The organism is Seonamhaeicola sp. ABD4_340 (assembly GCF_056312135.1).
Window position 1 is genome coordinate 1211103 of sequence record NZ_CM149981.1, and the last position, 461373, is coordinate 1672475.

General features: G+C 32.5%; 376 protein-coding genes and 7 tRNA genes (2 of these 383 running past the window's edge). 198 read left to right on the plus strand and 185 right to left on the minus strand.

The window, feature by feature from the left end; all coding sequences use genetic code 11:
* The 9 genes from atpE to ACYX4H_RS05355 all read right to left on the minus strand — a co-directional run.
* A protein-coding gene (atpE, locus tag ACYX4H_RS05315) for an ATP synthase F0 subunit C (protein ID WP_004569351.1) crosses the window boundary here: on the minus strand, nt 1-42 show its 5' end (the start). The gene continues 147 nt to the left of window position 1, outside the view; 42 of the gene's 189 nt are visible here — the first part of the coding sequence; it begins with the start codon at nt 40-42; its stop codon lies off the left edge, out of view.
* A 40-nt stretch (nt 43-82) separates the two neighbouring features.
* Entirely contained in the window at nt 83-1216 is a 1134-nt protein-coding gene (gene atpB / locus ACYX4H_RS05320) for a F0F1 ATP synthase subunit A (protein WP_476238189.1), read from the minus strand.
* Between the two features lie 103 nt (nt 1217-1319).
* Complete coding sequence (locus tag ACYX4H_RS05325) at nt 1320-1700, minus strand: DUF6168 family protein (RefSeq protein WP_476238190.1); 381 nt, start codon at nt 1698-1700, stop codon at nt 1320-1322.
* Nucleotides 1693-1932 (minus strand): AtpZ/AtpI family protein, encoded by a 240-nt coding sequence (locus tag ACYX4H_RS05330; RefSeq protein ID WP_475295081.1) that lies wholly within the window; start codon nt 1930-1932, stop codon nt 1693-1695. The genes ACYX4H_RS05325 and ACYX4H_RS05330 overlap by 8 nt, the downstream gene beginning before the upstream one ends.
* Nucleotides 1895-2302: a bactofilin family protein gene (locus tag ACYX4H_RS05335; RefSeq protein ID WP_475295080.1), complete on the minus strand. Its 408-nt coding sequence runs from the start codon at nt 2300-2302 to the stop codon at nt 1895-1897. Before ACYX4H_RS05335 ends, ACYX4H_RS05330 begins: the two co-directional genes overlap by 38 nt.
* A gap of 10 nt (nt 2303-2312) precedes the next feature.
* Nucleotides 2313-4841 carry a type IX secretion system periplasmic lipoprotein PorW/SprE gene (gene porW, locus ACYX4H_RS05340; protein WP_476238192.1) on the minus strand — a complete coding sequence of 843 codons (2529 nt, stop codon included), beginning with the start codon at nt 4839-4841 and terminating at the stop codon, nt 2313-2315.
* Nucleotides 4842-4985: 144 nt separating this feature from the next.
* Nucleotides 4986-5681, minus strand: a complete 696-nt coding sequence (locus tag ACYX4H_RS05345) for an ABC transporter ATP-binding protein (protein WP_476238194.1) — start codon at nt 5679-5681, stop codon at nt 4986-4988.
* A gap of 12 nt (nt 5682-5693) precedes the next feature.
* The gene (locus ACYX4H_RS05350; protein WP_475295077.1) at nt 5694-7175 is read right to left on the minus strand and encodes a DUF5687 family protein; all 1482 of its coding nucleotides are present in this window, start codon (nt 7173-7175) and stop codon (nt 5694-5696) included.
* Nucleotides 7176-7178: 3 nt separating this feature from the next.
* Nucleotides 7179-7586: a DUF2059 domain-containing protein gene (locus ACYX4H_RS05355; protein ID WP_475295076.1), complete on the minus strand. Its 408-nt coding sequence runs from the start codon at nt 7584-7586 to the stop codon at nt 7179-7181.
* 117 nt (nt 7587-7703) lie between these two features.
* Between ACYX4H_RS05355 and ACYX4H_RS05360 the strand changes: the two genes are divergently transcribed.
* The 3 genes from ACYX4H_RS05360 to ACYX4H_RS05370 all read left to right on the plus strand — a co-directional run bounded on the left by ACYX4H_RS05360 (nt 7704) and on the right by ACYX4H_RS05370 (nt 13995).
* Entirely contained in the window at nt 7704-8759 is a 1056-nt protein-coding gene (locus tag ACYX4H_RS05360) for a 2Fe-2S iron-sulfur cluster-binding protein (RefSeq protein ID WP_475295075.1), read from the plus strand.
* 586 nt (nt 8760-9345) lie between these two features.
* Nucleotides 9346-12435 (plus strand): SusC/RagA family TonB-linked outer membrane protein, encoded by a 3090-nt coding sequence (locus ACYX4H_RS05365; RefSeq protein ID WP_476238196.1) that lies wholly within the window; start codon nt 9346-9348, stop codon nt 12433-12435.
* Nucleotides 12436-12453: 18 nt separating this feature from the next.
* On the plus strand, nt 12454-13995 hold the full coding sequence (locus ACYX4H_RS05370; protein ID WP_476238197.1) for a RagB/SusD family nutrient uptake outer membrane protein: 1542 nt from the start codon (nt 12454-12456) through the stop codon (nt 13993-13995).
* A 157-nt stretch (nt 13996-14152) separates the two neighbouring features.
* On the opposite strand, the gene ACYX4H_RS05375 is transcribed toward ACYX4H_RS05370, so the two are convergent.
* The gene (locus ACYX4H_RS05375; RefSeq protein ID WP_476238198.1) at nt 14153-15172 is read right to left on the minus strand and encodes a glycosyltransferase family 9 protein; all 1020 of its coding nucleotides are present in this window, start codon (nt 15170-15172) and stop codon (nt 14153-14155) included.
* A gap of 42 nt (nt 15173-15214) precedes the next feature.
* Nucleotides 15215-15820 carry a DUF4254 domain-containing protein gene (locus ACYX4H_RS05380; protein WP_476238199.1) on the minus strand — a complete coding sequence of 202 codons (606 nt, stop codon included), beginning with the start codon at nt 15818-15820 and terminating at the stop codon, nt 15215-15217.
* A 69-nt stretch (nt 15821-15889) separates the two neighbouring features.
* Here ACYX4H_RS05380 and upp point away from each other — a divergent pair, with 69 nt between their 5' ends.
* A complete protein-coding gene (upp, locus tag ACYX4H_RS05385; RefSeq protein ID WP_476238200.1) occupies nt 15890-16549 on the plus strand; it encodes a uracil phosphoribosyltransferase in 660 nt (219 codons plus the stop codon).
* On the opposite strand, the gene ACYX4H_RS05390 is transcribed toward upp, so the two are convergent.
* On the minus strand, nt 16520-17461 hold the full coding sequence (locus ACYX4H_RS05390) for a DUF6427 family protein (RefSeq protein ID WP_476238201.1): 942 nt from the start codon (nt 17459-17461) through the stop codon (nt 16520-16522). The genes upp and ACYX4H_RS05390 overlap by 30 nt on opposite strands.
* A 71-nt stretch (nt 17462-17532) precedes the next feature.
* Between ACYX4H_RS05390 and ACYX4H_RS05395 the strand changes: the two genes are divergently transcribed.
* Entirely contained in the window at nt 17533-17760 is a 228-nt protein-coding gene (locus tag ACYX4H_RS05395; protein WP_475295066.1) for a DUF6341 family protein, read from the plus strand.
* Here ACYX4H_RS05395 and purD read toward each other — a convergent pair.
* Nucleotides 17755-19029: a phosphoribosylamine--glycine ligase gene (gene purD / locus ACYX4H_RS05400; protein WP_476238202.1), complete on the minus strand. Its 1275-nt coding sequence runs from the start codon at nt 19027-19029 to the stop codon at nt 17755-17757. The two genes, ACYX4H_RS05395 and purD, sit on opposite strands and share 6 nt — an antisense overlap.
* An 84-nt stretch (nt 19030-19113) precedes the next feature.
* Here purD and ACYX4H_RS05405 point away from each other — a divergent pair, with 84 nt between their 5' ends.
* Entirely contained in the window at nt 19114-20424 is a 1311-nt protein-coding gene (locus ACYX4H_RS05405) for a phenylacetate--CoA ligase family protein (protein ID WP_476238203.1), read from the plus strand.
* Here the strand turns inward: ACYX4H_RS05405 and ACYX4H_RS05410 are convergent.
* The 6 genes from ACYX4H_RS05410 to ACYX4H_RS05435 all read right to left on the minus strand — a co-directional run bounded on the left by ACYX4H_RS05410 (nt 20405) and on the right by ACYX4H_RS05435 (nt 26746).
* Nucleotides 20405-21187 (minus strand): glycosyltransferase family 2 protein, encoded by a 783-nt coding sequence (locus ACYX4H_RS05410; protein ID WP_476238204.1) that lies wholly within the window; start codon nt 21185-21187, stop codon nt 20405-20407. The two genes, ACYX4H_RS05405 and ACYX4H_RS05410, sit on opposite strands and share 20 nt — an antisense overlap.
* A 1-nt stretch (nt 21188) precedes the next feature.
* Nucleotides 21189-22544 (minus strand): undecaprenyl-phosphate glucose phosphotransferase, encoded by a 1356-nt coding sequence (locus tag ACYX4H_RS05415; RefSeq protein WP_476238205.1) that lies wholly within the window; start codon nt 22542-22544, stop codon nt 21189-21191.
* A 66-nt stretch (nt 22545-22610) separates the two neighbouring features.
* The gene (locus ACYX4H_RS05420) at nt 22611-23510 is read right to left on the minus strand and encodes a GDP-mannose 4,6-dehydratase (RefSeq protein WP_476238207.1); all 900 of its coding nucleotides are present in this window, start codon (nt 23508-23510) and stop codon (nt 22611-22613) included.
* Nucleotides 23494-24528, minus strand: coding sequence for a GDP-mannose 4,6-dehydratase (gene gmd, locus ACYX4H_RS05425; RefSeq protein WP_476238208.1), 1035 nt, complete (start codon nt 24526-24528; stop codon nt 23494-23496). The genes ACYX4H_RS05420 and gmd overlap by 17 nt, the downstream gene beginning before the upstream one ends.
* Complete coding sequence (locus tag ACYX4H_RS05430) at nt 24525-25676, minus strand: glycosyltransferase (RefSeq protein WP_476238209.1); 1152 nt, start codon at nt 25674-25676, stop codon at nt 24525-24527. The genes gmd and ACYX4H_RS05430 overlap by 4 nt, the downstream gene beginning before the upstream one ends.
* Nucleotides 25673-26746, minus strand: coding sequence for a glycosyltransferase family 4 protein (locus ACYX4H_RS05435; protein ID WP_476238210.1), 1074 nt, complete (start codon nt 26744-26746; stop codon nt 25673-25675). Before ACYX4H_RS05435 ends, ACYX4H_RS05430 begins: the two co-directional genes overlap by 4 nt.
* A 102-nt stretch (nt 26747-26848) precedes the next feature.
* Here ACYX4H_RS05435 and ACYX4H_RS05440 point away from each other — a divergent pair, with 102 nt between their 5' ends.
* From ACYX4H_RS05440 to ACYX4H_RS05450, 3 genes are read left to right on the plus strand one after another with little or no spacing between them, the layout of a single operon-like run.
* Complete coding sequence (locus tag ACYX4H_RS05440) at nt 26849-28126, plus strand: oligosaccharide flippase family protein (RefSeq protein WP_476238211.1); 1278 nt, start codon at nt 26849-26851, stop codon at nt 28124-28126.
* Nucleotides 28123-29049, plus strand: a complete 927-nt coding sequence (locus tag ACYX4H_RS05445) for a hypothetical protein (protein ID WP_476238212.1) — start codon at nt 28123-28125, stop codon at nt 29047-29049. The genes ACYX4H_RS05440 and ACYX4H_RS05445 overlap by 4 nt, the downstream gene beginning before the upstream one ends.
* A 25-nt stretch (nt 29050-29074) precedes the next feature.
* Nucleotides 29075-30313, plus strand: coding sequence for a hypothetical protein (locus ACYX4H_RS05450; protein WP_476238213.1), 1239 nt, complete (start codon nt 29075-29077; stop codon nt 30311-30313).
* On the opposite strand, the gene ACYX4H_RS05455 is transcribed toward ACYX4H_RS05450, so the two are convergent.
* The 9 genes from ACYX4H_RS05455 to ACYX4H_RS05495 are packed head-to-tail and all read right to left on the minus strand — an operon-like array spanning nt 30257 to nt 39853.
* Entirely contained in the window at nt 30257-31453 is a 1197-nt protein-coding gene (locus ACYX4H_RS05455; protein WP_476238214.1) for an O-antigen ligase family protein, read from the minus strand. The two genes, ACYX4H_RS05450 and ACYX4H_RS05455, sit on opposite strands and share 57 nt — an antisense overlap.
* A gap of 11 nt (nt 31454-31464) precedes the next feature.
* Nucleotides 31465-32256 carry a dTDP-4-dehydrorhamnose reductase gene (gene rfbD, locus ACYX4H_RS05460; RefSeq protein WP_476238215.1) on the minus strand — a complete coding sequence of 264 codons (792 nt, stop codon included), beginning with the start codon at nt 32254-32256 and terminating at the stop codon, nt 31465-31467.
* On the minus strand, nt 32253-32801 hold the full coding sequence (gene rfbC, locus ACYX4H_RS05465; protein WP_476238216.1) for a dTDP-4-dehydrorhamnose 3,5-epimerase: 549 nt from the start codon (nt 32799-32801) through the stop codon (nt 32253-32255). The genes rfbD and rfbC overlap by 4 nt, the downstream gene beginning before the upstream one ends.
* 5 nt (nt 32802-32806) lie before the next feature.
* Nucleotides 32807-33664: a glucose-1-phosphate thymidylyltransferase RfbA gene (gene rfbA / locus ACYX4H_RS05470; RefSeq protein ID WP_476238217.1), complete on the minus strand. Its 858-nt coding sequence runs from the start codon at nt 33662-33664 to the stop codon at nt 32807-32809.
* 1 nt (nt 33665) lies between these two features.
* Nucleotides 33666-34673: a dTDP-glucose 4,6-dehydratase gene (gene rfbB, locus ACYX4H_RS05475; RefSeq protein ID WP_476238218.1), complete on the minus strand. Its 1008-nt coding sequence runs from the start codon at nt 34671-34673 to the stop codon at nt 33666-33668.
* Between the two features lies 1 nt (nt 34674).
* Nucleotides 34675-35754 (minus strand): hypothetical protein, encoded by a 1080-nt coding sequence (locus ACYX4H_RS05480; protein ID WP_476238219.1) that lies wholly within the window; start codon nt 35752-35754, stop codon nt 34675-34677.
* 2 nt (nt 35755-35756) lie between these two features.
* Complete coding sequence (locus tag ACYX4H_RS05485) at nt 35757-37454, minus strand: DUF6909 family protein (RefSeq protein WP_476238220.1); 1698 nt, start codon at nt 37452-37454, stop codon at nt 35757-35759.
* A gap of 39 nt (nt 37455-37493) precedes the next feature.
* Nucleotides 37494-38987 (minus strand): GH3 auxin-responsive promoter family protein, encoded by a 1494-nt coding sequence (locus ACYX4H_RS05490; RefSeq protein WP_476238221.1) that lies wholly within the window; start codon nt 38985-38987, stop codon nt 37494-37496.
* Nucleotides 38987-39853, minus strand: coding sequence for a M23 family metallopeptidase (locus ACYX4H_RS05495; protein WP_476238222.1), 867 nt, complete (start codon nt 39851-39853; stop codon nt 38987-38989). Before ACYX4H_RS05495 ends, ACYX4H_RS05490 begins: the two co-directional genes overlap by 1 nt.
* A 182-nt stretch (nt 39854-40035) precedes the next feature.
* On the opposite strand from ACYX4H_RS05495, the gene ACYX4H_RS05500 reads away from it, so the two are divergent.
* Complete coding sequence (locus ACYX4H_RS05500; RefSeq protein WP_147131929.1) at nt 40036-40218, plus strand: Sec-independent protein translocase subunit TatA/TatB; 183 nt, start codon at nt 40036-40038, stop codon at nt 40216-40218.
* A gap of 69 nt (nt 40219-40287) precedes the next feature.
* Here the strand turns inward: ACYX4H_RS05500 and ACYX4H_RS05505 are convergent, their stop codons facing one another.
* The 4 genes from ACYX4H_RS05505 to ACYX4H_RS05520 all read right to left on the minus strand — a co-directional run bounded on the left by ACYX4H_RS05505 (nt 40288) and on the right by ACYX4H_RS05520 (nt 45184).
* Entirely contained in the window at nt 40288-41301 is a 1014-nt protein-coding gene (locus tag ACYX4H_RS05505; RefSeq protein WP_476238223.1) for a DUF4837 family protein, read from the minus strand.
* Nucleotides 41302-41337: 36 nt separating this feature from the next.
* Nucleotides 41338-42903 (minus strand): LysM peptidoglycan-binding domain-containing protein, encoded by a 1566-nt coding sequence (locus ACYX4H_RS05510; protein WP_476238224.1) that lies wholly within the window; start codon nt 42901-42903, stop codon nt 41338-41340.
* Nucleotides 42904-43014: 111 nt separating this feature from the next.
* Nucleotides 43015-44202 carry a phosphoglycerate kinase gene (locus ACYX4H_RS05515; protein WP_476238225.1) on the minus strand — a complete coding sequence of 396 codons (1188 nt, stop codon included), beginning with the start codon at nt 44200-44202 and terminating at the stop codon, nt 43015-43017.
* A 97-nt stretch (nt 44203-44299) separates the two neighbouring features.
* Complete coding sequence (locus ACYX4H_RS05520; RefSeq protein ID WP_476238226.1) at nt 44300-45184, minus strand: hypothetical protein; 885 nt, start codon at nt 45182-45184, stop codon at nt 44300-44302.
* A gap of 276 nt (nt 45185-45460) precedes the next feature.
* Between ACYX4H_RS05520 and ACYX4H_RS05525 the strand changes: the two genes are divergently transcribed.
* Nucleotides 45461-46615, plus strand: coding sequence for a DNA polymerase III subunit (locus ACYX4H_RS05525; RefSeq protein WP_476238227.1), 1155 nt, complete (start codon nt 45461-45463; stop codon nt 46613-46615).
* 2 nt (nt 46616-46617) lie between these two features.
* Here ACYX4H_RS05525 and ACYX4H_RS05530 read toward each other — a convergent pair whose 3' ends face one another.
* A complete protein-coding gene (locus ACYX4H_RS05530) occupies nt 46618-48240 on the minus strand; it encodes a tetratricopeptide repeat protein (RefSeq protein ID WP_476238228.1) in 1623 nt (540 codons plus the stop codon).
* Nucleotides 48241-48404: 164 nt separating this feature from the next.
* On the opposite strand from ACYX4H_RS05530, the gene ACYX4H_RS05535 reads away from it, so the two are divergent.
* Genes ACYX4H_RS05535 through ACYX4H_RS05555 form a run of 5 tightly spaced genes read left to right on the plus strand, consistent with a single transcriptional unit; the run spans nt 48405 to nt 56973 of the window.
* Nucleotides 48405-50186, plus strand: coding sequence for an arylsulfatase (locus tag ACYX4H_RS05535; RefSeq protein WP_476238229.1), 1782 nt, complete (start codon nt 48405-48407; stop codon nt 50184-50186).
* A 2-nt stretch (nt 50187-50188) separates the two neighbouring features.
* Complete coding sequence (locus ACYX4H_RS05540; RefSeq protein ID WP_476238230.1) at nt 50189-52456, plus strand: family 43 glycosylhydrolase; 2268 nt, start codon at nt 50189-50191, stop codon at nt 52454-52456.
* 19 nt (nt 52457-52475) lie between these two features.
* On the plus strand, nt 52476-53756 hold the full coding sequence (locus ACYX4H_RS05545; protein ID WP_476238231.1) for a glycoside hydrolase family 117 protein: 1281 nt from the start codon (nt 52476-52478) through the stop codon (nt 53754-53756).
* A gap of 26 nt (nt 53757-53782) precedes the next feature.
* Entirely contained in the window at nt 53783-56170 is a 2388-nt protein-coding gene (locus ACYX4H_RS05550; RefSeq protein WP_476238232.1) for a T9SS type A sorting domain-containing protein, read from the plus strand.
* A gap of 11 nt (nt 56171-56181) precedes the next feature.
* Nucleotides 56182-56973 (plus strand): 3-keto-disaccharide hydrolase, encoded by a 792-nt coding sequence (locus ACYX4H_RS05555; protein ID WP_476238233.1) that lies wholly within the window; start codon nt 56182-56184, stop codon nt 56971-56973.
* 33 nt (nt 56974-57006) lie between these two features.
* On the opposite strand, the gene ACYX4H_RS05560 is transcribed toward ACYX4H_RS05555, so the two are convergent.
* The 12 genes from ACYX4H_RS05560 to ACYX4H_RS05615 form a co-directional block, all read right to left on the minus strand.
* Nucleotides 57007-57666: a hypothetical protein gene (locus ACYX4H_RS05560; protein ID WP_476238234.1), complete on the minus strand. Its 660-nt coding sequence runs from the start codon at nt 57664-57666 to the stop codon at nt 57007-57009.
* Nucleotides 57667-57694: 28 nt separating this feature from the next.
* Nucleotides 57695-58780 carry a hypothetical protein gene (locus ACYX4H_RS05565; protein ID WP_476238235.1) on the minus strand — a complete coding sequence of 362 codons (1086 nt, stop codon included), beginning with the start codon at nt 58778-58780 and terminating at the stop codon, nt 57695-57697.
* Nucleotides 58761-59309 (minus strand): hypothetical protein, encoded by a 549-nt coding sequence (locus ACYX4H_RS05570; protein ID WP_475295029.1) that lies wholly within the window; start codon nt 59307-59309, stop codon nt 58761-58763. The genes ACYX4H_RS05565 and ACYX4H_RS05570 overlap by 20 nt, the downstream gene beginning before the upstream one ends.
* Complete coding sequence (locus ACYX4H_RS05575; protein WP_475295028.1) at nt 59306-59851, minus strand: RNA polymerase sigma factor; 546 nt, start codon at nt 59849-59851, stop codon at nt 59306-59308. The genes ACYX4H_RS05570 and ACYX4H_RS05575 overlap by 4 nt, the downstream gene beginning before the upstream one ends.
* 237 nt (nt 59852-60088) lie before the next feature.
* Nucleotides 60089-60934: a DUF4249 domain-containing protein gene (locus ACYX4H_RS05580; RefSeq protein WP_476238236.1), complete on the minus strand. Its 846-nt coding sequence runs from the start codon at nt 60932-60934 to the stop codon at nt 60089-60091.
* 3 nt (nt 60935-60937) lie between these two features.
* Nucleotides 60938-63310 carry a TonB-dependent receptor gene (locus ACYX4H_RS05585; RefSeq protein ID WP_476238237.1) on the minus strand — a complete coding sequence of 791 codons (2373 nt, stop codon included), beginning with the start codon at nt 63308-63310 and terminating at the stop codon, nt 60938-60940.
* 168 nt (nt 63311-63478) lie between these two features.
* Nucleotides 63479-63991, minus strand: coding sequence for an OmpH/Skp family outer membrane protein (locus ACYX4H_RS05590; protein ID WP_475295024.1), 513 nt, complete (start codon nt 63989-63991; stop codon nt 63479-63481).
* Between the two features lie 227 nt (nt 63992-64218).
* Nucleotides 64219-65079, minus strand: coding sequence for a class I SAM-dependent methyltransferase (locus tag ACYX4H_RS05595; RefSeq protein WP_476238238.1), 861 nt, complete (start codon nt 65077-65079; stop codon nt 64219-64221).
* A gap of 117 nt (nt 65080-65196) precedes the next feature.
* A complete protein-coding gene (locus ACYX4H_RS05600; protein WP_476238239.1) occupies nt 65197-65625 on the minus strand; it encodes a hypothetical protein in 429 nt (142 codons plus the stop codon).
* Nucleotides 65625-67496 (minus strand): tRNA uridine-5-carboxymethylaminomethyl(34) synthesis enzyme MnmG, encoded by a 1872-nt coding sequence (gene mnmG, locus ACYX4H_RS05605; protein WP_476238240.1) that lies wholly within the window; start codon nt 67494-67496, stop codon nt 65625-65627. The genes ACYX4H_RS05600 and mnmG overlap by 1 nt, the downstream gene beginning before the upstream one ends.
* A gap of 91 nt (nt 67497-67587) precedes the next feature.
* Nucleotides 67588-68013, minus strand: coding sequence for an rRNA maturation RNase YbeY (gene ybeY / locus ACYX4H_RS05610; RefSeq protein ID WP_476238241.1), 426 nt, complete (start codon nt 68011-68013; stop codon nt 67588-67590).
* The gene (locus ACYX4H_RS05615; protein ID WP_476238242.1) at nt 68006-71374 is read right to left on the minus strand and encodes a hypothetical protein; all 3369 of its coding nucleotides are present in this window, start codon (nt 71372-71374) and stop codon (nt 68006-68008) included. Before ACYX4H_RS05615 ends, ybeY begins: the two co-directional genes overlap by 8 nt.
* An 82-nt stretch (nt 71375-71456) precedes the next feature.
* On the opposite strand from ACYX4H_RS05615, the gene gltX reads away from it, so the two are divergent.
* Together gltX and ACYX4H_RS05625 are read left to right on the plus strand one after the other, a co-directional pair.
* A complete protein-coding gene (gene gltX, locus ACYX4H_RS05620; RefSeq protein ID WP_476238243.1) occupies nt 71457-72974 on the plus strand; it encodes a glutamate--tRNA ligase in 1518 nt (505 codons plus the stop codon).
* A gap of 15 nt (nt 72975-72989) precedes the next feature.
* Nucleotides 72990-73937, plus strand: a complete 948-nt coding sequence (locus ACYX4H_RS05625) for an SGNH/GDSL hydrolase family protein (RefSeq protein ID WP_476238244.1) — start codon at nt 72990-72992, stop codon at nt 73935-73937.
* A gap of 1 nt (nt 73938) precedes the next feature.
* Here the strand turns inward: ACYX4H_RS05625 and ACYX4H_RS05630 are convergent, their stop codons facing one another.
* Nucleotides 73939-74622, minus strand: coding sequence for a hypothetical protein (locus ACYX4H_RS05630; RefSeq protein ID WP_476238245.1), 684 nt, complete (start codon nt 74620-74622; stop codon nt 73939-73941).
* 69 nt (nt 74623-74691) lie between these two features.
* Here ACYX4H_RS05630 and ACYX4H_RS05635 point away from each other — a divergent pair, with 69 nt between their 5' ends.
* On the plus strand, nt 74692-75621 hold the full coding sequence (locus ACYX4H_RS05635; RefSeq protein WP_475295015.1) for an SPFH domain-containing protein: 930 nt from the start codon (nt 74692-74694) through the stop codon (nt 75619-75621).
* A gap of 47 nt (nt 75622-75668) precedes the next feature.
* On the opposite strand, the gene ACYX4H_RS05640 is transcribed toward ACYX4H_RS05635, so the two are convergent.
* The 3 genes from ACYX4H_RS05640 to ACYX4H_RS05650 all read right to left on the minus strand — a co-directional run bounded on the left by ACYX4H_RS05640 (nt 75669) and on the right by ACYX4H_RS05650 (nt 79174).
* Nucleotides 75669-75875, minus strand: coding sequence for a hypothetical protein (locus ACYX4H_RS05640; RefSeq protein ID WP_475295014.1), 207 nt, complete (start codon nt 75873-75875; stop codon nt 75669-75671).
* 70 nt (nt 75876-75945) lie between these two features.
* Nucleotides 75946-77103 carry a GNAT family N-acetyltransferase gene (locus tag ACYX4H_RS05645; protein WP_476238247.1) on the minus strand — a complete coding sequence of 386 codons (1158 nt, stop codon included), beginning with the start codon at nt 77101-77103 and terminating at the stop codon, nt 75946-75948.
* A 70-nt stretch (nt 77104-77173) separates the two neighbouring features.
* Nucleotides 77174-79174 carry a glutamine--tRNA ligase/YqeY domain fusion protein gene (locus ACYX4H_RS05650; protein WP_476238248.1) on the minus strand — a complete coding sequence of 667 codons (2001 nt, stop codon included), beginning with the start codon at nt 79172-79174 and terminating at the stop codon, nt 77174-77176.
* A gap of 213 nt (nt 79175-79387) precedes the next feature.
* Between ACYX4H_RS05650 and folB the strand changes: the two genes are divergently transcribed.
* The 3 genes from folB (at nt 79388) to ACYX4H_RS05665 (ending at nt 80061) form a co-directional block, all read left to right on the plus strand.
* A complete protein-coding gene (gene folB / locus ACYX4H_RS05655; RefSeq protein ID WP_476238249.1) occupies nt 79388-79759 on the plus strand; it encodes a dihydroneopterin aldolase in 372 nt (123 codons plus the stop codon).
* An 88-nt stretch (nt 79760-79847) separates the two neighbouring features.
* Nucleotides 79848-79919, plus strand: a tRNA-Cys gene (locus ACYX4H_RS05660).
* A gap of 72 nt (nt 79920-79991) precedes the next feature.
* Nucleotides 79992-80061: transfer RNA gene (locus ACYX4H_RS05665), tRNA-Cys, on the plus strand.
* 20 nt (nt 80062-80081) lie between these two features.
* On the opposite strand, the gene ACYX4H_RS05670 is transcribed toward ACYX4H_RS05665, so the two are convergent.
* From ACYX4H_RS05670 to ACYX4H_RS05685, 4 genes are all read right to left on the minus strand, one after another.
* Nucleotides 80082-80780: a LysE family translocator gene (locus ACYX4H_RS05670; protein ID WP_476238250.1), complete on the minus strand. Its 699-nt coding sequence runs from the start codon at nt 80778-80780 to the stop codon at nt 80082-80084.
* 122 nt (nt 80781-80902) lie between these two features.
* Nucleotides 80903-81577 carry a head GIN domain-containing protein gene (locus ACYX4H_RS05675; protein WP_476238251.1) on the minus strand — a complete coding sequence of 225 codons (675 nt, stop codon included), beginning with the start codon at nt 81575-81577 and terminating at the stop codon, nt 80903-80905.
* A gap of 75 nt (nt 81578-81652) precedes the next feature.
* Nucleotides 81653-81955: a YbjQ family protein gene (locus ACYX4H_RS05680; RefSeq protein ID WP_475295008.1), complete on the minus strand. Its 303-nt coding sequence runs from the start codon at nt 81953-81955 to the stop codon at nt 81653-81655.
* Nucleotides 81956-81976: 21 nt separating this feature from the next.
* The gene (locus tag ACYX4H_RS05685) at nt 81977-84208 is read right to left on the minus strand and encodes a ribonuclease R family protein (protein ID WP_476238252.1); all 2232 of its coding nucleotides are present in this window, start codon (nt 84206-84208) and stop codon (nt 81977-81979) included.
* Nucleotides 84209-84784: 576 nt separating this feature from the next.
* On the opposite strand from ACYX4H_RS05685, the gene ACYX4H_RS05690 reads away from it, so the two are divergent.
* The 3 genes from ACYX4H_RS05690 to ACYX4H_RS05700 are packed head-to-tail and all read left to right on the plus strand — an operon-like array spanning nt 84785 to nt 86610.
* Entirely contained in the window at nt 84785-85219 is a 435-nt protein-coding gene (locus tag ACYX4H_RS05690; RefSeq protein WP_475295006.1) for an RpiB/LacA/LacB family sugar-phosphate isomerase, read from the plus strand.
* Nucleotides 85220-86131 (plus strand): cation diffusion facilitator family transporter, encoded by a 912-nt coding sequence (locus tag ACYX4H_RS05695; protein ID WP_476238253.1) that lies wholly within the window; start codon nt 85220-85222, stop codon nt 86129-86131.
* A gap of 35 nt (nt 86132-86166) precedes the next feature.
* Nucleotides 86167-86610, plus strand: coding sequence for a GNAT family N-acetyltransferase (locus ACYX4H_RS05700; RefSeq protein WP_476238254.1), 444 nt, complete (start codon nt 86167-86169; stop codon nt 86608-86610).
* 16 nt (nt 86611-86626) lie between these two features.
* Here ACYX4H_RS05700 and ACYX4H_RS05705 read toward each other — a convergent pair whose 3' ends face one another.
* From ACYX4H_RS05705 to ACYX4H_RS05735, 7 genes are all read right to left on the minus strand, one after another.
* Complete coding sequence (locus tag ACYX4H_RS05705) at nt 86627-88018, minus strand: T9SS type B sorting domain-containing protein (RefSeq protein ID WP_476238255.1); 1392 nt, start codon at nt 88016-88018, stop codon at nt 86627-86629.
* Between the two features lie 2 nt (nt 88019-88020).
* Nucleotides 88021-88893, minus strand: coding sequence for an OmpA family protein (locus ACYX4H_RS05710; RefSeq protein WP_476238256.1), 873 nt, complete (start codon nt 88891-88893; stop codon nt 88021-88023).
* Nucleotides 88894-89006: 113 nt separating this feature from the next.
* Nucleotides 89007-90641 carry a S41 family peptidase gene (locus ACYX4H_RS05715; RefSeq protein ID WP_476238257.1) on the minus strand — a complete coding sequence of 545 codons (1635 nt, stop codon included), beginning with the start codon at nt 90639-90641 and terminating at the stop codon, nt 89007-89009.
* 39 nt (nt 90642-90680) lie between these two features.
* Nucleotides 90681-91055: a ribonuclease P protein component gene (gene rnpA / locus ACYX4H_RS05720; RefSeq protein WP_476238258.1), complete on the minus strand. Its 375-nt coding sequence runs from the start codon at nt 91053-91055 to the stop codon at nt 90681-90683.
* Nucleotides 91056-91176: 121 nt separating this feature from the next.
* Complete coding sequence (locus ACYX4H_RS05725) at nt 91177-92991, minus strand: M1 family metallopeptidase (RefSeq protein WP_476238259.1); 1815 nt, start codon at nt 92989-92991, stop codon at nt 91177-91179.
* Nucleotides 92992-93034: 43 nt separating this feature from the next.
* Complete coding sequence (locus ACYX4H_RS05730) at nt 93035-94633, minus strand: S8 family peptidase (RefSeq protein ID WP_476238260.1); 1599 nt, start codon at nt 94631-94633, stop codon at nt 93035-93037.
* Between the two features lie 12 nt (nt 94634-94645).
* On the minus strand, nt 94646-95506 hold the full coding sequence (locus ACYX4H_RS05735; RefSeq protein ID WP_476238262.1) for an MBL fold metallo-hydrolase: 861 nt from the start codon (nt 95504-95506) through the stop codon (nt 94646-94648).
* Between the two features lie 197 nt (nt 95507-95703).
* Here ACYX4H_RS05735 and ACYX4H_RS05740 point away from each other — a divergent pair, with 197 nt between their 5' ends.
* Nucleotides 95704-97521 carry a cation:proton antiporter gene (locus ACYX4H_RS05740; RefSeq protein WP_475294996.1) on the plus strand — a complete coding sequence of 606 codons (1818 nt, stop codon included), beginning with the start codon at nt 95704-95706 and terminating at the stop codon, nt 97519-97521.
* A gap of 24 nt (nt 97522-97545) precedes the next feature.
* On the opposite strand, the gene ACYX4H_RS05745 is transcribed toward ACYX4H_RS05740, so the two are convergent.
* The 6 genes from ACYX4H_RS05745 to ACYX4H_RS05770 all read right to left on the minus strand — a co-directional run bounded on the left by ACYX4H_RS05745 (nt 97546) and on the right by ACYX4H_RS05770 (nt 107102).
* Nucleotides 97546-99945 (minus strand): glycoside hydrolase family 31 protein, encoded by a 2400-nt coding sequence (locus ACYX4H_RS05745; RefSeq protein ID WP_476238263.1) that lies wholly within the window; start codon nt 99943-99945, stop codon nt 97546-97548.
* Between the two features lie 141 nt (nt 99946-100086).
* Nucleotides 100087-101997, minus strand: a complete 1911-nt coding sequence (gene glgB / locus ACYX4H_RS05750) for a 1,4-alpha-glucan branching protein GlgB (protein ID WP_476238264.1) — start codon at nt 101995-101997, stop codon at nt 100087-100089.
* A 3-nt stretch (nt 101998-102000) separates the two neighbouring features.
* A complete protein-coding gene (locus tag ACYX4H_RS05755) occupies nt 102001-103266 on the minus strand; it encodes a glucose-1-phosphate adenylyltransferase (protein WP_476238265.1) in 1266 nt (421 codons plus the stop codon).
* Complete coding sequence (locus tag ACYX4H_RS05760; protein WP_476238266.1) at nt 103259-104677, minus strand: glycogen synthase; 1419 nt, start codon at nt 104675-104677, stop codon at nt 103259-103261. The genes ACYX4H_RS05755 and ACYX4H_RS05760 overlap by 8 nt, the downstream gene beginning before the upstream one ends.
* Before the next feature lie 227 nt (nt 104678-104904).
* Nucleotides 104905-106701: a translation elongation factor 4 gene (gene lepA, locus ACYX4H_RS05765; protein WP_475294991.1), complete on the minus strand. Its 1797-nt coding sequence runs from the start codon at nt 106699-106701 to the stop codon at nt 104905-104907.
* A gap of 200 nt (nt 106702-106901) precedes the next feature.
* Complete coding sequence (locus ACYX4H_RS05770) at nt 106902-107102, minus strand: hypothetical protein (protein WP_476238267.1); 201 nt, start codon at nt 107100-107102, stop codon at nt 106902-106904.
* Between the two features lie 219 nt (nt 107103-107321).
* On the opposite strand from ACYX4H_RS05770, the gene ACYX4H_RS05775 reads away from it, so the two are divergent.
* From ACYX4H_RS05775 to ACYX4H_RS05790, 4 genes are all read left to right on the plus strand, one after another.
* Nucleotides 107322-109325 (plus strand): sensor histidine kinase, encoded by a 2004-nt coding sequence (locus ACYX4H_RS05775; protein WP_476238268.1) that lies wholly within the window; start codon nt 107322-107324, stop codon nt 109323-109325.
* A gap of 1 nt (nt 109326) precedes the next feature.
* The gene (locus ACYX4H_RS05780; RefSeq protein ID WP_476238269.1) at nt 109327-110091 is read left to right on the plus strand and encodes a LytR/AlgR family response regulator transcription factor; all 765 of its coding nucleotides are present in this window, start codon (nt 109327-109329) and stop codon (nt 110089-110091) included.
* Between the two features lie 78 nt (nt 110092-110169).
* Nucleotides 110170-111165, plus strand: coding sequence for a tRNA dihydrouridine synthase DusB (gene dusB, locus ACYX4H_RS05785; RefSeq protein ID WP_475294987.1), 996 nt, complete (start codon nt 110170-110172; stop codon nt 111163-111165).
* 18 nt (nt 111166-111183) lie between these two features.
* A complete protein-coding gene (locus tag ACYX4H_RS05790) occupies nt 111184-111465 on the plus strand; it encodes an Rdx family protein (RefSeq protein ID WP_475294986.1) in 282 nt (93 codons plus the stop codon).
* Nucleotides 111466-111501: 36 nt separating this feature from the next.
* Here the strand turns inward: ACYX4H_RS05790 and ACYX4H_RS05795 are convergent, their stop codons facing one another.
* Together ACYX4H_RS05795 and rbfA are read right to left on the minus strand one after the other, a co-directional pair.
* A complete protein-coding gene (locus tag ACYX4H_RS05795; protein WP_476238271.1) occupies nt 111502-112716 on the minus strand; it encodes an ABC transporter permease in 1215 nt (404 codons plus the stop codon).
* Nucleotides 112717-113112 (minus strand): 30S ribosome-binding factor RbfA, encoded by a 396-nt coding sequence (gene rbfA / locus ACYX4H_RS05800; RefSeq protein WP_476238272.1) that lies wholly within the window; start codon nt 113110-113112, stop codon nt 112717-112719.
* A 112-nt stretch (nt 113113-113224) separates the two neighbouring features.
* On the opposite strand from rbfA, the gene mce reads away from it, so the two are divergent.
* From mce to ACYX4H_RS05820, 4 genes are all read left to right on the plus strand, one after another.
* Nucleotides 113225-113629: a methylmalonyl-CoA epimerase gene (gene mce / locus ACYX4H_RS05805; protein ID WP_476238273.1), complete on the plus strand. Its 405-nt coding sequence runs from the start codon at nt 113225-113227 to the stop codon at nt 113627-113629.
* Nucleotides 113630-113708: 79 nt separating this feature from the next.
* Nucleotides 113709-113782 (plus strand) — tRNA-Ile (locus ACYX4H_RS05810).
* An 82-nt stretch (nt 113783-113864) separates the two neighbouring features.
* Nucleotides 113865-116783: an FAD-binding and (Fe-S)-binding domain-containing protein gene (locus ACYX4H_RS05815; RefSeq protein ID WP_476238274.1), complete on the plus strand. Its 2919-nt coding sequence runs from the start codon at nt 113865-113867 to the stop codon at nt 116781-116783.
* A gap of 266 nt (nt 116784-117049) precedes the next feature.
* Nucleotides 117050-117253: a PID-CTERM protein-sorting domain-containing protein gene (locus tag ACYX4H_RS05820; protein WP_475294981.1), complete on the plus strand. Its 204-nt coding sequence runs from the start codon at nt 117050-117052 to the stop codon at nt 117251-117253.
* On the opposite strand, the gene ACYX4H_RS05825 is transcribed toward ACYX4H_RS05820, so the two are convergent.
* On the minus strand, nt 117254-117850 hold the full coding sequence (locus ACYX4H_RS05825) for a riboflavin synthase (RefSeq protein WP_476238275.1): 597 nt from the start codon (nt 117848-117850) through the stop codon (nt 117254-117256). It abuts the gene before it with no gap.
* Nucleotides 117851-117960: 110 nt separating this feature from the next.
* Between ACYX4H_RS05825 and pdxA the strand changes: the two genes are divergently transcribed.
* The 7 genes from pdxA to ACYX4H_RS05860 all read left to right on the plus strand — a co-directional run bounded on the left by pdxA (nt 117961) and on the right by ACYX4H_RS05860 (nt 123562).
* Nucleotides 117961-119001, plus strand: a complete 1041-nt coding sequence (gene pdxA, locus ACYX4H_RS05830; protein WP_476238276.1) for a 4-hydroxythreonine-4-phosphate dehydrogenase PdxA — start codon at nt 117961-117963, stop codon at nt 118999-119001.
* A gap of 80 nt (nt 119002-119081) precedes the next feature.
* Nucleotides 119082-119624 (plus strand): YceD family protein, encoded by a 543-nt coding sequence (locus ACYX4H_RS05835; protein WP_476238278.1) that lies wholly within the window; start codon nt 119082-119084, stop codon nt 119622-119624.
* Nucleotides 119625-119633: 9 nt separating this feature from the next.
* Nucleotides 119634-119834, plus strand: coding sequence for a 50S ribosomal protein L32 (gene rpmF / locus ACYX4H_RS05840; protein WP_147131740.1), 201 nt, complete (start codon nt 119634-119636; stop codon nt 119832-119834).
* 180 nt (nt 119835-120014) lie between these two features.
* A complete protein-coding gene (locus tag ACYX4H_RS05845) occupies nt 120015-121007 on the plus strand; it encodes a beta-ketoacyl-ACP synthase III (RefSeq protein ID WP_475294977.1) in 993 nt (330 codons plus the stop codon).
* Between the two features lie 31 nt (nt 121008-121038).
* Nucleotides 121039-121515, plus strand: a complete 477-nt coding sequence (gene accB / locus ACYX4H_RS05850; RefSeq protein WP_475294976.1) for an acetyl-CoA carboxylase biotin carboxyl carrier protein — start codon at nt 121039-121041, stop codon at nt 121513-121515.
* Between the two features lie 75 nt (nt 121516-121590).
* A complete protein-coding gene (gene accC / locus ACYX4H_RS05855; protein WP_475294975.1) occupies nt 121591-122943 on the plus strand; it encodes an acetyl-CoA carboxylase biotin carboxylase subunit in 1353 nt (450 codons plus the stop codon).
* Nucleotides 122944-123112: 169 nt separating this feature from the next.
* Complete coding sequence (locus ACYX4H_RS05860; RefSeq protein ID WP_475294974.1) at nt 123113-123562, plus strand: GreA/GreB family elongation factor; 450 nt, start codon at nt 123113-123115, stop codon at nt 123560-123562.
* Here ACYX4H_RS05860 and ACYX4H_RS05865 read toward each other — a convergent pair.
* The 6 genes from ACYX4H_RS05865 to ACYX4H_RS05890 form a co-directional block, all read right to left on the minus strand.
* A complete protein-coding gene (locus tag ACYX4H_RS05865) occupies nt 123554-124474 on the minus strand; it encodes an ABC transporter ATP-binding protein (protein WP_476238280.1) in 921 nt (306 codons plus the stop codon). The genes ACYX4H_RS05860 and ACYX4H_RS05865 overlap by 9 nt on opposite strands.
* Nucleotides 124475-124632: 158 nt before the next feature.
* Nucleotides 124633-126789: a prolyl oligopeptidase family serine peptidase gene (locus tag ACYX4H_RS05870; protein WP_476238282.1), complete on the minus strand. Its 2157-nt coding sequence runs from the start codon at nt 126787-126789 to the stop codon at nt 124633-124635.
* A gap of 85 nt (nt 126790-126874) precedes the next feature.
* On the minus strand, nt 126875-127864 hold the full coding sequence (locus ACYX4H_RS05875) for an aspartate-semialdehyde dehydrogenase (protein WP_476238283.1): 990 nt from the start codon (nt 127862-127864) through the stop codon (nt 126875-126877).
* Between the two features lie 142 nt (nt 127865-128006).
* The gene (gene mscL, locus ACYX4H_RS05880; RefSeq protein ID WP_476238284.1) at nt 128007-128408 is read right to left on the minus strand and encodes a large-conductance mechanosensitive channel protein MscL; all 402 of its coding nucleotides are present in this window, start codon (nt 128406-128408) and stop codon (nt 128007-128009) included.
* Between the two features lie 62 nt (nt 128409-128470).
* The gene (gene alr, locus ACYX4H_RS05885; protein ID WP_476238285.1) at nt 128471-129577 is read right to left on the minus strand and encodes an alanine racemase; all 1107 of its coding nucleotides are present in this window, start codon (nt 129575-129577) and stop codon (nt 128471-128473) included.
* The gene (locus tag ACYX4H_RS05890) at nt 129570-130217 is read right to left on the minus strand and encodes a thymidine kinase (protein ID WP_476238286.1); all 648 of its coding nucleotides are present in this window, start codon (nt 130215-130217) and stop codon (nt 129570-129572) included. The genes alr and ACYX4H_RS05890 overlap by 8 nt, the downstream gene beginning before the upstream one ends.
* Before the next feature lie 145 nt (nt 130218-130362).
* Between ACYX4H_RS05890 and ACYX4H_RS05895 the strand changes: the two genes are divergently transcribed.
* From ACYX4H_RS05895 to ACYX4H_RS05915, 5 genes are read left to right on the plus strand one after another with little or no spacing between them, the layout of a single operon-like run.
* Nucleotides 130363-131103, plus strand: a complete 741-nt coding sequence (locus ACYX4H_RS05895; RefSeq protein ID WP_476238287.1) for a hypothetical protein — start codon at nt 130363-130365, stop codon at nt 131101-131103.
* A gap of 14 nt (nt 131104-131117) precedes the next feature.
* Nucleotides 131118-131696 carry a pentapeptide repeat-containing protein gene (locus tag ACYX4H_RS05900; RefSeq protein ID WP_476238289.1) on the plus strand — a complete coding sequence of 193 codons (579 nt, stop codon included), beginning with the start codon at nt 131118-131120 and terminating at the stop codon, nt 131694-131696.
* 3 nt (nt 131697-131699) lie between these two features.
* Nucleotides 131700-132371 carry a 16S rRNA (cytidine(1402)-2'-O)-methyltransferase gene (rsmI, locus tag ACYX4H_RS05905; RefSeq protein ID WP_475294965.1) on the plus strand — a complete coding sequence of 224 codons (672 nt, stop codon included), beginning with the start codon at nt 131700-131702 and terminating at the stop codon, nt 132369-132371.
* 22 nt (nt 132372-132393) lie between these two features.
* Nucleotides 132394-132738, plus strand: coding sequence for a HopJ type III effector protein (locus tag ACYX4H_RS05910; RefSeq protein WP_476238291.1), 345 nt, complete (start codon nt 132394-132396; stop codon nt 132736-132738).
* Between the two features lie 29 nt (nt 132739-132767).
* A complete protein-coding gene (locus ACYX4H_RS05915; protein WP_476238293.1) occupies nt 132768-133337 on the plus strand; it encodes a uracil-DNA glycosylase family protein in 570 nt (189 codons plus the stop codon).
* Nucleotides 133338-133498: 161 nt separating this feature from the next.
* Here the strand turns inward: ACYX4H_RS05915 and ACYX4H_RS05920 are convergent, their stop codons facing one another.
* A complete protein-coding gene (locus ACYX4H_RS05920) occupies nt 133499-134089 on the minus strand; it encodes a carboxymuconolactone decarboxylase family protein (protein WP_476238295.1) in 591 nt (196 codons plus the stop codon).
* 56 nt (nt 134090-134145) lie between these two features.
* Between ACYX4H_RS05920 and ACYX4H_RS05925 the strand changes: the two genes are divergently transcribed.
* The 3 genes from ACYX4H_RS05925 to ACYX4H_RS05935 are packed head-to-tail and all read left to right on the plus strand — an operon-like array spanning nt 134146 to nt 137601.
* Complete coding sequence (locus ACYX4H_RS05925) at nt 134146-134574, plus strand: OsmC family protein (protein ID WP_476238296.1); 429 nt, start codon at nt 134146-134148, stop codon at nt 134572-134574.
* A gap of 60 nt (nt 134575-134634) precedes the next feature.
* Complete coding sequence (gene recJ, locus ACYX4H_RS05930) at nt 134635-136326, plus strand: single-stranded-DNA-specific exonuclease RecJ (RefSeq protein ID WP_476238297.1); 1692 nt, start codon at nt 134635-134637, stop codon at nt 136324-136326.
* A 3-nt stretch (nt 136327-136329) separates the two neighbouring features.
* Nucleotides 136330-137601, plus strand: a complete 1272-nt coding sequence (locus ACYX4H_RS05935; protein WP_476238299.1) for an MFS transporter — start codon at nt 136330-136332, stop codon at nt 137599-137601.
* Nucleotides 137602-137620: 19 nt separating this feature from the next.
* Here ACYX4H_RS05935 and ACYX4H_RS05940 read toward each other — a convergent pair whose 3' ends face one another.
* The 10 genes from ACYX4H_RS05940 to ACYX4H_RS05985 form a co-directional block, all read right to left on the minus strand.
* Nucleotides 137621-138373: a UDP-2,3-diacylglucosamine diphosphatase gene (locus ACYX4H_RS05940; protein ID WP_476238300.1), complete on the minus strand. Its 753-nt coding sequence runs from the start codon at nt 138371-138373 to the stop codon at nt 137621-137623.
* Between the two features lie 42 nt (nt 138374-138415).
* Complete coding sequence (locus ACYX4H_RS05945) at nt 138416-139198, minus strand: hypothetical protein (protein WP_476238301.1); 783 nt, start codon at nt 139196-139198, stop codon at nt 138416-138418.
* Between the two features lie 110 nt (nt 139199-139308).
* Nucleotides 139309-139764 carry a 6-pyruvoyl trahydropterin synthase family protein gene (locus tag ACYX4H_RS05950; RefSeq protein ID WP_475294956.1) on the minus strand — a complete coding sequence of 152 codons (456 nt, stop codon included), beginning with the start codon at nt 139762-139764 and terminating at the stop codon, nt 139309-139311.
* Between the two features lie 110 nt (nt 139765-139874).
* Nucleotides 139875-140045, minus strand: a complete 171-nt coding sequence (locus ACYX4H_RS05955; protein WP_475294955.1) for a hypothetical protein — start codon at nt 140043-140045, stop codon at nt 139875-139877.
* Nucleotides 140046-140079: 34 nt separating this feature from the next.
* A complete protein-coding gene (locus tag ACYX4H_RS05960) occupies nt 140080-141414 on the minus strand; it encodes an MATE family efflux transporter (protein ID WP_476238303.1) in 1335 nt (444 codons plus the stop codon).
* Nucleotides 141415-141495: 81 nt separating this feature from the next.
* Nucleotides 141496-143337 carry a sulfatase-like hydrolase/transferase gene (locus ACYX4H_RS05965; protein ID WP_476238305.1) on the minus strand — a complete coding sequence of 614 codons (1842 nt, stop codon included), beginning with the start codon at nt 143335-143337 and terminating at the stop codon, nt 141496-141498.
* 160 nt (nt 143338-143497) lie between these two features.
* Nucleotides 143498-145042 carry a RagB/SusD family nutrient uptake outer membrane protein gene (locus ACYX4H_RS05970; protein ID WP_476238306.1) on the minus strand — a complete coding sequence of 515 codons (1545 nt, stop codon included), beginning with the start codon at nt 145040-145042 and terminating at the stop codon, nt 143498-143500.
* Between the two features lie 20 nt (nt 145043-145062).
* Nucleotides 145063-148455, minus strand: a complete 3393-nt coding sequence (locus ACYX4H_RS05975) for a TonB-dependent receptor (RefSeq protein ID WP_476238308.1) — start codon at nt 148453-148455, stop codon at nt 145063-145065.
* Nucleotides 148456-148645: 190 nt separating this feature from the next.
* Nucleotides 148646-149734 (minus strand): FecR family protein, encoded by a 1089-nt coding sequence (locus tag ACYX4H_RS05980; protein WP_476238309.1) that lies wholly within the window; start codon nt 149732-149734, stop codon nt 148646-148648.
* Nucleotides 149735-149832: 98 nt separating this feature from the next.
* Nucleotides 149833-150435 carry an RNA polymerase sigma factor gene (locus ACYX4H_RS05985; RefSeq protein ID WP_476238310.1) on the minus strand — a complete coding sequence of 201 codons (603 nt, stop codon included), beginning with the start codon at nt 150433-150435 and terminating at the stop codon, nt 149833-149835.
* 383 nt (nt 150436-150818) lie between these two features.
* On the opposite strand from ACYX4H_RS05985, the gene ACYX4H_RS05990 reads away from it, so the two are divergent.
* Nucleotides 150819-150892: transfer RNA gene (locus tag ACYX4H_RS05990), tRNA-Ala, on the plus strand.
* A 35-nt stretch (nt 150893-150927) separates the two neighbouring features.
* Here the strand turns inward: ACYX4H_RS05990 and ACYX4H_RS05995 are convergent.
* The 13 genes from ACYX4H_RS05995 to ACYX4H_RS06055 form a co-directional block, all read right to left on the minus strand.
* A complete protein-coding gene (locus ACYX4H_RS05995) occupies nt 150928-151611 on the minus strand; it encodes a haloacid dehalogenase type II (protein ID WP_476238311.1) in 684 nt (227 codons plus the stop codon).
* 165 nt (nt 151612-151776) lie between these two features.
* Nucleotides 151777-152346, minus strand: coding sequence for a carboxymuconolactone decarboxylase family protein (locus ACYX4H_RS06000; RefSeq protein ID WP_476238312.1), 570 nt, complete (start codon nt 152344-152346; stop codon nt 151777-151779).
* A gap of 60 nt (nt 152347-152406) precedes the next feature.
* Nucleotides 152407-152970, minus strand: coding sequence for a TetR/AcrR family transcriptional regulator (locus tag ACYX4H_RS06005; protein WP_476238313.1), 564 nt, complete (start codon nt 152968-152970; stop codon nt 152407-152409).
* Nucleotides 152971-153063: 93 nt separating this feature from the next.
* A complete protein-coding gene (locus ACYX4H_RS06010) occupies nt 153064-154368 on the minus strand; it encodes a TRAP transporter large permease (protein WP_476238314.1) in 1305 nt (434 codons plus the stop codon).
* A 3-nt stretch (nt 154369-154371) separates the two neighbouring features.
* Complete coding sequence (locus ACYX4H_RS06015) at nt 154372-154863, minus strand: TRAP transporter small permease (protein ID WP_475294940.1); 492 nt, start codon at nt 154861-154863, stop codon at nt 154372-154374.
* 4 nt (nt 154864-154867) lie between these two features.
* The gene (locus tag ACYX4H_RS06020) at nt 154868-155842 is read right to left on the minus strand and encodes a TRAP transporter substrate-binding protein (RefSeq protein WP_476238315.1); all 975 of its coding nucleotides are present in this window, start codon (nt 155840-155842) and stop codon (nt 154868-154870) included.
* A 68-nt stretch (nt 155843-155910) separates the two neighbouring features.
* Complete coding sequence (gene uxaC / locus ACYX4H_RS06025; RefSeq protein WP_476238316.1) at nt 155911-157320, minus strand: glucuronate isomerase; 1410 nt, start codon at nt 157318-157320, stop codon at nt 155911-155913.
* Complete coding sequence (uxuA, locus tag ACYX4H_RS06030; RefSeq protein ID WP_476238317.1) at nt 157317-158483, minus strand: mannonate dehydratase; 1167 nt, start codon at nt 158481-158483, stop codon at nt 157317-157319. The genes uxaC and uxuA overlap by 4 nt, the downstream gene beginning before the upstream one ends.
* 12 nt (nt 158484-158495) lie before the next feature.
* Nucleotides 158496-159308, minus strand: a complete 813-nt coding sequence (locus ACYX4H_RS06035) for an SDR family oxidoreductase (RefSeq protein WP_476238318.1) — start codon at nt 159306-159308, stop codon at nt 158496-158498.
* Nucleotides 159309-159396: 88 nt separating this feature from the next.
* Entirely contained in the window at nt 159397-160239 is an 843-nt protein-coding gene (locus tag ACYX4H_RS06040; RefSeq protein ID WP_476238319.1) for an alpha/beta hydrolase family protein, read from the minus strand.
* A complete protein-coding gene (locus ACYX4H_RS06045) occupies nt 160229-163006 on the minus strand; it encodes a PD-(D/E)XK nuclease family protein (protein ID WP_476238320.1) in 2778 nt (925 codons plus the stop codon). The genes ACYX4H_RS06040 and ACYX4H_RS06045 overlap by 11 nt, the downstream gene beginning before the upstream one ends.
* A 68-nt stretch (nt 163007-163074) precedes the next feature.
* The gene (locus ACYX4H_RS06050) at nt 163075-164463 is read right to left on the minus strand and encodes an OmpA family protein (protein WP_475294933.1); all 1389 of its coding nucleotides are present in this window, start codon (nt 164461-164463) and stop codon (nt 163075-163077) included.
* Between the two features lie 192 nt (nt 164464-164655).
* Nucleotides 164656-167796, minus strand: coding sequence for a UvrD-helicase domain-containing protein (locus ACYX4H_RS06055; protein ID WP_476238321.1), 3141 nt, complete (start codon nt 167794-167796; stop codon nt 164656-164658).
* A gap of 127 nt (nt 167797-167923) precedes the next feature.
* Here ACYX4H_RS06055 and ACYX4H_RS06060 point away from each other — a divergent pair, with 127 nt between their 5' ends.
* Nucleotides 167924-168532: a superoxide dismutase gene (locus ACYX4H_RS06060; RefSeq protein ID WP_475294931.1), complete on the plus strand. Its 609-nt coding sequence runs from the start codon at nt 167924-167926 to the stop codon at nt 168530-168532.
* Nucleotides 168533-169256: 724 nt separating this feature from the next.
* On the opposite strand, the gene ACYX4H_RS06065 is transcribed toward ACYX4H_RS06060, so the two are convergent.
* From ACYX4H_RS06065 to purN, 4 genes are all read right to left on the minus strand, one after another.
* Entirely contained in the window at nt 169257-171155 is a 1899-nt protein-coding gene (locus ACYX4H_RS06065; protein WP_476238322.1) for an amidophosphoribosyltransferase, read from the minus strand.
* Nucleotides 171156-171263: 108 nt separating this feature from the next.
* The gene (locus ACYX4H_RS06070; protein ID WP_476238323.1) at nt 171264-172190 is read right to left on the minus strand and encodes a PfkB family carbohydrate kinase; all 927 of its coding nucleotides are present in this window, start codon (nt 172188-172190) and stop codon (nt 171264-171266) included.
* A gap of 176 nt (nt 172191-172366) precedes the next feature.
* Nucleotides 172367-173008, minus strand: a complete 642-nt coding sequence (locus ACYX4H_RS06075; protein WP_476238324.1) for a ribonuclease H1 domain-containing protein — start codon at nt 173006-173008, stop codon at nt 172367-172369.
* A 45-nt stretch (nt 173009-173053) separates the two neighbouring features.
* Nucleotides 173054-173623, minus strand: a complete 570-nt coding sequence (purN, locus tag ACYX4H_RS06080) for a phosphoribosylglycinamide formyltransferase (protein WP_476238325.1) — start codon at nt 173621-173623, stop codon at nt 173054-173056.
* Nucleotides 173624-173809: 186 nt separating this feature from the next.
* Between purN and ACYX4H_RS06085 the strand changes: the two genes are divergently transcribed.
* The 5 genes from ACYX4H_RS06085 (at nt 173810) to pyk (ending at nt 178102) form a co-directional block, all read left to right on the plus strand.
* Nucleotides 173810-174043 carry an acyl carrier protein gene (locus tag ACYX4H_RS06085; protein WP_076698750.1) on the plus strand — a complete coding sequence of 78 codons (234 nt, stop codon included), beginning with the start codon at nt 173810-173812 and terminating at the stop codon, nt 174041-174043.
* Between the two features lie 12 nt (nt 174044-174055).
* Nucleotides 174056-175303: a beta-ketoacyl-ACP synthase II gene (gene fabF, locus ACYX4H_RS06090; protein ID WP_476238326.1), complete on the plus strand. Its 1248-nt coding sequence runs from the start codon at nt 174056-174058 to the stop codon at nt 175301-175303.
* A gap of 12 nt (nt 175304-175315) precedes the next feature.
* Complete coding sequence (rnc, locus tag ACYX4H_RS06095) at nt 175316-176059, plus strand: ribonuclease III (protein ID WP_475294925.1); 744 nt, start codon at nt 175316-175318, stop codon at nt 176057-176059.
* A 118-nt stretch (nt 176060-176177) separates the two neighbouring features.
* Nucleotides 176178-176660, plus strand: a complete 483-nt coding sequence (locus tag ACYX4H_RS06100; protein WP_476238327.1) for an IPExxxVDY family protein — start codon at nt 176178-176180, stop codon at nt 176658-176660.
* Nucleotides 176660-178102: a pyruvate kinase gene (gene pyk, locus ACYX4H_RS06105; RefSeq protein WP_476238328.1), complete on the plus strand. Its 1443-nt coding sequence runs from the start codon at nt 176660-176662 to the stop codon at nt 178100-178102. The genes ACYX4H_RS06100 and pyk overlap by 1 nt, the downstream gene beginning before the upstream one ends.
* 70 nt (nt 178103-178172) lie before the next feature.
* On the opposite strand, the gene ACYX4H_RS06110 is transcribed toward pyk, so the two are convergent.
* From ACYX4H_RS06110 to dinB, 3 genes are all read right to left on the minus strand, one after another.
* Nucleotides 178173-179534 carry a hypothetical protein gene (locus ACYX4H_RS06110; RefSeq protein ID WP_476238329.1) on the minus strand — a complete coding sequence of 454 codons (1362 nt, stop codon included), beginning with the start codon at nt 179532-179534 and terminating at the stop codon, nt 178173-178175.
* 13 nt (nt 179535-179547) lie between these two features.
* Nucleotides 179548-181968 carry a TonB-dependent receptor gene (locus ACYX4H_RS06115; RefSeq protein WP_476238330.1) on the minus strand — a complete coding sequence of 807 codons (2421 nt, stop codon included), beginning with the start codon at nt 181966-181968 and terminating at the stop codon, nt 179548-179550.
* Between the two features lie 131 nt (nt 181969-182099).
* Nucleotides 182100-183200, minus strand: a complete 1101-nt coding sequence (dinB, locus tag ACYX4H_RS06120; protein WP_475294919.1) for a DNA polymerase IV — start codon at nt 183198-183200, stop codon at nt 182100-182102.
* An 89-nt stretch (nt 183201-183289) separates the two neighbouring features.
* Between dinB and ACYX4H_RS06125 the strand changes: the two genes are divergently transcribed.
* From ACYX4H_RS06125 to ACYX4H_RS06135, 3 genes are all read left to right on the plus strand, one after another.
* Nucleotides 183290-183757, plus strand: coding sequence for a CYTH domain-containing protein (locus ACYX4H_RS06125; RefSeq protein ID WP_476238331.1), 468 nt, complete (start codon nt 183290-183292; stop codon nt 183755-183757).
* A gap of 74 nt (nt 183758-183831) precedes the next feature.
* Nucleotides 183832-184374 carry a YciI family protein gene (locus ACYX4H_RS06130; RefSeq protein ID WP_475294917.1) on the plus strand — a complete coding sequence of 181 codons (543 nt, stop codon included), beginning with the start codon at nt 183832-183834 and terminating at the stop codon, nt 184372-184374.
* Between the two features lie 104 nt (nt 184375-184478).
* Nucleotides 184479-185252, plus strand: a complete 774-nt coding sequence (locus ACYX4H_RS06135) for an endonuclease/exonuclease/phosphatase family protein (RefSeq protein ID WP_476238332.1) — start codon at nt 184479-184481, stop codon at nt 185250-185252.
* A 40-nt stretch (nt 185253-185292) separates the two neighbouring features.
* Here the strand turns inward: ACYX4H_RS06135 and ACYX4H_RS06140 are convergent, their stop codons facing one another.
* From ACYX4H_RS06140 to ACYX4H_RS06155, 4 genes are all read right to left on the minus strand, one after another.
* Nucleotides 185293-190233, minus strand: a complete 4941-nt coding sequence (locus tag ACYX4H_RS06140) for a LamG-like jellyroll fold domain-containing protein (protein ID WP_476238334.1) — start codon at nt 190231-190233, stop codon at nt 185293-185295.
* Nucleotides 190234-190456: 223 nt separating this feature from the next.
* Nucleotides 190457-192808, minus strand: a complete 2352-nt coding sequence (gene pbpC / locus ACYX4H_RS06145; RefSeq protein ID WP_476238335.1) for a penicillin-binding protein 1C — start codon at nt 192806-192808, stop codon at nt 190457-190459.
* 90 nt (nt 192809-192898) lie between these two features.
* Nucleotides 192899-193765 (minus strand): SH3 domain-containing protein, encoded by an 867-nt coding sequence (locus tag ACYX4H_RS06150; protein ID WP_476238337.1) that lies wholly within the window; start codon nt 193763-193765, stop codon nt 192899-192901.
* Nucleotides 193766-193908: 143 nt separating this feature from the next.
* Nucleotides 193909-199470 (minus strand): MG2 domain-containing protein, encoded by a 5562-nt coding sequence (locus tag ACYX4H_RS06155; protein ID WP_476238338.1) that lies wholly within the window; start codon nt 199468-199470, stop codon nt 193909-193911.
* 221 nt (nt 199471-199691) lie between these two features.
* On the opposite strand from ACYX4H_RS06155, the gene amaB reads away from it, so the two are divergent.
* The 5 genes from amaB to ACYX4H_RS06180 all read left to right on the plus strand — a co-directional run bounded on the left by amaB (nt 199692) and on the right by ACYX4H_RS06180 (nt 205719).
* Nucleotides 199692-201233, plus strand: a complete 1542-nt coding sequence (gene amaB / locus ACYX4H_RS06160; RefSeq protein WP_476238339.1) for an L-piperidine-6-carboxylate dehydrogenase — start codon at nt 199692-199694, stop codon at nt 201231-201233.
* A gap of 108 nt (nt 201234-201341) precedes the next feature.
* Entirely contained in the window at nt 201342-202277 is a 936-nt protein-coding gene (locus ACYX4H_RS06165) for an OmpA family protein (RefSeq protein ID WP_476238340.1), read from the plus strand.
* Between the two features lie 22 nt (nt 202278-202299).
* The gene (locus ACYX4H_RS06170; RefSeq protein WP_475294909.1) at nt 202300-202899 is read left to right on the plus strand and encodes a hypothetical protein; all 600 of its coding nucleotides are present in this window, start codon (nt 202300-202302) and stop codon (nt 202897-202899) included.
* 145 nt (nt 202900-203044) lie between these two features.
* Entirely contained in the window at nt 203045-204424 is a 1380-nt protein-coding gene (locus tag ACYX4H_RS06175) for a DUF1800 domain-containing protein (protein ID WP_476238341.1), read from the plus strand.
* 104 nt (nt 204425-204528) lie between these two features.
* Nucleotides 204529-205719: a DUF1501 domain-containing protein gene (locus tag ACYX4H_RS06180; protein ID WP_476238342.1), complete on the plus strand. Its 1191-nt coding sequence runs from the start codon at nt 204529-204531 to the stop codon at nt 205717-205719.
* Nucleotides 205720-205862: 143 nt separating this feature from the next.
* Here ACYX4H_RS06180 and ACYX4H_RS06185 read toward each other — a convergent pair whose 3' ends face one another.
* Both ACYX4H_RS06185 and ACYX4H_RS06190 read right to left on the minus strand, forming a co-directional pair.
* Nucleotides 205863-206996 (minus strand): DUF5929 domain-containing protein, encoded by a 1134-nt coding sequence (locus tag ACYX4H_RS06185; RefSeq protein ID WP_476238635.1) that lies wholly within the window; start codon nt 206994-206996, stop codon nt 205863-205865.
* 35 nt (nt 206997-207031) lie between these two features.
* Nucleotides 207032-208105, minus strand: coding sequence for a hypothetical protein (locus ACYX4H_RS06190; RefSeq protein ID WP_476238343.1), 1074 nt, complete (start codon nt 208103-208105; stop codon nt 207032-207034).
* Nucleotides 208106-208319: 214 nt separating this feature from the next.
* Here ACYX4H_RS06190 and ACYX4H_RS06195 point away from each other — a divergent pair, with 214 nt between their 5' ends.
* The 13 genes from ACYX4H_RS06195 (at nt 208320) to ACYX4H_RS06255 (ending at nt 222809) form a co-directional block, all read left to right on the plus strand.
* Complete coding sequence (locus ACYX4H_RS06195; protein ID WP_475295241.1) at nt 208320-209321, plus strand: AAA family ATPase; 1002 nt, start codon at nt 208320-208322, stop codon at nt 209319-209321.
* A 77-nt stretch (nt 209322-209398) separates the two neighbouring features.
* Nucleotides 209399-210265, plus strand: coding sequence for a DUF58 domain-containing protein (locus tag ACYX4H_RS06200; RefSeq protein WP_475294905.1), 867 nt, complete (start codon nt 209399-209401; stop codon nt 210263-210265).
* 70 nt (nt 210266-210335) lie between these two features.
* Nucleotides 210336-211937, plus strand: coding sequence for a hypothetical protein (locus ACYX4H_RS06205; RefSeq protein WP_476238344.1), 1602 nt, complete (start codon nt 210336-210338; stop codon nt 211935-211937).
* Entirely contained in the window at nt 211934-212938 is a 1005-nt protein-coding gene (locus tag ACYX4H_RS06210; protein WP_476238345.1) for a vWA domain-containing protein, read from the plus strand. The genes ACYX4H_RS06205 and ACYX4H_RS06210 overlap by 4 nt, the downstream gene beginning before the upstream one ends.
* 42 nt (nt 212939-212980) lie before the next feature.
* On the plus strand, nt 212981-214018 hold the full coding sequence (locus ACYX4H_RS06215; protein WP_476238346.1) for a vWA domain-containing protein: 1038 nt from the start codon (nt 212981-212983) through the stop codon (nt 214016-214018).
* A gap of 58 nt (nt 214019-214076) precedes the next feature.
* The gene (locus tag ACYX4H_RS06220; protein ID WP_476238347.1) at nt 214077-214940 is read left to right on the plus strand and encodes a tetratricopeptide repeat protein; all 864 of its coding nucleotides are present in this window, start codon (nt 214077-214079) and stop codon (nt 214938-214940) included.
* Between the two features lie 49 nt (nt 214941-214989).
* A complete protein-coding gene (locus tag ACYX4H_RS06225; protein ID WP_476238348.1) occupies nt 214990-216762 on the plus strand; it encodes a BatD family protein in 1773 nt (590 codons plus the stop codon).
* A gap of 27 nt (nt 216763-216789) precedes the next feature.
* Nucleotides 216790-217548 carry a tetratricopeptide repeat protein gene (locus ACYX4H_RS06230; RefSeq protein WP_476238349.1) on the plus strand — a complete coding sequence of 253 codons (759 nt, stop codon included), beginning with the start codon at nt 216790-216792 and terminating at the stop codon, nt 217546-217548.
* 56 nt (nt 217549-217604) lie between these two features.
* Nucleotides 217605-217907, plus strand: a complete 303-nt coding sequence (locus ACYX4H_RS06235; protein WP_475294898.1) for a hypothetical protein — start codon at nt 217605-217607, stop codon at nt 217905-217907.
* An 85-nt stretch (nt 217908-217992) separates the two neighbouring features.
* A complete protein-coding gene (locus tag ACYX4H_RS06240; RefSeq protein WP_476238351.1) occupies nt 217993-219594 on the plus strand; it encodes a SulP family inorganic anion transporter in 1602 nt (533 codons plus the stop codon).
* Between the two features lie 16 nt (nt 219595-219610).
* Nucleotides 219611-220255 (plus strand): carbonic anhydrase family protein, encoded by a 645-nt coding sequence (locus ACYX4H_RS06245; RefSeq protein ID WP_476238352.1) that lies wholly within the window; start codon nt 219611-219613, stop codon nt 220253-220255.
* 9 nt (nt 220256-220264) lie between these two features.
* Nucleotides 220265-220933, plus strand: coding sequence for a DUF2490 domain-containing protein (locus tag ACYX4H_RS06250; RefSeq protein WP_476238353.1), 669 nt, complete (start codon nt 220265-220267; stop codon nt 220931-220933).
* A gap of 13 nt (nt 220934-220946) precedes the next feature.
* On the plus strand, nt 220947-222809 hold the full coding sequence (locus tag ACYX4H_RS06255; protein ID WP_476238354.1) for a SulP family inorganic anion transporter: 1863 nt from the start codon (nt 220947-220949) through the stop codon (nt 222807-222809).
* A gap of 62 nt (nt 222810-222871) precedes the next feature.
* On the opposite strand, the gene ACYX4H_RS06260 is transcribed toward ACYX4H_RS06255, so the two are convergent.
* Nucleotides 222872-223408 carry a CvpA family protein gene (locus tag ACYX4H_RS06260; RefSeq protein WP_475294893.1) on the minus strand — a complete coding sequence of 179 codons (537 nt, stop codon included), beginning with the start codon at nt 223406-223408 and terminating at the stop codon, nt 222872-222874.
* 66 nt (nt 223409-223474) lie between these two features.
* On the opposite strand from ACYX4H_RS06260, the gene ACYX4H_RS06265 reads away from it, so the two are divergent.
* The 7 genes from ACYX4H_RS06265 to ACYX4H_RS06295 all read left to right on the plus strand — a co-directional run bounded on the left by ACYX4H_RS06265 (nt 223475) and on the right by ACYX4H_RS06295 (nt 233962).
* Nucleotides 223475-223831: a hypothetical protein gene (locus ACYX4H_RS06265; RefSeq protein WP_476238356.1), complete on the plus strand. Its 357-nt coding sequence runs from the start codon at nt 223475-223477 to the stop codon at nt 223829-223831.
* Nucleotides 223832-224021: 190 nt separating this feature from the next.
* Entirely contained in the window at nt 224022-225041 is a 1020-nt protein-coding gene (gene pheS / locus ACYX4H_RS06270) for a phenylalanine--tRNA ligase subunit alpha (RefSeq protein WP_476238358.1), read from the plus strand.
* Between the two features lie 154 nt (nt 225042-225195).
* On the plus strand, nt 225196-227640 hold the full coding sequence (locus ACYX4H_RS06275; RefSeq protein ID WP_476238360.1) for a helix-turn-helix domain-containing protein: 2445 nt from the start codon (nt 225196-225198) through the stop codon (nt 227638-227640).
* A 98-nt stretch (nt 227641-227738) separates the two neighbouring features.
* The gene (locus tag ACYX4H_RS06280) at nt 227739-228239 is read left to right on the plus strand and encodes a GbsR/MarR family transcriptional regulator (protein WP_476238362.1); all 501 of its coding nucleotides are present in this window, start codon (nt 227739-227741) and stop codon (nt 228237-228239) included.
* A gap of 4 nt (nt 228240-228243) precedes the next feature.
* Complete coding sequence (locus tag ACYX4H_RS06285) at nt 228244-229383, plus strand: efflux RND transporter periplasmic adaptor subunit (RefSeq protein WP_476238364.1); 1140 nt, start codon at nt 228244-228246, stop codon at nt 229381-229383.
* A 27-nt stretch (nt 229384-229410) separates the two neighbouring features.
* Nucleotides 229411-232548: an efflux RND transporter permease subunit gene (locus tag ACYX4H_RS06290; RefSeq protein WP_476238366.1), complete on the plus strand. Its 3138-nt coding sequence runs from the start codon at nt 229411-229413 to the stop codon at nt 232546-232548.
* A gap of 4 nt (nt 232549-232552) precedes the next feature.
* A complete protein-coding gene (locus ACYX4H_RS06295; protein ID WP_476238368.1) occupies nt 232553-233962 on the plus strand; it encodes an efflux transporter outer membrane subunit in 1410 nt (469 codons plus the stop codon).
* 118 nt (nt 233963-234080) lie between these two features.
* Here the strand turns inward: ACYX4H_RS06295 and ACYX4H_RS06300 are convergent, their stop codons facing one another.
* Nucleotides 234081-235667, minus strand: a complete 1587-nt coding sequence (locus ACYX4H_RS06300) for a sulfatase (RefSeq protein WP_476238369.1) — start codon at nt 235665-235667, stop codon at nt 234081-234083.
* Nucleotides 235668-235767: 100 nt separating this feature from the next.
* Here ACYX4H_RS06300 and ACYX4H_RS06305 point away from each other — a divergent pair, with 100 nt between their 5' ends.
* Entirely contained in the window at nt 235768-236163 is a 396-nt protein-coding gene (locus tag ACYX4H_RS06305; protein WP_476238371.1) for a hypothetical protein, read from the plus strand.
* 45 nt (nt 236164-236208) lie between these two features.
* Here ACYX4H_RS06305 and ACYX4H_RS06310 read toward each other — a convergent pair whose 3' ends face one another.
* The 3 genes from ACYX4H_RS06310 to ACYX4H_RS06320 form a co-directional block, all read right to left on the minus strand.
* Nucleotides 236209-236661 (minus strand): hypothetical protein, encoded by a 453-nt coding sequence (locus ACYX4H_RS06310; protein WP_476238373.1) that lies wholly within the window; start codon nt 236659-236661, stop codon nt 236209-236211.
* Nucleotides 236662-236759: 98 nt separating this feature from the next.
* Nucleotides 236760-237134: a hypothetical protein gene (locus tag ACYX4H_RS06315; protein WP_476238374.1), complete on the minus strand. Its 375-nt coding sequence runs from the start codon at nt 237132-237134 to the stop codon at nt 236760-236762.
* A gap of 51 nt (nt 237135-237185) precedes the next feature.
* Entirely contained in the window at nt 237186-238187 is a 1002-nt protein-coding gene (locus ACYX4H_RS06320) for an NAD(P)H-dependent glycerol-3-phosphate dehydrogenase (protein WP_475294881.1), read from the minus strand.
* Between the two features lie 134 nt (nt 238188-238321).
* On the opposite strand from ACYX4H_RS06320, the gene ACYX4H_RS06325 reads away from it, so the two are divergent.
* A complete protein-coding gene (locus ACYX4H_RS06325; protein WP_476238375.1) occupies nt 238322-239260 on the plus strand; it encodes a nicotinic acid mononucleotide adenyltransferase in 939 nt (312 codons plus the stop codon).
* A gap of 130 nt (nt 239261-239390) precedes the next feature.
* Here the strand turns inward: ACYX4H_RS06325 and ACYX4H_RS06330 are convergent, their stop codons facing one another.
* From ACYX4H_RS06330 to ACYX4H_RS06350, 5 genes are all read right to left on the minus strand, one after another.
* Nucleotides 239391-239753: a methylglyoxal synthase gene (locus tag ACYX4H_RS06330; protein WP_475294879.1), complete on the minus strand. Its 363-nt coding sequence runs from the start codon at nt 239751-239753 to the stop codon at nt 239391-239393.
* Complete coding sequence (locus ACYX4H_RS06335) at nt 239754-244193, minus strand: chemotaxis protein CheB (RefSeq protein ID WP_476238376.1); 4440 nt, start codon at nt 244191-244193, stop codon at nt 239754-239756.
* 122 nt (nt 244194-244315) lie between these two features.
* Complete coding sequence (gene nadD, locus ACYX4H_RS06340) at nt 244316-244894, minus strand: nicotinate (nicotinamide) nucleotide adenylyltransferase (RefSeq protein ID WP_476238377.1); 579 nt, start codon at nt 244892-244894, stop codon at nt 244316-244318.
* A 2-nt stretch (nt 244895-244896) separates the two neighbouring features.
* Complete coding sequence (gene gmk, locus ACYX4H_RS06345) at nt 244897-245484, minus strand: guanylate kinase (RefSeq protein ID WP_476238379.1); 588 nt, start codon at nt 245482-245484, stop codon at nt 244897-244899.
* Between the two features lie 55 nt (nt 245485-245539).
* Nucleotides 245540-246397 carry a YicC/YloC family endoribonuclease gene (locus ACYX4H_RS06350; RefSeq protein ID WP_475294875.1) on the minus strand — a complete coding sequence of 286 codons (858 nt, stop codon included), beginning with the start codon at nt 246395-246397 and terminating at the stop codon, nt 245540-245542.
* Between the two features lie 119 nt (nt 246398-246516).
* Between ACYX4H_RS06350 and ACYX4H_RS06355 the strand changes: the two genes are divergently transcribed.
* Entirely contained in the window at nt 246517-247539 is a 1023-nt protein-coding gene (locus ACYX4H_RS06355) for a LacI family DNA-binding transcriptional regulator (protein WP_475294874.1), read from the plus strand.
* A gap of 67 nt (nt 247540-247606) precedes the next feature.
* Here ACYX4H_RS06355 and ACYX4H_RS06360 read toward each other — a convergent pair whose 3' ends face one another.
* The 4 genes from ACYX4H_RS06360 to ACYX4H_RS06375 all read right to left on the minus strand — a co-directional run bounded on the left by ACYX4H_RS06360 (nt 247607) and on the right by ACYX4H_RS06375 (nt 252459).
* On the minus strand, nt 247607-249259 hold the full coding sequence (locus tag ACYX4H_RS06360; RefSeq protein ID WP_475294873.1) for a sodium:solute symporter: 1653 nt from the start codon (nt 249257-249259) through the stop codon (nt 247607-247609).
* Nucleotides 249260-249261: 2 nt separating this feature from the next.
* Nucleotides 249262-250569, minus strand: a complete 1308-nt coding sequence (gene xylA, locus ACYX4H_RS06365) for a xylose isomerase (RefSeq protein WP_476238380.1) — start codon at nt 250567-250569, stop codon at nt 249262-249264.
* A gap of 2 nt (nt 250570-250571) precedes the next feature.
* On the minus strand, nt 250572-252056 hold the full coding sequence (locus ACYX4H_RS06370) for a xylulokinase (RefSeq protein WP_476238381.1): 1485 nt from the start codon (nt 252054-252056) through the stop codon (nt 250572-250574).
* A gap of 321 nt (nt 252057-252377) precedes the next feature.
* Nucleotides 252378-252459, minus strand: a tRNA-Leu gene (locus ACYX4H_RS06375).
* A 144-nt stretch (nt 252460-252603) separates the two neighbouring features.
* Here ACYX4H_RS06375 and ACYX4H_RS06380 point away from each other — a divergent pair.
* From ACYX4H_RS06380 to pth, 3 genes are all read left to right on the plus strand, one after another.
* The gene (locus ACYX4H_RS06380; protein ID WP_475294870.1) at nt 252604-253545 is read left to right on the plus strand and encodes a ribose-phosphate pyrophosphokinase; all 942 of its coding nucleotides are present in this window, start codon (nt 252604-252606) and stop codon (nt 253543-253545) included.
* Nucleotides 253546-253600: 55 nt separating this feature from the next.
* Nucleotides 253601-254218, plus strand: coding sequence for a 50S ribosomal protein L25/general stress protein Ctc (locus ACYX4H_RS06385; protein WP_476238383.1), 618 nt, complete (start codon nt 253601-253603; stop codon nt 254216-254218).
* A gap of 150 nt (nt 254219-254368) precedes the next feature.
* Nucleotides 254369-254935, plus strand: a complete 567-nt coding sequence (gene pth / locus ACYX4H_RS06390; RefSeq protein ID WP_475294868.1) for an aminoacyl-tRNA hydrolase — start codon at nt 254369-254371, stop codon at nt 254933-254935.
* Between the two features lie 21 nt (nt 254936-254956).
* Here pth and ACYX4H_RS06395 read toward each other — a convergent pair whose 3' ends face one another.
* A complete protein-coding gene (locus ACYX4H_RS06395) occupies nt 254957-258397 on the minus strand; it encodes a reprolysin-like metallopeptidase (protein WP_476238384.1) in 3441 nt (1146 codons plus the stop codon).
* Between the two features lie 70 nt (nt 258398-258467).
* Between ACYX4H_RS06395 and ACYX4H_RS06400 the strand changes: the two genes are divergently transcribed.
* From ACYX4H_RS06400 to ACYX4H_RS06475, 16 genes are all read left to right on the plus strand, one after another.
* Nucleotides 258468-259403, plus strand: a complete 936-nt coding sequence (locus ACYX4H_RS06400) for a bifunctional riboflavin kinase/FAD synthetase (protein ID WP_476238385.1) — start codon at nt 258468-258470, stop codon at nt 259401-259403.
* Nucleotides 259396-260712, plus strand: a complete 1317-nt coding sequence (locus ACYX4H_RS06405; protein WP_476238386.1) for an HTTM domain-containing protein — start codon at nt 259396-259398, stop codon at nt 260710-260712. Before ACYX4H_RS06400 ends, ACYX4H_RS06405 begins: the two co-directional genes overlap by 8 nt.
* 45 nt (nt 260713-260757) lie before the next feature.
* Nucleotides 260758-262029, plus strand: a complete 1272-nt coding sequence (gene serS, locus ACYX4H_RS06410) for a serine--tRNA ligase (protein WP_476238387.1) — start codon at nt 260758-260760, stop codon at nt 262027-262029.
* Nucleotides 262030-262195: 166 nt separating this feature from the next.
* Nucleotides 262196-262318, plus strand: a complete 123-nt coding sequence (locus tag ACYX4H_RS06415) for a hypothetical protein (protein WP_475294863.1) — start codon at nt 262196-262198, stop codon at nt 262316-262318.
* A 228-nt stretch (nt 262319-262546) separates the two neighbouring features.
* Nucleotides 262547-264322 (plus strand): tetratricopeptide repeat protein, encoded by a 1776-nt coding sequence (locus ACYX4H_RS06420; RefSeq protein ID WP_476238389.1) that lies wholly within the window; start codon nt 262547-262549, stop codon nt 264320-264322.
* 118 nt (nt 264323-264440) lie between these two features.
* A complete protein-coding gene (locus ACYX4H_RS06425) occupies nt 264441-264770 on the plus strand; it encodes a DUF4286 family protein (RefSeq protein ID WP_475294861.1) in 330 nt (109 codons plus the stop codon).
* Nucleotides 264771-264783: 13 nt separating this feature from the next.
* Nucleotides 264784-265560: a 16S rRNA (adenine(1518)-N(6)/adenine(1519)-N(6))-dimethyltransferase RsmA gene (gene rsmA, locus ACYX4H_RS06430; protein ID WP_475294860.1), complete on the plus strand. Its 777-nt coding sequence runs from the start codon at nt 264784-264786 to the stop codon at nt 265558-265560.
* 38 nt (nt 265561-265598) lie between these two features.
* Nucleotides 265599-266975 (plus strand): magnesium transporter, encoded by a 1377-nt coding sequence (gene mgtE / locus ACYX4H_RS06435; RefSeq protein ID WP_476238390.1) that lies wholly within the window; start codon nt 265599-265601, stop codon nt 266973-266975.
* A gap of 45 nt (nt 266976-267020) precedes the next feature.
* Nucleotides 267021-267977 (plus strand): 2-hydroxyacid dehydrogenase, encoded by a 957-nt coding sequence (locus ACYX4H_RS06440; RefSeq protein WP_476238391.1) that lies wholly within the window; start codon nt 267021-267023, stop codon nt 267975-267977.
* A gap of 81 nt (nt 267978-268058) precedes the next feature.
* Nucleotides 268059-268430: a VOC family protein gene (locus ACYX4H_RS06445; RefSeq protein WP_476238393.1), complete on the plus strand. Its 372-nt coding sequence runs from the start codon at nt 268059-268061 to the stop codon at nt 268428-268430.
* 10 nt (nt 268431-268440) lie between these two features.
* Nucleotides 268441-268896 carry a DUF1801 domain-containing protein gene (locus tag ACYX4H_RS06450; RefSeq protein ID WP_476238394.1) on the plus strand — a complete coding sequence of 152 codons (456 nt, stop codon included), beginning with the start codon at nt 268441-268443 and terminating at the stop codon, nt 268894-268896.
* 110 nt (nt 268897-269006) lie between these two features.
* The gene (locus tag ACYX4H_RS06455) at nt 269007-269765 is read left to right on the plus strand and encodes a sulfite exporter TauE/SafE family protein (protein WP_476238395.1); all 759 of its coding nucleotides are present in this window, start codon (nt 269007-269009) and stop codon (nt 269763-269765) included.
* A gap of 108 nt (nt 269766-269873) precedes the next feature.
* On the plus strand, nt 269874-270317 hold the full coding sequence (locus tag ACYX4H_RS06460; RefSeq protein ID WP_476238396.1) for a YtxH domain-containing protein: 444 nt from the start codon (nt 269874-269876) through the stop codon (nt 270315-270317).
* A gap of 88 nt (nt 270318-270405) precedes the next feature.
* Entirely contained in the window at nt 270406-270729 is a 324-nt protein-coding gene (locus tag ACYX4H_RS06465) for an ArsR/SmtB family transcription factor (protein WP_475294853.1), read from the plus strand.
* 10 nt (nt 270730-270739) lie between these two features.
* The gene (locus ACYX4H_RS06470) at nt 270740-271246 is read left to right on the plus strand and encodes a DUF6428 family protein (protein ID WP_476238397.1); all 507 of its coding nucleotides are present in this window, start codon (nt 270740-270742) and stop codon (nt 271244-271246) included.
* Between the two features lie 93 nt (nt 271247-271339).
* Entirely contained in the window at nt 271340-271957 is a 618-nt protein-coding gene (locus tag ACYX4H_RS06475) for an arsenate-mycothiol transferase ArsC (protein WP_476238398.1), read from the plus strand.
* Between the two features lie 3 nt (nt 271958-271960).
* Here the strand turns inward: ACYX4H_RS06475 and ACYX4H_RS06480 are convergent, their stop codons facing one another.
* From ACYX4H_RS06480 to ACYX4H_RS06495, 4 genes are all read right to left on the minus strand, one after another.
* Entirely contained in the window at nt 271961-272197 is a 237-nt protein-coding gene (locus ACYX4H_RS06480; RefSeq protein WP_476238399.1) for a hypothetical protein, read from the minus strand.
* Nucleotides 272198-272394: 197 nt separating this feature from the next.
* On the minus strand, nt 272395-274215 hold the full coding sequence (locus ACYX4H_RS06485) for a GNAT family N-acyltransferase (RefSeq protein ID WP_475294849.1): 1821 nt from the start codon (nt 274213-274215) through the stop codon (nt 272395-272397).
* Nucleotides 274216-274262: 47 nt separating this feature from the next.
* On the minus strand, nt 274263-275513 hold the full coding sequence (locus ACYX4H_RS06490; RefSeq protein ID WP_476238401.1) for an aspartate kinase: 1251 nt from the start codon (nt 275511-275513) through the stop codon (nt 274263-274265).
* Between the two features lies 1 nt (nt 275514).
* Nucleotides 275515-275994 (minus strand): N-acetyltransferase family protein, encoded by a 480-nt coding sequence (locus tag ACYX4H_RS06495; protein ID WP_476238402.1) that lies wholly within the window; start codon nt 275992-275994, stop codon nt 275515-275517.
* Nucleotides 275995-276117: 123 nt separating this feature from the next.
* Here ACYX4H_RS06495 and fbp point away from each other — a divergent pair, with 123 nt between their 5' ends.
* Complete coding sequence (fbp, locus tag ACYX4H_RS06500) at nt 276118-277128, plus strand: class 1 fructose-bisphosphatase (protein WP_476238403.1); 1011 nt, start codon at nt 276118-276120, stop codon at nt 277126-277128.
* Between the two features lie 2 nt (nt 277129-277130).
* Here fbp and ACYX4H_RS06505 read toward each other — a convergent pair whose 3' ends face one another.
* The 4 genes from ACYX4H_RS06505 to ACYX4H_RS06520 all read right to left on the minus strand — a co-directional run bounded on the left by ACYX4H_RS06505 (nt 277131) and on the right by ACYX4H_RS06520 (nt 280851).
* Nucleotides 277131-278798 (minus strand): ArnT family glycosyltransferase, encoded by a 1668-nt coding sequence (locus tag ACYX4H_RS06505; RefSeq protein WP_476238404.1) that lies wholly within the window; start codon nt 278796-278798, stop codon nt 277131-277133.
* A 191-nt stretch (nt 278799-278989) separates the two neighbouring features.
* Nucleotides 278990-279523, minus strand: a complete 534-nt coding sequence (locus ACYX4H_RS06510; RefSeq protein ID WP_476238405.1) for a hypothetical protein — start codon at nt 279521-279523, stop codon at nt 278990-278992.
* 43 nt (nt 279524-279566) lie between these two features.
* The gene (locus ACYX4H_RS06515; protein ID WP_476238406.1) at nt 279567-280427 is read right to left on the minus strand and encodes a tetratricopeptide repeat protein; all 861 of its coding nucleotides are present in this window, start codon (nt 280425-280427) and stop codon (nt 279567-279569) included.
* Entirely contained in the window at nt 280417-280851 is a 435-nt protein-coding gene (locus ACYX4H_RS06520; protein WP_476238408.1) for a hypothetical protein, read from the minus strand. Before ACYX4H_RS06520 ends, ACYX4H_RS06515 begins: the two co-directional genes overlap by 11 nt.
* Nucleotides 280852-281051: 200 nt before the next feature.
* On the opposite strand from ACYX4H_RS06520, the gene ACYX4H_RS06525 reads away from it, so the two are divergent.
* Together ACYX4H_RS06525 and ACYX4H_RS06530 are read left to right on the plus strand one after the other, a co-directional pair.
* Nucleotides 281052-283085, plus strand: a complete 2034-nt coding sequence (locus ACYX4H_RS06525) for a tetratricopeptide repeat-containing sensor histidine kinase (protein WP_476238409.1) — start codon at nt 281052-281054, stop codon at nt 283083-283085.
* On the plus strand, nt 283075-283824 hold the full coding sequence (locus tag ACYX4H_RS06530; RefSeq protein ID WP_476238410.1) for a LytR/AlgR family response regulator transcription factor: 750 nt from the start codon (nt 283075-283077) through the stop codon (nt 283822-283824). Before ACYX4H_RS06525 ends, ACYX4H_RS06530 begins: the two co-directional genes overlap by 11 nt.
* Nucleotides 283825-283878: 54 nt before the next feature.
* On the opposite strand, the gene ACYX4H_RS06535 is transcribed toward ACYX4H_RS06530, so the two are convergent.
* Both ACYX4H_RS06535 and gltB read right to left on the minus strand, forming a co-directional pair.
* Nucleotides 283879-285342: a glutamate synthase subunit beta gene (locus tag ACYX4H_RS06535; RefSeq protein ID WP_476238411.1), complete on the minus strand. Its 1464-nt coding sequence runs from the start codon at nt 285340-285342 to the stop codon at nt 283879-283881.
* 2 nt (nt 285343-285344) lie between these two features.
* On the minus strand, nt 285345-289859 hold the full coding sequence (gene gltB / locus ACYX4H_RS06540) for a glutamate synthase large subunit (protein WP_475294836.1): 4515 nt from the start codon (nt 289857-289859) through the stop codon (nt 285345-285347).
* Between the two features lie 465 nt (nt 289860-290324).
* On the opposite strand from gltB, the gene ACYX4H_RS06545 reads away from it, so the two are divergent.
* From ACYX4H_RS06545 to ACYX4H_RS06560, 4 genes are all read left to right on the plus strand, one after another.
* Nucleotides 290325-291329, plus strand: a complete 1005-nt coding sequence (locus ACYX4H_RS06545; RefSeq protein ID WP_476238412.1) for an outer membrane beta-barrel protein — start codon at nt 290325-290327, stop codon at nt 291327-291329.
* An 84-nt stretch (nt 291330-291413) separates the two neighbouring features.
* Complete coding sequence (locus tag ACYX4H_RS06550) at nt 291414-292682, plus strand: ammonium transporter (protein WP_476238414.1); 1269 nt, start codon at nt 291414-291416, stop codon at nt 292680-292682.
* A gap of 180 nt (nt 292683-292862) precedes the next feature.
* Nucleotides 292863-293201 (plus strand): P-II family nitrogen regulator, encoded by a 339-nt coding sequence (locus tag ACYX4H_RS06555; RefSeq protein WP_476238415.1) that lies wholly within the window; start codon nt 292863-292865, stop codon nt 293199-293201.
* 37 nt (nt 293202-293238) lie between these two features.
* A complete protein-coding gene (locus ACYX4H_RS06560; protein ID WP_476238416.1) occupies nt 293239-294480 on the plus strand; it encodes an ammonium transporter in 1242 nt (413 codons plus the stop codon).
* Between the two features lie 408 nt (nt 294481-294888).
* Here the strand turns inward: ACYX4H_RS06560 and ACYX4H_RS06565 are convergent, their stop codons facing one another.
* Nucleotides 294889-297480 (minus strand): phosphoenolpyruvate carboxylase, encoded by a 2592-nt coding sequence (locus tag ACYX4H_RS06565; RefSeq protein ID WP_475294831.1) that lies wholly within the window; start codon nt 297478-297480, stop codon nt 294889-294891.
* A gap of 293 nt (nt 297481-297773) precedes the next feature.
* On the opposite strand from ACYX4H_RS06565, the gene ACYX4H_RS06570 reads away from it, so the two are divergent.
* The 3 genes from ACYX4H_RS06570 to nadB all read left to right on the plus strand — a co-directional run bounded on the left by ACYX4H_RS06570 (nt 297774) and on the right by nadB (nt 302247).
* Nucleotides 297774-299579 (plus strand): hypothetical protein, encoded by a 1806-nt coding sequence (locus ACYX4H_RS06570; protein WP_476238417.1) that lies wholly within the window; start codon nt 297774-297776, stop codon nt 299577-299579.
* Between the two features lie 184 nt (nt 299580-299763).
* Entirely contained in the window at nt 299764-300690 is a 927-nt protein-coding gene (gene nadA, locus ACYX4H_RS06575; protein WP_476238418.1) for a quinolinate synthase NadA, read from the plus strand.
* Nucleotides 300691-300693: 3 nt separating this feature from the next.
* Nucleotides 300694-302247: an L-aspartate oxidase gene (gene nadB, locus ACYX4H_RS06580; protein WP_476238419.1), complete on the plus strand. Its 1554-nt coding sequence runs from the start codon at nt 300694-300696 to the stop codon at nt 302245-302247.
* Nucleotides 302248-302259: 12 nt separating this feature from the next.
* Here nadB and ACYX4H_RS06585 read toward each other — a convergent pair whose 3' ends face one another.
* Entirely contained in the window at nt 302260-304644 is a 2385-nt protein-coding gene (locus ACYX4H_RS06585; protein WP_476238420.1) for a hybrid sensor histidine kinase/response regulator, read from the minus strand.
* A gap of 163 nt (nt 304645-304807) precedes the next feature.
* On the minus strand, nt 304808-305140 hold the full coding sequence (locus tag ACYX4H_RS06590; RefSeq protein ID WP_476238421.1) for a single-stranded DNA-binding protein: 333 nt from the start codon (nt 305138-305140) through the stop codon (nt 304808-304810).
* Between the two features lie 199 nt (nt 305141-305339).
* Between ACYX4H_RS06590 and ACYX4H_RS06595 the strand changes: the two genes are divergently transcribed.
* The 4 genes from ACYX4H_RS06595 (at nt 305340) to ACYX4H_RS06610 (ending at nt 308095) form a co-directional block, all read left to right on the plus strand.
* Nucleotides 305340-305900 (plus strand): HNH endonuclease, encoded by a 561-nt coding sequence (locus ACYX4H_RS06595; RefSeq protein WP_475294825.1) that lies wholly within the window; start codon nt 305340-305342, stop codon nt 305898-305900.
* Nucleotides 305901-306021: 121 nt separating this feature from the next.
* Nucleotides 306022-306972, plus strand: a complete 951-nt coding sequence (locus ACYX4H_RS06600) for an aldo/keto reductase (protein ID WP_476238423.1) — start codon at nt 306022-306024, stop codon at nt 306970-306972.
* 33 nt (nt 306973-307005) lie between these two features.
* Nucleotides 307006-307356, plus strand: a complete 351-nt coding sequence (locus ACYX4H_RS06605; protein WP_475294823.1) for a hypothetical protein — start codon at nt 307006-307008, stop codon at nt 307354-307356.
* A gap of 55 nt (nt 307357-307411) precedes the next feature.
* Nucleotides 307412-308095 (plus strand): hypothetical protein, encoded by a 684-nt coding sequence (locus ACYX4H_RS06610; RefSeq protein ID WP_476238424.1) that lies wholly within the window; start codon nt 307412-307414, stop codon nt 308093-308095.
* Between the two features lie 3 nt (nt 308096-308098).
* Here ACYX4H_RS06610 and ACYX4H_RS06615 read toward each other — a convergent pair whose 3' ends face one another.
* Entirely contained in the window at nt 308099-308569 is a 471-nt protein-coding gene (locus tag ACYX4H_RS06615) for a CBS domain-containing protein (RefSeq protein ID WP_475294821.1), read from the minus strand.
* A 187-nt stretch (nt 308570-308756) separates the two neighbouring features.
* Here ACYX4H_RS06615 and ACYX4H_RS06620 point away from each other — a divergent pair, with 187 nt between their 5' ends.
* Nucleotides 308757-309473, plus strand: a complete 717-nt coding sequence (locus ACYX4H_RS06620; RefSeq protein ID WP_475294820.1) for a tetratricopeptide repeat protein — start codon at nt 308757-308759, stop codon at nt 309471-309473.
* A gap of 57 nt (nt 309474-309530) precedes the next feature.
* Here ACYX4H_RS06620 and ACYX4H_RS06625 read toward each other — a convergent pair whose 3' ends face one another.
* Nucleotides 309531-311624, minus strand: a complete 2094-nt coding sequence (locus ACYX4H_RS06625) for a M13 family metallopeptidase (protein WP_476238425.1) — start codon at nt 311622-311624, stop codon at nt 309531-309533.
* A gap of 215 nt (nt 311625-311839) precedes the next feature.
* On the minus strand, nt 311840-312352 hold the full coding sequence (locus tag ACYX4H_RS06630) for a hypothetical protein (protein WP_475294818.1): 513 nt from the start codon (nt 312350-312352) through the stop codon (nt 311840-311842).
* A gap of 116 nt (nt 312353-312468) precedes the next feature.
* Between ACYX4H_RS06630 and ACYX4H_RS06635 the strand changes: the two genes are divergently transcribed.
* From ACYX4H_RS06635 to ACYX4H_RS06645, 3 genes are all read left to right on the plus strand, one after another.
* Complete coding sequence (locus ACYX4H_RS06635) at nt 312469-313059, plus strand: HupE/UreJ family protein (RefSeq protein WP_476238426.1); 591 nt, start codon at nt 312469-312471, stop codon at nt 313057-313059.
* Nucleotides 313060-313235: 176 nt separating this feature from the next.
* Entirely contained in the window at nt 313236-313667 is a 432-nt protein-coding gene (locus ACYX4H_RS06640) for a deoxycytidylate deaminase (RefSeq protein WP_475294816.1), read from the plus strand.
* Nucleotides 313667-315262: a S41 family peptidase gene (locus ACYX4H_RS06645; protein WP_476238427.1), complete on the plus strand. Its 1596-nt coding sequence runs from the start codon at nt 313667-313669 to the stop codon at nt 315260-315262. Before ACYX4H_RS06640 ends, ACYX4H_RS06645 begins: the two co-directional genes overlap by 1 nt.
* On the opposite strand, the gene ACYX4H_RS06650 is transcribed toward ACYX4H_RS06645, so the two are convergent.
* Genes ACYX4H_RS06650 through ACYX4H_RS06660 form a run of 3 tightly spaced genes read right to left on the minus strand, consistent with a single transcriptional unit; the run spans nt 315263 to nt 316664 of the window.
* Complete coding sequence (locus tag ACYX4H_RS06650; protein ID WP_476238428.1) at nt 315263-315871, minus strand: FAD-dependent oxidoreductase; 609 nt, start codon at nt 315869-315871, stop codon at nt 315263-315265. It lies immediately after the preceding gene.
* 5 nt (nt 315872-315876) lie between these two features.
* The gene (locus ACYX4H_RS06655; RefSeq protein ID WP_476238430.1) at nt 315877-316080 is read right to left on the minus strand and encodes a hypothetical protein; all 204 of its coding nucleotides are present in this window, start codon (nt 316078-316080) and stop codon (nt 315877-315879) included.
* Nucleotides 316080-316664 (minus strand): MarC family protein, encoded by a 585-nt coding sequence (locus ACYX4H_RS06660; protein WP_475294812.1) that lies wholly within the window; start codon nt 316662-316664, stop codon nt 316080-316082. Before ACYX4H_RS06660 ends, ACYX4H_RS06655 begins: the two co-directional genes overlap by 1 nt.
* A gap of 89 nt (nt 316665-316753) precedes the next feature.
* Between ACYX4H_RS06660 and ACYX4H_RS06665 the strand changes: the two genes are divergently transcribed.
* The gene (locus ACYX4H_RS06665) at nt 316754-317320 is read left to right on the plus strand and encodes a DUF3109 family protein (protein WP_476238431.1); all 567 of its coding nucleotides are present in this window, start codon (nt 316754-316756) and stop codon (nt 317318-317320) included.
* Between the two features lie 58 nt (nt 317321-317378).
* Here ACYX4H_RS06665 and ACYX4H_RS06670 read toward each other — a convergent pair whose 3' ends face one another.
* Nucleotides 317379-318683, minus strand: a complete 1305-nt coding sequence (locus tag ACYX4H_RS06670; RefSeq protein WP_476238432.1) for an esterase-like activity of phytase family protein — start codon at nt 318681-318683, stop codon at nt 317379-317381.
* Nucleotides 318684-319153: 470 nt separating this feature from the next.
* Between ACYX4H_RS06670 and ACYX4H_RS06675 the strand changes: the two genes are divergently transcribed.
* Both ACYX4H_RS06675 and ACYX4H_RS06680 read left to right on the plus strand, forming a co-directional pair.
* Nucleotides 319154-320134, plus strand: a complete 981-nt coding sequence (locus ACYX4H_RS06675; protein WP_475294804.1) for a ribonucleotide-diphosphate reductase subunit beta — start codon at nt 319154-319156, stop codon at nt 320132-320134.
* Nucleotides 320135-320321: 187 nt separating this feature from the next.
* A complete protein-coding gene (locus tag ACYX4H_RS06680) occupies nt 320322-322811 on the plus strand; it encodes a ribonucleoside-diphosphate reductase subunit alpha (RefSeq protein WP_476238434.1) in 2490 nt (829 codons plus the stop codon).
* 95 nt (nt 322812-322906) lie between these two features.
* Here the strand turns inward: ACYX4H_RS06680 and ACYX4H_RS06685 are convergent, their stop codons facing one another.
* The 3 genes from ACYX4H_RS06685 to ACYX4H_RS06695 form a co-directional block, all read right to left on the minus strand.
* The gene (locus ACYX4H_RS06685; RefSeq protein ID WP_476238435.1) at nt 322907-323770 is read right to left on the minus strand and encodes an OmpA/MotB family protein; all 864 of its coding nucleotides are present in this window, start codon (nt 323768-323770) and stop codon (nt 322907-322909) included.
* Between the two features lie 130 nt (nt 323771-323900).
* A complete protein-coding gene (locus ACYX4H_RS06690) occupies nt 323901-324620 on the minus strand; it encodes a DUF6503 family protein (protein WP_476238436.1) in 720 nt (239 codons plus the stop codon).
* An 89-nt stretch (nt 324621-324709) separates the two neighbouring features.
* Nucleotides 324710-327007 carry an inorganic phosphate transporter gene (locus ACYX4H_RS06695; protein WP_476238636.1) on the minus strand — a complete coding sequence of 766 codons (2298 nt, stop codon included), beginning with the start codon at nt 327005-327007 and terminating at the stop codon, nt 324710-324712.
* 275 nt (nt 327008-327282) lie between these two features.
* Here ACYX4H_RS06695 and ACYX4H_RS06700 point away from each other — a divergent pair, with 275 nt between their 5' ends.
* Nucleotides 327283-327633 (plus strand): toxin-antitoxin system YwqK family antitoxin, encoded by a 351-nt coding sequence (locus ACYX4H_RS06700; RefSeq protein WP_475294799.1) that lies wholly within the window; start codon nt 327283-327285, stop codon nt 327631-327633.
* A 70-nt stretch (nt 327634-327703) separates the two neighbouring features.
* Here the strand turns inward: ACYX4H_RS06700 and ACYX4H_RS06705 are convergent, their stop codons facing one another.
* The 3 genes from ACYX4H_RS06705 to ACYX4H_RS06715 all read right to left on the minus strand — a co-directional run bounded on the left by ACYX4H_RS06705 (nt 327704) and on the right by ACYX4H_RS06715 (nt 332587).
* On the minus strand, nt 327704-330529 hold the full coding sequence (locus ACYX4H_RS06705; protein WP_476238437.1) for a TonB-dependent receptor: 2826 nt from the start codon (nt 330527-330529) through the stop codon (nt 327704-327706).
* A gap of 69 nt (nt 330530-330598) precedes the next feature.
* Nucleotides 330599-331939: a hypothetical protein gene (locus tag ACYX4H_RS06710; RefSeq protein ID WP_476238438.1), complete on the minus strand. Its 1341-nt coding sequence runs from the start codon at nt 331937-331939 to the stop codon at nt 330599-330601.
* 300 nt (nt 331940-332239) lie between these two features.
* On the minus strand, nt 332240-332587 hold the full coding sequence (locus tag ACYX4H_RS06715) for a carboxypeptidase-like regulatory domain-containing protein (protein WP_476238440.1): 348 nt from the start codon (nt 332585-332587) through the stop codon (nt 332240-332242).
* Between the two features lie 165 nt (nt 332588-332752).
* Here ACYX4H_RS06715 and dgt point away from each other — a divergent pair, with 165 nt between their 5' ends.
* Nucleotides 332753-334075, plus strand: coding sequence for a dGTP triphosphohydrolase (gene dgt / locus ACYX4H_RS06720; protein WP_476238441.1), 1323 nt, complete (start codon nt 332753-332755; stop codon nt 334073-334075).
* A 126-nt stretch (nt 334076-334201) separates the two neighbouring features.
* Here dgt and dxs read toward each other — a convergent pair whose 3' ends face one another.
* Nucleotides 334202-335962, minus strand: a complete 1761-nt coding sequence (gene dxs / locus ACYX4H_RS06725; RefSeq protein WP_476238442.1) for a 1-deoxy-D-xylulose-5-phosphate synthase — start codon at nt 335960-335962, stop codon at nt 334202-334204.
* Between the two features lie 38 nt (nt 335963-336000).
* Between dxs and ACYX4H_RS06730 the strand changes: the two genes are divergently transcribed.
* A complete protein-coding gene (locus ACYX4H_RS06730; protein WP_476238444.1) occupies nt 336001-336450 on the plus strand; it encodes a nucleoside deaminase in 450 nt (149 codons plus the stop codon).
* A gap of 46 nt (nt 336451-336496) precedes the next feature.
* On the opposite strand, the gene ACYX4H_RS06735 is transcribed toward ACYX4H_RS06730, so the two are convergent.
* Genes ACYX4H_RS06735 through aspS form a run of 3 tightly spaced genes read right to left on the minus strand, consistent with a single transcriptional unit; the run spans nt 336497 to nt 340321 of the window.
* A complete protein-coding gene (locus ACYX4H_RS06735; protein WP_476238446.1) occupies nt 336497-336733 on the minus strand; it encodes a hypothetical protein in 237 nt (78 codons plus the stop codon).
* 1 nt (nt 336734) lies between these two features.
* Nucleotides 336735-338522: a chloride channel protein gene (locus tag ACYX4H_RS06740; protein WP_476238448.1), complete on the minus strand. Its 1788-nt coding sequence runs from the start codon at nt 338520-338522 to the stop codon at nt 336735-336737.
* Nucleotides 338523-338566: 44 nt separating this feature from the next.
* On the minus strand, nt 338567-340321 hold the full coding sequence (aspS, locus tag ACYX4H_RS06745) for an aspartate--tRNA ligase (RefSeq protein ID WP_476238449.1): 1755 nt from the start codon (nt 340319-340321) through the stop codon (nt 338567-338569).
* A 193-nt stretch (nt 340322-340514) separates the two neighbouring features.
* Here aspS and ACYX4H_RS06750 point away from each other — a divergent pair, with 193 nt between their 5' ends.
* A complete protein-coding gene (locus ACYX4H_RS06750; RefSeq protein WP_476238450.1) occupies nt 340515-343124 on the plus strand; it encodes a TonB-dependent receptor in 2610 nt (869 codons plus the stop codon).
* Between the two features lie 66 nt (nt 343125-343190).
* Here ACYX4H_RS06750 and ACYX4H_RS06755 read toward each other — a convergent pair whose 3' ends face one another.
* From ACYX4H_RS06755 to ACYX4H_RS06770, 4 genes are read right to left on the minus strand one after another with little or no spacing between them, the layout of a single operon-like run.
* Entirely contained in the window at nt 343191-346724 is a 3534-nt protein-coding gene (locus tag ACYX4H_RS06755) for an efflux RND transporter permease subunit (protein ID WP_476238451.1), read from the minus strand.
* Nucleotides 346725-346754: 30 nt separating this feature from the next.
* Complete coding sequence (locus tag ACYX4H_RS06760; protein ID WP_476238453.1) at nt 346755-347927, minus strand: efflux RND transporter periplasmic adaptor subunit; 1173 nt, start codon at nt 347925-347927, stop codon at nt 346755-346757.
* A 6-nt stretch (nt 347928-347933) separates the two neighbouring features.
* On the minus strand, nt 347934-349259 hold the full coding sequence (locus ACYX4H_RS06765) for a TolC family protein (RefSeq protein WP_476238454.1): 1326 nt from the start codon (nt 349257-349259) through the stop codon (nt 347934-347936).
* 4 nt (nt 349260-349263) lie between these two features.
* Complete coding sequence (locus ACYX4H_RS06770) at nt 349264-349869, minus strand: TetR/AcrR family transcriptional regulator (protein ID WP_476238455.1); 606 nt, start codon at nt 349867-349869, stop codon at nt 349264-349266.
* Nucleotides 349870-349992: 123 nt separating this feature from the next.
* Here ACYX4H_RS06770 and ACYX4H_RS06775 point away from each other — a divergent pair, with 123 nt between their 5' ends.
* Complete coding sequence (locus ACYX4H_RS06775) at nt 349993-350967, plus strand: polyprenyl synthetase family protein (protein WP_476238456.1); 975 nt, start codon at nt 349993-349995, stop codon at nt 350965-350967.
* On the plus strand, nt 350967-351314 hold the full coding sequence (locus ACYX4H_RS06780) for a hypothetical protein (protein WP_476238457.1): 348 nt from the start codon (nt 350967-350969) through the stop codon (nt 351312-351314). Before ACYX4H_RS06775 ends, ACYX4H_RS06780 begins: the two co-directional genes overlap by 1 nt.
* Before the next feature lie 2 nt (nt 351315-351316).
* On the opposite strand, the gene ACYX4H_RS06785 is transcribed toward ACYX4H_RS06780, so the two are convergent.
* Entirely contained in the window at nt 351317-351817 is a 501-nt protein-coding gene (locus ACYX4H_RS06785; protein WP_476238459.1) for a c-type cytochrome, read from the minus strand.
* 330 nt (nt 351818-352147) lie between these two features.
* On the opposite strand from ACYX4H_RS06785, the gene ACYX4H_RS06790 reads away from it, so the two are divergent.
* The gene (locus tag ACYX4H_RS06790) at nt 352148-354886 is read left to right on the plus strand and encodes a 2-oxoglutarate dehydrogenase E1 component (protein ID WP_476238460.1); all 2739 of its coding nucleotides are present in this window, start codon (nt 352148-352150) and stop codon (nt 354884-354886) included.
* Nucleotides 354887-354927: 41 nt separating this feature from the next.
* Nucleotides 354928-356139, plus strand: coding sequence for a 2-oxoglutarate dehydrogenase complex dihydrolipoyllysine-residue succinyltransferase (gene odhB / locus ACYX4H_RS06795; protein WP_476238461.1), 1212 nt, complete (start codon nt 354928-354930; stop codon nt 356137-356139).
* Between the two features lie 492 nt (nt 356140-356631).
* Here odhB and ACYX4H_RS06800 read toward each other — a convergent pair whose 3' ends face one another.
* Together ACYX4H_RS06800 and ACYX4H_RS06805 are read right to left on the minus strand one after the other, a co-directional pair.
* A complete protein-coding gene (locus ACYX4H_RS06800) occupies nt 356632-357264 on the minus strand; it encodes a response regulator (RefSeq protein ID WP_475294775.1) in 633 nt (210 codons plus the stop codon).
* Between the two features lie 46 nt (nt 357265-357310).
* Nucleotides 357311-357754 (minus strand): retropepsin-like aspartic protease family protein, encoded by a 444-nt coding sequence (locus ACYX4H_RS06805; protein ID WP_475294774.1) that lies wholly within the window; start codon nt 357752-357754, stop codon nt 357311-357313.
* 76 nt (nt 357755-357830) lie between these two features.
* Here ACYX4H_RS06805 and ACYX4H_RS06810 point away from each other — a divergent pair, with 76 nt between their 5' ends.
* The 8 genes from ACYX4H_RS06810 to ACYX4H_RS06845 all read left to right on the plus strand — a co-directional run bounded on the left by ACYX4H_RS06810 (nt 357831) and on the right by ACYX4H_RS06845 (nt 362991).
* Complete coding sequence (locus tag ACYX4H_RS06810) at nt 357831-358598, plus strand: TatD family hydrolase (protein WP_476238462.1); 768 nt, start codon at nt 357831-357833, stop codon at nt 358596-358598.
* Between the two features lie 6 nt (nt 358599-358604).
* Nucleotides 358605-359633, plus strand: a complete 1029-nt coding sequence (locus ACYX4H_RS06815) for an asparaginase (RefSeq protein ID WP_476238463.1) — start codon at nt 358605-358607, stop codon at nt 359631-359633.
* An 80-nt stretch (nt 359634-359713) separates the two neighbouring features.
* Nucleotides 359714-359801, plus strand: a tRNA-Ser gene (locus ACYX4H_RS06820).
* A gap of 72 nt (nt 359802-359873) precedes the next feature.
* Nucleotides 359874-360650 (plus strand): MotA/TolQ/ExbB proton channel family protein, encoded by a 777-nt coding sequence (locus ACYX4H_RS06825; RefSeq protein WP_475294771.1) that lies wholly within the window; start codon nt 359874-359876, stop codon nt 360648-360650.
* 26 nt (nt 360651-360676) lie between these two features.
* On the plus strand, nt 360677-361123 hold the full coding sequence (locus tag ACYX4H_RS06830) for a hypothetical protein (RefSeq protein ID WP_476238465.1): 447 nt from the start codon (nt 360677-360679) through the stop codon (nt 361121-361123).
* 5 nt (nt 361124-361128) lie between these two features.
* The gene (locus ACYX4H_RS06835) at nt 361129-361716 is read left to right on the plus strand and encodes an ExbD/TolR family protein (protein ID WP_147131201.1); all 588 of its coding nucleotides are present in this window, start codon (nt 361129-361131) and stop codon (nt 361714-361716) included.
* 15 nt (nt 361717-361731) lie between these two features.
* Nucleotides 361732-362208: an ExbD/TolR family protein gene (locus ACYX4H_RS06840; RefSeq protein WP_147131198.1), complete on the plus strand. Its 477-nt coding sequence runs from the start codon at nt 361732-361734 to the stop codon at nt 362206-362208.
* Nucleotides 362209-362298: 90 nt separating this feature from the next.
* Nucleotides 362299-362991 (plus strand): porin family protein, encoded by a 693-nt coding sequence (locus ACYX4H_RS06845; protein WP_476238467.1) that lies wholly within the window; start codon nt 362299-362301, stop codon nt 362989-362991.
* Here ACYX4H_RS06845 and ACYX4H_RS06850 read toward each other — a convergent pair.
* The 4 genes from ACYX4H_RS06850 to ACYX4H_RS06865 all read right to left on the minus strand — a co-directional run bounded on the left by ACYX4H_RS06850 (nt 362986) and on the right by ACYX4H_RS06865 (nt 369097).
* Nucleotides 362986-363591: a hypothetical protein gene (locus ACYX4H_RS06850; RefSeq protein ID WP_476238469.1), complete on the minus strand. Its 606-nt coding sequence runs from the start codon at nt 363589-363591 to the stop codon at nt 362986-362988. The genes ACYX4H_RS06845 and ACYX4H_RS06850 overlap by 6 nt on opposite strands.
* The gene (rpoN, locus tag ACYX4H_RS06855) at nt 363591-365045 is read right to left on the minus strand and encodes an RNA polymerase factor sigma-54 (RefSeq protein ID WP_475294767.1); all 1455 of its coding nucleotides are present in this window, start codon (nt 365043-365045) and stop codon (nt 363591-363593) included. The genes ACYX4H_RS06850 and rpoN overlap by 1 nt, the downstream gene beginning before the upstream one ends.
* A gap of 115 nt (nt 365046-365160) precedes the next feature.
* Nucleotides 365161-366594 (minus strand): asparagine--tRNA ligase, encoded by a 1434-nt coding sequence (gene asnS / locus ACYX4H_RS06860; protein WP_476238471.1) that lies wholly within the window; start codon nt 366592-366594, stop codon nt 365161-365163.
* A gap of 100 nt (nt 366595-366694) precedes the next feature.
* A complete protein-coding gene (locus ACYX4H_RS06865) occupies nt 366695-369097 on the minus strand; it encodes an efflux RND transporter permease subunit (protein ID WP_476238472.1) in 2403 nt (800 codons plus the stop codon).
* Between the two features lie 278 nt (nt 369098-369375).
* On the opposite strand from ACYX4H_RS06865, the gene ACYX4H_RS06870 reads away from it, so the two are divergent.
* Nucleotides 369376-369822, plus strand: a complete 447-nt coding sequence (locus ACYX4H_RS06870) for a hypothetical protein (protein ID WP_476238473.1) — start codon at nt 369376-369378, stop codon at nt 369820-369822.
* Nucleotides 369823-369833: 11 nt separating this feature from the next.
* On the opposite strand, the gene ACYX4H_RS06875 is transcribed toward ACYX4H_RS06870, so the two are convergent.
* The 8 genes from ACYX4H_RS06875 to rplM all read right to left on the minus strand — a co-directional run bounded on the left by ACYX4H_RS06875 (nt 369834) and on the right by rplM (nt 376002).
* Complete coding sequence (locus ACYX4H_RS06875; protein ID WP_476238475.1) at nt 369834-370172, minus strand: hypothetical protein; 339 nt, start codon at nt 370170-370172, stop codon at nt 369834-369836.
* Nucleotides 370173-370314: 142 nt separating this feature from the next.
* The gene (locus ACYX4H_RS06880) at nt 370315-371586 is read right to left on the minus strand and encodes a hypothetical protein (protein WP_476238476.1); all 1272 of its coding nucleotides are present in this window, start codon (nt 371584-371586) and stop codon (nt 370315-370317) included.
* A gap of 69 nt (nt 371587-371655) precedes the next feature.
* Nucleotides 371656-372213: a ribosome recycling factor gene (gene frr / locus ACYX4H_RS06885; protein ID WP_475294761.1), complete on the minus strand. Its 558-nt coding sequence runs from the start codon at nt 372211-372213 to the stop codon at nt 371656-371658.
* A 46-nt stretch (nt 372214-372259) separates the two neighbouring features.
* On the minus strand, nt 372260-372967 hold the full coding sequence (gene pyrH, locus ACYX4H_RS06890) for a UMP kinase (protein ID WP_475294760.1): 708 nt from the start codon (nt 372965-372967) through the stop codon (nt 372260-372262).
* Nucleotides 372968-373098: 131 nt separating this feature from the next.
* Nucleotides 373099-374073: a translation elongation factor Ts gene (gene tsf, locus ACYX4H_RS06895; RefSeq protein WP_475294759.1), complete on the minus strand. Its 975-nt coding sequence runs from the start codon at nt 374071-374073 to the stop codon at nt 373099-373101.
* Between the two features lie 86 nt (nt 374074-374159).
* Nucleotides 374160-374927 carry a 30S ribosomal protein S2 gene (rpsB, locus tag ACYX4H_RS06900; RefSeq protein ID WP_475294758.1) on the minus strand — a complete coding sequence of 256 codons (768 nt, stop codon included), beginning with the start codon at nt 374925-374927 and terminating at the stop codon, nt 374160-374162.
* Between the two features lie 233 nt (nt 374928-375160).
* Nucleotides 375161-375547, minus strand: a complete 387-nt coding sequence (gene rpsI / locus ACYX4H_RS06905; protein ID WP_147131162.1) for a 30S ribosomal protein S9 — start codon at nt 375545-375547, stop codon at nt 375161-375163.
* A complete protein-coding gene (rplM, locus tag ACYX4H_RS06910) occupies nt 375547-376002 on the minus strand; it encodes a 50S ribosomal protein L13 (RefSeq protein ID WP_147131159.1) in 456 nt (151 codons plus the stop codon). Before rplM ends, rpsI begins: the two co-directional genes overlap by 1 nt.
* A gap of 225 nt (nt 376003-376227) precedes the next feature.
* Between rplM and ACYX4H_RS06915 the strand changes: the two genes are divergently transcribed.
* Entirely contained in the window at nt 376228-378177 is a 1950-nt protein-coding gene (locus ACYX4H_RS06915; protein ID WP_476238478.1) for a YgiQ family radical SAM protein, read from the plus strand.
* A gap of 8 nt (nt 378178-378185) precedes the next feature.
* Here ACYX4H_RS06915 and ACYX4H_RS06920 read toward each other — a convergent pair whose 3' ends face one another.
* Entirely contained in the window at nt 378186-378896 is a 711-nt protein-coding gene (locus tag ACYX4H_RS06920; protein ID WP_476238479.1) for a tetratricopeptide repeat protein, read from the minus strand.
* The gene (locus ACYX4H_RS06925; protein WP_476238480.1) at nt 378896-379444 is read right to left on the minus strand and encodes an RNA polymerase sigma factor; all 549 of its coding nucleotides are present in this window, start codon (nt 379442-379444) and stop codon (nt 378896-378898) included. Before ACYX4H_RS06925 ends, ACYX4H_RS06920 begins: the two co-directional genes overlap by 1 nt.
* Before the next feature lie 142 nt (nt 379445-379586).
* On the opposite strand from ACYX4H_RS06925, the gene ACYX4H_RS06930 reads away from it, so the two are divergent.
* The 8 genes from ACYX4H_RS06930 to ACYX4H_RS06965 all read left to right on the plus strand — a co-directional run bounded on the left by ACYX4H_RS06930 (nt 379587) and on the right by ACYX4H_RS06965 (nt 389576).
* Entirely contained in the window at nt 379587-380960 is a 1374-nt protein-coding gene (locus ACYX4H_RS06930; RefSeq protein ID WP_476238481.1) for a DUF4412 domain-containing protein, read from the plus strand.
* 27 nt (nt 380961-380987) lie between these two features.
* Nucleotides 380988-383228 (plus strand): T9SS type A sorting domain-containing protein, encoded by a 2241-nt coding sequence (locus tag ACYX4H_RS06935; protein ID WP_476238482.1) that lies wholly within the window; start codon nt 380988-380990, stop codon nt 383226-383228.
* Nucleotides 383229-383235: 7 nt separating this feature from the next.
* Entirely contained in the window at nt 383236-383877 is a 642-nt protein-coding gene (locus ACYX4H_RS06940) for a hypothetical protein (RefSeq protein WP_476238484.1), read from the plus strand.
* A 12-nt stretch (nt 383878-383889) separates the two neighbouring features.
* Nucleotides 383890-384441, plus strand: a complete 552-nt coding sequence (locus ACYX4H_RS06945; RefSeq protein ID WP_476238485.1) for a hypothetical protein — start codon at nt 383890-383892, stop codon at nt 384439-384441.
* A gap of 15 nt (nt 384442-384456) precedes the next feature.
* Nucleotides 384457-384987, plus strand: coding sequence for a hypothetical protein (locus ACYX4H_RS06950; RefSeq protein ID WP_476238486.1), 531 nt, complete (start codon nt 384457-384459; stop codon nt 384985-384987).
* Between the two features lie 175 nt (nt 384988-385162).
* Nucleotides 385163-385888 carry a hypothetical protein gene (locus ACYX4H_RS06955; protein ID WP_476238487.1) on the plus strand — a complete coding sequence of 242 codons (726 nt, stop codon included), beginning with the start codon at nt 385163-385165 and terminating at the stop codon, nt 385886-385888.
* Nucleotides 385889-386024: 136 nt separating this feature from the next.
* A complete protein-coding gene (locus ACYX4H_RS06960) occupies nt 386025-388790 on the plus strand; it encodes a CHAT domain-containing protein (RefSeq protein ID WP_476238488.1) in 2766 nt (921 codons plus the stop codon).
* 225 nt (nt 388791-389015) lie between these two features.
* A complete protein-coding gene (locus ACYX4H_RS06965; protein WP_476238489.1) occupies nt 389016-389576 on the plus strand; it encodes a type 1 glutamine amidotransferase domain-containing protein in 561 nt (186 codons plus the stop codon).
* Nucleotides 389577-389638: 62 nt separating this feature from the next.
* On the opposite strand, the gene ACYX4H_RS06970 is transcribed toward ACYX4H_RS06965, so the two are convergent.
* From ACYX4H_RS06970 to polA, 3 genes are all read right to left on the minus strand, one after another.
* Complete coding sequence (locus tag ACYX4H_RS06970; protein ID WP_476238490.1) at nt 389639-390778, minus strand: glycoside hydrolase family 26 protein; 1140 nt, start codon at nt 390776-390778, stop codon at nt 389639-389641.
* 67 nt (nt 390779-390845) lie between these two features.
* Complete coding sequence (locus ACYX4H_RS06975; protein ID WP_476238491.1) at nt 390846-391787, minus strand: bile acid:sodium symporter family protein; 942 nt, start codon at nt 391785-391787, stop codon at nt 390846-390848.
* A gap of 18 nt (nt 391788-391805) precedes the next feature.
* Nucleotides 391806-394670, minus strand: a complete 2865-nt coding sequence (polA, locus tag ACYX4H_RS06980; protein WP_476238492.1) for a DNA polymerase I — start codon at nt 394668-394670, stop codon at nt 391806-391808.
* A 171-nt stretch (nt 394671-394841) separates the two neighbouring features.
* Between polA and ACYX4H_RS06985 the strand changes: the two genes are divergently transcribed.
* Together ACYX4H_RS06985 and ACYX4H_RS06990 are read left to right on the plus strand one after the other, a co-directional pair.
* Complete coding sequence (locus ACYX4H_RS06985) at nt 394842-396074, plus strand: metallophosphoesterase (protein ID WP_476238493.1); 1233 nt, start codon at nt 394842-394844, stop codon at nt 396072-396074.
* A gap of 86 nt (nt 396075-396160) precedes the next feature.
* The gene (locus ACYX4H_RS06990) at nt 396161-396457 is read left to right on the plus strand and encodes a thioredoxin family protein (protein ID WP_475294751.1); all 297 of its coding nucleotides are present in this window, start codon (nt 396161-396163) and stop codon (nt 396455-396457) included.
* Between the two features lie 132 nt (nt 396458-396589).
* On the opposite strand, the gene ACYX4H_RS06995 is transcribed toward ACYX4H_RS06990, so the two are convergent.
* Both ACYX4H_RS06995 and ACYX4H_RS07000 read right to left on the minus strand, forming a co-directional pair.
* On the minus strand, nt 396590-397204 hold the full coding sequence (locus ACYX4H_RS06995) for a polysaccharide deacetylase family protein (protein WP_476238494.1): 615 nt from the start codon (nt 397202-397204) through the stop codon (nt 396590-396592).
* A 48-nt stretch (nt 397205-397252) separates the two neighbouring features.
* Complete coding sequence (locus ACYX4H_RS07000; protein WP_476238495.1) at nt 397253-400555, minus strand: protein O-mannosyl-transferase family; 3303 nt, start codon at nt 400553-400555, stop codon at nt 397253-397255.
* 153 nt (nt 400556-400708) lie between these two features.
* Between ACYX4H_RS07000 and ACYX4H_RS07005 the strand changes: the two genes are divergently transcribed.
* The 4 genes from ACYX4H_RS07005 to infB all read left to right on the plus strand — a co-directional run bounded on the left by ACYX4H_RS07005 (nt 400709) and on the right by infB (nt 405633).
* Nucleotides 400709-400781 (plus strand) — tRNA-Gln (locus ACYX4H_RS07005).
* A 226-nt stretch (nt 400782-401007) separates the two neighbouring features.
* On the plus strand, nt 401008-401469 hold the full coding sequence (gene rimP / locus ACYX4H_RS07010; RefSeq protein WP_475294748.1) for a ribosome assembly cofactor RimP: 462 nt from the start codon (nt 401008-401010) through the stop codon (nt 401467-401469).
* 14 nt (nt 401470-401483) lie between these two features.
* Nucleotides 401484-402716, plus strand: a complete 1233-nt coding sequence (gene nusA, locus ACYX4H_RS07015) for a transcription termination factor NusA (RefSeq protein ID WP_475294747.1) — start codon at nt 401484-401486, stop codon at nt 402714-402716.
* A gap of 103 nt (nt 402717-402819) precedes the next feature.
* The gene (infB, locus tag ACYX4H_RS07020; protein ID WP_476238496.1) at nt 402820-405633 is read left to right on the plus strand and encodes a translation initiation factor IF-2; all 2814 of its coding nucleotides are present in this window, start codon (nt 402820-402822) and stop codon (nt 405631-405633) included.
* A gap of 98 nt (nt 405634-405731) precedes the next feature.
* Here infB and ACYX4H_RS07025 read toward each other — a convergent pair whose 3' ends face one another.
* Nucleotides 405732-406109, minus strand: coding sequence for an SPOR domain-containing protein (locus ACYX4H_RS07025; protein ID WP_476238497.1), 378 nt, complete (start codon nt 406107-406109; stop codon nt 405732-405734).
* Between the two features lie 227 nt (nt 406110-406336).
* Here ACYX4H_RS07025 and ACYX4H_RS07030 point away from each other — a divergent pair, with 227 nt between their 5' ends.
* From ACYX4H_RS07030 to queG, 13 genes are all read left to right on the plus strand, one after another.
* Nucleotides 406337-407635 carry a c-type cytochrome gene (locus ACYX4H_RS07030; protein ID WP_476238637.1) on the plus strand — a complete coding sequence of 433 codons (1299 nt, stop codon included), beginning with the start codon at nt 406337-406339 and terminating at the stop codon, nt 407633-407635.
* Nucleotides 407636-407706: 71 nt separating this feature from the next.
* The gene (locus ACYX4H_RS07035) at nt 407707-410814 is read left to right on the plus strand and encodes a TAT-variant-translocated molybdopterin oxidoreductase (protein WP_476238498.1); all 3108 of its coding nucleotides are present in this window, start codon (nt 407707-407709) and stop codon (nt 410812-410814) included.
* A 103-nt stretch (nt 410815-410917) separates the two neighbouring features.
* The gene (nrfD, locus tag ACYX4H_RS07040; protein ID WP_476238499.1) at nt 410918-412678 is read left to right on the plus strand and encodes an NrfD/PsrC family molybdoenzyme membrane anchor subunit; all 1761 of its coding nucleotides are present in this window, start codon (nt 410918-410920) and stop codon (nt 412676-412678) included.
* Nucleotides 412679-412687: 9 nt separating this feature from the next.
* Nucleotides 412688-413221 (plus strand): DUF3341 domain-containing protein, encoded by a 534-nt coding sequence (locus ACYX4H_RS07045; protein WP_475294742.1) that lies wholly within the window; start codon nt 412688-412690, stop codon nt 413219-413221.
* A gap of 12 nt (nt 413222-413233) precedes the next feature.
* Nucleotides 413234-413785: a c-type cytochrome gene (locus tag ACYX4H_RS07050; protein ID WP_476238638.1), complete on the plus strand. Its 552-nt coding sequence runs from the start codon at nt 413234-413236 to the stop codon at nt 413783-413785.
* A 20-nt stretch (nt 413786-413805) separates the two neighbouring features.
* Complete coding sequence (locus ACYX4H_RS07055; RefSeq protein ID WP_476238500.1) at nt 413806-415167, plus strand: quinol:cytochrome C oxidoreductase; 1362 nt, start codon at nt 413806-413808, stop codon at nt 415165-415167.
* A 30-nt stretch (nt 415168-415197) separates the two neighbouring features.
* Nucleotides 415198-416265, plus strand: a complete 1068-nt coding sequence (locus tag ACYX4H_RS07060; protein ID WP_475294740.1) for a cytochrome c oxidase subunit II — start codon at nt 415198-415200, stop codon at nt 416263-416265.
* A 29-nt stretch (nt 416266-416294) separates the two neighbouring features.
* Nucleotides 416295-418085: a cytochrome c oxidase subunit I gene (locus ACYX4H_RS07065; protein WP_475294739.1), complete on the plus strand. Its 1791-nt coding sequence runs from the start codon at nt 416295-416297 to the stop codon at nt 418083-418085.
* Between the two features lie 260 nt (nt 418086-418345).
* Nucleotides 418346-422509 (plus strand): Ig-like domain-containing protein, encoded by a 4164-nt coding sequence (locus tag ACYX4H_RS07070; RefSeq protein ID WP_476238501.1) that lies wholly within the window; start codon nt 418346-418348, stop codon nt 422507-422509.
* Nucleotides 422510-422536: 27 nt separating this feature from the next.
* Nucleotides 422537-423493, plus strand: coding sequence for a PorP/SprF family type IX secretion system membrane protein (locus ACYX4H_RS07075; RefSeq protein WP_476238502.1), 957 nt, complete (start codon nt 422537-422539; stop codon nt 423491-423493).
* An 18-nt stretch (nt 423494-423511) separates the two neighbouring features.
* On the plus strand, nt 423512-425398 hold the full coding sequence (locus tag ACYX4H_RS07080) for an OmpA family protein (protein ID WP_476238503.1): 1887 nt from the start codon (nt 423512-423514) through the stop codon (nt 425396-425398).
* 123 nt (nt 425399-425521) lie between these two features.
* Entirely contained in the window at nt 425522-426544 is a 1023-nt protein-coding gene (gene ruvB / locus ACYX4H_RS07085; protein WP_475294735.1) for a Holliday junction branch migration DNA helicase RuvB, read from the plus strand.
* Between the two features lie 40 nt (nt 426545-426584).
* Nucleotides 426585-427511: a tRNA epoxyqueuosine(34) reductase QueG gene (queG, locus tag ACYX4H_RS07090; protein ID WP_476238505.1), complete on the plus strand. Its 927-nt coding sequence runs from the start codon at nt 426585-426587 to the stop codon at nt 427509-427511.
* Here queG and ACYX4H_RS07095 read toward each other — a convergent pair.
* Nucleotides 427508-428545: a LacI family DNA-binding transcriptional regulator gene (locus tag ACYX4H_RS07095; RefSeq protein WP_475294732.1), complete on the minus strand. Its 1038-nt coding sequence runs from the start codon at nt 428543-428545 to the stop codon at nt 427508-427510. The two genes, queG and ACYX4H_RS07095, sit on opposite strands and share 4 nt — an antisense overlap.
* A gap of 169 nt (nt 428546-428714) precedes the next feature.
* Here ACYX4H_RS07095 and ACYX4H_RS07100 point away from each other — a divergent pair, with 169 nt between their 5' ends.
* The 26 genes from ACYX4H_RS07100 to ACYX4H_RS07225 form a co-directional block, all read left to right on the plus strand.
* Entirely contained in the window at nt 428715-431339 is a 2625-nt protein-coding gene (locus tag ACYX4H_RS07100; protein WP_476238506.1) for a TonB-dependent receptor, read from the plus strand.
* A 91-nt stretch (nt 431340-431430) separates the two neighbouring features.
* Complete coding sequence (locus ACYX4H_RS07105) at nt 431431-431802, plus strand: glutaredoxin family protein (RefSeq protein ID WP_476238507.1); 372 nt, start codon at nt 431431-431433, stop codon at nt 431800-431802.
* Nucleotides 431799-433094: an MFS transporter gene (locus ACYX4H_RS07110; protein WP_475294729.1), complete on the plus strand. Its 1296-nt coding sequence runs from the start codon at nt 431799-431801 to the stop codon at nt 433092-433094. Before ACYX4H_RS07105 ends, ACYX4H_RS07110 begins: the two co-directional genes overlap by 4 nt.
* A gap of 36 nt (nt 433095-433130) precedes the next feature.
* Nucleotides 433131-434063 carry a carbohydrate kinase family protein gene (locus tag ACYX4H_RS07115; RefSeq protein WP_476238508.1) on the plus strand — a complete coding sequence of 311 codons (933 nt, stop codon included), beginning with the start codon at nt 433131-433133 and terminating at the stop codon, nt 434061-434063.
* A gap of 23 nt (nt 434064-434086) precedes the next feature.
* Complete coding sequence (gene gtfA, locus ACYX4H_RS07120) at nt 434087-435667, plus strand: sucrose phosphorylase (protein ID WP_476238509.1); 1581 nt, start codon at nt 434087-434089, stop codon at nt 435665-435667.
* 613 nt (nt 435668-436280) lie between these two features.
* Nucleotides 436281-438578: an NADP-dependent malic enzyme gene (locus ACYX4H_RS07125; protein ID WP_476238510.1), complete on the plus strand. Its 2298-nt coding sequence runs from the start codon at nt 436281-436283 to the stop codon at nt 438576-438578.
* A gap of 47 nt (nt 438579-438625) precedes the next feature.
* Complete coding sequence (gene ruvA / locus ACYX4H_RS07130; RefSeq protein WP_475294725.1) at nt 438626-439207, plus strand: Holliday junction branch migration protein RuvA; 582 nt, start codon at nt 438626-438628, stop codon at nt 439205-439207.
* Nucleotides 439208-439214: 7 nt separating this feature from the next.
* Nucleotides 439215-446471, plus strand: coding sequence for a T9SS outer membrane translocon Sov/SprA (gene sov / locus ACYX4H_RS07135; protein ID WP_476238511.1), 7257 nt, complete (start codon nt 439215-439217; stop codon nt 446469-446471).
* Between the two features lie 67 nt (nt 446472-446538).
* Complete coding sequence (gene gcvH, locus ACYX4H_RS07140) at nt 446539-446919, plus strand: glycine cleavage system protein GcvH (protein WP_476238513.1); 381 nt, start codon at nt 446539-446541, stop codon at nt 446917-446919.
* The gene (locus tag ACYX4H_RS07145) at nt 446912-447289 is read left to right on the plus strand and encodes a VanZ family protein (RefSeq protein WP_476238514.1); all 378 of its coding nucleotides are present in this window, start codon (nt 446912-446914) and stop codon (nt 447287-447289) included. The genes gcvH and ACYX4H_RS07145 overlap by 8 nt, the downstream gene beginning before the upstream one ends.
* A 59-nt stretch (nt 447290-447348) precedes the next feature.
* Nucleotides 447349-448068 carry an energy transducer TonB gene (locus ACYX4H_RS07150; RefSeq protein WP_476238515.1) on the plus strand — a complete coding sequence of 240 codons (720 nt, stop codon included), beginning with the start codon at nt 447349-447351 and terminating at the stop codon, nt 448066-448068.
* A gap of 143 nt (nt 448069-448211) precedes the next feature.
* Complete coding sequence (locus ACYX4H_RS07155) at nt 448212-449003, plus strand: energy transducer TonB (RefSeq protein ID WP_476238516.1); 792 nt, start codon at nt 448212-448214, stop codon at nt 449001-449003.
* A gap of 127 nt (nt 449004-449130) precedes the next feature.
* Nucleotides 449131-451227 carry a gliding motility protein RemB gene (locus tag ACYX4H_RS07160; protein ID WP_476238517.1) on the plus strand — a complete coding sequence of 699 codons (2097 nt, stop codon included), beginning with the start codon at nt 449131-449133 and terminating at the stop codon, nt 451225-451227.
* Between the two features lie 159 nt (nt 451228-451386).
* On the plus strand, nt 451387-452211 hold the full coding sequence (gene cyoE, locus ACYX4H_RS07165) for a heme o synthase (RefSeq protein WP_476238640.1): 825 nt from the start codon (nt 451387-451389) through the stop codon (nt 452209-452211).
* 6 nt (nt 452212-452217) lie between these two features.
* Nucleotides 452218-452799 (plus strand): cytochrome c oxidase subunit 3, encoded by a 582-nt coding sequence (locus ACYX4H_RS07170; RefSeq protein WP_476238518.1) that lies wholly within the window; start codon nt 452218-452220, stop codon nt 452797-452799.
* A gap of 148 nt (nt 452800-452947) precedes the next feature.
* Nucleotides 452948-453931 (plus strand): cytochrome c oxidase subunit 3, encoded by a 984-nt coding sequence (locus ACYX4H_RS07175; protein ID WP_476238519.1) that lies wholly within the window; start codon nt 452948-452950, stop codon nt 453929-453931.
* 52 nt (nt 453932-453983) lie between these two features.
* A complete protein-coding gene (locus ACYX4H_RS07180) occupies nt 453984-454364 on the plus strand; it encodes a cytochrome C oxidase subunit IV family protein (protein WP_475294716.1) in 381 nt (126 codons plus the stop codon).
* A 140-nt stretch (nt 454365-454504) separates the two neighbouring features.
* On the plus strand, nt 454505-455221 hold the full coding sequence (locus ACYX4H_RS07185) for a hypothetical protein (protein WP_476238520.1): 717 nt from the start codon (nt 454505-454507) through the stop codon (nt 455219-455221).
* Between the two features lie 3 nt (nt 455222-455224).
* Nucleotides 455225-455971, plus strand: coding sequence for an SCO family protein (locus ACYX4H_RS07190; RefSeq protein WP_476238521.1), 747 nt, complete (start codon nt 455225-455227; stop codon nt 455969-455971).
* Between the two features lie 31 nt (nt 455972-456002).
* The gene (locus ACYX4H_RS07195; protein WP_475294713.1) at nt 456003-456530 is read left to right on the plus strand and encodes a DUF420 domain-containing protein; all 528 of its coding nucleotides are present in this window, start codon (nt 456003-456005) and stop codon (nt 456528-456530) included.
* An 11-nt stretch (nt 456531-456541) separates the two neighbouring features.
* A complete protein-coding gene (locus ACYX4H_RS07200) occupies nt 456542-456760 on the plus strand; it encodes a hypothetical protein (protein ID WP_476238522.1) in 219 nt (72 codons plus the stop codon).
* An 89-nt stretch (nt 456761-456849) separates the two neighbouring features.
* Nucleotides 456850-457551, plus strand: coding sequence for an ABC transporter ATP-binding protein (locus tag ACYX4H_RS07205; RefSeq protein ID WP_475294711.1), 702 nt, complete (start codon nt 456850-456852; stop codon nt 457549-457551).
* Nucleotides 457544-458773: an ABC transporter permease gene (locus ACYX4H_RS07210; protein WP_476238523.1), complete on the plus strand. Its 1230-nt coding sequence runs from the start codon at nt 457544-457546 to the stop codon at nt 458771-458773. Before ACYX4H_RS07205 ends, ACYX4H_RS07210 begins: the two co-directional genes overlap by 8 nt.
* A gap of 1 nt (nt 458774) precedes the next feature.
* Nucleotides 458775-460019 (plus strand): ABC transporter permease, encoded by a 1245-nt coding sequence (locus ACYX4H_RS07215; protein WP_476238524.1) that lies wholly within the window; start codon nt 458775-458777, stop codon nt 460017-460019.
* 12 nt (nt 460020-460031) lie between these two features.
* Nucleotides 460032-461165, plus strand: a complete 1134-nt coding sequence (locus ACYX4H_RS07220) for an efflux RND transporter periplasmic adaptor subunit (RefSeq protein ID WP_476238525.1) — start codon at nt 460032-460034, stop codon at nt 461163-461165.
* Nucleotides 461149-461373, plus strand: partial view of a TolC family protein gene (locus ACYX4H_RS07225; RefSeq protein WP_476238526.1) — the beginning only. It continues 1122 nt past the right edge of the window; only the first 225 of its 1347 coding nucleotides appear in the window; it begins with the start codon at nt 461149-461151; the stop codon falls past the right edge of the window. Before ACYX4H_RS07220 ends, ACYX4H_RS07225 begins: the two co-directional genes overlap by 17 nt.

Here is a 461373-nt window from a genome sequence, read left to right on the forward strand (position 1 = left end):
TCCACCGATTACGATTAATCCTGCTCCAATTAAATTGTACATACTAATTGATTTATATAATTAAACAAATTCTTATTAAATATTAATGTGCATGTTCGTGATCATGCTCTTCTACCGCCATACCAATAAATAGAGCCGATAACATTGTAAAAATAAATGCTTGTAAAAAGGCTACTAAAATTTCTATAACAGATATAAATAATGTTAACAATAACGACATACCTGTTGAGGCTACTGGCCCAAATTGGTTTTTTAAAGTTATCATTAAAGCAATTAAGCTCATTACCACAAAGTGTCCTGCTGTTATGTTTGCAAACAAACGCACCAGTAATGAAAATGGCTTAATTAACACAAAACCAACAAGCTCTATTAAAGCTAACACTGGTCTTAATATTTTTGGTACACCAGGCATCCAAAGTGTGTGTGCCCAAAAGTCTTTACTTCCGTTGGTTAAATAAATTACAGCTGTAAATATTGCTAAACATGCTGTTACTGCAATTTGCCCTGTAACGTTAAAACCAAGCGGTGTTAAACCTAATAAGTTCAATATCCAAATAAAAAAGAAAACCGTTAACAAGTAAGGCATGAATTTTTTGTACTTTTTCTCGCCAATGTTTGGTCTTGCAATATCATCTCTAACATAAAGCACTAACGGCTCTAATAAACGCCCCACACCAGTTGGTATTGCTCCTTTTTTGTAACCTCTAGCTAATGAGCTAAAACCAAGTAACATTAATAAACCAGCTAACAACATACCAAATACACTTTTGGTAATAGAAAAATCTAAAACTTTGTGCGCATTTGTTGCGTGATGATGATCATCAAAAACAACATGATCTGCACCTTCATTTAACTCATAAATTTTACTGTGGATTTTTACCAGTTTTACATCTCCTTTTTCAACAATAACATGGCCATCATCATTATGATGAAACTCTGAAGACATGAAAGTTTTCAAGCCTTTGCTCGTCCAAACAATTACAGGTAATGGAAAACCAACATGTTTTCGCTTACCTGCATCATTTGTATAAGAATACAATGCAAAATCGTGCGAATCTGCTAAGTGATGTTTAATGTAAGCGTTAATGGATTCTGGTGTATTTACCTGCCCTTCTTTGTTGTCTGTTGAACCACCTGAAGTGGCAAAAGATGTTAATGAAGTCAATACTACAGCTAGTACTGTAAAAAATTTGATAGATTTTGTTGCTATCATCATACCTTTAGTTATGGTCCTTAAATTTTCGTGCAAAGGTACACAATTAATTATAACTACAAACCCTTTTTAATCTTTGTTTTCTTTTGGTTAATTTTTTCTGAATCTATTTGTTATTTAATAGTTTAGAAATAGCAACAGTTTCAGCAATTAAAAAAAGAAACAACGGAATTACTAATGAAAATCTTTCGGGTTTAGTTAAAGAGACATCAGTAAAAATTGTAGATTGAAAAATAAGTACAAAAAAGCCTATTTTTAAAAATATTGAAGCTAAAAATGCATATCCTGCTTGGTTTGGTAGTTTTGCTGATACAATTTCAACAATAGTATATACTAAAATTGCAGATACTGCATAATATAAATACACGTTAAATAATGAAAACACCAATGCCATTTCATTGGTATTTAAAACATAATTATGTAAAAAGTAAAATACAATAAAAAGCACTACTATGGCTGTAGCAAAAAATGCTATACGCTTAATCATTATTTTTATTTGATATGTTGGTTACTTGTATTATTACAGATACCATGGCAAAAAAAACGGCCACTAGTGTAGTAATTTTTGTGTACAGTGCGTTATTGTTTTCAAATTTAACATCTAGCCACGCGCCTAATTTTGAGCCTAAATAAATTGTTAAGCCCATTTGAATGGCCATTGTGGTAAACCTTAAATAAACATTAAGCTGTTTTTTCGGTTTTCGATTTTTGTCCTCCATTCATTTCTTTAACAGCACCTTTCATAGCACATGTTACATTAAATGTTGCACCAGGTTCAACGGCAAGTTTACCTGCTATAACTTCGCCTTCAATATGTGCTGTAGATTTTAATGTTAAAGTACCAGACAAGGCTAATTTTCCAGAAAACTTACCTTCAAAATAAGCATCTGTTCCTTGTAATGTACCTTTAATAAAACCAGCTTTACCAACCACTATTTTACCGGTGGTTTTAACATTACCTTCAATAAGGCCATCAATTCTAAAATCTCCTTCACTGGTTAAATCTCCAACAATTTTTGTGCCTTGAGCAATAATATTCTGACTCGATGAACTTTCTACCATTTTGTTTTTTTTATTTTCTGAAAACATAAAACTACATTTAGTTATTATATACGCTTAAATAAGCATTTAAGTTTTTATGAATTTGTATTATTTGATAATTTGCTGATGCCATTGCAATATAAGGCTCTTTAATTTTTTTAGCATCTTCTTTAGTTAACAACTGGTTAAAAGTTTTTGCAACTTGCCCGTTTTTTAAACCATGAACCACTACAAAAGTTGTATTTGTATTGTAAACATCAATTGACGATGTTAAAGTATAATATTTTATGTTTTTAAGCACCTCATTTAATGTTTTTTGAAATATTTGCAAAGTTTGTGGGGTGCTGTCTTCAAACTTAAAAACCACCTTGTAATGCCCAGATAAGTCTGCAGTTTCATCAACAAACTCGTTACTTGCCATTTTGGGTAATACTTTGTTTTCTATGTCTTGTGCATGTAAACCTTCGGGCGTGTTGGCATATGTAACTGCTATGTAATTTATAGCTTTTTTGTAAGCCTCATAACCGTTAAGCCTACCTAAAGCGGTTGCTTTTAAAAGCTCAAATTTTGGCACTATAGCTTCACCATCATACAAATTAATATATTCTTTAGCTTTTGAAATAACGGTTGCGTATTCTTGGTTTTGATGTTTTTCATACAAATTTTCATATAAACTTTCTGGACTATTTTCATCTTTTCCCGATAGTAAATCGGGGTTATTTAAAATAGTAGCATACCTAGACTCTGGGTAATTTGTAGTAATATCGTTTTTAGCAATTTTGGCTTCATCATTTTCACCTAACGCTTCATAAATTTTATATAAATTATATTTTGAAGGAAGCACCAAACGTTCTTCAGGGTTGCTTTGTAATAAATTTTGAAACTTACTTTTTGCGAGTTCAAACTCTTTAAATTTTTCCTTGTAAATTAAACCCAGTTGGTAGTAAGCATAATTGCGTTCTTTTGAAATGCTATCAATTTCTTTAGCTTCCGAAGGTATTTGAGCTATATAAAACTCTGGTTTGTAACGCTCCTCATTATTTGCTTCCAAAGCATCATTACCAACAGCAGTATTTACAGCGCCTCCAGTGCTACTTTTTTTAGACCAACGCCAATTATCACCTAAAGCTCTATTGCCCCAAATTTTTACAAACTCGTTTTTACCAAAAGCTACCGTTGTTGGATTGTAAAAATAAAATACAGCTGCTTGCCCAGGCAAACCACCAGCGCCACTTGTACGAATACTATTATTTGATGTAATTAAACCGCTATTGCGTTGTAAGGCTTCCTGTTTTTTAAGCGCTTCTTTTTCGGCTTCGGCTTGTTGTTTTAATGTTTCAATGTAAGCTTCAAAATAGGCTGTTTTTTCGGCTTCGGGTAATTTAACCAAGTGTAAAATACTATCATTCACTTGGGCAATGGCTTCATAGTGAATAACATCATCTAAATTATCTCTTTTACGTTTTATTACGCGGTATGGTTTTGAGTTTAAAACCAAATTAGCCATGGTGCTATCATAATACAAACCAGCATCTCTATATAAAGATTTTTCAAAATGCATATCGCCTAAAATTTGATAATTTCTGGCGTTTAATATGTTGTCTTTTGATTTTTCTTGTAAAGACTTATTAAAGTATTTTGATGCAATAGAATCTGATTGATGTTGTAAATGAAATGCGCCTATTTGGTGATATATTTTATCTAGAAATGGGCGGTTTTCTCTATTTTTTTCTAAATCTGAAAGTAATTCTAAGGTTTCAAATTTATTATCGGTTTCGGCATTAAAGTTTTTTACTTTTTCTAAGTGCGCCGAAATCATATAAATTCTGGGTGTTTTTCGGTTAAGCTCAATAACTTTATTAAAAGCTATGTTTGCACTGTCTTTATGACCTAACTGATTGTATAATTGGCCTTGTATAAACCTGTAGCGCCCACGCTCATCATTACTTTTTGTGGCCTTTGCGGCAATTTCTAGTTGTGTAATAGCGCTATCAACAGATTTTGTGTTAATGTAGGCTTGTGCCAACATTGATGTGGCATCTGCTAAATCTTGCCCTTCTAATTCTTGCTGATATAAAAGGCGTTTAAGGTTTGTTATTGCAAGTTCGTTATTATCTAGCCTAATGTTTGTTTTTTCTCTCCAAACTTTGGCTTGATTTATTTTATCACTAGCCGGGTATTTGTAAAGTATATAATTAAAAGCTTCTATGGCTGGTATAAAACGCTGATCAAAATAACGTGCTTTACCTAAAAGTAAATAGGCTTCATCCATTTGAGGATTTTTTTCTTTACCCTCAATATTCATACTGTGTTTTTGTATGGCTTTTACTGCCTTTTCTTCGGCTCTTGTAAAGTCTTGATTTTTAGATTGCCCTGGCAGAATAACCTCATCAGAAACTTGCATACGCTCAATGGGTAGTACACTCCAATAATCATCAAAATACCCTTGATTTAAACTATTTCTACCTTGCTCTAAAGCATTGTATCCATTATAAAGCGCGTTAAACTCTGCTGTTACAGCATGAAAGTTTCTGCTAATAAATTTGTCTTTTTTTCTGGAGCAACTCACTATTAAAAATGTTGCCAAAAAAAAGACAGATGTAACTTTATAAGATGTGTTCACCGTTGGTTATTTTAGTCTAAATACATAACTAATTTACATAGCTATTATTATATGATAGACGTAAAAATAAACATCTTTTCTAATAAACCTATAAATTATACCAAAGTTCTAGCCTGCAAAGTGCGCTTCTAGCTCTTTTAAGGTGGCTTCACTTGTTTTTATATCCTTTACAATTGCACCTTTTTCTAATACTACAATACGCTCGCAAACATCGGTTACGTGAAGTAAATCATGACTAGAAATTAACACGGTTACGCCTTTAGTTTCAGCTAAATTTTTAACGATGCCTTTTAAGCGTATTTGCGTTGTAGGATCTAGGTTTGCAAAAGGTTCATCTAAAATAATAACTTCTGGGTTACCAATTAAGGCAGCCACTATGCCTGCTTTTTTTTGGTTTCCTTTACTTAAATCTCTTAAATATTTTTTTTGCCCTAAAATTTCACCGTGAAAAAAATCTTCGTACTGGGCCACCAACGCATCAACATCGGCTTTATTTTGCCCTCGTAATTCACCAATAAAATAAAAATACTCTTCGGGTGTTAAATAGCCAATTAAGAAGCTTTCATCAATAAATGCCGATGTAAATGGTTTCCAATCTTCACTTTTATCAACTTGAATGTTGTTATTAATAATATGCCCTGTTGTTGGTTGAATTAAATCTAACAACAGACTAAAACAGGTGGTTTTACCGGCACCATTATTACCTACTAGCCCAAAACTTTGGCCTTTTGGTATTTCTAAAGTTTCAATATTTAAAACCTGTTTATTATTATATTTTTTTGAAAGGTTTGATGTTGTTATCATAGTTAGTTTGTATTAACTTTCTTGATTAAAAGCAGCTATCATTTGGTATTTTGATGCTGTATATTTTTTTGTAATAAGTTTCATTAATTTTTGGTGTAGTACAATACCAATTACTCCCAAAACACCAATAACAGTGCAAGCAACTTCAAAATTTATTAAAAAATAAATAAGTGCAAATAAGCCCAATGGCAAAAGCAATAATGGTATGCCAATTAGCCATTGTACTGCACCTGTACCTTGATAATTAAATGCTGCTTTTTGATCTAAGTTTATTTTTTTTCTGTTAAAAGAACCGCCCCACATTATTACATGCGTATTAACGCCAATGTTATAAATAGCGGCCACAAAATGTGCTATTAACACCTTATAACCAAAGTAAACATAAGGTATGCCTAGTACAAAAAGTGCCACAACACTAAAAGCCATTAAAGTGAATTTAGATTTTAGGTATTGTTCATATTTTATATTTTGGCTCATTAACAGCTTGTAATAACCGCTATCCCAGGCAGGAATAAACTGCCCAAAGCTTATTAAAAATATACCTGTTGAAAACACACCTATAAGCATAAAAAACCAAGTGGCGTTTTGATATACTGGTTGCGGATAAAAAAACAAGCCATACAACAAGCCCATAACCAAAATCCAAACAGATGATTTTGTGCGTTTATTACGCAAAATCATTTTTAAATCTAATTGAAGAAAAGGCGCTATGTCACCAAAATTTTTAGTCCATTCTAAATTAGCTGCATTAACTTCTTTTACTTTTTCTTTTAAGCCGCTATCTAAAAACAATTTTTTGTGTAAAATATTAAAGTTGAAACCATACACAACGCCTAAAATTACAATGGGCGTAATTAAGTAAAGCGGGTTATGAGCAATACCCATAACTGCCGATGACAGCAAGCTAGATAAATTAATAATATTAAAATGGTTTAGGCCAAAAAGCACACCTGTTAATAATATTATTGGTAAAAAAGACAGTTCGGTTTGTGCCGATAAACTTTCTAAAATAAAATTTAAAAAATTGTTTATTAAAATAACAAGTATAAGCACTAACCACCAAATAATTACAGTTTGTACACTTTCATTTCCATTAATTATTAACGTTATACCAAAAGGAATTATGGTTAATAATGGTAAAAAATTAGCAAATGAAACTACTGATTTTTTTAAAACATAGTTTACAATACTACTGCGTTTTATTGGCAATGTTAGCAACGGTTTTACACTCATTACTGGTAGCTTTTGGAAAAAGAACCTAAATAATAAATCGGCTAAAATCCAGAAAAATATAAAACTATTAAATGCTACAAACGGACTTACATTAGGGTGTGTTTTACCAAGAATTTTAATCATAAAAAAACCAGCAAACGAAAATATAATTGCAAAATATAGCAGGAAAAAGCCCATTAATATTTTTACAGCAATGCTTTTACCCAAAGTAGCCGACCTAAAAAACGCCTTCCACTCTAGGTTTAAAAAATGTTTTATCATAGCTTAATTATATTTTTGTGCAATAGCCTGTAAATCCATTCCCCATGATTGGCCAACCAACATAGCTTTTTGAGTTAAACCCAATTGCTTTTCGGCAAGTTTTTTACCTAAGTTGGTTTTATAAAAAGCAGTAAGTTCTTGTATTTCCTCTTTAGTAAACTCTTCCATGTATAAATTGGCTAATTTTTCATACAAGCCTCCTAATGTTGCAGTAGCTTCTTTGGTATAATCGGCCTTTTTATCATCACTAACCATTACACCTATTTGGCTAATAGCGTTTTCAAACGCTGCACCGGCACCTGTTAGTTTTATAAATTCTATAGTTTCGTTTTTAAAAGTAGCAGCGTCTTGCGCATTAACCTGAACTGATAGTGCTAAAAAAAACAAGCAAATAAAAATAGATTTTTTCATAATATTATGTGTTAAAGTGTTAGTTACGTATGGTTAGTAAGTGTTTTTTAGTAATTGTTACAAGTTTAACTGTTATTTACAAATCTACTTAGTTATTTTTGTACAAAAATTTTACGCATGTCATCATTTCATTCACTAAGCATAAAAAACATAATTAAAGAAACCGCTAATGCTGTTAGTATTAGTTTTAATCTTCCTGAAAATTTAAAAGATACTTTTGCTTTTAAAGCAGGCCAATATATTACTTTAAAAACTACAATTAATGGCAAAGAAGTAAGACGTGATTATTCTTTATGTGTTGCACCAAATAGTAACGAATTAAAAGTTGCTGTAAAAGAAGTGAAAGATGGCACCTTTTCTGCCTTCGCAAACAACAAATTGCAAGCTGGTGACACGCTTGAAGTTGCACCACCAAACGGACGTTTTATTTTTGAACCCAACGATAAAAAAACTAAAAACATAGCCCTTTTTGCAGCAGGCAGCGGTATTACACCTATTTTAAGTATAATTAAATGTGCTTTACAAGAAGAAGTTAATAGTAAAGTTATTTTGGTTTATGGCAATAAAACCACGCAAGACACCATGTTTTTAAATGAATTGTTAGAACTTCAACACAAATATAAAGACCGTTTTTCTATACAATTTCTATTTAGCCAAAAAGATGAAGACAATGCCCTTTTTGGTAGAATAGAAAAAAGCACCGTTAACTACATTATTAAAAACAAACATAAAGATGTAGTTGTTGATGCCTTTTACCTGTGTGGACCCGAAGCTATGATAAACACTGTTAAAGATGTATTAACAGAAAATGGTATAGATACTAATAAAATTCATTTTGAATTATTTAAAGCTGCAAAACCCGAAACCAAAAGTGAAGAAGTTGTTTCTAACGGAAACACCAAAATAACAGTTATTGTTGATGATGAAGAATCTACTTTTGAAATGCCTCAAAAACAAACCATTTTAGAAGCTGCCTTAGATAATGATTTAGATGCACCTTACTCTTGCCAAGGTGGTATTTGCAGTAGCTGTTTAGCCAGAATAAAAGATGGCGAAGCTACCATGCGCCAAAACAATATTTTAACAGAAAACGAAGTTGCCGAAGGTTTAATTTTAACCTGTCAAGCACATCCAACCTCAACTTCTATTGTAGTTGATTATGATGATGTGTAAATTCAAAAGAAACAATATAGCCTCCTTATTTATCTTTCAAAAAAAAACACTTTAATGTTAAAATAGTATAATATTAGGGTAATATAGTTTATGTTTTAGTGTATTCTATACTCTAGTTTAGTGATTGTATTTTTTTATTAGGAACAGATTTCATAAATATATTTATATTTTACAATTTCAAAGAAGAAACCCGTTTCAAATTTGAACCCTATGTAGTGATTTGCTTTTAAATAAAAAGTAAATTATATTTTAATAAATTAAATTCACAAAAAAAACCATTTATTAAAACTACATTCTTATATTTACGTTAATATTATTTGTAATTACACAATCTTTTAAGTGTATTATTAAATTTTAAACAAAAACTTAAACTAAACTATTATGACACTGAAATTAATTGCGCTTTTAAAAGTAAGCCAAAACCACAAAAAGAAAACCTAGTTAATAGCGTTTTACCTTTAACAAACACTTAAGTGTTTGAAATTTTTACCACATATTAAGTATTACCAATACTTTAAAAAAATACACACTACCGTTCTTATGGTTGTTTGTGTGTATAACTAATTCAACTTAAACTAAAATAATTATGAAAAAACAATTAACTAAGCTATTTAGGATTAGTCTGTTCTGTGGACTTGTACTAGCCCTTATGAGCTTTCAGGAAATTTCAGCCCAACAAACAGTTCAAGGAACCGTTATTGATGAAGCTGGAGTTGGTATACCTGGAGCCAATGTAATAATTAAAGGTACCACCAAAGGCACCGTAACAGATTTTGATGGTAATTTTAGCCTCAGCGCTTCATCTACTGATGTGCTTGTGGTATCATTTTTAGGCTACATTACACAAAATGTAACTGTAGGCAATAAAACATCTATTAAAATTACATTAGCCGAAGATGCTGCTCAACTTGATGAAGTTGTAGTTGTTGGTTATGGTACCGCTAAAAAAAGTGATTTAACAGGATCTGTTGGTCTTATTTCATCAAAAGAATTATTAAAAGCACCTATTACAAAAATTGGTGCTGGTCTACAAGGTAAAGTTACCGGTGTTAATATACAGCAGACTACTGGTGCTCCTGGTCAAGGTTTAAAAATTAGAATTCGTGGTGGTAGTTCTATTAACTACTCAAATACACCATTATATGTAATTGATGGGTTTATTGGTGCAGATATTTCTACTATCAACCCAAATGATATTGCATCTATCAACTTCTTAAAAGATGCTTCGGCTACAGCAATTTATGGGTCAAGAGGTGCTAATGGGGTAGTACTGATTACAACCAACGCTCCAAAATCAGGGAAACTAACTGTTTCATTTGAGAGCAACATTGGTTTTAGTAATATGATTAATAAATATGATATTTTGGAAGCTCATGAGCAAGCTGAATTAATGAATGAACAAAGAGCATCATTAAATGAGTCCCCTTTCTTTACGCAAAATGAAATAGATGCTTTAAGAATTGTAGGAGGTACAGATTGGCAAGATTTGGTTACTCAAAGTGGTTTTAGACACAACCATACATTAAACGTAACTGGTGGTAATGATAACCTTAAATATTTCTTTTCTGCCAACCACTTAGATGAAGATGGTGTTATTAAAAACTCATTTTACAAAAGAACATCTTTACGTTCTAACATAGCTGGTAAAATAAGTGATAAAATTAGCTTTAAATTTAACACCTATGGTGTGCATACAGATTCTCAAGGTAATGGACAGGGAACAGCTGGTACTGGAAACATAATAGGTAATGCCGTTATTTACCCTCAAATGTGGGCATCTAGAGATGATGATGGTAACTTCATAGACGGTACAACAAACAATAGTTATAACGGCGCCTTCTTAGTTGGTAGATTACCAAACCCAGAAATGGACGTTCGCCAAAATCAAGAATCCCTAAGTGATAGAATTTTATCTAATATTGACATAGATATTAACTTAACAGATAAACTTACCCTTGTTTTAGGAGGTGCAGGAAGTTTAACTAGTTCTTACTCTGGTCAAAGAACCCTTGAAGACTTTATTGATATTACAAGATCTAACGTTACTGCGCAACAAAATTATGGGAGAAACAATAGCTGGTTAGTGAATAGTAGACTTACTTATGAAAATGATTTTGGAAATCATAGCCTTAAGGCAGATGCTGTATACGAATTTACTAAATCTATTAATCGTAACTTAACATCTGCTGTTGGAGATCTTAATTCTTTAGGTAATGAGTGGTATTTATTACAAAATGGCCAACCCTCTTCTACATTATCTAATTACGGTCAAGGTAAAATACGCTCTTATATGGGTCGTGTTAACTACAGCTTTAAAGATAAATATTTATTAACTGCTGCTATAAGAGCAGATGGTTCTTCAAGATTTCAAGATGATTACAAATGGGGATATTTCCCATCTGCAGCATTTGCTTGGAGAGTTTCAGAAGAAGATTTTATTAAAGACTCAGAGTGGATTGATAACTTAAAGCTTAGGCTTGGTTATGGTGAAACTGGTAATACAGCTATTGGTTACGGCCAAACTCAAGCAACGTTTGCAGGAGACCCTACAGCAAGAAACTTTGGTTGGTATCCTCTAGATGGTGGTGTTCCCGTTCAAGGTGTGGTGCCAGACGTTACATTAACTAGTTTAGACACCCAATGGGAAACTACCACATCTTACAATGCTGGTTTAGATTTTAGTATTTTAGGCAGCAAATTATCTGGTACTGTAGATGTATACTCTAAACAAACAACAGGAGTAATTATTCAGCAATCTGTTGCCAGATACACTGGTTTAACAGGTGTTCAAGACAACTTTGCAAATATTGATAATAATGGTGTAGAAATAGGTTTAAATTGGAAAATTAAGAGCACTGAAGATTTCAATTGGACAGCCTATGCTAACTTTTCTAGAAACAAAAATATTGTACAAGATTTAGGTGGTGATTTAGAAGAAATTTTTGTTGAAGATGAACAACCTCTTGGTATTTGGAGTTTAGTTGGTGGCAATAAAAAGTTTGTTGTAAGAAAAGGAGAATCTCTTGGCGCCCTATACGGTTTAAAAGCTATAGGTATTTGGCAAGCAGATGAAGCTGCCGAGGCTGCAGCGTTTAACTCTGGCCCAGGTGAAGTTAAATATGAAGATCTTGATGGTAGTGGTGATATTTCTGCAGCTGATAGACAAATTATTGGTCAAACACAACCAGATTTCACTTATGGAATAGGAACTAGTGTAGCCTATAAAAATTGGGATTTATCAATACAAGGTATTGGTTCTGTAGGAAATGAAGTTTATAACTGGACAGATAATAGATTAAATTACGGCATTTTAAGTACAGGTTATAGAGATAGATGGTCTCTAACTAATACAAGTTCAACACAACAAGTAATGCCTTACGGCACAGATTATTCTCTTAACTATGTTGTAAGTCAATATGTTGAAAAAGCGTCATTCTTTAAAATAAGTAACTTAACTTTAGGGTATAGTTTACCACAGTCTATTACAGACGCTTTAAAAATATCTAACTTTAGATTATATGCTAGTATGGATAATGTGTTAACTATTACAGATTACTCCGGATTAGACCCTGAAGGCTCAAGTACGCCAGCAAACAGTGACTCTCAAGCAGGTGTAGATGCATTCTCTTATCCATTAACAAGAACAGTGTCTGCAGGTCTTAAAGTAACATTTTAAATAAAAAATTAATTGAATATGAAACGATTTATTTTAACAAGTAAAATTCTTTTTATAGCTACCCTATCCCTAGTAGTTTGTAGCTGTGAAAGTTTAGATGAAGGGTCTGAAGGATTACAGTCTTCAGGAACCTTTTATTCTGATGAAAACACTCTAGATGCTGGTCTTTTAGGTATCTATGGTACATTACGTAGAAATATTTGGGGTTTAGACAACTACTCACATTACTGTGGTGCAGATGATTTAACCTCTAGATTAGGGAGTAACAAATGGGTAGTACTAGAAGCAGACCAATTTGCAAGAACAGAAGGTAACGCTTGGTCTACTAATGATTGGAATGGAAATTATAGCACTATTTATGCGGCAAACTCTTTTATAGCAAATGCTCACCCTGAAGGTGTTGATGAAGCCGTTGTAAATGCTGCACATGCTAATGCCTATTTTTTAAGAGGTTTATGCTACTTTAGGTTAGCAACTACTTTTGGAGATATACCAATGCCACTAAGTCCAGATCCTGACTTTGAAATGACAAAAACTCCTAAAAGAGACGTTATGGAGCAAGTTATTAGTGATTTTGAATATGCAATCCAATGGGCTAATAATCCTAGAGACACAGACCCATCTGTTAATAATGGTAGAGTAACTAAAACTGCTGCAAGAGCATTTTTAGCAAAAACATATATGCAATTAACAGGATACCCTTACAATGAAACTGATAAATGGGTTCAAGTTAAAGACCTAACTAACAAAATAATAACAGATGGTGTTTATTCTTTAATGGATGATTTTGCTAAAAATTTCCAAGATCCACATCAAATTAATAAAGAAGTTATTCATGCACATATTATGGGGTTTGAAAGCTGGCCTATTATTACTCAAAATAGAGTTTACGGCTTTAGATGGGCAAACTGGATGGATATGTACATGGAATGGACTTATTTTAATAATTTCCCAGAAGGATATAGAAAAGAATTCTCTACTGCAACAGATGGCAACCCTTTTTACACCACATTTGGAAACCCAATTGTAACTAAATATACTTGGGGTACAAATGCACCGAACTCAACCGATCCTGTTAATCATGTTTTTGAACATGCTTGGCAAACCTCAAATGATAGAATTGCAATGCGCTACGCTGAAGTTTTATTAATGTATGCTGAAGCTTGTGCTAACACTAATGATCCTGATGAAGCTATTGATAAATTAAACATGGTAAAACGTAGAGCTTATGCTATGGGATCAACAAAACAAGCCGAAGTAGAAGCGTTACCAGCAGGTTTTTGGATGACTGCAGACCCTGCAGTTGATTATACTGCTGTAGAATTAAACACTACTGAAAAATTAGTTGACGCTATTGTAAACGAACGCGCATACGAATTTTTAGGTGAAGTTGGTGGAAATAGATGGTTAGACCTTGTACGATTAGAAATGGTTGCAGAAGTTACTGCAAACAGAGACTCTAGAGAAGTACCATTGATAGGAGACCCTTCAGACAAATCAACTTGGTGGACTCCAATACCATCTGGTGATGTAGTATTAAATCCTAATTTAGGAGAATAATTAAAATATTTTAGTTAAAATTAAAAAGGGCAAGAGTAATTACTCTTGCCCTTTTTTATATAAATAACTTAAAAAAACTTCTTTCTTTTAAAAACAATCTCTTTAGAAAATATTACCTAAAAAAATAAACCTTTTAAGGATATTAGTCTTTTTTTAACTATTGTAATAAACTTTTAGTTTTTTCAATAATTTGGTTAGTTGAAATACTAGCTGCTGCTTTTACATAACCCTCAGGAAATTTATTGCCGTAAATTGATGTTGGTATTTTAGGGTATTTATTTCTATCAGGGATTAACGCATAATCCTCTGGTTGGTTAAACGGTGCAAAACCTGCGTACGGATGGGTTACACCCCAAATTGTTACCACTTTAACACCCAACATAGCAGCAATGTGCGCGTTGCCAGAATCCATTGAAAGCATAACATCTAAATTTGAAATAACATCTAACTCCTCATTTAGGGTTAATTTACCAGCCAAATTTACAATGTTATCTAAACCATTTGCCATGGTATTTAAAGCATCAATCTCTTTTTTTCCACCACCAAACAAATACACTTTATAATCTTTTGCCAGCGCTTTTATAACTTCTTCCATTAAAGTTAACGGATACATTTTACCTTCATGTGCTGCAAATGGCGCAACACCTATTTGTTTTTGTTTAAAAGCGCCTAAAAGTGCTTTGCAGTTTTTGTTTAAAATGGGTTTTTCAGGAAAATTAGGATTACTTAAGTCTATTGTAAAACCTAAAGTTTCAAACACATCGGTATACCGCTGGTGTGTTGTTTTTAAGGGTTGAAAAATTTTACCTGTAGTTAATGCCTTTTTTTCGGGGCGACCTTTATTAATTTGCTTAAATGGTTTTCCTATTAAAAAAAATTTCAGAATGTTACTGCGTAAAACATTATGCAAATCGGCCACAGCATCAATTTGCAGTGCTTTAATTTCTTTTGAAAGTTTATAAAGCCCTAGAATGCCCTTATGCCTATTCTTCAAATCAGCCGAAAGCACTTCAACCTGTTTTAAATCTCTAAAAAAAGGTGTAAAAAAACCCCGAGTTAAAACAGTAATTTTAAGCTCGGGATATGTTTGTGTTAATGCTCTTAAAACCGGCACTGTCATAGCAACATCGCCCATAGCTGAAAGACGAACAACTAATATGTGTTTAGGATTTGGCATTTTAGTTTATGAGACGGCTGAATAACCTTTAGTACAACAACTCTATTTTTGAGAGCGTAAAACAGGGTTCAGCTCATCGTCATTATACATTTTCATTTGTTTATACACTTTCATGTACTTATCGCCCTTTTCAATATCGCTTAAAAGCGTATCTATAGCCGTTGATAAATCTATGCGTTGTTCTAGCAAAACGTCTAACTTTTTTTGGCAAGCTGCTCTATGTTCGTCTGTAGCATTGGTGCGTGTTGCTTCTTCATTCATATGATAAATTTTCAAAGCTAAAATAGACAACCTATCTACACCCCAAGCAGGACTTTCAGTATTTATTGTTGCATTATCTTTTGGTGTTACATGGCTATATTTTTCTAAAAAATAACTATCAATATACTCCACCATATCTGTTCTATCTTGGTTTGATGCATCAATTTGTCTTTTCAATTTTAATGCAGCAACAGGATCTATTTGTGGGTCTCTAATTATATCTTCATAATGCCATTGTACTGTATCAATCCAACATTTTCTGTACAATAAATGCTCTAGTAAATTATCTTTACCATACTTGTTTTTAAATGGCTGATCTACGGTATCAATTTTATGATATTCTTCAATAACTTCTTGAAAAATTTTATTGGCTAAATCTGTAAACATAATGTATTAATTTAATGCGCAAATATACTTTAATTTAATAACTTTACTTACTAAACAATACACGGGTTTATGCAGCTTCATAACATTTCAAAAGAAAACTCTATATTAAACACTTTTATTGCAGAAATTAGAGATAAAAACATACAAAATGACCGCATGCGTTTTAGAAGAAATATTGAACGTATTGGTGAAATTTTAGGTTATGAATTAAGCAAAACTTTTAACTACAAGCCTAAAATTGTTGAAACGCCTTTAGGCAAAAGCACTGTTAATTTAACTACCAATAATGTTGTTGTTTGTTCAATTTTAAGAGCCGGAGTACCGTTACATAACGGTTTATTAAATTATTTTGATGATGCTGAAAATGCTTTTATTTCTGCCTATAGGCATCATAAAGAAAATCCTGAAAGTTTTGAAATTGTAGTTGAATATTTGGCTTGTCCTAATTTAGAAGGTAAAACGCTTATTTTGGCAGACCCTATGTTAGCCACAGGGCAATCTATGGTTGCAACTTTTGAAGCCTTGAAACCTTTTGGAACCCCAGAGCAAATTCACTTAGTAAGTGTAATTGGATCTAAAATAGGGGTTGATTTTGTAAATGATAATTTTGATGATAACGCTCATTTATGGATTGCCACGGTTGATGATACATTGAATGATAAAGGCTATATTTTACCGGGTTTAGGTGATGCTGGCGATTTAGCTTTTGGCGAAAAACTGCAACGCTAATAACACCAAAGGCACTACTATTAAAATGCCTAAAAACAACTCTTTAAACCATTTTTCTTTAACGGTTTCTAAATAATTGGTAATAATTATAGTTAGCGGCGCAAACATAAATAAAAACTCACTTCCTGTTTTGTTGGGCGCTAAAAACACAATTAAAAAGGCTATAACATAAGCTATTATAACCACTTTAAACAACGCTCTGTGTGCTTTCTTTTTCTTTTTAATATTTTGTAAATAAAATAACGAAGACCACAAACCAAACGACAATAAAACGGTTATTGCAATTATAAAATGTGCCGCGTTGTAAGGGTTAAAATTATAACTAACTTGCCAATTAATATTTACTACACTAAAAAAAGAATTATACAAAACTATTGATGCGCCAACAGCTACCGTAAAAACTGTAGAAACAGCTACAAAAGGTATTACCCAATGCCTAATATTTTTGTTTGCATATAATGCAAGTGTTGCCAAAATAAGAACAAAAAATATTATGGCCCAAAAATAAAATAATGAGGCTATGGCTATCCAAACAGCAGCATCAAAGAGTTTTTGTTTTTCATTTTTTTCTGAGCGTAAACTCATAATACGTCTAAGCGATAAAAGAACAAAAAAATTAGAAAATACAATATTTACGTTTAAAGTTGTGTTTGGAATAAGTAGTAAAAACAGACTAAAAAGTAATATATCATAATTACTAAGCTTGGTTAAACTGTTTTTACCAACTATAAAACTTAGCATAAAAATTGATAAAAATATAACCAATAACAAGCCCAATTGCTTAAAAATATACCATGTTGAAATGGGTGTGTTTGCAACACCAAACCTTGCAGAAAAAAAGGCTAAAAGCGTTACAAAAAAAACAATAAAGAAATTTATTGATTTAGATTTACTAAAAATACTTGTAATCATTAACTGTTTTTGTATTTTTGCTTTGTAAATATACTAACTATAAAACGGTTAGAAAACTTTAAAACATACTCATGAAAGATTTCTTTTACGCTATTAGAGATTTATTTGTTGACGTTCTTTTTGTGCCTTTTGATGCTTTAAAAGAATTAGAACTAGAAAACTGGTGGGCAGCCAATACAATATCATGGATTTTTATGATTATTTGTATGGTAGCCATTGTTTACTGGATTAAACAACTTAAAATATTTAATGATAATAACGAAGAGGATAAAAGTATTTCTTCGCACTCATTTTTATAAGTCGAAACCAATATCCTTTCTAAAATACATCTTATCAAAGTTTAGTTTATCTATACTTTGGTAAGATTTTTTTATGGCCTCTTGGTATGTTTTACCATAAGATGTAATAGAAATTACTCTACCACCCGAGGTTACAATTTTACCGTCTTTTAATTGCGCGCCAGCGTGAAATGGTATAGATTCCTCAATAGTATCAATACCTATTATTTCTTTTCCTTTTTCATAAGCTTCAGGATACCCACCTGAAACTACCATAATGGTTGTAGCTGCACGCTCATCAATTTCAATATCAACAGTGTTTAAAGTACCGCTAGCCATAGCTTGTAGTACTTCAACCAAGTCATTTTTCATTCTTGGGAAAACCACTTCGGTTTCCGGATCGCCCATACGTACATTGTACTCAATAACTTTTGGGTCGTCATTTTCAACCTTAATAAGTCCAATAAACACAAAACCTACATATGGTAATTTATCTTTTTTAAAGCCTTCAATAGTTGGTTTTACTATGCGTTCTTCAATTTTATTTAAAAACTCATCAGTAGCAAATGGCACTGGAGAAACGGCTCCCATGCCACCTGTGTTTAAACCTGTGTCTCCTTCGCCAATGCGCTTATAATCTTTCGCCGTAGGCAAAATTTTATAATGTTCGCCATCGGTTAAAACAAAACAACTTAATTCAATACCATCTAAAAACTCTTCAATAACCACTTTGGTACTTGCATTACCAAATTTGGCATCAACTAGCATGCTTTTTAATTCGGCCTTAGCTTCTTCCAAATCATTTAAAATAACAACACCTTTACCAGCTGCTAAACCATCGGCTTTTAGCACGTATGGTGGTTTTAAGGTTTCTAAAAAAGCATAACCTTTTTCAACGGTTTCTTTTGTGAAACTCTCATAAGCTGCAGTTGGAATATTATGACGCATCATAAACTCTTTGGCAAACTCTTTACTACCTTCAAGCTCTGCTGCTGCTTTTTGCGGACCAATAACTGGTATGTGCTTTAAAGCGCTATCATTCAAGAAAAAATCATGAACACCTTGTACCAAAGGATCTTCTGGCCCAACAACAACCATGTTTATTTGTTTATCTAAGGCTAGGTTTTTAATGGCTTCAAAATCTGTAACACCAATATTTACATTGGTGGCAACTTGTGCTGTACCAGAGTTTCCTGGGGCAACATATAAATCTTTACATAACGGACTTTGAGCTATTTTCCAAGCAAAAGTATGTTCTCTTCCGCCTGAACCTAAAATTAGAATATTCATAGTTAATTAAGTTTGCGCAAAAATAGAATTAATGCCTCTAAAACACGAATATTTTTTATTTACTTTACAAATATTTATAAGCTTGTGAATTTATTTGATGTTTCTTTAAAACTTAAAGGCTTTCCTTTGGAAAAAGCTAAAGAATACTTCATTGATATTCAAAATATTGATGAAAAAAAGTATTTTGAACATGTTGAAAGTAAAAAAAGAGAAATAATTTCTTATCATTTAAAATACAATGCTTTTTACCAAGAATTCGGAAAAAATATAGACATTAATGATTGGAATTCTGTACCTGTTACCACTAAAAGGGATTTACAACAGCCTTTATTGAAAAGACTTTCTGTAAATTTTGATATGAAAAATATTCATATTCATAAAACATCTGGTTCATCGGGTAAACCGCTTATTTTTGCCAAAGACAAATTTTGTCATGCCCTTACTTGGGCTAATTTTATGGATAGATATGCTTGGTTCAATATTAATTTAAACACCTCAAAACAAGCTAGGTTTTATGGTATTCCACTTAACAAAACGGAGTATTATAAAGAGCGTTTTAAAGATTTTTTAGGGAACAGATTTCGGTTTTCGGTATTTGATATGAGTGATGAAGCTCTAGAAACAGTTCTAAAAAAATTCAGCAATACAAAATTCAACTACATAAACGGCTACACCAGTGCTATTGTACAGTTTGCTAAATTTCTTCAGAAAAAAGATATTATTTTAAAAAATGCTTGTCCATCTTTAAATGTTTGTATTGTAACTGCCGAAATGCTTTTTGAAGACAATAAAAACCTGTTAGAAACACAATTAGGAATTCCGGTGGTAAACGAATATGGCTGCGCCGAATTAGGTTTGATTGCTTTTAACAACAAACAAGGTGAATGGGTTGTGAATACTGAAGATGTGTTTGTTGAAATTTTAGATGAAAAAAACAAACCATTACCTTACGGAAAAGAAGGTAAAATAGTTGTAACGGCTCTTTACAACAAGGCACACCCGTTTATTCGTTATGAACTTGGTGATTATGGCGTTCTATCAGAAAAAAGCACTTTAAAAAAACCTATTCTTAAAAATGTATTAGGAAGAACTAATGATTTTGCCATTTTGCCTAGCGGAAAAAAAGCTACTGGCTTAACTTTTTATTACGTTACCAAAACTGTTATTGAAGATAATAACAACGTAAAAGCGTTTGTAATTGAGCAACTAAAAATAGATACCTTCAAAATTATTTATTCTAGCACAGAAAAACTTTCTCAAAGTAAAATAAAGGCTATTAATGATGCCATAGAAAAATATTTAGAATCTGGTTTAAAAATTATTTTTGAACAAAGAGAAACCCTAAAAAGAACTAAAGCGGGTAAATTAAAGCAATTTACTTCTTTGGTAAAGTGATTTTTTGTTTAGACTTTACAAAAAAGTGTTCAAATAAAAAGACTATTAAATAATACACCGATTTTACTACTGATAACTCCAAGCCTTTTTTATAAACCCAATAATTATATTTTACCAAGTTTAGTTTATTTGATGAAATAGAAGTTTCTCTAACTCTGTAAACCGCCAAAGGTTCTTGAATACCTAAAGCTGGTTTACCACTCTTTTTCACAGCAGCCAACCACAATAACCAATCTTGACGTTTACGTAAGTTTTTAGAGGTTATTTTTCCTAGAGTTTTAACATTATAAACACCTGTTAAATTACCAATATAATTGCTTTTTAAAAGCTTTTGGTAGCTAACCCTTGGTAGCGCTTTAATTTGTTTGTTTAGCGGTTTTCCGGCTTCGTTTATTAGATTGTAACTTGAAAAACAAACGGCGCAATTATTTTTTTGCATAAATTCAACTTGTTTTTCAAGCTTGTTGGGTAGCCATACATCATCGGCATCTAAAAAAGCAATTAAATGGCCTTTAGCGGCTTCAATACCTTTATTCCTAGAAATAGCTGCGCCGCTATTTTTTAAACTCTGAAGTAAAGAAATCTGTGGATTAGATTTAATAAACTGATTAATAATTTCAACCGTATTATCTTTTGAGGCATCATCTATTAAAATAAGTTCCCAATTAGTATAGGTTTGTTTTAAAACGCTTGTAATAGCTTCTTCAATAAACGCCTGCACGTTATAAGTTGGAGTTATTACAGAAACTTTAAAAGTACTCATGTTAGTATGCCTTTTCTTCGCCTTTTACCGCGTTTAAAAACGTTTGTATAATTACTTTTAAATCAAGTAGAATTGACCAGTTTTCAACGTAAAAAATATCATATTTAACTCTATTAATAATATCTTTATCTGTTTCAATTTCGCCCCTATAGCCACTTGTTTGTGCTAAACCCGTAATACCTGGTTTTACAAAATGCCTTACCATGAATTTATCTACACTACGGGCATATTTATTGGTATGACTTACCATATGAGGTCTTGGACCAACAACAGACATGTCGCCAAACAATACGTTAAAGAATTGTGGCAGCTCATCTATACTGGTTTTTCTTATAAAGGCCCCAACTTTTGTTATTCTTAAATCGCCTTTAGTGGCTTGTTGTGAGTTTGCATCTTTGTTAGGAGTCATTGACCTAAACTTGTAGCAATCGAATTCTTTATAGTTAAATCCGTTTCGGGTTTGTTTAAAAAATATGGGGCCTTTAGATTCTAGCCTTATAATAATGGCCAAAATGGGTGTTAACCATGATAAAATAAACACAATTACCGCTGATGCAAAAACAATATCAAAAAAGCGTTTTGCAAATTTGTTTACTGGTTCTTCTAGAGGAATGCTTCTTAGAGATAAAACAGGAATATAATCGTAATATTCATACTTCAGCTTTTTAGAGAAAATATCTTTGTTATCTGGTATGAATTTTAATTCTCTTAGGTTATTATCTGCAAAATCAATGAGCTGATTTATTTGTTTGTTAGATAACTCTGCAACTGAAAAATAGATTTCATGAATATCGTTTTCAATAACAAAATTAAAACAGTCTTGAAGCGAGAAACTAGTTTCTTTTACATTAAACTGTGCTTTAAATTTATATCCAAAATCTAAACGATTTTTAAATGTATTTATTAATTGTCTTGTTTTTTCGTTATCTCCTATAATAATAATATTTCTAAGGTTACCTCCAAACGCGCTTCTGTATCTATTTAATACGTAAAAAACCAAAAACTTAACAAATGTTAATAAACCAAAAGTTGTTAGAACATAGTTACCAAGATTAAGCCTGCTTAAGTGTGGTTGTTTAAAAAAACCTATATATCCATAAAGAATAACAGCAAATAAAATAATTTGTCTTAATAAAAGTGTTATTACCTGTATAACTCTGGTGTACCTGTGTACCTCATAAAACTTATTATAAAAGGATAGTACAAGCCATAATAATGATATATATATATGAAAAGGAAATGTATTATTAAGGTTTATTTGAAACAGGTATACTGCACCATTTATAATAGATAAGTCTATTATATATGTGAATGGTTTTATTAACCCTGAGAACCTGCTTTTTTTAAATTCGTTCAAATTTTTTATGATTGAATAAACCAGTTAAAAACTTTAATTAAAGTTTATAAGTGTTTCTAAAAATTATTAACCTGAATAATATATGCGTCTTAATGTATCATTTAAAGAAAAATTACTTGACTGATCTGTAACAATACCATATAATTTTTGTGTTGATCCTCTTAGGCTTTTAATATCATTTTTACGTACAAACTTTGGGTTAATCTCAACCTTAATATTATGGTTTGAAATTTTCTCCATTAGTAAAAGTATTTCTTTTATAGAGTATGTTTTTGAAGAACAAACATTTAATATTTCAGATTTAACATCACTAAACAATAACTGATTGTAACAATCTACCAAATAATTTACATCATTAAATTCTCTAAAAACATTGATGTTTCCTAACTCTATCGTAGCGGCTTTTTCCTTAAAGTGCTTAACTATTTTAGGTATTAAAAAATTATTTGCCTGCCCATACCCTGTATAATTAAATGGCCTTGTTATTAATATATTAAGTTTTTGATAATAATTCTTGACCATGTTTTCCATGACTAATTTACTATTCCCATAATGATTTAAAGGTTTAGGACACATATTTTCTGAGAGAACATCTCCAATATTTCCATAAACAGCAGCACTACTAGCAATTATTATTTTATTGGGTGTTATTTTAGCCTCTAAAAGAGCATCTAACAGGTTTAACGTTCCAAAGACATTAACATCATACATTTTATTTTGATTATTTCCTGCAACAAATGAAATTGCAGCTGTATGTATAACGTAATCTGGTTTTACTTTTAAAAGTACTTCTTGAATTTGGTTTTTGTCTGTTATATCACAAAAAAAATGATTTGAATTCTGATTATTAGAATAAGTTGTACCAAAAACTTTAAACCCCTTTTTAAGATAAAAGGACTCTAAATAACTGCCCGTAAAACCTGTAATACCAGTTATAAAAATTTTTTTATTAGAAAGATCCTCCATTTTGATTTCTTTCAATATCCTTTAAAACCATCATATTACATAACTCTTCTAATGTTGTTTTAGGAGTCCATTGTAACTTTTCATTTGCTTTACTAGCATCTCCTATTAACAAATCAACTTCAGCTGGTCTATAAAACTTAGGATTAACTTTTACTAATTCTTTACCCGTTGTTGAATTAATACCTACTTCATTTTCTTCTTTTCCTTTCCATTCCAATTCTATATCAATTGCTTTGAATGCTAAAGACACAAAATCTCTGACAGTTTGAGTTTTATTTGTAGCTAAAACAAAGGTTCCTGGTTCATCTATTTGAAGCATTCTATACATGCCGTCTACGTATTCTTTTGCATAACCCCAGTCTCTTTTAGCATTCATATTTCCCAATTCCAAGACATCTTGTTTCCCTAAAGATATTTTTGCAACTGCATCAGTTATTTTTCTTGTCACAAATTCTTTACCTCTTAAAGGCGATTCATGATTAAATAAAATACCACTAGTAGCAAATAAATTATATGATTCTTGATAATTTAAAGTTGCCCAATGAGCAAATACTTTAGCTACTCCATAGGGACTTCTAGGGTGAAACGGCGTTTCTTCGTTTTGTGGTATGGCATGTACTTTACCAAACATTTCTGATGTTGAGGCTTGATAAAACCTAATTTTAGGGTTAATTGTCCTTATAGCTTCTAATAAATTCATTGCTCCTACTCCAGTAATTTGAGCGGTAGCAATTGGTTGAGTAAATGAAACTCCTACAAAACTTTGGGCTGCCAAATTATAAATCTCATCAGGTTCTATTTCTGTAATGATTCTATATGCGCTTGACAAGTCTATTAAATCATATTCTAATAGTTTTAAATTAGGGTGTTGATTAATACCTAATTCCTCTATTCTCCAAAAATTGGTTGAACTAGTTCTTCTATATGTTCCATACACCTCATAGTTTTTGTTCAATAAAAGTTCTGCCAAATAGGCGGCATCTTGCCCGGTAATACCAGTAATTATTGCTTTCTTCATAAGTTATGTCTTTGTATTATATTTTCTACTTTGGTTTTAAAACTACTTTCAAATACTTCTTTATCAAATCTTAATGCATTAGCTCTTATGATATTAGGATCGTTAAACACATCTTGATTTTTCTCAAAAAAGTTAACAGAATCTATTATGTTTTTTATATTCTGTTTTAAAAAAAACACTCCTGTATCTCCTTTAGATAAATTATTTTTGCTTTCACAACTTTTCCCAATGATTGTTTCTAAAGCACCTCCTTTACCAAAAGCTATAACGGGTATTCCACAAGCTTGAGCTTCTAAAGGTGCTATTCCAAAATCTTCTTCAGCGGCAAAAATAAATGCTTTTGCTTTTTGTTTTAATTGAATAAGTTTTTCTTTTTTAACATACCCTAATAACTCTATATTCTTTTTTGCTTTATTCTTAATTTTATTAAACTCGGGACCATCACCACAAACAATCAATTTTTTATCTGGCATATGCGAAAATGCCTCCACAATTAAATCAATTCTTTTGTAAGGAACCATTCTAGATGACGTGAAATAATATTCTTCTCTATTTTTTGAAATGTTGAATGAACTTGTATCTACAGGCGGATAAACTACTTCTGCTTCTTTATTATATACTTTTTTAATTCTATCAGCTATATAATTTGAAATAGCTATATAATGGTCTGGTCGATTAGCAGTAGACACATCCCAATTACGTAAATAATGGAGTAACCCCTTAGCAAATTTACCTTTAAAACCTTTATTTAAACCACTTTCTCTTAAATACTGATGATATAAGTCCCAAGCATATCTCATAGGAGAGTACATGTAACTTATATGAATTTGATTATGATTTGTTAATACTCCTTTTGCAACTGAATATGATGAAGATATTATTAAATCATATTCTGTCAAATCAAATTGTTCTATTGCTATTGGGTAAAAAGGTAAATAATGCCTAAACCATTTTTTAGCATTTGGTAAGTTTTGTATAAAAGATGTATTGACGTGTTTTCCTTTTAAAATTTCTTCTCTATCTTTATTTGATAAGAAATCTGTTAAGCCATAAATTTCAAAATCGTTCCAGATATTTAAAAAAGACCTGACACATTTTTCTGCTCCTCCATTTTGAATAAAATGATCTTGAATTAAAGCTTTCTTCATTGTAATAGTGAATTAAAAAGATCTAAATATTGTTTTTGAGTTTTTTGCCAGCTATACATTTTTAGCCTTTCTTCTCCCTTTTTTATCTGCTTTCTCCTAAGTTCACTGTTTGAAATCATTTCTTTTAACAACAACGTTAACTCATCAGATTCATTCATTGAAAAGTATAACCCAGCTTCTCCACAGACTTCTTTTAAAGTTGGATTATTACTTAAGATAACAGGTGTTTTAGCAGACATTGCTTCTAAAGGAGGCAGCCCAAAACCTTCATATTTCGAGGGCATAACTAAACAGTGAGCATTTTGATAATAGGCCTTAAGTAATTCATCATTTACAAAGCCTGTAAAAACTATATTTTCTTTTTCAATTATGTCTTGCTCTAATTTAAAATTGGCAGAATTTATAAAACCACTTCTTTTACCAACTATTACCAAAGCATATTTTTGTTTTATAGTCTGAGGTAGTTTTGAATAGGCTCTTATTAATATTGATAAATTTTTATGAGGCTTTACATTACCAACAGCTAAAAAGTAATTTTCTATTTTTGGACTAACATTGGTTTTAAGACCAAAACTAGGATCTGCAGCCAAATAAATTGTTTTGATTTTAATGGACTTTAAATTTTTAAAATAAGACCTTATTCTGCTTAAAGTGAAATTTGAATCTGTAATGATAAAATTTGATTTTTTAATTGCTATCCAATAAAAAATTTTAGCAAAAATTTTTTCTAAAAACGACAAAGCATCAAAGAAATCGAGATGATATACATCATGGATAGTAACAACTCTTTTTTTTGCATTACTAAATATAGGTACATTAAAGTGTGGCACCCATAGTAAATCAGCTTTTGGAAAAAACAAATATTTAAAAAGTATTGATATAGAATAAATTTTTGATTTAGTATGAATTACTCTTACATGTTCACTTAACTCAAAATGTTTCTTTATTTTTTCAACATCACCAATAAAAGTAATTGAATACTTATCTATCATGGCGGGCACCACATTTTTTATTACGGTCCCTATTCCTGAAGCATCAATAAGTCTAGCGTCTATTTGTATCTTTTTCATCGCGGCTCAAATTTAGCAAAAACTTAGATAATAAAATGTAATACAACATATAATTTGGGTTTTCTTATTACTTTTGTAAGTGTTTATTCTAAATAAAAATATATGAGTAAAGATTTCTTTTTAAAAATCTACAATAATAACTTATTGATAAATTGGCTGAGTAATTTTTCTTATAATTTTTTAATACAAATTATACAATTCTTATTCCCTCTATTAATTATTCCCTTATTAATTAAAAGGCTAGGAATAGATTACTATGGGATAATAGCTTTAATTTTAGGTGTTACCAACTTTTCAAAAATTATATCTGACTTTAGCTATAATACATTGGGCCCAAAAAAAATTGTAGAGCTAAGAAAAGAACCTTATCAGCTATGTAATTATTTATCTGAAGCTGTTTCATTTAAAATTATACTAGGAGTAATTGCATCCCTTCTAACTATCATCATTCTTAACTTTTATGATTTACCTAATGCTAAATTAAAAATAGTTATATTTAGTTTAATATATGTTATATCAAGAGCGCTAAATACTTATTGGATTTTTCTAGGTATAGAAAACCTCAAATCTTATTTTAAGATACTATTATTAAGTAGAATAGTAATATTTTCTCTAATTATTTTATTTGTAAAAAACGAAATAAACTATCCATTGGTTATACTATTTATGGGTATTGGAGATTTATTTGTTTTCATCCTTTCAATTACTTTTTTAAATATAAAGCTACAATTAAAAATTTCTCTTAAAATACCCAATATAAAAAAAGAGCTAATAGACGGATATCAAATGTTTATTACTAATGTTAGTATTGCTTCTATATTTAATTCAAATATTATTATTTTAGGTTTTATTGTTAATAATGAGCTTTTAGGGATGTATTCTATTGTTGAAAAAATAATAAATTTAATGAAACACTCAGCTGGCGTTGTTTTTCAAGGAGTTTTATCGAAAATGGTTCTTTTACACAAAGAAAAGTATTCCAAATTCAAAGAGGCTTTTAATCTCTATATTTTGATACAAGTAGGAATAATGATAATAGGAAGTTTAATTGTATTTTTTTGGGGGAAATACATATTAGCTTTTTTCACATCAGAAAAAATTGAAGAAGCTTATGTTTATTTAAAAGTCTTATGTTTTTTACCAATTATTCACGCCACCTCATACCCCTTGTTTTTATACTTAATTTTAAAAGAAGAAAGATATAAATATTCCATGGCTTATTTTCTAGGTTTACTAATACACCTCTTATCTTTTTTTATTTTTAATTCATATTCTCTTAATATATATTCTGCTATATTTGCTTCTTATTGTTCTGAACTAACTATTTCATTACTATTATTTATTCATAACTATCAATATTTAACACTCAAAAGTCAATGATTAAAACTGGTTTACTACTTTCTTATGACTATAAATACTTAAAAAAATCCATTCCACTCATTTATAATGAGTCTGATGAGATTACAATAGCTGTTGATAAAAACCGTATTACATGGAGTGGAAATAAATTTACTGTTCCTGATGAATTTTTTGATTGGATAAATGATTTTGATAGAGATAATAAAATTAAAATTTACGAAGATAATTTTTATAATCCCAATCAAACCCCTACTCAAAATGGGACTATGGAGCGAAATATGCTAGCAAAATTTATGGGTAAAGGGGGTTGGCATATACTACTAGATTCCGATGAATATTTTGTTGACTTTAGTGGTTTTGTTAGTTTTTTAAAAAATTTAGATAAAAAATATCTAGAATACCCTGAAAAATACCCTATTCAAATTTTAGTCTTTTGGATTACCCTTTTTAAAAAGGTTAATAAAGGTTTTTTATATATTACTGATTCTTATGTACCAATTGAAATCTGCACAAACAACCCTAATTACAAATACCATAGAGTTACAGTACACTCTAAAAGAATTTTTAGCAAGCACTACATGCTTCACCAATCTTGGGCCCGTGATGAAGAAGAAATTTGGACTAAAGTAAATAATTGGGGAGCAAAAGACGATATTGATATTAATTACTTTTTTGATTTTTGGAAAAGTGTAAATGAAACAAATTATAAAAGTATAAAAAACTTTCACCTTAACGATCCAAAGAAGTGGGGTGGTTTAGAATTTGTTAGCGATTCTGAATTTATGAATCTGAAATTTAGAGTTAACCAAACTCAATTAATTAAATTAAAAATAAAAGCCTACATGATGGTTTTTATACGCAAGCTTTTACCAAAAACTATTGTTGATAAAATAAGAAAAATTTACCCTTTATTTTTCTCTACTTCACTTAAAAAAAGAAAGTGATAAGTTAACCTTATAAATTATTATAATGAAAACTTTCTTGCTAAAAGAAAAAAGTATTGCTCTACAAGTTATATTATTATTGCTTTTTGTAAGTTTTCCTCTTTATTACAGTTTAAGAGCCGTTCTTTCTATTATTACAGCAGTCACTTTTACAACTTTAGCTTTCTTTGCAATTAAGAAAATATCTCTAAATAATTTTTTTAAAATACTCCCCTCTTTTACTTGTTGGTTCTTATTAACAATAATTATTTTATTTCAAATTGATTTTAAAGATAAAGTTATAACTAAGGAATTATTATTCTCCATTACACTGCTTTTAAGTGTTTTTTCTAGTATTCAATTTAAAAAATTAGTTTTTAAATATCCTTTTATATTAAAAGCCTGTTTTTATACTTATTACTTTTCTTGTTTAATAATGTCCTTTCATCTTATTTTTATCTATATAAAATATTACAATCATCATCAAGGAGACTGGTTTTTAGCTAGATTACGAATTGAAAATATAACAGATAATCACGGGACTTATATTTCTTTATGGTTAGCAATTGCTATTATTATTTTATATTTTATATTCTATCTTTTTAATAATTTGAAATATAAGATTCTTTTCTTCTTTAGCGTTATCCCAATACTTATAGCTCTTTTATTAGCAAACTCTAGAATGGTTATTCTATCATTAATTTTAATATTAACTTTACTAACCATTTTTCTATATAGAAAAAAAGCTGCTAAAATTTTATTAATAGGTGTATTATTAATAGGTACGATTATATATTTTAAGCCTAGTTTATTTGATAGAATAAAAAACGACTTAAATATGGTTATAAATAATAAAAGTATAATACATTTATTTAATAACAGTAGAGAGGGAACTTTAACTTGCTCTTGGTGTGTTTCTAAAACAAACAACTTTCAACCATTAAAGATTAATAAACTCCAAAAATCTTTAGATAATTGTTATGAAAAAAAACTCTTTAATAACAATCTAAAGCTTCATTATAATTCTCATAATCAATATTTAAATTTTTTATTAAAAGGAGGGGTTTATTTACTAATATTATTTATTATAATGCTATTTTACAGAATATTTAAAAGTCGTAAAACAAATCCTTTTGCCTTATCAATTACATTTTTTTTTCTACTTTGTTTCTTAACTGAGAATATTTTAGTGCGCCAATTTGGGATAACAGTCTATATTTTTTGCGAACTATTCTACCTTATTAACTTGAGAAACTTTAAACATATTGTTAGGGCAAATAGCTAATGCACTTATAAAATAAAAATAAACTAAAACAGGAATTAAATTTAGGGCACCATCACTAATAGAACAAAACAAATATACTATTAGTCCCAAAAACAACTGTTTTGAAAAAGAAGTCATTTTATTTCTACATTTCAACACCCAAAATATTGGGTAAAAAAAGCTAGTGCACCATAAAATTAATCCTATTATCCCAAATTGATCTAAGACAGATAGATAAACAATTTCTTGAATAACATAAAAGGGTTTACTTGAAATCAAAGTTATTTTATCAAACTCCTCTAATTGTAAAAACCGGCCTCCCAAATTAGCATCAAATAAAAAATCTGTTGATGAACTATATATATAATTGTTTACTATTAAAAAGGTAGACATTAGTACTAAAGCAAAAATTAGTATAAAGTAAATTGATATTAGTTTGATTATATTTTTTCTAAACCGTATGATATAAAATAAAATTAAACCAAGCCAAACAGTTCTTGATAATGTTAAAACTAATGATATTACTATTAATAAATAGCCTAGTTTACTTCTTTTAAATTTCTCTAATAGAGGTAACAACATTAAAATACATAAACCATATATATTACCATTGTTAAAAGTAGATATTAATTTAAATATTGATCCTCTTCTATTGTATTTACCATACTCCAACCTTCCTACATCTTCAATATTAGTTGTTAAATAAGGTATTACTAAATATTTTTCATAAAGCATAGCAGATATAAAAGATAGAATTCCAAATACCGATACAATAACAACGCAATTCCATAATACTTTCACCACAAACTCTTTATCTAATTTATTTACATAAGAATTTATAAGAATGAAAAAAACTAAAGGAAGAACAAAAAAATTAAACGAATACGATATTAAATTTCCTATAAAACCATCAAAACCACAAAGTACAACAGAAACGACAAAATAAATTGGAAAAATAAGTGTTAAACTATAAGTAATAAATATATTTTTATTTACAGTTGGCTTCTTTTTTAATAGAAAAAGGAGGAAACTAAAAATTAAAATAATCCCTAAATAAAGATATCCCCATGTAATTGGAATTCCTTCCAATTTTATTCCTCCTTTAGGAAATAAAATAAAGAGCACAACTCCAATTACAAAAAGTTTTTTTACACTTATCATTAATTAATTTTTTAACTAGAACACGATAAAATTGAATATTTTGGCCGTTTGGCAAAAGACTTATAACCGCTAATTTTAATGATTTTTATTTTATTAATTAATTTTTTATCCGAAATAACTTGTTTTGCAAAATCATACCAAGTCATAGCATCGTTATCACAAAAGTGATAAATACCAGATTTTTGTTTTTTTTCTTTAAACAAACTTATAATAAAGTTGCTTAAGTTAATTGTATCTGTAGGGCAACCTATTTGATCTGTAGTGATTTTTAAATTTTCACCTTCTTTTGCTTTCTCTAAGATGGTTCTATAAAAATTATTCCCATAGTTTTTACTGTATAACCACGATGTGCGTACAATGAAAAAATTAGAAAGTATGTTTTGAATATGTTGCTCTCCCAACAATTTAGATTTTCCATACTCATTTATTGGGTTGGGTTTATCAAAAACAGTATATGGTTCTGTTTTTTTACCATCAAAAACATAATCTGTTGAAATATGTATTAAAACCGTTTGATTTTGCTTACATACCTCAGCCAAATTTTTAACCCCTTCAGCATTCACTTTAAAAGCAATATCTGGTGTTTTTTCAGCTTGTTCAACATTTGTATATGCAGCACAATTAATACAGTAATCTATTGTGTGTTTACTAAAAAATGTTTGTAAACTGGCTTTATTTGTAATATCTAATTGTTCTTTAGTAACAAATACAAAATGAAGGTTTAAATTATTACCTGCATATAATTCTTCAATTGTTTTGGCTAATTGCCCATTGGCACCAGTAACTAAAATATGCTTTTTCATTTTAACTGCGTATAAGTTTCTAATGTAGGTAGTACTTTATCTTTTTCAGACATAATGATGTCTTCTGAAATTAGCCAATCAATATTAAGCTGCTCATCATTATAAATAATGCCAGATTCAGCTTCTTTATTATAAAAATTATCACATTTATATGAAAATAATGTGTCATCTTCTAAAACATGAAAACCATGTGCAAATCCTCTTGGAACAAATAATTGTTGATGTTTTTCGGCATCTAAAACAATTGAAAAATGTTTACCAAAGGTTTCAGAGTCTGGTCTTAAATCTACACAAACATCTAATACTTTTCCTTTAACAACTTTTACCAATTTAGCTTGCGCAAAAGTGCCTGTTTGAAAGTGCAAGCCTCTCAAAACGCCTTTGGATGATTTAGACAAATTATCTTGAACAAAGTTTGGCCTTAAACCTGTAAGCTCTTCAAACTTTTTAGCATTAAAACTTTCGTAAAAATAACCTCTATCATCACCAAACACTTTGGGTGTTATTACAAAACAGCCTTTTAAATATGTTTCTTCTACCTGCATTACTATTATAATAATTGTTGAAGATATTCACCATAACCACTTTTTAATAGCGGTTGTGCTAATTTATTTAACTGATTCTTATTTATGAAACCCATTTTATAAGCTTCTTCTTCAATACAACCAATTTTTAATCCTTGTCTTTCTTCTATTACTTGAACAAACTGTGATGCCTGCATTAAAGATGCAAAGGTACCTGTATCTAACCATGCTGTGCCTTTATCTAAAATTTGAACATTTAGTTTTCCTTGCTCTAAATATACTTTGTTAACATCGGTTATTTCTAATTCACCTCTATCGCTCGGTATAATGTTTTTTGCTATTTCAATTACTGAATTGTCGTAAAAATAAATACCCGGAACGGCATAGTTTGATTTTGGTTTTAGAGGTTTCTCTTCTATAGAAATTGCTTTATTATTTTCATTAAACTCTACAACTCCGTAACGCTGCGGATCTTGAACGTGATACGCAAAAATAACACCTCCGTTTGGTTTTGAACTCTGTTTTAGAGTTTCACTTAAACCCGAACCATAAAAAATATTATCACCTAAAACCAAAGCTACGGCATCATTACCTATAAACTTCTCACCAATTAAAAACGCTTCTGCTAATCCTTTAGGAGCTTCTTGAATGGCGTATTCAAATACACAACCATAGCTACTACCATCTCCTAAAAGTTCTCTAAAACGTTCAATATCTTTTGGTGTTGTAATGATTAAAATTTCATTAATTCCGGCAGAAATGAGGGTTGTTAGTGGGTAATATATCATTGGCTTATCATACACTGGCATTAACTGTTTACTAAACACTTTTGTTAATGGATATAAACGTGTACCTGAACCGCCTGCTAATATTATGCCTTTCATACTACCCTTTGTATTTTTTAATGTACCAATGAATTGTTTTTAGAATACCCGATTCAAAATTTTCTTGGGCCTTCCAGTTAAGTTCATTTTCAATTTTAGTAGCATCAATGGCATATCTAAAATCATGTCCTGGTCTATCTGTTACAAACGTAATTTGATTTTTATATGATGTGTTTTTTGGCTTAATTTCATCTAAAATACTGCAAATGGTATTAGCTATGTAAAGGTTATTACGCTCGTTTCTTCCACCAATATTATAAGTTTCACCTGAAATACCTTTACTAAATGCTAAACTTATACCTTTACAATGATCTTCTACATACAACCAATCTCTTATATTTTGCCCATCGCCGTAAATTGGTATATTTTCACCATTCAAAGCTTTTCTTATTATGGTTGGTATTAGCTTTTCATCATGCTGTTTTGGGCCGTAATTGTTTGAACAGTTAGTGGTAACCACATTTAAACCATAAGTATGATGATAACTTCTTATTATAAAATCTGATGATGCTTTTGAAGCACTATACGGACTGTTAGGTGCATATGGTGTTTGTTCTGTAAACAACCCTTCTTTACCTAATGTTCCATAAACCTCATCGGTTGAAATGTGCAAAAACCTTGAGTTTTTATGATGTTGTTTTACATTGAAAGGAGATGCCATCCAATGGTTTTTAGCTACATCAACCAAATTAAATGTACCAACTATATTAGTATCAATAAAAGCATTTGGTGCTGCAATTGAATTATCTACATGCGATTCGGCAGCAAAATGAATAACACCTGAAAAGTTATATTCATTAAACAATTGTTCTATTAATTGCCTATTACAAATATCGCCTTCAACAAACGTATAATTACTGTTAGTTTCAACCTCTTTTAAATTATCTAACGAACCTGCATAGGTTAATTTATCGAGATTAACAACCTTCATTTGAGGGTTTTCTTGTAGAAAATGAACTATAAAATTAGAACCAATAAAACCCGCTCCACCTGTAATTAATACAGTCATTTTATTGAATTTTGTCTTTAAACTTGTCTATATATTTTACAAACTGTAAAAACGCTAATACTAAAAAAGTTAATGTACTTAAAAGTAAACCATAATAGAGTTTGTAACCTATTCTAAATCCAAATACGTCTTTTTTATCATCTACAGAACCTGTGGTTTCTTGCTTGGTAGATACAATTTCTAAAATTTGTTTCTTATCTTCTATTTTTCTTTCTATACTAACAATTTCTCTTTGTAATTCTAAATCGTTTAAATACAACTCATACTCTTTAGTTTTGTTAACATCTTCGGCATTTTTTATAGTAACACTTGTTTGAGAACCACTTTGTTCCTTAGTTTGCATTTCTATAACGCGTTTATAAACGTTTTGTAAAGAATCAGATTTTGTTAAAGCATTTTGAAGCACTAACTTTCTATTATGAAGTTCTAGAGTATCTCTTTTTTGTGCTTCGATAAAATAATCATTTGTATTTATGTTATTAATAATTTTATTAAATAATGTTTTAAAATTATTTCTTACTGTAGATTTTATGGTTATTTGTTGAAACTGATGATTATGCTCCTTTTCATTTTTAACGTAAGTTTCATATTGTACTTTAGAAGCAACTGAAGAGTCTAATGTTTTTATGTAGCCATCAAAATTTTTAAGTCTATCATTTTCATCAATTATAGATTCTATTTCTAACTCTTTAATTGAAGCTGCACTTAAAGAATCAATACCTAATATTTCAGATAAAGCACTAACATCGTCGTGGGTTACCAAATCATTATAATACGCAATTGAATTATATAAACCTTCACCTGTTGGGTAGTTTTGCTTTACCAACATAGACGATTTATATAAAGGATCAGATGTTTTTTGCAAAGTAAACCCAAAAACAACGCCTACAACACCCGCTATTACAATTTTTAAAAAATGTAGTTTCACAAAAAATATACACCATACAAATGCTAAGAATATTTTATTGAAAATACTTCCAATAAAATTAAAAAGCTTTTCAAACATTTTACCAATTAGTTTAAATAATTGGCCTAAATCAACCTCTTCATGGTTTTGCTGTTGTGGTAACTCTTTACTCATTATTAAATAGTGTTAAAAATTTGTTCTAAAATAGTTCTGGTTATTAAATATGTTGGTTTTACACCTGTAGTACCTAAACCGCCTGAGGCTAATGTTGCCCCTGTTTCTAAAGGATTATCACTGGCATAATACGCATAACGCACCTTTACATTAGCGCCTATACTACCTCTAACTTTTGATGCTGCTTGAATAGCTTTTTGGTAATGAGCTCCTTCCATTTCTAAACCTATTACTTTCCATGTGGAATTGTAAAAGAATTTTAAAATGTCTTTATTTTGAAGCGATGTACCTAAAACGGTAATCATAGTGCCTTCATAAACATCAACGCCTTGGCCGTCTAAATCTTCTTTATTTAGTTCGTTTTCAAACGGATAATTATCTGCGGTACCTTCAAAAATATGTGCCGAAGGAATCATTATATCACCTTTTCCACCTTCTAAAATACCTGCTTTACCCATTATTGAAATAGATTCTACATTTAAATGGGTTTTGGTTTTATGCTTTTTATATGGTTTTAATAGCTCATCAATGGTTTCATAAGCTTGTTCTCCAAAAGCATAATCCATTACCAACAACACTGGCTTTTTCTCTTTTAAAATGGTTTCTTTAGCTTTAATATCTATTTTCGAGGCATCTATTTTACTGGTATCAAAAATTTGAACATCAATATTGGTACCCGATGTATCTTTTATATACAACATGCCATTACGCAGCGCATCGGTAGTTACTTTGTTGCGTAAGGTTTCGTTTTCTCTATTGCTTAAAGCTTCATACACTTCAAAAATATCTTTTTTTGAGGCCAATGCTTTTAATGCTGAAGGTGCAAACAACGTGTTCATTACACTGTGCATGTTGGCGCTTATTATGTGAATTGGACGATCTAATAAACTGTTTTTATAAAGTACTTCCTTTATGTTATCTGCCCAAATTTCACCGTGTATATGGTGTCCAATACGCTCTCTTAAAACGGGCGTAAAGGTTATGGTTCTTTTATTATTGTTAACCTGCTCTTCTATAGCTAATTTTCCTAACCAATAAACAATGTGCAGTAATCTTTCTGGTTGTTTTGCTGTTGCAAATTCATCATAAACAACCCTAAGCTCGTTAAACGTTCTGCCTAAAATATTAGCGGTATGTGTAATGGCTATTTCACGTTCTTCATTAGTTAAATCGGCTTTTGAAAGTACCACTTTTTCTAATTTTTGCCAATCTCTAGTGGTTAAACCTTCTTCTTCATTTATTAAAACTCTATTGCTTATTTTATGAGATTCTACAAATAGAAATGTTAAGTGCGTTAGAATATCATAAATTTCAGAGCGCCCTCTGGTAATTTCAATATTCATTTGCTCCTTATCAATACGGTAGCAATTTCGTCTTCTTTTTTCTGGGATTATAGGTTTAAAATGTGAGTTTGAATACCCTTCATCACTGGTTAGGTTAATAAACATACATTCTTCAATACCTTCGGGTAGCCTATCTATTACATAAAGTAAACCTTCAAGTTCTGCTTTTTCATCGCCAATAGACCCGTAAATTTCGGGTCTTAAAAGCAATAATGAATTGCGTAGCATTTCACCAGATATACCCATTGGTTTATAAAAACCTCTGATAAACAAGTGACGCATAGTAATGTACATTCTTTCTATGGCATTTGAACTCTCTTGAGCTCTCGTTCTTTCATGATACTTTTTATTACTCATTAGCGCATTTTTTCGGATTCAAATATACTATTATTTGTTTTAATAATTGTGTGGAAATTCCTCAACTATTTTCCTGTCATTTGAAAGTCTGGGTAGTTTGTTTTGTCCGCCCAATTTTCCAATAGACTTCATGTAATTTTTAAAACCATCTTTTTCAACCCTAGCTATTTTTAGAGTTTGAAGCACTTTACCTTCAATTAAATCAAAATAATATACATTTTGTTTTTGAAGAGAATTATCAATTTGTTTAGCAAAGGCGTTTAAATCTTTTGGAGCATTTTCAAACTCTATAAACCATTCATGATAAGGTAATCCTTCTTTTGGATTAATTTGTGGTGCTACAGTAAACTCTGTAACGCTAACATTGGTACCAGCAATGGCTTCTTGTAAAGCTTGCTCAACCTCTTTACCAATTACATGCTCACCAAATGCCGAAATGAAATGTTTTATTCTACCAGACACAATTACTCTATAAGGTTTTGTAGATGTAAACTGAACCGTATCACCAATATTATAAGCCCATAAACCGGCGTTTGTGGATATAATTATTACATAATTTACACCAACTTGAACATCTTTAATAGTATATCTTTTAGGGTTTTCAGTATAAAACTCATCTACTTTTACAAACTCATAAAAAATACCTGAGTTTAATTGCAAGAGCATGCCTTTTTCGTTTTGCTTGTCTTGAAAGGCAAAAAAACCTTCGCTAGCAGGATACAATTCTATGCTATCTACTTTACGGCCAATTAGGTTTTCAAATTTTGTTTTATAAGGTTCGTAATTTACACCACCAAAAATGAATAAATTGAAGTTTTTAAAAATATTGCCAACTGGTTTTCCTGTTTTTTGAACTAATTTTTCAAAGTACATTTGAACCCACGACGGAATACCAGAAATTATAGTCATGTTTTGGTGCAAAGTTTCATTAACAATAGCATCAACCTTAGTTTCCCAATCTTCAATACAATTTGTTTCCCAAGATGGTAACCTGTTTTTTTGAAGATACTTTGGTACATAGTGCGCTACAATGCCCGAAAGACGCCCTAATTTCACGCCATTTTGTTCTTTTAAAATGGGGCTTCCTTGTAAAAAAATCATTTTACCATTAACGAACTTAGTATTGCCCGTTTCATGTATATACATTAAAATGGCATTTCTGGCCGCTTCAACATGCGTTGGCATACTTTCTTTTGTAATAGGAATATATTTTGCGCCCGATGTTGTACCCGATGTTTTGGCAAAGTATAAAGGTTTTCCTTTCCAAAGTATGTTTTCTTCGCCTTTAACAACTTTATCAACATAAGGTTTTAGGGCTTCATAATCTCGTATAGGTACACGTTTTACAAAATCGGCATACGATTCTATACCTGCAAAATCATGATCTTTACCAAACTGTGTGTGGGCAGCCTGCGCTATTAAATTTTGAAAAACTGTTTGCTGTGTTTTTTCAGGGTTATTTGCCCATTTTTGAATTTTATTGTAAACACGTTTGGCAAATGGTTTTGCTAAAGCAGATTTTATTGATAACATTATTTAAAATCTATAAAGTTTGTTGGGTTAATGGGGTAACCATCATTCCAGAGTTCAAAATGTAAATGTGTTCCGGTTGAAAGCTCGCCGGTGTTACCTGCGGTGGCAATTACTTCGCCAGCTTTAACCAAATCGCCTTGTGCTTTTGTAAGTTCAGCATTGTGTTTATACACCGAAATTAGCCCGTAGCTATGCTCTAAAATAATAACATAACCTGTGCTAACCGTCCATTCTGCAAAAATTACAATACCATCGGCAGTGGCCTTTACTGGTGTGTCTTTGGGTACAACAACATCAACAGCATAATGTTTTTCTTTTACATTATAGTGCGATGATATTTCACCATTTACCGGTGGAAATAAAACAAAACTGGTAGCTGTGGTGGCAGATTCAAATAAGTTATACTTATCTTCTTTATCAACTTTATCTCTTAAAATAGAGTCTTCTGCAATGGGTTTAAAATCTACTTCACTGGCTTCAAGTTTTACAGCTTGTATTATAGAATCTTTATTAATATCTGAAGCACTAATATCTCCTGTTAATACTCTTTTAATAGATTTATAGTACACCTCATTCATAACCATAGCTTGTTGTAATGAATCTGTTTTAAAACTAAGCTCGGTTGCTTTCTTTTTTAATGCTGTTGAAGAATACCCCGGAATGTACTCTCTTAAAGGTGTAAACGCAATAATTAAATAGGTTATTATAATTAAAAATAACGCCGATACACTGGCCAAAACAAAAACGTTTAACCGTGTGAGTTTTAGTGATAGTTGTTCTTCAAAAGTATGCTCATTAAGTATAACTAACCTATACTTGTCTAGTAGCTTTTTTTTAATTTTTTTTTTCGACTTCTTTTTCTTCATGAGAAAACAAAAATAAAGAATTTATTATAACCAATACTTACTAAAAACAGTGTTTACTTTAGCTTAACTAAAGCTACTATTTTTAAAAATTTACACAGAATATATTTTGCGTATGCTAAAGTTATGTTTTAAACGTTTTTATTAAACTTTAATTATTAACTTTGTTTTCAAAATTAAATATTATGAGCTTATATATGTTACCATTAGCTATTGGACCATGGCAAATTGCATTAATTGTAATTGTTGTTTTACTGTTATTTGGTGGAAAGAAAATACCTGAATTAATGCGTGGTTTAGGTAGCGGTATTAAGGAGTTTAAAGATGCTAGCAAAGAAGAAAACCCTGAAGGCGAAAAAAAAGAATAACTTTTATTTATAAATAAAAAAAAGACCAACAATTGTTGGTCTTTTTTTTGCATGAAACTTTAGCTGTATTTAATCTATTTTAATAGATTTTATAATGGCTTCTAGCTCTAACATGTAATTTCTTTTTTCAACTGATGGTGCAAAAATAAAACCTTCAACACCAACCCAACGTTTGTTTACTTTATCTTCAATAGTATAATTTACAAATGAACCACCCATAAAATCATTAGTTAATTCCCAAAGGCCTTTGGTTTCAAATGCTGGTTTGTTATCTAAAATTACTTCAGCATGAAATGGTGCGTATGCATCTTCGGTTACCATGTATGAACTTACTTTGTTTCCGTCTGCATTTACTGTACCGTCTAACCTTCCTTTAAAATACTGTTTACCAATAGAATCTCTTATTTTTAATATTTGTAAACCAGTGCTGTCATTTCTTTTTATGGCGCTATAGGGCAAATCATAAATCATTAAATGCGAATGCCCTGTGGTAATATCTTTTCTAAACCAGAAAAAATTATCGGTTTCTTTAGCTATTTCATAAATTGATGAAAACTGAATTGTTAAACCTAGTTTTTCTTTTATAGACGAGTAATTATGTGGCGCTTTTGCCATTTGGCGTTGGCGCTCGCCTATTTCGGCATTTCTAAAAACTTCAATTATTTTTTGGGCGTTTCCGTTAACCAAATTGATTATATCTTGCTTGGTTTTTCCTGTTAAAACAATTACTTTTTGTGGTTGTGCGTACACATTTTCTGCAAAGTTTATACTTGGTGCTTTGTTCATTTCAATTTTAAGCATAGTACGATTTTTTGTAACAAAGCCCGAAAACACCTTTGGTGGTATTTGGCTAAGCGTAAAGGTAGGCTCATCTTGCGGCAAACCGTAAATTGGTTTTGTTAAAACACCACGAATAGCATCACCAACACTACCACTCCACATATCGTTTTCAATAATTACTGAAACGTGGCTTATATTTCCTGTTGAGTCATATAAAAATTTTTCTGGTTTACTACTGTTGTTTTTGTCTTTACAAGACACAGCAACTAATAGCAATACTGCTAATAAAAGGATGTGTTTCATCTTTAATTTTTTTTGAATAATATGGTTATTTAGGAATTAACCTTTTGAAATTTTTAGTGTCATTCCTGGTTTTAAATTACTACCACTAATACCGTTCCATTCTCGAATATTTTGAATAGAAACTCCAGAAAATTTTTGTGAAATACTCCAAAGTGAATCGCCACTTTTAACAGTATACAAAACAACATCACCAGAAATTGGTTTAGTAACTATTTTTTGGCTAGTTGTTTTTGCCGTAGAGGTTGCTTTTTGTGTGTATGGTTTACGCGGATAAATAGTTAAACGCTGCCCAATTTTTAAGTTATTTGAGCGCAAACCATTCCAGCTTTTAATTTGGCTAACCCTAACACCGTATTGCCTTGCAATTTTACCTAAATAATCACCAGATTGCACACGGTAGCGCACCCTATCATTTGCATTAAAAAATTGTGGTAGTGGTTTTTCTCTATTTGCCAATTCTTCTTTTACATGCGCATAAATTTGTGCTTCGTTATTAACAAAAGTACCAACCACATTTCTTGGCAATCTTAAATAATAATTTTCGCCTTTAATAACCGGTATAATATCTAATTTATACGACGGATTTAGAAACTGTAATTTTTCAACGGGTGTTCCTGTAACCTCAGCAACTTGGTCTAAAGTTATCATGCTTTTTACCAAAACGGTATCAGTTTCAACTAAAGGAAACTCAGGTTTTATTTTTTTAAATCCGTGAGCTTCAGCATATTCAAAAATATACATATTGGCTAAAAAAGCTGGTACATAACCTGCGGTTTCTCTGGGTAAATTATGCCTAATATTCCAGTAATTTTTATAACCACCAGAGCGCCTAATGGCTTTTGAAACATTACCTGGGCCAGAATTATAAGCTGCTAGGGCTAAATCCCAATCGCCAAAAATTTCGTATAATCTTGCTAAATATTTTGCAGCAGCTTCTGTAGATTTTATGGGATCGCTGCGTTCATCAACATAACTACTTACATCTAACCCATACATTTTGCCTGTAGCAAACATAAATTGCCATAAACCTGTAGCACCAACTCTAGACTTTGCTCTTGGTTTTAATGCAGATTCTACAACGGCTAAATATTTTATTTCTAATGGTAAATTTTGCTTATCTAACTCATGCTCAAACATTGGGAAGTAAAATGCGCTAAGCGTTACAAGTTTTTGAATGAGGTTTCTTCGGTTTTTTAAATAGAATTTTATAACACTTTCTAAAGACGGGTTATACTCTACATTAAAAGGTGTTTTGGCGTTAAGCACTTCTAATCTTGCTTTAAGAGTATCTGTTGGTAATTCTGGAAAATCAATATCATTAAAGGTTAATTCTGTAACAGATTTATAAATGGTATCAAACATGTTGTTGTTATACAAATCTTCAAACCATTTTTCATCAAAAGAAGCCGCTAAATCATGGTCTTTTAATGCCTTAATTGAAGTGCTATCTGTTTTTACTTTTATTGGTTTAATAGGTTGTTTACCATCAACTAATGAGTCATTTAACTTATTGGTTATTGTAACAGAAAGTGTGTCTTTAACTTGCCCTAGGCAAATTGAAGTGCTAAAAAATAGTGTAAGTATAAAAAAACGAAAAGCCATAATATCTATTCATTATTGAACGATAGTATGGCTAAAATCGTATTTTTTATGGTAAATAAAAAATTTCTTAGAAAAAGAGACTTTATTCTTTATTATTATTTTGAAAAAGTACTAGCTTAAAATGGCAGCAATACCTGGTAACGTTTTACCTTCTAAGCTTTCTAACATAGCGCCACCACCAGTACTTACATAACTTACTTTATCTTGAAAACCAAATTGCTTTACAGCCGCAACAGAATCTCCACCACCAACTAACGAAAATGCTCCGTTTTTAGTAGCCTCGGCAATAGAATCACCTAAAGCAATTGTACCGCCAGCAAAACTTTCCATTTCAAAAACACCTAATGGGCCGTTCCAAAGTATGGTTTTACTTTCCATAACCACTTTATGGAATTGCTCTCTAGATTTTGGTCCGGCATCTACACCTTCCCAACCATCAGGAATTGTATTTATGTCTACTATTTGGGTGTTAGCATCATTACTAAAATCATCGGCAGCAATAGTATCAACAGGTATGTGAACTTGCACATTTTTTTCTTTTGCTTGCTTTAAAATATCTAAAGCCAATGCCATTTTATCATCTTCACAAATAGAGTTTCCTATCTTTCCGCCTTGCGCTTTAACAAAAGTAAATGCCATGCCACCGCCAATAATTAAGTGGTCTACTTTGTCTAAAATATTTTCAATAATAGTAATTTTTGAAGACACTTTAGCACCACCAAGTATAGCTAAAACAGGTTTTTCGCCTGTTTCCATTACTTTTTTAATACTATCAATTTCTTGAGCTAATAAGCTACCAAAACATTTAGTTTCAGGAAAAAACTCAGCTACAATAGTTGTTGATGCATGTGCTCTGTGCGCTGTACCAAAAGCATCGTTCACGTATATATCACCTAATTTTGAAAGTTTTTCGGCAAATGCCTTATCACCAGCTGTTTCTTCTTTATAAAAACGAAGATTTTCTAGCAATAAAATTTCACCAGGTTGTAAATTTGCCGCAGCTGCTTCAACATCTTCTCCAACACAATCGGCTACAAATTTTACTTCAACACCTAATACATCTTGCACTTTCTCAACAATATGTTTTAATGAAAACTCATCTTGAAATCCTTTTGGACGCCCAAGGTGCGACATTAAAATACAGCTTCCGCCATCTTCTAAAATTTTAATAATTGTTGGTTTAGCAGATACAATTCTTGTAGCATCGGTAACCTCAAAATTTTCGTTTAATGGCACATTAAAGTCTACGCGAATAAGTGCTTTTTTATTTTCAAAATTAAAGTCGTTTAAAGTCTTCATCAATATAAATTTACTAATTAGTGTATTACAAATGTAACCAATTAATTAGCACTAAAAAATGACTTTTTTAACGAAAACGATATAGGTTAAAATATTTTTATGATGCTTTCTTTAACTTAGCTTTTGTTCCTTTTTTATTTTGCTTTTTAGCTTTTACAACCTTTAATTTTGATTGTTTCTTTACAGGTGTTGCTTTTTTAACAGATTTGGCTTTTTTTGAAACTGGAGCTTTCACAGTTTTTTTAGATACTTTTGTTTTTTTAGTCTTTACAACTTTATTTTTAGCTGGTTTAGCTTTTTTACTGTTTTTTGCCTTTGGTGTTTTAACCTTCTTTTTTGCTTTGGCTACTTTGGCTTTGGCTTGTTTCTTTGTCTTTTCTTTAGCTGCTTTTGCATTCTTTTTTGCTTTCGCCTTTGCCGCCTTCAACTGTGCTTTCTTTTTAGCCGCTAATTTTGCCGCTTTGGCTTTGGCTTGTTTCTTTGCTTTTTCTTTAGCTGCTTTTGCCTTCTTTTTTGCTTTGGCTACTTTGGCTTTGGCTTGTTTCTTTGTCTTTTCTTTAGCTGCTTTTGCATTCTTTTTTGCTTTCGCCTTTGCCGCCTTCAACTGTGCTTTCTTTTTAGCCGCTAATTTTGCCGCTTTGGCTTTGGCTTGTTTCTTTGCTTTTTCTTTAGCTGCTTTTGCCTTCTTTTTTGCTTTGGCTTTGGCTGCCTTCAATTGCGCTTTCTTTTTAGCCGCTAATTTTGCCGCTTTCGCTTTGGCTTGTTTCTTTGCTTTTTCTTTAGCTGCTTTTGCCTTCTTTTTTGCTTTCGCCTTTGCTGCTTTCAACTGTGCTTTCTTTTTAGCCGCTAATTTTGCCGCTTTGGCTTTAGCTTGTTTCTTTGCTTTTTCTTTAGATGCTTTTGCCTTCTTTTTTGCTTTGGCTTTGGCTGCTTTTGCTTCTAATTTAACCTCTTTTTTCTTTGAAACTTCTTTTTTCGACATAACTAAGTGTTGTTTTAATGTTAATGCAATGTAAATTTTACGTTAACAAAAGTAGTAAAAAATGTGTTACAACTTTAATGGAAATAGATTAAGAAAACCAAGAAATCAACAACAACAAGTATAACTGCTTGTTTTTTAATATTTTAAAATCATATACAAATGTTAATATTTATCACTAACTACATTACAATAAATTAACATTGGTATTCTTTTAGCATTAGATTTTCAATTTTTATATAAACACTACAGCTTAAAAATTTAAATTACTTTTGCTTTATGTTATTCTCAGAAATTTTAGGTCAGGAACATATAAAAAGTCATTTAACGCAAAGTGCCAATAACGGCCGTATACCACATGCACAATTGTTTGTAGGGCCCGAAGGCTCTGGTACTTTGCCTATGGCAATTGCATATGCACAGTATATTTTGTGTAAAAACAATAATGGCGAAAACAACAACGGTATTGATGCTTGTAACTTAAAATTTAAAAATGTTTCGCACCCCGATTTACATTTTGCCTTTCCGGTAACTACCAGTGATAAAGTGAAAAGCAAACCCGTATCAAATTTTTATTTAGAAGAATGGCGCCAATTAATAAAAGAACAGCCTTATGGAAACTTATTTGATTGGTATAAATTATTAGGCGTAGACAATAAACAAGGGCAAATTGGTGTTGAAGAAGCGCATGAAATTGTAAAATCGTTAACCTTAAAATCCTTTGAAGGTGGTTACAAGGTTATGCTTATTTGGATGGTAGAAAAAATGAATACGGCCTGCGCTAATAAACTTTTAAAACTTATTGAAGAGCCGCCCAACAAAACTATTTTTATTCTTATTGCTGAAGATGAGGAGCAAATTATAAACACCATTCGTTCGCGTTGCCAAACGTTACATTTTCCGCCTTTGGCCGAACAAGTTATAAAAGATGCTTTGGTTAAAAATTACGAGCTAGATGAAGCTACAGCAACTAAAATTGCTCATCAATCTAACGGCAATTACAATAAAGCCTGCGATTTGGTGTACCATGACACTGAAGACACACAATTTGAAGAATGGTTTGTTTTTTGGGTACGTAGTGCCTTTAAAGCCAAAGGCAACAAAGCTGCTATACACGATTTAATTTCATGGAGCGAAAACATTGCTAAAACAGGACGTGAAACCCAAAAACAATTTCTTAATTTTTGTATTGACTTTTTTAGGCAAGCTCTTTTATTAAACTATAACGCCACTGATTTGGTTTTTTTTGAACCCAAAACCGAGAAATTTAAATTAGAAAATTTCGCGCCATTTATTCACGGTGGTAATATTTTAGAAATAAGTGATGAACTACAAAACGCTATTTATCATATTGAGCGTAATGGTAATGCTAAAATTATTTTAACAGACTTATCTATTAAACTTACACGGTTGTTACATAAGAAAGCGGAATAAATTTAAAACCCAGAAATATAATTTTCTAATTTATCAGAGCGCTCTAAACCTATTTTTTTCCTAATTCTAGATCTGGAAATATGTACACTATGTGGTTCAATATTTAAAATTCTTGCCATTTCTTTTGTGCCAAAATTAAGCTTAATTAGTGCACAATGTTTACGCTCTGTTACACTTAAATCTGGATGTTTTGCTTTGAGTTTTTCGTAAAATTGCGAATTAACTTCAGTAAAACGTAAATTAAAAGTGTCCCATAAATCTTTTGAGCCTTTGGTGTATTTATAACTTAATGCTTTATGTGATTGCGGAGATTCCTTCTTTAAAACATCAAGCAACTCTTCAATATCTTTTTCTTTATCAATTAACTGTAAAGCGTAAGATGTTAATTCTTTACTTTTGCCCTCAATTTTAGCTTTACTTTGTTCTACTTTAAGGGTTGCTTCCATTTCGGTTTGTTTTTTTTCTAATAACGTTTTTTTGAGTTTTAAACGCATTTTGTAAATAATAGATAATATGATAATGAGTAAAATAGAGAGTCCTATAATTATTTTTAACCTGAATTTTTCTTGTTTATTTTTTGCTATAATTAACTCTTGCTGTGCTAATTGTTCATTTTTTTTATAGATAGATTCTAGGTAGCTGTCTTTAATTTCAAATAATTCGCCGTTAGTTTTATTTCTAAGTTGCAGCATGCTATCTGCCACCTTATGCGATTGTTCTAAAAAATTATAAGCTTTTATATTTTTGTTTTTTTTATAATAAACTTCAGAAAGTTTATATAAAATTTCAGGTTTTAAATCTACTCTATAACTTTTTTTATTAATGTAATTTAAACCTCTTTTAAAGTAAAACAAGGCACTGTCTGTTTGGTTTAAAGCTACTTTTAATTCACCTAAATACATAGCTATATTGGTTTTATAATCTACAGGCTTGTCTTGTGTATGTTTATTTGCAGAATGTAAGTACTTATTAGCGGCTTTGTAATTGTTTAACTTTACAAAAACATACCCTCGTTCAGCATCAATAAAAGGCATTTCAACTTGTTTTGTTTCAACTACTTTTTCGTTAACCAAACAAGAATCTAAATATTTTAAAGCCTCTTCATAGTTTCCTGACTTTCGCTCCTTTACTGCTAAACTCATATAGCTTGAAATTAAAGGGCTTACTTTTTCATTGTTTTGAAAGTAAATATCTTTAGAAACACCTAAAGCTTCTTTTAAATGCGCAAACACCTCATCATTCATACTAAACATATCATACAATCGTGCTAATTGAATATGCGCTTCTGCGCGCACTTCCTTTTTTTGAGCTTTATCTGCTAAATACATACCCTCCCAAGCATGATCAAAAGCCATACTATATTTTCCTCTAATCATACGCATTTCAGACATGTGCATAAGGCACTTAATTAACATAATAGTATCATGCTTAGTCTCAAAATATGAACGGCTTTTTTTTAAAACTTGATAGGATTTATAAGGAAACGTTTTATGCTGCCAAACAGCTTTTTTAATTTGATTTGTATAATATAATGTGGAATCTGGTATAACATATTCATTTATATTATTTGCAGATAAACTAACAAAACTAAGTACTGTTAATGTAAATAAAAGCCTATTTTTCAATGAATTATTTAGTTTTAAGTGGTGGATTGCTAAAATATCTAAAATGTAAATAACTAAACAAAAAATATAAATAAAAAATAAATAGTATATAAGTTTTGTATAGTTTTCTTTTTTGAAGTAGACAAACTCTTTATCTATTTTTGAGTACACCAAACTAAACTACAATGCATCAAAAATTGTTATTATTTTTTTACTTATCCTTTTTTTTTATTAGTTCAGTAGTAGCTCAAAAACAAGATAGGCCTAATGTAATATTAATTTTAACTGATGACCAAGGTATAGGTGATATTGGATGCCATGGTAACCCGTGGATTAAAACACCAAATTTAGACAAGTTTTACAAAGGTTCGGTTAGAATGACCGATTTTCATGTAAGTTCCGTTTGCACCCCCACGCGTGGAGCAATAATGACAGGTAGATATCCCATAAACAATGGCGCATGGGCAACTTACAAAGGAAGAGATGCTTTGTCTGAAAACAACATGACCATGGCCGATATTTTTAAAGCTAATGGCTATGTAACAGGTTTATTTGGTAAATGGCATTTAGGTGATAACTACCCTGTGAGGCCAACAGACTCTGGTTTTGATGTTGCTATTCATCATAAAGCGGGTGGTGTTGGAGAACTTTCAGATTACTGGGGAAACACGTATTTTGATGATGTATATTACTTTAATAACAAACCTCAACAATTCAAAGGATATTGTACCGACATTTGGTTTGAAGAAACTATTAAATTCATACAAAACAATAAGGATAAACCATTCTTTGTATACCTACCAACCAATGCACCACATGGACCGCATTACGTGGAAGAGAAATATGCCAACCCATATAAACATTTAGTAGGAACGGAAATTATGAATGCCGAATTCTACGGTATGATTACCAATATTGATGAAAATTTTGGGAAATTAGAAAAATTCCTTAAAAAATCGGGACTAGCCGACAACACTATCTTAATTTTTATGACCGATAACGGTACGCATCATGGTTATAGCGCCGATGGAAAACTAGGTTTTAACCATGGTTTTAGAGGTAGAAAAGGAGGTAAACAAGAAGGCAGTCACCGTGTGCCATTTTTTATAAGGTGGAAAGATGGTAAAATTTCTGGAGGAAAAGATATTCATGCTGAAACGGCCCATGTAGATCTTATTCCAACTTTAGCTTCACTTTGCAATATTGCTATTCCGAAGGAAAAAAAGTTAGATGGTATTGACTTTTCTGAATTACTAACAAAAAAGAAAAAAACGCTCGAAGAGAGAACCATTTTTATTCACAATCGTCAAGATTGGCGGCCACCAACCGATGTTGATAAAACCTGCATTATTAAAGATGACTGGCGCTTAATAGATGGTAAAAAACTTTACAATATTGAAAAAGATCGCATGCAAGAAAACGATTTGTCTGCAAAATATCCTGAAGTTGTAAAAGCCATGTTAGAAGATAATTCACAATTCTTAAAAGTATCAAAAACCAACCCGGAATATTCTGAGTTTCCTGTGAGCATTGTTGGAAACAAAAATCAAAAAGAAATTACACTAACCATACAACATGCCATTGGAGAAAGCGCAGGTATTTGGAAGGCAGAACATGTAGCTGCAGGTAAAAAAAGCTTAAACAATACACATTCTATTGAAATTGATAAAAAAGGTATGTATCAAATTGAATGTAGACGTTGGCCTAAAGAATGCCCTGGAACTATTTGGGGAATTCCTTCTGAAAACCCAAAAAACTTCTACACCTATGAAACTATAAAGCCACAAAAAGTGCGCATAAGTATTGCAAATCAAATTCACGAAAAGGCAGTTACAACCCAAGATGAAGCTGTTGTTTTTACAGTAAATCTTCCTAAAGGAAAAACTCTATTAGTGAATGATTTTATAGAAGGTAACATGAAGTATGGTGTTTACTACACATACATAACTCCAATTTCAAAAAACTAAAAATGAGACAAATAACTATATATCTATTGTTAATCTGCATTTCGTGTGCATTTGCTCAAAAGCCTAAAGTCTGGTTAATAAGCGATGGCGGCGAAAATATAAATGACCCAGATGATATATCTGCAGTAGCCAGTTATATCTTAATGTCTAATCATTTTGATACCCGTGCTATTGTAATGGCAAGTACGGTTCACCCATGGAACAAAAACACACCAAATCAAGGTATATGGGCACTAGAAACTTACGGAAAGGCCTATGCAAAAGACCTTCCAAATCTTAACAAATATATTGGAGGATATCAAAAAAGCTTCCGGTTTATGGAATCTTCTGTTAAGGGAATGGGTGAAAATTTTCAGTGGCAGAAAAACTACAATCTAAAAGACTACCCAAGTATTCTTGCGCTCTATAAAGAGTTAGAAAAAACCAAGGGCACCTTAAACATCCTGTGTTATGGGCCACTTACAGAACAAGCCATTTTAGTGAGTTATTGCAAAAGTTTAGGACGAATAGATTTATTGAATAAAATAAGGTTTATTAGTCACTGGACAAGTTCTAACTTCCATGTTGGAACCCTTAAAAACCAAGAACACACTCATAATTGTTTTGGAGATCCTATTGCTTGTGATTATATAAAGAAAATGGCTCTAAATGGCAATTTCAAATTCTATGAATGTGGAGCCATTGGGCAGTATGGTATTGTTGAAGGCGGCCAAAAAGGAAAGGCCTATTTCAACCAATTTTATGAAAGCAATTTGGGTACAATTTTTAGAGAGGGTAAATTCAACAAAAACCGCGTTGATGATTCAGACAGTGCAACTTATTGGGCTTTACTTGGTAATTATGGCGTGTCCCTAAACGACTTAGCTGATAACGGGCTTAACTTTCCTGAAACAGAAGAAAAAAACGAAAAAGCCTTTGCACTTCGCGCTGAAGATATGCGTAATGAACTATTAAGGCGTTCTAATGCAGCTGCTGGGTATAATCCAAACGCCATTAAAGTAGACATCATGGTTCCCGAACATGGTATGGCAGACCCACATGCATGGGTTGAAAACGATACGCTTTGGTTTATCGCGGGTCATGATAAAAGCTGGGAACCAGAAAGCTCCTTCCCAATGGATAGATGGGAAATTTGGTCTTCTACAGATTTAAGAACTTTTAAATACCACAATAGTATTCACCCAAAAGACTTGTATATGGGAGACAAACCCAACTGTTGGGCTGGGGATATTACCAAGCGCAACGGCAAATATTATTGGTTTTTTTCAAACAGAAATATTGATACTGGAGTTGCCGTGGCCGATAAAATTGATGGTGATTATAAAGACCTTTTGGGTAAACCTTTATTACCAAAAGACATTATTCCCGGGCATCCTTATGACCCAGAGATTTTCGAGGCAAAAGATGGTCAGTACCATATTATTTTCGGAGCAGGAAAGTACTACATAGCAACTTTAGCTGAAGACATGAAAAGCTTAAAAACAGAACCTAAACTGCTTCCTTTAAAATATGAAGATGGCAAGGAGTTTTTAGCAGAGGATAAACCTACTTTATTTGAACGCAACGGAACATATTATTTGGTTTTTGGTGCTCGTTATGCCATGGCAGATAATCTTTATGGACCATACACATTCAAAGGCGCATTCTTAAACGGTGGTCATACCAGTTTTTTCGATTGGCACGGACAAAAATATGTACTTCAGGAAAATCATGATATTTCAGCATTTTACCGTGGTGCCAGTTTAAAACCTGTCTTTTTTAATAACGATGGCACTATTAGAATTCCAAAAAGTGACCGTTGGTATCCGGGTCCAGGGAGGCCTTTTAAGTTTGAAAACTCTACTATGGGATGGAAAGCTTTAAACGGTACAAACATTTACATGAGTAATGGTGCCTTGGGTGGAAACATAAATGAGCCAAAGGCTATAGTTCAAAGTTCCCCATCGCTATTTACAAATACAGAAGGAGCCTCCAAGATAACCATCAAAATAAAAAATAATAGTCATGCTAGTTTATTACGAATTGCATTGTTCACAATAAACAAAACCAATAATAAAAACTTTTGGAGAGATGCTGCTACAGTTGTAGACTGGAATACCCAAGATTGGGTAGCTATACCTATTTCTTCAAACGATGGCGATTTTAAAACCTACACCATCCCATTATCAAAATTTAAAGAGGTTAACGAAAAGTTGATGCAATTAGCAATTCAGCCGGCCGTAAACACCTATAACGGCACATGGGAAATAGACGAAATAATTATTGAATAACTAAACAAACACTGAAAATATGAAACTTAAACTTTTAGCTATTATTAGCGCTTTAATGTTAGTTGGATGCCAACAAAACACAAAAGAAACAGAGACAACTGAGCAACCTGAAAACCAAGGCGGCTTTCCTTTTGTACTTCCAGATGAAAAACCAAACCGCCAAATGAGTGCCGCAATGGAGCGTATTTATACCGATTATGCAGCACCTCAACCTCAAAATAACGAACTTTTTAGTCAGTTTAAATACACCGAAATGAAAGGTTTCGATTATAATAATTATGATGGAACAATCTCCAGAAGAGACCCTTCAAAAGTATTACTTCATAATGGGAAATATTACATTTGGTATACTTATAGAAACACGCCTACTCCACCTCAAGGCGCTGCAAAAAGTAACGATACCATTCCCTCTTCAGATTGGGATTTAGCAGATATTTGGTACGCTACCTCAACAGATGGCTTTAATTGGGAAGAGCAAGGTGTAGCTATAAAACGCCCAGAAAAACCAACAGTAGGTTGGCGTTCGGTTACAACAACAGATATTTTAGAATGGGAAGGCAAATTCTACCTATACTATCAAGGCTTTATGGAAGCTAGCGGAAAACGTGGTGACGACTGTCCCGTTGCTGTTTCTTATGCCGATTCTCCTGAGGGCCCTTGGACGCCATATAACAAAATAGTTATACCAAATGGTGCCGAAGGTGAATGGGACCAATATTCTATTCATGACCCCTATCCACTTGTTCATGACGGCAAAGTTTATATTTATTACAAATCAGATTTTGGTGAAAGACCAGATTTGGTTAGAATGCAGGGTTTAGCAATTGCAGACAACCCTCTAGGGCCGTTTAAAAAGCATCCATTAAACCCATTGATTACCTCTGGCCACGAAACCTCATTATTTCCCTTTAAAGAAGGTGTAGCGGCTTTGGTTTACAAAGACGGACCAGAGCATAATACCATTCAATATGCCAAGGATTGGGTAAACTTTGAAATAGCTTCAATAACTGAATTGATGCCCTACGCAGCAGCACCTTTTGTTCCAGATGCATTTACGAATACAACTGACGGAAGAGGCATTACTTGGGGAACAGCTCATTTTATAAACGCAACAGGGAATTGGAACAAGTTCTGTTCTAAATTAGTGCGTTTTGACTGTGATTTAAGTAGAGATGTGCACGATCCTGAAATGAAAGAACACCGTGTTAAGCACAAGCCTGATGTTTATTATCGTCAATCGTTGAGCAAAGAACAAAAAGAACGCATTGCTAAACAAAATGAAGCTTTAACGAAAAAATAAAGCTTTCTTTTTACTAAACTAACAACATGAGATTTATAAAACTTTTTATAACCCTTTTAATAGGGGTTAATGCGCTAACCCAAGCTCAAAACATAACTGTTTCTAGAGTCAATCAATTTGATTACCCTAGTCATACAGACAACATAGGTGATTTAGCGGTGGGAGATACGCTCTTTGTTAATGGAACTTATAACAAAGATTTAGCAACTAAAGTAGAAATGCGATTATTAACTTTTGCCAGAGGTACTTGGACTAACCCTATTGATGTAGAAACAGTTGTAATAGATGATACAGCTCCATTTTCTGGGGCAATAGATCACTATTTAGTAATTCCAGAAGATTACGCCTTGTATGTGGCTAATGATCCCGGAGCAAATACGCAATTTTTACAGGTAAGGGTATTTCTTGACGGAAGTCCTAGTGAACTTTATAACTTCTATTTAAATGTTGTTAATGAAATTTCAAGTCAAGTTATAGACTTTGATGCTCTTTACGGTGTTTCCTCTGGAGCAACCTTAAAAAACAATGTAGAGGCGGCCATAGCAAGCGCTTCGGTTAATGATACTATTCTGTTTAAAAGTGCAGAATATGATTTTGGAGGCAACAACTTTACCATTAGTAATGGTGTTACCCTTAGCGGCATATTTCCCGATAATATTGATACATCTACCCAAGGAGCCTATGATGTTGAAACTACATTTAAAAATGTAAAAGTGCTGAGTATGTCTTCAAGTTATATAAATATAAGAAACTTGAAATTGGTTGCAGATGCATCAACAGGTTACGTATTTACAAGAGTAAAACACCCTAGTTATACCACAGGTGTTAATATTGGCCACAGATACAATATCAACATAAGCAACGTGATTTATGAAGAAGGTGGTGTACAGGTATATGGCGAAAATGGTGCTGGAGTTACTTTTGAAAATGTGTCTTTTCTAGAATATTCCAACGGAGGGTATTACACCAACAGAAAAGACCCCATAGATTCTTGCCCTAAAGTTGTAGTTAGAAACTGCAGGTTTAAACCAAAATCATCGGCTATAAATTACAATGTTAGAGGTATATCTATAGACGCCGGAAACGATGAATACCCTATAGTTTGGGATCAAAATGATGCCCTAGTTGAAGGTTGCTTATTTGATGGTACAGGTGTTGGTTGGTCTAAAGGCAAAAACGTCACAATTAGGAATAACCACTTTTTAGGTTACAGAACCGATGTGGATATGATTCATATGGAGGAATTTACCAGTTTTATCCATATAGAGAATAATACCTTTGAGTTTATAAACCCTTCTAGATGCATGTTTATTGATCGTGAAGCACAAAGAAGTCATGATATCACCATAATTAACAACACGTTTAAAGGCACTTATAGATGGATTTTTTGGTGTTATTCACCATACAATATGACGGTTGAAAACAACGATTTTACTCAAGCAAATGCTAGCGACACTAACTATAAAACCTTCGATTTTAATCATTTTGATTTAACTGAACCTTACCCCTATGAAACCCCTATGGAAAATATCATTATTCGAAATAATCCTGGATTGACGAATTCTGGCCATGGTGTATTTTCATATTATTCTTTGCAAAATGATACTAGTAATATTTTAGAATATAATTCAAGTAAAGTTCAAGAAACGGTGTTAACCGAACGCCCTCAATCTATTATTGATTTATCGCAATATTATCAAATTAGAAACAAAAATAGTGGCGAAGTTATGGTTGCCCAAAATGGTGATGATAGAATAGGGCTTACATCTTCAAGCGTTTCTGATGAAAGTGATTTATGGATTGTTTCATTTAGATATCCATATACCTATACCTTCTTAAATAAAAAAACGGGGCAATATTTAGAGGTAGACACTGGTTTTACACTTCCAGAAGTAAATAATCCACCTGCAACTCCTATTTATGCAGAACAGAAAAACACATATGCAGGCAAAGATTTAAAACCTCATTATTTTTTAAGAACAGTAGATAATGGTGGCGTAAAAGACTACCAATTAGCCCCAGGAGGAAATGAGCAAAAAACACGCCTAGAAAAAGATGGAAGTTTTGTTCGTGTAGCATCTGGAAAATCTTCTGGAACTTTATTGCCAGCAACTAACGAAAGCACTTGGGAACTGGTTCAAGCAGGAACTTTAAGCTCTAAAAATTTGGAAAAAGAAGATATCCTTGTTTATCCCAATCCTGCTAAAAACTATATAAAAGTTAAATTTGGAAATCGTGAAGTTTATAACCATATTTTTATTTATGACACATTAGGTAGAAAAGTTTTTCTTAAATCACTCAATAACAACACTTCTGAAGAAATAATTGAGCTTAACAATTTTTCTAAAGGCCTTCATTTCATAAAAATAAAATCGAACAAAGGTATTAAAACCCTTAAGTTTGTTGTTAAATAAAAATAACTCAAATGAAAAACGCATTCTTTTCAGTAGTAAGTTTAGGCATGCTAATGTTTAATACCAGCTGTAGTAAGCAAAATCATGAATTTGTTAGTTTGTTCAATGGAGAAAACTTAAATGGCTGGTATGCTAAAATTAGAGTTAATGATTCTGTTTTAGCCCAAAAAGTATTTTCGGTTAACAATAAGGCTATACATGTTTATAAAGACTTTCCTCAAGAATACGAGCTAAATACGGGAGAAAATAAAACTCATGGTATGATTTATACCAAGAAAAAATACAGCAAGTTTATTTTGAAATTTGAGTATAAATGGGGCAAGGGTATTGCCAATAATTTTAATGAATATCAATATGATGCTGGTGTTTATTATCATGTAGTTGATGATAAGATTTGGCCAAAAGGCATAGAATATCAAGTGAGATATAACCATGTTACAAAAACAAACCATACAGGCGATTTTTGGTCGCCTGAAATGGATTGGTATTCTTTAAACGGTAAGACGTTTACTCCTAAAGAAAAAGGCGGGAAATTACTTGTAAAACACGGAGAGCATTTAGGCTTAAAAGATTTTTTAAATTTCAATGCGCTTAACGATAAGTGGAACCAATGCGAAATTATAGTAATGGATAATAAATATGTTATCCACAAACTAAATGGTGACATTGTAAATATGGCTACTAATCTTCCCTATTCTGAAGGTTTGATAGGGTTTCAAGCCGAAACTGCAGAAATATTTTATAGGAATATTGAGATTAAAGAATTTAAGAATAATATTCCTATAGATAAATTCCTTAAGTAATTATAATTTAAGCTAAGTAATATAAAAAAAGGGTTAAAAATTATCTTTAATTTTCTTTTTTCTACCCATATTAAAAATTCCAATTTTTAAACCAACACCAATTGAGAAGCCATTAATGTTTCCTTTTTTGTAAAGTGGTTGTTCATAATCACTTGTAAAACGATATCTAAAACCTGTTTCTAGCTGTGTGTATCTTGAAAAATTATATAAAATATTAATACCAGGTTCTACAATAAAAAACGTATCAAAGTCATCTTCATTGGCATGAAAATCATTAGAGAAATTATTTCCAAAATAACCTACAGCACCACCACCAACTAGCACCGGAAAAGATACACTAATAAACTTTCTGCCAAATAAAATAGGCTCTAAATGCAAGCCACCATATGCGCCAAACATGGCAACTTTATCACCGTTAAATAAATCTGGTCTGTCATTTTCTTGTTCATTAAAAAAAATGGTGCCACCTAAACCAACTTCTATTTTTCGGTTAGCAACATAGGCTAATTTAATATTACCAAAAGCGGTATCTCTATTGTCAATTTGCCCATAATGCAGGTTGAAACCAAGATACACACCGTGCACCACATTTTTCCTATCATCAAACTCAACATAATCTTTTTGAGATTTCTTTTGAGCAAAAGCCGGCGAAATAGCTATAATTAAAACTAAAAGCGTAATTATTCTGTTCATTTTATGATTGTTTTTTTTGATTGATTTTTTAAAGTTCTTTTAAAATAACAATGCCTTTATAACCAGCTATATCTATAGTGCCTTGTTGGGCATTTTTATAGCTTGCTTTAACATGCCTTATTTTATTTTTTTCATCTAAGACTTTGCTTGTTATGTTGGTCATTGTTTTAGGAATTCTTAAAACTCCTTGTTCTAATTTAGCATTAAAATGAAAGTTTGTTTGCGCTATGTTTATGTAAACTTCGGAGGTGTTTTGGTTTAAAACAATTACAGGGTTTTCAGTACATTTAAGCACTCTAAGCTCAGCTAAATGAAGCTCTAAATTGGCTTTAGTAATTAATTTGTTTAATGATACTGTGGCATATTTTATATTGCCAAAAATGGTGTTTAATTCTTGTATTTCAACAGTATCTTTATCTGAATTCAATTCTAAAATATTAACACTATCTAAAAGTATTTGAGACCCATTAGAGTTTAATTTTAAGTTGTTTACGTTTGCAATTGAAACTGTGGCGTCTTTTGAATTTACTGTTGCATTGCCAATGCTACTGGTTTTTAATTTACCGTATTTTATAGCAATGTTTGCATTTTCAATAGCATCGGTAATTCTTAAATCGCCATGTTCAACATCGGCTTTTAATATACCGTTCCAATTTGTAATTACAACATCGCCGTATTTATTAAAAACTTCAATTTCGGCGTGTTTTGGCATATAAATTTTATAATTAATATTGGTGTTTGTTTTTTCGGCATTAAAAACATCTACTTTTTTTATGTATTTGTTGAAAAAACCCAATTCGCGTTCAGAAATATGTGATTTTACCATTACTACATTTCCAGAGGTTTCAATTTCTGGGTTAATACGCTTAAGTAATTCTTTGGCTTTATCTAGGTTTCTACCTTTGGTTTCAATTTCAACAGTAATTTCAATGGTTTGTTTATTCCACCCATCTATAAAAACATCGCCATATTTATTTTCAATATAAAGTTGCCCATTGTTGGTTAAAGCCGTTGTTTTTTTAATTTCTTTACTTACTTTATTTTGCCCAAAAACCACGCATGTTGTTAACACCAAAAGGGCATTAATTATATTTTTATAACGTAATTGCTTCATTGTCTTGGGTATTATTTATATGCGGATATGATCTGTTTAACAAATCTTCCATGAGTTTAATTTTCTTTCTGTAATTATTAATAATAGCTTCAATAATTTTTTGGTTATTTATGCCTAGTTTAAGTTCTTTTTTTAGTGTGTTGTACTCTTCATCTAAATCATCAATAAGCGTTAAAAAGTTATTTCTATCATTTTCAGAGAGGTAACTGTTATTTTTAATGAGTTCTATTTGATTGTTTACTAAAAGTTTATAATGATTATCAATATCGGTTAATTCTTGGTTGGCAAAACTATTGTTATTATTAGAGTTTGAAGGTTTCATAAAAAACAAGGTGCAGCCTATTAAAAGCACAATACAGGCAGCAACCCTAAATACTGGTTTTTTCCAGAGCGGAATAACTTTAGGTGCTGGTTTTTCAACTTCAGAAATAATGTTGCTCCAAAGCCTTAATTTATCGCTCTCATCTATACTGTGAACATCAAATTTAGGTTTGTGATGTTTAACGTATTTTTCAAATTCATCTCTCATATGTCCTGCATAATTTCTGTTAATTTCTTTTTTGCTCTGTGATACTGTGATTTTGATGTGGATACGTTAATGCCCAATATTTCACCAATTTCAACATGATCATAGCCTTCAATTAAATATAAATTAATTATAGTTTGATAGCCTTGTGGTAAAGACTCAATACCACGCTTAATTTTATTGATATCTAAATCTATATTTTGGTTGTTTTCTTCAGTATTACTTTGAATCCAGTAATCATTATCTTCAATAGTAATTAATGGCAATTTTTTTACCTTTAAGTGGTTAATACTTCTGTTAATTACTATACGTTTTAACCATGAACCAAACGTACTTTCATACCTAAAACTTTCTAGTTTTTTAAAGGCTTCAATAAAACTTTCTTGAAGCACATCTTCTGCATCTTCTCTAACCTTTACCATACGCATACATACATTAAACATAGCATCTACATACAATGCGTATAGCTTATATTGTGTTTTAGTATCTCCTTGTTTACTGCGTTCAATGAGATCTTTATGTGTAAATACTATGGCGTTACTCACTGTAAAGTTGTAATAGCTAGCTCGATTATCGAGGGTTATTCAAGTTTTGGTTTGTTTATATAGACAAGCTAAAATTAAAAGGGTTGCATGAAATAGAAAAATTAATTCTATTACTATTAAATAATGTTTACAATTTAATAATAAGACACACAGGATTTTAACAAAACTAATCTATTAAAAAACTTAAAATCAACCTCTTACCTATGCGCCTTATTCTGTTGTTTTTTCTATTAAAACCTATTGAAATGTGTAAGTAACTTTATCAAATTCTGATAGCCTAAAATACCCAAACGGTGTATTTTTAGGGTTTGTTGTGTTTATGCAATTACCCTTTAGTTTTCCTGGAATTGTACTAAACGGATCGCCAGCACTATCATACTGCTCAATTAGTAAACTTGCATAGTAATCAAACTGTTTTGATACGCCATATAAGCTAATTTCTACCACATCACCTGGGTTAAATTCTTCAAACTCATCATCATCATCACGTTCTTTTTCAAAAAATTCATCTAATTCATTACCATTAACAAATTCATCTGGAAAATCTTCAAAAGTAGCTACCACATCGCCTTGTTCATAAAACACTAAAAGATAGTAGTTTTCTTCGTCTTCTGGGTCATCCCAAAATATTGAAACATCAAGTACTTCATCATCAAAACCACCTTCTAAAGACTGCTCTACCCTTTTTATTGGTGAAACAGATATCATAGTTTCTGTGGCTGTATATGTTTCATTATTATACATTACTTCTAAACTATATGTGTCTCCAATAATTGGTTGAAAATTATCTATGGAATAATTACCGTTGTTTTCATTTATAAAATTATAAACCTGACCACTATTTACATTGGTTACAGTTACCACTGCATTGGTTACAGCACTGTTTGTTGTATTTTCAAAATACGGTGTAGATGTGCTTAATTTTATTGTTTGGTTACTGCCTGTGGTGCCTTTTTGCCAGTCTAAAGAGGCCTCAATTACTAGTCTTGGAGCCGATGTTGGTACGGTTACATCAATAACATCTTCACAAGAAGTTAATATGATGCATACTAGAATTATAGCTGATTTTATATACTTATACATGATTTAAAATTTGAAGTTATAAGAAATTGAAGGAATGATGCCGAAAATTGATAGCCTATTAGCTTCATTTACACCGGTATCTTGATTTTGAAGGAATGAAATTGATGCAGCATTTCTGCGGTTGTACACGTTGTAAATACCAAAAACCCATTCGCCTTGAAGTTTTCTATTTAAATTTTTCTTGGGCTTGTATGTTGCCGAAACGTCTAGCCTGTGGTAAGCTGGTAATCTGCTTTCATTTCTGTTACCAAAACTAGCTATAGACAAACCTTCGTATTCATACTGTGCATTGGGGTAAGTAACTGGTCTTCCTGTTTGAAACACTGCGTTTGCACTAAAATTCCATCTGTCGTTTAATTTATAAACACCTGTTAGAGACACATCGTGTGTTCTGTCATAAGGTGTATTGTACCATTCACCTTCATTAATACCTGGGCCACCGGCTTTTCCGCCTAAAGTACGTTGCTCAGATTTTGATAAAGTATAGGCCAACCAACCTTTTAATTTGCCCGTGTTTTTTCTTAATAAAAATTCTAAGCCGTAGGCTCTGGCTTCGCCATTTAAAATTTCGGTTTCTATGTTATTGTTTCCTATTAAATCTGATCCATCAATGTAATCTATTCTATTATCTGTGGTTTTAAAATAGGTTTCAAGCTCTAAAGTATATTTTTGATTATTAAAATTTTTGTAATACCCTAAAGCATATTGGTTAGACAGTTGTGGCTTAATAAATTTTCCACTAGGCGTCCAAACATCAACCGGTGTTACCGATGTAGTGTTAGATAACAAGTGCAAATACTGTGCAGACCTTGTGTAACTTGCTTTTATAGATGATGCCTGATTTAATTGATACGAAAGCCCTAACCTTGGCTCTAAGTTGTTGTATGTTTTAATGCTTTCGGTTTTCTTAAAATCTGTTTCATCAATAGCTTCACCCGCTTCATAAATATCAAACTGACTATTGTAAACTACTGGTAAATTGTTTGAATAATTTGTCATGGGTTGGCCACCCAAACGGCTAAATCTACTTAACCTAAGTCCGTACTGAGCTGTTAACTTATCAGAAATTTTATGTTCAGCGCTTATATAAGCACCGCTTTCTAAAGCACGTTTTTCATCAAGTTTTAAAGGGTTTACTGGAGATGATGCCGATGTTGGTTTAACCTCACCCGGATTTAAGTTATAATAAATACTACTTAACCCAAAATCTAGTTTTACATTATTGTTTAAATAATATTTAAAATCGTATTTAAGGTTATAGTTTACTATATCTGCAACCCAATCTAATTCTACAAAATCGAGCACAATTTGGTAATCATATTTACTATAAATAAGTGATAAATTTGAGAATAGTTTATCATTGAAAATATGATTCCAACGCAGGTTTCCAGAGGCATTTCCGTAGTTATTTTTAATAATGTTATTAATATCAAAAACATCGCGCCCAAAATAACCCGATAGGTAAATTTTGTTGTTTTTATTAATGCTATAATTGGTTTTTAGGTTTAAATCGTAAAACGAAATTTTATCGTCTTTAAACTCATCCATTCCTTTCATAAATAAGTGTGCGTATGAACTACGGCCCGCAATTAAAAAAGACCCTTTATTTGAAAATAATGGAGCCTCTGCAGTAAGCCTACTTGAAATTAAACCAATACCGCCTGTTAAGGCAAATTGTTTGCTATTACCGTCTTTTTGGTGTACATCTAGTACAGATGATACCCTGCCGCCAAAATTGGCTGGTATATCTCCTTTATAAAGCTTAATATCTTTAATAGCATCATTATTAAATACTGAGAAAAAGCCAAAAAAGTGCGAGGTGTTGTAAATAATAGCTTCATCTAGCAACACTAAATTTTGATCTACCGCGCCACCACGTACGTTAAAACCTGGGCTTCCTTCACCATTATTAGTAACACCTGGTAGCATTTGGATGGATTTTATAACATCAACTTCGCCTAAAACTGCTGGCATTTGTTTAATGGTAGAGGCTTTGAGTTTAGATACGCTCATTTGCGGCTTTTTAATACTGATGCGCTCAGGTTCATCAGCAGTAATTACAACTTCATCTAGCGATTCTGAAAGTTCTTGTAATTCAAAATTAAATTCTAAATTTTCATTTAAGTTAATGCTTTTGGTAATTTCTTTATAGCCCATGTAAGACACAACCAAGGTGTAATTACCTTTTACGGCAGTAAGCGAATAAAAACCATAATTATTGGTAATTGCACCATTGGTTGTTCCTTTTAAAAATACGGTGGCTCCCATAAGGGTTTCTCCGTTTTTGGCATCTTTAACCTTGCCCCTAACCGTAAAATTTTGGGCGGCTAATACCAATGAAAATAATAGGCAAAAGCCTAAAAGTGATTGTTTCATTCTGTTCGTTTTTTAATTTGTGATTGATTGACGCTATTAATAGACAACCTAAATTATTAAAGGTTGCATTTACTACATTATTTTGTTTAGAAACATTCATTTTATGGCATAAAAAAACCCTGAAAAGTAATTTTTTCAGGGTTAATAAACTGATTAACAGTGTTTTATTTATTTTTTATATGCAGCATTTAAAGCTTCTAAAACTGTTTTAGTTAAATCGGTTTCTTCTTTACCGTAAAGTACCGATGATGCACCATCACTAGTCCCTAAAATAAAGTTATAACCGTTTTTCTTTCCGTAGTCTTTTACAAAATCTTTTACTTCAACAATTAAAGTATCAATTTCATTTTGGAAAGCTTGTGTTAACTGTTGCGCTTCAGCCTGTTTTTGCTGATCGTTAATTTGTTTTTGCTGACCTAATTCTTGGTAACGTTCTTGCGCTTTAGATTGCGACATTTTATTTGCTGCTAATTGAAACTTTTGAACTTCCAATTGAAACGCTTTGTCAATACTATCATATTTTTGAGCGAAGGCTTTTTCTTTAGTTTGAAATTTTGCTTCAATATCTTTTTTAGCTTGATAATCGTTAATAACAGTTCCGTTATCAATGTATCCAATTTTTTGTTGCTGGCATGATGTAAAAACAAAAGCCGCTAATAAAACGTAAAATATTTGCTTCATTTTTATTTTAATTATTTTGAAGCAAATGTAAAAAAGAAAAGGATATAGAAATGAAAATTAACTTCAATTTCATTGTATAAGTAAAAATTATTGAAATTATAAATATAAATAACTAATACTTATTAAAAAAGACTGCAAATAAAGCGTTTTAAGCTACTTTAAAAAAACACCAACCCAAATACTTGTTTAAATTAAAAAAGAGTTCAAAAACCGTGTTTAAATAAGAATTAGCTATTTTTAATCACATAAATTAGTGATGATGCTTCTTTTGAAGTTATCGCTTTGATGTTTGAAACAAAACCATTGAAAAAAGCTTTAATAAAATTCATTTTACCGGTTTTATATTTTTCAGATAAAAGACATACATAAAACGCATCATACCACATTGGTTTAATTTTTTCAATTTTCATAGAAGTTTTTGAAAATAATTTAGATAAAGAATTTTTATTAAAATGCCAAAGATGCCTAGGAACATCATAAGCCGCCCAAAATTCTTTGTAATATTGTGCATCATAACTTTTATAGTTTGGTACAGCAATTATTAATGTTCCGTTTGGTTTTAGTAATGTTTTTAAAATTTTAACGTGTTCTTCTAAATTTGGCAAATGTTCTAAAACATGCCAAAGTGTTATAACATCAAAACTCTGTGATTTAAATTCTGAAAGCTTTTCTGTGTTAAAAACTGAATTGTTTGTTTTTTTATTTGCAATGCTCCTAGCCTCATTGTTTGGTTCAATACCAGAAACTACCCAATTATTATTTTTAGCGGTTAAAAGAAAATCACCTGTACCACAACCAATATCTAACAAACTTTTTTCCTCTGGGCTTTTAGCAACAAAAGCATTAATAAGTTTTAGCTTTTTGTTTAAAGTAAAACTTCTAACTAAATGGTATACTTTCTCAAAAAAATTACGTTTTGTATCTGTATGCGAAATATAATCTTCGCTTTTATAATATGCTGGTAATTTTTCTTCAGAAGGTTTTGGGTGAGTTTCTAAAAAACCATATTCAGAATTTTCTATTAATTGAAATATTTCTCCTGAAACAGAATAATCTTTAACTTTTATATACGCTTTTTTACTTGCCACGTTTTATTTTGTGTTTAATAGTTTTCTATTAAAAAATATATTTATTTATGAAAAAATAATTTTGTTCCACGTGGAACAAAATTATTTTAAAGCATTGTATAATTCCACATGCAATACTTAAGAAAGCTTTTTTCCTAGTTTCAACACTTCTTCTTTACGTGTTGTTTTATAAATAATTTGATTTGTATTGCCATTAAAAAGTTTAATTGTATAACTTTTAAATCTGGCCTTACCAAATTCTAAAAAACCAAAACCCAATGTTTGTTGAAATGATTGTTGAAACAACGAAATATAATCTGGTTTTAAAAACACCTTGTTGCGTGTTATTAACACAAAACCAAATGATTTAATTTGAATTTTATGCGCACCGTTACTATAAAAAACATAATTATAACTACCAAAAAGCCACAATAATGATGCTATGAAAAGCGGTAAAAACCATAAACTGTATAAAAAAGTTAAAACAAATAAACCAACAGATATTAGAAACACCAATTGCATTAAAACCGTAAATGATAATTTTTGCTTTAAAATAACACAACCCATTATCTACCCATATAAACTAACAACACTGAAATATCATTTGGAGATACTCCACTTATTCGTGATGCTTGTGAAACGGTTGTAGGTTGAATTTTTTTAAGTTTTTCACGAGCTTCAAAACTCATTGATTTTATTTGAGAGTAATCAAAATTTGCTGGAATTTTTACATAATCAAGCCTATTAAGTTTATCGGCATTATTTTTTTCTTTTGCAATATACCCTGCGTATTTAACCTGTATTTCGGTTTGCTCAATAACCTCTCTATCTAAATTGTTATTTTGTATATAAGTTTCAACACTTTTTACTTTTCTAATATCTTCCATTTCAATATTTGGACGCGCAAATATTTTAAAAAGCTTACCAGATTGTTTAACAGCTGAGGAATTTTTAGATTCTAAAATTGGATTAATTTCATCTGGTTGAACACTTGTGGTTTCAAAAAAAGAAACAAATTGTTTAGCAGATTCATGTTTTTCTTCCATACGCTTTAAACGCTTTTCAGAAGCAATACCCAACTCAAAACCTTTAGGTGTTAATCTTAAATCGGCATTATCTTGTCTAAGCAATGTTCTATACTCAGCACGCGATGTAAACATTCTATACGGTTCTTCAGTACCTTTTGTAATTAAATCGTCTATTAAAACACCTATATACGCTTCATCTCGTTTAAGAGTAAATACGTCACGTTCTTGCACTTTTAAACTGGCATTTATACCCGCCATTAACCCTTGAGATGCAGCTTCTTCATAACCCGTTGTACCATTAATCTGGCCAGCAAAATACAAACCATTAACCAGCTTAGTTTCTAAAGTATGTTTTAATTGTGTAGGTGCAAAATAATCATATTCTATAGCATAACCAGGACGAAAAAATTTAACGTTTTCAAAACCGGCAACAGAACGCAATGCCTTAAATTGAACATCTTCGGGTAATGATGTTGAAAACCCGTTTATGTAATATTCTACAGTATTCCAACCTTCAGGTTCAACAAATAATTGATGACGATCTTTATCAGCAAACCTATTTATTTTGTCTTCAATAGACGGACAATAACGCGGGCCTAAACTTTTAATTCTGCCATTAAACATTGGCGACCTATCAAAACCTTCGCGAAGCAAATCATGAACCAAAGGACTTGTATAAGACATATGGCAAGAACGCTGTTTAACCAAAGGTTTTGTAATATCTAAATATGAAAATTTCTCTGGATTGTCATCTCCTGGTTGTTCTATCATTTTAGAAAAATCTAAACTTCTTCCGTCAACTCTTGGCGGTGTTCCTGTTTTCATTCTACCAGAATCAAAACCTAAATCAACTAATTGTTCAGTAATACCGGTTGCAGCTTTTTCACCTGCCCTACCACCACCAAAACATTTATCTCCAATATGTATCAGCCCATTTAAAAAAGTACCATTGGTAAGCACCACAGATTTAGATTTAATTTCTACACCTAAAGAAGTTTTTACACCAACAACACTATCGCCTTCAATAAGCAAACCAGAAACCATTTCTTGGTAGAAATCTAAATTTTCGGTTTGCTCTAAAAGCATTCTCCAATCTTCAGCAAAACGCATTCTGTCACTCTGCACTCTTGGACTCCACATTGCAGGCCCTTTAGATTTATTAAGCATTTTGAACTGTATTGCAGATGTATCAGAAACAATTCCACTATAACCACCAAGCGCATCAATTTCTCGTACAATTTGACCTTTAGCTATACCACCCATTGCAGGATTACAAGACATTTGTGCAATGTTTTGTAGATTCATTGTAACCAACAATGTTTTACTTCCCATGTTAGCGGCCGCAGCTGCAGCTTCGCTTCCAGCATGCCCACCACCAACAACAATTACATCATAAACTTCATTAAACATAGCTTAATAAATATAAAATGTTCCACGTGGAACATATAAATTAATAAATAGGTATTTTGATAATTGATGTTCCACGTGGAACATCAATAAATTATGATTTTAAACTTTCCTTTAATACAGAAATATAATGGTTTTCTTTATCTCGCATAACTTGCTTATCGGCTTCGGTTTTATCCTTGTAGCCACAATAATGAAGTATACCATGTACCATAACCCTGTGCAATTCACCTTCAAAAGAAACATTAAAATCATTAGCATTATCCGCAACTCTTTCAACAGAAATAAATATATCGCCTTGTATAATTTTGCCTACAGTATAATCAAAACTAATAATATCTGTTAATGTATCATGCTTAAGAAACTCTACATTTAGCTTGTGTAAATATTCATCATCACAAAACACATAATTAACTTCTTCAAGTTTGAACCCTTCATTTGATACAACAGAGATAATCCATTTTGAGATAGCCTCTTCATTATTTACTTTAAAATCTGTTTCGTAATTGAAATTAATCATTTCTTGCATTGAAATATTGCTGTACTTTTTGCTTATAAATATTTTGCAAAGGTACTGCTTGTTTATCTAAAATTTCAATAGTATTAAAATATTCTTTTGCCTTATTTATTTGAATGTTAGAATTGTTATTAAAACCATTAGTGTTGGTCTCAGACTCGCGCTTATTATCTTCTCCTTGTTCGTGTGTTGCTATTTCTAATTTTAGCAATTGATGTTTTAAATTAAGCATTTTATTGAGAGCATTATTTGAGAAGCCTTTATTTAGTAATTCAAGTTCAACATCCTCCATTTGTTTTAAAAGATAATTTGCGTTTCCTTTTAAACCTTGTTTTTTTATTTGTTCCTCTAAATCTTGACGTAGCTGTTGTTGCTTTTGGTAAATTTCAAATAATTGTCCATTTAAATCTTCATTGTTATTTTCACCATTTTTATTGCCTTGAGATTTATTCTCTTCGTTCCCTGGTTTATTTCCTTTTTGTTCGTCACCTTTTTCATCTTTATTAGATTCACCTTTTTGTTGGGACTTTTTCATAGCATCTTTCATCAATTCATTGAGTTGTTCTTGACTCATAATAATGTCTGGCAATTGTTGATCACCTGGAGCTTGACCCGCAGACATATTCATATTTTCTTGCATATTATCTAAAACATCACTTAAAAAATCGGCTAAATTATTAGCAGCAGTAATCGCGAATTGTTGGTTTGAAATACCTTGGTATAAATTATTTTCGGCAAACAAACTTATAGCCTTATCTATATTGAAAAACACTTCAGTTATTTCTTTATTTACCTGTTCAGAAAGTTTAGGTTGACGCATTGATAAAGCAAACAAACTATCATCAATATGTTCAAAATGTTCTTTTAAATTATATTGGCTTTTTAGGTGTGAAACATATTTGTTGTGGTCTTGGTTAATGCTTTTAAACTTATCCATTAGTGCCTCTTGGTCAAAAGAAAAAAGCACTAAATTATCTAAAATCTGCCTTAGCATTTCCATATCTTCTTGCATTTGCTCACCAGCATTAGCTTGAATACTATTCTGCATTTGTGACAACATTTGCTTCATTTTCTTTGAAGCGTTTTTTTGTTTTTGTTGTGCTTGTTGTTTAGATGAGTTAGACTTTTGTTTACTATTGTTTTCAGGATTATTATGTTCCTTTTTTTCGTTATTTAAAGCATCAGCTGCTTGCTTTTGATCTTCTTTAATTTCATTTTCATTTAATTTATCTTGCGGAATTTCAAAAGGCTTTTTTAAATTTTTGTTTTCTTTTTTAAGGGCATCTAAAGCCTTGGTAAAATCTTCAAAAGCTTTATTTAGATGCTCTTGATTTTCTTTTGAGTTTTTTTCTGAATCATCTTTAGATAACCGCTCTTGTTCTTCTGCAATTTGAGATAAGTTTTCCTTTAAAGCTTCTAATTTTTTTTCAACATAAAATCGTTTGGTTAACTCTAAAAGTTGTTGTAAACTTCGTTTTTTATTTTTGTTTTGTTTTTTTAAATCATCAAGTTTTTTAATTAATTCTTCTTGACTAATTTTATCTTGTAACTTTTCTAGTTCTTCTAATAATTTTTCGTCTTTTTTTAACTGCTCTTCATTATCATTTAAACGTTTTTTTAAGTCTTCCTTTAAATCATCAGTAGGTTTATCTTTTTGAAATTGGTCTAGATTATCATTAAGCTTTTTGTTGAAATTTTTCATCATTTCATCTTGCTGTTTTTGACGCTGCAAAAAAGCCGCTAATTTCTTCTTTTCATTAAAACTTAAATTGGCTTTTTCCTTTTGTGTTTTAGTAATATCGTCTAAACTTTTTTCTTGTGTATTAAACTTCTCTAGTGATTTATTAAGCTGTTTTATTGTTTGACTCTGCTGTTGCAGTTGTTTTTTAGTTTCTTCATCATTAGTTAATTTTCTATAACTAAAAATGGTACTTTTTACTTGTTTAAAACCATTAACATAGTCATTATCAAATACTTGAAAATATAAACTATATGATATACCTTCTTTTACATTAATTGTATTAGGAAATGCACTTATAAAAGAGATTTGGTTAGATTTATTTACCGGAATATTGATAAATTTTATATCATTTTCATTAACTGTGGGGTAATACACTAACTGCAACTTGGTAAAACCGTAATCATCGCTAGCTTCACCTTTAAAATATAATGTTTGTGCATTGGTGCTGTCTGTTTTAACATCTATTTTTAATTGTGGTAATTGGTCTTTAATAACATCAATATTAAAATTTAAATTCTCATAATTAATAATATTTTTATTGTTTGTGCTAATACTGTAATTTAAATTATTACGCACAATTTTGGTGTTTTCAAAGCTGTCATCCTTTTTTGAAAATTTTATGGTATCATTAGTTATGAAATTAACATAATGTGTGGCTTTAGTGTTAAGCTTCCAAGTAATTTCTGTGCCTTCAGGTACAAGTGCATTACCTGTACCATTTAACACTTCAGGTGTTTTTTTTGTATAATTAGGGTATTTTAAATGCATATTAAAGTCTAACAATAATGGTGCATTCATAATATTTAGGGTATGTGTTTTAGAAACTACTTTATTGGCAGATAAATTGAAGTTTATAGCTTGTTTTGGTTGTGTAAAAACATATTCAAAAGTATTTAAGCTAGTTTGCTTTAAAAAATAAGATTCGTTGTTATAAGTTATTTTTGCATTTTCAGGAACAAAATCACCAACTGTTTTTACTATTAAGTTATAGTCTTTATTTTCTACAGTTTGAAGTATTGGGTTTTCAATAATAAATTTAAAAGGCGCAGGCTCTTCAAAAGCAGTTTTATAATGCACTAACCTATCATAACTTTTATTGAACCAATTTAAATTATCGGTTAAAAAGGTTACTAATAAAATTAAAACTGGAATGGCCGCATACTTTAAATATTTTAGATTGTCTTTAAAATTTACAGCCAATTTAAAAGGAATTGGTTTTAGCTCTAAAGCTTTTTGCTCTATACTAGCAAGTAGTAATTCTGTTTCATTTTCATTACTTTTTAACTGAAGAATGTTTAACAACTTATCATTAACATCAGGAAAATGATTACCGATAATTTTTGAAGCTTCTACATAATTAATACCCTTTTTTAGCTTAAATAATCTTGCTAACGGTATAATAATAAACTTTATTAAAAGTGAAATTTCTACAGCAACAAAAACCCAAAACAATATGGTTCTTGCTGTGGTGTTAAGCCAAAGCAAATGCTCTATAAAAAGAGTGAACAAGAAATAAAGAAAACCTATAGCAAAAAAAAGAATAATACCTTTTAACAGTTCATTTACATAGTACCGTTTTGTAAAGGCTTCTAACTTAGCTTTTATAGTATTAAAATTATGCATAATACTAAACTACAATTTTATTTAGTACAGTGTTTATAATTATGTGTTAATTGTATCTTTGTGGCAAATTTAAACTTTTAAAATGACCAAAAACGTAAGAGTGCGTTTTGCACCAAGCCCAACCGGACCATTGCATATTGGTGGCGTAAGAACCGCCCTTTTTAATTATTTATTTGCTAAAAAACATGGCGGCCAATTTATTTTACGTATTGAAGATACAGACCAAAACCGTTATGTTGAAGGCGCAGAACAATATATAATTAAAGCTTTAAATTGGTGCGGCATTCCGTTTGATGAAGGTCCAGATAAAAACGAAACTTCTGGACCATACAGGCAAAGTGAACGTAAAAATTTATACAAGCAATATGCTGAAAAACTTATTGCCAACGGCAATGCTTATTACGCTTTTGATACTGCTGAAGAACTAGATTTTCATAGAAAAGACCACGAAACAAAAGGAAAAACATTTATTTATAATTGGCATAACCGTTTAAAATTGAGCAATTCATTAGCGCTTTCTGCTGAAGAGGTGAACGCTAAAATTGAAGCTGGTAATGATTATGTAATTCGTTTTAAATCGCCACAAGATGAAACACTTCATTTAAAAGATATTATTAGAGGCGATATTAAAATAGATACAAATATTTTAGATGATAAAGTACTTTATAAAAGTGACGGTATGCCAACCTATCATTTAGCAAACATTGTTGATGATCATTTAATGAAAATATCACACGTTATTCGTGGTGAAGAGTGGTTGCCAAGTTTAGCTTTACACTACCAATTGTATCAAGCTTTAGGTTGGGAAGCACCAGAATTTGCACATTTGCCTTTAATTCTAAAACCTACCGGAAAAGGTAAATTAAGCAAGCGCGATGGCGATAAATTAGGTTTTCCTGTGTTTCCTTTAGAATGGAAAGACCCAAAAACAAATGATATTTCTAGAGGTTACAAAGAAGATGGTTATTTTGCTGAAGCCGTTGTAAACTTTTTAGCATTTCTAGGATGGAACCCTGGTACTGAACAAGAAATTTTTAACCTTGAACAACTTATTAATGCATTTGATTTGAATCGTGTTAATAAAGCTGGCGCTAGGTTTGACCCTGATAAAATAAAATGGTTTAACCACCACTACATGCAACAACAAAACAATACGGTTATTGCAGAACAATTTAAACCTATAGTTGATACTACTACTAATACAAATATTGATGTTAATTATATTGAAATGGTAGTAGCACTAGTTAAAGAACGTGCAACCTTTGTAAGTGACCTTTGGGATTTAAGTCATTTCTTTTTTAAAGCACCTGAGGGTTATGATGAAAAAGCATCAAAAAAAGCATTTAAAGATGATACAAAATCAATTTTAGAAACCGTTGCTGAACTTATAAGTAACACCGAAGATTTTACTGCCGAAAACATACAAAACACAGTAAAGGGTTGGATTACCAGTAACGACATAGGCTTTGGTAAAGTAATGATGCCGCTTAGGCTTGCTTTAGTAGGCGCTTTACAAGGTCCTGATGTTTTTGATATTATTTATTTAATTGGTAAAAATGAAACCATTTCACGCATTAATACTGCTATAAAATCAATTTAATTTTTTAAAACTATTATGAAGCATTTTTTATTTTTAACCACACTACTACTTTTTATTTCATGTAGTAACAATACCAAAAAAAATAATTTACCGCTTCACAATAAAAAAGTTTTAATACTTGGTAATAGCATAACACAGCACGGTGGTTATGTAGATTTATTAGAATTTTACTTAAGAAAAAACTACCCAAATGATACGCTAAATATCATAAGCATTGGCTTATCTAGTGAAACAGCCTCGGGTGATTCTGAGGCTGCTCATGCTTTTCCAAGACCATGCATTCATAACAGATTAGATAACGCACTACAACAAACAAAGCCAGATGTAGTTTTAGCGTGTTATGGTATGAATGATGGGATTTATTCAGAATTAGATAGTACCCGTTTTAATAATTACAAAAACGGTATTTTAAAACTAAAAACCAAAATTGAAGCAACTGGTGCAAAACTGATTTTAGTTACGCCAACACCCTTTGATGCAAGTAGAAAAAATGTTGCTGAAAACCGTGATAGTTATTCATACATTCAACCCTATGCAAACTATAATAATGTACTTGAAAACTATGCAAATTGGTTAACACACATTGAAGATGTACAAGTAATAAACTTGCATAGTTACATGAATACTAAACTTAAATTATTGAAAGAAAGCTACCCAGATTCTACATTTATTCCAGATGGTATTCACCCAAATAAAGTTGGTCATTTCTATATGGCTAAAAAGATTTTAAATGATTTGTATCCTGAAATTTCCATTAACAGCGCTACAAAAGAAATTAATAAACTGAAAAATAATACGCTTTTTAAACTGGTAAAAACAAGAAGAGCTATTCGTTCAAACGGGTGGTTAAAATACGTGGGCTATATTAAAAAAGACACTGTTAAACTCAACAATATTGAACCAACTAAAAAGCACGTGAACGATTTAGACATGAAAATTTCAGAAATTTTAAAGACCAATTAGTTTAAAATGAAATTGTAGCACCTAAAACTAGCATACTTTGGTTACCTTTAAAACGAGCATTGCCACCCAAAGTATTTAAATTTTCATTTTCAAGATTTTTCAAAATATTTGTAAAACCATAAATATATTGTCCGCGAAGTTTGAAATTTTTTATTCCTACCGATGCTCCTACAACGCCATTAAAATTAAATTTAGAAATATTAGTTATGGCATCTGCAGTTAAGCTTGTATAATTGTTTATATAATAATTTTTTTGTGAATCATCTTTCAACTCTAAACTATTATTGTATTGTATCATTGGGCCAACATCAATAGTAAAAATATTTTCAACAACTTTAATATTAGCTAATAAAACAGCCTGTACTTTCATAAGCTTATAATCAATAAACGTGTTGGTTGTAGATACAATGTTTGGTCTTGCCAAAATGCCTAAGGTATTTTCAGAAAACTGTAAACCAAAACTAACATTATACCATTGGTTAGGTATATCTACTGTGGCTAAAAAGCCCGCAGCAAAACCATTACCTGCTTTAGTTTCAAAATTATTAGTAGTAATATCAAACTGGCTATAACCACCAGAAATTGAAAAACCATTAGTTATTCTATAATTTCCACGTTGAGCAAAACTTTCTGTAACAAAAGTTAGTAAAATAGCTACTAATAAATAAAGTTGTATTTTTTTCATCAGCTTTTGGGTTAAAGTGTAAATATAACCTAAATTAGTAACACATTATAAACCAATTAAATTTCTATCATGGGCTATCTTATTTATCCAATTATTTTTTTCGGATTAATTATTTTAATCTCTTCATTTTTTATTGTGAAACAACAAACAGCTGCAATTATTGAGCGTTTTGGTAAGTTTCAAAGTATTCGTCATTCTGGTTTACAATTAAAAATTCCAATTGTAGATAGAATTGCAGGTAAACTAAGTTTAAAAATTCAGCAATTAGATGTTATTGTTGAAACCAAAACTTTAGATGATGTTTTTGTGCGCTTAAAAGTATCTGTTCAATATAAAGTAATTAGAGAAAAAGTGTATGATGCGTTTTATAAATTAGATTATCCGCATGATCAAATTACAAGTTACGTGTTTGATGTTGTACGTGCCGAAGTACCAAAAATGAAGTTAGATGATGTATTTGTTAAAAAAGATGATATTGCAATTGCTGTGAAATCTGAATTAAACGATGCTATGATGGAATATGGTTATGATATTATTAAAACGCTTGTTACAGATATTGATCCTGATGCCCAAGTAAAAGCAGCTATGAATAGAATTAATGCCTCTGAACGTGAAAAGATTGCTGCACAATATGAAGGTGATGCGCAACGTATTTTAATTGTTGAAAAAGCAAAAGCTGAAGCTGAAAGCAAACGTTTACAAGGACAAGGTATTGCAGATCAGCGTAGAGAAATTGCTCGTGGTTTAGAAGAATCGGTTGAAGTTTTAAATAGAGTTGGTATAAATAGCCAAGAAGCATCTGCACTTATTGTAGTAACGCAGCACTATGATACACTACAATCTATTGGTGAAGAAACTAATAGTAATTTAATTTTATTACCAAACTCACCACAAGCAGGAAGCGATATGTTAAACAATATGGTTGCAAGTTTTACTGCAAGTAACCAAATTGGTGAGGCCATGAAAAAACAAAAGAAGAAAAATAATGATGAAGAATAAATAAGTAAACTATTAAAAAAACCTGTTCAAAAAGTGAACAGGTTTTTTTAATTTTTATATTTTTCTATAAGTGATTTTAATGTGTTTTTATAATTTTCTAATTCTTCAGTATTAATACTTGATGCATTAAAATTTTCATTAGAAATGGTTATTCTATTTTCATCTAAATACTTTTGTAACTCCGGATAGTTATCTTCAATTTTTCTTGTTAAACTAGTAATTTCAGTTAATAATTTATTGTTTGTAGCATTCATATATGTTTATTTTTAGTTTTAAATAATATACTGAATTTACAAAACAACTTATCTTAAAGAGTTATTAAAATTACTTAAAAGGATGCCTTTCTTCCCAAGTTTTTATTGGGTTCATATATTTTACAACACATTTTAAAACCGTATTAGCAATAATATGGTTAGTGTGCTTTAAATACACATGCATTGTATGAGGTTTTGCACCAATAGAACTTTTAATTTCCATAGCAGTTCTAGCATATACAACGGTTTTAAACTTATTATCAATACCATAACTAGCCATGTTAAACAGCATATTTAAGTACAATTGGTGCCTTTGTTGTATATTTTTGTTGTAGCCTAAAAAGTAAGTTTCTAAAATGGTATTATTTAAAATTAAAGAATAAAAACCAACAAGCTCATTGTTTAAAAAATATCCAAACATTTTAAAGTCTTGTTTTAAATGTGTTTTAAGACTTAAAAAATGATTTATTGGTAACATAAAGGAATTTACTCTAGCATTATCTGAAACTTGTTTATATAGCTTATAAATGGCTTCTGTGTTTGTTTTAATAAAGTCTAAACTTAGTTCTTTGCAAACTAATTGATTGCTTTTTTTACGGGCGGTTTTAAAACGTCTTTTGTATTTTTTATTGAATGCCGCAACATAATCATTAGTGTTTTCCCAAGTATTTTTAACTTGAAATAACATATTAGGTTGCATTTGTACTTTGTATAAATTTTGATTTTTGAAAAATGCAGTGTTTTTGTGAATACTATCATCTTCAAAATAATCTTTAAACACTACAATTCTTATTTTTTTATTGAAGCGTTTTTTAATGTGCTTACTAAGTTTACCTATGGCTTTTTCTAAAGTTTGTAAAAACTCATTATAAGAAATTAACGAAGCATTAAAATAAAGCCCATGTTGGCCTGTATGCATTAAGTTACCCACAACCAAACCATTTCCGCGTACAAATTTTGATACCAATATTTTACCCACTTGTTTTATAAATGTGTTTGATGTATCTCTAAAAACATCATTAACATACATTTGAACACGCTGTATTAAAGCAATACCAACCAATGTGTTATTTTTATAAACACCTATAAAATATGATGAAATATTACTTGGCGATGCTTCTTCTAAAGCTTTTAAAAAAGGTGTTTTTAAAAAAACATCATTAACAAGTAATGTATCCCATGCTTGCGGAATTTCATTAACGGTATTAAAAATTTTAAAATGTATCAATGTAAATAAAAAAGACTGAAGTTATAGGCTTCAGTCTAAATTTATATTAAAAAATTACTAAAAAATGTATTTATAATAATTGTGCTTCAGCAACTAACAATTCATTTTTATCTTCTAAAGCTTTAGTAATAAAATCATTTACAGCTTCATTTTTAGCCAGACCATTTTTAAGTAAAACACTTAACGTTAATGTTGTAGCAATACGTGTTCCAACCTTTTTTACAGCTGTACCAAAAAGAGGTTCAAGCTCTTCATAACTCACATTGTTAGCAAGTTCTAAAATTTCTTCTCTAACCTTTTGTTGTTTAGCTTCAGGTAAATTAGTGTACTTTTTACCTAGCTTTTGTATAACATCAATAGCTTTCCGTTGAGATTGTTGTTGTGGCTTTTGCTGATTTGTATTTTGATTGTTTTGTGGTTTTGGTTTTACCTTTGCCCAAGTATCTCTTAAACCAACCGTTTTATTAAATACTAATTTATTTGAAGTAGAATCTTCATCAACATTAAAATAACCTAAACGTTGAAATTGGAACCTATCTCCTATTTTAGCTTCAGTTAAACTTGGTTCAACAAAAGCTTTAATAACTTTTAGAGAATTAGGGTTAATAAAATCCATGAAATCTTTGTCTTGGTGAGCATCTGGCGCTTCATCCATAAATAACCTATCGTATTCTCTAACCTCAGCATTTATAGCATGCTGTATAGATACCCAGTGTAAAGTACCTTTTACTTTTTTTGTTGTATCTTCAGAATAGGTACAATGTATTTCGGTAATGTTTTCGTTAGCATCTTTTACAACGCTTTCGGCCTTAATAATGTAGGCATTTTTTAATCTGACTTCGCCACCTAATTTTAATCTGAAAAACTTATTGCTTGCTTCTTCTTTAAAATCTTCTTTTTCAATGTACAATTCTCTAGAAAAAGGTACTTTTCTAAAACCGGCACTATCATCTTCCTGATTATTTTCGGCTTCTAACCACTCTACTTTATCTTCAGGATAGTTAGTAATTACTAATTTAACAGGGTTTAAAACCGCCATAACTCTTGGCGCCGTTTTATTTAAATCTTCGCGTATACAAAATTCTAAAAGTGATACATCAATAACATTATCACGTTTTGCCACGCCTGCAGTATCAACAAATTTTCTTAATGCGTTTGGTGTGTAACCTCTGCGGCGTAAACCAGATATTGTTGGCATACGCGGGTCATCCCAACCGTTTACAACACCATCATTAACCAATTGCAGTAATTTACGTTTACTCATTATGGTATAACTTAGGTTTAAGCGTGCAAATTCGCGTTGTTTTGGACGTAATTTATCTTCATCAACAACTTGATCCAAGAACCAATCATAAAGCTCTCTGTGAGGCTTAAATTCTAGTGAGCATAAAGAGTGTGAAATTTGTTCAATGTAATCACTTTCACCATGTGTCCAATCGTACATTGGGTAAATACACCAATTATTACCTGTTCTATGATGATGCTTTTTTAAAATCCTGTACATAATAGGATCTCGCATTAACATATTAGGGTGTTGCATATCTATTTTGGCTCTTAAAATATGTTCGCCTTCATCAAACTCACCAAGTTTCATTCTTTCAAATAAATCTAAGTTTTCTTCAACCGATCTGTTTCTAAAAGGACCATCAACACCTGGTTGTGTTGGTGTACCTTTTTGTTCTGCCATAGCTTCACTGGTTTGCGAATCTACATACGCTTTGCCTTCTTTTATAAGTTGAATAGCCCAATTATATAATTGCTGAAAATAATCTGAAGAATATAGCTCTTTATCCCATGTATAGCCTAACCACGCTACATCGCGCTTAATAGCATCTACATACTCCTGCTCTTCTTTAGCCGGATTTGTATCATCAAATCTTAAATTTACGGGCGCGTTATATTTTTCGCCTAAACCAAAACTTATTCCAATAGCTTTAGTATGCCCAATGTGCAAATAACCATTAGGTTCTGGCGGAAACCTAAAACGTAAAGTGTTTTTAGGCATGCCATTTGCTAAATCTTCTTCTATAATTTGCTCAATAAAATTGAGTGATTTTCTTTCCTCAGACATTGTAAAATGTTTTTCTATAAAATAGGAACCAAAAATACGTGAATTTTTTCATTTAAAAACTCTTAAAATCAAATGAAAAAACGGTTGTATTTGTAATTAGAAAACCTGAAGAACCTATATTTTTAAAAATTTTATTAAAAAATAGCATCATAAAATAAAATTAAACCAAAGTATAGTATTTTAGCATTTACAAGTAATTTTTTTATTAAAATAATGGGTGTAATTAAGGTTGAAAATATAAAAGTTAATGCTTACCATGGCTGTTTAAAAGAAGAAACTCAAATTGGTAGTGAATATAGAGTTGATTTAGAAGTTAAAGCTAATTTACAAGCTTCGGCAAAATCTGATGCTTTAAGTGATACGGTAGATTATGTTTTTTTAAACCGCATTATTAAAGAAGAAATGGCTATACCCGCAAAACTGTTAGAAACGGTTGCCAGACGTATTTTAGATAGAATTTTTACTGAAGATGATATGGTGAAAAAAGCAACAGTTTGGGTTAGCAAAATTAATCCGCCAATAGGTGGAGATGTGGCTTGCGTAACGATAAAAATGACTGATAGGCGAAAAATTAAAATTAAGTAAGAAAAAGCAATATTTTTTTTTACATTTGCAGTCGTTGTTCTTGACTCCCTCACCAAGAAAACTAATTCAAAAATTTAGAAATAAATAAGGCGTCATGGCCGAGTGGCTTAGGCACAGGTCTGCAAAACCTGGTACAGCGGTTCGAATCCGCTTGACGCCTCTAGATTTTTTAAATTTCTAATTCTTGTCTCCCTCACAAGAATTCAAATAGCACATATAACATATTAAAAATGGCGTTGTGGCCGAGTGGTAGGCACAGGTTCGCAAAACCTGGTACAGTGGTTCGAATCCATTCGACGCCTCAATAAAAAAAGCTTTCAGTTTACACTGGAAGCTTTTCTTTTAATGGTTCTATGCGTTCTTCAAGCTTTTCTTTGTTTTTGTTATAAGCTTCTGGAAACAAACCTTGTACAAACAATAAAATACCAAAACCTAAAATTACAAGGGCTACTATTTTTTTTGTTTTAAAAATTAAACGTGGAGTTAGTTTATTTTTAAGGCGCTTTGCTACAATTATTTTTAAAATATCAACAAGTAAATACACTACTAAAATGGTACTTAAAAATACTACTACACCTTGCTTAGATTCTGTTAAAGTATTGGCTAAAACTATAAAAGCTACCCAACCTAAAAGCACGCCAATATTTATAAAATTGAGTAAAAACCCTTTTAAAAATAGTTTTCCGTAGCCTTTTTTTATTTCAACTTTATGATATTCTCTAACAATTTCTCTAAACGATTTAGAGGTTTTTATAAACGATATTAGCCCGTAAACTATTAAAAGTACACCACCAAAAATTAAAAAATTAGGGTCGTCTTTTACTTTTTCTAATAGTTTATTAGTGCTAAAAAATGCAATTATTATAAAAATAACATCGGCTAAAATAACACCTAAATCAAATATTAGGGCGCTTCTAAAACCTTTTGTGGCACTGGTTTCTAAAAGTACAAAAAACACAGGGCCTATTGTAAAAGCAAGTACAATACCAAAGGGAATAGCAGAAAGTATATCGTCTAACATTTATAAAGATTGCTTTACAAAGTAAATAAATATTTTATGATTTTCTTTACTCTTATTTACTGTTATTAAAAAATAAAACCATGCAATGCATGGTTTTAAGTAACTTGTTATTTTTTTAAGAATTATTTCATACGTTTAATTCTGCCACCAAGTGCTTTATTTTCATTTACAGTTTTTGGGTTGCCGTAAATAAACACATCACCACCAGCTCTAATTTTTACATCAACTACATCTGTAGCGTTAACATAAGCTTCGCCAGCAGCTCTAACTGCAACTTCGGTTTTATTAGTGCTTAAAGTTTCGCCTTTATAAATTCCGCCAGAAAATATAGATATATCTTGACTTTTAGCTTTACCTGAAACTGTAATAATGCCTCCTGTAACCGATTTTATATTAGCATACGTAACATTAACCGGAATTTTTATTTGACCACCTTCTTGGGCCTTTAAATCTATTTCAAACTGTTTTATAGTATCATCAGAATAAACATTAGCGCCTTCATTAACATCAATAATATCAACTTTTGAGTAATAAAGTTTAATGTTGGTTTCGTTACCATCAAAAATTTCTTTAAAACTCATTTTTATTTTAAGTGTTCCGTTTTTGTTGTTAATTAATACATTATCTCTATTTTTTCCAGTAATAACAACTTTATTTTTATTTGAACTTATGAGTTCAACATTTATTAAATCGTACACTTTTAATTCACTAAACTCGCCTATTTCTTTTTCAATTGATTTTTGTGAAAAACTTAATGTGGTTGTTAGTATTAATACTAGTGTTAATATACGTTTCATGTGAAGTGTTTTTTATTTAAACGTAAAATTATCAAGAATTATTCCGTTGTAAATAACTTTAAGAAAATTTTTAGATTAAACAGCTACTTTTACGGCGGTACCAGTTACAGATACAAAAATTACGCCTGTAGAATCTGATGTTTCAATATCTAAATTTATACCAACCACTGCATTTGCATTTAAATTTTTAGCGTTTTCTTTTAAGTTTTGAAAAGCTTCTTCTTTTATATCATGCACTCTTTTTTCAAAAGATTGATAATATTTTTTCATATTAAAACTCAATGATACTTTTGGCATATTTACGCTAACGCCTGTTACAATACCTAAATAATCTTCAATTTTATAACCTTCAATAGTTTGTGTTGTTGTTAAAATCATGTTTTTAATATGTTTTGTGAATTAATCTTCAGGTTTACCTACTAATAAAAAATCTAAATGTTTTTTAACAAGATCTGTATTTTTAACTTTTACAATAACCTCATCACCTAATTGATACATATTTTTGGTATTTCTACCAACTAATGCAAATTGGCTTTCATCAAAAGCGTAATGATCATCTTTTATATCTCTAACACTTACCATGCCTTCACATTTATTTGAAATTATTTCAACATAAATTCCCCAATCTGTTACACCCGAAATAACGCCTAAAAAATCTTCATTTTTATGATCTTCCATAAAACGAATTTGCATGTATTTTATAGAATCTCTTTCGGCTTTAGTGGCTAAATTTTCCATGTTGCTAGAGTGTTGGCATTTTTCTTCAAAAGCCTCTTCATTAGCCGATTTTCCGCCATCTAAATAATGTTGTAATAACCTGTGTGCCATAACATCAGGATAACGCCTAATGGGTGATGTAAAATGCGAATAAAAATCGAAAGCCAAACCGTAATGCCCAATATTATGAGTAGTATATTCGGCTTTACTCATGCTTCTAATTGTTAAAGTATCAACTAAATTTTGTTCTTTTTTACCAACTACTTCTTTTAATAAATTATTTAAAGAAGCGGTAACACTTTTACGGTCTTGAAAATTTAATTTGTAACCAAATCTGCCTACAATATTTTGTAATGCAGCTAGTTTACTATCGTCTGGTTCATCATGAACCCTGTAAATAAATGTTTTTTTTGGGTTTTGTTTACCAATAAATTCGGCCACTTTTTTATTTGCCAAAAGCATAAACTCTTCTATAAGTTTATTGGCATCTTTACTGGTTTTAAAGAAAACACCAACTGGATTTTTTTCTTCATCTAAATTGAATTTAACTTCAACTTTATCAAAAGAAATAGCACCGTTGCGCATACGTTTACTGCGCATTTTTTTAGCAAGCTTATCTAAAATTAAAACTGCTTGTGCTACATTTGGCGTAGTTTTATAAGTTTTACCTGTTAGTGAAACTTCACTTGGAATTGTAGTTTCAATATCTTTTAATTGCAGGGTATCATTAAAATTTAAGTTATGGTTGTGTTCTATAATTGCTTGGGCTTCTTCATAAGCAAAACGGGCATCACTGTAGGTTACTGTTCTGCCAAACCATTGGTCTTTAATTTCGGCTTTATCATTTAGTTTGAAAACAGCCGAAAAGGTATATTTTTCTTCGTGCGGACGTAAAGAACAGGCATTATTAGACAGAATTTCTGGCAACATTGGCACTACCCTATCAACTAAATATACCGATGTAGCTCTATTATAAGCTTCATCATCTAAAACGGTGCCTTCTTTTACGTAATGTGATACATCGGCAATGTGAATACCAATTTCAAACAAACCATTTTCTAAAATTTTAAAAGATAGTGCATCATCAAAATCTTTAGCATCTTTTGGGTCTATGGTAAAGGTTAAATCTTTACGCATATCGCGTCTTTTTGCAATTTCTTGTTTGGTTATTGATGTATCTATTTTATTGGCATAATCTTCAACTTCATATGGAAATTCATAAGGCAATCCGTAGTCTGATAAAATAGCATGAATTTCGGTGTTATGTTCACCGGGTTTTCCTAAAACTTTAACTACGCTACCAAAAGGAGAATCGGCATTTTCTGGCCAATCTTCAACTTTAACCAATACTTTATCACCTTCTTCAGCATTAAACGTTTTATTAATTGGTACAAAAATATCTTTGTACATTTTTGGGTTATCTGGCACTACAAAAGCATAATTTTTGTGTATTTGAATAACACCAACATAATCGTTTTTTTCTCGTTTTACAACATTTGTAATTTCGCCTTCTAGTTTTCCTCTTTTGCGTCTTTTATATAAATAAAATTCTACTTCATCGCCATGCAATGCTCTATTAACATTGTTTGAGGCTATAAACACATCTTCTTCAAAAGCATCACAAATAATGTAACCAGATCCTTTTGGTGTCATGTCTAATTTACCAATGTGGTACTCTGTATTAACAATGGCTTTGTATTTACCTCTGTCTACTTCCTGAATTTCTTTTTTTGCTGTTAGTTTAGCTAAAGTTTTTATTATTTGGTTACGGCTACTAGCATCATTTACTTGTAATTTAGCAGCTATTTGCTTGTAGTTAAAAGCTTGGTTGCGTTCTTTTTTTAAAAGACTTAAAATTGTATTTGTTAGATTAGGAATACCCTTTTTTGCTCTCCTTCTGTTGTTTCTTGCCATCCTAATGGATATTTTTTTTAATCAATATATTGTGCTAAAGATATTAAGTTTTAACTAAAGACCATGTTAAATTCTTTATAAGCTAGTTTTATTTAAAAAATCAGTTATTCACATTATATATTATAATATCTTTTTCTTTTAAAAATTTAAAAAAATAAATGATGGTTATTATAGTGTGTTAATAAGTGGTATAACTTTTTTAAACTTTGCTTTGAAAAGTATCTTATTTAATTTTATTGATAGGAAATTAACACATTATTTTTAAGTTAACTTATTTATTTTTAAGGTTTTTAATATTACTGTTAACAGTTGTTAATAACATTATTAAACATACTTTTTTTAATAATTATATCTCTTAACATTGGTTAGTAATGTACATTTTAGTGCTAATAACTTAACAGAAAATTTACATTAACTATTTTGGCTGTTAACTAAATGTTATGGATTGTAATTTTTACGCAATTTTCCAACTTTATTTTTTAGAAATTAATGAATAGATATTAACAACTAATTAAAAGTACAGTTAACAGCTTTTGATTTATTAACTTTACCAAAAATTAAAATACAAATTAAGTTATGACTATTTCTATAGGAAACGACCACGCTGGTACCGATTATAAATTTGCTATTATTGAACTTTTAGAATCTAAAGGTATTACTGTTATTAACCACGGAACAGATAGTAATAATAGTGTAGATTATGCAGATTTTGTGCATCCGGTAGCTAAAGATGTTGAAAATGAGAAATCTACATACGGTATTTTAATTTGTGGAAGCGCCAACGGTGTAGCAATGACAGCTAATAAGCACCAAAAAATTCGTGCTGGTTTAGCTTGGAATAAAGAAATTGTAGAACTTATTAGAGCACATAATAATGCAAATATTATTTGTATTCCTGCAAGATTTACAGCCATACCACAAGCTATAGCAATGGTTGAAACATTTTTAAATACAACTTTTGAAGGTGGCCGCCACCAAAATAGAATAGATAAAATTCCGGTTTCATGCTAAATGGCTCATAACCAAAACCATAATCACACCCATACTACTTTAAAAGGTAGAAATCTTATTATTTCTATTTTTTTAAACATTTTAATAACCATTGCGCAAGTTATAGGCGGTTTGGTTTCTGGCAGTTTATCATTATTAAGTGATGCCTTACATAATTTTAGTGATGTTATATCATTAGTTGTTAGTTATGTAGCAACAAAACTAACTCAAAAAAAAGCCTCTGAAGACAAAACTTTTGGTTATAAACGTGCCGAAATTTTAGCTGCTTTTATTAACGCTGCTACCTTAATAATTGTAGCTATAATTTTAATAAAAGAAGCTATTTTACGCTTTAAAAACCCAGAAACTATACAATCTAACCTAGTTATTATTTTAGCATTGTTAGCTATTATTGGTAATGGGTTTAGTGTACTGTTGTTAAAAAAAGATTCTGGTAATAATCTTAATATAAAATCGGCTTACATACACTTATTAACAGATATGTTAGCAAGTATAGCTGTGTTAATAGGTGGTTTGTTAATGAAGTATTACGGGCTTTTTTGGGTAGATAGTTTATTAACATTTTTAATAGCGCTTTACTTAATTTGGGTGGGCTATTTTTTGTTAAAATCATCTACAAAAATGCTCATGCTTTTTACACCACAACATATTGATATTAAAGATGTTGTAGCCAATGTTAATAGCCTACCAAAAGTAAAAAAATTGCACCATGTACATATTTGGAATTTAAGTGATGATGAGCTGCATTTAGAGGCACATTTAGATTTAAATGAAAATGTAAGTATTACAGAGTTTGACAACATCTTATTAACAATTGAAACACTTTTACAAGAAAAATATCATATTAATCATGTAACCATTCAACCAGAATTTAATAAAGATGATATTAAAGATATTATTGTACAAGATTAATACGTTTTTTTATCTCTTTCACAATGTAAATTAATATGCTAACAATACAAACCAAAACTTTTAACCAATTAACAATTAACCAGCTTTATAATATTTTACAATTACGAAGCGAAGTTTTTGTTGTTGAACAAGATTGTGTATACCAAGATATAGATTACAAAGACCAAAATGCCATTCATATTTTAGGTATTAAAAACAATAAAATTGTGGCATATACACGAATTTTTAAACCAGGCGATTACTTTGAAAACGCCAGTATTGGTAGAGTTGTAGTAGCTAAAAATGAACGCAAACATAGCTATGGTTATAATATTATGAATGCATCAATAACTGCTGTTAATAATTATTTTAATGAAACTACTATTAAAATTTCAGCACAATGTTACCTTGTAAAATTTTATAATAATTTAGGCTTTAAAGAAATTGGAGAACCTTATCTTGAAGATAACATTCCGCATGTTGCTATGTTAAAAAGTTAATAATTAAACTAACAATCTATTTTTTTAGTGTAAAATGCCCTTTTATGGGTTTATTATTTTGTCTGTTAATAACATACCAATAGTCATCTGAAATTAAAGTATTACCGTTATACGTGCCATCCCATTCTAAATTATTAGGCTGTAAAGTTTTTAACAATTTACCATATCTATTATAAATATTTATAGATAAAAATGTACCCGTATTATCAATTACTTTCCAAGTATCATGGGTATTATCATTATTAGGTGTAAAGTATTTAGGTATATAAAAACTAGCGTTAGTTATTAACACATAAAAATTAGACTGATTGCTGTAACAGGCTGTATTATTATAAATAAAAATTGTTTGCGAATTGTTAATAACATCACCAGCAAAAAGGGCATTACCATTACCATTAGCTTCGGTAAAGTAATTGCCATTTGTTAGTATTGGTAAGGTGTATGAAGGGCCAACAACATCGGGTAATTCATCTACCAGAATTAAATCTTCACAAGCACTTTCAGTGTTTACATAATTTGAAAAATTAACCGGATTCCAATTAGAATGATTTCCGTAAGGGTTATCAACAATTACACAATTTAAATTATTGTTTTCTGAAAAATCAAATAGTGTGAAATTACTATTATTACCGTTATTAACACTTAAACTACAAAGGTTATTATAACTAACATTTATTTGAGTAAGTCTGCTGTTTTCCGATAGGTTTAAAACACTTAAATTATTAAAACTACAGTTAATTTCAATTAAACGTGTATTTAAATTTAAGGTATTAATTTGGTTGTTATTACAGTATAAAAAAGCTAAATCTGTATTTAATGATACATTTAAACTAGTTAATAAATTACCCGCGCATTGTAGCCTATTTAAGGTAGTATTTTTAGAAATATTTAAGTTACTTAGTTGGTTATTATCACAAACTAAAACATTAAGTTTTGTGTTGTTTGAAACATCAAGTGTAGTAATATTATTATTACCACAGGCTATTGAAATTAAGTTTGGATTTTGAGTAACATTTAAGCTACTTAGTTGGTTATTATCGCACCATAAAATTTGAAGCAAACTGTTGTTAGTAACATCAATATTAGTAAGAGCATTATTATTAACAAACAATTGGGTTAAGTTAGTATTGTTTGAAATGTTAATGTTTGAAATATTATTATTTGCACATTCTAGCACCATTAAATTGGTAAAATCTTCAATACCAGTAAGGTTATTAATGTTTTTAGATTCTATATTTAAATTTGTTACTGAAGCTATATTTGCTGTAGGAACAGTACCATTAATTGGTGCAGTATCTAAACCTAAATCAATTAAAGCTTGTTCAAAATTAGAATCGGGTATTGCTGTGTTTTGCGAAAAAACGTACATGTTTAAAACAAGTATTAAATATGTAGTTTTTTGCAGCATTTTTAAGGGTTTTCTTTACCAACGTATGTTATAAGAATTTCTACTCTTCTATCAAATTTAGGGTCGCCACCTAAAGGAAATTTTCGGCGCATACCCATGTAACGCATACGTCTTTTATCAACTCCTTTTTTTGCAAAATAATCATGTACATATTTTGCTCTGGCTTCTGATAGGTTTCGCTTTTTTGTTTTTCTATCAATAGCATCTCTAGAAAATTTTGTGCAACACACATGCCCTTGTATGGTAAAATAAATGTTTTTACGCTCAGCTAATGCTTTAGCTATGGCTTCTAAAGTTTTTTTTGAGTTTGGTGTTACCGTAGCGTAACCTGTTTTAAATAGAATGTTTTCAAATATAATTTTATCGCCCGCTTTAACATCTCCTTTAATTTGTTCTTGCTCGGTTTTCTTTTTTTCAATAGTAGCAACAGTAGTAGTTTCTTCTTCTACTTTTTCTGATATAACTTCGGGTTTTGGAGTTACTATAATTTCAACTTTACGATTTAAACCACGTATTTTAATGGCACTTTTTTCATCAACTATTTTAAGTAAAACTTCACCTTTTCCATCAACGTTAGTAATAAGATTTTCGCTTATTTCGTTTTCAGAAAATATATTTTTTATAGTATTAGCTCTTTGTTGTGAGAGTTTTAAATTATAGGTATCTGCGCCAATATCATCACAAAAACCGTAAATAGAAATGGTTTCAATATCAATATCAGTTAATGTTGAAATAAATAAAAGTAACCGGCTTTCTTCGGTTGATGGTACTGTAAACTTATCTGTATCAAAATATACTTCGTGTGTTAATTTTTGGGCATAAGTAAACTTACAGGTAAGTATGAAGCATAATATAAATACGTGTAGTTTATTCATTGTAGGCTGCTATTAATTAGGTATATAAATATAATATTTTTAAGCAATTGGCGCTTAAATTAGATGTTTTTTGGGTTTAATTGCTTTTTGTTAAGGATAAAAAACAAAGTTTTTTACTTTAAATAGCTTAAATATGTAGCTGTGTTACCAAGAATACTAGTAGCTTTTTTTATTTTTTCATCGTGTATTTTATAGTATTCATATAAACCCTCGCGGTAAACGTAGCGTTTTACAATTTCTTCGGTAAGTAATGTTAATAAAAAGTTTTTATTTTCATTAAGCACTGTTTCTTTTGAGTTGTTTAAACTAGAAATTAAGGCGTTAAATTCTTTTTCAATATTATCATTCAATTCTTCTTTAGTTGCGGTTTCAAAAGCTTTAAAAAGTGCTTTTTCAGTATCTGTTTCAAATGAAAATTTGTTGGCGTTTAAATAGTTTTTAAATTCTGAAAAATGCTTATCACTTAAAGTAAAATTATTAATATTTTCAATGGTGTTATTGTAGTAAAAATTAGTGGCAAAATTGAAAACTAAATCGTTATTTAAAATAGCATTTGTAATGGTTGAGTTTTTTGAAGCTGGAAAAATAACATCAGGCAAAACGCCACCGCCATCAAAAACTTTACGTCCGTTTTTAGTTTTAAACTCGTTGTAATTTTCTTGTTTAACACGAACAGCTTCACCTTTTTCGTTTCTATTCCAATAATCTAAAGATTGAATACATCTGCCTGAAGGCGTGTAATATCTAGAAATTGTAATTTTTACCTGTGTACCATAAGTTAGTGCTTTTGGGCGTTGTACTAAGCCTTTACCAAAACTTCTAGAGCCTACAACCACTGCCCTATCTAAATCTTGTAATGCACCCGAAACAATTTCACTTGCCGATGCACTATTACCATCAATAATAACAACTAACGGAATTTCAGTATCAATAGGTTCAGCTTGTGTGTAATATGTTTTATTGTATTTTTTTACTTTAGATTTTGTGGTAACCACCAATTGGCCTTTTGGTACAAAAAGGTTTACAATTTTTATAGCTTCGTTTAGTAAACCACCGGGGTTTCCTCGTAAATCTAAGATAATACGTTTTGCACCTTGTGCTTTTAAATCTCGTAGTGCATAATTGGTTTCGGCATGCGCTTTACGGTTAAATTTACTTAAAACAATATAGCCTGTTTTATCATTTACCATTGAAAAATGGGGTACCGCTTTAATTTCAACTTCGGCTCTTTTTATAGTAGCGGTGGCCAGTTTATTTTGGCGTTTATAGGTTACGTTTATGGTAGATCCTGCAGTGCCTTTTAGTAAATTACCACTGTTTTCTTTGTAATCTTCAATACGTGTATCATTGACTTTTATTATTTCATCGCCTGCTTTTAAGCCTGCTTTATCGGCAGGATAATTTTTATAAGGCTCAACAATTACCAATTTGTCTTTTAGGGTTTTAACTTTTGCGCCAATACCAGTATAATCGCCAGTATTATTAATTCTGGCAGATTCTACATCTTGTTCGTTCATGAAGTTTGTATACGGATCAAGATCTGCCAACATGCTTTTTATAGCGGTATCCATTAAATCGCCAGGGTTGGTTTCATCAACATAATTCATGTTGAGTTCTTTAAAAACTGTAGTAAAAATTTCTATTTGTTTAGCTATTTCAAAAAAATCGTTTTTAAAAGCTGTAGTGCTTAAAAAAACAGTAAAAGCTAAGCTTAAAAGCACAAATTTATTTTTTATAATTTTTTTCATGTTTTATGTTTTTTGAAACAATTACTATTGGCAAATAGTTTAGTTGTTAACTTTTTCTGAAAATTTATTGAATAGTGTATTCATTTTATTTTGAACTTTTGCAAATGATGGTTTTTCTTTTCCAATGTACAAAATCATGAACGCATATTGTGTTGTTATGTTGTTAAAATATGATGGTTTATTTAAGCGATAAGATTCTCTTAATAAGCGTTTTATTAGGTTTCTATCAACAGCTTTTTTAAAGTACCGCTTGCCAACAGATACGCCTGTTTTTGCTACAATATTTTCTGGAAACGATGTTTTTAAAAATACTAAACGCAATGGATATACTGAAACCGATTGTCCTTCAGAAAACAACTGGTTTATTAATGTTTTACTTTTAAGTTTTTCTTTTTTTGAGTAGGTAAATTTCAATGGTTTGTTTTTAACAAAAACCAAAGGTAGCAAATTATAAAATGACATGCTTTTTTATAAAAAACAAAAGCGATTCGTGTAAAGAATCGCTTTTAAAATTTATAATATTTTGAAGTATTTATTACTTGGTATTATTCTTTTTGTTAACATCGGCCATCATTTCTTCAGGATCAATAGTAACGCTTTTAACAGTTTTTGATGTGTTGAAAGTATAGGTTGGGTATGCCCAAGCCCAATCTTTAATTATAGTTGCTGTTGTTGGTTTTTCGCCACGCATCATTTGTAATGGTATATAAAAATTTTCAGTAGTATTATCAGTATATGTTACGGTTACATCAATTGGCATTGGCATTACACCAAAACGCTGTAATGTAACGGTTTTGTCTTCAATTGCAGCTACACCATAATCTATGGTATTGGCGGTTTGTGTAAAATCTGTTAAATACCAATCTAATTCTAAACCAGAAACTTTTGAAGCAACTCTAATAAAATCATTTGGGGTTGGGTGTTTAAAAGCCCAAGTTTTAAAATATTCTTTTATAGTTTTTTTCAAATTTTCTTTGCCAATTATATAGCCTAATTGTGCTAAAAACACTTCACCTTTATTGTAAGCAGCAATACCGTAAGCTTGATTAAAAGTATACCTATCGGCATGTGTAGAAAGCGGTTGTTCTTTACCAGAGTTTGCTAAATAAATATAGCCTTTGTAGGCATTAGCAAATGGGTTTTTTTTGTTTTCTTTCATTACGTAATTCATGGCAGCATCACTTATGTAGCTTGTAAAACCTTCATCCATCCACTCGTGTTTAGACTCGTTAGTGGCTAATAAAAATTGAAACCATGTGTGAGCTAACTCATGTGCTGTTACGCCTACTAAACTACCAAAACTGCGTTTACCGGTAATTAAGGTACACATGGCATATTCCATACCACCATCGCCCCCTTGAATAACGGAGTATTGATTGTACGGATATTTACCAATATGCTTACTGTAATATTGCATAAGTTCAACTGTTTTTTGTTGAAACTTTTTCCAGTAAGATTTGGCTTGAGCATCTAAAGTATTTTTGTAATAAAAGTTTAATAATGGGCCATTAGGTACTTGTTTTGTATCGTGAATATAATCAGGATCTGCAGCCCAAGTAAAATCATGTACTTTTGGTGCTTTAAAGTGTAATGTTTTTTTATTACCATTTATTTCAGGATTTCCTTGTAAATAACCAGTACCACCAACTACGTAGTTTTTATCAATGGTTAATTTTACATCAAAATTACCCCAAACACCATGAAATTCTCTACCAATATATGGGTCTGCATGCCAACCTTCAAAATCATACTCGGCTAATTTAGGGTACCATTGCGTCATTGATAAAGCTACACCTTCTTTATTATTTCTTCCAGATCTACGTATTTGAACAGGCACTTGTGCGTTAAAATCCATATTAAAAGTAGCTTTTTCACCTGGTAAAATAGGTTTATTTAAAGTTACTTCTAATATGGTTCCAACGGTTTCATAGTGTATAGTTTCACCGTTTTGTTTTAAGCTGTTTACTTTTATGTAACCAATTTCATTTGGTTTTAACTTGCTAATACGATCTCCAACTCTAGGGTCTGGATCTGCAATGGTGCGCGAACGTACATCCATTTCACTACCAGGTTGAAAGGCATTAAAATACAAGTGGTAAAACACTTTATTTAAAACATCGGGTGAATTATTTGTGTAAACTAATGTTTGTTTTCCGTTGTATTGGTAGTTATTAACATCCATATCAATTTCCATAGTATAATCTGCATGTTGTTGCCAATAAGCAGTGTTATGGGTTAAATTATTGGGTGTTAATGGTGTATTTGGTGTTGTGGGTGTAGTAGCACTTTTAGGTGTGTTACAACCCAATAATACCATTACAAATAGAAAAGCTGAATAATACCGAATCATTAATTTACGTGTTTATTTTTAAAAAAATTTAGGTTTCTTTTTTTTACATTTTTGAAGCCATAATTAATGCATTGTAAGCATTGGCTATTTTTCCAGATTTTACAACATCGGCATATGGTCTTACATCATCACTGTTACCACCAACAACAACTTTACTTTTAACAGGCAAACCAGAGTCCATAATAATTTGTTTAACCTGAGCAGCACTTAATTTAGGGTAGTATGAACGAATTAAAGCAGCAACACCGGCCACTGCAGGCGCAGCCATTGATGTACCACCTTTTGTATCATACTCATTTTCTGGAGTAGTAGAGTACACTTGTGCACCAGGAGCAAAAACATCAACATTTTTTTTACCGTAGTTAGAAAAACTAGCAAGTAAGTTTGAACCATATTTTGGAGCTAATGCACCTACTCTAATATATGAATTTGAAACTTCAACATAATTTACATTATCATCAGGGAAATTAGGTTCAGTATCAACATCTTTACTATCATTACCAGCAGCATGTACAAAAACTACATCTTTTTTACTTGCGTAAGCTATGGCTTCACGTACTTTATCACTATGCGGAGAAAAGCTTTTACCAAAACTACCATTAATTACTTTTGCACCATTATCAACAGCATATCTTATAGCTAAAGCAACATCTTTATCATATTCATCGCCGTTTGGTACAGCTCTAATACTCATAATTTCAACATTATTAGCAACACCGTTTGCGCCTTTACCGTTGTTACGTTCGGCAGCAATAATACCAGCTACGTGTGTACCGTGGCTTTCACTTTTTTTAACTGGTTTTACGTTTCCGTTACCATAACCTTTTATTGAAAAGTCATTAGGGTCATCACCTGTTAAACGACCTTTAAATTCTTTGTTTAAATTGTAGTTTAAACGCTCGTTAATACTTTCTAAACCGTTTGATAGTTCATCAATAGCATCGGGTAAAGATTCTAAACCGTTGCCGTACATAAATTTTGCTAATTGTACAGCTTGATTTAGTTTTTCATCTTCAGTTTTAATAGCATTAACGTCTTTTTTGGTGTAATCTTCTTTACCAAAATGAGCCTTAAAAACATCATGAGCGCCTTTTACTTGTGTTAATATTTGCTCATAGCGTGTTTTACGTTCCATCCATTTAGGGTATTCGACATCATATTCAGCTTGTGCTCTGGCATAGTCTGGGTTTGATGTGTCTCCACTGGCTAAAATTCTAACAAATTCTAATTGTTCATTGTAACCATCGCCTAAAAAGTTCCAACCGTGTACATCATCAATGTAACCATTTTTATCGTCGTCTATTCCGTTGTTTGGTATTTCATCGGTATTAGTCCAAATAACATCATCTAAATCTTCGTGGTCAATATCAATACCAGAATCTATAACAGCAACAATTACTTTATGGCCTTTTTTGTTTTTAATTATTTCGGCATAGGCTTTATCAACACTCATACCAGGTATGGTATCTTTTACCAAATCTAAATGTCCCCAATTTTCTTTTTCAGCTTTAGTTAATTCTGAAACTTTTAAAGGGGTAGTATCAATATTTTCTATAGGAGTAGAAAGAATATCTGCAGAGCCACAGCTAGAAATTAGGAATGCAGAAAATGCCGAAGCAGTTAAAACTTTTAATGTTTTCATGTTTTAATTTTATTAATTGAATATTTCTTGGGTTGTATAAGTATTATTGAGTCTTACACCTTTTTCGGTGTTTTTAACGGTAATAATTTGGTTATGTGCATCATGTTCTAAAAATAAATAGTAGTTGTTTTTTGCTGCTATATTTAGAAATTTTTCTTTTTCTGAAAGGGTTAAAAGCGGCCTAGTATCATAACCCATAACGTATGGTAGTGGCAAATGCCCCACGGTTGGTAATAAATCTGCCATAAAACAAATGGTTTTTCCTTTGTAGTTAATCATAGGAATCATTTGTTTATCAGTATGACCATTTGCAAAAAAGATATCAAAACCTAAAGCTGAATTTTTTAAAATATCAGTTTCAGGAATATCAGTAAATTTTAAATGGCCACTTTCTTCAATAGGAATAATATTTTCTTTTAAAAACGATGCTTTTTCTCTGGCATTGGGTTGCGTAGCCCATTGCCAATGGTCTTTATTGCTCCAAAAATGTGCATTTTTAAAGGCAGGTTGGTAACCGGTTTTATTGTTATTCCATTCAATACATCCGCCAGAATGATCAAAATGTAAGTGTGTTAAAAATACATCGGTAATATCATTTTTAGTAAAACCGTGTTTATTTAATGAACTTTCTAGAGTGTGGTTGCCCCAAAGGTGGTAGTAACCAAAAAACTTATCAGATTGCTTATTACCCATGCCCGTATCAATTAAAATAAGCCTTTTACCATCTTCTATTAACAAGCAACGTGCTGTTAAATCTATCATATTATTGGCATCGGCAGGGTTTGTTCTTTGCCATAAAGATTTTGGTACCACACCAAACATAGCGCCACCATCTAGCTTAAAATTACCGGCATTTATTGGGTATAATGTCATAGTTTGTAAAATTAAAAAAATCGCAACAAAAATTGAGTTTTGTTAAGAATATATTAAGAGAGTATTTTAAAACGGACTGTAAAAAAACACCTTAAAAGGTAATAATTTAAAACAAAAGTTATTCTTTTTATAAAAAATACACTTAAAAACACAAAACCAAAGGATTTATTTATATTAGTGAACTTAAAAACGTTTTTATGTTAGAACTATCTGGAATTATTATTCTAGGAATTTTAGCCCAATGGTTTGCTTGGAAGCTTAAAATTCCTGCAATTTTACCGTTAATTTTAATTGGTTTATTTGTTGGCCCCATTGCTGCTGAGTTTATTAGTGATGATGGCTATAAATGGATTGAACCTATTTGGAATGGCGAAAAAGGCCTATTCCCGGGCGAAGGCTTATACTATTTTGTATCATTAGCCATTAGTATTATTTTATTTGAAGGCGGTTTAACCCTAAAATTACGCGAAATTAAAAACACTACAGGTGTTATAACAAAGCTTATATCAATAGGCTCCTTAGTTACGTTTTTTGTAGGTGCTATTGCCGTACATTACCTTTTTAATTTAGATTATGAACTGTCGTTTCTGTTTTCAGCATTAATAATAGTTACTGGCCCAACGGTAATTACACCTATTTTAAGAAACATTCCTTTAAAAAAAGATGTATCAACCGTTTTAAAATGGGAAGGTATTTTAATAGACCCCATTGGTGCGCTAGTAGCTGTAATTGTTTTTGAATTTATTTTTGTTGGTGGTGGTGGTGGTTTTACCAAAACAGCCTTAATTGAGTTTGGTAAAATTATACTTTTTGGTTGCACTTTTGGTTTTACATTTGCACATGGTTTTCACTTTTTAGTGAAGAAAAAACTCATACCACATTATTTAATGAATGTGTTTTCATTAGCAGCCGTATTAGGGTTATTTGTGTTATCTGATACTTTTGCGCATGAATCTGGCTTATTATCGGTAGTGGTAATGGGCATGGTTTTAGGTAATAAAAACGATTCTTATTTAAAAGAAATACTATACTTCAAAGAGTCATTAAGTGTTTTACTGATATCGGTACTTTTTATATTATTAGCTGCTAATATAGATTTTGAAAACCTAATGTTATTAGCCACCTGGAAAACCGCTGCACTATTTGCAGTAGTAGTGTTTATAATTAGGCCATTAGGTGTGTTTTTAAGTGCGTATGGATCAAAGTTAACTTTTAATGAAAAAGTATTTATAAGTTGGGTAGGCCCGCGTGGTATTGTAGCTGCTGGTATTGCATCACTTTTTGGTAGTAAATTAATGGCCGAAGATGTTGTAAATGCAAACTACTTAACACCTTTAGTGTTTATGGTGGTGCTAGGTACTGTACTTTTAAACGCCACTACAGCACGTTTTTTTGCAAAACTAATTGGTGTATTTTTAAAGAATTCTGATGGTATTTTAATTGTAGGTGCATCGCCCGTAGCGCGTTTAATAGGTAAATATTTAGTAGATAATAACAGGCACGTTGTACTTATTGACAGTAACCATAATAACGTAAGGCAAGCTAAAGAAATGGGCTTAGAGGCTATAAATACCGATATTTATTCGGTATCTCTTGAAGATAATATTGAGTTAAATGACGTTGGTTTTTTAATGGCTTTAACCGGAAGTGCAGATATTAACCACTATGCCATTAGCCGTTTTAGTGAACAGTTTGGTGAAAACGGATCATTTAGGTTAATTACTGCTGAAGAAATGAATAACCCTGAAAACATGCCAAAAGAAGGCTTATTTTCTCAAACCGATGATTTTAACTCATTAACAAGCGTTGCATTACAATATCCTTTTATACATGAAATTGAAATTAAAGATCAAAATCACTACGAAGAACTTATTGACATAACCAGCTCAAATGATGTTATGGTACCTTTGTTGGTAAAAGATAAAAAAGGTGTTTTAGAAATTATTTCAGCCATAAATAAATCTATTAAAATAGAAAAAGGCTTTCAACTAGTATATTTAGGAAAGCCTTTTTAAGTGTTTTTGTTGTATTAAAACGTACTAATCTGCTTTAAGTTGTAGGTTAGTAAATTCTTTATTAACAACTAGTGTATTATTTTCAAACTGTACATCTGAGAAATCTACATATTCATTATCAACTTTAATAGATTTTACATTAAAAGGAAGCCCTATAATATTAATTTTATAAGTGTTATAAGAAGTTACATATTCTCCTGTTTTATGAATTCTAATAATAAGTTTATCACTATTACCCGCTAAGTTAAATTTCTTTAAGCTGTAGCGTCCTTTTGTGTAATCGTAGCCATCATTGGCATCTTCAAAAAGTTGAGAATCTTCTTTACCATCTTTAAAGTACACATCTAAAGTAAGTTGTTCAATATCTTTTTCACCAACATACTGCTGTACTGGGTATTTAGGTATTACAGTACCAGCTTTAACAAATAGAGGCATTTCATCTAAATCTGCATCAACCCACATTTCTTTACCACCAGAAACAATATTGTTTGTCCAATAGTTATACCAATCACCACGTGGTATATACATGCGTCTTCCTTTAGAATTTGGTTCATTTATTGGGCATACCAACATTTGATTTCCAAAAATAAACTCATCGGTTCTGTAATGCGTTTGTATATCCTCTTGGTCAAATAACACCAATGATTTTAACATGGGTACGTTATTTTTATGATACTGATAGAAGGTTGTGTATAAATACGGAAGTAATTGATACCTAAGTTCTATAAATTTTCTAACAACATCGGTTATTTCAGTACCAAATGTCCAAGGTTCTTGTTCGCCGTGGTCACCAGATGAGTGTGTTCTACAAAACGGGTGGAAAACGCCTAATTGAATCCAACGAGCGTAAAGTTCGCCGTTAGGTTGTTCAGCAAAACCACCAATATCAGAACCCGCAAAGGAGAAACCAGAAAGAGCCAAACGTTGTGCTTGTATGTTTGCTATTTGTAAGTGTTCCCAAGTGGCTACGTTATCACCCATCCAAGTTGAGGTATAACGTTGTGTGCCTGAATAAGCCGAACGTGTAATTACAAACGGACGTTTAGGGTAATTAAAGCGTTTTAAACCATGGTATGTGGCTCTTGCCATTTGCATACCGTAAATATTATGTGCTTTTTGGTGAGAGCATGGGTTGCCATCATAATCGTGTCTTACATCTGGTGGAAATGATTTACCAGGAACATCCATTACTGCAGGCTCATTCATATCATTCCAAACACCTTTAACCCCAATTTCAGAAACTAGTTCTTTAAATAAACCAGCCCACCATTCGCGTACTTCGGGTCTTGTATAATCTGGAAAATAACATTCACCAGGCCAAACTTTACCTTTCATATAAGGGCCATCGGCACGTTTACAGAAGTAATCTTTTTCTAAACCTTCACGAAATACATCGTAATCCATGTCTATTTTAATACCCGGATCTATAATTACAACGGTTTTAAAACCATCATCGGCTAATTCTTTAACCATGCGTTTTGGCTCAGGAAAATACTCTTTACTCCAAGTAAAACAACGGAAACCTTCCATGTAATCTATATCTAAATAAATGGCATCACAAGGTATTTTTAGGTCTCTAAATTTTTGTGTTATTTCTTTAACTTGAGATTCTGGGTAGTAACTCCATTTACATTGGTGATACCCTAATGCCCATAATGGTGGCAATTCTGGCGTACCTGTTAAATCTGTGTAGCTTACTACTACATCTTGCATATCTGGACCGTAGAAGAAATAGTAATTCATTTCGCCACCTGAAGCCCAAAAGCTTGTTACGTTACGTCTTTCTTGACAAAAATCAAAATAGGTTCTAAAAGTATTGTCAAAAAATATACCGTATGATTTTTTGTTGTGTAAACCTGTGTAAAACGGAATGGCTTTGTAAATAGGATCTGTATTTTTACCAAATGCGTAAGAATCTGTAGCCCAATTTTCAAATCGTCTACCTTTTAAGTTTACATGTTCTGGTTTGTCACCTAGGCCGTAGTAGCTTTCACCTGTTTGGGCTACTTTACTCATTTTAACAATATCGCCACCTAATTCATAGCTTTCTTCCCAATGAAACCCTAATTCGTCTTGGCAAATTATGGTATCATCTTTAGCATCTAGTATTGAAGTTCTTAAATCTACTTTGTAAACATGGCAAATAAGTTTTGCGGTAGTTACAATGTATTTTTCATCATCTTGAGTTATTTCAAGATGGTTAAAACCACGGCTAGCATTTTCATCAATGGCATAAGAGAAGTCTTTGTTAAACTTTCCTACGGTTGAATACCTGAACCTTAAAACACTATCTCTTAAAACGGTAAGTTGTAAAATAACATTGTTTGCGGTTGTAAAATGTAGAACATCTACATCTTTTTCGTAGTTTATAATGTTTGAAGGGAATAAATCGCCTTTGTATTCTAATTCGGTATTAAGTATCATAAATAAAATCAGTTAGTTATGAGTAAACGAAATTACTAAAAGATTATAATTTAAAGCGTGGTTTTTTTTTAAAAAAACCACGCTTTTATTAAGTAAATATTAAATTATTGAAACTTAAATTAAGGATAATTAAAGTTTCATTTAGTTTTTAAAGCTGAAAACCACCATGCCTAGTGGCGGAATGGTTATATCTGCTGAAAAATCTTTGCCATTCCAAGGGTTTTCTTTTATTGAAATAGCTCTTTTGTTACCAATACCGCCGCCACCAAAAGCTGTAGCATCAGAATTGAAAATTTCTACCAATTTGCCATTATGTGGTACACCTATTTTATATTTTTTTCTAACCGAAGGTGTTAAGTTACATACTACAATTACATTATTTTCTTGGTTATATCCTTTTCTAATGTATGATATTACCGAGTTTTCATAATCATCATAACTAATCCACTCAAAGCCTTCGCCGGTAAACGGTTTTTCGTATAATGCGGGTGTTGTTTTGTAAAGTGTATTTAGAGCTTTAAAATAGTTTTGTGTGTTTTTATGAGGTTCAAATTCTAGTAAATTCCAGTCTAAACTTTCTTGAAAATTCCATTCATTATATTGCCCAAACTCGCCACCCATAAAGAGCAGTTTTGTTCCGGGGTGTGTAAACATATAACCGTACAGCAAGCGTAAGTTTGCAAAACGTTGCCACTCATCACCAGGCATTCTGCCTAAAATGGAGTTTTTACCGTACACAACTTCATCATGCGATAAGGGTAGCATAAAGTTTTCTGTAAATGCGTATGCTAAACTAAAGGTAATTTCGTTGTGGTGATATTTTCTGTAAACAGGGTCTTTTGCAAAATATTCTAAGGTATCGTGCATCCAACCCATCATCCATTTCATACCAAAACCTAAACCACCAAGGTTTGTTGGTTTTGAAACCATGGGGAATGCTGTAGATTCTTCGGCAATGGTTTGTACATCAGGAAATGTTTTATAAACTTCTTTATTTAGTTCTTTCAAAAAGTCTATTACAGCTAAGTTTTCTCTGCCGCCGTACATATTTGGTTCCCATTCGCCGTCTTCTCTAGAATAATCTAAAAATAACATAGATGCAACAGCATCAACACGTAAACCGTCGGCGTGGTATTGGTCTAACCAAAAAATAGCGTTGCTTATTAAGAAAGATCTAACCTCGTTTCTTTCATAATTAAAAATTAAGCTTTTCCAGTCTGGGTGATAGCCTTTGCGTTTATCAGGATGTTCGTATAGATGTGAGCCATCAAAAAAGCCTAAACCGTGGGCGTCTTCAGGGAAATGTGATGGTACCCAATCTAGAATAATACCTATATCGTTTTGGTGAAGTTTATCAACTAAATATTTAAATTCTTCGGGGTAGCCATAGCGAGATGTTGGTGCAAAATAGCCTGTTAATTGATAGCCCCATGAAGGATCAAAAGGATATTCCATTATTGGCATAAGCTCAACGTGTGTAAAGCCCATATCTTTAACATAATTAACCAATTCATCGGCTAATTCAAAATAAGAAAGAGACCTGTTTTCTTCGGTTTTTTTTCGCCATGAGCCTAAATGAACTTCATAAACGGAATATGGCGCATCTAAAGCGTTATGTTTTTTGCGTTTTTTTAACCAATCTTGGTCTTTCCATTTGTAATTGTCTTCCCAAATTACAGAGGCTGTTCTTGGTGGGTGTTCGCAGCGTTTTGCATACGGATCTGCTTTTTCTGTAACCACACCATTGTGGTGGCTATGAATTTTGTATTTGTATATGTTGCCTTTACCAACAAAGGGTATGAAGCCTTCCCAAATACCACTAGAATCCCATCTTACATTTAGTTGGTGTTCTTCATCGGTCCAGAAATTGAAATCTCCAATAACAGAAACCTGTTTAGCGCTTGGTGCCCAAACGGCAAAGTAGGTGCCTTTTATACCATTTACAGTTACAGGGTGTGCGCCAAATTTTTCATAAAGGCGGTAGTGTTTTCCGGCTTTAAATAGGTTGATATCAAAATCTGTAAATAAACTATACGCTTTTACATGTGCCATAAATTATAATGTGAACCCTCTAGGAATGGTTACGCCTTTTTTAATTACTACTATACCATCTTTAACAAAATAGGTATCTGTTTCTGTATCTTCTAGGTGATGACCGCCATTAATTCTAACATCATCACCAATTCTGCAGTTTTTATCTACAATGGCATTTTTTATAAAACAACGCTCGCCAATACCTAAAAGAATATCAATTTTTTCTTCTTCAATTTTTTCTAGTGATTCATATCGATCAGACCCCATCATGTAGGTGTTAATAATGGTTGAGTCTTTACCAATTCTAGAACGAATACCTATTACAGATTGTTCGATTTTTGCGGCATTTATAATACACCCTTCAGCAATTACTGCTTTTTCTAAAGTTGTGCCTGCTATTTTTGTTGTTGGTAGCATGCGTGCTCTGGTGTAAATGCGTCTGCTTTTATCGTATAAATCAAAATCTGGAATATCTTTGGTTAAGCCAATATTAGCTTCAAAGAAAGATTCAATTGTTCCAATATCTGTCCAGTAACCTTCGTATTGGTAGCTAACAGTTTTATGATTTTCTATGCTTTGCGGTATAATTTCTTTTCCAAAATCAATAGTATCAGGGTTTTCCATTAATTTAACAAGAAGTTCTCTGTTAAAAATGTAAATACCCATTGATGCTAAATAGTTACGGCCTTGGCTTTTCATATCATCACTTACTTCTGATACCCAATCTGGTAGTAAACTAGCATCTGGTTTTTCTATAAATGAGGTTACAACGTTTTCTTCGTTGGCTTTCATAATACCAAATCCAGGAGCATCTTTAGCGCTTACTGGAATGGTTGCAATAGATATTTCGGCTTTACTTTTTTTATGAGCTTTCACCATTTCATCATAATCCATTTGGTAAAGCTGATCTCCAGAAAGTATTAAAAAATAGTCAAAATCATGTCTTACAAAGTGGTGCATACTTTGGCGAACAGCGTCTGCGGTACCCTGAAACCAAGTTTTATTTTGTGGTGTTTGTTCTGCGGCCAAAACATCAACAAAAGCACTACTAAAAAAACTAAAATGGTAGGTATTTTTTATGTGCCTGTTTAAGGAGGCCGAATTAAATTGTGTTAAAACAAACATGCGTTTAATGTCTGAATTTATACAGTTTGAAATAGGAATATCTACCAACCTATACTTACCTGCAATGGGTACTGCGGGTTTAGATCTGTCTTTAGTTAGTGGGTATAGTCTAGAGCCTTGGCCGCCACCTAAAATTATGGCTAAAACTTTGTCGTTAATCATTTACTGGTTGTTTAATTGATTTATAAAGGGTTATATATGTAATAGCTGATTTGTTCCAAGAATGATCAATAGTCATTATTTGTTTTTGAAGTGCGCTAAAGGTTTTAGTGTCTTTGTATAACTCTACAGCTCTATTAACAGCGTGCACTACACTTGCAGCGGTTATTTCTCTGTGACAAATACCAAAACCATTAGGTTCATCAATATCTGTAACGGTATCTTTAAGGCCGCCAACGCTTCTAACAATTGGTATGGTACCGTACCTTAAAGCGTACATTTGATTTAAACCACAAGGCTCAACGCGTGATGGCATTAGTAAAAAATCGGCACCTGCGTAAATGTTGTGAGATAGTGCTTCATCATAGCCAATAAACGCATTGTATAAACCTTTAAAGTTTAATAAGTCTTTTAAAGGTTCTTCAATATCTTTATTACCAGAGCCTAAAAGTAAAATAGAAGCATTTTTTGTATTTAGAATTGTTTTAAAGGCTTCAGGAAACAAATCGGCTCCTTTTTCTAAAACAAGTCTTCCTATGAAAGCAAAAAGTGGTTTTTTAGGGTCTAAGTTAAATTTATTACATAAATACATTTTGTTAGCAACTTTACCTGTATTTATGGTTTTTGTGTTGTAGTTTCCTTTGATGAATGGGTCCGTTTCCGGGTTCCAAACATTCACATCAATACCATTTAAAACACCCACACATTTTGCAGCTTCACTACTTAGTAAATCTTCTAAACCATTAGCAGATTTTTTAAGTTCTTCCATATAACTTGGTGAAACCGTTGTAACTCTCCAAGCACATTTAATGGCTGCAGCTAAGGGGTTTATTGAGCCACCCCAATCTAACAACCCAACATTATCAAAATTAAATTCTGGAATTAGGTTTACTTTATCATGTGAAAACCAACCTTGGTATTGTGCATTATGTATGGTGAAAATACTAGGCGTGTTTTTAAAAACAGCAAATTGTTTGCACTGTTGCATCATAAAAGGTGTTAACCCTGTATGGTGGTCGTGGCAATGTATAATATCAGGCAAATCATTCCAGGTTGATAACCAGTTTAGCGCTGCAATTTGAAAGGCTAAAAACCGCTCTGTATCTTCACTGGAGTACACATAATCTTTAAAAATTAGTTTTGGTACATCAATAAAATAAACATTAAAGTCTAGAACACCTTCATCAAGCATTAAAACATTAAACTCTAGTGTATCATCAGCAAGTGTGAGAGTATCACTATAAATTTTATTAAAATTATGGGCTTTGGTAAATTTATTGTCATAATAAGGCATTATAACATGCGAAAAAATACCTGCGTTATTTTGGTATTTTGGTAAGGCACCAACAACGTCTGCCAAACCACCAACTTTGGCTACCGGATAACACTCTGCACTAATATGTATTACTGTCATATTAAACTTTCATATGTTATAAACATACAAAAATATTGTTAATAACTTTGTTGAAATCTCATTTTTGAGAAAAAAAAAGCATTATTGAGGATATTTGATTTTTTCATTAAAGAAATTCAACAAATACCTTTTTTTTCCTTTAATATTCTATAAAATTCAACAAAGTCTTCTAGTAGGTACTATTATGTTTTTGGTGCTAAAGAAGCTTTTTAAATGCTGGTGTTTTATTAATCGTTAAGTTTTAAAACGGCCATAAATGCTTGCTGCGGAATTTCAACATTACCAACTTGACGCATACGTTTTTTACCTTTTTTCTGTTTTTCTAAAAGTTTACGTTTACGCGAAATATCACCACCGTAACATTTAGCAGTTACATCTTTACGAAGCGCTTTAATAGTTTCTCTTGAAATAATTTTAGCACCAATGGCTGCTTGAATTGGAATATCAAATTGCTGACGCGGAATTAACTCTTTTAATTTTTCACACATTTTTTTACCAATAGTTTGGGCGTTATCTGCGTGAATTAATGCTGAAAGTGCATCAACAGTTTGTGCATTTAATAAAATATCAACACGTACTAGTTTTGATGGTTTCATGCCTATTGGATGATAATCAAAAGAAGCGTATCCTTTTGAAACGGTTTTTAATCTATCGTAAAAATCAAAAACTATTTCCGCTAGAGGCATATCAAAATTAAGTTCTACACGTTCGGTAGTTAAATAGGTTTGGTTGGTAATTTGCCCACGTTTTTCAATACAAAGGCTCATAACATTACCAACAAAATCTGATTTTGTAATAATGGTTGCTTTAATATAAGGTTCTTCAACGCGGTCTAGTGTTGAAGGATCGGGTAAGTCACTTGGGTTATTTACAATAATAATTTCGTCTGGTTGCTTTTTGGTGTACGCGTGGTATGATACGTTTGGTACGGTTGTAATAACCGTCATATCAAATTCACGTTCAAGGCGTTCTTGAATAATTTCCATGTGAAGCATGCCTAAAAAACCACAACGGAAACCAAAGCCTAAAGCGGCAGAACTTTCGGGAGCAAAAATTAGAGAAGCATCATTTAACTGAAGTTTTTCCATGGATGCTCTTAGCTCTTCATAATCTTCAGTATCAACAGGGTAAATACCAGCAAAAACCATTGGTTTTACGTCTTCAAAACCAGAAATGGCATTTTTTGTTGGTTCTTTAGCATCGGTAATAGTATCACCAACTTTAACTTCGCGGGCGTCTTTAATACCGGTAATAAGGTAACCAACATCGCCTGCTTTAATTTCTTTTTTAGGTAATTGCTTAAGTTTTAGAGTGCCAACTTCATCTGCAAAATACTTTTTATTGGTAGCAATAAATTTTATTTCTTGTCCTTTTTTTATAGAGCCATTAATAACCCTAAAGTAGGTTTCTACACCTCTAAATGGGTTGTAAACAGAATCGAAAATTAAGGCTTGCAAAGGTTCATCAGGGTTGCCTTTTGGCGCAGGAATACGATTAATAACTGCAGCTAAAACATTTTCTATACCAAAACCGGTTTTACCACTGGCGTGTATAACATCTTCAGGGTCGCAGCCTAATAAATCTACAATATCATCAGTCACTTCTTCAGGGTTGGCACTTGGTAAATCTACTTTATTAAGTACAGGAATAATTTCTAAATCATTTTCTAGCGCTAAATATAAGTTTGAAATGGTTTGTGCTTGTATGCTTTGTGCTGCATCTACAATTAGTAAAGCGCCTTCGCAAGCAGCAATTGAGCGTGATACTTCGTAACTAAAATCTACGTGACCTGGTGTGTCAATTAGGTTAAGCACAAATTTTTCGCCATTAAATTCATAATCCATTTGAATAGCATGACTTTTAATGGTAATACCACGTTCGCGCTCTAAATCCATACTATCAAGTAACTGATCTTGTTTTTCTCTATCTGTTACAGAGCCTGTAAAATCTAATAAGCGGTCTGCTAATGTACTTTTACCGTGATCTATATGTGCTATTATGCAAAAATTTCTAATGTTTTTCATGCTTGTTACTCGATTACCGAGATTTAAGTGAATTTAGACTTACCCAAAAAATAAAATTAGTTTTTTCTAATAAACTATCTGTAGTGCTTATACCGAGCAGTTTACTTCAAATTACTAGAGGCGCAAAGATACTCTATTTAATCAAAGATAAAACTATTATTTTGTAGCAACAATTTATAATTTATATACCCAGATTGCTTTTATGATACCATTAAAGTACCGCAAATACCTAAACTAACAATTACATAAACAGCTGCAATTATAAATAAAACCATAGCGGCTTTTTTACTTTTAGGCCTTACTAAAAAACCAATTATAGTTAATAAAACAGCGGGCCCAAACATGATGGCTAAAATTAAATAAACAATACCATCTAAATTAACTTCTAAAAAATGCGTCATGTTTAAAACTAAAGTTAGGGTTAAAAAGTTAGCTGGTTTCTTAGTGTTTCTAAGTATGCTTTTTTATCATCTCTGTAAAACAAATTCATGGTTTCAAAATAAGCGGATACACTTTTTTTGTGCAGTTCACTTCAACATATTTGTAGTTTACAAAAAAAAGGTTTTAAAAATTTATGCTTACATGTTCTTTTGGGGTATAAATATTTAAATTTATCGTAGATGAAAAGACCAAACATTAGAATAGTTTTACTGATACTTATATTGGTTGTAACAAATATCTATTTGGTTACAACAGATAAAAACCCTAAACAAACGGCTTTAAAGTTAGGCAATCATTCGTCACGTAACTATAGTCAAATTAAAGATTCTAAATGGGAATATATAAAGCAAAGATTATTTAGCGGAGAAGGAGAAGCTGAATTTGTTTATAAAATTAGTCAAGTCAAAAAAAATGCACCAATATTAATAGCTCCAAGGCATGCCACAAAAGAAGACAGTTTAGCTATAAACCAAATTATAGATGAGTTAAGAACTATTATACCAAACAGAACTATTGACTACTTTAAAAATTTTTCTGAAATAACATATTCTAAACTGGATAGAACAGATAGAGGTAAACCAATTAAAGGTATTTCTTCTGCCGATTTAGTGTTTTCAACTATTCAATTAAACTTTAATAAAAATGTTAACTCTTCAAGTTTAAGATCAGAAATTTTAATCGAAACACTTTTGCCCGACGGTAGTGCTATACAAAGAACAAATACTGCAAGAAATGAAAGATTTATATACTACCCAAGTAAAGTTTGGTTTCAACTAAACGAAAATCTTAATTTCAGTAAAAGGAAAAATTACATCCAATACGAACTACTAAGAACATTATGTTATATATATCCGTTGAGTATTAAACCGAACCCAATAAATCGTAACAGAACTAAAGAAGGTGTGTTCTTTTCTTCTGAATACAAACCTGATATCGCCAGATTAAATAGTTTAGATAAGTTTTTACTTCAAAAATTATATGAAGATGATTTTTTAAAACAATTTAAAACTTATTTAAGCACTAATTATTCGTGGTACTATGCAAATTGTTTTATGAATATTGAGTTTGCTAAAACTCTTGCTTGGTCTATTATTGTTTGCATTGGTCTGTTTGCTTCTGTTCTACTATTTGGTTTTTTAGAGAGAAGAAAGTTTAAGTATTCCTATCTAGACTATTTTGTTCCAATATATTTTATAATGCTTTATGTAATGAATTCAATTTCTATTTATGCATTTATAACAAACATAAATAATAATATTACTTTAATGTATACCCTAGTATTATTCATAACTGCTAGTATCGGTGCACTAGTGACTTCAACTGCATTATTCCTTGTAGAATTAAAATGGATTGATAAAATTAAAGGTTTTTTTACCTTTCAACTAATATTAAAAGTCATTTTTACCTTTATTGTGTTTAATCTTCCTTTAGCGATAATATTTTTTGTAAAAGGAAGACCATTAATTGGTTTTATAGAGTTTTGTTTACCAACAATTAATTTCACAGTAATAATTGCAATAGGTAGAGGTTTCCTAATTTATGCTAATCATATTTCCCAATCATTAGTAAATGCAAAAGATGTAGAATTAAGCAAAATAAAAGAGCTACACGCGCAAGCAGAAACTAAACTATTACAATCTCAAATCAACCCACATTTTTTATACAATTCATTAAACTCTATAGCTAGTTTGGCTCCTATAGACGCCACTAAAACGCAAAAAATGGCATACTCTTTATCCGATTTGTTTAAGTATTCCATAAACAGAAAAGGGAAAAAGATGAGTACTGTTAAAGATGAAATAGACATGGTAAAATCATATTTAGAAATAGAGAAAATACGATTTGGTGATAGACTGCAATTTAAGATTGATTTTGATGAAACGATTGAAAATCATAAAATACCTCTATTTTTGATTCAACCATTAGTGGAAAATGCTGTAAAACATGGTATTTCTCAAAATGAAGGTTTAGGGTTAATAAGTCTAATTATCAAGAAAGCTGAACAAAATCTTATTATTATGGTAAAGGACAATGGGCCTGATTTCCCAAAAGGTTTAGTAAGTGGTCATGGTTTACAAACGGTGTATGACTTATTGCGATTAAGCTACCGCGATAAGGCTTCTTTAAACTGGACAAACATTCCTGAAAAATCAATAATGGTAATCTTACCTGAAACGTTATAATATGAGTGAACCTTATTCAACTATAATTATTGATGATGAAGCGCCAGCAAGAGCTGGTTTAGAAAACCTATTAAGTAAGTTTCCTGAAGATTTTCATATTATTGATACAGCAGAAAATGCAACCTTGGCAAAAGAAAAAATAGAACGACTAAAACCAGACTTAATCTTTTTAGATATAGAAATGCCTGGACAAACAGGATTCGATTTATTAGCACAATTAAAAGCAATACCTATAGTTGTCTTTTGTACAGCTTATGACCAATATGCCTTAGAAGCCTTTGAAACTAATGGTATTGATTATTTAGTAAAGCCTGTAAAGCTTCAGCGAATAGAAAAAACGGTTCAGAAACTAAAAACATTTAATAAGAAGGGAACCCCTGAAGATATTTTAAAGGTTTTAAAAGATATAGCAAATCAAAAAGAAGTTAAAAAAATGACCTCTATTACCGTAAAGAAAAACGATAGATTAGTTTTTTTAAAACTGGATGAAGTGGCTTATTTTGAAGCTAATAATAATTATACCAATATAAATTGTGAATCTGGCATTCACCTTTGTACAGAATCTATGAATAGCTTAGAACATAAATTACCAGATAATTTTTTGCGTGTTCATAGAGGTGTAATTATTAATAAAAATTACGTAAATAATATTCAAAAGTATTTTAACAGTAGATTTATAATTACGTTAAATAATAAGAAACAATCTGCTATTACTACTGGAAGGAGTTATAACCGTATAATTAAGGAATGGATTGGTGCAAATTAAAGTTTAAAATGTGTTCTTAGAATAATGAAGTTTAGTCATTGAATAAAAAACTGTAATTTTGCAAATCAAAATAATACAATGGTAAAAATAGATAACATAGAACTGCCAGATTTTCCGTTACTTTTAGCGCCTATGGAAGATGTTAGCGATCCACCTTTTCGTGCTTTGTGTAAAGAGCAAGGAGCCGATGTTGTTTACACCGAGTTTGTGTCTAGCGAAGGTTTAATACGTAATGCAGCCAAAAGCGTTATGAAGCTAGATATTTATGAAAAAGAAAGACCCGTTGGCATTCAAATTTTTGGTGCTAATTTAGATAGCATGCTGCAAACCATTGATATTGTTGAAAAATCTAAACCAGATATTATTGATATTAATTTTGGTTGCCCAGTAAAAAAAGTAGTTAGTAAAGGAGCGGGTGCTGGTATTTTAAAAGATATCTGCCTTATGGAAAAACTAACTGCCGAAATGGTTAAACGCACCAATTTACCTATTACAGTAAAAACTCGTTTAGGTTGGGACCACGATTCTATAAAAATTGTTGAGGTAGCCGAAAGGTTGCAAGATGTTGGCTGTAAAGCTATTGCAATTCATGGGCGTACACGTGCGCAAATGTATAAAGGAAGTGCCGATTGGAAACCTATTGCTGCCGTAAAAAACAACCCAAGAATGCATATTCCGGTGTTTGGAAATGGCGATGTTGATTCACCTGAAAAAGCTGCCGAAATGCGTGATAGTTATGGTTTAGATGGCGCCATGATTGGACGCGCAAGCATAGGAAATCCGTGGTTTTTTAAACAAGTAAAGCATTATTTTAAAACAGGTACATATTTACCACCAATTTCTTTAGAAGAACGTGTTGAAGCTGCACGCCGCCATTTACAAATGTCTATTGATTGGAAAGGTGAAACTTTAGGTGTTTTTGAAACCAGACGCCATTATACCAACTATTTTAAAGGTATTCCGCATTTTAAAGAATACCGCACAAAAATGGTAACTAGCGATAAACCTGAAGATGTTTTTGCAACCTTTGATGAGGTGTTAGATAAGTTTTCGGGGTATGAGTTTACCGTTTAATTATTTGTTTATTTCTGCATGAAATCACATATAAAAATAACATATTGTACACAGTGCCAGTGGTTGTTACGTGCCACTTGGATGTCTCAAGAGTTACTTACCACTTTTAAAGATGATATTGATGCGCTAACGTTAATACCAGGAACAGGTGGTATTTTTGAAGTGCATGCAAATGATGAAAAAATTTGGTCTAGAAAAGACATGAATGGATTCCCTGAAATTACCAAACTAAAACAACTGGTTAGAGATGTTATTGCGCCCAATAAAAGTTTAGGGCATATAGACAGAAAACACACTTAAACAGTGTAATTTATTTAGTTTTTACTACGCTTAAACCTAAATATTTTTAATTAATTGTTTTGTAATTCTTGCCGAAGCTATTTTTGAAGCTACAATACCTAAAACAGATATAGTTACAAACACTAAAACTAAGTTTGTAAATTTAATTTTTGTGGGATAAACCAATGTTGGCGTAATATAAATTTTTAAAAAATCGGGCCCGTAGGTTTGGTTCAGTATTAAAATGAAGCCTAAAATAACACCTATAAACCCGCCAACTATACTCATTAAACTTCCTTGATAGAAAAATATTTTTTTAATATTTTTTAAATTTACACCCATATTAAACAATGTGCTTAAGCTTTGTTTTTTATCTAACATCATCATTATTAATGAGCCAATTACATTAAAAAAAGCTATTATTAAAACAAGTGTAAAAATGAGGTAAACAGCTAAATATTCGGTATTTAGCATCTTGTAAAGGGCGTCGTTTAATTGAGCTCTGTTTTTAAGTGTTACTTTGTTACCTAAAATGGTTTGAATTTTTTGCGCAGTATCTTCAGCGTTGGCATTTGCTGTTAATTTAAATTCTAATGCTGTAATTTGGTTAGCCTTATAGTTTAAAAGTTTGGTAACCAAGTTTGTAGGAGCAAAAATGTAATTGTCGTTTAGTTTTTCATTTATATAAAAAACACCCACGTTTGTAGCTTTTACAGTGTTAAACGCATTGGCTGTTGAGGTAATTTGCTTTTTACCAGGTTTCGGTACATAAATATTTATGGGTTTGGTATAATCTAAAACACCAATTGATAAATTATTGGCAATACCCCAACCACAAACTATTTGGTTGCTATTTTGTTCTAGCCAACTGCCATAATCTATTTGAGATTCTATATTAACAACTTGGTTGTAAAACCTATCAACACCTTTAACAGTTGCTAAAGTTTTTTTTGCTTGAGAAGTTATTAAAACACGTTCTTCAACAATTTTTGAAAATTGGGCAATTTCATCTAAAGCATTAAGTTGTTCAACATCATTATCGGTTAAAAAAAACGTTTTGCCTTTGGTTGCCTGTGCTTTTAAATCGGGGTCAACAATATTGGTAAAATCTAAAGTAAAATCTTTTAAACCAGCAAAACCCGATAATACAATAAATAATGATGCCGAACCTAAAACAACCCCAAAAAGGGCAAAATAGGTAATAAAATTTATAGCATTGTTTGTGCTTTTAGAGCGCAGATAACGTTTGGCAATGTATAAAGATATATTCAATTAAGATTTTTTTCTATTATCTAGTAAATTAGGGTCGTTAATGGGGTTTTCTAAGCCTTTTAATGAGCGTTCAATACCATCAATATATTCTAAAGAATCATCTAAATAAAAATTAAGTTCAGGCATTCTGCGTAATTGGTTTTTAGTACGTTGTGCCAATTCATGTTTTATAAAAGCAGTGTTAGTTTTTATACCATCAACAAGTTCTTTGGCTTTGTTGTTAGGAAAAATACTTAAATATACCTTAGCTATTGATAAATCTACCGTTACAGATACTTTTGTAACCGAAATTAACACACCCTGTAAACCACCTTGTGTTGCGGCTCTTTGTAACACATCAACTAAATCTTTTTGAAGTACCGATGCTATTTTTTTCTGTCTTTGACTCTCTTCCATGTGTTATTTTTTTAAACCAGAAAACTGGTTATATTTTGCAAAAATAAAGGTTATTTAAACATAATAATGCTTTTTAATTTACAATTTTTGTACCTTTCTTTAAAAGTAATATATGAATAAAATAGAACATATTGGTATAGCTGTGAAAAATTTAAACGATGCTAACACGTTGTTTTCAAAATTATTTGCAAAACCACACTATAAAATTGAAACTGTTGAAACTGAAGGTGTAAAAACCTCGTTTTTTAAAGTAGGCGAAAATAAGATAGAATTACTTGAAGCAACAAAACCAAATAGCCCTATAGCAAAGTTTATTGAAAAAAAAGGCGAAGGCATACACCACATAGCCTTTGATGTTAATGATATTGAAGCTGAAATTAAACGTTTAAAAAAAGAGGGGTTTACAGTTTTAAACGATGTGCCAAAATTAGGAGCCGACAATAAAAAAGTAGCTTTTTTACACCCCAAAAGCACTAATGGTGTTTTAATTGAGCTTTGTGAAGAGATAAAGGATTAATTTTTCTTGTAGAGTTATAAAATAAGTAGTAATATTGCACTCTCTTTTAAAAAAGAGCATAATTAGCGTAAAGCTAATGGGTCCTATAACTCAGTTGGTTAGAGTATCTGACTCATAATCAGAAAGTCCCTGGTTCGAGCCCAGGTGGGACCACAACTTAAAAAGCAAGCCTTGTAAATTTTATATTTATGAGGCTTTTTTTATTTAAAAAAGTATCTTCGCTTAAAACATAGTTATGTTACAAAACAACATTAAAAATAAGCTTTTGGCGCTTTCTAAAACTTTAGATGGCAGCTTGTTTTTTGATGATTTGCATAAAAGTATTTACGCCACAGATGCTTCGGTATACAGAAAAATTCCGTTAGCAGTTGCATACCCAAAAACTGAGGCTGATATTATTTTGTTAATAGCATTTGCTAAACAACACAAAACAACGTTAATACCGCGTACAGCAGGCACATCATTAGCAGGCCAATGCGTAGGCGAAGGCATTGTGGTTGATGTTTCAAAACACTTTACAGAAATTTTAAATTTTAACCAAAAAGAACAAACTGTTACTGTACAGCCCGGTGTAATTAGAGATGATCTTAATAGGTTTTTGCAACCATATGGTTTGTTTTTTTCACCCAATACATCAACAAGTAACAGGTGTATGATTGGTGGAATGGTTGGTAATAATTCATCTGGTTCAACCTCAATTAAATATGGTGTAACCAGAGATAAAGTTTTGCAATTAAACACCATTTTATCTGATGGTTCAAAGGCCATTTTCAAAACTATTAATACTTCAGAAATTAAAAATAAAGGTAAAGGTGATAACCTTGAAAATCATATTTATAATTCGGTTTTTAAAGCACTTTCAAAAAAAGAAGTGCAGCAACAAATTCATGATGCGTTTCCTCATAAAAATATACACCGAAGAAATACAGGTTACGCGGTTGATGTTTTTTTAGATGAAAACACACAAACCGGACTTACAGAAACTGTAAGCATAGCGCAATTACTGTGTGGTAGTGAAGGCACATTGGCATTTACAACTGCCATAACGTTACAACTAGACCAATTACCACCACCAAAAGAAGTGCTTGTTGCGGCTCATTTTAATAGCGTGCAAGAGAGTTTAGAGGCTACTGTTGTTGCCATGAAACACAATTTATATGCTTGTGAATTATTAGATAAAACCATTTTAGATTGTACCAAAAACAACCGAGAACAACTTAAAAATAGGTTTTTTATTGATGCAGACCCAAAGGCTATTTTACTGCTAGAAATTAGGGCTACTACTGAAACAGATTTAGAAAGCCAAGTAAATACACTTATTAACAATTTAAAAGCTAATGGTTTTGGTTACGCGTACCCTAAATTATATGGGCAAGATATTAATAAAGCTTTTGAACTTCGTAAAGCAGGCCTAGGTTTATTGGGTAATATTGTTGGTGATGATAAAGCCGTAGCTTGTATTGAAGATACCGCCGTTAGGTTGCAAGATTTACCTAATTATATTGCTGAATTTACTCAAATGATGGATAGCTACAACCAAAACGCTGTGTATTATGCACATGCTGGTGCAGGCGAAATTCATTTAAGACCAATTTTGAATTTAAAAAAAGCCAAAGACGTCAATCTGTTTAGAGAAATTACAACCAATACCGCTAAACTTGTAAAAAAATATAAAGGTTCTTTTAGTGGCGAACATGGCGATGGTATAGTACGTGCAGAGTTTTTGCCTTTAATGATTGGTAACAAGAATTATGAATTGCTGAAACACATAAAGCATATTTTTGATCCGGAAAATGTATTTAACAAAGGAAAAATTGTTGATGCATTTCCTATGGATGAAGCATTGCGCTATGAAGTTGATAGAGAAGAGCCAAATATTGAAACCACACTCGATTTCTCTGATTCTCAAGGCATTTTAAGAGCTGCCGAAAAATGTAATGGTTCTGGTGATTGTAGAAAATCAGTATCTGCCGGTGGTACCATGTGTCCTAGTTACAGAGCCACAAAAAACGAAAAAGATACCACACGAGCTCGTGCCAATGCGTTACGTGAGTTTTTAACTAATTCTGATAAAACAAATAAATTTAATTCTGAAGCATTAAAACAGGTTTTCAGTTTATGTTTAAGCTGTAAAGCTTGTGCTAGTGAGTGCCCAAGCAATGTTGATGTTGCTAGCTTTAAAGCAGAGTTTTTGCACCAATATTACAAAAGCAACCCGCCATCTTTTAGAACTAAAATAATGGCAAACAACGTAAAATACAATAAACTTGGTAGCAAATTTCCGGGTGTTACCAATACTATTTTAAATACAGCTATTTCAAAAAAAATATTAGGAATTTCACCTCAACGCAGCATACCAAAACTAGCAAAACATACATTTAGAAAATGGTATGAATCACAAAAAGTAAATACTCAAAAAAATAATTATAAAGGAGAACTTTACTTGTTTGTAGATGAGTTTACCAATTATTATGATGTTGAAGTTGGTAAAGACGCTTTTAAGCTACTTTTAAAACTTGGGTATAAAGTAAATATTATAGAACATGAAGAAAGCGGACGTAGTTTTATTTCTAAAGGATTTTTAGATGAAGCAAAAAAAGTGGCTAATAAAAACATTAAAATATTTTCTAATGTGATTTCTGAAGAATCGCCTTTAATAGGTATTGAACCATCGGCTATTTTATCGTTTAGAGATGAATATTTGCGTTTGGCCCATGACAAAAAAGCGGCTTTAAAAATTTCAGAAAACGCGTTTACTATTGAAGAATTTTTAAAAAACGAAATTACAAAAGGGCATATTGTAGAAACGCAGTTTACGCAAGCATCAAAAACTATAAAAATTCATGGGCACTGTCACCAAAAGGCATTAAGCAGTACAGCGCCAATTTTTACTATGCTGAATTTACCCAAAAATTATTCGGTTAAAATAATAAGTTCTGGTTGTTGCGGTATGGCAGGGTCTTTTGGTTATGAAAAAGAACATTATGCAGTAAGCATGCAAGTTGGCGAAGATACGTTGTTTCCAAAACTTAGAAGTTTAGACACCAACACTATTATAGCTGCCTCAGGAACAAGCTGCAGACATCAAATTTTTGATGGAGTAAACAAAATCTCGTTGCACCCCGTTAGTATATTAAAAAACGCATTATTGTAATGTTGCTATTTTTTAATAATCTGATAATCAAATTAAAATAGTCTAACTGTAATTTATGTTATATATTTGCAGTTAAAGTTATGTGAGCAAGTTACTTTTAATGGTTTTAAATTTTTTTATGAAATAAATAACGGTTATTTTAAAGTAGAAAATCGTGCAGAAACAATCACTTAATCGAGGTTATTTGCGTTTTATAGATGTTTTTTTATTGAAAAATACCTTAATTTGTTTTATCAGCTCACTTTTTTTTTTACATTTGTGAACAAATGACAATACAAAATAAAAGAATATTTGCCTCAATCTTATTTGTATTAATAAGTTTTGTATGCCTATCGCAAACGGCACCACCGCCTCCAGCACCACCAGTGCCACCACCGGGTTTTCCTATTGATGGCGGTGTAATTCTAGGTGCTATTTTTGCTTTATGTTATGGCGTAAAAAAATTAGTTTCCCCAAATTTTAAAAAATAGCTATTTAAGTTGGTTCATGCTAACCAATTTTGAAACGTACTTTCCTAAAACATCAAATTCTAAATTAATAACTGTACCAACTTTAAATGTGTTAAAGTTTGTGTGCTTGTATGTGTAGGGTATTATTGCAACGCTAAAACTGTTATTTTCAGAATTTACAACTGTTAAACTAGTACCATTTACAGTAATTGAGCCTTTTTCAATAGTAATGTTGTTTAATGAGCTATCATATTCAAAGGTAAATACCCAGCTACCATTTTCTTCGGTTATAGCTTTACAAACACCAGTTTGGTCTACGTGCCCTTGTACAATATGGCCATCAAGTCTGTCTCCTAATTTCATGGCACGTTCTAAATTAACTTTATCACCCATTTTTAAGTGTGATAGGTTTGTTTTATTTAAAGTTTCCTTTATAGCAGTTACGGTATATTCATTGTCATTTAAACTCACAACAGTTAAACAAACGCCATTGTGCGACACACTTTGGTCTATTTTAAGTTCAGGAGTTATGCTGCTTTTTACAGTAATATGTAGGTTTGTATCTTGGTTTTGTAGGTTGGTTATGGTGCCAATATCTTCAATAATTCCGGTAAACATAATTTAATCTGTTTATTTGGTTAAATTTGCAACATCAAAAATACATGAATTTTTTCATTTAAAACGAGATAGTAGTTAAATGGAAATTTTAAATATTAGTTATTATTTTAATGAAGAAAGACGCACAAATAGTAGTAGGTATATCAGTAGGCGATTTAAATGGTATTGGTAGTGAAATAATATTAAAAACCTTTGAAGATAATCGTATTTTAGATTTTTGTACGCCCGTAATTTTTGCATCGGCAAAAACTATGAATTTTTTTAAATCACATTTTAAATCGGGCATAAATTTTCACAATATAAATAACATTAATCAGTTAGCTCAAGGTAAAGTAAATGTGTTTAACTGTTGGAACGAACCTGTAAAAATTGAGTTTGGTAAAGAAGATGTTAAAATTGGCACCTACGCTATAAAATCATTAAAAACAGCAACCAAGGCTTTAAAAAATGATGAAGTAGATGTTTTACTAACAGCGCCAATAAACAAATTCAATATTCAATCTAAAGAATTTAATTTTCCAGGACATACAGATTTTTTAGCACAAGAATTAAAAGGTGAAAGTTTAATGTTTATGGTAAGTAACGGATTACGAGTTGGTTTGCTAACAGATCACGTACCAGTTAAAGACGTTGTTAACCATATAACTGAAGCGCTTATCACAAAAAAAATTAATACAATACATGATTCTTTGGTGAAAGATTTCAAAATATCAAAACCAAAAATTGCTGTTTTAGGTATAAATCCGCATACAGGTGATAATGGTGTTATTGGAAAAGAAGATGATGAGGTTTTGAGACCAACACTTAAGAAAATAAAAGAAAAAGGCATGTTGGTTTTTGGTCCTTATGCTGCAGATAGCTTTTTTGGATCAAACAATTTCAAAAATTTTGATGCCATTATTGCCACATATCATGACCAAGGTTTAATACCATTTAAAACATTATCATTTGGGCAAGGTGTAAATTACACAGCAGGATTAAGTAAGGTTAGAACTTCTCCAGACCACGGAACAGCCTTTGAAATAGCTGGAAAAGGACAAGCCGATGAAAGTTCGTTTAAAGAAGCGTTGTTTGCTGCAATAAAAATTCATAAAAATAGAATTGAATATGAGCAACTTACGCAAAACGCCTTAAAAAAACAGCAAAAATAGATATAAACAAAAAAATGTTTATAAGTAATGTTGCATAATATAAAATTTCATATATTTGCAGGCTCAAAATAGATGTGATAATGAAGCCATTGAAAGAATATGTAATCCAATTTGTAGGATTAAAAGTAGGAAAGCATCATTTTGAGTATGAAATAGCTCAAGCGTTCTTTGATTATTTTGAGTATCAGGAATTTAATGATGTTAATGTAAAAGTAAACGTTACTTTAGAAAAAAAGTCAACATTACTAGAATTACATTTTAAAGCCGAAGGATTTGTTAACGTTAATTGCGATTTAACAAATGAACCATACAACCAAACTATTGAAAGTGAGTTTGATTTGGTAGTTAAATTTGGTGATGAATATAATGATGAATACGAAGACATTTTAATAGTACCACACGGCACTTATGAAATAAGTATTCAACAATACATTTATGAGCTAATAATATTAGCAGTACCAATTAAAAGAGTACACCCAGGTGTAAAAGACGGCACATTAGGGTCTGATATACTTAAAAAATTAGAAGAATTAAGCCCAAAGCTTAACGAAAATAAAGAAAAAGAAGAAGAGGACATTGACCCTCGATGGAATACATTAAAAAAACTATTAACGGATAAATAACAATAGAAAATGGCACATCCTAAGAGAAAAATCTCTAAAACAAGAAGAGATAAGAGAAGAACACATTATAAAGCATCTGTGCCACAGATTGCTACTTGCCCAACAACAGGAGAAGCTCATTTATACCATAGAGCTCACTGGCATGAAGGAAAATTATACTACAGAGGTCAGGTATTAATAGACAACTCTGCAGAAGAAAACGCGGCCTAAGTTTTATGCGCGCATAATATAAAACGCTCACTAGTGAGCGTTTTTTTTTATGACTTGCTTTTTATAATTACAAAAACAGCATATTAATGTGTTTTTAGCTCAAAATTTAGTAGTTTTCACCAAATTTTGAGTGTTTTTGTTAAAGTTTAATGATTTTTTAGTCAATTTAACTATCAAATTATGAGTAAAATTTCAGCGGCAATAACGGCTGTAGGCGCATATGTGCCAGATTACGTGTTAACCAATCAAATTCTTGAAACAATGGTTGATACTAATGATGAGTGGATTACCACCCGAACAGGCATAAAAGAGCGTAGAATTCTAAAAGAAGAAGGCAAAGGCACGTCATTTCTAGCTATTAAGGCTGCTCAAGATTTAATTGAGAAAAAAGGATTAAACCCGCAAGAAATAGATTTGGTTATTGTTGCAACAGCAACACCAGACATGAAAGCTGCTTCAACAGCATCATACACTGCACACAAAATTGGGGCAACAAACGCCTTCACTTTTGATATGGATGCAGCATGTTCTAGTTTTTTATACGGTATGTCAACTGCTTCAAGTTATATTGAATCTGGAAGATATAAAAAGGTATTATTAATTGGTGCCGATAAAATGTCTTCTATCATCAATTATAAAGATAGAGCAACCTGTATTATTTTTGGTGATGGCGCTGGTGCCGTATTATTTGAGCCAAACAATGAAGGTTTAGGTTTGCAAGATGAATACTTGAGAAGTGATGGTAGCGGAAGAGATTTTTTACAAGCACCAGCAGGTGGATCAGTAAAACCACTTACCCATGAGGCTATAGACAATGGTGAGCAATACGCATTTCAAGAAGGAAGAACCGTATTTAAAAATGCCGTATTTAATATGGCAGATGCTACCATGAAAATTTTAGAGCGCAACAAACTTACAAAAAATGATGTAGCGTGGTTAGCGGCACACCAAGCCAATAAACGTATTATTGATGCTACTGCTGAAAGAATGGATTTAGAACCAGAAAAGGTTATGATGAACATTCAAAAATATGGTAACACAACATCTGCAACTTTACCATTATTATTAAACGACTACGAAAAACAACTTAAAAAAGGAGATAACATAATATTCGCTGCTTTTGGTGGCGGATTTAATTGGGGAGCCATTTATTTAAAATGGGCATATAATTAATTAAACTAACCAATAACTAATTAGTAAAATTATGGATATTAAAGAGATTCAAAACTTAATCAAATTTGTAGCTAAATCTGGTGCAAGTGAGGTTAAATTAGAAATGGATGATATTAAAATCACTATTAAAACAGGATCAGACTCAGAAGCAACCATAGTACACCAAGTACCAGCTGCTGCTCCTGTACCTCAAATAGCACACGTTGCAGCACCTCCTGTAGCGGCAGAACCAGCTGCACCTGCAGCACCTGCTAATGAAGAATCTAAATACATTACAATAAAATCACCAATAATTGGTACTTTTTATAGAAAACCATCACCAGACAAGCCATTATTTGTTGAAGTAGGGCAAACAATTGCTGAGGGTGATGTGCTTTGTATTATTGAAGCTATGAAACTTTTCAATGAAATTGAATCTGAAGTTTCTGGTAAAATAGTTAAAATTTTAGTGGATGATTCTTCGCCAGTTGAGTTTGATCAGCCATTATTTTTAGTAGATCCATCATAACCAATTTTAAAATTCCAGAAAGCAAATCCCAATTTGTTGGAATTTGGAATTTGAGATTTTAAAAATTATTACGTTATGTTTAAAAAAATATTAGTAGCCAATAGAGGGGAAATAGCATTACGTGTTATTAGAACCTGTAAAGAAATGGGCATTAAAACCGTAGCGGTTTATTCAAAAGCCGATGAAGAAAGCTTACACGTAAAGTTTGCCGATGAAGCGGTTTGTATAGGGCCTGCACCAAGTAGCGAGTCTTATTTAAAAATGTCTAATATAATAGCAGCTGCCGAAATTACAAATGCCGATGGTATCCACCCAGGATACGGGTTTCTTTCAGAAAACGCAAAATTTTCAAAAATTTGTGCAGAACACGGTATAAAATTCATAGGCGCTTCACCTGAAATGATTGATAAAATGGGAGACAAGGCAAACGCCAAAGCTACCATGAAAGCTGCCGGTGTTCCATGTGTACCAGGAAGTGAAGGTGTAATAGAAACTTATGAAGAGTGTGAAAAACTAGCCGAAGAAGTAGGCTATCCAGTAATGCTTAAAGCCTCTGCCGGCGGTGGTGGTAAAGGTATGCGTGGAGTTTTCAAAAAAGAAGACTTAAAAGCTGCTTGGGATTCTGCAAGACAAGAAAGTAAAGCTGCCTTTGGAAATGATGATATGTACATGGAAAAACTTATTGAAGAACCAAGACATATTGAAATTCAAATTGTAGGAGATTCTACAGGTAAAGCATGCCATTTATCTGAAAGAGACTGCTCAGTGCAACGTCGTCATCAAAAATTAACAGAAGAAGTTCCTTCTCCTTTTATGACTAAAAAGCTTCGTAAAGAAATGGGAGAAGCCGCTGTACGTGCCGCAGAATATATTAAGTACGAAGGTGCAGGAACTGTAGAATTTTTAGTTGATAAACACAGAAACTTCTACTTCATGGAAATGAACACGCGTATTCAAGTAGAGCACCCAATTACAGAACAGGTAATTGATTTTGATTTAATACGTGAGCAAATATTAGTGGCAGCAGGTGTGCCAATTTCTGGTAAACATTATGAGCCAAAACTACACTCTATTGAATGCAGGATTAATGCTGAAGATCCGTTTAATGATTTTAGGCCATCACCTGGTAAAATTACCGTACTTCATGCACCAGGTGGTCATGGCGTGAGGTTAGATACCCATGTGTACGCGGGTTACTCAATACCGCCAAATTATGATTCTATGATTGCCAAGTTAATTACAACTGCGCAAACAAGAGAAGAAGCAATAAGCAAAATGAAACGCGCTTTAGATGAGTTTGTTATTGAAGGTATTAAAACAACCATACCTTTTCATAGGCAACTAATGGAGCACCCAGATTATTTAGATGGTAATTATACCACTAAGTTTATGGAAGATTTCAAAATGAAAAACGTTTCAGAAGATTAATAAAGTAAAAACTCCGAAAGCAATTTCGGAGTTTTTTATTTGTACCTATTCAGAAAAAATCTATGCTATATTAATTTAGTAATCAACTCTAGTTATTACACAAAAAGTACATAAAGTGTAATTATAAATTTAAATGCCAAATTCTATCTAAAAGCAGTAATTTAGCGGCATGAACATTAAAGAAACGCTGTATAAAGAATGTGAAGCTTTTATTGATAACCGACTTAAAACGGTTGAAACGGCTATAAAAGATATTCAAACATCACTTACAACTGAAACAAAAAGTACTGCAGGCGATAAACACGAAACTGGTAGAGCTATGTTGCAATTAGAACGTGAAAAGGCAGGTAAGCAACTTTCTGAAATTCAAAAAACAAAAGAAATTTTATCTAAAATTGATGTAACTAAATCTTCAGAAACAGTAAGTTTAGGTAGCGTTATTTATACTTCTGGCATTCATTATTTTATAGCCATTAGTGCAGGTGAAATACAATTTGAAAATACTACATTTTACGCTATTTCGGCTAGCACGCCTATTGCAAAATTATTGTTAGGTAAAACAGTAGGTGACACTATAAGTTTTAGAAATACACAATTTAAAATTGAAAAACTAGTTTAATTTAACCACTTCTAAACATACAACAGTATTTATTTCAATACTATTTTTATGTTGAAACAATACTAATTGATTATTTAAATTAGCTTCAATTAAATAATGATTTCCGTTGTAATAACAATGTTTTACGGTTGCTTTTAAGTTTGAATGTTCAATAATTTTAATTTGATGTGCATATACCAAACCTAAAGGTTCAATATGGTTAAATTCATCAAAAAAAGAAGCAATTAAAGGTGTTTTAGGGTTGTTATATAAATTTTGAGGTGTGTTACTAGCCACCACTTCATTGTTGCTTAAAACAATCATTTTATCAGCAAAAGGCAGCACATCATTTTTATCGTGTGTGGCAACAATACAGGCAATGTTTTTTTCTTTTAGATATTTAAAAAAACGGCGTCTTAGGGTTTGTTTTTTAAAATTGTCAATATGGCTAAAAGGCTCGTCAAATAATATAATTTCGGGTTGTTTAGCAATAGCTCTTGCCAAAGCTACACGTTGCTTTTGGCCGCCGCTTAATAGTTTTACTTTGGTGTTTGCTAAATGCGTTAATTCTACAACTTCAAGCAGTTCATTAATGCGTTTTTGTTTCTCTTCAGGATAAAAGTTTGAAAGGAAATCGCCAATATTTTCGGCTACTGTTGTGTATGGCATTAAATCAAATTCTTGGGCTACGTATTTTATAAAATCGTACCCAATAACTAAGTTATAAGCAGGCCCTAAAATTTGTGTGTTTTTCCAAAAAATGCTGCCTTGGTTTAAATCGTATTCGCCATAAAGCAATTTAATAAGTGTACTTTTTCCTGAGCCACTTTCACCAATAACAGAAAGGTGTTCACCCGCAGCAACATTAAAGCTGATGTTTTTTAACGTAGGTTTATCACCATAACCAAACCATATATTTTTTACTTGTAGCATATTTTGAGTTGTAAAAATAGTATAAAAAATGATGTTGATATTAAGAAGGAAGAATGACTTATTAATATATTTTTCAAGAGATTTTAAAAGACAAAAAAAGACCAGTAAAGTATTAAATTTTACTGGTCTATACTTTTTAAATAGATATTAGATTTGTACTAACCCTTAACTTTTTCTTGTGTTTTACTAGGTAATACTTCAAAACCCATATTATAAAGTGTAAAGCCAAAAATATCGGCATATTGTTCAATAGTTTTACTTACAGGTGTTCCTGCGCCGTGACCCGCATTGGTTTCAATTCTAATTAAAGTAGGATTATTTCCTGTTTGTTTTGCTTGTAACTCAGCAGCAAATTTAAAACTGTGTGCTGGTACTACACGATCGTCATGATCGCCTGTTGTAACTAAGGTTGCAGGATATTCTGTACCCGATTTTACATTATGTACCGGTGAGTAGCCTTTTAAATATTCAAACATAGCTTTACTGTCTTCGGCAGTGCCATAATCATAAGCCCAACCAGCACCGGCAGTAAATGTGTGGTAGCGTAACATATCTAAAACGCCCACAGCAGGTAAGGCTACTTTAGCTAGATCTGGCCTTTGTGTCATAGTTGCGCCAACTAATAGGCCGCCGTTGGATCCGCCACTAATAGCTAAGTAATCAGATGATGTGTACTTATTTTCAATTAAATATTCGCCAGCAGCAATAAAATCATCAAATACATTTTGTTTTTGCATTTGTGTGCCGGCATCGTGCCATTTTTTACCATATTCACCACCGCCACGTAAATTAGGTACAGCATAAATACCACCTTGTTCCATCCAAACGGCCATTGTAATTTTAAAAGATGGGTTTAAACTTACGTTAAAGCCACCGTAACCATATAGTATTGTTGGGTTTTTTCCGTTTAATTCTATGCCTTTTTTGTGTGTAATTATCATTGGTACTTTTGTACCATCTTTTGATGTGTAGAAAACTTGATTACTTTCATAATCACTGCTATTAAAAGCTATGGCAGGTTTCCAATGAAGAGCTACTTCGCCAGTTTTTAAATTAAGTTTGTAAATACTAGATGGCGTGTTGTAGTTGGTAAAAGAAAAATAGTCAATATTTTCGTCTTTTTTACTACCAAAACCACCAACACTACCAATACCTGGAAGTGTAATTTCTCTAATTAGTTTTCCATTATAATCGTACTGTTTTACTTGTGAAACAGCATCAACCATATATTCTGCAATAAAATAGTTTCCAGAAGTTGAAACTGATAAAACGTTGTCTGTTTCAGGAATAACATCTTCCCAATTTTCAGGCGTTGGGTTGGTAACATCAACTTTTACTAAGCGTTTGTTTGGAGCATTTAAATTTGTAACTAAATATAATGTAGATTCTTTGGTATCAATTACAGATGTATTGCTTTTAGTATCATTTAAAACGGTTATTAATTTGCTGTTAGGCTTCGTTAAATCTTTAATAAAAAGTTTGTTACCAGTTGTAGAAATACGCGGTGTAATTATTAGGTATTTATCATCATCAGTTACTTCAGCATAAATGTAACGGTGTTTTTCATTGGCGGTACCACCGTAAATAAGCGAATCTTCTTTTTGTGAAGTACCAAGTTTGTGATAGTATACTTTATGCTGATCTGTTTTAGCAGAAAGCTCACTTCCTTTAGGTTTATCATAACTAGAGTAGTAGAAGCCTTCGTTTTTGTACCATGAAATTTGCGAAAACTTTACATCAACCAAGGTGTCTTCAACTACTTGTTTAGTTTCGGTATTCATTATGATAATTTTTCGCCAATCGCTACCACCTTCAGAAATAGAATAGGCCAAAATGCTACCATCTTTTGAAAAACTTAAACCACCAAGTGAAACAGTACCGTCTTTAGAAAACGTATTGGGATCTAAAAACACCTCTTCATTACCGTTTTTGTTGGTTCTGTAAATTAAATTTTGGTTTTGTAATCCGTTGTTTTTTGAAAAATAGGTATAGTTACCTTCTTTAAAAGGTGCACCAATTTTTTCGTAGTTCCAAAGTTTTTCTAAACGCTCTTTTAAATCTTTTCTAAACGGAATATTGTCTAAATACCCAAATGTTGTTGTGTTTTGTGCTTTAACCCAAGCAGCGGTTTGTTCACTCATATCATCTTCCAACCAACGGTATGGGTCTTTTACTTCTTCGCCAAAGTAAGTGTTTGTGGTATTAACTGTTTTGGTTTCTGGGTAATTCACAGCTATTGTTTTTTTTGTTTGATTTTCTTTTTTGCAGGCTACAAACAAGGATAAGCTAAGTGTAGCAATTAGTATTTTTTTCATTGATTGCATTTTTTAGTTTTACCAAAAATAGAAAAAGCTTCTGCAAAATACAGAAGCCTTTAACAATCTTTTAATGAAAATTGAATTATACTAAATTATTTTCAATTAAATATTCAGCTATTTGAACTGTGTTGGTTGCAGCACCTTTACGAAGGTTATCGGCAACTATCCACATATTTAATGTATTTGGTTGTGTTTCGTCTCTTCTAATTCTTCCAACAAATACCTCATCTTTATTGTGCGCAAAAATAGGCATTGGGTAGGCATTGTTAGCCAAATCATCTTGTACAACAACCCCTGGTGTTTGGCTTAATAATTGACGTACTTCGGTTAAATCAAAATCGTTTTCAAACTCAACATTTACAGATTCACTGTGTCCGCCAGCAGTTGGAATTCTAACCGCTGTAGCAGAAACAGAAAATGTTCTGTCGTCCATAATTTTTTGAGGTTCTCTAGCCAGTTTCATTTCCTCTTTGGTGTAGCCATTTTCTAAAAACACATCACAGTGTGGTAATGCGTTTCTACCAATTGGGTATGGGTACGCCATTTCGCCTTCAATACCGGCAATTTCGTTTTCTAATTGTTTTACAGCTTTAACGCCTGTACCAGAAACAGATTGGTATGTTGAAACAACCACACGTTTCATTTTATATTTTTTGTGAAGCGGATTTAATGCCATAACCAACTGTATTGTTGAACAGTTTGGGTTTGCTATAATTTTATCTTCTTTAGTTAAAACAGATGCGTTAATTTCAGGCACTACTAGTTTTTTTGTAGGATCCATTCTCCAAGCAGAAGAATTATCAACTACTGTAGTGCCAACTTCTGCAAATTTAGGAGCCCATTCTAAAGAGGTGTCTCCACCTGCCGAAAATAGTGCAACGTCTGGTTTCATTGAAACAGCGGTTTCTAAACCAACAACGGTATAATCATTTCCTTTATAAGTTAATTTTTTACCCACAGAGCGCTCTGAGGCAACAGGAATTAATTCAGTTATTGGAAAATTACGTTCTGCAAGAACTTTAAGCATCACTTCGCCTACCATTCCAGTGGCTCCAACTACAGCTACTTTCATTTTTTATATATTTTATAATTGAACTTTGAGGGCACAAAATTAGACATTAATTATAGGTTTAAACCAAAAAAAAGACCTCAATTTTTAGAAAACGAGGTCTTTTTAACAACAAATAACAGGTTGTTATTTATTTAACATTTTGTTATTTTTTAAGCAAATCTCTAATTTCGGCTAATAAATCTTCTTGACTTGGTCCTGCTGGGGCTTCAGGTGCTGGCTCTTCTTTTTTCTTCATTTTATTAACACCTTTTACAACTAAGAACATAACAAATGCTACAATTATAAAATCTAGTACGTTTGTAATAAATTGTCCGTGTTCTAAATATACTTCACCTACCATTTCACCAGCGTCATTTAAAGTGCCATCTTTTAATTTCATTCTTAATTCTTTGAAATCTGTATCAAACAATAATCCAATTAAAGGAGATACAATACCTCCGGTAAAAGAAGTAACTACCTCTTTAAAAGCAGCACCCATTACAAAACCAACAGCAATGTCTACAAGGTTGCCCTTCATTGCAAATTCTTTAAATTCTTTAAGCATAATTTTAATTTTATAGTTAGTGAGACACTAAAGTAACAAAAAAGTCACCAAAAAATATAAGCTTATTTTAAAAATGTACGTTTAACACGTTGTGAAATTCCTGTAATGAGCTCGTAAGAAATGGTGTTTGCTGTTTGTGCAAAATCTTCAGCAGTTGTGTTTTTATCAAAAATAATGGCTTCATCACCTTCATTACAATCAATATTAGTAATGTTTACCATAATCATATCCATACATACATTACCAATAATAGGTGCTTTTTTGCCGTTTATTACAACATAGCCTTTTTGTTTACCATATTGCCTACCAATACCATCGGCATGCCCAATAGGTAATGTTGCTGTTTTGTAGTTTCCATCACTAACAAAACCGTGATTATAACCAACAGATTCGCCTTTTTTTATGGTATGAATTTGTGAAATTATAGTTTTTAACGTGGCAATGGGTGTTAGGTTTTTATTTTCTATGGTTGAATTACCAAAACCATACAAACCAATGCCGCTTCTAACCATATCAAAATGCGCTTCGGGGTAATTTAAAATACCCGATGTATTACAAATATGAAGCATAGGTTTATAACCTACAGCGTTTGAAAAACTTTTGGCAATACCTTTAAATGTATTAATTTGGTTTAAAGTAAAAGCTTTTTCGTTTAAATCTTCACTAGCAACTAAATGTGAAAATAGTGATGCAACTTTAATAGTTGTTGTTTCAGCTAGTTTATTGCTAATAAATTCAATGTCGTTTTTAGTAAAACCCAGCCTATTTAAGCCCGTGTTAAATTTAATGTGTACCGGATAATTTTCTTGACTTTTAGTAGTTGCAAGATTTATAAATTCATTTAAAACTTTGCTGTTATACAAATTAGGTTCTAAACAATATTTAATAATAGCTTCAAAATTTGATGGTAATGGGTGTAAAACCAAAATAGGAGCTGTAATACCAGCTTTTCGTAATTGTACGCCTTCACTAGCATAAGCAACAGCAAAATAATTTACACCCATAGTTTGTAAATAATTGGCAATTACAGCCGCATCATTACCGTATGCAAAAGCCTTAACAACAGCCATAAATTTGGTGTTGCTGCTTAGTTTAGTTTTTAAATGCGTGTAGTTTTTTTTTAAGGCATTTAAATCTATTTCAAGTACGGTTTCTTCCGCTTTAGGCATTATCTTCGTTAGGTTTTGGGGTAATTTCTTTAGGTTGGTTTACATCCATGTTTCTTACTTTATCTCGTAACATGGCTTTATAAAAAGCAGCTCTACTTAAAGGTTCATATTCATCAACTTCACCTAAAAGCACCAAGTTTTCGTTTTTAGCTTTACGGTAACTATATTGGGCTAAATTACCGGTGCGTGTGCACACAGCGTGTACTTTGGTAACATATTCGGCAGTGGCCATTAGGTTAGGCATGGGCCCAAAGGGGTTGCCTTTAAAATCCATATCTAAACCAGCAACAATAACACGTATGCCTTTATTGGCAAGGTCATTACAAACACGCACTATTTCATCATCAAAAAATTGAGCTTCGTCAATACCAACAACATCACAACCATCGGCTAAAATAGGAATATTAGCAGCGGCGGGCACAGGTGTAGAGCGTATTTGGTTTTCATCATGCGATACTACCATTTCCTCATCATACCTTACATCTATAGCAGGTTTAAAAATTTCAACTTTCTGTCTTGCAAATTGGGCGCGCTTAAGCCTGCGTATAAGTTCTTCGGTTTTACCAGAAAACATAGATCCGCATATAACTTCAATCCAACCAAATTGTTCTTTATGATTTACAGTATTTTCAAGAAACATTTTGTAATTTTAACAGGAACTTATTTCAGCAATAAACATTTAAATAAGTTCAATAAACAAAGCATATTTTCGTTTGTATAAAGGTGCGTAATTTTTTTAAATAACAAAAACCTTAGGTATATTAAACCATAAAAAAATAAAATTGATGAAGAAGAAGTTAGAATCTGATTTAGTTAGTATTGCTCACAGAATTTTAAAACTAAAAGGAAAAGAAGATGTTATAAAAATGCATGCCGAAGTTACCGCGCTTTATGAAACACTTTCAGTATTAAAATTTGCTCATGAAAATTTTGAAGACGATATACCCACAATTGGTAATAACTCATCATTTTTTGGCATGTTAGACAGTGCATTTAACAATAAAATAAGCGATAATATTGAAGTTGAAGACAAAATTTATGTGAATTTAGATGATGTTGAAGAAGATGCTATTATGGAACACGGTATTGCTACAATTAAAGATATGGTAGCACATATGCCCGAGCAAGCGCCCGAAATTGATACTGTTTTTGAAAAAGCACTGCCACAAGACATTATTAAAAAAGATGATTTTGAAACCATAACCGAAGATTTTAAAAACATGCCTGTTTTTGAACCCGCTTCAACACAAAACGGTGCTACTGACGATAAAAAATCTTTAAACGATAAACTTAAAAGTGGCGGACTCAAAATTGGGCTTAATGATAAAATAGCATTTATAAAACACTTGTTTGATGGTAAACCTGAAGATTATGATAGGGTGATTTCACAAATAAATACTGCCGATTCTTTATTAAACGCCAAACAATTTTTAAATACTATGGTAAAACCAGATTACCAAAATTGGGAAGGTAAAGAAGAATTTGAAGAACGCTTTTTAGAAATTATTGAAGCTAAATTTAATTAAGCAAAGCTAAAATAATGACTGATAAGTTTGTTGATGATGAGGTTTTTGAAAAGATTGATTACACAAAAAATAGGCTTGAAAAAGGTGAATATGATACCTGTACATTTATAAATTGTGATTTTTCAAATTCATACGTATCACAAATTAGGTTTATAAACTGCGAGTTTCACCATTGTAATTTAAGCTCAGCAAATATAACCGATACTAGTTTTCAAGATGTATTATTTAAAAACTCAAAATTATTGGGTGTTAATTTTGAAACATGTTCTAATTTTGGTTTTTCAATTAAAATAGAGTCTTGCCAATTAAATCATGCTTCTTTTTTTCAAAAAAATTTAACATCAATGGTATTTACCAACTCAAAATGTATAGGTACAGATTTTTCATATAGCATTTTAAAAAAGGCTATTTTTAATAATTGTAACCTGCAAAATGCTGTTTTTGATAATACAAATTTAGAAGACGCCAATTTTTCAAAATCAAATAACTTTGTAATAGACCCTGAAAAAAATAATTTAAAAGGCGCTATATTTTCATTAGAAACAGTAACGGGGCTTTTGGCCAAGTATAAAATAAAAATTTCTTCAGAATAGTTTATGAGTAAACTTTATATAGTACCAACACCCATTGGTAATTTAAAAGACATCACTTTTAGAGCCATTGAGGTTTTAAAAGAAGCCCATTTAATTTTAGCCGAAGACACACGTACATCGGGCAAATTGCTTAAACATTTTGAAATTTCAACACCTATGCAATCGCACCACATGCATAATGAGCATAAAACGGTTGAAAGCATTATTCAAAAACTTAAAGCAGGCACCACAATAGCCTTGGTAAGTGATGCAGGCACACCAGCAATTTCAGATCCTGGCTTTTTGCTCTCACGTGCATGTATTGAAAATAATATTGATATTGAATGTTTACCCGGAGCAACCGCTTTTGTGCCAGCATTGGTGAACTCTGGCTTACCAAACGATAAGTTTGTTTTTGAAGGTTTTTTACCCGTAAAAAAAGGACGCCAAACACGACTTTTATTATTGGCAGAAGAAACCCGAACCATGATTTTTTATGAAAGTCCGCACAAGTTAGTAAAAACACTAGGGCATTTCTGTGAGTATTTTGGTGAAGACAGGCAAATATCGGTTTCTAGAGAACTTACAAAACTATTTGAAGAAACGGTACGCGGAACCGCTAAAGAAGTTTTAGAATATTATACTAATAAACCACCAAAAGGTGAGATAGTTGTTGTAGTAAACGGAAAAAAATAATACAGAATTAAAAATAAAATAAATGACCATACAAGAATTTAAAAGCAAATTACAAAGTAACCCTGAGGCTATAGACTTTTCAGAAACTATGGCCGTTATAGAATCAAATTACCAATTCACTCCAACTGCATTTAAAAATGGAAGTTTAGAAAATGCCGAAGGACAAAATTCAGGTTCATGTAAACTCTTTGCATTTGCACAAGCCGAAGCACTAACTAAAGCACAAACCTTAGCGTGTTTTGGTCAATACTATTTTAATGATGTGTTGAAGGACCCTAATGGTGCAGGCCACCAAAATATTAGAAACTTTATGAATACGGGTTTTGAAGGTTTAACTTTTGAAAAAACAGCATTAAAAAAGAAATAATCTGTCAGTTTTAATGACCTTTTTTAAAAATGCAGCAACTACTACAAAACATAGCACAATGTACTATTTGCAAAGAACATTTAGTGTTAGGACCAAGACCTGTTGTTTCTGCACATCCAGATTCTAAAATTGTAATTATAGGGCAGGCACCTGGTACAAAAGTACATGTATCTGGCATTCCTTGGGACGATGCCAGTGGCAAACAACTTAGAAAATGGTTAGATGTATATGATGAAACGTTTTATGATGAGACCAAATTTGCCATTATTCCTATGGGGTTTTGCTATCCAGGAAAAGGAAAAACAGGCGATTTACCACCAAGACCCGAATGTGCACCCAAATGGCACAAACCTTTATTTGATGAGTTAAAAAACGTAGAGCTTATTATTTTAATTGGCATGTACGCGCAGAAGTACTATTTAGGAGAACAAGCAAAAAAAACACTAACAGAAACTGTAGCTAATTTTCAAGACTATTTACCTAAGTTTTTGCCGTTACCACACCCATCACCACGAAACAGATTTTGGTTAACTAAGAACCCATGGTTTGAGGTTGAGGTATTGCCAGAGTTGAGGAGGCGGGTTGAAGAGTTGATTTAACGATTGTCATTACGAAGGAGGCACGACTGAAGTGATCTGTTTAATACATAACTGTTTATTTAATAGATTGCTTCACTACGTTCACAATGACGACAATAAAAAAAACCTCTCATTTCAAGAGAAGTTTTTTTAATCTATCAAAAAGCAAAGCGCTTTAAAATCTAAACATGCTTTCCTTTTTCCCAACCGTGCTTCCCTAAATATTTCTGGCCACTTTCAACAGCGCCATCTTCAATACTAGTTCCCATAGAGTCGTTCCAGCGGTTTAAGTAACCAAATAGTGAAATAACACCAAGCATTTCAACAATTTCACCTTCATTCCAATGCTCATATAAACGTTTTTTTATAGTGTCATCAACAGCATTTGGTACTTGAGATGCCGCTAAACTAAAATCTAAAGCAGCACGTTCAGCCTCATTAAAAGCAGGGTGCGTTTTATATTCCCAAATATTATCAAGTTGTTCTTGCTCTGCTCCATAACGTTCTGCAGCTCTAATGGCATGTGCCTGACAGTAACGGCAACCTGTAGCGTTACTGCTAACCCAAGCAATCATGCGTTTAAGGGCAGATGTTACGCGCCCTTCATTAGCCATTACAGCTTTGTTTAAGTTTATAAAAGCTTTACTAATGGCGGGTCTACGCTGCATGGTTAAAACCGAGTTTGGGCAAAACCCAAGTGTTTCGTTAAAAAATTCTGCTAGTTTTTGGGTTTCTAAATCGTGGTCTGCAGATAAAGGTGTTACTAAAGGCATATGTAATTTTTATATAGTATTTTTGACTAATACAAGAAACAAAAAATTTCAATAATATGGCAAATCATATCACAACAAAGTGGTTAGGAAATATGAAGTTTGAAAGCACCAACCCATCTGGTCATAATTTATTTATAGATGCAGGCCCTGAGAATGGTGGTAATAGCGAGGGTTACCGCCCAAAAGCATTAATGCTGTCTGGTTTAGCGGGTTGTTCTGGTTTAGATGTGGCATCATTAATAAAAAAAATGAAGTTAGAAGTAGATAATTTTAACATTGAAATTGATGCTAATTTAACCGAAGAACATCCAAAATATTATGATAAAGTAACTATGCAATTTCATTTTTATGGCAATAATTTAGATGAAAAAAAACTACAACGCGTTGTAAATTTATCTATTGAAAAATACTGCGGCGTTATGGAAATGTTTCGTCAGTTTGCCAATGTAAATGTTGAAACCTTTTTTCATAAAAAAAGTGTTTAAAGTTATAATTGCAACTACCCAAAAGTATATCTAAAATACTTTTAATTAAATATTTATTATATGCGCTGGACGCTAAAGCCAAAACCGGAATCATCAAAAGTAAAACATTTACAAGATTCATTACAAGTAAGTGAAAGTGTAGCCAAACTTTTAGTACAAAGAGGTATAGAAACCTATGAAGATGCTAAAAACTTTTTTAGGCCAAGTTTAAAACACCTTCACAATCCGTACTTAATGAAAGATATGGATAAAGCCGTGGCACGCATAGAAAAAGCCATAGCAAACAATGAAAATATTTTGGTGTATGGAGATTATGATGTAGATGGTACAACGGCAGTAGCGCTAATGTCAACCTATTTAAAAACCAAGCACAATTTAGTATATACATACGTACCAAATAGGTACGATGAAGGTTATGGCGTATCATACAAAGGCATTAATTTTGCTTTAGAAAATGATTTTACACTAATTATTGCTTTAGATTGTGGTATTAAAGCCATAGATAAAGTGGCACATGCCAAAACGTTAGGAATAGATTTTATTATTTGCGATCACCATAGGCCTGGAGAAAATATACCCAATGCCGTTGCTGTTTTAGATCCCAAGCGTTCAGAGTGTGAATACCCATATAAAGAACTTTGTGGCTGTGGCGTTGGGTTTAAATTAATTCAGGCGCTTGCCGAAAAAGATGGTTTAACAACCAAAGATTTATTACCGTATTTAGATTTGGTTGCTACTGCCATTGGAGCAGATATTGTACCAATTACTGGCGAAAATAGAGTGTTAGCGCACTTTGGCTTACACGTAATAAATACCCAACCTAGGCCAGGTTTTAAAGCTATTTTAGATCAGCTTAATAAAACAACATTAACAATTACCGATGTTGTTTTTACACTAGCACCCAGAATTAATGCGGCCGGACGTATGGAACACGGTAATTTTGCCGTAGCATTATTAGCAGAAGATGATTATGATTTGGCCCTTAAACATGCTCAAAACATAGAAAATTATAACATTGATAGAAAAGAAACCGATAAGCAAGTTACTGCCCAAGCTCTTAAACAAATTGAAGAACATAAAGAACAAGAACGTTTTACTACTGTTGTTTACCATGAAACTTGGCATAAAGGTGTTATTGGCATTGTGGCTTCTAGATTAACCGAAACTTATTACAGGCCCACATTAGTTTTTACTAAAAGTGGTGATAAATTGGCTGCCTCGGCACGATCTGTTGTTGGGTTTGATGTTTATAATGCTTTAGAAGCATGCAGCGAATATATTGAACAGTTTGGTGGCCATAAATACGCTGCGGGTTTAACACTAGAACCAGAAAATTACGAAGCTTTTAAAGCAGCTTTTGAAAATGCAGTAGCTAGTACCATTGATAAAAATTTATTAGTACCCGAAGTAAAAATTGATGCTCAAATTAGTTTAGCCAATATAACACCAAAATTTTACCGCATACTAAAACAATTTGCACCTTTTGGGCCAAGTAATATGACGCCCGTTTTTATGACCGAAAATTTATTTGACACAGGTTATGGTAAATGTGTAGGCGAAGATAAAACACACCTGAGGTTAACCGTTACACAACCAGAAAGTAATAGCATTGTTTGTATTGGTTTTGGTATGGGTGATAAATACGAAATTATAAAAGATAAAAAACCTTTTAGCGCAGTGTATTCAATTGATGAAAACGAATGGCAGGGTAACGTATCATTACAGCTAAAATTAAGAGATATTAAAGCTTAACAAATGGCCAAAACTGATCCGTATGCGGCGCTTCGCATAAAAGAATTCAATATTTTTTTACTCATGCGCCTTTTACTGGTTTTTGGGTGGTCTATGCAATTTATTGTTATAGAATGGGAAGTGTATAGTTTAACAAAAGACCCTTTAAGTCTTGGTATTATTGGATTAATGGAAATTATTCCAGCATTTACCATGGCTCTTTTTGCAGGACATATTGTAGATAGAAAAGAAAAACGCAACCTTTTAGCACTGTGTATTGCAGCGTTTTCATTAATTAGTTTAGGGCTCTTTTTTTTAACCTGGGATTATTTTGTAGGCAATTGGTCTACAAAACGTATTCTTTGGGGTATTTATGCTTTGGTGTTTTTTGGTGGCTTTTTAAGGTCGTTTTTTGGGCCAACTATATTTTCTTTAATAGCCTTAATTGTACCAAAAAAAATATATCCAAATGCAGCAACATGGAGCACTAGCACCTGGAAAACAGCAGCAGTTTTAGGGGCGCTTTTTGGCGGATTTTCCATTCATTGGATGGGGGTTGATAAAACCCTTGGGTTGGTGTTCATTTTGGTAGCCTTAGCATTTGTTTTAACATTCAAAATTAAAAAGAAACCTATTTTAAATACTAAAACCGAAGAATCTGTAAAAGATAGTTTAAAGGCAGGTGTAAAATTTGTGTTTAACAACAAAGCTATTTTAGGCGCTTTAACGTTAGATATGATTGCGGTATTATTTGGAGGAACTGTAGCACTTTTATCAGTATTTGCGCAAGATGTGTTACACGTTGGCTCAAAAGGTTTTGGTATATTAAATGCCTCTATTTCTTTAGGAAGTATTCTTACAATGTTTTTAACAACATACATTCCTATTAGTAAAAATACAGGTATGAAATTGTTGGTGTCTATTTTTATTTTCGGACTTTGTATTATTGCCTTTGGCTTATCAAATATATTTTGGGTAAGTGTAGCGGCTTTATTTTTAAGTGGCGCTGCCGATGGTATTTCAATGGTTATTCGTCAAACAATTTTACAACTTAAAACGCCCGATGATATGCGCGGGCGTGTATCATCAGTAAACTCAATGTTTGTTGGTTCGTCAAATGAATTAGGTGCTTTTGAAAGTGGGTTGGCTGCCAAACTACTTGGCCCTGTAACAGCTGTGGTTTTTGGTGGTACTATGACTTTAATTACCGTGGTAGCTATTGGAATAAAAAACCCAGTATTACGACATTTAGATTTAAGAAAAGATATTGAAGCACACGAAAATGATGCAGATTAAAAACATTTAAATATTGAAATTAATATGTTTTCAATTCTAAATGTTCCCCATCAAAAACGCCATAGGTGTAATATTGAATCCAATCTCCAAGATTTATGTATTTTGAATTATTGTTGAGGTTAATATCTAAAGGTAAATGCCTGTGACCAAATACAAAAAAATCTCTATGTTTTTGCTCTAATTTGCGCTTGCAATATTGAACAAGCCACTCATTATCTTCGCCCAAAAACTTAGCATCGTCATCACCAGAAATCAATTTATTTTTAACTGATAAATGTTGTGCTAAACGCACGCCAATATCTGGGTGTAACCAACGGAATAACCATTTGCAAAACGGGTTTGTAAACACCTTTTTCATGCGTTTGTACCCTTTATCACCAGGGCCTAAACCATCGCCATGGCCAATAAAAAACGTTTTGTTGTTAAATGTGAACTCTTTTGGTTTGTGGTAAACAGGTATATTAAGTTCTGTTTCAAAATAATCATCCATCCATAAATCATGGTTACCCACAAAATAGTAAATAGGAATACCAGCATCACTTATTTCGGCAAGTTTACCTAGGGTTCTTGTAAAACCTTTAGGTACAACGTATTTATAATCCATCCAAAAATCAAATAAATCGCCTAACAAAAAAATAGCGGCTGCATCTTCTTTTACATCATTTAACCAAGCAACAAATTTTTTTTCGCGCGGTAATGAGGCTTCTTTGGTTGGTGCTCCTAAATGATTATCGGAGGCAAAGTATATTTTTTTTCCTTCGGGAATTTGCATGTGTAAATATAGTAATTACAAAGTTGCAAAAAATGTATTTATTTAAAGCATGCTTTTAATTTTTCGGTAAATTAAAAGGTAAATGGTTGCTGCTGCAAAGGCTATGAGTGTGCCAATATAAATACCAAATAGCGGGTATACTACCGAAACAGTTAATGAATATATAATTAACGAAAACATACCAACAGGAACATTTTTTATAACAGTATGCACGTGTTTTTTTGAGTATGTAAAGTGAATGATGAGTATTAACGGAAAAAGTGTGGTTGGAAATGCCGATAACAAACCTGCCCATGTAGCGCCAACAAACTTAGGAATACTAGTTATAATTAATATTATTGTTGCAGCAAAAAAGGCTCTTATAAACAAGGTTTTATGGCTTAGTTTTACTTTTTTTTCAATTTTTATATTTTCAATGTTTTTGAATAGAATAATGTATAAAAATGAAAAAGCCACCGGAATTAAAATGGCTAAATATTTATTTATTTCTATAAAATGAAGTGCCCAAACCACTAAAAAGTATGCTGAAATTGCTGATAGTGATGATAGCAAAATGTTGTATTTATTAAAATAGTTTGATGCTAAATAATAGATATATACAAATGTGAGCGCGCCCGATAGCCCAATCATGTTATAAACGGCACTTTTTGATGCAAAGTCTGCGCTAACCTCTAAACCAAAAAAAAATAATGTAATGGCAGAACCTGTTGGGTAGCCAGAAAGTATGCCTGCAACTTTAGGGCTTACATTTTCGGCTAAAAGTGATAAGCCCACAACAAAAGCAATGGCTACCACTAATTTTACTATAAATAATATTTCGGGCATGGGTTTGGTTGTGTTTGCGTTAGGGATTGCAGCGACATCCTTTTTTTGATAAAAAAAAGATATAGCGTAAAGCCCGACCGCGCCTAAGCGTGGTAACGCCCTTAAAAAAATTATTGTTGGTCTGCGGCAAACCACTCTGCAAAACTGGTGGCGGTTTCTTGTAGTTTAAGCGCGTGTAATTTGATGTTTTCTGGTAGGCGTTTTTGTATTTTGGCGGCAAAATCTATAACCATCATTTCGCTGGTTGGTTGATAATTTACTAATAAAACTTTGTGGCCTAAACTCATTAAATCTTTTGCTAAATCTACGTGTGGTGTGTTTTTGTTAAAAACGGTGGCGTGGTCAAAAACGTCTTCAATTTCTTCTTTTACTATTTTTTTTAAGTCGCCAAAATCTATAACCATACCGTGTTTAGGGTTGGTTGTATCTGTAATAGGGCTACCAATAACGGTAACGTCTAAGTGATAACTATGCCCGTGTATGTTTTTGCATTTTCCGTCGTAGCCGTATAGGGCATGACCTGTTTCAAATGAAAAGCGTTTAGTTATTCTTATATTATGTTTCATTATCTGCGTTTTCCTCTGTTTCTGTTAACTATATAAACTACAATTAAAACAATGGCAAGTACTAAAAAAAGACCGTTACCCGTTAAAAAGTTTAAAATATCCATAGTGTTTTAATCTAATTTTTTCTTGTTATACCTGTAAATAGCATAGGCTATAAGCACCAAAATCACAAAGGGTAGCATGGTGCCAATAAATACACCAATTTCGTAACTGCTATCTGGTGCTTTTTTTAGTTTTTCTTCAATATTTACTTGTTGAAGTAATGCTATTAAATTAGGCATGTTTTTGGAATGTTATTTTTTTCCTGCTGCAAAGTTAAGAGTTTTTGGCTAGCGGAATATATTGTTTGTTGAAATAAATTAAAAGTGGTAGGCTGCGGGCAATCATCCAGAAAGTGAGGGCAATAAATATACCGTTTAATTTAAAATTGAAAAAGTTTAAGGCATATACAATAGGTATAAAAACTACAAAGGTTGATAGTAGTAAAACATTACGAAGTAACTTCATTTTACCTAGGCCTTTAAAAACACCATCAAAAATAAATGCTATTGAACAAATGGGTTGCATGAGTAACACAATCCAAAAAACATTGTAAAATGTGTTTAAAACCTCCGTTTCTTTGGTAAATAGCAATCCAATAGGTTTGTAAATTATAGCACCTAAAATGCTAAGTGCAAAGCCTACAATTAATCCTATTTTTATAAGTTTTTTGTTTAAATATACCAGAGCGTTATAATTTTTACCACCATAAAACTTACCAGATAAAATGTTACCAGCACTAGAGTAGCCGTCAATAATAAAGGCGCCTAAAAACCAAAGGTTAATGGCAATGGTATATGCTGCAATGTAATTTTTGCCATAGCCTGTGGCTAGCCTTGTTGCAAAATAAAGTGTTATGTTTAAGGATAAAGTTCTAATAAACAAATTAGCTACCATGCCTATAAATTTGCTTATTTCTTTATTAAAAGGAAAACTAACTAGTAAAGGAATATTTGTTTTTTTAAGTAGATAATATGCCGAAAGAATTGCCATAATAATTTGCGCAATTACACTTGCATAGGCAGCGCCTTTTATATGCATTGGTGGTATATAACCGTTAATGCCATACACCAAAACAAAGTCTAAAATTATGTTTAATACAGCACCAATAATAGCAATTACCATGGGCTGAAACGTGTTTTGTAAACCCCTAAAAGTACCAAAAATAGCGATGGTAAATAGTGTAAACGGAAAGCCAAAAACCCTGATTTTATAATAATCTACACTGTAATTTAAAATTACATTTGAAGCATTATAGAGTTGAAAAATATGTGATGCTAACGGGTAGGTTATTAAAATTATTAAAACACTTAAACATAAAACAATAAAAATAGCTTGAGCTGGTAAGTTTTTAACGGCATTTAAATTATTGGCACCAACATATTGCGAAATTATTGTTGAAATGGCACTTCGTGTTTGCCCAAATACCCAAATAAGCATAGACATAAAAGTGCCTACAATACCAACGGCGGCTAAAGATTCTGTGGCATTTACATTAATATTACCAATTATAGCAGTATCTGTTATAGATAAAATAGGTTCTGCAATACCAGATATTAATGCAGGAACTGCTAATTTGTTTATATGTTTTAATGATAAAGCGTTTTTCAAACCTTATTTTTTTTGAAACTACAAAAGTATTGGAAAACGCTTTATTTTTTATGTTATGTACTTATAAAGTTATAAAATACTTTAAGGAATTAATTTTGAAGGAATGTTAAGTTTACCGTCATGAGCGCCTTTAGCAAAATTACTAATGTTGTAAACGTTTTGTTGAGACCAATCGCACTCAACTCTACCGTCTCCTAAAACGATGTTTCCCAACTTATTTCTAAACCAATTAGCTAATTTTTTATATTTTTTATCTGCTGCAACATTTTTTCTTTCTAGCGGATCATTTCTTAAATCATATAAAGCCAATTCAGCTTCTTCAACGGGGCACTCTAAGGCCCATTTTACATTTTTGTTTGGCACTAATTTTTTCCAATTAGTTGGTCTGGTTTTCATAGAAAACGCAAAATCTTTAGATCTCAAATATGCTCTATGCCCCACAATAACATTAGTTTCACCAACAATATAATCGCGTTTTTGCGCTGTTCCATTAATATTCTTAAACAAGTTTACACCGTCAATGTAATCATATTCTTTTGAGCTAATTGGAATACCTGCAGAGGCTAAAATAGTAGCAGGTGCATCTACATATTCTATTAAATCTTCATTTATTATGCCTTCGGGCACTTTATTTTTATTTGAAGATACTACTATCATGGCGCCGTGAGTAGATTGTTTCCAACCGGTAAATTTAGCTTCAATACCTTGTTCACCTAAATGCCAACCGTGGTCTCCAACAACAAAAACAATAACATAGTCTTGGTTGTTTTTTTGGCAGTAATTTTTGAAAGCTTCAACAGATTCGCCAATTAAGGCATCACCATATGCACAAAAGGCATAATAATCTTGAATGGCTTGTTGTTTTTCTTTTGGCGTCATGTTGGTAAAGTTTAAAACATCATACAGTTTAGCTAACTGCGGTGTAAAAGTTGCTTTTTCTGCAGCATCAAATTCTGGTATTTTGTAGTGCTTTGTTTTAAATTTATCTCTAAAAGATTTTGGTGGTAGTACGGGTGTGTGTGGTAAATGAAACCCTAAATAGGTCATTAAAGGTTTGCTACTATTTACACCTTTTTTAGTTTTACCGTAGGTGTTTGTAAATGTGGTGTTTTGGTTTTCAAGAAACAGTTTAAATTCTTCAACAATTTTCCCATCAATGGTTTGTCCTGCTGGCATAGGGTTTTCTCCTCCAATTATTAAATCTTTATTTCCTGCACGGGTATAGGAGCGAAGAATTTCGTATTTCTCCTCCATTTTTTTTCTTAAAGCTTTATCTTTTTCACTTACAACTGCCTTACCTTTTCTGGCCTTGAATAAGTATTTTACAACTTTGCCATTGGGGGTTTTTACGCGTTCTTCGGTACCAATGTTATTCCATGCAGAACCTTCGGCGTAAGCTGGTTGATTCCAATAATCGCCTACATTATTTTTTTGTAAATCGTGTTTAAAACTTACTTTATAATCGTAATGTCCAGGGTCTTTAAAAGTTTGTTTACCCTCCCAATCAAAAATATAAGCGCCTTCTTTTCCAAAAGATGTAGAGGTGTAACCATTTTTTCTTAAAGTTTGTGGTATTGAAGGTTTTACAAAATCTGGTTCTTGGTGTGTTTGTTCAAATTGATAGTGACCGTTTCTAAACGGGTAGCGCCCACTTAGCATTGAGCCCCTTGATGGCCCGCAAACAGGAGAATTGGTAAATGCATTTACAAAAAGCACACCTTCTTTTGCTAACTTGTTTATGTTTGGTGAAGATACATACCCAAGAGCACTTTCGTTTTTACCTGTGGTGGCTTGGTTGTAGCATTCTAATGCATCAGCTCTATGGTCATCAGTAATAATCCAAAGAATATTAGGTTTGTTTTGAGAGGCTATAATTTGTGCGTACCCAAATAGCAAAATAGCTGCAAGTATTAATTTTTTCATAGTTTAGTAAGTTTCAAACTAAAATATTAGTTTTTTGCTTTTTTGAAAGAAATAAAAGTTTGTATTTGTAGCATGTATATAATATGTATATATAAAATAGATTGAAATAAAAAAAGCAGCCTTTAAAGGCTGCTTTTCACGTTCATTTTTAAGAACAAAACTAATCGGTTACATAATCAGGATTTTGAACGAGTTCAGGGTTTTTGTTTAGGGCATCTTGCGGTAATGGCCATTTGTAATGTTTTGGCAAAAACACGCGTTGGGAAACAGGATCGCCATCAAAACCATTTAAAACTTGTTCGGCAAGTTCCCATCTTTTTAAATCGAAGTAGCGCGAATTTTCTAAAGGAAATTCTACCCTACGTTCATTACGCACTTTGTCACGTAATGTTACCTGATCTAATGCTGTTAACGCAGGATAGTTTGCTGTATCGGTATAATCTACACCGTAAGCTCTGGCTCTTACCATGTTAATAGCATCAAGAACAGATTGATCTATATCATTGGCTTCAATTTTAGCTTCAGCATACATTAGTAACACATCGGCGTATCTTAAATGGATAAAATCTGTACCGTCATTTAAAGGTTGAGATAAGGTGTTAATGGTTGTTGGGTTTATTCCTTTTATGAATGTATAACCGGTTACCGATTTAATTTCAACTAAAGGATTCCAATTACCTTCAAAAATAGTAGCGTTTAAACGCGGATCTCTATTTTCCATTGGTGCGTTAGGATCATACAATGGTGAAGCGGTAATTGGAAGTCCATCAGTACACTCATAAGCATTTACTAAATTTATTGTTGGGTGAATGTTACCCCAGAAACCAATCATAATTTGAGAAGACCATAGGGCGCTTTCTCCTGGAGTATTTGCCATTTTTATTGAGAAAATGATTTCTGGGTTATCTGTTTGGCCTGCATCTAAAAACAAATCATTATAGTTAGAAGACAAACTATAGTTACCATTATCTATTACTGCTTTTGCGGCAACAGCGGCGTTTGTGTAATCTTTTGTGTAAAGTAATACTTTGGCTTTTAATGCTAAGGCAGCTTCTTTTTTAACATGCCCATCATAGGTTGCAGCTGGTAAATAATCTATAGCAGTGTTTAAATCGTTTAAAATTTGATTAAATACTTCGCTTTGCGAACTTTTTGCTGTGAATTGATTTTCAACAGTACTAGCTTCGGTTCTAATAGGCACATCACCGTAGGTTACGGCTAAGTAGTAATAAAAATAAGCACGAATAAATAGGGCTTCTCCTTTCCATTGATTAATTAAATTTTCACTTGCCGAAACATTATCAATCTTACTTAAAAACTCATTACAACCGTTAATACCAACGTAGCTAACACCGTAAAGTGCTTTTATGGCGCGTTGAGCTTGCCCATCAGGGTTTAAAACACCCGTTAAAATATCTCTAAAACCGTTATCTCTAGCACCGTAAGCATTGTCGGTTAATTCATCCCAGCCTTGTTGTATTTGTGGGCCACCATTCCATTTACTTAGGGTTAGTGTAGAGTAAAAGTTTGTTTGTAAATTACTGTAAACACCAGTTAATGCCATTTGAGCATCGGCTTCGGTTTCCCAAAAAGTGCCACTAGAAATAGCGTCACCTGGTTGTTTGTCTAAAAATTCCTCGCTACAGCCTGTAAAAGCTACTATAAATGAAAGGAATAGTATTTTATATATATATTTTGTATTCATTTTTTTAACTGTTTAACGGGTTATAAAGAGAGTTTAATACCAAAAGTGTATGACTTAGATATTGGATACGTGTAAGAGGTTAGTATCTCAGGATCTATGTTAAATAAATTATCGCCAGTTATGGTTAAAAGGTTGTCTCCTGAAAAATAAAGTTTGGCACTACTAACTTTTAGTTTTTCTGTTATTTTACTTGGGAATGAATATGTAAATGTTACATTTTTCATTCTAAAATATGAAGTATTCATTAACCAAAACGAGTTAAAATATTCGCCAGCACCATATGTACTTAAAGACTCATTATAAACGGCAGGTAAACTTGCGTTCATATTATCTGGTGTCCAAGAATCTGTAAGCCAAACTTTAGGTGCGTTACCATCTTGATTAAAAGGCTCTACACCATGTGTTGAGCGGTAAGTTTTTTGTCCTGCAACACCTTGCCAAAATGTACTTAGCTCAAAGTTTTTATACGATAGTGAAATGTTTGCACCGTATAACAAATCTGGGTGTTGCCCATCTATATGAATACGGTCATTTTGGTCAACAACATTATCTTCATCTGGGTTTTGGTTTTTAAGACGAATACCTCCTAAATAAGGAGCTAAAGGTTGTGTTGGTGCATTGTCTATATCTTCTTGGGTGTTGAAAAAACCATCGGCTTCCCACATGTAAAAATCGTTAAAGGCGTAACCTTCTTCGTTAATAGTAGTATTTCCAATTTCTGGTGCCCCGTATTTTACTAATTCATTTTTATACCATGAGAAGTTAGTACTTATTTTATAGCTAAAATCGCCTAACGTTTTTTGGTGCCCTAACACAATATCCCAACCAGTGTTTTTCATTTCACCTTGGTTTACTTGTGGCCCACCAGCACCAGATTCTACAGATACTTGTAACTGACGTAAAATATCTGAAGTTACTTTTTCATAATAATCTATATTGGCAAAAAACGAACCGCTTTTTGATGTAAAATCAAGACCAATATCTGTAATAGTTGTGGTTTCCCAAGTAATATCGGCATTGGTGAAATTTTCTAAAACAACACCTGATGAAATACTAGAACCAAAAGGATAGCCGTGAGAACCTGATGCTCTTGTAGTTAGGTAATTTCCAGCATCATAGTTACCAAATGCATAACGCGATTGGTATGGGTAGTCATTGCTACCATCATTACCAAGTTGCCCCCAGGAAGCACGTAGTTTTAGTTGCCTAATAAAATCTACATTTTCCATAAAACTTTCTTGGTCTATACGCCAACCAACAGAAAACGATGGGAAAACACCAACTCTATTACCTTCGGCAAACCTACTACTAATATCTGTACGCAGGTTAGCTTCAAAAAGGTATTTATCATTAAAAGCGTAGTTTAAACGAGAAAATCCACTTCTAATACTACTCTCGGTGGTTGAGCCTGATGTAAGTTGATTTGAAGTTCCGGCACCATCAAGCTCTGTAAGGCTTCGGCTAGCCACACCAAAACGTGTAGAGTTGGTCCATTCTCTGCGTCTAGATTCTTGACTATAGCCTAACATGAATTTTAAATCATGCGTTTCATCTATAAGCTTGTTGTAAGTTAGTGTTGAATAAAAGGTTGTTACTTTTGAAAACTGATTACCAACATCTATTTTTGAAGCATCACGTGTTGTACGAATGTATTCACCTGTTCTATAATTATACTCATCTTGTGTTAAAACTTGATTTTTTGAACGTAGGTAATCAAACTTATAAGCTCCTTTAGCATCAAAGACAAGGCCGTCTAGAATTTTTATACTTGTAAAAATGTTTCCATTAAAATTGTATTTCTCATCACTTGGTCCGTTTTGGCCATATAGTTTTACAAGCGGATTTTCTCTGGTAAAACCTTCATCAAAAACAAGGCCGTCAGGATCATTAGTAGAACCAGAAAAGGCTTTACCTGCAAAATGTCCTGTACCATCAAGCGTGTAAGGCCCCCAAGTTGGGCGCACCCACCATGTTTGTAGTAGCGGGCTACCAAAATCATCATTAGGACCTTTTCTTTCAGATGTTAAGCCCATAAATGTTCCGCCAACATCAATATTTTCTTTAATTTTTGTTTTAAAGTTGAAAAAGAAATTATACTTATCAAAGTTAGAGTTCTCAATCATACCATCTTGTTTCCAACTACTAAGTGATAGGTTGTAAGTGGTTTTTCCTGTGGTACCATTAATACCAATTGTGTTTCTTTGAACACTACCCGTACGGAGTACAAGGTCTGTCCAGTCTGTATTAGGGTATAACGGATTATTAGGGTTGTTGCGGTAGGCATTAATAACTTCATCTGGGTAACTACCCGTTGCTGAGCCTGCAGAGTTTACTAAACCACGGTTATATAAGGTCATATAATCTGCAGAATTGGTTATCATCTTGGGTAACATAGTTGGGTTACTCAATTGGTAACTGCCATCATAAGTGATAGATATGGCATCTTTTCCACCTGTTTTTGTTTGTACTAAAATTACACCGTTTGCAGCTTTTAAACCGTAAATAGCGGCCGAAGATGCATCTTTTAAAACATTAACAGATTCTATAACACTAGGGTCTAAATCTTCAATATTACCTTCAACGCCATCAATTAAAACAAGTGGAGCGTTGCTACTTCCAAAAGAGTTTAAACCACGAATATTAATATTTAAGCCTTCGCCACCAGGAATACCGTTTGATTGTGAAATTAATAGACCGGGAACTTGCCCCTGTAAAGCTTGTGTTGCGTTTTGTACGGGCCTATTTTCAATAGATTCATTAGAAACCATAGAAACAGCACCGGTTAAATTAGCTCTTTTTTGAACACCGTAACCTACAACTACAACTTCATCTAAACTAGCGGCGTTTTCTTCTAAAACCACAGTAAGTGTAGTTTTACCGTTTAAAGGAATTTCTTGTGTTGTGAAACCTATGTATGAAATTACAATTATTGAATTGGATGATGCTACATCTAAAGTAAAATTACCATCAAAATCTGTTTGAGCACCATTTGTGGTGTCTTTTTCAAGTACAGAGGCTCCAGGTAGCGGTGTGCCATTAACATCTGTAATTACACCTGTTACGGTAAATTTTTGTGGTTTTTTTGGTGTGTTTAGTTGTTGTTTAGTGTCAATTTTTTTGGCTTTAATAATAACTTGCCTGTCTGCAATTTTATAATCTAAACCTATATTATTTAATGATTGGTTTAAAATATCGGTTATTAAAGCATCTTTTAGGTTTAGTGATATTCTGGCATTTTTGTCTATAACATCATCTTTATAAAAAAAGATATATTCACTTTTGTTTTGAATTTCTTTAAAAAGTTCTTCAATGCTAACGTTTTTAACATTGATATTTATTTTTACTTGAGAATAGGATGAATTTGCATAAACAGAGCTTAAGCCGAATATTATAAAACATATAAAAACTCTCATAATAGTGTATAGGACGTTATGTAACGCCTTTTTGAAACCTTTTTGAGGTCTCATAAAGATTTTATTCATAATTTAGTTCTTCTATTTAGTTTGTAATTTTATTGTACTGCAATATTATTGCAACTTAACCACCAGAAGGTGTTGGCGCATCTTCTGGTTTTTTTCTAAAAAGGTGTTTTTGTCATATAGTTTAATGTATTTTATTGGTTAGTATTAAGTTATTGTTGGTAATTTTATATTTTAAATTTTCAGCAGTTCCTGCCTCAATAATGGTTTCAATTACTTTTTCTACACTATCTTTTAAATCTAAATGCCCTGAAAAGGTTTGATTTTTAATCTGTTCATTGTCAATTATAATAGGAATATTATAATACCTAGATAGCTTTTTGGTTATGTAGTTAAGTTTGCTGTTATCTAATATTAGCACGCCATCTTTCCAAGAAAAATAATGATTTGTATTTACTTTTTTTGCAGTAACCAACCTTGTAGCTTTGTTAATATTAGCCATTTGCCCAGGTTTTATAACTATTTTTTTCTTTTGGTTTAAAATAGTATTGTGCTTTTCTGGGTAGGAAACCTGTACGCTACCACTTTTTAACACCACAAAATTATTAGTGTCATCGCTGTAATTGCTTACGTTAAAAACGGTTCCTAAGACTTCAATTTCTTGGTTGTCTGTCATCATTACAAAAGGTTTTTTAGCGTTATGAGCTATATCAAAAGCAGCTTCACCTTCAACTAGATAAACTACACGTTTGTTTTCTTTTGAAAAATTAACAGGATATACAAATTTTGATCCTGAATTTAACCAAACTTTACTACCATCGGCCAATGTTAAAAACGATCTTTTTCCGTAAGGTACCACAAGAGTATTGTATTTAACGGTGTTTTGGTTATTGGTTTCTTGGGTTAAAGTTTTGGTGTTGCCAATGTTAACTTTTGAACCTGATGTTGAGTAAGAAATAGTTGTGTTTTCGCCATCAATTTTGATGTTTTTATCTTTGGCTATAATGAGTTTTACATCGTTTGAATTTTCTAAAGATTTTACATCAGCAGATTTTACAAATTTTGAAATTTCAGAGGTTTCGTTTTGTAGTTTTAAGTAAGCACCAACACCTAAAGCTATTACTATAACTGCAGCAGCACTAGTTGAAATGTATTTTAAACGTCTTTTTACTTTCAATTTTTTAATTGAAGAAAAAATAGACTTTTTTAAAAGCTCTTTTTCTAAATCTGTTGCAGAATTATTTTCAAACTTTTTATTTGAATGTTGGCTCATTTTAATACGTTAAATAAGTTTTTATAAGTAGAAATTAACGCTTCCTAATAGATAAAGCATCAACCTTTTGTTCTATAGACAAAATTTTTATAATTTTTTTAAAAAAATTGTAACCAAGAGAATATTATTAAAGTAGCAGGGTGTTTTCTTAGGGTTTTAATGGCTCTGTAAATGTTGGTTCTTGCAGATGAAACCGATACGTTTAACATTGCAGCAATGTCTTCGTATGATAGGCCTTCTTCAAACCTTAGTTTTAAACCTTCACGTTGTTTTTCGGTAAGCTTATTTAGCAATGTATTTAATTTAATTACTTTTTGTTGGTAAATTTCTTTTTCAACTAAATAATCTTCAACAGGTTTGGTATAATTTTTTTTATGAAGTATAGTGGTGTTTAATTCGCTTTTATCAAAGCAAATTTCTTTAACCTTATATTTTTTATTGATTTTACGTTTTAAAGCGGTAAAAAGGTAGAACTTAACATTATTAGTATCTCCTAATTTATTTTTGTATTTGTATAGGTCTACAAAAAGATCATGAATACAATCCATGGTGTAGCTTTTGTCTCCAGAAATTTTAATACCGTAAGAAATTAATGAATCTACATGTAAATCATAAAGAGCACCCAAAGCCGAAGTGTTACCTTGCCTTATTTGAGACCAGAGGGTTTGTTCTTTAGTATTGGTTTTGTTTGTAATCTCCATTAACAGCTTAATTTAGTAGCTTTCGCCAAAATATTTAAGGTTTTTAAATAGAATTTAGAAACCAGAAATGTGCTTTTTTTAAAAGGTTTGTTGTGTTGTTAAAGAGGGGTGTTGGGTACTAATTTATAATAAAAAATTAAATATTATTAATTGTGAAGAATTAATTATTAACGTGCCACTTTTTGTAATTTGATAAAATTAAGGTTGAAAAAAGCAAAAAAACATGAATTTAAAAAGATATTTTTCACTAATTATGAATTAGTGTGTTATGGTAATTAGTTGTTTTTGAAATGTTTGCTTTACTATATTTTTTTGTTGAACAGTTGTTTTAATAACATTAGATAACTATACAAAAAATGTATACATTTGTGAAAATTAAAAATGGGGATGTAGCTCAGTTGGCTAGAGTGCTTGACTGGCAGTCAAGAGGTCACGGGTTCGAATCCCGTCTTCTCCACAAACTCAAAAAGCTTCTGGTTTAGGGAGCTTTTTTTATTTTAGTTTAATTAGTGATTTACTTAATGCTAACAAATCTGGTTTTATAAACTCTGGTGTTTTTGCTAAAGGATACAGTTGTTGCCCTGGCCTGCTAATAAAAGCAGCTCTCCAATTTGCCCAAAGTGCTCCGGCTACATCCCAGCCATGGGCTGCAATTAGCATGCTTTCTGTTGGTTTTACACCTATTTTTTTTGAAGCCCAAGTGTAAGCATCTGTAAATGGCTTAAATTTTTTAATACCTTCAACACTTAATACATCATCAAAATATAATGATAAATTGGCGTTTTCAAACTGATTTTTAACACCTTCTGCTGATGAGTTTGTAAAGGCCACAAGCTTATAATTATTATTTTTTAAAGCTGTTAGTGCTGGTTTTACATCAGTATGCGTGTGTAATGATTGTAGGGCATTAGTAACTGTTTTTTTTGCATCAAATTCAGAAATTGAAATGTCATTATTTGATGCTATCATTTGTAGTGTTGCTGCGCCAATATCAACAAAAGAAAAATATTGACCACTTGCACTAGTAACCAATGAATACTGTAGCATAGTAGTAAACCAAATGGACAGCAATTCTTGGTTGCCTCCTAATTTATTAGCAATAATTGGTTTAATGCTTGTTAAATCTAAAAGTGTTTCATTTACATCAAAAAATAAAACTTTTGGTCTTACTGTCATGGTTTTTTCTTTTTATTATAGTAAAATAAAACGGCTAAAGCAATACTAATGTAATTACATTTTACAACTTATTGTATCTATTACTTAAATAGTTTACATGAAAATATTTTTAGTTTAAAAAAAACACTAGGCAATTTTGCCTAGTGTTTATAGATAATATTTTAATTATTTTTTGCTCCATGCAAATTTTTGAAAAGGAGCATCTACTGCTGTTTCAGCAATATGATTTGTATAGTTACTAATTACTTTTTGAGCAAGCCCCAAAATAATTTCTAGAAGTTGTTTGTCGGTATAACCAACTGCAAAGAATTTTTCTTTTTCTTCATTTGAAATATAACCTCTATTTTGGGTTAATGCTAAAGTTGTTTCATGTAAAACTTGTAGCTTTTCAGTAGGTAAAGTTGTTTGATTTCTTAAAGCCTCAATAATGGCATCATCAACTTTCATCGCTTTTGCAATTGCTGTATGTGCAGGCACACAATAATGGCAAGCGTGCTCAACGTTTATAGTTTGCCATACCACTGTTAATTCATCGTTGTTAAATGATGTGTTTGTAAACAATTCATGTAAATTTTGGTACGCCTCTAATAATTCCGGAGACTCAGCTAAAACACCATGTAAATTAGGCACATAGCCATATGCATTTTGAGATTTTTCTAATAAACTTTTACTTTTTTCAGGTGCAGTTTCAATAGTGTGAATTGTTAATGTTTCTACGTTACTTGTTGTACTCATGATTTTAAATTTATGTTACATAACTAAACGATTGTTTAGTTTCAGGTTAAAAAAAATGTTTTATATGTTTTTAAATGTTAATTCAATATAATCGGCTATTTCTTTATTGCTATTCACTCTGGTGGCTGCGGCTAAACCGTGTTTTGCCAATACAAGAAAGTTGGCTTGTTTTATTATGGTGTCTTCGTCTTTTGTTGCATCTGTTTTTAGTTTTTCAATAAACATAGCTTTTAAATTATCCATAAACTGAAGTACATCAGTTTTAATAACGTCATCATCAATAAACGAAAATTCATTGTAGGTATTTGTAATTAAACAGCCTTTAACGTTTCCATCTTCATAGCACACATCAACAGAATCATAAAAAAAATCTTTTATAGCTTCAACGCCTTTGGTTGAGGTTTTTAATTTATCGAAAATATTTTTTCTCTTCTTTTTATAATTGTTTAGTGTTTGCTGAAATAAGCCGTGTTTACTACCAAAACTAGAATAAATAGAAAACTTATTAATGCCCATTTCATTTTCTAGCATTTGCATAGATGTATTTTCATAACCATTACGCCAAAATAAACGCATTGCTTTTTCTAATACTTCTTGCTCATTATATTGTTTTCTTCTAGCCATTGTTATTTAAATACACTACAAAACTAAACGATTGGTTAGAAATGAAAAAACTTTTAACATCATTTTTGCATTTAAGTTACATTTAAAATGATTTTACAACCCAAAAAGTCTTGGTAACCACATTGATATTTCAGGAATATATGTAATTAGCATAAGAACTATTATCATTATAAATAAAAAAGGCAATAGCGGTTTTACCACCTGAGACACCGAAACTTTTGCAATACCACTACCCACAAATAAAATAGTACCAACGGGTGGTGTACATAAACCAATACAAAGGTTAAGCACTAATACAATACCAAAATGTACAGGATCCATACCCAAAGCCATCACCACAGGTAAGAAAATTGGTGTGAATATAAGTACAGCAGGTGTCATATCCATAAACGTTCCAATAACAAGTAGTGTAAGGTTTATAACTAAAAAAATGGCAAACTTACTACTAAATTGTTCTAACAGAAAATTACTCATTAACGCAGGTATGCCTTCAAAAGAAAATAACCAACTCATAGCCATAGATGTACAAATTAAAAACATGACTACAGCTGTTGTTTTGGCACTGTTTAATAGAATGTTTGGAAAACTTTTTACTGTAATATCTTTATAAATTAGTGCTAGTACAGCGGCATAAAGTACCGCAATTACAGATGCCTCTGTAGCAGTAAAAACACCTGCAACAATACCGCCAACTACTATAACAAGCATAAGTAAGCTAAAAAATGCTTTTGTAAAATGGCTCCAAACTTCTTTTAAGCTTGCTCTTTGTCCTCTAATAAATTTTCGTTTTACAGCCACAAAAACAATGTAACCAATAATGGCCAAACCAAGCAAAATACCGGGTAAATAGCCCGCAATAAATAATGCGGCAACAGATGCTGCACCACCACTAGCTAAAGCATAAACAATTAAAATATTACTAGGTGGAATTAATAAACCTGTTGTTGAAGATGTAATATTAACCGAAGCACTAAAAGCTCTTGGGTAGCCTTCTTCTTCCATTCTATCTGTCATAATACTACCAATTGCCGATGTTGCAGCTACAGCAGAACCCGAAATTGCTCCAAACAACATGGAAGCCAAAACATTAACATATGCTAATCCTCCCGGAAGACTAGCCACTAAGGATTTTGCAAAATTAATAAGCCTATTGGCTATACCACCTTGTTTCATTATTTCGCCAGCTAAAACAAAAAACGGAATGGCCAAAAGTGCAAAACTATCAATACCCGTTGTCATGCGTTGGGCAATGGTTGTTATACCTGGCATTTTATCAATGTTTAACAGTAAACTTAATGTTGTAGAAATACCAATACTATACGCCACCGGAACTTTTAATAGTAACAGAAAAAAGAAACTAGCAAACAATACAATAATACTTATTACTTCAATGCTCATAGCTTATAGTTTTATTTGATTTTTTGAAATTTTTGAAATGTGATATACCGAAAACCACATAATTAATAGTCCGCTAAACGGTAAAATGGCATAAATATAGCCTAAAGGAATACGAAGTGTTCCTGATAATTGCCCTAGATGTAAAGTAGTATAAACAAGGTTGAAGCCACCAATAACCATTACAATTAGTGCAAACATAAAAATTAGAAATTCAATAGCTATGGCAGCTTTCTTTTTATTACTATCTGAAAATTTTTGATAGAGAAAATCCATAGACAAATGCTCTCTTTTGGCATTTAAATAGGCGGCTCCAAGAATAGACATCCATATAAGCGAAAATCTGGCAAGTTCTTCGGTCCAAGTGAAAGACCCTTTTAATACGTATCTTGAAAACACTTGAAATAATACATCAAATACTAAAAGCGCAAAAATAATTATTAAGAAAACTTCCATAAACCTAACCACGCGATCAAATAGTGTTTTTTTAGTTTTCATATGTTTAGTTAGATTTTATCTTGTTAACAATATCGGCCAATTCTGGGTGTTCTTTTTGAAACGTTTCTAAAACAGATTTAGATTGTTCTGAAAACAATGATTTTTCAGGAATTATAATTTCAACACCAGCATCTTTGGCTATTTTCATACTTTCTTCAACAGAAGCTTTCCAGAATTGTTTTTGTGCCTGCGCAGATTCATTGGCTGCATCTTGTACCCAGGTTTTTTCTTCTTCAGATAATTTTTCCCATTGTTTTGTGCCAATTAAAAGTACATCTGGTACTGCAGAATGTTCATCTAATGTATAATACTTACTAATTTCATAATGGTTTGATGACACAAATGAAGGCGGATTATTTTCTGCACCATCAACCACACCTTGTTGTATTGCGGTGTATAACTCGCCATAAGCCATAGGTGTTGCAGACCCACCTAAGGCATTTACCATATTTATGGCCATTTGGTTGTTCATAACCCTAATTTTTAAGCCTTTTAAATCTTGAGGTGTTCTAATTGCTTTGTTAGCTGTGTAAAAACTGCGGCTACCAGCATCATAATAACATAAACCACGTAACCAAAATTGTTCGCCTTTTTGTAAAACAGCTTTACCAATGGGGCCTTCTAAAGTTTCAAACATATGCTGTTTGTCTTTAAACAAATACGGAATACCAAACACATGGTAATCTGGTACAAAGTTAGACATGGTGGCGGCGCTTACTTTTGTAATTGCTACACTGCCAATTTGAAGTAATTCAACTACTTCACGCTCTGAACCTAATTGCCCATCGGGAAAAATTTTAATAGTTAAACTACCTTTAGATTTTTTTGCTAATGCTTGTTGAAACGCCACAATACCCTTGTGAACTGGGTGAGTTTGTGGCAAAGTATGCGCCAAGTAAAGCACCTTTTTGTCTGCATTTTGATTACATGACATGAAACCTAAAGACAACAATAGTACTAAAAAGAACTTGTAGTTCATGTTTTATGTTAGTTTAAGTGGTTATCACAAATATAAAAAATACAATCGATTGTATTTGTGTGTTTCAATTAAAAATTGAAATAAACCTTAGAATTAGTGTAACATATGTTTTTTATCATGTTACCAATATATTCAATATCGTTTGGTAACAAACCATGTTTTAAATCTTCGGCCATAATATTACACACTATACGCCTAAAATATTCGTGCCTTGGTATTGATAAAAAGCTTCTGCTATCTGTTAGCATACCAATAAACTTGCTTAACAACCCCATGTTTGAAAGCACATTAATTTGCTTTTCAATGCCATCTTTTTGGTCTAAAAACCACCAAGCGGCGCCCCATTGCATTTTACCAGCAATACCATTAGAGTTAAAATTACCCATCATGGTGGCAAAAGCTTCGTTTTGTGCTGGGTTTAAATTATACGTTATGGTTTTTGTGAGTTGATTGGAGCTGTCTAGGGTATTTAAAAATTTTGATAAACCGTCAATAATTGGGTAATCGGCAATAGAATCACAACCAGCATCAGCGCCAACAAGGTTTTTTAAGCGTGCATTATTATCTCTAATTACGCCTAAATGAAACTGTTGTACCCAACCTTTTTCATGATATTTTTTTCCTAGGTAAACTAATAAGCTAGTGCGATACTTTTTTATATCAGTTTCAGATAAAGTTTCGCCGTTTAATTGTTTTTTAAAGATGGCAATAACTTCGTTTTCGGTAAATCTAACAAACGAAAATGCACCACTAATACCATAATCTGATAGTTTACAGCCATTATCATTAAAAAAGTCAATGCGCTTATCAATAGCCAGCAAAAGTGTTTGGTAGCTATTAATTTTAAAATCGACACAGTTCTCTAGTTTATCTAGATAGTTTTTGAAGTTGTCTTCGCCTATAAAAAACAAAGCATCAGGTCTAAAAGTTGGATAAACCTTGGTAAAAAAATTACTTTTAGCTATTTGTTGATGGTATTTTAAATCATCGGTTGGGTCATCGGTAGTGCACACCACTTCAACATTCATGTCTTGTAAAAGTTGCGCAGGTGTTTTGTCTTCTAAAATTTTATTTGCTTTGTTATAAATTTCTAAAGCATTATTTGGTTGTAAAATATCGTCTATATCAAAATACCGCTTCAGCTCTAATTGCGTCCAATGAAACAATGGGTTTCTCAATGTGTTAGGCACTGTTTCTGCCCATTTTAAAAATTTTTCTTCGGAAGATGCTTCACCTGAAATGTAATATTCTTCAATACCATTAGCACGCATACCACGCCACTTATAATGGTCATATTTTAACCAAGCTTCAGTGATATTTTTAACAGGCTTATTTTCTGCAATTTCTTTAGCCGATAAATGATTGTGATAATCAATAATAGGCATTTTTTTTGCGTACTCATGGTACAGTGTTTCGGCTGTTTTAGATTGCAATAAAAAATTATCGGTAATAAAGTTTTTAGCTTTTATAATGCTCATAAATCAAGGCTTTTGCTAATTCCTAATTCTAAACCACGTAATTCTGCCAACCCTTTTAATCTGCCTATTGCAGTATAGCCAGAATAGGTGCTTTGCGTATCTAAATCGTTTAACATTTGGTGGCCATGATCTGGGCGCATTGGTAATTCAATATTTCGTTCTTTTTCAATTTCTTTAACTGCTTTAACAATTTCATACATGTTAGACGAACCTTCTAAATGATTGTCTTCGTAGAAGCTTCCATCAGCTTCACGTTTTACATTTCTAAGGTGAAGAAAATGAATGTTATTTTTGAATTTTTTTATCATTTTTGGCAAATCATTTTCTGCATTTGCGCCTAACGAGCCTGTACAAAAGGTGATGCCGTTTGAAGGCGAATTTATAAACCCAACCAAATCATCTAAATCGCTTTCAGATTTTATAATTCTAGGTAATCCCATAATGTCTATTGGCGGATCATCTGGATGAATGGCCATTTTAATACCTAACTCTTCAGCTAAAGGAATAATTTCATTTAAAAAATAAGATAAATTAGATTTTAAATCTTGGTGAGACATGTTGTTATATTGTGCAATCATGTCTTTAAAAACGGGAATGGATAAATCATCAACAGTTCCTGGTAATCCTTTTAACACACTATCTTCTAAACGTTGTTTTTCAAAAGATGTCATTAATGAAAAGCGTTCATGTGCTTTTTCAATAATTTCTTTTGAGTATCGGTTTTCAGCATCATTAAGTTCCATAATGTGACACTCAAAAACAGCCATATCAATTTTATCAAATCGTAAAGCGGTAGCACCGTTATCAAGTTTCCAGTGTAAATGTGTTCTGGTCCAATCTAGCACGGGCATAAAGTTGTAACACACATTTTTAACACCACATTTGGCAATATTTATTAAACTTTGTTTGTAGTTTTCTATGCGTTGCAAATAATTGCCAGTTCGTAATTTTATGTTTTCATGAATGGGAATACTTTCAATAAAAGACCATGTTAAACCCGCTTTTTCAATAGTGCTTTTTACACTGTTTATGGTTTCAATATCCCAAATTTCACCATTAGGTGTTTGGTGTAAAGCTGTTACAATGCCTGTGGCTCCAGTTTGTTTTATGTATGATAATTTTACAGGATCGTTACTACCAAACCATCTAAAAGTTTGTTCCATTTTTTATAAATTTTATACACCACTAAAGGCGCTGAATCCGCCATCAATTGGTAATATGGTTCCAGTTACAAATTTTGAAGCTTCGGCGCATAAATAATGAATAGCTCCGTTTAGTTCTTCGGCTTCACCAAAACGTTTCATTGGTGTGTTCTTTATAATAGTTTCACCTCTGTTGGTATAACTACCATCTTCATTGGTTAATAATCTTTTGTTTTGAGCGCCAATAAAAAAGCCTGGAGCAATGGCGTTTACCCGTAGGCCTTCGCCAAATTTTAAAGCTAATTCTACAGCCATCCATTTAGTAAAGTTGTCTATTGCCGCTTTAGATGCCGAATAACCAGCAACCCGCGTAATAACACTTTGCGCTGCCATGGAGGATATATTTATAATGCTACCTGAACCTTGTTTAGCCATGGTTTCCCCAAAGATGATAGAGGGTAGGATAGTGCCATCTAAATTAAGTTCAGATACTTTTCTGAAGTCGTCCATTTTAAGATCAAAAATAGTTTGGTCTTCTCCAATAGTTGCACCAGGCATGTTGCCACCAGCGCCATTAATTAAAACATCAATTTGCCCCCAAGTGTTAAATATTTCTTCTTTTACGCTTTCAAGAAAGTTTTTATCTAAAACACTTCCTGTAAACCCTAAAGCATTTTCATTTATGGCTTTTAATTCTTTAATTTTTGAAGTTACTTTTGCTGGTGTTTGTCCAAGAATTGCAATTTTAGCGCCTTGTGTAAGAAGGTAATTTGCCATACTACCACCAAGAGCTCCAGAGCCACCAGTTATTATTATTACTTTATTTTGTATGTTGAAAAGCGACATATTTTTAGCTTAATTTAATTTTTCGTGTGCGTACACGCAAATATATAAAAATTAAAGTGTATATAATTTTTAGCGTGTTGAAAATTAGTTATTGCTTAATAAAATTAACCATTTTAGTTCCTGCTTCTTGTAATTGAAGAGGCATACTATTTTCTTGCCAAGGGTGGCTAGCGTTAAACACATGGTTGGCATTTTTAATAATTACCAAACTACTTTTTGGTTGCCATTTATGAAGATTTTTAGCTTCATCTATTAAAATACTCGTATCATTTTCACCATGAATAATTAAGTATGGTATTTTAAGATTTGAAACTGCTTTTTCAACGTTTAAACGTTCTTTATTATTAATGGTATCTAAATAAAACTGATAATAATGTGGCATTTTTTGTTTTGTACGCCCATTTATTACATACTTTACACCTGTTTTTTTCCAGTTTTCAATACCAGAATTGGTTACAGATCTAGCCAATAAATTAGAAACACCTGCTAAACTAATGGCTTTTTTAATTCTAGAATCTTCAAAAGCAGTTATAGAAATAATGGCACCACCACGACTATGTCCTATTAAATTTATGTTATTAACATCACCAATTTTGTTTATGGTGTTGTTTTCAAAACACCAATTAATAACGTGTTGTAAATCATCTAATTCTTTTGTGTAGTTGTTATTTCCGAAGGCTTCTAAATCGGGGAAATCAATTGGTTGCTCAATAGTACCGCCATTATGTGAAAAGTTGAATTTTACAAAGCAAAATCCAGAACCGGCAAAAGATTCGGCCATTAAATTCCACGCACCCCAATCTTTAAAGCCTTTGTAGCCGTGACAAAAAATAACAATGGGTTTTGGGGTGTTATTATTTAAATAAGTAACATCTATAACAATGGGTTTATTTTGGCTTCCAGGAATTACAAAGTTGTGTTTAGTAATCATTAGTTGGTATTTCTTTTTCAGTAAAAGGTATATTTATGTTACAAATTTCTAAAATGAGGTGTTTCAATTCTATACTAAAACTATTAATGGTGTCTTGGGTTATTAAATGTTCTTTTGTTCTAGCGCTTGGTTTGTCTTTTTTAGCAAATTTTATAAAACCAGCACTTAAATTTTTAAATGAAATAATACCAGCTTCAACAGGCAGATTAAGCAACCCCGATTGTTGCATCATTAAAGCATAAGTAAGCACCTGGAAACTTTTGCTGTACTTTTTATAATCTGTAGTAAGGTCTTCCCAATTAACAATTTCAACATCTCGTTGTTCTACTTTTCCGGTTTTGTAATCTATAATTCTTGTAGTGCCGTTGTAGTTATCTACTCTATCAACTTTTCCGGTAAGTTTTATTGGGAAATCTAATTCAGGCACATTAAAAACGGCATTATTATTAGCTTCAATTGCAATTATTTTTATGGTGTTACCAGCTTTTAGTTCTTTAATTTCAAGATTTAAAAAGTTTATAACATAACGTTTAGCAATTTCAAAAACAATAAGGTTTTTGCCCGTTGTAATATCACCTTCTTTGTAAACATCGTTAAAATGATGTTTTACGGTTTTGTTGATGCTTTTTTTTAAGTTTTCAATAATTTCAACCGTTAAAAATTGCCCTTCTAATGGTTTGTAAAAATCCTCTAAAGTATTGTGAACAACGGTACCAAGTGTGTTGGCGGCCACAGTTTCTTCAACATCAATAAATTCATCAATTTTTAAAACTTTTTGGTAATAAAAATCAATAGGGTTTCTAATATAATTGGTTAATGATGATGGCGAAAATCCTTTTTCTGCTACCTTTTTTAAGCTTGAAATAACATCATCATTTTTTTCAACAACTTGTAATTCCTTTTTAATAGCAGGCACTTTTGGTGCAATAATTTTATGATTTATATTGTGAATACCCTCATGCTCAAGCTGGATTATAAAACGACTTTTTTCACCGCCTGTTAAAACATCAGCTTCTGTGTTATAAAGTATATATACGTTTTTTGCACGTTGTAATAATCTATAAAAATGATAGGTGTAAACGGCATCTTTTTCTTTGTATGTTGGTAGTTTGTTTTCAATTTTAACATCAAACGGAATAAAAGAATTGTTGCTTTTTCCTGATGGTAAAATACCCTCGTTTACGCCACTAATAATAACGGTTTCAAAATCTAAAACGCGTGATTCTAACATACCCATTACCTGTAAACCTTGTAAAGGTTCTCCTTGAAAATCTAAGGTTTCTGATGCTAAAAGTTCTTTGTAAACACTATGTAAAGCGGCCACATCTTTAATGTGTTTATAGGTGTTGTTTAGCCTTGTTAACTCATTAAATAATTGGTTAAAACGAAACAGATATTCTAATGGTAATAAGTTGGCGGTTTTATCTGTATCTAGATAGTTTTTAATATTTAAAATAAGTTGTGAACAATTATTTAAAACCGTTTCAGTATTGTTGTTCCAATTGCTAAATAATATATCAATTATAGTACTTGATGTTCTAGCAACTTCTTTAAGCTTGCGCACTGTTAAGTACACCAAATTATTTGTTTTTATGGTGTCTATTATTTTTGAGGCGTTGTTAGAATCTTCAGTATTAAATAAAGGCCATATAAACTGGTGCGAAATAACACTTGTAATGTCTTTGTAATAAATGGTATTTGGTGTTGTTTTGTGAATTCTAAAAAGTGTTTCAAAAAGTGTAGCTAAAGGAATTGATTTTAACGGAAACCCCATGGTTACATTTAGCGCCTCAATGTTTTCTGGCAAGGCATTTAGTGTTGGTATTAGTAAGTTTTCGTCTCCTAAAACAACTGCGGTATTTGTTAACGTTTTATGTTCCTTTTGTATGTTTTTTAGTAATGAACCAATATGTTTTGCTTGCCCTATACTTTTTGGAACCCCATATATGTTAATGTTTTTGTTTTTAGTGTAGTTATTTGTAATCCAATTAAAAGGATGGTTTTCAAAGTACGACCAGTTTTTTTTATGATGTCTTGTAAAAAGTGCTGCATCATGTTTTGGGTTATTAAAAAAGGTGTTATCAATATCCCAATAAACTTTGGCTAAATTTGTTTTTAAAAGGGTTTGTATTATAGTTGTTTCGGCAGTATTTAAAGCATTAAAACCTAAAAATACATGTTGTGTATTGGGGTTGTTTTGTATGTAATTTTGCAAACTAGCTGTTGCTTCTCTGTAAATTAAACCTTGATAGCCTATATTTTTATCTAAAAGTCTTTTGGTAAAATGGGTGTAATATTCAGGCAGTTTATTCCAAAAGTTGAGATAGTTTTTTATAAAATCTGTTTGATTTTTTTCTAAAGACCAGTGGTTTTCTTCAATTTCTTTTATGGCCGCTAAATAATTAAATATTTTTTTCTGCGGAATAAGATACCTATCTATTTCATTAAAATCTTGAAGTAAAATTTGCGCCCATTTAGAAAAGGCATCAAAGCTATCTGTTTCTTTTTGAGGTGTTAGTGCTTTATAGGTGTTGTAAAATTCAAATAAAAGCTCTGTATTACCAATGTTTTTTATTCCTGAAAGATCTTCAACAAAGGTTTCAATACTAAGTATTGTGGGTGCAAAAAAGTTTTGGTTATTAACTTTAGCCAGTTGGTGTTTTAAAAACAGGCCAGCCCTTTTACTTGGTAGTATAAAGGTAAGGTTTGAAATTGTTATGCTTTGACTTTGAAGGTCTTTTAAAACATCAAAAATAAAACTAGTCATTGCATAAAAATAAAAAACGCTTCGGGATTCCCGAAGCGTTTTTTGAAGTTATTTTAAGAATTAACTTATTACTTTACTAAGTTAATTTCAACTCTTCTGTTTTGAGCTCTACCAGATCTAGTTTTGTTAGAAGCGATAGGTTTAGACTCACCGTAACCTTTAGATGATAATCTGAATTGATCAACACCATGAGACGTTAAGTAATCTTTAACTGAAGCTGCTCTAGATTCAGATAAGTTTTGGTTTAATTTTTCGCTACCAACGCTATCTGTGTGACCTTCAACTGTAAATTTAGCAGTTGGGTACTCATTGATAATTTTGATTATATCAGATAATACTTGCTCAGACTCAGATTTGATAGAAGATTTACCTGTATCAAATAAGATAGTTTTAGCGTACTCATTTAAAGTTTTTTGTACTTCAGCAGTAACTTCAGGACAACCGTTGTTAGCTACAGTACCTTTTACTTTAGGACATTTATCATCTTTGTCTAATACACCGTCACCATCAGTATCTGGCCATGGGCATCCTTTGTTTGCAGCAGGACCAGCAGTGTTAGGACATTTATCATCAGCGTCAGTTACACCGTCACCATCAGCATCTGGACAACCAGCTAAAGCTTTTAAACCAGCAACTGAAGGACATTTATCTTTGTTATCAGCAACACCGTCACCGTCAGAATCAGGACAACCGTTTAACTCAGCTGTACCAGCTTCGTTAGGACACTCGTCTTTAGAATCTTCAATACCGTCACCGTCAGTATCAGGACAACCGTTAAATGCAGGTAAACCAGCAACTTCAGGACAAGCATCGTCTTTGTCATATATACCATCACCATCAGTATCAGTTCCGCCAAATCTAATAGAAAGACCAGCAGTATGTTGGAAATGTGTATCTAAATAATCTTCAAAAGCATGTTTGTAAGCAGTTTGAAGTGTGAAACCAATGTTATCGTTAAACCAAATGTTTAAACCAGCAGTACCGTTTAAAGTACCAGCACCAATTTCATCAATCCAAGTGTAACCACCACCAACACCTAAGTAAGGATCAATAGTAGTTCCTTCTAAGAAGTTGTATTTAATGGTACCATCTACACCGTAGTATGATAAATCATCTGCTGAAGCAGAATCAGAAGTTCCAGGAACTTCACCCCATTTTTCAATTTTGTTTAAAGATCCAGCTACGCCAAATGAGAAACCATCTCCTACGTATTTAGATACCGAAATTGTAGATAAAGAAGGTAAAATGTTGTAGTTATCAGTATCTACTAATTTACCAAAAATTGAGTAAGAAGCTTCACCGTTTCCTGTAAATAATGCACCATCTCCAGAAGGGAAAGCGTCTACTGCATTTACACCAATGGTAATTTGCCATGGGTTGTTTTTGTCTTGTGCATCTGCATAGTTGTAACCAAGAACTAAAACAAATGCTAACAATAATCTGCTAAGATTTTTCATATTCAAAAGTTTAATTTTTAAGTGTTAATTGTAAACAAAAGTAAGTTGTTAAATGTTATTAACAAAGACAAATATATAAAAAAATACTACAAAAGCTCTGTTCATCGATAGTTCAGACTCATTTTAACTAAATTTAAAACATTTGTCTTGTGCTATAGACACGCTTGCTTTAATAAAGTCACACGTTTTTTGTTAAAAAATGGTGTTAATTTCTTTAATTGTTACCGTTTTGTTAACATATACTAAAAGTTTACGTGTTACCTTTAAATGCATGGGTTGTAGCGCATCTTGATAGCTTTGTAGTTGTTGTGCATGTTTTGTGTGTTCTGCACCTGTTTTATAGTCTATAATTACTACGTTGTTATTATTTTTAATATTTAACCTGTCTGGTCTTAAAATAATGCCTTCTTTGGTTATAATATCTCTTTCATTGTAAACAGTATCATCTGAATTAAAATAACTAGCTAATAATGGATGGTTTACAATTTGTAAAACTGTTTTTTTAAGTGCTTGAGCTTGGTTATTATTTATTGTAGCTGTATCTAAAAAATTATTTATTACGTTATCAACATCATTAATAGTTTTTATTTGTGCCATTATATTGTGTACAAGGTTTCCTTTTTCAATGGCTTCTTGTTGTTTGGTGTCCCATAAAAAGCCAGATTTTGTTACTACCTTAATATTATGGGTTTCTTTTGCGGTAGAAATAAATTCGTTTTGAAAAATGGTATTATTGTTTTCATGTGTTTTGGTTGATGTTTTTTTTGCCTCACCAAAACTGTAGGTTAGTTGTGTATTATTCCATAATGCTTTTTGTTGTAAATAGTTTATAAATAACCCTGCGTATGTTTTAGTATTTACTTCGCCTTTACCATTTATGTCTTTTTTTGAAATAATATATAATTGTTCAACGGCACGTGTTTGGGCAACATATAAAAGGTTTAAATTATCTAATTCAAGTTCTGTTTGGTGTTTATTGTGTATTTGAAGGCCTTCTTCACCATAAAACTCAAAATTTTTGTTGTAATTTAATAAGGTGTAGTCAAAACCATTATAGGTATTCTTATTTATTTTAAACCATTCTTTGGGCTCTACATCTTTATAAATGTTTAAATCGGCAAAAGGAAAAATTACAACAGGAAACTCTAAACCTTTAGATTTGTGAATGGTCATAATTTTTACGGCATTTTGCCCTTCAGGAGATATAATGCTTAGTTTATCTTTTTTCTTTTCAAAATAAGATATAAAAGCTAAGAGGTCAGACCCTTTTTTTTGTGAAAATTCTAAAACTATATCTAAAAAATACTGTATGTAGGCGTTTGATGTTTGTGCCAAATTAAAACTTCTAACAATAGTTTCGGCTAAATCATATAAAGGTAATTGTAATACATTGGTGTTTATAAAAACATGATGTTTCTCAAGGCTTTTTAGTAGTTGTTTAAGGGTTAGTTTTAACTTATTGCTAAAAAATTCATGTTTATTTTCAATATTAAATAGTAATGTTAAATAATTTAATACGGCAACTTTTAATTGGTTGTTATTAGGTTGTGTTAAAAGTTTTAAAAAATTTACTATAAATATAATTTCGGGGGCATTGTTTAGTAATAAGGTTTCTGATGATACTATAGGTATTTTTTGTTCACTTAAATAATTTGCAATGGCAACACCTTCTTTACCTTTTCTAACTAAAATACAAATATCACTTAGGCTAAACCCTTGTTTTAGGCATTTGTTTATTGTGTTAAGAGTTGTTTCACTGTAAAGCTCATTACGGTTATCATCTTTTTCAAAATCTAAAAAAGACATTTCAACATAGCCATTGTTTTCAATAGCAGTGTTTTGGGTGGCTTTTAAATAAAGTTCTTGGTGCGTTTTACTGGCAAAAAAATGTTTAGATAAATAAGTAAAAAAATTGTTGTTAAATGTTACAATTTCATGAAAACTACGGTAATTTGTTGGTAAGTTTTTAACGGTTTTTTCTATAAAAAACGGATTGTCATGGTTTATCAAGCCAATAAACTGTTCTGCTTTACCACCGCGCCACCTGTAAATAGCTTGTTTGGCATCGCCAACTAACATAGTGCTTCCGTTTTCGGCAGCTAAAGCGTTGCTTAAAAGTGGTGTTAAATTTTCCCATTGTTTTACTGATGTGTCTTGAAATTCATCAATGAAATAATGTTTAAATTTTTCGCCCAAGCGTTCATAAATAAAAGGTGTTGGCTGTTGCTTAATTTGAGTACTTATTATGGCGTTAAATTCTGAAATAAGCATTTTGTTTTGCTCTGTTTTTAAAAAATCCAGCTCGTTGTTTATAGCATTTAAAACAGATAACGGTGTGATGTTTTTATAAAAGTTTTTTAAGAAATTTAAATGATGAACACCTTGTTTGGTTGTGTTAAATACCGTTGCAATTTGTGGTTGTAAATTATCAATAGTAATGGCAATGTCATTACTTACACGTTTTGGGTAAAGTGTGGTGTTTTCAATATCATTTTGCCATTTGGCTTCAAAAGCAACATTAAAATTTTTATGTGCTAATTTTTCAAGGTGTTTTGGTAAATATTTGCCGGTAAAATCTGAAAAATTTAAGTTAGCATTTTCAAAAACTTGCAACATGTTTTTTGCGGTTTCAGCAATAGCGTCTTCGGTATGCTTTAATTCGTTTTTTAAGTGTTTTTTTAAGACATTAAAATCTTCAAAAGTTTTGTTTTTTAAAGTTTGAATAAACGGAATATCATTTTCATTTACCAGTAGTTTGGCAATTTTATTAAAATCAAAACTCACATCCCAACTTTTATCATCATCAGCTTTTTCAATAGCAAAATCAATTAAAATTTTTGTGAGCTCATCATTGGTGCCTGCTTTAGCAATTAGGCTGTCAACGGCTTCAGTTAAAAGAGACGCTTGGTCAAGTTCAACTTCAAAATTTAAAGGTAGTTTTAAATCGTGCGCAAAAGTTCTAATAACTCTGTGTGTAAAACCATCAATAGTAGAAATATCAAAAGCAGCATAATTAAATAAAATAGCATTTAATATGTTTTTAGATTTATTGTGAACCTCATTTTTGCTTAAATCTAATTCACTACAAATTGTAGTAAACATGCTATTAGGGTTTGTTAAAATAGCACTATTAGAAAATTCTTTAAGCGTGCCAACAATACGTTCTTTCATTTCGGCCACCGCTTTATTTGTAAACGTTATAGCTAAAATGTTTTTAAACTTTTCGGGATGGTTAGCTTTAAATAAAATTTTTAAATATTCTTTAACTAGCGTAAAGGTTTTACCGCTACCGGCCGAGGCGTTATAAATAGTAAACGTAGGGTTAAGGCTCATAAATACTAATTTGATTACAAGATAAAAACAAACAATGGTTTAATAACAATTTATTATTTTTAATTGAGGGCTTTTATGCGTAAATTTGAATAGAAATAAATTACTAAATAGAAAAAACAAAAACACTATGGCTTTTGAATTACCAGAATTAGGCTACGCTTATGATGCGTTAGAACCACATATGGATGCACGCACAATGGAAATACACCATACAAAGCACCACGCAGGATATACAAACAACCTAAACAATGCAATAGCAGGAACAGATTTAGAAGGAAAATCTATTGAAGATATTTTAACTAATTTAGATATGAGTAACGGTGCCGTTAGAAACAACGGTGGCGGTTTTTACAACCACTCACTTTTCTGGTCTGTTATGAACCCTGAAGATAAAGGATATTTATCAGGAGAATTAAAAGATGAAATAGAAGCAACCTTTGGATCAAAAGACGCATTTATTGAAGCCTTCAGTAAAGCAGCAGCAACACGTTTTGGTTCAGGTTGGGCTTGGTTGTGTGTACACAAAGGTGGTAAATTAGAAATTTGCTCAACACCAAACCAAGATAACCCATTAATGCCAGAAGTTGGTTGCGGTGGCACACCAATTTTAGGATTAGATGTTTGGGAACACGCATACTATTTAAACTATCAAAACCGTCGTCCAGATTATATAAAAGCATTCTTTAATGTAGTAAACTGGAACGAAGTTGAAAAACGCTACGCAAACGCGAAGTAATATTAATTTTAAGTGTTATCAAAAAAGTCGTTTAGGATGCATATTCTAAACGATTTTTTTTTTTGGCGTTACCCACAAGGGGTCGGGCTTTTCACTATATCTTTTTACGTTTTAATTCCAGCTAACGCAGCAATTAAAACATAAAAAGGATGCCGTTTCAATCCCTAACGCAAACAAAATTCAGAAGAAAAAAAATTCTACAAAATCACTTGGGTGTAAGTGTAGCAACCAATTTAGTATTGCATATAATTTAAAAAAGGAGTTAGCAAGAATGTAAAACAGAAAATTAAATTTTACAGGCATTAAAAATGAAAAAGGTGAACTAGAACGTTCACCTTTTTGCCCCAAATCTACCATAAACTTAACCTACTTATGTTATGGTGGTTCAAAAGTAGCGGTGTTAAAAAGATTGGTAAAATATATTGGCTGAAATACTTATAAATTGGCTTAATAGAAGTAAAGCTCAAAAAGCGGTTAAACAGTCTGTTTTATAGTGTTTTGAAAGAAATTGCATTCATTTATCAAATGTTATTGCATAAAAAAAGGCGAACGAGAGTTCACCTTTTTTTGCCCCAAATCTACCATGAACTTAACCTACTTATGTTATGGTGGTACCAATTTATGTGTATTTTAGATAATCAACTTATTTATTAGATGAATAGCATAAATATCAGTCAAAATACAATATATGCGGTTTAACCGTAATATTTTATGAATATGTTAATTAATAAGCACGTTCTTTGTTGCCTTCATAAAAGTTAATAAAAGCCTTGTTAACCACTCTATTACCACCAACCGTGGGGTAATTTCCTGTAAAATACCAGTCGCCTAAATTCTTAGGGCAAGCTTTGTGTAAATTTTCAACCGGTTGGAAAATTATTTTAACTTCAGCCTTTATACTTTCATGGCTTAACAGCTCTGAAATTTTATTTGAAATTTGTTCATCTGTAAAAGGGCTGTAAATATTTTTCACAAAGTTTTTTACATCTTTATCATCTAAATCTTCTTGGGCTTTACATTTGTTGTAAACCTCTTCAATGGTATTGTACGTGTTATTATCTTTATGAAGCGCTAAAGCGGCTCTAAAAGCTACTAAACTTTCAAGATTTGCCATGTCTATACCATAACAATCTGGGTAGCGAATTTGTGGTGCCGATGATACTACAATAATTTTTTTAGGATTTAACCTATCAAGCATTTTTAAAATACTTTTCTTTAGGGTTGTACCTCTTACAATACTATCATCAATAATAACTAAGTTATCATTAGGTTTTACAACACCATAGGTAATATCATAAACGTGTGCTACTAAATCATCTCTACTACTATCTTCGGTAATAAAAGTTCTAAGCTTTACATCTTTAATAGCTATTTTTTCAACTCTAATTCTTTCAGAAAGAATATTGGTTACTTCTTCAGCTGAGAGATTGCGTTGCCCGTTTAAAATGATATTAGTTTTGGCTTTGTTAAGTTCGTTTTCTGCTGTTTCAACCATACCGTAAAACGATGTTTCAGCAGTATTTGGTATATATGAGAAAACAGTGTTTTTAGTGTCATTATTAATAGCCTCTAGCACTTTAGGCATTAAAAGTTTACCAAGTGTTTTACGTTCTTGGTAAATTTCGGCATCACTACCTCTAGAGAAGTAAATGCGCTCAAAAGAACAGGCTTTACGCTCAAGTGCTGGTAGAATTTCTTTAATTCTAACTTCGCCAGATTTTTTGGTAATTATGGCGTGCCCTGGGTCTAGTTCTTTAACGTCTTCAAACTTTACATTGAATACGGTTTGAATTACGGGTCTTTCAGAAGCTATAACAACAACTTCGTCATCTTTGTAATAATATGCTGGACGAATACCTGCCGGATCTCTTAAAACAAAGGCGTCTCCATGCCCAATAAGGCCTGCCATGGCATAGCCACCATCCCAATTTTTGGCGGCACGTTTTAGTATTTTTGATACTTTTAAGCGTTCTGCAATTAGTGGAGATGCTTCGCGTTTATTGTAGCCTTCTTTTTTTAAGTCTTTATAAATTTTACTAACAGCGTCATCTAAAAAATGACCTATTTTTTCCATTACCGTAATGGTGTCTGTATATTCTTTTGGATGTTGCCCAAGCTCAATTAAATTTGAAAAAAGCTCTTTAACATTGGTCATATTAAAGTTACCGGCCATAATTAGGTTACGGTGCATCCAATTGTTTTGTCTTAAAAACGGGTGCACACTTTCAACACTATTTTTGCCAAAAGTACCATAACGTACGTGGCCTAATAAAACTTCGCCAATGTATGGTATATTCTTTTTTTGTGCCGCAACATCATCTAAATATTCTGGGTGTGCTGCAAACTCATTATTTATGCGTTTGTTTATTTGAGCAAAAATATCTTGTATTGGTTGTGGTTCAATAGACCTCACTCGGCTAATATAACGCTCACCGGGTTTAGTGTTGAGTTTAATGCTTGCAAAACCAGCACCATCTTGACCACGATTGTGTTGTTTTTCCATCATTAAGTACATTTTGTTTACGCCATAAAATGCACTTCCGTATTTTTCTTTGTAATATTCTAACGGTTTTAACAGCCTAATCATGGCTATACCACATTCGTGTTTTAAAACATCACTCATTATAAAATTGCTTTCCTTTTTTTATTGTTTTTTTCAGAAGTTATAATTAATATGTTTTCTGAAATTTATTTTAAATTAAAAACGCGCCCAAATATTGAGCGCGAAGTGTTATGATAATTCTATTTCAAACTGCGTTAATTGCTTAAATTGCAGTAATCGTTTGTGTACTTCTTCATTTGATACATTAACCATGCGTTCTGTTCCAAATTTTTCAACACAAAACGATGCCAATGTTGAGCCGTAAATAATGGCGTTTTTCATGTTTTCAAAAGAAAAATCGTTAGTTTTTGCAAGATAACCTGCAAAACCGCCGGCAAAAGTATCACCAGCTCCTGTTGGATCAAAAACTTCTTCTAAAGGTAATGCTGGTGCAAAAAATACGTTTTCATCATGAAATAATAATGCGCCATGTTCTCCTTTTTTAATAACCACGTATTTGGGGCCCATTTCATGAATTTTTCTGGCAGCAACAACCAAACTGTATTCACCAGTTAATTGTCTAGCTTCTTCATCATTAATAGTAATTACATCAACACGTTTTATTACGTTGTGTAAATCTTGTAATGCAGAGTCCATCCAAAAATTCATGGTGTCTAAAATTACCAAGTCTGGTTTGCTTGTCATTTGGTCTAACACGCTAGATTGGACGATAGGATGTAAATTACCTAACATTACTACGTTAGCATTTTTGTAATCTTCAGGTACTACTGGATTAAAATCTGCTAAGGTATTTAGTTCTGTAACTAAAGTATCTCTAGAATTCATGTCGTTATGATAACGCCCACTCCAGAAAAACGTTTTACCTTCTTTAATAATTTCTACGCCTTGTAGGTTTATGTTTCTGTTAGATAATAAATCTAAATATTCTTGAGGAAAATCTCCGCCAACAACAGAAACGGCAGCGGTATCTACATTAAAATGTGAGGCAGCTAACCCTATAAATGTTGCGGCACCACCTAGAATTTTGTCGGTTTTTCCAAATGGCGTTTCAATAGCATCAAAAGCTATGGTGCCAACAATAACTAATTTACTCATAAATGAGGTATGATAATTTTGTGCAAATATAGGGCTTTTAAATGCGCAATCAATATAATTTTTTGTTGGGTGTGACTTATTAAAAAATGTGGTGTCTTACAATCAAATGCTATTATTAATTTAATTATAATTGAGGGGCTTGAGTTTACTTGAGCCCTTTGGTTTTTTTGGTGGTTTTACTTTCTGCCAAAATCAGCGGGTATTTCTCCCCAAGCTTTGGTTTCCCATTTAACAATAACGGTATTGTAGGTGTTGGTTTTTAGCCAGTGTTCGGCTCTGTTTATTAAATCAAAAAGTTGTTTGTTTTTAGTATTAGGTTTTAGTTTAGTGTTGCATTTTTTTTTTGCAACCCAACTTATGGCAGTTCTAGAGTCGGTGTAAATAATTCTATTACTGTTATTTTTTTGTAAAAATGCTAAACCGTGAACAATGGCTAAAAATTCACCAATGTTATTGGTACCTTCTTCAAAAGGGCCTTGAATAAAAAGTTGTTTTTTGGTTTTAGTGTCAACACCGCGGTATTCCATTTTTCCTGGGTTGCCGCTTGAGGCAGCATCAACAGCTATAGAGTTGTAGTTTGGCTGTCCAATTTTTTTTAATTGGGCTTCAGTAAGTTCGCTTTTAAAACTTTTATTCTTGCCAACGTAATCAAAGTAATTACCCTTTAGTGCTTTTTTAGCTTCATCAAAAGTGGTAAAAGACTTGTATTGTGCGCCTTCAAAATTGTTTATTTGCGCTTTACAGTCGTTCCAAGACTCAAAAACACCAGTTTTATGGCCTTTCCATACGGTGTAATATTTCTTTTTTTTTGATGCCATTTTTATGTTATTCTGAATTTGTTTCAGAATTTTTTCATTCTAAATTTATGAGTTATGTAACAATTTTTCAACAACCTTTGGGAAGTGTTCCATTTCCAAGGCATGAATTTTTTCAGCTACATCATTAGCATTATCTGTTGGTAAAACGGTGCATTTGGCTTGAAAAATAGTGGCACCTTCATCATAGTTTTCGTTTACATAATGTATTGTTATGCCTGTTTCAGTTTCGTTATTTTCAACAACTGCATTGTGCACGTGCATGCCGTACATACCCTTGCCACCAAACTTTGGTAGTAGTGCCGGATGCACATTTATAACCTTATTTGGAAATTCATTTAAAATATTTTCAGGAAATTTCCATAAAAAACCTGCCAAAATAATAAGGTCTGGTTTTGCCGCTTTTAAAATGTTTAAAACATCATTAGTTTTAGTAAACGCAATACGGTTAAATGATAGTGCACTAACGTGTAATTTTTTAGCTCTATCTAAAACTTTGGCATGAGGATTGTTGGTAAGAACCTGAATAACAGATGCATTATCACTGTTTTGAAAAAACTTAATTAAATTTTCAGCATTAGATCCGCTACCGGATGCAAAAATTACTACACGTTTCATAATACAGCTTATAATGTTAAAATTGTTCCAACAAAAAAAAGAATAATTATTAACATTTAGTAGGTAAAAACAAATTACTTGAAAGTTATTTATTAAATTACAAACACATTTTTATGTTAATGGTGTGTTTTAAAAATAAAGTTTTTTATTTTTGCCAACTGAATTAAAACTTAAAATTAAAAAATTATGTCAGACATTGCATCAAGAGTAAAAGCGATTATCGTAGACAAATTAGGAGTAGATGAAAACGAAGTAGTTGCAGAAGCAAGCTTCACAAACGATTTAGGAGCAGACTCATTAGACACTGTAGAACTAATTATGGAATTTGAAAAAGAATTCGATATTCAAATCCCAGACGATCAAGCTGAAAACATTGCAACAGTAGGTCAAGCTATATCATACATAGAAGCTGCAAAATAAGCTATTATATTCATGGAATTAAAGAGAGTTGTAGTCACAGGTTTAGGAGCTTTAACACCAATAGGCAATACCAAAGATGAATATTGGGACGGCTTAATAAACGGTAAAAGCGGTGCTGCGCCTATAACATATTTTGACACCGAAAATTTTAAAACTAAGTTTGCTTGTGAGGTTAAAAACTTCAAAGTAACAGATTTTATAGACCGTAAAGAATCTAGAAAAATGGATAAGTTTGCGCAGTACGCTATGGTAGCTGCAGATGAAGCCATTGTAGATTCTGGTTTAAATCTAGACGAAGTAAATAAATTACGTGTAGGTGTTATTTGGGGAGCAGGAATTGGTGGGTTAGAAACCTTTCAGCAAGAAGTATTAAACTATGCAGGAGGCAATGGTTCACCAAGATTTAACCCATTCTTTATTCCTAAAATGATTGCCGATATAGCTCCGGCAAACATTTCCATAAAACATGGTTTTATGGGGCCTAATTACACAACAGTTTCTGCATGCGCCTCTTCAGCAAACGCATTATTTGATGCATTAAACTCTATTAGACTAGGGTATACAGATGTAGTTGTAACAGGAGGAAGTGAAGCAGCAGTAACTATTGCAGGTATGGGAGGCTTTAATGCAATGCATGCACTATCAACAAGAAATGAAAGTCCAGAAACAGCATCAAGACCTTTTGATGGAAACAGAGATGGTTTTGTTTTAGGCGAAGGCGCTGGAGCTCTAATTCTTGAAGAATATGAACATGCAAAAGCTAGAGGCGCTAAAATTTATGCCGAAGTTGCAGGAGGTGGTTTATCTTCTGATGCTTACCATATGACAGCGCCACACCCAGAAGGCTTAGGTGTAGTTGAGGTTATGAAAAATTGTTTAGAAAATGCAGGACTAAAACCTGAAGATGTAGACCATATTAACACACATGGAACATCTACACCACTTGGTGATGTGGCCGAACTTAAAGCCATATCAAAAGTATTTGGTAGTCATGCAAAAAACATAAATATTAATTCAACAAAATCAATGACAGGCCACCTTTTAGGTGCCGCAGGTGCTATTGAGGCTATTGCAAGTATTTTAGCAATAGAACACAGTATTGTACCACCAACAATTAACCACACTACGGTTGATGAAAACATTGATGCTGAGTTAAATTTAACACTAAACAAAGCTCAAAAACGCGAGGTAAATGTAGCAATGAGTAATACATTTGGATTTGGCGGTCATAACGCTTGTGTATTATTCAAGAAAATATAGATAGAATCCCGAGTGAAAAACATTCGTAACATACTAAATTCCCGTTTTAAACGCAACGGGAATTTTTTTATGGAATTAACCCAAATACTAGGGTTTAAGCCTAAAAATATTTTATATTTTAAAAAGGCATTTACACACAGGTCTATGAATTTAAAAGACGCTGAAGGTAATGCCATAAATTATGAACGCTTAGAGTTTTTAGGTGATGCCATGTTAAGCGCGGTAATAGCTTGCCATTTATACCAAGAAGTACCAAGTGGAGATGAAGGTTATTTAACAAAAATGCGCTCTAAAGTAGTAAGTAGAGAGCATTTAAATGAGTTAGGTAAAGAACTTAACTTAATAAAGTTAGTACAAAGTAAAATACCTGAAGGACAATTTGGTGATAATATACACGGCAATCTTTTTGAAGCCTTAGTAGGCGCCATTTTTCTAGATAGAGGCTATAAACACTGCGAAAAATTTATATTTAAGCGTGTTATTATTCCGTATGTAGATATTGAAAAACTTGAGGGTAAAGTAATAAGTTACAAGAGTTTACTTATTGAATGGTGCCAAAAAGAGAAAAAAACTTTTAACTACAATGTGTATGATGATACCGGTAATGACGATGTTAGGCATTTTTCGGTAAAACTATCAATAGACAATAAAATTGTAGCTAAAGCCCGAGCAACTTCAAAAAAGAAAGCTGAAGAAAAAGCATCAAAGCGTGCGTTTTTTGCATTTCAAAATAAAATATCAAAAATGTTAGAATAAATTTCGGTTAAAAAAGAAATTAACTATAACGTTTTAGTTGGCTTTATCTTTAAGATTAAGTAAATACTAACCCAATTCAACATTATAAATATTATATTTACGCCAATTATATTTGGGTATGGCAATACACAAACTTGTTTTAGATGATGTTGAAGCAGACCTATATACCTTAGTGGCAATACACTGCGCACTTGAAGATTATAGGCTAGCATATCTATTAAATAAGTTTTTAGGAATAACGCTTACAAGAAAACCTTCAGATTTAGATTTTAACAATGGAGAATTTACCTATTCAATTTTTGAGTGGGAAGACTGTAAGCAACAAACCCTTTGGAGCTTAGCAAAAAATGTGTGTAAAACCGAAGTATATAGGCAAGGTAACAACAACTCATTGTTTAATTTACAAGAAAAAACAATCAAGATAAATTACCTATTACCAGAATTTAAAAAAGTAAATTATCTTTTAAAAATAGAAGACCAAATTAACTTAAGCAAACAAAAGCATATACTTAATAGTATTTTAAAAATACCACAAGTTGCTACGGCTTACAGTATAGAAACCAATCAATTAAAATCTAAGGACCATTTAATTTTTAGCTAATGTCACAAAGAAAAAAAACCAAAATAGTAGCTACCTTAGGACCCGCTACAAGCAGTAAAGAAGTATTAAAAGGCATGCTTGATGAAGGTGCTAACGTGTTCAGAATAAATTTTTCTCATGCAGATTATGATGATGTAAGTGAACGCATAAAAATGATAAGAGAGCTCAATGATGAGTACGGTTACACTGCTTCAATTTTAGCAGATTTACAAGGACCAAAACTACGCGTTGGGGTAATGAAAGAAGAGGTTGTAGTAAACCCAGGTGACGAAATAGTTTTTGCAACTGGTGAACGTTTTGAAGGCACAAAAGAACGTGTTTACATGACCTACAAAAGCTTTCCACAAGACGCAAAACCAGGTGAACGCATTCTTTTAGATGACGGAAAATTAATTTTTGAAGTTGTGTCTTCAGATTTAAAAAGTGAAGTAAAAGCTAAAGTAATTCAAGGTGGTCCGTTAAAATCTAAAAAAGGTGTAAATTTACCAAACACCAATATTTCCCAGCCAGCACTAACAGAAAAGGATATAAAAGATGCCATTTTTGCTATTAGCCAAGAGGTAGATTGGATTGCATTGTCTTTTGTGCGTCATGCCGAGGATTTAGTTGAATTACAAAATTTAATTAAAGAACACAGTGAACACAAAATACCAATTGTAGCCAAAATTGAAAAACCAGAGGCTATTGAGAATATTGATAAAATTGTAGCACAATGTGATGGTATTATGGTAGCTAGAGGTGATTTAGGAGTAGAAATTCCTGCTGCCGATGTACCTTTAGTACAAAAGCAATTAGTTTTACGTGCCAAAAAAGCAAGAATACCGGTTATTATTGCAACTCAAATGATGGAAACCATGATTTCTAGTTTAACACCAACTAGAGCAGAGGTTAATGATGTTGCAAACTCTGTTATGGATGGTGCCGATGCCGTAATGCTATCTGGTGAAACATCGGTTGGTAAATATCCTGTACAAGTAATTAGGCAAATGTCTAGTATTTTAACAAGTGTTGAAGATTCTCCATTAATTCAAGTACCACAATTACCACCACATATTCGCACAAACCGATACATTACAAAATCTATATGTTATCACGCTGCTAATATGGCTAATGAAATTGATGCGAAAGCAATTTCAACATTAACTAATAGTGGTTATACAGCGTTTCAAATTTCGGCTTGGAGACCATCGTGTCATATTTTAGTATTCACTTCAAACAAGCGTATTTTAACCCGTTTAAGTTTACTTTGGGGTGTAAGAGCTTTTTATTATGATAGGTTTGTAAGTACAGATGAAACTATTGAAGATGTAAATAAAATGGCTTGTGAAAAAGGCTATTTAGAAGAAGGCGATATGTTAGTAAGTTTAGCCGCAATGCCAATTCAAGAAAAGGGTATGGTTAATACATTAAGAGTAACTGAAATTACAAGCTGTAGCTTTTAATTTTATAATATAAACTAAAAAAAGAGAGACTTTTTGTCTCTCTTTTTTTATGCATTACGGTTAAGGGTTTTTACCAAGCTCCAATAAAGTGGCTGCCATCAACATTTACTAATTCAGCCCCTTTTGTTACCTCGCCAGTTTCGGTATCTACAACGTAAATATTACCATTTTTACCAACAGGTGCAGCAGTTAAGTAAATCTCGTTTCCGTCAACTGCGTAACTTTGGTATTGAAACATTTCCATATCTACTTCATAAGGAATACCTTCTAGTTTAGTGGCTGTTTTAGCATTTAAATCTACTAATGCAAAATAAGATTCTGGTCTTCCAGAAATACCATCTTGAGAACCATCGTGACGGTAAGCTAATACAGCTTTGCCATTAGCTGCTGGTCTCCAAGCTAAAACGTAAGCTCCTGTAACACCTAAAGCATCATCTAAATTAAAATCGTAGTTATCGTCGTATTGGTTATTCGCATTAATTTTTAAGATGTGCGAACCGTTAGGATCGCTTTGGTTTGCTTGGTAAACACTGCCATTGTATAGAAATGAGTTTATGCTACGGTAACCGTTTGTGTTACCATTGCTTATACCCGAAGTAATTATTGTTGGATTGGTTAATGCTGGGTAATCTAATACAATAGTTTTAGAACCTAAAATTTCGTAATCGCTTTCTCTTTCTACAGTTGTAGGATCTACTTTTCTTACACGTGCACCAATATAAATTTTATCGCCAGCAGCATTAAGTGTTGGCATATCGATTCTATCAATGTAATAGCCATTTGCAGCATCTTCATCGCTAAGTGTAAAAGTAGATTCTTCGAAGTTTTTAATTAATGAATTTTCTAAATCTAAAGTAACAACACCCATGTTCGATACAGTGTGTGTGTAAACATCATCTGTTTCATCATCAGGAGTCCCATTATCATCAAATTGATGTTCTGCTGAAACATATACAGCTGCACCTGTTTTGTCGCCATCAAAAAGTTTTATCCAACGTGGTGCTGAACCTACGTATGGCGCTATATTAACTTCAGAACCTGTTGGTGTAAAGTTTTGACCTCCGTTTACGGTATATTTTGAGTAGTTACCACCAGTATCACCCGCATAACTAATATTAAAAATAGTACTACCATCTTGAGAAGCTTGTAAACGTGCCGTACGGTTAGATGGTACAATAAAACCATTGTCGAAAGGTGCGATAGATTTAGTTTCGTCTTTTGCATCATCGCTACTTAACGCATAAATTAAAGTACCTCCGTTACCATCACCAGGGTTATCACCCATTCTAGCGGCCGCAACGGTAATCCAGCGACTTTCTTCTTGTTTTTCTTCTTCAGTAGGGTTGCTATCGTCTTCGCTACAGCTTACAGTAAGTACTAAGGCACTTAATGCTAATGATATGGTTTTTAAATTGAAAAATTGATTTTTCATGTTATAGTTATTTTTAGAATTTATTAATGAAATAATTAAGTTTTAAATAGAAGGCTCTACCTGGTTTTGGTACTCTTAAATTGTCGTAAAGTGGTTTGTCGAAAATATTTTTTGCGTCGAAACTTATTACAAATTTATTGTTTGGGAAATTGTACGAAAACCCAAAGTCTTGAGCAATTTGTCTTGGTACTTCAAAAAATTCGTTGCCTGTAGTATTGTTTCCTTGTGGAGGTAAATACGAAAAGGTTTCGGTAAAATATGCCGAGTAAAACAGATTTAGATTACTGTTTTTTAAAAACACATTTTTTAAATTATAATTTAAGCCAGCGTTCATTGTAAAAAACGGTATGTTAGGCACATCTATTTCTACACCACGATTAACTACTTTTAAGTTTAATTTTGTGATATTATAGTTAAATCTTAAACGTTTATTATAGCTATAATTTAAGGTTGCTTCAATACCTCTTGATGTACCATCGCCTTGATTTTCGTAAAGAATAAGTTCTTCGTCTGGAACACGCTCAATAGGTAAACCGATACGTTGTTTTATATTTCTAGTAAATAAATTTGTAGAAATTGTAAACTCATGTTTATTAATATTAAATGCCCCAAAACGAAAGCCTAAATTGTAATTATTACTACTTTCTGGGTTAATAAATGGGTTTGGCACAACGTTATCGCCATCGTTACCAAAAACTTCAGTTTCATTTGGTAATCGAATAGCTTTTTCGGCAGAGGCTAACAGTGTAACCTCAGGAATTATGGCATAAGAACCTGCAAAACCATAACCTGTATATTTTTTGTTACTACTTACAATTTCATCTACTATAATGTCGTTACCTTGATCATCTTGTTGGATTTCGGGATCTTTACTAATCCTTTTTTGCTGATAGAATTTAACAAAAGTGCTGGTTTTTAGCTTTTTATAAAATGCGGTTAACTCATAAGTAAATGCGTAAATATTTTTGTGCAAATCACGTGTACCTGTAAAGGCATTTTCTGTTGCAGAAGCATATTCGTCTCTATCTTTTCTGTCAAGAGCACTATAAAAATGATTAAATAAGAATTTGTGGCTATTATTAATTTTATAAGAAATACCTGTTCTAACTGAAGCTACATTACGTGATATGTAGTTTTCAACAGGGCCAAATTCATTTTTTTCTTGTTGAGATCCCCAAGAGTATTGGTACTCTTCACCTCTAAAATTTATAGCTCTTTCTCCATTCCAGCTATAAGCCCAAGCTAAGGTATCGCTAGTTACTTGGTTACGTTTACCATAAGACCCAATTACATTAACATCTAAGCCTTTGGTTAATAAGTCTTTCTTTTGATAGGTAAGATTTCCTAAAAGAACATCAGATTCTCTAAAGCGGTCTTTATAAGGCGTAATGGTAACAAAAGCACCATGTTGTATTTCTTTGTAATCATCAGATCCTGTAACTCCAACAAAAAATTGATCTGCCCATGTAACGTTTGTAAAGCCAATTTCGGCGGTACCGCCAGTAGAACGGTAGGCATCGTTAAAACGTCTTGCTGTAATTGGCGTTTGTACACCACCTAAACCAGTAACTTTTACTTGTCCGCCAGAAATTTTATAGTCGTTATCAGAATAGTTGTGAAACCCTGAAGCTTTTACAGTAAATCCAGATTTTTCGGCACGGTATAATCCATTTACACTAGTTTGCAAAGTGTTAAACGATCCGTAAGAAACCGAGGCGTTAAAGTTAGAAGTTGTAGTATCATGAAGTACAATGTTTATGGCACCGCCTAATGCATCATCAGCTAAATGGCCTGGTACCACGCCTTTATAAACCTCAATACGTTTAATCATTGATGGTGGGATACTGTTTAAACTAAACGACGAACCGTAAATTGAAATAGGAATACCATCAATAAAAATACGAACAGAACTCCCTGTTAAACCATTTAAACTATATTCTACGCGAGACCCTAAACCACCATTTTGCCTAAGTTTTACACCAACTGTAGTATTTAAAAGTTCATTGGTTTGTATGTTTCTTAAACTGGCTTCTTTGGTTTCAATGAGGTTTACAGAAAAACCCTTTGTTTCAGTTTTACGTTTTTCAGTTTCGGTTTTAACCAAAACTTCATTTAGGTTTTGATAATCGGTTCTTTCTAAAACAACATTAACTGTTTTTTTATTAGAAAGTATATTAATTTGTTGTGTTTGAATTTTAGCGTTAAGAGAACTAACAATTAGGGAATAAGTGCCTAAAGGAATATCTTTAAAAGCAAACTCGCCATTTATACCTGCAGATGTTTCTTTTTTTAAATGCTTATTTTGAATAACAATTGATGCACCTAAAGCTGGTTTGTTATTATCAAATAACACATAACCCGAAAGTGTTGTGTTTTGAGAAAAAATATTTAAACTATAACAAACTGCTACTAAGAATAATACCGACTTTGCCAAAATACTGGTTTTAAATTTCGGACAAAATTACATTTATTTAGACTAAGTCCAAATAAAAACAGATGTTTTTTTAGAATGAATATAAATAAGTTTTTAGCTATTAAATGAAGGGTTAATTTTTTTTATTTACGCTAAAACCCAAACTTCAATTGCACACTCACGCTCTTTTTATCTGGTTTTTTTTCGGGCTTTTCAGTGTTTAAATTAGATAATGAAATGCCTAAAAGCCTTACGGAGTTTTGTAGTTTTTCTTGGTAAAGTAAATTTTTTGCAGTTTCTAAAATTATACTTTTATCACTTATAAAATAGGGTAATGTTTTGCTGCGTGTTTGTAATGAAAAATCACTGTATTTAATTTTTAAAGTTACTGTTTTGCCAGCTACATTACTTTTGTTTAGCCGTTTAGATACTTCTGCAGCAATATGTTTAAGTTTTTCAAGCATAAATACTTCGCTTGATAAATTTTCACTAAAAGTACGTTCGGCAGCTAAACTTTTTCGGGTGCGGTGTGGTTTTACTTCACTGGTATGAACGCCTCTTACAATGTAATAGTAATATGCACCAGATTTACCAAAGTTGGCTTCTAAATATTCTAGTGATTTTTGTTTTAAGTCGGCACCTGTAAAAATGCCTTTTTGGTACATTTTTTCGGCAGTTACTTTACCAACACCATAAAATTTTCTAATGTCTAAATCTTCAAGAAACTGCAAAACTTCTTCGGGGTTTACCGTTTTTTGTCCGTTAGGTTTATTATAGTCACTAGCAACTTTGGCAATAAATTTATTAATAGATATACCTGCAGATGCTGTAAGGCCAATGTTGTTTAAAATACGTTCACGAATTTCTTTTGCAATTAAAGAAGCACTTGGATTTCCTTTTTTATTTTGGGTAACATCTAAATAGGCTTCATCTAACGATAGCGGTTCCACTAAATCTGTATAATCATAAAAAATGGCTCTAATACGTTTTGAAATTTCAGAATAACGTTCAAAATTAGGTTTCACAAAAATTAAATCAGGACATAATTTAGCCGCCAAATTACCAGACATAGCACTTTTAACCCCAAATTTTCTTGCTTCGTAACTAGCTGCACTAACAACACCACGTTTACCGCCACCACCAACAGCAATGGGCTTTCCCTTTAGTTCAGGATTATCCATTTGCTCAACCGATGCGTAAAAAGCATCCATATCTACATGAATAATTTTTCGTTTTGGTAAATTATTAAACATACCACAAAATTATGCTAATTTTGAATACAAAATCACAATTTAACTACTTTTGAAATTGAGGTTTTTTGTTAATATAAATAGCAAAAATTATGATAGAAATAGAACGGAAATTTTTAGTTAAAAACACCAATTTTAAAGCACAAGCAACTAACAAAACTAAAATTTTACAAGGCTTTTTAAACACTCATAAAGAACGAACAGTAAGGGTTAGAATAAAAGGAGATATTGGTTTTTTAACCGTTAAAGGAAAAACATCTGAAAGCGGCTTGTCTAGGTTTGAATGGGAAAAACAAATACCTTATAACGAAGCTACTAGTTTATTAAATATTTGTGAACCCGGTGTTATAGATAAAATTCGTTATGAAGTACAAGTAAAAAACCATACTTTTGAAGTAGATGAGTTTTTTGGTGATAACCAAGGTTTAATTGTTGCTGAAGTTGAATTAAATAACGAAAATGAAGCATTTGAAAAACCAAATTGGTTGGGTGATGAAGTTACCGGAAACGTGAAATATTACAATTCTCAATTAAGTAAAAACCCCTTTAGTAATTGGTAATAAAAATAAAGCGCCATTAAATAATAATTTTTACAATGTTTTTATTGAACTTAGTAAAACCAAAACCCTAAAACATGAAAAAAGCATTGTTTGCATTAAGTTTTTTAGCTATTGTAGTTTCTTGTAAAGAAGAAACCAAAGCAAGCTTACCCGATATAAAACAAGTTGTTAAAGAAGAAACAACTAAAAAACAAGACACTGTTAAGTTAGTTGAAGTTGTAAAACCTAAAACCAAACAGCAAATAAAACAAGAACTTAAAGAAAAAGGTTTTGAGGTTTTTGATTATGTTGACGAAAAAACCAAAGACACCGTTTTAATGCAACAATACTTTATAGCATTTTTAAAAAGCGGTCCAATACGCACACAAAACGAAGAGGAAGCGGCCCAAATACAAAAAGAACATTTAGAGCATTTAGGCAAAATGTATGAACTTGGTTATGCTGATATTTCTGGGCCATTTGGTGACGATGGTGATATTAGAGGTATTACCATTTACAATGTGCCAACCCTAAAAATGGCCGATAGTTTAGCAAAATCTGATCCGGCAGTAAAAGCAGGTCGTTTAGAAATTGAAATACATCCGTGGTGGGCAGCAAAAGGATTTCCGTTACGTTAATTTTAAAAATTTTCAGGCTTATTTTTCAAGTTATAAATATAGCCTGTGTTGCCGCACTTTTAGCAATTCATTTTATAATAAAAGAAAGTACGTTTAAAACATCATTGTTTTTTTACAGCTTTCCGTTGCCTGTAATTATTGGTGTTATACTCATACTTTCAGTATTTATTGGTAAAAAATTTAGAAGAATTAACGTAGCATTAGCAGGTGTACTTTTAATAATTTGGTTAACCCGAAGTTTTAAAATTAGTATTACTGAAAGTATTAAAAGTACTGATGTTGAGGTTGTTTTTTGGAATGCATCTCACGATAGAGATTTTACCGATGTTTTTGAAGAATTTGAAACCATTCCAGATGTTATTGTATTATCTGAATACCATGGGAAAAAAATAGAAGAAACAAAAAAACAACATCCTAATTATTATTTTTATGAAAACCAAAACGAAGCAATTACTGTGTTTTCAAAACAACCAATTTTAGTAAAAAGTGTTAAACCATCAAAATACAATTCAACAGTTATAAATTTTGAAACTCACAACACAAACTTTTATGCGGTTGACGTTTCAGGAAGTTTTGATGTTCCAAGAAGTTGGGAGCTCAATTTTGTTACCAAAAACATATTAAACAATGAAAATACGTTGGTTTTGGGCGATTTTAATGTGCCTTATGAATCTAAATTATTAAAACCTTTAAAAACTAATTTTAATCATGCTTTTAACAAAAAAGGGTTTGGTTTTAGAGAAACGTGGTTTTATAATTTACCATTATTATCTCTAGATTATATTTGGGTTTCAAAAGACTTAAAAATTTTAAAAACCGAAAAAGTATGTACTTTTAAAAGCGATCATGCTATAATTAAAACTGTTATACGCCATTAGTTTTTTAATTGTGCCGTTAATAAAATTTGCAAGACAACACTTAATTATTGATTATTGTTTTTTTACTCAATTTAAATGTATTTGAGTATATTTTAGTTATGTAAACCCCATCCGGAAGATTTACTGGTATTACAATTTTACTTTCCGAAGAATTAGTGGCGTATTCTAATACTTTTTGGCCTAATGTATTTATAAGTTCTGCTTTTTCTATGAAATGATTCTTAGAATTAATAATTGTAAGGTTTTGATTTTTAAAATATAATATTATTTCATTTTCTAAAGCTTCGTTTTCAGTAGATAAACTTTGTTGGTTGGAGCTAAAAACTATTTCGAATCTATCGTTTATTTCCCCTGCTTCAACTGTTGTTATATATTTAGATTTTGTTAAATCATGATATGAGCTGTTTGTATTATCTCTTAAATAAATTCTTCTGTTAGCAAGATTTTCTAAGGAATTAATTTCTATTTCAATCACTCCACCATTTTTAGTGTTTATTCCTAGGGGTAATTTTTGTGCTTCGTCAAAATTATCTACAGCCTGAATTACAAGAGGCGTATTGTTAAGAAGCCAGTACATATCGTCATTAATAGATTCATTTAAAGTAGCTTCATAACCTAAATCAAAATCTTTTGATGCATTAGAGTCAACACCAACTAGTAATTGACGGTGGTACCCATCGGGAGAATTAAAGTTTAATCTTATTTTTTCTCTGGTATCATTATTTGATTTGGCTAACGCTCCTTTAATTTTAGATTTTAAAAAAGTTGAAGGATCTGCGGATTCTGTTTTAAAATCACGTTGACTATTTTTAAATACAATATCTCCACCTACAATGGGTTGTGTTAAATTAGGGTCATTATCAACGCCATCTTCGGTATCATCTCCTAAAGAACTGTCTATTGTTGTAGACACGAAAAAGCCTTGACCAATAGGAATATATCTCTCAGGAGTTTTGGTTCCTAAGTCTCCATTGTCATTAATTAAGGCATCATTTGAAACAGCTGGGGCTCCTCCCATTAAAGTATAGGAAGCATAACCACCAACATATTGTTTTAATACATGGCTTCCTCCCCCAAAATGTTCCCAAAAATATAAAGCGCCATTAATTATGTTTCCTGAGGTATTTCTTCCGCCATCTGCCACACCAATATTGTCTAATATAAATTCTCTAGCATCTATTGCAGAAGGGTAAGGGTTGCCAATTAAATAATCGTTATTTGGGTCTATAGTTAAAGTAATATCACCATTGTTGGGAGTGCCTTTAAATACGTAATTTTTTTCATTACTAATTGCACCAGTACCAGGGCCTTTCATGGTAAACCCTTCTCCTATATTAATTACTTTATTACTTCTTACTTGTTGCCATTGCGAATAATCTCCAGCAGAACTGTTGCCATATTTCCATATCCAATAATCTGCTATTTCTATTGGAGATGACGTATTATTTCCGTCATAATTACTACCGCCAACAAAGTTAATTGGCATTGGGTTATTAGGATCTTCTCCATCTAGTAAAATATCTGCAACAGTATACGTTTCGTCTCCATCAATAAAGGCATTGGGGTTAGCAGTATGTACGGGAGAAGACCAAAAATTATAAGTATAGCGATTTTCTGTTCCTTGCTGATCTCTTTCTAAAGTACCAGAACTTGACCCATCAATTATACTACCACTAGTTTGAACAAGTTGAGATTCTCCTTGTAAATCTATTGTTCCATCTAACTTTAAGTACCAGTTATTATATAGTCCTTTATCTGAAGAAACAGTTAATTCTACACCAGTATCTACTACAAGTCCAACCATTCCTTGAGTATTATAAGAACCGTTAAGCGTTACATTATGTTTTACATGTACTATTGAGACATCATCACTATTGTTTTGTTTAGATGTTATATCCCAAACATCACCATGTAACCACGTAGATGCATCTGTCCAATTACCATCTGAAGAAGTTTCATATGGTAAAGGAGCCGTTTGAAAGTAAATATCCTTGATATTATACAATTTAGCGCCAGATGCCAAATTACTAACTACATCATCGGTATAAGAATCCATTTTATAATATCTGGATAAGGTGCCTGCTAATGCTCCCGATATATTTGTTGAAATAAAACTACCTTGTTGGGCGGTATTTAATTCTTGATAAACCATGCGTTGTAGCTCATCTTTTGTAAGTGCTTTAGAGAATAACCTTGCTTCATCAATTTCTCCATGGAAATAATTACTATCGGTATCTGGTGTTCTACCAAGGGTAAAGCTAGAAGCGTCAACAGGTAATGCCCCTGAAATTGTGTTATTAGCTATTTCATTACCGTTAATGTATAATTTAAACTCTCCATCTGTACTGTTATATGTGGCAGCTATATGAACCCAAATTCTTGTAGTTATTGTGGTACTTTCTAAAGTGGTTCCATTGGCATAGGCTCTAGCTAAGCCACCACTTGTTATCATTAAATAAAAATTATCTTGACCTACAATAACCCTGTCTCCAGAAGCTCCCGGTTCTATTTTAATCCAAGCCATTAGTGTTGCATTGGGCCAACCGCTTGTTACAGAGCTTTCTTCAACATAATCATTTCTACCATCAAAGAACAAGGTGTAAGAATCGTTTAAATTTCGAGGTGATCCGTATGTTGTATTATCGGTATCAAAAGCATCTAATAGTCCGTCTTCATCAGTATCTGTATTTCCATCTATAACACCGTCATTGTCTCCATCTAAGGCAGTGTAAATGGTACGGTCTATGTCGCTTCCGTTTAGTGGGTTATTAGTGTTATCTTTACTATCTATATCTCTATAGTTTGGAATGCCATCTCCATCATCATCTAAAGGATCTGCGTAGCTGCTTCCAAAGTCATTCCCATCAGCATCATCGTCATTAGTATCTATTATGGTTAAAATACCATCGCCGTCTGCATCATCGTTATCAATTTTATTTACAAAATCTTCATTATCTAATCCATTACCAAGGCCATCTCCGTTAATATCAACATCACCTTTATGGTCGTTTTCAACATTGTCAAAAATACCATCGTTATCAGAATCTAGATCTAAGTAATCGGGAACCCCATCAGAATCAGTATCGGTGTAAGGTGCAGGAGGTGTTTCGTAAGAATCATGTACCCCGTTATTATTACTATCAACCCAACCCGTACCAAATAATGTGGCGTCTTTATCAAGATCTGCAAAACCTAACTCAACTACATTAGGAATTCCGTCATCATCATTATCTAAATCTGTAATATCAGGAACCCCATCTTCATCTATATCACATAATGTCTGTTTTACAAAAATGTCGTCTATAGCTAAGTCATTACCAGCACCTCCAGGGCTTTGGTTTGTTAATCTTACCTTAAATTGTGTGTAAGCTGAATTAAATGTTGCTGAAATATCAACCCAATCTCCGGTTATATAATTGGATGTTGGAGCAATTAAACCAGAAGACGTAGAAGCAATTACAGTATTGGTAGGATCTAATACTTCTATAAGAACAGAAGGTCTATTTCTAGAAGCAACTCCCGGAGCATCGGCTCTATCTAAATTAATAATAGAAAAACCATATGTTACATCTACCCCAGAGGTTACACCTGTTATGGTAGTTTCATAAAAAACACCAGCTGCATAATCTGCGTTAAACATAGCCATTCTACCATTAGTATCTCCAGAAGTATGATCAAGTCCCGGATACCAATATACATCTGCCCAAGATGCTACTTCGCCATTAGGTGTATCATTAAAACCATCTGCATCTGCAGCTTGGTAATATGCTACATACGAACCGTCATTTAAATTTATAGTGCCGCCACAAGTGCCTGTTCCGTCTTCATAGCAATATGATGCGCCTGTAATACTTGTTCTGGTTGTACCAGAGCCAAAGTCTTCGTTTAAAAAAATAACATCTGTGGTGTTGCCTATTGGGTTATTTATACAGATAGATTGTTCTTCTGAATCCAGAATGCCATCATTATCATCATCACCATCAATATTATCAGGAACCCCATCACCATCGGTATCGGGGAAAGTTTGTACGCCATTACCATCTACTAAAAAAGTGTACGAAGGGTTGGTAGCGTCATCTGAATTTATTGTAACTGTAGCCGAATAGTTGGTAATTGTTGAAGGGTTAAAAGCAACCGAAAATGTTTCAGAATTTCCTGCTGCAATTACCGCGTTATCTGGTTGGTCTGAGATAGTAAATACACCGCTTGGATCTGTAATAGGTAAAGTTAGTGTAAGTGCAGAGGTATTATTATTAGTAATTGTATATGTTTTTTCTAAGGGTATACTATTAATATCGTAAGAGCCATAGGCTGTATTGTTAGCTGTATTTGTAGTAGTGCTACCTGAAGTAATAGCATTACCGTTTCCCGAAATTTCCATTACACCTGCGGCGCTTCCGGTAATATTAATGGTATAATCTTCTACATCTCCTCTATAAGTATTGGTGAAGTTACAACCGTCTGCAGAAATAACAGCGCCATTGCCAGAACATGAAGAACAATATGAGCCTTGAATTCTTAATTTGGCTGTTCCGCTGGTTGCTGAAGGATCAATAGTAAAAGAACCTGTTTTAGTTTGTGTTAGGTCTGGCCAATTATCTGTATATGCCCCAGAATCATAAACTTGGGTAAAGTTTCCGTTATTATTATAATCTATCCAGATTCTAATTTTTACATCTCCCCACTGGTTACCACCTTTATCGTTTAATATTGAAAAGTTGTAAGTGTTTCCAGCAGTCATATCAACAGATATAGCTGTGTAATCTGTATATCGAGTATTGGAATTTGAGTTATTTATTTCTGCCGCAGAATTATCTCCATCTATAGTTACATTAGAAATGTGATGTCCGTTCCAATCAGTTAAATCATTACCTCCTAAAGAATGAATATTGTATGAGCATTGGCTATTAGTTTTATTAATACATAGTGTTATGTACACTAAAAGTAATAAACCCCTTGAGAGCATGTAGGTTATTTTCATGTGTGAGAGACTTAAGAGTAGATAAAATTTGAGAATATTTTAACTACGTAATTTTACATTTTATCGTATAATAATAGCATTTCGTCGATAAATTTAGTAAAAAGTTTTAAAAAACAAATTTTTTATTGGGAAATATGATTTTTAGTTAGTGAAAATTTATTTTTTATGTATTTCATCGATAAAATGTTTGGTAATGAACACATTATGAAAATATTTAGAGCTTTTATTGCTGAATTTGAATTTTAACTTTAGCTTCATTTCCAAATTCATCTACAACTGTTAAAGTATGCTCTCCTTGTTTTGGTAGTACAGCTATTTCATGAATGTTTTTGGTACTGCCTATAAACGCATTATCTATATACCAAAAGAGTTTGGTTTCGGGTTTTGAATGCGCTACTTTTAAAATAAACTCGTTAGCAGCGCCATTAAAATTTTTAGGTAAATAAATAGTGGTGTTGTTTTTAGGATAAATAAATTCCATAGAAATAGCGCTGTTGCTCAAACAATCACTTCTAAAAGGAGGCAATGGTTTATAAAACGGATTGTTTGTTTTGTAGTAATACGCCATTAAAGGAGGCAATACAAACCACGATGTGTGTTTTATATTATTTACATTTTCACAAGAAGTATTTACCTGAAATATTCCAGAATTATCTAGATGAATGAGTTTATGATAGGGGCAAGCCTTGGTTTTTAACCCGCTTACTTGAATATATGTTTCTTCAGTATCATTACAGTTAGGTGATGCTCTATGCCCGCTTTGTTTGCAAATGCTTACTTTTTGCATTTCATCAAAAGGTTTTGCAAACCATTTGCTTTTTGGTAGTATATTAAAAACTTCAAAAAGTATTGGAGCAGCGGTTTGTACACCAACCAGTCCTGGGCGTCCCTCACCATCGGCATTTCCAGCCCAAACACCTACAACATAATCTTTTGTGGTGCCAATAGCCCAAGCGTCTCTAAAACCAAAACTGGTACCAGTTTTCCAAGCAATTTGTTTAGAGTCATCAAAAAACTCCCAATTTTCATCACCTTCAGGTCTGTTAACATGTTTTAAACTTTCAAAAGTTAAATAAATTGAAGCCGCATCAAACACGGTTTTTTCAGTTTGTAGTTTTCCAAAGTTAACATTTTCAGAAGCCAGTAAAACAGGTTTACAAAATTCATTAGTATAATATTCACTTGAAGTTTCTGTAAAATGATTTAAGGTTGAAGACATGGCAGCGTAACTTTTACATAAATCCCAAAGGTTACTTTCGGCACCACCAAGAATTAAAGATAAGCCATAGTAATTGGCACTTTGTGTTAGGTTTTTTAAATGTAGCTGTTTTAAATAATGATAAAACCTGTTTAAGCCAAATTCTTGTAGCATTCTAACCGATGGTACGTTTAAAGATTGCGATAGCGCTTTACTTGCCGGAATTGCACCGGCATAAGTTTTATTGAAATTCTCTGGGTTGTAGCTACCAAACTGGCTAGGTACATCGGCCACCAAAGTGTTTGGTAACATATCGCCGGCATCTAACATGGCAGCGTATAAAAATGGTTTTAAAATACTGCCTGTGCTTCTTGGTTTATCAATTACATCAACATCTTTTTGATGTGTTTTTGTAGTTGGTGTATTGCCAACATAAGCCAAAACTTGTCGTGTTTTTACGTTTAAAACCAAAACAGCCGCATTATGAATTTCATTTTGACTTAATACTGAATGATGTTGTTTTACAATAGCATTTACTTGTTTTTGAAGTGAAACATTAATAGTGGTTTTTAAGGCTTCACCTGGATGCGTTTTAGATAATTTTTGTAAAACGTGCGGCGCTATTTGAGGTAATGGATAAGGTTTTTGAGGTAAATCTTCAGCAATTGATAGATTGTAAGTTAGCGTATCTATAATATTATTTTGAAGGAGTTTATTAAGCAATCTATCGCGTTTGTTTCGTAAATATATTTCATTTTTACCCGGATAAATTAAACTTGGCGCATTGGGTAAAACTGCTAAAGTAGCGTGTTCTGCCCAAGATAAATTATGAGGGCTTCGGTTAAAATACCGCCATGATGCAGCATTTAAACCAACAACATTACCGCCAAAGGGCGCATTACTTGCGTAGTAGCTTAAAATTTTTTCTTTTGAGGTTCTTAATTCTAAACGTGTAGCTAGAATTAGTTCTTTTAATTTTTCAAAATAAGTTCTTGGTTTACCTTGTCTAGATAAACGTATAACTTGTTGTGTTATGGTGCTACCACCACGTTTTATGGTGCCAGATTTTAGGTTGTTTTTTAACGCTTTAAAAATAGAAATAGGGTTAAAACCGGGGTGTTTATAAAAATATTCATCTTCAAACTGAATGATGCAGGTTTTAAATTTTTTTGGTAGACTATCATTATGCGGAAAGCGCCATTGGCCATCACTGGCTATTTTAGCTCCAATAAGTGTGTTGTTTGAGCTTGTTATTATTGTTGATGTTGGTGTTTTAAAAAGCTGTTTGGGTAAACAAAAATAATAGGCTACTAAAAGTATAGCTAGAATAGAAAATCTAATCTTTCGTTTTTTTATGTAGCCTAGTATTTTATTCAATTTATATGTTTTTTTTATTGTGAATGAAACGAAGAAACCCCATTAATTAAGATTGCTTCAGTCATTTTTCTTTAGTATAACGTTAAATTATTAACATCCCATTGGCACATCAAAAGCAATCACTTTTTCAATAGTTTCATCATACATAGTAGTAAAAATAACTTTAAAATATATTTTACTAATACCAATTACGGCTGCACCTTTATTAATGTTTTTATCGTTTTTAATCATATTATACCAAACCTCGCCACAATGCTCTTTTACAGCGTTTTTAAATGATGAAACATCAACTTTTATAAACTTGTTATGGGCCTTATTGTTGTATGTTATGGTTTCAAAAACACCTGTTTCTTTTGTTTTTAAAGGCTCCCAAGCAGAGTAATAATGTTTCCAATCTACTAAATCGCAATGCGGACCTTCAGCCTGAATAGTTATACTGTTTTCATGACGTTGAAACACTTTTATGCTTTTGTATTTTGAATGATGCCTAACACGCAACGTTTTACCTTCAACCGTTTCGCCCATTTCAATAATGGCGTCAATGGTTTTACTTGTGTGTGTTGATAGTTGATTATTACCAATAATTTCAGCTTTTACATTATCAAATTCCAAGGTGAAATCTTCAAAACCAACACTAAAGCGCTTGTTTATTTTACTTTCAGATAAAAAACCGTTAAACACATAACCAGTTCTGTTGTTATGAATATCGTCTTTACAAGTTACTTTTACCCATTGGCCTGAAATTACGTTGTTATTATCTTTAACATCAAGTTTTAAATTGGTACGTTCTGTTATTTCTAGCTCTGTACCATAAACGAGTTTATCTAAACGTTTAGAGTTTTGACTAGGGTTGTCTCTTAAAAATAAGCCATTATTGGCGTTTACGTATCTAATTTCTTGAGCGTTGGTAATATTGAATACCATCAATAGTACCACTATATAAATATATTTTATCATTTTTTTTGAAGTTTTTTGTGTTACCAACAAAGCAAAAGTGGTGTCAACCTAAACTTGTTTGGGGTTCTCAAAAACGATTAATAATCTGTAAGATGAGATTCTGAAACAACTTCAGAATGACACAGTTAATGCTTTTAGTAACGTTATTTAATTACATTAATCCACTGCCCTTTAGTTCTCACTAAAAAGTCGTTGTCATACATAGCTTCCGCTTGAATTCCTGGTAAATAATAGTTGCCTAAATAAGCAGCGTTTAGCATTACCGAGAATGTTTTGGTACTATTGGAATTTCCATGTTTGCTTAAGTCAAAATAGAAATTCACGCGGTCGTCTCTAATGTCTGTATAGCGCGCTTCATTAGAGGTGGCAGCCCCAAAATCTGTAAACCGGGTATTTACAATTTCCCATCCCGAAGGGAAAATTTGAGTAAGCGCCACATTATTTATTGCAGTATTTTTAAGATTATTAATCTTAACCGTAGCTACAAAATCTTGTCCTTGTTTTAAGTTGGTAATGTCTATGGTATTACCTTGTAAATCTTTGTAGTTGTAATGAATGCTTAAACCACGTTGTTCAGCAATTTCTTGTCCTAACGGTAGTTTTCCTGTGTTTAAAACACGCACATAAATTACGTTGTTTTGGTTGTTGGCTATGGTTAATGCATTTGCACCATTGTTAATTTTTAGTGTACGTTGTGCAATAGCATTTTTTGTATTAATTGTTTGTTTTTTTCCGTTAATAGTATAACTTAAATTAAGAGCTTTTCCGCCATTAGTATTTACCATTTTGGCCATAGCCAATAAGCTGTATGCTGTGGTTTGGGTGCTCATCCAACGGGTGCTAGATAAATCTTTAGCAATATCTTCAGCAATTTCTCTCATTTTAGAATTTTTGGTTAGTACCATAGTTTCTAAAGCCATGGCTCTGTTTCTATCAACAGATCCGTATGAGTAATAATCGTATTTATTAGGTGTGAAATTAATGTTGGCAAATTTTGAAATATTATCACTAGCCTCTTGTTGTCCTGCCAAAGCATAAGCTGCAGCTAAGCGCCATTTGGCATTGTTTGATAGTTCTGAAAACTCACGTAACCTATTCATTGCTGCTAAATCTGGGCTTCCAGCCAATGCCAAGGTATATAATCGGTAAGCTTGTGCTAAGTCTGAGTTGTAACGTTTATAGCTAGGGCGCCAATTTCTGGCAGCTTGTTTTTGGTATGCAATCCAATTACTTTTAAAAGTAAGCGGTAACACGTAGCCTTTCTTTTCAGCCTCAATCATAAAATGGCCAGCATAACTTGTGCCCCAATCGTCTGTACTGCTTTCACCAATCCAATAACTTAATCCACCATTTGGTTTTTGAAAATACCCAAGGCGTTTAATACCATTTTTAATATTTTCTTGAATATCTTGTTTTTTATCTGCCGTTAAATCAAAAATATCACCTAAAAATAACTGCGGAAATACGCTTGATGTTGTTTGCTCTACACACCCGTGCGGATACTGAATTAAGTATTGCATTCTGCGAGAGAAATCCATTGGCGGTAAGGTTGAAAACTCTACAGTGGCAGAATTTGTTCCGTGAACACCAAAGGTTTCAAAAGAAATAATTTCAAGAGCATTGGCTGTTACCGTTTTATCTAATGCTTTTGATGTAAACGGATTAGGATTAACCACATCAAGTTCTACTTTATATTTTGATGTTTCGCCGTTGCCGGTAGCAATAACTTCAACAGTATTAATGCCTTTTGCTTTGCTTACATCTAAAGTAAAATACGCCATTTTCTCATCAGGTTTTGGGAAACTTAACCTTTGTGTAGGTGCACCTTCAACCGTAATGCCATCACTTAATTTTAGGCTAATAGTCACGTTTTTCATCTTAGGTTCCATGGCAAAAACAGTTACTGGTAAGGTTACTTTTTCACCAGGACTTAATTTTCGCGGAAGCGTAGCCAATACCATTAAAGGTTTTTTAACTTGTACGGTTTTATCGGTACTTCCGTAGGCCTCTTTTGTATGGTCTCCTGCCACCACCATGGTTCTAACAGAACCAATGTAATTTGGCATTTTAATAGTGTGTAACTTTTGCTCGCCTTTCTTTAAATTATAGGGCCCAAAGTATTTTACAACAGGTTTAAATCTATTGGCTTTTTTCTTTTTGCCAGCAGCAGCACTACCATCTCCACCAATAGCAAACACTTGGTCTATGCTGCCAGAGTAGGCACCAACAACATCATCAAAAACATCCCAAGTTTTTACACCTAAGGCTTCACGAGCGTAAAAGCTGTTCCAGGCATTTGGTGTTTTAAAGCGTGTTAAATCTAGCAACCCTTCTTCAACCACAGCAATGGTGTAGGTCATGGGTTTTTTATTTTTTTCTGAAACTGAAACTTTAAATTCTTGCTCTGGACGCAGTACATCAGGCATTTTAATTTCAGGTTCTAATTTAGTTTCTGGGTTTTCTACCATCATTGGTATTACGCCGTAAAGACGAATTGGTAAATCGTTTGCTGTTATGGCGTGAGGTTGTAAAAGTGAGATGTTAATAAACACATTAGGAGCCATTTCTGAAGTTACAGGAATTGCTACGGTTGTTTCGCCTTTTTGTGTTTTTACCCATTGGTAATCTACTACTTCGGTGCCGTTTTCAATACTTACCAATGCACGACCTTCATTTCCAGATTGGAAGGTTACTTTGGCAGTTTCACCAACATTATAAGTTTCTTTATCACTTGAGAAAATGAGCATTTTAGCCGCTTCCTTGTCACCAGAACTTGCGTTTTGCCACCAATTTTTGTAAAAATACGCTGTTCTGCCAGTGGCATGCCCACTTACAGGATCTTCAATTCTAATTAAATAGCGACCTCTGTCATGGTTTGGTACATTTATATTAAAACTAGCTTTACCATTTGAATCTGTGTTTATTTTAGATGTTGAATACGGTTTATGATAGCTGCTAGACACATAACTTGATAAGTTATCATAAGATGAGTTCCACCACCAGCGCCATTCAATTTTATACACTTTTACTTGTAAATTGTTGCGTTTTATGGGGCTTCCTTCGGCATTAACAACTACCACGTCAAAGGTTTGGTTTTCATCTGTAAAATATGAGCCATATGCGTTTCCTTTAGGTGAGCGTAAACCAACAAATGAACTATATGGAGCATATTTTTTGGTGAATGCATCAATAGAGAAATCGCCACCGTTTTCAAAAGCTCTCACTAAAAATTGAGCATTTAACATGCCTGGAGCTTTCTTTTTAATGTTTATTTTTTTGTTAATGTTAGCTAAACCTTCTGCATTTACTTTACCTTCAAAAACATTAAATTCTTCAGTGTTAAAATTACGTGTCGGGTCATTAAACACATAGTTTTTGTAATTACTAAAACCGGTGTTTGATGCGCTAAACTTTGCTTTAACTTCTGTTTTTAAGTTTTTACCAGGGGCACCGTGTAACCATTTTACATCTAAATTTCCTGTAAGTGGCTTTTTAGCGGAAAGCACTTCATCATCAAAATCTATTTTAATTTTTAAACGGTTTGGTTTAACAGTTTCAATTTTTAAGCCTTTGTTAAAAGTTGCCCCGCCAACCGCTATTTTGGCATTGTAATTACCCGTTTTATCTTCGGTTGAAGTTGGTACAGTAAATTTATATACATTATTAAGGTTATTACTAGTTACGTTTTTATAGACTAGTTTCCCGTTTGGATTTGTAATTTCTAGCTTTACCGGGTGGCCTTTGGGTAATTTATTGGCATTATCATTTAACATAAAAGCTAGGTGTAGCGTATCGCCAGGTCTCCAAACACCACGTTCACCGTAAATGTAGCCTTTTAAGCCCCGTTGTAGTTTGCTTCCAGAAACATCAAACTTACTTAAAGATAGTGCATTACCATCATGAAGTCTTACATAGGTTACATTGTTTTCTTTTGAAACTATGGCAAAACTTGCATGTTTTTCAGCATCAATAATTGCTAAACCATCCTTATTGGTAGTGGCTGTTTCCATTTTTTGTTGCTGAAAATTGTAAAGCGTTACCGTTGCATTGGTTTCGGGTTCTGTGGTTAAAATATTGGTAACCGCAAAAAAGTATGATTTATTGCTGCCTTGTTTGGCAATAACGCCTAGGTTTGAGGCTATTAAATTTTGTGATGCTATTTTGCTTTCGCCATAGTAAGCATCGTGGCATGGGTTGTTTTCTTCTCGCCAATTGTAAGTGTAATTTTTGTAGCGGTACAAAAGGTTGTCCCAGTATTTTTCTTCACGAATTTCTTCGTTTTCATCATTTAGATTTTGGTCGTTTTCATAAAAATCATCTTCGTAATACGTGTCTTCATCTGTATTTAAAGTATTGTTATTTTCTTCACAATCATACAAAGAATAGCTTTTGTTAAAGCTAACTTCAACACGGTAAATGGCGCCAACATGGGCTTTAAAATAGTTTGATAAATCTATGCTATAAGCTTTCCATTTGCCAGTGTTTTCGGCAGCTGTTTGCAATTGAATAGTTCTTTTTGCAATACGGCGTCCCACTTTTTTAATGTTGTATTGGTTATTGCTGTTTAAATTGTTTTCTTGTAAAAACTGAAGCACATTGTCTTCAAAAATTTTAATAATTCTAACATCAACAGCACTTAGGTTTACCGCTTCAAAATTGAATTTTAATTCTTGAGAATTTGGTAAAATACTACCGCTGTTTAACAAGCGCACTTGTGGTTTTAAAGATTGAAATGCAACGGTTTCTGAAAATGGTTTTTTAAGTTTAAAACCATCGGTGTTTTTAATACCTTGAAACACATCAACACGAATGTTACCAACTAATTTAGTGCTTGGGTATACTTTTAAAACATTACCGTTAACCACATATTTTGGGTTTTTTGCTTTTTCAATAGACACTAAACCATCAAAATTTTGTTGTTTTTTTAATGGGTCTGAAAAATTAATAAGCAAATACTGTTCAGGTGATTGGTATACTTCGGTTTTTGTAATTGTAAAATTATTTATACCCGGAATTAGAATGGTGTTTTCGCCTTTATTGTCTGCATTAATAGCTGTACCATTCCATAATACGTCAATGTTGCTGTCTTCAATAACACGGTTAATACTATCAATTTTAAATTCGAAAACGGCACTATTTTTATAGCTTTCATTAAAAACAATATTTAGTTTTTTTCCGTTTTGTTTGGCTGTAATTAGTTTTTTGGCGTTTGTAATAGAAATAACATCGGCCGATTTTATAACGCCTTCTAAATACTGCCAGTTTTTTGTATACGATTGTAAATTGTTTGTAACCACATTAAAACTAGGTGTAATTGTTTTAAACTGAAAGGTGTAGTTTTTAAAATTTGAAGGGGTGTTTTTATAAATTTCAGATAATTTTACCGTAACGGTATATTCTGTTGAAGGTTCTAAATTTTCATCAGGTGTAAAAATTAGTATGTTGTTATTACTAACACTTAATTTACCTTCTACATGTGGTTTTACAGTTACAATGTTTGCGTTAATTTCTTTGGCAGTTTCCCAGCCATCAACAGGTTTAGCTAAATTAATTTGAATGGGTTTAGCTACAGATGTTATTCCAGAAGTTGTGTAGCTTATATAATCTCTGTACTTAAAAATATTATCGGTTTCAACAGTTTTTTCTTTACAGGAAATAATTACTGTAAACGCTAAAAAGGCAATAAATAGTTTTTTTAAATACATGAGAAAAAGATTTTAAATGAACACAAACAAAAAACTGTGCGGTGTTTCCTGTTAATAAAGTTACGCTTTACAATTAATAGTTAGACTTTATGTTTTTGTTAAATTGTTCTTAAATTTATACAGTCAAAAATTTTATAATTATTATTAAAAGATATTTTTTATTGATATTTTCGTAAAAAATTAGTGATTAATTAAAAAATCAATATAAAAAATATTTAAAAATGAAAGCATTTGGTTTAAACAAAGCATTACAAACTTTAGGTATTTTACCTGTAAATAACGGAACTTCTACTGGAGTAGAAAATTTTTCAAACGGAGAAATTATAGAAAGTTTTTCGCCGGTTGATGGAAAAGTTATTGCAAGTGTAAAAACAACCTCAAAAAGTGATTACGAAAACGTAATGATTGTTGCAACCAAAGCTTTTAAAACATGGCGTTTAATGCCGGCGCCACAACGTGGAGATATTGTGCGCCAATTTGGTAATAAACTAAGAGAAAATAAAGAAGCTTTGGGCAAATTGGTGTCTTTTGAAATGGGTAAAAGCTACCAAGAAGGCTTAGGCGAAGTGCAAGAAATGATTGATATTTGTGATTTTGCCGTGGGTCTTTCGCGCCAATTACACGGGTTAACCATGCACAGTGAGCGCCCAGGGCACCGCATGTATGAACAGTACCATCCGCTTGGGGTAGTTGGTATAATTTCAGCATTTAATTTCCCGGTGGCCGTTTGGTCTTGGAATACTGCTTTAGCTTGGGTTTGTGGAGATGTTTGCGTTTGGAAACCAAGCGAAAAAACACCACTTTGTGGTATAGCGTGCCAAAATATTATGGCCCAAGTTATAAAAGAAAATAATTTACCCGAAGGCATTTCGTGCCTAATAAATGGCAATTATGAAGTTGGCCAATTTATGACGAAAGATGACCGTATTCCATTAATATCTGCAACAGGTTCTACAAAAATGGGAAAAATTGTAGCTAAAGAAGTTGCTGGCAGATTAGGCAAAACCGTACTAGAATTAGGCGGTAATAACGCCATTATTGTAACCCCCGATGCCGATATAAAAATGACGGTTATTGGCGCTGTTTTTGGTGCTGTTGGTACCGCAGGACAACGTTGTACAAGTACCCGAAGATTAATTATTCACAATAGTATTTACAATAAAGTAAAACAAGCTATTGTTGATGCTTACAAACAAATAAAAATAGGAAATCCTTTAGATGAAACCAATCATGTTGGGCCGTTAATTGATAAAGCAGCTGTTAAAATGTATGAAGATGCTTTAGTAAAAGTTGAAAAAGAAGGTGGTACAATATTAGTTGAAGGTGAAGTGCTTAAAGGAGAAGGTTATGAAAGCGGTTGCTATGTAAAACCTGCTATTGCCGAAGCTGAAAACAATTTTGAAATTGTACAACACGAAACCTTTGCGCCTATTTTGTATTTACTAAAATATGAAGGTGATGTTGATAATGCTATTGAAATACAAAATGGTGTTGCTCAAGGGCTATCTTCAGCAATTATGACTAACAATTTGCGTGAAGCAGAACGTTTTTTGAGTCACGCTGGTAGCGACTGCGGAATTGCTAATGTAAACATTGGAACTTCAGGGGCCGAAATTGGTGGCGCTTTTGGTGGCGAAAAAGAAACTGGAGGCGGCAGAGAATCTGGTTCAGATGCTTGGAAAGTTTATATGCGCCGCCAAACAAATACTATTAATTACACCACAGAATTGCCTTTAGCTCAGGGCATAAAATTTAATTTGTAGCAAAAAAGCAAAATTAAATGTGACTTTTTTCGGGTTAATGTTTCTTAAATATTGTGTAAAGTATTATATTACAAACACTTAAACATTAACCAAAAACAGTCTTTTAAAATGAGTAAAAAAACATCCTATCTCTTAGGAATTCTACTCACAATTATTCTTGGTACAATTCTGTATTATTTCTTTTGCTGCAGCCAATGTTGTGGTAAAAATGCTGCTACAGAAAAACCAAACCAAGAGCCGTTGGTAGAAACCCCAAAAGCTAAGGAAGCTACTAAAAGTGCTTTCTTTATTTCTGATGAAAATGGCGATTTTAATCTAGAAATTGCCGATAATTTCAACTTTAAAACTTCAAACTATACTATTTTAGAACCTGTTTCTAAAAATGTTGAAGATGGTGTTTTAAAGTTAAAAAATTATTTAATTGAAAATCCGCTTAAAGATGTCGAGGTCACTGGTTTTTATAAAAGTAATGAAGAAAATAACTCTGCCTACCCTAATTTAGGTTTAGCAAGAGCCAATGCTGTTAAAAATTATTTGGTTTTACATGGCGTGCCATCTAAACAAATTGATACGTTTGGTAAATTAAATGATACCATTAACCCTAATGAAACCAATACACTTTTTGGGCCTTTAAATTTTGGTATGTTAACTTTAGACGCCTCTGATACAACAGCATTAAAAGCTTTAGAGCAAGCATGTGATTCTATTAGAAAAAACCCATTAGTACTTCATTTTAAAACAGGGCAAGCAGCTATTAATTTAACAGCTGAACAACGCCAAAAAATTGCCAATATATCGCATTGTGTTGATAAATTAGGCGTAAAAGTACAAGTTGTTGGGCATACTGATAATACTGGTGATGCCAATAATAATGTGGTTTTAGGTAAACAACGTGCCGATTTTGCAAAAGGCTACTTAGTTAAAAATGGTATTTTAGAACAAAACATTCAAACCTCTTCAAAAGGGCCGCATGAACCAATTGCAGATAATGAAACCGAAGCTGGTAGAGCACAAAACCGAAGAACCGTAGTAACAATTAATTAAAACATTTTAAAAATATATAATCATGACTTTATTAGCAATTTCAATACCATGCTGGTTAATTCCTTTACTTGTGGGTTTAATTTCAGCAATATTAGGATATTTATTAGGCAAACTTATGGGTGGAAACAGTAATGATGAAAGTGATAAAATAGCCAAGTTAGAAGCAGATTTAGAGGCTTGTTTAAAAAGCAAAACTGCCTTAAAAAGCGATTTAGATGCGTGTTTAACTAGCAAAGAAACTTATAAGAGAGAGTTGAATACAACCAAAACATCTTTAGCAAATTCTTTGGCCGCTAATTCAATTGCAGCTGCAGCACCTATAATTGCTTTTGATGCCGCAGGTGCAAAAGCTGTGTTTGGTAAAAAAATTAAAGAAAATGATTTAACTTTGGTTGAAGGTATTGGGCCTAAAATTCAAGGTTTATTTCATGATAATGATGTTAAAACCTGGAAAGCACTTTCTGAATGTTCAATTGAAAAATGTAAAGAGGTTTTAATTGGTGGCGGAGACAGGTTTAAAATGCACAACCCTGGTACATGGCCAAAACAAGCCAAATTAGCTTATGAAGGTAAATGGCAAGAACTTAAAGATTGGCAAGACCAATTAGACGGTGGCAGATAATACAAAAATGTACTACTCAATTAAAAAAAGCTGTTTCGTGTTTTGAAACAGCTTTTTTTATATCTTTCATAATTAAACCTTTTTAATTTATTGCAGTCTAAAGGGTTATATTAACATTTAGTTGTTCATTTAAAATAGTATTACCATGAAACAAAAGCATATTAAGCATTTATACAATAGGTTGGGTTTTGGTATTTTACCAAATGATTTAGAAAAGCTATCTAAAATGAACAGAAATACTGTTGTAAACAATCTGTTTAATGCTTCAAAAACGGTATCTCCTATAAAACAAGATGTTTCAGAAATTAAAAATTTAATAGGTAATTCTTATATAACAGCTAAAGAGAATATAAGAGAAATTCAAAAATTAAGTAGAGATTTAGCACCTAAACTTAACATGGCTTGGGTTGAAAGAATGTCTAACACTTCAGAATTAGTAAGAGAAAAAATGACCTTGTTTTGGAGTAATCATTTTGTGTGCGAAGACAATAATTACATTTACAGAGAAAATTACCATAACACCATAAGAAAATATGCTTTGGGAGATTTTAGAGCCTTTGTAAATGCGGTTTCAAAAGAAGCAGCAATGACCAAATACCTCAATACCAAACAGAATAAAAAACAAAAGCCAAACGAAAATTTTGCCCGAGAATTAATGGAGCTTTTCACTTTAGGTGTTGGTAATTATACAGAGCAAGACATTAAAGAAGCGGCTAAAGCTTTTACAGGATATTCGCATGATATTCATGGAAATTTTTTCTTTAGAAAAGGCCTGCACGATTACGGTAGTAAAACTTTTTTTGGCAAAACAGGTAATTTTAAAGGCGAAGATATTGTAGATATTATTTTAGAAGAAAAACGCTGTGCAGAATTTATTTGCGAAAAAATATACCGCTATTTTGTTAATGATACTTTAAATAAAACTCATGTTAAAGCCATGACCAATGTGTTTTATAAAGACTATAACATAAACAACTTAATGCAGTTTGTATGCAATGCACCATGGTTTTATGATGATGTAAATATTGGAAACAAAATTAAATCACCAATAGAGTTACTAGTTGGTATTAACAATGTGGTGCCTACAAAATTTAATAACAAAAAGCAGTTTATTTATTTACAACGCTCTTTAGGTCAGGTACTTTTAGATCCACCCAATGTTGCAGGTTGGAAAGGTGGAAAAAACTGGATTGATAGTAATACCATAACTTTAAGGTTAAAATTACCGTCTTTACTATTAAACAGCGCCTATATTTCTAAAGCTAAAAAAGGGCAAAATGATGACCAAATGGAGCAAAGAAAAAAGATGTTTAAAAAGCATTATGGTAAAAGATTTAAGGTTGAAAGCAACTGGAATTACTTTAATAAACAGTTTGAAAACGTACCAATAAACCAATTAGAAAACTATATTTTGGCTTGTGAAACTTCACCAGCAGCCAAAAACTATTTAAGCACTTTACAGAAAACCTCAAAACAGGAATACTGTGTGCAATTAATGTCTTTACCAGAATATCAAATGTGTTAGTTAAAAAAGAATTCCTCAATAATTTTATTGGGGTATCCGTTGAAGTTGTCATTCTCGTAAAAGCGGGAATCTTAAAAAGAATTTTACATTAGAAAAACTATTTTATGGATAGAAGAAAATTTTTAAAACAATCATCATTAGCAAGTAGCTTATTTTTTGTTCCAAGTTTTGTAAAAGCTTTTGAAAATGTTGCTAGTACAAGTTTAGGTTATAAGCGTTTGGTAATTATTCAATTATCTGGCGGAAATGATGGTTTAAATACCGTTGTTCCTTTTAATAACGATGTGTATTACAAAAAACGTCCGTCTTTAAGTATTGCTAAAAATGAAGTGTTAAAGTTAACAGATGAGGTTGGTTTACACCCTAGTTTAGCGCCTTTAAATAGACTTTATGACAATGGACTTTTAACCATAATAAACAATGTAGGGTACCCCAACCCAAACAGATCGCACTTTAGGTCTATGGATATTTGGCAAACTGCAGTAGATTCTAATGAGTATTCACAAAGCGGATGGATAGGGCGTTATTTAGATGCTTATGGTAAAAATCCGCATTCAGCAATTGAAATTAACGAGAGTTTATCTTTAGCAATGAAAGGCGAAACTACCAATGCCATTGCAACACAAGATGCTAAGGCTTTATTCAATTTATCTAGAGACCCGTATTTTAAAAACTTGCAACAACATCAAAATGATACGCATTTAAGTGAACATAATTTAGGGTATTTATACAAGTCTATGATTGAAGCACATTCATCTGCAAAATATATTTTTGAAACCAGTAAAACAGTAACTTCAAAAAAAGAATATCCCAAGAATAAATTTGGAAGACAATTAAAAACTACGGCTCAATTTATAAATTCACATTTAGAAACTAAAGTGTATTACGCGTCATTAAATGGTTTTGATACACATGTAAACCAATTGGGTACACAAAAAAGATTATTAACCCAATATGCTGATGGTATTGAAACCTTTGTACAAGATTTACAAGCCGGAGGAACTTTTGATGATACCTTAATTTTAACTTTTTCTGAATTTGGTAGGCGTGTAAAACAAAATGCCAGTGTAGGCACAGATCATGGTACAGCTAATAATTTATTTATAATTGGTAATCAATTACGTAAACCAGGATTGTATAACAACATGGCCAATTTAGAAAATTTAGATGCTAATGGCGATTTAAAATTTGAAATAGATTTTAGAACTATTTATGCTACCGTTTTAAACAAGTGGTTAAATGTGAGTGATGAAAAAGTACTTAAAAAATCATTTAAGCAACTCAATTTTATATAAATAAAAAAACCTTGCTTCAATGCCAAATTTTATGGGAGAAACAAGGTTATATCTTAAAAAGATTAATAGCAGTGCAAAAGTAAAGTGTTTTTTGTTTTTAACAAAGTTTTAACGTTAACTAAAGGTTAAGTTTTGTGAGAAAACTAGCTATATTTTACTTTTCGTAAAATACGCATGGTTTCTTTGTATAATTGATATACTTTTAAGTTGTGTTGTTTTAAATATGGTTTGGCTTCTTTTAGTTTGTTTATAGCATCATGAAACAAATTTAAGTAGCAAATTAAATAAGTAGCCGGTAGGTTTAACAAATCAGCCTCTTCATTTTTTGTTAATATTGCTCCTTTTTTTAGTTTACTTAGTATGGCGTTGTTTGTGTTGTAAATATGGTGCAGTACTTTTTTATCAAACTCTGGTGGTTCAAATAAAAGCTTGGTTTCAATGTTGTAATTGGCATTGTTTTCAAACTTAATATGGGTTTCTTCAAGTTTGTAGTATTTGCGTTTATTTTGAAGTCCTAAGTTTACGTATTCAACAATTTTAAAGCTGTCTTCGTTGTAAACAATTGAAACTTCATCAAGTGCTGAGAAAAATAGGCGAACTTGCTCGTTTATCAATTCAATATCAACTCTAGAGTAAAACGTTTCGTTTTTTACAACCTTTTTTTGTCCGCTCCAACACAGTACAAAATACTCTTTAAAAACTTTGTATTTTGCATTGTAGTCTTTACGTTTGTTCATAAAATGAAAAACACCATTTAGTGTATGCTCAATATTATTTTGGGCATTGTTTTCAATAGCTTCAACAATTTTTGAGTTTACATCTTTTACTTCAATATCAAACACTTTGGGCATACTCATGCTGCCATCTCTAAAAAACACAGAGCCACCGTAATATTTCCAAATATTTTTTCTAAGTGATGTGAGTTTGCCGGTTGGTCTTATGGTTACTAAGCCTACTACTTTATCATCTGGTAAATGCGGAAAAGGTATATTTTCATATTGTACAATGGGTGGGCTGGTTAGGTAGGCGTTAATAAGGTTTTGTATTTTGCTGTCGTCAAAAAAATCAACACCAACAATGTTATTGTCTTCATCTTCAACACCAATTACAATGTAGGCATTGTTTTTTGGGTTACTGTTAGATAGAGCACAAATGTGTTTTAAAAATTTGGCCTTTCCCTCTTTGTGGCTAATATCAACCTTTCGTTTTTTGTCATAAAAACTGTTTTCATCATTATGAGCCAAAAGGTGTTTAATAAGTAGGCGTTTGTTAATCATGGTGGCTATTTCTTGAGAAAACAATTTTTTAAAGTTTAAAACTCCATTGGAATAAAAAATTGGTCAACGAATTTTTTCGGTATAAATGTAATTTTATCAATAACTTCTTTTTGAGGTTTAAATGTATTGGATTTAGTAATGGTAGTTTGCCACGGTTTAATTCCTTTTATCTTTTCAATTATATCTTCAGCATGGTTGGGGTCTTGTACGTATATTGTTTTAAGTTTAGGCATTGAATCAAGAATAAATTTATCAACTTTTCTATTAAAAAACGGAAAAGAGTAGCCTATAACAATTAGAATTTCAGTCTCACAAACAGAGTGATTTAGATTAGGAAAAAAGCCTTTTTCAGTATTAAAATCCTCCCAAGCAAATGTCATATTAGGACTGTAATTGCTCACTTCTAATTGCCCATGTAGTTTTAAAAATGAATTAATAACAGAAGAATCGTTTTCATCGAAATCAGCTAGAATGCTATCTACATTAAAACTTCCTTTTTGAACATTAGTTGTGCCATTTATTTTGTAAACACAAAATTCATTAGCTTCATATGAATTAAAAATTAAATCTCCTTTTGAATGCATTTTGAGTATACTTTTAGCTTCTTTTGTTGTTCCATTAGAAAAGTTGCTAAATGCAATTTCTAATTGAGAATCATAATTCCATGAAAGTATTTTTATTTTTCCAGGGAGTTCACTAAGGTTGTCTAATATTGATGCAAAGAAGCTGTCATATCTTTTGTCAAAAGATTTAGTTTGTAAATACAAGAAGAAACAAGACAGTATTGTTTTTAGTCTTTTTAAGTCATATTTTGCTCCTTGTAAATAAAGTTTTTTAGCAAAAGTGTCAATACTAGTATGTTTTTCAGATTCAGATTTAAGCCATAAGATATCTTTATGGAATGCCTTAATTTTTTTATAATATTCTATTTTTTGTTTTTCATTGATTAAGTCATGGAGTTTTGATCGAGCTATGTTTTTTTTGCTTTCTGAAGGTGGTTCTTCTGGATTAAATTGTTTAGCAAAATTGTCTAAGGCATCAGGTATTCCCTTTACTACAGGTAATGCATCGTAACTAGCTCCAGCTCCTAATAAGTAAGTTATATTCATTTAGGTAGGTTTAATTGCTGTATAAAAATACTTAAAAGAGATTAAAAATAGCACGTAATACAATTTCAATTTAATTTATATGCAAACTACTGATAATACGGCATTTTTGCTTAATATTTTTAACCAATTTTTAACAGCAAGTCCGTAAAAATTTTAACAATTTGCAACACTCAATGAAGCTTATTATATTCGGGCTTCAAAAAAATTAAAAATGATGCAAGAAACTGGTACAATTGATATTAAGTCTATTAACGAAAAGATTGAAAAAGAAAGTGCTTTTGTAGATTTACTCATGCTAGAAATGAACAAGGTTATTGTGGGCCAAAAGCATATGGTAGAACGTTTGCTAATTGGTTTGCTTGGGCAAGGGCATATTTTGCTTGAAGGTGTGCCTGGGCTAGCAAAAACACTAGCAATTAACACGCTCTCACAAGCGGTTGATGGTAGTTTTAGCAGAATACAATTTACCCCCGATTTATTACCAGCCGATGTTGTTGGTACATTAATTTACAACATAAAAGAAAACGATTTCTCAATAAAAAAAGGACCTATTTTTGCAAACTTTGTATTAGCTGATGAGATAAACCGTGCGCCAGCAAAAGTACAATCGGCCTTATTAGAAGCTATGCAAGAAAAGCAAGTTACCATTGGTGATGAAACTTTTATACTAGACAAACCGTTTTTAGTAATGGCAACCCAAAACCCTGTTGAGCAAGAAGGAACCTACCCGTTGCCCGAAGCGCAAGTAGACCGTTTTATGCTAAAAACCGTTATAGATTACCCTAAAATTGATGAAGAGCAACTTATTATTAGAGCTAACCTAAAAGGTGCTTTTGAAAAAGTAAACCCTGTGGTTTCTGTGCAACAAATATTAAACGCACAAAAAGCAGTAAAAGAGGTTTACATGGATGAAAAAATTGAAAAATACATTTTAGATATCATTTTTGCTACCAGATATCCTGAAAAATATAAATTGGCAGACTTAAAACCATTAATTTCTTTTGGAGCGTCACCTCGCGGAAGTATAAATTTAGCAACCGCAGCCAAATGTTTTGCATTTATAAAACGAAGAGGTTACGTAATTCCAGAAGACGTTAGGGCTGTAGTGCATGATGTACTGCGCCACAGAATTGGTATTACCTACGAAGCCGAAGCCGAAAACGTAACTTCATTAGACATTATAAACAAAATAGTAAACGAAATTGAAGTACCTTAAAATTGCTCAATTGATAATTGCCAATTGATTATTGAGAGTTAATAATCAATAATAAATATTCAATAGACAATTAAACTATGGATACTAAAGAATTACTAAAAAAAGTACGCAAAATAGAGATTAAGACACGCCGTTTGTCTGATCATGTTTTTGGAGGCGAATACCACTCTACCTTCAAAGGGCGCGGTATGACGTTTTCTGAAGTACGCCAGTATCAATTTGGTGATGATGTTAGAAATATAGACTGGAATGTTACTGCCAGATACAATGAGCCATTTGTAAAAGTTTTTGAAGAAGAACGCGAATTAACCATGATGCTTATGGTTGATGTTTCAGGCTCTGAGTTTTTTGGTACAGAACAGCAATTTAAAAACGAAGTAGTAACTGAAATTGCAGCAACTTTAGCATTTTCGGCAACACAAAATAACGATAAAATAGGGCTTATTTTATTTTCTGATAAGGTTGAGCTTTACATTCCGCCTAAAAAAGGACGCTCACATGTGCTTAGAATTATACGCGAATTAATAGAGTTTCAGCCAGAAAGTAAGCAAACCAATGTAGCCGAAGCTTTAAAATTCTTATCAAACGTCATGAAAAAGAAAGCCATTGTGTTTATACTTTCAGATTTTATTGCAGATGATTACCAACGTACCATGAAAATTGTATCAGGTAAGCACGATGTTACCGGTATTAGGGTGTTTGATAAGCGCGAAGAAAACATACCAAATTTAGGTATGGTACAAATGCAAGATGAAGAAACTGGTGAGCTTATGTTAGTAAACACATCATCAAAAAAAGTGAGGCACAATTACGCTAAGTTTTACAAAGAAAAAGTAGACTATTACAAAAACAGTTTCAATAAATCTGGCGCAGGCTCTATAGATTGTAGAGTAGATGAAAGCTATGTAAAAAAGTTGTTAGGCTATTTTAAAAGAAGAGGATAATTTAAGTTTAAAATTAAAAGTGATAAGGAATAAGTTTCATAAAATAATACTTAATAAAAAGCAGTCGTTAATGCTAACAATTGCCTTTTTACTAATAACCAATGCCTTATTAGCTCAAGTTACATCGTCAATAGATTCCACAGCTATAAAAATTGGCGAGCAAATAACTTTTAAAGTTCAAGTTGAAACAGATACTACGCAATTGGTGGTGTTCCCCGAAGGGCAAACATTTTCTCCATTAGAAATGATAGAATCTTACGCTGTTGATACCGTTAAAAAGAATAGCAAATACAGCCTAATAAAAAAATACGGTTTAACACAATTTGATTCTGGCGCATATACCATTCCTAAGCAAAAAATACTGGTAGGCAACAAAACATTTTTTACAGATTCTTTACAAGTTACCGTAAACAATATTGTTGTAGATACCACAAAACAAGGTTTGTATGACATAAAACCAATTATTGAAGTAGATAAAACAAGCGGTAATTGGTTAAAATATCTTTTAATAACACTGTTAATTATTGGAGCGGTTGGGGCTATACTTTGGTGGTTTATTTGGAGAAAAAAACCATTAACCGAAGCAGAGCAAATAGCACTTTTACCACCATATGATAGAGCTAAATTAGCATTAAAAAAACTAGACGAAAGCCATTATTTAGCGCACGCAGATTTAAAAACATATTATTCTGAACTTACTTTAGTAATTAGAAAATATTTAGACGAAAAAGTATACGACCACGCATTAGAAAGTACTACCGATGAGCTGGTTACAAGACTTAGCCTTTTAAAACAAGGCAATAAAATAGATTTAAGTGCTGAAACTATAAAAAATATTGAAAGTATTTTGAAGCGTGCCGATTTAGTAAAATTTGCCAAATCAGCGCCCGATATTGCTTTAGCCGAATTAGATAGAAATACTATTGATGCAGAAATTGATCACGTAAAAGAGGTATTGCCTGAACCTGATGAAGAAGAAAAATTACTAGATGAGCAATACCGCAAAGAACAGGCGCAAAAAAAGAAACGCAAAAAAGTAATTATTACCGTTGCAATTTGTCTGTTTTTATTGCTAGCAACCCTTGGTGCATTTTCAATAAAATATGGGTTTAATTATGTGAAAGATACCATTGTTGGGCACCCAAGTAAAGAGCTTTTAGAGGGTAACTGGGTAACTAGTGAATATGGTTTTCCGCCAGTATCAATTTCAACACCAAAAGTTTTAAAACGTATGGATGCTAATATGCCAGACGAGTTAAAACAACAAGTAGATATTACAACCTTTGGTTACGGTAGTTTAATAGATAAATTTAATGTTGTAGTTGCCACAAGTAAATACAAAAACCTAGGCGAAAAAAAAATAGATGTACAGCAAGCTATTGAAGGTAATTTAAAATTGTATGAAGCTGCTGGTGCAAAAAATATAATAACTAAAAACGAAAAGTTTGAAACACCAAACGGAGCCCAAGGCCTAAAAGTATTTGGTACACTTAGCATGCCAATACCTGGTACAAGTAATTTAGAAAATGGTAAGTATGTTATTTTAGGTTTTACAGCCCAAAATGTTATGCAACAAGTAGTATTAACATGGCGAGATAATGACACTTATGCAGACCAAATTGTAGAGCGCATTTTAAATTCAATAGAACTTAAAAAAGAAGAAAGCAAATGATAGAAGGCGTTCAATTTTTAAATAAACAATGGTTTTGGTTGCTTTTAGCATTACCACTACTTATACTTTGGTATATTTTTAAACACAAAAAACAAACAGCCGAACTTAAAATATCAACCTTAAAAGGATTTAAAGTTACTAATTCTTGGTTGCCAAAATTTAGGCATGCGTTGTTTGTTTTAAGGCTTTTAGCATTAACGCTTTTAATAACAGCGTTGGCAAGACCACAAACGGTTGATGTTTCAACAAAAACAAAAACAACTAAAGGTATAGACATTGTTATGGCTATTGATGTTTCGGCAAGTATGTTAGCTAAAGATTTATCGCCAAACAGGTTAGAAGCCCTAAAAAAAGTAGCCGCAGAATTTATAAAAGGCAGGCCAAACGACCGTATTGGCCTTGTTGAATATGCTGGCGAAAGTTACACTAAAACACCAATTACTAGTGATAAAGCCATAGTATTAAGAGCCTTAAAAAGCATAAAATACAATAATATTATAGAAAGTGGTACGGCAATTGGTATGGGTTTAGCAACGGCTGTAAACCGCTTAAAAGACAGTAAAGCCAAAAGTAAAGTTATCATTTTATTAACCGATGGTGTAAACAATGCAGGTTTTATAGACCCTATCACCGCAAGCGAGTTAGCCGTAGAGTATGGTATAAAAACCTATACAATTGGCTTAGGTACTAATGGTATGGCATTATCGCCAGTTGGTATATTGCCTAACGGAAGCTTTCAATATGGGCGTATACAAGTTGAAATTGATGAAGATTTACTAAAAGAAATTGCCAAAGCAACCGGTGGCGAATATTTTAGAGCCACAAACAATAAAAAACTAGAAGACATTTATAAAGAAATAAATAAACTTGAAAAAACTGAAATTGAAGAATTCAAATTTTATAATTACGATGAAAAATACAGGCCATTAGTATTGCTAGCAGGTGTATTTTTACTGATAGAAGTCTTGCTAAGGTTCTCTGTTTTCAGAAGTTTTGTATAACTTTTAAGTTGAATTTTTTAATTTTTTTATGAATATTAATACATGTATCAATTAGAAGAAAAAATATGGTTTTGGGCACTGTTGGTTATTCCGGTAATCATACTATTCTTTGTGGTGCTTCAAATTTGGAAACACAAAACACAACGTAAGTTTTCAGATAAAGCCTTGTTAAAAAGGTTAAGCCCAAATACGTCGCTATTCAAATCAGTATTAAAAATTATAGTTTTAAGTTTAGCATTTTTATGTTTAACCTTGGCGCTTGTAAACCCTAAAATTGGTACTAAATTAGAAACTGTTAAGCGCGAAGGTGTAGATATTGTTTTTGCAGTTGATGTATCAAAAAGTATGCTAGCCGAAGATATTGCACCAAACAGGTTAGAGAAATCAAAACAACTTGTAACACAAATAATAAACAACTTAGCTAGTGATAGAGTTGGTATAATAGCTTACGCAGGTAAAGCTTTTCCGCAGTTACCCATTACAACAGATTATGCTTCGGCAAAAATGTTTTTACAAGGCATGAATACCGATATGCTTTCATCACAAGGAACAGCTATTAGCGAAGCCATAAAATTAGCATCAACTTATTTTAATGACGAAGAGCAAACTAACCGCGTTTTAATTATTATTTCTGATGGTGAAGACCACACCGAAGAAGCTGCAGCAGTTGCAGAACAAGCCAGTGAAGAGGGTATTAGAATTTTCACCATTGGTGTTGGTGATGCCAAAGGTGGCCCAATACCCATAAAACGTAATGGTGTGGTTTTAAATTATAAAAAAGATCAACAAGGTGAAACCGTTATAACACGTTTAAACGAAGAAACCTTGCAAGCTATAGCGCAAGAGGCTAATGGCGCATACATAAACGGGAAAAATACAAACAATGTTGTTGAAAATATAAGAGACATTTTAACCAACATGGATAAAACAGAATTTGAAGCCAAACAATTTGCAGATTTTAAAGACCAATTTCAATGGTTTTTAGCCTTTGGCGTATTCTTTTTATTAATTGATGTGTTTTTACTAGAACGTAAAACAGCATGGTTAAAAAAGCTCAATTTGTTCAATGAGAATTTATAAATAATTTAACTAAAAACAACACAAGGTTTTATATATTAAAATATTGAAACATAAAAAAATGAAACGTTTACTACCATTAATATTAACACTGTTTGTAGCAGTTTCTTTTGCGCAAAACAACAAAGAAAACAAACAGGAATTATTGGCTTTACAAAAGGCTAATAACTTTGTTTATGAAGGTAATAAAGTTATTGAAGAAGATTTTGTGTTGGCAGAAATGGAATACCGTAAAGCCATATCACAAAACCCAAATTCTATTTCAGGAAGCTATAATTTAGGCAATGCCTATTACAAATCGGGCAATTTAGAAGAAGCCTTATACCGCCACCAAGAAGCAGCTAACAAGAGCGCTTCAAAAGCAGAAAAACATAAAGCATTTCACAATATTGGTAATATTTTAATGCAAAATAAAAAATGCACAGAAGCTGTTGAAGCTTATAAAAACGCATTAAGAAATAACCCAACTGATGATGAAACACGTTACAATTTGGCCTTAGCAAAAGAGTGCGCTAAAAATGAACAAGAAAATAAAGACCAAAACGAAGACGATAATAACCAAGAAAACAAAGAAGACCAAGAGGAAAAAGACCAAAACGAAGACAAGAATAAAAACAACGATAACGAAGGAGATAACAAAGACGAACAAGAAAATAAAGACGAAGGCGACGAGAAAGAAAAAGAAGGTGAAGACAAAGAAGATGAAAACGGCAAGCCTGAAGATGAAAAAGAGGATAAAGGTAAACAAGGCGATAAAAAAGATGATGAAAAAAAGCAACCGCCAAAGCCACAACCAGGAAAAATGTCGCCACAACAAATAAAAAACTTGCTAGAGGCCATGAATAATCAAGAACAAAAAGTTCAAGAAAAAATGAACGCCGAAAAGCAAAAAGGTATAAAAGTAAAAACTGATAAAGACTGGTAAAATGAATTACAACAAAAGTCTTGTAAATCTAAACCTGTAAATTATCATTATGACGTTTAAAAAATATATATCAATACTAATTTTATTACTAGTTTCAAGCATAACTTTAGCACAAGTTAAGTTTGAAGCCAAAGTAAGCAAAACTAAACTTGGTGTAAATGAACGCTTGCGAATAGAGTTTGAAATGAATGAAGATGGCGATAATTTTAATCCGCCAAGTTTTAATAATTTCACCGTTGTTGCAGGTCCTAGTCAATCGGTAAGTAATTCTTGGATAAACGGCGTAAGAACCTATAAAAAAACATACACCTATTTTTTATCACCTAAAAAAAGAGGTGTTTTTACCATACAACAAGCCACTATAACAATAAAAGGCGAAACTTATAAAACTACACCTGTTAAGGTTGAGGTTACCGCAGCGGTTGATATTCCAAAAGACCCTAATGATCCTAATTTTATAGCTTCAGAAAATATTCATTTAGTTGCCGAAGTTTCAAAAACCAACCCATATTTAAATGAGGCTATTACCGTAGTTTACAAATTATATGTGTCACCAAAAATAGCGGTAGATAATTGGAATGAAATTGATAGTCCGCACTACAACGATTTTTGGAGTCATAATATTAGTACACAAGGCCAAAAGGTACAAAATGGCACTTATAAAGGTGAAGATTATCGTTATTTAGTTTTAAGAAAAACGGTGCTTTATCCGCAAAAAACAGGTAAATTAAATATTGAGCCACTAACGCTAGATATTGCAATGCGTGTGCCCACAAACAGGCGCGATATTTTTGGTAGTTTGTTAATGACACGGGTTAACAGAACCATTTCTGCAGGTAATAAAACCATACAAGTTAAAGCCTTGCCAGAAACAGGCAAACCGCTAGATTTTACGGGAGCAGTAGGTGATTTTAATTTAGATGTTTCGACATCAAAAACAGAACTTGATGCCACAGAATCTTTACAAGTAAAAGTAAGTGTTAAAGGTAACGGAAATTTAAAATTATTTAAGTTGCCAAAAGTATCGTTACCAAGTTCTTTAGAGGTTTTTGAGCCTGAACATACTGAAAATGTGAAAACAAATTTATCAGGTATGAACGGTTTTATTTCTGATAGTTATACCGTAGTACCACAATATAAAGGCAAATATCCAATACCAAGTATTTCCTTTTCGTATTTCGATTTAAAAACCGAAAGCTACAAAAGGCTATCAAGTGATGAAATTGTAATAAACGTGTTAAACGGGCCAACTTCAAACACAAATACAGAAAATAATGCAGTAGCAAATACTAATAAACAAGTGGTAATTGCAAATAATAATCAGTTTGCATTTATAAAAACCAAAACCAGTTTTCAAAATATAAAAGAAGCTTATTTCTTTAAAACATCACTTTTTTGGAGTTTATTGTTGCTGCCATTTTTGGCTATTCCGTTAGCTATTTTTATAAGAAATAAAAAAGCAAGTAGAGATGCCGATGTTTATGGAAACCGTATTAGAAAAGCCGATAAATTAGCCAGAAAATATTTAAAAGGTGCTAAAAAATCGTTGGGTCAAAAAGAAGCGTTTTACATTGCTTTAGAAAAAGCATTGCATAATTATTTAAAAGCAAAATTACATATTGAAACCAGTGATTTTAGCAAAGAAAAAATAACCACACTACTTAAAGAAAAACAAGTAGATGAAACTACCATAAACCAATTTATTGGTATTATTGAAAACTGTGAGCTTGCAAGATATACACCCATTGATACGGTAACAATGCAAGAAGATTACGAAAAAGCAGCAACAACCATTTCGTTAATTGATAAACAAGCAAAATAAAGCCAAACAAAACAAATTGAAGCACTAATGAAATATATAATTCACATATTAATTGCTTTTTCAAGTTTTGGTATTAATGCACAAAACCAAGATTTGTTTGCACAAGGCAACGCGCTTTACAATCAAGAAAAATATGCAGAAGCCATTGATAAATACATGGCTGTTTTAAATACTGAAAAGCATTCGGCAGACTTATATTTTAACCTAGCCAATGCGCACTATAAACTTAATAACATAGCTCCTAGTATTTATTACTATGAAAAAGCATTAATGTTAAACCCAAATGATACTGATATTAAAAACAACATTGCTTTTGCTAAAAATATGACTATTGATGCCATTGATGTTGTACCCGATGCTGGTTTTTCAAAATTAGTTAAAAGTACCACCAATGCTTTTACTTTTGATACTTGGGCTACAGTTGCAGTAGTATTAGTTTTTTGCTTTGTTATATTGTTTTTAGTGTATTATTTTTCATTTTTAACAGTTGTAAAAAGACTAACATTTATTAGTAGTATTATTGCATTAACGGGTACTTTTATAACCTTAGCATTTGCATTTCATAAGTTTAGCATAGACAAAAAAAATAATCCGGCTATAGTTTTTGTACAAGAAGCAAAAATTAAAACAGACCCCAATTTACGAAGCGAAGAAGCTTTTAGGCTGCACGAAGGCACCAAAGTACAAGTTCTTGAAACTTATAATAATTGGAAAAAAATTGAATTAGCCGATGGTAAAACAGGGTGGATAAATTCTGAAGACATAAAATTGTTGAAAGATTTTTAATAGTAAATTAATAATTATTAACCTATATTTGTTTGTAACCAAACTTCAACACTAAAGTGTCTGTTCGTATAATATCAATATTTTTCTCGTTTATTTTTGTGGTGTTTTTAACAACGCCAACAATAGTAACGCTTATTGATAGTTCTATTGATATTTCAATGTATTATACATCTGCTGAAGAAGAAGAAAAAGGACATGAAAAAACAAAAAACTGCGAGAAGTTGTTTTTTGAAAACCCCTATTTGGAGTCTTCTTTTGCACTAACTGAAACTGAAGACAATTTAGGGTATTACATAAAAAAATACCCAAAACCTCACCTAAATCTTATATCGCCACCACCAGAAGTAAACATAGTATAATTGTAGTTTTTGGCGGTATAATTTCTCCGCTCAAGTTAATTTTAAAACACAACCTAATTTATATGTTGGGTTAAAATTTATATATATGTTTAAAACAATTAAAAATGATTTACCGGCAAGTATTGTCGTTTTTTTCGTAGCACTACCATTATGTTTAGGTATTGCTTTAGCAAGTGGTGCTCCACTTTTTTCAGGCTTAATAGCAGGTATAGTTGGTGGTATAGTTGTAGGTGCTATTAGTGGCTCTAACATTGGTGTTAGTGGTCCAGCAGCAGGTTTAGCAGCTATAGTTTTGGCTGCAATAACATCATTAGGCTATGAAAACTTTTTAGTAGCTGTTGTTATTGGCGGGGTTATTCAATTATTATTTGGTGTATTACGTTTAGGTATTATTGGGTACTTCTTTCCATCATCAGTAATTAAAGGTATGTTAACAGGTATTGGTATCATTATCATTTTAAAACAGATTAGATTCTTTTTTGGAATGGATGCTAATGTTGAAGGCAATATTGATTTCCTTAAAGTAGAATGGAACAATTTATTATCGGGCCTTTTAAACGATATTAATGCTTTATTAAGCGGAAATATTAGTATGGGCGCTACTTTAATAGGTGTAATATCAATTGGTATTTTATTATTATGGTCTAACGTATTATCAAAAAAAGGAAAAATATTTCAGTTAGTACAAGGGCCATTAGTGGCTGTAATAGTTGGTATTGTTTTTTATCTTTTTACTAAAGATGGCGCTATGGGCTTAGTAGATAGCCAATTGGTTTCTGTTCCTGTGCCAGATAGTTTAGACAGCTTTAAAGGGCAATTTAGTTTCCCTAATTTTTCGGTAATTACCAAACCAGAAATTTGGTTAACAGGTTTTACAATTGCTTTAGTAGCATCTTTAGAAACTTTACTTTGTGTTGAGGCTACAGATAAACTAGATCCGCATAAAAATGTAACACCAACAAACCGCGAGTTATTTGCACAAGGAACAGGAAATATAGTTTCTGGTATGATTGGTGGTTTGCCAATAACACAGGTTATTGTGCGTAGTTCTGCTAACATTCAATCAGGTGGTAGATCAAAAATGTCAGCAATCATCCACGGATTTTTTCTATTAATTTCAGTTATTTTAATTCCAACGCTTTTAAATAAAATTCCATTAGCAGTATTAGCGGCTGTTTTATTTATAGTAGGTTTTAAACTAGCAAAACCATCAACCTTCAAAAGCATGTTTGCTCTAGGTTGGAAACAGTGGGTGCCTTTCATGGCAACAGTTTTACCAATGGTAATTACCGGAGATTTACTACTAGGTATTGGTTTAGGTTTAATAGTTGGTATTTTTATAATACTATTAAAAAGTTTCCAAAACTCTCACTTTTTACACAAAGAAGGCGAAGATGTTGACGATGGAAAAATAAAAATGACCCTTGCCGAAGAAGTAACCTTTTTTAACAAAGGTGCTATTTTAAATGAATTAGACAAAGTTCCAGAAAACTCATTTTTAGAGTTAGATGTAAAAAATACAAAGTATTTAGATAACGATATTATTGAAATTCTTGAAGATTTTGGGTTGAAAGCCAAAGAAAGAAACATAACAGTAAAACTAGTATCACAAAGAGGTGAAGAAGAAAACCCAGAAAGTTATATTGAGTTTTTCAAACAAGAATTAAAACCTAAATACAAAAATTAGAATACTAATAACAATATTGAAAAAAACACATATGAAAGCACATACACAAGAAACCCAAGCAACAATGACACCAGATAAGTCATTGCAATTTTTAAAAGAAGGCAACCAAAGATTTGTTCAAAACTTAAAAGCAAACCGTAACCTTTTAGAACAAGTAAATGATACAAAAGAAGGGCAATTCCCATTTGCAACCATTTTAAGTTGTATAGATTCAAGAGTATCAGCAGAATTAGTTTTTGATCAAGGTTTAGGTGATATTTTTAGTGTAAGAATAGCAGGAAATTTTGTTAATGAAGACATTTTAGGCAGCATGGAATTTGCCTGCAAACTTGCAGGTACAAAACTAATAGTAGTTTTAGGTCACACAAGTTGTGGTGCTGTAAAAGGCGCTTGTGATCATGCCGAAATGGGTAATTTAACAAAGCTAATTCAAAAAATTACACCAGCAGTAAACGCAACAATAGAACCTAAAGATGAAAGTTTACGTAACTCAAAAAACTTAGATTTTGTAGATAGTGTTTCAAAAAAGAATGTAGAACTTACTATTGAAAGAATACATAATGAAAGCCCAATTTTAAGCGAAATGGAAAAAAATGGAGACATTAAAATAATTGGTGCCATGTATGATGTTAACACAGGAGCTGTTAATTTCTACGAATAAAAAGTTAACATGAAAAATAAAGCATTTAGAGTAGCATTAACCCTTGCGTTAATGCTACCTCTATTTACAAGCGCGCAAGACAGTAATTTTGGTAATTGGTTAATTTACATAGGTAATAAAAAACTTAATAGTAAATGGAATATTCATAATGAAGTTCAATACCGAAATTACAATGCTATAGGAGATTTAGAACAGTTATTATTAAGAACAGGCTTAGGCTATACCTTTAACCAAGGTAAAAACAATGTGCTTTTAGGCTATGGCTACATACTTTCAGAAAACTATTTAGGTGATACTGATACTAAAGCATCTGTAAACGAACACCGAATTTTTCAGCAATTCATATCAAAACAAAAAATTGGAAGCGTAGGCTTAAGCCACAGATACCGTTTTGAACAACGTTTTGTTGAAGACGATTTCAAAATGAGATTTCGATATTTTTTAGCATTTAAAGTGCCATTTAAAACAAAAGAAGGTAATCAAAGTAAGCTATACGTGTCGGCTTATAATGAAATATTTCTAAATACAAAATCATCAGTTTTTGATAGAAATAGGGTTTTTGGAGGTTTAGGTTATACCTTAAATGAAAATATAAGATTTGAAGCCGGTTACATGAATCAGTTTTTTGAAACCTCAAGCAGAGATCAATTTAACATTATAGCATTTGTTAATTTATAACTAATTTAACCTTATGAAAAACCTATTTTCAAACATAAAAGGCGATGCTTTTGGCGGCATAACTGCCGGAATTGTTGCTTTGCCCTTAGCTTTAGCTTTTGGTGTATCATCTGGTTTAGGGCCCAGTGCTGGGTTATACGGTGCCATATTTATCAGTTTTTTTGCAGCACTTTTTGGTGGTACTAATACGCAAATTTCTGGTCCTACAGCGCCAATGACTGCCGTAAGTATGGTAGTTATTGCAAGCATTATTGCTGTAAATGATGGCAATGTTGAAAAGGCGTTACCAGCCATTTTAATGGTGTTCTTTTTAGCGGGTTTAATACAAATAGGTTTAGGTGTTTTAGGCTTAGGCAAATACATTAGATACATTCCATATCCAGTAGTTTCTGGGTTCATGACGGCTATTGGAGTTATAATTTTACTAACCCAAATTTTACCAGCAATTGGTTACTACCCAAATGAAGACGAAGCATTTGTAAAAACCTTTGAAGCTCAAGCAAAAACAAATGTGTTAAGCAATGTTTTAAAAGAAAATGTTGGAGATAAAACCTTAGTTTTAGATGCTTTAAATAAAACCATTAATGATGCCGAAAGTATTACACAAACCGATATAATTAATGAAGCCAAAAACATAGCTAAAAGTAAAGCAAAAAAACCACAAAGTGTTATTACGCTGTTGCCAAGGGCACTATCAAATATTAATTGGTTAGAGTTTGCATTAGCCTTAGGTACAATTGTTATAATATACGGTTTTAAGCGTATTACAAAAGCAGTACCAAGCACATTAGTAGCTTTGGTTGTAATGACAGGCATAGCAATTGGTTTCAAACTAAATTACAGACCAATAGAAGCTATACCAAGTGGTTTTCCGGTGCCAAATCTAGAAGTATTTACTAATTTTAAAATAGGCAGTATTATGCCTTATTTTTTCACAGCATTAACATTAGCATTGTTAGGCGCTATAGATTCGTTGTTAACTAGTGTAGTGGCCGATAATATGACCAAAACCAAACACAAACCCAATAGAGAATTAGTTGGGCAAGGTATTGGTAATACCATTGCATCGGTTTTTGGTGGTATTCCAGGAGCAGGCGCCACTATTAGAACGGTTGTAAATATTCAATCTGGAGGAAAAACCAAACTATCAGGTATGATTGCTGGTGTATTGCTACTCATTATTCTTTTAGGGTTTAGTGGTATTGCTTCAAAAATTCCAACCGCCGTTTTAGCAGGTATATTATTAACAGTTGGTATTGGTGTTATGGATTATAAAGGCTTAAAAGCCATACCAAGTATGCCAAAAGACATAAAAATTGGACCAATACGCTTAAGTTCAGAGGTTTTAATTATGTTTATTGTATTACTACTTTCAACCTTTTGGGATTTAATTTTTGCTGTAGGTATTGGTTTAGTAATTTCATCTTTAATGTTCATGAAAAAAATTGGGCATGTAACAGCTCAAATGTCTGATGTGAAACCTTTAAAAGAAGAAGCCTGGGATGATGAAATAGGGTTTCCTGAAAATTTAAAAGAAGAGGTGTTTATAAAACACATAAAAGGACCTTTGTTTTTCGGCTCAACTAACGATTTTCAGCAACTAGCAGCTCAAATTCCAACCACAGCAAGAACAGTAATTTTAAGGTTTGGCAGAATGCAATACATGGATCAATCTGGTTTGTACGTTTTAGAAGATATTTTACTAGATTTAAGAAAAAACGGCGTACAATTTTTAATAGTAGATTTATTGCCACAACCGCGCTATTTAATGGAACGTATTGATATTATTCCAGATTTAGTTCCAAACGAGTATTTTTTTAAAACATTTGACGACTGTTTACAATGGATTAAACAAAACGTAAAAAACAAGTATTAGTAAATGTTTTAAGATAAGTCTATTAAAAAAATAATTAAAAAGTCGCATGAAGCGGCTTTTTTTTATGCCTCTAAATTTAAATCAGCTTCGTCAGCATCATCAGCATCTGCATTAGTCTTATCACCCAAAATACTGGGGAAAATTGTTGGTACTAAATTTTTAACAGGATGGTATAAAACAGAAGCTTCTAAATCTTCTTCATCAGCAAACGGAATAGTTTTATTAAACCTATCAAAAATAATTAAAACCACGCTTAAAATGGCAGCAATTTTTAGCGCACCAAAAGCGGCGCCTAAAATTTTATTAATAATACCTAAAGCAGCAAAATCAGCTAATTTGGTTAAAGCCTTACCGGCAAGTGCAATAGCTAAAACAATAACCACAAACGTAATAGCAAAGGCAACAACATTAATAGTTTTTTCGTTCCAATCAACCTTTTCAATTAAAAATTCAGCAGCAAAATTACTAAAATGTATAGCGCCATAAACACCAGCAACAAGCGCAATTAATGAGGCTACTTCAACAAAAAACCCTTTCATTAAACCACGAATTAAACCAAATAAAATCAATGCACCTAAAACAATATCAATAACAGCCATAATAATACAATTTCAACAAATATAAACTAACTTTGCAACTTTCAAACTTATACTTTAAACTTACATATGTCTAGAGACCAAGAACTAAAAGAACGTTGGGAGCAGGTAGTTCAAAAACTATCAAACCAATTTGCAGATGGAGACACTTTAGATCTTGATGCCATAATTTACCTTATTGGCGTACAAGAACTTGGGCAACTTAACCGCAGCTTTAAAAAAGACCAAAAGTTAGACCTCATGCATATTGCCATTTGTAAATTACTAACACCTTATGGCTATTATGAGCTAGATTTTGTTGATAATGATGGCTGGCCACACTACAAAATGTTAGAGCAACTACCCAACCTAAAAGCAGGCGAACAAAGCATTTTAATGAAAGAAGCCATAGTAAACTATTTTCTAGAAACCGCATATATTAATTAGGGCGTTCCCTTACAGGTCGGGCTTTCGCTACTCAATCTTTTTACTTTTTCAAAAAAAGCAAAAAGGATTTCAAACAAATAGCTCAATCCCTAACGCAAACCAAACCACAGTAATTTTACACATAAGTTGGCCGTTTCAACCTTTTAATGCCATTTTTTTAATTAAATTTGCTACCTATTTTTTAAACATCATGATTGATAAATTAAAAGAACTTATAGCCGAAGCCGAAGCTTTTAAAGCACAAACAAAAGATGAAGTTGAAACTTTCCGTATAAAATACTTAGGTAAAAAAGGATTGTTAAATGAATATTTTGCAGAGTTTAAAAATGTAGCCAATGAGCAAAAACGTGAATTTGGCCAAACTATAAATCAGCTAAAAAAAACAGCCGAAGATAAAGTAAAAGCCTTAAAAGAAGAGTTAGAAAATATCGAAGAGGTAAAAGGCATTTATGGCGATTTGTCGCGCCCAGGCGAACCCATTCAAATTGGAGCACGCCATCCAATTTCAATAGTTAAAAATCAAATTATCGATATCTTTTCGCGCATAGGTTTCAACGTAAGTGAAGGCCCAGAAATTGAAGACGATTGGCACAATTTTACAGCGTTGAACTTACCAGAATACCATCCAGCACGCGATATGCAGGATACGTTTTTCATTCAAACCAATCCAGATATCTTATTACGCACGCACACAAGTTCGGTACAAGTGCGTTATATGGAAAACAATAAACCACCAATTCGTACCATTTCACCGGGTCGTGTGTATAGAAACGAAGCTATTTCGGCGCGTTCACACTGTTTTTTCCACCAAGTAGAAGGCTTGTATATTGATAAAGATGTGAGTTTTGCAGATTTAAAACAAACCCTACAATATTTTACAACCGAAATGTTTGGTAAATCTGAAATTAGGTTGCGCCCATCATACTTCCCATTTACAGAGCCAAGTGCCGAGGTTGATGTGTATTGGGGTTTAAAAACAGAAACCGATTACCGTATTACAAAAGGCACCGGCTGGTTAGAAATTATGGGCTGCGGTATGGTAGACCCTAACGTATTAGAGAACTGCGGTATAGACTCTAAAGAATATTCAGGTTTTGCATTTGGTATGGGTATAGACCGTATTGCTATGTTATTACACCAAATAGGCGATATCCGTTTATTAAGCGAAAACGATGTGCGCTTTTTAGAGCAGTTTAAATCGGCATTGTAACACAAAATTATACGTTATCCTGAACTCATTTCAGCATATCAAAAAAAATAAATAGATATTAAACCCTGAACTTATCAGGGTTTTTTTATTCAGAAAAGTATCACATCTTGTTTTTTCATAAAACTAAAACTATCTTCATACATATTTTTAAAACATGAAGGAAAACAAAGAACTTGACCTGGCTTGGAGTTTTGTTACCAAAACCAATCGTAATATATTTTTAACTGGTAAAGCAGGTACTGGTAAAACTACGTTTCTTCATAAATTAAAAAAAGAATGCCATAAGCGTATGGTTGTTGTAGCGCCAACAGGTGTTGCTGCCATTAATGCCAAAGGTGTTACTATACACTCATTTTTTCAAATGCCTTTTGGTCCTATTTTACCAAATGATAATTTGCAAAGTAGCTCTAAATTTAGCCGAAAATTTAGTAAAACAAAAATCAATATAATCCGGTCACTCGACCTTTTGGTTATTGATGAAATAAGTATGGTTCGTGCCGATTTACTGGATGGCATCGATAAAGTTTTACGTCGTTTTAAAAACAAAATGTTACCATTTGGCGGCACACAATTACTCATGATTGGCGATTTGCAACAGCTATCGCCAGTAATTAAAGAACACGAATGGCAACTATTACAACCCTATTACAAAAATGCCTTTTTCTTTAGTAGTTTAGCATATCAGCAAAGTAAAGCCATAACCATAGAGTTAAAACACATTTACAGACAAGAAAATCCCGTTTTTATAAATATTTTAAATGAAATTAGAAATAATAAATTAACGCAACAATCGGCCAATGAATTAAATAAAAGATATCAGCCTAATTTTATAGCAAACGAGGAAGATGGTTACATTTCTTTAACTACGCATAACCGAAAAGCCATTGCCACCAACGAGCAAAAACTTTCCGATTTAAATAAAAAACCCAAAACGTACAAAGCATCTATTGATGGTAATTTTCCAGAACACGCCTATCCAAACGATTCGGTTTTAGAGCTCAAAGTAGGTGCGCAAGTTATGTTTATAAAAAACGATAGCTCGCAAGAAAAGGAATATTTTAATGGCAAAATAGGTAAAGTTATTGCGTTAAATAAAGACGAAGTTGTAGTGCGTTGTCCGCAGGATAATTTTAATATTACTACAAAATTTGAAACTTGGGAAAACATAAAATACACCGTAAATAACGAAACAAAAGAAATTACCGAAGATAGAATAGGCAGTTTCTCGCAAATACCGTTGCGATTGGCGTGGTCTATTACCATACACAAAAGTCAAGGTTTAACCTTTGAAAAAGCTATAATTGATGCCGAATCTGCCTTTGCGCATGGGCAAACATACGTGGCTCTAAGCCGTTGTAAATCTCTTGAAGGTTTGGTGTTAAAAAGTAAAATTTCTCCGCAACAAATTATAACCGATAGCCATGTGCTAACCTTTAACGAAGAAGCTGCAAATAACGAGCCAGATGAAGAGGTTTTGTTAGAATCGGAGCGCGATTTTCAACTCGATTTAATTGCCGAACTTTTTAATTTTTATGCCTTTTTATATCCTACAAATCGTGTTTTAGATATTTTTTACAAAAACAGAGGCAGTATTGAAGGTAACGTTGAAACGCCAGCAATTACAATAAAAGATACCGTTGCAAATTTGCTAAAAGTTGGTAATACTTTTAAAACTCAATTACAAAACTTAGTTAAAAAAACCGAAATTCCAGAAACCAGCGAACCATTACAACAACGTTTTGCAAAAGCCGTTAACTATTTTAACGAACAAACTAAAACCAATATTGAAGCATCTTTAAAAGCTTTAAATTTTACAACCGATAATAAAGCAATAGAAAAAGATTTAGAAAAACAACTTGACATTTTAGAAGAACTTTTAACCGAAAAACTACTGTATTTTAAAGGCTTACCACACGCCTTTAGTGTAAGTTTTTATTTAAAATTACGAACCGATGCCGTGTTTATTGCCAAAAAGCAACCTAAAAAACAACGCAAACAAGTTATTGATGGTACTGTAAATGTTAATCTTTTTGAATTGTTACGCGTATTGAGAAACGAAATTGCTGAACGCGAAGGGTTGGTACATTTTCAAATTTTTACTCAAAAATCGCTGTATGCCATGTGCGAACTATTGCCAACCAATACAAAAGAATTACTGGCTATTCATGGTATGGGTAAAACCAGAGTAGATAAATATGGTAAAGAAATTTTAGAGGTTATTACCAAATTTGTTGAAGAAAACGATATTGAAGTTACCAACCAAGTTGAGTTAGAAGAAGTACCTAAAAAGCCAAAACGCCAAAAAGATGATACCCAAAAAGAATCATTAAAACTCTTTAAAAAAGGAAAATCTATTGAAGACATAGCCAATATACGCGAACTTAATGAAAACACTATTTTTGGGCATTTGGCTAGTTTTATTCCTTCAGGTGAAATAAAAATAACCGATTTAGTGTCTTTAGAACATTACACCGAGTTAAAAGAGCTCATATCCACAAAAACATTCGAAAATCTTTCCGATTTAAAAGCACAACTCCACGATAAATATAGCTATGGAGAAATTAAACTCGTTCTAAATGAGTTGAATAGCACATTTTAAGATTTGTTATAATATATTTAACAACACTTTAACTTCGTTTAGTTCGGTTTATTCCGAACCTAATATATATTTGCAGCATGATATTTTAGAATTATGTTATGACTAAAGATATATGTAGCAAAAAAATGGCACTAGTTGAAAAACTTGGTGTGCATTTAGAAGGTAGAGAAAACCTAGCGCCTGTTGCTGCGCGCATTATGGCGTACGTAATTTTAACAGGTAAGCGCGGTACTACGTTTGATGAAATGGTCACTGTACTTCAAGCTAGTAAAAGCACAATTTCTACGCATTTAAACCACTTACAAGATTTAAAGAAATTAGAATACTTCACCAAAACTGGTGACCGTAAAAAGTATTTCATCATTAATAAAGATTCTGTTTTACATCATATTAATGAAATGATAAAAGAATGGGAAGAAGTGGCGGCACTTCATAAAGAAATGAAAGCTTACAAAGAAGCCATTAACGAGCATATTACAGATGATGAAGAAAAATTCGATTTAACGTTTCATAACGATTATTTGCGATTTGTAGAAGATGCTTCGGCTTCAATAGAAAACTTAAAAGAAAACCTAATTAAAAATAAATTCAACCTTTAAAATAATGACAACAAATAAATTAATTTCGATATTAACCATAGCTAGTGTATTTCTAGTCGTGGTTAGCTGTGGTAATAAAGACAATGCGCAAGCAGCTGCAGCGCAACAACAGCAAGCCTTACCATTTCCGGTAACGCAAATTCAAACCCAAACGGTAGAAGGTTTTAACGAATATCCTGTAAATATAGAAGGTATTGTAAACAGTGATGTGCGTGCAAAAACTTCAGGATATATTCAAAAAGTATTGGTAGACGAAGGTGCTAGAGTACGCAAAGGTCAACCACTTTTTAGGTTAGAAACGCAATCGCTAAGTCAAGATGCCGAAGCGGCAAAAGCACAAGTTAACGTGGCTCAAGTTGAGGTTGATAAGTTAAAACCTTTAGTTGAAAAAAACATTATTAGTCCGGTACAATTAGAAACTGCTAAAGCCAATTTAGCACAAGCCAAAGCAGCTTACAGTAGTATTGCGGCCAGTATTGGTTATGCAACGGTAAAAAGTCCGGTTGATGGTTACGTGGGTTCAATCAATTTTAGAGAAGGTGCTTTAGTGAGTGCTGCCGATGCAACACCATTAACTACGGTTAGTGACATTAGTAAAGTATATGCGTTTTTTACTTTAAACGAAGCACAATACATAGACCATTTAAAACGAATGAAAGGTCAAACAAAAGCTGAGCGTATTAAAAATTCGCCAGACGTTAGTTTAGTATTGGCTAATGGCGATATCTATTCTGAAAAAGGTCGTATTCAAACCAGTACTGGTCAAATTAGTGAAACAACGGGAACTATTAAAGTAAGAGCTGCTTTTGATAATCCAAATGAGCTTTTAACCAATGGAAATAGCGGTAAAATACGTATTCCTTCAACTTACGAAAATGCAGTAGTTGTACCACAATCGTCAACCTTTGAGCAACAAGGTAAAGTAATGATTTATACCTTGGGCGAAGACAATAAAGTAAGCAGTAAAATTATTGAAGTTGAAGCGAAAGTAGATAATCTTTACGTGGTAAAATCGGGTATAGATGCTAGTACAAAAATTGTTGCTTCTGGTGTTTCAAAATTACGCGACGGTATGCCAATTGCACCACAAGAAATTCCGTTTAACGAAGCCACAAAAAAAGTAGCTACTTTATTTAAAAACTAAATTATCCCTTAAACATATTTATTAGTTATGTTAAAAACATTTATTGAAAGACCAGTGCTTTCAACAGTAATCTCTATTATCATAGTTATACTAGGTGTTATCAGTATAACATCCTTACCTATAGAGGAATACCCAGATATTGCGCCGCCAACTATTAAAGTTACGGCTAACTATACAGGTGCCAATGCAGAGACTGTTTTAGAGAGTGTAATTGTACCTATTGAAGAGCAAATTAATGGTGTAGAAGGTATGACGTACATTACATCTACAGCATCAAATAATGGTACTGCCGAAATTACCGTGTATTTTGACCAGACTATGGATGCCGATATTGCTGCGGTAAACGTACAAAACCGTGTAGCACGTGCAAATCCGTTGTTACCTTCAGAAGTTATTCAAACCGGTATTGTAACGCAAAAGCAAGAAACCAGTGCATTAATGTTTATTGCTATGTATTCTGATAGTGAAGATTATGATGCTACTTTTATTCAGAATTACTTAAAAATAAACGTAATTCCTGCAATGCAGCGTATTAAAGGTGTTGGTGATGTATCGGTATTTTCACAACAAGATTACGCTATGCGTGTTTGGTTAAAACCTGAAAAACTAGCAGCATATAATTTAATTCCATCAGATATTACAGCGGCTTTAAACGAGCAGAATTTAGAAGCTGCAGCTGGTTCTTTAGGTGAAAATAATGGTGAATCGTTTTCGTATATTTTAAAGTATAGCGGAAGATTTAAAGAAGAAGGACAGTATGCAGACATCGTAATTAAAGCTTTAGGAAATGGCGAATATTTACGCTTGAAAGATGTTGCAGATATCGAGTTAGATGCTCAATCGTATTCATCTAACGCTACAAGTTTAGGACATCCAGCGGTATTTATGGGAATTTTTCAAACCAAAGGATCTAACGCTGCCGAAATTATTGAAAACATAAAAACCACATTAGACGATGTAGAACAAGGTTTGCCTGAAGGTTTAAATTTCTTTGTGCCTTACGATACAAGTTTATTCCTTAACGCATCTATAGACAAGGTAATTAGCACGCTTTTAGAAGCCTTTTTACTGGTGTTTTTAGTGGTGTTTATCTTTTTACAAGATTTCCGTTCTACATTAATTCCTGCAATTGCAGTACCAGTTTCTATTATTGGTACCTTCTTTTTCTTGAATGTTTTTGGCTATTCCATAAACCTATTAACACTTTTTGCATTAGTACTGGCTATTGGTATTGTGGTAGATGATGCTATTGTTGTGGTAGAAGCCGTACACGCCAAAATGGATGAAGGTGAGAAAAAACCAAAAAGCGCCACCTTAAAGGCTATGAGTGAAATTTCGGGTGCGATTATTTCTATTACTTTAGTAATGGCAGCAGTATTTATTCCGGTAACTTTTGTAACTGGTCCAACAGGTGTATTTTATGAGCAGTTTGGTGTAACCTTAATTATTGCCATCTTAATTTCAGCAGTAAATGCCTTAACCTTAAGTCCGGCATTGTGTGCATTGTTATTAAAAGAACATAAAGATGATGAAGAATTAAAAGGAAAAAATGCACTTCAAAAATTCTATACATTATTTAACAGAGGATTTGATGCAACGGTGAATAAATACGGTAAGTCATTACAGTTTTTATATAAAAATAAGTTTGTATCAGTAATGCTATTAATCATTGCGGGTGTAGGTATTTATTGGGCTGCAACAACAACACCAACAGGATTTGTACCAAATGAAGATCGAGGAATTATTTTCGCTAACATAGAATTACCTGCAGGTGCATCATTAGACCGTACCGAAGAAGTAACTAAAGAACTATACGCAAAAATTAAAGACCTTGATGGTGTAACAGATGCCAGTTTTATTAAAGGACGAAGTTTAATTAGTGGTGCTGGTAGTAACTTTGGTATTGGTTTCGTGAAGTTAAATGATTGGTCTGAAAGAGAAACGGAAGCCTTATCTGCACAAGCCATCACCGGAAAATTATTTGGTATCGCGGCAACTATTCCAGAAGCAAAAATTATTTTCTTCTCGCCACCAAGTATTCGTGGTTTTGGTAACTCAGCTGGTTTTGAGGTGAATTTATTAGATAAATTCGGTGGTGAATTTACCGATTTAGATAAAGCTAATAAAGAGTTTGCAGCAGCCTTAATGAGTCATCCTGAAATTCAGTATGCGCAATCGGCATTCAATACTAATTATCCGCAATACGAAATGGAAGTTAATGTGCCTTTAGCTAAAGAAAAAGGTGTGGCTGTTAACAGCATTTTTGGGACGCTTCAAGGTTATATTGGTGGAATTTATGCATCAGATTTTAGCCGATTTGGTAAACAGTATCGTGTGTACATTCAGTCCTTACCAGAAGATCGAGCAGATGAAAACGACCTAAACAGTATGTATGTGAGAACAAGTTCTGGTGAAATGACGCCAATTACACAGTTTGTAACTTTAAAACGTGTGTATGGTCCGCAATCGGTAACGCGTTTCAACCTATTTAATTCAACAAATATAACAGGTGCAACCAATCCAGGATTTAGTACTGGTGATGCCATTAGAGTAATTGAAGAAGAAGTTGCAAAATTGCCAAGTAATTACACCGTTGCCTATTCTGGTTTAACACGAGAAGAGGTAAATGCAGGTAACCAAACCACGTTTATTTTCATCTTAAGTATTCTGTTTGTGTATTTCTTATTAAGTGCACAGTACGAGAGTTATATTTTACCATTTTCGGTGTTATTATCGCTGCCATTTGGTGTATTTGGTGCGTATATAAGTACGAAATTCTTCGGATTAGAAAACAATATTTACTTCCAAATTGCACTGATAATGCTGGTTGGTCTGTTGGCTAAAAACGCCATACTTATTGTTGAGTTTGCATTGCAACGACGTAAACAAGGCGAAAGTATTGTAAATGCTGCAATGGATGGTGCCAAAGCGCGTTTACGACCAATTTTAATGACATCGTTCGCCTTTATACTTGGGTTAATGCCGCTTGTATTAGCCAAAGGTGTTGGTGCCGAAGGAAACAATTCTATTGGTACAGGTGCAGCAGGCGGAATGCTTATAGGAACCATTTTAGGTGTATTTGTTATCCCAATTTTATTCATCTTTTTCCAATGGTTACAAGAAAAAGTATCGCGTAAACCAGAAGTAGAAACAATTGAAGCTTAAAAAAATGAAATCAACTATAAATAAAAATTTTAGTAAAGGCGCATTAGTTTTAATGCTGGCGCTAACACTGCAAAGTTGTTTTGTGGCGAAGGATTACACACGTCCAGAGTTAGAAGAAACAGAACATTTGTACAGAACCGATAACTTACCACAAGACAGTATATCGTTAGCCGATGTATCGTGGAAAGATATGTTTAAAGACCAATATTTAGCACAATATATTGAAGAAGGTCTTCAAAACAACCTAGATATTCGTGTGGCTATTCAGCAAATTGCTATCGCCAATGCGTATATGAAACAAGGTAAAGCAGGTTATTTACCAACGCTAACTGGTACAGCCCAAGCAACACACCAAGAACTGTCTGAAAACAGTCAGTTTGGTGGTTTTTTCTCGTCTGTAGATCAGTACGAATTATCAGGAAGTTTATCTTGGGAAGCCGATATTTGGGGTAAAATAAGAAGTAATAAACGTGCAGGCGAAGCCAGTTATTTACAAACAGTAGCAGCGCATAAAGCCGTAAAAACCGAATTAATTTCGGCAATAGCATCAACCTATTATCAGTTATTAGCGTTAGATGAGCAATTAGAAATTACCGAAAGAACTATTGCCACAAGAGACAGTAGTGTTTACACTATTAAGGCTTTAAAAGATGCGGGAAACGTAACGCAGGTTGCGGTAGACCAATACATAGCGCAGTTTAACAACGCCAAAGCGTTAAAAGTAGATTTAAAAGCAGCCATTTTTAGAACCGAAAACACGTTGAATTTCTTATTAGGAAGACCTGCAGAACCAATTGAACGTAGTAAGTTAACCGAGCAACAGTTAGATGAAAACATTACACTTGGTGTGCCAGCAACTTTGTTGAGAAACAGACCAGATGTGATTGCTTCAGAATACAATTTAATCAACGCGTTTGAGCTAACTAATGTGGCAAAAAGTAATTTTTACCCATCGTTAACCTTAACGGCAAGTGGCGGATTTCAAAGTTTAGAATTAGATAAATTATTTAATGCGAATTCATTGTTTGCAACAGTAATTGGTGGTTTAACACAGCCAATTTTTAATCAGCGTAAAATAAAAACACAACACGAAGTAGCCAAAGCACAGCAAGAACAAGCGTTGTTAAACTTTAAGAAAATCTTGCTAACAGCAGGTAACGAAGTGTCTAACGCACTTTACGTTTACAATGCTGAAACCGAAAAATTTGAATATCGTAAAAATGAAGTTGAAGCACTACGACAAGCCGAAGCAAACTCAGAAGAATTATTGCAAAACGGTTTAGCCAATTATCTTGATTTATTAACCGCAAGAGAAAGTGCACTTAATGCCGAATTAAATGTGATTGATAACAAATTACAACAATTACTAAGCGTCGTTACTTTATACGAAGCACTTGGTGGTGGTTGGAAATAGTATTTAAAAAACATAAAGAAAAAGTTAAATCATAGTTACTATGATTTAGGTTTGATTGTTGTTTTGGTTTGTGAGAGAGGGTTTAAATAGTTACTATTTAAATCCTCTTTCTTTTTTATCAATCGTTAGTTATTTTACTATTCCACCAATTTGCATTTGGTTTAAAATCTTCCGATAGTACTTTTAAACGCTCTTTTTCCTTGTTAGGTAATAGGGTATTTATAATATTGTTATCACGTTGTTGGTCTTTTTCAGCATCATATAAACTATCTTTTTCAGGAAATTTTGCCTGTACGTTATGTAACCAATTTAATAATTGCTTTTCTAGTTTTTGAGTTAATGCAATTTGTGTTTCGGCTATATTATTTTTTTCATAAGGGTCTGTTTCTAAATTATACAGTTCATTACGGTTATCTTCCCAATAATGAATTAATTTCCAGTTACCCTCTCTAATTATTGAAGAAGGTTCGCCACCTTGATTTCCGTAGTGAGGATAGTGCCAATACAGGGGCCGGTTTTCCATTTTAAAAGTGTTGTCTTTTATTAAAGGTTTTAAGCTAACACCATCAACATGTTGCTCTGGTATTAAATTTATGCCAGCTAAATCTAAAATAGTAGGGTAAAAATCTGAGCCCATAACAGGGTAATTAACTTCTCCAGAAGCCATACCTGGTGCTTTAATAAGATAAGGTTCTCTTATACCTCCTTCCCATTGGTAGCCTTTACCACCTCTTAATGGTAAATTTGAGGTTGAAAACGAATCACCAGAAGACACTCCACCATTATCTGAAGTGAAAATTACAATAGTATTATCATCAATACCTAGGTTTTTTAAGGTGTTTAAAACTTCGCCAACAGCATCATCAGTACTTTCAACCAAGCCAGCATAAATAGGGTTGTCTTGTTTTTGACGAATTGGTAGTACGCGCTCCATTATAAAACCCGTACTATCAATACCCATTTTAACTGCTTTATTACGGTATTTTTGCCATTTTTCTTGGGTGGTTTCAATTGGTCCGTGCACTGCATAAAACGATAGAAATGCAAAAAACGGCTGTTTTGTATTATTCTTTATAAAGTTTGAAGTTTCTTTAGCTAAGCGCATAGTTAGGTTTTCGCCATCATGCAAATTTTGGAGTTTTGGGTTATTCCAAGGAGAAAAATAACCGCCTCTAGGACCGCCCGCTTCATAACCACCAACGTTAATGTTAAAACCATGATCTTCTGGGTGAGATCCTTTGTCGCCTAAGTGCCATTTTCCGGCAAAAAAGGTGTTATATCCGGCATTCTTCATAGCTTCAGCTAAAGAAATATCTTCATGTGGTAGATTGTGATTGTATGCTGCAGGTAGCAGTTTGTCATGGCGTTTACGTTCTCTCCAAGCTTCTCCAGATTTGGCACCAATCCAATCGGTTATTCCGTGTCTGGCAGTAAATTTTCCTGTAAAAATACTTGCTCTAGATGGACTACAAACACGGCAATTGGCATAGCCTTGCGTGAAAACGGTGGCGTTTTCGGCTAAATTATCAATATGGGGTGTTTCGTAAAAATTACTGCCTGTATAGCTTAAATCATTCAAACCTAAATCATCAACTAAAATAAAAAGTACATTGGGTTTTTTTGTAGTTTTTGAAGGTTCAGGTTTACAAGAAATTAGGAATAATGATACTAAAAGTACACAGAATATTGATTTTAAGAATGGCATAGTTTAATGTTGAATAGCTGATATGTAACTAAATTAAAGTTTTTATTTAAAACATAAATGTTTAAACCACTATTTTTGCACGTATAAAACTGCTTTTAAAATGAAAAAGGATATTGAAATACCAAAGGTTGAAGGTGTTTATGTAGCCGTTGTTAATGAATATAACGAAACTTATAAAACCCAAGATTGGAATGCCTATATTATAAATGATAAAACGGTAGATTTAGATATGGTAATTATTGTTACCAGTGGTTATGCTGAAGGTAAAACAACATCGGTTTTTAGAAAAAAAATAGATAAACTACCCAAAAAAAGCTATGCTAAGATAGAGTTGATGCAAGAGGCTTTGTTTGAAATTAATAATACGTTTAAAGTATCGTTTTTTGAAGGCAATAAAATGTTTGATAAAACATACCTATTTAGAAAAAACACCATAAACTTGAACGCGTTACAAACTATTCCTTTAATGGATGTAAAAGGTGTTTTGGTAAAGTAAATGTGCCTGCTTAAAATGCTATTTTTAAACAGACACACTTTTTTATTAGGCTGCTATTTTAATATGTTTATTAAAGGTATTAACCCATTTTTTTGAGAAAATAGTTTCACCATTTAATGGTGGGTCTTGTGTTTCATCGTAAACATTAAAACTTCCCTCTTGGTTTAATAAGTGTTTAAAACAAATATCTGCCGAAATTATAACGTTTTTATTATTGTGTTTCACATTTAAAAAACAATGCTCGGTTTTTTTAAGGTTTACAACAGTGCTTTTATCATATTTAATATAAAATGCTAAATTATTTACCGTATCAATAGCAATTATTGATGTGTTAAAAATTTCAAATGTTGTAATTGTTGCATTGTGTTTTTGGGCAACGGTATTTAATGTTTTTACTAATGTTTGTTTTTGCTTTTTTTTAGATATGTAAAAAAGTATAAAAGGTACAGCGCAAATTAGGGCTATAATAATACCAATAATGGTGCTTTGTGTGTCCATTTTATTTATGTTTTTAAGTTAAAATAAGTGTAAGAAGTTATTGTGGCTTAATTGTTTTTAAGCCAAATAACATAAAAGAATAAAAGAGAATACGTAACTTAAAAATGGTTGTGAAACGGAAAGATTATGTCCGTTTTTTTAAACGGCACAAATACTTTGTTTTGTGTTTTTAATATAACACCACATGCTAATGAGAAAAAAGTAACCTGATGTTTAAGGTTTGTAAAACCACCAAAAGCAATATTTGGTTGTGTGTGCCTAACCGTGTCAACCAGGTTAAATACAATGTTTTCTGCATTATTAGCATGAATAGCAACTTTGTTAGGCTGAGAAATATTACTTAAATACGCATTATTATTGGTATTAGTAATTTCAGTAATAACAGCTACATCTTTACCATTAGTATTTACAGCAAAGGTGTTAAAGCTTAAAAAGCAACTAAGCGTTAAAAAAAAGAAAATTAACTTTTTCATGATGCAAATGTAGTTTAAACTAAATTACACCATACGTTGTAAACGTTAATTTTAATCTAATTTTTCAGTGAGTTTTTTAAATACTTTTTTTGGGTTTTTGTTTTCGTAAAGTATCTCGTAAACCGCATTAATAATAGGTAGCCTGGTTTTTTTTAAGTTTTTTTCATTAAGCAATTGCGCACTTTTTGCGGCATAATAACCTTCGGCAACCATATTCATTTCCATTTGCGCAGATTTTACAGTGTAGCCTTTACCAATCATATTGCCAAACATACGGTTACGTGAAAACGTAGAGTAACCCGTAACTAACAAATCACCTAAATACGCAGAGTTGTTAATGTTACGTTTCATTTTATGCATCTTCTTAATAAAACGGCGCATTTCTCTAATGGCATTACTCATTAAAACACTTTGAAAATTATCGCCATAGCCTAAACCATGAGCAATACCAGCAGCAATAGCATAAATGTTTTTTAGCATTACTGCGTATTCAACACCTATAATATCATCACTAATTTTAGTTTTTATGTAATCGGAAGATAAACTTTTAGCTATTATTTTGGCTTTAAGAGTATCAGAGCAAGATATAGTAAGGTATGATAAGCGCTCTAATGCTACTTCTTCGGCATGACACGGGCCTGCTATAACCGCTATATTTTCATAAGGTATTTTATAAATTTGATGAAAATGTTCGCCCACCAATAAGCCAGATTCTGGCATAATACCTTTAACTGCAGATACTATTATTTTGTTTGAAATATCAACATGTAGTTTTTCTAATTCATCATGTATAAATGCTGAAGGAATAACAAAAAACAAAACATCGGCCCATTCTGCAATTTCATTTATATCATTACTAAGCTTTAATTGCTCTAAATGAAACTCTACAGAACTTAAATAATTAGGGTTATGTTGTTCTTTTAAAATATGTTCTTTGGTATAAACACTACGCATATACCAACCAACTTCAGTAATATTTTCACACAGCATTTTCACAATGGCTGTTGCCCAACTTCCGCCACCAAAAACTGCGTATTTTAAAGGCTTTTCCATAAAAAGTTTGTCTTTTTTAGCTGTTCAAAAGTACACAAAATTATTAAAGGCAAAAGCCGCTTAATGTATTAATAACATTTTTTTGGCACAGGTTTTGAAATCTATTTACATGTAAACCCTAAAATAACGAGATTATGAAGACTGTAAAATTACTTTTAAGCTTTGTTTTAATTACCAGCTTATTTACATCATGTTATACCGAAGTTCATGTTGATGATTATGTTGAAGAACCTCCAATTTCAATAAATCAATTATTAAGCTCTTATGAATTATGGTATGTAGATATTAATGCCACACAAGGTTATGGTGAAACACCGTTTTTACAAAAGGCTTTTACAGTATCTTTTAGAGGTGGAGTGATGTATGCAAATAACAATATTGTTGGCTTGGGTAATAGCGGAAATGGCTTTGGAATTGATGTGGCTGAATATGATGCTTACAATATGATTTTAGATGTACAACATGATATTGATGGGTTTTCAACTTTTGATGTGTATCAAGTAGATGGAAATACTATTGAACTGTATAACCCAGATAATGATACATCATACTTTTTAAATGGTTACCAGCGTAGTAATTTTGATTATGATTTTGTGTTTTATGACAATATTCATTATTTCTTACAAGAATACGAGGCTTGGGAAAAAACATACACCAGTGATTTTGGAGCCATTAATGAGTTTGATAATGAAAACTTTTTAGCCTTTTTAGCTAACGGCAATGATTCTGAGTTTTGGAGTTCGCAAGATGCTTCGGGTACAAACGTAAATAATTTACAGTGGGATTATACTGGGGTTTATGGCGTTGGAAATGTAACAGGAAACATGTACTTAAAAACTTTAACATTAGATTATGATTTCTTCAACAATGAATACTTTGAATTGAGCGTTATTAATGATGTAACTATAGAGCTTTATCACCCATCATCTGAAACAGTGTATGAGTTTAAAGGAAGAGGTTACATACAGTATTTAAAAAATGCTGACAGTACAAGTAAAATAAAAGTAGAAAAGAAACGAAAGTTTAAAAATAAAAGGGTAGTTAACCCAAGAGAAAGTAAAAGAAGTATTTAAAATATAAGCAAAAACTAGTTTGCGTTAACACCAAACTTAGTTTCACAAATTTTTTGGTTGGTTATTTAGTTAAGAAACCGTTTAAAGTGTTGTTACTTTAGGCGGTTTCTTTTTTAAATAAAATACCAAGCTAAATAGCTGTAACCAATAACTCTGCGGTTGCAGGGTTTGTAGCAAGTGGCACATCATGTACATCACATAAACGCATAAGCATATTTACATCAGGCTCATGCGGATGTTTTTCAAGTGGATCTCTAAAAAAAATAACCATATTGCATTTACCCTCGGCAACTCTGGCGGCTATTTGGGCATCGCCACCCAAAGGGCCAGAAAGCATTTTAGTAACCTCAATACCTGCGTTTTCAACTTTACTTCCGGTAGTACCGGTAGATATTATGGTAATATTTTTTTCTTGAAATTTATTTTTATGTTGGTTTAAAAACTGAACCATTTCAGCTTTTTTACCGTCATGCGCTATTATTGCTATTTCCATTTAATTAGTCCATTTATTTAAAACTTCAAACAATTCTTCTTTTACAACAGGCTTTGTTAAAAAGCCAACACAACCTTTGCTGTAGCATTTTTCTTTTTCTTCTGGCATAACATACGCAGATTGCATGATAACTTTAGCCTCAGGGTTTATTTTTATAATTTCATCTAAGGCATCAATACCATTCATTTGTGGCATTCTTATATCTAGTAAAGAAATATCTATTTTAGGGTTTTCTTTGTGTGCTTTTATGGCCGCTTTACCGTTATTTGCAAAAAGTAAGTTGGCGCCAGTATTTTTAAGTACTATTTTAAACAATAGCCTTATTAAAGAGTCGTCTTCAGCAATTAAAATAGTTTTTCCTTTTAAAGATTTAACGGTTTCTAAATCTATTGCTTCTTTTTTGTCTGGTAGTATTTTACCTATTTTTAAAGGTATGTAAAACTTAAAGGTTGTACCAACATTAAACTCTGAGCTAACGGTAATATCTCCGCCTAATAAATTTACTAAACCTTTACAAATGGCAAGCCCTAAACCTGTGCCTCCGTAGTTGGCGTTATCATTATAATTAACTTGTTTAAAGCGTTCAAAAATTTCCATTTGCTTGCTTTTTTGTATGCCAATGCCTTGGTCTTTTACAAAAAAGTTTAGGTTATTTTTTTCAACAGTAAAACCAAATGAAATTTCGCCTTTGTTAGAGAATTTAAGTGCGTTGTTTAGTAAGTTAGAAATTATTTGTTGCAGCCTTTGCGGATCTGTTAAAATAACTAAATCTTTATATTGTTCTGGTATGTAAGCTTTAAAAGTAACTTCTTTTTTATACCTAGTGCGTTTAAGTTGGTTATAGGTTATTTCTAAATTATTAATTAGCTTAGGTACGTGGCATTGTTTGGTTACAATTTTAATTTCATTTGATTCAATTTTGGCAATATCAATAATATCATCAATTAAATTTAAAAGCTGTTTAGAGTTGTTATCTATAATTTCAAGGTATTTAAGCCTGTCATTGGTTGATAATTGATCGTTTTTAAGCAGCTCTGAAAATCCTAAAACACCATTCATAGGTGTTCTAATTTCATGACTCATATTGGCTAGAAAATGGCTTTTGTGTGCATTGGCAAGTTCAGCTACTTTTTTAGCTTTTATAAGTTCGCTTTCAGTAATTTTTTGGTCTGTAATATTTTGTGCTGCACCTCTTAAACCAATTACATCACCATTATTATCTAAAACAGTTTCACCACGTGCCCAAAGCCAACGTTTGTTGCCTTTTTTAGATATTATGTTTAATTCTACCTCATAAGGTATGCCTGTTTTTGATGTTTCGGCAACCGCATTTTCTAGAATTTTCCAGCTTTCATCGGTAAAAAAGGCTCTACTTTCGGTAAAGCTTGGTGCCGGTAAGTTGGGGTCGCAGTCAAAAATTTTATACAGTTCTATAGTCCATGTAACTTCATCTGTATCTAAATTTAAATACCAGCTGCCAATTTGGGTTATTTCTTGTATACGTTTTAATTCTTCGGTACTTTTTCTAAGCTCAATTTCACTTCTTTTCACTTTTGTTAAATCTGAAATTGTACCTGCAAATTCGCCTCTTTTAGGAGAAAAGGCATTAACAACAAAGTATTTACCTAAAGCATCTACATTGCCTTCAATGGTTCGTTTTTCACCAGAAAAAGCTATTTCGGCATAATTTTTAATCCATTTATTAGGTTCATTGGCTAGTTTAGGGAAAAACTCTGAAACCTTTTTTCCTCTAATATCAGTAACATCAATACCAGTTATTTTTTTGTATGCAGCGTTTACGGTTATGTATTCCCAGTCTGCGGGGTTGCCCTTTTCATCGGTAATTATTTTACAATGGAAAAACCCTTCGGTTAAGTTTTCAAACAGCATTTTGTATTTTAAATCTGTATGAGCTAACTCTTTTTCGGTTTCTTTTAGCTTGTTAATATTGTTAAATGTTATTACAACACCATCAATAGTTTTGGTGGTGGTAATAAACGGGCTAATTCTTTTTAAATAGAAATTATTGTCTTTGTCTTGTACTTGTTTCTCAATGGTTATGAGTTTGTCTAAAACAAGTTTAGAGTCTTCAATAATTTGGTTTCTAATGGTTTCGTTAAAGTTTGATGTAAAGCTAGAAAGTGTTCTTCCGTAGTCAGATTCTCTTAAATTAAAAACATCAGTTAATTCTGGTGTAAATTTTCTAATACGTAAATCGGTATCTAAAAACAAGGTGCCAATATCTGTATTATCTAAAAGGTTGGTTACATCATTACTTAAGTTTGTGAGTTCTTTATTTTTTTCTTGAAGCTCTGAATTTACGGTATATAGCTCTTCGTTAACAGATTGTAACTCTTCATTGGTACTTTGCAGCTCCTCGTTTGAAGCCATAAGTTCTTCGTTTGAAGATTGTAACTCTTCGTTACTGGTTTCAAGTTCCTCAACGGTATTTTGCAATTCTGTTTTTACAACAGCCAGCTCATTTTCTAAATCTTCTAAACGATGATTTGAAATTTCATCAGCAGTTATATTGCTTATTAACAAAGGGTTATCGTGGTTTATTGCAATTTCTTCGCTAAATTCTATTAAATAACAATCTTGTAAGTTAAACTTGTCGTTTGGGATATGGAATGTTAGGTTAAATGTGTAGTTATTGTTGTTAACTACATTGATAACATCTTTAATTATTATATCTTTTTTTTCTGTTTTTAGCCGCCTAATACCGCTTCTAATTATGGAGGCTATTTCAGGGTTTACAATTTTTAATAAATTATTTTGAAAAACGCCTTCTTGGTGTGATAGTTTTTTACCAGCATCACCTTTTATAAACAAAATATTGAAAAGACTATCTATAAATATTGCAGACGGACTATACTTTTTACTTAAATATTTATGAAACACAACATCGGGTGCCTCAGGCGATGAAATATATTTAGCAGGTTCTGTTATTTTAGTTGGTGTCTTATAAGCATATGTACTAATACGCTCTGATAGATTGTTTTTTGAAGGTGAAAATTTTTTGTTTTCAGATATGTTTTGATAAATTTTCCATTTTACATCAACGGGTTTAAAATATTTTGAAATATCTCCTAAAGATTCACTGTTTCCTAAAAATAAATAACCAGATTTGTTTAGCGCAAACTGAAAACTGTTGGTTACTTTATTTTGAATTTTATTATCTAAATAAATAAGTAAGTTTCTACACGAAATTAAATCCATTCTAATAAAAGGCGGGTCTTTTATTAGGTTATGGTTAGAAAATACAATACGCTCTCTTATACGTTTTAAAATACGAATTTTATCGCCTGTTTTTAAAAAATAATTTTCAAGGTATGTTTGCTCGATTTCATTAATAATATTAATATGATATGAACCTATACCAGCAATTGCAAGTGCTTTGGTATCAATATCTGTAGCAAATATTTTGTAATCTAGCTTTAATTTATGTGTGCGTATGTAATCATCTAATAAAATAGCAATAGAGTATACTTCTTCACCAGTAGAACAGCCAGCAACCCAAACCCTAACAGTTTCATGTTCTGGTTTGTTTTTACATACATTAGGTATTACAGTTTCTTTTAAAATTTTAAAGGCATCACTATCTCTAAAAAAACGGGTTACACCAATTAAAAAATCTTCTTTTAAAATTCGTTTTTCTTCTTCATTACCAGCAATAAACGATGCATAATCAAACAACTGTTCAATGTTGTTAATATTCATGCGTTTTTCTAATCTTCGTAAAAGCGTATTGCGCTTGTACTCTCTAAAATCTATACCAGAATGTCTAAAAATAATAGTTAAAATATCATTTACAATAGATTCGTTTGATTTGCTTTTGTGGAATTCTTTTGTAATAAGTTGTTTGTCTATTGTTTGCTTTTGAAAAAGTTCGGCTATTTTTCTGGGGCTTAAAACATAATCAATAGCATTAGTGTGTATAGCAGAGTTTGGCATTCCATCAAATTGGGTTGTTGTTGGGTCTTGTACAATGGTGGTGCCGTTGCCTTCTTTAATAGTTTTTATGCCTCTAGAACCGTCTGACCCTGTGCCCGATAAAATAACACCAATGGCTTTTTCTTTAAATTCTTCACCTAAGGTGTGAAAAAAAATATCTATTGGTAAATTTAAACTGTGTTTTGGACCTTTATTTAATAAATAGAGTTTATTACCTTTTATATGTAGGTTTTTATTCCTCTGGTTTAAATAAATAGTGTTAGGTTTAATGGTCTGCTTATCCTCGGCCGTAAAAATAGGCATATTGGTGTGTTTACTAAGCAGTTCTGGCATTAAGCTTTTAAAATCGGGTGAGAGGTGTTGAATGATTATAAATGCCATCCCAGTGTCATTTGGTATGTGGTCAAAGAGGGTTTGTATAGCATCCAAACCGCCTGCCGATGCACCTATACCAACAACATAGAAGTTGGAATTTTTACTTTTCATTATTTTGTGCTGAACTCTAGATTACTTTAGCTAAAATACTATTTTTTCGGTTTAAAAACATGTTTTAATTATTAAGTTTGAAAAAAATTCTTTCATACTTTTAAGGTGTTTTTAAAATTTTACTATTTGTAAAAATTCATTTCATCTAAATACGTCCAAACAGATTTTGATAATAGTGGTTGTACATTTTTGCCATTTTTTATGGCGTTGCGTATAAAAGTTGAAGATATTTCCATGATTGGGGCATCTATCATTTGAATTTTTGGGTGGTTGTTATATTGTGAGGTTGCGTTATCTTTTGAAATTCTTGGGTATACGTAAATATTGTAATTTTCTAGAATAACATTGGCATTTTTCCATTTATGAAAATGGTTTAAATTGTCTTCACCCATAATTAAACTAAATTGATGCTGCGGGTATTTATCTTCTAAATGCGCTAAAGTATTAATGGTGTAGTTTGGTTGTGGTAGGTTAAACTCAATATCACTGGGTTTTAGTTTTGGGTAGTCTTCGGTAGCCCTAAATACAAGTTCTAAACGTTGGTAATTATCAAGTAATGAGCTTTTCTTTTTAAACGGATTGTGTGGCGTTACTACAAACCAAATTTCATCTAAATTACTATATTCAGCCATATGGTTGGCTATAACTAAATGCCCAATATGAATGGGATTAAAAGACCCAAAGTATAACCCAATTTTCATAACTAAGAGTTTATAAATTTGCTTACCAAAGCTTCGGCATCTTTAAAGGCGTTTTCTAAATTATCGTTCACCACAATTTCATCAAACAAAGGCGCTGTTGCTAATTCTGCCGATGCTTTTGCAACGCGCATACTTATTTTTTCAGCACTTTCTGTTTGTCGTTTTTTAAGTCTAATTTTAAGCTCATCAATACTTGGTGGTTTTACAAAAATGGCTAAAGTTTGTTCAGGGTATTTACGTTTTATACGTAGGCCACCAGATACATCAATATCAAAAATAACATGTTTACCCATGGCCCAAATACGCTCTACTTCAGTTTTTAAAGTGCCGTAAAAGTTATCTCTATACACTTCTTCCCACTCTAAAAACTCTTCGTTTTTAATTTTTGTTTTAAAATCTTTTGCCGAAAGAAAATAATAATCTTTACCATCAACCTCGGTGCCACGTTTATCACGAGAGGTTGCAGATATTGAAAATTCTAAATTTAATTCGGATTTGCTTAATAAATGCCTAACGATGGTTGTTTTTCCAGATCCTGATGGTGCCGAAAATACTATGAGTTTACCTTGTTTTTTTGTGTTGTTTTCCAAAAGTTAGTTTTTTTGAATTGAATGAAGTTTGAATTAGGTTTATGTTTACTGCAAATTAAAGCACATTTAATAGTTGTTCTTTAATTTTTTCAAGTTCATCTTTCATTTGTACAACCAATTGTTGCATTGGTGCGTAATTACTTTTAGAGCCAATGGTGTTTATTTCTCTACCTATTTCTTGCCCAATAAATCCTAATTTTTTTCCGTTAGAATCTTTAGTTTTTAAGGTTTCAATAAAATAGTTTAAGTGGTTTTTTAAACGTACTTTTTCTTCGGTAATATCAAATTTTTCAATGTAATATACTAGTTCTTGTTCAAAACGGTTTTCGTCGTATTTTTCTTTTAATTCTTCAACACCTTTTAGTAAGCGTTCTCTAACGGCTTCAACGCGTTGCGGATCCATTTCTATTACTTTTTCTAGAATGTCTTCAATAGTTTTAATACGTTTTATAAAGTCTGCTTCTAAAACACTTCCTTCATCTAACCTGTAAGATGTTAGTTTGGTAACGGCGCTGTTAATTTCGGTTTGTATGGCTTTCCATTCGTTGTCGTCAATTTCTTCTCTAACGGTGTTTAAAGCATCGGGAAATCTAACCGCCATTTTTAGTAGCTCAGTGGTATCGCCATCAACAATGTCTTTTAACTGATTTATATATTGGGTTACTACGGGTTTGTTAATTTGAGATGATGAGTCTTCACCTGTAACTTCAACATATATAGAAAAATCTATTTTTCCGCGTACCAAAGCATTGGCCAATTGTTTTCTAATGGCTAATTCTTTTTCTCTATAAATAGAAGGCATTCTTGCGTTTAAATCAAGATTTTTACTGTTTAGAGATTTTAACTCTATAGTTATTTTTTTGGTAGGCAGTTGCAAAACAGATTTTCCGTAACCTGTCATTGAATAAATCATAAACGTGTGTATTAAGTTCTACAAAGGTAATTAAAACAAGTAAAGCGCATAAAATACTAAGCATAAGTAATAAATAAATTTAATAAATACCTAAATTAGCCTAATTTTCTGTTTTAAAAATGAAGAAGCGCATTACACTTAAGCATATAGCTAATGAGTTTGAAGTATCTATAGCAACGGTATCAAAAGCATTAAATGATAGCTATGAAATTAGTGCTAAAACTAAAGAAAAAATACAAGAATACGCCATGGCTCATAACTATAAGCCCAATAGCGTAGCCCTTAGTTTACTTAATAAAAAAACAAAAACCATTGGCGTAATTATACCCAATATTATGAATAACTTTTTTGCCAAAGTATTTGTAGGTATTGAGGAAAAAGCTGCTGAAAAAGGTTATAGTTTAATTTCGTGTATTTCAAATGAATCACATGAAAAAGAACTTAAAACTATGGAGCTTTTAAAAAATGGCACGTTAGATGGTTTTATAATTTCTTTAGCCGAAGAAACACAAGAAAAAGAGCAATATCAGCATTTAAAAAATGCAATAAATGAAGGCGTGCCTTTGGTAATGTTTGACCGTGTTACAGATGAAATTGCATGCGATAAAGTTATTGTTGATGATTTTGAAGGTGCGCGTCATGCTACCAACCATTTAATAAAAACTGGTTGCAAGCGTATTGCTTTAATATCTGTAATTGATAATTTAAGCGTAGGGAAACTAAGAGCGCAAGGTTATGAACAAGCACTAATTGAAAATAATATAGCTGTTGACCCTAAACTTATTGTGAAAATTGGTAAAAATGAAGATTTTGAAACTGCCATGAAAATTGTTCTAGCCGATAAAACTATTGATGGGTTGTTGTGTTTAGAAGAAAGCAGCGCCGTACAATCATTAGAATTGGTAAAACGTATGAAATACCAAATACCAGAAAATTTATCTATTATCTGTTTTACTAATGGGCCATTACCACAATATGTATCACCTAAAATAACAACTATTAGTCAGCATGCTAAATATATTGGCGAAACAGCAGCAACAATGCTAATAAAAAGATTAGAAAGCACCACTGAAATGCCTTTTGAAACCAAAGTGGTTAAAACCAGTTTAATTGAACGCCAGAGCACAAAAAAATTAATGTAAATAATAAAAAGCCCTACTAGAATAATACTAACAGGGCTTTTTAAAAAACTTAATTAACAAAAAATAATTACCCTGTAAAATAGCTTAAAACGCCAATTACCAGAATAACTAATATTATAGATAACACAATGTCAATTGTGTCATAACTTCCTTTGTTTTCTTGTTTCTGTTCTTCAGTAAGTGTGCCAAAAGATAAGCCAACAATAGCCTTATAATCTGGAGCGTTTGTTGCTAAACTTACCGTTATACAAAGTATCACAGAAAATATAAACATAAATATGGCCATATGAGCAAAGTTAATAGTGGCAAAACCATACATAATATTGCTCAATTCTTCTCCAGCAGCAATTTGCGGTTGAAAATAAATTTCGGAACCTAAACGCAGAATTAATAAAAATAAGCCAGCTAAAAGTGTTGTAATTGCAGCCTTGGCATTTACACGTTTCCAAATAATACCTAAAAGGAAAACTGCTGTTACTGGCGGTGCAATGTATGATTGTACATTTTGAAGGTATTGATACATAACACCTCCACCAATTTTTTCCATTATAGGAATCCAAATAATTCCTAAGATAACAATAAAACCAGTAGCAATTTGTCCAATTTTAACCAATTTAGCTTCGGTCATGTTTGGTTTTAATTTTTTATAAATATCTATTGTGAAAATTGTAGAACATGAGTTAAATACCGATGCTAACGAACTCATTAAAGCAGCCATTAAACCACCAGCTACTAAACCTTTTAAACCAACTGGTAAAAGTGTTTTTACAAGCATAGGGAACGCTCTATCTGCTTTTTCAACAGAAAACATTTCAGGATTTTGAATAGATAAAGCGAATGCGATAATACCAGGTATTAAGAAAATTAAAATAGGTAGTAATTTTAAATAAGCACCAAAAATAGCACCGCGTCTACCAATTTTTATGTTGTTAGCTGCTAAGGTTCGTTGTACAATATATTGGTCTGTACACCAATACCAGATACCTACAATAGTTCCTCCAATAAGAAGCCCTGTCCATGGAAATTGCGGATCGCTCATAGGGCGCCACATATTAAAATGATCTGGACTTACAGATGTTACAGTTTCACGTAATTGCCCCCATCCACCAACTTCTTGTAATCCTAAAAAGGTGATAATTATAGAGCCTAGAATTAGTATAACCGTTTGTAAAGTTTCTGTGTAAATTACAGCTTTCATTCCACCAACTACAGTATAAATACCTGTAAAAACTACAATGCCTATAGCGCCATACCAAAATGGAATTCCTAATAATTCAGAAACCACAATACCACCGGCATATATGGTTACCGATACTTTTGTTAACACATAAGCAACTAAAGAGAAAACAGATAAGAACCAACGTGAACGTGCGTCAAATCGTTTCTCAAGAAATTCTGGCATGGTAAAAGCCCCACTTCTAATATAAAATGGCAAGAATAACCAACCAAGAAGTAAAACTATCCAAGCATGAAGTTCGTAGTGGGCCATGGGTGTTCCAGATTCAAATCCTGTACCTGCAAGACCAACAACATGTTCAGAACCAATATTAGAGGCAAAAATAGAGGCACCAATTACAAACCAACCCACATTTCTTCCGGCTAAAAAATAATCTTCGGTGTTTTTGTTTTTTTGTAATACTACCCAAACAGCAACTCCAACAAGTGCTAAAAAGTAAATACCTAAAACTACCCAATCTAAACCTTCTAATACTGTGCTCATAATTAAATGTATTGGTTAATAATGTTTTCAAATAACTCTTGTTTACCACTAGTTAATGGTAATTCACCATTTTCTTTGGCAACATCAAAAAGCGTTTTTAAGTCTAATTTTCCGGCTTCAAAATCTTTTCCTTTACCAGAATCAAAAGAGCTATATCTTTTAGTTCTTAAGTTGTTGTATTGAGAAGAAGAAATTATTTTATCTGCAGTAATTAAAGCACGAGCAAAGGTATCTGCACCACCAATATGAGCTAAGAAAACATCTTCTAAATCTGTTGAGTTTCTTCTAATTTTAGCATCAAAATTAACACCACCGCCTTGTAAACCACCTGCTTTTAGGAATACCAACATAGCCTCGGTAGTTTCTTGAATATTATTTGGGAACTGGTCTGTATCCCAACCGTTTTGGTAATCACCGCGGTTAGCATCAATACTTCCTAACATTCCAGCTGCTGCCGAAACTTCTAATTCATGTTGAAAGGTATGTTGTGCCAATGTAGCGTGGTTAACTTCAATATTCATTTTGAAATCTTTATCTAAGCCATATTCTTTTAAGAACCCGATAGCCGTAGCAGCATCAAAATCATACTGGTGTTTCATTGGTTCCATTGGTTTTGGTTCAATAAAAAATGTACCATTAAACCCTTGGCTACGAGCATAATCTTTAGCAACGGTTAAAAATTGCGCCATGTGGTCTAGTTCGCGTTTCATATCGGTGTTTAAAAGCGACATGTAGCCTTCTCTTCCGCCCCAAAACACATAGTTTTCACCGTTTAAGGCAATTGTAGCATCTAAAGCTAATTTTACCTGTGCGCCTGCTCTAGCCACCACATTAAAATCTGGGTTGGTAGCAGCACCATTCATATATCTTGGGTTAGAGAAGCAATTGGCTGTACCCCAAAGTAATTTTTTACCAGTTTCGGCTTGTTTTTCTTTAATATATTCAACAATAGTTTGAAGTCTTTTTTCAGACTCAGCTAAAGTTGGAGCCTCTTGTACTAAATCAAAATCATGAAAACAGAAATAATCAAATCCCATTTTAGAAATGAATTCAAAAGCAGCATCAGCTTTGTCTTTAGCCGCTTGAATAGGGTCTGAAGCCTGATCCCAAGCAAAATTTTGTGTTCCAGGACCAAATGGGTCTGCACCTTGCCCGCAGAATGTATGCCAGTAAGCAATGGCAAATTTGAAATGCTCACGCATTGTTTTTCCAGCCACAATTTGGTCTGGATTATAATATTTAAACGCTAAAGGGTTATCAGATTCTTTTCCTTCGTATTTAATAGCATTAATGCCTTTAAAGTATTCCATTGTTATTTATTCTTTAATATAATTTCTAATTCTTTTTTCCAGTTTTCGTAAGCCTCTAGATATGGCGCTTTGTTTTCAGAAGGTTTATAGGTCATTACATAATCATTATTAGTAATATTAGTACCAAATTTTTCAAAATCACCATCGGTTAAACCTGCAGCTCTTGCAGCACCAACAGCACCTGTGGTGTTGTAAATTTCAATGTCATGACCAATTAGAGTGGCTACGGTTTTTGAGAAAATTTCGGCTCTAAATAAATTATCATTACCCGCTCTAATTACATTAATTTCAGCATTATCATTTTTTAAAATTTCCATGCCGTAAACAAAAGCAAAGGCAATACCTTCTAAAGCTGCTCTACATAAATGGGCGTTGTTATGAAGGTTTAGGTTGAAGTTTAAAAAATGGGCACCTACATTTTTGTTGTTTAACATGCGCTCAGCACCATTTCCAAAGGGAATAACGGCAACGCCATTAGAGCCAATAGCTACCTCAGCAGCTTTTTTGTTCATGGCTTCGTATGAATTTATGCCAATATTATCTTTGAGCCAGCGGTACATAATACCGCAACCGTTAATGCATAAAAGCTTACCAACAGTAGTGTTATTTTTAGTGTAATTTACGTGTGTAAAATGATTAATTCTTGAAGATTCTTTAGATTTTAAGGTGTTTGAAACCGCATACAATACACCCGATGTGCCACCAGTAGCAGCAACTTCGCCATTGTTGAAAATGTTTAATGATAGTGCGTTGTTTGGTTGGTCTCCAGATCTGTAATTAACGGGTACGCCTTCAGGAATTCCTGTATCTTCAAAAGCTTTTTTGTTAGTTTCACCTTGGTTGGTGAAATTCTCAACTATTGTTGGAGTTAAATTTTTATCAATACCATAATAGTTTAACAAAGATTCAGCTAATGAATCATTTTTATAATCCCATAAAATACCTTCAGATAAACTGTTTTTTGTGGTAACAATATTGCCTGTTAGTTTATAAGCTATATAGTCACCAGGCAACATGTATTTATAAATTTTCTTGTAAATCTCAGGCTCATTGTCTTTTACCCATTTTAATTTTGAAGCGGTAAAATTTCCAGGAGAATTTAGTAAATGTTCAGCACAAAAATCTTCGCCTAAATCTTTATGGGCAGCGTCTCCAATGGCAACGGCCCTACTATCGCACCAAATGATAGAATTTCTAAGCGAATTTCCATTTTCATCAACAATAACTAAACCATGCATTTGGTAAGAAATACCAATGCCTGATATTTTTGAGGCGTTAATACTTGTTTCGGTAATAACACGTTTTATGGCTTTACAAGCATATTGCCACCACATATTGGGGTCTTGTTCTGCCCAATCATTTTGTAGTGCCAAAATTTCCATTTCATTCTCAGGCTCGTTTAAACTTAATATGTTTTTGCCTGTAGCAGCATTTACTAGCGCCACCTTTACAGAAGAGCTGCCAATATCTAATCCTATGTAATACAAAATTTAGTGTTTAGTTGGTAAATTAAACCTGTTGAGGTTTGGTTTAATCATGGTTTTTGTAAATCTAAAAGTATTTATTTATTGGCAATTATTTAACAAAAATGTTTTAGTAACCTTTTGAATACGGTTGTATGCTTTTGAGCTTAAACTTAGCTTTGAAGAAACTTGAAGCTTGGAAACTATAGTAAAACAAGTGGTTTTGTTAAAATTAGTTTTATGGCTTTGTTGTTGTTTAACACAACTTAAACCTTTAAGTAAATTTTAATTGATATTACTAAAAATGAAAAGCTTCATTATAAAAATGAAGCTTTTTTTAGTTTGTACTCAAGGTGGGAATCGAACCCACACTTCCGAAGAAACTGGATTTTGAATCCAGCGCGTCTACCAATTCCGCCACTTGAGCGTTTAAGGAGAGCAAAAATAGTTTTTTTTTCAATATTAACCACAAAAATTATAGGTATAATGCCGTATAGGTTAAAATAAATGTATAAATTTGCACCTCGTTAAAAAACGGGTAGCTTAAACACTATAAAACAACACATTAACTATGCCTACTGTAAATACCGAAGCCAAAATATTTGCCTGTACACAAAGCGAAGTTCTTGGTAAGAAAATAGCTAAGGCTTTTGGCGAAGATTTAGGTAACGTAATAACCTCTACATATAGTGATGGTGAATTTCAACCATCATATGAAGAATCTATTCGTGGCGCCAGAATATTTATAATAGGTTCAACAAATCCGGGGCCACAAAACCTTATGGAAATGTTGTTAATGATAGATGCTGCTAAACGTGCCTCAGCAAGACATATTACAGCGGTTATGCCGTATTTTGGTTGGGCAAGACAAGACAGAAAAGATAAACCAAGAGTGCCAATTGCAGCAAAATTGGTAGCTAAAATGTTAGAAGCAGCAGGAGCAACCCGCATAATTACAATGGATTTACACGCAGACCAAATACAAGGTTTTTTTGAAAAACCAGTTGATCATTTGTTTGCTTCAACCATATTTTTACCGTATTTGCAAAGTTTAAATCTTGATAATTTAACAATAGCATCACCAGATATGGGTGGCTCAAAAAGAGCTTATTCATATTCAAAAGCATTAAAAAGTGATGTTGTAATTTGTTATAAACAACGCGCAAAAGCTAACGTAATTTCACATATGGAATTAATTGGTGATGTTACAGGAAAAAATGTAGTGCTTGTTGATGATATGGTTGATACCGCAGGAACATTAACAAAAGCAGCCGATTTAATGATGGAACGTGGCGCCTTAAGTGTAAGAGCCATTTGTACACACCCAATTTTATCAGGTAAAGCTTACGATAATTTAAAGGCATCAAAATTAGAAGAATTAATAGTAACAGACTCTATACCATTAACGCAAGAAAGCGAAAAAATTAGAGTATTAAGTTGTGCAGATTTATTTGCCGATGTTATGAAAAAAGTACATAACAATAGCTCTATTAGTTCAACATTTGTAATGTAATGTTTTAACAAGCATTATAAAAAAAGAGAATATTAATTAAATTTTAAATAGAAAAATGAAATCGATTACAATCAACGGATCTCAAAGAGAAAGCGTGGGCAAAAAAGCAACTAAAGCCTTACGTAATGCTGGTCAGGTTCCTTGCGTATTATACGGAGGAGACAAACCAGTGCATTTTGCAGCAAAAGAGTTAGACTTCTCTAATTTGGTGTATACACCAAATGCGCATACAGTTGTAATTACTTTAGATAATGGTGATACTTTTAATGCAGTATTACAAGATATTCAATTTCACCCTGTAACAGATAGAATTTTACATGTAGATTTCTACCAGTTATTTGAAGATAAAGAAATAGCATTAACTATTCCAGTTAATTTAGTAGGTAATTCTGCGGGTGTTAAAAATGGTGGTGTTTTAAGAAGAAATAACAGAAAGTTACGTGTTAAAGCGCTTCCAGCTAACTTGCCAGATTTTATTGAAGTAGATATTACACCTTTAAAAATTGGTGGTAAAGTATATGTTGGAGATTTACCAAGCGATAATTACAAGTTCATGCACCCAGATAATACAGTTGTATGTCAGGTAAGAACTTCTAGAAATGCGGTTGCTGAAGATGAGGAAGAAGAAGGAGAAGAGGCAGCAGCTCCAGCAGCAGAAGCATCACAAGAGTAAAAAACACTTTACAATTAATAGAAAAGGCATTCTAATTTATTTAGAATGCTTTTTTATTTTTACACAAATTTGTAACATGTAATGTGTAAATTAATTTTCAATTTTTTTAAAAAAAGACAAAGCACTTTTATTGTTGAAGAACAAAACGAGATGAAAAAATTTTTAGTAGTAGGCTTAGGAAATATAGGAGAGAAATATGAAAACACACGCCACAACATAGGCTTTAAAGTGTTAGATGCATTTGCGAAAAATGAAGATTTAACATTTCAAACCGATAAATTAGGTGACGTCACCTCATACAGGTTAAAAGGGCGTACCATTATATTTTTAAAACCAAGCACATACATGAATTTAAGCGGAAAAGCAGTATTGTATTGGCTAACAAAAGAAAAAGTGCCTTTAGAAAATTTACTAATTATTACAGATGATTTAAACTTACCCTTTGGTAGCTTAAGGCTAAAAACTAAAGGAAGTGATGGTGGCCATAATGGTTTAAAAGATATACAAGCAAAATTAAATACAACTGCTTACAACCGTTTTAGGTTTGGTATAAGTGATGCTTTTAGTAAAGGCAGACAAGTAGATTATGTTTTAGGTGAATGGAATGATGATGAAATGAGTAAATTAAACGAACGATTACAAAAATCTACCGAGTTAATAAAATCATTTGTTTTAGCGGGCGTAAGCAACACCATGAATACCTTCAACGGAAAGTAATAAAAGCATTATTTTTTTACTTTACCTAACAATAATTTTTTTGGTAGCCTTTTTTATACCATCAGATATATTTACAAAATACATACCTGCTTGCGGATATTTTAGTAACGTGTTTTCTTCAAAATCACCACCTGTATTGTAGGTTTTTTTGTAAATAAATCGGTTTCTAATATCAAATATTTCAACAGTAATAGGGCGAGAAAGTGCGCCGTTTAATCTTATTGTAAATATACCATCATTAGGGTTTGGGTACAATATAACATTTTCAAAACCACCATTTTCAATACTCATAGTAGGTATTACATTTATGGTATAATCTTCAGTTTCACCATCAACATCATTATTAGTTGCACTAGGCTCAATAGTGCCAGAACCACCAGCATAACTAGTTGCAACGCGCATTATAGTGTTACCTAAAACAGCATTAATAGGAATTTGTATTGTGAAAGGCGAATTGCTTGTGGCTGTATTTGAGGCATTGGTAGCGGTGCCCAAATTATAGGCTTCGTCTTCTGAAAATGCAGCGTCTTGGTTCCAATCTATCCAAGCTTTTGTTGCGCTTGTAAAATTTCTTTCGGTGCTAACATTTACTGTTAGTTGATATTCAGAATCTCTATTAACTGTAGTTGAAACATCAGTAAAATCTGAGTAATTTGATGTCTTTCCTGAAGCCTGATTTATAGTATTGAAGTTTACTAAGGTTATTGATGTATCAAAGGAATCACTTGAGCCAACCACATTAATAGTATAATCTTCAACTTCACCATCAAAACCATTTTCACAAGCTGTTGGCAAACCATCATCTTTAAATTTAGTAGACACACGCATAATAGTATTGCCTATTAAAGCATTGCTTGGTACTAAAATAGGTAGGCTACTATTTTGGGTGGGCCCATCAGCCACATTGGTAGCATCGCCTAAATTGTATGTTTCGCCAGCATCATCAAAACTACAGTTTTGGTTCCAATCTATCCAAACGCGGGTGTTGGTAGTAAAATTACCATCGGTATTTACCCTAACTGTTAAATTGTAAGTGTCATTTCTGTTTATATCTGTAGACATACTAGTATAATCACTATAGCCATTTGGTTTACCTGATGTTTGATTTATGGTGTTGAATTGCACAAATGTGGTGCTAGTGTTATATTCTGTATTGGCAACAGATTCGCACAAGCCGTTATAAAAAGGCAGATTGAAACTTGTGTTTTTAGTAATTGAACTTGATGTGCCAATAACAGTGATTGAGTAATTACCTTGTGGTGTATTGTTTAGTCCGTTAATGGTCATGGTAACACTGCCTGAGTTTGTCATGCTAGCCGGTGAAAAACTAACGCTGCTACCTGATGGATTGTTTGATGCGCTAAAGGTAGTGGTTTCGTTAAAACCGTTTACAGCTTCATAATTAAAAGTATACGTTACACTTGTAGCGTTACACTCAATAGGTGATAAAGTTTCATTTACAATAAAAAAATCTGGATTTGTTGATATTGAAAAATTAAAATCAGATACATCATAAAAAATATTATCTGCAGCTTCAATTAAAATTCTAGCATTATCAGTATCTGCAATTGCAGGAACATTGTAGGTAAAAGAACCGTCGTTTGGTGTGTTTGTTGCTATTACGGTATCAAACGTAGTGCCTCCGTTAGTAGATAAAAGAATATTTACATTCTGGCAATTAATAGTAGCGTTGTTAGTTTCACCAACAATCCATTGTATATTTTGTGTGCTACCTTGAGCCCAAGACACGGGGTTTTCAACACTAAAAGGTGTAACATCTTCAACGGTTATTTGCATGGTATCGTAACTAGATTGTCCGCCAGAGGCATTGTTAGGTGCACGGTCTCTAACGGTTAAAGCCCAATTTAAAGTACGTGCAACACTAGCAACTGTTTCCCAATCACTACCAAGTGTAGGGTCTGTTTGTTCAATATTTCCAGCTAAAACACTATTAAAATTAGGAATATACCTATCTGGATTACTAGTTGGTGGTAAAGATCGGTTCATAGAACCAGTGGTTAATGAGGGCCCAAAATTTAAAAAATTGGTAACACCATTGTCTATTTGTTCCCAGCAAAAAGTTAAGTTATCGGTACCGTCCGCATCAGTAGCATTTCCTTTTAAAACATAAGGTGTGCTTTTGGGTATGCTGTAATTATTACCCGCATTGGCACTTGGTGGGTTGTTAGCAATACCTTCAGTAGTTTGGCAACTTTTGGTAGCAATATTATCAAGAATTTGTTTTATACTGTGATAATGAAAATAATCATCGCCACTTAGTTCAACGTTATTTGCTCCCTCTAAACCTGCATATGCCATTATAGTTGAGCCACTTCCGGGTTCAGAGTTTACGCCAGTACCTTCGCTTTCAAAAGCCCATGTGTGGTTGGCACCCATTTGATGCCCAATTTCATGTGCTACAAAATCAATATCAAATAAATCGCCTTCAGGAACATTGTTTGATGGCGATGTGAATGCACTTCCTTTCTGGTTGTTTACACAAACACAACCAATACAGCCAGCATTTCCGCCGCCGCCCGAAGCTCCAAATAAATGGCCAATATCGTAGTTAGCTTCACCAATAACACTTGTTAGTGTATTTTGAATTTCTGATGTCCAGGCACCATCAACCCCTGTGTTAGACTCTGAATATGGATCTGTGTTAGCATTGGTATAAATTATGGCATCATTATTAGCAATAAGTTCAAACCTTACAGCCATGTCGGTTTCAAAAACTTCATTTACTCTGTTTAGTGTTGTGTTTATTGCCGCCAAAGCATTGGCTACAGTACCACCGTGGTATGCGGTATATTCGCCAGTTACAGAAATAGCTATTCTAAATTTTTGAAGTGTTTGGTTATTAGCGCCACCTTCATTAATTTTTGAAGTTTTATTGTTAGATTTTGTTAATTTATTTAAAGCACTAAAGGTTTTACATTCTAAATTATTTGACAAACCTTTATGATCATTTTTACTGTACAACACATATTGGTTTGAGTTTTTTGTAACAGGTTGCATAAATACATTGGGTTTATCTGCATAAGTAATCATGGTTTGCACACCATTGGGCGAAACACTCATGCGTAATCTTGCTCCAGAATTATTTGCACTAAAACCAATATATGATTTAATATTAGGGAATTTAGCAGCCAGTTCTGGTGCAAAAACTGGCGCTTCAAAAATGGTAAACGTTTCTAAAGAGCCGTTAATTCCTGGAATGCGTATGGTTGTATTTTGTGTTTTTTTAGAAGAAAACCTTAAAGCAACATTAGCTATACTTTTGTTAAAATGATTTCTGTTTAAGCTAAAAAAATGGGCATTATCTTGGTTTATTTCTAATTTAGAAAGAGTTGAAGTGTTTTCAATGTTTTTTAGTTTTTCCCAAGAATATGTTTGCGCAAATCCTGAAAATGCTGTTAAAACCATTGCTATTGAAAAAACATAATGTAGTTTTGTTTTCATAAGGTTGTACAGGGCAATTTTTTAAACAAATCTAGCTTTTTTAAATTAATATAACAATTAAGCTCTATAAATGAGTGAAGTAAAAAATATAGCAGCATACAAATCTAGTGAACCAACCGTAGTTACTATTGGTACGTTTGATGGTGTGCATATTGGCCACAAAAAAATTATAAATAGGCTTGTAAATACAGGTAAAATAGAAGGTTTAAAATCGGTTATTTTAACGTTTTTTCCGCATCCAAGAATGGTATTACAAAAAGATGCCAACATTAAATTAATAAATACTATTGAAGAAAGACGTAGTATTTTAGAAGCCGCAGGTATAGACCACTTACTTGTAAAAGAATTTACACATGAATTTTCTAGACTTAGTGCCGAAGATTTTGTTGTAAAGCTATTATTGGGTAAACTAAATGCTAAAAAAATAATTATTGGTTATGACCACCGTTTTGGAAGAAATAGAAGAGCCGATATTAACGATTTAAAAAAATTTGGAGAACAGTACAATTTTAATGTTGAAGAAATATCAGTACAAGACATTGATGATGTTGCGGTAAGCTCCACAAAAATTAGAAAAGCATTAGTAGAAGGCCAAATAGAAAAAGCCAACCTATATTTAGGTTATAATTATATGCTAAGTGGCACAGTAACTAAAGGCAAAGGTTTAGGTAGGCAATTAAATTATCCTACAGCCAATTTACATATTGAAGAAACTTACAAACTTATACCAAAACAAGGCGCTTACATAGTAAAAGCTACTATTGATAATAATATGGTTTATGGTATGATGAATATTGGTACAAACCCAACTGTAAATGGTAGTAAAGAAACTATTGAAGTACATTTTTTCAACTTCAGTAAAGATATTTATAATACATCTGTAAAAATTGAAATTTTAAAGCGTTTAAGAGATGAACAAAAATTTGAATCTGTTGAAGCTTTAAAAGCACAATTAAACAAAGACAAGCAAGTAGCACAAGATTATATAGCAACTAAACATGGTTAATACATGGTTATTTAAACATATTGATAACAGTGCACTTATAGTTTTTAGAATAATATTTGGGCTGTTATGTTTTTTAGAATCGGTTGGTGCTGTTTTTACAGGTTGGGTAAAAACCACGCTTATAGACCCCAAGTTTACATTCTCTTTTATTGGGTTTGAATGGTTGCAACCGCTCCCCGGAAATGGTATGTATTTTTACTACATTATTATGGGTGTTTTTGGGCTACTTGTTATGGTTGGCTACAAATACAGGTTTAGCATGTTTGCATTTGCACTTATGTGGGCTGGTACTTATTTTATGCAAAAATCATCATACAACAATCATTATTACTTGTTAATGTTGTTAAGTTGTATCATGTTTTTTTTACCAGCAAACACCTATGCTTCTTTTGATGTTAAACAAAACCCAAGTATAAAAAGCGTTTCAATGCCATTATGGTGTAAATGGGTTTTTGTTGTACAACTTTTAATAGTTTACACCTATGCCTCGGTGGCTAAATTATATCCAGATTGGTTAAATACTAGCGTTTTAGAATTACTTATGAAATCTAAAGAAAGTTACCCTGTTGTGGGCAGTTTTCTGCAGCAAAAATGGTTACATTACGTGTTAAGTTACGGTGGTATTTTGTTTGACGGATTAATTATACCACTTTTACTATTTAAACCAACCAGAAAGTACGTTTTTGTAATATCTATTTTCTTTCATTTATTTAACTCATTTATATTTCAAATAGGCATATTTCCGTATTTATCATTAGCATTTTCGTTGTTCTTTTTTGAGCCAAAAACTATTCAGCAGTTATTTTTAAAAAAGAAACCATTTTATACTGATAATATCATAAAAGTACCATCATATAAAAATATTCTATTGTCGGTTTTTAGTATTTATTTTATAATTCAAATAGCACTACCATTACGCCATCATTTTATTAAAGATGATGTTTTATGGACCGAAGAAGGCCACCGTTTATCATGGCGAATGATGCTACGTAGCCGCGGCGGATACGCAACGTATCGCATTAAAAATAATGATACAGGAGCCTCTATGATTGTTAATTTAAACGATTATTTAACAAGAAAACAAAAACATAGTGCTAGTACAAAGCCAGATTTTATTTGGCAGTTTTCACAATATTTAAAAAAGAAATATAAAAACGAAGGGCAACATATTTCAGTATTTGTAACCAGTAAAGTAAGTATAAATGGCAAACCTTTACAACCTTTAATAAATTCTGAAATAGATTTAGCAAACACCAGTTGGTATACTTTTAAGCATAACAGCTGGATTTTACCTTCAAAACAAGACTAAATAAATTAGTAATTTCCTAAATTTGTCGCTTAAATTTTTCAACGTATGTTACAAGTACCTTTTATTAGAGAAAACAAAGATTTGGTTATTGAGCGTTTAACTAAACGAAACATTGACGCAACGCAAGATATAAACCAAATAATCTCTTTTGACGAAGACAGAAGACGCATTCAAACAGAATTAGATAATACCTTAGCAGAATCTAACGCATTATCAAAAGAAATTGGCATGCTTTATAAGTCCGGAAACGTTGAAAAAGCCAATGAAATAAAAGCAAAAACAGGCCAGTTAAAAGAAGCTTCAAAAAAATTAGCCGAAGATTTAAACAATGCCACCAATGCTTTAAATGAATTACTGTATAAAATTCCTAATGTGCCAAACAGCATTGTGCCTAAAGGAAATACAGATGAAGATAATGAAGAGGTTTTTAAAGAAGGCGATATTCCTGTTTTACACAAAGGCGCATTACCGCACTGGGAATTAGCTAAAAAATATGATATTATAGATTTTGAACTTGGTAATAAAATTGCAGGCGCTGGTTTTCCGGTGTACAAAGGTAAAGGAGCTAGGTTACAACGTGCATTAATTAGTTATTTTTTAGATAAAAACACCCAAGCAGGTTACACAGAGTTTCAATTACCTCATTTAGTAAACGAAGCATCTGGTTTAGGCACAGGCCAATTGCCCGATAAAGAAGGGCAAATGTACCACGTAACCGCCGATAATTTATATTTAATACCAACTGCCGAGGTACCAGGAACCAATATTTTTAGAGATGTGGTTTTAAACGAAGCAGAATTACCAGTTACCATTACAGGTTACACACCTTGTTTTAGGCGAGAAGCTGGTAGCTATGGCGCACATGTTAGAGGTTTAAATAGGTTGCACCAATTTGATAAAGTTGAAATTATACGTGTAGAGCATCCAACAAAATCTTACGAAGCCTTAGAAGGAATGGTAGCACACGTTAAAACCATTTTACAAGAACTTAAATTGCCGTACAGAATTTTAAGACTTTGTGGTGGCGATTTAGGGTTTACATCAGCCTTAACCTATGATTTTGAGGTGTTTTCAACAGCACAAGACAGATGGTTAGAAATTTCATCAGTATCTAATTTTGAAACATTTCAGGCTAACCGTTTAAAGTTAAGGTTTAAAAATACCGAAGGTAAAAATGAATTGGCTCACACTTTAAACGGCAGCTCATTAGCATTACCAAGAGTGTTGGCTGGTATTTTAGAAAATTACCAAACCGCTGAAGGTATTGTAGTGCCAGAAGTTTTACAGCCTTATACAGGTTTCAAAATAATTAATTAAAATCAAAACTTTTTGACTTAAAAAACTCACTTTTTTAGTGGGTTTTTTTGTTTTTATCGGTGAAATGCATTTTAATCATGCTGTTTAACGATTTTTTAGTGGGTTTTTTTGTCTTTCTATATTTATTTTAGAAGTTAGCTATACCAAATCTATCAACCTACTAACCATGAAAAATTTAAAGCGCATAATCATTTTAATAGCCTTAGTATTTTTTGCAGGAAAGGTGTTATTTTCAGATTTTAAAATTGATAAATCAGAAAATAACGTAACGGCCTACGCAAAAAAATAGTTGCTAATTATTTCCAAGATTTTAAAATTTTTATAACTAAAATGTCCTGAATCTTAACAAACTGTTGTTTTTTAAACGTAACGGTAGTTAATGGAACATTTATTTTTGGTTGGTTAGGATGCCCGAAATGTATTTTTCGGGCATTTTTGTTTTTAAATGCTAAACTAAACCTTAAGGTTTATAATAATATTTACAAGTACTAGCATGCCATTTTATTATATTTACAACATGAGATTGTTTTTGGTATTATTTTTAATGTTTTCGGCCAGCTTGTTTGCACAAGATGAAACCTTGGCTTTAAATTATTTTAAAAAAGGGCATTATGAAAAAGCTTTGCATGAATACCAAAAGTTATATGCGCAAAGTACTTCAAACATCAACTATATTTATAAAATAATTGAAACGCATCAGCAATTAGAACAGTTTGATGAGGCTGAAACTTTTTTATTAAAACTAATTGCAAAAAAAAATTATCCAGCATTTTTAGTAGAGTTAGGGTACAATTTTCAATTAAAAAACAATTTAGACAAAGCCAACCAATATTACCAGGAAGCCTTAAATTTTATAAATGAAAGACCAAGCCATGTATACGCTGTAGCAAGAGCATTTCAAAACCATGCCTTGTTAAACGAGGCTATTACAGCTTATGAAAAGGCTATGGAACTTAACAGCAGCTATAATTTTAGTATACAGTTAGCGCAATTATATGGAGAGCAGGGGCATATTGAAAAAATGTTTAATAGTTACTTAAATTTCACACAAATAAATCCTGCTGCTTTGCCCGATATTAAACGTAGAATAAATGAATTTTTAGGTGAAAGTGGTGATGATGTTAATAACACACTTTTTAGAAAAACCTTACTAAAAAAACTTCAACAAGAACCAAACGTGCTTTGGAATCAGTTATTAAGCTGGTTGTTCATACAGCAAAAAGATTTTAATAAAGCGTTTATACAAGAAAAGGCCATTTTTAACCGTAAACCCGAAAGTTTAGATAGAATTTTAGAACTTGCTTTAATTGCTGTAAATGATAATGATATTGAAATAGCCACCCAAATACTTAACTACATTATAACCACTGCCCAAGATGCAGATACAAAGCTAAATGCGCATTACACCTTATTACAGTTAGAAACTAAATTAGGCAATACCAACAATTATAATGATATAAATAATAAGTATTTAGAGCTTTTTGATGAGTTTGGTAAATTTTCGCAAACCTTAAACCTACAAATAGCTTACGGTCATTTTTTAGCGTTTTATAAAAATGATACCAAAGCAGCCACTAGTTTTTTAGAAAAAACATTAGAGTTACCTATTTCGCAAATGCAAAAAGCACAAGTAAAATTGCAGTTAGGTGATATTTTAGTGTTACAAGAAAAGTTTAATCAAGCGCTTATTTATTACACGCAAATACAACGTAATTTAAAAAACAGTACCATATCTCAAGAGGCACGTTTTAGGGTTGCAAAAGCTAGTTATTATAAAGGCGATTTTAAATGGGCAGAGTCTCAGTTAAAAATTCTAAAATCCTCAACATCGCAGCTAATAGCCAATGATGCACTAGATTTAAAGTTGTTAATTTCAGATAATAAATACGAAGATTCACTTCAAACAGCATTAAAATTGTACGCTAAGGCCGATTTGTTGGCCTTTCAAAATAAAAAAGATGAAGCAATAACCGTTTTAAACACAATTTTAAACAACCATAAAACCGAGCCAATAATTGCACAAACTTTGTTTAAACAGGGGCAATTATTTAAAGATAAAAACCAAACAGAAAAAGCGGTAGCTAATTTTGAAAATCTCATAAAAAACTACAGTGATGGTATTTTGGTTGACGATGCCTATTTTCACTTAGCTCAAATTTATGAAAAACAGCTAAACCAACCTGAAAAGGCAAAAACACTGTATGAGCAAATTATATTTAATCACGCAGATAGTATTTACTTTATTGAAGCCAGAAAACGTTACAGAACCTTACGTGGCGATGCTATAAACTAAATTCCAAAAGGCAAAAACCAAATTCCAAAATCAATACCATACCTTTGTGCTTTAATAAAGGTTGCTAAAACTAATTGTTTTAAAGCTTTTTTATAAGAATTTTGAATTTTTTATAATTATGATAATTTATAACGTAACAGCAAATATAGATGCATCTATTCATGATGAATGGTTAGTATGGATAAAAGAACATATACCGCAAGTACTGGCAACAGGCAAATTTGATAAAGCCACACTAACACGTGTTTTGGTTGAAGAAGCCATGGGCGGCATAACCTATTCTATACAATACAGAGCCTATTCACGTGAGGCTTTAAATGATTATTACAAACAAGACGCACCACGGTTGAGAGCCGATGGCTTAAAACGCTTTGCCGATAAAATGTTAGCTTTTAGAACAGAGTTAGAAATGGTAGACGAGTATTTTGTGAACATAAACCCTAATTAAAAACCAAACGCCAATGACGGTAAAAGCAAAAAAACATTTAGGTCAGCACTTTTTAAAAGACGAGAATATTGCAAAAAAAATTGCCGATACTCTCACCTTAAATGGCTACAAAAAAGTGTTAGAAATTGGTCCGGGCATGGGCGTACTCACAAAGTATTTATTACAAAAAGATGTTGAAACATATGTTATTGAAATTGATACAGAATCTGTAGAATACCTGCAAGCTAATTACCTAAATTTAGCACCAAGAATTTTAGAAAAAGACTTTCTTAAATATAATTTAACTGAAGTTTTTAACAATCAACCTTACGCCATTACAGGTAATTTTCCCTATAATATTTCAACACAAATAGTATTTAAAACGTTAGAAAATCGTCATCAAATACCAGAGTTTACGGGCATGTTTCAAAAAGAAGTTGCTCAACGTATTTGCTCAAAAGAAGGTAGTAAAGTTTACGGTATTCTTTCAGTTTTAACCCAAGCATTTTATAATGCCGAGTATTTGTTTACGGTACCACCAACGGTTTTTAATCCGCCACCAAAAGTAGATTCTGGTGTTTTAAGGCTTACCCGAAAAAAAGAATTTACCTTGCCATGTAATGAAGCCCTTTTTTTTAAAGTAGTAAAACAAGCATTTCAACAACGCCGAAAAACACTTCGTAACAGTTTAAAAACATTCAATTTATCTAATAATTTAAAAGCAAATACTATCTTTGGCCAGCGGCCAGAGCAATTACCAGTTCAAGCGTTTATAGAACTTACGCTGCTTATTGAAAAAGATCAAGAATAAACATCACACAAAGTGATTTCTATTTTCATCAGAAATATATGCAAGAGGAAAAAGAAAACATACAATTTCAGTTAACCGATGAACTTTTAGAGCAGGTTGAGTTACTAATCGAAATTAAAAAAGATAAAGAACTTAAAGCTTTAATGGATGACTTCCATTATGCTGACATTGCCGAAATTCTAGATGAACTTAATTTAGACCAGGCCATGTACGTTATTAAACTATTAGATTCTGAAACAACTTCAGATATTCTAATGGAACTTGACGAAGACAACCGTGAAAAGGTACTTAAAAATTTATCTGCAAAAGAAATTGCTGAAGAAATTGAAGAGTTAGATACTGATGATGCTGCAGATATGATTGCAGAATTACCAGAAGAGCGCCAAAAAGCAGTAATAGATCAAATTGAAGATGAAGACCACAGAGCCGAAATTACAGAGCTTTTAGCCTATGATGAAGACGTTGCCGGTGGATTAATGGCAAAAGAGCTTGTAAAAGTATATGAAACATGGACGGTTGCAGGTTGTTTACGCAGAATTCGTGGGCAAGCCAAAGATGTAAAACGCGTACATTCCATTTACGTAGTTGATAAACAAGAGCGTTTAATTGGGCGTTTATCATTAAAAGATTTAATTACCGCTAAAAGCGAACAAAAAATAGCCGACATTTACATTTCTAGCGTAGATTATGTAAATGTAAACGAAGATGCCGAAGAGGTTGCCAAAATTATGGCAAAGTATGATTTAGAGGCAATACCAGTAGTTGAAAGCGATGAAAACAAAGTGCTTTTAGGCCGTATTACCATTGATGATATTGTTGATGTTTTAAAAGAAGAAGCAGATAAAGATTACCAATTAGCAGCAGGTATATCAAAAGATGTTGAGGCCGATGATAGTATTTGGCAATTAACACGCGCCCGCTTACCATGGTTAATTTTAGGTTTATTTGGCGGTTTAGGCAGTGTGTTCATTATGGAAGGTTATGAAGAAGCCCTAAACAGTTATAAAGAACTCTTTTTCTTTACACCACTTATAGCAGCCATGGCCGGTAATGTAGGTGTACAATCTAGCGCTATTATAGTACAAGGTTTAGCTAATGATATTGTTAAAGGTAGCCTTTTAAGCAGGCTGTTAAAAGAAGTAGGTTTAAGCCTTATAAATGGTGCCGTTTTAGGCATTTTGGTAATACTTTTTGGTTATGTAATGGACATGCAATTTAATTTCAGCATGACTATTGCCATTTCAATGATGTCTGTAATTATTATTGCGGCTTTAATAGGTACTTTTGTGCCCATTATTTTAGATAAACGTGGTATTGATCCGGCCATTGCAACGGGGCCTTTTATTACAACAAGTAACGATATTTTTGGTATTTTCCTGTTCTTTTATATTGCAAAACTTATTTTAGGGTTTTAATTTTTTAGATGTAAAATCGCCTTAAATTTATATAACATTTTAGTTATGAAAATTCTTCATTTAGATACTAATCATCCACTTTTAATAAATCAATTACAAAGCTTAGGGTTTACTAATTATGAAGATTATACCACATCAAAAGCTGAAGTTGAAAGCAAAATTTCAGAATATGATGGTATTATTATTAGAAGCAGATTTACAATTGATAAACAATTTTTAGATGCTGCAACAAACCTTAAATTTATTGGTAGAGTTGGTGCCGGTTTAGAAAATATAGATTGTGATTATGCTGAAAAAAAAGGTGTTTACCTAATTTCTGCACCCGAAGGTAATAGAAATGCTGTTGGAGAACATTCATTAGGCATGTTGCTATCATTATTTAATAAATTGAATAAAGCCAATACCGAAGTAAAATCTGGTAAATGGCTTCGCGAAGAAAATCGAGGCATTGAGTTAGACGGAAAAACCGTTGGCCTTATTGGTTACGGTAATATGGGTAAAGCATTTGCAAAAAAATTACGCGGTTTTGATGTTGAAGTTTTATGCTATGATATTAAAAATCATGTAGCCGACGAAAACGCAAAACAGGTAAGTTTACAGCAACTTCAAGAAAACGTTGATGTTTTAAGTTTGCACACACCACAAACACCTTTAACGTTAAATATGGTAAATACAGATTTTATTAATGCATTTAAAAAACCGTTTTGGTTAATAAATACCGCCCGCGGTAAAAGTGTGGTTACTAAACATTTGGTTTCGGCATTACAAACAGGCAAAATTTTAGGTGCTGGTTTAGATGTTTTAGAGTATGAAAAAGCATCTTTTGAAAGCTTATTTTCTACTGAAATGCCTGAAGCTTTTCAATATTTAATAAAAGCAGAAAATGTTTTGTTATCACCGCATGTTGCTGGTTGGACGGTTGAAAGCAATGAAAAATTGGCGCAAACTATTGTAGATAAAATTAAAGAAAAGTTTGTTACTTTGAGTGATTTCAATTTATAATTAGAATCGTAACGAGAAGTTTATTAACTTTAACATCAACCCAACGTCTTGCTTAATTTCTGCTTTTCTAAATTTTAAATTATGATATTAGGTGCGTTTTCTATTAGTTTAAGTGTAAAAGACATTTATAAATCAAAAGAATTTTATGAGCATTTAGGATTTACTGTTTTTGCAGGTGATATTGAAAAAAAATATCTCATTATGAAAAACGGAAACGCTCTAATTGGTTTATTTCAAGGCATGTTTGAAAGTAACATTATAACGTTTAATCCTGGTTGGGATGAAAGCGGAAATAAAGTTGATAATTTTACCGACGTTAGAGATATTCAAAAGCATTTAAAAAATAATGAAATAGCACTTATAAATGAAGCAGATGATAACACCAAAGGTCCTGCAAGCGCAATGCTTTTAGACCCTGATGGAAATGCTATTTTGCTAGATCAGCACGTTTAAAAATTAAGTTATGCAATACAAAGCTAATTCTCCAGAAGATTACATAAACCAGGTGCCCGAAGATCGTAAAGTTATTTTAAAAAAGTTAAGACAAGTTATAAATGATAATTTACCAAAAGGCTTTAAAGAGGGAATGCAATATAAAATGATAGGTTATTTTGTACCGCATACGGTATATCCAGACGGCTATCACTGTAACCCAAAAGAACCTTTACCTTTTATGAGTTTTGCATCACAGAAGAATTCTGTAAATTTATACCATAGCGGTATTTATGCAAAAAAGGAATTGCATGATTGGTTTGTTGCAGAATACCCTAAACACAGTAAGCGTAAATTAGATATTGGTAAAAGTTGCATTCGGTTTAAAAACATGGATGATATTCCGTTTGATTTGATTACCCAATTAGTCAAAAAAATAACTTGTAAAGAGTGGATTGAAATTTATGAATCTGCAATAAAAAAATAAATATTAATCATAGGTGCTAAAGCAATAACTTTAATAGTTAAAATTAATTTATGAAATTTAGTTATAGTTTATAGTAAGTATGGTAATATATTTTAACTACCTATTTTAGCATGCTAGATATTCTTCAGCAGTATAATTTATCGGTTTATAAATGGATAGCCATTGGTTTTGCAGCTTTTGTTTTAGGCGCTTCAAAATCTGGTATAAAAGGCATTGGCATAGTAATAGTTATAATGTTGGCATTTGTTTTTGGCGAAAAAGCTTCAACAGGCGTATTATTACCAATGTTAATAAGTGCAGATGTTTTGGCAGTTAGTTATTACAACCGCCATACGCAATGGAAATTTATAAAAATGCTTTTGCCTTCAATGATTTTGGGTGTTTTAGTAGGCGTTTGGGTGGGCGATACTATCTCTGAAATTGTTTTTAAACGTATAATGGCACTTATAATTATTAGTTCTATAGGTATTATGTTGTTTTTAGAACGCCAAAAAAGCAACACCATACCAAATAACAAAGCATTTTCGTATTCAATGGGGTTTATGGCTGGCTTTACAACCATGATAGGCAATTTAGCTGGCCCTATTTCAAACATTTATTTTTTAGCTATGCGTTTACCAAAAAATGAATTTATTGGTACTGCGGCTTGGTTATTTTTTATTATAAATGTATTTAAATTACCGTTTCATTTTTTTGTTTGGAAAACTGTATCTGTGCAATCACTTACTTTAAACGCGTGCTTATTTCCAGCGGTAATTATTGGTTTCTTTTTAGGTGTTAAATTGGTGAAACTTATTTCAAACACAAACTATAGGCGTTTTATAATTATAGTAACCACTATTGGTGGGCTTGTTATGCTATTTAGTTAATAAACAATAACCCACTAAATAGTAATACGAAAAAATTAAAACACCAATAGCACAAAATAAATTTTAATTTATAAATTTATACTCTAACCATTTAAACAATTTTATATCATGTCTGATGAAAAAAATTTAAGCGACGACCTAAACGATATGTTAGGCGATGCTAAAGAAGGCGTAAAAAAAGCAGCAGATAAAGCTGAAGATTTTGCTGATGACGCCAAAGAAACAGCTAAAGAGTTTACAAATGATGCCAAAGAAGTATTAAGTGATGGTAAAAATGTAGCAATAATTGCCCACATTACTTTAATAGGATGGATTATAGCTTTGGTAATGAATAATGGCAATAAAACTGAACTTGCTTCATTTTACATTAGGCAAATGTTAGGGCTTATAATTTGCTTTTTTGTATTATGGTTTGTGCCAGTAGTTGGCTGGATTTTAAATCTTGTACTTATTGTTTTCTGGATTATGAGTTTAGTAGGTGCATTAGGCGGAGAAAAGAAAGAAACACCGGTTATTGGAAAGTTTTTTCAAGATTGGTTTAAGTCTTTATAAAAACCTAAAAAGTCAAAAATTTTTATTGTTTTGACTTTTTTATTTAATTATATTATCGTAATATTGCAATATATAATTTATATGAGTTATGGGAATCACAAAATCACAAATATTCACACAGCAACAAAATGATTTAGCACAGTTTTTTAAAGTACTGGGGCATCCGGCACGTGTGGCTATTCTTCAATATATAAGTGAGCAAAATAGTTGTATTTGTAATGATTTGGTTGAAGAAATTGGTTTGGCCCAGGCTACCATTTCACAACACTTAAAAGAATTAAAAAGTATAGGCTTACTTAAAGGTGAAATTGAAGGTAAAAGCATGTGTTACTGTATAAATATTGACCGTTGGAACGAGATTCAAAATCATTTAAACTCATTTTTTAATAATACAAAACAAAATTGTTGTTAAAACATACACTATGAAAACACAAGAATTATTAAACATTTTAGAGCAAAACCAAGACAAAGCATTACTTTTTGAATATGCACCAAATATGTTGGTGGGCACTAATTACCACATAACCGAAGTAAAACACATAACCGTAGAATCTGTAGATTGTGGCGCACAAACTGATGATTGGAAAGAAACCATCATTCAACTTTGGGAAAGCCCTAGTGAATTAGGTAAACCTAATTATATGAGTGTTTTAAAAGCACAAGGCATACTAAAAAAAGTAGGTAAAATTAAACCTTACAACCTAAATGCTGAAGTTAAGTTTGAATACGGTAATGCAGCATTTCATACAGCACAACTTTTTGTTAACGATTTTGAAATTAAAAACAACAACTTAATTTTTAAGTTAGCTGTTGAAAAAACCGATTGTAAAGCCAAAGGTATTTGTGGTGTGCCAGAAGAAGATGTTAAAATGGAGGTAAGTATAAATAATAACGAACCTTGTTGCACACCAGATGGTAATTGTTGTTAATTAATAAATATTTTTTATTCCCGCAAAGGCGAGAATCTTATTAAAAAGAAAACTAATTAAAATAAATTCCTGTTTTAACGGGTAATATAAATTATGAATAACACCTTATTTGAAAACATATCAAAAACTATAACATCTTTAGATGTAAATACAGTTACCGAAGAAAGAAAAGCAATACTTAAACCGTTAATTGATTATATAAAGGAAAAAATAGAAGCCAAGGCTCCTGTTAGATTAAACTTTATTTGTACACACAATTCTAGAAGAAGCCATTTATCTCAAATATGGGCACAAACTATGGCTGCTTATTTTAATATAAATAACTTAACCTGTTATTCTGGTGGCACTGAAGCTACTGCAATGTTCCCAAAAGTGGGTGAAACTTTAACTAATCAAGGTTTTAAAATTAACAAACTATCTGAAGGAGAAAACCCAATTTATAGTATTAAGTTTTCAGCAAACGAAGCATCAGTTATTGCATTCTCTAAAAGATATGACAATGAATTTAACCCGTCTTCAGAGTTTGCGGCAATTATGACATGTTCTACTGCAGATGGCGGATGCCCTTTTGTAGCTGGTTGTGATAAGCGCGTAGCAGTAACATATGAAGACCCAAAACAATCTGATGGTACTCCACGACAAACTGAAAGTTACTTTAACCGAAGTTTAGAAATTGCTACAGAAATGAAATATGTGTTTGAGAGTTTATAGAAACTAATTATTTTTTTTAAGTGCCTGTATTTTGTCATTTATTTTTGTGATAGTAAATGTACAAATCACAATAAAAATAAACATAGCAATAACAAAATCGGTTAAGCTTTCGGCTTTCATATCGCTCATAAATGTGTATAAAATAATACCAAAAGCAATAGCAATGTATATAATAATTTCGGGGGTTAATATTTTAAATAGTTTCATAGTTTGATAGGGTGTTTTTTTTAATCTTTTCATAACAAAAAGAAAGCGTTTTATTTAAATAACGCATTTAATTTGCAATTATTTTTTCTGCAAAATAGTGCAATTTTCGTACCAAAAGCTATTGGAAATTATTATTACGATAATTTTAAGAAAAGATTAACGGTGTTTTTTAACAGATAAACTGCTGTAGTGATTTTAAACTGAAAGAATTTACATCAAAAAGAAGTGGTTTATTTTTCAATAAATTTACGTTCTAATTCTGCTTGAAATTCTTCCATAACAGGGCGCACGGTGCTTTCGGGTAAGTCGGCTATTTTAATGTACATTAAGCCATCAACAGCATTATTAAATAAAGGGTCTACGTTAAAAGCAACCAAACGAGCATTTTGTTTAATATATTTTTTAAGTAAAACCGGAAGTCTTAAAGCACCTGGTTCAATTTCATCAATAATTTTGTCAAATTTATTAAGGTCTGCTTCGGTTTCATCAAAAACAAAATCTTTATCGGCGTCTTTTAATTTTACTTTAAATTCTTTTTTAGGGCGCACGTATTGTGCCAAATATGGGTCGTAGTAATGTGATTTCATAAACTCAATCATCAACGATTTTGAGAAGTTTGAAAATTGATTACTAATACTAACACCGCCAATTAAATAGTTGTGTTCTGGATAACGCAATGTGGTGTGTACAATACCTTTCCAGAGTAAAAATAAAGGCATTGGTTTTTGTTGATAGGCTTTAATTATAAAGGCGCGCCCCATTTCAATAGACTCGCTCATCATTTTATAAAGTTCGGGTTCAAACCTAAATAAATCTTGCAGGTAAAAACCATCAATTCCATATTTTGCAAATATTTTTGATCCTAAACCCATGCGGTAAGCGCCTGCAATTAGTTTACTTTCATTATCCCATAAAAACATATGGTGGTAGTAGGTGTCAAACGTATCTAAATCTATGGCTTCGTTGGTGCCTTCACCAACTTCTCTAAAAGTTATTTCGCGTAAGCGCCCAATTTCTCTTAAAATGTTGGGTATTTTATCGGCGGCAGCCAAAAACACTTCGTAATTTTTACTTTCTAGTAAGCGGGCATTTGCTTTACGTAAGGTTTCTACTTCGGCATCCATAACGCTAGTATCAATGGGTGTTACAATACGTTTGGGTGGTTTAACGGTTTTAAGCGTTGTTGGTATTTTATCTAATATTTTAGGTTTATCTTCAAAAGCATTAGAAAGCATGTAGGTTTTTTTTCTAATAAATTCTGAAAAATCTTCTAGTGTTTTATGCTCTTTTTGGTCTTTTACTAAAATAGGTTTACCAATGCGTACCTTAATGGTTCTGCGTTTTTGAGTTAGTAATTCTGAAGGTAATTTAGCAGTGCGAAACGTATCACTAATTTTTGAAAGTTTGTAAAATAACTTGCTGTTTTTAGCGTGAAAATAAATAGGCACAATAGGCACTTCGGCTTTTTTTACTAGTTTCATAGCAGCTTCTTCCCATGGTTTATCAACTACTAATTTGCCATCTCTGTAGGTTGATACTTCACCTGCTGGAAAAATACCTAGTGGATGCCCTTCGCGTAGGTGTAAAATGGCATTTTTAAAACCTGCAATACTTGAAGCCGCATCTTTTCTGTCTTCAAAAGGGTTTACGGGCATTATGTATGGTTTTAAAGGTGCAATTCTGTGTAATAAAAAGTTGGCTATAATTTTAAAATCTTTACGCTGTTCTAGCATAAGTTTTAAAAGTAAAATACCATCTATACCACCAAGCGGATGGTTTGATACGGTTATGTAAGCGCCATCTTTAGGAAGGCGTTTAAGGTCTTCTTCTGGGATTTCAAATTTTATACTAAAATCTGATAAAATGCCATTTAAAAAATCAAGGTCGTTTAAATGTTTGTTGCGTTTATAAATGCGGTTAAGTGTTGAAATTTTTAACACTTTCATTAAAAGCCAACCTATAAAAGTACCAATAAACCCGTATTTGCTTAATTGTATGGCTTTTGCAACTTCTTTGGCAGATACTAATCCTTGATCTTCTTGTTTAGTCATAAGTGTAAAAGTACTAAATTTTCAATCTGATATTTTAAAAAAATTAGTTATTTGGTAACTATTTGAATAGTTTCTTGTGTTAACTGTTTAAGTAAAACGGTTTTATCTGTTTCTAATTGTTTAATGGCTTTTTGGTTGTAATGCCTAATTGTGTACAATGATACGTTGTTATGGCAAGTTACACTAAATTTAGCTTTTAGTTGTTGCAGTAAGTTATCTAAATTATTATACATGTTATTTATGCAAACTGAAAAGCTAATAGCAGAGTTTTGTATTACATCAACTTTCATTTTATGTTGATGTAGTAGTGCAAAAATTTCGCTAATATTTTCTTCAACTACATACGAAAAATCTAAGGTAGATAATGAAATTAACACCAGGTTTTTTTTCACAATAAAACAAGGAATTAAGGGCTCAATAGTTGTTTCTTTACTTACTGTTGTACCCAAATGTGTTGGGTTTAAAAATGATTTTACATGTAAGGTAATTTCTTTTTTCTGTAAAGGTTGCAATGTTTTTGGATGAATAACAGAGGCGCCATAAAAAGCAAGTTCAATAGCCTCAGTATATGATATTTTATGTAATAATTGGGTGTTTTCAAAATAACGCGGATCTGCATTTAAAACCCCCGGAACATCTTTCCAAATAGTTACGCTTTGTGCATTTAAGCAGTATGCAAAAATGGCTGCTGTATAATCACTGCCTTCGCGCCCAAGTGTAGTTGTAAAATTATTGGCATCGCTACCTAAAAAACCTTGGGTTACGTTTAAAATATTTGTATTTAAATTGCCAGAAATGGCTTTTTGTGTGGCTTGCCAGTTAACATTGGCACTACGGTAGTAATCATCGGTTTTTATAAAATTTCGGGCGTCAATCCAATTGTTTTTTATACCAATAGTGTTTAAATAATGGCTTACAATGGTGGTTGAAACAAGCTCGCCGTAGCACACAACCTGGTCATAAACAAAACTATAGTTTGGTGATTTGTTTGTTTTTAAAAAAGCATTGAGCTCATTAAATAGTAGTTTTACTTGTGTAAAAACAGGGTGGTTTTCGTTATCAAATAAATCGAATAAAATATCATTATGAAATTTAATAATATCTTGTACAGTGCTTTGTAGCTCACTTTTATTATTAAAATAATTGGTAATAACAACCTCTAAAGCATTGGTAACTTTACCCATTGCAGATACAACAACTAAAGTGTTTTTGTAACCAACGGTTTTTAAAACACTTGCTAAGTTTTTAACACTTTTTGCGTCTTTTACTGATGCACCACCAAACTTAAATATTTGCATTTTAAAGTTTTGCTATGTAGTTTTTTATGCTTTCTTGGTTCATTTGCACCACATCCCAATCGCGCATAACGTTAGCGCCTTTGCTTTGGTAAAATTTTATGGCGGGTTCATTCCAGTCTAGCACTTCCCAATTAATACGCTTTACGCCTAAGCTATGCCCGTATTTAACAACTTCATCAAGCAGTTTAGTGCCAATACCAGCGCCACGGTATTTGTTACTTACAATTAAATCTTCTAAATGAATTATTTTTCCTTTCCAAGTAGAGTATCGGTTGTATACAAGTGCAATACCCTCAACGCTTTTATTAACTTCTGCAACAAAGCAGGTAAAGGCCGGTTGTTTGCCAAAGCCATCATTAATTAAATCTTCAACAGTAACTTCAACAGCATGGGGTTCTTTTTCAAATTCGGCCAGTTCATTTATTAAAGATAAAACTGCTGGCATATCATGTTGCTTTGCTTTTCTAATATTAAATTGCATAGTAAATTTTATATTTTCAAATATAAGTTAAAGAAAAATAAAGTTTTCATTATTCTAATACGAAAACGTTGTAGTTAATAGAAATTTAATTGATATTTGTAAAGAATTTAATACTAAATATTTATGACCCACCAAAAACAAACGCTAGGTGAATTTATTATTAAGAATCAAGCATCTTTTAAATATTCTTCGGGTGAATTGTCTAGTTTACTAAACTCTATTAGGCTTGCCGCAAAAGTTGTTAATCATGAAGTTAATAAAGCTGGTTTAGTTGATATTTTGGGCGCAGTTGGCGATACCAATATACAAGGTGAAGATCAACAAAAACTTGATGTTTATGCCAATACTAAGTTTATACAAACGCTTACAAAGCGTAATATTGTTTGTGGTATTGCAAGTGAAGAAGAAGATGATTTTATAACAATTAATAGCCAAGATGAAAACCACGGAAATAAATATGTAGTATTAATTGATCCGTTAGATGGTTCATCAAACATTGATGTAAACGTATCTGTAGGGACTATTTTTTCAATTTACAGGCGTATAACACCTATTGGAACACCCGTGCAACTAGAAGATTTTTTACAAAAAGGAAGTGAGCAAGTTGCCGCTGGTTATGTTGTTTACGGCACATCAACCATGTTAGTGTACACCACCGGCGATGGTGTAAATGGTTTTACATTAAACCCTGCAATTGGTTCTTTTTACCTATCCCATCCTTGTATGGAGTTTCCTGAAGATGGTAGTATTTATTCGGTTAATGAGGGCAACTATGTACACTTTCCGCAGGGTATAAAAAACTACATAAAATACTGTCAGGAAGAGGTTGATGATAGACCTTACACCTCAAGATACATAGGCTCTTTGGTGTCTGATTTTCATAGAAACATGATAAAAGGCGGTATTTATTTGTATCCGCAAAGTTCAAAAAATCCAAACGGAAAATTAAGGTTGCTTTATGAATGTAATCCTATGGCATTTTTAGCAGAACAAGCTAATGGAAAAGCAAGCGACGGTTTTACTAGAATTATGGATGTTGAACCAACGGAACTACACCAACGTGTACCGTTTATTTGTGGTAGTAAAAATATGGTTGACAAAGCCGAAGCATTTATGCGTAAAGCCCAAAACTAGTATTATTTTATTTGTAATAAATATGCTTTTTGAAGCACCGTATTACGTGTTTCAGGATTTAGAAAATCCAGCGTCAATTTAGTAACGCGGTAATGATTAAACTCATGTTTTTTACTCAAATTTACGTGAGTTTTAAGCGTGTCTAATTGTTGTTTGTAAGCAAATAACCAAGACCCTTTTTTTAGTGTATTTAATTGGTTAACCGAAACCCGAGAAAGGTTTTTTTGTGTGTAAAATTCTAAAGACCAGCTTTGTTTCCCTTCTAATATATAAACATCATTAGTATTAATATTTTCTGATGCTATAATTTTTGAAGCATTATTACCCGCTTGATACTTTAATAAATTTGGGTAGAACATCATATTTAAACAAAAGTTTATAAACACCATAAATAACACAGATGTAGTTATTAGTTTTATATGTGTAGCACTTGGCTTTTTAAAATGATAAAACATAATAAAAAGTAAAACTAAAAGGCACAAAACAAAAACTACAATTGAAATTTTAAAAGCCCAGTAACATAAAAAAAGAACCAAAACACTACCTAAACTAAGCGTTATATACTGCGTTGTTAAAAGTATTTTTAAAGTTTTTGTTTTGCCATTTTCTTTTAAAAAGAATGTATATCTAGCTACTAAAACGGCTGCAATAGGAAATAAGCTATTTAAATAATGAGGTAATTTAAATTTTGAAAAACTCATAACAACTAAGGCTGCTAATACACCTATTGATGTTAAGGTTTCTTGGTTTTTAATATCTTTAAATTTGGAGGTTACATGTTGTTTTATTCTTGTAAAAAGTGCTGCATAAAAAATTAAACTCCAAGGTAAAAAAGCCCAAAGAATGGTGTGAAAAAAGAATAAATAATCGGGGCTTGTTGGTTTGAAACCACGCGATGTTAAACGATTAAAACTTTGATCCCACAAAATAAATTTAATACCAGAAACATTTTTTTGTCCGTTAAATACTTTTTCAGGATGTAAATCAAATTGATAATAATAAGCGTATAAAACAGGACTAATACTTAACGCAAAAACCAATAGACCTATTATAGATTTCCAATTAAAAACCAATATTAGTTTCCGTTTGTATAAAACATAACTTAATGTACAAACTCCTAAAATAAAAACACCCAAAAGGCCTTTTGTTGAAAATGCTAAACCCGCAAAAAAAGCTCCAAAAATTAAATGTTTAAGTTTTTCAGAGTTTACATAGCATACAATTTGCCACAAACTTAAAATTACTGCGCCAGTTAAAACAGCATCAGTTCTCACGTCATGGTTAGCTAAAAAAATAGCTTGTGTTGATAAAAAAATTAAAGCAGCAGGGTGTCCGTTTCCTTTTTGGTAAAGCGTATTGGCTAGTTTAAAACTAGCAAAAGCACCACCAAATGTAAACAGTAAAGCAGGAATTCTATATGCCCAATGATAAACACCAAATATTTTGAATGATAGAGCGGCTAACCAAAAGTGCAAATGTGGTTTATCTAAATAAGGGTTTTCGCCTCTGTAAATATTAAAAAAATCGTTTTCAAGATACATGCGCATTGCCATGGTGGCATGTTGCGCAGAATCGTTTTCCATTAACGGAATAAACAAACCTGTTATATAAATTATTAATAAAAGACTATATAAAATTGTATAATCTTTTTTTTGAAGCAAAAACACCATTTTAAGTTTGGTTTAATGGTGCAATTTATAAAGATGAAACAGTTTATTTATATGCTAATAAAGAAATTAACTATTTAATAATTTTAGCATGCATTACATGTTGAAACTAAAAAAGCGGACTTAATAAAAGCCCGCTTACCATTAACTATTTTAACTAACAACCAGTAAAAAATAGTAAATTACTTATGTTTTTACCACGATATAGTGCCATTCATTGTTAAAATTTTACCCGAAACGGTATTTATAACGGTTGTATTATTAAAAACAACTTCTTTTTCACTTTTACTAACACTAAAACCGCTACCACAATCGGTATTGTTAGCTGAGGATGTTGTTGGTGTTGAGCAAACATACCTGTATTCTGTGCTGTTTTTTACTATTACCATAGATATAACTTTATCAACAGCAGCAGTATCTTCAGTATCAAATTGAGTGGCAACAATTACAAAACCGCTAGTAGCACCATTGCTTGAGTTAATTTCATCACCATCAATAGTAGTGTTTTCATCTAAAAGTGTCACAGATTTTGTGGTACCTGTAGAGCTTAAACCATCTAAATTAATGTTTCCAACGGTTAAAGATGTGCCCACAAAAGATGTATCATCACCTGAAAGCTGAATGGTTCCTGAAACGTTAGAATTTAGGCTATCAGTATCATCACTACTTGAACATTGTAAATAGCATAACGACAGTATTGTAAGAATTAAAACTTTTGTTTTTTTCATTGTTGAGTGCGTTCGTTTTAAAGGATTAATTAATAGCTAAATTTTATAGTTTGAATAACTTTTTTAAGTCCTTTTTAGGTTTTGATGTAGTTGGTTTTTTAGGTTGAGTTGTTGTTGTGTTAACAGCAGGAATTTGTTTTTGTTGGTTTGTATTAATAGAATTATCTGGTGTTGGTTGTTCAGCTGTACTGCCTTTAATTCCTGCTTTACGTTTTACTAAAGCCACCAGAATTTTGGTGTCTTGGTGGTAATAATACCCGTAACCATAGCCATTGTTGTAAACATTATTATAAACATCAATAGCTTCGGTGTAACGTTTTTGTTCTTCTAAAATCCAGCCTAAAAGCGTTTGTTCTTTTTTTAAGTATGCAGAATTGTAGCCTGTTTTATGCAGCTTTAGGCTTTGTCTAACATCGGCTTCGGCTAATTGTAATTCGCCTAAATAAAAATAGGTTTCTGCACGTCTGTAATATGCGGTAGAGTTAGGTGTCATGGCTACTTGTTGGTCTAAACGCTCTAATTGTGAACGTGACACCCGTGCTTTAGCAGACATGAGTTTGCGTTGCCTTTCTTCTTCAAGAATTTGATAATACATATCGCAACTATTAACAAGCTCATAAAAGAATTTAAATTTAAGTTCTTTTCTTAACTCTTGCCCTTTTTTGTATTTAAGTTGTTGGTTTTCTTCGTTTATGCTAGCATCAATAGCACTAGCATGGTTTGGTAGTGTTTTGTTAAAACAATACTCGTAGGCACTTCTACTATTTCTTACTTCGTTTATTTTGTTTTCAAAGCAATTACAAATATCGTTTTTAAACTGGGTTTTGTAGTCTTGAGCAATCATTGTATTCGGTAACAATGTTAACAAAAAAATAGTTGCAATTATGTGTAATTTATTCTTCATCTTCTTTTGTATTGGTGCCAGTTGCATAGCCTTTTACCGTTTTTAGGCAGTATTTTAGTGCTTTTTTTGATTTGTTTAGGTTTGCAGTAGCTTTTAGTTTTTTTAAATAAGCGCCATCATCAGAAAGATCATTAATTAAATCTGGTAATACGTGTAGTAAACTATCAATGTTTTTTTCTGCTTTAGTAACAACTTCAGATTCTAATTCAGAGGGTATATCTACACCTGCAGTAGTTAAACTATCATAAACAAAAACCTTGTTATATAAGTCAAATGATTGTGTTACAAAAACATCAACAGTTTTAATGTTTGATGCCCGTTTAGGTTCGGTTAATCGTTTAGGTTGAGAGTAACCTGTAGCTACATTAAAAAAAATAATAAATAGCATACCCAAAAGGGTGAGTGTGTGAGGTAGAGATTTCATTCTTGTTAGGATTAATTAATAGCAAATTAAAAATAAGGCTATAACGTATAATGAAATACTTAAATTTATTATTTGGCGGGTTTCAGTTATTATTTGTAGGTTTTTTTATTGTGAATTAACAGTATATTCTTTCTGTTGTTTATATATTTGGCTTAACAACAATATTTTAACCCTTTTGTATGTGTAAAAAAATAAGTTACTTGTTTTTTTTACTAAGTTCATTTTTGGTTGCTCAGCAAAAAGAAATTGATTCTTTAGAAAACCAATTAAAAAACATAAAATTGGCAGATTCTACACGATTGAATTTGCTAACAGACCTTGGCTATTACTACTATAACATAAATGCCAATAAAGGTTTAAAAGTATTGGATGAAGCTATTGTTATTGCCAAAAATTTAAAAGATCCCGATAAGGAGGCCAGAGCATACCAATATAAAGGGCATAATTACTCAACAATTGGTAAAGATTCTATGGCATTGGCCATGTATGATAAAGCTGGTGAAATATATAAAACCAATAACAACTACAATAAACAAGCACGCCTTATTTATAACAAAGGCCTTATTTATTTTAATAAAAGCAATTATGTAAAGGCTAACAATTGTAATGTTCAAGCTTTTGAGGCATTTAAAAAAGCAAACGATAGTGTTTTAATGGCAAAAATGCTTAATAGTATGGGTATAAACTACATGTATTTGTCTGATTATCCATCATCTTTATCAAAGTATTTAGAAGCACTTACTATTTATAGAAATTTAAATGATACTATTAGTTTAGATTTTGCAAATGCTAGCCAAAACTTAGGTATTTTATATACTAAATTAAAAACTTATAATAAGGCCTTAGTGTATCATGAAAAAGCTGCAAAAATTTACCAAAAGTTAGAGTATGAATACGGTTTAGCCAATAGTTTTAACAACATTGGTAATATTTATGATTATTTAAAGCAACAACAAAAAGCCATTAATAATTATCAAAAATCGTATGATATAATGCAAAAAAACGGCAATAAATTAGGTATGGCTAATGCATTAACAAACATAGGAATTGTAAACGTTGGTTTAAAAAAACATAACCAAGCCCTAAACTATTTTAATAAAGCAAAAACGTTATATGAAACTTTAGGCAACACTAATAATTTAGCAATAGTTTATGAGTACATTGGTGAAAATTACCTAAACACAAACAGTTTAAATAAAGCTAAAATAAACTATAAAAAGGCCTATAGTTTAGCAAAAAATGCGCAAAGCTTATCATTACAAGTCTCAGCTTTAGAAGGTTTAACTCAAGTAAATAAGCAATTAAAAAACTATAAAAACGCTTATAATTATTTAAGCGAGGCTGTTACATTAAAAGACAGTTTTAATTCTATAGAAAACAAAGAAGAGCTGGTAAGACTTGAAGAAAAATATAAGTATCAAAACGAAAAAAATATATTAGAAAATAACCATAAACAAGAACAGTTACTTTTTACAAATGAGTTAAAAAGACAAAAATTTATAAAAACCACCTATTTATTAGGAGGTAGTATTGTTGTATGTTTTATAATAGGTTTAATGGTTTTTTATAAGAAGAAACAAAAAGCCGATTATAACGCCAAAGTTGCAACAACCGAATTAAAAGCGCTACGTGCACAAATGAATCCGCATTTTATATTCAACACCTTAAACGCTATAAATAATTATATTGTTAGTAATAAGGTTGATGATGCTTCAAATTATCTCACTAAGTTCTCTAAATTAATGCGGCAAACTTTAGAGGTTAGTATGTATGAAAACATTACTGTTGAAGAAGATATAAAGTTATTAGAAAATTATTTAGATATTGAAAAAAAACGTCTTCCTAACGGGTTTAATTACCTAATTAATATTGATGAAAATATAGACATAAACAATACGCTAGTGCCATCAATGATTATGCAACCCTTTGTTGAAAATGCTATTTGGCATGGTATATCTAAACTAGATGTTGAAGGAGTTATTACTATTCAAATAAAAAAAATAAACAACCAACAGTTGTGTTACAGTGTAGATGATAATGGTGTTGGTATAGCTTCTAAAAACAAAAAGAATATTGAGCATACATCATTAGGAATTAAAATTACAAACGATAGAATTGCAGTAATAAACAAAACCCAAAAAACAAATGCACAGGTTAAAATTATAAGTAAACCAGTTGGTACCAGAGTAGAAGTTATATTACCATTTCAAATAGCATATTTAAATGATGATTAATACAATAATTATAGATGATGAACAGCATTGTATTGATGCTTTACTTAAACTAACAAGCAAATACAATCATGTTTTTAATGTTTTAAAAACATGTACTAATGTTGCAGATGCTGTAGAAGCCACAAATACCTTAAAGCCCAATTTAGTTTTTTTAGATGTTGAAATAAATAATACCACAGGTTTTGAGTACTTGAAGCAAGTAGCACATTTAAATTTTATGGTTGTTTTTACAACGGCCTACAGTAAATATGCCGTAAAAGCGTTTAAGTTTGCAGCGCTACATTATTTGTTAAAACCTATTGATTTTGATGATTTTGATGAGGTTGTAAATAGGTTAAAATCTCAAAAATCTACACAAGATGTTAGTACAAAAATAGATACCTTACTTTATAACTTAAAAGAAGATAATACTAAAAAAAGAATAAGTGTAAATACAGCCAATGAGTGTGTTGTTTTAAATGTTTCTAATATTATTTATTGTGAAGCTAAAGTAAATTATACTGATATTTATATTGAAAATGGAAAGAAAATAACAAGTTCAAAAACCCTAAAGCGTTTTGAAGAAATGTTACAAGAAAGTGGTTTTTACAGAGTGAGTCAGTCCTGTTTAGTAAACTTAAGTCACGTTAAAAAATATACAAAAACAAAACCACCATATGCTGTTATGAGTAATAGTGAGAAAGTTAAAGTATCATTAAGTACTAAAGAAGGTTTTTTAAAACAGTTAATCAATTTATAAGCATAAAAAAAGCGAACTTTTAAGTTCGCTTTTTTTCTGGATTATATATAGTTTTTAAAGAGCTACTAAATCACCTTCAGCATTTTTAGTTGGAAGGTCTGATTTTCCCATTAAAAATATATCAACTTGTCTTGCAGCTTCTCTACCTTCAGAAATTGCCCAAACAATTAAAGATTGCCCACGGCGCATATCGCCAGCAGCAAAAATGTTTGGTACATTTGTTTGGTATTTACCATATTCAGCTTTGTAATTTGAGCGCGCATCTTTTTCAATACCTAATTTATCGGCTAAAGTACTTTCAGGACCTGTAAAACCTAAAGCTAATAAAGCTAAATCACAAGGCCATGTTTTTTCAGTACCTTCAATTTCAACCAATTTTGGTCTTTCACCAGGAATCATTTCCCATTCAACATTAACCGTTTTTAAGGCTGTTAATTTTCCGTTTTTATCTTTAACAAATTCTTTAGTGTTAATTAGCCAGTTGCGTTCAACGCCTTCTTCGTGTGAAGAGGATGTTTTTAGCTGTAATGGCCAATAAGGCCAAGGAGTAGATGGCGAACGGTGCCCCGGAGGTTTTGGCATAATTTCAAAGTTAGTAACAGATTTTGCACCTTGGCGGTTTGATGTTCCAATACAATCTGAACCAGTATCACCACCACCAATTACAATTACATCTTTACCAGTAGCTAATACTTGATCTTTTACTTCTTTACCAAAAACAACTTTTGTTTGTTGTGTTAAAAAGTGCATTGCTTGTACAACACCATCGGCATCAATGCCAGGTGTTGGTAAGCTACGTCTTTCTGTAGCACCGCCACAAAGTACAATAGCATCAAAAGCCTTTAATTCTTTCACATCATAATTAACCCCAACATTTACATTGGTTTTAAAGGTGATTCCTTCGGCTTCTAATATTGCTACACGTCTATCTATGATACCTTTTTCCATTTTAAAGTTAGGAATACCATAGCGTAACAAACCACCTATTTCATCGTCACGTTCAAAAACAGTTACTGTATGGCCAGCTCTGTTTAATTGTTGCGCTGTAGCTAAACCAGCAGGTCCTGAGCCTACAACAGCTACAGTTTTACCAGTACGTACTTTTGGTGGTTGAGGTTTTATCCAGCCTTCTTTAAAAGCACGTTCAACGATATTTTTTTCAATATTTTCAATAGATACAGGGTCTTCAATAATACCTAACACACATGATTTTTCACATGGTGCAGGACATAATCTACCTGTAAATTCTGGGAAATTGTTAGTTGAGTGTAATATCCAAGAAGCTTTTTTCCATTCGCCTTGATGAACCATGTGGTTAAAATCTGGAATTAAATTACCAAGCGGGCAACCACTATGGCAAAACGGAATACCGCAGTCCATACAACGTGATCCTTGTTTTGATATTTCTTCCTCAGATAACGGAACAGTAAATTCTTTATAATGTTTTACACGTTCATCAACTGATTTGTAAGCTTCGTCTTGTCTTTCAAATTCTTTAAATCCTGTTACTTTTCCCATGACTATGCAATTGTTAATTCTTCAACCATTGGTTCTTCGTTAGCTATTCTTTCTAAAGCTACTTTATATTCTTTTGGCATTACTTTTACAAACTTAGGTAAGTAATCATTCCAGTTTGCTAAAACGTCTTTACCTTTATTACTATTTGTGTAGGCTACGTGGTTTGTTATTAGTTGTTTTAATTCTGCTTCATCAGCTTCGGTAATAGGATCAAAATCAATTGTTTCTTCATTACATAAACCTTTTGTAAATTGATCAGCTTCATTTAAAACAAAGGCATAACCACCGCTCATACCTGCGGCAAAATTTCTGCCTGTTTTACCAAGTACTACTATTTTACCACCAGTCATATACTCACAACAGTGGTCTCCAACACCTTCAACAACCGCAGTTGCACCAGAGTTACGTACAGCAAAACGCTCACCAGCAATACCGTTAATGTAGGCTTCACCTTGTACGGCACCAAATAAGCATACATTACCCACAATAATGTTTTCTTCGGCAACAAAATCGGCTTGGGTTGGTTTTTTAACAATTAGTTTTGCACCAGATAAACCTTTACCAAGGTAATCGTTTGTGTTTCCTTCTAATTTAAAGGTTAAACCGTGTGCACCAAAAGCGCCAAAACTTTGTCCTGCCGAACCTGTGAAATTGATGTTCAACGTGTCTTCAGGTAAGCCTAAATGGCCATAAATTTTAGAAATTTCGTTACTAACAATAGCACCAACTGTTCTGTTAATGTTGCTTATTTTGTATGATAAATTTGTTTTCTCTTTACGGTATAAAGCTCTGTGAGAATCTTTTAATATTTTGAAATCTAAAACGTCCTCTAAATCATGATCTTGTTTTTCAGTATTTCTAATAGTAAGATTATTATACTCGGCAGGTCTGTGTAAAATACTAGATAAATCTAAACCTTTGGCTTTATAGTGTTTTATAGCTTTATTAGCGTTTATTTTTTGGGTTTGCCCTACCATTTCAGAAATTGTTCTGAACCCTAATTGTGCCATAATACCTCTTAATTCTTCGGCAACATAGTAGAAGAAGTTAATAACGTGTTCTGGCGTGCCTTTAAAGTTTTTACGCAACTCTTTGTCTTGTGTAGCAACACCTACCGGACATGTGTTTAAATGGCATTTGCGCATCATGATACAACCCGATGCCACTAATGGTGCGGTTGCAAAACCAAACTCTTCAGCGCCAAGTAATGCAGCAATGGCTACGTCACGTCCTGTTTTTAATTGTCCGTCACATTCAACAACAATTCTACTTCGTAAGTTATTAAGAACTAATGTTTGTTGCGCTTCAGATAAACCAAGCTCCCAAGGTAAACCAGCGTGTTTTAATGATGTTAAAGGAGAAGCTCCAGTACCACCATCAAACCCTGAAATAAGTACAACATCAGCTTTGGCTTTAGCTACGCCGGCAGCAATGGTACCAACACCAACTTCAGATACTAATTTAACGTTAATTCTAGCATCACGATTAGCATTTTTAAGATCGTAAATTAATTGCGCTAAATCTTCAATAGAGTAAATATCGTGATGTGGCGGTGGTGAAATTAAACCAACAAACGGTGTAGAGTTTCTGGCATCTGCAATCCATGGTAAAACTTTTTCACCAGGAAGCTGGCCACCTTCACCAGGTTTAGCACCTTGTGCCATTTTAATTTGAATTTCTTTGGCGTTTGATAAATAGTGTGATGTTACACCAAAACGCCCTGAAGCAACCTGTTTAATGGCAGAGTTACGGCTATCGCCATTAACGTCTTTTTGGAAACGACGTCTGTCTTCGCCACCTTCGCCAGAGTTAGATTTACCGCCAATACGGTTCATGGCAATGGCTAGGTTTTCGTGAGCTTCTCTAGAAATAGACCCGTAAGACATAGCGCCTGTTTTAAAACGCTTAACAATTTCTGTCCAAGGTTCTACTTCTTCAATAGGAATTGGGTCTAATTTATCAAACTCAAATAAACCACGAATAGTCATTAACCTTTCGGCTTGTTCGTTGATGGTTTTTGAGTAAATATCGTAACTTTTTTGATCACTTAACCTAACAGCTTGTTGTAATTTAGCAACTGTTGTTGGGTTAAACATGTGGCGCTCGCCATTACGTCTCCAACGGTAATCGCCTCCAATATTTAAACCTAAGCGGTTTTTAATTTGTGTATCTGGATAAGCGTATTTATAGCGTTCGCTAATTTCTTTTTCAATTTCATATAAACCAATACCTTCAATTCTTGAGGCTGTATATGGGAAATATTTTTCAACAAATGCAGAGTTGAAACCAACAATTTCAAAAATTTGAGAACCTCTGTATGAGTGTAATGTAGAGATTCCAATTTTATTCATAATTTTTAATAAGCCTTTACCAATGGCTTTGTTGAAGTTTTCTACAGCTTCATCTTCATTGTAATCTGTAATAAAACCTTCTTTTACCTGCATTCTAATAATTTCATTAACCATGTACGGGTTAATTGCAGATGCACCATAGCCAAATAATGTGGCAAAGTGGTGTGGTTCACGAGGTTCGGCAGATTCAATAATAATATCAAAATATGAACGCTTACGTAAACGGTTTAATTGGTGGTTTACATATGAACACGCTAATAAGGCAGGAATAGGTGCGAAATCTTTATTTACACCTCTGTCTGATAGAATGATAATATTTGTTTTTCTATCAAGTGCTTTTTCAACTTGTTTTATAATATCTTCTAAAGCATTTTCCAATCCGTTTAATCCTTGTTCTTTAGGATATAACATGTGGATGGTTTCTGCTTTAAAGCTTTCAATATTAATGGTTCTAATTTTTTCTAAATCGGCATTAGAAATAACAGGGTTTTGAATTCTTAATTTTCTACACTGTCTTTCAGTAATGCTGAAAATATTGCGGTCTTTACCAAGATTTAAACTAATATCGGTTACAATTTCTTCGCGTATACCATCTAATGGTGGGTTTGTTACTTGCGCAAATAATTGTTTAAAGTAGTTTGAAATTAGTTGAGGTCTGTCTGATAACACAGCCAAAGGCGTATCAATACCCATTGAGCCAAGAGCTTCTTTGCCTTTTTGCGCCATTGGTGTTATAACATCTTGTATGTCTTCAATGGTATAGTTAAATAGGCGTTGGCGTGTTTTAGTATCAATAGTTTCTATTGGGCAAGTTTCATTGGTGTAAGGTACATCTCTTAAGTGTAGCCTTGTTTTATCTAACCATTCTTTATATGGTCTTTCAGAAACTATTTTATTTTTTATTTCGTCATCACCAATAATACGTCCTTCGTTCATATCAACTAAGAACATTTTACCTGGTTCTAGGCGTCCGTGTTTTTCAATATCTGTTGGGTCAATATCAACAACACCAACTTCTGAAGACATAATTAGTTTACCGCTTTTGGTAAGGGTGTAGCGTGATGGTCTAAGGCCATTTCTATCTAAAAGAGCACCAATATAATCACCATCAGTAAATGGTATAGATGCAGGCCCATCCCAAGGCTCCATGATACAGCAATTGTATTCATAAAATGCCTTTTTTTCTGGGCTCATGGTGTTGTGTTTTTCCCATGCTTCAGGAATCATCATCATCATGATTTCTGGTAAAGAACGATTAGTGTGTGTTAAAAGTTCTACCACCATATCCATTGATGCAGAATCTGATTTTCCTGGCAATACAATAGGAAAAAGTTTATCTATTTGTGGGCCAAAAACATCACTTTTCATGATTTCTTCGCGCACGCGCATTCTACTTACGTTACCTCTTAGGGTGTTAATTTCACCATTTTGACACATAAAGCGGAATGGTTGTGCTAACTCCCAAGCGGGCATGGTGTTAGTAGAGAAACGTTGGTGTACCAGCGCTAACCTAGTAACAAGGTCTTGTTGCTGTAAATCTGTATAATAAGGCCCAATATCTTCAGGCATTATAATACCTTTATATATTAAGGTTGTTGTTGATAAACTTGGAATGTAAAAATAATCACTTTGTGAAATTTTAGATAACCTAATTTCATGCTCAGCTATTTTTCTGGCAGCGTATAATTTGGCTTTAAAAGTAGCTTCTTCTATGGCATCAGTTTTACCAATAAAAATTTGTTCAATTTCTGGTTCAGATGCTTTAGCAATGGCTCCTAATTGCGATGAATCTACAGGTACAGTTCTCCATCCTAAAATAGAAAGCCCTTGTGCTTTTATTTCTCGTTCAAAAATGTTTTTGCAAAATTGGTATTGGTTTTTAATTTTTGGTAAAAACACCATACCAACGGCATACTCTCTGGGCGCAGGTAAATTAAAATTACATACGCGGTTAAAATAATCATGAGGGATATCAATTAATAAACCAGCACCATCACCTGTTTTTCCATCGGCACTAACACCACCACGATGCTCTAGTTTCACTAAAATTTCTAAAGCATCATGAATGATTTGATTTGTTTTTTCTCCTTTAAGATTACAAATAAAGCCGGCACCACAGTTTTCGTGTTCAAATTCCGGCGAATACAATCCTTGTTTCTTAAGCATAATCAACTAATTATATTGGTTTAAAGCGTGACTAAGTAAGCTAAGATAGGCATACATTTTAAATATATAATAATGGTGAATTCATTATTTCGATTTTAATGGTGAAGTAGAGCTAAAAATAATTATATGTTAATATTAGTCTATAATTTTAATAAATATTCAATTGCTAAAATGCAATGATAAATGCGGATATGTGAATTAATCATAACAAAACTTGAGGTTATTGAAAATAACACAATTAAAACTTTGAAAATACTGACAATAATTCAATTTAACGAGTTGTTAAAAAATTAAAAAATTAAAAAATAAACATAATACCCCTAAAAAAATGGGGGTAAAATTAAAATATCATCAAAAGTTATTCATTTACCCCTATTTTTTATGGGGGTTAAAAGTTTTTGACATAGTTTAGCCTCGTTCTTAAGGAAAATAACTAATAAAAATTAATCTTAAATGAAAACAATTATGAAAAAATTATTTACGCTTTCATTCCTTTTTGTAGCAACTTTTTTATTTGCACAAGAAGAAGAGAAAAAATCACCTTTAACAATTTCAGGTAGTGTTGATGCTTATTATCAAACATATTTAACTGCTCCTGATGATGCAGGCGTTTCTTTTGGAACTGCTTTTGCAGGAAAATCTGGTTTTGCTTTAGGTATGGCAAATATTATTGCTAGTTACGAAGGTGAAAAAGCTGGAGTAGTTTTAGATTTAGTAACTGGACCAAGAGGTGCCGGTGCAACTTTTAATAGCGATATTGTTGATGGTATTGTAAATCAAGCTTATGTTTACTGGAATGTATCTGAAAGCACTACATTAACATTTGGTAGATGGAATACATTTTTAGGGTATGAAGTTATTGCGCCAGCAGCAAACTTTAACTACAGTACGTCTTACTTATTCTCTAGTGGACCTTTTTCTCATATGGGTTTAAAAGCAGATTTTGCTTTATCTGATGACTTTAGCTTAATGTTAGCAATTACTAACCCATGGGATACTAATGATGTTTCTATGACAGGCGAGTATGCTTTAGGTGCTCAATTAGGGTATAAAGGGCAATTCTTAAACCTATATTATGACAGTGGAAACAATGGTGGTTTAGGTTTTGAAGTTGATTATACTGGTGGTTTTGATTTATCTGATTCATTCTTTTTAGGTATCAATGCTGCTTATAATGACAACGACGGTTCTGGTTTCTACGGTGCTGCACTATATCCTCAAGTTGCAACTTCTGATAGCTTTTCAATTGGTTTAAGAGGTGAGTACTATGCTTTACACGGTGATGCTAACCCAGCAGAAGAAAGTGTATTTGCTACAACTTTAACTGGTAGCTATACTGTTGATAACTTAATTATTAAGCCAGAAATCAGATTAGATTCTTGGAGTAATGATATGCCATACATTGATAGTGATGGTGCTGCGGCAGATAACTTAGCTGCATTTACTTTAGCCGCAATCTACTCTTTCTAATATATATAATACAGTTTAGGTGTTCTGTAGCAGAGCACCTAAACATTTCAAAAAAAATAAATTACTAACCGTAAAACAATTATTATGTCTTTATACAACATACCTCTTTTTTTTCAAGACACCGCCGCTATTGAAGGCGATATGGGAATGCTATGGATGCTTATATCTGGTATCTTAGTATTTTTAATGCAAGCAGGATTCACGTTAGTGGAGTCTGGAATGACACGTTCTAAAAACGTGGTTAATATAGCCATGAAAAACGTACTAGATATAGCCGTAGGATCACTTGTTTATTGGGGTGTAGGTTACTCATTAATGTATGGAGATACTAATGGTTGGATTGGTTGGAGTGGTTTTGCTTTTAACCAAGGACCTGCAGATTTATTCTTTCAAACTGTATTTTGTGCTACTGCTGCAACTATTGTATCAGGTGCTATTGCTGGTAGAACAAAATATAACACGTATATCATTTTCTCTATTGTAATGACTGCTTTAATTTACCCAATAGCAGGTGGATGGCAATGGAATGGCGATGGTTGGTTAGCTCAAATGGGCTTTATTGACTTTGCTGGTTCTTCAATTGTACACGCTGTAGGTGGTTGGGCTGCATTAATTGGTGCTGCATTAGTTGGTCCAAGATTAGGAAAATATACCGAAGATGGTAAAGCTGTTGAAATTCCAGGTCATAACAAATTATTAGGTGCTTTAGGTGTATTTATCCTATGGTTCGGATGGTTTGGTTTTAACGGTGGTTCTCAATTAGCTTGGGGTGGAGATGATGCTGTAGGTGCTTCTATGGTAGTATTGGTTACTAACTTAGCTGCTTCTGGTGGTGCTTTAGGTGCATTGATAATCTCTTGGGTTAAATACAAAAAACCAAATTTAGATATGACATTAAACGGAGCCTTAGCTGGTTTAGTAAGTATTACTGCAGGATGTGGTAACATGGGCGAAGGTGGTGCAATAATAGCTGGTTTAATTGGTGGTATTATTGTAGTATTCTCAATGGAGTTTGTTGAGCAAAAATTAAAAATTGATGATGCTGTTGGTGCGTTTTCAGTACACGGTTTAGCCGGTGCTTGGGGAACACTTGTAATTGGTTTATGGGGAATTGATGGCGATGCTGGTATTGGTTTATTCAATGGCGGTGGTTCAAGTCAGTTTGTAACGCAATTAATAGGTACACTTGCATACGCTGCTTGGGCAGTTGTAACATCATTTATTTTCTTCTTTGTGCTTAAGAAAACAATGGGACTTAGAGTTACTGAAAAAGAAGAAATTGAAGGTCTTGATTTATCAGAACACGGTGCATTAGCTTACCCTGGTAAAAGACAGAGAGAAATAGAAGATTAGTATTTCTTTATAAAATAAGCTTTTAAGCTTGATAAAATGGATGCCTGAGAATTTCCTTAAGGCATCCATTTTTGATGAAAAAAAATATTTCAATTTTCAATAAACGCAACCAATAACTTATATTGTACCAACTAACACGCAATTTGTTACTAATTAAACAAATTATTAAAATTAAATATTATGAAAAAAATTGAAGCAATCATTAGAAAATCCAAGTACAGTGCTGTAAAAGAAGCTTTGCACGATGTTGGAGTTAACTTTTTTTCTTACTGGGACGTAACCGGTCTGGGAAATGAAAAAGAAGGGCACGTTTACCGCGGTGTGTCTTACAGTACTAGTGATATTCAACGTAGATATTTATCTATAGTTGTAAATAATGATTTCGAAGAAACTACAATTAAAGCCATTTTAAATTCAGCTGCAACTGGTGAGGTTGGAGACGGAAAAATTTTCGTGTCTGACGTTTCAGAATGCTACAGAATACGAACTGGCGAAAAAGGTGGAGACACATTAAAATAACAACAACTAAATTAAAAACTCTTAAAGAAAACGAATTATGGAAGGATTATTTACAGCAAATAACGTATGGATGATGATTTGTACGGCACTTGTGTTTTTTATGCACACAGGATTTGCTTTTTTAGAAATAGGACTTACAAGACAAAAAAATACTATTAACATTTTATTTAAAAATATTTTTATCATTACAGTTGGGCTGCTGTTATACTACATAGCAGGTTTTAACTTAATGTACCCTGGTTTTGCCGAGGGTTCTGCTGGAATTTTTGACTTTCCTGGTTTTGGTATAGCGCCGCCAGAAAACGGAATGACTCCAGAATATGCCGATGGCGGTTACACATGGTGGACAGACTTTTTATTTCAAGGTATGTTTGCAGCTACAGCAGCAACAATAGTATCTGGTGCTGTTGCAGAGCGTATTAAAATTGGTCCATTTATGATGTTTACAGTAATATATGTAGGTTTAATTTATCCAATAGCTGGTTCATGGAAATGGGGTGGTGGTTTCTTAGATATGAGAGAAACACCTTTTTATGATTTTGCAGGTTCTACTTTAGTGCACTCTGTAGGTGGTTGGGCTGCTTTAGTAGCCGTTTGGTTACTTGGTGCTAGAATTGGTAAGTTTGATAAACAAGGAAAACCACAAGCCATTCCTGGCCACAATATACCTTTAGCTACAGCAGGTGTATTAATACTATGGTTAGGTTGGTTTGGTTTTAACGGTGGTTCTGTGTTATCTGCAGATCCTGAGTTAACATCATTAACTTTAGTAACTACATGTTTAGCTGCGGCTGCAGGTGGTGTAGTGTCTGCTTTTGTATCATTCTTACGTTATAAAAACTTAGATTTAACCATGTTTTTAAATGGTATTTTAGGTGGTTTAGTTGGTATTACTGCTGGCGCAGACCAAATGACACCTGAAGATGCTATAATTATAGGTGCTATTGCTGGTGCTTTAATTGTATTTGCCGTTAGTTTTGTAGATAAAATTAAATTAGATGACCCTGTAGGTGCTATTGCTGTACATTTAGTGTGTGGTATTTGGGGTACTTTAGCCGTTGGTTTGTTTGGTGCGTTAGCTGGTGTAGATCAGTTTATTAGTCAATTAGTTGGTGTGTTGTCATACGCAGCTATTTGTATACCGTCTGCATTCTTAATTTTCTTTATTATGAAGAAAACAGTTGGTATTAGAGTTTCTGAAAAAGAAGAGCTTGAAGGCTTAGATGCTCATGAGCATGGTATGGATGCTTATGCCGATTTTAGAATGAATGAACACTAATAAAATTTAGATTATTATATAGTTAGTAAAAAGAGGTTCTTATTTTTGTATTTTTAAGAGCCTCTTTTTTTATTTAAGGTATTAATACTTTTAAATTAACCCTAACTTAGAGGTGTTTATAGCCCCAAGCGAAAGTTTGGGGCTTGTTTTTTGTAATGATATTGTGTTAAATTGAAACTATAATCACCTCTTTTTGATTTAATTGTAAGCTAATTTCCTTTTGGTTCAATATTTTAACTTTTCAAGCTAAAAAATCATTTTAAAATATAAGTTTAATGTGTTTTTTGTTATAAATTGTAACCGGTTTAAAGTTGTTATAACTTTTAGTTTTTTCCTTAATTTAGAACATAAAAAAAGCCTTCAATTTCTTGAAGGCTTTTTTGTTATTTAAAATATTACGTTGTTTTATTAAGCTGAATTTCTACTAGCATTAATATTACCAAATAGAGAGCGTGTAACTATTTTTTCAAAAATTAACTTCTCAGGATTATCATTTGCTACCCCAGCTTTTTCTAACTCTTGTACTTTTTTAAGTGCGTACTGTTGTATAGTTAAAAGAGGTAAAACAATAGATTCTCTAACTTCAATAGAAGCTTTACCTGATGGTTCATTCTCCATAAGTTCACTGTAACCTGTAAGCTTTAATAACAGTCTTTTGGTAATTTGATATTCTTCAAAAATAATATTCCAAAATGCACCAAACTCTTCGTCTTTAGCCATATACTTGGTTAAATCAAAGAATGATTTGGTTAAAGACATCATACTATTTTCTAAAAGTGTTTTAAAGAATTTTGAATTGTTATAAAGTTGTTCAACTTTTTGCCACTCGCCATTGTCTTCATAAGCTTTTAGTGCAGTACCAACGCCATAAAAACCTGGTACATTTTGTTTTAATTGGCTCCAAGAACCAACAAAAGGTATAGCTCTAAGATCTGAGAATACTAATTTATCAGATGTACCACGTTTTGATGGTCTACTACCAATATTAGTTTTAGCATAGTATTTTAAAGTACTCATGCGCTCTAAATATGGTATAAACATTGGGTGGCTTTTGAAATCTTTATAGGTTTGATAGCTTGTTTCAGCTAAGTCTGTCATAACAGCTCTATCTTCATCAGATAAGCGATTCTTTTCACCATCAATTCTATTTTTAATACCAGAACTTATTAATTGTTCTAAGTTGTATTGTGAAGAATGGTTTGTACCAAAGTTAGAGCTTACTGTTTGCCCTTGAATAGTTATTTGTACTTCTTTATCTTCAATTGTAGGTCCTAATGATGAGTAGAAATTATGTGTTTTTCCGCCGCCACGAGCTGGTGGTCCACCACGTCCGTCAAAGAAAATAACAGTAACATCGTATTTTCTAGACATTTCAGTCAGTAATTCTTTGGCTTTATAAATACCCCAGTTGGCCATAAGGTAACCACCATCTTTAGTACCATCAGAGAAACCTAACATAATATGTTGTTTGTTGCCTCTGGCTTTTAAATGCGCTCTATATTCCGGGTTTGTATAAAGTTGCTCCATTACGCTTGGTGCATTTTCTAAATCTGGAATAGTTTCAAATAATGGCGCTACATCAACCGTTAAATCATCTTTAAAAGATACCATTCTTAACATAGCAAAAAGTTGCATTACGTTAAGGGCTGTTTGGTTGTTGCTTATAATGTAACGGTTGGCTCCACGTTCGCCGTTTGCTTTTTGAATGTCTTTAATAATGGCAATGGTTTTTAATGTATTTCTAACCATTTCATCTTCAAAAGCATCTAAATCGCCAACATCATCGGTAGCTTTTGATAGTATTTCAATTTGCTCAGCTTCAGATAAAGTGTGATAATTTTCTGGAAATGATGATGTTCCCGTAGCAATTAAACTATCAATAACGGTAGTAAATACACTGTGGTGTATTCTACTATCTTGCCTAATATCTAATGATGCAAACCTGTATTCAAATAAATGAACACGGTTTATAAGGTTGTTAATTTCGGTAACGTATAATGATTGGTGTTCGTTTACAATTACATCTCTAATGCTTAAAAGTTCTGCCTTTAGTTCTTTAACGCTAATGGCTTTTTTAGATTTTAAGTTTATGCTGTAATCATACATTATAGTTTCTAAACGTATAATTCTGTCTTCAACACCTCTAAAAGTTAGTTTTTTACGTAAATCTCTTAAATCTTGATAGTATTTTTTAAGAATTGCTTTTTTAAGCTTTTTGGCAACTTTAAGTGTTGTTTCTGGTTTTACAAAAGGGTTTCCATCGCGGTCACCACCTGGCCAGAAACCAATATTTATAATGTCGTTATGTTTTTTACCATCATCATAAATATTAGATTGTATGTAGTTATATATATCGCCAAATGTTTTATAAAAAACGTTTTCTAAATACCAAATTAGGCTTTTAGCTTCTTGGTAAGGGGTTGGTTTTTTATGTTTAAAAAATGGCGTTTTACCTAACTGCCCAAACAGGTTGTTAATTTCAGTTAAGTCGTTGTTTTTAATAGCCTCGGTAAGGTTTGTAATAATACCTAAAACAGAGCCTGGATAAAACTGCGTTGGGTGTGCTGTTAGCACTATACGTACTTTAAATTCTTCAAGAAATTGTTTTAATTCTTCAAGTTTACCTTCAGATCTGGCATTGCCTTTAAGGTTTCTTAAAGTACCAACACCATCCATATTGTTTACAATAGGAAATGCGGCATCTTCAATGGCGTCAAATAATACTACTTGCCTTTCAATGTACTGAATAAAACGGAATAGTAGGTTTATTTGACTTTCCTCGGTGCGTCTTGCTTGGTATTTTTTAAAGAATGTTTCAACAATAGTTGTTGGGTCATCACCTTTAGCAAAACCTTTTTCGCAAGTTTCATGAAAAAGAGGAAGTAATACACCTGTTTTTGTAACAGAATCAAAAGGTAAAGTCATAAATATACTGTTGTATATTTGGTATTTTGACATTACGTTATGATTAAATCGCTTTAATTTTGGTTCAATAGACATTCTTTAGTTTTATGAATAATTAATAATTATTTGTTAGTAAAAATACTAAAGGATTATGAAAGCCCCTTAACCCGCATTAAGTTTTATTAATAATTTGGCATAATGTTGAACAAATTATCAATAATTAAAGAAACGCTTTATATCTTTTTACTTTTTGTAAGCAATTTTAGTGGTTGTATTTAGCTGTGTGCGTTATTACGCATGATAAATATCATATTATGTAGTAATTACTGAATTTATCTTCGTTTTTTCTTAGTTCAAATAATCTAAAAAATCATTCAATTTTTATAGCTATGAGACAACCTCATTCATTTCACATCCCAGTTATGGGTATAGCATTTACTATTGATACTCCATTAAAAGTTGCACACTATGGTATAAACTCTGTAATTTCTTTGGTAGATGATATTTTGCTAGAAAAACTACGAAAAATGTACTGCGAAAAATTTGAAATGCAATACACTGAAATAACCAATAAAGTAAAAGATTTTAGAGCAAAACGTATTACCTCATACCTGAATTTGATGAATTATTTAGTTGATGAAAAACTCACAGCTTTAAAAAATGATTCTTTAGATAAAGTTGAAGATATAAAAACCCATTTAAGCATGTTGCCAAGTGGTGCGGTTTTAAAACAAGAATTTACAAAATTACTTAAAAGTGGTATTGCTGTTTCTGAAATTAAAAAATGGTTGTCAAAACATTTAAAACAAGGAAGTATTGATGTTAACATAATGACAAAGGTTGATAAAGAAAACACGTTTAACAAGCAACAATTACCAACAGAATATAATGATGCGCATGCTGCTTTAAGAGGTTTTGCAAATAGTAAACTAGAATCTTCAGTTGTATTATCGGCAGGTTTAAACCCAAGGTTGTATGCATATATGGCGCAATTTGATGATTTTTTTCCTAATGAAAATGGCCAAATAAAAAAGAAAATAATTTTAAAAGTAAGTGATTATCGGTCGGCTTTAGTGCAGGGGAAATTTTTAGCAAAAAAAGGCTTGTGGGTTTCTGAGTACAGAATAGAATCTGGTTTAAACTGTGGAGGGCATGCCTTTGCAACTGATGGGTATTTGCTTGGGCCCGTTTTACAAGAATTTAAAGATAAACGCGAAATACTAACAAACACTATACATGAGATATTAATTGGCGCGTTAAAAACAGCTGGTAAAACGCTGCCAAAAACTCAATTGGAAACAGCAATTTCTGCGCAAGGTGGTGTTGGCACACATTGGGAACATTCGTTTTTACTAAACGAATATAAATTAGATTCTGTAGGTTGGGGTAGCCCATTTTTATTGGTGCCAGAAGCTACCACTGTAGATAATGATACGCTAAATAAATTGGCAAATGCCCAAGAAAACGATTTGTATTTAAGTGATATTTCGCCACTTGGTGTGCCATTCAATAGTTTAAAAAATAATACAAAAGACATTGAAAAAAATAAGCTAATTTTAAAACAAAGACCCGGCAGTTCTTGTCCAAAAAAGTTTGTGGCTCTCAATAAAGAGTTTACTAAAAAAGGTATCTGTACAGCATCAAGAGAGTATCAGTATTTAAAACTTAAGGAACTTGATGCCCAAAATTTATCTGCTGATGCCTATGAGAAAGCATTCAATAGTATAACTCAAAAATCGTGCACCTGTGTTGGTTTAGGCACATCGGCTTTGTTAACCTATAATTTAAGCACGAAAGTAGAAGGAGAAGGTGTTTCTGTTTGCCCAGGACCAAATATGGCTTACTATTCAAAAATAATGAGTTTAAAAAATATTACAGATCATATTTATGGCAGAGACAATATGGTAACAGATGCAAATAGGCCAAATATGTTTATTAAAGAACTTAATATTTACATAGATTTTATTTTGAAAAAAATAGATGCTTTAAAAAGCAATACGAATAAAAAAGAAGTTAACTACATTATGGCATTTACAAACAATTTAAATAATGGTATTACATACTACAAAAGGTTGTTTAATAGCGCAAAAACCGTATTTGAAGATATAAAACAACAAGCCTTAAATGAGCTTGATAAAAACGAATGTTTACTAAATAAACTGCAACAGCAACTGCAACAAAAAACACCATTTTAAAAATAATACAAGTATTTGTTTGGCAAATATTTAATTTTTTAATTAAAACACCGTTTGTATTTAATTGATTGTTATTTTTTAGTAAAAATGTAATTCAATAAAAATTATAATTAGGATATTTGTAGTTTAGTTTCAAATTAACGTGTAAAAACGCTAATTTTAACAACACTTATTTATTCAAGAAATGGATTTTGTAAAAGAGATAAACCAGTTAAGAAAAGAAAAGAATGCTGTTATTTTAGCACATTATTACCAAGAAGGTGCTATACAAGATATTGCAGATTATGTGGGTGATAGTTTAGGTTTATCACAACAAGCAGCACAAACAAATGCCGATATTATTGTTTTTGCAGGTGTGCATTTTATGGCCGAAACTGCAAAAATTATAAACCCAACAAAAAAAGTAGTGTTGCCAGATTTAAACGCAGGTTGTTCATTGGCAGATTCTTGTCCGCCAGAGTCATTTAAAGCGTTTAAAGAAAAACATCCAGATCATATTGTAATAACTTACATAAACTGTTCAGCAGAAATAAAAGCACTAAGTGATATTGTTTGTACATCATCAAACGCGCTTAAAATTGTAAATTCCGTGCCTAAAGAAACACCCATAATTTTTGCACCCGATAAAAATTTAGGGCGTTATATTATGAAAGAAACAGGCAGAGATATGTTGCTTTGGGATGGTAGCTGTGTGGTACACGAAGCCTTTTCAATGGATAAGTTAATTGAATTGCATAAAAAACACCCAGATTATAAAATTATAGCCCACCCAGAATCTGAAGAACATATTCTAAATACAGCTACCTATATTGGCTCAACTTCAGGCATGATAAATTATGTAAAAGAAAACCAAAATGATAAGTTTATTGTAGCTACAGAGGCTGGTATTTTACACAAAATGCAGTTAGAAATGCCAAACACAGAGTTAATTCCGGCACCAGCTGTTGAAGATAATACCTGTGCGTGTAGTGAGTGCCATTTCATGAAAATGAATACCATGGAAAAACTTTACAAGTGTTTATTACACGAAACACCAGCCATTGAAGTGCCAGAGCCATTAAGGTCTCGCGCATTATTACCTATTGAACGTATGTTAGAACTTTCAAAATAAACCATGCTAGAAACGCATTATTTAGTTATTGGTTCGGGCATTGCGGGTTTAACATTTTCAGTTAAAATAGCCGAAACATTTCCTGATAGAAATGTTGTTATAATAACTAAAGATAGTGAAGACGAATCTAACACAAAATATGCCCAAGGTGGTATGGCTGTGGTGCTTAATAAAGAAGAAGATTCGTTTAAAAAACACATAAAAGATACGCTTATTGCGGGTGATGGTTTATGTAAAAAAGAGGTAGTTGAGTTAGTTGTTAAAGAAGGACCAAAACGCCTAAAAGAACTTATTGAGTGGGGCGCTAATTTTGATGAAGATGCCTCTGGAAATTTAGATTTAGGAAAAGAAGGTGGCCACTCTGAATATAGAATTGTACATCATAAAGACTTAACCGGTGCCGAAATTGAACGTACACTTATAAAAAGGGTACATCAACTACCGAATATTACGTTATTGCCACATCATTTTGCTTTAGATTTGGTTACAAATCATCATGTAAAAGCAGGTAATACAGATGAGTTAACTTGTTACGGCGCTTATATTTTTAACCAAAAAACGGGCGAAATTTTCACCATAAAAGCTAATGCAACATTGTTGGCTTCGGGCGGTATGGGTTGTGTTTACGGCCACACTACAAACCCAGTTATAGCCACCGGAGATGGTATTGCCATGGCTTACAGAGCCAAAGCTCGTATTAAAGATATGGAGTTTGTGCAGTTTCACCCAACAGCATTGTATCAGGAAAAAGGCGAATCGGCTTTTTTAATTTCTGAAGCAGTTAGAGGCTTTGGGGCGTATTTGCGCAATGGAAAAGGCTACCGTTTTATGCCAGATTATGATGAGCGTGCAGAATTGGCATCGCGTGATATTGTTTCACAAAGTATTGATGCCGAATTAAAAAAATCTGGTGATAACCATGTGTATTTAGATTGTACGCATCTTGATATTGATGGTTTTAAAAAACATTTTCCAACCATATATAACAAATGTTTATCACTTCATATTGATGTTGAAAAAGATTGGATTCCGGTAGTGCCAGCTTCACACTACTTATGTGGTGGCATAAAAGTTAATAAAAAAGGCAAAACTACAATTGATAATTTATTTGCCTGCGGCGAATGTTCTAGAACAGGTTTGCATGGGGCCAATAGGTTAGCGTCAAATTCACTGTTAGAGGCTTTAGTGTATGCGCATAATATTTACAAACATCATACAAAAAAAGAATACCCAGCACATAATGTTATAATTCCTGCATGGAATGATAAAGGCACCGTAATACCCGAAGAGCACGTTTTAATTAAACACAATTTAAAAAGTTTACAAGCTTTAATGCGTAATTATGTTGGTATTGTTAGAAGCAATAAACGTTTAAAAAGAGCTATTAAACATTTAGATGTAATTTACAATGAAGTTGAAGATTTGTATCGAGAGTCTAAAATTACGCCTTCACTTTGTGAGTTAAGAAACATGGTTAATGTAGCGCACCTTATTATTACGCAATCTTTAGAGCGTAAAGAAAATAAGGGTGGTTATTTTAATAAAGATAATGTTTAAAACACGTTTTTTTTAAGCAATTTTTATATCGGGGTTGTTAGTGTCTATCTCAGAGTTAATGTGCTTATGCTGATTTATTTTTTCTAACAAAAGTTGCTTGTTTACTGGTTTTGTAAGGTAGTCATTCATACCTAAATTTAAAACTTTGGTTTTGGTTTCTTGCATAGCATCGGCAGTAACAGCAATTATTGGTATGTTATTTTTAATGCCGTTTTCACTTCCGTTTCTAATAATTTCAGTGGCTTCATAGCCATCCATAACGGGCATTTGTAAATCCATTAAAACAAGGTCATAAACATGTTGCTTAAGTGTGTCTAATGCTTCTTGCCCGTTGTTTACAATAGCAAAGGTTGTATTTGAAAAACCGCTTAAAATTTTTCGCATAACCATTTGGTTCATTTTATTGTCTTCAACTACTAAAATATGTACAGGATTATCGTTATTAGTATTATTAGTTACAGTAGTTTCAATTTGGTTAAAACTTTTCAAATTCAAATCTATAAAAACGGTTGTACCTTTGTTGGGCTCGCTGTCAATTTTAAGAGAGCCGTTAAAAAGTTCAATAATATGTTTTGCTATGGTTAAGCCTAAACCAATACCGCCAAAAGCTCTTTTATGGTTAAGTTTCATTTGGTTAAAGCTATCAAAAACGCGGTCTTTATCTTTAGGGTCTATTCCTATACCTGTATCAGATATTTGAAATGAAAAACGGCACATATCATTAGGTTGCTTTAAGCATTTTACTTTGAAGTAAATATTGCCTTCTTTTGTAAATTTAACAGCATTACTAAGCACGTTGTTTATTATTTGAATAAACCTATCAGGGTCTGCGTAAACACTTGAAGGTATTTCAGAATCCATTTCAAACGTATAATTTAACCCTTTTTTTAAGGCTTCAGCTTTCCAATTATTACTAATTTGATTGAGTTTAATTGTAGGGTTAAAACTAGTTGAATTTAACTCTAGCTTATTGGTTTCAATTTTTTCAAAATCAATAATATCATTTACATTACTAAGCAAGCTAAGTGATGCATTTTTTATAATTTCAAAAGGTTTGCGGTTGTTGTTATTTTGTTGGGTTTCTAGTTCGCTTTCGGCAATGCCCATAATGGCATTTATTGGTGTGCGTAACTCATGACTCATGTTAGACATGAAATAGGTTTTTAACTGGCTTATTTCTTCAGATTTTTTTAAGGCTTCTTCTTGCGATTTTTCTTTTTCTAGCCTTAATTTTTTTATAAGATTTGTCATTGATAACGATAGAAATATAACCTCAAAACCAGACCCAAATTTTGCACTGTTTAGCGTAATAAAATTGTTAGGTAATAAACTTAAATTATTCATTACAAAACCAAGTAAGCCAATAACTAAAAATAAAATACCAACTGAGAAAAACGGGTCTATTTTAATACGCTTAAATTGCATGGTAAATATGGTTGTAAGAATAAGTAGTAAACTAAACAAACCATTTATGTTGCTTAAAGGGTAGGCAATTTTAAGCGTTTCAGCATTTATAAATAACATTAAAAATGATATACCTATAATACCATAAATAATATTAAAAGCTTTTTTAAACGAATGTAGTTTTGTGTGAATGTTTAAAAAGTGCTCACAATATTTTAGTAAAAAAAAGTTAGATGATAATGCCGTTATTAAAACAGTTCTGCTATTAAAGTAACCGCCATTTACTAAAAAGTATTCATGTATAAAGCCATCTAAAGCGGCTTGCATTAAACCAATTGAAAATACATAAATACCATAATATAAAAATGATTTTTCTTTTAAACTAGTGTAAAAAAACAAGTAGATGATTCCGGCTAAAAAAAGGAGTCCGTAAAACAGACCAAAAAATAGTTGTTGTTTGTAGTTAACTAATAAAAATTCTGTTTCGGAGTATAGGTTTAAAGGTAAGTTTATAGTTTCACCATCACTTTTTAAATGGATATAAATATTTTGAACTTGGTTTGGTGGTAATACTAGTTTAAAAACTGTAGCGTGATGTTTTACATCTTTTTGAGTAAACGGAATTTTATCACCGTTTTTAAATAATTCTATATTGTTTTTATCAATTTTATAAAGATTAACAACATCTGTTATAGGTCTTGCGGTTTCTAAATAAAATGTTTTTGCTTGGTTATTTGTATTCTTTAGTTTGAAATTCACCCAATAATTATCGTTTGTAAAACCTACGCTATGGTTTGCAGTTTCTAGCCTTTGGTATTTTAAATTAGTAGTGTTTAAAATAGTATGAATATTATAGTTTGTTTGTCCAACATTAACATATTCAGCATATTCAAAAAGGTTGGTATTTTCGTTTTCTTGTACGTTGTAAATAGGTGCCTGAGAGAATAATGTAATGCTTATAAAGCAAATTAAAATTGAGAGTGTATATTTCATTACTAAGGGGCTATTAGAAATCAAACATACTTAACTATGGGCTTAAAAGTAATAAAATAATGTTAAAAAATGCATTTTAAAGATTATTTACGCATTTCATCGTGTTTTTTTAATTAAAAAAGGCCACTAAAATAGTGGCCAATTATTTGTGAGCAAAAAAAGGTTATTTACTAAGCATGAGTAATTCATTGCAAAGTATTTCGGTTATATAGCGTTTTTCGCCATCTTTAGTTTCATAAGTTCTATTGGTAAGTTTACCTTCTACGGCTATTTCTTTTCCTTTAGTTATGTAGCTTTCAACTACACTAACTAAGCCGCCTTTTACAACAATGTTGTGCCATTGGGCGCGTTCTACTTTGTTACCGTTTTTGTCTTTGTAACTATCATCTGTGGCAAGGGTAAATTTTGCCATTTTGTTACCATCATTAAAGTTAATAATTTCTGGGTCTTGCCCTAATCTACCAATCAACTGTACTTTGTTTCTAAGTGCGTTCATAATTTTATTTTTAAATGTTAAACAGTTAATACTATCGAGTTCTAATGTTTAGACATGGCAAATATCACACAGAAAGCAAACATTATTCGGTATTTACTTGTTTAAAATCGTTTGTAAACGTTTGTAGTCGTTTAAAAATGATTAATATTTAATTTGTTATATTTACAACATAATAGCAATCTCTCTCAAAAACAACCATATGTTAAACGTAAAAAAAGAAGCGTGGGAAACACTTAAGCGCCCTATTTGGAAAGAAAACGAAATGTACCAAGTATCAAACTTTGGTAGAGTTATTAGATTTAAAATGAAATCTAAAGGTGAATTTTTTAAGTTTTCAACAGTTGCTAATGGCTATGAAGCTTTTACTGCCGTTAAAAAAAATAAAAAAAATGATTTGCAATACGTGCACCGTGTTGTGGCCGAACTTTTTATTGAAAACCCAGAAAATAAACCTTTTGTAATTCATAAGGATTATGATAAAACTAATAACCATGTTGATAATTTAGCTTGGGTTACACGAAGTGAACTGGTGCAGCATAACTTAAAAAACCCTAATGTAATTGCTTCTAAAGAAAAAAAGAAACACAACCCGCCATATTCAAAACTGTCAGAAGGCAAAGTAAAAATGATTAAACGTAAAATTTTTGATCCTAACAGGAAAACAAGATTACGGTTAATTGCAAAACAATTTGGTATTTCTGAAATGCAACTATACCGTATTAAAACAGGCGAAAATTGGGGGCATGTTACAGATTTTTAACAAAAAATAAATATAAAACATCAAATCATTTTCTTTATTTTGAAAGTAATTTAAACCAATTACTATAAGTAATGTATTAAATTATTATGCATTTTTCAAAGTAAAAACCACTAAACACCCTATGAAAACACTACAATTTAGTAACAACCACGAAATGCCAGCTTTTGGATTAGGAACATGGAAATCTGCCGAAGGCGAAGTATATAATGCTGTAAAAACCGCTATAAAAAATGGTTACAGACACATAGATTGTGCTGCTGCTTATGGAAACGAAGCAGAAGTTGGTAAAGCCTTAAAAGAAGTTATAAACGAAGGCATTGTTACTAGAAATGAGCTTTGGGTAACATCAAAACTATGGAGCAACATGCATGCAAAAGATGATGTTATTGAAGCTATTAATAAAACATTAAATGATTTACAGTTAGAGTATTTAGATTTATACCTAATACATTGGCCCATAGCACAAAAAAAAGAGGTGCCTTTTGTGAGTAAAGTTGAAGATTTTATTCCGTTAGAAGAATTACCTAACGAACTTACTTGGCAAGGTATGGAAGAAGCTGTATCTAAAGGATTAACACAGCATATTGGTGTTTCAAATTTTGGTCCAAAAGCATTAAAGCAGTTAATAGAAAGTGCTAAAATTAAACCAGCAATGAACCAAATTGAATGTCACCCTTATTATCAACAAAATGATATGCTAGCGTTTTGTAAAAAACACGGTATTCATGTTACGGCTTATGCGCCATTAGGTTCGGGTGATAGAGCTGCTAAATTTAAAGCTGAAGATGAGCCTGTTCTTTTAAAAGACCCAGTAATTTTAAACATTGCTAAGGCTAAAAACGCATCGGCAGGTCAAATATTAATAAGTTGGGCGTTACATAGGGGTACTTCGGTTATACCAAAATCTGTAAACCCAAAAAGAATTGTAGAAAATTTTGAGGCCCAAGCTGTTGAATTATCGCAAAGCGATATGGATAAAATAGCGGCTTTAGATAAAAATTACAGATTTTTAACTGGCGAGCATTGGGTTTATGAAGGAAGTTCATACACACTAGAAAGCATTTGGGCTTAATGCCGTAGTAAATGTTTCTTAAATATAAACTTTATGGAAAGACAATGCTTAGAGTGTGGAAGCAAAATTGTTGGCAGAATAGATAAGAAATTTTGTAGTGATGGTTGCCGTAATGCTTACAATAATAAAATAAATAAAGACAATAAAAACCTTATTCGAAACACCAATAATAGGCTTAGAAAAAACTACAGAGTTTTAGAAATGCTAAACCCTAACGGAAAAACAAAAGTGTCTAGATCTAAGCTTATAGAAAATGGTTTCGATTTTAATTTTTTTACAAGTATTTATACCACAAAAGCCGGAACTGTTTATTATTTTGTATACAATCAAGGGTATTTACCTATAGATGGAGACTACTATGCTCTAGTTACCAGAGAAAAATAAAATGTAACACACCGTAATAAATACATACTAATAAGGCAATAATGTAAGTTTAATTATGCAACTATTTATACCTGTTTTATTTATTGCCGTTTTTATTACAATAGTTTTTTTATTTATTTACTACAGTAAAAAAAAGGTGTTATTACGGCAATTAGCTAAGTTTCAATTTAAAAGTATAGCACAGTTTAAAACCAATACACCCATAAAAATAATGGGTAAAGTTTTACAAAGTCATGAGCCTTATGTTATGCCTTTCAGTAAACGAAAATGTGTAGCTTTTGAGTTTAAAATAGAACAGAAAATTAGCACAGGCAAACATTCTAGATGGAAAACACTTGTTGAAAAACAAGATATTCAAGATTTTTTTATTGAAGAACGCGGTGAAGTTGTTATGGTAAAACCTACAAACCAACCAAAAAACTATATTAGTTATTTGGTGAAAGATAAACGAGTGTCTTCAGGGTTTTTTAAAGAACCAACGCCAGAGTTTAAAAAACTTTTGTCAGATTTTGATATTGATAGCCAAAACTTTTTCGGTTTAAATAAAACACTACGTTATTCTGAAAGGATTTTAGAAGTTGGCGAAACTATTGTAGTAGCAGGCGTTGCAAAATGGAAAACATTACCACAACCCATTGAGGGTTATAGCTACTCTAAAATTGCAGCTTTAGAAAGTACCAATACACAAAAATTAATAATTACAGATTTGCCCGAAGCCCAAAAAAATAAGCATACTTAATGCTTATTTCCACCAGTTTTGCCCCTTTAATTCCATGGCAGCTTTTAAAACATCTTTTTGGCTAATTTGCCCAACTAATTTACCATTTTCAATAATAGGAAAGCGTCTGCGTTTGGCATTTAAAAATTTATTAGCGGCGTCAAAAATATTCATATTACCATCAATAGTTTCAATATTTTTAGCCATATGTTTTTCAATGGTTTTATCTTGCATTGGCAAGTTGTAATAACGGCTTTCGCTAATTTGCTTAATACAATCACCTTCAGAAATAACACCAATTAATTCATTATTTTCATTAACCACTGGTCCACCCGAAATACGATTCTTAATTAAGGCTTCCATAACACTTTCAATGGTTTGGTTTGGGGTAAACGTAATCAAATTGCGTGTCATGTAATCACTCACCTTTAAAGGTTTATTTTCTGTTGCATTACCTTGTTGCCTTCTGGCTCCTTGAAAACTTTTTATACCCATAATATTTAAATTTAGTCTTACTAAATGTAGAAATTATTTTTTAGTTTTCCTAATACTAACAACTTATAAAACGCTTTGTATTAGGGTTTTTGGTTTTGTTTAATAAAAATTAACTAAAATAAATAAGATACTTTTTAAGCTAATAAATGTTTATTTTTTTAGCTTTAGGCCTTAAAATTTTAAAAAGATGAAGCAAATTTTAGTATTGCTAGTAGCAATAAGTGGTTTTGTAATGCAAGCGCAAAATAATGAAGCTATGTTAGCACATTATGAGGCTTATTACAAGGCAATGAAAAAACAAGGTGATATACAAGGTGTAATTAATGCCATGACGCATTTAAATGTATTAGCACCATCGCAGGCAAGAAAAGATACGTTGGCTTATATTTATATGGACCAAGGTATGAATACACAAGCCTTAAACACCATAGGGTTTGAAAAAAATGCTAACGATTCTGATATTGCTATTCAAGTAAAAGCTTTGGCGCTTAAAGCACTTAAACAACCCAAATTAGCTATTACTTTTTTTGAAGAAATGTTTAATAGAAACGAAAATCCTTTAATAGCTTATGAATTAGCTGAATTAAATATTCAGGTTAGAAATAATGCTGAAGCTGAAAAACATATTATTTATGGTTTAGCAAATTCAAAAGATTTAAAAAAGGCGTTTTTTGAAAGGCAAACACCTTATGAAGTACCTTTAAAATCGGCCTTTAAATATTTAAATGCTTTGAACATTTTTTCAAAAGACCCAAAAAGTAATATAGACGCAGCTGTTGATGTTTTAGATGAAGCTTTAAAAGAAGCGCCAAACTTCAATATGATTAATATTACTAAAAATGAACTGCTAAGGCAAAAGCAGGTGTTAAACAATCAAACACAAACATCAGAAGATAAAAACTAAAAAAAAAAATCGGCATTATTTAATGCCGATTTTTTTTGATTTATAAGCCATTGGTTGTTACCAAATTTTAACACGGTTTTCTGGCTTTATGTATAATTTGTCGCCTTCTTTAATATCAAAAGCAGTATAAAAAGCATCAACGTTTAAAAGTGGTTGAACCGCTCTTGTCATACCTGGTGAATGCGGATCGGTTTTAATTTGATTTTTAAGCGCATCATCTCTCATTTTGGTTCTCCAAATGGTTCCCCAAGACATAAAGAAACGTTGTTCTGGTGTAAAACCATCAATGTTTTCAGGTCTTCCCTTTTCTTCAATACTTAACTGTAAAGCATCATAAGCAGCAACTACACCACCTAAATCACCAATGTTTTCGCCTAAAGTAAACGGACCGTTTATGTTAGTTTCAGGTAAAACTTCAATCGCGCTATATTGGTCTGCAAGGTTTTTGCCTAAAGTTTCAAATTGTTTTAAATCTTCGTCTGTCCACCAGTTGTTTAAGTTACCATCTTTATCATAACGTGCTCCAGAATCATCAAAACAATGTGAAATTTCATGACCAATAACAGCACCAATTCCACCATAATTTACTGCATCATCAGCTTGGTAGTTGTAAAAAGGCGGTTGTAAAATAGCTGCAGGGAACACAATTTCATTAAACGCCGGATTAAAATATGCGTTTACCACTTGTGGTGCCATAAACCAGCGGCTTTTATCAACAGGTTGTCCTAAATCTTTTAGGTTTGAATTGTGCGACCATTTACTTGCATTAAGCATGTTTTGGAAGAATGATCCGCCTTCTTCTACACCACTTATTTCTAGCTCAGAGTAGTCTCTCCAAGTATCAGGATATGCTATTTTTACTTTTAAAGCCAATAGTTTTTCAACAGCTTTTTCTTTAGTTTCAGGGCTCATCCAATCTAGGTTATTAATTCTATTTTCATAGGCTTTAATAACGTTGGCAATCATTTTTTCTGCTTTTACTTTAGCTTCTGGCGGAAATTTTTCATCAACATAAAGTTTTCCTAAAGCCTCGCCAATAGTACCGTTAAGGGTTTGTAATGCATCTTCATCACGTGGCTGTTGCTTTTTTGCACCTCTTAAGGTTTTACTGTAAAATTCCCAAGATGCCGTTTCTAAATCTGTACTTAAAGAACCGGCAGCATCGTTAAATAAATTCCAGCGTAGGTATGATTTCCAATCGTCTACATTATTTTCGGCAAAAATGTTTTGTAAAGCATTCATGTATTTAACTTCGCTAACAATAACGGTATCAATTTGGGTAACGCCAATACCAGTGAAGTAGTTTTTCCAGTTTATTGCGGGTACCATTTTTTGTAAATCTGCAATAGATCTTGGGTTGAAGCGTTTGCGAGCATCTCTTCGGTCTACCTTATCCATTCTAGGTTCAGCCAAACGCGTTTCAAAAGCTAGAATTTTTTCAGCTTCAGTATTTGCAGTAGCTTCGTCATTACCTAAAAACTGAAGCATTTTTGTTATGTAAGCTACATATTGCGCTCTTTTTTCTTTAGAGTCTTCATCATCCTTTACATAGTAATCTCTATCTGGTAAACCTAAACCGCCAGTGCCAAGGTAGCCTGCATTAATATTACTATTTTTAGTGTGAGGTGATACACCAAAACCAAAAAAGCCACCACCACCAAGAGGTTCCATTTCAACCAAATAATTTTGTAAATCTTGAATGTTTTTAATGGCGTTAACTTTTGCTAAATAAGGTTTAATAGGCTCTAAACCTTGTTTGTTTCTGTTAATAGTATCCATAATGGTTTGAAAAAGCATAACGGCTTTTTCTTGGTCTGAACCAGGAACGACATTTATTTTATTAAGATCTTTATCATCGGCCATGGCAGCTCTTAAAATAGCAAGAGCATCGTCATTGGTGTTTTTTCTTAATTCATCAAAGCTTCCCCAGCGGGTACGATCGTCAGGAATTTCATTGTTGTCAAGCCATTTTCCGTTTACGTATCTAAAAAAATCGTCACTTGGTTTAACAGATGTATCCATGAATTCTACATTAATTCCTGGTGTGGTTTCTGCCTGTGCAGTTTCTTTTTTTGCATCATTTTTACAAGATGCTACACCCAACAATATGGCCAAACCATAAACGGGTATTAGTTTTGAGTTAGTTTTCATTTTTAAAGAACTATGTTTTAAGTTTTTTTATGAGACGCACTTATTGCAAGATTGTTTCATATTTTTTGTTAAAAAAGTTTTAAGCTTACAATTTAATGCTAATACTTGTTTTTTTGGCTTAAACAATAAATATATTAACATTTTTTTAATAAAATGAGAGCAAAAAAATAGGCGTACTACACATACGCCTATTTTTAAAATGGATTTACCAATTATTATGGTTTTATAATGTCTTGATTATCAAACTCTATTTTTTTATTTATTTGAAGGTTTAAGTTTGAAAAAGCAATAAAAACATCTTTAATAACAGCTAAAAGTTCTGTTTTAGAGGTAGATTGTAAATTATATAAACTTTCTAGTTTTAAAAACTTGGTTTCAAAAGCATTAATTCTTGCCGTAATTGAGGCGGCGTTTAATGGTTTAGGTATGTTTTTCTTTAAATCTGTTAAGGTGTTGTTTACAACTTCTTTGTTTTCTAAGAAAAACGATAAATCGGCTTTTTTTAAATTAACAATTACTTCTTTTAATTGTGTATACTCTGTCCATTCTGCCACAAAAACTTGGGCTTTTTCATCAAGTAAATAATCGGCGTATTTAATTTTAGTAATATCTTTTTCTGTTACTTTATGGTTTTGGTTTTCAGTGTTTTTGGTAGTGTCTTCAGCGTTTTTTTTGCATGAAAACATTGTGAAAAATATGCATAAAGCACTAATTACTAATTTGTTCATAAAGCTTGTTTTATTAGTATAACGCAAATATATACTAATAGTTTATTTTTTAATTTAATTAATAAAAATTATAAGTTAATTGTATCTTTGGGCGCTACCCTAAAAGCTTAATTATTATGATGGAAAATTTTTGGTTTAATGTTGAATACGGAATAAATCATGTATTAGATATTAATGCCTATGACCATGTTTTATTTTTAATTGCATTAACTGTACCGTATCTTTTTAAAAACTGGAAGCGCGTTTTGCTTTTAGTATCTACATTTACTTTAGGGCATACATTATCATTAGTATTGGCATCATACGGTGTTGTTAGAATTAATGCAGAAATAGTTGAATTTTTAATACCGGTAACCATTTTTGTTGTAGCATTATTTAATGTGTTTACAGCAGGTAAAAATGCGCAAAAAGAAAAAATTGGTGTTTTGTTTATATCTACACTATTTTTTGGTTTAATTCATGGTTTAGGTTTTGCTAGAGAGTTTCAAATTTTGTTAGGCGATTCAGATAATAAATTAATAATGTTGCTAGAGTTTGCTTTAGGTATAGAAATTGCGCAGTTAATTATAGTTTTTATAGTGTTATTTTTGGGCTACATTGTGCAAACAATCTTTCGCTTTTCAAAAAGAGATTGGGTTATGGTAATTTCGGCTATTGTAGTTGGTTTGGTTATACCAATGATTTTAGAAAGTGATTTTTTAGCCTAATAACACAACTTTTTAAAGTACTTTTAACGTAAATACCACAAAACCTGTAGTATTTTATAAAACTTTAACTAACAAGCATTGTATTTAAAATACATAGCAAGTATATTCGTTATACATATTGTGTTTACGTTATAAAAACAAAAACGTAATAAACACATACTTTAATAAACATATTAATGCCAGAACAAAAACAATTAAAGTACGATAAGGCATATTTAAGAATTGCTAAAGAGTGGGGGAAGTTATCTTATTGCAAACGCAAACAAGTAGGCGCCCTAATAGTTAAAGACAGAATGATAATTTCTGACGGCTATAACGGAACACCATCTGGTTTTGAAAATTGTTGCGAAGATGAAGAAAATTATACAAAATGGTACGTTTTACATGCCGAAGCCAATGCTATTTTAAAAGTAGCAGCATCAACACAATCTTGTAAAGGTGCTACATTGTACATAACACTATCGCCATGCAAAGAGTGTAGTAAGCTCATTCATCAGGCCGGTATTGTTAGGGTGGTTTATCACACAAAATATAAAGATGATTCAGGCCTAAAGTTTCTTAAAAAAGCAGGTGTAGAACTTAAATTAATTGAAGATATAACAGCCTAATGCCTTACAAAAAAAAATATTTGCCACTTTTACTAGGTGTAGCCACAGCCGCAGGTATTTTTATTGGCGGTAAACTAAATTTTAGTGATTCGCCAGATAAGTTATTTTCAACCAACAGTAAAAAAGAAAAGTTAAACAGGCTAATAGATTATATTGAATACGATTATGTAGATGATATTAACACAGATAGTATTGTTGATGTTACCGTTAATGGCATTTTAGATAATTTAGACCCGCACTCTGTTTACATTCCAAAAGAAGATTTAGAGCGCGTTACTGAAAACATGAAAGGTGATTTTGTAGGTATTGGCGTTAGTTTTTACACCTACCGAGACACTATTACAGTTATTAGAGCTATTGAAGGTGGCCCAAGTGAAAAAGCGGGTATTAGAGGCGGCGATAGAATTTTGATAGCTAATGGCGATTCACTTTTTGGTGATAAAATTTTAGATACCGAAATTATAAAAACACTTAAAGGCCCTATAAATTCAAAGGTAGATTTAACAATATACAGAAAAGGTGCACCAAAACTTTTAAATTTTACTGTAAAACGTGGTGTAATACCCATAAAAAGTGTTGATGCATCATACATGCTTACTAATAAGTTGGGCTACATAAAAGTTAACAGGTTTGCAGAGTCAACATATAAAGAATTTAAAAAAGCACTTGAAAAACTTATAGATAGTGGCGCTGCAGAAATAGCCCTAGATTTACGAGGAAACCCAGGCGGATTTTTAACCATAGCAGAACAAATGGTTGATGAGTTTTTAGGTAAAAATAAACTCATTTTATTCACAAAAGATAAAAGAGGCCATATAGAAGAAAGTTATGCTACCAAACGTGGTAGTTTTGAAAACGGAAAGGTATATGTGCTCATAGATGAAAACTCAGCATCGGCTAGCGAAATTGTGGCTGGTGCGCTTCAAGATAACGATAAAGGTGTTATTGTAGGGAGGAGAAGTTACGGCAAAGGCTTAGTGCAACGCGAAATGGATTTGGGTGATGGTAGCGCTGTACGTTTAACGGTGTCTCGTTACTATACACCAACAGGCAGATCTATTCAAAGGCCTTATAAAACCATTGGTCATAAAGATTATTATGATGAATATTCTGAAAGATTAGATAGTGGCGAACTCTTAGATCCTACTAAAATTGAAGTAGCCGATTCTTTAAAGTTTAAAACACCAAAAGGCAAAATAGTGTATGGCGGTGGCGGTATAATTCCTGATGTTTTTGTACCTATAGATAATACCTTGCATAATGAAACATTACAATATATAGAACAATATCAGTTTTTTGATAACTTTATTTTTAGGCAGTTAGATTTAGATCGTCATGCGTATGACGGTATTTCAAGAAAAGATTTTATTGAAAGTTTTGAAGTAGATGACGATATGGTTATAAAATTTCAAGATTATGTAAATACCCAAACACGGTCAAAAATAACCTTTGTAGCGTATCATGATGAGGTAAAGCAATATTTAAAAGCATCATTAGCCGAACAATTGTACGGTAATGGGGCTTTTGAAGAAGTTATTAATAAAACAGATATAATGATTGAAGAGGTTATTAAGTTAAGTGAAACAGCACCTTAATTATTCACTAACCTTATCATGTACTTTGGTGTGTTTACCGTCATTCCAAAGTGTTAAAATATCTGTAGCTACATGTGCTCCACTACCAGTAGCCATGGCAAATTGGCTACGCCATCCGGCAAGTGAACCTGCAACGTATAGGTTTTCTTCAATTAAATGATCATTGTTTTTTAGCCAAATACGCTCTTTCTCAATTGGTGAGCGAGGGTGTGGTGCAATATAACTTTCTAAACCCTTAATACGCATTAAATTAGTGTATCCAACAGCAACTACTACAATTTCAGTTTTATATGTGTTTTTGTTGGTTATAACTTTAAATCCATCTTCAGTTTTACAGATTTCTATAACCTTTTCTTTTTCAATTTGATTAACGTGAGGATATAAATCTTTGAGTTGTTGTTTCCCGCTTTCTAAAATAGAAGCGCCAGTAGTTCCAGGAGCTAGCCCCAAAACATTATTAAATAAAGCAGTTTGTAAATGCGATGTTTTTTGGTGCACTAAAATACCAACGCGTTTATTTTGTGCAAAAGATTTGTTTTTTGCAGAGCCTAAAACCAATGCGCAAGATAAACCTGCGGCTCCGCCTCCTATAATTAGTGTGTTAAACATAAATTCTATTTACGTTCTTTTGCCTTTTGTTCAATTTTTTTTGAAATTCTTAAAATAAGCATTAATGCTATAGCGCATAAACCAGCAACTATAGTAATTATAGCCACCATACTTTCTCCAGTAAAAGGCGCATTAAAATTTATTTTTGTGAAGTTGAAAATAGTCATAGCACTGGCTAAAACTATAATAATTAAGGTTGCTATTTTCATTATATATTTAGTAGAATTTTAATATTTACAGCAAAAAGTTTAACGGCAATAGCTAATAAAATTACACCAAAAACTTTTCTAATTATATTAATACCGTTTTGGCCTAAAAAACGTTCAATTTTTTTTGAGGTTTTTAAAACTACAAAAATAACAATAACGTTAAGTATAATGGCAATTATAATGTTTTCAACTCTAAACTCTGCACGTAATGATAACAAGGTGGTTAAACTACCTGGGCCTGCAATTAAAGGGAATGCTAACGGAAAAATTGAAGCCGTCATTACATTGTTTTCTTCTTCTTTGTAAAGTGTAATGCCTAAAATCATTTCTAAAGCAATAAAAAATAAAATAAAAGCACCAGCAATGGCAAAAGAGTTAACATCAATACCAATAAGGTTTAAAATGCTTTTACCCAAAAACAGAAAAACAATCATAATGGCACCTGCAATAATTGAGGCTTTCTCGCTTTGAATATGACCTACCTTTTTGCGTAAATCTATTATAATAGGTATGTTGCCAATAATATCAATTACTGCAAATAAAACCATAAATGCGGTAAAAATTTCTTTAAATATTAACTGCATGCTTATTTTTTTAAATTTTCTGCAAATGTCGGTATTTAATACAACATTTAGGTGTTAAATTAAATTTAAAGTTTTCTATTTTTGCAAGCATGTTTCAATTAGGAAAAACTATAATATCAGAAGATGTGCTTAAAAAAGAATTTGTATGCAATTTAAGTGCATGCAAAGGCGCATGTTGTATTGATGGTGATGCAGGAGCACCACTTGATGAAGCCGAAACTAAAATACTTGAAGATATTTACCCAAAAGTAAAGCCTTTTTTACGTAAAGAAGGTATTGAGGCTATTGAGCACCAAGGTACTTTTATAACTACAGAAGATGGTGAGCTGGAAACACCTTTAATTGGTAATGCAGATTGTGCTTACGTGATTTTTGATGAAAATAACACGGCACTTTGTGCTATTGAAGAAGCTTATAACCAAGGTGAAGTTAGCTGGAAAAAACCAGTGTCTTGCCATTTATACCCTATTAGAGTTACAGATTATACCGAGTTTTCTGCGGTTAATTACCATAAATGGCAAATATGTGATGATGCCTGTGAGTTGGGTGAAGAATTAGGCGTGCCAGTTTATAAATTTGTTAAAGAAGCACTCATTAGAAAGTTTGGTGAAGATTGGTATATGGAGCTAGAGAAGGAATCTGAAAAGTTTAAATAAAAAAAAGCGGCTTTTTTAGATGCCGCTTTTTTTTTATTGCGCAATTCAATTAATTGTATTAGAAGTTTACAATGTATAGTGTATTGCCGTCTATATTTTCACTAGTTTCGGTGTTTGAAATGTATTTTTGTATAGTAGCACTGTTGTCACCCGTCCAAACAGCAAAATCATCATCATTAATAACGCCAATTGTAGTAGGGTTTATTAACCAAATACCTTCAAGTTTGTCATGTGGATAGTCACCTAATTCAGCAATTAAATCTACGGCTAATGTTTTGGTAACAGGTGTAATGCCGGCATTTGCTAACTCAGTCCAAGTACATTGTTCAATAGTTTTTCCGTTTATTAGTTTTCCGTTTAAAGTATCATCTGCATCAGATACATCGGTAGCATTAGAAATGTCTATTTTGTAAATGTGTTTTTGTACTTGGCTCTTATCTTTGTCTTTAGTAAAAGCGCCATCTCTTTCAACAATTAAAAATTCGGTATTGCTTAATGCAACAATTTCAGAGTTTGAGTTTTTAGCTTTTTCTTGTTTGTGTAAATACTGTTTTGTGGCGCCCGTTTCAATATCAAAAGTAACAATTCTTGTTATTGTAAAATCGGCAACTTCAGCTTTACTAGGGTTGTAAAGTGTAGATTGCATAATGCCTACCAAAGTTTTTTCATCTGGAGTAATAGCTAAACCTTCCATACCTCTATTGGCCCAACGCGTTTCAAAAACAGCAGGTAGTTTTCTGTCTCCAGTTTCACCTGTAATTCCTTTGGGGCTAAGTCTTTCTAATTGTTTTCCGTTTGCATCAAAATGCACAATGTGTGGTCCATATTCATCAGATACCCAAAAACTACCATCTTTCATGGCTACTAAACCTTCGCTATCTAAACCATATTTATCATCATCAAGTGTGGTGGTTTGGTCTTCGGCGTACGCGGTTTCACCTGTAGCTCCATAACCTTCAGGGTTTGGTCTTCCGCTTATGTTAACTCCGGCAGGATTTTTAAATAAAATTTCTCTAATCATTTCAATGCTGCCATCAGTATTTAACTTAAAGTGGCCAATACGAGGTGTGTAATTTGGTGTAGGGAAAATTTTATCACTACCAAATTTAATGTTAGCACCCCTATCGGTTAATGCATAAAATTCACCTTCGTTAGTTGGGTGAGCGGTAGCGGCAGAACCAAAACCACCATTTCTTACTTCTACATTATTACTAGTTGTTTTTAAAACAGAGTAAGGTAATTTAATGCCTTTGTTTGAAATTTCTGGAAGTTGGTAAGGTGCTGGCGTGTCATCATCATTACAGGCCGTAAAAGTTGTAGCTAAAGCAGCTGTAAAAACTACTTTTAAAATGTGTGTTTTCATGTTGTTGTTTCTAGTTTTTAAAGCTTGTAAGGTAGTTTTATGTTATTAAGCTTTTGTGTTGGTTTTTTTAACTTGACGTTAATTTTTGCAGTTAATTTGGTGTAATTATTTAATGTTTAAATAATGCATTGCTTAATGTGTAATTGTATATTTATTGTTGAAATTAACAAGTAATAAACAACTTGTAAAATTCCTTATAAAACCCTTTGTTTTTAAGGTTTTTAGTGTTTAAAAACTATTTTTTCTTGTAAACTTTTTTAATTTCAAAAAAAGTTAAATAACTGAAAAACAATACTGTAGGTGTTTTTTCTTGTAAACTTCTCAGTACTAGTACTTTTTTAGTTTGTTAAAAACTTGTTGAAAAGCTTTCTAAAAAAATGTGAAATTATATTGATGATTTTACCATCTTTGTTACACTCTAATTCTGAGTAAAAAAGCAATTAATTTAATATAATAATCCATTTAAAGTTATGTCCCAGGCAGTAGAACCTATTCTTCAAGAAAATAAAGATCGTTTTGTAATTTTTCCTATTCAACACCATGATATTTGGGAATGGTATAAAAAATCGGAAGCCAGTTTTTGGACTGCAGAAGAAATAGATTTACACCAAGATTTAACGGATTGGTCATCAAAATTAAATGATGATGAGCGCTATTTTATTAAACATATTTTAGCGTTTTTTGCTGCTAGTGATGGTATTGTAAACGAAAATTTAGCCGAAAACTTTGTGAATGAAGTACAATATAGCGAAGCTAAATTTTTCTACGGTTTCCAAATTATGATGGAAAACATTCACAGTGAAACCTACTCATTGTTAATTGATACTTATGTAAAAGACGAAAAAGAAAAAGATATATTATTTAAAGCGTTAGAAAACTTTCCTGCAATTAAAAAGAAAGCAGATTGGGCTTTAAAATGGATAGAATCCCCAAGTTTTGCAGAACGATTAATTGCCTTTGCAGCCGTTGAGGGTATTTTCTTTTCAGGAGCATTTTGTTCTATTTTCTGGTTAAAAAAACGTGGTTTAATGCCAGGTTTAACCTTTTCAAACGAATTAATTTCAAGAGATGAAGGTGTGCATTGTGATTTTGCTGTGCATCTACACCAAAACCACTTAGTAAATAAAGTACCAAAATCTAGAATTAAAGAAATTTTAGTTGATGCTTTAGATATTGAGCGCGAGTTTATCACAGAATCTTTACCTGTGAGCTTAATTGGAATGAATGCCAATTTAATGACCCAATATTTAGAGTTTGTAACAGACAGACTTTTAAATGAATTGGGTTGTGAAAAAGTATATAACACGTCTAACCCATTTGATTTTATGGATATGATTTCGTTACAAGGAAAAACTAATTTCTTTGAAAAACGTGTGTCTGAATATCAAAAAGCAGGTGTTTTAAATAAAGAAGAAGAAAAAGACAAATTTAGCTTTGATGCCGATTTTTAATCTGTAAAAGCTAGTTCAAAATTTTCTTAAGAACCCTATTATTTTCCACTAAAAGAAAATAAGCTAATTATTATATTTTTTATCCAACTAAACTACTCTAATTAACCACTAGAGGCATTTTTAGTATAACTAACTAATCCATAATCTGAAGTAATTCAGGTAAAAAAACTTAAAAGTAAACAGCAGTATGTATGTAATTAAAAGAGACGGCAGAAAAGAACAAGTAATGTTCGACAAAATCACCGCAAGGGTGAGAAAACTATGTTATGGTTTAAACGAGTTGGTAGATCCTTTAAAGGTAACCATGCGCGTTATTGAAGGGTTGTATGATGGTGTAACCACCAGTGAACTTGATAATTTAGCAAGTGAAATAGCTGCTACAATGACAACCGCACACCCAGATTATGCGCGTTTAGCAGCTAGAATTTCAGTATCAAACTTACACAAAAACACTAAAAAAACATTTAGTGAAGTTATGCAAGATTTATATGCATATGTAAACCCAAGAACAGGAAAAGAAGCACCACTGCTGTCTGATGAGGTTTACAATGTTATTATGGAAAACAAAGAGCGATTAGACTCTACCATAATTTACAACCGCGATTTTGGTTATGATTACTTTGGATTTAAAACATTAGAGCGTTCATACCTTTTAAAACTAAATGGTAAAATTGCAGAGCGCCCACAGCATATGTTAATGCGTGTATCTGTAGGTATTCATTTAAATGATATTGAATCGGCAATTGAAACTTACGAGTTAATGTCTAAAAAATACTTTACACACGCCACACCAACATTATTTAACTCTGGTACACCAAAACCACAAATGTCTTCTTGCTTTTTATTAACAATGAAAGAAGATAGTATTGATGGCATTTATGACACCTTAAAACAAACAGCTAAAATATCGCAATCTGCTGGTGGTATTGGTTTAGCTATGCATAACATACGAGCAACAGGAAGTTATATTGCCGGTACAAATGGCACAAGTAATGGTATAGTGCCAATGCTACGCGTGTTTAATGATACTGCACGTTATGTAGACCAAGGTGGTGGTAAACGTAAAGGAAGTTTTGCCGTGTACTTAGAGCCTTGGCATGCTGATATTTTTGACTTTTTAGATTTGAAGAAGAATCATGGTAAAGAAGAAATGCGTGCACGCGATTTATTTTACGCTATGTGGATTCCAGATTTATTCATGAAACGTGTTGAACAAGATGCTGAATGGACGCTTATGTGCCCAAATGAATGCCCAGGATTACCCGATACGCACAGTGAAGAGTTTGAAGCTTTATACGCAAAATATGAAGCTGAAGGAAAAGGACGAAAGAAAATTAAAGCACGTGAGCTTTGGGAAAAAATATTAGAATCTCAAATTGAAACAGGTACACCATATATGCTGTATAAAGATTCTGCTAACCGAAAATCAAATCAGCAAAATTTAGGTACCATTCGCTCATCAAACCTATGTACTGAAATTTTAGAATACACATCGCCAGATGAGGTTGCAGTATGTAATTTGGCATCTATTGCCTTACCAATGTTTATTAAAAATGGCGCGTTTGATCATAAAGAACTATATAGAATTACTAAACGTGTTACTAAAAACTTAAACAAGGTAATTGATAGAAATTACTATCCTGTAAAAGAGGCCGAAAATTCAAACATGCGTCACCGTCCAATTGGTTTAGGTGTACAAGGTTTGGCCGATACGTTTATAAAATTACGCATGCCATTTACTAGTGATGAAGCTAAAAAATTAAACCAAGAAATTTTTGAAACCCTTTATTTTGCTGCAGTTACAGCAAGTATGGAAGAAGCAAAAGCCGATGGGGCTTATCAAACTTATGAAGGTTCTCCAATTAGTAAAGGTGAGTTTCAGCATAACCTTTGGGGCTTAAAAGATGAAGATTTAAGTGGCCGTTGGGATTGGGATAAACTACGTAAAGATGTTGTTAAAAATGGCGTACGTAACTCATTGTTAGTAGCGCCAATGCCAACAGCATCAACATCGCAAATTTTAGGAAATAATGAGTGTTTTGAGCCTTACACATCAAACATTTACACACGTCGTGTATTATCGGGTGAGTTTATTGTTGTAAACAAACATTTATTAGAAGATTTAGTAGAATTAGGCCTTTGGAACGAAGCGCTTAAACAAGACATCATGAGGGCTAATGGTTCAATTCAAGGTATTGATATTATTCCGCAAGATATAAAAGATCTTTACAAAACAGTTTGGGAATTAAGTATGAAAGATATTATTGATATGTCTCGCCAACGCGGGTATTTCATTGATCAATCACAATCTTTAAACTTATTTATGGAAGGCGCTACTATGGCAAAACTAACATCAATGCATTTTTACGCTTGGAAAAGCGGCTTAAAAACAGGTATGTACTATTTACGTACAAAAAGTGCTGTTGATGCCATTAAGTTTACATTACAAACTACTAAAAAAGAACAGCCTAAAGCTGAAGCTGTTGAAGTTGATAACGTAGCTGTAGAGCAACATAAAGCTAAAAAAGAAAAATTAGCAGCCCAAAATGCCGCTAAGTTTGCTAAACAAAATACTGCAGAAGTTGATGTTGAACCAATGACTGCCGAAGAAATGAAAGCGCTTATTGCACAAGCAAAAGAAGCCGAAGGCGATGATTGCTTAATGTGCGGTTCTTAAGAACTGGGTTGTTCCCTCGAAAGGGGGAACCCCAAATTTAAAAAGAGCATCTCATTTTGAGATGCTCTTTTTGATTTTAGAAAATAATGGATTAATTAATCTTCTATATTATTGTTTGCAACAGTTGTATTGTTTTCACTCATTAACGCAAAAAACTTATCAATATTGGGTAAAATAATAATTTTTGTACGTCGGTTTTTTGCTCTATTATCTTTTGTGTTGTTATCGGCAATAGGTTGGTAGCTACTTCTGCCTGCAGCAATAAGTTTTTCTGGTGCTACATTATATTTTTCTTGAAGTTTTCTAACAACCGATGTGGCTCTCATAACACTCAAATCCCAGTTGTCTGCTAAAAATTCTGTGCTAATTGTTCTTGCATCAGTGTGTCCTTCAACCATAACATCTAAACTAGGTTCAGAGTTAATAACATCGGCTAATTTTTTTAAAACATTATCGGCTTTATTGCTTAATCTGTAACTTCCGGTGTTAAATAACATATTATCTGCTATAGAAATCATAACAACGGTTTCATTAATATTTACGGCAAAATCTTCGTCATTATTCATATTGCTTTCGCTTATAGTTTTTTCTAAATTATAAGCAACGGCTAAATTCATTGAATCTTTAAGCGTTTTTGCTTGAGCAAGTTTTGCAGCATCAACGTTTTTTAATGTTTCGCGCATTTTTTCTTTTGTACTATTAGAAATAACGGCAACATTACTAACGGCATCTAATTTGGTATCGTTTTCTTGTTTTAAAGTTGAAATTTTAGCGTTGTATTCATCAACACGTGCTTGAATTTTGCTAAACTTGGCTTCTAAATCTTCTTTTGCAACTCTAGTTTTAAGTAGTTCGCTTTTTATATTTCCATTTTCTTGCTGTAAAGCAACATATTTTTTCTTTGATACACATGAAAAAGTAACTGTAGCTGCAAGTAGCAATGCAAAAAATTTATTCATAATAATAATTTTAGGTTTACTATTATGTACGAAGCTTAGCTTTATATAGATGTTTTATATAAAATAGATGCTTTTAAATTTTTGTTAAAAAAAGTATGAAAACGTTGTGTTTTTGTTGGTATACAGTGTTTTAGTATAAAATGTCTGTGCCTAAATGTTTGTTGTTTTTGTTGTAATACCAAGCTCTGTTTTTAGGCATTTTAACGCCGTTTATCGTTTTTATGTCTGATAGTAGTATGTACTCTCCAGAGTCTTTTTTAACGGTGCCATTCTCATTGGTTTTGTAAAATTGATAGGCCTCCATGGCGTAAGTTTTAGGGTTGAAATAAATGTACCATACATCATTACCAACGGCTTCATCATAATTTGCTTTGAGTACTAAATAAGTTTTTCCTTTAAATTGCTTTTTTTCAACAGTTGGGTTAATGTTGGTGCCAGGGTCTTTTAGTTTCATAGGTAAACCATAAAGGTATGTGTAATAGTTTTTATAAAGTGCAGCACGATCACAATTTAAGTTGTGTTTTTTTATATTTTCTTCTGAAATGTTTTCAGAATTATTCAAAGCAAATGAACATTTGTTTTTATCAATGGTAAAGCGTGTTGTAATGGTATCTTTGGTAGCGGTAACTTGAAAATATTCATTGGGTAAATCTATTAAAACAGCGCTAACTCTGGGTGAATTATTAGGTGTTTCCATGGTGATAACAAAATTTCCTTTAAAGGTGGACCATTTGTTTTGTGGATCATGAAAGGATATGCTTTTTTCAAGCAATTCAGTGGCTGTTAATTGTTGTGAAAAAGCGTTGTTAAAAGCACATAAACAGCTGAAAAGTAAGAGATAAATTTTCATGGTGTAATTATTAATATAATATAGTTAAATGTACAAAAAACAAAAGCACCTAGTTAGGTGCTTTTGAAAAATATATTAAAAAAAATGGTTTATTCTTCCTCGTCTTTTTTGGCTACTGTTGCTGGTGCAACAGAGTCGTCATGCGCATTGTAATACTCTTCAAGAAGGCTCATGGTTGCAGTAAGTAAATCTTTTGTTTCTAATAAAATACCAAAGTATAACGTCGTGTTTTTTGGGCTAGATTCTTCGGTTCTAGTACGTTCAACTTGCTTTTGAATTTTATTGGTTAACAAATTGAACATACTTTCTTTTTTAGCTAACACAGCACCTATTTTATCAAATGAACCTGAGCTAAAAGCTTCTTTTGTGTTTTCAAATAGTTTTTCAAAAATAGCATCAATTTCTTTCAGCTCTTTAATTTGACTAAACTTTAACTTTTTATGGTTGTTGTTTACGTGTTTGTAACTGGTGTTAGATATGTATGTTAAAGATTGCGCCATATCTTGTAAATATCTTAAAATGTTTAGGTAAAAGTTACTGGCACTTACACTTGGCTCATCTAGATTTTTGATAAAGTAGAAAATATGATCTTTTAGTTCATCAATTTCATCACTTAAAGCTTCAACCTGGTTTTTATTCTTTTTTAAAGATTTTAAATTATGAGTTGCAAGTCCATTTACAGCATTGGTGTAAATTTTATTACCACGTTTAACAACCGTAGCTATGTTGCTTGCACTTTCAGTTATTACACCTTGTATAGAACTGCTTTCAGCTTTTTGAAGGCTATCTTCGGCTTTAAGAATTTTAGCTTGTTTTCTATGACTTAGATAGTTTCTTACTAATACAAAAATGGCAAATGCAATTAAAGCAACTAATGCATAACCTCTTCCGTAGTATAAAATTAAAGCCATTATAGCTGCAGCAACAAAGGCACTTAAGGCTGTTAAAAACCAACCTCCAACAACGTTTAGTACACCTGCAACTCTATAAACAGCACTTTCGCTTCCCCAAGCCCTGTCTGCTAATGATGTACCCATGGCAACCATAAAAGTAACGTATGTTGTAGAAAGCGGCAATTTTAATGATGTTGCTAAAGATATTAATACACTAGCAACCATTAGGTTTACGGCAGCTCTAACCATATCAAAAGCTGGTAAATCTTCTTTTTTTATGGCCGCAGATATTGTTGCTTTTTCAAATTGTTTTTCTATTTTATTTTTTGCCGATTGCGGTAGTAAATTATTAACACTTTCTGCAGTTGCGATAGTCATTCTAACTATGCTTCTAGATAAAAAGTTAGGTTCAAAACGTTCTTTAACATTATCTTGACGCGATAAATCAACCGATGTTTTTACAACCGCTTTGGCTTTACTAGAAAACCATAAGGTTAATACCATAACCAAGCCTGCAATTAGCAAAATGTATGTTGGTGTGAATATTTTTTGACCAAGGCTTTCCATGGTGAACTCTGTTGCAGATAGACCTAATGTATTTATTTCAGGATTACCAAAATCCATGTAAGCTTGATATGCACCTGTTGTAGGCCCAATAAAATTTACTAAATCATTGCCAGCAAAAGCAACTGCAAGTGCAAATGTGCCTATTACAATAATTATTTTGTAAATATTTACTTTTAAAAATTGTATAAGCAATAATGAAATTAAAGTGAATAATGCAAAACCAATAAGTAAAACTAAACTTGTATTGTTATTTATAAAACTAACAATAGTATCATTCATAAAAGAGGCGTTTTTAATACCTTTTATAAGAATGAAATACATAATAGATGTTACTGCAAGACCACTAAAAATAGCACCATAATATTTAGGTTTTTTAGCAAAATTAAATGATAGTAATATACGAGCTACATATTGTACTATAGCACCAACAGAAAAGGCTACAACAACCGATAGTAGTATGCCCAGAATAATTTCAATAGCTTTTTCATTGTTTATAAAGTTACCTAAATCTAAAAGCGTAAGACTTTTATCGGCAGTAATTTTAATAATAGCAACACAAACTGATGCGCCTAAAAGCTCAAAAACAATAGACACTGTTGTTGATGTTGGTAAACCTAGAGTGTTAAAAAAGTCTAGCAGTAAAATGTCAGTAATCATAACCGCCATAAAAATGATCATGATTTCATCAAATACAAATTGCCCGGGTACAAAAATACCTTTACGCGCAATTTCCATCATACCACTAGATGAAAGTGCTCCAAAAGCAACACCAATACTAGCAACAATCATTAAAGTTTTAAAAGACACAGCTTTTGAGCCAATGGCTGAGTTTAAGAAGTTTACAGCATCATTACTTACACCCACAACCAAATCTGCAATTGCCAAAACAGCAAGCGCAATTATCATAAAAGTATACAAACTATCCATTAAAAAGAAGTAAAATATATTGTGAGCAAATGTCAATATTTTAATTAAACCTAATGTTATGCTAATGTTATGTTCTTTCTGTACTTATTTAATTAAATTAAAGTTTTGCTAGTTACCTTAGCTTATGTGCCAATGTCATTATTTTAAATAATAACAAAAGCCTGTAAATCAATACAATACAAGTTTAATGTTAAATTAATGTTATGTAAATGTTGTGTAAATGTAAATTATTTTATATATTTGTAACGTAATAATTAATTAAAACCCCACATATTATGAAAAAATATATTTTATTATTAGCAGTTGTGTTCATGGGAATTTCAGTATACGCTCAAGATAAGAATGTTACGGTAAAGCATGAACAAAAAAATGATTTAGTTGAATCAACCTATTTTTATGCAGATGGAACTGTACAACAAAAAGGTACGTTTAACAAAGAAGGAAAGTTACATGGCACATGGACTAGCTTTGATACTAAAGGAAACAAAATAGCCGTTGGAAATTATGAGAATGGAAAAAAAGTTGGAAAATGGACGTTTTGGGCCAATGGTGTAGCTAAAGAAGTTAATTACAAGAATTCTAAAATTGCTAAAATTACTGAAGTAAGCAGTAACAATAGCCTATAATTTAGATAATTTTTATTCAAAAAAAAAGCTCCCAATTTGGGAGCTTTTTTATACCTAAAATTTAAGGCTATTAAAATTTTAATGTGTAACCTAGGGAAAATTCTGTTCCTGGTTGTCTTAAAGAAAATATTTCGTCATTTGCATTATAAGCATCAAAAGTACTTTCTTTTTCAGCACCTAAAATATTTGTTACCTTAAGATCAATTGAAGAGTTTTTCTTCTCTCCAAAAGATTTATTTAATGTAAAGTTTAAACTTTCAAAAGGTTGTGTGTATACATCTGGTACACCACCTAAACCTACAACTTCTAAAGTTTCACCTTGCATATTAAAGAATAAACCAGACTGTAAACCTAAGTCGCTATTAGTGTAATTTAAGCTTGTATTAATTAAGAAAGGAGCTTGACCTTGCATGTCTCTTTCTCTATCAATAGTTTGTCCTGTTCTAGCATTTGCAACACGAGAATCAAACTCACCTTGAGACATGGTTAACTCAGATTTTGTGTACGAAGCGTTTAAGCTAAATTTTAAATTAGATAAACCTTCAGTAATGAAACCTAAATTTTGTCTAAACTCAACCTCTGCACCGTAAACATCGGCGTTACCTAAGTTACCAACTGTTAACTGTGTAGGAGCACTAGCAAAGAATGATTTTTCAATAGGGTCTTTAAACTTTTTGAAAAAACCACTTACTGCAAACATTTGACCAGCTTCACCAAAACGCTCAAACCTTAAATCAAAGTTGTTAACATACGTTGGCACAACATCAATATTACCAATAAATAATCTATCAGTAATTGGGTCATAAATTTGAGAGTATGAAGATTCTTTAAACGATGGACGCGCAGTAGTTCTGTAATAAGAACCTCTAATATTAGCCTGTTCTGTAACGGCATAAATTACGTTAGCAGATGGGAATAAATCGTGCTCGTCAATAATTTTAGTACGTAAGAAATCTTCACCAGTACTGTTGTTTCTTCCTGTGTAGTATGATGTGAAAACTTCAGCTCTTAAACCTAATATAGTTTTAATTTTTTCTGAAATATTAAACTCATTAGATATGTAAGTTGCTGCTATATTTTGCTCACCTTCATAAGCATCACCAGGGTTAAAAATATCTGTTGAAATTAAATTAGTACCGTTTTCATTATCACGATTCCATAAGTTTTCTGGTGCTAAGAAGTTGTTTGGGTTTCCATCTGCAATGGGTTCATTGTTTTGGAAAGTCCAATCATCAATACTAAAATCTCTAAATTTAAACGTGTAACCACCACCAAATTTAAGTTTAGCAGGTCTTCCGCCTAAATCGTATTTTTTATTAAAATCAAATTTTGAAGCCCAGTTTTCTTCTTGTAAGAAACGCCAAATACGAATTGGGAACGTAGCAAATGATGGTGTAATTTGAAATCTTCCATCATCAAACCTTTGTAAAGGTGTTACTTTGTGGTCTTTATCGTGTACTTTAGAAAAAGTAGGTGATAATTTCCATTCAAAATTCCAATCGTTAGTAGCACCAAAAGTATGGTCTCCATTAACTAATAAGTTTGTAACAGAACGCTCTGTATACGTAATAGCATCTTTTGTAATTGGCTCAAAACCTGAACCAGCAACAGCACCAGCAACAGATTGGTTAAAGAAACCACCTGCAGACTCGCCATTTTGAATGTGTAATACGTTTACTTTGTATTTTGAACGTTGTGTTTTAAACGTTAAACCAACCAAACCATTAACAAGAATGTTGTTAATACCTTCTTTACCAGTTGATAGTCTAGAGGCTTGTAACTCGTTATTAGACTTATCTAAGAAGTCGAATTGATAAGCACCGTCTACTCTGTTTTCATAAAACGTTGTGCTGTTTTTGTATGAAAATAAGGCCATGTAACCAAGTTTGTTGTCTCCAACAGTAAATTGATCACCAATAGTAAAGCCAAAATCAAAATTAGGCTTACTTGTTTCTTCTTGAGCTCTTAATTCATTATCAAAACGGCTTGTTAAAGAGTTAAGTAAAAGTTTATTATCAAAAGTACCAGGAATGTTTTGGTATCTGTGAATTGGTACAGCTCTTGTACCATCATCATAACCCCAAAAATCTGTATCACTACCAGAACCAATTAAAAAATCATCTTTACCATGCATGTCTGGGTTAAAACCAGCGCCAACAGATATTGATGCTTCAAATTTGGTAGGGAAATCTTTAGTAATAATGTCTACAACACCACCAGTAAAGTCTGCTGGGTATTCTGCTGCTGCAGATTTAACAACAACAATATTATCTAAAATATTTGTTGGGAATATATCCATTTGAATGGTATTTCTATCAGGGTCTAAACCAGGAATATCAACACCGTTTAAAGTAGATTTTGTATAGCGGTCTCCAAGACCTCTAACATACACGTATTTTCCGCCTTCTACAGATACACCAGGAACACTTTTTACTGCACTTGCTAAGTTACCTGCACCACTAGCTTTAATGGTTTGGGCAGACATGGCATCTAAAAGTGTAGCTGATTTTTTTTGAAGTGCTAAAGCAGCACTTTCAGTATTTCTTTTAACACTTGTGGTAATTACAATTTCATCTAAAGCGTTTGATGCTAAGGTTACATCTAAATCTGTTACTTGTCCAGCTTTAATAACAACACCACTAATTTCTTTAGTTTCGTAACCCACAAAAGAGAAAAGAATAGAGTAAGTACCGGCTTCTAAATCTAATTGATATTTGCCATCAAAATCTGAAGTAGTACCTGTAGTAGTTCCTTTAACAAGTATGTTAGCAAATGCAAGAGGCTCATTGTTGTAGTCACCATCAATTACATTACCGGCTAAAATACCAGACTGTGCATTGGCAACGTTTAATGATCCTATTACAAATAGAATAAGAACTATTATAATATTTTTCATAAATGTGATTTATATACAACTGCTCACCTGGTGAGCAGTTGTAATTATTTTTTTAATAAAGAATTGTGATTATAGTGCTACACCGCCAGTAGAAACAGCGTAAGTCCAGCTTAATACAGCTGTATCAGCACCAACAGTTTGAGCACCATCAGTAACTTGTGTAGTCCAATCTGCAGCTCTTTCAGTAAAAGTAGGGCTAGCTATAATAGTAGGTTCAAATTCATCATTACCATCGTTATCATCATCACAAAAATTTATACAACCACCTTTTTCAACAAAAATATTGTTATCAAACCCAACAACTTCCCAGTTAGAGAATGTTAAATCACCATCTAAAAAGTTTTGAGCAACGGCGTTGTTATCTAACTCAACATCTTTACCAGAAGGGAATCCTTTAGCAAATACGTTGTTAGTAGCACCTGTAGCTTTACTTCTGTAATCTGCGTACTCACCACCAGATGTAGTTTCGTTACCAATTAAAGTTAAATTGTTTATTGTGAATTTACCATCAAAATCTGCACTTAAAGTAGCTTCAGAACCTTCTCTACCATCAATTTCTAAACCGTGGTCAGAAACTTCACCTAAAACAACAACAGCGTTAGTAATAGTACCAGAGTAACCTTGGTCAATATCTAAAGCGTCATCACCTTGAGCCCAAACTAATAAGTTAGAAGCATCTACATTTCCACCAAAAAATTCAATACCGTCATCAACGTTAGCAATAACTTCAATATGGTCTAAAGTAGTACCAGCACCAACACCACCTAAAGTTAAACCATTAATTTCGTTTCCTTCACCAATTAAAGCACCACCGTGACGGATAGATACATATTTTAAGGTACCAGAATCATCATTAAGATCATCACCACCGTAAAGACCAAAAGTATCATCAGCAGGAATACCTTCAATTTGAGTTTCTTCTAAATCACCTTTTAAAGAACAAGGTGCATAACCAAGAATTAATAAACCACCCCATAAACCTCTGTTTGAAGCAGATAAGTTTGTACCAGCAGTTTCACCTGGCTGAATGTTATCACTTTCAGAAGTAAAGATAATAGGAGCGCTTGCAGTACCAACAGCGTTAATTTTACCACCTCTAGCAACAATTAAAGCAGAAGCTAAAGATCCTGTACCAGCTCTACCTTTTACAATAGTACCAGCTTCAATTGTTAAAGTTGCACCAGATTCAACTACAACTTTTCTGTCTAATACATATATTTTATCGTTAGTCCAAGTTTCATCAAGTACAATACCACCTGCTTTAACAACAACTTCAGCGCCGCTAGAGTTACCGCCACCTTGGTTTATTATTGTAGTTTCTTCAATAACAATTGGGGTGTCATCATCTTTAAAACATCCAGTAAATACTAAAGTAGATGCAATTAAAAGTGTTAAAATTATTTTTTTCATGAGTTTTAAATTTTAGATAATTTTTTTATTCAATTAATGCCGCAAAGAAAGCTACATAATGTAAATACGGTGTTATGCCGGCATTAAAGAACAGTAATAAAAATGTTATGCAAATGTTACTAAAAACAGCATGTTTTGGTTTAAATCGAAACAATTTGTTAACATTAATTAACGCAACTTTTTGGTTGTAGTGTGTAGGTAAAACATACAAACGACAACAAGAAAAGTTAGGGTTAACTTACTTGAGGGTTTTTAAAAAAAAGACTTGTTGAGGGTTGAAAAAAGAGTAAACAAAAAGAGTTAACCTTTGTTTGATGCGGTTTCAATAGCAGGTAAAGTAAAGGCGCCTAATGATAATTTAACTTCTGCAGGAAATTGCTCGTTCACCTCAATTATAATTTCTTCAGTTTCATAACCAGCAAAGTTGCAAATTAGTGTGTATTTACCGCTTTTTAAGTTTTCAAAAAGAAAAGCACCAGAAATATCAGAACTAACATTTAAGTTGGTACCTTTAATTGAAACATTAGCAAAAGCTAATGGTGTGTTATTCAGTTCTTTATCTAAAACTTTACCAACAATTAATCCTGTGTTTTGAGCACACATAACTGCCGATGAAAATATAAATAATAAAGCTACTAAATGTTTCATTTTTAACTGCTTAAACTTCGAAATGCAAATAACCTATATTTCTTACATTTCAATGTTACCAAATTGTTAATGCTATTTCATTTTTATGTTACGCTAATGTTAAGAAGTTTAAGGTTTTATTTTTAGTTAATTTCTTTATCTTGCCAAAGCTTTAACCAAATAACTATGAACTGGGAACAATTACTCTCTTTAAAACGCTTTGGCGATACTAACAAACGCTTACGGAAAGAACAAGACCAAACACGTGTAGGTTTTGAGGTTGATTATGACCGTATTATATTTTCGCAAGAGTTTAGAAGCCTGCAAGATAAAACACAAGTAATACCACTATCTCAAACAGATTTTGTGCACACACGCTTAACACATAGTTTAGAGGTTAGCGTTGTTGGCCGTTCATTAGGGCGTAAAGTAGGGCAAAAGCTTTTAGAAAAATACCCGCACTTAAAAGAAGTACACGGTTATACAATAAACGATTTTGGTGCTATTGTTGCCGCAGCAGCTTTAGCTCATGATATTGGTAATCCGCCCTTTGGGCACTCAGGTGAAAAGGCTATTGGCGAGTTTTTTAAAACCGGTAATGGGCAACAATATAAAGCACATTTAACAAGTGAAGAATACCAAGATTTATGTGATTTTGAAGGAAACGCCAACGGTTTCAAAATAATAACCCAAAATAATTTAAGGCTTAGTTATGCAACTTTAGGTGCTTTTATGAAATACCCTAAAACATCGTTACCTAAAAAACCAACAAAACATATAGCCGATAAAAAATATGGGTTTTTTCAATCTGAAACAGCCCTTTTTCAAAATGTTGCAGAAGATTTAGGTTTGCTTAAACGAAGCGAAACCAGCATGAGTTACGCACGCCATCCATTAGCATTTTTAGTAGAAGCTGCCGATGATATTTGCTACACTATAATAGATTTTGAAGACGGTATAAACCTAGGTTTAATTGAAGAAGAATACGCCTTAGAGTACATGTCTAAAATTATAAGAAACAACATAAAACCCGAAAATTATTATAAACTATCTAGTAAACAAGAGCGCATAGGTTATTTAAGAGCTCTAGCAATTGGTACTTTAATTGATGAAGCGGCCCATATTTTTATGCAACACGAAGACGCCATTTTAAAAGGAAATTTTGATTGCGCTTTGTTAGATAAAAGCAGTTACCAAGCACAAATAAACGATATTATAAAAATAAGTGTAGATAAAATTTACCAATCTGAAGAGGTTATAAATAAAGAAATAGCCGGCTACCAAATAATAAACAAACTATTAGGCGTTTACACCAATGCGGTAAACAACAGTTTTGCTGGTAAAGCATCAAACTACGATAAGCTTATTTTAAAAGGACTGCCAAAAACTATAGATTTTACCAATGAATCTCTTTACAATAGGCTGCTGGCAGTGTGTCATTACGTGTCATTACTATCCGATAGTAAAGCAATCTTAAATTTTAAAACCATAGAGGGCGTCACTTTTTAATTGCCACAAAAAGTTAGTCATTTTTTTAAGTAAATAGTAACAATAGGTTGGGCGTTCCCTTATCAGGGCGGGCTTTCGGCAGTCGCTACCTCCTACGTCGGTGAGCTTCAACAAATGCCTCAATCCCTAACGCGGTGTGTGTTTGCTAAATTCAGTTTTCAAACTATCAACATCTAAACCAATTAGTTTTTGTAAAGTTTCAACCTTACCATGCTCTATAAAATTATCAGGAACACCTAAAGTTTTAATGGTGTTTTGGTAATTGTGTTCAGCAGAAAATTCTAAAATAGCACTGCCTAAGCCACCTTTAATTGTGCCATCTTCAACAGTTATAATTGTGTGGTGTTCTTTTAAAATGTTATGCAGTAAATTTTCATCTAAAGGTTTTAAAAAACGCATATCATAATGAGAAACATTTAAGCTTTCTGTGGCATCAGCAACATTTTTAGCTATAGTTCCAATACTTAAAATTGCTAAATCTTTACCTTGTTTTAAAGTAATGCCTTTACCAATTTCAATTTTAGAAAATGGTTGTTTCCAATTTAACGTATTACCTCTACCACGCGGATATCTTATAGCAATAGGAAATTCTAAACCCAATTGCGCCGTGTACATAATGTTGCGTAATTCAACTTCATTTCTAGGGGCAAAAATAATAAGGTTTGGTATGCATCTTAAATACGCCAAATCAAAAACGCCGTGGTGTGTAGCGCCATCTTCACCAACCAAACCAGCACGGTCTAAACAAAAAATAACTGGTAATTTTTGTAAAGCAACATCGTGAATTACTTGGTCATAAGCCCGCTGTAAAAACGTAGAGTAAATGTTGCAAAACGGAATTAAACCTTGGGTTGCCATACCAGCAGCAAGAGTTACGGCGTGTTGTTCGGCAATACCAACATCAAAGGCTCTGTCTGGAATTTGTTCCATCATATATTTTAAGGAACTTCCAGTTGGCATTGCGGGCGTTATACCAATAATCTTTTTGTTTTCTCTGGCTAATTCAACAATAGTATGTCCAAAAACATCTTGGTATTTTGGCGGTTCTTTAATGTTAGATTTTATAATTAAATCACCCGTTTTTGCATTAAATTTTCCTGGTGCGTGGTATTTAACTTGGTCTTTTTCAGCTTGTTTTAAACCTTTGCCTTTGGTGGTAATTATATGAAGTAATTTTGGGCCTTCAACGTGTTTTAATCGTTCTAGTTCAGATACAATTTTGTTTATGTCATGCCCGTCAATAGGTCCTGAATAGTCAAAATTTAAGGCTTCAATAATATTGTTACGTTTATTAGTGCCTTTTTTAACATTGGTTAAATATTGTTTTAAAGCCCCAACGCTAGGGTCTATACCAATGGCATTATCATTTAAAATCACTAATAAATTGGCATTCGTAACACCGGCATGATTTAAGCCTTCAAAAGCCATACCGCTAGCAATAGAGGCATCGCCAATTACAGCAATATGATGTTTGTTTTCGCCTTTTAATTTTGAAGCAATAGCCATACCCAATGCCGCAGAAATTGAGGTTGATGAGTGCCCAACGCCAAACGTGTCATAAACACTTTCATCACGCTTTGGAAAACCGCTAATGCCACCCAATTGTCTATTGGTTTCAAAAACCGCTTTTCTACCTGTTAAAATTTTATGGCCATAAGCTTGGTGGCCAACATCCCAAATTAATAAATCTTTGGGTGTGTTAAAAACATAATGTAGCGCAATAGTAAGTTCAACCACGCCTAAACTAGCACCTAAATGGCCTTCTTTTGTTGCCACAATGTTTATTATAAACTGGCGCAACTCTTTGGCAAGGTTTGGTAAATCTGCCAACGTTAAAGCGCGTAAGTCTTTAGGTGAGTTTATATTTTCTAATAATTGTTTTTGCACACAGCAAAAGTAAAGATTGAAATTGTATTTTTGACATTATGATACAACCTTTTGATGATACTTATTTTATGAAGAAGGCCTTACAAGAAGCTGAAATAGCTTTTGAAAAAGGAGAAATACCCGTGGGCGCTGTTATTGTAATTGATGATAAGGTAATTGCACGCGGACATAATTTAACCGAAATGTTAAACGATGTTACGGCTCATGCCGAAATGCAAGCCATTACAGCTGCTGCTAATTTTTTAGGTGGTAAGTATTTGCAAAACTGCACCATGTATGTCACTTTAGAGCCATGCCAAATGTGTGCCGGTGCCTTGTATTGGAGCCAAATTTCTAGAGTAGTTTATGGTGCTAGAGATTTAGAGCGCGGTTGTATTAATATGAATACCAAATTGCATCCTAAAACTAAAATTGAAGGCGGTGTTTTAGCTGAAGAAGCTAGCGAATTATTAAAACGTTTTTTTGTAACAAAACGTAATTTGAATTGATTTAGTTAGCCTGAACTTATTTAAGGGTCTCACAAGATTTAAAAGATTAATGTTTATTATCCTCTTGAGATTCACGCATTTTATCTAAGTTTTCCTTTGTTAGCATATAGTCTTTAACGTCTTTATCTTTCCAACGGTAATAAGAAAACAGCGGAAAAACACCTAAAAAAAGAACTACCACCCCAAAGCCAACAAGCTTTTGCGAATAATCTAAATTAGTTAAAAAACCTGTAGCTATTAAAGCCACAGAAATTAAAAAAAGCACAAGTGTAAGTTGTTTCATTTTAATGTGTTACGTTTAATAGTTGACGACGATAAGCACTTAATAATTTAGATTTTGATATGTAGCCATAGTATTTACCACCTTTTATAACGGGTAAATTCCAAGCGCCAGAGGTTTTAAATTTCATCATAATATCATTCATAGAATCTTCATCATAATTAATAATACCAGCATCGGCATGCATAAGGCTTTCGGCGTTTACTTTATTATATAAATCTGTATTAAACATCATGTGTCTAATATCATCAAGTCTAATAACACCTAAAAATTCATTGTGTTCACTTACTACAGGAAAATGATTTCTAGATGATTTTGCTACCGCATTTTTAAGAATGTGTTCCAGCGTCATTTCAGGTGTTAAAATAACAAAGTTGTTTTCAATTACTTTGTCAATTTCTAACATCATTAAAACATTTTGGTCTTTATTGTGTGTTATTAATTCACCACGATTTGCTAATTTCAATGTGTAAATTGAATGTGAAACATAATATTTTGTAATGGCAAATGAAATGGTAGATACCAACATTAGGGGTACAAATAATTCATAACCACCGGTAATTTCGGCAATTAAGAAAATAGCTGTTAGTGGAGCATGCAGTACGCCAGCCATTAAACCCGTCATGCCAAGTAATGTAAAGTTAGATTCTGATACATGAAACCCAAAACCAATGTTGTTAATTACTTTGGCAAATGCGTTACCAAGTGCGCTACCCATTACCAATGTTGGAATAAAAACACCACCAACACCACCAGCACCAAAGGTAGTTGTCATGGCAATGGCTTTAAAAAGGGTAATGCCAAAAAGTAGTGCAATAATAATCCAGATATTGTTTAAATCTAAATTAAAGGGCGTTTCGCCAATAGCTGCTAAGTGGTCGCCTTTTAAAAGGTTATTCATAATTCCGTAACCTTCACCATAAAGTGGCGGAATAATATAAAGCATAGTACCAATGGCTAAACCGCCAATTAGTAACCGTTTTGCTCTACTTTCAAATTGTTTGAAAAAATTAGTGATTGAAAAAAATACTTTTGAAAAATAAACAGACATAAGGCCTGTAACTAAACCAAGCACAATGTAAAACAGAATATCATTAATTTGAAATTTGTCTATAAGTTCAAATCGTAATAAAACATCGGTACCTAAAAAGAAATATGATGTAACCACTGCTGAAACAGAAGCTAATAATAGCGGAATTAATGATGTGAAAGCAATATCTAAAGTAAAAATTTCAATAGCAAAAACTATAGCCGCAATGGGTGCTTTAAACATAGAAGCCATAGCGCCTGTAGCGGCACAACCAATAAGTAACATGCGTATTTTTGCATTCATATGAAATAAACGCGCTGCATTTGATCCTAAAGCAGCACCAACGCTTACAGCAGGACCTTGCAAACCTACTGAGCCACCAAAACCAACCGTAAGCGGCGCGGTAATTAAACCTGCATAAATATTATATCTTGGAATAATTCCATTAAGTTTAGAAATAGCATGTAGTGTTGTTGAGATGCCGTGGCCAATATGCTTTTTTAACCATGTTTGTTTTATAATATAAACCAATAAAAGTCCAATTATTGGCAGTATAAAATACAGTGAACTTTGGTAATCTTTAAAAATATATAAGTTGAAAAAATACCTAATATAATGCGTTAGGTTTTTTAAAACCACGGTACCCATACCTGCCAAAAAGCCAACTAAAATACTAAGCATGTAAATAAACTGGCGTTCAGAAACATGTTTGTATCTCCAAATTAAAAATTTTCGTAAAAGGCTTTTAGCGTTTAAAGGCATTTTTAAAATTACTAAAAAATCCTGCGCAAAGCAGGATTTTTTTGTTATGATTTTATATTAAGTTTTAAGCTTAATTCTTCTAGTTGTTCATCATCAATTGGTGCAGGAGCATCTATCATTACATCTCGACCAGAGTTGTTTTTAGGGAATGCAATAAAATCTCTAATAGTTTCTTGTCCGCCTAAAATAGCAACCAATCTATCTAAACCAAAGGCTAAACCACCGTGTGGAGGTGCTCCGTATTGAAAGGCATCCATTAAAAAGCCAAATTGTGCTTTAGCTTCTTCTTCGGTAAATCCTAAATAATCAAACATTAATGCTTGGGTTGCTTTATCATGAATTCTTATAGAACCGCCTCCAATTTCGTTACCGTTTAAAACTAAATCGTAAGCATTGGCTTTTACTGCTCCTGGATCTGTTTTTAATAATTCAATTTGTTCTGGTTTTGGTGATGTAAATGGGTGGTGCATAGCGTGGTAGCGTTCTGTTTCTTCATCCCATTCTAATAACGGAAAATCCATTACCCATAGTGGTGCAAATTCGTTTGGTTTACGTAATCCTAAACGCTCAGCTAATTCCATGCGTAATGCGCTTAGTTGCGCACGTACTTTATTAGTGTTTCCTGAAAGTACACAAATTAAATCACCAGCTTTGGCTCCAGTGGCTTCAGCCCATTTGGCTAAATCGTCTTGGTTGTAGAATTTATCAACAGATGATTTGAACGTGCCATCATCATTACATCTACAATACACCATACCTAAAGCATCTATTTGCGGACGCTTTACCCAATCTATTAATTTATCAATTTCTTTACGGGTATAACTGTTTCCTCTAGGTACTGCAATACCAACAACTAATTCAGCATTGTTAAATACATTAAAATCTTTATGTTTAGCAACGTCGTTTAATTCTCCAAATTCCATTCCAAACCTAATATCTGGTTTGTCGTTTCCGTATAAACGCATGGCGTCATCGTATTGTATTCTTGGGAATTTATCAACTTCAACACCGTTAATTTGTTTAAGTAAGTGGCGTGTTAAACCTTCAAAAGCATTTAAAATATCTTCTTGCTCAATAAAGGCCATTTCACAATCTATTTGTGTGAATTCTGGTTGTCTGTCTGCGCGTAAATCTTCGTCTCTAAAACATTTTACAATTTGAAAATATTTATCCATGCCGCCAACCATAAGCAATTGCTTAAAGGTTTGAGGAGATTGTGGTAAGGCGTAAAATTCACCTTCATTCATGCGTGATGGTACCACAAAATCGCGTGCACCTTCAGGTGTAGATTTTATTAAATAAGGTGTTTCAACCTCAATAAACCCTTGGTTAGATAAGTAGTTTCTAACTTCTTGGGTTACTTTGTGCCTAAATATTAAACTGTTTTTTACAGGATTTCTTCTAATGTCTAGGTAGCGGTATTTCATGCGTAATTCTTCACCACCATCAGTGTCATCTTCAATAGTAAAAGGCGGTAAAATAGCTGTGTTTAGAATGTTTAATTCTGAAACTAAAATTTCAATATCACCAGTAGGTATATTGGCGTTTTTTGATGCGCGCTCAACAACAATTCCTTTGGCTTGAATTACAAATTCTCTGCCTAAGTTTTGTGCTTTTTCTATTAATTCTTTTGAGGTGCGTTCTTCATCAAAAACTAATTGGGTAATACCGTAACGGTCTCTTAAATCTACCCATACAATAAAACCTTTGTCTCTAGATTTTTGTACCCAACCAGCTAGGGTTACTTCTTTATTTATGTGTTCAGCTCTTAATTGGCCGCAGTTATGACTTCTATACATTGCTAAAAAATTGAAATGCAAATTTAATATTAAAATTTCTATATAACAGATTGCTTTTTAACTAAATGCTTATAATTCTTAAAAGAAAGCGTATTGATGTATGTTTAAAAAAAACAACTAAACATTGATAGTAATAAAAAAAAATAACTATTTTGCTATTAAGTTTGTATTAATTAACCAAAAATGAAATATTATGATTAAAAAAATTAATGCTTTTATTTTTTTCTTAATAGCAACACAAGTTGCGTTAGCTCAATCTGAAATAAAAGGAAAAGTTAGTGATGATACTGGTCCTGTACCGGGAGTGTCTGTTATTGTTAAAGGTACTAACACAGGAACAACATCAGATTTTGATGGTAATTATATTATTAAATGTAACATAGGAGACGTTTTGGTATTTTCTTATGTGGGTTATGAAACTCAAGAAGTTACTGTTTCAGGCAGTACTGTAAATGTTACACTACAGTCTGGTGTAGCGTTAGATGCTGTTGTTCTGGTAGGTAATAGAGCTAAGCCAAGAACAATACTAGATTCTCCAGTACCAATAGATAATATTGGAGCTGATGAGCTTACAAATACAGGGCAACCTACTATAGATAAAATGTTAACTTATAAAGTACCTTCATTTAACTCAACAAACCAAACAGTTTCAGATGCAACGGCACATTTTGATCCTGCAGATTTAAGAGGTTTAGGGCCAAGTAGAACATTAGTTTTGGTTAATGGTAAAAGAAAAAACCAAAGTGCTTTAGTTTACATAAATGATACGCCAGGAAAAGGAGAAGTAGGTGTAGATTTAAAAAGTATTCCTGCAGCAGCCATTGAAAGAATTGAGGTTTTAAGAGATGGAGCTTCTGCCCAATATGGTTCAGATGCCATCGCGGGTGTTATTAATATGGTGTTAAAGAAAGGAGTAGACTACACAACTGTAAACGCTAAATCTGGCATTACCACTGAAGGCGACGGTTTTAATTTTGGTGTAGATTTAAATACCGCTATAAACGGTGATAATGGAGAGTTTTTTAATATTACTGTGGGCTACTATGAGCAAGAAGAAACTAACAGAGCAGGAACGCCTGGTGAAGATAGTTTGTTTGGAGTGCCTGCTAACGATCCTACTTGGGGGCAATGGTTATCTGAAAATCCAGATTTAGGTATGACAGTAGGGCAGCCTGAACTGAAAAAATTTGACGTGTTTTTAAATAGTGAATTGCCTTTTAACAATGGAAAAGGTGAGTTTTATACTTTTGGAGGCTTAACCTATAGAAAAGGAAAAAGTTTTGCATTATACAGAACCCCGTATTGGATACAAGACCCTCATAATTTGCTTCATGAGGCAGGAACAGAATATCAAGGATTTCAACCAACTTTTGAAACAGATATTAGAGATAATAATATGACTGCAGGTATAAGAAGTGAGTTGTTTGGTTTTAATATGGATATAAGTGGAACGTTTGGAAGAAACGCTGTAGATTATGAAGTTAATAATAGTTTAAACCCAGATTTAGGAGCTAATAGCCCAACTTCTTTTGATGTAGGAGCTTATACGTTTAGCACTACTTTAGCTAATTTAGATTTTTCTAGAAGTTTTGGTACAGTTAATTTAGCATTTGGTGCAGAAGTTAGAGGGGAACGTTTTACGGCTAAAGCAGGTCAATCTGAATCTTATTTTGGCGGAGGCGCACAATCGTTTCCAGGGCTACAACCATCAAATGAGGTAAGAGCTACAAGAGATAATTTTGGTGTTTATGGTGATGTAGAGTGGGATGTGTCTGATGCATTTTTAATTGGAGCTGCTTTAAGGTATGAAGATTTTAGTGATTTTGGTGAAAACACTTCTTGGAAAGTAAATGCTAGATATTTATTAGGAGATAAAGGTGCTGTTAGAGGTTCATACAGTACTGGTTTTAGAGCACCTTCACTTCATCAAATTTATTTAAGTAATATTCAAACCTTAGTTTCTGGCGGAACAATTTCTAATCAAGGAACCTTTAATAATGTAGATCCTGTTATTAGAGAAGGTTTAGGAGTACCACAATTAACAGCTGAAACATCTAAAAATATTTCTGCAGGTATAACGTATAAGTTTGATAGTAATTTTTCAGCATCAGTAGATTTTTATAACGTAAAGGTTGATGATCGTGTTTTATTTACTGGTGAAATTGGATTTGATGCCAATACAGGAACCACAAACCCTGTAGAACAAGTGTTGCTAGATAATTCTATTACCAGTTTAAAATTCTTTGTAAATGCAGTAAATACATCTACTACCGGTGTAGATGTAGTACTTAACTATAATAATATTGAACTAGGAAATGGTTTTTTAGAAGCTACACTTTCTGCAAACTTTAACGAAACAAAAATTGAGGGAGATATAGAAACGCCTGCTTTATTAGCAGCAAATGGCTATGAAATATTTAACAGAAAGGAACAATCTAGAATAATTTCAGCAAGACCAAAATCTAAAATTTTATTAGGTTTTAATTATGAGTTAAATAAATGGAACTTTATGTTGAATAACACTTATTTTGGAGAGGTAACGTGGCAACATGCTACAGATATAGATAAAGATCAAACATTTGCAGGAAAGGTAATTACAGATTTAGGTGTTAATTATACCTTTAGTGAAAAGTTATCGGCAAATATTACTGCAAATAATTTATTAGATGTTTACCCTGATGAAATTGATACAAAAGGTGATGTTGTTACAGATTTGGGTGGACGTTTTAGATACCCATGGGAAGTAAACCAATTTGGCTTTAATGGAACAACAATTAATGCTGGTTTAACTTTTAAGTTTTAGTTAATAATATTTAAAAAAAAAGCGGTGTAAAATACACCGCTTTTTTTGTTTTTAAGTATGAGCTAATTAAGCTTCTTCAAGTCTTTTATCCATATTAAACACGTGTTTTTCTGTGTTTAAATCTTCAAATACTCTGTCTTTGTATAACCACATTTTAAATTTAGTTACTAAGTAAAATAAAATTGGCACAACAATAAGGGTTAAAAATGTTGCTACAAATAATCCGTAAATAACGGTCCAAGCTAATGGTCCCCAGAAAATAACATTATCACCACCCATGTAAATATGCGGATTAAATTCACTAAACAATGTAAAGAAGTTTATGTTTAAACCAGTAGCTAATGGTATTAGCCCCAAAATAGTGGTAATAGCCGTTAATAATACAGGGCGTAAACGCGCTTTACCGCCTTTAACAATAGCTTCTAAAAGTTCGTTGTTAGGTATGTATGCGTTTTCTTCTAAATCATGCGCTACCTTTTTTCTATCAATTAAAAGTTGTGTATAATCTAGTAAAACAACACCGTTATTTACAACAATACCGGCTAATGATATAATACCCATCATGGTCATCATAATTACAAATGAGCTTCCTGTAGCAACAATACCACCAAATACACCAATTAAACTTAAAAATATGGCTAGCATAATAATACCCGGTTTTGAGATGGAGTTAAACTGAAATATTAATATGAAGAATATTAAACCAAGCCCTGTGAAAAATGCACCCATTAAAAAGGCCATTTGTTTATTTTGTTCTTCAATTTGCCCGGTGTAATCTATTTTAACGCCATCAGGTTTTTCAGTAAAACCATCCATTTCATCTTGTATTTTTGAAACAATGGCAGCAGCATCAGTATAACCAGGAGCTAATGCCGAATAAAGCGTTACAACACGCTTTACATCTTTATGCTTAATGGCACTAAAACCAGAGCTATTGCTTTGTTTAGCTACGGTTGAAACGGGTATTTCTTTAATCTGGCCAGAAGCCATGTCTCTAAACGTTATTTTCTGATTAAAAAGTGCGCTGGTGTTATAGCGGTTTTCTTCATTAAAACGCACGTAAATATCATAATCTTCACCGTCTTTTTTGTAAATGCCTGCTTTGGCACCAAAGATAGAATTACGTAATTGTTGGCCTACTTGTCCGGCATTTACACCTAATTCACCTGCTTTTTTTCTGTCAATGGTTACTTGCATTGATGGTTTAGATTTGTTTACATCAATTTTAAGTTCATCAATACCTTGAATATTTTTAGTGTTGATGAAATCGCGCATTTTTTCGGCAGTTGTAATTAATTCTGCATAATCTTCGCCTTCAAGCTCAACGTTTATGGGGTAACCAGCAGGCGGACCAACAGCATCTTTTTCAACAGAAATAGCAACACCCGGATAAATATCTTTTAAGTTTTCTTGTACTTTTTTAAGCAGCACGTTACTATCTGCGCCATCTCTAAATTTGTACTCGCGCATGGTAGCTGTAATTTTACCACGGTGAGGCATTTCGGCTTGCGAACCACCATCGGTTTGTGGGTTTCCGGCACCTTCGCCAACTTGTGATACAGCACTTTCAGTTAAAAAATTAAAATCGCCATTCATATAAGCATCTTGGTTTATAATTGCATAAACACGTTGCTCTATTTCTTTAGTAATAGCGTTAGTTTTTTTAATATCTGTACCTTCAGGGTATTCAATATAAACTATAATTTGGTTTGGTGTATTATCAGGGAAAAACTCAACTTTTGTACGTTGACTTCCTACAGAAGCTCCAAAACCCATAAAGGCAATAATTAACAATACAAATGTGCCAACAGCTATAATTACAGGTTTTTTTCCGCTTAAGGCAAAACGTAATGATTTTTCATACCAACGTTCCCAAACCGGTAGTATTTTATTTTGAAATGCATTTGCCCAATTTCTTAATAACAAACGGTAAAACCATAGCATAATTACGGTAACAATCATTAAAGTACCAAGGCCACGGTATGCACCGCCAAAAATTAATATGAGTAAGCCAATGCCGCCAACAATGGCTGATATTTTTATGATATTTTTTAGCGGCATATCTTTATCTTCTGTTGTCATGAATTCAGATACCATAACCGAGTTGAAAAAGATGGCAACAAATAATGACGAGCCTAAAACAACAGATAATGTTATGGGGAAATATATCATGAATTGTCCCATAACACCCGGCCATAAGCCTAACGGAATAAAAGCTGCCACTGTTGTGGCTGTTGAAATAATGATAGGAAATGCTATTTCGCCTATACCTTTTTTGGCGGCTTCAACTCTGCTCATACCTTCTTCATCCATTAAACGGTATACGTTTTCAACAACTACAATACCATTATCTACCAACATACCTAAGCCCATAATTAAACCAAATAATATCATGGTATTCATGGTGTAGCCAAACATATTCAAAATCATTAAAGACATGAACATAGACATTGGTATGGCAAAACCAACAAAAAGTGCGTTTTTAAAGCCTAAAAAGAACATTAAAACAGTTACAACCAGTATAATACCAAATATGATGTTGTTTACTAAATCATCAACTTGACCAATGGTTTTTGATGATTGATCGTTAGCAATGGTTACGGTTAAATCTGGTGGGAATACGTTTTCAATGGCATCATCAACTATAACACGAATTTTTTCGGCGGCATCTACCATGTTTTCACCGGCACGTTTTTTAACATCTAGCATTACAACTTCATGACCAAACTCGCGGGCGTAAGTGGTTTTGTCTTCGTCCTTAAAACTTACTTTAGCTACATCTTTTAGGTAAATAGCGTTGTTGTTTTCAGATTTTACAACAAAGTTTTCTAATTCGCTTGGGTTTTCAATTTCACCAATAATTCTAATGGTTCTGCGTTGGCCACTGCTAATTAAATTACCGGCAGACATGGTTACGTTTTCTCTGTTAATGGTGTTTATTATATCATCAAAGCTTACTTGTGCTGCCATCATTTTGTAAATATCAACAGCTACTTCAACTTCTTTTTCTTGTGCCCCACGAATATCAACTTGTTTAATTTCTAGTAAACTTTCAATTTCGTCTTCTAAATACTCGCCAAATTCTTTTAGTTTACCAACAGGGTAATCTCCAGAAATGTTAATGTTTAAAATGGGTATTTCTTCAGACATACTTAAATCGAACACATTGGGTTCTACCTTAGCGCCGTTAAATGTTGGCCAATCTTCGCCAGCAGTTTCAGAATCTACCTCGTCTTTTACCTTTTGTTTTGCTGCTTCAACACTTATTTTTTCATCAAATTCAACTACAACTATTGAGTAATCTTCTTGTGATGTTGAGGTTATTTCAATAACATTACTAACAGTTTTTAGCTTATCTTCAATAGGGTCTGTTATTAGTTTTTCAATATCTTCGGCAGTATTTCCAGGATATATTGAACTAATGTATATTTTAGTTTCTTTAATTTCAGGGAAATTTTCTCTAGGCATGCTAAAGTATGCGCTTGCACCTAAAAATAGAATGAGTGCAATTAAAACATACATGGTTGTTTTGTTGTTTATAGCCCAAGATGATAACCCAAATTCTTTATCTACTTGTTTATTGTTTTTCTTTTTTGTCATTGGTCTATGATTTTTAGACGTTTTTTGAATTTAGGCTTGAATAGATAGAATTTTTACATCCTGTCCGTCTTTTACACTTCTTGCGCCTTCATCAATAATTTCATCGCCGCTTTTTAAGCCAGAAAGCACTTCAATATTATCACCTTGTGTTTTGCCGGTTTTAATTATTACACGTTTTGCTTTTGCCATAGCATCTTTTTTATCTGAAATAATGTAAACGTATTGTTCGCCTTCAGCGTTTTCAGAAATAATACTTTGTTTAATTAAAATGGCGTTTTCGCTGGTATAATCATTCACCTTTAATTTTGCAGTAAGGTTGGGTTTTATGTTGTTGTCTTTGTTTTTTATGGCAACTTCAGCTTTAAAAGTTCGGTTAGCGGGATTGATAAAATTTCCTGCTTGACGAATTTTAGCATCAATGGTTGTGCCTAAAATAGGAAACTCTACTTCTACATTTTTACCAGGCACAACGTTTGAAATGTAGCGTTCTGGCACATCAGTTTCAATATACATATCTTGTAGGTTTACAATTCTGAAAAGCATTGATTGCCCTGGGGCTACAACGGTACCTTCTTCAGTAATTACATCATCAATTGTGCCTGTAAAAGGTGCTCTAACTAGTGTTTTACCTACTTGTTGTTGTAGTTGGCTAACGGCTTGTTCTTGCGCTTCGAAAGCCGATTTTGCTTGTAAATATTGAATTTCACTACCTATTTTTTGATTCCAAAGTCTTTCTTGTCGCTCAAAGGTTGTTTTGGCTAAATCTGTTTGAATTTTTAACTGCGCTAATTGTTGGCTTAAGCCGCCATCATCAATTTTAGCTAATATTTGCCCTTTGCTAACTTTTTGTCCGTCTTTTACGTATACTTTGGTAAGTAATCCAGAATATTCAGGGTAAATAACCACGTTTTGTTTTGTGCTAACGTTGCCTTGTAATTCAACAAAGTGGTTAAAAACGGTTTCTTTTGCTGTAAAGGTTGTTATTAACGGTAATTTTTCTAACGGATCTAAAACTTTAATTTCTTTTTCAAGTTGTTTTAATTGCGCCGAAATTTCTTGAGCAGCAACATCAAGTTCGTTTTTCTTTTTTCTTATAAGATCTAAGTCTTTTGAAGCAATAACATCTTCAACAGATTGTTTTTTATCTCCACCACAAGATGTTAATATTATGGCGCTAAATACAGTTAAATAAATATATTTCATGATGGGTTATTGTTTTAGGTTTAATAAGTTTTTTAGTGTTGCTTTTTTGTTAATTACATCAATAATAGCTTGTAAGTACTCTTGTTGGCTAGCGTAAAGTTGCGTTTGTGCTTGTCTTAAATCAAAGCTACTAGCAATACCTTCTTTGTATTTTATGGTGTTTTTGCGTTCTATTTTTTCGGCAAGCTTTAGGTTTTTTTGTTTGTTATTATAGGTGTCTATAGCTAATTGGTAGTCGTTTTTTGCATTTTTAAATTCAATAGCCAATTGGTTTTCAGTATCAATTAAATTGTTTTTGGCTATATCCCATTGAATTTTTGCGCGTTCTCTTCGGGCTTTACCTCCAAACGATGTGAAAATTGGCACTGTTAGCGTTATACCACCGGCGGTTGTAAATAACCATTCTTGCTCTGGTTTAAAGTAGTTTGAAAATGAATTGCTGTAACCTAAATAATTGGAAGTAACAAAGGCGTTGAGCTTTGGTAGTTGTTCAGATTTTTCTAGTTTATACTCTAATCGTTTGCTTTCTACATCATTTAAAGCTATTTTATAATCAATGTTATTGCTTACTTGGTGCGTATCACTAATTAAGTTTAATGCTATGTTTTCTATTACTAAATTGTCTAAAGTATCAGTAAGTGATATTGTTTCGTTTTGGTTAATACCTAATAATATTTTTAAATAACCTTTTGAAATATCAAACAGAGTTTCTAAACTTCGTAAGTTGTTTTCTAAGCTAGATAGGGTTAGTTGTAGTTGTTCAACATCTTCTTCTTCGGTTAAACCATTTTCAAATATTTTTTGAGTTTCGTTTAAGTTTTTAGTTAAAACATTGATGTTGTTTTTTGTAATAACAATACTCTCTTTAGTTAGTAAAGCGTTGTTATAAGCACTAACTACATTGTTTTCTATAGTGTTTATGGTTTTGTTTTTAGCATTTTTTGATATTTCTAAAAATACTTTGTTAGACTGTAAACCAACAATATAGCCGCCATCAAAAAGTAACTGGTTTAAAGTGATGCTTGGTGTTACATTATGCTTTGGAAATAGAAACCTAAAAGGATCATCTTCAGGTAAGCTATTAATATCAAAAGGAGTTTTTATGTTAATAGAATAATCTACTTTACCATTAATTTGAGGTAAACCGCGTGCGGTAGTTTCCCAAACTTGTTGTTTAGCTGCTAAAACATCAAGTTCAGCATTTTTAATGGTTCGGTTGTTTTCTAAAGCATAATTTATGGCTTCTTGCAAAGAAAAACTATGTTTATTTTCTTGGGCAAAAACGCCATATGCACATAGAAAACTAAAAAATATTACGAACTGGTTTTTCATGTTTTTATGATTGATTTGACTTTATGTATTTGTTTAATATTTCAAAACCTTTGCTGGTAACAATGGCTCTTAAGTGGTACTCTAAATAACTTTCAATAAGGTACTCCATGTCATATTCTGTTGAAGGAAAAAGCGTTTCGTCTTTTATACCCATCATACCGTTGTAGTACATTCTTGCAATAAAATCTATGTTAATGCTATCTCTGAACAAACCTGTTTTTACACCTTTTTCAAGGCTATTTTTTACAGAGCCAAACATTTTATTAAACTGTTTAACTTTTAATTGATTAAAAATATTAACATAGTATTTTTTTAATTGGTATTGTGGTGAAGTTTTTTCGTTTTTTAAATGCTGTAAAACAAACAATTTAATATCGTACAGTTCTTCAATTGGGTTGGCCGATGTGTTATAAATACCATCAATACCTTGGCAAATATTTTCAAACACCGAAAACGTTACGGCTTCAACCAATTTGGTTTTATTGGCAAAATGTACGTAAATGGTTTTTTTTGATATGCCCATTTCATTAGCAATATCATCCATTGTAACGCTTTTAAAACCAAGTGTTAAAAACAAATTTGTGGCTTTATCTATAATTTTTTCTCTCATAAGTGGCGCAAAAATACTTTAGGAAACTTAAAAAACAAAAAAAGTTTCCTAAGTTTTACTTTTTTTTAACACTAACTTTACCTTAAGTGTATTTAATACGGCTAATTAATTTATTTTTGTTGCATGTTATCAATAGAAAAATACCAAGAAGCTTTTTTAAATTATTTAAAATCGAATAGTTTTGAAAAGCAACCTGCAGGTTTATACAATCCGGTAAACTATATTCTAGGGTTGGGCGGTAAACGCTTAAGACCCGTTTTAACGCTTATGTGTGCCGATATTTTTAATGGCAATTACCAAAAAGCTTTAAAAGCCGCCATGGCTGTTGAGGTGTTTCATAATTTCACACTAGTACATGATGATATTATGGATGATGCGCCTTTACGAAGAGGTAAAGTAACCGTACATGAAAAATGGAATATAAATACTGGTATTTTGTCTGGTGATGCTATGCTAATTTTAGCTTACCAGCTTTTTGAAGATTATGATGATAGTACGTTTAAAGCACTTACAAAATTATTTAGCAAAACCGCATTGCAAGTTTGCGAAGGCCAGCAATATGATGTAGATTTTGAAACAAGAAACGATGTAACCATTGCAGAATATTTAACAATGATTGAATATAAAACGGCGGTTTTAGTGGCAGCTGCAATGCAAATGGGAGCAATTATTGCTGAAGCTAATGCGGGTAACCAACAAAGTATTTATAAGTTTGGCCAAAATTTGGGTATTGCGTTTCAGTTACAAGATGATTATTTAGATGCCTTTGGAAACCCAGAAACCTTTGGCAAACAAGTTGGAGGTGATATTATTGAAAACAAAAAAACCTATTTGTATTTAAAAGCTTTAGAGTTTGCTGATGCCAATGAAAAACAAAGGCTCATTCAATTATTTAACACCGAAACCACAAAAACCGAAGAAAAAATATTTGTTGTTAAAGAGTTGTTTAAATCTACTGGAGCAGCCAAAGCAACGCTTCAAGCAGTAGAAAATTACACCAATAAAGCTTTTGAAGTTTTAGAAACGTTAAACATTTCAGAAGAAAAAAAACAACTACTAAAAACTTTTGGTAACAACCTAATGCGCCGTAACGTGTAATGCAACTGCCAACATCATTTGATAATTTAATAGAAGAAGCTCACAGCTTAAATTTGTACAAAAATCTTATAAATCAGCTTAATAAAGATTTTTTGTATGCTAATATAGATTTAGATTTTCATGAAGATATCTTGCCTTCAAGTTTAAAAATTGTACTACATGAAACTGTTTACAAACTAATACAAGAAAAATTTGCCGATTACCTAAATCTACTTTATATAGTTGATGTATCTGAAAAAGCCGTGAAAGCTTTACAAGGTGATGATGTTGTTAAACTAGCCGAAGATGTAGCGTTTCTCATTCTAAAACGCGAATGGCAAAAAGTGTGGTTTCGTAATAAGTATTAAAATTACATCGTTCTAAAATATTCTAAAATGGCTCTGGCATCAGCTTCGGTTACATCTTGCTTTGGCATAATGGTGCCTTCAAACTCATTAAATAACGCTTTAGCAAGTGTGTCTTTTTCAATCATTTCAATAGGATTAAGCAAAAAATTCATAACCCATTCTGGTGAGCGTCTTTTTAAAATATCTTTTGGTGCCGGACCAATAAACTTTTTGTCAGTTCTATGGCAAGCGGCACAAAGCTTTTTAAAACGTTCTTTGCCATGTGCAGCCATGGTTTGGTCTATATTATTTTGAAGTGTAACATTGCTAACAGGCCCAATACCTTTGTTGTTTAAATGTACTTGTTTTGATGGTGGTAAACCAACATCTTCTTTCTTAATATTAGTATTTGTAGTTTCAGTTTTTTTTTCTTGATAGCTAAAACCATTTTTTTCTTGTTGGTTCTCTTTACAAGCTAAAAAGGTTAAGCAAATAAAAAAAAGTATTTTAAGTGAAGATTTCATAAGCTGCTTGCTGGTTTTCTAGCAAATTTAAAAACATAAAAAACTAAAAATTATGATAAATGTCAATTTCAAATGTTAGAAGACTGTTAAAGGATAGTTTGTTCTATTTGTTAAAATTTAAAATTATTATTGCGTAATTTGTCAATTCTCTTGGTAAATATGTAATTTTTACTAAAAACCATTGAAAAAGATTGAATAATTAACAATTTATAGAATGTAATTGTTAAAAGTAGCTGTATAGCTTTTAAATATTTTAAAAGAAAGACTTAATTTTTATAAAAGTTGTATTTTTGATGAATGTTTTTTAAGACGAGTTAGGATAAAAAAATAATGGACAGATATTCCTTTTTAAATGCAGCTCACACGGCTTATTTTGCCGATTTGTATGAGCAATATTTACAAAACCCAGATAGTGTAGAACCTAGTTGGAGAGCTTTCTTTCAAGGGTATGATTTTGGTAGCGAAAGCTATGGTTTAAACGGCGAAATACTTGAAGGTGTTTCTACCCAAATGCCAGAGCAACTTCAAAAAGAGTTTCAAGTTGTTAAACTTATTGATGGTTACAGAATGCGCGGGCACTTGTTTACTAAAACAAACCCTGTTAGAGAAAGACGTACTTACAAACCAACTTTAGAGCTTCACAATTTCGGACTTTCCGAAAACGATTTAGATACCGTTTTTAATGCCGGTGAAGTTTTAGGTTTAAAAGCACAAACACTTCGTGAAATATTAAAACACCTTGAGTTAATTTATTGTGATTCTATTGGTGTTGAATACATGTATTTGCGTAACCCTGAGGTTATTAAATGGTGGCAAGACAAGTTAAATGTTAACGATAATCACCCACAATACTCAGCCGATACTAAAAAGTATATTCTTTCAAAACTAAACCAAGCTGTAAATTTTGAAAACTTTTTACAAACAAAATATGTTGGGCAAAAACGTTTTTCTTTAGAAGGAGGCGAATCGTTAATACCAGCAATTAGTAATGCACTTTACAACGCTGTTGAAAAATACGGTGTCAAAGAGTGTGTACTAGGTATGGCGCACCGCGGTAGGTTAAGCACATTGGTTAATATTTTTAGAAAACCATTACACGAACTTTTTAGTGAGTTTGAAGGTAAAGATTTTGAAGATCAAAATATTGATGGCGATGTAAAATACCACCTAGGTTTAACTTTAAATAAAACCTACCAAAACGGTAAAAACATAAAAATGAATTTAGTGCCTAATCCTTCGCACTTAGAAACTGTTGGTCCTGTTGCCGAAGGTATTACGCGCGCTAAAATAGATAACGATTATAACGGCGATGACTCTAAAATTCTGCCAATTTTAGTACACGGTGATGCCGCCATTGCAGGCCAAGGTATTGTGTATGAGGTAGCACAAATGAGTAAACTAAACGGGTACAAAACCGGCGGTACTATACATATTGTTGTTAATAACCAAATAGGATTTACAACAAACTATCTAGATGCCCGCTCAAGCACATATTGTACTGATGTTGCAAAAGTTACACTATCACCAGTAATGCACGTAAATGCTGATGATGCCGAAGCTGTAGCGCATGCAATTGAAATGGCGTTAGATTACAGAATGCGTTTCAAAAAAGATGTATATATAGATTTATTGGGTTATAGAAAATACGGCCACAATGAAGGTGATGAGCCAAGATTTACTCAACCAAAATTATATAAAAACATAGCAAAACACCCTAATCCGCTTAAAATTTATGTTGATAAGTTAATAGCTGAAGGAACTATTGATAAAGCGTATTCTGAAGGTATTGTAGCTGAATTTAAAGAGCGTTTAGAAAGCGAATACACAAAAGCCAAAGAAGCTGATGCTTCAAAAGTACGTGAGTTCATGCAAGAACGCTGGACAGACTTTACACGTCGTGGTTTAGATGCTATGTTGCAAGAAACAAACACAGCATATGCCGAAGATAGTTTAAAACACATTTCAAAAGTCGTTTCAACAGTGCCCGAAGGTGTTAAGTTTTTACGTAAAGCAGAACGTATTCTTCAAGGTAGAGAAAAAATGGTTTTTGAAACTGATACTTTAGATTGGGGAATGGCTGAAACTTTAGCCTACGGAAGCTTACTTGAAGAAGGTTTTAATGTTAGAATTTCAGGGCAAGATGTTGAGCGAGGTACCTTTAGTCACCGTCACGCTATTTTACGTGATGAAATTTCCGAAGAACGCATCAATTTATTAAATACAAACCCAAATAATAAAGGCGAAATGTACATTTACAATTCGTTTTTATCAGAATATGGTGTGTTAGGTTTTGATTATGGTTACGCCATGGCAAACCCAAACACATTAACCATTTGGGAAGCACAGTTTGGAGATTTTAGTAATGGTGCACAAATTATTTTTGATCAGTATTTAAGTGCTGCCGAAGATAAATGGAAAGCACAAAACGGTGTTGTGGTGTTGCTACCACACGGTTATGAAGGGCAAGGGTCAGAGCACTCATCAGCAAGAATGGAGCGCTACTTGCAATTATGTGCCAATGATAATATGATTGTGGCCGATTGTACAACACCAGCAAACTTCTTCCATTTGTTACGCAGGCAAATGAAGCGAGATTACCGTAAACCATTAATTGTATTCACGCCTAAAAGTTTATTAAGGCACCCAAAAGCAGTTTCATCTATAAAAGATTTAGCTAACGGAACATTCCAAGAAGTAATTGATGATACGATAAATCCAGAAACAGTAAAAAAACTAGTTTTCTGTACAGGTAAATTCTATTATGAATTATTAGAAGAAAGAGAAACACAAAACAGAAACGATGTTGCTATTGTTAGAATAGAGCAATTATTCCCGCTTCATACTGATAAAATTCAGTCAATAATAAACCGTTACTCAAATGTAGAAACGTATATTTGGGCACAAGAAGAACCTAAAAACATGGGGGCTTGGGGGCACATAGCACAGCGTTTAGATTTAGTAAAATTAGAGGTGTGTTCAAGACCATACAATTCGGTACCAGCGCCCGGTTCAAGCGCTAGAGACAAAGCAAGACAACGTAAAGTTATAGAAGACGTTTTCAGTATATAAAAATTAAAAAAGAAAAAATTTACAATTAAAATTATTACAAGATGATTTTAGAAATGAAAGTACCATCACCAGGAGAATCTATTACAGAGGTAGAAATAGCAACTTGGTTAGTAGAAGATGGAGATTATGTTGAAAAAGACCAAGCTATTGCAGAAGTAGATAGTGATAAAGCAACACTAGAACTTCCTGCAGAGGTTAGTGGTACTATAACACTGAAAGCAGAAGAAGGTGATGCTGTTGAGGTTGGAGCCGTTGTTTGCTTAATAGATACAAGTGCAGAAAAGCCTAAAGGAGGCGAAGCGCCAAAAGCAGAAACTAAAGAAGAAGCACCTAAAGCTGAAGTTAAAAAAACTGAGCCAGTAAAAACAGAAACTTATGCTACCGGAACAGCAAGTCCTGCTGCTAAAAAGATTTTAGCCGAAAAAGGAATGGAAGCAGGTTCTATAAAAGGCACAGGTAAAGATGGAAGAGTAACAAAAGACGATGCAATTAAAGCAGTACCATCAATGGGTACACCAACCGGTGGTAGCCGTGGCACCTCTAGAAGTAAAATGTCTATGTTGCGCCGTAAAGTAGCTGAACGTTTAGTTGAAGCTAAAAACACAACGGCCATGTTAACAACGTTTAACGAAGTTGATATGTCTCCAATATTTGCTTTAAGAAGTGAATATAAAGAAACCTTTAAAGCTAAACATGGTGTTAGTTTAGGGTTTATGAGTTTCTTTACTTTAGCTGTTGTGCGTGCATTAAAAATGTATCCGGCAGTAAATTCTATGATAGATGGTAAAGAAATGTTATCATATGATTTTTGTGATATTAGTATTGCAGTTTCTGGCCCTAAAGGATTAATGGTGCCAGTAATTAGAAATGCTGAAAACTTAAGTTTTAGAGGTGTAGAGTCTGAAGTTAAGCGTTTAGCTTTACGCGCCAGAGATGGCCAAATTACGGTTGATGAAATGACAGGTGGTACTTTTACAATTACCAATGGTGGTGTGTTTGGTAGTATGTTATCTACACCAATAATTAACCCACCACAAAGTGGTATTTTAGGAATGCACAATATTGTTGAGCGCCCCGTAGCTGTTGATGGTAAAGTAGAAATTAGACCAATTATGTACGTAGCATTATCTTATGACCATAGAATTATTGATGGTAAAGAAAGTGTAGGGTTTTTAGTGGCTGTTAAAGAAGCTTTAGAAAATCCAATAGAAATATTAATGAATAACGATGTTAAAAAGGCTTTAGAACTGTAGTTTTTAATAACATTTGTTTACAAAATAAAAAGAGAATGCTAGGTTGGAAGCATTCTCTTTTTTTGTTTTTGAGACTAACTCAAATAAAAAGTAGATAAATGTTTATGGAGATAATTATAAGTATTAGTATAGTTAAACCAACTATACAGCATTTTTGTAACACGTTATTTTGTTTGTTCATCACTTCCATTAGATAATAGCATTTTAGGTTTGATGTAAAACTCTACGCCATTACAGCGTAGAGTTTAAAATAATTCTATCTCTCAAAAAAGAATTATGTATAGCTTAATAGCACTGTAAAATTATACTTTGTAGTAATGAAAAAAAATAAGCAGTTATACGTATTTTTTTATAATAAGGTAGTTTTTTAAATAGCGAAAGCCCTAGGTTTTAATAACACTAGAGCTTTCTTATTCTCCCTAAGAACTAATTAATAGCACTGTAAAAGTATGTTATATAAGACTAAAAAAAAATACGCAGTTCTACGTATTTTTATAAATGTGCCTTATTTAGGTTGGCCCAAATAGATAATGATGTTGGTTTATTATCTAACCCAAGTTTGGCAACTATGTTACTACGGTGCTTATCTACTGTTCTAACAGATATTGATAGTTCTTCGGCTATGTTTTGGCTTGTTTTGTTTTCAGAAATAAGTTTTACAATTCTTAATTCTGCTTTTGTAAGCTTGTCTAAGTCTTTTAAATGGCTATTTATTGGGCTTGCGTTTAAAAAAGAGGCTATTTCTTTGCTAAAATAGGGTTTGCTTTCAGCAACATGTTTAATACAGGTTTCAATTTCTTCAATTGCAAATTCTTTTAAAATATAACCGTAAACATTAAAACTTCTTGCTTGTTCAAAAAGTTCTTCTTCTTTATCAAAAGTTATTAAAATTACTTTGGTTTTAAGGTTGTTTTTTAAACACTCTTCGGCTATTTCTAAACCTGTTTTGTAGGGCATTCTAATATCTAAAATGGCAATTTCAGGTTTTAATTTAACTATTAAGTTGTAGGCTGCTTTGCCGTCATTAGCGCTTCCAACAATATTAAATCCTTTTGAGGTTAAAAAATCGGTTAAACCTCGTAATAAAAGCGGATGATCATCAGCTATGACAATTGATGTATTCATTTTTTAGTTTAGAGAGATAGATGGTTAAATCCTTAAACAATAAGGACTAAACCTTTAAATATAAGTATTTCTTTTGATAATCTATTATGGCTTTACCTTTTTTTAAAATATCGGCACCTATAATACCATCAACAGGTTTTGCATTATGGTTCATTAAGGCCGTATTTACATGTGTTAAATTAAAAAGCACTAAAATTACTTTGTTGTGGCGCCATTTGCCAATTTTAACTTTATTTTTTTTTGATATTTTGGTTTCCATGTTGGTAGAACCTGCACCAGCCGCCTTAATAACAGAATCTTCAGCATCAAGATTAAAGGTTTCAATAGCTTCAAAACCAACACAAGAGCTAGATGCTCCAGTGTCTAAAATAAACAGCCCTTTTTGCCCGTTTATTGTAGCTTTTATTTCAAAATGATTAGTTTTGGTAAGGTGAAGCTTTACTTTTGTATAGCCTTGATTTAGTAAAAAATCACGAAGAGAATAATCCATTAAACCTTAAATTTACAGCGTAAAAATACTATAATAAAAACGATTATTTTTACAAAAAATTATAAATAGTATACTTTTGATAATTACAGATACTCACACACATTTATATAGCGAAGCCTTTGATGAAGATAGGCATGAAATGATTAATAGAGCTTTGGCCGCAAACGTTTCAAGATTTTTTATACCAGCCATAGATTCAACTTACACAGCATCAATGCTGCAATTAGAAAAAGACTTTCCAGAAAACGTTTTTTTAATGATGGGTCTACACCCAACACATGTAAAAGAAAATTTTAAAGAAGAATTAAAGCATGTTGAAGATATGCTTGCTAAAAGACATTTTTATGCCGTTGGCGAAATTGGAATAGATTTGTATTGGGATAAAAGCACTTTAAATATTCAAATTGAAGCGTTTAAATACCAAATAGCGTTGGCAAAAAAATATAAATTGCCTATTGTAATTCATTGTCGTGAAGCTTTCAATGAAATTTTTGAAGTTTTAGAAACTGTTAATGATGAAAACTTATTTGGCATTTTCCATTGTTTTACCGGCACTTTAGAACAAGCACAAAAAGCAATAAGTTATAATATGAAATTGGGTATTGGAGGCGTTTCAACATTTAAAAACGGTAAAATTGATAAATTTTTAAAGCAAATAGATCTTAAACATATTGTTTTAGAAACCGATGCGCCGTATTTAGCACCAACACCTTATAGAGGAAAAAGAAACGAGTCATTATATATAATACGTGTTTTAGAAAAACTATCAGAAATATATGGTGTTTCAAAAGAAGAAATAGCGCATATTACAACCCATAACTCTAAAGCTATATTTGGTATTTAATTAAAAATGAAGCAGGCAAAACCCAACATATTACTTATTTATACTGGTGGTACCATTGGTATGGTTAAAGATTTTAAAACAGGTGCATTAAAAGCATTCGATTTTAAAACCCTTTTAGAAAAAATACCCGAATTGCAGTTGTTAGATTGTAATATTGAAACCGTATCAAATAAACCTATAGATTCTAGTAATATGAATCCGGCTTATTGGGTGCAAATTGCAGAATTAATAGAAAGCAATTATAATAGCTTTGATGGTTTTGTAATATTGCATGGTAGTGATACTATGAGCTACACCGCTTCGGCATTAAGCTTTATGTTAGAAAACTTATCAAAACCAGTTATTTTTACAGGCTCTCAATTACCTATTGGCCATTTACGTACTGATGCCAAAGAAAACCTAATAACATCTATACAAGTAGCATCTTTACAAAAAGAAGGTAAGCCCATAATACAAGAAGTGTGTTTGTATTTTGAATATAAATTGTACAGAGGCAACCGTACCACCAAAATAAACGCAGAACATTTTCAAGCATTTGCATCACCTAATTATGCTGAATTGGCCGAATCTGGTGTGCATTTAAAAATAAATGACGAATATTTATTTAAGCCCAAAAAAAATAAAGCTTTCAAAGTTTATAAAAATTTAAACAACAACATTGGTTTAATAAAAATGTTTCCAGGAATAACAAAGCAAATAATTGAAAGCATTTTTAACACACCACATTTAAAAGGTATTATTTTAGAAACATACGGCGCCGGTAATTGTACCACCGAGACCTGGTTTATAAAATTACTTGAAGAAAACATAAAAAAAGGTATTCATGTAGTAAATATTACACAATGTACTGGTGGTAGTGTTATAATGGGGCACTATGAAACAAGTAATATGCTAAAAAAAATAGGTGTAATTTCTGGAAAAGATTTAACCACCGAAGCGGCTATTTGCAAGTTAATGTACTTAATTGGTCAGAATATTTCCAAAGAAATGTTCAAATCTGCCTATGAAATGTCCTTAAGAGGAGAAATGACCTAAAATTAACGTTATAAAATTTTAAGGTTTAAAGAATTTTTTGTTATTTCATCCCCCGTAATTAATACGATTGAAATATTTAAAGAGAGGTGGCCGAGTGGTCTAAGGCGCACGCCTGGAAAGTGTGTATACCTCAAAAGGGTATCGAGGGTTCGAATCCCTTCCTCTCTGCTGTTATTTCTTTCACATTAATTGCTTTTTTTATATCTTTAACACTTTAACTAATAAAATTAAGATCGAGACATGAAAAGATTATTTTCTATCCTAGCCATTACAGGAATGATGGTATTTGGAACTGCTAATGCAACTACAATTGCAACTACAACTACAGCTACAACAACTGTGGCTACAACAATTCAAGAAGATGCAGCTGCGGATGCTGGAGAAGAGCTTGGATTTCACCAAGAATTAAAAAAGAGATTTATTGAAGGAGGCCCAGGTTTTATGGGTATTGTATTGTTATGTTTAATTCTAGGTTTAGCAATTGCTATTGAGAGAATTATCTTTTTAAATCTTTCTACAACTAATACAAAAAAATTAACTCAAAATGTAGAAGATGCTTTAGCTTCTGGTGGTGTAGAAGCTGCTAAAGAAGTTTGTAGAAACACAAAAGGGCCTATCGCTTCTATTTTCTATCAAGGTTTAGATAGAACTGATGAAGGTATTGAAGCTGCTGAAAAAGCTGTTGTTGCTTACGGTGGCGTACAAATGGGTCAATTAGAGAAAAACGTGTCTTGGATTTCATTATTTATCGCTCTTGCACCAATGTTAGGTTTCATGGGTACGGTAATTGGTATGATTCAGGCATTTGATAAAATTGAAGCTGCTGGAGATATGCAACCATCATTAGTTGCTGGTGGTATTAAAGTAGCACTTTTAACAACAGTATTTGGTCTTATTGTGGCTATTATTCTTCAAATTTTTTACAATTATATTATTGCTAAAATTGATAGTATAGTTAATGATATGGAAGATGCTTCTATAACATTAATGGATCTATTGATTAGAAACAAAAAGTAATAGTATAATTAAAAAATATTTGAATTATGAATTCACAAAAAATAATTAGTATCATAATGGGTATTGTAGGGGCGCTCTCTGCTGTATTCCTATTTATGATCATCAGCACAGGCGATGAAGCCATCAAAGCTGGAGAAGCAAGTGGAGCAGTAAACTCATTTATGTACATTGCTTATGCTATTTTAGCGCTTATTGCAGTAATAGTTTTAATTTTTGTTATAAGAGGCTTATTTGCTGGTAACATTAAAAAAACATTATTATCTGTTGGAGCTTTCTTAGCAATAGTTGTTATCTCTTATGCGATATCATCAGGTACAGATTTAGATTTAAAACCTTTTATTGAAAAAGGACAAGATGTAACTGAGGCTACATCTAAAAACGTAGGCGCAGGTTTATATGCATTTTATGTGTTAGCTGTTTTAGCAATTGCATCTATGGCGTACTCAGGAGTTAAAAAAATATTTAATAAATAATAATTATGGCAAAAAGAGCAGCACCAGAAGTTAATGCGGGCTCCATGGCCGACATTGCGTTCTTATTATTAATATTTTTCTTAGTAACAACAACCATTGAGGTAGATTCTGGTATTAACCGAAAATTACCTCCAATGGAAGAGTCTGAGGACAATGTAATAATTAAGCAAAAAAATATCTTTACAGTGTTACTTAATGGTAAAGACCAATTGCTTGTTGAGGATGAATTAATGGAGTTAAAAGATTTAAGAGCAGCAGCTATTGAATTTTTAGATAACGGAGGCGACGGATCTTGTGATTACTGTAGCGGTAAAAAAGATCCAGCTTCATCTGATAATCCTGATAAAGCAATCATATCATTAAAAAACGAAAGAGAAACAACTTACAAAACATACATTGCTGTACAAAATGAATTAGTAGCAGCATATAATGTTTTAAGAGACCAAAGAGCTAAAAAGCTTTACGGAACTTCTTTTTCAGAAATGGAAGCTAACTATAAAGATGTTAATTGGCCAGGGAATAAAGATAAACTGAAAGAAAAGATAGACAGAATAAAAACTGAATATCCGCAAAAGCTTTCAGAAGTACAATAATTTAAATTTACTAATATGTCTAAATTTAAAAAGAAAAAAAGCGGTGCTTTACCGGCTATATCAACAGCATCTTTACCTGATATTGTTTTTATGTTATTATTCTTTTTCATGGTAGCAACAGTAATGAGGCAAAATACCTTGATGATTGAAAATAACTTACCATTTGCAGATCAAGTTGAAAAACTAGATAAAAAAGATTTGGTTATGTATATTTATGCAGGAAAACCAAGTGACAACTACAAGCAATACGGTACAGAAGCAAAAATTCAGTTAAATGATAAATTTGCTGATGTTAATGAAATAGCAGCTTTTATAGCCGCTGAAAGAGCATCAAAAAGAGAAGAATTAATTCCGTTTTTAACTACAGCTTTAAAAGTTGATAGTGATGCAAACATGGGGTTAATAGGTGATATTAAGCAAGAGTTACGTAAAGTGAATGCACTTAAAATTAATTATACTACCAAAAAGGGTAGTGTGTTAGGTAACAACTAGTTTACACTCTTAATTTTATATAAAAAGGCGTTTTGGTTTTCAAAACGCCTTTTTATATTTAAACAGTTTTTTATAATAATTACTTAGCTAATGAAATATTTTACCGCCATTATTTTTATTTTAGGGTGTGCAGTACAAATTATAGCACAAAATAACAATTTGCAAGAGCAAGTTGTAGATTCCCTTTATAAAGAAGATCAGTTTTACGCCGGTGTTACTTATAATTTACTTGCTAATAAGCCTAAAGGCATGAACCAAAATGGCTTTTCCCTTGGTTTTCATATTGGCTTTATTAAAGATATGCCAATAAATAAAAACCGAAATAAGGCATTGGCATTAGGTTTGGGTTATTCATCTAATTCATACAATCATAATTTGCTAATTAGTGATGAAAACGGTAATATAAATTATTCAATTTTAAATGATAATTCATTCTCAAAAAATAAGTTTACTAATCATTTAATTGAAATGCCTTTTGAATTTAGATGGCGAACATCAACACCAACTGATTATAATTTCTGGAGAATTTATACAGGCTTTAAAGTTGGTTATATTTTTAGTAATGTAGTAAAATATAAAGGAGATTTGGGTGATTTTAAACTTAAAAATACTGATGATTTCAATAAATTTCAGTACGGTTTAACACTTAGTGTTGGTTATAATACCTGGAATTTACATGTGTATTATGCATTAAATACTATGTTAACTAATAGTACCGCATTAAATAATAATGATATAAATATGAATGCCGTTAAAATAGGCCTCATGTTTTACTTTTTATAGCCAATGAGGTATAAGTATTAGCTGTGGCAATAAACCAATAAATAACCCCATTAAAAGCTCTTTAGGGCTATGTGCTTTAAGATGAAGCCTAGAAGTAGCCACAGCTCCAATTAAAATACTCATAAAAGCTAAAGTGTTGTTTAAATTTAAACTAAAATGAATACTCAAAGCAATAAAAAACATAAATACACCACTTACCGCAATTATATGAATACTAACTTTAAACTTAAATAAAGCAAGTGTTAAACAGGCCATAGTAGATATTAAAACACCAACAAAGAAATAGTATAACTCTAACACTTGTGTTGGCGGAATTATACGTTGCAAAACAATTATAATTACTGCAGAGTTTAGCATTAAAGGGTATACGCGTTCTCTTGTTGTTTTTAGGTATATAGACTTTACCAAACCCAAAGTTTTTAGTAAAAAGTACAACAGAATTGGTAAAATAACGGTTAAAATAGAAAGCGATACCAACTTAGCCCATACTATTTCTTTAGGATAATCTCTTGGGGTTATTAAAAAATAGTAGATTACTCCAAACAAGGGCATTAACAACGGATGAAAAACGTACGAAATACTTCTTAAAACAAAATTCATTATATTTTTTTACGAAGTCTAGCCACTGGGATATCTAATTGCTCTCTATATTTTGCAACGGTTCTACGGGCAATTGGGTAACCTTTTTCTTTTAAAATACCAGCCAAAGTTTCATCAGTTAAAGGTTTTCTTTTGTTTTCTTCTTCAATAACTGTTTCTAGTATTTTTTTAATTTCTCTTGTTGAAACATCTTCTCCTTGATCATTTTTCATAGATTCAGAAAAGAATTCTTTAATTAATTTTGTGCCATAAGGCGTATCAACATATTTACTATTTGCAACCCTAGAAACGGTTGATACATCCATATCAATTTCATCGGCAATATCTTTTAAAATCATAGGGCGTAGCGTGCGTTCATCACCAGTTAAAAAATAATCTTTTTGGTAATGCATAATAGCACTCATGGTAACAAATAATGTTTGCTGGCGCTGTTTTATGGCTTCAATAAACCATTTGGCGGCATCTAATTTTTGCTTTATAAAAATAACCGCATCTTTTTGAGATTTAGATTTGTCTTTAGAATCTTTATATCCCTTCAACATGTTATTATATTCTCTAGATACATGTAATTCTGGGGCGTTACGTCCGTTTAAAGTTAACTCTAATTCACCATCAACAATTTTAATGGCAAAATCAGGCACAATGTGTTCTACAATACGGTTGTTACCAGCATATGAACCACCTGGTTTGGGGTTTAAATGCTCAATTTCAGAAATAGCACCTTTTAATTGTTCTTCAGAAATATCAAATTTTTGAAGTAATTTTTTGTAGTGTTTTTTTGTGAATTGCTCAAAGGCTTTTTCTATAATATTTATGGCCAATTCTACATGAGCAGATTTTTCTTTGCGGTGTAATTGAATGCTTAAACATTCTTGAAGATTTCTAGCGCCAACACCAGCAGGATCTAATTGATGGACTGTTTTTAACACCGATTCTATTTTGTCTTCAGTGGTATATACGTTTTGTGTAAATGCTAAATCGTCCATGATATCTGAAATAGATCTTCTAATATATCCGCTTTCATCAACACTTCCTACTAAAAAAACTGCAATATCGCGCTCTTCGTCACTTAACCTATAGGTGTTTAATTGGTTTATTAAGTGTTGTGTGAATGATGTGCCTGCAGCATAAGGCATGGTTTTATCGTCATCATCACTACTGTAATTGTTGGCATGTGTACGGTAATCGGGTATTTCGTCGTCGCTTAAATATTCGTCAACATTTATATCTTCGGCGTTTATAGATTCGTTGTCATTAAAATCATCACTATTATCAAATTCAGCATCAAAATCATCTTTAGATTCTTTACCGCCTTCAAGTGCTGGATTTTCTTCTAATTCTTGTTTTAAGCGCTGCTCAAAAGCTTGCGTAGGCAACTGTATCAATTTCATTAATTGAATTTGCTGCGGTGAAAGCTTTTGCGATAATTTAAATTGTAAATGTTGCTTGAGCATATTTTGATTTGGTTATTCTTCTAAATTAAAAATAGTTATTTCAACCTAATTTAGCGTAGTTAAAAGTATAAAAATTCTTTTAACTGCAATACTTATACCATAATCAAAACTAATATTAAAATTCTGCGTTATGTGGTGTTCTTGGGTATGGTATTACGTCTCTAATATTACTCATGCCTGTAGCAAACATTACTAAACGCTCAAAACCTAGGCCAAAACCAGCGTGTACAGCGGTACCGTATTTACGCAAATCTAAATACCACCAAAGTTCTTCTTCAGGAATATTTATAGCTGCCATTCTTTGTTTTAATACTTCTAAACGCTCTTCGCGTTGTGCGCCTCCAACAATTTCACCTATGCCTGGGAATAAAATATCCATGGCTCTTACGGTTTTTCCATCGTCATTTAAACGCATGTAAAAGGCTTTGATATTTGCAGGGTAATCAAATAAAATTACGGGGCATTTAAAGTGTTTTTCTACTAAAAAGCGTTCGTGCTCACTTTGTAAATCGGCACCCCATTCATCAATAATATACTTAAATTTCTTTTTCTTGTTGGGTTTGCTGTTGCGTAAAATATCAATAGCTTCGGTGTAGCTTACGCGTTTAAAGTTATTATCTGTTACAAATTTTAATTTTTCAATAAGAGACATGTCATTTCTTTCGGCTTGCGGCTTTCTTTTGTCTTCATCTTGCAAGCGTTTGTCTAGAAATTCTAAATCTTCGGCATTATTTTCTAAAATATATTTAATAACGTATTTTAAAAAATCTTCAGCTAAATCCATGTTTCCTGCCAAATCCATGAAAGCAACTTCGGGTTCAATCATCCAAAATTCGGCTAAATGGCGCGATGTATTTGAGTTTTCGGCCCTAAAAGTTGGCCCAAAAGTGTACACTTTACCTAAAGACATAGCGTATGTTTCGGCTTCTAATTGGCCAGATACGGTTAGGTTGGTTTCTTTACCAAAAAAATCTTGGGTGTAATCTACCTTGCCATCATCGGTTTTTGGTATATTATTTTGGTTTAAGCTAGTTACTTTAAACATTTCGCCAGCACCTTCGGCATCACTTCCAGTAATAATGGGTGCGTGCATGTAATAAAAACCGTTTTCATTAAAATATTTATGAATAGCAAATGAAAGCGTAGAACGCAAACGCATTACAGCACTAAACGTGTTGGTTCTGGTGCGTAAATGTGCATTTTCTCTTAAAAATTCAAAAGAATGTTTTTTAGGTTGAATAGGGTATGTTTCAGGATCTGAGTCTCCTAAAACTTCAAGTTTTTTTACTTGAATTTCAACGGTTTGACCTTTGCCTTGACTTTCTACTAAATTACCGGTAACATGAATGGCGGCACCGGTTGTTATGCGCTTTAAAAGCGTTTCATCAAAATTTTCAAAATCTACTACACATTGTATGTTTTTTAAAGTAGACCCGTCGTTTAAAGCAATAAATCTGTTGGCTCTAAAGGTTTTAACCCAACCTTTAATTTCAACTTCTGTATGTACAATATCTTGAGATAATAATTCTAAAACGTTAAACTGCTGCATTTATATCAAAATTTTGAATGTAAATATAAAAAAAGCCTTTCGGCTTCCAAGTTTTAAATAAGTAAAAATTAAAATTCTATAAGTAAAAATTAAGAAAAAGTTAATTTTTGAAATCGTCATCGGTATCATCTTCCTCTGGAATGATGTTAATTGGCGGTTTTCTTAAAACTTCTTTGTTAGCAATACTGCGTTCTAATGATAATAATAATGATGGTAGTAATAGTAAGTTTGAAAGCATAGCAAAAAGTAATGTGGCCGATACTAATGCGCCCAATGCTACAGTGCCGCCAAAACTTGAAATTGTAAATACCGAAAAGCCAAAAAACAGTACAATTGATGTGTAAAACATACTTACACCGGTTTCACGTAAAGCACCGTAAACCGATGTTTTAATTTTCCAGTTGTTAGCTTGTAATTCTTGCCTGTATTTTGCTAAAAAGTGAATAGTGTCATCAACCGAAATACCAAAAGCAATACTAAAAACTAATATAGTTGAAGGTTTTATGGGTACACCTAAATAGCCCATTAACCCAGCGGTTACAAGTAAAGGTAGTAAGTTTGGAATTAATGATACAATAATCATTCTTGCAGACCTAAACATGTAAGCCATAAATAATGATATTAATAAAATGGCTAGTGATAATGATATGGCCAAATTTTTAACCAAATATTTGGTGCCTTTTTGAAACACCAAGGCTTTACCCGTCATGGTTACATTGTAACGCTCTTTTGGGAATACTTTGTTTATTTTATTTTGAAGATTTTCTTCAATACGTTCCATTTTATCTGTGCCAACATCTTTCATAAATGTTGTAATTCTGGCATATTGCCCTGTGCTGTCAACAAAATTATTAAGCAAATCTACGTTTGAAGATGAGTTTTTTGCGTAAGATAAAATAAAGCTATTTTCTTGTGAAGTAGGTAATTGGTAAAACTTAGGGTTACCATTATAATAAGCTTGCTTTGAGTATTTAACTAAACTAACTACAGATATGGGTTTAGATAACTCGGGCGTTTCAATAATTAAATCTTCTAACTCATTCATGCGTTTAAGCGTTGAAAGTTTCATAACGCCTTTTTTACGTTTGGTATCAACCACAAACTCTAACGGCATAATACCGTTAAATTCTTCTTCAAAAAAACGAATATCTTTAAAAAACTCAGCTTCTTTGGGCATGTCTTCAACTAAACTCCCTGAAATACGTATTTGATAAATACCAATAAAACTAATAGTTAAAAGTAATACCGAAGTAGCGTAAATAGCAATGCGTCTTTGTTTTACCATCCATTCCATCCAGTTTACAAAACCACCAATCCAGCGTTTATTTAAATGCTCTAAATGTCTGTCTTTTGGGTGTGGTAAAAAGGTGTAAATTATAGGTATAATTAATAAACAAAGTATAAATATGGCCAAAATACTTAATGAGGCTACAATACCAAATTCTTTTAGCAATGTACTCTCGGTTAAAATAAATGTTGCAAAGCCAGAAGCAGTTGTAACATTGGTCATTAAAGTAGCATTACCAATTTTAGTAATAACCCGCTGTAAACTTTTTACTTTGTTACCGTGTAATTTTACTTCGTGTTGATATTTATTTATTAAAAATATACAATTAGGTATACCAATAACTATAATTAAAGGTGGTATTAAAGCTGTTAAAACTGTAATTTCATAATTAAAAAGCCCAATAATACCTAGAGTCCACATAACACCAATACACACTACAATAAGTGAAATGAAAGTAGCTCTAAACGACCTGAAAAAGAAAAAGAAAATAACCGATGTTACCAATAAAGCTGCAATAACAAACCAGTTAATTTCATTAATTATTACTTGAGAATTTAAGGTGCGAATGTATGGCATACCCGAAACTCTTACGTTTAGATTGTAAGTGTTTTCAAAGGTTTCAATTTCACTTTCTAAAACATTTAAAACAAAGTTTTTTCTAGCAGGCGTATTTACAATATCTTTTTTTAAATAAATAGCAGTTCTTACTGTTTTGGTTTCTTTATTAAATAAAAAATTATCGTAAAACGGATATTGGTTAAATAATTGGTTTTGTAGTTTTTCAATTTGTTGTAAAGAAGCAATTGAATCTTTAATAAAAGGCTCTAAACTAAATTTCTCGTTTTCAGTATCTTTTACAAGTTTTTGTAAATCTTTTATAGATACTACGGTTTCAACCTCGTTGTATTTTTTAAAACTTTCAGATAGTTTATTCCAGGCATTAAGTTTTTCAATTGTGAAAAGGGTAGTGTCTTTTACACCAAGAATTATTAAGTTACCTTCTTCGCCAAATATTTTTAAAAAGTTATTGTATGTAACGTTAACTTCATGGTCATCTGGTAGTAAATTAGCTTCGGTATTACTAAAACGCATGTTGTCCCATTGGGTGCTAAAAAAAATAGTTGCCCCAATTATGGCCACAAGAATACCAATTTTGTTACGCAAAATTAGTCTTGCAATAATATCCCAAAAGTCTTTGCTAAATAGTTTAAACATACCTTATTATGAAAGCAGCGCAAAGGTAGAAAAAACAAAACATTAAGCTAACCCAAATTACTATAATGTTAGGTTAAATGTTTCAGATTGTTTTTTTTCTGAAGAAAATTATAAAGTGTATACAACTAAACATAAATTTTCAATTAAAATGAATGTTGAAGGTGTGTTTAACTATTTGAAAACAAGTAGATTAAATTTTTGGCACACAATTTGGTAATGATATAATGCAGCGATAGCCGAAAAGCTTAAGAGTAGGCACAAACTAAAATACCCCAATCATGAAAACTAAAATTACTTTATTAAGCACATTTTGCTTGTTATTTACTTTAACCTCTTTTGCTCAAAAAAAACACGGACCTCTAAGTTTTATTAAAAATAAGGTTACAATTGAGAAATACCATAATGCCGAAGATTTAAAAAATATGCCTAAAGGCGAAATTTTAAACTTGTACATGGAGCGTGTTGAAGCCTTAACCCAAATAATTCCTTATGTAGCATTTGCAACAAAACCAGGTGTAACCATGGAAACTCTAGGAATACCTACAAGTAACGACAATAAAAAACAATTAGAAGAGCAACATGAAAACACCAAAAACTACTTAAAAGGCACAGTAGAATTTGAAAAAGTATTGTTACCATATGCCGATACAAGCAAGCTTGTTGCAGCTGTTTTGTTTTATGAAAGCATTATGAAATCTATACACAGTTATGAAGATTTCTTCTAATAGTTTCAACCTTACCAAGAATCATTAGTTTTTTTAAGCACAACCGCAGCAGTAAATATTCTTCGGTTAGTTTCAAGTTTTACTTTCTTGTTATTAAGTCTAGCTTTAACGTAGTTTATTATTTTCGGTTGTTGCGGCTGTATGTTAAGTACATTAATTCTCTCTTTATTGTTAATTTCAAACCTAATAACAACTTTTACATCTTTTTCTAAAAAAAAGTTAGGTTCATTTAAAAGCATAGCAACTTTTACACGTAGCTTGTGTTCAGGGTCTGTGTTACTGGTAACACCAAAAGAATTTGCTGTGAAGAGGCTTAAACACAATAAAAGAAATAGTAAATTTTTAATCATAATTACAGGTTAGGTTATAAATAGATTTGAGGGGATAACAAATATATTTTTCAAAAATATATTTACTGTTTACTAAATGTTATTAAAATTTAACCTAAATGTAATTGCGCTTTTTTTAAAAACAGAAGCTTATGTAAAATACTTACATGGTAATATTGAAAGTGAATTTAAAGGCTACATTATCTGTAAAAGATGGTAAGTGATAATATCCATAGCGATAGGTAAAACTGAGACCAAAACCAAACAAGAGTTTGTTTATTTCAAAACCAGATTCTAAATACCCTTTATCTAAAGTATTAAAACGTATGTTTTCATGTTTTTCAGGTTGCTCCATATTACCAAGAGCAAACCTAGTAATTAAAACTAGTTGTGGGTTGTTACGCTTATAAACCTCAAAAGGTTTTAAAAAATGTTTAAACTGTAGGGTTGTAAATTTATCAGAAAAAAACTCATTAAAATACATAGTTTCAAAACTATTTAAACCGGCTACCGAGAAGCGTTGCATAATAGTTTGTTTTGTAATATTATTTGGGTAAGCGTGGTACATATGTGTTATTGGCACATTGCCATTGGCTAAACCAGCAACCAGCGTAATTTCAGAAAAACTATCATAATCTGTAACAAATAGCTTGTGTAATGCTCTAAAATCTATTTTTGAAAAGCTAAAATCACTATCAAAGGTGTTTTTTAAACTTTTTGAATATTGAAGAGAAAACTTTGGGTATCCAACAACGGTTTCGGCATAATCATTTTCACTATTAAAACTACTAAAAGGGCTCCATTGAAAGGATGCTTTAGCCATTGTTAGCCTAAAATTTGTTAAGCTTGTATTATTTAAATTATAGCTATAGCTGTAGGTTGGTTCAATTTTACTAACCGAAAATTCAACCTCAGATGTTAATTTATTAAATAACTGATGTTCTAAATTTACTGCTTTTGTAATGTGTTTATGAAACAAATCTATATTTAATAATCTAGGTTCAAAAAACTGAAAAAAACGTCCGTCAGTTAAAAATTTGGTGCTTCCTGTTTCTTGTACATCATCAGTGTAAGAAATGTTTAGCCAAGTATTGGTTTTTGGCGCAATTTTATAGCCGCCGCCAATGCTAAACTTAAACCGGTGGTCATTAAACCCGTAAACGGTATAACCATTAACTCTAAAATTTTTTGAAAAAGCCTTGTTTGTAACACCTCCAATACCAGTTCTTATACCTTCGTATTGATTAAATTTTATAAGATATCTTAAATCGAAATTAAAATATTTTGTTGGTAAGTAGCCGTTTCCTAAGTTTTTTAAAAAAAAGGCTTTTTTTGTGCTGTCTTGTTCAACAGTTGTATTTTCACCCAGAGAAGTTTGTGCATTAATTATGTTAAAACAAACTATTGCAATGCATAATAAACAATGTTTTAACATATATTAATTAGAGTGATTAAAATTAAGAAGAAAAAAAGCGGTTTTTAAAACCGCTTTTTTTTGTTGTTTTTAAACGGTCATTATTTCTTTTTCTTTGTTATTGAAAATACTATCAACCTTTTTAACGTAAGAATCTGTCATTTCTTGTATATCAATTTCAGCATTTGCTTTTTGGTCTTCAGAGGCTTCTTCTAATTTTTTAATATCATTATTAGCCTCTTTTCTAGCATTTCTAATACCAATTTTAGCATCTTCTGCTTCAGCTTTGGCTTGTTTAGCAAGGTCTTTTCTGCGCTCTTCGGTTAATGGCGGAACATTAATTATAATGGTTTCGCCGTTATTCATAGGGTTAAAACCTAAATTAGCCAACATAATGCCTCTTTCAATTTCTTGTAACATGGCTTTCTCCCATGGTTGCACAGTAATGGTTCTACCATCAGGTGTGTTTACGTTTGCTACCTGGTTTAGTGGTGTTTGAGAGCCGTAATAATCTACCATTACGCTACCTAACATGGCAGGACTTGCTTTACCAGCTCTAATGTTTACTAGTTGTTTTTCTAAGTGTTTAATAGCACTATCCATAGATTCTTTAGTGCTGTCTAATATAAATTGTATGTCTTCGTTCATTAGTATTAATTTTTTAAAGCGAAATAGTTCAAAAATTGCGCCAAATTTATACGTTAACTACGGTGCCTATTGCTTCACCTGATACTACTTTTAATAAATTTCCTTTTTTATTCATATCAAAAACAATAATTGGTAGTTGATTTTCTTGACTTAGTGTGAATGCTGTTGTATCCATAACTTTTAAGCCTTTGCTTAGAACTTCATCAAAAGAAATAGAGTTGAATTTAATAGCCTCCTTATCTTTTTCTGGGTCTGCAGTGTAAATACCATCAACACGTGTTCCTTTTAAAATAACATCAGCTTCAATTTCAATAGCTCTTAAAACAGCAGCAGAATCTGTGGTAAAGTATGGGTTTCCTGTGCCACCACCAAAAATAACGACGCGCTTTTTTTCAAGGTGTCTCATTGCCTTTCTTCTTATAAAAGGTTCTGCAACTTCGTTAATTTTAATAGCTGTTTGTAATCTGGTAGGTAGGCCAGCATCTTCTAAAGCGCTTTGTAGTGCTAAGCCGTTAATAACTGTAGCAAGCATGCCCATGTGGTCTCCTTGTACTCTGTCCATACCATTACTAGCACCAGCAACACCTCTAAAAATATTACCACCACCAATTACTATGGCTACTTCAACACCTTTATCTGTAATTTTTTTAATGTCTTGTGCGTATTCTGCTAAGCGTTCAGGATCAATTCCGTATTGGCGGTTTCCCATTAAAGCTTCGCCAGATAGTTTTAGAAGTATTCTTTTGTATTTCATTACATTGTTTATGAGGTTGTGCAAATATACAAATAGATTTTACACAGATTTATTGAAACATATTTTAAAGCATAAAAAAAAGCGGAATCAAAGTGTAATGATTCCGCTTTTTTAAAATTTATTTATGTTAATTACCCTAAAGTAACACGTTTAAATCCTGAAATTTCAACTTCACCGTAAGAAGCAACGTATTTTTCAACCGATACTTTTTCATCTTTAATAAAGTTTTGGTTTAATAAACATTGTTCTTGGTCTAGAGTAGTGTTATCAGAGATAAAACGTTGCATTTTACCTGGTAAAATTTTGTCCCAAATTTGTTCTGGCTTACCTTCAGCTTTTAATTCAGCTTTAGCATCTTCTTCAGCTTGTGCTAATGCTTCAGGAGTTAATTGTAATTGAGAAATGTATTTTGGTACGTTTTTAAGTGTTTTACCTAAACGCTCTAGCTCTTCGTTATCTTTTTCAATAGCTGCAATTCTAGCTTCAGTTTCAGAAGCAACATATGCAGGATCAAAATCTTTGTAAGATAGTGTAGTAGCACCCATTGATGCAATTTGCATTGCTACGTCTTTAGCTAAAGTTTCAATATTATCAACTACTTTAGAAAAACCAACAACAGCAGCAATTTTATTAATGTGTACGTATGAACCAACGTAAGCGGCTTCAACTTTTTCAAAAGCATTGATGTCTAATTTTTCACCAATTACACCAGTTTGTTCAACTAATTTATCAGCAACAGTCATACCTTCAAAATCTGCGGCTAAAAATTCTTCTTTAGTTGCACAGTTTAAAGCAAGTTCTCCTAATTGGTTAGCAAGTGCTAAAAAGTTTTCGTTTTTACCAACAAAGTCAGTTTCACAACCTAAAACAATGGCAACGCCAACAGTGTTATCTGCGTTTACTTTTGCTACAGCAGCACCTTCACTAGATTCACGGTCTGCTCTTTTAGCAGCAACTTTTTGTCCTTTTTTACGTAAAACTTCAATAGCTTTATCAAAATCACCTTCGGCTTCAACTAAAGCTTTTTTGCAGTCCATCATTCCTGCACCTGTAGCCTTTCTTAGTTTGTTAACTTCAGCGGCTGTTACTTTTACTGTAGTACTCATAGTAATTATTATAATTTAAAAAAGTCGTTCAATTTATTTCTGCAAAGAAAAGAACTAAACGACTTATTTGTGTTGTGTAAATGTTATTATTCTTCTTCCTCTGCGGCTACTTTTTTAGTAGGAGCAGCTTTTGCTTTTGAAGCACCTTCTGCTGCAGCTTCTTTTTCTGCTTTACGCTCTGCTAAACCACCGGCAACAGCTGCTGTTACATGCGATAAAACTTTGTCAATTGATTTAGAAGCATCATCATTTGCTGGTATTACATAATCAACTTGACGTGGGTCTGAGTTGGTATCAACCATTGCAAAAATTGGAATGTTTAATTTTTGAGCTTCTTTAATTGCAATATGCTCACGTTTTATGTCTATAACAAAAAGTGCACCTGGTAAACGTGTCATGTCACTAATTGAACCTAAGTTTTTTTCTAACTTAGCTCTTAAACGATCTACTTGTAAACGTTCTTTTTTAGAAAGTGTGTTAAAAGTACCGTCTTTCTTCATTCTATCAATAGCAGCCATTTTTTTAACTGCTTTTCTAATAGTAACAAAGTTTGTTAACATACCACCTGGCCATCTTTCAGTGATGTAAGGCATGTTTACGGCGCTAGCTTTTTCAGCAACAATATCTTTTGCTTGCTTTTTAGTTGCAACAAATAATATTTTTCTTCCTGAAGCAGCAATTTTTGCTAATGCAGCGTTTGCTTCTTCAATTTTAGCTGCGGTTTTGTAAAGGTTTATAATATGGATGCCGTTACGCTCCATGTATACGTAAGGGGCCATATTTGGATCCCACTTACGTGTAAGGTGCCCAAAATGTACACCTGCTTCAAGTAATTCTTTTACTTCTACTGCCATTTTTGTAATAGTTTACGTTCTGTTGAATTAGCAATGTTCCATTGGGCTTTTAGCTTGTTGCTATTGGCTGTTGGCTTCATTTAGATGCTAAACTAATTCCTGCTTTTTAGGCTAGGAACAACAATAACTGTTTTTTTGTTTTTTCTGAAAATATATCAGAAATTAAATAATAATTGATTTTGAAATTGATGCAGAATTTTGTGAAACATATATTCTGAATCAAGTTCTGGATATTAACGTTTAGAGAACTGGAATTTCTTACGCGCTTTCTTCTGACCGAATTTTTTACGCTCTACCATTCTTGGATCTCTAGTTAATAAACCTTCTGGTTTTAAGATAGCTCTGTTTTCAGCGTCCACCTCGCATAAAGCACGAGAAACGGCTAAACGAACAGCTTCAGCTTGACCAGTAATGCCACCTCCATATACATTAACTGTAATATCAAAGTTGCCATCATTGTTAGTCAAAGCTAATGGTTGCTTTACTTTGTACTGTAAAGTAGCAGTAGTAAAGTAATCCGCTAAGTCTTTTTTGTTTACGGTTATGTTCCCTTGTCCTTGGGCAACATACACACGAGCAACAGCCGTCTTTCTACGGCCAATTTTGTGAATTACGTCCATTATTTAAATTCGTTTAAGTTAATTGCTTTAGGTTTTTGAGCTTCGTGTTTGTGCTCTGTACCTACAACAACTGTAAGATTACGGAAAATTGCTGCACCTAATTTGTTTTTAGGAAGCATTCCTTTTACTGATTTTTCTACTAATCTTGTTGGGTTTTTACCAAACATTTCAGTAGCAGTTAAACTTCTTTGTCCACCTGGGTAACCTGTGTGACGGATATAAGATTTATCTGTCCACTTGTTTCCTGTTAAGTTGATTTTTTCAGCATTAACAACAATTACGTTGTCACCGCAATCAACGTGTGGTGTGAAGTTTGGCTTGTGTTTACCTCTTAAAAGTTTTGCAACTTTAGAAGCTAAACGACCAAGCGTCTGACCTTCAGCATCAACTAAAACCCACTGCTTATCTACAGTTGCTTTGTTTGCTGAAATAGTTTTGTAGCTTAATGTGTCCACACTAATTAATTTTATTTATTAAACATTCCTCTCTCAAAAAGAGTTTGCAAATTTACGATTAATTATTTGATTACCAAATAGTATGTGAAGTTATTTTGGTATACTAGAATAAGCTATAAATTATTGATTTTCTTTGGGTTTTAACATGAAAGACTCTTTTTAACTTACAAGATAATTTGTTGGAAAGTATTTAAGCAATCAATTTTTGAGTATTTTTGCAGCGTTATGCAAGAAGAATTAAGACTTTCTAGTTGGTTGCCTACCACAAATAAAGAGGTAAAAATTCGCGGGTGGGAAGAACTCGATGTTATCCTATTTAGCGGAGATGCTTATGTAGATCATCCAACCTTCGGTCCAGCAGTAATTGGGCGATTGCTAGAAAGTTTCGGGCTTAAAGTGGCTATCGTGCCACAACCCAATGTAAACGATAATCTTCAGGATTTTGTTAAGTTGGGTAAACCACGTTTATTTTTTGGTGTAACAGGTGGTTGTATGGATCCTATGATTAGCAACTACAACGCCAATAAAAAGCGTCGCGATAAAGATGCATATACACCAAATGGCGAAATAGGTTTTAGACCAGATTATGCATCAACCGTTTACAGTAAAATTTTAAAAGAAAAATGGCCTGATACACCAGTTTTAATTGGTGGAATTGAAGGCTCATTACGTCGTGTGACGCATTATGATTATTGGAGCGACCAATTAATGCCAACTATTTTAGAAACCTCTAACGCAGATATGTTGGTGTACGGCATGGGTGAGCAACCATTACGTGAAATTGTACGTTTGTTAGAACGTGGTGTACCTTTTAATAGTATTAATACGGTAAACCAAACCGCTATTCTTATTAATGATGAAAACGATATCCCAAAAAATAAAAATTGGGAAGATGTTGAAATCGCTTCACATGAAACCTGTTTAAAAGATAAAAAGGCTTACGCATCTAACTTTAAAGTGATAGAGCAAGAGTCGAATAAATTGGCTGCAAGACGTATTTTTCAAAAAGTAGGAAGTAAGATGCTGATGATAAATCCGCCGTATCCTACCATGACGGAAGCCGAGATTGATGCCTCTTTCGATTTACCTTACACGCGGTTACCGCATCCAAAATACAATAAGCGCGGGCCAATTCCTGCTTACGAGATGATAAAAACGTCTATAAACATTCATCGCGGTTGTTTTGGTGGTTGTAGTTTTTGTACCATTTCGGCTCATCAAGGAAAATTTATAGCAAGTCGCAGTAAAGAATCTATTTTAAAGGAAGTTGATAAAGTGGCGAATATGCCCGATTTTAAAGGGTATTTATCTGATATTGGAGGACCAAGCGCGAACATGTACCAAATGAAAGGTAAAGTACAATCTATTTGCGATAAATGTGTGGCACCAAGTTGTATTTCGCCAGTAATTTGTAGCAATTTAGATACGTCTCATAAACCGTTAACCGAATTATATCAAGCGGTTGATAGTCATCCAAAGGTTAAAAAATCCTTTATTGGTTCTGGTATTCGTCACGATATGTTAGTGCCAGAATTTAATAAAAACGCCGACCCAAAAGAGTTAGATGATTATACCGAAGAAGTGATGACAAAGCACGTTTCTGGTAGACTTAAAGTAGCACCAGAACATACTAGTGATCCGGTATTAAAATTAATGCGAAAACCGTCCTTTAGTTACTTCCATAAGTTTAAAGAACGCTTCGATAAAATCAATATTAAAAATAAACTGAACTTACAGTTAATTCCATATTTCATATCAAATCATCCAGCTTGCGAAGTTGAAGATATGGCAAATCTTGCTGCTGAAACCAAAGATATGGGCTTTCAGCTTGAACAAGTACAAGGGTTTACACCAACACCAATGACGGTTGCCACAGTGATTTACTACAGTGGTTACCATCCGTATACACTTAAAAAAGTGAATACGCCAAAAACCAGAAAGGAAAAAGACGAACAACACCGTTTTTTCTTTTGGTATAAAGATGAAAACAAAGCTTGGATTAAAAACACCTTAAATAAACTAGGAAGACAAGATTTACTTGACGTTTTATTGCCTAAAAAAGAAGAAAAATGGCGTAAAAACAAACCTGGTAAAACTAAAAACACCTTTAACGATGCTGTACCGTTTAATCAGCGAAAAAATAAAGCTAAATTTAGAAGGAAAAAGCGAAAATAATTAATTAACTACTCTAATAAATCAAGAATATCTTCAGTTTCCTTGTTTTTAAAGTTTGAGTTAATATCTTTTAATTTTTTAAGTTCTGATTTAGCAGAAGTAATATCTTTTTTCTTAAGATAAATTAAAGCAGAGTACCAATAGGTTTCAGCTAGAAAATTTTGTGGTTTAGATTTTAAATTATTCAGTATAATTTTAGCTTCATCAAATTTATTTTGATTAAGTAATGCCATGGCATAATAAAATTCTAAATTAGCATTGGTTTCTACTTTCAGTAATTTATTAAGCGTAACTTCAGCTTTTTTGTAGTCGCCATTTTCGTATGCTCTAAAAGCTTCAGTATTTGTGTTATCTTTTCCTCTCACAATGGGTTCAATAACGTTTGGATATGCTTCAAAATAAGAAGCGTAAATATCATTAGGTTTTTTTGATTTTTTCAAAAAGAAAAAAGCACCAATAATTATACAAGCCGCTGTTATTAAACTAATAAGCTTAAATCTATTAAAAGACTTTTTAGATGTTTGGTTTGCTTCTATACTCTTTAAAAAACTCTTTAAGTTTTCTCTTTCCTTTAGTTTGTATGCGTTATGTATATTATTAAACTCTTCAACTTCTGCTTTAAAATTGGCATTGTTAATTAAAAGGTTATCAAACTCTAGTTGTTCTTTTGGGCTTAATTGTTCTTTAAAATATTTTGCTATTAATATCTCTTTATTCATTATGTTTTATTAAAAAGTGTTTTTAGGTGTTTTAAACACCTAGATTTGTGACTTCGCACGGTATTTGAATCTTTATAATTTGTCTGTTCTATAATCTCATTAATGGTTAAACCTCTATAATAAAACAACCTAAGTAACTCATTACAACTAACAGACATTTGTTTTAAGTTTTTAGCTAGTAGTAATTGTAATTCTGTTGGTTTATCATTATCAAAATCTATTTCTTCTATACCATCATTTATTGCTTCAGCCTTAAGCAAAGGTCTGTCTTTGGCTTTTAAAAGCTTAAAAATCTTATTTTTTCCAATACCAAATAAATAAGTTTTTATGGAGCTTTTAGTTAAAACCACCTGCTTAACAACAAAGTTTTGATATAGTGCAATAATTGCATCTTGATAAATATCTAAAGCATCATCTTCACTTATATTATATGTTTTGGCATAGTTTGTAAAATTATATTTATACGCTTTGTAAATGGTTTCTAGAGCGCATTTATCATCCTGCCTTAAACGCTTTTGTATTTCTACATCAGTGGTTGCTTTATGCATTAGTTAGTATAAGTATTATAAGGTTAACAGCTACAAACAAATATAATTTTTTTTTAACTACTGTTAACATTTTAAAACATTAGAGAACAAAGGGGTGTAACTTAATATGAAAGCTAAAATGAAAACACAAGTATTTCGAAGCATGATGTTAATTATTATGCTAGTAATTTCTTCTAATGTAGAAGCACAATTTTTAAAGAAACTTAAGGATAAAGTCAACAGAAAAATAGAGCAGAAAGTTGAGGAAAAAGTGGATAAAACTATAGACGACATATCTTCTGAAAAACCAAAAGAGACTCCCGGGAAAGACATTGAAGAAAAGGAAAAGACTTCCAGCACTTCTACTATTTCTGGTTCTGCAGTAATAAAACATAACGCCAAATATGGTACTTATTCAATTGATGAGTTTGGTAAAGCTAAATTAAATAGAAGTAATAATGAGGTGAGAATTTATGGGTCTTGGGTAACCCATGCAGCCGATATTCAAGATGGGTATGTTTTGGTAGTACCAAGAGGAAATGAACTATTGTTTGATAAAAACGAACCTAAGAAGAAACAAATAAAATTAAATATACCTAATGATGCTAAATTAGAATTATCCTATGATCCTATTTGGACACCAGAATCTGGAAATGGGCAAGGTCTCTACAAAGCGGTTACAGAAGATTATCAATCTTATAACATAGAATCTGGCGAGGTTGTAATTGATGTTTTAAGCGAAACAAATATGCAATTGTCATTTTCTGGTATCGCTCAATTAATTACACGAACTAAAAATCCAGACCAAAATAGTGAAAACAAATATTTAGAGTCTTACACATCAAGTAATGTTAGTGGTGCAATAGATGTAGGCCCAGTTGCATTTATAGATTCACGAACAGTAGATAAATCTAAAAAAGCTAATACCAATTATGAAAATTTGCCAAACATTTCAGGTAATAATCCAAGTCCGGGAGTATACAATTTTACATTTGAAACAAAAGTGAAACTTACAAATCTTAAAGAAAATGAGACATACAATATGTCTTATTTGTTTAACCCAAATACAGAATATTTTGCTATGAAAGCAAATATGGCTGAATATTCAGATGCTGAAATGGATGGAGAATCTTTAATTGTTATGGATGGAAACGATGTTCACATTTTTGCAGAAACACAAGGTATGAAAATACGCATGTCTCAGGGTATGGTTGGAGGTAAGCAAATGCAAAACCCGTCGGAAGAAATGGCAAATTACGATTATACCAATTTGAAAAAAACAGGAAAAACAAAAACTGTATTAGGAGCCAAATGCTATGAATATGTGATGGCAGATAAAGATGTAAAAATAAATTTATGGGTAGCACCAAGTGTAAATCTACCAAATTGGTTTATACAAAACACAACGCTTCTAGATGGTCATATTATGGAGTATACAGTTTCTTCAAAAGACGGAAGTATGAAAAGCGAAACCATAGCCATTAACGATAATATTAGCAAAACTATTAACCCAAAGGAATATCGAAAGATGTTTTAATCTAGGTTCCACTACAAATTTTTAAATATGAAAAAAATATTATTCTTTTTAACTATAAGTATTTCTTTAGTTTCCTTCGCTCAAACTTTTAGTATTCCTGATTCAAATTTTGAACAGGCACTCATAGATCTTAATTTAGATCGTACATCACCTACAAACGAAATAGACGGGGTTATGGATGCTTCATTTGCGTCAAGTATTACTAACCTAGATTTATCTAATAAAAACATATCTGATTTAACTGGTATATCAAATTTCACAAGTGTTGAATGGCTTTTTCTTAATGGTAATAATTTGACAGAAGTGGATTTATCTAATAATTTGGCTTTAATAAGATTATTTATAACGGGAAATTCATTAACATCCTTAGACTTAAGCATGCTAAGTAACCTAGAAAGATTAGGTTGTGGATCTAACCCTATAACGTCATTAATTTTACCTACAACAAACTCATCCTTAAATCAATTAGAGTGCCCAATTGGTAATCTATCTACTTTGGACTTATCTAGTTCTCTAGTTTTAGAGAATATTAAAATTAATAATAATAATCTTGTATCACTTGATTTTAGCGCCAATACGCTCCTTAAAGATATTGATGCTAGAAGCAATAAATTATCATCGGTTAATTTAGATAATTGTAACGTATTAGAGGAAATTAACTTTAGAAGCAATGAGCTTACTAACTTGATAATTGAGGACAAACCAGAATTAAGATATATAGTTCTAGAGTTCAATAATCTTAGCTCATTAACAGTGAAAAATGTTAAATCATCAGCATGGAATTTTTCTTTCAACGCAACAAGTAACCCGAATTTAACATGTATTTCGGTAACAGATCCTACTGAGAGTGCAAATGAATGGGGTGTAGATTCTCAAGTTTCATTTAGTACTCAATGTTCATCAGGAGCAACAATTAATATACCTGATACTAATTTTGAACAAGCTTTGATTGATAAAGGTATAGATTCTGATGGCGTGGTTAACGGGCAGGTTTTAGAATCTGATATTATTAACATCGAAACTTTGGATGTTTCTTCCAAATCAATTTCAGATTTAACGGGTATTGAAGGATTTAAAAACTTAGAAACCCTTTTCGCTCAGAATAACAATTTAACAACGGTAGATTTAAGTGCAAATACAGCATTATCAGGATTATTAATTGCCTTAAATAATCTTTCAAGTCTAGATCTTTCTGCTAATGTAAATTTAATTTCACTTAGTGCTAATTTTAATAATTTAAGCGGCATTAATTTGTCTAATAATTTACTTTTAGAGCAAGTCTACATTAATAATAACCAGCTTACCTCAATTGATGTGAGTATGCTTTTAAACCTAAAAGAACTTGATGTTGCGGTAAATAATTTAGTAGAGTTAAATCTAGAAAATAACCCTTTACTAAATATAATATTTTGTCAAAACAATAATTTAGCAAACCTTAATTTACAAAACGGGAATAACGCTAATGTAACTAATACCAATTTTAATGCTACTTCAAACGAAAATCTATTTTGTATTCAGGTAGATGATGTTAATTTTAGCACTACTACTACTTGGAATAATATAGACACTCAGTCTTTCTTCGGGTTAGATTGTGCACCAAGTAATGATGGTTGTGCCGATGCAACACCGTTAACCTTGGGCGCAATATTTAATGGTAGCAATATAAGTGCTACGTCTAGTAATGTAACTCCTGGTTGCCAACAAGGAGATTTGGTGATTATTGATGTTTGGTTTGAGTTTGATGCACCAGATTCAGCAAGTGTGTTTATTGCAGCGTCTTCTCTAGAAGGTACAGTAAAGTTTGCTATTTATGAAAACTGTAACAGCATTACACCAATTGCATGTTCAGCAAACGATTTGCTTCAAAATAATTTAACCGTTGGGCAAAAGTACTATTTACAGGTTTGGATTGAAGCCGATTTAGCGGGTGGTAAAATATCTCAAACAAAACCAGTAAAAACGCTTAAACAACAACCTGGTAATTTCACAATTAATGTTCAAGATGCTTCATTATTATCTACATCTGAAGTTGAAATTTCAAAAATGAAATTATACCCAAATCCTGCATCTAATGAAGTTACAATCACCTCACCTTCAGAGATAAAAAACATAAGTGTTTACAATGTTCTTGGGGAGCAGGTGTACCTTGAGGATAACTCCAACAGCACATCTTCAAAAATTAATATAAATCATTTGAGTAAAGGTATGTATATCGTGAGAGTTAAGGCGCTTAATGGTATTCAAACGGAAAGACTAATCATTAAATAATTCAATTATGAAATTAAAACACAGTATAGTAATACTCGCATTAACGACTTTAATCTCCTCTTGTTTGGGCGATAAAAAAACGATTAATGTATCTGAACTTGGAGATACCAGTTTTGTGAATAAAAACTTTAAAGGAAATCTTATTAATTATAATAAAAACAAGAGTGCCTGCGAGCAGATGCCCTTGAGTGTTTTAGCCGCATTGTACAATGTATCTGAAGATAAAATACGTGTATTAGATAATAAAAACTCAAATCGGTTTAGTAAAAATGTAGAGCCACAATGCGGTTTTTATATAGAAACAAGTAAAAACGATTATGAATGGTTACGCGGTTCCATATCATTATTTAGAGAGATTAAAAAAGATGAAATGATGGGTGAAGTTGCTGAAGCTGCTGGTGGTGGCGAAAAATGGGAAGAGGCTTGGGCGCTTCAAAAATCAATATCTAAATCTGCTGAATGGGTTGATAACCTAGGGATGGCTGCGCTTTGGAATGAAAGTAAACATGAATTAAAGATAAAATTTGATGGTTACACGCTTATGGTTTACCCACCAAAAAATGGCCTTAATAAGGAAGAAGTAGCTAAAAATAGAGACTATAAAAAAATAGCTTTAGCCATGGCTAAAGCTTCAGGATATACAAATTAAAAACAACTAAAAATGAAAAAAATTAATCTTGTTCTCATCTTGCTTACCTTAGTATGTGTGTCTTGTTTAGGAGAAAAGAAAAATAATATAGCTAAAGAAGATAACAACGCAACTAACCAAAGTACTAAAGCAACCATTAATATTGATGCTATTAAAGAACAATTATGTTCTAATTTCCCAAAAGATTTGGTGCTTGGTTATCATCCAGATGCTAATCGTATTGAAATTGAACCTGTAGACAACGGTTCGGGAGGAATATTACATTGTAATGTAAAACTTTTTTATGGCGAAAAGGAATATGAGTTTTGGAAAGGGATAGTATATGCACATATCAATCAGCAAGAAGACCCGTTTTGGCAGTGTAACCCAGAAAGAAACCCAACGCTCTGTCATAAAGTAAATATGGGAGACAAAGCTGTTTTTATTTCTAACGTGTACCAACTACAAATACTTAAAGAAGGCGTTTTATACGGTATTACACCACCAAACAATGGTTATACAACATCTTCAGGTAAGTTAACCAAAGAAATTGCTTTAGAAATTGCACAACATTATCAATTATAAATTAAATCCAATAACATGAAAACAACGTTTATAACCCTAATATTAATTTTCACACTATCCTTAACGCACGCCCAAAAAGTTAAAGGCGCATTAACTCTAAACGGAAAGTCTAAAACTGAACTTAAATTGGAAACGAATTCGGCAGTTCAACTTTTTAAAGACTTTAAAACCGGTAAATACAAGTTGAAATTTAGTTTTGATGGAGATAAATTACCCACCAATATTTACAAAGAAGACATTGTATTTTTTGAATTTATTACATCGGTTAAAAAAGATGGAAAATTGGTGAAAAATGTAATTCGTAAACAGCCAATACCGTATTTCCCTGGAGATATGTTTATTCCAGCGGAGGCTTTCGATTTTGTTGGGTTATTAGCCTCAAATCCAATGGAAGACGAAGATCCTGCTGATCAAATGATTGGAACAATGCCAGAAGGTAGTTATGAAGTACAATTATTAGTAAAACCAGTTGGATTTAAAGGTGAAATTAAGCCTGTTGAATTTGGGTTTACACTTCGTAAACGTCCTGGAAGAGCTAAATTTTAAAATCATGAAAACTATTATATTAAAAGTAGTTCTTTTTACCTTTTGCATACACATAACGATACAAGCACAACAAGATGTTATATAAAACGGAAAAACATTTCAACCTGCAGAGGTTATAGATGTTCAGATTGGAAATAGTGGAGAAACGTTTAGCTTCTATATCTCAGAAGTTGATATGAGCCCAAATGGAGATTGGGCAAAACGGTTAGATGCATTGAGGCGCCAAGGGAAAGAACCGCATCCTGATGAAATACCAAGACCATTGTCGTTAAGTCTTTCAGTAGATTTTAAAAGAGCATTTAAGTTCCCTATTACGCCAGAAGATAGTGTTTATGTAAGTTTTTCACTTGTAAAAGAAGGTATTGAAGAAAATAATTTCAATACCGCTGAGATGCATAAAATGAATGCATCTGCATCAGGTACAGACGTAAGTGGATTAAAAAACCAAAAGGCATCTATTGAACAAGAGGCACAAAGAATTTCAAAATTAATGCAAGAAGGAAAATTTTCTCCTGATGAGGCGATGAAACAAATTGAAGCACTTACAAAACCAATGATTGATAAATTGGATAGTAGTGCCATTATGAACCAAGAAACTTCTGAATACAGTAATAGTAAACCTACTTATAGTATGTTGTTTGGAGATTCGCCTAATAATTCTGAAAGCACACTTTATGAAGGCACGCTGCATATTGTAGCGTTTAATTCAAAACGACTTGTCGCATATTTTGATGGTGTACATTATGTAGAATGTACAGATGTTGCCAGAGCAAACGATGTTTCTAAACTTTGCGAAAAGGAGGAAACTGGCTTATATCCGGATCACAAAGTTTTAAGAACGGAAAATATCAGTATAAAAATTGATACTGTTTTTAAGGATTTTTTAGATAATAGAAATTAAATCTGTAGAATTTTATTTTAAATTAAGAACGCGTCCTGATATAGCTAAATGATGGTACTTTAAAGTCATAATAAAAAATAATTTACGGCAGCTAAAAAAACTGCCGTTTTTTGTATTTTGAAAAAAAATTGAATCAATGATTTTAAAGTCGCTTTCCAAAACAATTATTTGTGTTCTTTTAATTTATGTGCAAGGTCTTAATGCTCAGATTCAAGATACTATGGCTTCTGAGAAAGCAAAAAGACTTTATGACGCCTCCAACTATAAGGAGACAATTCTATTTTGTAATAATAGTTTAGCAGAATTACTACCTGAAAAGGATTTGGATAGCTTAGAAGTATCAAAACTTTATATTTATTTAACAGGGTCCTACTACCGCACCCGAGAGAATGAAAAAAGTATTGAGGCGGGCAATAAAGGATTAAGTTATTGTTTGAACAGTCAAGAAGGTAATAACGTTAAAGCTAAAATATTGTATTGGAAATCATTTCCAGAGTACTTTTTAAATAAACCTTATGTTTCATATGATTCAAAAAAAGAAGCTTTAAACATCTTAAAAACGGTAAAAGATCCAGACCTTGAATTTTTAACTGGTGTATATGCGGAGCTTTCCTTGGATATGGCATTTATGGGCTATTTAGAAAAAGCGTATTATTATATTGAAAAAGCATTAGAGACCAATTTAATTAAGAATAATGAGGCGTTGCAAAAGGATACATATAGCATTGAGGAAGACCTTGAACTTTGGTTAAAATATCGTTACGCTCAGGTAGTAAATAAAAAATTAGATTTAGAATTTAACTATGAGGGTCAAAAAAAAATAAAAAATGTAATTACAGCTTACACTAATTTTAAGGAACAGCATCCTAACTACTGGCCAATAGAGCACAAGATTAAACTTGGTGCAATTTATGGTTATTATGGCAATACATTTATTGCTGATTCTAACCAAGAAAAAGAAGCTGATAGCGCATTATTTTATTACAGTAAAGCAAAACAGGAGTTTAATATTAGCGACCATAAGTATCATCATAATTTGATAAGATATAACATAGCTAGAGCATATAATGTTAAAGGCAATTATATTGAGGCATTAAAAACAATCAATGAACTAATAGCAGATGAAAATAATCCAAATTCCTCTACCTACAGCAGTTTGAAGGCTAGTTTAATGTTAAAACTTAAGCAATATGAAAACTGGGAAAAACTAGTATTTGAAACATTAGAAAATATTCATGATTCTTCAGAGCCATTACGTTCAGATTTTTCCAATTTTTTACCGAGTTCCTCGATAAATCAAATCAGTGATATTTTACAATTAGCTGCATCAGTTGAACTTGATTCAAAAGATTCACTATTTATAAACACAAAGAAGCAATTATATAATTTAGCGGTTCAACAGTTCAAAAAAAGTTATCGTTTTTCTTCTTTTAATTTTAGGTTGAAAAATTATTTTAATGAAGCTTTTGATGGTGTTTTGCAAATGACGTCTAAAAATCTCAGTAAAGGTGAAATAAGGCAGCTTGTTAATGATATAGAAAATATTGAGAATCGTTTAGCTTGGAAACAGTTCAGTAAAAGTCGACGCTTGGTTAATTTACCTTTTATTGATTCGTTAGAAAAAGTGGAATATCAGTTAAGAAATAAACTTGTTACTGCTAAAAGAGAGAATTCATCTAAAAGAGTAGATTCGATAGAAGATGCGCTGAAATACAATGAGTTATATGTTGAAAAAAATTACCCAAAATTTTCAGTTTTAAAAACAAATAGCTTTGATGTTTCTTCTTTCCAGAAGAAAATTCCTGAAGAAGAGGTTTTGCTAAAATATCTCTTTTTTAAAAATACGTTTGTAGTCTTTGAGATTACAAAGGAAAGTATTGAGCTTTATTTGAAACCTTGGGGTACAAAAGAAAAAAAACTACTTAATAACTATATTAATCAAATAAAGAATTCAAATTTAGGATTTGAATTAAGCAAAAACTTAACTACTAAGCTAATTCCACAAAGTGCTTTGAGTTATGATAAAATCATAATTATTGGAGACAATCCAATTTATCAGTTGCCATTTGAAACATTGGCGTATAATAATGAGTTTCTTGTTAAGAATAAAAGTATTAGATATTCTTCTCACTTAAGGCTATTATATGTAGAGGATGAGGTAAATAACATTAAAGAGAATACACCACTAGTAAGTCTTTTTGCTCCAGCTTACCCGAAAAGAGATCTTACAATTGCTACTAGAAGTGTTCCTTATTATTTGGAGGGAGCGCAAAAAGAAGCTGAAGAAATTAAAAAAATATTTGAGACCAATGCTTTTATTGGAGAAGATGCTACAAAAGAAGAATTTATAAATCATAAATCCGATGGAACGATATTACATCTTGCAATGCATGCAACAATGGATGAGGTAAATCCCAATTTTAGTCATTTTAATTTTCCAAAGAAAGAAAAACTACATTTGGAGGAATTATATGCCTTAAATATTCCTGTTAGTCTAGCTGTTTTGGGAGCATGTAACACGGCGGTAGGAGCAGAAGACAGTGCTTTAAATATTAATTCTTTACATAGAGCTTTTAGTTTTGCAGGAGCAGAAGCAACTATAGCTAGCCTCTGGGAAGTACCGGATATGAGTACTAAAACGATTATGGTAGATTTTTATAAAAATCTTAAAAAAGGAAAAACCAAATCGGAAGCATTGCAACAAGCAAAAATCAACTATTTAAGAGAAACTGATAATCCAAAATTACGTCACCCTTATTACTGGGCAGGTTTTGTACTTTATGGTGATGATGCACCAGTAACACATCCAAGTAAATCTTATCTCATTTTTATTTTTGGTGGTATTGCATTTGCCGGTTTAGCATATCAGTATTACCAAAGGAAAAAGAAAAAAACAGCTTAATACGCCTTAGTCTTTATAAAATTCACTTTAGCTTTGGTGGGTCTTTTTTAATATCAAAAATAAGAGAGAATAGGGTTAAATGCCTTAATGTTTTAATTTTTTTCATTTTAAGATTCCTTAACAATTGCTGTTAAGTCTAGGTTAATCCGCAGTCAAATTTTGGTTTTGGTTAATATATCTGTTAGTTTGAATGGAGAATTATTAACCCAAAAATCACAAATGAAAATGGAAAATTTAGAAAAAAAGACCGTTGCAATTTTAGCAACCGATGGCTTTGAAGAAAGTGAATTAAGAGAACCTAAAAAAGCGTTAGAAGAGGCAGGAGCAGATGTGCACATTGTATCTTTAAAAACTGGCGAAATTAAAGGTTGGGATAACGGAAATTGGAGTAATGCTTACAAGGTAGACAAAAGTCTAGACGAAGTATCACAGAGTAATTATAATGCTTTAATGTTGCCAGGTGGCGTCATTAATCCTGATATTTTAAGACGAAATGATAAGGCTGTAGATTTTGTAAAGTCGTTTTTTGAAAACAAGAAACCAGTAGCAGCAATTTGTCATGCACCATGGTTGTTAGCTGAAGCAGATGTTATAAAAGGACGAAAAGTAACATCATACAATTCAATTAAAACCGATATTGAAAATGCAGGAGCGCATTGGTTAGATGAAGAAGTTGTTGTAGACGAAGGTTTAGTAACAAGTCGTTCACCTAAAGATTTACCAGCATTTAACGCTAAGTTAGTAGAAGAAATCTATGAAGGCAAGCACGAAATGCAAACGGCATAATAGATGCAATATATAAATGAAAAAGCAGGATTAAATCCTGCTTTTTTTATGCTATAATTTATTTAATCTATTTGAATATCGTTATGGAGTAAAATAATATCTTTTGATACAAACGCTTTAAAATCATCTTCAGAAAAATGTCCTTGGTATGGTACATAAAAATGATTTTTTGTAGCATTACGCCAAATTAAAGCATATGTAATGCTGCTACTTTTTATGCCTTTGTATAGTTGCTGTGTCCACCAATCAGGCTGAGTTACATTCTCTAAGCCCGTTTCGGTTAGTGCAAAAAGCATATGTTTTTCTTTGGCAATATTTTCAACAATATCTAGGTTTCTAATGGTGTTATTAATAAAATTAGTGTTTTTATGGTGGTAAACATCAATGCCTAGTATATCTACATAACTATCACCAGGATAATTTTTTAAATATTCTGAAGAGTTTCTAACAGTATTAGGCGAATATATATAAAGTACATTGTGAACATTATACGTATTTGAAAGAATGTTAACAGTATCTCTAAATAGTTGTTTGTATGCTTCAGTAGATCTAAAAGCTTCTCCCCAAAAAAAGAAATTACCATTCATTTCATGCCATGGCCTAAATAAAACCGGTATTGGCTTGCCCTTTTCATCTTTCAAACTATTTAAAAAAAATGCAATACGCTCCAAATAAAGTAAAAATTCGGCTCTTAGGCTACCGCCTTCAAGCATGTGAATAACTGCTTTTGTGGTGTCAAAAGAATTTTTTTTCGTTACAGGGTTAGCTGTATGCCAGCTTAAAGTTATAATGCTGCCGTTATTATGTGCTTTGGTAATAAGGTCTTTCCTAAAGTCATTAACATCAGGATTAGGGTTTAAGGGATCCCATAGTTCTAATTCTTCAAGATCAAAACCTATTACGGCAGGCCAATCTCCAGCAACACGGCTAAAGTCACTTTCAAGAGATTCAAAATCAAAGAAATTAACACCGCCTCCAATGGCGCCCTGTTGGCCAAATGTAATGCCTTTTTGGGTTATAAGCTGCAACCTTAAATGCAAATCTTTTGCCTCTTGCGCCAAATTTGGATCTGCAAAAACAACATTTGTGTTTACCTCTTGAGGGATTCTTGAAGCATTTGGGTTAAATAGGTTTAACTCATTGGGCTGACAGCTAGAAAATAAAATGATAATAGCTGTTGTTTTTATGAAAAAGTGTTTCATAGTTGTTTATGCAATTTTTTAGGAAACCTTATAAAATGTCGGTAAAAAATGCAAAAACTTACTTAATTTAACGTTTGGCATATTTGGAAGCCATAACGCTAGTAGCTAAAATTTGAAATGCATGAAATAGCATAATAGGAAGTAAAATAATGCCTAAAAATGAGGTATTTTGAAATAGTATTTTAGAAAACACCGTACCGTGTACCAACGATTTTTTGGTGCCACAAAATTGTGCTGTAATTTGGTCTTCAATTGAAAAGTTTAGTGTTTTTGAAATGAATTTAATGACTTGGAAAACAATAAAAAATAACACAATTGAGACACATAAAATAAGCAGTAATTCTATAATTGTAAGATTGTTAAAAATACCATCTAAGAATGATTTAGAGAAACTTTTGTAAATTATTATTAAAATGATACTCTTATCAAACAGCGTAAGGTAATTTTTATGTTTTTGGGCAAATGCGCCTAAGTATTTGTTAAAAATGAGACCCAAAAAAACAGGAGCCAAAATTTCTAAAAGTAGTTTTTGGTAAACCTCTGTGAGGTTATAATCTGTACTGGCGTTGTTTAAAAATAATCCCATCCAAATAGGGGTAATTACAATACCTATTAAACCAGAAATGCTAGCGTTAAAAATAGCGGCAGGTATATTGCCTTTTGCAATAGAAACCATTACTACAGATGATGACACTGTTGAAGGTAAAGCAGCTAAAAATAAAAAAGCTAACCATAAGTTTTTTGATGATTCAGGTATTACGGGTAAAGCACAAAGCACAACTAACGGAAACACTAAAAAAGTACTCACTTGAATAAGTAAATGTAATTTCCAGTTTTTTAATCCGTCTTTTATTTGTGTTAGATTTAACTTAAGTCCGTAGAAAAAGAAAATTAAAGAAACCCCAATACTAGAAATAGTATTTAAAGGTAAAACCTTAACAGCTTCAGGGTAAAAATACGCTACTGCTACCGCTATAATAATAGCAATTACAAATTTGTCAAGTTTCATTTAGCAAACATTCAAATTTTAATGCGCTTCCAGCCAATTATTGCCAATACCAATTTCAACATCTAAAGGAACTGATAGTTTATAAGCATTTTCCATTTCAGTTTTAATTAGTTTTGAAATCTCATCCAATTCTGGTTTGTAAACGTCAAATACCAATTCATCGTGCACTTGCAGTAACATTTTAGTTTTGTAATTACCGGCCTCTAATTTTTTGTAAATATTAATCATTGCAATTTTAATGATGTCTGCAGCACTACCTTGAATTGGCGCATTTACAGCATTACGTTCGGCAGCACCACGCACTACGGCATTTCTAGAATTGATGTCTTTTAAATACCTGCGACGGCCTAAAACGGTTTGCACATAACCATGATCGCGCGCAAAATCGACTTGCTTGCTGATGTAATTTTTTAACTTCGGATAGGTTTCGTAATAGGTGTCAATTAATTCCTTCGCTTCACTACGCGATAAATCGGTTTGATTGCTTAAACCAAAAGCTGAAACGCCATAAATAATACCGAAGTTAACGGTTTTTGCGTTGCTACGTTGTTCGCGCGTAACGTCATCAATAGCCACATTAAACACTTTTGCAGCAGTTGAAGCGTGAATATCTTCACCGTTATTAAAGGCTTCAATCATGGTTTCTTCTTCACTTAACGCAGCGATAATGCGTAATTCAATTTGAGAATAATCGGCAGCTAAAAGGGTGTATTCTTCGCTACGCGGAATAAATGCTTTTCGAACTTGTCTTCCACGTTCGGTACGAATAGGAATGTTTTGTAAGTTAGGGTTGTTACTACTTAAACGACCAGTAGCTGCAACGGTTTGCATATAATCGGTATGTACCCGACCTGTAGCTTCTTCTACTTGAAGCGGTAACGCATCAACATACGTGCTTTTAAGTTTACTTAAGCCTCTAAAATCCAAAATATTTTGGATGATTTCGTGGTCTTTTGCCAAATAACTCAATACATCTTCTGCGGTAGAATATTGCCCAGTTTTAGTCTTTTTAGGTTTATCAACCAGCTTCATTTTTTCAAATAAAATAATACCCAATTGTTTAGGTGATGCAATGTTGAATTCTTCGCCAGCAGCTTCGTAAATACTTTTTTCAAGTGAAGCTATATCGTTGTTAAGTTGTTCGGCTAATGATGCTAAAAAGTCTTTATCAAGATTAATGCCTTCCAATTCCATGACCGCTAAAACACGCAGTAACGGAATTTCAATATCATCAAACAACGTTTGGGTATTGGCTTCGCCTAATTCGTTTTGAAAATGTTCTTTTAATTGCAGCGTGATGTCGGCATCTTCAACCGCGTATTCGGTTTGTTTTTCTAAAGGAACATCACGCATTGACAGCTGATTTTTTCCTTTCTTCCCAATTAATGTTTCAATAGAAATGGGTGTATAATTCAAATAGGTTTCTGCCAAAACATCCATATTGTGGCGCATGTCTGGATTGATGAGGTAATGCGCTAACATGGTATCGAATAATTTGCCTTTTACCTCGATGTTGTATTTGGCTAAAACTTTAATATCATATTTTAAATTCTGACCAATTTTTTCAATGGTTTCACTTTCAAAAAACGGACGCAATTCCTCGATTAAAGCTTGCGCTTCGGTTTTATCTTCTGGAAAGGGCAAATAAAAGCCTTTGCCAACTTCCCATGAAAATGCAATACCAACCAATTGGGCAGTTAATGGGTTTAAACCTGTGGTTTCAGTATCAAAACATACCGAAGTTTGGTTCATTAAGTTTTTAATGAACAGTTTTGTTGCCATACCAGAAGCGACGCTTTGGTAAAAATGGCTTGTGGTTTCAGTGGTTTTTCGGGTATGTGATGCTGAACTTGTTTCGTTATTAGGCTCATTAACATCACCACCAAATAATGAAAATTGTCCTGCGCCAGCAGTCCCCTTTTGTCCTGCGGACATTTTCCCCGAAGGGGAAACAGTTGTATCTGAGGTTTTTGAAATACTTTCCTTGACTTCAGCTTCAGAAGCAAAAGTTTTTAAGAAATTTTCAGTAAGTCGTCTAAACTCTAAATCTTGAAAAATAGTTTTAACCGCTTCAATATCCGGGTCGCACATTTCAAAATCTTTTTCATCAAATTCCACCGGAACATCAAGCATTATGGTAGCCAGTTTTTTTGATAGTAAACCTAATTCTTGGTTAGCTTCAACTTTTTCCTTCATTTTACCTTTCAGCTCGTGGATGTTTTCAAACAAACCTTCCATACTTCCGTAGGCTTTCAAGAATTTTTTTGCGGTTTTTTCGCCAACACCTGGTAAACCAGGAATGTTATCACTGGCATCTCCCATCATTCCTAAGAAATCAATTACCTGTAACGGATCTTCAACTTCAAACTTTTTTTGCACTTCTGGAATGCCCCAAGTTTCGTAACCGCCGCCAAACGATTTTGGACGATACATAAAAATGTTTTCAGACACTAACTGTGCAAAATCCTTATCAGGCGTTACCATAAAGGTTTGATACCCTTGTTTTTCGGCTTGTTTTGATAAGGTTCCTATAACGTCGTCGGCCTCGTAGCCTTCCTTAACCATAATAGGAATATGCATGGCTTTTAAAATGTTTTGAATATAGGGTACGGCCACTTTTATGGCTTCTGGCGTTTCGTCTCTATTCGCTTTGTAAGCTTCAAACATTTCAACTCTGTCGGCACTTCCGCCTTTATCAAAACATACGGCTAAATGGTCTGGTCGCTCGCGTTTAATTACATCTAAAAGTGAGTTCATAAAACCCATAATGGCCGACGTATCGATGCCTTTTGAGTTAATTCTTGGATTTTTTATAAAAGCATAATACCCACGGAAAATTAAGGCGTAAGCATCTACTAGAAAAAGACGTTTTTGGTCTGACATTTTTTGAAATTTGATAGAAAATCAAAAATAGCAAAAACTTACATGTAAACCATCATGTAACATAGTTAGTTTTAGTAAGTGTTATTATAAAAATCTTAACTATACGTTAAATACAACTAGCTTTTTATATTCTAGCTTATATTACCATTATCTTTGGTAAAAATTGAGAATATGTTACGTTGGGGTATTTTTTTTGTATTGTTTGTTGTAATTGATATTTACGCATTTCAGGCTTTTAAAACCATATCAAAAAATGTATGGCTACAAACTGCTTATTGGCTTTTAACGGTATTGGTAGTGGGTAATTTTATAATAAGATTTTGGGGTTTAAACAGAGCCGATTATGGTAATGCCCAAGCCTATGCCTTTGGTTTTTTAATAGCTTTTTTAGTGCCAAAAATGGTAATGGTTTTGGTTATGTTTTCTGAAGATATTTTTAGAGTACCACAAGCTATTTACCGATTTTTTACACAAGGAGCCGAGGCTAAAGGCAACTATTTGCCATCGCGCAGAGCATTTATTTCAAAAGTAGCTTTAGGTATTGCAGCTATTCCCTTTGCATCTATTCTTTATGGAATTTATAAGGGTAAGTACAACTTTAAAGTACTAAAATATACCCTGCATTTTGAAGATTTACCAGAGGCGTTTGATGGTTTTAAACTTACCCAAATTAGCGATGTGCATTCCGGAAGTTTTGATAATCCAGAAAAAGTTAACTACGCAATAGATTTAATAAACCAACAGCAAAGCGATGTTGTATTGTTTACTGGCGATATGGTAAATAATACAGCTAGTGAAATGAAACCATACGTAAATACTTTTAGTAAATTAAAAGCAAAAGATGGTTTGTACTCGGTTTTAGGAAATCATGATTATGGCGATTATGTAACATGGCCATCAAAAGAAGCCAAAAAACAAAACTTGCAAGATTTAAAAGATATGCAAAAAGAAATTGGCTTTAACTTATTGCTTAATGAGCATAAATTTATTGAAAAAAACGGACAACGAATAGCTTTAATAGGTGTTGAAAACTGGGGCGCTGGCGGATTTAAAAAAGCGGGCGATTTAAAAAAGGCATCGTCAGGGGTTGATAAAAATGATTTTAAAATTCTACTAAGTCATGATCCATCACACTGGGAACAACAAGTAATTAATGACCATTATCACTACCACCTAACCTTAAGTGGGCACACCCACGGTATGCAATTTGGTATAGAAATACCAGGGTGGTTTAAATGGAGTCCCGTTAAATGGCGCTACAAATATTGGGCAGGCATTTACCAAGAACTTGGGCAATATATTAACGTAAACCGTGGTTTTGGTTACTTAGCATTTCCAGGACGCGTTGGTATTTGGCCAGAAATAACCGTAATAGAATTAAAAAAAGGCGTTAAAACAGCCTAAAAACGTTTAAAATTGTGCTATCTCGCACTTTTTTAATAAATTAGGCTACTGTATAAACAGTACTTTACCAATTAATACTAAATAGTATGTCAAAATTTGGGGAACTTATAGATGTAGAAATTCCGGTGTTACTAGAATTTTACACAAACTGGAACGACCAATCAACATCAATGCAATTGGTGTTAAGAGATGTAGCCGCTGCCCTAGGAGATAAAGCTAAAGTTATTAAAATTGATATTGAAAAAAACGAAGAACTAGCCGAAGCTCTCCGCGTAAAAGCACTTCCAACATTAATAATTTACAAAGACGGCGAAATGAAATGGCGCCAAAGTGGCGAGTTAGATGCCAACACACTAATAGGCATTATACAAACCTATATTTAACCAATATTTTTTATTTGGGCGTTACCACGCTTTTTGGCGTGGTCGGGCTTTTCGCACTACACGGTAGTTTGCTGCAATCCCTAACGCGGGCTAATCCAGTAAATTCAGATAAAAATTTATAAAAAGAACGACTTAATTTATTGATTTAAAATTATAGCCTTTTTTGCTAAAATGTTCTAAAACTTTAGGTAAAGCAAACATCATGTTGTCTTTAGCTTTTTCACTATCATGAAACACAATAATGCTACTGGTTTTAGCTTTTTTAATAATGTTTTGTAAGCAGTTTTCTTTGGTTGTATTCTTATCCCAGTCAAAAGATAAAATATCCCACATAACAATATTATAGCCTAATTTTTGCAGCTGTTTACCTTGCGAACGTTTAATTTTTCCGTAGGGTGGCCTAAATAAATGGTTGTTTTGGGGTTTTAAAATTTTGGTAGTATTGTTTAAATCTATGCTTTTTTGTGCTTTTATAGTATTTGCAATGTATAAACTTGTTTTTGTTTTCCAGCCTTTTAAATGGTTATAGGTATGGTTGCCAATACTGTGGCCATCACTAATAACAGATTTAAAAATTTCAGGGTGTTTATCAATATTATTACCAATACAAAAAAACGTGGCTTTAGCTTGGTATTGCTTCAATGTGTTTAAAACCCATGGTGTAACTATAGGTGTTGGGCCATCATCAAAAGTTAAGTATAATACCTTTTTTTTAGAAGGAATGTCCCAAATGTACTTTGGGAACATTCGCTTTAAAAATTTTGGAGTTTTTACAGGAATAAAAGGCATATTACCTTAATTTTCTGTGGCTTCAATACTATCTGTTGTAGGAGCTAAATCATTATTAGTTGCTGGAGCAACTTCTTCTTCACCAGTAAAATATTTAAATAATCTTAAATAATCATTAAATACATCACCTTCGGTATTTGCAAACTCAATATCATGCCTAATCAAAACATCAATTAAGGCTTTGTAACGTTGTATATCAGTATAAATATCTTCAAACAAACGCTCTTGATTTTGCAATGACAAGCTACTGTAATATTTTAAGTTTTCTTGGTATTTAACAGCAACATCTTTAAAAAGTTGTTGTGCTTTTTCTTTGTTGCCAACTTCATAATAAGCGCCAATATAAGGCTCTAAAAGGGTGTAATACCCAAAGTAATTAACAGGCATGTTTGTCATGGCAATGTCTGCTATTTCTTCGGCTTTTTCTAGTTTTCCTTCGTTAATAAGTTGCTCAATTAATCGGGCTAAATTACCTCTGTAAGTAATGGAGTTTTTTCTGGTTTCAGTATCGTGATAAATATCTGGGCTACCGCTATTGCCCCAATCCCATTTTTTTACCTTTTCATACATTAAATCGGCATCCACACGTCCCATGTCAAAAGGGTTTGCTCTATCTACTTCTGTTTTAATAGGTACTAATTTGTAGCACATGCCATCTAACTGCAGGTAGTCTTTCATCCAAATATAATCATCGTCACCAAAACTTCCACCGGTAAAATAAATTGGGCGTTTCCAGTCGTTATTAGCAACAATATCAAGCATTAATAACCGGTTTTTGTAAAGAGCGCCGCTACCAATTTCAATATCAATGTGTGGTACAATCTTATCGGCATCTTTAGGTTTTACAATACCGTGTTTAATAGCGTTTTCTTTATTAACTGGTAATCTCAAAAATTTGGTAGGAATGTATCTGGCATTTAATTCTTGCGATGGATACGCTCTAACATCAGTTTCAGTAAATTGTTCTAAATAAAACTTAAATCTGGTTTTAGGGTTATCGCTAGTAATAAAGTTTAAAGCTTCTTTTATTTGAATGGTGTCGTTAGAAATTGGTGCAATTCTAACATAATCATTAGTGCCATGTCTGTAATCTTTATGCGTTAGTTGTGATGGTACAGGATCACTTTCGTAAGCTTTACGTTTCATTTGGTCTATGTACCAATCTGTTTGAAACAAACTGGTGTTAACAATGCGTACATCGGTTCTGTAGCCTTCAATTTCTTGGGCGTACCAAAGCGCGAATGTATCATTATCTCCAATGGTGAATAAAATGGCGTTTTCAGCACATGAATCTAAATATTTTCTAGCCATGGCTTGTGCTGTGTATTTATCAGATCTGTCATGATCATCCCAGTTGTTGGCAGCTAAAATACCTGGTACAAGAATTAAGCAAATTACGGTTATAATTGGCGCAGCAAGTTTTTTAGGAATGTATGTTTTAAGTACATCATAAATGGCGTAAACTCCAAAACCTATCCAAAGGGCAAATACGTAAAATGAGCCAACTACAGAATAGTCGCGCTCTCTAGGTTCAAAAGGGCGCACATTGGTGTAAACTTGTATGGCAATACCGGTAAACAAGAAAAACACTAACATAACCCAAAATAATTTCTTGTCTTTATTAAACAGAAAAAAGAACCCAATAATACCTAAAATTAAGGGTAGTAAATAATAAGTGTTTCGGGCTTTGTTATTTTTTACATCAGAAGGTAAATTTTCTTGCGGATAACCAATATGCCAATTATCAAGAGGTTTTATGCCACTAAGCCAATTACCATGATTGTCATAACGACCTTGAATATCATCTTGTCTTCCTGTGAAATTCCACATAAAATAGCGCCAATACATGTAGCCTAATTGGTATTCAAGCAAATATCTTAAGTTATCGCCTAATGATGGTTTTTCAACATCAAAATAATTAACGGCATAGCGTTTTAAAAAGTTGTTATAATCTTCATAATCTACATTACCTTGAGCTACTTCTTTTTTGAAATTATTTACAAGGTTTCGTAAATCGTTATCCATTTGGTATTCTGGTTTTAGTTTAAAATCTAAAAATCCAGAAAACATCATGTAGTTTTCGGCATGCTCGCTACTCCACATTCTTGGTAAAAATGAGGCATGTTTAGAGTTGTAGTTTTGGCGTGCATTTTTATAATCGTTTACAACTACATATTTGCCTTTTTGTTCGTCTTTTTCATATTTAGGCTTATCGTCTTTGTAAGGATTGTTTTCATCTAAAGCGGCATACATATCGGTAAACTGAGGGCCGTAAAACAAGTGTGTTTCAGGGTATTGCTCTAAGTTGTAATATGCTAAAAGCTCGCGAGCACTAGAAGGGTTGTTTTCATTAATTACCACATTGGCATTGGCTCTAATTGGTAGCATTAGCCATGTTGAAAAGCCAATAATAACAAAAGTTAAGCAAAGAATAGCTGTGTTTAGGTGCACATAGTTTTTTTGGCGTGTATATTTTATGGCATAAAAAATAATAGCTATTAAAGCAATACCAGCTATAATAGAACCAGAATTAAAGGGTAAACCAACGGTGTTTACAAAAAATATTTCTGAAGCACTAAATACCTTTAAAATGTTAGGTGCTAAAAATTTAAAAACAAATAATAACACAGCAACCGATGCTATGTTTGCTATAATAAAATTTTTAATAGTAACTGTTTTGTAGTTTTTAAAAAAGTATACTAGACCAATGGCTGGAACGGTTAAAAGCCCCATAAAGTGAACACCAAAAGATAAACCAATAATAAAAGCAATTAAAATAAGCCAACGGTTACCACGTGGTGTGTTCATGTCTTGTTCCCAACGTAAACCTAACCAGAATAAAACCGACATTATTAAAGTTGCCATGGCGTAAACTTCGGTTTCAACAGCGTTAAACCAAAAAGAATCTGTAAAACTAAAGGCTAAACTACCAACAAGTGCGCTGCCTAAAATAGCAAGTGCTTTTGGTTGATTATCTTCAGTAGTACCAACTAATTTTTTTAATAGTAAGGTAATAGTCCAGAACATAAACAAAATGGTAAAAGCACTAGAAACAGCGCTCATCATATTCATCATCCAACCAATTTGTGATGGTTCAAGAGCAAATATTGAGAAAAATGCCCCAAACATTTGAAATAGTGGTGCTCCAGGTGGATGCCCAACCTGTAGTTTAGAAGAAGTTAAAATATATTCACCTGCATCCCAAAAACTAACAGTAGGCTCAACAGTTAAGCTATAAGTAACAAGGGCAACAAAAAAAGAGAACCAGCCCAAAAGCGTATTCCATTTTTTAAAGGTCTGAATGGTCATAAAATTCAATGTTTGATTGCTTTGGCGAATTTAGTAATAAATGCCGTACTTCAAACTTTTTTAAGTAAACCTTAAGTATAAAATAATATTTTTTTCAAAAAATATTTGTGCAAATAAAACTTTGTACTAAATTTGCACCCTCAATTACACAATTGGCCTATGGTGTAACTGGCAACACGTCTGGTTTTGGTCCAGAAGAGTCTAGGTTCGAGCCCTAGTAGGCCAACAAAAATTGATTAAGTCCTTGCTTTTTTAAGTAAGGACTTTTTTATTAATAATGTCTAGCAGCGTTGTTGTTGCTAAAAAAGAATGGTTATAAATCTTACAATTGACACAAAAACACATTGAAAAGCCATTTATTAGGCATTCTTAATTAAAAATTATATATTTGCAGCGTTGTAAGGCAAAATTAACAATGAGGGGACGGAAAGTCCCCTCTTTTTATACTAAAAATGTTTAAAAGTACAGTTGAAAATTTACTTGAAAAAGCCCTTGAAGAACGAGAAGACCTGTTTTTAATAGATTTTTCAATACAAGGAGACAACCAAATAAAAGTTATTATTGATGGTGATAACGGTGTTGTGGTAGATGATTGTATTTACATAAGCAGAGCCATTGAACATAATTTAGATAGAGAAGAAGAAGATTTTTCGCTAGATGTTATGTCTGCTGGTGCAACAGCACCATTAGTAAAACAGCGTCAGTATAAAAAAAATAAAAATAGAACCCTAAAAGTAAAAACAGCAGCTGAAACTTTTGAAGGTGTACTTTCTGAAGTTACAGATGAAACTATTACTTTACAATGGAAAGTTAGAGAGCCAAAACCTATAGGTAAAGGCAAAGTAACTGTAACAAAACAAGCGAATGTCGCTTACAAAGATATTGTAGAAGCAAAAGTTATGATTAAATTTTAATTCAGTAGAGAGTTATGGAAAATGTCGCTTTAATTGAATCTTTTTCAGAATTCAAAGACGATAAGCTAATTGACAGAGTAACGTTAATGGCCATTTTAGAAGAAGTATTTAGAAGTGCTTTAAAAAAGAAGTATGGTGATGATGATAACTTCGATATAATTGTAAACCCAGATAAAGGAGATTTAGAAATTTGGAGAAACCGTATAGTGGTTGCCGATGGTGAAGTAGAAGATGAAAACCAAGAAATATCACTATCTGAAGCAAGAAAAATTGAGCCAGATTTTGAAGTAGGTGAAGATGTTTCTGAAGAAGTAAAACTTATAGATTTAGGAAGAAGAGCCATTTTAGCATTACGCCAAAACTTAATTTCTAAAATCCATGAGCATGACAATACTATAATCTACAAACAATTTAAAGATTTAGTTGGAGAAATTTACACTGCCGAAGTACATCACATACGCCACAGAGCAGTTATATTATTAGATGATGAAGGTAATGAAATTGTATTGCCAAAAGACAAACAAATACCTTCAGATTTCTTTAGAAAAGGCGATAATGTAAGAGGTGTAATTGATAGTGTAGAGCTAAAAGGCTCAAAACCAACAATATTAATGTCTAGAAGCTCTCCGGTGTTTTTAGAGAAATTATTTGAACAAGAAATACCAGAAGTTTTTGATGGCTTAATAACCATAAAAAACGTAGTAAGAATACCAGGTGAAAAAGCAAAAGTAGCCGTAGATTCTTATGATGATAGAATAGATCCTGTAGGAGCCTGTGTAGGTATGAAAGGATCAAGAATTCACGGCATAGTACGTGAATTGGGTAATGAAAATATTGATGTTATTAACTTTACAAATAACACACAATTATTCATTACAAGAGCATTAAGTCCAGCAAGAGTAACATCAATAAAAATTGATGAAGAAACTAAACGCGCTGAAGTAATTTTAAAACCAGAAGAAGTAAGTAAAGCCATTGGTAGAGGTGGGCATAACATCCGTTTAGCAGGGCAATTAACTGGTTATGAAATTGATGTGTTTAGAGAAGGCGCTGAGGAAGATGTTGAATTAAGCGAATTCTCAGATGAAATTGAAGGCTGGATTATTGAAGAATTTAACAAAGCAGGTTTAGATACAGCTAAAAGTGTACTTGAATTACAAGTAAGCGAATTAGTAAGAAGAACCGATTTAGAAGAAGAAACAATAACAGAAGTTATTAAAATTCTAAGAGAAGAATTTGAAGAATAATATCATTTCAATTATTATTTTAAGCAACAATTTCAAAGCAATTAGCTTAAAATTAGGGTTGAAAGTGGATATGACATATATTTGAGTATTTTAAAGGCAATTTATGGCTGAAACAATTAGATTAAATAAAGTATTACGCGAGCTTAATATCTCTCTTGATCGTGCTGTGGAATTTTTAGATTCTAAAGGCATAGAGATTGATAAGCGACCAACTACAAAAATTTCACAAGAAGTTTACACAATTCTTTCAAACGAATTTCAAACAGATGCTAGTAAAAAAGTAGCATCAAAAGAAGTTAGTGAAGCTAAACAAAAAGAGAAAGATCAATTGAGAGAACAACGTGAGCGTGAACTTGAAGCAAAACAAAAAGAAGTTGCTAAAAAAGACGAAGTTGTTAAAGCCACAGGTTCAATTACTGGTCCAAAAACAGTTGGTAAAATAGATTTATCTCCTAAAAAAGCAGAGCCTAAAAAAGAGGAGCCTGTAAAAGAAGAAGCGCCTAAGCAACCAAAAGCATCAAAGCCGGTTGAAGAAAAGCCAAAACCAACGCCGCCTCCAGCGCCAAAGCCAGTAGCTGAAACACCTAAAAAGGAAACACCTAAAAAAGAAGCGCCTAAACAACCACAGGCACCTAGAAAAATAGATGTTAATCCACAACCAACGGTAAAAAAAGAAGCACCTAAAAATAAACCTGAAGCAAAAAAAGAGCAGGAAACTCCAGTGTTAGGAGAGCAAAAGGTTGAAACAAAATACCAAAAACTTTCAGGTCCAAAAATTGCGGGAGACAAAATAGATTTATCGCAATTTAATAGACCTAAAAAGAAGAAAGAAGATAAAAAAACCGACGATAAAAATAAAACAGGCGATGCTTCAAAAAGAAAACGTCGCAGAATAAGTAAAGTTGGTGGCGGCCCTAACCAAGGTGGTAATAACCGTGGCGGCCAAAATAGAAACGATCGTTTCAAAGGAAAACAAGGCGCAGGAAGACGCAATGTTGTCAAAGAGGAGCCTAGTGAAGAAGATGTAAAACGTCAGGTAAGAGAAACGCTAGAAAAACTTCAAGGTAAAAGCACTAAAGGTAAAGGTGCTAAATATCGTAGAGAAAAAAGAGAGCAACATAGAGATCAAACCGAAAAAGAATTACAAGCTGAAGCAGCAGAAAGTAAAATACTTAAAGTTACTGAGTTTGTAACTGCAAGTGAAGTAGCAACCATGATGGATGTGAGTGTTACTCAAATTATTTCAGCATGTATGTCTTTAGGTATGATGGTAACCATGAATCAGCGTTTAGATGCTGAAACACTGTCTATTGTTGCTGAAGAGTTTGGTTATCAAGTAGAGTTTGTAACTGCCGATATTGAAGAATCAATTGAAGAAGTAGAAGATAAACCTGAAGATTTATTACCAAGAGCACCTATTGTAACCGTTATGGGTCACGTAGATCATGGTAAAACATCGTTATTAGATTACATAAGAAAAGAAAATGTAATTGCAGGTGAATCTGGTGGTATCACCCAGCATATTGGTGCTTACGGTGTAGAGTTAGAAGACGGACAAAAAATGGCGTTTTTAGATACACCAGGTCACGAGGCATTTACAGCAATGCGTGCGCGTGGTGCACAAGTTACAGATATTGCAATTATTGTAATTGCAGCAGATGATGATATCATGCCGCAAACAAAAGAAGCTATTTCGCATGCGCAAGCAGCGGGCGTACCAATTGTTTTTGCTATTAATAAAATTGATAGACCAGAAGCTAACCCAGATAAAATTAAAGAAGGTTTAGCTAACATGAATTTATTAGTTGAAGATTGGGGTGGTAAAGTACAATCACACGATATTTCAGCAAAACAAGGTACAGGTGTTAATGAACTTTTAGAAAAAGTACTTCTAGAAGCTGAGTTATTAGAACTTAAAGCCAACCCAGAAAAACCTGCATTAGGTACCGTGGTTGAAGCATTTTTAGATAAAGGTCGCGGTTATGTGTCTACCATATTAGTACAAGCCGGAACACTTAGAGTTGGAGATTATGTATTGGCGGGTCAACATAGTGGAAAAGTTAAAGCTATGCATGATGAACGTGGGCATGATGTTGTTGAAGCAGGTCCTTCTACACCAGTATCAATTTTAGGTTTAGATGGAGCGCCACAAGCAGGTGATAAGTTTAACGTATTTGAAGATGAACGTGAAGCTAAACAAATAGCAACAAAAAGATCACAGTTACAGCGTGAGCAGTCTGTTAGAACACAACGTCATATTACCCTTGACGAAATAGGAAGACGTATTGCACTTGGAGACTTCAAAGAGCTTAACATTATATTAAAAGGTGATGTAGACGGTTCAGTTGAAGCGTTAACAGATTCGTTCCAAAAATTATCAACTGAAGAAATTCAAGTTAATATCTTACATAAAGGTGTAGGTGCCATTACCGAAAGTGATGTGTTATTAGCTTCAGCATCAGATGCAATTATTATTGGTTTCAACGTTAGGCCAATGGGTAATGCACGTCAGGTAGCCGATAAAGAAGAAATTGATATCAGAACGTATTCAATCATCTATGATGCTATTAATGATCTTAAAGATGCTATGGAAGGTATGTTATCTCCAGAATTTAAAGAAGAAATTACTGGTACTGCTGAAATTAGACAAACGTTTAAAATTTCTAAAATTGGAACCATTGCAGGTTGTATGGTAACAAATGGTAAAATTTATCGTAGCTCGGGTGTTAGATTAATTAGAGAAGGTGTTGTAATATTCACCGGAGAATTAGCCACACTAAAACGTTTTAAAGACGATGTTAAAGAGGTTTCTAAAGGATATGATTGTGGTATGCAAATTAAAAACTATAATGATATTAAAGAAGGTGATATAATTGAAGCATTCCAAGAAGTAGCCGTTAAGAAAACCTTGAAATAATTATTTAAAATATTTTTCTTAAGAAATTAAGAATCAGCATATAAAAAAAGCGAACCAATCGGTTCGCTTTTTTTATATGGTTTTAAATAATTTAATTTTTAATCTTTTTTAGGCTTAAAAATAAAAGCATTTGCAAACTTGTTTTTAATGCGTTTTAAGGCTTTATCAGCTTCTAAACGAGTTCTAAAATTACCAGCCCAAATTTTAAAGTTAGGCGATTCGTAAACTATTCTAGAGCTCCAATTGGCAAATGTCTCACGAAATTCTTTTTGCGCAGCATAAGCACCGGGTCTGTTACCGTTATATATTTGAATTTTATACCTATCAGAACTATCTTCATTCTTGTTAAGTTCTTTCTTTGTGTTCAATAAAACATCTATATTTTTATCTTGATTAATACTTACATTACCTTGTTGGGCATAATTTTTAACAGAAAAAGTTAAAATACACACACCAACCAAAATTTTAAATTTCAAGCTCAATTTTTTCATATTTAATTATTTATACAAATGTATACGTTATAAAATCAAAAAATAGCTGTTTTATTTATTTAGAATCTCTCTAAATTAACAATTAACAACTCTGTAACATTTCTAAAATCGACTTTATATGTTACTTTTGCCTGAGATTTTATAAGTATGATATTTGTCATGTTTCAATGAAAAAATCATACCAAAGATTAGAAGTTAATTTAACCAATAATATGAAACAGGTGATTCACCGTAAATTAGGCAGCAACTTACTTCGTATAGGCTTAATTATTTTATTAGCGTTTACAACCTCGCTCTCTGCTCAAGAAGGAGATCCAGCAAAAGGAAAATCATTGTTTAATACCAACTGTGCGGCTTGTCATCATTTAGATAAGAAAATGACGGGTCCGGCACTGCGCCATGTAGAACAGCGTTTAGCTGATGAGCAAGGTTTAGATAGGGATTGGATTTATGCATGGGTAAGAAACAGTTCAAGTGTTATTAAGTCTGGCGATGCCTACGCGAACAAAGTGTATAATGATTTTGGTGGTGCAGCAATGACGGCTTTTCCACAATTATCTGATGACGATTTAAATAATATTTTAGCATATACGGCTCAAGAAAAAGCGGCGCCTCCAGCGGCAGTTGCTACTGGTGCAGTTGCGGGTGCGCAAACAGCGGCTCAATCTGGTGGTATTTCTAACGAAATTATTCTAGGTGCCTTAGCAATCTTGTTTGTGTTGTTAGCAGCAGGCTTGTTTTTAGTGAATAAAACATTACGCAGATTTGCAGCGGCACAAAACATAGATTTACCTGAAGCAACTAAAAGAAAGCCGCTTTGGAAAGCTTTTGTTGAGAATCAGTTTTTAATGTTAGTTACAGCAATATTCTTTTTGCTTGCAAGTGCTTATTTTGCTTATGGGTATTTAATGCAGGTAGGTATAGATCAAGGCTATCAGCCTGTTCAGCCAATTCACTTTTCGCATAAAATACATGCTGGTGATAACGGTATAGATTGTAAATATTGCCACTCTTCTGCTAGAGTTAGTAAGCATTCAGGTATTCCTTCGTTAAATATTTGTATGAATTGTCATAAAAATGTTTCTGAATACAATGGAGAAACAACTCCAGAGCATTCAAAAGAGTTTTATGATGGTGAAATCCAAAAGCTTTATGAGGCTGTTGGTTGGAGTGATGCTGATCAAAAATATACTGGAGAATCTAAGCCTGTGAAATGGGTTAGAATACATAATTTACCAGATTTCGTGTACTTTAATCACTCACAACACGTAACTGTTGGCGGGCAAGAGTGTCAAACATGTCACGGTCCTGTTCAGGAAATGGAAGTGTTATATCAACACGCGCCATTAACTATGGGTTGGTGTATAGATTGTCACAGAAAAACTAATGTGAAGGTAGAAGATAATGAGTACTATGAGAAAATTCATTCTGAATTATCTAAAAAGTACGGTGTTGAGAAATTAACAGTTGCTCAAATGGGCGGACTGGAATGTGGTAAATGTCACTATTAAAAATGTGATTTTCTTTTCCTTTCAAACGGAAAATTATAAATAATTAAAAAGAAGTAATTCAATTATATCATATGTCATCAAACAAGAAATACTGGAAAAGTGTTGAAGAGCTAAACGAGAATAGTTCTATTGTTGAGACGCTAAAACAAAACGAATTTGTACAAGAAATTCCTGTAGATGAGTTTTTAGGAGATAAAGAAACTCTTGAAACAAGTTCAACTACTCGTCGTGATTTTCTAAAATACGTTGGTTTTAGTACTGCAGCAGCTTCATTAGCTGCATGTGAAGGGCCAGTAAAGAAATCAATTCCTTACGTAGTGCAACCACAAGAAATTATTCCTGGTGTTGCTAATTATTATGCAACTACAATTGCAGACGGATTTGATTATGCTAGTGTTTTAGTGAAAACGCGCGAAGGTCGTCCTATTAAAATTGAAAACAATAACATGGCAGCTACCAATGGTAGTGCAAACGCTAGGGTTAATGCATCGGTTTTAGGTTTATATGATAGCTTAAGAGTACAAGGGCCAAAAAAAGGAGAGTCTAATGTTACTTGGGAGGAGTTAGATGCTGAAGTTGCTAGTCAACTAAACAAAGCAGCTCAAACAGGTAAAGATGTTGTGTTGTTAACGCAAACTTATGCGAGCCCTTCTACAAGTAAATTAATTTCAGAATTTAAAGAAAAATATGGTAATGTTCGTCATGTGGTTTATGATGCTGTTTCAGAATCGGCAGCTATTGACGCTTACCAAGCTAAATATGGAGAACGTGGTCTAGCAGATTACGATTTTTCTAAAGCAATGACAATAGTGTCTGTTGGTGCAGATTTCTTAGGAGATTGGCAAGGAGGCGGTTTTGATGCTGGTTATTCTAAAAATAGAATTCCAGATCATGGCAAAATGTCTCGCCATATTCAATTTGAATCCAATATGTCATTGTCTGGCGCTAATGCAGATAAACGTGTGCCGGTAACACCAAGTCAACAAAAATTAGTGTTATCTAAATTACACAGTTTAGTAGTTGGTAGTGCTTATGCTGGTAGTAAATTACCAGAATCTGTTGAAAACGCTATTCAAAAAGCAGCTTCTCAACTTAAAAAAGCAGGAAGTAAAGCTGTTGTAGTTTCGGGTATTCAAGATGTAAATGCTCAAACTGTTGTTTTAGAAATAAATGAAGCTTTATCAAGTAAAGCTTTTAAACCAAATACACCTATTAAAACTAGACAAGGTAATGCTAAAGATGTAGCTGCTTTGATTTCAGATTTAAAATCTGGTAAGGTTGGTGTGTTAATTATGAGTGGTGTAAATCCTGTTTACACACTACCTAATGCCGCTGAATTTGCAGAAGGTTTGAAAAAAACATTTTCTGTAGCCTTTTCAATGAAAGCCGATGAAACTTCTAGTTTATCAACATACATAGCAGCAGCACCTCATTACTTAGAATCTTGGGGAGATATAGAGTTGAAAAAAGGATATTATGCCTTAACACAACCAACTATTCGTCCTTTATTTAGTACAAGACAGTTTCAAGAAGCTTTATTAAAGTGGACAGGTAACACATTGTCTTATGTAGATTATATAAAAGAAACTTGGGGAACAAGTATTTTAGGCGGAGGTTCTTTCAACAAAGCATTACATGATGGTGTTTATGTTGGAACTATTACAACTGAAACTGAAAATACTGCTGAAACTACTGAGGAAACAGAAACGCCTGCTAGCAATGCGGCGTCTGCTTTAGCAAGATCAGTAAAAGCCTCTGCAGGTTTAGAGTTAACATTATACACTAAAACTGGAATGGGTGATGGTCAACAAGCCAACAACCCATGGTTACAAGAGTTTCCAGACCCTATTACAAGAACATCTTGGGATAACTATTTAACAGTATCAAAAGCTGATGCCGAAGCTTTAGGTTTAAGTAACAGGCATGTTGCTACTGGAGCTTTAAATGGTAGTTATGCTAATGTAACTGTAAGTGGTGTAACTGTAAAAGTACCTGTTTTAATACAGCCTGGTCAAGCAAAAGGATCTGTTGGATTATCATTTGGTTATGGTAGATCTGCAGGTTTAAAAGAAGAAATGATGACAGGTGTTAATGCTTATGCATTATACACAAACTTTAATAATGTACAAAACGTAACTGTTGAAGCTGCTTCTGGCGAACATGAATTTGCATGTGTACAGTTACATAACACGTTAATGGGACGTGGTGACATTGTTAAAGAAACAACATTAGAAATTTTCAATACTTACGATAAAGAAGACCATGAACATGGTTGGAATAAAGTACCAAAAGTATCTTTAAATCACGAAGAAACACCTGTTACATCACCAGATGTAGATTTATGGGAAGAATTTGATCGTTCAATAGGTCATCATTTTAACTTGTCTATAGATTTAAATGCCTGTACGGGTTGTGGTGCTTGTGTTATTGCATGTCATGCAGAAAATAACGTGCCAGTTGTAGGTAAAGAAGAAGTGCGTAGATCACGAGATATGCATTGGTTACGTATTGATAGATATTATTCTTCAGAAGATTCTTTTGAAGGTGATAACGAAAAGAAAGATAATATTTCTGGTTTAGGAGAATCATTAAGCCAATTTGGTGAAATGGAATCTCCAGCAGATAATCCACAAGTAGCTTTCCAACCAGTAATGTGTCAACATTGTAATCACGCTCCTTGTGAAACAGTTTGTCCTGTAGCAGCAACATCACACGGTCGTCAAGGTCAAAACCATATGGCGTATAACCGTTGTGTAGGTACAAGATATTGTGCAAACAACTGTCCTTACAAAGTACGTCGTTTCAACTGGTTCTTATACAACAGTAATGATGAGTTTGATTATCATATGAATGATGATTTAGGACGTATGGTACTAAACCCTGATGTTGTTGTACGTTCTCGTGGTGTTATGGAAAAATGTTCTATGTGTATTCAAATGACACAAAAAACAATTCTTGATGCTAAACGTGACGGACGTAAAATTAAAGACGGTGAACTTAAAACAGCATGTTCTGCAGCTTGTAGTAGTGGAGCTATGGTTTTTGGTGATATTAATGATAAGCAAAGTAAAGTTGCAAAACTTAAAGAAGATAACCGTATGTATCACTTATTAGAGCACATTGGTACCAAACCAAATGTTATTTATCAAACAAAAGTGAGAAATACAACTGAAGCATAATTAAGAAAAAAGTTTACAAAGTTTACTACGTTTAAAGTACAAAAACCTCTAAACTCATAAACAAATAAACTTCTAATAAAAATAAACAATTAAACAATAAAATATGGCGTCTCATTACGAAGCACCTATTAGAAGACCCTTAGTTACAGGCAATAAATCATACCACGATGTTACTGTGGATGTAGCTAAGCCTGTTGAAGGAAAAGCAAATAAACAATGGTGGATTGTTTTTGGAATATCATTAACAGCTTTTCTTTGGGGAATTGGATGTATTTTGTATACCGTATCTACAGGTATTGGAACTTGGGGTTTAAATAAAACCGTAGGTTGGGCCTGGGATATTACAAACTTTGTTTGGTGGGTAGGTATTGGTCACGCAGGAACTCTTATTTCTGCCGTACTTTTATTATTCCGTCAAAAATGGAGAATGGCTATTAACCGTTCTGCAGAGGCAATGACAATTTTCTCGGTAGTTCAGGCAGGTTTATTCCCAATTATTCACATGGGTCGTCCTTGGTTAGGGTATTGGGTATTACCAATTCCAAATCAATTCGGTTCATTATGGGTGAATTTTAACTCGCCATTACTTTGGGACGTATTCGCAATTTCAACATACTTATCAGTGTCATTAGTATTCTGGTGGACTGGTTTATTACCAGATTTTGCTATGTTACGTGATAGAGCTATAAAACCATTCCAAAAGAAAATATATGCATTATTAAGTTTTGGTTGGTCTGGTCGTGCTAAAGATTGGCAACGTTTTGAAGAAGTATCTTTAGTACTTGCTGGTTTAGCAACACCTTTAGTGCTTTCTGTACATACTATTGTATCGTTTGACTTCGCAACATCGGTAATTCCGGGTTGGCATACCACTATATTTCCACCTTACTTTGTTGCTGGAGCAGTATTTTCTGGTTTCGCAATGGTAAACACACTTTTAATTATAATGCGTAAAGTATGTAATTTAGAAGATTATATTACTGTACAACACATAGAGTTAATGAACTTAGTAATTATGATTACCGGTTCTATTGTTGGTGTGGCATATATTACTGAGCTGTTTATAGCATGGTATTCTGGTGTGGAGTATGAGCAATATGCTTTCTTAAACAGAGCAACAGGTCCTTACTGGTGGGCATATTGGGCTATGATGACTTGTAACGTATTTTCTCCGCAGTTTATGTGGTTCAAAAAATTAAGAACAAGTATCATGTTCTCTTTCATTATTTCTATAGTTGTAAATATAGGTATGTGGTTTGAACGATTTGTAATTATTGTAACATCATTACACCGTGATTATTTACCATCATCATGGACTATGTTCTCACCTACATTTGTTGATATAGGTATCTTTATAGGTACAATTGGTTTCTTCTTTGTGTTGTTTTTATTATACTCAAGAACATTCCCAGTTATAGCGCAAGCGGAGGTTAAAACAATACTAAAATCATCAGGTGACAAGTATAAAACTATAAGAGAATCTGGTGAAACTTTAAGCGGTACTGGTGCAGATGAGAGAACATCAAAAGCTGGATTAGTTACAAGTAATGTAGCTGAAGTAAAGGCTGATATTGAAGATGTTAAAGAAATTTCAGAGGAAGAAAAAAACGAAAGAGTTAATAACTTACTAGGCTCTATTGGTGCTTTTGATGCTAATACACAAACTGCTGATGATTTAAAGAAAATTAGTGGAATTGGACCAAAAATGGAAGAAGTGTTAAATAGCATTGGTATTTACACATTCTTACAAGTAAGTAAAATGACAAAAAAAGAATACGATTTACTAGATTCTATTACAGGTTCTTTCCCAGGAAGAGCAGAGCGTGATGATTGGTCTGGTCAAGCTAAAAATTTAATAAACTAAAAGTAGCATATGGAAGCTTCAAAAGTAATTCACGCTATTTATAACGACGACGATGTATTAATGTCTGCTGTTAAAAAAGTAAAAGCAGAAAAACATCATATAGAAGAAATTTATACACCATTCCCTGTACACGGTTTAGACAAAGCTATGGGGTTAGCTCCAACACGTATAGCTATAACAGCTTTTATGTATGGCTTAGTTGGTTTAACAGTGGCTATAACCATGATGAATTTTATCATGATTGAAGATTGGCCTCAAAACATAGGAGGTAAACCTAGCTTTAGCTACATTGAAAATATGCCAGCTTTTGTGCCTATTATGTTTGAACTTACGGTGTTTTTTGCAGCGCATTTAATGGTAATAACATTTTATTTAAGAAGTAGAATGTGGCCTTTTAAAGATGCTGAAAATCCAGATCCTAGAACTACAGATGATCATTTTTTAATGGAAATTGCAGTACATGGAAACGAAAGTGAGTTAGAAAACTTACTTAAGCAAACTGGAGCTGTAGAAATTAATTTAATTGATAAAGAAGCGCATTAATATAGTACTATGATGAAAAGCGTATTTAAAATATTAGCAATAGCAATCGTTTTAGTAGCAGTATCATGTAAAAAAGATACAGCTCCTAACTATCAGTTCATGCCAAATATGTATGAATCTGAAGGATATGAAACTTATGGCGAAGCAGCATTTCGTAATGGTGTTGAAGCACAATTGCCAATTGAAGGTACAATTGCGCGCGGTTATATTCCTTTTGATATAGATAACACTACCGAAGGTTATGAATTAGCTAAGGCAACTTTAAAAAGCCCATTAGATTCTACACAAGTAGATTTAAATAAAGGTAAAGAACTTTATGACATATATTGTGCTATTTGTCACGGAGGAAAAGGTAATGGACAAGGTAACTTGGTAAAACGTGAAAAAATATTAGGTATACCAAGTTATGATGATGTTGGTAGAGCAATTACAGAAGGCAGTATTTACCATACCATTTACTACGGAAAAAACAGTATGGGTTCATACGCTAATCAGTTAAACCCTGAAGAGCGTTGGCAAGTAGTATCATACGTTTTAAAGTTAAAAGCAGATTTAGAAAAGTAAGAAGATAAGATTATACAGATATGTACACATTTTCAAATAAATTAAAGACATTTTCTATAATACTAATGGTTTTAGGAGCCGTTGGCGTAGGAATTGGTTTTATGTCATCTCATAAATCTTTTGAAGACGTTGAGCATTTATTAGAAGCTGAAGCGCACCACGGTGGTGGTCATGCCGAAGAGGCTGCTCATCACACAACAGACGCTCATAATACACACGCAAGCTCTGGACATGATTCACACAATGCTGCAGATACACATGTTGATGAACACAAAAAACACGTTGAGCATGTAATGCATCAAATAGCTAACAGGCCATGGGCTGCTTTATACGTAGCTGCTTTTTTCTTTATGATGATAGCTTTAGGAACATTGGCATTTTATGCAATACAAATAGCATCGCAAGCAGGATGGTCTCCAGTGCTTTTTAGAATAATGGAAGCTATTACAGCTTATGTATTACCAGGGGCTATAATAGTATTATTAATTGCTATAGCATCAGGTACCATTGGTCATTACAACTTATTCATTTGGATGGATCCTGAAGTTGTGGCACATGATAAATTAATTCAAGGTAAAACAGGTTTCTTAAACCTTACAGGTTTTACTATTAGGGGTATTATATTTATTGCTGGTTGGGCAGCTTACCGTCATTTTGCACGTAAGTTCTCAATAGCTCAAGATACTGCTGATGATAATAGTAACTATAAAAAATCTTTCCGAATAGCAGCTGGTTTCTTAGTGTTCTTCATTTACACAGAATCTATGATGTCTTGGGATTGGATTATGAGTGTAGATCCGCACTGGTTCTCAACTTTATTTGGTTGGTATGTGTTTGCTAGTATGTTTGTAAGTGGTATTACTACTATTGCATTAATAACGCTATACTTAAAAACTAAAGGATACTTAGAATTTGTAAATGAAAACCATTTACATGATGTTGCTAAATTTATGTTTGCAATAAGTATTTTCTGGACATATTTGTGGTTCTCTCAGTTTATGCTTATTTGGTATTCTAACATACCAGAAGAGGTAACATATTTTATTGCCAGATTTAATGATTATAAATTACCATTCTTAGGTATGGTTGTTTTAAATTTTGTATTCCCTATATTAATGCTAATGAGCGCAGATTACAAACGTGTACCATGGTTTGTAGTTTTAACAGGTTTAGTAATTCTTTTAGGGCATTATATTGATGTTTTCAATATGATTATGCCAGCAACAGTTGGTGACAGATGGTCTGTAGGAATTCCTGAAATAAGCTCAATATTACTTTTCGCTGGCTTATTCATTTTTGTAGTATTTACTGCTTTAACCAAAGCACCTTTACTAGTAAAAAGATACCCTTTTAGAAAAGAAAGCGAAGAATTTCATTATTAATTAAAGATTAAATAAAGACGAACAATACCAATGACTGCTTTATTAACAATTATAGTTTTAGTATTTATTTTAATTGCCATTTGGCAAATGGTTAAAATATTCGATTTGGCGCAAGCTAAAAGTGAAAATACACAGGTTGCCACAGATAAGGATAATACCTTAAACGGATATTTAATGATGGGTTTCTTAGGATTCATCTATTTAATAACCATTATTAGCTGTATAAAATGGGGAGATTTACCCTTGCTATCTAATTCAGCTTCAGAGCATGGTCCAACCATTGACAACTTAATGGTTATATCATTGGTAATTATCTTTTTTGTTCAAACAATAACACAGTTCTTATTACACTACTTTGCTTTTAAATATAAAGGCGAAAAAGGAAAACAAGCTTTGTTTTTTGCAGACAATAATAAATTGGAAGCTATCTGGACAATTATTCCTGTTATTGTGTTAGCAGGTTTAATAATTTACGGTTTAAATACTTGGATTAACATTATGGGTGTTGATGAAAGTGATGATCCAATAGTTGTTGAGTTATATGCACAACAGTTTAACTGGAAAGCACGTTATGCTGGTGCCGATAATACATTAGGAAAAGCTAATGTACGTTTAATTGATTTAGATAGAGCTAACATTTTAGGTTTAGATGAAGCAGATCCAAACGCTCAAGATGATATCATAACAACTGAATTACATTTACCTAAAGGTCGTCCTGTTTTGTTTAAAATGCGTTCTCAAGATGTATTACATTCGGCATACATGCCACACTTTAGAGCTCAAATGAACTGTGTGCCAGGTATGATTACACAGTTTGGTTTCACACCTTCAAAAACTACTGAAGAAATGCGTGCAACGCTAGATATTCAAGATAAGGTTAAAAACATAAATGAAATTAGAGTTGAAAAGAGCAAAGATTTAGTTGCTAAAGGTGAAGATCCATTAGATCGCTATGAGTTTGATTACTTACTTATTTGTAATAAAATTTGTGGAAAATCTCACTATAACATGCAAATGAAAATTGTTGTTGAAACTGAAGAAGAATTTAATGCTTGGTTAAAAGAGCAAAAAGAATTCAAAAACTCTCTAATTAACTAAAATAAAAAAAGAAAAAACGATATAAGATTATGTCAGCACACGCAGATACTCACGCTCACGACGATCACGGACATCATCATAAAGAAACTTTTGTAACAAAGTATATATTTAGCATGGATCATAAAATGATTGCTAAACAATATTTGGTTACAGGTACTATTATGGGTGTTATTGGGGTAATGATGTCATTATTGTTCCGTATGCAAATAGCATGGCCAGAACAACCAAATGTTTTGTTTGAAGCATTATTAGGTAAATGGGCTCCAGACGGTGTTATGGATGCCGATATATATTTAGCCTTAGTTACAATACATGGTACAATAATGGTGTTTTTTGTACTAACAGCAGGTTTAAGTGGTACTTTTAGTAACTTATTAATACCATTACAAATTGGAGCACGTGATATGGCTTCAGGTTTTCTAAATATGGTATCTTACTGGTTATTTTTTGTGTCAAGTATAATAATGGTTATTTCATTATTTGTTGAAGCAGGACCAGCAGCTGCAGGTTGGACTATTTATCCTCCGCTATCAGCATTACCAATGGCTCAAGGAGGATCAGGTGCGGGTATGACTTTATGGTTGGTATCTATGGCAATTTTTATTGCTTCATCATTATTGGGTTCATTAAACTATGTAGTAACAGTACTTAATTTAAGAACCAAAGGAATGTCTATGACAAGATTACCTTTAACCATTTGGGCATTTTTTGTTACTGCTATTATAGGTATTATTTCGTTTCCTGTTTTATTATCTGCCGCTTTATTATTAATTATGGATAGAAGTTTTGGTACATCATTCTTCTTATCAGATATTTTCATTCAAGGTGAAGTTTTACATTATCAAGGTGGTTCTCCTGTATTATTTGAGCACTTATTTTGGTTTTTAGGGCATCCAGAAGTATATATAGTAATATTACCAGCAATGGGATTAGTATCTGAAATTATGGCAACCAATTCACGCAAACCTATTTTTGGTTACCGTGCAATGATTGCTTCTATTTTAGCTATCGCATTCTTATCAACAATTGTATGGGGTCACCATATGTTCGTATCTGGTATGAATCCGTTCTTAGGTTCAGTATTCACATTCACAACATTATTAATTGCAATACCTTCAGCAGTAAAAGCATTTAACTGGATTACTACAATTTGGAAGGGTAATCTTCAAATGAATCCAGCAATGTTATTCTCAATAGGTTTTGTTTCTACTTTCATAACTGGTGGTTTAACCGGTATTATTTTAGGTGATAGTGCTTTAGATATTAACGTTCACGATACATATTTTGTAGTTGCACACTTCCATTTAGTAATGGGTATATCTGCTTTATATGGAATGTTTGCAGGTATTTACCATTGGTATCCAAAAATGTATGGTAGAATGTTAAACAAAAACTTAGGTTATATCCATTTCTGGATTACAGCTGTTTGTGCTTATGGTGTATTTTTTCCAATGCATTTTATAGGTATGGCAGGTTTACCTCGTAGATATTACACTAATAGTAATTTCCCTTTGTTTGATGATGTATCAAACGTAAATGTAATTATTACAATATTTGCATTAATTGGAGGTGTTGTTCAAATAGTATATTTATACAATTTCTTTTCTAGTATGTACTATGGAAAAAAAGCAACACAAAACCCATGGCGTGCTACTACTTTAGAATGGACTACACCTGTAGAGCACATTCATGGTAACTGGCCAGGTGAAATACCACATGTATATCGTTGGTCATATGATTATAGTAAACCAGGACATGATGTAGATTTTGTACCGCAAAACATACCGTTAAAAGACGGTGAAGAAGAGTTACAACACTAACATATATATAAATAAATCACAAAAAGCCTTTCCAAATATTTGGAAAGGCTTTTTTGTTGTAATTAACTTACAGGAGTATAGAAACATTAAAAATCGTTTAAAAGCATAAAATAATCGTTAAAAAGTAAAAAAAATTAACAAACATCGACAAAAAACAAAAAAATAAGTTAAATTGCACTAAATATATGATGTTATATCTAAATTATTCTTGAGGAATGTTTTTAGTTGGAAGCATCAATAATGTAATTTAACTATAAAGTATGAAAACAAAATTACTTCTAGGTAATGTATATAAATATATGTTCCTTTTGTGGTTTTTAGGGTTTACGTTGGTTTCTTATGCGCAATGCCCTTTAATACCTAACCCTACACCAGCGCCCATTTGCGATTCCGCAAGTTTTACATTTTCAGATTTAAACACATATGCCACAGATATGGGGAATGGCATTGTATGGTACGATGCTCCAACAGGAGGTACAGCCTACAATGCTAATCAATTAGTTTATGAAGGCACTTATTACGCAGGTGACAATTCAGGTTCCTGTGGAACAAGATTACCTATTATTGTAGATTTTGAAGTTGACGCGTCTGGCGAAAATTTAGATAAAATTTATTGTAGTAATGAAAATGCAACCATACAAACTTATATTGATGATGTATTGGCAGCCAGCATACCTTCAGGAGGTTCAGTTGAAGTTTATCGAGATTTTTCACTAACTAATCAAGCTGTACCTGCTGATGTTATTCCTGTAGGCGCTCAAAATTACTTTATTATTTTTGTTGATAATAGTAATTGTAAAGGTCAAATAGAAATTGGTCAAGTTGGTGTGTTTTCAGCGCCACAAGATCCAACACCACAACCTTTGCAGGTATTTTGTTCTAATACAAATCCTTTAGTTGGTAATTTAGATCCAGGAACGGCCTCAACAAATTTTAATTGGTATGAAAACATTGATGGTTTTGGCAACCCAGTTCCGCCGGCGCTTTCTTCAACAACAGCATTAACTAATGGAGGTATTTATTATGTACAGGTTGATGATATTTTTTGTGAAAGTAATGTTGCCTCTGTAACGGTAAATATTGAAACACCACCAAATTCAGGCACATCAGCAAGTTTAGAGTATTGTAATGATAGTTTACCTACTTCAAATTTTGATTTGTTTGATGAATTAGGTGGCATTAAAGATACAAACGGAACTTGGTCTGGGCCAGTAGCTACTTCAAACGGTTTTAGAGGTACAGTTAACATTGCTGGTTTAACAACAGGAGGTTTATATATTTTCTCATACACAGTACCAGCTACAACAGGGTGTCCGCAATCATCTTCTACAGTGGCCATTCAAGTATATGAAACATTTTCTTCGGGTGCTGTTTCAACACTAAATCCAACATCTTTTTGTGTGTCAGCATTACCAACAGATTTTGATTTATTTACATTATTAGAAAACGAAGATTTAAATGGGCAATGGACCATAGGAACCAATAGTACAGACCCCGTAACTACATCAACAATAGATTTGTCTTCATACACCGTTGGAAGTTATAATTTTACATATACACAAAATTTAGCGCCTAATCCGTGTCCTGAAGAATCAACAACAGTTCAAGTTACCGTATTACAAGATCCTAATGCAGGTAATGCGATTAACCAATCGTTTTGCGAAAATGATTTATCAACCAATTCACCATTCAATTTATTTGATGCTTTAGATAATTCACAAGACAATAATGCAGGAACATGGCGAGATGCTAGCAATACAACCGTTTCAAATAGCATAGATATTACAAGCTTTACAGTTGCTGGGAGTCCGTATATTTTCACATACACCATTGACAATGGAGCATGCTCAGATACGGAACAAATTACCATAACCATTGATGATGCACCAGAATCTGGAATAGCCAATGCACCAGTTGAGTTTTGTGAAGGATCAGCGCCATCAAATTATAATTTATTCGATTTAATAGCAGGTGAAGATCAAACCGGAACATGGTTAGATGACAATGCTACAGGTGTTTTAACAGGAAACATTGCAGACTTATCAGGTTTAACACCAGCAACCTATAATTTTACTTTTGATGTTGATGCCATAGGAAGTTGTGATGATGCAAACGTCACGGTAAGCGTTGTAATAAACCCATTACCAAATACAGGTATACCATCACCAGTTGCATTTTGTGAAAATGATGTAACATCAAATTCACCATTAGATTTATTCGGTCAATTAACCGGAGAAGATGCGGGCGGCATATGGACAGATGATGATACATCAAGAGCATTAACCGGTAGTAATGTAGATTTAACGTTGTTAGCCATTGGTTCATACAGTTATACATATGCAATTACTGATGCTAACGGATGTTCAAACAGCAGTACAGTTGTAATTACCATTGATGATGCACCAGAATCCGGTACAGCCAATGCACCAGTTGAGTTTTGTGTTTTTGAAATTACTACAGGGCAAACCTATAATTTATTCGATTTAATAGAAGGTGAAGATCAAACTGGAACATGGTTAGATGATGATGCTTCAGGTGCTTTATCGGGTAATACAGTTACTTTAGATGGATTAACTCAAGGAACTTATAATTTCACATTTGATGTTGATGCTATAGGAAGTTGTGATGATGTAGATGTAACAGTTAGTATCATAATAAATGATACAACTGCGCCTTCAGCCGCTTCTCCACAAGCATTTTGTGATAGTGCTACCGTAGCAGATTTGGTTGTTGTTGGAAATTCAGTACAATGGTACAACACTTCAACTGCTGGTGCACCTATTGATGTTTCAACAGCTTTAGTAGATGGTCAAACATATTACGTATCGCAAACAAACGCAACTACAGGTTGTGAATCTTCAACTAGAACAGCAGTAACCGTAGCCATTAACCAAACACCAACAGCAGGTGCTTTAAATGCTACAACAATTATTGCCTGTAATGATAGTGCTAACATCAACTTATTTACAGGTTTAGATGGCACACAAGATAACGGCGGTACATGGACAAATGATGATAGTGTTGGTGTATTAGTTGGTAATACTTTTAATGCTACAGGTGTAGCAGCAGGTACTTACAGCTTTACGTATACTGTAACAGCATCGGCGCCTTGTGTTGATGATAGTATTACAATTTCTGTAACTATTGAAACGCCTTTAAACGCAGGTACAGATGGAGCTCCTTTAAATTTATGCAGCAATAATGGTACTGTAGATTTATTTTCTGAATTAGGCGGAAATCCTGATGCGGGCGGAACGTGGTCTCCAGCAATGGATAGTTCAACAGGCGTTTTTAACCCGTTAGTAGATGCTCCAGGAACATATACTTATACCTTATCAAATGCCTGTGGTACATTTTCAAGTAGTATTGAGGTTTCGGTTTCTCTAGCGCCAAATGCAGGTGAAGATAACAGTGTAAACTTATGTGAGACTGATGCGCCGGTAGATTTATTTACATATTTAGGTACAGCTGCTCAAAGTGGTGGTACATGGTCGCCTGCCTTAACTAGCGGTACAGGTGTATTTGACCCGGCAGTTGATGTGGCCAATACCTATACTTATACGGTTACAGCAACATCACCTTGTTCACCAGATGCCATGGCAAGTGTAGTAGTTTCTGTTAACAACACGCCAATGCCAACTGTAACAACTATTAACCCTGAGTTTTGTGCAATAAATCAACCAATAGTATCAGATTTAGATACTAATATTACATCATCAGGAACTATAAATTGGTATGAAGATGTGGCTTTAACAACGCCATTAACAGGCACGGAATTATTAATTAATGGCGACGATTATTATGTAACGCAAACCAACACATCGGGTTGTGAGTCTGAACCAGTTCAAATAAGTGTAACCATTAATGATGCGCCAACACCAATTTTAACTAATACAGATGAAACTTATTGTATAAATGATAACCCAACAATAAATGAGCTTGCAAACAATGTGAGTTATGATGCTTCGGCTTATAATATTATTTGGTATGATGAAGCGCTTGAAGGCACAGTGTTATCAGGTTCAGATGTTTTAAGTAAAACAACAACAGTGTATTATGCAGCTTTAATAGATTTATCTACAGGTTGTGAAAGCAGTGTGCGTTTAGCAGTAACACCAGATATTACAGGATGTGGTAAAGTTGAGTTGCCTGATGGATTTTCGCCAAACGGCGATGGTGTAAATGACACCTATAATGTAGATAATTTATCAATATTATATCCAAACTTCGAAATTGAAATTTTTAACCGTAACGGTAATGTAGTTTATAAAGGCAATGCTAATAGCCCAAGGTTTGATGGAACTTCAAACCAATCTAGAACTTTAATAAAAGGTGATTTACCAGTAGGCGTTTACTTCTACATTTTTAAGTTTAATGATGGGGAACATAAACCAGAACAAGGACGCTTATACTTAAGCAGATAATTTTTAGATACATAAAATTTACAGAAAATGAAACATTTAAATATATATCATAAAATAGCTGCTTTATTAGTTCTGGCACTAATGTCATTACAAAGCGTAGCACAACAAGATCCGCAGTTTACGCAATATATGTATAATATGAGCGTAATTAATCCGGCTTATGCAACAGCCAATGAAGGTATTTTAAACCTTGGCGGATTATACCGTACACAATGGGTTGGTTTAGAAGGCGCCCCAAAAACAGGAACCTTTTTTGCCCATACACCTATTAACGATAAAATTGAAATGGGTATTTCATTCACCAATGATGATATTGGTGATATTGTTAGCGAAAATAATATTTATGCAGATTTTGCTTATGTGCTTCCTGTAGGAATTGAAAGTAAAATATCCTTTGGTTTAAAAGCTGGTGTAACACTTTTTGATACTAATTTTAGTGATTTAATGTTACAATCTGGTGGCTCAAGTTCAGATCAAGCTTTTGATGAAAACATCAATAAAGCATTTCCAAATTTAGGAATAGGAGCATTCTTTTTTGCTAATAATTATTACTTAGGAATATCGGCCCCAAACATGCTATCAACTAAACATATTGAAAATGAAAATGGCATAACTGCAACTGGTGTAGAAAATGTTCATTATTTCTTTACTGGTGGTTACGTGTTTAATATTAACCAAGACTTGAAATTGAAACCTGCTTTTATGGCCAGAGCAGTTAAAGGGGCACCTATGGCCGTTGATGTTACAGCTAACGTTTTAATAAACGAAAAACTAGAAGCAGGTTTAGGGTATCGTTTAGGTGATGCTATTAGCGGTTTAGTAAATTTTAGAATTACACCAGAACTAAGAATTGGTTATGCCTATGATTTTACCACAAATAACTTAGGTGATTACAATTCAGGTTCTCATGAAATATTCATTCTTTTTGATGTTGACTTATTTGGTTTCAAAGGCGGTTATGATCGTTCACCAAGATTCTTCTAACATTTAATAATTGTAAACATGAAAAAAAACACATACATACTTGCAAGCCTATTATTAGTTAGCGGATTAGGTTTTGCCCAAAAGAAAAATTTAAAGCGTGTAAATAAACTTTTTGAAATGCGTGCTTACGCTCAAGCTGCTCAAATTTATGAAACCAAAGAAAAAAACCAAGAAGTGTTGCAAAATTTGGCCGATAGTTATTACTACAACGCCAATTTGCAAAATGCTATAAAAACATACCGAGAGCTATTTGTAACCTACGGAGATTCTATTGATATTGAATACCATTTTAGGTTTGCCCAAGCATTAAAAGGCGTTAAACAATACAATGAAGCCGATGAGCATTTAAGCCTATATTACAATAAACCCATAAATACAAAAGCGTTTATTGAAGCAACAGATAAAAAAGCGCCACATGTATTCAAACTTAAGCAAATTGTAAATGAAGGTTCTAGTAGTGATTTTGGTTTGTCGTTCTACGGAAATGATAAAGTTGCATTTGCATCGGCTCGCAGTACAGATAATCCGTCATATGCATGGAATAATTTACCATATTTAAATTTATATAGCGCCACGTTAAAAAGTGATAACACCATTGCAAATGTGCAACCGTTTCCTGAAACTATAAACACAACATCGCATGAAAGTAATGCTATATTTACAAAAGATGGCAAAACTATGTATTTTAATAGAACCAATACAACACGCAAAAAAACAGATGCAGAGCGTATTGCTCATATTAAAATTTATAAAGCAGAATTAGTTGATAGTATCTGGACTAATATTACCGCTTTACCATTTACATCAAACAGCTATAGTACAGAACACCCTGCTTTAAGCATTGATGAGAAAACACTATATTTTGCTAGTGATATGCCCGGAACTGTTGGTGGTTTTGATATTTATAAAGTAGCTATAAATGATGATGGCACTTACGGAGAACCTGAAAATTTGGGCAATACAATAAACACAAAACACCGCGAACAGTTTCCGTTTATAAGTGAAAACAATGTGTTGTATTTTTCTTCAATTGGTCATGAAGGTTATGGCGGATTAGATGTTTTTAAAAGTACATTTGAAAACGGGGCATACAAAAAACCTGAAAATTTAGGTAGCTCAATAAACAGCAATTTAGATGATTTTGCCTATGTAGTTAAAGAAGCAAATAACATAGGTTATGTATCGTCTAACCGTTCAGGATATGATAGAATGTATGGTTTTGTTAGAAACGAAAATCCTTTATCAAAATATCAAGTTGAAGGTGTTGTAAAAGATAAAAACAGCAATAAACCATTACCTAATGCTTTAGTTGAAGTTATTGATCAGTCATCAAAATCAGTTAAAGACACAATTGTGGGTGAAAATGGTTACTATAATTTTAAGCTTCAACCAAATAAAGTGTATAAAATTAGAGCAAGTAGAGAAGCTTACATTGAGCAAGAATTAGAGTTTTTAACCGGAAAATATGGCAAACCACAACATAAAATAGATATTACTTTAGAATCACTTACTGTTGCTGAAGAGCGCATTCAGCAAAACGAAAAAGGTGAATTACTCATAAAATTAGATAAAATTTATTTTGATTATGATACGTCTGAAATATCAAGTGAAGCCGCCAAAACATTAAATGTTTTAGTAAATTTAATGAAAAAGCATACTAGCATAAGTGTTGAAATATCTGCACATACAGATGCTCGTGGGGCTCAGTCATATAACCAAAAACTATCTGAGCAAAGAGCAAAATTGGTACTAAACTACTTAGTAAATCAAGGAGTTAATAAAAGCAGATTAACAAGTGTTGGTTATGGCGAAACACAACCACTTAACCGTTGTACTGAAGAGGGCATTTGTAGTGATGAAGAGTACGATATAAACCGAAGATGCGAATTTAAAATTATACAATAAACCCTTGTAACCAACCCTAATTAACCAATTTATTTGATAAAGCCTTTCTTAATTTAGAAAGGCTTTTTATGTATATTTGTTTACCGTTAGCGTATTTAAACTATTCCAATTATATCTATTTGAATGAACGAAAACCTAAATCCTTCAAACGAAAATTTTTCTCCTGAAGAGTTAGATGTAGAAAAAAAATTAAGGCCATTAGCCTTTAATGATTTTACAGGTCAAGATCAGGTTTTAGATAATCTTCAAGTATTTGTACAAGCGGCTAACTTACGAAGTGAAGCACTAGATCACACCTTATTTCACGGTCCACCAGGTTTAGGTAAAACAACATTAGCACATATTTTAGCCAATGAGTTAAATGTAGGCATTAAAGTAACCTCGGGCCCAGTTTTAGATAAACCAGGAGATTTAGCAGGTTTACTAACTAATTTAGATGAACGCGATGTATTGTTTATAGACGAGATTCATAGGTTAAGCCCCATTGTAGAAGAATATTTGTATTCTGCCATGGAAGATTATAAAATAGACATCATGATAGAGTCTGGGCCTAATGCCCGAACGGTTCAAATTAATTTAAATCCGTTTACATTAGTTGGTGCCACTACACGCTCAGGCTTGTTAACATCGCCCATGCGTGCCCGTTTCGGTATTCAAAGTAGATTACAATATTATAAAACCGATTTATTAACCACAATTTTGCAACGTAGCGCTTCTATTTTAAGTATGCCTATTTCTATGGAAGCAGCTATTGAAATTGCAGGCCGAAGCCGAGGAACACCACGTATAGCCAATGCTTTATTACGTAGGGTTAGAGATTTTGCACAAATAAAAGGCAACGGCACCATTGATATTAAAATAGCCAAATATGCTTTAGAAGCTTTAAATGTTGATGCACACGGCTTAGATGAAATGGATAATAAAATACTAACCACAATAATTGATAAGTTTAAAGGCGGCCCCGTTGGTATAACAACCATAGCAACTGCTGTAAGCGAAAGCCCTGAAACTATTGAAGAAGTTTATGAACCCTTTTTAATACAACAAGGTTTTATTGTGCGCACACCTCGCGGGCGTGAGGTTACAGAGTTGGCCTATAAACATTTAGGTAAAATTAAAGGAAATATACAAGGCGGTTTGTTTTGATGCCAATTGTTATTCTGAATTTGTTTCAGAATTTCTAAAAATGATAAACAACAAAGAAAAATATACAAAACTTATTAAAACTGAAGCAAAACGCCTCGGTTTTTTGTCTTGTGGTATTAGTAAAGCTACTTTTTTAGAAGAAGAAGCACCTAGGTTAGAAAAATGGTTAAACAACAATATGCATGGCCAAATGCAATACATGGAAAACCATTTTGATAAGCGTTTAGACCCAACTAAGCTGGTTGAAGATTCAAAAAGTGTAGTTTCACTTTTACTAAACTATTTTCCTGAAGAAACACAAACCAATAACACATTTAAACTTTCAAAATACGCTTACGGAACAGATTATCATTTTGTTATAAAAGATAAACTAAAAGCACTTTTACACTTTATTCAAGATGAAATTGGAGAGGTAAGTGGGAGAGCATTTGTAGATTCAGCGCCCGTATTAGATAAAGCTTGGGCAGCCAAAAGTGGTTTAGGCTGGATTGGTAAACACAGTAATTTACTAAGCCAAAAAGTAGGTTCTTTCTATTTTATTGCCGAATTAATTATTGATTTAGATTTGGAGTATGATGCGCCAACAACAAATCATTGTGGCTCCTGTACAGCCTGTATTGATGCATGCCCAACACAAGCCATTACAGAGCCTTATGTGGTTGATGGCAGCAAATGTATTTCGTATTTCACTATTGAACTTAAAGACAATATTCCTTTAGAGTTTAAAGGTAAATTTGACGATTGGATGTTTGGGTGTGATGTGTGTCAAGATGTATGCCCTTGGAATCGTTTTTCAAAAGCACACAATGAGCAACTGTTCAATCCACATCCAGAACTATTGTCAATGAGTAAAAAAGATTGGCAAGAAATAACCGAAGAAACCTTCCGGAAGGTGTTTAAAAAATCGGCAGTTAAACGCACCAAGTTTTCAGGATTAACACGCAATATTAATTTTTTAAAAGATTAATTCAATTCTTTTTTAGTTGAATCGCGTTTAATTAAAGCCGTGTTTAGGGTGATTGTTTCAGGGGTAAACGGCTTTTCCTTCTTGTAAGCTTTTATTTCTTTATAAAGTTGTTTAAATGCAGTTTTTCCCATCAAGTAACCTGGTTGGTCAATGGTAGTTAAACTTGGTGAAATTACTGATGACATAAACCAGTTGCTAAAACCAACAATACTTATATCTTCGGGTATTTTAACTCCTTGATTATTAAATTCTGTCATGGCACCAATAGCCACCAAATCAGTGTTAATAAAAATACCATCAACATCATCATGATCTTCAAGTAGCTTTTTAACATTGTTTCTGCCTTCATCAAAACTTTTATCTCCACATTCACAAATGTATACCAAAGAGGGGTCGTATGTAAAACCGTTATCAGTAAGCGCTTTTTTATAGCCTAAAAACCTGTCTATAGAGTTTTGTGGTAATAGTGCACCTCTAAAATGTGCTATTTTTTTGCATCCAGTATTAATTAAATGCTGAGTGGCATTATAGGCTGCAAGTCTATCATCAATAATAACTTTTGAGCATTTAACAACCTTGGCAATTTTATCAAACATTACTAATGGTTTATTTTTATTAATAATATCGTTTAAATGGTTAAAGTCTGCTGTTCCGTTAGCTAAAGATATTATAATGCCATCAACACCTTGATTCATTAAATGATCTAATTGTTTTTTTTCTAATTTATATGATTCATTTGATTGAAGTATAATTACTAGGTAACCTTTTTTTTCGGCTTGAGAAATAATACCTTTAATAACATTTGAGAAAAAGTGATGAACAATTTCTGGTATAATAAGCCCAATAGTTTTAGATTCTTTGGTTCTTAAATTTACTGCAAATTTGTTAGGTTTATAATTTAAAGTTTCTGCCAACTCTTTAACAAGTTTTTTTGTTTTAGGGCTTACGTCTGGGTAATTTTTTAGTGCTTTTGAAACAGTTGTTACAGAAATATTTAATTGTTCGGCAATATCTTTTAATGTGGCAGGCTTCATACGGTATTAGTTATTCCGCTAAAGATAATAATAAAAATAAAGTTATCGAAAACGTTTTCGGTTATTTCGAAAACGTTTTCGATTGTTAAAATCGTAAAGTAACACTTGTCAAATTATACATTTGGTAAAAATAATTTTAATTTTTTACTATAAACTAAATACATAAGCAATGAAACTATTAAAAAAACACGGTTTTTTTCTGATCTTGGTTCTGTTAACAGCAGGTAGTGCTATAGCTCAATCAATTTCAGGAAACGTAAAAGACAATGCAGGAGTACCACTTCCTGGGGTAAACATTATTTTAGAAGGAACTACTAAAGGTGCTGTTACTGATTTTGATGGAAATTACACAATTTCAGGAGTTGAAAGTGGTGCGTACACAATTTCAGCTTCTTTTATAGGGTATGCAAAGTTTTCAAAAAGCATAACCTTTACTGGAGAAAATTTAACAGTTAATATTGTTATGGCTGAAGATGCACAATCTCTTGATGAAATTGTTGTAACGGGTGTTGTAAATCCAAAATCTAAAATAGAATCTAGTGTGTCTGTATCTACAATGGATGTTGAGTTAATAGAAAAAGCAGCCCCAAGAAGTGCCGGTGAGCTTTTTAGAAATATCCCTGGTATTCGTGCAGAGTCTTCAGGTGGTGAGGGTAATGCTAACTTTAATGTACGTGGTGTGCCTATTTCATCAGGTGGTTCAAGATATTTTCAAATTCAAGAAGATGGTTTGCCATTAAACTTATTTGGTGATACGTCATTTGGTAATGCCGATAACTTCTTAAGAATAGATAGTAATGTAGGGCGTGTTGAGGCAATTAGAGGTGGTTCAGCATCAACTCAAACCTCAAATGGTCCAGCAGGTATTATTAATATGATTAGTAAAACTGGTGCTACAGAGGGAGGTTCTTTGGGAACTACTTTTGGGTTAGACTACCAAACTAATCGTTTAGATTTTGAATACGGTACTCCGCTTGGTAATGGCTTATCATACCATATTGGAGGTTTTATGAGAGCAGGCGAAGGCCCAAGAGAAATAGGATATCAAGGTAACAAAGGAGGGCAATTTAAAGCAAACTTAACTAAGCGTTTTGATAATGGTTACGTACGTGCATATGTTAAATTATTAAACGATAAGTCTGTAATGTATTTACCAATGCCAATGTTGTTAGAAGGTAGTAACGACGACCCTACATTTTCAAATTTACCAGGTTTTGATATAACTTCTGATGCTGTACACTCTGTAAATTTACAGCAAAGTGCTGGAACATCACCATTTAGTGGAGAAAACCATGTAAATGATGTTCGAAATGGAAACAATCCTATTTCAAAAGCATTAGGAGCAGAGTTTTCTTTTAACTTAGAAAATGATTGGAAAGTTACAGGTAAGGCAAGGTATTCAAGAAATAGCGGTGAGTGGGTGTCGCCATTTACAGCTGCCGTAGGAACAGTTGCAGAAATTGAAACAACAGCAAGAGATGCCGTTAGCGCTACAGGTGCTTTAGTGTATTCTGATGGAGATAGAGAAACTTTTGCACCCTCAAACGGATTAGCACAAATTATTCACATGTTTGATGTAACTGTTGACGATTTGAGTAACTTTTTTGGAGATGTTAAAGTAACCAAGAAAATAAGTGACAATGTAGGTTTTACAGCAGGTTTATTTACAGCCACACAAAACACAAAAATAGGATGGCAATGGAGTTCTTTTATATCTGAAGTAAAAGGAGGTGGACAAGCAAGATTAGCTGATTTTGATGGGTTTTCACGAAACGGACAGTACTCTTATGGTACGCCTGTTTGGGGCAACTGTTGTCAACGTAAATACAATACTGTACATAATGTAAACTCACCTTATGTAGGTATTGATGCTAATATTACAGATAAATTAAATTTTGATGGAAGTGTACGTTTTGAAAATGTACGTGTAAATGGAAATATTCAAGCAGGACCAACAAGTCAAGGTGCTTATGATTATGATGGAAATGGATCTATTGAAGGTATTGAGCAGAGTGTGCCCGTAATTATTGGAAATGCAGGTCAAAATATTGATGATAAATATAACTTCGTATCATATTCTGCAGGTCTTAACTACAAATTAAACAAAGGTGCAGCAGTATTTGCAAGATATAGTTCTGGTGCTTCAGGTAGAGCGGCGGATAGAAACAATTATGGAACAAACGGAAAAGCCGATGTACAATATGATGAAGTATCTCAATTAGAAGTAGGTTTCAAGAAAAGATTAAACAACGGTGTGGTTAATGTTACTGGATTTATGAGTAACACAGATGAAGGATTAAGTAATGAGTTAAATCGATCAGTAGGTAACCCATTTAAAGCATTAGGTTTAGAGGCTGAAACCGCTTTAGCCTTTGGAGAAAATGTTACCTTTAATGGATCTTTTACTTGGACAAAAGCTGAAATTGATGGAGGAGATAACAAAGGAAATACTCCAAGAAGACAAGCCGATTTAGTGTACAATCTATCTCCAGCATACAACTTTGGTGATAACCAGCAACATGGTATTGGTTTAAGTGTTTTAGGTACAACAAAGTCTTATGCGCAAGATGACAATGATTTAGTAATGCCAGGTTATGCATACTTTAACTTAATTGGTAGAGCAGGTTTAACAAAAGGTTTATCTCTAGTGTTAAGTGTAAATAACTTATTTGACACTGTTGGTATAACAGAAGTAGAAGGAAATGGCGATGGTGCTTTTGGAGATGCTCGTTTAGTAAGAGCTCGTTCTATTAGTGGACGTTCATCAACAATATCTTTACAATATAAATTTTAAGATTATTTAAAGTTTAGTTTGATTTAAGTTTGAATAAAAAGGGGTGGGTTTATTTGTTGTTCCACCCCTTTTTTACAAAAAAATAAGTGTCATGAAAAAGCGTTTTGTTTTGTTTTTAGCAATATTAGGATATGTTTCCTTAAGTTTTGTTGCAGTTAAAAAAATAAGTAATAATCAAACCACAAAGAATGAAGTAGTAATTTATGGAGCTGATACTTGCCATTATTGTACTGATACTAAAGCTTTCTTAAAAGAACACAAAGTAGCTTTTACTTATTTTGATGTTGATAAAAATTTAACTAAAGAAAAAGAAATGATATTAAAATTACAACAAGCAAATATATCTTTAAATACGGTGTCATTACCAGTTGTTGTAATTGATAGAGAAATAATAATGAATGATGATGTAGCAAATTTTAAAGGCTTTTTAAACCAACTAATTTCTAAAACCAAAGAAAAATGAAAATGGCTAAACCAAAATTGTCTTTTTGGCAAATACTAAATATGAATGTTGGGTTTTTTGGCATTCAATATAGCTTTGGTTTACAACAAAGTGCTGTAACACCTATTTATGATTTTTTAGGAGCTAGCCCAGATCAAATACCTATACTACATTTAGCGGGTCCTGTAACAGGTTTGTTGGTACAGCCAATTATAGGCGCTTTAAGTGATAAAACATGGAGCCCAAAGTTTGGAAGACGCAAACCCTTTTTTTTAATTGGTGCTATTTTATGTAGTTTAACTCTATTTGCATTTCCTTACAGTAGTTCTTTATGGATGGCTGCTGGATTATTATGGATTTTAGATGCCGGAAATAACACTGCTATGGAGCCATATAGAGCACTCATTGCAGATAATTTAGATGAAGAACAACAACCTTTAGGCTTTCAAATGCAAAGCTTTTTTACAGGTTTTGGGCAGGTATTAGCAAATCTTTCATTGTTTATTTTTCCCTTAATATTTATAGGTAAAACGGGTGCTTTACCAACATGGGTCTATGCGTCATTTTTTTTAGGAGCTTTTTGTTCAATAGCTTCTATATTATGGAGTATAAGTAAAACAAAAGAAATTCCGCCCACTGATGAAGAACTAGCTAAAATAAAAGAAAAACAAGGTGTTTTTGAACCCATTCTAGAAATATTTTCTGCCATAAAAGATATGCCTAAAGTAATGTGGCAGTTGGCTTTGGTATATTTGTTTCAGTGGTATGCGTTATTTTGTTATTGGCAAAATTCTTCAAAAAGTGTGGCGCTTTCAGTGTGGAATGCTACACCAGAAAATACTGAGGCTTATAGTGAAGCCGTAGGATGGACAGGTTTAGTAAATGGTTGGTATAATGTTGTAACATTTTTAGTGGCATTTGCATTGGTTGGTTTTGCAAAAAAGTTTAGTGCTAAAAAAGTACATGCATTTTGTTTAATTATTGCAGCTATTGGGTTTTTAGCCTTTCCGCATATAGAAAACAAAAACCTACTATTTTTTGCCATTACAGGGTTTGGTATTGGTTGGGCAAGTATGATGGGGATTCCTTACTTAATGGTTGTGTCTGATATTCCAAAAGAACGTTACGGTGTTTACATGGGTATTATAAATATGATGATTGTAATACCAATGATTCTTCAAACGCTTTCTTTCGGCTTTATTCTTAAAAACTTCCTAAATAACGACCCTAGAAACGCTATAACTTTTGCAGGAGTATTACTTGTAATAAGTGCGTTGTGTACGCTTTTTATAAAAAGTAAAAAGGTAGGTTAAAATTAGATAAACAGAATTTTACAGATATAATTTTCAATGGAAAATAATAATATAGATATTTTGTGTGTTGGCGAAGTTTTGGTCGATTTTATTGGGCATCAACCTGGTGTTTTAATAAACGAAACTAGAGACTATCATCGATACCTTGGCGGATCGCCAACTAATGTAGCCATGAATATGGCTCGATTGGGTTTAAACGCTGCTTTAGTAGCTACTGTTGGGCAAGATGGATTTGGTGAGTATGTTTTTAAGCGCTTAAAAGGTGTTGGTGTTAATGTTAATTTTATTAAACAATTGGAAAGAAATGCAACAAGTGTCATTTTTGTGTCCCGATCGGAAGGTACGCCAGATTTCTTGCCATTTCGTGATACCGATTATAAAATAACAGAAGATCAAATAACTTCTGAAACCCTTAAAAAAACAAAAATATATCACACAACCTGTTTTGCGTTAAGTAAAAAACCAGCCCAAGACACCATAATTAAAAAAGCCGAAGAGGCTTATAATTTAGGGTGTAAACTTAGTATTGATGTAAACTATGCCAGAAAACTCTGGGAAAGTAGAGATGAAGCTTTGTCGGTAATAAAAGCATATTGCAAATTTAATCCTTTGGTAAAAGTTAGCGAAGATGATATGTTGCGACTTTTTGAAAAAGAGTTGCCTCACGAAGAAATTTTCGAATTTTTTCATAATCAAGGTGTTGATACGGTGTGTTTAACCTTAGGCAGTAAAGGTGTTGTTTTGTCGCAAAAAGGAAAAGAACTCATAAAAATGCCTGCTATAAAAATTGAAAAAGTGATGGATGCAACAGGTGCTGGTGATGCTTTTTGGTCTGGATTTTTGTTTGCGTATATTAATGAAAAACCTGTAACTGAATGCTTAGAAGTTGCTTTAAAATTGGCAGCGCTAAAGCTTCAAAATGTAGGAAGGTTGCCCGATAATATTAACATAGTTTCAAAACTTTTATAAAATAGTCTCAACATATAATTATTATGAGCTCAACTAAAAATTCTATTCCTAATGGCGTTATGCTTAACGCTTATCCAGATAGTATTGGCGAAAATTTAAGCGATATCATTTCAATGCTTAAAAAACCTGAATTTAAAGATGTTTTTTCGCTGTTTTATGTGTTGCCAACTTTTTTTAATAGCGATTTAGATCGAGGGTTTTCAATAATCGATTATAATATTAATAAAGACTTGGTTTCAGAAGCCGATTTAAAAGATTTAGATGCGCTCAATATCATGCTAAAATTCGATATTGTTCTAAATCATTTATCTGTAGCTTCGCCGCAATTCAAAGATTTGTTAGCACATGGTAATGCTTCTAAATACAAAGATTTTTTTATAAACTGGAATACCTTTTGGGAGGGTTATGGCGAATTAAATAGCGATGGCGTTATAAAACCAAATCCCGAATATCTCGATAAACTTTTTATGAGAAAATCGGGTCTTCCAATTTTAAAAGTGCCGTTCTCTGATGGTAGCGAACAACCTTATTGGAACACTTTTTATCAGCAAATAATAGAAGATTCAGAAACTAAAGAACGAAGTTATTTAGGGCAAATGGATGTAAATGCCAAATCGGAATTGGTTTGGGAATTTTATGAAGAAACTTTAGCTAAGTTAAAACAATACGGTTGTAAAATATTAAGGTTAGATGCTTTTGCTTATTTGCATAAAGAAGTAGGAGAAACTAACTTTTTTAATAAACCAGGAACTTGGCAATATTTGGAGCGCATAAAACAAATTGCCGATAAAAATAATTTAAAGTTGTTGCCAGAAATTCATGCCGAATATGGTGTGAATCTTCATGATGAGGTGGCTAATGAAGGCTATCAAATTTACGATTTTTTCTTGCCGGGATTAATGATTCATACATTAGAAACCGCAAGCAATAAAGCCTTGTATAAATGGATTAACGAGATTGTTGCAAAAGGTTATAAAACTGTAAACATGCTTGGGTGTCACGATGGTATTCCTGTACTCGATTTAAAAGGTAAGGAAATTGATGGTGTTTACAATCAAGGCCTTTTAAATGATAGCGAGATTGATGCTATTATGGAAACGGTAATAGGCCGCGGTGGTCGTGTAAAAAATCTTTACGGGCCAGATGGTAAAAAAATATCATATTATCAGGTTAATGCCACATTTTTTAGTGCGTTAGGTGAAGATGAAAAAAAGCTGTTGCTAGCAAGAGCTATTCAAATGTTTGTTCCTGGAATTCCTCAAGTATGGTATCTCGATTTATTTGCAGGGAAAAACGATTATGAAGCTGCCGATAACGCAGGAAGCGGTGGTCATAAAGAAATTAACCGTACTACATTGTCTCTAACAGAAATTGAGTCTGGCTTAAAACAAAATGTGGTTTTGAAACAATTAGAATTAATGCGTTTACGTAATACTAGTAAAGCTTTTTCTGGAGATATTAAAATTAATAAATCTGAAGCTCATATTATTGATATAATTTGGACTAATAATGATGAATTTGCACAATTAAAAGCAAACATTAAAAGTCTTTCATTCCATATAATCATTAAAAAAGGAGTAGACAAACGTACACTTCATTTTTAAACAATAAATACTATCATAAAAGGTTTACTAGTAATCGAATAATTAATTAGGTTACTAGTAAACCTTTTAAAATATAATTGAATTGCAAATTAATGCTTTGTCAAAATTGTTTTTTTACTCTAAATATTAATTTTCTAAAATAAAATATAGTTTAAAAACACCTCTTTCAAGCATAGGGCATTTCTAATGCTCGCCTATATTTTATAGCGTATAATTTTAATTTAATAGTTAAAATCCAATACTCGTATGATATCTTTTTTTTCAGTCTGTTTATGTTGTTCTTTAATTTCATGGGGCTATTAATTTTTAGTAAAATTACTAAATTTACTTTTAATTTACAATTTGTTAACATTAAATTTACATTAAGGCAACTTTCAAAGCTTGTTAAATTCTTTAAAAAACAATTAAAAAACCACTGTTAAATCAATACTTGCCGTTATTTTTAAGTAATTATGTTGTTTGTTTAAAAAGCTATTAATAATATTTAAACATTGCATGGTTACGTTTTTAGTATTCTTATATTTGAAGTTCTAAAAACATACTTTAGTATCAAATTAAACTTTTAGTTAAAACATACTATTCTCATTAAAAAGAGAAGAAAAACATACACACCATGAGCGAAGAAAGTAAACGTAGAGAAGCACTTATATATCACGCAAAACCAACACCTGGTAAAATTAAGGTAGTACCAACAAAAAAATATGCAAGCCAAAGAGATTTATCTTTAGCATATTCACCAGGAGTTGCAGAGCCTTGTTTAGAAATTGATAAAGATGTTGATAATGTTTACCGTTACACATCAAAAGGTAATTTAGTAGCTGTAATTTCAAATGGAACAGCTGTATTAGGGTTAGGTAATATAGGTCCTGAAGCCTCTAAACCAGTAATGGAAGGTAAAGGTTTGTTATTTAAAATTTTTGCAGATATTGATGTTTTTGATATTGAAGTTGATACTGAAAATGTTGATGAGTTTATTAAAACAGTAAAAAATATAGCACCAACATTTGGAGGTATAAATTTAGAAGATATTAAGGCACCTGAAGCGTTTGAAATTGAGCGTCGCTTAAAAGAAGAACTAGATATACCTGTAATGCATGACGATCAACATGGTACAGCCATAATATCTGCGGCAGCATTATTAAACGCTATTGAACTTACTGAAAAAAATATTGAAGACGCCAAAATAGTTATTAGTGGAGCGGGTGCAGCAGCCATTTCATGTTCAAGATTATACCAAGCCTGTGGTGCTAAAAAGGAAAATATGGTAATGCTTGATAGTAAAGGTGTTATTAGAAATGATAGAGATAATTTAACTCCAGAAAAAGCAGAATTTGCTACCCATAGAAAAATTGATACGCTTGATGAAGCTATGCAAGATGCCGATGTGTTTATTGGGCTTTCAATGGCAAATATTGTAACACCAAATATGTTACTTTCAATGGCAAAAGATCCTATAGTTTTTGCCATGGCAAATCCAGATCCTGAAATTAAATACGATTTAGCCATAGACACGCGTGATGATATAATTATGGCTACTGGCCGTAGTGATCATCCTAACCAAGTAAATAACGTTTTAGGGTTTCCGTTTATTTTTAGAGGCGCTCTAGATGTTAGAGCAACTGCCATAAACGAAGAAATGAAAATGGCTGCAGTTAAGGCGCTAGCAAGATTAGCCAAAGAACCAGTGCCAGAGCAAGTAAACATTGCTTATGGCGAAACCAAACTAACCTTTGGTAGAGATTATATAATTCCAAAACCTTTTGATCCGCGCTTAATTGCCGAAGTACCTCCAGCAGTAGCTAAAGCTGCTATAGAGTCTGGTGTGGCTAAAAAACCAATAAAAGATTGGGTAAAATATCAAGATACATTATACGAAAGATTAGGCTCAGATAATAAGCTAGTAAGACTCCTTTTAAACCGCGCTAAATTAAACCCCAAACGTATTATTTTTGCAGAAGCAGACCAATTAGATGTTTTAAAAGCAGCACAAATTGCTCATGAAGAAGGTATTGCAATTCCTATTTTATTAGGAAGAAAAGAAGCTATTGAAGAGTTAATGGAATCTATTGAATTTGATGCTGACATTGAAATTATAGACCCTAAAACCGAAGAAGAAAATCCCCGAAAAAACAAATACGCAAAAGTATATTGGGAGCAGCGTAAACGTAGAGGTGTAACCTATTACTCAGCACAACGTTTAATGCGAGAGCGCAACTACTTTGCAGCTATGATGGTAAATGAAGGTGACGCCGATGGTTTAATATCAGGGTATTCACGTAGTTATCCAACAGTTGTAAAACCTATGCTAGAGCTTATTGGTATGGCGCCTGGAGTTTCAAAAATAGCTACTACCAATTTAATGATGACTAAAAGAGGGCCTCTGTTTTTAAGTGACACCTCTATCAATATTGACCCATCATCAAAAGATTTAGCTAAAATTGCTCAAATGACATCAAAAGTTATTTCGTTGTTTGGTTTAAATCCGGTAATGGCCATGGTTAGTTATTCAAACTTTGGGTCTTCAGATAACGATAAAGCATCAAAAGTTAGAGAAGCTGTATCATATTTACATCGTTATTATCCAGATATGGTGGTTGATGGTGAATTACAAACCGATTTTGCTCTAAATGATGAAATGCTAAAAGAAAAATTCCCGTTTTCAAAATTAGTAGGTAAAAAAGTAAACGCTTTAATTTTTCCAAATTTAGATTCGGCAAATATCACCTATAAGTTATTAAAGCAGTTAAATGAAGCAGATTCTATTGGGCCAATAATGATGGGTATGCGCAAACCAGTACATATTTTACAATTGGGTGCCAATGTAGATGAAATTGTAAACATGACGGCTATTGCTGTTATTGATGCACAACAAAAAGAAAAGTACGAAAAGGAAAATGCACTTAAGAAATAATTTAATGCCAATAATTTTATTACATTTGGTGAGTTAAGGGTACATACATGATAACGCACATTCAAGGAAAACTTACTGAAAAAAATCCAACCCATGTTGTTATAGATTGTAACGGAGTAGGTTACATGATAAATATTTCTTTACACACCTACTCTCAAATTCCAGATAACGAACAGCTTAAGCTTTATACGCATCTTCAAGTTAGAGAAGATGCGCACACACTTTTTGGGTTTTCATCTCTAGCTGAACGCGAAATTTTTAGGCTTTTAATATCGGTTAGTGGTATTGGGGCTAGTACGGCGCGTACCATGCTATCATCATTAACACCAAAACAGGTACGCGAAGGTATTGCAGGTAATGATGTGGCTTTAATTCAGTCTATAAAAGGTATTGGCGCTAAAACAGCACAACGGGTAATTATAGATTTAAAAGATAAAATATTAAAGATTTACGATATTGATGAAGTTTCTGTTGCCCAAGGCAATACCAACAAAGATGAAGCGTTATCTGCTTTAGAAGTGCTTGGGTTTGCCAAAAAACAGGCAGAACGTGTGGTTGATAAAATTGTAGCGTCTGAGCCAGATGCCAATGTTGAAACCATTATAAAACAGGCCTTAAAAAATTTATAAAAGTATTTTGAACACAACCAACCTCAAATTTTATAAATCTGTAAAACAATCTACACTATTAGCTTTTATGCTGCTTTGCAGTGTAGTTGTTTGGTCTCAACAAATACCACAAGACTCTGTAAAAACAGGCTTTAGTTTAGGTACAATAAAATCACCAAACCCTAATAGCATTGAGTCTAAATACACCTATGACCCTGTTACAAACAGGTATATTTATACTGAAAAAATAGGTGGCTTCAATGTTAAATACCCAGTAATACTAACAACAAAAGAGTATTATGATTTAGTTGCTAAACAAAGCATAAAATCATACTACCAAGAAAAAATTGATGCCTTTAGCGGAAATAAAGATGACGAAGAAGGCCAAAAAAACTTATTACCAGAGTTTTATGTAAAATCTGGTTTGTTTGAAAGTATTTTTGGTGGTAATTCAATTGAAATTATTCCCCAAGGTTCTGTTGAAATGGATTTAGGAATTCTGTTTTCAAGACAAGACAATCCTGCATTTTCACCAAGAAACCGAAGCAATTTCACCTTTGATTTTGATCAACGTATCAATTTAAGTCTACAAGGAAAAGTTGGTACTAGGTTACAAGTAAATGCTAATTATGATACGCAGGCATCGTTTGATTTTCAAAACCTAATAAAATTAGAATACACACCAACCGAAGATGATATCATTCAAAAAATAGAAGTTGGTAACGTAAGTATGCCCTTAAACAGTTCATTAATAACGGGCGCACAAAGTTTATTTGGTGTAAAAACACAATTACAGTTTGGAAAAACAACAGTAACTGGTGTGTTTTCTGAACAAAAATCTCAAGCAAATACCGTTGTAGCTCAAGGTGGCGGAACTGTTGAGGAGTTTGAACTTTTTATTAGAGATTATGATGAAAACCGACACTTTTATTTAGCACAGTATTTTAAGGATACGTATGATACCTCATTAAAAAGTTATCCGTTTATAAATAATAAAGGACTTCAAATTACAAGAATTGAAGTTTGGATAACAAACCGCAGTAATAGAACAGAAAATGTTAGAAACATTGTAGCGCTTCAAGATTTAGGTGAAGCTAGTAATGACCCAAGAAAAATAGGTTCGGCAGTAAATATATTTGCTTCACCAGACGCTTTTCCAGATAATGCTAATAATGCATTCAATCCAGAAAATATAGGTGGTACAGGTTCTCAATTAACACAAGCAGTTAGAGATATTGCCACTGTACAATCTGGTATTACGGTTTCAAATGTTAGAGAAGGTTTTGATTATGCTAAGCTTGAAAACGCCCGTAAGTTAACACAACAAGAGTACACATTAAACTCACAATTGGGTTACATTTCATTAAATCAGCGTTTAAATAATGATGAGGTTTTAGCCGTAGCATTTCAATATACTGTTGGTGGGCAAGTATACCAAGTGGGTGAATTTGCTAATGATGGTGTTGATGCTACTAATGTTGAAACAAACAATAATGGGCAGGTAACCAATGTTGTAAATACAAGTTTGGTATTAAAACTTTTAAAAAGTAGTATAACAAATGTAAATGAACCTGTTTGGAATTTAATGATGAAAAACATTTATGATACAGGTGCTTATAACTTAAGTCAAGATGATTTTACATTAAATATTTTTTATAACGAAGCATCGCCATTAAACTTTATTACACCAGTTGGCGGAGACTTTGAGTTAGATATTAACGGTAATACTGTTAATGGTTCAACGCCCGAAGACAATAAACTTCAAAACGTACCATTACTTAGAGTTTTTAATTTAGATAAGTTGAATTTTAATAATGACCCACAGGCAAAAGGTGATGGGTTCTTTGATTTCTATCCAGGCATAACCGTAATTCCCGAAGGTGGAAAAATTATTTTTACCAGTGCCGAACCATTTGGTGAATACTTATTTAATGTGTTAGGTGGTGGTGATTATAACAATGATGCAGATTATAACGCAGATCAGCAAAAATATGTTTATGATATTCTTTATAAACAAACCAAAACAGCTGCCTTAGATGAAATTGAAAAAAATAAATTCAAACTAAAAGGGCGCTATAAATCTGCCGGAAGTGATGGTATTCCCTTGGGTGCATTTAACGTACCAAGAGGTTCGGTTAGGGTAACTGCAGGAGGAAGATTGTTGGTTGAAGGCGTAGATTATACGGTGAATTATCAATTAGGGCGCGTTCAAATTTTAGATGAAGCTTTAAAAGCATCAAACACGCCTATTGAAGTTTCAACAGAAAACAATGCCGTATTTGGGCAGCAAACACGCCGTTTTACAGGTTTAAATATTGAACATAAATTTAATGAAGATTTTCTTTTAGGTGCTACACTTTTAAACCTAAATGAACGCCCAATAACTCAAAAAGCAAATTACGGTACAGAGCCTATTAACAATACCATTTTTGGTATTAACGGTAACTATGCCACAAAAGTGCCGCTTTTAACACGTTTAGTAAATAAATTACCTAATATTGATACCGATGCAGAATCTAACCTGTCATTAAGAGGTGAATTTGCATATTTAGCACCAGGTTCACCCAAAGGAACTAATTTAAATGGCGAAGCTACATCGTATATTGATGATTTTGAAGGCACCCAAAATGCCATAGATTTAAGATCGCAACAGTCTTGGTTTTTATCAAGTAGGCCTTTAGATTTAACTAATTCTCCAGGTAATGACAACCCAGGCGTTGAAAACGGTTTTGGTAGAGCCATGTTAAACTGGTACACCATAGACCCTATTTTTTACAGTACAAGACGTCCTGATGGTATAAATGATAACGATTTATCATCACTTTACACCAGTAGAGTTTTTATAAATGAGTTGTTTCCAGATAGAGATTTAGTACAGGGGCAAAACTCGGTGCTTTTCACACTAGATTTAGCATATTACCCGCAAGAGCGTGGGCCTTATAATTTTGAACCATCGGCAGCCGATGGAATTATTGATAACCCAAACCAAAGTTGGGCAGGTATTACGCGCCAATTAACATCAACAGATTTTGAGCAACAAAATGTTGAGTATATAGAGTTTTGGTTACAAGATCCATTTCAAGAAAACCCCGCAAACTCAGGAGGAAAATTAGTTTTTAACTTAGGTAATATTTCTGAAGATATAATAAAAGATGGTAAGAAATTATACGAAAACGGCTTACCAAAAGATGGCGATATTAGCCTTCTACCAACCACAGATTGGGGAACGGTAACGCCTCAAAATCAATCGTTAATTTATGCATTTGATACTACCGGAGAACAACGTACAAACCAAGATGTTGGTTATGATGGTTATAGTGATAATGCCGAAAGAGACTTTGTAACTAGAGAAAATTTAAACCCTAATTATGCAGCTTTAGATGATCCTGCAAATGATAATTACAACTATTTTCTAGATACAACAGGTAATATTTTTGATAGATACAAACGCTATAATGGTGTTGAAGGCAATACGCCCGATACGTTTTCTGATACGCAAAGAGCCGCCAATACACAACCAGATGTTGAGGATATTAACCGCGATAACACAATGAATACCATTGATAGTTATTTTGAGTATGAGTTAGATATTACACCCGAAAATTTACCCGAAAATCAATCAGAATTTGATAATTTACCTATAACAAACCCAATTAGGGAGTTTATTAGAGATTTTAAAGTTACACCACGTAATTTACCAAACGGAAATACAGAAAATGTAAGATGGTATTTATTACGCGTACCTGTAGAAGGTAGTCACGTTAAATCTGTAGGCGGTATTAGTGATTTAAGGTCGGTACGCTTTGTGCGTATGTATTTAAAAGAGTTTGAACAGCCAACAGTGTTTCGTTTTGGTACTTTAGATTTGGTAAGAAGTGATTGGAGGCGTTACACATTGGCACTTGATAAAAATGACCCGTCGCCTGATGACCCTCAAACCGATTTTTCTGTGGGCGTTATTGGTACTTTAGAAAACGAAGGAAGTTATGAAAGGCCACCAGGTATAGAGCCTGAAGAGCTTTTTAATAATAATACAGTAGTTGAGCAAAATGAACAATCGTTAGTTGTAAATGTTTGTAATTTAGAAACTCAAGATGCCAGAGGTGTTTTTAAAAACATAAATGTAGATATGCGCCAATTTAAACGTTTGCGTATGTTTTTACATGCCGAAGCGCAAGAAGGCCAAAGCTTAAGTAGTAATGAAGTAGTTGGTTTTATTAGAATTGGTAACGATTTAAATGATAACTACTACCAAATAGAAATTCCTTTAGAAGTGTCAACCTCTACCACCAGAGAAGGGTTGTGGCCAGAGGCAAATGAAATAAATTTACCCATAGATTTATTGGGGCAAGCAAAAGCACTAGGTATTTCAAATGCTACGCTAAGCAATGAAGACCCTACGTTTTATGATGTAGTTAATGGTGGTTTAGTTGAGGTGTCAAACCCATTTACAGGTTATGTGGCTGGCCAACACAGAATTGGTATAAAAGGAAACCCAAATTTTGGTGATGTAAGAACACTTATGGTTGGTGTAAAAAATGCTACTCCACGAAATGATGTTTGTGCCGAGGTTTGGTTTAATGAGTTACGTTTATCTGATATGGATAACGAAGGTGGTTGGGCTGCTGTAGTAAGCATGGATTCAAACATTGCAGACTTTGCAAATGTTAGTGCCACCGGTAGGCAAAGTACTTCTGGTTTTGGGTCTATAGAGCAAGGACCAAGCCAGCGTGCTTTAGAAGATGTAAAACAATATGATGTGGTAACTAATGTACAGCTTGGGCAATTGTTACCAAAAAAGTGGGGTATTCAAGTACCATTTAATTATGCGCAAAGCGAAGAGTTAATAACACCTAAGTACGATCAGTTTTATAAAGATTTAACTTTAGAGTCTAGATTAGATGCAGCAAATTCTGAAGAAGAAAAAGAAACTATAAAACAACAATCTGAAGATTATACAAAACGGCAAAGTATCAACTTTATTGGTGTTAGAAAAACCCGAACAACCGATAAAACCCCACGTTTTTATGACGTTGAAAACTTAACGCTTAATTATTCATACAACAAGGTTGAACATAGGGATTTTGAAATAGAAAACTCTGTAAATAAAACGGTAAGAGTTGGTGCTAATTACGCATTCAATTTCAACCCAATAAAAATTGAACCATTTAAAAAGAATGATTCTCTATTTACCGGTAAATACTGGAAGTTGTTAAAAGATTTCAATTTTAACTTATTACCATCAAGTTTTTCTGTTAATACAGATATAAACAGGCAATTTAACAGACAAAAATTTAGGGAGGTAGACTTAACCGGAGGTAATATTGGTGTTGAAGAATTATTCCGAAGAAACTATACCTTCGATTTTCAATATACATTAAACTATAATTTAACTGATGCTTTACAGTTAAACTTCACCGCAGCCAACAATAATATAGTTAGAAACTATTTTAAGGATGACAATTTAATAAGAGGCGAACAAGATGAAACGCTTGATGTTTGGGACGGTTTATTTGATGTGGGTGATCCAAACAGGCAAAGTCAAAACTTAGGTATAACTTATCAATTACCAATAAATAAAATACCAACACTTAGTTTTATTGATGCTACATACCAATACACAGGTAACTTTCAATGGCAAAAAGGATCTGATTTATATGGCGAAGTTATTGGTGAAGATGTACATACTATTCAAAATTCTAATGTGCATGATATTAATGCATCGTTAGATATGAATAAATTTTACCGTTATATTGGTTTAGTAAAAAAACCAATTAGGCGCGTACGCAGCAGAACAACTCCAGGTGGTACACCTCCAAGCCCTACAAACGCTAAGAAAAAGCCAAAACCAAAAGCCAAAAACCAGTCGGTAACTAAACTTTTAAATGCTGGCGTAGATATTTTAACCAGCATAAAGCGTATGCAAATAAGGTACTCTGAAAACAACGGTACTTTTTTACCAGGTTATACACAAACACCAGGTTTTATTGGTACATTAAGGCCAACATTAGGGTTTACATTTGGAAGCCAAAGTGATGTTAGGCATTTAGCAGCCAGAAAAGGATGGCTAACCTTATTTGATGAGTTTAACCAACAATACACCGCAACACATACCAAACAATTAGATATTTCGGCAAGTTTAGAGCCTGTAAAAGATTTAAAAATAGATTTAGTTGGAAACAGAACATACTATGAAAATTACACTGAAAATTTTAGAGTAAATAACGTTCTAGGTAATTTACAATACCAATCATTAACACCAAACACATTTGGTAATTATAATATTTCTACAGTTTTAATTAAAACAGCATTTAATACCAGTGATGAAATAACATCAGAAACCTTTAATACATTTAGAGCTAATAGACTTGAAATTGCAGAGCGTTTAGCCGAAAAGTTTTACGGCCCTGGTGTTGCATATGGTAGAGATACCGATGGTTACCCACTAGGTTTTGGTAAAAACAATCAAAAAGTATTATTGCCAGCATTTTTAGCCGCTTATACGGGGCAAGATGCAAGTAAAGTTAAAACCAGTGCTTTTAGAGATATGCCAATACCAAACTGGGATTTAAAATATTCTGGTTTCATGAAATTTAAATGGTTTAAAAAACATTTTAAACGTTTTTCATTAACACACGGGTATCGTTCAGCATATACAATAAACCAATTTAATACCAACTTAAATTTAAACACAAACCCAAATGATAACGAAGCACCAATACCCGGAGTAGCTTATGCAAGCCAGCCACAACAAGCTTTAGATCAATCTGGTAATTACAAAAACCAGCGTTTGTTTGGTGGTGTTAACTTAACAGAATCTTTTAGTCCGTTGGCGCGTATAGATTTTGAAATGAAAAACTCGGTAAAAGTATTATTAGAAATAGCCAAAGACCGCATGTTGTCATTAAGTTTTGATAATAATTTGTTAACTGAGGTGCAAGGCAATGAATACACGTTAGGTTTGGGTTACAGAATAAAAGATTTACGCATAAAATCAAACCTAGCAGGCCCTAAAAAACGTGTGGTAAGCGATTTAAATATGAAAGCAGACATATCTGTGCGCGATAATAAAACCATTATTAGGTATTTAGATTTAGAAAACAATCAAGTAACCTCAGGCCAAACTATTTGGGCATTAAAATACACCGCAGATTACGCGTTTAGTAAAAACCTAACAGGTATATTTTATTTTGATTATGCGTTCTCTGAATATGCAATATCAACCGCATTTCCGCAAACAACCATCAGGTCTGGTTTAACCATACGTTACAATTTTGGAAATTAGTAATTAAGTGTTTGAATTATATGCTTAATTAAATACATTTGTGAAGAACAAATAATTAAGTCATACCATGAATATACCATCAGAATTAAAATACACCAAAGACCACGAGTGGGTTAAGCTTGAAGGCGATGTAGCAACCATAGGAATAACAGATTTTGCACAAAGCGAATTGGGTGATATTGTATATGTTGAAGTTGAAACACTTGATGAAACATTAGAGGCCGATGAAGTTTTTGGAACTGTTGAAGCCGTAAAAACAGTATCTGATTTATTTTTACCACTATCAGGTGAAATTACAGAATTCAATGAATCTTTAGAAGATGAACCCGAAAAAGTAAATTCAGATCCTTACGGAGATGGTTGGATGATAAAAGTAAAATGCTCAAACCTTTCAGAAGCAGAAAACCTTATGTCTGCCAATGATTACAAAGCATTAATTGGTGCTTAAAAAAGCAATACTAGCAGTAACCATTTGTTACACCGCTTTTTTAATAGCGGTAAGCTTAATGCGGCTAAATAATTTACCAGAAGTAAACATATCATTTGCCGATAAAATATTTCATTTTGGGGCTTATGCCGTTTTAACAACATTATGGTTTTACAGCTTGTTTTTAAATTTCAAACTAAAGTTTAAAACATCAATTACGTATGCCGCAATATTTGCTGTAATATTTGGTATAATTATTGAAGTATTACAAAAAACATTAACAGCGTACAGAGCATTAGATGTTTATGATGCCCTAGCAAATACACTTGGGGCACTATTAGCAACAACAGCAATTTGGTTTACTAAAAGTTTACACATTAAAAATTTATAAACACTTGCTTTTTTGGTAAATAAATAGTTATTTTAGCAACCTTGATAAACGAATAAATTATGGAACAAAAGAAAAACGCAAAAGCAAACGTAGGACGCAACAGCTCTTTATACTTTGCAATTGGTTTAGCATTAATGTTGTTTTTAACAAATTTTGCTATTAATTACAAAACATATGATAAAGAAGCCATAGACATTGGAATGGTAGAAATGGAAGCTGAAGATGATGAAGAAATTCCATTAACAGAGCAAATTCAAACGCCACCGCCACCACCGCCACCACCAGCAGCGCCAGAGGTAATTGAAATTGTTGAAGACGAAGTTGAAGTAGAAGAAACTGTAATTGAGTCTACTGAGGTTGATCAAGAAACCGAAATTGTTGAAGTAGAAGAAGTAGTGGTTGAAGAAGTAGAAGAAGATATTGATGTACCATTTGCCGTAATTGAAAATGTACCAGTTTTTCCAGGTTGTGAAAAAGGAAGCAACAACCAAAAAAGAGCATGCATGTCTAAAAAAATATCACAATTTGTAAATAAAAAGTTTAATACAGAGTTAGCAAGTGATCTTGGTTTATCAGGAAGACAGCGTATTAACGTAATATTTAAAATAGACAAAACAGGTACTGTAACAGGTATTCGTGCAAGAGCACCACACCCAGGTTTAGAAAAAGAAGCTAAACGTGTAATAGGTATGTTACCAAAAATGAAACCAGGTAAGCAACGTGGTAAGCCGGTTAACGTTCCATATTCGTTACCAATTATTTTCCAAGTTCAGGATTAAAAATACAGTTCAAATTTGTAATTAAACAGTTTTTAATTACGTATTGGGCTTAAAAATAAAAACCCGCTACAAATTGTAGCGGGTTTTCTTTTTTGGTATGCTTATTGTGATTTTATCATAATATTAACATTTAAACTATAATTATGAGAAATCGTAAAGAATCTCACAGCAGCATTCGGCAAAATGCTCACGCTGTGAAAAAACCGCACAAGCATGATGCAAATTTACAAAAAAACTCAACCTTATACTTTCAGGTAGGGTTGATAGTGTGTTTACTTATGGCTTATGGCCTCTTTGAAATGAAATTTGAAACCAAAATACCTGCGTTGGCCGATAATTTCATTAATGATGACCCTTACAGTATTGAAATTCCCTTAATCACACCTGTAAAACCAAAGGTTGAAGCGCCTGTTATTCAAAAATCAGTAAAAAAGAAAGCTTCTATTATTAAAGAAGTGCCTGATGATACTGAAATTGCGAAGGATATTCTGGATTTACCTGAAGCTCCTATTGAAGACAAAAACCCACCAATAAACCCTGATGATGTGGTAGTTGATAAAATTGATGAGGAGGTTACAATGCCTTTTGATTTTGTTGAGGTTGTGCCAATATATCCAGGTTGTGAAAAATCTAAAAACAACCTAGAACGAAAAAAATGTATGTCTGATAAAATTAACAAACTCATTCAACGAAAATTCAACACAGACCTGGGAAGTAGTTTGGGCTTAAACGGAAAACAAGTTATTCAAACGCAATTTAAAATTGACAAATCAGGCCGTATTATTGATGTTAAAACACGAGGCACACACCCAGATTTAGAAAAAGAAGCCCAACGTGTTATTGGTATTTTACCAGAAATGGTACCGGGGAAACAACAAAATAAAAATGTAAGTGTAATGTACACGTTGCCAATTGTATTTCAGGTACATAATTAAAAGTTATAATTTTAAAACTATTAAACCGTTATCATGTTATGTGGTAACGGTTTTTTATTATTTTCAATGTAAAACCGTGTTTTTAAAAATGACTATCTTTCAACCCTAAAAACAAAATTACGCTTTCATGCCAAAATACATTGTACTGTGCCTGCTTTTAGTTCAATTAAAAAGCTTAGCTCAAGATAATTTTTCAAACGAAAAACCACCCATTTTTCCAGATTGTGAAACGGTAAGCGTTAATAGTTTGCAACAGTGTTTTGATGCGCAAGTTGCAAACTTCATTTATAACAATTTTAAAGTGCCACAAAATGTTTTAAATGATAATTATAAAGGCAAGGTGGTAGTGCTTTTTGAGGTTGACACAACTGGTGCTTTTAAGGTTATGTATACCGATGCTGCTTATAATGAATTAAAGGCTGAAGCTAAGCGTGTTTTTAATAGTTTACCAAAAATTACACCAGGTACATATAATGGCCGTAAAACATTTAAACAATATTCAGTACCAATTCAAATTCCGTTAGTAAAGCAAACCAAAAGTACTCAAAGTTTAAGAGATAATGCTAATGAGATATCTACTTTAGAAAAAGCGGCAAAGCAAGAGTATGATAAGTTAAATAAAACCATAAAACCATACACAAACAACCGCTATAAAAGTGCTTTAAATGTACAATTTGTGCATAGTGATTACGCTAAGTTTGACCGCGCAATGAATGTTGTTGGAACAAATAGCCATACAGCATCTAAACCATTTTTGTATAGTGATGTTTCGGCATATTACAATTTTGAAGAAGCAGAAAATAAATTAAAAAAGAATACTAAAACATGGGTAGGTAAAAAACTTTGGAATGAGCATTTAGTGCAATTACAAGGCAAAAATTATTGGTTTACTATAGATCCTGTTTTTGATTTACAAGTTGGTAATGATAGTGAAGGCGGCAACACATATAACAATACCCGTGGTTTTGTAGTACAAGGAGGCTTGGGTAAAAAGTTAAATTTTTATTCGTCAGTATTTGAAAGTCAAGGGCGTTTTGCCGATTATGTTAATAGATATTCCGAAAGCTTAAAAGCCTTTGGGCCAGATCCTGCCATTATTCCTGGGCGCGGTATTGCTAAGCGTTTTAAAATGGACAGTTATGATTATCCGGTTGCCGAGGCGTACTTATCATATTCGCCTACAAATTTTCTAAATGTTCAGTTTGGTCACGGTAAAAACTTTATAGGCGATGGTTACCGTTCTTTATTACAAAGTGATGTGTCTAGCCCACACACATTTTTAAAATTAAATACTAAGTTTTGGAAACTTAAATACACAAATACTTTTATGTGGATGAAAGATGTGCGCGATGAAGTAGTTGAAGACAAAGCCTTTTTAACTAAATATGTAGCAAATCATTATTTAAGCTGGAATGTATCAAAACGTTTCAATTTAGGATTGTTTGAATCTGTGCTCTGGACCAATAGTAATGATAGAGGTTTTGATGTAAACTACCTAAATCCAATAATTTTTTACAGAGCTATTGAGTTTGAAACAGGTCAAGGTGCAGGAAATGCGCTTTTAGGCGCTACCGCCAAATATAAATTTACAGATAATATAAATGCATATAGTCAGTTTATTCTAGATGAATTTTCTCTAAGTGATATAAAAGGTGGCGAAAAAAGCTGGAAAAATAAGTACGGCTATCAAATTGGTTTGAAATATTACAATGCTTTTAAAGTAGATAATTTAATGTTACAATTAGAATATAACCGCATTAGGCCTTATACCTATTCGCATAACACTATAGTTTTAAATTACGGGCATAATAATCAGCCAATAGCACATTTATGGGGAGCTAATTTTTCAGAATTAATACTTATAGGAAGATATCGTTTAAACCGATGGTTTGCTGATGCTAAATTTATTTTTGGCTCACAAGGGTTAGATTATAACAACGAAACAGATAATTTTAGTTACGGTGCCGATATTTATAGAGATTATAATGATAGGCCTTTTGATACAGGTGTTGAAGTAACTCAAGGAATCAAAACCAATATTTTCTATGGAAATTTACAAGCAGGTTATGTACTTAATCCGGCTTCAAACTTAAAATTATTTACAGACATTACAATTAGAAATTTTGACCCTAATGCCACCACAACCACCACATTTAAGAACAATACCGTTTGGTTTAATTTGGGTTTAAGAACAGATTTGTTTAATTGGTATTTCGATTTTTAACATAGTTCTGCCCAATATGTTTCTTATTTTGTAATAAACTCATTGCCAAAACACTTTTATAGAGTATCTTTGCACTCGCAAAACAATTAAGCATTGGCAAGGTCTAAATCATCAACTGTAACTCCTTCGGTAATTTCAGATTTTAAAGAAATTACAAAAATGCGTTTGTCATTAAGCGTTGTGTTTTCATCACTTGCAGGTTATTTGTTAGGGGTTGAAACTATTGATATAAAAACACTTGTTTTATTAGCTTTAGGTGGGTATTTTATGGTGGGAGCCTCAAATGGCTTTAATCAAATTATAGAAAAAGATTTAGATGCTTTAATGAATCGTACCAAAAATAGGCCAATACCTTCAGGTAGAATGTCTGTTACTTCAGCATTTGTTATTTCATCAATCTTTACACTTTTAGGCATAATAATATTGTACACCATAAATAAGCAAACAGCCATGTTTGGTGCTATTTCAATATTTTTATATACATGTGCATATACGCCTTTAAAAACCATGACGCCAATAGCGGTTTTTATAGGAGCCATACCAGGAGCAATACCTTTTATGTTAGGTTGGGTAGCTGCTACAAATGATTTTGGTATAGAACCAGGAACCTTATTTGCGCTACAGTTTTTTTGGCAATTTCCGCACTTTTGGGCTATAGGTTGGTTTTTATATGAAGATTATGAAAAGGCAGGATTCAAAATGCTTCCAACCGGTAAGCAAGATAAAGGTACTGCTGTACAAACAATAATGTACACAATCTGGACTATTATTGTGTCTATTATTCCTGTATTTGGCTTTACTGGCAAGTTACAACTCTCTATTGTAGCCGCTATTTTAGTTTTTTTAGCAGGTTTAGTTCTGTTAAATTTTGCCATAAAGTTGTTTAAAGAAATGACCTCAAAAGCGGCCAGACAATTAATGCTGGTTAGTGTTTTGTACATTACTCTGGTTCAAATAATATATGTAATTGATAAATTTATATAATAACTTATGGATTTAACGCAAGGAACAGCAAAGCAAAAAAATGAAAGAGCCAAAAAAATGATGCTTTGGTTTGGTATTATTTCACTAATAATGTCTTTTATGGGCTGGACAAGTGCTTTTATTGTAAGCAGCTCTAGGCCAGATTGGTTAAAAGATTTTCAGTTACCTAATGCTTTCATAATTAGTACGGTACTAATCATAATTAGCAGTATAACGTTTTTGTTAGCTAAAAGAGCATTAAAGCAAAACAACAAAACATTAACAACTGTTTTATTGCTATCAACCTTTATTTTAGGTATAGCATTTGTAGTTTTTCAATTTAAAGCATTTCAACAAATTATAAATTTAGGTTACAACTTTACTGGGCCAACAAGTAATGTAACCATGAGTTACATTTATTTAATAGCTGTAATGCACATATTACACGTAGCAGCCGGCTTAATAAGTATAATTGTTGTAATTTATAATCATTTTAAACAAAAGTATACGCCAGAAAATATGTTAGGGTTTGAACTATCAGCAACATTTTGGCATTTCGTTGATATACTATGGGTTTACCTGTTATTGTTCCTGTATTTTGTTGGATAAAAAAGCAGTACAATCTTAAAAAAAAATGACCGATACTTAAAAATTACTAAACTGATAATTATCATAGTTTAAAATTTGAAGCTTTAATTTTATTAAAAAGAATAATTGATTATTTTTGTGCAACTTTATAAAATAACAACCATTACATATGAGTACTACAGTTGTAAATGTTGAAACCGAAGGGAAAACTTGGGGAGGCGGTAATGAACCGTTAAAAGCAAGTTACGGTAAAATGATGATGTGGTTTTTCATCGTTTCAGATGCATTAACTTTTTCAGGCTTTTTAGCAGCCTACGGATTTTCAAGATTTAAATTTATCGATTCTTGGCCAATAGCCGATGAGGTGTTTACACACGTACCATTTTTGCACGGGCAAGAGCTCCCCATGATTTATGTAGCTTTCATGACGTTTATCCTTATCATGTCATCAGTAACAATGGTTTTAGCTGTTGATGCTGGTCACCATTTAAATAAAGCAAAAGTTACAATTTACATGTTTTTAACCATTATTGGTGGTTTAATATTCGTAGGATCACAAGCATGGGAATGGGCTACATTTATTAAAGGAGACTACGGTGCTATTCAAACAAAAGGAGGTAACATTTTACAGTTTGTTGATACTGAAGGGCACAGAGTAGCTTTAAAAGATTTTGTAGTTGCTAGTGCTGATGCTGAAAGAACACAACATAAGAACGATAACGGACTTTGGTTTGTTTCTGAAGGTACATTGCCAACATACACAGTTCAAGAAGTATTACATGGTTTAGAGTCACACGATAATATTTTAGTTAGAACACAGGCCTTAACAGAAGAAGGACACAAAACAGTTTTAACAAGAGCAGAATCTATAAAACAAATTAAAGAAAACGGTAAAGCAGTTGTTGAAGGTGCAAACCTTCATGTAAATGAATACGGCTCGCCATTATTTGCAGATTTCTTCTTCTTTATTACAGGTTTTCACGGTTTTCACGTATTCTCAGGGGTTGTACTTAATATCATCATTTTCTTTAATGTAGTATTAGGAACTTATGAAAGACGTAAAAGCTACGAAATGGTTGAAAAGGTTGGTCTTTACTGGCACTTTGTAGATTTAGTTTGGGTATTTGTATTTACATTCTTCTACCTAGTTTAATAAATAAATATGGCGCCAAAAGCAATATGCTAAAGGCAAAAAGAACATAAACATGGCACACGAACATAAATTAGAAATTTTTAGAGGACTTTGGAAATTTAAGTCTAACACACAAAAAATTTGGGGTGTATTAGCATTCTTATCTTTAGTAACAGCAATTGAGGTTGTATTAGGTATTTATAAACCTGATGTATTAATGGGTAGCGTTTTAGGAATGAAAGGCCTTAACTGGATTTTCATTATTTTAACCATAGTAAAAGCCTATTACATTGCTTGGGATTTTATGCACTTACGCGATGAAACCAAAGGTTTAAGACGCGTTATAGTATGGACAGGTGTATTCTTAATACTTTACTTAACCTTCATTTTATTACAAGAAGGTGGTTATGTATTTAAAGTATATGACGAAGGTTTTATAAAAAGAGATTTTTAAAAGTGAATTTTTAGCATTCAAACAATAGCTAAATAGCAAAGTTTTGAATGCTAAATGTTAAAATATATAATAAAAGGTGGTTATAATAACCACCTTTTTTATTTTTGCATAATTAAATATTCAACCCAAAAAAATAGGCAATGAATTTAAAAAAAGTAGGTAGATACACAATTTTGGGTGTTTTATTTTTTCTTCCAGTAACCTTTTTATTATTACTGTATCCGGCAACGCATAATTATAATCCGCTAGATATTATAAACGAAGATGTTATTGAAATAAGTAATTTTTCATCAGCTACTCAAGAGCCAATAACACTTAAAGATAATATTACGGTGTTAGGTTTTTTAGGTAACAACCCAATGCTTAAAACCACCACAGCTTCAAACTTAAAAGAATTAGTGTATGATAAGTTTAAAGGCTTCAAAAAATTCCAAATAGTAATAGTGTTACCAAACGGAACTGAACAACAAGCAAAACAACTTAAAAACGAAATAAGCCAATATGAAGATTTAAAATTTTGGCATTTTATATTCGGTACAACCAAAAACATAAATAAACTTTATTCAAGTTTAAAAAGCGAAGAATCTTTAGCAAATGATTTATCTACCGAAAATGTATTTATTATTGATAAAGAATTAAACCAACGCGGTAGAATTGATGATAGAGAAGACAACCAAAAAAATAAAAACACACCCATTTTCGGATTATACAGTTATAACTGTATTGAAGTAGCAACCATAAAAAATAAAATGAGCGAAGACGTTCGTATTTTATTTACTGAATACAGGCAAAAACGAAAAGGAGAATTTAATTCTACCATTAGAAGAGCAAACGATTTAAAAGCGGCTAACAATTAAAACATGAGTAAAAAAACGAATTATTCATACATAGGTATAGCATTTATTATTTTAGTTTTTGGTATCATATTCGTACCAAGAATTGTTGATAGAATTAACCAAGGTGATATTACAAGGCATGAAAGCCGCAGCGATTATGCTGATGAAAAAGGAAAACAAGCCACAGATTTGGTTTTTATTCAAGGTGAAAACGGTAACAGGCGTGTGCCAGATTTTAGTTTTACTAACCACAATGGTAAAACCATTACCAATAAAGATTATTTAGGAAAAGTATATGTTATTGAGTTTTTCTTTACCACATGCCCAACAATTTGCCCTATTATGAATACCAATTTAGTTGAAGTTCAAAACGAGTTTGAAAATTTTGAAAACTTTGGCGTAGCATCATTCACAATAAATCCAGAGCACGATACCGTTTCTGTGTTAAAAAATTACGCTACAACTTATGGCATAACAAACCCTAATTGGCATTTGCTAACAGGAGAGAAAGAAGCCATTTATAAGTTGGCTAATGACGGTTTTTATATTTATGCTGCCGAAAACGCTGCAGTTGAAGGAGGTTTTGAGCACTCAGGAAACTTTGCATTAATTGATAAAAACGGATTTATACGCTCTAGAAAAGATGCGTTTGGAAATCCTATTATTTACTACAATGGTATAGTTACTGAAAAAGAACAGGTAAATGATGATGGCCAAAAAGAGCAAATAAGTATATTAAAAGAAGACATAAAAAAACTACTAAACGAATAAGTTTTGTATTTTAATTGAAAACCAGATGAGTATGAGCAATAAAGAGGTGTTAAACGAAAAAAAATACAACAAATTAATAGTAATTCTATCAATTGTAATTCCGTTAGCTGTTGCAGCACTTTTTGGTATAAAAATCCCAACAGAATTACCAATATTTTTACCACCAATTTATGCTTGTATAAATGCAGCTACAGCATTAATATTAGTGTTGGCATTTATTGCTATTCAAAATAAAAAAGTTAAACTGCATGAACGCTTAATAAAAGTAGCTCTTGGGCTTTCTGTGCTTTTTTTATTAATGTATATAGTGTATCACATAACCAGTGATTCTACCAAATTTGGAGGCCAAGGTGTAATTAAATATATGTATTATTTTATTTTAATAACGCATATAATAATGTCTGTTGCTGTAATTCCTTTTGTTTTAATTACCTATGTTAGAGCCATTACAAACAATATTGAAAAACATAAAAAAATAGCTAAAATAACCTTTCCACTGTGGTTATATGTTGCCATAACAGGTGTGGTTGTTTACATTATGATTTCGCCTTACTATTAATAATTAAGTAAATGAAGCGCACTACTATTTTATATATAACATTCTTACTCTTTTTTATAAAGAGCAATGCACAATGTGCTATGTGTAGAGCGGTTTTAGAGAGTGAAGAAACCAAAACCGTAGCCGAAGGTATAAATGATGGTATTGTATACCTAATGGCAATACCATATTTGTTAGTTGGTGGTATTATTTTTATTATTTATAAGAAATTCAGAACGTTAAAAAAATAATAAAAACTTTTTAGCACGATTTTTGTAACATTTCTTTGCGTTAGTAGTCTAATTTATAAGTGCAAAATAACACTGTAACCAATCAAGAAATGTTAGAAATTAAAAACTTGCATAAATCCTATCCTATAGGAGACTCTAGTTTACATGTTCTAAAAGGTATAAATCTTTCAGTAAATGAAGGCGAAATGGTAGCAATTATGGGGTCTTCGGGTTCTGGTAAATCTACACTTTTAAACATTATTGGTATGCTAGACGAAGCAGATTCAGGAGAATATATTCTAGATGAGCTTCCTATTAAAAATCTTACCGAAAAAAAAGCAGCCGTTTATCGTAATAAGTTTTTAGGTTTTATTTTTCAATCATTCAACCTTATAAATTATAAAAATGCCTTAGAAAATGTGGCTTTACCACTTTATTACCAAGGTATGAAACGTAAACAGCGCCAAGAAAAAGCACTATTTCATTTAGAAAAAGTAGGACTTGCAGATTGGGCGCACCATTTGCCAAAAGAACTCTCTGGAGGCCAGAAACAACGTGTAGCCATAGCACGAGCTTTAGCGGCAAACCCTAAATTATTATTGGCCGATGAGCCTACAGGTGCTTTAGATACTAAAACATCGCATGAAATTATGGAGTTTATCCAACAGTTAAATGACGAAGGAAAAACCATTTTAATGGTAACACATGAAGAAGATATTGCAAGCATGTGTAAACGTATTGTTAGGCTTAAAGATGGTGTAATTATGGAAGATAAACCAGTAACCCAAGTTAGAGCTAGCCAATATGTTTGATTTAGACCTTTGGAGAGAAATATTTCAAAGTATTAACAAAAACAGAACCCGTAGTTTACTTTCAGGGTTTACAATAGCTTTTGCTATTTTACTTTTTGCCATATTATTTGGTATTGCCAACGGTTTGCAAAACACCTTTAAAGAAGCGTTTGGCTCTGATGCCAGAAACGCTATTATGATTTTTCCTGGCAGAACAACCAAAGCACACAAAGGCTTACAAGCAGGTAGGCGCATTCAGTTTAAAGATGAAGATTATAATTTGCTTTTAGAAGAATATGGAGATAAAGTACAGTACATCACATCAAAAGTAAATAGAAATGCAAGCGCTTCATACAAAGGCGAAAGAAACAATTATGAGCTTAGAGCCATTCATCCAGAATATATGTTTATTGAAAACAATAAAATTAAGTCTGGGCGTTACATCAACCAGCATGATTTAGATGAAAAAACAAAAGTAGTTGTAATAGGAAAAGTAGTTGAAGAAGAGCTTTTTATAAAAGAAGACCCCATTGGAAAATATATAGATTTAAGCGGAATACCCTATAAAATAGTTGGTGTTTTTACAGATGATGAAGGTGATAACGAAGAAAGCGTAATTTATATGCCTTTAACCACAGCACAATTTGTGTATGGTAATAATGATTTTGTTGATATGATGCACCTTACCTATAACCCAAAGCTAAGCTATGATGCTGCCATTAATTTTGGAAACTCCATTACAAAATCTTTAAAAGAAAAATTTAGTGTTGCCGAAAACGATCAGCGTGCCATAAGGCTTTTCAATCTAGCCGAAGGTACCAAAGCCGTAAACCAAATGATGGTAGGCCTAGGTTTTATAATATTAGTAATTGGTTTTGGTACTTTAATAGCGGGTGTTGTAGGTGTTAGTAATATTATGATATTTATTGTTAAAGAGCGCACAAAAGAAATAGGTATTAGAAAAGCGTTGGGTGCTTCGCCAAAATCTATAATATCTATTATTTTAATAGAATCTATTTTAATTACCGCCATTGCAGGCTATTTTGGGTTGTTAATTGGTATGGGAGTTTTAGAGTTAGCAGCGCCTTACTTAGAAACTTACTTTATTAAAAACCCTAGTGTTAGCAGTGGCTTAGTAATTGGCGCAACACTAACCTTAATTTTTGCAGGTGCCTTGGCAGGGTATTTTCCGGCAAAAAAAGCATCAAAAATTAAACCCATAGTTGCCTTAAGAAACGATTAATATGTTTAAGTTTTTATTTGATAGAGATACTTGGCAAGAAGTTTTTGATAGTTTTAGCAAAAACAAACTACGCTCTATACTCACCATGGTTGGTGTTTGGTGGGGTATTTTGTTACTTATTGGGCTACTAGGCTCTGCCAGAGGTTTAGAGAATAAGTTTAATAGGCTCTTTGGAGATTTTGCAACAAACAGTGTGTTTATTTGGGGGCAAAGTACTGGCATACCGTTTAAAGGTTTTCAAGAAGGAAGACGCGTTCAACTGTCATTAACAGATACTAAAAAGGTTGAAGAAAACATTGAAGGTATTGAGTTTGTAGTACCACGAAACTTAAGGCAAACCAGTGTAACACGTAAATTTCAATCGGGTAACTTCAGGGTTGCAGGCGATTATCCGTTGCTTGATGTGGTTGAAAAAAAACGCTTGTTAAACGGGCGTTTTATCAATCAAAATGATATAGATAATAAACGTAAAGTAACCGTTATTTCCGAAGATATTTACAAACAACTTTTTGAAAAGAAAGAACAAGCTGTTGGGCAATACATTTTAGTAAACAACATAAATTTTAAAGTTATTGGTGTGCATAAACTATCAAATGTAAATATGGGGCCACCAATAGATATGCACATACCGTTTACCACATTTCAGCAAATATTCAATCAAGGTGATAAAATAGGTTGGGTAATGATTACTGGAAAACCAAACTATGATATTGTTCAAATTGAACAAGACAGTAAACTGTTGTTAAAAAACTTAAACAACATTCACCCAGATGATAAACGTGCCTTTGGTAGTGCAAACGCAGGTAAAGAGTTTGGTAAAGTTACCGGGTTTTTAACTGGCATGCAGTTTTTAACATGGTTTGTAGGCATTGCAACATTAATAGCGGGTGTTTTTGCTATAGGAAATATACTACTAATAACAGTTAGAGAGCGTACCAAAGAAATTGGTATTAGGCGCGCTTTAGGAGCAACACCTTTTGAAATTAAAAGGCAAATTGTTGTTGAAGCCGTTTTTTTAACATTAGTTGCGGGTATTTTGGGTATTATAACCGGCGGGTGGATATTAATACTTTTAGATTCCCTTTTTGGTCAAGGTGATGATGCCACATTAGTAAACGCATCAGTATCTATTTTAGTAGTTTTTATAGCATTATTTATATTAGTAATATTAGGTACATTAATAGGGTTAATACCAGCATTTAAAGCTACAAGTGTTAAACCAATAGAAGCATTAAGAGAAGAATAAACAATCAAAAAAATGAATAAAACAGTAAAACTTATTTTAGTTTTAGTAGCCATTGTGCTACTGGCATTTGTGTTAAAGTATTTTGTAAGCGCCAACTCTAAATCTATTGAAGAGTTTAAAGTGCAAGAGCCATTTCACACAGCAATTAATACAAAAGCGGTTGCAACAGGTAAATTAAACCCAGAGGAAGAAATTGAATTAAAACCACAAATTTCGGGTATTGTAGACCAGATAATTGTTGAAGAAGGTGATGTTGTAAAAAAAGGAGAGCTAATTGCAAAAATTAGAGTGGTGCCAAATGAGCAAAGTTTAGCAAACGCAAAAAGTAGAATTGCAACAGCAAAATTATCATTTGAAAATACTTCAACAAGATATTCAAGAGATAAAAAACTATTTGATAAAGGCGTAATTTCAGTACAAAATTTTGAAGATAGTGAGCTGTCATACAACCAAGCAAAAGAAGCCTTAGCTCAAGCACAAAATGATTATCAAATTATAAAACGCGGGTCAATATCTGGTGGCGGTTCTGCTAATACAAACATTATAGCCCAAATATCGGGTACAATTTTAGAAATTCCTGTACGAGAAGGTGATCAAGTTATACAAAGTAACAATTTTAACGCAGGTACAACCATTGCAACCATTGCAGATATGAGCAATATGATTTTTGAAGGAAAAGTAGATGAGTCTGAAGTTGGTAAACTAGAAGAAGGTAAACAAATTAGTGTGGTACTTGGCGCTATTGATGATAAAGAATTTCCGGCAACCTTAACCTTTGTAGCTCCAAAAGGAAAAGAAGAAAACGGTGCCGTACAGTTTACAATTAAAGCCAATGTTAAAATAGATGAAACAACTAATGTAAGGGCAGGTTACAGTGCCAATGCTGAAATTGATATTGAAGGAAAAGATAGTGTTTTGGCAATTAAGGAAGCTTTATTACAGTACAACAGAATTACCGATAAACCATTTGTTGAAATTCAGCAAGAAGATGGAGCTTTTAAAAAGAAAACCGTAAAAACTGGTATTTCTGATGGTATAAATATTGAAATTATTGAAGGTGTTGAAGAAGGAGATAAAATAAAGGTTTGGAACAAAGCATCTGAAGAAGACAATAAAAAGGAAGGTGAAGATGAAGACAAAGACTAACACATCAATGAAAAAACAACTTTTCATAGCGTTATTTTGTGTGTTTGTAACGCAAACATTCGCGCAGCAAAAAAAATGGACATTACAAGAATGTGTAAATCATGCTTTAGAAAATAACATTACCATAAAACAAAGCGAAAACAGTTTGTTGACTGGTGAGCAAGATGTAATTGCTGCAAAAGGGCAGTTTTTACCATCGGTTAGTGCA

Coding starts and splice junctions, on each gene's coding strand:
- atpB (WP_476238189.1), bottom strand. CDS start 1,216: ATGATGATAGCAACAAAATCTATCAAATTTTTTACAGTACTAGCTGTA.
- ACYX4H_RS05325 (WP_476238190.1), bottom strand. CDS start 1,700: ATGATTAAGCGTATAGCATTTTTTGCTACAGCCATAGTAGTGCTTTTT.
- ACYX4H_RS05330 (WP_475295081.1), bottom strand. CDS start 1,932: ATGGAGGACAAAAATCGAAAACCGAAAAAACAGCTTAATGTTTATTTA.
- ACYX4H_RS05335 (WP_475295080.1), bottom strand. CDS start 2,302: ATGTTTTCAGAAAATAAAAAAAACAAAATGGTAGAAAGTTCATCGAGT.
- ACYX4H_RS05345 (WP_476238194.1), bottom strand. CDS start 5,681: ATGATAACAACATCAAACCTTTCAAAAAAATATAATAATAAACAGGTT.
- ACYX4H_RS05350 (WP_475295077.1), bottom strand. CDS start 7,175: ATGATAAAACATTTTTTAAACCTAGAGTGGAAGGCGTTTTTTAGGTCG.
- ACYX4H_RS05355 (WP_475295076.1), bottom strand. CDS start 7,586: ATGAAAAAATCTATTTTTATTTGCTTGTTTTTTTTAGCACTATCAGTT.
- ACYX4H_RS05360 (WP_475295075.1), top strand. CDS start 7,704: ATGTCATCATTTCATTCACTAAGCATAAAAAACATAATTAAAGAAACC.
- ACYX4H_RS05365 (WP_476238196.1), top strand. CDS start 9,346: ATGAAAAAACAATTAACTAAGCTATTTAGGATTAGTCTGTTCTGTGGA.
- ACYX4H_RS05370 (WP_476238197.1), top strand. CDS start 12,454: ATGAAACGATTTATTTTAACAAGTAAAATTCTTTTTATAGCTACCCTA.
- ACYX4H_RS05375 (WP_476238198.1), bottom strand. CDS start 15,172: ATGCCAAATCCTAAACACATATTAGTTGTTCGTCTTTCAGCTATGGGC.
- ACYX4H_RS05380 (WP_476238199.1), bottom strand. CDS start 15,820: ATGTTTACAGATTTAGCCAATAAAATTTTTCAAGAAGTTATTGAAGAA.
- upp (WP_476238200.1), top strand. CDS start 15,890: ATGCAGCTTCATAACATTTCAAAAGAAAACTCTATATTAAACACTTTT.
- ACYX4H_RS05390 (WP_476238201.1), bottom strand. CDS start 17,461: ATGATTACAAGTATTTTTAGTAAATCTAAATCAATAAATTTCTTTATT.
- ACYX4H_RS05395 (WP_475295066.1), top strand. CDS start 17,533: ATGAAAGATTTCTTTTACGCTATTAGAGATTTATTTGTTGACGTTCTT.
- purD (WP_476238202.1), bottom strand. CDS start 19,029: ATGAATATTCTAATTTTAGGTTCAGGCGGAAGAGAACATACTTTTGCT.
- ACYX4H_RS05410 (WP_476238204.1), bottom strand. CDS start 21,187: ATGAGTACTTTTAAAGTTTCTGTAATAACTCCAACTTATAACGTGCAG.
- ACYX4H_RS05420 (WP_476238207.1), bottom strand. CDS start 23,510: ATGGAGGATCTTTCTAATAAAAAAATTTTTATAACTGGTATTACAGGT.
- gmd (WP_476238208.1), bottom strand. CDS start 24,528: ATGAAGAAAGCAATAATTACTGGTATTACCGGGCAAGATGCCGCCTAT.
- ACYX4H_RS05430 (WP_476238209.1), bottom strand. CDS start 25,676: ATGAAGAAAGCTTTAATTCAAGATCATTTTATTCAAAATGGAGGAGCA.
- ACYX4H_RS05435 (WP_476238210.1), bottom strand. CDS start 26,746: ATGAAAAAGATACAAATAGACGCTAGACTTATTGATGCTTCAGGAATA.
- ACYX4H_RS05440 (WP_476238211.1), top strand. CDS start 26,849: ATGAGTAAAGATTTCTTTTTAAAAATCTACAATAATAACTTATTGATA.
- ACYX4H_RS05445 (WP_476238212.1), top strand. CDS start 28,123: ATGATTAAAACTGGTTTACTACTTTCTTATGACTATAAATACTTAAAA.
- ACYX4H_RS05450 (WP_476238213.1), top strand. CDS start 29,075: ATGAAAACTTTCTTGCTAAAAGAAAAAAGTATTGCTCTACAAGTTATA.
- ACYX4H_RS05455 (WP_476238214.1), bottom strand. CDS start 31,453: ATGATAAGTGTAAAAAAACTTTTTGTAATTGGAGTTGTGCTCTTTATT.
- rfbD (WP_476238215.1), bottom strand. CDS start 32,256: ATGAAAAAGCATATTTTAGTTACTGGTGCCAATGGGCAATTAGCCAAA.
- rfbC (WP_476238216.1), bottom strand. CDS start 32,801: ATGCAGGTAGAAGAAACATATTTAAAAGGCTGTTTTGTAATAACACCC.
- rfbA (WP_476238217.1), bottom strand. CDS start 33,664: ATGAAAGGCATAATATTAGCAGGCGGTTCAGGTACACGTTTATATCCA.
- rfbB (WP_476238218.1), bottom strand. CDS start 34,673: ATGACTGTATTAATTACAGGTGGAGCGGGTTTTATTGGTTCTAATTTT.
- ACYX4H_RS05480 (WP_476238219.1), bottom strand. CDS start 35,754: ATGAGTAAAGAGTTACCACAACAGCAAAACCATGAAGAGGTTGATTTA.
- ACYX4H_RS05485 (WP_476238220.1), bottom strand. CDS start 37,454: ATGAGTAATAAAAAGTATCATGAAAGAACGAGAGCTCAAGAGAGTTCA.
- ACYX4H_RS05490 (WP_476238221.1), bottom strand. CDS start 38,987: ATGTTATCAATAAAATCTGCTTTAGCAAAACCATTTGCCAAACGTGTT.
- ACYX4H_RS05495 (WP_476238222.1), bottom strand. CDS start 39,853: ATGAAGAAAAAGAAGTCGAAAAAAAAAATTAAAAAAAAGCTACTAGAC.
- ACYX4H_RS05500 (WP_147131929.1), top strand. CDS start 40,036: ATGAGCTTATATATGTTACCATTAGCTATTGGACCATGGCAAATTGCA.
- ACYX4H_RS05505 (WP_476238223.1), bottom strand. CDS start 41,301: ATGAAACACATCCTTTTATTAGCAGTATTGCTATTAGTTGCTGTGTCT.
- ACYX4H_RS05510 (WP_476238224.1), bottom strand. CDS start 42,903: ATGGCTTTTCGTTTTTTTATACTTACACTATTTTTTAGCACTTCAATT.
- ACYX4H_RS05515 (WP_476238225.1), bottom strand. CDS start 44,202: ATGAAGACTTTAAACGACTTTAATTTTGAAAATAAAAAAGCACTTATT.
- ACYX4H_RS05520 (WP_476238226.1), bottom strand. CDS start 45,184: ATGTCGAAAAAAGAAGTTTCAAAGAAAAAAGAGGTTAAATTAGAAGCA.
- ACYX4H_RS05525 (WP_476238227.1), top strand. CDS start 45,461: ATGTTATTCTCAGAAATTTTAGGTCAGGAACATATAAAAAGTCATTTA.
- ACYX4H_RS05535 (WP_476238229.1), top strand. CDS start 48,405: ATGCATCAAAAATTGTTATTATTTTTTTACTTATCCTTTTTTTTTATT.
- ACYX4H_RS05540 (WP_476238230.1), top strand. CDS start 50,189: ATGAGACAAATAACTATATATCTATTGTTAATCTGCATTTCGTGTGCA.
- ACYX4H_RS05545 (WP_476238231.1), top strand. CDS start 52,476: ATGAAACTTAAACTTTTAGCTATTATTAGCGCTTTAATGTTAGTTGGA.
- ACYX4H_RS05550 (WP_476238232.1), top strand. CDS start 53,783: ATGAGATTTATAAAACTTTTTATAACCCTTTTAATAGGGGTTAATGCG.
- ACYX4H_RS05555 (WP_476238233.1), top strand. CDS start 56,182: ATGAAAAACGCATTCTTTTCAGTAGTAAGTTTAGGCATGCTAATGTTT.
- ACYX4H_RS05560 (WP_476238234.1), bottom strand. CDS start 57,666: ATGAACAGAATAATTACGCTTTTAGTTTTAATTATAGCTATTTCGCCG.
- ACYX4H_RS05565 (WP_476238235.1), bottom strand. CDS start 58,780: ATGAAGCAATTACGTTATAAAAATATAATTAATGCCCTTTTGGTGTTA.
- ACYX4H_RS05570 (WP_475295029.1), bottom strand. CDS start 59,309: ATGAGAGATGAATTTGAAAAATACGTTAAACATCACAAACCTAAATTT.
- ACYX4H_RS05580 (WP_476238236.1), bottom strand. CDS start 60,934: ATGTATAAGTATATAAAATCAGCTATAATTCTAGTATGCATCATATTA.
- ACYX4H_RS05585 (WP_476238237.1), bottom strand. CDS start 63,310: ATGAAACAATCACTTTTAGGCTTTTGCCTATTATTTTCATTGGTATTA.
- ACYX4H_RS05590 (WP_475295024.1), bottom strand. CDS start 63,991: ATGAAGCAAATATTTTACGTTTTATTAGCGGCTTTTGTTTTTACATCA.
- ACYX4H_RS05600 (WP_476238239.1), bottom strand. CDS start 65,625: ATGGGTTGTGTTATTTTAAAGCAAAAATTATCATTTACGGTTTTAATG.
- mnmG (WP_476238240.1), bottom strand. CDS start 67,496: ATGTTTAATGAAGTTTATGATGTAATTGTTGTTGGTGGTGGGCATGCT.
- ybeY (WP_476238241.1), bottom strand. CDS start 68,013: ATGATTAATTTCAATTACGAAACAGATTTTAAAGTAAATAATGAAGAG.
- ACYX4H_RS05615 (WP_476238242.1), bottom strand. CDS start 71,374: ATGCATAATTTTAATACTATAAAAGCTAAGTTAGAAGCCTTTACAAAA.
- gltX (WP_476238243.1), top strand. CDS start 71,457: ATGACCAAAAACGTAAGAGTGCGTTTTGCACCAAGCCCAACCGGACCA.
- ACYX4H_RS05625 (WP_476238244.1), top strand. CDS start 72,990: ATGAAGCATTTTTTATTTTTAACCACACTACTACTTTTTATTTCATGT.
- ACYX4H_RS05630 (WP_476238245.1), bottom strand. CDS start 74,622: ATGAAAAAAATACAACTTTATTTATTAGTAGCTATTTTACTAACTTTT.
- ACYX4H_RS05635 (WP_475295015.1), top strand. CDS start 74,692: ATGGGCTATCTTATTTATCCAATTATTTTTTTCGGATTAATTATTTTA.
- ACYX4H_RS05640 (WP_475295014.1), bottom strand. CDS start 75,875: ATGAATGCTACAAACAATAAATTATTAACTGAAATTACTAGTTTAACA.
- ACYX4H_RS05650 (WP_476238248.1), bottom strand. CDS start 79,174: ATGTCTGAGGAAAGAAAATCACTCAATTTTATTGAGCAAATTATAGAA.
- folB (WP_476238249.1), top strand. CDS start 79,388: ATGGGTGTAATTAAGGTTGAAAATATAAAAGTTAATGCTTACCATGGC.
- ACYX4H_RS05670 (WP_476238250.1), bottom strand. CDS start 80,780: ATGTTAGACGATATACTTTCTGCTATTCCCTTTGGTATTGTACTTGCT.
- ACYX4H_RS05675 (WP_476238251.1), bottom strand. CDS start 81,577: ATGAAACGTATATTAACACTAGTATTAATACTAACAACCACATTAAGT.
- ACYX4H_RS05680 (WP_475295008.1), bottom strand. CDS start 81,955: ATGATTTTAACAACAACACAAACTATTGAAGGTTATAAAATTGAAGAT.
- ACYX4H_RS05685 (WP_476238252.1), bottom strand. CDS start 84,208: ATGGCAAGAAACAACAGAAGGAGAGCAAAAAAGGGTATTCCTAATCTA.
- ACYX4H_RS05690 (WP_475295006.1), top strand. CDS start 84,785: ATGACTATTTCTATAGGAAACGACCACGCTGGTACCGATTATAAATTT.
- ACYX4H_RS05695 (WP_476238253.1), top strand. CDS start 85,220: ATGGCTCATAACCAAAACCATAATCACACCCATACTACTTTAAAAGGT.
- ACYX4H_RS05700 (WP_476238254.1), top strand. CDS start 86,167: ATGCTAACAATACAAACCAAAACTTTTAACCAATTAACAATTAACCAG.
- ACYX4H_RS05705 (WP_476238255.1), bottom strand. CDS start 88,018: ATGCTGCAAAAAACTACATATTTAATACTTGTTTTAAACATGTACGTT.
- ACYX4H_RS05710 (WP_476238256.1), bottom strand. CDS start 88,893: ATGAATAAACTACACGTATTTATATTATGCTTCATACTTACCTGTAAG.
- ACYX4H_RS05715 (WP_476238257.1), bottom strand. CDS start 90,641: ATGAAAAAAATTATAAAAAATAAATTTGTGCTTTTAAGCTTAGCTTTT.
- ACYX4H_RS05725 (WP_476238259.1), bottom strand. CDS start 92,991: ATGATTCGGTATTATTCAGCTTTTCTATTTGTAATGGTATTATTGGGT.
- ACYX4H_RS05730 (WP_476238260.1), bottom strand. CDS start 94,633: ATGAAAACATTAAAAGTTTTAACTGCTTCGGCATTTTCTGCATTCCTA.
- ACYX4H_RS05735 (WP_476238262.1), bottom strand. CDS start 95,506: ATGACATTATACCCAATAAATGCCGGTAATTTTAAGCTAGATGGTGGC.
- ACYX4H_RS05740 (WP_475294996.1), top strand. CDS start 95,704: ATGTTAGAACTATCTGGAATTATTATTCTAGGAATTTTAGCCCAATGG.
- ACYX4H_RS05745 (WP_476238263.1), bottom strand. CDS start 99,945: ATGATACTTAATACCGAATTAGAATACAAAGGCGATTTATTCCCTTCA.
- glgB (WP_476238264.1), bottom strand. CDS start 101,997: ATGGCACATGTAAAAGCGTATAGTTTATTTACAGATTTTGATATCAAC.
- ACYX4H_RS05755 (WP_476238265.1), bottom strand. CDS start 103,266: ATGATTAACGACAAAGTTTTAGCCATAATTTTAGGTGGCGGCCAAGGC.
- ACYX4H_RS05760 (WP_476238266.1), bottom strand. CDS start 104,677: ATGACAGTAATACATATTAGTGCAGAGTGTTATCCGGTAGCCAAAGTT.
- lepA (WP_475294991.1), bottom strand. CDS start 106,701: ATGAAAAACATTAGAAATTTTTGCATAATAGCACATATAGATCACGGT.
- ACYX4H_RS05770 (WP_476238267.1), bottom strand. CDS start 107,102: ATGACGCATTTTTTAGAAGTTAATTTAGATGGTATTGTTTATTTAATT.
- ACYX4H_RS05775 (WP_476238268.1), top strand. CDS start 107,322: ATGAAAAGACCAAACATTAGAATAGTTTTACTGATACTTATATTGGTT.
- ACYX4H_RS05780 (WP_476238269.1), top strand. CDS start 109,327: ATGAGTGAACCTTATTCAACTATAATTATTGATGATGAAGCGCCAGCA.
- dusB (WP_475294987.1), top strand. CDS start 110,170: ATGGTAAAAATAGATAACATAGAACTGCCAGATTTTCCGTTACTTTTA.
- ACYX4H_RS05790 (WP_475294986.1), top strand. CDS start 111,184: ATGAAATCACATATAAAAATAACATATTGTACACAGTGCCAGTGGTTG.
- rbfA (WP_476238272.1), bottom strand. CDS start 113,112: ATGGAAGAGAGTCAAAGACAGAAAAAAATAGCATCGGTACTTCAAAAA.
- mce (WP_476238273.1), top strand. CDS start 113,225: ATGAATAAAATAGAACATATTGGTATAGCTGTGAAAAATTTAAACGAT.
- ACYX4H_RS05815 (WP_476238274.1), top strand. CDS start 113,865: ATGTTACAAAACAACATTAAAAATAAGCTTTTGGCGCTTTCTAAAACT.
- ACYX4H_RS05820 (WP_475294981.1), top strand. CDS start 117,050: ATGACAATACAAAATAAAAGAATATTTGCCTCAATCTTATTTGTATTA.
- ACYX4H_RS05825 (WP_476238275.1), bottom strand. CDS start 117,850: ATGTTTACCGGAATTATTGAAGATATTGGCACCATAACCAACCTACAA.
- pdxA (WP_476238276.1), top strand. CDS start 117,961: ATGAAGAAAGACGCACAAATAGTAGTAGGTATATCAGTAGGCGATTTA.
- ACYX4H_RS05835 (WP_476238278.1), top strand. CDS start 119,082: ATGAAGCCATTGAAAGAATATGTAATCCAATTTGTAGGATTAAAAGTA.
- rpmF (WP_147131740.1), top strand. CDS start 119,634: ATGGCACATCCTAAGAGAAAAATCTCTAAAACAAGAAGAGATAAGAGA.
- ACYX4H_RS05845 (WP_475294977.1), top strand. CDS start 120,015: ATGAGTAAAATTTCAGCGGCAATAACGGCTGTAGGCGCATATGTGCCA.
- accB (WP_475294976.1), top strand. CDS start 121,039: ATGGATATTAAAGAGATTCAAAACTTAATCAAATTTGTAGCTAAATCT.
- accC (WP_475294975.1), top strand. CDS start 121,591: ATGTTTAAAAAAATATTAGTAGCCAATAGAGGGGAAATAGCATTACGT.
- ACYX4H_RS05860 (WP_475294974.1), top strand. CDS start 123,113: ATGAACATTAAAGAAACGCTGTATAAAGAATGTGAAGCTTTTATTGAT.
- ACYX4H_RS05865 (WP_476238280.1), bottom strand. CDS start 124,474: ATGCTACAAGTAAAAAATATATGGTTTGGTTATGGTGATAAACCTACG.
- ACYX4H_RS05870 (WP_476238282.1), bottom strand. CDS start 126,789: ATGAAAAAAATACTAATTGCTACACTTAGCTTATCCTTGTTTGTAGCC.
- ACYX4H_RS05875 (WP_476238283.1), bottom strand. CDS start 127,864: ATGAAAGTAGCTGTAGTTGGAGCCACTGGAATGGTAGGCGAAGTGATG.
- mscL (WP_476238284.1), bottom strand. CDS start 128,408: ATGCTTAAAGAATTTAAAGAATTTGCAATGAAGGGCAACCTTGTAGAC.
- alr (WP_476238285.1), bottom strand. CDS start 129,577: ATGCCTAAAGCGGAAGAAACCGTACTTGAAATAGATTTAAATGCCTTA.
- ACYX4H_RS05890 (WP_476238286.1), bottom strand. CDS start 130,217: ATGTTTCTTGAAAATACTGTAAATCATAAAGAACAATTTGGTTGGATT.
- ACYX4H_RS05895 (WP_476238287.1), top strand. CDS start 130,363: ATGAAGAAGAAGTTAGAATCTGATTTAGTTAGTATTGCTCACAGAATT.
- ACYX4H_RS05900 (WP_476238289.1), top strand. CDS start 131,118: ATGACTGATAAGTTTGTTGATGATGAGGTTTTTGAAAAGATTGATTAC.
- rsmI (WP_475294965.1), top strand. CDS start 131,700: ATGAGTAAACTTTATATAGTACCAACACCCATTGGTAATTTAAAAGAC.
- ACYX4H_RS05910 (WP_476238291.1), top strand. CDS start 132,394: ATGACCATACAAGAATTTAAAAGCAAATTACAAAGTAACCCTGAGGCT.
- ACYX4H_RS05915 (WP_476238293.1), top strand. CDS start 132,768: ATGCAGCAACTACTACAAAACATAGCACAATGTACTATTTGCAAAGAA.
- ACYX4H_RS05920 (WP_476238295.1), bottom strand. CDS start 134,089: ATGCCTTTAGTAACACCTTTATCTGCAGACCACGATTTAGAAACCCAA.
- ACYX4H_RS05925 (WP_476238296.1), top strand. CDS start 134,146: ATGGCAAATCATATCACAACAAAGTGGTTAGGAAATATGAAGTTTGAA.
- recJ (WP_476238297.1), top strand. CDS start 134,635: ATGCGCTGGACGCTAAAGCCAAAACCGGAATCATCAAAAGTAAAACAT.
- ACYX4H_RS05935 (WP_476238299.1), top strand. CDS start 136,330: ATGGCCAAAACTGATCCGTATGCGGCGCTTCGCATAAAAGAATTCAAT.
- ACYX4H_RS05940 (WP_476238300.1), bottom strand. CDS start 138,373: ATGCAAATTCCCGAAGGAAAAAAAATATACTTTGCCTCCGATAATCAT.
- ACYX4H_RS05945 (WP_476238301.1), bottom strand. CDS start 139,198: ATGCCCGAAATATTATTTATAGTAAAATTAGTGGTAGCCATTGCTTTT.
- ACYX4H_RS05950 (WP_475294956.1), bottom strand. CDS start 139,764: ATGAAACATAATATAAGAATAACTAAACGCTTTTCATTTGAAACAGGT.
- ACYX4H_RS05955 (WP_475294955.1), bottom strand. CDS start 140,045: ATGCCTAATTTAATAGCATTACTTCAACAAGTAAATATTGAAGAAAAA.
- ACYX4H_RS05965 (WP_476238305.1), bottom strand. CDS start 143,337: ATGAAAAAATTAATACTTGCAGCTATTTTGCTATTTGGGTACGCACAA.
- ACYX4H_RS05970 (WP_476238306.1), bottom strand. CDS start 145,042: ATGAATACAAAATATATATATAAAATACTATTCCTTTCATTTATAGTA.
- ACYX4H_RS05975 (WP_476238308.1), bottom strand. CDS start 148,455: ATGAGAGTTTTTATATGTTTTATAATATTCGGCTTAAGCTCTGTTTAT.
- ACYX4H_RS05980 (WP_476238309.1), bottom strand. CDS start 149,734: ATGAGCCAACATTCAAATAAAAAGTTTGAAAATAATTCTGCAACAGAT.
- ACYX4H_RS05985 (WP_476238310.1), bottom strand. CDS start 150,435: ATGGAGATTACAAACAAAACCAATACTAAAGAACAAACCCTCTGGTCT.
- ACYX4H_RS05995 (WP_476238311.1), bottom strand. CDS start 151,611: ATGACAGTAAGACCAAAAGTTTTATTTTTTGATGTAAATGAAACACTT.
- ACYX4H_RS06000 (WP_476238312.1), bottom strand. CDS start 152,346: ATGAGTACAACAAGTAACGTAGAAACATTAACAATTCACACTATTGAA.
- ACYX4H_RS06005 (WP_476238313.1), bottom strand. CDS start 152,970: ATGGCTAGAAGAAAACAATATAATGAGCAAGAAGTATTAGAAAAAGCA.
- ACYX4H_RS06010 (WP_476238314.1), bottom strand. CDS start 154,368: ATGAGCATTGAAGTAATAAGTATTATTGTATTGTTTGCTAGTTTCTTT.
- ACYX4H_RS06015 (WP_475294940.1), bottom strand. CDS start 154,863: ATGAAAACTAAAAAAACACTATTTGATCGCGTGGTTAGGTTTATGGAA.
- ACYX4H_RS06020 (WP_476238315.1), bottom strand. CDS start 155,842: ATGAACTACAAGTTCTTTTTAGTACTATTGTTGTCTTTAGGTTTCATG.
- uxaC (WP_476238316.1), bottom strand. CDS start 157,320: ATGAGCATTATAAAAGCTAAAAACTTTATTACCGATAATTTTTTATTG.
- uxuA (WP_476238317.1), bottom strand. CDS start 158,483: ATGGAACAAACTTTTAGATGGTTTGGTAGTAACGATCCTGTAAAATTA.
- ACYX4H_RS06035 (WP_476238318.1), bottom strand. CDS start 159,308: ATGTCGCTTTTCAACATACAAAATAAAGTAATAATAATAACTGGTGGC.
- ACYX4H_RS06040 (WP_476238319.1), bottom strand. CDS start 160,239: ATGATTACTAAACACAACTTTGTAATTCCTGGAAGCCAAAATAAACCC.
- ACYX4H_RS06045 (WP_476238320.1), bottom strand. CDS start 163,006: ATGACTAGTTTTATTTTTGATGTTTTAAAAGACCTTCAAAGTCAAAGC.
- ACYX4H_RS06050 (WP_475294933.1), bottom strand. CDS start 164,463: ATGAAAAATCTTAGCAGATTATTGTTAGCATTTGTTTTAGTTCTTGGT.
- ACYX4H_RS06055 (WP_476238321.1), bottom strand. CDS start 167,796: ATGAGCCTTAACCCTACGTTTACTATTTATAACGCCTCGGCCGGTAGC.
- ACYX4H_RS06060 (WP_475294931.1), top strand. CDS start 167,924: ATGGCTTTTGAATTACCAGAATTAGGCTACGCTTATGATGCGTTAGAA.
- ACYX4H_RS06065 (WP_476238322.1), bottom strand. CDS start 171,155: ATGAGTGATGTTTTAAAACACGAATGTGGTATAGCCATGATTAGGCTG.
- ACYX4H_RS06070 (WP_476238323.1), bottom strand. CDS start 172,190: ATGAGTAAATTAGTTATTGTTGGCACCATAGCTTTTGATGCTATTGAA.
- ACYX4H_RS06075 (WP_476238324.1), bottom strand. CDS start 173,008: ATGGCATCAAAAAAAAAGAAATATTACACCGTATGGAAAGGCCATAAA.
- purN (WP_476238325.1), bottom strand. CDS start 173,623: ATGAAACGTGTAGTAATTTTTGCATCCGGTAGCGGATCTAATGCTGAA.
- ACYX4H_RS06085 (WP_076698750.1), top strand. CDS start 173,810: ATGTCAGACATTGCATCAAGAGTAAAAGCGATTATCGTAGACAAATTA.
- fabF (WP_476238326.1), top strand. CDS start 174,056: ATGGAATTAAAGAGAGTTGTAGTCACAGGTTTAGGAGCTTTAACACCA.
- ACYX4H_RS06100 (WP_476238327.1), top strand. CDS start 176,178: ATGGCAATACACAAACTTGTTTTAGATGATGTTGAAGCAGACCTATAT.
- pyk (WP_476238328.1), top strand. CDS start 176,660: ATGTCACAAAGAAAAAAAACCAAAATAGTAGCTACCTTAGGACCCGCT.
- ACYX4H_RS06110 (WP_476238329.1), bottom strand. CDS start 179,534: ATGAAAAATCAATTTTTCAATTTAAAAACCATATCATTAGCATTAAGT.
- dinB (WP_475294919.1), bottom strand. CDS start 183,200: ATGTTTAATAATTTACCAAAACGAAAAATTATTCATGTAGATATGGAT.
- ACYX4H_RS06125 (WP_476238331.1), top strand. CDS start 183,290: ATGATAGAAATAGAACGGAAATTTTTAGTTAAAAACACCAATTTTAAA.
- ACYX4H_RS06130 (WP_475294917.1), top strand. CDS start 183,832: ATGAAAAAAGCATTGTTTGCATTAAGTTTTTTAGCTATTGTAGTTTCT.
- ACYX4H_RS06140 (WP_476238334.1), bottom strand. CDS start 190,233: ATGAAAATAACCTACATGCTCTCAAGGGGTTTATTACTTTTAGTGTAC.
- ACYX4H_RS06150 (WP_476238337.1), bottom strand. CDS start 193,765: ATGATAAAATATATTTATATAGTGGTACTATTGATGGTATTCAATATT.
- ACYX4H_RS06155 (WP_476238338.1), bottom strand. CDS start 199,470: ATGTATTTAAAAAAACTATTTATTGCCTTTTTAGCGTTTACAGTAATT.
- amaB (WP_476238339.1), top strand. CDS start 199,692: ATGAAAGCATTTGGTTTAAACAAAGCATTACAAACTTTAGGTATTTTA.
- ACYX4H_RS06165 (WP_476238340.1), top strand. CDS start 201,342: ATGAGTAAAAAAACATCCTATCTCTTAGGAATTCTACTCACAATTATT.
- ACYX4H_RS06170 (WP_475294909.1), top strand. CDS start 202,300: ATGACTTTATTAGCAATTTCAATACCATGCTGGTTAATTCCTTTACTT.
- ACYX4H_RS06175 (WP_476238341.1), top strand. CDS start 203,045: ATGAAACAAAAGCATATTAAGCATTTATACAATAGGTTGGGTTTTGGT.
- ACYX4H_RS06180 (WP_476238342.1), top strand. CDS start 204,529: ATGGATAGAAGAAAATTTTTAAAACAATCATCATTAGCAAGTAGCTTA.
- ACYX4H_RS06185 (WP_476238635.1), bottom strand. CDS start 206,996: ATGATTAACAAACGCCTACTTATTAAACACCTTTTGGCTCATAATGAT.
- ACYX4H_RS06190 (WP_476238343.1), bottom strand. CDS start 208,105: ATGAATATAACTTACTTATTAGGAGCTGGAGCTAGTTACGATGCATTA.
- ACYX4H_RS06195 (WP_475295241.1), top strand. CDS start 208,320: ATGCAAGAAACTGGTACAATTGATATTAAGTCTATTAACGAAAAGATT.
- ACYX4H_RS06200 (WP_475294905.1), top strand. CDS start 209,399: ATGGATACTAAAGAATTACTAAAAAAAGTACGCAAAATAGAGATTAAG.
- ACYX4H_RS06205 (WP_476238344.1), top strand. CDS start 210,336: ATGCTAACAATTGCCTTTTTACTAATAACCAATGCCTTATTAGCTCAA.
- ACYX4H_RS06210 (WP_476238345.1), top strand. CDS start 211,934: ATGATAGAAGGCGTTCAATTTTTAAATAAACAATGGTTTTGGTTGCTT.
- ACYX4H_RS06215 (WP_476238346.1), top strand. CDS start 212,981: ATGTATCAATTAGAAGAAAAAATATGGTTTTGGGCACTGTTGGTTATT.
- ACYX4H_RS06220 (WP_476238347.1), top strand. CDS start 214,077: ATGAAACGTTTACTACCATTAATATTAACACTGTTTGTAGCAGTTTCT.
- ACYX4H_RS06225 (WP_476238348.1), top strand. CDS start 214,990: ATGACGTTTAAAAAATATATATCAATACTAATTTTATTACTAGTTTCA.
- ACYX4H_RS06230 (WP_476238349.1), top strand. CDS start 216,790: ATGAAATATATAATTCACATATTAATTGCTTTTTCAAGTTTTGGTATT.
- ACYX4H_RS06240 (WP_476238351.1), top strand. CDS start 217,993: ATGTTTAAAACAATTAAAAATGATTTACCGGCAAGTATTGTCGTTTTT.
- ACYX4H_RS06250 (WP_476238353.1), top strand. CDS start 220,265: ATGAAAAATAAAGCATTTAGAGTAGCATTAACCCTTGCGTTAATGCTA.
- ACYX4H_RS06255 (WP_476238354.1), top strand. CDS start 220,947: ATGAAAAACCTATTTTCAAACATAAAAGGCGATGCTTTTGGCGGCATA.
- ACYX4H_RS06260 (WP_475294893.1), bottom strand. CDS start 223,408: ATGGCTGTTATTGATATTGTTTTAGGTGCATTGATTTTATTTGGTTTA.
- ACYX4H_RS06265 (WP_476238356.1), top strand. CDS start 223,475: ATGTCTAGAGACCAAGAACTAAAAGAACGTTGGGAGCAGGTAGTTCAA.
- pheS (WP_476238358.1), top strand. CDS start 224,022: ATGATTGATAAATTAAAAGAACTTATAGCCGAAGCCGAAGCTTTTAAA.
- ACYX4H_RS06275 (WP_476238360.1), top strand. CDS start 225,196: ATGAAGGAAAACAAAGAACTTGACCTGGCTTGGAGTTTTGTTACCAAA.
- ACYX4H_RS06280 (WP_476238362.1), top strand. CDS start 227,739: ATGACTAAAGATATATGTAGCAAAAAAATGGCACTAGTTGAAAAACTT.
- ACYX4H_RS06285 (WP_476238364.1), top strand. CDS start 228,244: ATGACAACAAATAAATTAATTTCGATATTAACCATAGCTAGTGTATTT.
- ACYX4H_RS06290 (WP_476238366.1), top strand. CDS start 229,411: ATGTTAAAAACATTTATTGAAAGACCAGTGCTTTCAACAGTAATCTCT.
- ACYX4H_RS06295 (WP_476238368.1), top strand. CDS start 232,553: ATGAAATCAACTATAAATAAAAATTTTAGTAAAGGCGCATTAGTTTTA.
- ACYX4H_RS06300 (WP_476238369.1), bottom strand. CDS start 235,667: ATGCCATTCTTAAAATCAATATTCTGTGTACTTTTAGTATCATTATTC.
- ACYX4H_RS06305 (WP_476238371.1), top strand. CDS start 235,768: ATGAAAAAGGATATTGAAATACCAAAGGTTGAAGGTGTTTATGTAGCC.
- ACYX4H_RS06310 (WP_476238373.1), bottom strand. CDS start 236,661: ATGGACACACAAAGCACCATTATTGGTATTATTATAGCCCTAATTTGC.
- ACYX4H_RS06315 (WP_476238374.1), bottom strand. CDS start 237,134: ATGAAAAAGTTAATTTTCTTTTTTTTAACGCTTAGTTGCTTTTTAAGC.
- ACYX4H_RS06320 (WP_475294881.1), bottom strand. CDS start 238,187: ATGGAAAAGCCTTTAAAATACGCAGTTTTTGGTGGCGGAAGTTGGGCA.
- ACYX4H_RS06325 (WP_476238375.1), top strand. CDS start 238,322: ATGAAGACTGTAAAATTACTTTTAAGCTTTGTTTTAATTACCAGCTTA.
- ACYX4H_RS06330 (WP_475294879.1), bottom strand. CDS start 239,753: ATGGAAATAGCAATAATAGCGCATGACGGTAAAAAAGCTGAAATGGTT.
- ACYX4H_RS06335 (WP_476238376.1), bottom strand. CDS start 244,193: ATGAAAAGTAAAAATTCCAACTTCTATGTTGTTGGTATAGGTGCATCG.
- nadD (WP_476238377.1), bottom strand. CDS start 244,894: ATGAAAATTGGGTTATACTTTGGGTCTTTTAATCCCATTCATATTGGG.
- ACYX4H_RS06350 (WP_475294875.1), bottom strand. CDS start 246,397: ATGATTTATTCAATGACAGGTTACGGAAAATCTGTTTTGCAACTGCCT.
- ACYX4H_RS06355 (WP_475294874.1), top strand. CDS start 246,517: ATGAAGAAGCGCATTACACTTAAGCATATAGCTAATGAGTTTGAAGTA.
- ACYX4H_RS06360 (WP_475294873.1), bottom strand. CDS start 249,259: ATGAGCACAGTATTAGAAGGTTTAGATTGGGTAGTTTTAGGTATTTAC.
- xylA (WP_476238380.1), bottom strand. CDS start 250,569: ATGGAATACTTTAAAGGCATTAATGCTATTAAATACGAAGGAAAAGAA.
- ACYX4H_RS06380 (WP_475294870.1), top strand. CDS start 252,604: ATGCCTACTGTAAATACCGAAGCCAAAATATTTGCCTGTACACAAAGC.
- ACYX4H_RS06385 (WP_476238383.1), top strand. CDS start 253,601: ATGAAATCGATTACAATCAACGGATCTCAAAGAGAAAGCGTGGGCAAA.
- pth (WP_475294868.1), top strand. CDS start 254,369: ATGAAAAAATTTTTAGTAGTAGGCTTAGGAAATATAGGAGAGAAATAT.
- ACYX4H_RS06395 (WP_476238384.1), bottom strand. CDS start 258,397: ATGAAAACAAAACTACATTATGTTTTTTCAATAGCAATGGTTTTAACA.
- ACYX4H_RS06400 (WP_476238385.1), top strand. CDS start 258,468: ATGAGTGAAGTAAAAAATATAGCAGCATACAAATCTAGTGAACCAACC.
- ACYX4H_RS06405 (WP_476238386.1), top strand. CDS start 259,396: ATGGTTAATACATGGTTATTTAAACATATTGATAACAGTGCACTTATA.
- serS (WP_476238387.1), top strand. CDS start 260,758: ATGTTACAAGTACCTTTTATTAGAGAAAACAAAGATTTGGTTATTGAG.
- ACYX4H_RS06415 (WP_475294863.1), top strand. CDS start 262,196: ATGAAAAATTTAAAGCGCATAATCATTTTAATAGCCTTAGTATTTTTT.
- ACYX4H_RS06420 (WP_476238389.1), top strand. CDS start 262,547: ATGAGATTGTTTTTGGTATTATTTTTAATGTTTTCGGCCAGCTTGTTT.
- ACYX4H_RS06425 (WP_475294861.1), top strand. CDS start 264,441: ATGATAATTTATAACGTAACAGCAAATATAGATGCATCTATTCATGAT.
- rsmA (WP_475294860.1), top strand. CDS start 264,784: ATGACGGTAAAAGCAAAAAAACATTTAGGTCAGCACTTTTTAAAAGAC.
- mgtE (WP_476238390.1), top strand. CDS start 265,599: ATGCAAGAGGAAAAAGAAAACATACAATTTCAGTTAACCGATGAACTT.
- ACYX4H_RS06440 (WP_476238391.1), top strand. CDS start 267,021: ATGAAAATTCTTCATTTAGATACTAATCATCCACTTTTAATAAATCAA.
- ACYX4H_RS06445 (WP_476238393.1), top strand. CDS start 268,059: ATGATATTAGGTGCGTTTTCTATTAGTTTAAGTGTAAAAGACATTTAT.
- ACYX4H_RS06450 (WP_476238394.1), top strand. CDS start 268,441: ATGCAATACAAAGCTAATTCTCCAGAAGATTACATAAACCAGGTGCCC.
- ACYX4H_RS06455 (WP_476238395.1), top strand. CDS start 269,007: ATGCTAGATATTCTTCAGCAGTATAATTTATCGGTTTATAAATGGATA.
- ACYX4H_RS06460 (WP_476238396.1), top strand. CDS start 269,874: ATGTCTGATGAAAAAAATTTAAGCGACGACCTAAACGATATGTTAGGC.
- ACYX4H_RS06465 (WP_475294853.1), top strand. CDS start 270,406: ATGGGAATCACAAAATCACAAATATTCACACAGCAACAAAATGATTTA.
- ACYX4H_RS06470 (WP_476238397.1), top strand. CDS start 270,740: ATGAAAACACAAGAATTATTAAACATTTTAGAGCAAAACCAAGACAAA.
- ACYX4H_RS06475 (WP_476238398.1), top strand. CDS start 271,340: ATGAATAACACCTTATTTGAAAACATATCAAAAACTATAACATCTTTA.
- ACYX4H_RS06480 (WP_476238399.1), bottom strand. CDS start 272,197: ATGAAAAGATTAAAAAAAACACCCTATCAAACTATGAAACTATTTAAA.
- ACYX4H_RS06485 (WP_475294849.1), bottom strand. CDS start 274,215: ATGACTAAACAAGAAGATCAAGGATTAGTATCTGCCAAAGAAGTTGCA.
- ACYX4H_RS06490 (WP_476238401.1), bottom strand. CDS start 275,513: ATGCAAATATTTAAGTTTGGTGGTGCATCAGTAAAAGACGCAAAAAGT.
- ACYX4H_RS06495 (WP_476238402.1), bottom strand. CDS start 275,994: ATGCAATTTAATATTAGAAAAGCAAAGCAACATGATATGCCAGCAGTT.
- fbp (WP_476238403.1), top strand. CDS start 276,118: ATGACCCACCAAAAACAAACGCTAGGTGAATTTATTATTAAGAATCAA.
- ACYX4H_RS06505 (WP_476238404.1), bottom strand. CDS start 278,798: ATGGTGTTTTTGCTTCAAAAAAAAGATTATACAATTTTATATAGTCTT.
- ACYX4H_RS06510 (WP_476238405.1), bottom strand. CDS start 279,523: ATGAAAAAAACAAAAGTTTTAATTCTTACAATACTGTCGTTATGCTAT.
- ACYX4H_RS06515 (WP_476238406.1), bottom strand. CDS start 280,427: ATGAAGAATAAATTACACATAATTGCAACTATTTTTTTGTTAACATTG.
- ACYX4H_RS06520 (WP_476238408.1), bottom strand. CDS start 280,851: ATGAAATCTCTACCTCACACACTCACCCTTTTGGGTATGCTATTTATT.
- ACYX4H_RS06530 (WP_476238410.1), top strand. CDS start 283,075: ATGATGATTAATACAATAATTATAGATGATGAACAGCATTGTATTGAT.
- ACYX4H_RS06535 (WP_476238411.1), bottom strand. CDS start 285,342: ATGGGAAAAGTAACAGGATTTAAAGAATTTGAAAGACAAGACGAAGCT.
- gltB (WP_475294836.1), bottom strand. CDS start 289,859: ATGCTTAAGAAACAAGGATTGTATTCGCCGGAATTTGAACACGAAAAC.
- ACYX4H_RS06545 (WP_476238412.1), top strand. CDS start 290,325: ATGAAAAAATTATTTACGCTTTCATTCCTTTTTGTAGCAACTTTTTTA.
- ACYX4H_RS06550 (WP_476238414.1), top strand. CDS start 291,414: ATGTCTTTATACAACATACCTCTTTTTTTTCAAGACACCGCCGCTATT.
- ACYX4H_RS06555 (WP_476238415.1), top strand. CDS start 292,863: ATGAAAAAAATTGAAGCAATCATTAGAAAATCCAAGTACAGTGCTGTA.
- ACYX4H_RS06560 (WP_476238416.1), top strand. CDS start 293,239: ATGGAAGGATTATTTACAGCAAATAACGTATGGATGATGATTTGTACG.
- ACYX4H_RS06565 (WP_475294831.1), bottom strand. CDS start 297,480: ATGTCTATTGAACCAAAATTAAAGCGATTTAATCATAACGTAATGTCA.
- ACYX4H_RS06570 (WP_476238417.1), top strand. CDS start 297,774: ATGAGACAACCTCATTCATTTCACATCCCAGTTATGGGTATAGCATTT.
- nadA (WP_476238418.1), top strand. CDS start 299,764: ATGGATTTTGTAAAAGAGATAAACCAGTTAAGAAAAGAAAAGAATGCT.
- nadB (WP_476238419.1), top strand. CDS start 300,694: ATGCTAGAAACGCATTATTTAGTTATTGGTTCGGGCATTGCGGGTTTA.
- ACYX4H_RS06585 (WP_476238420.1), bottom strand. CDS start 304,644: ATGAAATATACACTCTCAATTTTAATTTGCTTTATAAGCATTACATTA.
- ACYX4H_RS06590 (WP_476238421.1), bottom strand. CDS start 305,140: ATGAACGCACTTAGAAACAAAGTACAGTTGATTGGTAGATTAGGGCAA.
- ACYX4H_RS06595 (WP_475294825.1), top strand. CDS start 305,340: ATGTTAAACGTAAAAAAAGAAGCGTGGGAAACACTTAAGCGCCCTATT.
- ACYX4H_RS06600 (WP_476238423.1), top strand. CDS start 306,022: ATGAAAACACTACAATTTAGTAACAACCACGAAATGCCAGCTTTTGGA.
- ACYX4H_RS06605 (WP_475294823.1), top strand. CDS start 307,006: ATGGAAAGACAATGCTTAGAGTGTGGAAGCAAAATTGTTGGCAGAATA.
- ACYX4H_RS06610 (WP_476238424.1), top strand. CDS start 307,412: ATGCAACTATTTATACCTGTTTTATTTATTGCCGTTTTTATTACAATA.
- ACYX4H_RS06615 (WP_475294821.1), bottom strand. CDS start 308,569: ATGGGTATAAAAAGTTTTCAAGGAGCCAGAAGGCAACAAGGTAATGCA.
- ACYX4H_RS06620 (WP_475294820.1), top strand. CDS start 308,757: ATGAAGCAAATTTTAGTATTGCTAGTAGCAATAAGTGGTTTTGTAATG.
- ACYX4H_RS06625 (WP_476238425.1), bottom strand. CDS start 311,624: ATGAAAACTAACTCAAAACTAATACCCGTTTATGGTTTGGCCATATTG.
- ACYX4H_RS06630 (WP_475294818.1), bottom strand. CDS start 312,352: ATGAACAAATTAGTAATTAGTGCTTTATGCATATTTTTCACAATGTTT.
- ACYX4H_RS06635 (WP_476238426.1), top strand. CDS start 312,469: ATGATGGAAAATTTTTGGTTTAATGTTGAATACGGAATAAATCATGTA.
- ACYX4H_RS06640 (WP_475294816.1), top strand. CDS start 313,236: ATGCCAGAACAAAAACAATTAAAGTACGATAAGGCATATTTAAGAATT.
- ACYX4H_RS06645 (WP_476238427.1), top strand. CDS start 313,667: ATGCCTTACAAAAAAAAATATTTGCCACTTTTACTAGGTGTAGCCACA.
- ACYX4H_RS06650 (WP_476238428.1), bottom strand. CDS start 315,871: ATGTTTAACACACTAATTATAGGAGGCGGAGCCGCAGGTTTATCTTGC.
- ACYX4H_RS06655 (WP_476238430.1), bottom strand. CDS start 316,080: ATGAAAATAGCAACCTTAATTATTATAGTTTTAGCCAGTGCTATGACT.
- ACYX4H_RS06660 (WP_475294812.1), bottom strand. CDS start 316,664: ATGCAGTTAATATTTAAAGAAATTTTTACCGCATTTATGGTTTTATTT.
- ACYX4H_RS06665 (WP_476238431.1), top strand. CDS start 316,754: ATGTTTCAATTAGGAAAAACTATAATATCAGAAGATGTGCTTAAAAAA.
- ACYX4H_RS06670 (WP_476238432.1), bottom strand. CDS start 318,683: ATGAAAACACACATTTTAAAAGTAGTTTTTACAGCTGCTTTAGCTACA.
- ACYX4H_RS06675 (WP_475294804.1), top strand. CDS start 319,154: ATGTCCCAGGCAGTAGAACCTATTCTTCAAGAAAATAAAGATCGTTTT.
- ACYX4H_RS06680 (WP_476238434.1), top strand. CDS start 320,322: ATGTATGTAATTAAAAGAGACGGCAGAAAAGAACAAGTAATGTTCGAC.
- ACYX4H_RS06685 (WP_476238435.1), bottom strand. CDS start 323,770: ATGAATAAATTTTTTGCATTGCTACTTGCAGCTACAGTTACTTTTTCA.
- ACYX4H_RS06690 (WP_476238436.1), bottom strand. CDS start 324,620: ATGAAAATTTATCTCTTACTTTTCAGCTGTTTATGTGCTTTTAACAAC.
- ACYX4H_RS06695 (WP_476238636.1), bottom strand. CDS start 327,007: ATGGATAGTTTGTATACTTTTATGATAATTGCGCTTGCTGTTTTGGCA.
- ACYX4H_RS06700 (WP_475294799.1), top strand. CDS start 327,283: ATGAAAAAATATATTTTATTATTAGCAGTTGTGTTCATGGGAATTTCA.
- ACYX4H_RS06705 (WP_476238437.1), bottom strand. CDS start 330,529: ATGAAAAATATTATAATAGTTCTTATTCTATTTGTAATAGGATCATTA.
- ACYX4H_RS06710 (WP_476238438.1), bottom strand. CDS start 331,939: ATGAAAAAAATAATTTTAACACTTTTAATTGCATCTACTTTAGTATTT.
- ACYX4H_RS06715 (WP_476238440.1), bottom strand. CDS start 332,587: ATGAAACATTTAGTAGCTTTATTATTTATATTTTCATCGGCAGTTATG.
- dgt (WP_476238441.1), top strand. CDS start 332,753: ATGAACTGGGAACAATTACTCTCTTTAAAACGCTTTGGCGATACTAAC.
- ACYX4H_RS06730 (WP_476238444.1), top strand. CDS start 336,001: ATGATACAACCTTTTGATGATACTTATTTTATGAAGAAGGCCTTACAA.
- ACYX4H_RS06735 (WP_476238446.1), bottom strand. CDS start 336,733: ATGAAACAACTTACACTTGTGCTTTTTTTAATTTCTGTGGCTTTAATA.
- ACYX4H_RS06740 (WP_476238448.1), bottom strand. CDS start 338,522: ATGCCTTTAAACGCTAAAAGCCTTTTACGAAAATTTTTAATTTGGAGA.
- aspS (WP_476238449.1), bottom strand. CDS start 340,321: ATGTATAGAAGTCATAACTGCGGCCAATTAAGAGCTGAACACATAAAT.
- ACYX4H_RS06750 (WP_476238450.1), top strand. CDS start 340,515: ATGATTAAAAAAATTAATGCTTTTATTTTTTTCTTAATAGCAACACAA.
- ACYX4H_RS06755 (WP_476238451.1), bottom strand. CDS start 346,724: ATGACAAAAAAGAAAAACAATAAACAAGTAGATAAAGAATTTGGGTTA.
- ACYX4H_RS06760 (WP_476238453.1), bottom strand. CDS start 347,927: ATGAAATATATTTATTTAACTGTATTTAGCGCCATAATATTAACATCT.
- ACYX4H_RS06765 (WP_476238454.1), bottom strand. CDS start 349,259: ATGAAAAACCAGTTCGTAATATTTTTTAGTTTTCTATGTGCATATGGC.
- ACYX4H_RS06770 (WP_476238455.1), bottom strand. CDS start 349,869: ATGAGAGAAAAAATTATAGATAAAGCCACAAATTTGTTTTTAACACTT.
- ACYX4H_RS06775 (WP_476238456.1), top strand. CDS start 349,993: ATGTTATCAATAGAAAAATACCAAGAAGCTTTTTTAAATTATTTAAAA.
- ACYX4H_RS06780 (WP_476238457.1), top strand. CDS start 350,967: ATGCAACTGCCAACATCATTTGATAATTTAATAGAAGAAGCTCACAGC.
- ACYX4H_RS06785 (WP_476238459.1), bottom strand. CDS start 351,817: ATGAAATCTTCACTTAAAATACTTTTTTTTATTTGCTTAACCTTTTTA.
- ACYX4H_RS06790 (WP_476238460.1), top strand. CDS start 352,148: ATGGACAGATATTCCTTTTTAAATGCAGCTCACACGGCTTATTTTGCC.
- odhB (WP_476238461.1), top strand. CDS start 354,928: ATGATTTTAGAAATGAAAGTACCATCACCAGGAGAATCTATTACAGAG.
- ACYX4H_RS06800 (WP_475294775.1), bottom strand. CDS start 357,264: ATGAATACATCAATTGTCATAGCTGATGATCATCCGCTTTTATTACGA.
- ACYX4H_RS06805 (WP_475294774.1), bottom strand. CDS start 357,754: ATGGATTATTCTCTTCGTGATTTTTTACTAAATCAAGGCTATACAAAA.
- ACYX4H_RS06815 (WP_476238463.1), top strand. CDS start 358,605: ATGAAGCAGGCAAAACCCAACATATTACTTATTTATACTGGTGGTACC.
- ACYX4H_RS06825 (WP_475294771.1), top strand. CDS start 359,874: ATGAAAAGATTATTTTCTATCCTAGCCATTACAGGAATGATGGTATTT.
- ACYX4H_RS06830 (WP_476238465.1), top strand. CDS start 360,677: ATGAATTCACAAAAAATAATTAGTATCATAATGGGTATTGTAGGGGCG.
- ACYX4H_RS06835 (WP_147131201.1), top strand. CDS start 361,129: ATGGCAAAAAGAGCAGCACCAGAAGTTAATGCGGGCTCCATGGCCGAC.
- ACYX4H_RS06840 (WP_147131198.1), top strand. CDS start 361,732: ATGTCTAAATTTAAAAAGAAAAAAAGCGGTGCTTTACCGGCTATATCA.
- ACYX4H_RS06845 (WP_476238467.1), top strand. CDS start 362,299: ATGAAATATTTTACCGCCATTATTTTTATTTTAGGGTGTGCAGTACAA.
- ACYX4H_RS06850 (WP_476238469.1), bottom strand. CDS start 363,591: ATGAATTTTGTTTTAAGAAGTATTTCGTACGTTTTTCATCCGTTGTTA.
- rpoN (WP_475294767.1), bottom strand. CDS start 365,045: ATGCTCAAGCAACATTTACAATTTAAATTATCGCAAAAGCTTTCACCG.
- asnS (WP_476238471.1), bottom strand. CDS start 366,594: ATGCAGCAGTTTAACGTTTTAGAATTATTATCTCAAGATATTGTACAT.
- ACYX4H_RS06865 (WP_476238472.1), bottom strand. CDS start 369,097: ATGTTTAAACTATTTAGCAAAGACTTTTGGGATATTATTGCAAGACTA.
- ACYX4H_RS06870 (WP_476238473.1), top strand. CDS start 369,376: ATGAAAACTAAAATTACTTTATTAAGCACATTTTGCTTGTTATTTACT.
- ACYX4H_RS06875 (WP_476238475.1), bottom strand. CDS start 370,172: ATGATTAAAAATTTACTATTTCTTTTATTGTGTTTAAGCCTCTTCACA.
- ACYX4H_RS06880 (WP_476238476.1), bottom strand. CDS start 371,586: ATGTTAAAACATTGTTTATTATGCATTGCAATAGTTTGTTTTAACATA.
- frr (WP_475294761.1), bottom strand. CDS start 372,213: ATGAACGAAGACATACAATTTATATTAGACAGCACTAAAGAATCTATG.
- pyrH (WP_475294760.1), bottom strand. CDS start 372,967: ATGAAATACAAAAGAATACTTCTAAAACTATCTGGCGAAGCTTTAATG.
- tsf (WP_475294759.1), bottom strand. CDS start 374,073: ATGAGTACTACAGTAAAAGTAACAGCCGCTGAAGTTAACAAACTAAGA.
- rpsB (WP_475294758.1), bottom strand. CDS start 374,927: ATGGCAGTAGAAGTAAAAGAATTACTTGAAGCAGGTGTACATTTTGGG.
- rpsI (WP_147131162.1), bottom strand. CDS start 375,547: ATGGACGTAATTCACAAAATTGGCCGTAGAAAGACGGCTGTTGCTCGT.
- ACYX4H_RS06915 (WP_476238478.1), top strand. CDS start 376,228: ATGCAAGAAGAATTAAGACTTTCTAGTTGGTTGCCTACCACAAATAAA.
- ACYX4H_RS06920 (WP_476238479.1), bottom strand. CDS start 378,896: ATGAATAAAGAGATATTAATAGCAAAATATTTTAAAGAACAATTAAGC.
- ACYX4H_RS06925 (WP_476238480.1), bottom strand. CDS start 379,444: ATGCATAAAGCAACCACTGATGTAGAAATACAAAAGCGTTTAAGGCAG.
- ACYX4H_RS06930 (WP_476238481.1), top strand. CDS start 379,587: ATGATGTTAATTATTATGCTAGTAATTTCTTCTAATGTAGAAGCACAA.
- ACYX4H_RS06935 (WP_476238482.1), top strand. CDS start 380,988: ATGAAAAAAATATTATTCTTTTTAACTATAAGTATTTCTTTAGTTTCC.
- ACYX4H_RS06940 (WP_476238484.1), top strand. CDS start 383,236: ATGAAATTAAAACACAGTATAGTAATACTCGCATTAACGACTTTAATC.
- ACYX4H_RS06945 (WP_476238485.1), top strand. CDS start 383,890: ATGAAAAAAATTAATCTTGTTCTCATCTTGCTTACCTTAGTATGTGTG.
- ACYX4H_RS06950 (WP_476238486.1), top strand. CDS start 384,457: ATGAAAACAACGTTTATAACCCTAATATTAATTTTCACACTATCCTTA.
- ACYX4H_RS06955 (WP_476238487.1), top strand. CDS start 385,163: ATGAGCCCAAATGGAGATTGGGCAAAACGGTTAGATGCATTGAGGCGC.
- ACYX4H_RS06960 (WP_476238488.1), top strand. CDS start 386,025: ATGATTTTAAAGTCGCTTTCCAAAACAATTATTTGTGTTCTTTTAATT.
- ACYX4H_RS06965 (WP_476238489.1), top strand. CDS start 389,016: ATGGAAAATTTAGAAAAAAAGACCGTTGCAATTTTAGCAACCGATGGC.
- ACYX4H_RS06970 (WP_476238490.1), bottom strand. CDS start 390,778: ATGAAACACTTTTTCATAAAAACAACAGCTATTATCATTTTATTTTCT.
- ACYX4H_RS06975 (WP_476238491.1), bottom strand. CDS start 391,787: ATGAAACTTGACAAATTTGTAATTGCTATTATTATAGCGGTAGCAGTA.
- polA (WP_476238492.1), bottom strand. CDS start 394,670: ATGTCAGACCAAAAACGTCTTTTTCTAGTAGATGCTTACGCCTTAATT.
- ACYX4H_RS06985 (WP_476238493.1), top strand. CDS start 394,842: ATGTTACGTTGGGGTATTTTTTTTGTATTGTTTGTTGTAATTGATATT.
- ACYX4H_RS06990 (WP_475294751.1), top strand. CDS start 396,161: ATGTCAAAATTTGGGGAACTTATAGATGTAGAAATTCCGGTGTTACTA.
- ACYX4H_RS06995 (WP_476238494.1), bottom strand. CDS start 397,204: ATGTTCCCAAAGTACATTTGGGACATTCCTTCTAAAAAAAAGGTATTA.
- ACYX4H_RS07000 (WP_476238495.1), bottom strand. CDS start 400,555: ATGACCATTCAGACCTTTAAAAAATGGAATACGCTTTTGGGCTGGTTC.
- rimP (WP_475294748.1), top strand. CDS start 401,008: ATGTTTAAAAGTACAGTTGAAAATTTACTTGAAAAAGCCCTTGAAGAA.
- nusA (WP_475294747.1), top strand. CDS start 401,484: ATGGAAAATGTCGCTTTAATTGAATCTTTTTCAGAATTCAAAGACGAT.
- infB (WP_476238496.1), top strand. CDS start 402,820: ATGGCTGAAACAATTAGATTAAATAAAGTATTACGCGAGCTTAATATC.
- ACYX4H_RS07030 (WP_476238637.1), top strand. CDS start 406,337: ATGAAACAGGTGATTCACCGTAAATTAGGCAGCAACTTACTTCGTATA.
- ACYX4H_RS07035 (WP_476238498.1), top strand. CDS start 407,707: ATGTCATCAAACAAGAAATACTGGAAAAGTGTTGAAGAGCTAAACGAG.
- nrfD (WP_476238499.1), top strand. CDS start 410,918: ATGGCGTCTCATTACGAAGCACCTATTAGAAGACCCTTAGTTACAGGC.
- ACYX4H_RS07045 (WP_475294742.1), top strand. CDS start 412,688: ATGGAAGCTTCAAAAGTAATTCACGCTATTTATAACGACGACGATGTA.
- ACYX4H_RS07050 (WP_476238638.1), top strand. CDS start 413,234: ATGAAAAGCGTATTTAAAATATTAGCAATAGCAATCGTTTTAGTAGCA.
- ACYX4H_RS07055 (WP_476238500.1), top strand. CDS start 413,806: ATGTACACATTTTCAAATAAATTAAAGACATTTTCTATAATACTAATG.
- ACYX4H_RS07060 (WP_475294740.1), top strand. CDS start 415,198: ATGACTGCTTTATTAACAATTATAGTTTTAGTATTTATTTTAATTGCC.
- ACYX4H_RS07065 (WP_475294739.1), top strand. CDS start 416,295: ATGTCAGCACACGCAGATACTCACGCTCACGACGATCACGGACATCAT.
- ACYX4H_RS07070 (WP_476238501.1), top strand. CDS start 418,346: ATGAAAACAAAATTACTTCTAGGTAATGTATATAAATATATGTTCCTT.
- ACYX4H_RS07075 (WP_476238502.1), top strand. CDS start 422,537: ATGAAACATTTAAATATATATCATAAAATAGCTGCTTTATTAGTTCTG.
- ACYX4H_RS07080 (WP_476238503.1), top strand. CDS start 423,512: ATGAAAAAAAACACATACATACTTGCAAGCCTATTATTAGTTAGCGGA.
- ruvB (WP_475294735.1), top strand. CDS start 425,522: ATGAACGAAAACCTAAATCCTTCAAACGAAAATTTTTCTCCTGAAGAG.
- queG (WP_476238505.1), top strand. CDS start 426,585: ATGATAAACAACAAAGAAAAATATACAAAACTTATTAAAACTGAAGCA.
- ACYX4H_RS07095 (WP_475294732.1), bottom strand. CDS start 428,545: ATGAAGCCTGCCACATTAAAAGATATTGCCGAACAATTAAATATTTCT.
- ACYX4H_RS07100 (WP_476238506.1), top strand. CDS start 428,715: ATGAAACTATTAAAAAAACACGGTTTTTTTCTGATCTTGGTTCTGTTA.
- ACYX4H_RS07105 (WP_476238507.1), top strand. CDS start 431,431: ATGAAAAAGCGTTTTGTTTTGTTTTTAGCAATATTAGGATATGTTTCC.
- ACYX4H_RS07110 (WP_475294729.1), top strand. CDS start 431,799: ATGAAAATGGCTAAACCAAAATTGTCTTTTTGGCAAATACTAAATATG.
- ACYX4H_RS07115 (WP_476238508.1), top strand. CDS start 433,131: ATGGAAAATAATAATATAGATATTTTGTGTGTTGGCGAAGTTTTGGTC.
- gtfA (WP_476238509.1), top strand. CDS start 434,087: ATGAGCTCAACTAAAAATTCTATTCCTAATGGCGTTATGCTTAACGCT.
- ACYX4H_RS07125 (WP_476238510.1), top strand. CDS start 436,281: ATGAGCGAAGAAAGTAAACGTAGAGAAGCACTTATATATCACGCAAAA.
- ruvA (WP_475294725.1), top strand. CDS start 438,626: ATGATAACGCACATTCAAGGAAAACTTACTGAAAAAAATCCAACCCAT.
- gcvH (WP_476238513.1), top strand. CDS start 446,539: ATGAATATACCATCAGAATTAAAATACACCAAAGACCACGAGTGGGTT.
- ACYX4H_RS07150 (WP_476238515.1), top strand. CDS start 447,349: ATGGAACAAAAGAAAAACGCAAAAGCAAACGTAGGACGCAACAGCTCT.
- ACYX4H_RS07155 (WP_476238516.1), top strand. CDS start 448,212: ATGAGAAATCGTAAAGAATCTCACAGCAGCATTCGGCAAAATGCTCAC.
- ACYX4H_RS07160 (WP_476238517.1), top strand. CDS start 449,131: ATGCCAAAATACATTGTACTGTGCCTGCTTTTAGTTCAATTAAAAAGC.
- cyoE (WP_476238640.1), top strand. CDS start 451,387: ATGCGTTTGTCATTAAGCGTTGTGTTTTCATCACTTGCAGGTTATTTG.
- ACYX4H_RS07170 (WP_476238518.1), top strand. CDS start 452,218: ATGGATTTAACGCAAGGAACAGCAAAGCAAAAAAATGAAAGAGCCAAA.
- ACYX4H_RS07175 (WP_476238519.1), top strand. CDS start 452,948: ATGAGTACTACAGTTGTAAATGTTGAAACCGAAGGGAAAACTTGGGGA.
- ACYX4H_RS07180 (WP_475294716.1), top strand. CDS start 453,984: ATGGCACACGAACATAAATTAGAAATTTTTAGAGGACTTTGGAAATTT.
- ACYX4H_RS07185 (WP_476238520.1), top strand. CDS start 454,505: ATGAATTTAAAAAAAGTAGGTAGATACACAATTTTGGGTGTTTTATTT.
- ACYX4H_RS07190 (WP_476238521.1), top strand. CDS start 455,225: ATGAGTAAAAAAACGAATTATTCATACATAGGTATAGCATTTATTATT.
- ACYX4H_RS07195 (WP_475294713.1), top strand. CDS start 456,003: ATGAGCAATAAAGAGGTGTTAAACGAAAAAAAATACAACAAATTAATA.
- ACYX4H_RS07200 (WP_476238522.1), top strand. CDS start 456,542: ATGAAGCGCACTACTATTTTATATATAACATTCTTACTCTTTTTTATA.
- ACYX4H_RS07205 (WP_475294711.1), top strand. CDS start 456,850: ATGTTAGAAATTAAAAACTTGCATAAATCCTATCCTATAGGAGACTCT.
- ACYX4H_RS07210 (WP_476238523.1), top strand. CDS start 457,544: ATGTTTGATTTAGACCTTTGGAGAGAAATATTTCAAAGTATTAACAAA.
- ACYX4H_RS07215 (WP_476238524.1), top strand. CDS start 458,775: ATGTTTAAGTTTTTATTTGATAGAGATACTTGGCAAGAAGTTTTTGAT.
- ACYX4H_RS07220 (WP_476238525.1), top strand. CDS start 460,032: ATGAATAAAACAGTAAAACTTATTTTAGTTTTAGTAGCCATTGTGCTA.